Here is a 461,373-nt window from a genome sequence, read left to right on the forward strand (position 1 = left end):
CACCGCCGAAGCCACCACCGCCGCCACCCGAATCAACGCCGGCATGGCCATACTGGTCGTACGCAGCCCGCTTCTGGGCGTCCATAAGGATTTCATAGGCCTCGCTGGCTTCCTTGAATTTTTCCTCTGCGGCAGGGTCGTCAGGATTTCGGTCTGGATGATGCTTCATCGCTTCTCGACGATAAGCCTTCTTGATATCCTTTTCGTCGGCACTTTTGCTGACGCCCAACACCTCATAGCAATCACGTTTTGACATAAACTCTTATGGCTCTTTTACAGCTCTTCCTGAAATGACTACGCGGGCACTGATGTCCCGCGTAGTCTTAGTGTTGTCACGCAATGGACTCATCGTCCATCACGCGGGCAAAGGACACCAGCTTTTAGTTTTTGTCGTCCTTCACTTCCTCGAACTCTGCATCGACTGCATCGACGGCATCGTCGCTTGCAGCAGATTCCGCCTGATCACCGCCACTGGCGGCCTCCTCAGACTGCGCAGCGTACATCTTTTGCGCCACCGACCCGGTCACTTCAGTGAGCTTGGCAGCCGCTGCATCGATAGCGTCTTTGTCATCCGCCTTTAGCGCTTCTTCTGCCTCAGCAATGGCAGCGTCAATAGCAGCCTTCTCCTCATCATTGGCATGCTCACCGGCTTCCTCGACCGTCTTTCGTGCAGCATGCACCAGTCCGTCGCAGGCATTGCGCGAATCCACCAATTCAGCAAACTGCGCATCGGTCTCAGCGTTGGCCTCGGCATCGGCTATCATATTTTCGATATCGTCGTCACTCAAACCGCCCGATGCTGTGATTCGAATAGACTGCTCTTTGCCCGTGGCCTTGTCTTTCGCCGACACCTGCAGAATACCATTGGCATCCAGATCGAAAGTCACCTCGATCTGAGGCGTGCCGCGCCGTGCTGGGGGGATGTCGGCCAGATCGAAGCGGCCCAGTGATTTGTTCCCCGTAGCCTGCTTCCGCTCACCCTGCACGACGTGAATCGTTACCGCTGACTGGTTGTCATCCGCAGTAGAGAAGATTTGCGATTTCTTAGTAGGAATTGTGGTGTTCTTCTCAATCAACGGTGTCGCCACACCGCCCATGGTCTCAATACCCAATGTCAGCGGTGTGACATCCAGCAGTAACACGTCTTTCACGTCACCCGACAATACTGCACCCTGAATTGAGGCACCCACGGCCACGGCCTCGTCCGGATTCACATCCTTACGCGGCTCCTTACCAAAGTAATCCGCCACGACTTTTTGCACCATCGGCATACGGGTCTGCCCACCGACCAAGATAATTTCATTCACTTCGCTGGGATTTAGGCCCGCGTCTTTCAATGCCTGCTTTACCGGTTCCATAGACCGCGTCACCAGGTCTTCCACCAGCGATTCCAGTTTAGCGCGGCTCAATTTTACCACCATGTGCTTAGGCCCAGATGCATCAGCGGTGATATAGGGCAGATTGACCTCTGTTTGCTGGGCGCTGGATAGCTCTATCTTAGCCTTCTCAGCAGCTTCCTTAAGGCGCTGCAGAGCCAGCGGATCGCTATGCAAGTCTATGCCACTCTCTTTCTTGAACTGTGCAGTGAGATATTCGATAAGCCGCATGTCAAAGTCTTCACCGCCGAGGAACGTATCACCGTTGGTGGACAACACCTCGAACTGGTGCTCGCCATCGACTTCGGCAATCTCGATAATGGAGATATCAAAAGTACCGCCACCCAGGTCGTAAACCGCGATAGTGTGATCGCCTTTGCCCTGATCCATACCATACGCCAACGCTGCTGCCGTCGGTTCGTTGATAATGCGCTTCACATCTAGCCCGGCAATTTTTCCGGCGTCCTTTGTCGCCTGCCGCTGCGAATCATTAAAATAGGCAGGTACAGTAATCACTGCCTCAGTGACCGGCTCGCCAAGGTAGTCCTCAGCCGTCTTTTTCATCTTGCGCAGAATTTCAGCAGCCACCTGCGGCGGTGCCATTTTATCGTCTTTTACCTGCACCCAGGCATCGCCATTATCCGACCCAATGATTTTGTACGGCACCATGGAGATGTCTTTCTGAACCACATCGTCCTTGAACTTACGACCGATCAAGCGCTTGACCGCGAACAGCGTGTTTTGCGGATTGGTAACAGCCTGACGTTTGGCACTCTGGCCAACCAGGATTTCACCTTCATCTGTATAACCGACCACAGAGGGAGTCGTGCGATCACCTTCAGCATTTTCGATAACCTTAGGTTTACCACCCTCCATAACGGACACGCAGGAGTTGGTGGTACCGAGGTCAATTCCAATTATCTTACCCATTGTCTGTCTCCAGTTTGTTGTCGCGGGTTTACCCGCTGCTATCAATTACGTTGTGTTATATATTGGCCCTGATTGACTGATTTCAAGGGCTAGGTACCCACTGCACACCCCAAAATGACCCCAAAAGAGTCCAAAAAGCTGTCTATTCGCTCAAATTAGTTTCCCGCTGGACTTTTACTGACCATCACCATCGCAGGGCGCACAAGCCGTCCGTTAAGGGTGTAGCCCTTTTGCATCACCGCGATCACCGTGTTGGGTTCTACGTCACCGTTCTCCACCATGCTCATGGCCTGATGCAGCTGGGGGTCAAACGGTTCTCCGGCGGGGTCTACCGTCACAATATGGAATTTTTTCAGCGCATCGTGGAAGCTTTTGAGCGTCAGCTCCACCCCCTCAGCGATGGGCTTGACGATGTCATTGTCGCCCACGGCCGCTTCCAGAGCCCGTTCGAGGTTATCCACAACCGGCAACAATTCGCCACAAAAACGCTCCAGCGCAAACTTGCGCGCCTTTTCCACGTCCTGCTCCGCTCTTCTTGTGACATTCTGAGAGTCTGCCTGAGCTCGTAGAACCGCATCCCTTGCAATAGCCAGCTCCTCTTCGAGCCTCTCTATCTGCTCTTCCGCAGACAATATCTCCCCGCTTGGGCCATCGTCTGCAGTCTCAGGCGCTGCTGCGCTGTCTGCTGCGCTATCTACGACGCCATCAAGCGGCTCATCGCTCCCTGGCTGATTTGGGTCTTGTTTCGCCACGCTGGCACTCCCTGTAAAGTGATGACTACTGATGCGCCACTCTGTGGAGCCGCACAATCGGAAATCGTTAACGGGATATGGGGCCAGCCGCAGCCATTTCAAGGTTTGCCGCGCGGAATTTGTAAGAATTGATAGGCACGTAATTGCCAGCCGAGGGGTGAATGTCGCTAGCTTGAAAGCGCCGAACTGAGCATCCGGGCAGTGACATCGACAATAGGGATAACGCGGGCATACTCCATGCGTTTGGGACCGATAACTCCCAGCACGCCTAGTGTCCGGAAACCATCATTATAGGGGGCAGTGACCACACTGTAGTTACCAAATACGTCGTATCCGGCCTCCTCACCGATAAAGATCTGCACACCCTCGGCACGAGTGCTGCGCTCCAGCAGGTGCAGCAAATCCTTTTTTTGTTCAAAGGACTCAAATAGATCACGCAACGTAGGCATTTCCTCAGCGGTGGCGCTGCCGAGAAGCCGAGATTCGCCGACCATCATACACTCCTCGCCATCACCCTCCTGATCCAGCGCTTTGCTGGCCAAATCGAGCGAATCTTCCAGGTAACTGTCTATCTGACTACGGGCCTCGCGCATTTCACGCAATATCCGCTCCTTCACCTGATTCAGGGCCTGGCCGGCGTAGCGCTGGTTCACCATGGCCGCCGCGTCACGCAGCTGTGCCTCCGTGAAGGGCCGCTGGGTATGGATAATACGGTTTTGCACCTCTCGCTCATTGACGACGAGAATCACCAGTACCCGATTGCCAGAAAGGGGCAAAAACTCCACCTGGCGCAGTTGATTCGCCTCCTGACGAGGCACGGTGACCAGACCCGCTTGGGCGGTAATGTTGGACAACAGCGAGGAGGCAGCCTGCACCAGTTCTGTGGCGGACTTGTCAGGATTGAGTTCAGCGCGCAGCGCGGACACAGCATCGTCTTCCGGAGCTTGAATCTGTAAAAGGGTATCCACGAATAAGCGGTAACCTAAAGCCGTCGGCACCCGGCCCGCCGAGGTATGGGGCGAGTGCAAATAGCCCCGCTCCTCCAAATCAGACATCACATTGCGGATAGTCGCCGCACTGACAGGCAGACCGGCCACTTTGAGCAAGGTACTGGATCCAACCGGCTGACCATCTTGAATATGATGTTCAACTAATGTCTTTAACAGAATGCTAGCGCGTTCTGAAATCACTCCTGCCGCCATAAGTTACAACCCAAAATGACACACCTACATGTTTATCACAGGAGGCAGAAATTACAAAGACATACACGCAACATATATCGTGTCCCATTGCTATTTAAGTGGCTACGGATGTGCCGCATACAGGCGGAATTGACAGTAACGACGTTGATCCTGCTTTCCTGCAGCCGCCTTATACGCTTTAGGAAATTGGTTTTAGGCCGCTAATGTTCCATGCTAAGATTGCCGAAAAGTCCAAAGACGGTCTCTCATGCTCGCCCAAATCAGCATCAGCAACTACACCATTGTCTCTTCCTTGGATATGGAGTTTTTCTCAGGAATGACAGTGATCACCGGCGAGACGGGCGCGGGCAAGTCCATCATGCTGGACGCACTGGGCCTGTGCCTCGGAGACCGGGCTGATTCGAAGACCGTACGTCATGGTTGTGACCGCGCAGAGATTGTCGCTAACTTTGATGTCACCGCTATCCCCCTGGCCATTGCCTGGCTAAAAGATCGTGATTTGCACACCAGCAACGAATGTCTATTACGCCGGCTTGTCACCGCCGATGGGCGCAGTCGCGCCTATATCAATGGCAGCGTCTCCACCCTTCAGGACTGCGCCGAGCTGGGCGCATTACTGATCGACATCCACAGCCAGCACGCCCATCAGTCACTACTGCAAAAACCGGTACAACGAGCGTTACTGGACGCCTATGCTGGGCACAAGCCCCTCACCCGAGACGTCGAGCAATGTGCCTCCGACTGGCTGCGCAAGCGTCGCGAGCTGGCGTTATTGACGGGATCAACCGATGAACACACCAGTCGTATCCAGCTGCTGACCTACCAGGTGGAAGAGCTCAATGTCCTAAGCCTGCAGACGGGCGAACTGGCTGCGCTGGAACAGGAGCAAAACCGACTCGCCAATGCCGAAGAGATTTTGGAGGGCGCTCATCAAGCGCTGGAACTCTGTGATGATCAAGAAACGGGCGCACGCCAGGCCCTGAAATTGCTCGGCGGAGATGTTCATGCCACGGCTGCTGTGATCAATGCCAGAAATCTACTGGAGTCTACCGCCATTCAGTTGGGCGAAGCTTGCGGTGAGATTCAGCGTCATATCGACAGCGTTCAGGTCAATCCAGACCGTCTGAGCGAAGTGCAAAAGCGTCTAGAGAGTGTTTACGATATCGCCCGAAAGCATAAGGTGATGCCTGAACGGCTGGCTGAGCTGCACCATTCGCTGCAAGGCGAGTTGCAGGGCTTGGCCAGCGGTGGCGAGCGTATCGAACAGCTGAAGCTGGAGATGGTTGATCTGACGGCACAGTACACGGATAGTGCAATTCGCCTGAGTAAAAAACGGCGCAGCGCGGCGAAAAAACTGGTGAAGAACGCCTCTTCGGTCCTAGCGTCACTGTCCATGGACGGATGTCAGTTTGAGATTGCTCTCATACCCCTGAAAAGTGAAGACCCTCACCCGCACGGCAACGAGGACATCGAATTTCTCATCAGCACCAACCCCGGTGCGCCCGCCCGAGCTCTGGGCAAAATTGCATCGGGTGGCGAGCTTTCACGTATCAGTCTGGCCATCGGCGTCGTGACGGCGAACACCGCTACCGTCGCAAGCATGGTGTTCGACGAGGTAGATGTCGGCATTGGCGGTGCGGTTGCTGAAGTCGTGGGTAAGTTATTACGCACGCTGTCGGAGCGCACGCAAGTGTTATGCGTTACCCACCTAGCCCAAGTGGCGTCCCAGGGCACTCATCACCTGCAGGTGTCCAAGACCAGTAGCGACACCTTTGTCGAAACGAGTCTGAAAAAGCTGGGGAGTGATGACAAAGTGCAAGAGATTGCCCGTATGCTCGGTGGTGTCAAAATTACACCGCAGACGCTAGCGCATGCCCGGGAAATGCTGGAAAGCTAAGTCGAGCCTATTTTGCGGACGTATAGCACCAAGGAGTGATCGATCAGTTCGTATCCACGTTCTTTGGCGATCTCATGTTGGCGTTGCTCAATCACCGCATCGGTAAACTCTACGACCTCCCCGCTGCTGACACAGACCATGTGATCGTGGTGTTCACCTTTGGCCAGCTCAAATACTGAATGACCCGCCTCAAAGTGGTGACGCGAAACCAGACCCGCGGCCTCGAACTGCGTGAGGACCCTGTAAACCGTTGCCAAAGCCACATCCTCTCCGGCATCGCGCAACGCCTGGTAGACCTCTTCCGCGCTCAAATGCTGTGAATTGAGCTCTGAAGATTCCAATAGCTGTAGAATCTTGACACGCGGCAGAGTGATTTTTAAACCCGCATCGCGTAGTTCCTGATTTTGCTCAACCATAACCTAAGGGCTTCTCTGTGTTGACAAGTGGAGGTATGATGCCATTCTCATATTGGAAGTGGAAGTGTTATCCCATGCGGATTTTGTTGATCTCCCTAACTCTGGTCTTTATTAGCGCCTGCGGCTTTCCCGGTGTCTATAAAATAAACATCGAGCAAGGCAATATCGTCACCCAAGAAATGGTCAATCAACTCAAGCCGGGCATGAGTCGGCGTCAGGTGAACTTCATCATGGGCACTCCATTGATTAAGGACACTTTTAACCGCAATCGCTGGGATTATGTGTTCATGATACGCAATGGATCAAAGGTTCTCGAGCAATCTCGAGTCGCGGTTGAGTTCAACGATGACACGCTTGTAAACGTATTCGGAGACTTTGTTTCAGCGGACTGGGCCGCAACAGGCGGCGCTCCAACAGCCACTTCGCCATCAGCAGAACCCGCTTCGGAATCATCCACCTACCAGTAGCGGCGACGACTGGGTTCAGTCAGGCGCATCCTGCTGCCGACGTTCTTTGGCGCGCTCAGCGCGCGCTTTTCGCACTTCCTTTGGATCGGCGGTGAGCGGCCGATAAATCTCTACCCTGTCTCCGCCGCGCAAAACCTGCGTCGGCGAAATCACCTGCCCAAAAATGCCGAACTTGGCGTTATCCAGATCCACCCCGTCAAAGGTACTGGCGATACCTGATAGCTGCGCGGCCTCTAAAGCCGTTGCTCCAACGGGTAATTCGACCTCGAGAAGTGCTTGTTTGTGTGGCAACGCGTAGGCCACTTCAACTTTAATCGTAGTATTTTCGCTCATAAGATCAACCGTATATTTGACTGGCACGCCGACCTACAGCATCCACCACATTATTTGTCGCTTTGTCGAATAACCGGGACGCTGCAACACCGAGCAACGTTCCGTTAATCGTGAATTCCAGATTCAAACTCATTTTGCAGGCGGAGTCACCCAGCGCGTGAAAGTCCCAACGCCCGGCAAAGTATTCAAAAGGGCCATCGATCAATTCCAGTGTGATTTCCCGCGGAGCCGACATTCGATTGCGCGTACTAAAACTTTGGGTGATGCCAGCGCGCGCTAGATCCAGACGCGCCTCAACCCAATCCTCTTCACGGCGCAGAACACAGGCACCCACACAGCCTTCCATATAACGCGGATAGGATTCCACATCGCTCACCAATTCGAACAACTGGTAAGCACTGAAGGGCAGCAAGGCGCTACGGTTGATAACGGTCATGATTGCGATCTTACCGTGTTACAGACTGCCGCCACCAACCTACTACCCATAATCCTCATGCCCAATAAAACGGTGCAAGCAGCAACAGCGCAATTGCCGGAGTAGCAATATACCGCAACAGGAAGCGCCAGAGCGAGAAAAACCCATCGGAACCTCGAGCCAGTTGCGGGCGCAGAATGTCAGACCGCAGACCCCAACCCACAAACAATGCAATGAGCAGTGCAACTAAGGGCAACAGCACGTTTGCCGTAACGCTATCCAGTAAACTCATCAGATTGGGCTTGCCCAACCAGGTGATCCGGGCTGCCGGTCTAAATGAGTCCACCACCGCCAAGCTCAGCAGCCATACGGCCGCGCCAACGGCCAATGTCGCAGTAAAACGTTCCACTAGAAACTGGCGTTTTACCGTGGCAACAATGGGCGCCAGAATGGCTACGGCTGAACCCAACGCAGCTAGAGCCATCAACGCAAAAAATACCGTGCCCGCTAAGTCTCCCTGATCGAGATTGCCGAACGCATAGGGGAGACTAATAAACAACAGGCCCGGACCTGCAGTTGGATCCATATTATTGGCGAATACAACCGAATAGATTGCCAGTCCGGCCAGCATAGCAATGAGGGTATCGAACACCGCCACCACCACTACCGAGCGCCCAATCGGAGTCTGCTGTGGGGCATAGGCGCCGTACGTGATGCCGATTCCCACACCCACACCCAGCGTAAAAAAAGCATGTCCCAGCGCCACCAGTGCTGACCGTGGTGTGAAATCGACTAATTGGGCGGAGAACAGATAATCACGGGTAGCATCAATATCGCCGTAGTCGACTGCGAACTTAAGCAGGAACGCCAACATAACAAGCATGAGCGGCACCGCAATCCAGACCAGTACGCCAAGCCCACGCTGAACACCCAACACCACTATGCCTGCTGCGGCGAGTAAAAATAGGCTTTGCCAGTAAATTTGCGCTGGCGTGTCGGTCAGATACTGCGCGAAGTGCGTCCCTACTTCTAATGCCGGGGCTGCGGCAAAAGTGCCCTCATACATAAACCCCGCATACGCCAGACTCCATCCGGCCACTACAATGTAAAAAGCGAGAATCAGCACCCCGGTCAAGCAGGCTAGGACACCTATCAGCCGCCATCCCTGTGAGAGCCCAGCGCTGTCACTGGCAAGGGTTATGGCCGCCACAGAGCTAGGACCACCGTAACGGCCCAAAGCAGCCTCGGCGACCATGACCGGCACTGCGATTAAAAATAAACACAGCACATAGGTGATGACGAATGCCCCACCGCCATACTCACCAGTCAGATACGAAAAGCGCCACAGATTGCCCATCCCCAAGGCAGAGGCCGACAGCGCCAGCACAAATGTCGTGCGCAAATGCCATCGATCCGGGGTGTTGAACGCAGGAATATTCATCCGAAAAACGGGTATTTAGTCATGATCTTACAATGCCGCACGGCGTCAGATGTGAAAAGAGGAAGATTCACGTTTCACCTCTGGGCCTTGTCCGTATAATGCGCGCCATGGCCAAAAAGAAACCTAAAAAACCCAGTAATGTCATCGCCCAAAACAGGCGTGCCAGTTTTGACTATCAACTATTGGACACGTTCGAAGCAGGCGTGGCCCTTAGCGGCTGGGAAGTGAAGAGTCTGCGCATGGGCAAAGCCGATCTGGCCGACTCCTACGTGCTCATGAAAAACGGCGAGGCCTGGTTGCTGGGGACGCATATCATCCCACTGGACACTGCCTCAACACATTTCGTGACTGATCCCACTCGCACCCGTAAGCTTCTGCTGCATAAGAAGGAACTGTCGAAGATCGTCGACTCTACTTCACAAAAAGGCCTCACCTGCGTGTGTACGCAAATGTACTGGAAGGGGCATCTAGTGAAGGCGAGGATCGCATTGGCGGTCGGCAAGAAAGATCATGATAAGCGTGATACCGAAAAAGATCGCGACTGGAACCGCCAAAAGCAACGTATCGTGCGCGATAACGTCAAACAGTAAGGTCCGTCTTCTCAGCAGGCCAACATCATAGCACGGGGAACCTCCCGCTGGTATCATAGCCGCCCCTAACACATGCGGTCTAATCCTTTGAAACGACGTATTTTTGTCACTGTTGTCATCCTGGTCGTTGTGGCCCTGCTATTGTTTGGGAACCAACTAGCGGGACGGGCGCTTGATGCCAAGCTAGGGCCCCTGTTGACCCAAGAGCTCGGGCTGCCGGTGCAACTCGCGCCGATAAAGGCTGACCTGCTGCAACTGACGGCGCAAAGCTCGACATTAACCATGGGGGATACCAAGAATCCTGCCGTTGTGGCCACCGAGGTAGAGGTCTCACTGGTACTGTCTGCCCTATTGCATGGCGAAATCCGATTGCGACACGCTAGCGCTAACGACCTCATGTTACGCCCATCACGCTGGCCCAGCTCTGATACACCTGCGGCCAAAGATTACCTGTTCCTCGACCCGTGGCTTCCCGCGGATCTAGCCGTCGAGAGCGGACGTTATGTCAGCGATGAAGGCGACGACTATGCGCTCAATCAACTGCACTGGCAGCGCACAGTGCGCGAGGGCATAAGCGTGCAATGGTGGGAGCAACGTCAAGCGGGGAAACTGACCCTCGACGTACAACTAGCAGCCCTGAAAAATTTGCTCCTGCTGGCCCCTGTAGAAATAGATGCGACGATGCAGATTGCAAACAAACCTGACTCCCAGGTATCTCTCAAAGCCAAAATCCAGCAGGGAGAATCAGCGGCCTATTCAGTGCGGGCTGACATTCAAGCAGCCGACATGAGCGCACAGGTCAATGCGACTGGCAAGGTGGCCTGGAGTCTTCCAGACCAGTCTGACACCACTATTCCCGAGCTCGAGTTAGAGCAACTATTGGCTCTATTTGACACTTATAGCGACTCGGGGGTTACAAAAACCACTGATTCAACACTGGCCTCGACGCTGCCACGACTCACTCTGCCTGCGCATCGAGGCCAAGTCTCCATCAAGAAAATCCGCCTGCAGGGTGAGGTAACGGGGGACACCACGTTCACATTAACCACTAGCGAACAGGGCGTGCAGATTGCGTCTCTTGCAAGCAAAGGGCCCACCGGAATTCTAACCGGCGATCTGGCCATTAAAAGTGATCGCCAGGGCTGGACCGTGAGCACGGACGCGACCCTGCAGGCACAAAAAATCAACGCTGGCTTGGCGCCCCAGTTCACCGGCACAAACTGGCTATGGCATACCGGGCACGCAACGCTCGAGGGCAGCGGAGATACCCCGGAGACGTTGCTCAATTCACTGCGGGGCGACATTGCACTGGCAGGGCATTACAACAACAAAGCGGCTACACCGGTGTCCATTGAGGCCCGATTGAATAATACCCCAGACCAGTTCGCACTCGACCACATCGCTATCGTCTTGGGCAAAGGGCAAATCAGTGGGTCAGCCTCATTGTCCGATGGGACGCCGAACACGCTCACGGTCAACGTTAAGAGTGAAAACCTGGCACTGGGCTTTCTGACCACCAATGACGCAGAAACAATGCTTCCTGGGATAGCGATACCAGAGTATCTCAACATCTTTCCGAAGCTGGATTTGGATGTGACCGTGCTTATCAAGGGTCTCGTGACACCTAGGCTCAACCTCATAGAGGCGCAGGCGACACTGCAACGCAATGCACAAGGTGGCACACTCATCGCAACGGGGACTGGCAAGCATGCTGGGACCTTCCAACTGGCTCTGAAGGCTGAAAAACATCCGACCCAACTCGCCGACTTCAAGATGAGCGCAATATTCCACAAGCTAGATTTATCCGCCATTTTCAGACAAAGCGGGGTGGTTTTTAGCCGCACCTCAGGCACTATGCATTTTGCAGGCAGCGGTAAAAGCATGAGCGATGTCTTCAAGACAATGCACGGAAGTTCCGCGTTAACAGTGCAGCTGAGAGCGGATGATAACTGGCAGAGACCCGCCACAAAAGAAGAGCAGTTGTTATTCTCCGGCGAGTCCCACCTTGTGACCGACAAGGGCAGGATTGTCGGGATGGAGCTTCAAGAAATCAATATCGATTCTTTTGATCAAGATTTGACGGGGAGCATCTCAATTGTGTCTGGCCGACAGCCATGGATCATTGCCAACCTGAAATCGAAAAAACTCAACATCTCGGAACTGCGCTCTCTTCTGCCCCAATCTGCCGACGATGCCGATGATGCTGGACTATTTTCCTCAATGATGAATCTCGGTGAGGCCCAGGTGTCACTCAACGCAGAATCACTGAAGATTGATGACGTGGTGTTGTCAAGCTTGCAGCTCGAGGCAGTATCAGGCGCTGAGATGTTTGATGTGAAAATGTTAAATTTCACCACCCGCAATGGCTCTGCGAAAAGTCAGGCCAAGATTTCGTGGGAAGGCAAGCAAGCGACACTCGAAGCCACTGCGGAGCTATCGGATATTGATCTAGACAAGTTCCTGATTCAGGGCATCAAAGAGCAACATGTCCCCGTCTCGGGTTCAGCCAAGCTAACCAGCGAAGGGAGTACGATCGGAGAACTGGCAAGCAACATGGTCGGTTATATTAATCTTCAGGCTACCAAACCCCAGCAGGGAGAGTCCCTCCAGGCCCGCCGCAAACTCGAGATGAAGGCTACGCGACTGCTCGATGGCATGCATGCGGAAATCACCACGCTGCAATGGGGAGAAAGCGACCTATCAGGCAGTATTCGCTATCACCGCACAACTCCCTCGTTACTGAAAATCAAGCTGCACAGTAGCGCCTTGTCGCTGCTGCCTTGGGAAAACGCTGAGATCGCCGCAAACGCTAAAGCCAAGAAAACTCAAAGTACCAAAAGCACAACAGACCTGTCTTCTGTCGCTAGCACGAGTGCCTCGTTTGTGGGCGACATACTGTTAAGCCCGCTGCGATTTCTTGCTGGTGAGGATAAGGATAAGGATAAGAGTGATGTCACATCCAGTGACAAATTGTTTAGCCCAAACCCCTTGCCCATAGACGCCATAAAGCATTTCAATGTGGAGATTGCTGTGGAGCTGGATTCGCTGGAAAGTACAGTGATTAGCGCAAAGGCGCTGAATGTAAATGGCCATCTCATCGATGGTGAATTGTTACTGAAGGCCAGCCTTGGCCAGCTCAGTGGGGGCAGCGCTGAGGCCAGCGTCAATTTTAATGCCAAGGCATTACCACCCGTGCTTAAGCTCACCAGTACGTATAAGAACATGCTCGGGCTAGCAGACGGAAACACCTTTCCCCGCAGCGGCTTCATCTCTATTGAAAGCCACGGGCAGAGCGAGGCTGAACTTGCCGCCAACACTAGTGGCCTGCTCTATATGGAACTAGGCAAAGGACCTCTCGATTACTCCAGCTCAGCACTGTTCACGGCCGACCTGGTCAGTTCCATTTTCACTACGCTGATACCCGGTATCGAGCGTGAAAAATCGCAGCTCGAATGCGGCGTCGCTGTGGCGCTACTCAAGGACGGCAAGGGTGTTACGCCCTATGGCTTTGCCCTGCGTACCAATGATGCTAATTTGCTCGGGCACATTCAGGTCGACCTTGGCCAAGAGACCATACACATGAATCTGGATTCAAGGGGTCGCCAGGGTATAGGCATCTCTGTCGGAAGTGTCTTTTCTAATACAGTCGACATCAAAGGCCCTCTCACCGATCCAGCCATAGTCCCCAACGCCGCCAGCATTCTAGTGCGCGGCTGGGCAGCCGTTATGACCGCGGGCCTGTCTGTCTTGGGCGAAAGCATGATCAAACGGGTTCTGGCCAGCGAAAACCCCTGCCCACAGATCAATCAGCAGATCAGCAAAGACTTGTGCCTCAAAAATCCGCTCGCCGCCTCCTCAGAAATGGTTTGCCCCAAAGCCTGAAGAATTGCGCTATAATGTAAATTCACAATGGGGGCGATTCGGATTCGACGACGGTTGCGAACCCTGAGGTGCATGCCGTGATGGTAGCCAATCACGTAAATCCAAAGCTGCAAACTATTAGTTGCCAATGACGACAACTACGGTGCTCAACTAGCTGCGTAAGCAGTTTTTTGTTGCACTTCTGGCGGATTCGTCCGCCAGCGGTCTTTAGCAAGGTGCCAGCCCCGCGCTACTGACTGTCATCTAGAACTGGATCGCTGCAAGGACTGTCTTGGACCGCGCTGCTAAACTTAAACAAGACTCGCCAACTACGTCCTGCCCGTTGGGCTGTATGCGGTTAAATTAATTAACGGAATCTAAGCATGTAGAGCTGAAGGCAGAGTACTGGCGGACGCGGGTTCAATTCCCGCCGCCTCCACCAAATCAAGGATTCTAGCAAGATCCAGCAACATTCAGAATCATCCTATAACCCGCTTAAATGCGGGTTTTTATTGCCCAAAACGCTGCAATTATGTCAACTTCAGCGGCCTATGACGTCCGAAGTGATACATTGACATCCGGGGGCAACAAGGGGCAACATCGGGGGCACCCAAGCAAAATACCAAACTAGTTGCCCCCCATGCCCTTATCAGACGCCAAGATCAAGAACGCCATGCCCAAGGAGAAGACCTACCGCGTCTACGACGAGCGGGGCCTGTATCTGGAGGTTTCTCCCAAGGGGGGCAAGTGGTGGCGCTTCAAGTATCGCTTTCGCGGCAAGGAGAAGCGAGTTTCTCTTGGGACTTATCCCGATACCAAGCTGGGCAAGGCCCGCGAAAAGCGTGATGAGGCCCGTAGACTCGTCAGCGAAGATATAGACCCCAGCCAGCACAAGAAGGCCCACAAGGCCGCACAGGCCCACCTGAGCGCCAACAGCTTCGAGCTGGTCGCCCTGGAGTGGCACTCCAAGAAGTCGCCCGCCTGGAGCCAGATCCACGCAGACAACATCACGGGGCGACTGAAGCGTGACGTATTCCCCTGGATGGGCCAGCGCCCTATTGCCGAGATCACCGCGCCGGAACTCCTGCAGGTCATCCGTAGAGTAGAAGAGCGCGGTGCCATTGAGACAGCCCATCGCGTGCTGAGTAACTGCGGTGAAGTGTTCCGCTATGCCATTGCGACAGGCCGTGCTGAACGCGATGTACCCGCAGACCTCCGAGGCGCACTCCAACCAGCGATCAAAAAACACCTCGCTGCCGTAACCGAACCGAAGCGAGTAGGCGAACTACTTCGCATGATCGACGGCTACCAGGGAACACTGACCGTAAGATGCGCACTCAAGCTCGCCCCACTGGTATTCGTGCGCCCAGGAGAGCTTCGCACTGCCAAGTGGGAAGACATCAACCTAGATCAGGCAGAATGGCGATTTATCGTTTCGAAAACCAAGACCCAGCATATCGTGCCCTTATCCAACCAAGCGGTCGCCATCATCAAAGAACTGCAACCACTCACTGGACAGCGGGAGTTTGTCTTTCCGGGAGCCAGAAGCCCCAAACGACCAATGAGCAACAACGCCATATTGTCGGCAATGCGCCGAATGGAGATTGGCAAGGAAGAGATGAGCGGCCATGGATTCAGGGCGATGGCGAGAACTATTCTGGATGAAGTCTTAGAAATCCGCCCAGACATAATTGAACACCAACTAGCCCATCAGGTTCGCGATCCTTTAGGCCGAGCTTATAACAGAACTGCACACCTGCCCGAGCGACGCGCAATGATGCAAGACTGGGCTGACTACCTCGACAGCCTAAAAACCTAAACCCAAAAAATCACATGGAAATGAATTCTCCGAATACCCTCCACCGAGCTGCCATTTTTCAAGCTTCAGCTGACGGACTGCAGATACCATTCGCGTACATCAAAGTCTACTGGCATGTCTGAACCTAGTATACCTATTAGGCTAGAAACGCGCTCAGTACTCTAGGACGATAATTCATATCGACAACCAACCCATCTTCCATGCGTCCGCAGAGGGCAATGAGTTCGTCCACCTTAGCGACGATACGAAGCTGCTCTTTAAGTGGTGTAAGTGGAATTGCCAACGCCCTAAGCATACCTTGGTTGATTTTAGGCATAGCCTTCTGCGCGCCTGTTGCAACTGTCGACAAATATCTGCGACTATAAGGGCCGATAGAGGCGAAATGGATAAATCTAAGGCGGACTTGGCCACTTGGCCTTACTCTCATCATTAAATCAGGATAAATAAATTGCCCCGAAGGACCATCATATATAGCAGCGATACCAACATATTCACGCGTATTCCCTCGTTGAAATAGAAGATCATCTAGGTGTAGCCACAAGTCAGAATCAACATCTACATCGGCTTCAACCCTTTTAAAATGCGAACAGTCGAAAAAGCCACTCGTAGTAGCTATAAGGGTTATCGCTTTTGGAGCATCGCTTCGCTCGGACTTTCGCAGTGAAAGTCCGTGCTGTGGGCCAGAATCAACTACATCTCCAAGCGAAGCCCAAACCCAAATAGGAGGCAGTTCAAAAGGCTGCCCGCCTACCTGTTGCCTGGTCTACCTACGCCGATCAGACTGTCTACCCGCCACCACCTGAGCGAGAAGATCGTCTCCATTACCTTCTTCAATAATTTGCTCTGCGAGACACCCTCGCACTGCAAGACCAAGAATTGTGCGCCTCAACAGCTTAACCTGGCCTGGTGGGTTCTACCCCGTTTCCAAGGTGTCCATAGTGGATATCCTTTAGTGATGACAAATAGGTGATTATGTCACCACTAATTTAATCAATAGTATTTTCAATTTTCTTAATTTAGGCAGCAGTCGGTTTGCCAACTACCGTCATTAGCTTGTCGTAATCCGTTACCACATCATACTTCACTTTTTCCCCAGTACTTGATTCTGCCAGTTTCTCAAAAAACTTTCTGGCACAGTCAATTTTTCGACCTTCAATGCCACGCAAATCTAGACTAGACATCGAGCCTTTAGTTTCCGCAATGAAATAAACATGCTTAACAGAACCTTCTTTAAAGGATATAGCCCAGTCAGGGTTGTAGTCACCTACAGGTGTAGGAATGAAGAATCCGCCTGGAAGTTTCGCATAAACGACCACCTCGTCGCTTACATCAAGCTTTTCAGCAAAGTTCTTTTCAACTTTGGAGTCAGTTATCACATAGTCATAGATATGGCGTTTTAGCGGCTCTGTGGCTTTACTGAAGTCTTGCTTGCTTTGTGATGCCGTGAAAATATTGGAATCAAAGGTTTGATCTGTTTCATCATAGCTAAGCTTATTGATGATGATACTGGCCTTTTGCTCTTTGATAAGGCGCGATACTTCAGAGATAAATTGCTCGGGGTTCTTCTTAAACAAACCAAATTTATAGTCTTCAATGCCTGTTAAAATAGCCGCTGCCGTTTTACGGGTTAAAACCGTGGCTTCGCCTATTTTACCCAGCAGATCATATTCCACCCTTGAATGAACACTGCCGCTGGTTTTATCATCGTAGCTTTCTTTAATGGCAAAACCCTTGCCATCTCTTAAGGCACCATCAGTAATACCGCTATTCATTTCACCTGATTCAACACGATATGTTAGCTCAGTGACTTTAAGCTCTTTATTAATCACAAAAACAGCGTTATCAATCAGCTCTTGAGAATCAAAGTCGACTTTATAAACTGCTTTCTTGTTAATTCGATTCCAAAGCTCTTTGAACTCTTTCTTATTAAAGTTGTCATTCAACGGGTTGGTTTTTGGTTTACGACCATCACCAAAGTCAGGCATTTGATTAACATCGAATACGCCATCTACCAGTTTTAAAATGGCTTCGGTATAAGGTTGTAATTCAGCCGGTAAATCGGGCAACTTACCTTCGGCTTTGGCCGAATGATATTCTGGGGTTATTTCATCGGCATCGTTAGTAAAGTCATTCTTCATTAAATAGCGATAGATTTGATTCGCCATTATCTCAGTAACAACTATCTCACCCGAATCCGTTTTTAAGGTCTTGCCATTAAAGTATTCTTTATCTGCCTTACGCGGTCTTGCGGCTAGGGTAGCTGCAATCTCAGTTTGCAGATTAGTCACGAAGTCTTGATAGCTTTCGCTGGCAACCACTGTCAGTACGTTTATATCGTGAACCGTTGACGGTTGATCTTGTCGATCACCACTTTGATTAACAGAAATACGCAAACCACGCCCTACCTCTTGGCGGCGTGAAATAGTGTTGTCGCTGTTTTTAAGTATGCACATGGTAAATACGTTAGGGTTATCCCAACCTTCTCGTAGTGCTGAGTGAGAGAAGATAAAGCGCAGGCTTTTCTTGGCAAGTGCTTCTTCACCATCGGCAGGCTTAGGTAACGACAGTAGAGCTTCTTTATCTTTCAGGATTAGATCATAGGCATCGACATCTGTGCTTTGTGTCTTTTCTGACTTAGACGATGTAACGCTATCAACCATCTTGCCTTTTTTATCGATAGAGAAGTAACCCTGATGCGTAGCCTCAACCTGAATGTTTTTTAGGTAAGCGTGGTATTCAGGGTTAAGTTCCAATTGATCCAACTTATAGGCAATTTGCTCTGTGTACTCTTCCTCAAATATCGTCGCATATTGGCCTTTATTACCTAGAGCATCGTAATCACGGTATTTAGCCACTTCATCAATAAAGAATAGTGATAAGACCTTAATGCCTTGCTTGAACAACTGCTCTTCTTTTTCTAGGTGGGCCTTAATGGTTTCACGAATCTGAATACGACGGCGCACGGCTTCATCCACATCACCAAAGGCATCGCCAGCCGTTAATATCACGCCATTGGTAAATTCGACGGTATCGGTATTAGCATTAATATCTGCGACAACATAGTGCTTATATTGATCAAGTTCACCACTTTTAATATAGAGGTCATCGCCTTTGCCTATGAGTTTTCGTTTCTTTTTTATAACGCCCGTCTTTAATTTTTCTTCAATCTCTACCCAGGCTTTAGGTGCCTGCTTTGAAATTTCGATATTCTCTAAATACAAATAAGATGCCGTTCCACCTTGGCCCTTTACACTGATGCCGCGCACCGCAATTTTTTTAACGAGTTTTTGGTTGTAGGCGTCTAGCGCATCCAATCTATGGATCTTCAAATGATTGGTTTTATGGGTGGCAGAATAACGAATCACCATTAGTGGCTTGAATTTAGCTAACGACTCAAGGGTTTTGTCACCCTCCATTTTTTGTGGTTCATCTAAGAATAATATGGGGCGGTTAGCGCTGATGACATCAATGGGGCGGCGCGACTGAAAGTCATCTAGCTCTTCGTAAATACGTCGATTGTCTTTACCCGTCGCATTAAAGGCTTGAATGTTGATGACCATTACATTGATGCCAGTATTACTTGAGAAAGATTCTATATTTGGCAATTCAGTTGGTTTAGAGCTATAGGTGAAGAAGCGAACCTTCTTACCATAACTGTCGGCAAAGTGATCTGCAGTAATTTGCAATGACTTAGTCACGCCTTCACGAATCGCAATACTGGGCACAACAATGATGAACTTGCTCCAGCCGTATTTTTGATTCATCTCGAACATGGTTTTGATGTAGCAGTAGGTTTTACCCGTACCAGTTTCCATCTCAACATCTAAGTGCACGGGTGCGATGGCGCGTGCATTTTTCAAATAGCCTGCTTTCACAGGCTCAATCGTTTTTTTCTTATCGTTCTTTAACGTAAATTCAATTAGCGATGAACTTACTGGCAAATTTTGGCGGCTTTGCACTTGCTGGATATTGCGAAGCAACTCAGCTTCATCGAGTTTAATATCAGGGTTACGAAAACCTTCATCACTGTCGATAGCAAGACTTGCTTGCTGGCCAGCGTTATTAGAAACACCTTTATCTAAACGATAATTGAGCGGGTTGATTTTTGGCTGACCTTGAAAGCAATCGACCACCGCTTCCACGGCTGCGGTTTGGTAAGCTTGGCTTTTAAACTTAATCTTCACGAATTAATGCCCCTATATCGCTTTGATATCGGTGGCCGGAGCCAACTGTTTGAAAATTTGCTCTATATTGATTTTTACGCTGTCAGATACAAAACCATCATCACGGAACACCACGCGCAAGGGTTTTTTCGCTGCAAGGGCTTTAATTAACGCCTCATCTATATCTTTGTCGAAACATGCTACTAAATCATCGTCGTTTACGAAATAGACTTCTTTGCCTTCGATGGCTTTCTTGTGAATTGGTAAGGATAAATCGACACCCCAATCGAGCATAATTTGAAATAATAAATCCTCGCTGCTGCGGTCGTTTTTGATGTGATCTATTTGATCAAGCAAGTCGCCTTTAGCTACTGAGTCAGGCGTATAGTGCACCTCATTCATATTGCTGGAATCGATTTTAATTACGCGGAAGCCTGTATCTAAACTAGTAGACTCTGGATTTTCTTCATTAATTTTTTTGCTTGCTCGACGGATACGTTCTTTGCCAATATCTGAAATATTCTTATATTTACCTGATGATATTTCTTCTGGCAGCTGAACCATTATAAATTTTCTTTTACCACCATCTTCAGAATTTAGTGCCATAACGGAAGCAGCCGTCGTAGCTGAGCCTGCAAAGAAATCTAAAACTATTCCGTTTTTATCATCTGCTATATCAATAAGGGTTTTGATTAACTTAGTTGGCTTCGGTGTTGGGAAGTTTTCAGTTTCATCATCATTGTCTGAAAACAAGTCCTTAAGCTCTTCATTTGCTTTTTTATTACTACCGAAATTATTATGATCCCAAAAGGTTGAAATAGTCTTAACCCCCCCTTTTTCTGCAAGAAATATTTTTTGCATTGGTACTGCGCTCCCATCCTTCCCCCACCAGATACGATTATCATTACGGAGCCTTTCAACTGAATCCTTTGCAATCCAACACCTCCCAGAAGATGGATAATACTTCCCCCCATTAGGCGAAGTAATTTCGTATAATCCTGTTGACTTACCGGTTTTTTTATATGACGCACCACGCGACCCTGTTAATAAGCTAACAGTCAAAGGAGCTGTCCTCCAATCCCCCCTAGGGTCATTGTCAGGATTTTTATATACTTTGAGCGCTTCTTCAGACATCGGTAATTTTTTTAGAACAATTTCCTCAGCGACTTTTCCGTAACACAGAATGAAATCATGGCTTTGCGAAACATTATGACTTGCATTGCTTTTTACGGAGTGAAATTTCTGCCAACAAATATTGGCAATAAAATTTCCTTCACCGAAGACCTCGTCACACATTCTTTTTAGGTTTGCATGCTCGCCATCGTCTATACTTATAAAAATAACACCTTCATCCTGAAGTAAATTTCTGGCAAGCTTTAATCTAGAATACAACATGCTTAACCAATCTGAATGAAACCGCCCGTTAGATTCCGTATTGGCTACAAGGCGGTTACCCTGTTCATCCTTTTGCCCTGACTCTTGTAAATACTCGTCAGTTGACTCAGAAAAGTTATCCGCATAAATAAAATCTTTACCTGTGTTGTATGGCGGATCAATATAGATCATCTTCACCTTACCCAAATACGTCTCTTGCAGCAGTTTTAACGCATCAAGATTATCGCCTTCAATAAACAAGTTCTCGGTTGTATCAAAATCTACCGACTCTTCACGACAGGGACGCAGTGTTTTAGCTATAGGTGCATTGGCCGTTAAAAGTGCCTCTTTCTTACCCGGCCAATTTAACTGGTACCGCTCTTGCGGGCCTTCAACAATATTTTTAGACAGCTCTTGTTTGAGCAGATCAAAATCTACCCCGTTTATTAGCTCACCATTAGCGTCTTGCTTCTCAGTTTTGCAATTGGGGAAGAGTTCTAACAACTTATCAATATTCTGCTGTGTGATGTCGGGGCTGTGCATTTTTAGCTTTTCCATATTGGTCTCTAATCTTATAAATTTTGTATGTTGTAAGGTTTATGGCTTAAGTAGCGCTTTAATTATTCGCTATCTTAACCTCCAATAAGCTCGGCCAGCTGTTTTTTTAAGGCTTTAAACTGATCATTCAGTTCGCGCTTACGGTTAAACTGTTTTTCTTTATCACGCTTGACTTTTATCTGTTTGATTTGTTTATTCAGTGCTTCTATAGCTGCCAGGTCTGCGAGTTTATCCTCTAGGCTGCGCTTTTCTTGTAGTGGCTTAGTATGCTCATAGGTGCTTTTCGGTTCTTGTAAATTCTTTGCTCCTTGAAAACCCAAAGGCATGAGCGCTTCCAGCAACTGGTTGTACAGGCTCTCTAAACTGGTTGCAGCGGGTAATGGTGCAACATGCTGGCTGCTTGGCACTAACCACTGGCTTTTTAGGTACGCGCTTTGCTGCCATTTTTCTTTATTGCTTTGCGTGAGAGTTCTAAGTTTATGGGCAGCTTGATAGGCGATTTCTTGCTCTGTTGTGTTTGCCTCTTTTGTATCACGAGTCAGCATAAATAAGGTAGGGTGCGGTATGGCTTTGTCGATCGCAGTTAATATTTTTTCATCAAGGGTTTGCGATTTTAGTTTTATGTGAATTACTTCTAGCTCATGCACTTGTTCGGTTTTGGAAAGGTTTATGGTGCTTTCGGCTAGTTTGTACGCCCACTTAATTTGGGTGACTTGCTCTACGAATAGTTTTTTTAACTCGGCGTTAGCACCCGCTTGGCTGTAGAGCTTTTCTTTGGGGATAACACGGCCAAACTTGGCAGTCTCTGGAAACTTCCAATGGGTACGGGGTTGGTTTTGTTTGTTGGCGTCATCCATCATTATTATTCATCACAGCTATTGATGCTCGCCTTGTATGACAATAAAAGCCAGTAGCTCGAAGTCATCCAAGCCTTGAATGCTATTCACTAGCGCAGTGGTTTCTCCACTGCTGAATAAGCTGTCTAGGTCTTTCTCTTCTTTTACGTCCACCATGCTGCGTATGGCATCGCTGAGCAGGCTTGAGTAAGGTTCCATATTGCGGCCATCTTGAGTAGCTGAGTTAAACAGGGCGCAGACATTGGCAATAGGACTGGTATGGTTTTTACAGCAGCTTCTTGTTAAATCCAGGAGCCGCTTCACTTCGGTGTGGTCTGCAACAATCTCTCCGTCATTACTGATGTAAACTAGGTAATAAGGGTGCAGCCGGTTTTGCTGGTCAATATTTACTGTGTCGTTAATATTCTTAAGCGCAAAGATTACCCCTGGGTTTAAGCCCTTTTTTGGATTGGCTGGCACAACGGCATGCATTCCATTGGGGGCGGTTATAGGCTCGCCATATTTTTCGACCATACCCATGAGATCCATTCGAAAGTCGTTTAAGCCAAGGTCGGTTATGGATACACCCGTTTTCAAGTCCTCTAGCTCAACCACTTCTTCTTGCAGGCGTTTGAGTTGTTCTTTTCGGTAACTTAGATCATTGGCTTTGGCACTAAGTACATTGTCATCACCGGTGGCTGTGACATCTACGATGGTCATGCGGCTTTCAACACGATCTTTTAGATTGATGTATTCATCGAGCGAAATATCAGGCCAGTAGTTGACCAGCTGTATGGATTCGTTCGATGATCCAATACGGTCAACACGGCCAAAGCGTTGAATAATACGCACAGGGTTCCAATGGATATCATAGTTAATGAGGTAGTCACAATCTTGTAGATTTTGGCCTTCTGAAATACAGTCGGTGGCAATCAGAACGTCTATCTCCGACGGTTCTTGCGGAAGAATGGCTTCCTTAGACTTAGATATGGGAGAGAAGAGCGTGAGTATTTCTTGTATGTCGTATCCGCGTTTTGCGCTTTTAAGGGTGCTTTTAGGTGAGCTAGAGCCTGTTACCATCGCTGTGTGTATTTGCTGTATCGACCATAATTGGGGCGCCAATTGCTCGTACAGATATTGGGCCGTATCGGCAAAGGCGGTGAAGATTATAACCTTTTTATTGCCCTTGCCCTTTATCGTATTGATCGGCTGCTCAATCTTGTCGTCAACGTGCTTTACTAGGTGTTGTAACTTAGCGTCATCTTTAGGTGCAATTTTGGAGACAGACGCCAGTAAGGAATCAATTATTTCTAGGTCGGCACTTAAATCTTGCTGCCAGGAAGGTAAGTCCATATCCATTAGCTGGATTTGTACTTTTTTACCGATACTCATTTCTTGAAAGGCTTCGCCATCATCGTCATCCAGCAGGTCCATTGCCTCTTCTAGATCGCTTATTTCTGTTACGCCGCCCATGCTATGGAATTTATCGATTAATGCTAAGACACGATTGTGATTATCTGAGAGTGACTGCAAGGTTTTACGAAACGAATAAACCGAACTCTCTAAGCGCTTGAGCAAGTTGGTGGTCATAAGCGCCACTAGGCTCTTCTCGCGGTCAACTTGCCTCAGTTTGCCCTTACCCCCGTCTACTTCGGTATCGTATAGCTCTTCGTATTTTTTTAATCGGCTTGGCAAGATATAACTTATGGGCGCATAGACTGATAGCTTGAGTAGCTTAAGGTGATCGAATATATCATTTAGGCTGACGACATCGTTGCGTGTGGTCAGGGGGCAACGATAAGACAAAGGCGCTCTTCGCTTGGGGAAATGCCCAATATCTGTGGTGTCATAAAAGGTTTGAATGTGTTTGCGTGAACGGGCAATGGTGACACTATCTAGCAATTCAAAAAAGTCAATATCTAACGAGTCTAAAATAGCCTTTGGCGTACGCTGCTCTGGCTCTAGTTTTGACCAATCGTTAAAAGCTCTTTGCGCATTTTTAAAGATAGCTTCTACGGTATTACTTGTTTTTAATTTTTTGGTGAGATTGCTTGATTCCCCCTCGTAAGCCAGGGCAAGCTGATTACGCAGATCAGTAAATTTGTTGTTTACTGGAGTGGCTGACAACATCAGTACTTTTGTTTTAACGCCGCTTTTGATGACTTTATTCATCAACTTTTGATAGCGGGTTTCACGGTCGTTAACGGCCAGATCATTTCTAAAGTTATGAGATTCGTCAATCACAACCAGGTCATAATTACCCCAGTTCACTTGATTAAGTTTGGTGCCGAATGATTCCCCTGAAACCCTACTTAAATCAGTATGGCAAAGCACATCATAGTTGAAACGATCTTTTGCCAGTATATTCGTCGTGACATTACGGTTGTAGGTGAGCCAGTTGTCTGCTAATTTTTTGGGGCAAAGTAACAATACAGATTTGTTACGTAGCTCGTAGTATTTCATTACTGCTAAAGCGGTAAAGGTTTTACCTAAGCCAACAGAATCAGCGAGGATGCAGCCGTTGTGCATTTCAAGTTTGTTGATGATGCCTGTGGCACCATCTTTTTGGTAATTGAATAGTGTTTGCCAAATCACCGTATCTTGATAACCCGTTCGGTCGTTGGCCAGTACATCCTCATTCATCTCATCTAAAAATTCTTGGAAGATGTTGTAGAGCATGATGAAGTAAATGCGCTCAGGCGAGTTTTCGTGGTAGACCGACTCGATATGTTGGACGACTTGTTCGGTTACGTCTTCTAGTTTTTCTGGGTCATTCCAGATTTGATCAAAGAGCTGTAAGTACTGTGCAGTGAATGGCATCTGATCAAATTTATGTACGAAGTTGGATACCGCGCTACCTTTTTGGTAGCCAAGGTCTACCGCCGTAAAGCCATTTATCGGTGCGAAAACTGTATCGCCATCTTTAGCTTCTGTTGCAGCAAATGGCTGCATTTGGGCACTTGATGTATTCGATTTAAAAGTTACTTTGTCTTTAATCCAGCTAGCGCATTCTTTGGCGATGGCTTTTTGATTGAGTTCATTCTTCAGGTGTATCTCAAATTCTGACCCGAATACACTGCGCTCCCTATGTATTTTTGGGATATAGAATTCACGATGTTCTTTTTCAATCTTATCGGTAGCTTTCTCTGGAAGGAATGTAGGCGAGGTGAAGATAAATTCGAGAGAGTCTATTTTTGATAACTCTTTTTTTAGGGCGACGAAAGCGTACATAGAAAAGCATGATGCAGCGACCTTTAGCTTTGATTTAGCGGTCAGTGATGACTTTAACTCTTCACCAAATAAGGTGTTTATATTGTCGATTACCTGCATATTCAAACGTCCATTCTCTATAAACTCTTAAGCTAAACTATCAGAGGCGCGCCTCATTAGGTTTACTGCGTTTGTACTGTAATGTACTGTATCGTCCGACAGAGTCCAAAGAGAAATTGAGTTTTTAACAGATACCAGATCAAGATCACTGTGGCTCGACCCTCTAGCGCCACCACCGACATACACTCACTCACGAGATTCGCTCACGGAGGGGCCCATTGAGCAAAAAATCACCAGGAAGTCATGTCATCCCTCCTGACGAGCCAGTCGAGCGGTACTGTCCGACATTAGAATCCCAGTTCGAGCAACTTCATCGGCTGCTATGCAATTACTTAATAATTCCAGACTCGACAGGGTCGATCGCCTCTTACTGCCAACGAATGAGAACTCTCTACTATTCGATGAGAAATCGACTGGAGGATGATTGCGGGATATCGGCACAAGTTGCGGATGCACTGCAAGTACCCGAGATCGAGCATGTACTGAAACTTCTTAATGATCGGGAGGACTCGGTCGAAGGCCAGGAAAAATATACTGAACTAAAGAACGGACAGCTCGAGGACTCCTTTTCAAATGCAGCCGATTGCTGGCAGCAATATCGATGGCATATCTTCGAGGCGGCCAGGATTTTGAGGCTAACCGGGCAACGAATTACGGTGACTGAGGAAAATGATCCACGCCGTTACCCGTGGCTGGAGCAGACCCATCTAGTGTTTACAGAAGATTAGGTATTGCAGTATGTGGGAAAAAACAAAACCAGATGATGAATGCGCTAGCGAAAGCATGCTCAAGGGCATAGATAACCTAATCGACGCCGCCAAGAAGCATAAAGATCGCCAACTTTTCGAAAGCCAGCTTGATCACTTCATAGGCAATGCAAGGCGGGGATACCCGATCCCAGATAGCATCATGTGTTTGACTGCCGATGTTCTTGAGAGGCTGATGCGAGGCCAGGGCGTAGTAAAAGTCTCAGATGTCATCGGACCGAGAAAATCTGGCTCGCGAGGCCGAAAAAGTATCGAGAAACAGGCTGAAGCCAAGAAGGTCGCGCAAATCTTTATCGGTAACAAACTCTTCAAAGAGATGGGCTATCAGGAAAACCTGGAGAAAACTGGCGATGAATGCGGCCTCTCAGACAGGACAGTAGCAACCATCATCAAAGATTATGCGGACCGCGAGCCAGCGTTCCGGTATCTACCGAAAGAATATGGCTAATTTCCTTCAGTGATCAGCAGCAGCTAGTGCCATACCTTGGAAGGCGAGTGTTCAACAACAGCCAAGGAACCACTAGCATGACCAATAGAATCCTGAGACTACCTGAAGTAATCCATAAAACTGGGTTATCCCGGTCCTCCATCTACCTAAAAATTGGCGAATCAGCTTTCCCGACTCCCGTTCACCTCGGCCCTAGAATGGTCGGCTGGCGCCAAGGCGATATAGATGCCTGGATAGACAAGCTTTCTTGCTTAGCCAAACCCGAAGCTGGATCGGAGGCTGGCAAATGACTTCCTATCTCGCGTTCAACCACAGGGAACATGTTGTCGGCAGCCTGGCGGAGACCCTCCAATGGGCAATCCAGACGTCAACTACTCAATCCCAGCCAGTTCATGTAGCCCGCGCCCGCGCCGGTGAGAGATTCGCTCGACTGATCATAGAGGTTTCAAAGGGTGCCCCCTACGCCATTCGTTCTGGCAGATCCATACGCGTGAAGGAGGTGAGAAAACTCAATGGCTAAGTCGATCAGCAAAAAGATCCGGCGCAAAGGCCGATTTATTCAGAAACATGAAGAATGGATGGAGTCTCCAGCATACAGAGACCTTAACCCAGTAGCTCGCTGCCTCTTAGAGGAGTTTCAAAGAGTCTATCTTCCTGGACGAAATGGGCGGCTTGTTTTATCAGTGAGGCAGGCTAGCGAGCGAATTCGGGCAAATAAGGACACCATCGCCAGAGCTTTCCATACGCTTGCCGAGCACGGATATATCGCACTTGAAAAAGGCGAATACTGGCAAGAATCAAAAGCCAGGGAATGGCGCCTGACGATTGAACCCACCAATGGTAGGGAGCCTACCGACGAGTGGCGACTTTGGCAGCCTGGCGCGCCAGTCGCATCTCTGCCCAAGAAAAAATCGCGATCCCAAAAAGAGGGACGTACCTGTACCATTTCGAGGGACAAACCTACCCAATGCGAGGGTCAGCAGTGGAATACTGGTGAGTCTTCGGTGAACAACGTGCTGCAAATCAATGAGTTACGAAAGCGCTAATCAGGCGCCTGTCCGGAATGAGGGGAAACATATATCTATACCATATGCACCTGCCATGGCTTCGGCTAAACCCCTTACCACAGACCTTCTATCGATAGATGTGAGATTGCTCTACCGGGATGGTATTTGCGAGGATGGGGCTCGGCGAACACTTTTCTGGACGGCTGGCGACGTCATTGCTGGTTCCGTGACGGTTATTGGGTTATCTAGCCTCATTTTGATCACGTACGTTGAAAGATCGACCGGTGGCCCCGGAATAGAGAAAGCCGAACCTGTAGCTCTTTCATGGACGGCCTGTCACTTCGGAGGCAAGAGACCTTGGTTCATCTGCCCCAGCCCGCGATGTGGGAGGCGTGTAGCAATTTTATACGGAGGACGAGTATTTACATGCCGCCACTGCAACGAGCTTACCTACCCGTGCCAGAGGGAGAGCGAGAGCGACCGCCTTCTTAGAAAGGCAGAGAAAATTCGAGAACGGCTTAATTCCATCCCGGGAGTGGTAAATCCGTTATCGAATAAACCGGTCTACATGCATTGGAAAACGTTTCTAAGGCTTGTAACTCTCTATGATAAGCACGCACGAAAGAGCTTTGCCCTGTTTAATGAAGAACTGACGCAGTCAAGGTAACTCAACTACCGGGTCAGGCCGTCAACCAAGTTGGCTAATGATTTCGGCCACATTCACCCAACTTAAGTTTAAGCAGGGTAGAATGCAGAGCATTGAATACTAATTTCTGACTTGCAGGCGCATGGCATACGAGTACCTAAACCCAGAAAAGGGTCTGATCTGGAGAATTGCTCACCGTGACAACGTAGAGTGGGTTTTGGCAAATGGCCTGTGCTCAGCGAACTCTGGCATCCAAGACCCCAATTTCACAGCCATTGGCAACCCCGACTTGATTGATCGACGGCAAACCGGCTCCATCCACCTGCCACGAGGAGGCACATTAAAGGAGGGCCTAAAAAATTCGCCTAAGGGTAACTAAGCATATTCGGGGACCATATGATTGGAGTCGCTCTCGACCGTTTAACCCCGCAACAAGCGTAGGCAAAGACAACCCCGACCAGCAGTAGGGGCAACCTATGGGGCAACCTAGACATATAGATTTAAGTAAATTCAATATATTCAATATGTTACCGGCCAAAGTAGATTGACGCCGCCTCCACCATTTCACTATTCCAGCGATCATATCCAACCACGAGCGCTTCTAATACCCTTTAAATACGTCATAATACGCCTTTTGTCGTTCATTAGCGTGCGCTAGAGACCGCCAGCAGCCGCTGGTTTTAGCACGCCAAGATGAACTCCACCAGCGTTCCATGTCCCCCTATATTTAAACGACTTTACCGCATCTGGCAAGCCCATGACCTCGCTTAGTCACGAGGCTATGGGTAGTCAGCGATTGAACATAATCTGCCATTACGCGCACAGGCCTGCCCTCTGGTTGGCCAATGACCGCTAGCGCTCGCGTAATTAAGATTATGTATAAATCCCCGACCTTATGGCTGCGCCACTCCCCAGCCCAACACGGCAAGGTATTGGTCTGGCACGTAACTTTACATAGCAATGCCCAAACCTTACATAGTGTACATATTGCTTGAGGTCTTATAGGCTCTCATGATCAATAATTATTCTGGATGACTTTTCTAATGACCTCAACAACAGCACCACAGCGTAGCGTCTTCGCCTTGTCTGCAGTGATAAGAACTGTTGCCAACTTATTGGTAGGCTCAGCCGCCCTGCTGTTTGTCATAACCGCAAGTGCACAGCCAAGTGGACAGTCTCTGGGGCCTTGGACATGGACCAATGTGACACTTAATGACGCCACAACCGGCGCTCCAAGTGGCACAGTAACCGGGTCGTTTACGTTTGTCTCACTCGGCCCAGCAGGCGGGACCATCACTGCCACTACTACGACAACGGGAGTGGACGCCACTACCTTTGATTCCGGCTATCTCAGCACGGGTGTTGTGTTTCTGAACAGTGCGTTCGACGCAGACTATACAGACGCACCCGGATTTGTCCTTGTGGGCCTTGAATCGACCGTGCCGGGGGGGTTCCCGTTCGAAACAACGGCGGTTAATCTTGCCGCAACGCCAAGTGACGGGAGTGCAGACATTGCCTTCTCTGTGAGCGACGGAACGAGCCGCATTACTGGCGCTGGCAAGGTGACATGCAGTAATGCTGACTGTACTGATTTCACCGATGGCGATGAAGTGGACTACGACTCGGTTCCGCCCCCAACGCTAGTCGGACCTGTTCCCGTAATCACTAACTACCAGTACAGTCTGGATGGAGGGGCCGCTGTCGCCCTAAGCCCGGAGGATAATGCTAGCCCGATCACGATCAGCGGGCTCACCAATGGCACAACTTATTCTATTACACTGCAACCATTAGATAGCACCGGTAACCCTGTGGGTCCACCCTCCGATCCGGTAGAGGTGACCCTAGCAGGCATTCAACCCGGAGCGGGAGCCACAGCTGTGCCTGTAGGCCCTCTGTGGCTCCTAGGCGTCATGGCTGGTTTGCTATCGCTAGTGGCTGTCAGAAAGCTTCGTAAAGCCTGAGTAAGCTCGCTCGAATACGGCAACACACAGCGGCTCCTTCGGGGCCGTTTTGCTGTCAGGTATCCAACCCCCGCAGAAACCACGCGATCCATCGGCATTCCTGTGTTACCCTCTGCCGGCAATGAAATCATGGACGATACTTCCAATGACCCCAACTACAACAGCACCACAGCGCGGCGTACTCGCCTCATTCGCATTCTTGCTTATTTCGATGATGGTATCGGGACAGGCAGCAGCACAAGGTTCAAGCGGATTTAGCACATTCCAGATAAGCTGGTCTGCAGCAGCAGTAGCACCCACAGCAGTGCCCACGATGAGCACCTTTGGCACAGCCTTTTTGGCGGTATTATTGGCTTTGGTGGTTTATCGTGTTTCGCGCAACCGGGGTTTACTTGTTCGGGCAATTGCGCCGCTTGCGACGCTGGGTGTTATTGCCTCTTTTACGATTATGAGTGAACGTCCCATCGCTCAGCCCCCAGCGCCATCACCCGCCGTTGAAGCAAGCAGCTGCAGCGGCTCGGAAACATACACCGCCGATGAGGCTGTTCCGCCTCCTTGCCTCATTAATACATGCGGTTCGGCGATTGTCGTGTCTTATACCTTGGTCGCGGGAGAAACACCAGATGGCACGCCGCTAACGGAGGAGTCCTGTACTCTTGATTATTACTGTGACGAAGTGGGTGACGGAGAGGCCGCTCAGGGTGCTACCATTTCGAGCAATGGACTCCGGTTAGCCACGGCTTTCTGCCTAGAGCAGTTTGACGACTAATAGCGGGAAGCTCGCTCAGTCACTGCAATATACACAGCGGCTCCTTCGGGGCCGTTTTGGTTTCGGGCGTCTCAGCTTGCATACTTTCAGTCGATCAAGGCTGTTACCCTAACCAGCCAGCTCTCCGCACCATCATTCCACCCACCACAGAAATAGGGTGCTATTCATCCACAACATCATCACGTGGTGCTTGTGCTAAAGCTCCCAAGCGACCGCATCTGATGTTCCACCACACATCGCTCCATGAGTTAATAAACATGCGCTGCGGCCCATAGCCGACGTCCCCCACCTGGCTCCTGTGGCGCGCGGAAGGGGCTTGTCTGAGTCTTATAGTCTGTCCCTCGATCACCACACTATTGCTTCTGGCTCCAAGGGCTCCCCGCTGTGGCTGGCAGGCTCACTAGGTCGCATAAATAGGGTTTTCCCTACTCCGCTCGCATAGATTAAGCTGTATCATCAGGTGAACGAGCAGATGTATCGATATTCAGCAAGACGACTATACTGAACGCAACAAGAATAAAGGGATGCAGACATGATGCGCGCATTGATCACTAAGACACTGTTTGTTCTTTCAATACTATCGGCTCAGGCTTTGGCGTTTGATGTCGGTGGCTTCAGTTATACCGTTATCGGTGCAACGACTGATGTCGAAGTAAAGGGTCGCACATCGGGTAACACAGACACGGACATAGTGATTCCTGCCACTGTTTTGGATGGCACAACCACCTACAGCGTTACGACCATTGGGGATTCTGCTTTTTACCAGAAAGCCCTCACCAGCGTGACCATTCCAGACAGCGTGACGACCATTGGGGATGATGCTTTCCGCAACAACTATACCCTCACCAGCGTGATTATCGGAAACAGCGTTACGACCATTGGGATTGAGGCTTTCGCCGGCAACGGCCTCACCAGCGTGATTATTCCAGACGGCGTTACGACCATTGGGAAGGGGGCTTTCGCCATCAACGCCCTCACCAGCGTGACTATTTCAGACAGCGTTGAGACGCTTGGGGAATTCGCTTTCGCCGGCAACGCCCTCACCAGCGCCGCCTTTTTGGGAGATTTCGGAACATTCAGCCTCGATATGTTTCAGGTAAATCCCAAACTAGCGACCATCACCTACGTTCAAGGCGCCACGGGCTGGGATAGTCCGCAGCGGACCTTTATGCCTGAGACTGGCCCAACAGGAAGTGTCACTGCGGAAGCAGCACCAGTACCGACCGCAGCAACGCCCGTCCCCACCAGCCCACTGTGGCTACTGGGCATCATGGCAGGACTGCTATCTCTTGTGGGTATCAGTAAGCTACGTAAAGCCTGAGCCCTCTCAAGCCCGCCTAGTGCGGGTTTTTTGTTGGCTGGGGATTATTCCTATTGCACAGCGTCCTGAGAGGCCGCAGCATGACCCACCACCATAAATAGGGTTTTCCCTACTTCGCGGCCATTAGTAGGAATCAAATACCTTTTGTACCGTGGGATGTACCGTATCGGCACTAGCGGATATTAAATAATCAATATTTTCATGGGGTTATAGCAGCGTTTCAATTCCCGCCGCCTCCACCAAATACACTTAGCATATCTTCAAATACGTCCTAAAAGCCCTGTTTATAAGCGCTTTTGGGGTTATACTCCATCTTATACCATCCAACGAGTCCTATTGAATACCGTCAAATTTGTCGGTACAAGTATCGGTACAATCGATGTCTATTGTCACCTTAGCCATCGCTTGAACTCACACTGAGTTTATTCCTCGAACCATACTCGCAGGCAAACACAATGAATATAGTCAACTCAACAATTTCCTATTACAGAACTTGCAAGACTCCCCGGAGTAATCATGAATCGCCAATCCGACAGCCAATGAGGCTGTTTTTGGCACTCACATTCGTGTTCATCGCATTCAGTAACTCAGGTGTTCTGCAAGCAGCGGAGGTCACGACGAAGTTCACGATTCATCAAGATGAGCCTAGTCTGGCTCGCGTTGATATTGGTCAGAAGGGGCAGTCCCACGGAGACCTGATGGCGTTCGACGCAACTGTACAGGCAACCAATGGTGAAGAGGGAAAGCTAAGTGGCTTCGTTCTGACCGTTGACATTCCCGAAAAGGAGCATGAGGTGTTTCAAGATCGAATCGTCAGCATGGTGTTTGACTTTGGTAATGCGAACACCTTGGTGATTTCGGGTAAGTCGGTTTTCCCTCATCGTGGCGAACTTGAGATAGCCAAAAACATCCCGCAAATTCGAGCCATCGTTGGGGGTACAGGAAAATACATTGGCGCCCGTGGCCAAATCTCCACCAGACATGATGACGATGAAGGATACACCCATGTTATCGAATTAGTGGATTAGAGCCACTCGAAGGTACGAAAGCTCACCGACGGCGGCGGACTGCATTTACAAGTACAGCGCACTTGCGCCCGATATTGGCGCTATGACTATCGTTATGCTGGCAAGCGGAAAATCCTGGCTCTTGGAGTCTACCCTGAGCAAGCCAGCGCGCCAACGAGCTCGAAGGCGCCAGGGCCTGGGGAAAAGCCATCAGTCTGCTAACACAATCGAACCGCCAATAAGAGACCACGAAAATAGAGCCACGCCTGGTCCGTGCTCGGCATCAGGCCTTTCTGGCCCGGGCAGACAATGCGCCTAGCGTAAGTATCGGCAAGTTAACTTTTTGACATCAGAGGAATTTAGTCTCAAGTCTCATGCAACCGCCCTACTCCATTCAGCGAACGCACTCACCCTGAGATCACGGTAATGCTGAGCCCTGACCTTATGCCTACCCAAATTGTAAAGGTTTGACACTGCAGCATGAGCGCCCAGAAATCTTTGAGCCTGCTTGATTGATTTAAACTTCCGCATCACCCGCTCTCGCACTCTGGTCGGCTCATGGGATTGCTCGGCCCGATTGTTCGCGTACTGGGAATTATCGTGAAGAGCATCCGGTATCAGTTCACGGTGAGCAACGCTATACCTGCGTAGCTTATCGGTCACAATCTTCCTGGGTTCGCCGCCATGACTGTGTAACAGCCTTCTAAAAAACCGCTTTGCTGCTGCACCATCTCGCCTGGCCTGCAAAAATACATCAACCACTTCTCCGTCCTGATCAACAGCACGCCACAGGTCATGCTGCTTACCGTTGATCTTGATGAAAACTTCATCGATGTAGAACGTGTCGCCGTAGCCTCGGTGTTTTCGTTTCAGTCTTCGAGTGTATATAGCGCCGAATTTTATACACCACAGTCGGATCGATTCATGGCTGACGGTTATGCCTCGTTCGGCAAGTAGATCTTCGATGTCTCTGTGGCTGAGATTGAAACGATAGTAGAGCCAGACGGCGTAAGAAATGATATCGGGTGGGAATCGGTGGCGTTTATAAGTATTCATCCGTCGATTATACGGATATCAGTAGCTTAACTTGGCGGCACCCTACTTCGATGGGAGTGGAGCCATCCCGTCCAGAATGTGTCCGACATCCCTTGTAATAACACTGATATCCACGCAGCTTGTTTTCCAGGTCAGTCGCAGTCCAGAAGAGTGTCTGCTCAAGCAACTCTCGCCGAATGCTACCGATAAGCCTTTCCACAAAAGGATGTGACATCGGCGCATATGGAACTGATTTTATTTCTTCAATATCAAACACGCGCAGATTGGCTTTCCATCGGTGGTATTGAAAGAGAGGATCGTTATCCGAGCTGAGATGTTTTGGCCAGCATCGTCCAGAGGTGGCTTGGTTGAACATGCGGCAGAGAGTTGGTCCATCCACGTTACCTGCATGCACACCAAAGCCAATGATGCTGCGGGTGTACTGATCCATCACGACCATTACCCAGTGGCTCTTCAATACAATAGATTCACAGCGGAAAAGGTCTACGCTCCACAAGCTGTCCTTCGTATAGCCAATAGTTGTAAGCCAAGATGGCCCTCAGTTGTTTGGGTCTGGTTTGAAATAAACCGCGAGTACACGCCTGACAGTGTCTTTATCCAAGGCCAGCCCGAATGCTAAGTTGATCTGCTCTGCGATTCGAGGACGACCGTATCGAGGGTTGCGTCGTTTCATCGCAACGATGGCCTCAATGATCTCTCTGGACGGGCCCTTTGGACCTAGTTTTCCACCGCCACTTGGTGAGTACAGTAGTCGGTATTTTCGTTTCTTCAGCGCGTTATGGAATGACAGCAGGGTGGAAGGCGTGATGATTATGGCGGCTCTGACAATACGTCTGGGATTCAGAAATAACGTCCTGAAGCCGAGTAAGGTGCGATCCTGTGTTGAAAGGTTCGGTGCTCGTTGCCGCGACCTGCTGTGGATTATCAGCTGCTGCTTCAAGAGCAGGTTTTCGGCAATAACTGTCCGACTGCCGCCGGGTTGAAGTAGCTTTGCGACGGTGGTGAGCAGGTGAAAAAGCAGGTAAATGACATCCTTCATGCCTACGGAGGGTAATATTTGGTGGAGCAAGCAGCAACAGGCAACACTCTGATATTATTGGGAAATTACTATTTCGCCAGAGACAGGTGTTCAACGAAATACATTCATTATTTACAGGCGATGGCGTTAATAGCCTGTAAATATTTGTGCAGTCCGCTTTTGCATCTACATGTCTGATAGCGAAAAAAAAGCGCAGTTTGCTAGAGTGCTTGCTCAGATATAGGAGCAAGCGAGGACATCAGCAGTTATAGGTATTAGATAAGTCATTAGTGTGGTTCAACTTGGCTTATCCGCAAATAAACTAAAAGATTATTGTGACTCTAATTAACAGATATATTGAATGTAAATAGTGCGGCATGATTTAAAGCTAGTCATTTTCCGCATTGATTAAACAGCGACAAATAGGCATGGTTATTTGCCAGTGTTAGATGGGTCGAAACGGATTGTTAACGGAACGCCTATTTTGTAGATATTTCGGGTTAATATAGACTTTGTGGAGCATTCCCTAAATCGGAGTGCAGATTGTTATACTTTTTTTAGCGGGTTTTACTGAGCAATGAATTTACACAGTGAATTACTATTAGGCGGTGCGCGCTCTGGCAAAAGTAAATTAGCCGAGCAACGGGCTACTGAATCTGGCTTGAAGTTGATTTATATAGCCACTGGTACCGCTGGCGATGGTGAAATGCACGAACGAATTGCCCTTCATCAAGCTAGCCGTAATGAATCATGGCAGCTAGTAGAAGAACCTATAGAATTGGCAGAGGTTTTGTTGTCTCACTCCAATGCTAATAGCTGTATTTTGGTTGATTGCTTAACTCTTTGGTTAAGTAATTGTTTGCATCATAATTGCTGGGAACAACAGCGAGATAAGTTGTTAGCAGTGTTTAGTCAGCTTAGCGGTAGAGTAATATTTGTTAGTAATGAAGTGGGAATGGGTATTACCCCAATGGGAGAATTGACGCGACGCTTTGTCGATGAAACTGGTTTTTTACATCAGCAACTTGCCAGTATGTGCGATCAGGTTACCTTGGTGGTCGCCGGGCTTCCGCTACAGATAAAACCAGTGGCAGCAGATTGATGAATAACTGGTGGCAGCATCCGTCAAAAGTAATTTGTCAGTCTAGTAGGCAGTTGGCAATAACTCGGCAACAGCAATTAACCAAGCCAGCCGGATCACTCGGCTTATTAGAGCAGGTAGCCGTAGATTTTGCTGGCTGGCAGCAGCGTGAAATTGCGCAGTTAGATAATATTCAAATATGTGTGTTCGCTGGCGATCACGGTGTTGTAGAGGAAGGAGTCTCTGCATTCCCGCAAGTTGTTACCGGTGAAATGGTTAGAAATTTTGTCAGTGGCGGTGCCGCTATTTCAGTAATAGCTAGGCATATTAGTGCCACTTTTTCGGTGGTTAATATGGGCTTGGTTGCTCGCCTTGACGGTGTTGCCGATGTAATTAATTGCAGCATAGCTCAAGGTACCAATAACTTTTCCAAAGCTACTGCCATGGATAGTGATCAAATGGCTAATGCCCTGCAAGCAGGTGCTGAGCAGATAAATAGCGATACTGAGCTGTTTATTGGCGGTGAAATGGGTATCGGTAATAGTACCTCCGCCGCAGCAATTGTTAGTGCCGTATTGGGGTTGTCTGAAGATCAAACCGTAGGCAAAGGAACAGGCGTTGATGAAGCGGGTTTAGCTTCTAAGCGAGCAGTAATTAAACAGGCGATAATATTACACAAGCAGCGACTAACTACACCAGAAGGAATTTTAACTTGCCTTGGTGGGTTTGAAATAGCGGCCTTAGTGGGTGCCTACATTCGTTGTGCTCAACTAGGCGTTCCGATATTAATAGACGGGTATATTAGCTCAGCAGCGGCGTTATTAGCCTGTGAGTTTAATCCTAGCGCTCGCTCTTGGATGTTGTTTGCACATCGCTCACAAGAGCCTGGCCATGAATATATTTTGGCTGCACTTAAGGCGTCGCCCTTGCTTGATTTACAATTGCGATTAGGCGAGGGCAGTGGTGCTGGAGTTGCCCTACCCTTGGTCAAAATGGCATTGGCATTACATGAGTCAATGGCGACCTTTGAACAAGCTCAAGTTTCGAATACATAAAGGTAAGCTTTAATAACTGATAGTAGTCATTATGCGAGATAGTAATAGTCATGCGAGATAACGAAAATTTTACTTTAATAGATATATTGCGCCATGGGCAGTGCCAGGGTGGTGAAATCTATCGGGGCTCGACAGATGTGTCGCTAACCGATTTGGGTTGGCAGCAAATGCGAAATGCAGTGGCTTCTCATAGCGGCTGGGATGCTGTTGTCAGCTCGCCTTTAACGCGTTGTAAATTGTTTGCACAAGAGCATGCGGCTGAAAATCAAATTCCTATAGCCATTGAGCATGACTTTCGTGAAATTCATTTTGGCGAATGGGAAGGTCAGCTAGTTAGTGATGTTTGGAAAAACGATCAAGAGTTCGTTATGCAGTATTACGCTAAACCAGGTAGTGTTACTCCAGTTGATGGTGAGCATATTCAGGTTGTTCAAGATAGAGTTGTTGCTGCGTTTACTAAGCTATTGACTGATTATAAAAATCAACATGTGTTAGTTGTCCAGCACGGTGGAACGATAAGATTGTTACTAGCGCATTTAATGCAATCGCCTTTAACGGCGATAACTCGTATTGAAGTCGCCTATGCTTCAATGACTCGAATAAAAGTGTTTCATCATAGTGATTCATTTTCGCCAATGATTTTGGGTCATTATCCGGGTGAGTGAAATTGAATAAATTATGCAGCAGCTGGCAATGCTTTGTTATATCGATGCAGTTTTTGTCACGTGTGCCAATGGGTAAAACCATTATTGCTAGTGATATGCAGTGGGCACAGTCGGTTTATTATTATCCACTTGTTGGTATTGTATTGGGGATTTTACTCCTCATCGTGTCATTTTTCCTTAGTGGTATATCGACGTTTTTGTCAGCTATTATAATTTTGACCCTTTGGGTTGCTTTTACCGGTGCGCTGCATATTGATGGTTTAGCCGACTGTAGTGATGCGTGGGTAGGTGGGCAAGGTAGTCGAGAAAAAACACTTAGAATAATGAAAGACCCTGCTGCTGGACCAATAGCTGTGGTTGTTATCGTGCTAGTGTTATTAGTAAAGTTCGCTGCCTTAACTGTCTTATTGGGCTCACCCCATTATCTTGCATTGCTAATTATTCCATTGTTAGCGCGTTCTACTTTATTGGCTGCATTTATCTATGCACCGTATGCAAATCCTGAGGGCATTGGGGCGCAGGTTGCTCAATACTTATCGCCTAAGCTGATAGGTTTTTGTCTACTTTTATCGGTCGCTATTACGGTTATTTATTTACCGTGGAGTTCGGCGCTAGTGTTGTTGTCAGTTGCTGCTGCAATGTTTTACTTATGGCGTAATGAATGTATCAAACGGTTGGGAGGTGTTACTGGCGATTGCATGGGCGCCTTGGTTGAATTACAGGAAGTGGGTATGTTGCTGATATTAACTTTGTCGTTAACTTGATGAGGCTTATTCGTATTCATATATTGGCTTAATGCAATGTTGTTAACCTTGGGGTGGATTGGCTATATTATTGTGACGGATACCCTTAGAAGTCTTTTGAAACGCCCCGTTCAAATTGCAGCGGCTATTTTTTTATGTAGGTTCTGTAAGTAACTTTTCTGCATTGTTCAAATTGGAAAGCAAGGGATGAGAATTACGTGCACAATTCAAAATACGCATTTATACCGAGAAATGGGATAATAGTGGAGAGTTAGAAGGCCATTCTTTTATCTGATTTAGAGTGAATAAAACTAATAATGAGTAATACAGCTAAATTTAGCCCATCGACCGCCGCCGCTATTGTGATTGGTACAGGTGTCTTTACGAGTCTGGGATTTCAGTTAGTCGATATTAAATCAGGCTTTGTTATTTTGGTGTTGTGGGTTTTAGGCGGGATAATCGCTATTAGCGGAGCACTTTGCTATGCCGAACTTGGTGCTAGGCTGCCTAGGTCGGGCGGAGAATATAATTTCCTCAGTCAGATATATCATCCAATGGCAGGGTTTATCTCTGGCTGTGTGTCGGCCACTGTTGGCTTTGCCGCACCTACCGCTCTTGCCGCGATAACGTTCGGCGTATATTTATCTTCAGTTTTTCCTCAATTATCGCCCTTATGGCTGGCAACCGGTTTGGTAGTGGTAATGACATTAGTCCATGCTACTAGTCATCGTAATAGCGGTAATATATAAACCGTTTTTACCCTCGCTAAAATTGTGCTGGTTATCGGCTTTTCTATCGCCGCTCTTTACGCTGTAGATAATTATCAGTTAATTAGGTTTACGCCAGCACCAGGCGACATTGAATTAATCACCAGTGGCAGTTTTGCTGTTGCACTCATTTATGTAGGTTGTGCCTATAGCGGCTGGAATGCAGCAACTTACCTAACGGGTGAGCTAGAAAACCCGGCTAAGACCTTACCTTTAGTGCTAGCAGTTGGCACTGGTGTAGTAATGTAAGTATAGGACAAATAAACGGCCTATTGAGATTAGATTTCCTGACTGATGCCCCTAACTGAACGGGAGAAATTCGCGACATACCCGCCTACTGCTCTGAAAAGTTGTTCGCTGAGGTGACCGTGCAATTCCTATTCGTCCATTCCTAAACGAGAGCCCGCAGCAGTCCGTGCCATGGGGTTTTCAGTGGCGTCCCTGCTGATGAAACTCCGTCCCGGCGAAAAGAGACAGCGTGGCAGGTGGCGCCCTGGTTGGCGGTATCAGAAGGGGCCGGGCAGGGGCTGCAAATCGTGCAATGAAATCCACCGGATCGAAGGCCACCTGGGTTGTTCCGTCTCGGTAAGGCGTCTTCAGGGTGTAAACCACCTTGCCCGTAGAGCTGAGTGATAGACGTGGGATGGCCACGGCGGGGCGAGCGATGTACCGGCAGAGGCGCTCCCATTTATCCCTTTGATGCCCCTCACAACTCACGCCGGCGTGCAGGGAAAATCCATTGGCCTTGGCGACGCGTTCCAGTTCGGGATTAGGCCGGTCGAGTGGGCGGCAAACAGGTACCGTAGAGGAAACGGAAAACTGATCACCCACTGACGCAATGGCACATCGGGGAATACCTCGTCCAAGAGAAGGGCCGCTGTCTCGGCCATACGGCGGGCGTCACAGCTGGGGCAGAATCCACGCTTCTTGCAGGAAAACGCCACCAGTCGCTCGAAGTGACAGGTATCGCAACGCACGCGAAGGAACCCGTATTCGAGGCGACCGCATTTGAGATACGCTTCAAATTCTCGATGGACATGAGCGGGAAGATTTTTGCCCTGACATTCCAATTGCTCAACCAGGGCGGGGTAGTGTTTCTCTACAGGTTGGTAGAGCAGAGTTTGCTCTGGGCGATGACGTTCATAGGTGGCGTGACCAAGGGCCCCCTTGCCTGATGACAGCATGCTGCGTCGACTCCAACACAGTTGAAGTCAAACACAGTGGGCCCCTGAGCTTTGGCCGCGCAATTAGCAAAGTCGGCTAATTGCTTTTCAATACCTGCATCGTCTAGCGCTGCAGGGATCAGTGGCGACAAGCGTGATTTAACCGGCGACGGCGCGACAATGATTTCGGCAAAAGCTAGGGGCCCTGCATGCAGTATTTGCATACACATTTTTACATCTTTACCGGCGCTATGAACCGCTTGAGTAACCATTCGGTGTTGGTCGGCTTCTTCAGAGGTAGCCAGTTTGGTGCCTGCCCCGCCTTCTACATTAGGCGCAATACCACCTGTAATAATCATACCGACACCACCAGCGGCACGTTCAGAAAAATAGGCCGCCATGCGTTCAAATCCATTTTCGGCTTCTTCAAGCCCAGTATGCATAGACCCCATAATGGCGCGGTTTTTTATGGTAGTAAAACCTAGGTCAAGCGGGGCAAATAGATTGGGGTATTTAGTCGTGCCTGTCATAAAGTGTCCGATGCTAAAATAAGAGCTAATAAAAGTTGGGAGATGCCACTACTAATGTTAACCCTGCCAGTGATTCTCATAGACCATACTGTCAAGCGATCTTTCCTCTGCCCAGTTTTCCATAACCAGCATAGGCTTTTCATAAAATTCATCAACATGACCAATACATAAAATAGCAATGGGCTGGCTAGTACTTGGCATCGATAACAGCGACTTAATCTCTTCGGGTGAAAATAACGACACCCACCCCATACCAATACCTTCAACTCTTGCTGCTAACCACATGTTTTGAATTGCACAGGATAAAGAGGCCAAATCCATTTCTGGCATTGTTCGTCGCCCAAAAATATGTTCTTCTCTGCCATCGGGTAGTGCAGCAATAAGTAATTCTGAACACTGCATCACGCCCTCTACTTTCAGTTTTAAAAACTCTTTTTTCCTCTGTCCTAAGGCTTCACTGGTTAGCTTGCTCTCTTTATCGACAATATTAAAAATAGATTGTCTTATTAATTTGTCGGTAATTCGAATAAAACGCCAAGGCTGCATTAGACCTACACTAGGTGCCATATGCGCAGCGACAATAATCTTCTGCAAAACATCACTCTCTAATGGCTTGCCATTAAAGTGGCGCATATCACGACGCTGGGCAATAGCTTTATAAACTGCTTTTTTTTCACTGTCTGAATAGCTGTGAGAATTGCTCATTTACGCGTTAAACCAGCTGAGTTTTTCCGCCAACTGCACGACACTGCCAACAATAAAGAGAGACGGTGAGGAAACCTGCGCTGAGGCTAACATGCTTTCAATCTCAGTAAGATTTGATACCAACACGCGTTGTTCATGGGTAGTCCCCTTTTCAATTAATGCAACATGGGTATCTGGCTGCATACCGTATGTTATTAACGATTCACATATTATTGGCAGACTTTTCAGCCCCATATAGAACACCAATGTTTTACCCGGCGAAATTAGTTCTGCCCAATCTAAGTCAACAGTACCACTTTTTAGCTGACCAGTTACAAATTGAACGGATTGGGCATAATCTCGATGAGTTAAAGGGATACCTGCATAGGCCGAACAACCACTGGCAGCAGTAATACCCGGCACAATTTGAAATGGCACTTGGAAATCGACCAGTGTCTGTATTTCCTCCCCGCCTCGGCCAAAGATAAAAGGGTCGCCGCCTTTAAGCCTGACGACTCGCTTACCTTTTCTCGCTTGGTCAACAAGCAATTGGTTAATATCATCTTGAGGCACAGCATGATTGTCACGATTCTTACCCACGTAAATCAGCTCGACCTCGGGAGGGATAAAAGCCATTACCGCTGCAGAAACCAGTCGATCATACAAAACAACATCTGCTTTTTGCAATAATCGAAACGCCTTTAACGTTAAAAGCTCAGGATCTCCTGGCCCAGCACCAATTAAGTAAACTTCACCTTGTAAATTAAATTTTTCGGGGTCGGCTAACGCTGATTCAAAAAGATCATGTGCGCGCTGCTCTTTACCCATATAAATAGCTTCAGCAACACCACCTTGGATAATATTTTCCCAAAACGTCTTGCGAATATTATCCTCAGGGATAGATACTTTTACCCGCTGGCGATAGTTGCCAACAAAATCTGATAAAGCGGCAAAGGTGGATGGTATATAAGCGTCAATTTGTTGTTTTAATAGGCGTGAAAGTACAGGAGAATTGCCACTATTGGATACAGCAACAGTCAGTGACGCTCGTTCAATAACTGCAGGAAATATAAAATCACCAGCGGCAGGATCATCAACTACATTTACTGGAATACGATTAAGATTGGCATAATTTGCAATAGCTAAATTAACAGCCTTATCATTGGTTGCCGCAACGACTAACTCATAATCATTTGCCAATTTTGTTAAATCGACGGCTTGCTTATCAAAACTGGCACCAGAGTCGATTAAAAAAGATTCCAATTTAGGTAATATTTGTTTACTAATAAGATGAACAGTAGCGCCAGCTGAAATCAATGCACGAGCGCGCCTTTGAGCCACATGACCGCCGCCTATTATTAAACAAACGCCCTTATTTAGACGATGAAAAAGGGGGAAATATTGCATCAGTTAGCATCCACTTGATAATCTAGTAGCGCGGCGACGGTATCTATACTACACAGTTTTTTTACAGCATCTTGAATACGTTGTACCGCGCTATCATTGTCTGAACTGATACTACCAAAGCGAAGCAATGCATTATTGTCATCGATAATAACAACTCGTGTAAGCAGACCTAATTTTGCTAATACATCATTTAAGGTCAAGGCTAGGTCTATACTCATTGCATAAGAAAAAAATAAAGAAGCGCTCATGACTCCCTTAAAATTAAAATGCTTTGCGAGCGGATTTAATAGATTTTTCATCACTGTGGCATTAATTAAGATTTGCTGCCTAGTCAGTTTTTGCCAATGAACATCATTCATCGCTATTGTTGAAATAGCTTGCGCTGGGCCATTAATCTGCCATGTGCCGAAAATAGTTTTCAACTTTTTTACTATTGCTTGATTGGCAAAGACAAAGCCTAAACGAATACCCGCCAAACCAAAAAACTTACCAAATGAGCGTAATATAATAATATTGCTAGGTAATATACCGATGGTCAGTAAACTTTGATGACCTACATCGATAAAAGCTTCGTCAACAATTAAATATGACCCCGCAGCTAATTTTTCAGCCCAAGCACATAGTATTTCGTTATCTATTTCGATGGCTGTAGGATTATTAGGGCTTATGACAACAAGATGTTGGGCGGCATTGCTCGCCAAACTTGCGTCAATGTCTTGGCACATATCACTAACCGACACGCTTGAATAATAGGCTAGGCTTGCCCCCGAATTACGCCATTGTTTAGCATGTTCTTGATAGCCCACTGCTGGCAACAAAACGTCGCCATGACTTTCGTTAATTAGCATATTGGGTAGAGCTTGTATGGCTTGCTGGGAGCCCACCACTGGTACAAAAATACCATACCCATAATAGTTTTCTACGGCTTGTAAAAAATCTGGCCGCCAGTAGGGTAAGTTCTGAAATGCTTGAACAGGTATGTCAGGAATAGGATATGACTGCGGATTCATTCCGGTCGAAAGATCAATCCAATTGCTTAACGGTATTCCATAGCGAGCTGCTGCGGTCTCAATATCGCCGCCATGAAGAGGAAGGTTATGGCGTAACTGACGCAAGCGCTCGTCAATACTATGATTTGTTAATCGATCGCTAGATGATTGCATGCTAGTCATAACAGCCATGCCATCAGCCCTAATGCAAAGAGCCAAAGCAGAAGGGATTTATTAACTAAGTCGCCCGCACGTTGAATGCTCTGATGACTGGCTAAAGTATGCGCACTTTCTATCGGACCCAACACCGGTCGAAATTGCAGCTTACCATCATACGACGTCTCGCCGCCTAAAGAGGTATTAATCGCTCCAGCGCCTGCCGCCATTACTGGACCGGCGTTTGGACTTTTCCAATTAAAGCCCTGCTGCTGCCAGCAACGCAGTGATGTTGTAAAATCACCAACTACAGCATAACTAAGGGCAGTTAGCCTAGCGGGAATAAAATTGAGTAAGTCATCTAACCTTGCCGCAGCCCAACCAAAATTTAAGAATCGATTATTCTTATAGCCCCACATTGCATCTAAGGTATTACTTAAGCGATAAAGCACAACCCCTGGAACGCCCAACATACAGAACCAGAATATTGCGGCAAAGATTGCATCAGCGCCGTTTTCTAATACCGACTCAGTTGCCGCCTTAGCAATCTCGGTTTCATCGAGTGCGGCTGTATCTCGGCTTACAATCATTGATAAAGCGAGCCTTGCCTCATCTATTCTATTGTCTGTTAACGGCTTAATAACAGCGTTCGCATGGGCAATAAGACTATGCCAACCAACGGCAACATAAAGCATCACCGCACTATAGATAAAATGAGCAATCGGATATGACAGCAGCGCACTACTAATAAGCGAGAAGAGGCCGACAATAGGAAGCACGGCAATAACTAGCGCTATAATTCCATTCACTTTTTGACGACTATTGGTGAATGCTGTTTTATTTAGATAGCCTTCACAAGTATTGGCGATATTGCCAAAACCTACCAACGGATGCCACTGTTTTGGTTCACCGCATATTCTATCGATTAACAGCGCGATAAAAACAGTCAAGGTACTCAAGAGACTGGGCGCAATGATAGTAATTGTCGTAATGTGGTTATGGGTAGTACTTGTTCTACCACATCAGCCAGACGGTTTATCTCATTCTCACGATAGGCTTGATAGTCAAAATCAGCTAATGTTATTAAACCTGCCCACCTTAGTATTTCGCCAAGCATTGCCTTTTCATCAAACGCACCATGCACATAGGTGCCAATGATTTTACCGTCTGTACTTATCGCACCATCGTTGAATGTACTGCCGGCAAAGCTGCCATCGTCATGTTGCAGCCTTAGTGATAACAATGGTGAGGCCAGTGCGGCGCCGGTGCTAATTCCTGCATGAATCTCATAACCGCTAACCTGTGCGCCGCTTGTTAAGCTTATGCCTTTCACATTACGCAGAGTTTTACTGCCGGCCAGCGTGGTTTCAAATTCTAATAAACCTAAACCGCGGGAAGAACCCGCCGCAGACTCTATTCCCTGTGGGTCATGAATGGTATCACCCAACATTTGAAAGCCGCCGCAGATACCGACGACTTTGCCGCCATAGCGCAAATGGCTATTGATAAGCTCTGGCCAACCACTATCTTTCATTGCCGCTAAGTCGCCACGTACATTTTTACTGCCTGGCAAAATAATGACATCGGCGCCACTGAAGTCGCTGGCCTCTTTAACAAATTCACAATCAATAAGCGGGTACATTCGTAAAACATCAAAGTCAGTATGATTGCTAGTACGGGGATAATTGATAACAACTATTTTTAACCGATTTTCTTCAGTCTTTTGTGATTGATTATTACTAATACTGTCTTCAGCTTCTATGTGTAAATCATGAATATAGGGAATAACTGCCAAGGTTGGCACTGAGGTTTTTTCCTCTAGCCAGACTAAACCCGGGGTGAGTAAATCGACGTCACCGCGAAAGCGATTAATCACAAAGCCGACGACTCGCGCGCGCTCTGAATCACTTAATAAGGCATAGGTGCCGTATAAATGTGCAAACACGCCGCCACGGTCTATGTCGGCAACAATAATCACTGGGCAATCAACTTTTTCAGCAAACCCCATATTAGCAATATCGTGTTCGCGCAAATTTATCTCTGCAGGACTGCCAGCCCCCTCCACTATTACCGCTTGATAGCGCTGGCTTAGTGAATCATGAGCAGCCACAACGGTATTAAGCAGATCTGGTTTGTACAGGTGATACTCAGTCGCTTTCATGTTGCCAATAGATTTACCATTAACAATGACTTGAGAGCCTAAATCACTATTGGGTTTTAATAAAATAGGATTCATTTCAATAGAGGGTGACAAATAGCAGGCTTGAGCTTGAACGGCTTGCGCTCTGCCAATTTCGCCACCACATGGAGTAACTGCGCTATTTAAAGCCATATTTTGTGATTTAAACGGCGCTACTGAAATTTTATGGCGCGCCAAAATGCGGCATAATGCAGTTACCAAAATACTTTTTCCCGCATCAGAGGTAGTGCCTTGCACCATTAATGTAGTGGGCGTTGAAAACATTAATTAGCCCTTTCTTGCTGCGCATCTATCTCTAACAACAAATCTTGCAGCTGTTGACTGTAATCGCCGGGTTGTTGCCACAACCCGCGCTGGGTAGCTTCTAATAATCGCTCGGCCATCTCTTCTAATGCGCTCGGGTTATGTTCTTGCATAAACTGCTGAATATCATTATTGAGCACTAGGGCATCGGCAACGCTTTCATATTGATAATCGTCAATCAGATTAGTGGTTGCGTCATAGGCAAATAAGTAATCGACACTGGCGGCCATTTCAAAGGCCCCTTTGTAACCATGCTCTTGCATGGCGGTTATCCATTTAGGGTTTAATACTCGCGAGCGAATGACTCGGTTTAATTCTTCCTTTAAGGTGCGAACTTTTGGCTGCGCTGGATTTGAATGGTCATTGTGATACACCGCTGGCGCATCGCCAGAAAAAGCAGTTACTGCATTGGTCATACCCCCCTGAAATTGATAATAGTCATCGGAGTCGAGTAAATCATGTTCGCGGTTATCTTGATTTTGCACCACTGCCTCAAGCTTACTTAAACGGTGTTGAAAAGAATCTTTAGCGTCAACGCCGTCACTGTCTGACTGCTGATTACCATAGGCATAGCCGCCCCAGTTAAGATAAGCCTGGGCTAAATCATTGCGGGTTTCCCAGCAGCGCTCATCAATGAGACCCTGTAAGCCAGCACCGTAAGCCCCAGGTTTACTGCCAAACACTCGATAGCTGGCTTGTCTATTGGCATCAACAGGCGGCAAGCCTTGCTCAGTTAATTCTTGCGCTCGCTGCTCAACATTTTGTTGAATAGTATTCATGCCCCCCGGCTCGTCAAATTCTGCCAGCGCTTGAACGGCACTATCATAAAGCTTCATTACATTGGGAAAGGCATCACGAAAAAAACCAGACACGCGTAAGGTTACATCTACCCTAGGCCGATGTAACAACATCGCCGGTATAATTTCAAAATCAATAACGCGCTGAGAGCCTTTGGCCCAAACCGGTTTAATTCCCATTAAGGCAAAGGCTTGGGCAATGTCGTCGCCACCTGTGCGCATAGTGGCCGTACCCCAAACAGATATACCTAGCTGCTTTGGATAGTCACCATGCTCTTGGAGGTGTCTTTCAATTAACGCCTGAGCCGATTTTTTTCCCAGCGCCCATGCTGCAGGAGAAGGAATTGAACGGTTATCTACCGAGAAAAAATTACGCCCCGTGGGCAATGTATCCAAGCGTCCACGCGTTGGCGCGCCACTTGGCCCCGGCTCGACAAACTGTCCGTTTAGACCACCGATCAGCGCTGATATCTCTTGCACCACACTGGTTTTTAGCGCTTGATACAATACCTGTTTGGCGTAGTGGAGTTGCACGCTGGTTTGCGGATAAGCGTGGATAAAGTCTTTATCAATTACTCGCTCACCTATCACATAGACACTTATCAACTGCATGGCTAGCAGTTCAAGTCGCTCGCGAGTATCGCCGCTAGTGCGCCAATCACTATTATCAACGGCTAATAATTGCGGTGGTTTCGCCCCATTCCAGACTGACACTTGATCAACAAATGGGTCAAATAACTCATCCCCATCAAGCAAATTCAAATCAACAATAAGATTATGCAACAGCCCTTGATCTTTAGCTTCACGACCGCGGGGCAGACGAAGTAACGCCACAATGGTATCGCTAAGCTTGTCAGCGGCTGGTAAAAAACCTAACACATGTAAGCCGTGACGTATTTGGGCTTCTTTAATGTCGCACAAATAGGTATCTAGCTGTGCCAATACGCCGTCATCAGATTCATTTTTACACGACAACTCTTGCAACACATTAGTGTCTTTAACTTGCTGTATAATCTTTTCGCGCAACCATTTCTCGCGGCGAATATCTAGACCCATGGCTTGATAATATTCATCCACTAAAGCCTCTAACTCAGCTAAATCGCCATAAACTTCGGCTCGAGTCATTGGCGGCATTAGGTGGTCGATAATAACGGCTTGTGCGCGCCGTTTGGCTTGCGCCCCTTCGCCTGGGTCATTGACAATAAACGGATAAAAGTGCGGTATTGGCCCCAAACTTATATCTGGCCAACAATTTTCCGATAAGGCAGTGCCCTTACCAGGCAACCATTCTAAATTGCCATGTTTGCCAACGTGTACCACGGCATCTACTTGATAAACATGACGTAACCAAAAGTAAAACGCCAAATAACTATGCGGCGGTATTAAGTCGGGATCATGATAGTTGGCCAACAAATCCATGTTAAAGCCGCGCGCCGGCTGAATACCAACAAAGGTTCCACCAAGGCGAATACCGGCCAGCATAATGCGCCCGCTACGACACTTAGGGTCAGCTTCTGGCGGCCCCCAGCGCTCTAATACCGCTTGTTGATTTTGCTCTGGCAACTGACTAAAACACTGTTGATATTGAGCTAAACTAATACTCTGCCAGCAGGGCAGCTGATGTAACGTGTTGGGGTTATTCGTCACCGCCCCTAACAACTCTTTAATCAATTCAGTGCCGCCAGTAGGAATAGACTCGACCGGATAATTATTGTCTGCCAGTGCCTGCAAAATATTAATTGTTGATGCTGGTGTGTCTAAACCGACACCGTTGCCAATACGCCCGTCCTTGGTTGGATAGTTAGCTAAAATTAGCGCCAGTCGTTTGTCTTTATTTGGCTTAATTGATAACTGGCAATAGCGCTGCCCCAACTCCGCAACAAAGTTGGCACGCTCTTGGTGTAAGACATAACGTACCACTGAAATTTCACAGCGCTGGCTATAATGCGAATCTGACTTAAAGCTGACGGCCCGAGTAACTATACGCCCATCCATTTCTGGCAACACTACTTGCATAGCAATGTCGCGGCTACGCAGACCTTGGCTATAGCTTTGCCAATCTTCTTTAGTACTACTAGACAGCACTAGCTGAAAAACGGGGATCTTTTTTATAAAGGGAGAATTAAAATCACTGGGTTGAGATGACAAATCAGGGCTAGCCACTGTATTGCTCGCAAAACCCGTAGTGTTAATAACCAGCTTAGCCCCCGCTTGATCTATTAAAGCATTCACCAAGGTTAACGACTCAGGATCCTTAAGTGAGCTAATGGCTATCGGCAATGGCTGCAGGCCATGTGCCTCTAGCGTACTGATTAAGTTATCGAACATAGCGGTGTTAGCACTTTGTAAATGGCTGCGATAAAATAGCACCACACAAACCTGATGACTTAACTCGCCCCAACGCTGATGCCAATCGGCATAGCTAGCTTGGGAATGTTTAAGCTTTGATGCCGGCATATACATCATACAATTAGGCAAGCGCTCGGGTTCATGCCATTGATAGCTTTGACCATCGATATATTGATTAGCCAAAAAATAAAACAGTTGCTGATTATTGACGGTGCCGCCTTCACGTAAGAATTGCCAAACCCGCTGACTATCTTCGGCCTCAATAGTCGATGCAGAAAACAACTGCTGGTCTGGACTGTTATCGCCAGGAACCAAGATTAAGGTTCTGTTATCGCACGCCCTTGCCCATGCTTGCAACCGATCGAATCCATATTGCCAATAACTAGCGCCACCCAAAAAAGACACTACAACAACTTTAGCCTGATCTAAAACCTTGTCTTGATATAAGTCAAAGGCTGCTGGTTTTAATAACTGCAACCAATTGGCTAAGCGAATAGAGGGATAAGTTTCTGATAATGATTCAGCGCTATTGGCCAGCGCGGCTAATGAGCTGTCAGCGGCTGATAATATAACGATATCGGCAGCTGATTGCCCAAGGTCAATAATGCCAACATCGTCGGTGAATCCACCAGGTTGGGCAGCCAGTAAGTGCATTAGGCGCTAACGACTTCGGCCTTTAATAACTCGGCTTTAATATCTGCTTCGACGATACCTTTACCGATAAAGACCAAGCTAGTGGCGCGAGCTTCATCGCCAGCCCACAGGCGGTCAAAATGCACATCCAGTCGCTGGCCTACCGCTTGAAGTACTTGGCGCATCGGCTTGCCAGGTAGTGCTGCAAAGCCTTTAGCTCGGTAGATATTTTGGGTAGTAATGAGTTTGGTTAACATTTGTTGAATTTTATCTTCGTCTACTTCACCCAAGGTAATGACGAATGAATCAAAATGATCGTGGGCATGGGCATGATGCTCGCCATGGGCATGGTGATGATCATGATGATTATGCACATGATTTATTTTGTCTTCGGTGGCTGCTTCAATACCCATTAATAAATCTAAGCGCACCTCACCATTGCTAATGTAGCTTGTTTTTACCGAATCTGACACTTTACCCTCAACGACAGCTTTTACTAAATCGCGCGCACTGTCATCGAGTAAGTCATTTTTACTGACGACAACAATGTCGGCGGCGCTTAACTGGTCTTCTAGCAACTCTTTTAAACTAGGATCATGGTTTAGGCTTTCGTCGGCCAGACGCTGGGCTTGCACTAGCGCTTCATCATTAGCAAAACGCCCCGCCGCAACCGCTGGCCCATCGATTACAGTAATAACCGCGTCAACCGTAAAGTGTTGTTTTATTTCTGGCCAATTGAATGCTTGCACCAATGGTTTTGGCAAAGCCAAACCCGATGTTTCAATGAGAATATGATCGATATCATCACGGCGCTCTACTAACTGCTGCATTACCGGTAAAAACTCTTCTTCTACTGTGCAGCAAATGCAGCCGTTGGCTAATTCATAAATGCCGTTTTCGCCTTGCGCCAATGACGCACCTTCATCTTCGCAGTCAAGTGGGCAGCTACGGAGTAAGTCTGCATCAATATCTAATGCGCCAAATTCATTCACAATTACGGCAATACGTTTGCCAGCGGCCTGCTTTAATACATTAGATAACAAGGTTGTTTTACCACTTCCCAAAAAACCGGTAACTATTGTGGCTGGTATTTTATTCAACTGCATTTTTAAAACCTCTCAATGCGCAACAACTTAAACCGCTACTGCTAATAAATAGTTTGCTAAAATTTATAGGTAATTCTAACCCGCGCAGTCCGCGGAATTATCGAAAGAAAGTAAGAGTCTTCAATCGACAGCAGAACTGCAGCTAAGGATGATTTCAGTAATATAGATTTTTCATCGATACGCCTGCTATCAGGTTAATCCTGCAAAAATAATTGGCGTCGGGATAGTATGGAAGAAATCGTAAAGAATTTCTTCTGATGCAGTCCCCGACATCAGGTATAAACGATAAAGGCAGGTCTACTGGCTCACAGCTCAAATATTGCTATTACCTTCCCAGGGGAAACCCCAGTGGTATTAATAGCGACTTACTGCATACAGTTGCGGGGACAGCTACTTTTTGCATCCAAATCAAACTGGAGCAAGGCATTCCCTATTAATCCGTACGGAACCTAAAATCGTAATAACATAATACCTTACCGATAAAAATATTTCTATAAAATAGCGCTTAATAGTTTTTTTTGTTGCCGTTAGTTGCCATAATCGCCCCGACTTACAAAAAAGGTTTCGAATGAAAACATCAACGTTTAGGGCTCTTTATTTAAGCGGTCTATTTGGCTTACTAATAACGGCCTGCAGCGATGAGCCGCTTCATAAAGCAGCGCCGGCTCCCGTGACTCATGATCATAATAAGCACCAGCATGGTGACACGGATTTATTGAGCATTAACCCCGAGACTGAAAAACCAGAGATACTATTATCGGTAGTAGCAGACTCAGTGGCAGGATGGAATATTCACATAGCGGTTAGTCACTTTAGCTTTGAACCTGAAAACGTTAATCAGGCGATCAGTTCATTGCCTGAAGGCCATGCGCATATATATGTCGACGGCTATAAAATAGCGCGAGTATACAGCCCATGGCACCACTTAAAGGCACTAACGCCTGGCCCACATACAATTCGTGTCGGTCTAAATGCCAATGATCATAGTAATCTAAGCTACAATGGTATTGTGCTAGAAGCGACATCGAATATTATTCAACACTAACAAGATAAGCAAATATGAATCTATTAGAATCTTTACCTAAAAACGCTGGCGTACTTATTTGTGGGCATGGCAGCCGTGCGAAAATTGCAGAAGAGGAATTCAGTTTACTAGCCAAAGGATTACGTGATCGCTACCCAGACTTAAACGTAGAATATGGTTTTTTGGAATATTCTTCGCCCAATATTCATATGGCTTTGGACAAATTATTAGCTCAAGGCGTTGAGAAAATTTATGCAGTGCCAGGCATGCTATTTGCTGCTACCCATGCTCAAAATGATATTCCATCGGTATTAATCACTTATCAAGAAAAACATCCAGGGTTAGAGATAGAGTATGGTCAAGAGCTAGGTTTACACCATGAAATGATTCAGGCCTTTCAGGCACGTATATTAGAATCTATGGGCTTAGACCATGTTCATGACGGCGATTTGTATGACACTATGCTAGTAGTGGTTGGCCGCGGAACTTCAGTCAGTGAAGCCAATGCGGAAGCTGCAAAGCTAACCCGAATAGTCTGCGAAAACTTAGGCTTTGGCTGGTCTGAAACGGTTTATTCTGGCGTCACTTACCCATCAGTCGGTCGCGGTTTAGAAATGGCGATTAAGCTAGGTTATAAAAAAATTGTTGTCGCTCCATACTTCTTATTTGGTGGCAAGCTCATTGGCAGAATCCACGCTTATGTCGATAAAGTGGCGGCAGAAAACCCCGACATAACCTTTATGAAAGCCAATTATTTACGTGATCAAATTCACGTCATCAACACCTTTGTGCAACGGATCGAAGAAACTATTATCGAACCTGAACCGGCTATGGGTTTAATGCAAAGCTTTAAACAGCGCCTAGCCAAAGGGCAAGTTGATGTCCATCACCATCATGCCGAATTTCAACCAGAGGGACGTGCACATTCGCATGCTAGCGCCAATGATACTAGTCACTCTCATAGCCACTCTCATAGTCACGGGCATTCACATGCCCGTTATAAGCACATAGCCCACCCCAACGGACCGCGCACTATGATTAACGAAAACATGTGTTGTTGTTTTATGGGGCAATTTCCTCAACATATTATTGATGAAGAAAAAGCCAGTAAACCCGAGTTGGCAGGAACTCCTAGCTGTAAACGCTAGGACTTACCCGTTGGATGAGCTAAAGCCGTATCGACACTTCTAGCTTTAGTGCCTTTAACCTTAGGGCGATAAACATGGGCTTTACTCTCATCATAAAGATAAGAATCACGAAATTCTTCTGTCCCTAAAACATGTCCCACCAAAATAAGTGAAGTGCGAGTAAACTTCTTAGCGCGGACTTTAGCAACAATATCTTTTAACGTGCCGGTAACTTTATCTTGGTCTGGCCAAGAAGTACGATAACACACTGCCACCGGACAATCTTCGCCATAGTGCGGAATAAGCTCTTCCACTACTTTATGAATGCGCGTGATACCTAAATGAATGGCCAGTGTTGCGCCACTGGCGGCTAATGCAGGCAGGCGCTCACCCTCTGGAAACGGCGTTTTACCCTCATAACGGGTCATAATAACTGTTTGCGACACACCCGAAAGCGTTAGCTCTTTACCTAGCCACGCTGCTGATGCGGAAGCGGCGGTTACACCAGGGATGATTTCAAAATCTATATTTAATTCATCCAAACGTCGAATTTGCTCGCCTATGGCACCATATAAAGAGGGGTCACCGGAATGAACTCGGGCTACATCTTTGCCGTCTTTATGGGCGTCCTCAATATGGGCCATAATTTGACCTAAATCTATTGATGCCGTATCGATAATTCTTTCAGCACTGTTTTCTACAGCGCTAAATATTTCTCGCGGCACTAGTGACCCTGCATATAAAATTATCGGACAGTGATTAATAAGTTTTTGCCCTTTAACGGTAATAAGTTCTGGGTCACCGGGACCCGCGCCAATAAAATAAACTGTCATGGTTATTCCTTAAAAAGCTATCTACCAATAGCTTGAGTCAATGTTAAAGTTTTTTACTATAGCCGCGAGGAGTATAAATCCACTCTTTAGCGCCGTTAACGATATGTCGTGATTCGCTATTACCCACGGATACTAGCGTAAACATATCGACATCATCAGAATGCAGCTTTGCCAATGTAGTGATCGTTATATTTTCATCATCACGGGTAAGCTGACGTCCGAGCAATACCGGTGTATCTTGGGGCCTGTATTGCAACAAAATATCTTGGGCAGTATTAATTTGCCAATCACGTTTTTTGGATCGAGGGTTGTAAAAAGAGACGACGAAATCTCCTGCACCGCAGGCATGCAGTCTCTTTTCAATAGTCTGCCATGGAGTCAATAAGTCAGATAAGGAAATAGTACAAAAGTCATGGCCTAGCATTGCACCAACTCGGCTAGCACCTGCTTGCATTGCCGAAATCCCAGGCACCACTTCAATATCCACATCCAGCCATTCGGGATGGCGCTCTTTGCCCTGTAACTGTTGGTCAAGTAGCTCAAATACCAAAGTGGCCATAGCATAAATACCAATGTCACCACTAGATACTAACGCTGTGGTTTTACCACTCGCGGCCAAATTTAAGGCTAATCTTGCACGGCCAATTTCTTCACCCAAGGGTAAATCATGATGAGTTTTACCATCACAAACACTACCTAACAAAGCTAAATACAAGCCATAAGCCACAAGATCACTACTAGCAAGTACTGCCGCCATTGCCTTGGGTGCAATAAGATCTTTATCACCAGGGCCGGTTCCTACAAGGTATAACTTAGTCATGATTTATATCTATCTTCTTTAATTTTTAGCAATTTTATACACTATTTTTTGGATAACTTCTGGCTATTGCGCAGGTAGCTTTAGTTGTTTTTTGCTTGACTAAAGCAAGCTCTGCATTGTTATTGGTTACATTCATGGCAGCAACTAACGCCGCTGACTCAGCCACGCCATAAACACCGACGGTGTTAAAAACGTATTCTGACTTAGTACTCAATAAATTCTCTACGACCAACAACGACTCAACGCTAAAGGTTTGAAACGGTTTATTCAAATTTTTAGCTAACTCAAGCAGCCCTACTTCATCGGCTTTTACATCAATACTATTAATACTATCAACCTGCTTGATATCTATTCCAGCTTGAGCCAAACAAGCATCCAATAACTGAGCGAGATCTTCCTGTGAACAGCCTCGCTCGCACCCCATACCAACGGCATAAATAGGCTTTAAGTAGCTATTGGCAGTGGTCATCACCAGTTGTGCTCCAATCAGTTTTGCTATCGATGCAGCCCAATCATTAGCACCACCTTCGTGGCCAGATAACAGCGGAATAACAAACTCACCGCTCTCATCTAATATTAATACCGGCGGATCCTCCGATTTACTGTTTATTACTGGAGCCAATGTTCTAACCGCTATGCCCGTTGCACAAATTAAAATTAGCCCATTGCCAGCACTAAACGCCCGCTGTACTTTTTCGGCAAAAGGTTTTGGTTTAAACCACAGCTCACTGCCTTCTAGTTGCGCCGCCAATTTTTTGGCAAGTGACAAACCGGCATCGGTTAAGGCAACTATTTTTATCGATCTATTCATCAACTTCTATCGCGCGCGGTTTTAACCACAACAAACAGCGAAAAGTATGGCCCTGCTTCACCTTCTAGCAGGCTTACATCCCGTTGAATATCCTCGCCTTCACGTCCTATATATGCTAGATAAGATGCTTCAGACATTCGATTACTTGCCGCTAGTGCATTTAAAATTCGTTGTCGCGACCGTCCTGCTTTCATTATCACAACGCTGTCATGACTGTTAAGCGTATGCGTTAAGCTCTCTTCACTGTGCCTGCCACTAACTACAGCAAACGATTCTTTTAACATTGTCAGTGGCAACTGCAAAGCTGAGGATGCTGCATGCACCGACGAAATACCCGGTACCACTTCGCACGCTACATCAACTTGTAAACGCTCCAGCAAATAGCCAAAGGAGCCAAAAAATAACGGATCCCCTTCACATAAAAAAACCACATTTTTATTATCCTTTAGTGCCTCTCTAATATCATTAGCCGCTTTATCATAAACTTTATTGGCAACACGGCGGTCATCACACATAGGCATAAACAATGCTATTTCTTCATATTCATCAGCGATAGACTCCAGTGCCAGCTGGGCTATTTCTTTAGCTTGTGACTCGCCTTTCTCATTGGCAATATAGCTAATGACATCAGCTTGCTGAATATATCTTAACGCCTTAAGGGTAATAAGTTCTGGATCTCCTGGGCCAACCCCGACACCTATAAATTTGGCAGTCATTACATTTCTCCTACTGCGCTTGATATTTTCTTAAAGCAAAAAATTTCTACCGGTAGTTTATCGATATAGGATATTTTTTTTTCAACCAAACTGCCGCGACTAACACCTAACATAACACTTTCTACCTGACATTTATTAAGGGTCTGAGCAAACGATTGTAATTGCTGTTTGGTACTATCGATAACCGCACTGGCCACTAAAATTCCACCTGCAGGCAACTGCTGCCAAACTTGTAATAGCAAGTTATTTAGCTCGCCATCGCTACCGCCAACAAACACTTTGTTGGGCGCTGGTAGCTCAGCTAAAGCCTCGGGCGCTCGCCCGTTAACAATATGTAAATTACTGACCACACCAAAACGATGCTGGTTAGTTGCCAAATATTGCAGGCGTTGCGGATGATACTCAACAGCGTGCACTGCTACTTGCTCATTCCAATAAGCTAACTCTACCGATACGCCGCCGCAGCCCGCACCAATATCCCAAATAACATCATCATTAGCCGGCTGTAAAAAAGACAATATAGTCAGCCGCACTTCACGCTTACTTATCATCCCCTTGCCCGGTTCTACACCGGTTTCAAAAACGGCGTCAGGAAAACCAGGAAACTCTGGCAGCACGCCGCCTTTACCCATGACTGAAATAATACTGACATGCAAGGGGTCAAACGACTGATGGTTTAAGGCTAACGCTTGCGCTGAATGTGATGATAATTTTTCGTCTGTATAACCCAAATTTTCACACACATGCAGTATCGATTGGTCAAACCCAGCCGCTATACATTCGCGGGCTAACACTTGAGGCTGACTAAACTTATCGGTTAACACCACTAGGGTTGTATTGGCTTTAATTTTCGACCGAAGCTTTTCTAGGGGACGACCATGTAAACTCAATACACTGATATCTTGTAATGACAAACCAAAGCGATGACAAGCAACTTGTATACTCGACACGGCCGGATAAAACGACAGATATTGACTGGCAAAGTTGTTGCTAAACCAACGACCTATACCAAAATATAACGGGTCTCCCGAGGCGATGACAGCAATGGCCGCTGCTTCAGCATTAATGATGGTTGCCTTTAACCGATCAAGCTTTGGCAGTACTACTTTGATAATATCAATACCATCTAACAAAGAAGCTACAGTGTCGAGCTGGCGCGATGAACCAATCACCATATCGCAGCCGCTAAGGACTGTTTGTGTCTGGGTAGATAATTCAGCGAATTCGCTAACACCAAGCCCGATAATATGTATATTTGGTCCGGCCACTAGTAATACTCACCATGATTGCAGCGCAGTAAGGCGTTACAACTTGCCGACGACACAGCGCTTCCGCCTTCTCGCCCTAACAAGGTGATACATTCCACACCAAGATTTTGATGAGCTTCCCAGAGCGCTTGTTTTGATTCTGCAGCGCCAACAAAACCTACCGGCATACCGATAATTAAAGACGGTTTATCAGTCCCTGCTTCTAGCATCTCTAATAACTTAAATAATGCTGTGGGTGCATTGCCAATAACAACGACGCTACCCGCTAATTTGTCTGCCCAACTATTAAGCGCAGCCATCGAGCGGGTTTCAAGGTTAGCTTCAGCATGTCTTGCAGTAGCGTCTGTATTAAGAAAGCATAGCGGCTGTTTACTGATCATTCGCTTAGTGATGCCCTGTTTGACCATTTCAACATCGCATAAAATATCACCATTATTCGCTAGGGCTCGCATACCGTTAACACAAGCCTGAGCGCTAAAACGCACCTGACTAGCTAAGCTAGGGATGCCAAGACTATGCACAATGCGCATTACCACTTGCTGTTGCTGTTTATCATAGTCGCTAAGATCAGTTAAGGTGCGGATCTGTCTAAAGCTTTCTCGCTCTATGGCTTGAGGATCTTTGTTAAATTGGTAGGGCATAATTAAGTAATGAGCTTAGGTAAATGTTGAGAGTACAAACTTTTCGCACTCTGCATGATTAGTAAAAGAAATTTCAGCGGCAGACGATATAGGCCGATTTAACATGTAGACATCAATCTCTAAATCTCGTGCCACGTTTAATTTTTGGACAGTAGAGCTACCACCACTATTTTTGCTCACTAATGCATCAATAGCGTGTTTTTTCATCAACGCCAACTCATCATCATAAGAAAATGGACCGATCGCTTTTACCCACAACATACTCCTTGGCAGTAAACGTTTGGGCTCTACAGCCGTGCGCAACACTTGTTTTTGCCCTTGGTTAACAGCCAACAGATCTATTTCATCTTGGTCTAACTGACCCGCTGTAATAAACACTGACTTTTTCTCTGTCAAAGCCTGGAACATTTCGCTTCGGCTATTAAATACCTGCCAACTTTCCTTATCGCCCTGAGTCCATTGCGGGCGATTGAAACGCCAATAAGGAATTTCACTTGTCATTGCAGCCGTTACCGCTTTATCACTCATGGTTGCGGCATAAGGATGAGTTGCGTCTAATATTGCCGTTACCTGCTGCTGTTTAACATAGTGACTTAATCCCCCAAACTGACTAAAGCCGCCGCTAACAATTTGGCAGCTAACATCAGGTACTCGCACTAGCCCGGCAACACTATAAATAATGGGGATAGATTGCTTATGTAATGTTTCAGCCAAGCGACGTCCGTCCGCTGTACCGCCAAGTATCAGTAATGTCACTAACCCAACCCAGCCATTATCTCTGGACTGGTTGAGCCAACGAATTGCCCTTTTCTATCAATGGCAATAACCTCAACCTCAACATCCCTGGGCACAATATTTTTCGCCACAACTAACGCTCTGTCGCATAGCGCTCCAGCTAAATCTATATTTTTTGCCTGACACAACTGCAAGGCTTGCACACTAGTATTTGCGCCTTGAATCTCTGTTAGCAATGACTCGTCGCCGCCCATCTCACTGGCAACACTGGCAAGATGCATAAAATCAATTTCTGACACCCGACTATTTAAATCCATATGGCCATTGGCCAGCTTACTAATTTTTCCAATGCCACCGCAGATCGTTAATTTTTTAACGGATACTTTTTTAAGATGTTTCAGAACGGCACCAGCAAAATCACCCATTTCTATTAGCGCCATATCATCGAGCTGGTAATAGCGCTTAATCGCATCTTCGCTGCTATTACCGGTAGTGGCAGCAATGTGCACTACGCCATTGGCATTAGCTACATCAATGCCCTGATAAATAGACGCTATCCACGCTGCACAAGAGAACGGCCGCACGATACCAGTGGTACCTAATATGGATAATCCGCCCAAAATACCAAGCCTTCCGTTCATTGTTTTAAGCGCAATACTTTCACCGTTTTCTACCCCAACGGCAACTAAAAACCCACCCGGATAATTATATTGCTTAGCCAAACTCAATAAATGTTCGGCCATCATTGCTCTAGGGACAGGGTTAATTGCCGGCTCACCTATTGCCAATAACAAACCTTCTTTGGTTACTGTTCCCACCCCTTGCGCGGCCGAAAAAACCACGCCTGGCTGAGGAGTTAATGTCAACTCAACAAACACAGTTGCTCCATGAGTTGCGTCTGGGTCATCACCCGCGTCTTTAATAGTTGAAGCCTTAATACCGCCATTAAAAGCGACATAACTAACAATATTTAGCTCAACTGTTTTCCCTTTAGGTAGCGTAATACTCACTACATCAACTTGATGCTTAGCCAATAACAACTGTGCGGCGCCAACACAACAAGCTGTCGCACACGCGCCTGTGGTAAGCCCTGTTTTAAGTTTTACGACTGCTTCGCTACTTTCTTTCCACACAGCTCACCTATTAGATAGCGTTTACTAGCCAGTAACTGCCGACCGCAACAGACAGGCTAGCAATAATATAACGTTGCCAATTAAATAGCCGTACATATCGTTGTTGCAGCTGCTGCTGTAAAAAACCTAAGCCCAAACCAAAAACTAACATCGACGACATAACGCCAAAGGAGAATACAGCTAAGTATGCAAGCGACTGCGATAAATTACCTTGCGACACCGCTGGTATTAACGCCAAAGCTGGCGCACTGCCAGCAAAACCGTGCAGCATGCCAACCATTACAGGGGTATGCGCTTGCTTAACGCTGCCGCCACCATTTGATTCGTTAAAATGATCGGCCATATGCAAATGACGATGAACCACCTCGCCGTGATGATGCTCGTCAAGGCGTATAGCCTGAGACTTGATGCGCCAAAAGAATAGCAATCCTAAGGCAATTAATAGGAGTCCAACTAAAACTTCTGCAAGGTGAATAAATTCTACCGGTAAATTCAACCCTAAACCAAATAGCATCACACCACTGAGCAATAAAATACCACCGTGGCCTAGCGCCCAGTTACTGCAAAATAATAAGGTGGTTTTTAAACTGGGCTTGGTGTTGCTTAATGCTGACACCGCCATCACATGATCAGCGTCTAATGCGTGCATTAAACCAAGGCTAAAGCCCAACATAATAATTGGCAACGCCTCTATTATCACGAGACAACCTTCAATGAGGGGCGAAATAATTGCGCCACCGCACTGGCGTTAGAAGGGAAAAACAAATGCAGATAGGATGCGGTTAACTGCCTCTCTCGATAAATTGCCTCACCCGGCGCGGGATGACGCTGACGCACACCGTGCGTTATCGGCTCAGGGGTTTGTTCGCTGCGGGATCGATGGTGAGCATGAGCGCGAACTTCACCCTCGGGCAGTAATGCTGCCTGCATGCCCTGGCAACCACTTCTGCCGCGCATCGCGCCGTGGCCTGCCAACAGGCCCGCCATCGGATACTGTTGGCCGTCAAGGTCAGTTAAGGTTTGTAGACAGTATAAAAATCCACCGCATTCGGCTAACACCGGCTTATCTTGGCTAAAAAACTGCTTAATCTGTTCAAGCATCTTAGTATTTTGAGCCAAACCTTGGGCGTGCAACTCTGGATAACCACCTGGCAACCATAACGCGTCAACTTCGGCTAAATGTTGGTCATGCAGAGGCGAAAAATACACCAGCTCTGCACCCATTGTTTCTAATAAACGTATATTCGCGGCATAAATAAAAGTAAATGCCTCATCTTTAGCGATGCCTATTTTGACTCCATTTAATAACGTTTGGATAACAGGAACTTCAGCAGAATGAAATTCTATGACTTTTACTTTATCGATAAAGTCACCAAAACCTGCCTGTTCTAGCCAATTGGCACCGGCCTCAAAACGGGTTTCTAACTCAGTCGCTACCTCATGAGCTTGGACTAAACCCAAGTGACGTTCTGGCAGTGCAACTTGTTCTGAGCGGGGCAAATTAGCAAGCAGTGGCAATGAATCTGGCAACTCGTCTGCTATTAGCTGACGATGACGATCCGTACCGCAGTTGTTTGCTATAAGGCCAGCAAACTCAACGTCATCTCGAAAGTTAGCCAAGCCAACGGCTATAGCTGCGGCTGTTTGTGCCATACCTTTAACGTCCATAACAATGGCTATAGGGATATTAAAACGAGCGGCAAGATCGGCACTGGAGGGCTCCCCATCAAAAATACCCATTGCACCTTCAACCAATATTAAGTCGGCAACTTTAGCGGCCTCATAAAATTTTTGCTGACAGTATTGTTCACCCGCCATCCACATATCTAGCTGTTCTACCGGCTGAGCAGATGCCTGCTGCAGTATTTGGGGGTCAAGATAATCTGGTCCAGTTTTAAAAACTCGCACCACTTTACCCTGTCGGGTAAGCAGTCTTGCCAATGCTGCAGTAACAGTGGTTTTACCCTGCCCCGAGGCCGGCGCAGCTATGAACAGAGCTGGGCAACTTACAACTGCCATTAGTATTCAATGCCTTTTTGCGCTTTAACGCCTTGTCTAAAGGCATGACGCTCATCTTGAACCACTGAAATAGTGTCGGCGATATTTTGCAACTCAAGCGCCATTGTCCTGCCAGTAATAATCACATTCTGATCTTTTGGACGTTTACTCAACGCCGCAACGACTGGCCCTACGTCAAGGTATTCGTATTTGAACATATAACTTAATTCATCAAATACCAGCATGTCGTAGCGGTCATCTTGCAGCAATGTTTCGGCCAAGGCCCAGGCCTTTTTTGCGGCCGATATATCTTGCTGCTTATCTTGAGTCTCCCACGTAAAACCATGCCCCATGACATGCCAATCAATTAAATCATGGTCTCTAAATAGCTTATATTCACCCGTTTCACTGCGCCCTTTTATAAATTGGATAACGGCGCATTTTTTGCCATGCCCGACGCTTCTAGCCATAGTACCAAATGCCGAACTACTCTTGCCTTTACCGTTACCTTTTAACAAAATTAACACGCCACGCTCTTCTGTAGCGTTGGCTATTTTTGCATCCATTACTGCTTTTTTACTGACCATACGGGCCTTATGTTTATCGTCACTCATAATTATGGCCTTAAGTTTATTAAGCTGGGAGCAGAAAATAATCAGCGCCTAATACACTGGCAATACGCTCACCTTTGCCGCGCTTAACTGGCGAATTTTCTATATCAAGTAGTGTTATCTGACCTAGCAAATTAATATCATCAAACGGCTGAGTACTTTTCCCATCGGTGATAATAATTGTGTTCAGTGCAAGTGAAGGGTTCTTTCTAAGCTCGTTTTGTTGAAACAACAAGGTATGTTGTAACACTTCGCGCAACGGTGTACCGCCACCGGCAGGGATGTTATCCAGTAGCTGACGCAAGGCCTTGGGTGCGCGCTTAGTAGGCAATAGGGTTTCGACGCGGGCGTTGCCAAAACCCAAAATTGTTAATTGTTCGCGTGACCAATAAGCTTTCTCTGCAATAGATAAAATGGTCGCCTTAGCTTTTGCGAACAGTTCATTGTGCAGCGTTGAGGCCGATGTATCTAACAGCACAATATTGAGTTTTAACTGACCGGTTTTTATCGGCCTAAACCTTAACTGTGCTAAAGGCCATTGTCCTGCACTTGCCAGTAAACTGGCAAACCAGTTGATGCGTTTTGATGGTGCTTTTGACGCCTCAATCCCGGCGCTGCCACCCCCTTTGCGGTTAACAAAAGTATCACCTAGCGCCGTAACTAGACGCGACGTATTTGAATGAATACGGCTAGGCAAAGTTAGACTGACCTTTTCAGCTGTGAGTTGTTGTTGTGGATCCATCGCCCCCCAATCACCGCCAACGGGTCTCTCATCAGCTTGCTTGCTGGGTTTAGAAAATGGCTTATTATTACTTGGCGGCGGCGTGTCTGGGTGATTACGGCGATGGTTTAACACCAACTCTTCTACAGCTAATACATCCTCTTCAATGACTTCGATTCGATCATTTAATACCGCATGAGCAGTCGCTGCCCGATACCAAACAATATCGGCGCGCAAACCATCGACATTTGCAGACTGACATTTATTAGCAATTAAAAGTCTTAGCGACTCATCGCAGATAACTTTTTTTAATCGATTTTTGGCTATTGATAACTTTTCAGCTAAAGCTTCTTGCTGGACTTTAGATGAAGCTAAAAACTTATCTGGAGCCATATCAAATTGTTGGCGTAAACGTACAATCTCAACTCTATCTTCAATGCTGTATTGATTATTGAGTTCAACTGACAAGCCAAACCGGTCTTGCAACTGTGGTCTCAACTCTCCTTCGTCTGGGTTCATCGTCCCCAGTAGTACAAAGCGAGCACTATGGCTTTCACTAACCCCATCGCGCTCTACAATGTTTACCCCACTAGCTGAAACATCTAATAATAGATCAACCAAGTTATCTGGGAGTAAGTTCACTTCATCGACGTACAAAACACCATTATTGGCTTTGGATAGTAAACCGGGTTGGAATTCTGTTTTTTTACTAGCCAGTACTTGTTCTAAATTTAAGGTGCCGAGCAGCATTTCCTCGGTAGCGCCTAATGGCAAAGTAATAAAGTTAACCTTGTCATTGTTAGTATCAACCATTACATCAGCTAAGCCCCTAGCCAAGGTAGATTTAGCACTGCCCCGAGGCCCACTCACTAAAACACCGCCAATTGCTGGATTAATTGCCGCCAAGCATAAAGCCAACTTAAAACTGGCCTGACCAGTCACCGCGGTGAACGGAAAATTATTCAAGCTGATCACCTGCTGAATCAACTTTAAACCGACTAACGGCCCACCCGGATACAAGCCCTAATGCTATCCAAAAAATTAAATTACCCACTCCCGTGACAATTAGAAAACGTTCATGAAGGGCAGTTAACGCGATAACTGCATCTGGCGCAGGATGACTAAATAGTGCCCCAACATGTTTTGGCGCACCGATAATATAGGGCAAAGCGATAGCAACAACGCCGGCAATTTTAATTTTAATGGAACCAAAAACCAGTGCCAACAAACCCGCTCCGACACCGACTACTGCCATTACCCACCATAATTGCCTGCTCTCTAATGCAGCCGCTTCACTACCGGGTATTTCTGGCGGCAAACCAATAGAGGGTGCAACATACATAGCGGCATAGCCCCCAAGCCCCCACAATATGCCTTTAGCTACCGATAGCGTGGTTAATCCCATGGCCTGTAATTGCGACATAACAGCGATAAGCACTGCAGCAAAACCAATACCTGCACTTATATTAGCTATAACAGTAAAAGCGGTGCGCTCACCTCCATCTTGTGGGGCCCAGGTTTCACTGGCATGATCATGGCCACCATGGTCGTGCTCCACTTCATAGCTTTCGGCTGCAAAGATGATTGGATCAATTATTAAAACTTGAGCGACGCTCAGTAACAGGCCGGCAATAAATCCAGCCAACAGCGCGTTATAAATGATTTGACGAAAAACCACAAGATACCCTTAACCAGAAACACCTAAAGCCTAAACCACTTGGGCTTAAGCCATTAATTTGTGTAAATCTAGTGGGCTAGTGACAAGGAAAAACCAAGGCATGACGAGTATCATGCGCTGCATTATGAGCAACATCCATTGGTAGAAAACCAACCGCAAATAGAACAATCGCTCCAAATGCTATTGCAGCCATATTCTGCAGAGCTACAGAGCTGCCTGCTTTAGTTCGAATATTCTGGCTAGCGATTACTTGAGTTGTCATATTTTTATCCATGTGCACCCACCGTGCATTGTAATTGTAAAATTGTTAGGCCGGTCTTCGGGCTCAAAGAGTGCAAATTGCTAAGTTTGCGCCTTCCCAAAGCTGACGCTTCAGTGGCCTTGCAAACAACTCTATTACCGATGCGGGGGCAGCGATGGAGTAACAAACAAGCTGTTTACCATACTTCCCGATTATCCCTTTCAAGGCACCTAAAACTCAATCACGATAATAACAACATTCAATCTAATTTGAAACGCTTAAACGACTTCAATCGGTTTGAGCTGGTACCAACTGGTATCAATATTACCGGTAGAGTCAGAAATCACCACTTGATAACCGAGTTTTCCAAGCTCTTGATTGAGGTTTCCTTGGTATAACGCTGCTCTAAATTTACTATAGGGTATATCCTCGGACTTACAGATTAATAGATATATCCCTCTAAGAGTAAACACTAAGGTGTTATTTATTAGATGAATACCATCATTATCGGTAACAATATCGGCTAATGCCCCATCTCCTTGAATTAAGCTGTTGATTAGAGCAGCAAACTTATCGACAAACATGTACAGCCCGATTGACAGTAAAAAGTAAAGATAATGATACGTTAACTTTTTTATCCATGCTTAATCAACTCTGCAAAGCCTCTATAAAATTAGCCGACAGAATTTGATCAACAAGAAAAACTGTTAATCCGCGCCAACACACTATTAAAAAAAATACTGACAGCGATATCGCTATTAGCTAAGTAACTGACTATTAAACACAACTACCTGGGGTACTAACGAGTTAACTTATTTTTCCTCGAAAAGTGGAGTTTTAGCATTCATTACACCCAATAAACAAACCTAAAGTGCGAGCTGGCGACTCGATTGCTAGCGCCAAAGGCCGAATTGTGTCGGCTCCGCCCGTGACCTCAAGTTAACTTGTCAGTACCTTGATGAAGACTTCATCAATGTAGAACGTGTCGCCGTAGCCTCGGTGTTTTCGTTTCAGTCTTCGAGTGTATATAGCGCCGAATTTTATACACCACAGTCGGATCGATTCATGGCTGACGGTTATGCCTCGTTCGGCAAGTAGATCTTCGATGTCTCTGTGGCTGAGATTGAAACGATAGTAGAGCCAGACGGCGTAAGAAATGATATCGGGTGGGAATCGGTGGCGTTTATAAGTATTCATCCGTCGATTATACGGATATCAGTAGCTTAACTTGGCGGTACCCTACTCCCAAAGCTTTTTCCAAGGCTGCGCCTCTTCGAGTTGATAGGCCAGTTCAAGCAACAAGCGCTCTTTTCCGTGATTAGCATTAAACAACACGCCGATGGGGAGATTGGACTCACTATCATGGCCCAGTGGTAGAGATATCGACGGTCCGCCAGTTGCGTTGGCCAGTCCGGTAAAGCAGGCCCATGTCATCACGCGTGGAAACAAGGTCTCATAGTCGAGGCCTTCGCTTAGGTAGCCTATCTCAGGTGTCAGGTGACTCACGCAGGGAGTCATCACCACATCGATTTCAGTAAAGTTTCTCGCCCAATCACTATGAGCTTTGCGCAGGCGCCAATATGTCCCGGGGATCTTCAAAATTTTCTTCAGGAAATCGTTCGCTAAGCCATCGACAACCGGCGTCAACCGGGTGGAATCAAAACAGGGATCCAGTGATTTCCCGCCAGACTTCCTAGTTATATAGGCGCTCGCAGACCACATATTGACGAAGTCCATCCGCATGGACTCGGGCGCGGGAATAGGTATCAACTCCACTGTGTGGCCTAGCCCTTCCAGCAGCAACATTGTTTGCTCAATGGCCTTGCGGGTCGGTTGATCAATCTGTATACCGCCCAGGGATTCCGTTACCACAGCGATACGAAGCTTTTGCTTTATCGGCGAGGTAACCGAGCCGATAGGTTCAAGCTCGGGCTTGCGGTTGAGCCGTTCGATATGCTCATAAAAATGTGCGGTATCTCTTACGGAGCGACTTACGATTCCGTCCGTGGCAAACACTATCGGTTGTTTCGCAAGCATTCGCGACGGAATAATACGCCCCCTGCTTGGCTTGAGCCCCACCAGTCCACAGCTGCCTGCGGGTATCCTGATGGAACCGCCCCCGTCCGCTGCGTGAGCAATAGGGACCACCCCTGCCGCAACCAATGCCGCAGAGCCAGACGAGGAACCGCCAACACCGTGGCCGGTGTTCCAGGGGTTACGCGTTGGTTCACCGAGTCCCTCGGCCGGCTCCGCCGAACAAATCAAACCGAACTCGGGCATGGTTGTTTTACCTAACGGCACAAAGCCCAGGTCTATCATTTGCTGTACAACAGGATCATTTCTTGTCGCCGCTTGCGCGCCCTCATAGGCTGCTGAGCCATACCGGGTCGGCAAACCAATCAGGTCGTTCATGTCTTTAATAAACGTAGGCACTCCGGCAAAAGGCCCACTAGAATCACCGCCAGACCTCTCTAGCGATTGCTCAGAGCAGTGCTCCACGATAGCGTGAAGATGCGGATCGACCTGGTGCGCTCGCGCAATAGAGGCCTCCAATATCTCCGAGATCTGAAGTTCACCACTCTCGACCAGTGCTGCAAGTGCTACAGCATCGTGATCTCCCAGCGTGTCATCGCAAAATCCATGAATCGCTTTTGGCATATTCTTCCTCCGAACAACCTAGGGTGTGGTTCAATTTCGGCTCACGCTCTTCAAGGGTGGTCACATCATAGTAGCCCATCCTAGACGTTAGAGTATGACGACATTTTTCGCTTGTCGCTGTTCTTTATTCATCCTAACCTATTACGGAATGTTTGCGCCTGAAGCCACCGCTACCTGACATAAACGTAGGGCGACGACTGATGACACTAGGCGGCCGGGCGCCTTACTCGACTTGACCCAAAAACACTCTACAGCCCTCCATCAGCAGGGACGCTACTAGAACAAGCGTGGCACGGACTACTGCGGACTCTCGCTCAGGAATGGGCGGATATAAATTGTGCGATCACCTCAGCGAACGCCTTTTCAAGGCTGCGAGCCCAAATCGTAACACCTCTCAGACGGCCTGTAATGCGCTCTAAGCGACGATAATCTCTAGACCTTGGGCTGATGCTTCGATAACCTTAGGGCATAGGGGATCTAAAATCTAGCTGCCGCAGTGCGGGGACAGCGTCTCCCTAGTTCCGGTTGACTGTCTCTAGCAACGCTTCGGCAACCGCAGTTGAGGAGCCAGGGTTCTGGCCGGTAATAACCAAACCATCGACGACTGCCAATGAGTTCCAATCTTCGGTCTTTTGGTACAAGCCACCCATTGCCACAAGCTCATCTTCGAGCAAATAGGGAACCACCGCGGTCAGCTCCACCGCGGCCTCTTCGCTATTACTAAAGCCAGTGACACTTTTACCCATAACCAGTGGATCACCATTAGCAGCTTTGGCTTTGAGTAACACAGCAGGCGCGTGGCACACCGCAGCTACCGGCTTGCCTGCGGCAATAAATCCCTCAATCAGAGCAATCGAGTCAGGGTCACTGTGCAGGTCCCAAAGCGGGCCATGGCCACCAGGGTAAAATACCCCATCAAAATCTTCCACGTTCATTGTCGACAATTTGACTGTAGTCCCTAGGGCGGTTTTAGCGGCCTGATCATCTTCGAATCGATGTGTCGCGTCGGTTAGGAAACCCGGCTCGCTGCTCTTGGGGTCGAGGGGCGGTTGACCGCCTAGGGGTGAAGCCAGAGTGACTGTCGCGCCGGCATCTAATAGAGCGTAATAGGGGCTGGCAAATTCTTCCAGCCAAAAGCCCGTTTTATGGCCAGTGTCACCCAATTGATCATGTGACGTTAAAACAATTAATAGGTTCATTGGAGAGATCCTTTTGGGTGATTGAATGTTCAATTTATTGATTCTGAAACGTGGCAGAGTTTACAGGACATCCGGGACATCATCGATAGCATCCTGGCTCATCTACGCGAAAAGGAACAAGGCCGCCCTACCCTATCGCACCTGGTGCCAACTTCCCAAGCACCCCTGGGCCATTACTTCTTTTCGCAGGACGCGAATCCACAGCCCCAGATCAGCAAGGACGCTACTGAAAAACGTGTGGCACGGACGGTTGCATGCTCTCGTTCAGGAATGAACAAATGTGAATTGTGCGAGCACCTCACCCATCACCGTCTCAGGGCTGACTAACAGCGTAAGTTATAACTGTTCTGTGACAGCAACGAACGCTGCAGGAACGAGTACGCCAGCGGCAAGCAGCCCTCCGATTACACCTGAGTATATTCCAGTGAGGCTGCCGATTTGGTTGTTGTATGAGGCGAGTAAATAGATATCGGCGCCGATAGTAGACAGCGTGACGTTATAGAAACCTAAGTAGGGTTTTCCCTACTTCGCGGGCAAAGATTAAGCTTCATTATCAGGTGAGTGAACATCTGTAGCCATATCAAGCAAACGGCTATACTTAATAAAGTAATAAATAAAAGGATGCAACCATGATACACGCATTGATCACTAAGACACTGTCTATTCTTTGAATGGCTGAAGTCATTAGACAGTCGTTCGCCAGGTAGCTTAAAGGACTCTAACTCTTAAGCTGACTACCCCCCCAGTTAAAGCAAAAGGGGCGGTCGCCCCTCACCCTACCCTCCCCTGCCTATGCATGTTAGGGTATGGCGTCATTAAACCACTGCAACTTCAGGACTCATTTCCTTCCTAACGACCGAGTCGGGGATTTAGTTAGCACGCAGGATGTTATACATCCAGCACCGATAGCGGTTACAGATGATGGCAGTCGCGGAGCCTATATAGCTTTGCGCCCACCCAAGGTGCTGCGGGAAATAAAGTGGAGGCTACTGCCTAGTCTCAGTAAAAATAAATGAAAGGAATCAATATGAACACAGGCACCAAGACACTCTTTATTTTCTTCGTCGCTCTCCTAATGACAGGCTGCAAATTTGCTTTGCTGGTCACGGCAAACGGTGATGTTTCGTCAAGCTCTGGCACACGGGATTGCGCAGGTGGCAGCATCTGTGAATTCGACGTGACTGCTGCGGGCTTTATCGAAACGTTTACCGCCACCGCTAGACCAGGGTACGAATTTTCCAAATGGCAGGCTGGGGACTACTACCAATGTGCCGACTCTGAGAATCCCGTCTGTACCGTTTCCAATGGCCCGGCCTCTGATGACCCTTTATTTGAAAGCATCCGCAATTCTATCTTGGATACTGGAATATACTTCTATGCAAAGCCTCTTTTTACCTTCGTAGGCATTGATACAGATGATGATGGCATTAAGGATCATCTAGACGTGGATGATGACAATGACGGAATATTCGACGTAGATGATCCCTGCCCGCTCAACCCAGACTTGTCCTGCGGCCTAGACACCATCGCCGTTGATGGGAAAATCTGGTATCAGCCCGATTTGTTTATTGGTGTTGCGTACCAGGAGATTGCTGACGTCTGCGAAAGTGGAATCTGCAACGGGCCCTTGAACGGCCATGATATGACTGGATGGACTTGGGCCAGTGGTTCAGACGTCGATGCGCTAATGGCGTATTATGAGACCATCAATGACCAAGAATGTGCACTGCACTCGTTCTTCGCTGATGGCTGGCGGGAGACCAACAGCGTTGTCGCCTATTTTAACCTTACATTTCCCCTCACTGGAATGACCTCTGGCCCTTCCGAGCTTTACTATATGGATCCGGGATGCTATTTCAACACGCAGACCTTTGTTTCAGTCGCGTGGATGGGTGAAGCCGGAATCCCCACTCAGATGGGCGGATTTTTCTACCGCACACCCTAGAGGCTAAATTTAGCAAGAGCGCACCGCCTGGTTTCTTTAGCATTCGGCGACAGGTGGTGACGTTTATCGCTACGGCGGCATAGGCCGTTCGGTATCCTGACGACTCGGTGGATATGATACGGGGTAGCGGGCTTTGAACGGGGGTATATCTGGGGGTATATGCACATCTATTATTTATATAATTTTTTAATGTCAATAAGTTAAGGCAGTAATTCAGTTGGCACCGCTCCAATTTGAAGTAATGCAAGGTCACCTGAAGTAATCAATATATAATACAAACAGTAGTTCATCATAGCGTTAGAGTTTTTAGAGCATCCGACTAGGCGAGCGCGTCTCTCCGGCGTGACAATTATTCATAGATGATACATAGACAGACAATGACTAAGCGAAGCAACCCACTCGACAAAATTGCACGTGATCTACCTCCTGGAACCTTGACCTGGATCGGTCTACGTTCGGAGCGACGCGGTCAGGTGACGCCCGTTGAACGAGCAAAGGCAATAGCAGCCAAAGGTCTGGAGGGTGATCATAGAATGGACAAGACGCCTGGCTCTGCACGGCAGGTTACGCTGATATCGGAAGAGTTCATGCAGCAGATCGCCCACTTCACCGGACTCAGCACCATCGATCCTGTCTTACTGCGCCGCAATCTTGTGGTCAGCGGGATTAATCTCAACGCACTAAGACACCAGCGCTTCCAGATTGGCGAGGCCGTCTTTGAAGCTACCGCTTTATGCCACCCCTGTTCACGCATGGACGCGGCACTGGGCAAGGGTGGCGTAGCAGCGATGATTGGTCACGGCGGTCTGTGTGCAAGAATTCTCAATACAGGTTACATTACCGTTGGTGATCGACTTGAGGTCCGACCAAAGGGTGAGAACCTGGAGCTATTCTAGATCGCGATTTGTGTTGTTGGGGTCGCAGCAAAAACTCAAGGGCGTAGGCACCGTTGTTCAGTCCGATGTTTCGCGTTTTTACTTTGACCCCAAATGTCCTCACCACTAGGTTATATTGATGAACACTACATCTGTTACTGGAATCCCCCTAATTATCGAAGCCTCGTTAAACGGCTCAGCTAATAAAGACCTGAACCCAAACGTCCCTTATAGCGATGACGAAATCGTTAACGATGCCATGGCTTGCATGGACGCAGGTGCAGCCTTAATTCATAATCATACATCCGAATCTATTTTCGGTGGCACCGGCAAGTTAAACGCTGAACTATACGCCAAGCCTTGGCGCACCCTGTTATCAAAGCGGCCGGACGCCATCTTGACCCCAACAATGCCCGTTGGCCAAGAGGGCGTTCCTGTAGAAGCGCGTTATAGCCATATAACAACCATGGCCGAAGAAGGATTATTAGCGCAAGGCTTGTGTGACCCTGGTACGTTTAATCTTTCAATAGCAGGCGAAGACGGCTTATTTATAGGCACTGACTCGTTGTATCGTAACGACATGAACGACTCAATTTATTACGTTGAAACATGCCGTGAGCTGGGCATTGGCATAAGCGCTTCTATCTTCGAACCGAGCTTTCTTAAATTTATTTTGGCTTACTACCGCGCTGGTAAATTACCCACAGGCACCATGGTAAAATTTTATTTTGGTGCAGATAATTTGCCTTTTGGTATGCCGCCCACACCGGCCAGCTTAAACGCTTATCTCGGCATGATGGGGGATTGCGACTTACCTTGGCTAGTCTCTAGCTTTGGTGACGACTGTGCTCGGTGTGGCATCGCCGAAGAAGCGATTCGTCTAGGGGGCCATGTACAAGTTGGGTTAGAACCCTACGGTGGCAACCGTACCCCTTCTAATGTTGAATTAGTAACAGAAGTGGTTGCGCTAGCTAAAAAATACGACAGACCGATTGCGACGCCAGCTATGGCGGCTGAAATTTTAGCCTTGCCGAGTTATCCCGTTAGGTATGTGGGCTAGGCCAGTATTGGCGCCGGTAGCAGTGCCAAGCCACCAGCCTGGCTGCTTGTATCGCTCATTCTAGGTTGAGTCATGGCAACACCCAAAAAAGGTATTGCTCATTAACTTCTGTGGATGGATAAAATTGAGTGCCTACGTTCACGCCACTCCCCTCCCCGCTGCCGCATGGCTGTTAGGCTCAGCATTGTTGGCCCTTGCTGGAATCAAGCGTAAGAAAGCGTAAGCTCGCACCTCAGCCGAGCGTCATACCGCAATGACCTGGGCCCAGCGGCTCAAGCGAGTATTCAATAATTGAACCTTAGCGCCGACGCCGCAGACAGCCGTCTGCAGGCTAGTAACTTCCGGGCAAAAGTCTGCCCCGTTGGCTCTTTTATCTCGTCTTTAACTCCCAAGCATTGTTGACCTCAGACCCATTTCGGGACTATGTTATGCCCATAACTATAAAGGTGAGCACATGTTTAAGGCAATATTACCTGCAGCTTACATTGCAATATTTGCTGCCATTTCCGTGCCGCTCCGTGCCCAGACGGATGTGCAGAACCCGGTACCTGTGGTTCTCGAGGAGGTTCTGGTCACTGCGCAGAAGCGCACCCAAATTCTTCAGGACGTTCCTATTTCAATCAGTGTGGCAACCGCTCAAGACATCGCGGACATCAACGCATTCTCTTTTACTGATCTGGTGCAGCTTACACCAGGCGTTTCAATCTTCCCCGGCATTCAATCGGCATCAATCCGATTACGCGGGGTAGGCCCTGGATTTTTCTCAGTAGGCTCACCACAAAGCGTCGTGGTCTTTGTGGACCAATTCGCACAATCACAAATCGGTACCGTGTTTTCGACATTGGTTGATCTGGAGCGACTGGAGTTGCTGCGTGGACCACAAGGCACGCTCTATGGCATCAACGCGCCTGGCGGGGCCTACAATATCATTACCCGGTCGCCCAGCATGGAGGGCACGGAAGGCTATCTGGAGGCAACTTACAGTCAATATGATTCCTCTGATTTGGCGGCTACAGATTTGCGCGGTGCGGTGAATATTCCTCTGGTCGATGACCAACTTGCGCTGCGCCTGGCGGGGGTGTATCGCGATGACGACGGTTATATTGAGAACGTTAACCCGATCTCGCCAGACAAGACCAGTGGCGGCAACGACACAAAAGCCGTGCGTGCAAAATTGCGCTGGCTCATGAGCGACACCATGCAGTTAGATACGATCGCCAACTATCAGGATCTCTCCCAGTATGTTTCCTCATTTAACTATCAAGGCGAAATACCTGGAACCGGCGGTGATACCGGCATTCCAGCAGAGTACGGAAAGTTTAAAGACCGAAAAGATTACGGTGAATTCGTCGGCAAGGTCGATGGTAATATCAAGGACATCAGTATCCATTGGTCTTGGGAAGCGGGCTTCAGTGACGTCGACTTCCTAGCAATGCATCAGCGGTTCGACAACAGTTCCAACGAAAACCGAAAGCCTTTTCCTAACTCCAATGAAATCTTCAACATCGACCTAGACTATAAGATCACCACGTATGAACTGCGATTCTCAGATGTTATCGGCGACCTTAGCTATGTGACTGGCCTTTATCACTTCACTCGCCCCGCAGACGGCGTGTTCAACGTCGTGGTGACAGACACAGAAGTGATTGGGGACTCGAGCAGCGAAGATACGGGTAACGCCGTTTACGGAAATATTAGCTACGCCTTTACCGAGGACTGGGAGCTGGGATTGGGCGCCCGCTATGACGATATCGAAACGACCATGGAAGGCGACATTCGCTTTCTGGAGTACATTGCCCTCGTCGACGATAAACTGGATTTCGATCACCTCTCATGGAGTGTGAAGCTCAGCCACTACTACAGCGACAACCTCACGTTTTATGCCTCTGCGGACAATGCGTTTAAGCAGGGAGGGTTCAATCCGCTAGTGCCTGGCGTATTCGCACTGTCCGAATTCTTTCCGGAAATCGCAGCCTTCGGACGCGAGGTCGCAGCCTTTGAAGAAGAGATCTCAGATTCCTATGAAATCGGAGTAAAAGGACTGTTATTGGACAATCATCTACGGTTTACGCTTGCCTTGTTCTACCAAGAGTTCAAGAATCATCAGATCGGCTTTCCTGGCGAGGTGCCCGCACTGACCCCCCTAGGTGGCCTGTTCAACAACCAACTCGGTAATGCCGATGAAGTGCTTACGCGCGGGGTCGAGTTCGACGTTACCTATGTATTTGCCCAGCACTGGGAGGCCGCCTTACGCGGTGCCTACTCCGACCCTACCATTGAAGATTGGAACCGTCGCCTATGCGAGTCGGGTGAGGAACCAGCACTTTTACCCGGCCAGACGCCTTTCCCAGACCAATTATTCTGTCCCAGGAACGGTAAGCCGCTCAACGCTTTGCCCCGCTGGCAGACAAACTTTCAACTCGCCTATGAACACGACCTGGGCAGCAACTGGAATCTTGCCACGCGCCTGAACTGGACCTGGCAATCCAAACCAGCACGGCAAACGCTGGCAGAGAGCAACAAGCCCGACATACCCAGCGTCAGCCGCTTTGACGAGAACAAGAGCCGCTTTGACGTGTCAGTGGTCTTTTTTGAGCCCAACCTAGGGGTAGAATTAAAGCTCTGGGCAAAAAATTTGACCAACGAAGACCTCAATATCAATCCTGTCCAATTCGAGGACACACAGACTCTACAAGGTATGCAGTATCCGGGGCGTGAATTTGGCTTCACCGCTATTTATACCTTTTAAAAACAGAATAACGTCTAGGGCCTCATTAAAAAAACGTAATAGTGCAATCGGCGACCAGATAGTACTCTAATGCTTAGGCATATCGCAGATTGCAGTCGCAAGACCAAAGGAAAGACATGAGATACATGTCCAGAGTATTGATCGGTGCCAGCGTCTTACTGTTGTTCGGTTGCAGCAATCCCGACCCCAGTGCAACTGGCGGCCCGCTGGCGATGCGGCGCCTCACAGGCGAACAATATCGAAACGCCATTGAAGACACCTTTGGTAGTCAGATTGAGGTGGCCGGCCGTTTCGAACCCGACAATCGTCAAGAGGGCCTCAACGCACTTGGGGCCTCACGGGTCTCAGTCACGCGCAGTGGATTCGAGCAGTACGAAGCCATGGCGCGCAGCATTGCTGCTCAGGCCACTTCTCCTGAACTGCGTGTGGACATCCTTCCGTGCGAACCCCAGTCAGCAACTGCACCCGATCACGCCTGTATAACTCAAACAATCAGCGAGCTTGGTCGCATACTGCTGCGTCGCCCACTGACAGAGGAAGATATTGGGCTTCGCGCTCAGGTAGCCTCTCGCGTTGCAGAAGAGCAGCAAGACTATTATGCAGGCCTGCAACTCGCCCTCGCCAGTCTGATGGTAGCGCCTGATTTTCTGTTTAGAGTTGAAGTAGCCGAGCCCGCCCCGCTGCCAGATCAACCGGACAGGTTGCAGCTCACGAATCTGAGCCTAGCAAGCAAGCTCAGTTACTTCTTGTGGAATCGCGGCCCCGACGAAACACTTTTGGCAGCGGCTGAACGCGGTGAGCTGTCTAAGCCAGAGGGGCTGGCACGCGAAGTCAATCGTATGGTGGCCTCTGAACACATTGCCACTGGCATCAGCGCGTTTTTTGAAGATGTGTTTGTGTTTGATCAGTTTGACGCTTTGAGCAAGGATGTTGCCCAATATCCATTATTTAATAACCGAATGGCCGCTGACGCGCGCGAACAAACCCTGCGTTTTGTTGTCGATCAACTGGTAACACAAGAAGCGGACTACCGTACCCTGTTCACATCAAATCAAATACCGATGACTCGGTCACTGGGCCCGATTTATGGGATACCGGTGCGGGCAGTAGATGGCTGGGAAAGAGCCACACTCCCCGCCAATCAATCCCGCAGCGGGCTGCTGTCGCATGCGAGCTTCGCTATGCTGCACTCTCATCCAGGCCGCAGTTCACCCACTCTGCGTGGCGTATTCATGCGGGAGGCGTTGCTATGTCAAACCGTTCCTGAAGCTCCAGCGGATATCGATTTCACCCAATTTACGCAAGATGTGGCAGCGGTGCATAACACAGCGCGCGATCGCCTGGCGATGCATGCCACTGCGGCCAGCTGCCGCAAGTGCCACGCGCTTACAGATCCCATTGGTCTCGGTTTAGAAAGCTTCGACGGCATCGGCAAGTTCCGACTGGCAGAAAACGAATCAACTATCGACACCAGCGGCGATTTCGACGGTGCTGCTTTTTCCAATGCCGCAGAGTTAGGGCAGGCGTTTGCTGAAAGCCCGTTAGTGAGCGCTTGTCTGGTCGAGAACCTCTATCGCTATGCCGTGGGCAGAAAACATACCAACGGCGAGCGCCGCCTGCTGCGTTATCTGGAGGATACCTTTGCTGGCCAGGGTTATCGTGTGCCGGCATTGATGGGTGACATCGCCACCAGTGAAGCATTTCGCACTGCGACCGCACCGTCGCCTCAAGCGCCCAAGGCACAGACTGTCAAACAGCAAACTACGGACACTGACAGAACCGAATTTGATGATAAAGCTCACGTCTCCCTCATCATTAGCAAGAGTAAACCAACATGAAAAACAGTAAAAGCGGCGGCCTTAACCGGCGCACATTTCTGCGCGGTACACTCGGTGGTGCCGCCATTTCGGTCGGTCTACCCTTCCTCGATATTTTCCTTAACACCAATGGTAATGCTATGGCGGCAACCGGCGCACCATTGCCCCAACGTTTTGGTACCTGGTTTTTTGGCTGCGGCATGAACCCAGCGCGCTGGAATCCAAGCACTGAGGGACTTGATTGGGAGCTGTCGCCGGAATTACTACCCATTGCACCTATGCGTCATCGCATGAATATACTCAGTGGCTATAGCGTACTCCTTGACGGCGAGGCCAATCAGGTGCATCGCACGGGTGTGTTCGGCGCACTGTGCGGCGGCGCTCCCAAAACGGCAGACACCGTGACAGGCCCAACTCTCGACGTGCTGATATCGGACGCGATCGGCACCCGCACTCGCTTCAGATCTTTGGAAATGGCAGCGACAGGAAATCCTCGCCACAGTAACAGCCTACGCGATGTCAGCAGCGTCAATCCTGCGGAACCGAGCGCGCTGGGATTTTATACCCGCATCTTTGGTCCTGGATTCTCAGACCCTAACGCCAAAGATTTCTCTCCCGACCCCAGCGTACTGCTGCGCAAAAGTGCGCTGTCCATTGTGACAGAAGACCGCAAGCGTCTAGAGCGCCAGCTCGGATACAGCGACCGCGCTCGTCTTGATCAGTACTTCACTGCGCTACGCCAGCTCGAACAGCAATTAGAGTTGCAACTACAACAGCCGCCGCCGCTGCAAGCGTGCAGCACACCCCAAGCACCGGTTGATCTGCCACGCGACACCGAAATTGATAACGTAATGGCTAACCATGGACTGATGGCGCAAACTCTGGCACTGGCCTTAGCTTGCGATCAAACGCGCGTTTTCAACATGCAGTTTTCTGATCGTGCTTCTAGCCTCCGTATGCCCGGCAGCACTGATACCCACCACACGCTTACTCATGAGGAACCACGCGATGCAGTGTTAGGCTACCAACCTAATGCAACCGCTTTCGTACTCAAGAGCATGGAGGCGTGGACGCAATTTTGTCAAACGCTGGATGCTGTGCCAGAGGGCGATGGCACATTACTGGACAATTGTCTGGTGATGGCGCACTCGGAAACCTCAGAGGCCAACACGCATAGCATAGTGGGCATGCCGTTTATGACAGCAGGCACTGCCGGTGGACGACTGCGCACCGGGTTGCACGTCAGCGGCGTGGGCGAATCGGTGAGCCGTGTGGGGCTTACAATGCAACAGGCAATGGGCCTCAATGTGGGCCAATGGGGTGCGGATCAAAATCAAACCGACCGCCCTATTTCAGACATCCTCGTTTGACAGAATCACAGACCGCAGCCCTATCATAAGAAGGAAGTGACAATGAAGAGCCTGATCACCACCGTTCTACTAATTCTGCTTGGCGCTTGCGGTGATAAGTCTGCCAGTGTAGCTCCGACGGACGCGATTATGGCTGCCGCCGCACAAGAACAGGTTCGCGGCTTTGTGTTTACCGAGTGGTCTTATGACATTCCCAAAGAAAACCCTGGCGAATGCCCCGAAGGCATGAACATCACCGATGAGGATTTCTTTTCTGAAGAATACGCTGAAGTTCGCGATGAAGTGAAGCGCCGTTACGAGGCAGGTGATCGTGAAGGCGCGCTAGGCCTGTTGCCCGCCGATGCCTGTAAGGACCCGTCAGTGTGGCCAGACCCAGGCCACATTCTTTTTGAGGGCGACGCTTCTGTCGCAGGACTGGACCTCGATGGTGAAAACACGCTCGCTAGCGGCGAAGGCCAATGTGCTCATGACGATTTTACCGGCGCTAACGGACAGACCGGCATCGATAACCAGCACTATCGCCTGATGGGTTGCGTCAAAGGCTATCGTCCTGACGGTCTATTCGATCGACTATTTGATAGTAATAATTCCATTTTAGAGAATGGCTATGCAACACTACTGGAAATAAAGTTGGTGGAAGGCACTCGCGATAAAGGCCTTGTAGAAGCTAAACTATTCACAAGCGCCGGCCCCATTACAAAAGATGCCAACGGCCACGTGGTACCAGACATGAGCCAGCTCGTGCATGCGGACACAATGTTTCACAGCGCGGCATTTCGAGGAGAAATCAAAGATGGGATATTCACGGCCGGACCGGTTGATGCCAAGCTGAAATTCAAAGTCCAGGCAATTGATAACTACTACTGGTTTCGCGACTTACAGATCCGAGCCGAAATGCTCGCCGATGGCAGCATGAAGGGCGTGTTAGCGGGGTACTGGGATATTGAGAATACGTTCAACTTTTTGACGGAAGTTTATATCGGACCTGTCCATCTTGGGCGCGCCGCGGCTAACAATATTGGCTATCAGTGCGCGGGCATCTACCATGCGTTGCCCCGGGTTGCTGACGGTCACCCCGACCCAGAGACGGGCCAATGTACTTCCATGTCGACTGTCATCAGGTTTGCCGCCGTGCCAGCCTTTATCATTATGCCCGAGACCAGCATGCAGGTTGCCCAGAAAAAGTGACAGAGCAAGCATTCACACGGCGCCAGCTATTGCAGCGTGGCGGCCTAATAGCCGCAGCGCCGCTATTGCATGCCTGCGATACCGCTGTCACCGCTCTTTGCGCAGACCCTGAGTTCCTCAGTCGAGGTGAGGAGCAAATGCGCAAAATACATCAATACTCTGAACGCTCTACCACAGCTGCTCAGGCCTGCAGTAGCTGCCAGTTCTTTAGCCCCGACGTCGGTGAAGGTCAAGAATGTGGCCATTGTGATATTTTAGACGGCGGGGTGAATCAGCAGGCACACTGCACCGCATGGGCCTTACGGAGCTGACCGCGTGGACTGGATGGACCTAATGGCGGACCCTGCCTACCGGCACGTGTTGCTAAATCACATTCCTGTCATCGGGTTGATTATCGCATGGTTGATATTAGCAGTTGGGCTGGTTTTGCGTCAGACCGTATTATTATTCACGGGTCTGACGTTAATTGCCATTACGGCTGGCATAAGTGTCCCTGTGGCGAATTACGGGGATGCAGCCTACCCCGCCGTTTATGACCTACTCAACGGACGCAGCCGAGACTGGCTGGACTACCACGCAGAACTTGCCGAGACCTGGCTGCCGCTGCTGTATGCAAACTCCGCGCTTGCCATCGCGGCAATCGCGATCGGCTGGGCCCGCGTGCGCTGGCTCCCATGGGTTTGTCTTGTGATTGCACTGATTACTCTAATCGCTATCGGCGGCGTCAGCATAGTGGCTAGCGCCGGAGGCAAGATACAGCACCCCGAATTCCGCATCAGTGAGCCACCGTAAACAGGTTCGAAACCGTGCCAGAATTTGCTTAGAAGCATCTTGCAGGTTTAAGAGATCAAGAGACGATTAATGGGTAGGCTTTTGACTCAGATGCTTCCACAGCAAGTACCCTTCAACCAAACCACCCAGCGACACTGGTCATGTTGTCTTTTAAGCCCGCCATAGCTTCTTCTTTGCTCTTACAGTACTACCTTATAGCTAGGTGTCGCCTCGGTGCTCTTTTTGTTCACGGTAAGAATGATATTTCTCTCGCACAGCGGTTGGTAAAGCCAGCAAGGCCGGCGTCGCAATCAGCGTCAAAATAGTCGCAAAGGTCAGTCCAAATACAATGGCCTGAGACAGAGGTGCCCAGAACATTGCCATCTGCCCATTCACAGTAATCGTGCGATTAATTAAATCAATCGACAGGCCGGCAGCCAATGGCAATAAACCAAAAACAGTGGTTACCGTCGTTAGCATCACCGGACGCAGCCGTCTCGATGTTGCACGCACAATGACAGAGCGAACATCTAACTCCGGATGCATCACACGCAAGCGGTTAAAGGTATCGATGAGCACAATATTATTGTTCACAACGATACCCGCCAACGCAACCACCCCCACGCCGGTTAACAGTGCACTAAACGGGTTACCCAAAATCAGCAGGCCCAGAAGGACCCCAGCCGTCGACATAATCACCGAAAGCAAAATTAATCCGCTCTGGTAAAAACTGTTAAATTGCGTCACCAGCAGCACAAACATTAGAATCAGCGAGAGAGAAAAAGCGACTCCCACAAAATCCATAGATTTAGCCTGCTCTTCGTTCGCACCTCGAAACCGTATTTCAAGGTTCGGATCAAATTCCTGCTGCGATAACCAAGCGTCAATTTTTTTGACCATAGCATCTGCCAACACACCCGAAACCACATCGGCTCTTATCCGTTCCACAGGTACAGAATCAATACGTTCGAGGGTATCAAGGCCAGGTCCGGGCTTCATTTGGACAAAGTTGGACATCGGGATCAGACCCTGCGCTGTACTAATACGCATTGTATCGAGAGCCTTGATACCACGTTCGTGCTCAGGATAGCGGACCCGAATATCAACCGCGTCATCGGCACCGTCGGGCCGGTATTCGCCTATTTTTACACCGTTAGTCACAAGCTGAACTGCGATGCCTGCAGAGGAAACATCGGCACCATAGATGCCAGCCTGCGCTCGATCCACTTCTATGCGCCACTCAATGGTTGGCAGAGCAGCCGTATCGTCGATGTATAACAACTCAGGCAGTGTGTCCATATAGGCACGAATCCGCGCCATTGCCGGTTCCAGTAGCGCACGATTGCGCGAAGCCAATTCTATCTGAATGGGCTTTCCCACGGGCGGCCCCTGCTCCAGCGGCAAAATTTCAATGGCAATACCGGGTAGAGATGAAACCCGTTGTCTAATCTCCAGTTCAATATCATCGGCTTTCATTTCACGGTCATTTTCGGCTAGCAGTTCGAGGAAAATAGCGCCAATACGATCTGAACTGCTGTTTGAGCCACCCCCTGAACGATTATTTCCCGGCAGAATAGTGCTAGAGTTAACGGATCTTATGCCCTTTATCTGCAGTATTTCTTGCTCAGCCTCCCACACCAACTGGTTAACCTCATCCGCTGAAAAGTTTCCTCTGCCGAGCACTGACACCTGAAAGTACTGGGCCTCGGCATCTGAAAAGAAAATAGTACCAGCGCCAAACTTGCCGTAGCTCCAAAAAGCAGTCAATAGCGCAAACGAAATAACGCCCAGCGTGCGTATTGGGCTAGCACAAACTCTGCTGAGAAACCGCGCATAACCTCCTGTCACCGTGGGTAACTGTGTTGGGTCTCCTGTCTCTAGCACATGGATCATTTTGACAGACTTTTTATCGTGCCCGCTGGGTCTGCCGAACAAAGTTCCCAGTACTGGACCGAACAACAAGGCATAGAGTAAAGAACCCAGCAACACACTAAACACCGTAACCGGTAAATAGCGCATAAACTGGCCGGACACTCCGGGCCAGAACATTAAGGGCGCAAATGCAGCAAGCGTAGTGGCCGTTGAGGCTATAACGGGCCAGAACATACGCTTGACCGCCTGCGAGTAAGCTTGCCTATGATCCATTCCATCAGACATCTTGCGATCTGCATATTCGGTAACGACAATTGCGCCATCGATTAACATACCTAGGCCCAACAGCATCCCGAACATCACCATAAAATTGAAGGTATATCCCAGCAAATAAACAACAGTGACAGCGAACAGCAGGGATACAGGAATGCCCATACCGACAATTACACCGCTTCTAAAGCCCATAGCAGCAACTACCAGCACCATGACCAGCGCGAGAGCCGTGATGATATTACCCTGAAGCTCCGTCACCTGAAGACTGGCAAACTCGGCCTGATTTTGCGAAGCAACCACCTCGATACCTGCTGGCATTTCTGCGCGCACACGGTCCACTAGTGCCAGCACACTGTGCACGGTTTCGACGACATTGGCGTTGCTTCGTTTGGTGACTTCTATGGATATGGCCTCACGGCCGTTAAATCTCGCATAGCTGGTGCGATCTTTAAAGGTTCTGCGCACACTCGCGACATCCTGCAACGTGACTACCGTGTCGCCAACCGTGCGGATAGGTAGGCCGCCAAGGTCACTCGCCTCTTCGACCACAGAAGGAATTTTTACCGAAAAACGGCCCTTACCCGTATCAATGCTACCGGCCGGTATCAGGCGATTATTACGCTGCAATCTGCTGATAAGTTCTTCACTGGAAATCTGGTAGGCCTGCAATGCTTCGGTATTGATCACAACCTCGAGCACCTCTTCCCGATTTCCTCTAAGATCGGCGGCCAACACATCAGCAATAGATTCAATTTCGTCGCGCAACTTGATCGCAGCCTCATAAACGCTGCGCTCGTCAACGCCCTCGCCGAGCAGATTAATTTGCACGATGGGAAAATCATCCACTGTCAATTCGCGCACGTACGGCTCTTCTGCTGTGCTGGGTATCTCTGCCCTGCCACGATCTACCGCCTCTCGAACATCCAATAGAGCCTCTGAAAGGTCATACTGCGCGTCAAACTCTACCAATAATGTGGCGCTTCCTTCTGACGCATTTGACGTGAGCTCCTTGACACCCTCAATTTTCCGCAATTCAATTTCCATGGGTTGAACCAGCAGACGCTCGGAATCTTCAGGAGAGATACCCTCGTGAATAATACCGACGACAAACAGGGGCAGCTCGATATGGGGATCGTTTGCGATAGGCAGCGCTGCCCTAGCTAACAGGCCACATAGGATAACCACCCCCATCATCAGCATGGTGGTGCGAGAGCGCTCTATCGCCGAGTCAATATAAGAAGTGATCACTCCGGGCTAGTCTCATCAGACGAAGGTGCGGGATAAACCGGGTCGACAGTCTCACCAGTCAGCACATACTCCTGTCCGACGGTAATCAGTTTTACGGTATCAGGCAGACCAGTGACCCATACGCCCTCGTTAGTGTCCTCAATAATTTGAACCTTGAAAAAATTCACCACGTTATTCTCTGCGATAGTGCGCACGCCTAATTCACCTGCATCATTTAACGTAAACAATGCCGGAGAAATCTTGTGAGCATACACTTCGCCTAACTGCATTTTCGCCGTGGTTGTGAGCCCCGAGCGCAAACTATAATCGCTGTTTTCAACCGTAATTTCGATTGGGTAAGTACGCGTCATAGGGTCACTTTGCTTCCCGATAAAGGTCAGCGTACCCACAATCTGTGCACCACTGCTGGTGGCGCCGACAACGCGGGTACCCACCTCCATATTGTCAACTTCGGCCTCCGTCACATCAGCACGCACTAGCATAGGGTCAAGGTCGATTAAGGTGGCACAAACCGCACCTGGCGTTGCGTAATCGCCCACGTTCATTTGCACGTTTTCAACTACGCCCCCGAAGGGGGCAACAACACGAGTTCTCGCCAAATTGAGCTGTTGCCGCCTTAATTGCACTTTAGCAGATTCCAGCTTTGCCTTTGCCTTGGCGATTGCCGTTTCGGACTGGAGGCCGCGCTGCTGGAGCTTGAGGCTGCCCTGATAAGAAATTTGAGCATCTTTAAGTGCGGCATCTGCCTCAGCAACTGCTGCGTCACGATCATCGATCGCCAACTGACAAAGCACGTCGCCAGACTCGACACGACTGCCTCGCTCTGCCGGTCGATTTATAACACTACCGGCTATTTCTGCCTTAACGTCTACACTGCGCTTACTGTCAGTTTTACCGCGCAAAACCAATATCCGAGCGCGTTTCTCTGCCTGCGACACTGCCGCTCGCACCGTTGCTCGCTTTTTATCCGTTTCCGGTTTGGCACGAAGTTGTTGCTCCGAAATTGCAGGCACGGGTTCACTGGCCGAATTATTGAAAATCAAGCCCGACATTAACCAGAGGAACAGCCCAGCAGAGATGAGCAACGCTATTATCAGATTTTTACGCATTAACCGACACCACAGAAATAAGATGTAAACCGTCAATTATAGCGACACACGGCGCTAAGTAACAGCTAAGTGCGCGACAATCGCGTCGCTTGCGCTAATGGAAAACCGGGGACAAGCGGAAAACTGGCGACAGACCACGGTTTCGTCAACCCACGATTCACCTTTCGCCAAAGACCGTCATCGTCTAATCGTGGTTCTCCCGCTAGGGCAGAGGAGACTCTGCACTCGTTGTGGTTGATCACCAGACATGTTCCTATAGTCACCATTGCAGTAGCCTGATAAAAAATCTACCGTTAAAAATACTGTGTCCATTGCTGTCGAGGCGTTCCTTTATGCACCACCGTCTACTCATCTGTCTATGCATCATTACTTTCAGCAGCAAGATCAGCGCCGCTGAAGACCTGCTGCGCTCTGTTGCCCAGGTTCGGATCACGGGCTACGAGGTTGAGTTCAAAAATCCCTGGCAAAGGGGATCGGGAAGCACCAGTTACGGGTCTGCCGTATTAATCAATGGTGACCGCTTGATCACCAATGCACATGTGATTGCCGAAGCGCTCAGAATTGAAGTGAAGCGCGGTGATTCCGACCGCTGGTATCAGGCGACGATTGACAAGGTCGGTGATGCGTCTGATCTTGCGTTACTGGTGGTAGCAGACAACAGTTTCTACAAAAGCAGCAAGCCGGTGACACTCGGCAAAAATATCCCGGTGGGCAGTGATGTCATGGTCGTGGGCTTTCCTGTCGGGGGCGACTCCATGTCTATCACAGGAGGCATTTTGTCGCGCACAGAAGTGACGCGCTACGCCTACTCGGGGATAAGCAATCTCACCTACCAGCTCGATGCTGCGATTAATTCAGGTAATAGCGGTGGACCCGTATTTCACAAGGGCAAGCTGATCGCTATTAGCACGCAGACACTGAGTCGGGCTGACAATATTGGTTATGCTATTCCCGTGCCTGTGATTAATCAGTTCCTCACCGATGTCATGGACGGCACTGCTGACGGCGTGCCAATATTGCCCTTTCACCAAGAAACCATTTTTAATGCTACGCAGCGAGATTTCTATGGCATGGGTTCTCGCAGCGGAGTAAGAGTGACACAGTCTGCCGGCCCTGTAGACAAGCGTTGTTTGGCCGACGGCGATATTATCGTATCTGTCGACGGTTTTCCTATTGGCCCAGACGGATTGATCCGCACAGGTACGGTGGGTTCTGTGCCAATTGATTATTTAGCGTCGCGCAAGCAAGTGGGTGACAGTTTGACGTTTGAGGTTGTCGCCAACGACGCAACTCGCCGTGTTTCCTGCGAGCTAACGTGGACTTGGCATGATATCTTCGCGGTAACACCTGTGACCTATAACTACCGCCCGGTGTGGATGCAGATAGGCGGGGTTGTGCTGATTGAGTTGACGGACGAAGTGTTTGAATTTCTCCATGCCGAAGACATCACGTTAGGAAGCGGCGTGGCTGACACGGAAGTTCAACTGCAGCCGGATACTGCGCAGAATCCCAGTCGACACCTGTTTGTCGTCAATGTATTACAGCATGATTTAAACGAAGGCTATGATGTGACAGGTTTGCTGCTTAACCGCATCAACGGCAAAGCCGTGCACAATATCAAACATCTGCAGGAATTACTCAACGGCAACGACTCACCGTGGGTTGAGCTGGGGTTCAATAACGACGACTCTATCGTCTTTAAAGCCACAGATCTGCCCGCGCTGGATAACCAGCTAACCCAAGAGTACGACTTTTAGTGCGCAGCCACTAATCGGAGGAAGAACACAAATGCGACACTCACAGGCGGCGACGCAGTTGGGGCTAAGACACCTAAAGCGCCTCAATTTTCAGCAGTTGGCCGTCAGCCGCCTTCCCAGACCAAGCTACATCAGAACGGGGCGGCAGACCTATCAGCGTCGGCACCGCTGTCACGACAGATAGCTTAATTGTCCCTGCCTGCACTGATACGCGACGCCGAGTCGCTATAACTTTATAACTCTAAACGTTAGGTTTATTCTATCGTGGTTTCGTTTGGTTCTCTTGGGCACTGAATGCTCCCAGAAATGTTGTAACTCGCCTCTCATGACTAACAATGTGCCATGCTTAACGGGGATGACGAGTTTTTCTGCGTTATCACGCCTCCTGAGCACAAAATCTCTAGCCTCTCCAAAGTTAACGGACCCTATAACGGGGTTTAGTCCTAACGACTTTTCGTCGTCAGCATGCCAACCCATATAGTCATTCCCATCCCTATACCAATTCATTAATACGCTGTTAAATTCCACATCGGCAACGTCGTTGATTTTGTCTTTTATAGTCAAAAGCCCGTTGTTCCATGGTTTGGGATGGAGCGTTAGCCCGGAATACGTGTATGGCTTATCACTATCGCCGTACCATGCGGAATAGCGCGGCAAATATGTTTCTTTGCCGTACATCATCAATTTGTCATGTTGCCATTCTATATTTTTAAACCTCACTTCAGAGAGTTGCTCCCGCTCCAACGCCCTCCAATCTGTTGCCCGCCAATCGTTAGTGTCGTTCTCTAAAAAATATTCAAGACTTCTATCGCTCTCTTTTGGGTCGAAAAAAGTCTCTGCATAGAACAGTTCACCATTAGGGATCGCTAGATCAAACCCTTGATAATTCTCGTTCCAACTTGATGAATAACCGGATGCACTCGGCAGGAAAAAGGGCAAATCTTTTTGCTGTAGGTCAGTGAATAGATCGTCTGTCATAGTGCTGCCTTGAATACATGCTGTACCACTTCCCATGGTTTTTAAACCGGGGAAGGCGCTCGGATTTGGAGTTTCCCCTGAAAACGATAAAATCTTGGTATGGCCTTCGAAAAAGCCTTCGAAATAGCACCTAACATTATCCAATTTATCCTTCTTCAGTGCACTCGAATCAGCAAGAAAATAAGGTGACATTCTAGTCGTGCGAAAAAAACGGACTGGCAGCTCTCGGTCTCTAATTAAATCCCTCCCCGCGGGAATGCGGGATCGCCTGTCCGACCCCATGGTCTGTCTGCGAGGGGAACCAATAGGCACCGTGCACCAAGCTTGGGGCTGCCTATAGTCAGCGATGATAAGACGACAATCTCTACCGTCAACGCCATAAGACTTAACATTACAAACGCAGCGAAGTCAGAATTTTTCATTATTCCATGCTCTAAGTAGCATGACAGACGGCTCGCATAGAGCCTACTTACGTCGGCACCGCTGTCACGACATAGCGCAATGGGCCGCCAGCCAGTATTGCGTCGAAGGGATAGCACGTGACTAACAGCAGTTTTTTATCCGTACTTGTATCGACCGACAGCGACTCCTGATCTGAATCGACAACGCGCAGGGCTCGCACGCGGTACTCAACCCTTTTCCCCGACGGTAACTCGATGTGCAGTAACTGTCCTTTGCGTAACTGTTCCAAAAACGCAAAGTGGGTGTCGCGATGACCACCTATCACCGTAGTGCCGGTTGCGCCCAGTTCGGCAGAGGGCAACGCACGCCCGGGACCAAAAGCCAGCGCGCTGCCGGAATCGCCTTCCAGCACCAGCAGATCCACATTCAGAGCCGAAACCTGTAATCGCCCGACCGGCCACGTGTCAGCCCAGGGCCATGGCTTGACCGCCAGCTCTCCGGTACGCAGAGTTTGGCTCCACGATTTCTCTATTAGCACTGGCGCCAAGGTTGCTTTCATCTCGATCATTGCAGCACCACTGAGCTGATAGATGCCCAGCAGCAGGAGACACAAAATGATACATTCCGCACGTCGCTTACTCATGATCTGACGGGACATGGTCCACCTCCGGCTGACGCAGCACCCATATGATCATCGCAAGAAAGAGGCAAAACACACCGAACCACACTTTGGCCGGGCCGGTTGTGGCAGTGCGCGGGTAGGCGAAGGTCTGCGGGCTCTGGCCTAGCGGGGCCGTATTGGGCACCGCCTTACTGTCAGCTGACTCGCCCATAGGCCGTGAGACCACCTGCTCCACTGCGACAAAGCTGGTGTAGGGGCTGAGCAGCCGATGCTTCAGCGCCAGCGGAAGCACCTCTGCACGGACGGATGCCCCCTCGCGCCCCGCGATCTTCTGATCCATCAGCCCTGCTATTTTTTGGCGGGCCCACACACTCGCGACACCCGCATGTCCGCTTGAGCCTTCTGCCGCTGAACTGGCATCCAGCTGCAGACGCTGATGCCAGGCCTGACCGTTGATTTGGCCACTGACGGTGATGTCACCGACAGGCATCGTGGACCCAAAATTTGCCACAGCCGATAACAGCTGACCCTGATAAAGATCGGGCAACCGCTCGGGCCACGCGTCCACTGCCGCGGGCCACGCTATCTGAAAGTCGACGGCAGCCGGACGCGCTAATTGCTCAAACAAAGACGCCATCTTATCTGCAACGTCACGGGTATCGCCTATGTGTGTGTGGGTACCTCGCCCGAGCTGCGCCGCCTTGCGCATAAACCAACTGTTCGGCGCAGAGCCAATACTGACGGTAAACAACCGACTGTCGCCTAGATGGGACGATAGCGCTTCAAGCAACGCCGCCTCATTGCCGACTGCACCGTCGGTAATAAAGATCACCTGGCGTAAGACGGCGTTAAGATCATCGTGATCCGCACCACTGGGCATTGACAGCACTGCGCGCAGAGCGGGCAACATTTCGGTGCCGCCGGAGGCTTCCAGCTGCCGGACAAACGTCTGCGCCTTGTCAATGTAATGCCGACTTGCCGGCATGGAGGTTTTATACAGCGCCTGATGATAGGAATTAAACTCAACGATATTAAAAGAGTCCTGCGGGCGCAGTTGCTCCAGCGCCTTGGACACACTCGATTTAGCCTGCTCGATAGAAACACCGCCCATAGAGCCCGACGTGTCGACAACGAATACAATGTCGCGTGCAATGCTGGGCGCCATGCGCTTTGCGGCGGGCGGCACCACCATCAACAGCGCGTAATACTCCTCACCCACTTTTTCAGTAAATAGCGCCGCCTTTGGCGTGGCGCCACTCACCGGCTGCCAATCCAGTATGAAATCGCGATCCATTTCGCTGACATCGTTAACCAGTCGAATGCTATAGACCCCCGCTCTGCGCGACAGCAGCACCTCGTGATAAGGCGATTCCAAAATGGCAAGTGGCATACCCATATCCAGCGTTGCGGTGATTTTGATCGGGTTAATCGGTTTCGAGACACCCGCGGTTGGGCGGTATAAGAAGGGCGAAATCTGGTTGGCATCAGGCACCTGATTCGTCGGTCTCGCCCAGCCCAGATGATGGTCGACTGTCAGGACCTCACGTTCGTCGCCCGCATCCGCTGCAGTTAACGGCTGGCCCGGCATATAGCGGGGCGTAATCGTCATCGGGAACGTCAGAGAAAACACAGCGTCGTTGTAGTCCACGGTCTGCACATATTCCATGCGTACCGTGATGGCCTCACCAGGACCGATATTAGCGACCCTGTTGGTGAACAGATTGGGCCGCTGTTGTTCCACCAGACTGGCTTTCTTGCCGGCCTTTTTCGCCGCCTGATAGATTTTCTTCGCTTCTGCCTTTTCCTTTATTTCCCCCAGAATCAGACGATCACCCACCTGCATTTCCAGATGACGCACCGCTGCGTTGTCCGGCAGAGGAAAGACATACACGCCCTCCCAATAACGGTCCGTCTCATTGCGGAAGGTTTGCTGCACCGTGACCGTTGCGATCATGCCGCTGATATCGAAATGCACCTCGCTTGCCTGAATCAGCGCTGGCGCATACCGCCCAGTGGCCGTATCGCGCAGCAGAAAATGGCCACTGCTCACCCCGTTTAGCCCGAGTGCTTCGGCATCTTCTGCGGCCACTGCCTCGGCGCGCGCGGTGGCTAACAGTAGCAGCATCACACTGCCCAGCAATAAGGCCGGCAGATAGCGGAGCGCTGTCCACAGCCTGACGCTGCCGGCGATCTGTGGGATGCTAACGTAACGCTTAGCGTCATAGTGTTGGTCATTCATACGGTCTCTCCCTGTGGTTTTCACCATTTAACAGGGTGGAGATGGCGGAATCGGGGGCTGAGAGTGGCTTTTTGCTGATCAATTATGGCGAATTGTGGCAGACTCTTGAGCTGGGCCTGCGTATTTGAAAGTATGAGCGGCACAAACGGACTAACGAGTACCACAGACCTATGCAGCACCATATCGCTATTGTAGAAGACGAAGATGCCATCGCCGCGAATTATCGTGATGCGCTGCAGCGCAATGGCTTTCGCGTCTCACTGTATAGCGATCAGGCCAGCGCCAGCGAGGCTTTTCGCCAGCAACTTCCGGACCTTGCCATCATTGATATTGAGCTGGGGGATGATATTGAGGGCGGCTTTGAACTGTGCCGTGATCTGCGCAGCCGCAGCCCTGCGCTGCCGATTGTCTTTCTCACGGCAAGAGACTCAGAGCTGGACAAGATTTCCGGCCTGCGTCTGGGTGCTAATGACTATTGGACCAAAGACATCAGCCTGCCGTACATGCTGGCCCGCATCGTCGCGCTGTTTGCCTGGGTGAAGGCATTGCGGGTGCCAGAGCAGCCAGAAGATATTATGACAGAGGGTGACCTGATGCTGAATGTGGAACGCTTAACCTGCACCTGGCGCGACATCGCAATTGACATGACCCACAACGAGTTTCGGATGGTGAAAGCACTGGTGAATCGTCCCGGACACGTAAAGACGCGCGACCAACTGATGGATGCGGCAGGTGTCGTGCAGGCAGACAACTCCATTACCTCCAGTATAAAACGCATCCGGCGAAAGTTTGTGGAGGTCGACGACACCTTCGACCATATCAAGGCCGTGCATGGCGTTGGGTATCGCTGGTCTGGTGAATAAACCGTGAATCTCCGCCGCCAACTGTTATTGGTGAGCCTGCTGCTGCTCGCCCTGCCCTGGGCCGGCTGTCAATTCATTGGAGAAATGGAGGGGGCCATGCGTCTGGGTCAAGAACGCTCCTTACAGGCCACTGCGCAAGCGATTGCCACCGTATTAGCAGCAGAAGACACACTGTTGTACCCCAACCCCGGGCGCCGCACCGAAGAAGCCAATGAACGATCTCTGTATGCCTACCCCGCAACACGGGCCGTCGATATCGATGGCTACATCAGTGGCAGTGATGATGGCTGGAACACCGTGGAGGGCCGTTTATTCAGCGGTGGCGCTAACTCTTCACTTGCCGTGACCTACAAGGCACAGACCTATGGCGACAACCTGTCTGTGATGCTGCAGGTCACCGATCCCAATTTAGTGTATTACAACCCCGGCCTTGCGGGACCCAACGGTGACCGTCTGGTCATCCGATTGTGGTATGACGGCAGACCGCAAGCCTATGTCATTGCGGCAATTGCACCGGGCAACGTCAGGGCCAGACGGCTCAATGACAGGCAGAGCGGCATTAACGTCACTGACATTCAGGGCCATTGGCAGGATTCCCAAAACGGTTATACGATCGAGCTTCAAATCCCGCTGCTCTATACCGGCGGACGGCTGGGTTTTTACGTGCTCAATGATTCCCCGAGCAGCGCAGCGCCGGATACTGCAGGCAACATCCAAGCCAATGACCTGTCGGCGCCGCCGTGGCTCATTTATAGCCCCGCCAAACTTCAGACCCTGCTTGACTCTTTCCTAGGCCAGAATGATCGTATTCAGGTAGTGGATAAAGACCATTGGAGCATCGCGGACGTGATGACCTCAGATACCCCCCGCGCCGCTGACAATGATACGTTTTGGTTACTGCGACTTATGTACCGCAGCATTCTGTCCAACGACAGCCTGATGACATTGCCGCAAGACTCACAGCCGGGCCGATTACGCGGCAAAGAAATTGATTCGGCACTTGAGGGCGACGCTGCCACTGAGCGCTACAGTGATCCCGCCTATCGCACACGCACTATTCAATCCGCGGCCGCACCTATTATCGATGACGACGGCGTTATCGGTGCGGTCATCGTACGCCAGAGCGGCGAGACCTATCTGTCGCTGACCGATCAAGCGTTCAGCCGTCTACTGGGTTATAGCATGTCGGCTTTAGGCGTGGGCGCGTTAGGCTTATTGGGCTATGCCAGCCTGCTGTCGTGGCGTATTCGAAAACTGTCGTCTGCGGCCAACCATGCCATCGACGCTGATGGACAAGTCACCAACACCTTCCCCCGCAGTAAAGCGCGTGACGAGATCGGCGAGTTATCCCGACACTATGCCAAGTTGCTTGACCGCGTGCGCGAGTACAACGATTACCTGCGCACGTTAAGTCGCAAACTGTCGCATGAACTGCGCACCCCCATCGCCATCATCCAAAGCTCACTGGACAATTTAGAACAGTCTGGGCCAGACGCAGCGGACACAACCATTTACCTGCAGCGCGCGCGTGAAGGCCTGTCACGGCTGCAACGCATCTTGACCGCGATGAGCGAAGCCAATCGCCTCGAAGAAAGTATTCGAAATAATCTGCCCACCGAACTGGACCTGGTGCCATTGCTCGAAGAACTTTTTTTAGCCTACCAAGCAATCTATCCGCAACACCGACTCGCACTGGATATTCAAGTGCCCGCCGCACCCATCACCGGCGCTGCCGATTTGATTGTGCAGGCTCTGGATAAAATGCTGGAAAATGCCGCTTCCTTCTGCCCCGAGGACGGTGACATAACACTGCGGCTGAGCGCTGAAAAAACCGACTGGCAGCTCTCGGTCTCTAATCAGGGCCCTACCCTACCGGCGGGAATGCGCGATCGCCTGTTCGACCCCATGGTGTCTCTGCGAGAAGAGCAAACGGGCACCGTGCACCTAGGACTAGGACTGCATATCGTGCGACTGATTGCCGATTTTCATCACGCAACAATCAGCGCCGACAATCGCGCTGACGGTTCAGGGGTGGTGTTTGTGCTTCGAGTGCCTAAGTTAGATTAGGGGCGATGGTGTACAGCGATTAAAAAGACATTGCTGCATTAAGCTAACAGGTTGCTGTTCGCCAAACGTCTATTTATTCATTCAAATAGAGATAACGTGCTCGTCTACACCAGCTAGAGTGCGATCGCAATTAGACCTAACATTGCATGTGCGCTTTCCCTATTGCGGACGGCTCAGTCCGTAGTCAATCAGCGGGCCAGTAGATTTTTACAAGGGGGACTAGAGCACGTCCGTCTAGATCAAAATCTTCATAGTGAGTGACAATTAAATCAGCCAAATCATCAAGATCGATCAATGTTAGGGGGAATGTTGATCGCTCTGACTCATAGCGTGCCTCTCGGGTAAAACCGCCAGTACTGACGAATAAACCGGAATCACCGTCGCGCAAGGCCCCAATAAAACCACGTATAACTGGCGCTCCAATTGAGCCGCCGCGGTGTTTCACTTCGACCTTAATTCTAGGCCGTGTCAAACCAAGACCATCTAATGATGCAATAACATCGACTCCTCGATCAGGGCCTTTTGGAGAAACTTTCGCCCTGTACCCCATGCCACGAAGAATGGCTGCTACCAATTCTTCCATTTCCTCCGGGCCCAGCCCGACGATTTTGTCTTTAATTAGTTCATGGCTCCGGTCGACAGTTTCATCCTTGAGCAGCACTGAGCCATCTTCCACACCAGCGACGTCCAGCGGTTCATCCGGAATCGGCTTTCCTTTAAGTGCAGCCAAAAATTCATCCATAACATCTTGATTGATAGAAAATAGTGTCAGAGTAGAACCTAAAGAATTCCTGGATCTTTGAGAGAGAACATCTCGACTTACCTTTCCCAGCCAGGTAGCTGCGCGCAGATTTGAGTAGTCACCAATGGCCTCAGGCTCGTATGAGTACTTGCCTTGATCTTTTCCTACTAAATACTCTCTTGTCTCAGGGTTATAGCTTACGAGATAGTCGTTAGCCTTTATCTTGTCTCGAAACTTAGTAATCATGGCTACAGCATTTGCCGTAGCTTGAGGTTTTTCGTTACCGTACACCTCGATATATTTTTCTCTCAAATCGACATCTGAAACATATTGTGACAGGTCTCCTAGTTGCGACCAGCCGATAGCGACAAAACCGCCTTCAAAGTCTTCACTATAAATACCCTTGCGGCCTGCTCGAACCATCCAGTTGTTTATCATTTCTATTTACCTAAGCCTCATTAACATTGACGCAGCAAAAAATTTTCTAATATTTTTCAGAAAAATCACTTACTGGTTCCAGTCTAGCATGACATTCGCCGCCGCACGCACGTTTTGACTGCGGTGTAGGCCGCAATCTTTCAGGAGCCTAGCGATGCGACATCAGGTCGTGCAGAGTCAAATAAAAGACTTTTCGCCTGACAAAGAGCGACAACCTATCAAGCTTCTAAAAAGTGGTATAGCCAACTCATGACCTTTATCAAAGTGCTATCTCAACTAAATATTTTTCTATTCTTAGATCTACTCTACCCTCAGAAGTAGCCCCACCCATCATCTAGTAATATTAACTACCTAAAAAAGTCATACAGCCCGTCCGACAAGGGACTTTCGAGTTCAAAGTCAACATCCATAGGCGCTGCACCCGTATGTTTTAAATACTTTAAGCGACCACAAAAGATAAACGGGGCTCCCTTGCCTTTAATTTTCGCAAACTTCCTAACGAATAAATAGACAGAACCGGGGCGCGCATTGGCTTCAATAATTCCTAGACCTCTCTCGTTTTCTGGGGTCGCTATATTCTGGCTCTGCCAGTGGAAATGGGACTGGTCCACAAAGTAATCATGGAACTTTAGGTTTTCTAATGCTCCCTGCTTGTTGAGATTAACAAAGAGGAATTGATCATCTGAAACTTTCGGACAGACGTGACCATGCATTTTCCACACACCTTCTTGATAGGCCATCCCAAATAATTCGGCAATCTCATTCTTGTAGTACTCTCCATGCAAGAGCATGTCATTGACATCAAGGACGTGCTTCAAACGTGCAAAGGTATCCATATCATCCGTGGCATTGATGAGTGGGTAGTCAGGGTTTTGGGCGACTAGTTGATATTGCCCTTCTCCCTGTTTGGCAAGCATGCGCAATAAATATTGGTCACTGCCTGTTACCGAGCGCTGCTCAATGGCTACAACTGCATTATTAGTATCCCCTAAGTAATCTGCTGAAGGCTCTCCAATGGCAGCGTTAGCACTTGTTGTTAGCCGTTCGAGCAACAGGTAATCTCCATTTCTGATTGGTGAAATACCACCGTTCATCGAATCACCTGATGCCCTCGCAATAAAATGCTTGGCTGGGTCTAGGTCGCCATAACTCTCAGGGAGGGTCTGATGTTCAATACTAGCGTTGTCATGCGGACTGGTTCTGAAATGGCCGCAGGCTATTTTTAGGTCAGAGAAATAGGGGATCTGTTGCAAATTTTCGTTATAGACGGTTGGAGCCTGGGTTTCCCCTTTGCTGGCTAGGCGTGCTTCGTATTGTAAGAAGCGATAATTGACTAACTCTTGCACTAATAACGAGAATGCATCATAAACCTCACTAGGCACTGAAGCATTAAACTCAAATTTGTCTTCGTTGACAGTAAAAAAGGCACTGCTGCCCGACTTGTTGCCGCCCAACCAGGCGTTAACGGGGTTATCAAGCCAGTATTTGTGCCAGGCCTTCTCGTCCTTAGCGGGCAGTTCGGCGTGTTTGGCATGCTTTTTGGGCAAATCGACCAAGAGCGCCCGGCGACGCTGTAGTACTTCAAAGCTCTTAGCCGCCAGATCAGCTGTGTTGGGTGGCTCCGCAAAGCCTTCTAGCTCAACTAAAGCCTCCAGTAGTACCAACTTAAATGACTTGTTGAGCTTGGTAGTCTCTAACTCGAAAAAGAAATCGGCATACTCGGCAAGGCAACTTTGCTCAAGAGACGTTAAGTCTGACTGACCCTCTCCATTATGCTCGCCTTCAACAAATGCCAACCATTGTCCATGCTCGCGGCGAATAGCCTCTACGCCACCACCTGCCCTATAGAACTCGGCAAGTAACGGGCGGCGACCATAGGACTCATGGAGAGCACGGTATACCCCCTCTTGTTGATCTACCTTGGTCTCAATCAACTTTTCCATAAACTCTATGGATTGCAGATCATAATTTGCAAAACAGCCAGGAGGCAGCAATAAATTCTCTTCTTTCACATCCTCAATAAAACCCTTACGCGCTTTATTGGTCATACCTAGCTTAAACAAGGCCTCAGGCTTTCTGAAAAAACTGATATGGTTACCGATAAAGTCCAATACCACAAGCTTGGCTTTATTCTCGCTATTACGTAATCCCCTACCCAGCTGCTGTAAGAAGATGATTTTTGATTCCGTGGGCCGGAGCATCAAAACAGTGTCTATCGAGGGTAGATCGACGCCCTCATTAAAGAGGTCCACCGAGAAGATGACATCGAGCTCTCCGCTACGTAATTGGGCCAATGCTTCATTTCTGAGAACCTTGGAATCACTGTGTACTGAGGCGGCTTTAACCCCCTGTCGAATGAAATACTCGGCCATAAAGTCAGCATGCTTTTGAGAGATACAGAAAGCTAAGGTGCGTGTTTGATGATGCTTTTCCCAATGACGATGATTGTGCATAGCACGTGCACGGGTGGCGAGCTGGTTGGTCAGTTGGTTAGGATCAAACTTACCATTGCGCCAGGTAATTTCTTGATAATCGACAATATCGGCAATGCCCTGGTAGCTAAATGGGCATAATAACTTCGCTTCAATACCGTCGAAGAGGTCTTTATTAAATACCAAGTTATCGTCACACAGGCCGAGGATGTCTGATTGATCTGTACGTTCTGGGGTGGCAGTCAGGCCCAACAAGAAACGCGGGGTAAAGTGCCCCAGCAATTGCTGGTAGGTGCGCGCCGAGGCATGATGAAATTCATCAACGACAACATAATCAAAATGATCACGACCAAAGGTTTGTAGGTGACGGGTGCTCCCCAGAGTTTGGATGGAAGCAAATAACATATCAACATTCAAATCACGCGCCTTGCCGTTATACCGCCCGACTTTGACATCGGGCCGTATGCGTACAAAGGTTTCTTCTGCTTGATTGAGTATTTCTTCACGATGGGCGACAAACAAGACCCGCTTGGCATTCATCTCCTGGCTATCAAAAGCCGCCAACCAGGTTTTACCCAATCCCGTCGCCATGACCACCAAGCCGCGGCGATAGCCCTCCTCACGGCTATCGCTTAAGGCCGCTAGTGCTTCTTTCTGTATTGGGCTTGGTGTCGGTGGCGGCTCGACCTCTTTTTGGCCGGGCTCAGTGGCAGTTATCATTTCGGGTGGAGGTAACCGCTTGAGATACTCATCAATCCACTGATGGGTCAGCGGTTTACAGCGGACATCGTTATACACTGATTCATATTCAGCCAAGATAGCTTGAAAACGCTGTTCATCTTCATCACGGTTGACACGCAGGTTCCACTCCAAGCCATCTTTCAACGCGGCTTGACTGATATTGCTAGACCCCACAAAAGCACAACCCTCTTCCACCACACCTTCAAGGCTGCGGGTAAAAAGATAAGCCTTCATATGAAAACTGGACTTGCCCTGACTCTCAAACACCCTTACTTCAGCACCCTGCTCTTGCAGCAGCATAAAGTAACGAAGCGCATTGGGATCGGTTATGCCCAGATAATCGCCAGTCAGTATCCGCACGCGGGCCTTGCGATTTAGCGCATCAACAAGCGCCTCTTGAATCAGACGTACACCAGTCATACGAATAAAAGCCGTAGTGATACTGATTTCCGTTGCGTGATTAATCGCATCCAATAAACTTGGTAGGAACGGGTCATCACCACCGACGGTCAAATGCTTAGTAGGAAAAGGGCTCATCTGGCCAACTTCCTAACCAACGCATTGACCCACTGTTGCTCGCCATCTCGCAGGGGTTTGGTTTCAGTCCAGATCTTAATTACAATAAACTCAGTCAAAGTACCGAGTAACCCTTTGAGGGAATCCTCAGTAAAATTCGTAAAATGCCTACCACGATCGTCTACGCTATCGGCGTCTCCCCACTTAAACGACAGATAAGCCACACCACCATCCTTTAAAGCCTGAGAGATCCTAGTAAATACGTCGGGCAATTGGGCCCTTGGGCAATGCAACAAGCTGGCTGAAGCCCAGACACCATCAAAGGCTTTTTGATAATCGAGTGTTTGAAAGGTGGTCACAGCGACAGGGCGCCCCAAATACTGCTCGGCGCAAGCGGCTACCTCGGCATTACCATCAACGGGAGTGACTATATAACCCATATCCATAAAAGCTTTACTGTCGCGACCAGAGCCACATCCCAGCTCCAATATATGCGCATCGTCAGCTAATTGATCGAGAAAGAGCCGATAGAGATCACCTACATCAAATGCCCTAGTCTCATCACAATAGTCCTGAGCATTAGCCGTGTAATAGGCCTCAGTCGCTGCCTTAGCCTTAAACTGCTCCACTAAAGGGATATCTGCCGGTGCCCACTTTACACCTGCGAGTTGATCGATTTCCAACCATCGCAGTTCATCATGGTCCACTAACTTGAAGTCGCCTGCTGTGTGTTGTACTTCATAACCCAGCAAACGAACGACCTTCTCACCATAGTCATAGACACTTTCACCAATGTAGGCACCCACTGTGGAACTGATGCTGAATTCTTCGGTTAGCTCGCGTTCAAGGCACTCCTCGGGAGTTTCATTTTCCTCAAGCTTGCCCCCTGGAAACTCCCAGTACCCCTCGAGGTGCTTTCCAGGCCCTCGACGGGCCGCCAAAACCTTACCGTCCTTAACAATTACGGCTGCGGTTACGTTAATTATTTTTTTATTCAATTAGTTACCGTGGTTCTTTCAATTTCTGTTCTAAGCTCCGGTGTATTCCTCACCACCAACATATATTAATAGCACCAGAATGCTGTGAACCAATTCAGTCTCTCTACAGTCAATCATAGATACCGCAAAATCTACTGATCTGGCTAAATGATTTGGGCTGGAAAGCGCAAAGCACCCAAACACATATCTTGGCCAGGCCACAAATACTAAGCCCCATTTCACTACACGATGTCCGCCGGCGAGTTGGATATTACAACTCGTTGGCGGTACATAGTGTTCTTAGATCTTCGAAGCACTACATCTCTTCATCAAGCAGGCAACTCTATGCGCTTAAGGCGAAAGACTTGGTCAACTATCCCTCTGCCTCCGCTAGAGTCAGGGTTAATCATCAAAATCTTTCGTGAACCAATGGGCTTCTCAACATCTGCTAACGCCTCTGTTTCATGACTCACCTGCCAGCACCTTAAACCGGACCGAATCCATCTGTCTTGCAAAACAGACGGAATGGAATCACGCCTTAGGTCAACCACTATGTCGTCCAGTATATTTTTACGGTCAGCTTGACCAAGAGCCTTTTTGAGATTCTTTACAACACGCTGCGCGTTGATGGCACCTCCTCTACCACCGGGAGACCCGCCCTCTGTGAGGATCACAAGTTTTGCATCAAGCTTCCCAGCTTTTGGCGAATGCTGATTCCACAGCTCCATCAACATAACTATGCCATACGCCCATTCCTTCAGCCGGCGAGTTGGCTCCGGTTTTTCATTCGCCCACTTGGCCACCATCCTATCAATTACAATCAGCTCAGGTGCATACTTGACCAATCGAGCGAGCACATTCAGCACCTCTTCCTTGGGCTGGTCGTCGAGCCGCTGCGGAGACCTCCAGTTATCTCGATCCTGCTCTGCAACAGATTCTAGGTACGAGTCTAGCTGACAAACTTCAACGCCCTCATTCACTAAATCTTCTAGCTGTTCAACATCCCCTTCATTGGCACAGACCACAATATCTGCCGAAAGATGATGTGCGATATGACGTAGTCTATCCACGCCCTCCCCTGGCAACTGATAGCCAATTTCGACAACTGATTCTGTTCTATTCGACAGATCTACACCCTGTATCAAGAGTTGCTGACCAAGCTTAGGACCCAATTGTTCTAAACCATCCAGGACAGTCATGAAGAACGTCGACTTCGAATCACAGAGAAGCACAGCATTATGAGTAAAGACTGAAAGCAGTCTCTCCGCGGAAGACCTAGAACCAACATCAGAAACGCAGCTCGCGCTGAAACAGGTGGGATCGATTACAATGCTTACCAACATAAAAGCACTCCCCAATTAGAAACGCAGTTCTCTTCTTCTTTCCGAGAAAAATCCCCCAGGCCATTCGTCAATAAAGTCACCATCTTTATCTAATCTTATTCTATTTACTTCGGAGCCGAGTTTTCCCCTTGAAACAAATAAGACTGATAAGTCTTCTGGCCTCAACTTTCCCTCTCGCACTAGTTTTTGCATCCGCAGGATTAGATGCTCGCTGTGAGTCTCGATAAGAAATTGGTGAGAATATGGCTTACTAATCGACTCGGCAATCAAGTCACCCAGATCGGCCTGTAAGCGAGGGTGTATATGCACCTCGGGTTGTTCAATCGATATGACTCTGTCCCGCGAAGCCAGACTTTGAACGATAAACGGCAGTATCTGACTAATACCAAATCCGACATCAGATAGAGCTACTTCAACTTCTTTATCACGCCTGCTATCAATCAATCTTACCTCAAATAGATCAGAGCCAGAGTCACCTATTTCCTTAATCCTAAGTTGATACCCAATCTCTAGTCGCTCCAACCATTCGTTTGCTCGCTTAAGAACTTCAGGCTTGCGATAGAGGAGATCAGGTAAATGATCGCCCTTGTAACCTACATCTTTAGGGCTAGTACCTGTGAAGAAGTACCAACGCTCAGGCGGCCTTCTAAAAGGACCCATTGGGAAAAGAGCAGACAGCGATTCTACTACTCCCCGGCTCAATACTGATGATGTTCGCATAACATCTACGTAGTTTGAGCTACTAGCGAATCGTCCAGAACTTTTAGATACACCATATTCTTCTAACGCAAACACCTCTGGCAGACTTGATGAATCTCTAACATTTCGTCCAGAAATACTAAAACCGATAACGGCGCTTCGCTGTTTTAAACCCCAGGCAACAAATCTTTCGATAAACTCGTTGATTCCGAACTCTCTGGAATAGAACTTTATCGTTTCTTTAATATGCGAAATTTCCTCCTCTGCTTCACTCTGCAACTTTTTAAAGTTTTCCCTCTGCTCCTCGAGTGCTCTTCTTAAGTGCATCCTTCTATCATTAAAAGACCCGATCGCGTTGCCATCTTTCCCCTTATCTTCTAAGTCACCGAGCATTCTCGCCATATGCTCACGCCTGGGATCTCCCTCTGATTCTCGTGAGGCATACTCTCTTTCCTTGAGCGAGAGCTTTTCTGACATAGAGTCAATAACGATCTCTCTGTTTTCGAACCAGAACTGATAAAGCTCCTCCCACACGTACTCTTTCTTGGAAATATCTGTACATGTTGCAACAAAAGGCCTCCTCTCCGAATCAATTTGATACCTTGTGCCTTGTAAACTCGCGCGAGATGAAGGTGGATAGCCTCGCAGGTCACGTGTTGTGCCCCTCTTCACTTTAAGAGTCGCCAGACTCTCCTGCAGATCGCTTGTTAAAATTCGAAAATTAGAGAAGACAATATCACCCGAAGATTCACTGATCTTAAAGCCATATTCCATTCCACCGGCACCAGGCATAGAAATGGCTCTAGCCTGCACTTTGCTCTGTGTGAAAGAAAGACCCAGCTTCATTTCGCAAGAATCATCGTGATCGAATACAAACTCCTTGTAGCTACCTAAATCTACTAGGCCGCCCTCTACACGAGGTAGTAATGGAGTATCCCCAAACCCATACTCTTGCGTCTGTTTCAATAGACTAAGCGCCTGGAGTATTGAGCTCTTTCCCGCGCTGTTCTGTCCGAATATAAGAGTTATGGGGGCGAGCTCAATCGGGGGCGTATTTGGACCGAACGCCTTAAAATTCTGAATTTTTAGGTACTTCAACATTTTGGTAACCCACACGTTGGCGATATCGTTTTATATTAGCAACGGTAAACAATAGGCAACTGACTTAATAGTTCGCAAAGCTATAATTGCCGGTCTTTCCCGGCCGTCAGCCGCTCACATGATGGCGTATAATACTATACGCCGATAGGCTTTTTGGCCAGCACCTATTGGTCGTATTCACAGCACATTTCACCAACTTGATCAGAAACATTTTTTCAATGCTATCACCCTTCAACACCCTTTTGGATCAACCAGGGGCGCGGCATGGCGGCGCAGGCTATTCGCCTTACCTATGAAGGCGTAGTTCAAAACGCAGTCAGACCACCTCCTTACCAGCGAGGCTCTGTAGCTCTCGATATAGCTCTACCATTGCCAATGTATCCATCTCGCAATACTTCAGAAGGGCAGATCGCAGCTCATCCGCATTGCCCTCAATCTCACCTAAAATCATCTTCTCCAACTTCAGAGCAGCCAGATCACCGGAAGCAATATCAAGGTTTGCATACCCCATGCCTGGAATTAATGCTGGCAACACTGACTTAATGCTAAAGCTACCGTGGAACTGAGGGTGGTAAACGTTATTCCTTACCATAGGAAGCAAATCGGCCAGTTTATCCGCTATTGCCATCAGCTGCTCCTCCAGTTCCGGGCAGACCTGAGCTAGACCAATAATACAGCCCTTTTCAAAGCCGGCGTTATAAGCAACCACTGTTTCCGCCCCTTCGCAGGCCTTCACGAGAGCCTTGGCCAGCTGCGGCCTCGGATCACATCCGGAGACTGCCAACCATTCATGATGTTGCAACGCACCGCCACTATCCATGAAGTGGCAGCTGAATTGCACAGGGACTTGAGTATACGGACTGCACCCATCCCATACAGGAATCGCCATAGAGACGGTTTCAAAATCAAGAAACGCTGCTGGGAAAGTCAAGCTATCTAGGGCGGGTCCTAACCCCGCCTCGACGATCACCCTTCCACTGACTATAGAATCGACCTGCCTTGCCGCGGTAGCATTTAACTTTGTGCTGCCATCAACCTGATCAATAGTATGGACGCCTTGCTCAATCAGCGCCTGGGTCTTGGCCTGTCCAAAACGATAAAGTGTACTGATATGATGCTCTGGTATTTCAGGCCAGCATCGACTTTTAAAAGCGCATGCCCGGGGTGAATCGCAGTGAGCCCCGACCTCTACCTCAGGAGCATCCTCTGCCATCACGCATTTCAACTCGCATTCACGAGCCCGCAAGTCAGCTATCATTTCCTCTGCTCCCGCCGTGACATCCTCAGAGGCGAATAGATTCGTCAGATCCGGATATCGGCACTCCCGATTCAAGTGCAGTAAGTCTGCACGAACAACGTCAAGGCCTGCCGACCTTGCAGTCATTAACTGGATAGCAGCGTCAAGAACGTGCTCAGTCTTTACGCTGGTAGTCGACTTAACCTCCCGAATAATCCAACCTATTGAACCTCTCTCCAGAATATCGATAGCCACGAAGGTGCCCTCGTGCATGAAAGCCGCCTCGTAAATAATTGAATGGCCATTCTTCAGGGCGTCCTGGGTCAGAACACACTTCTTCTCATACTCATATCGTTCACCTTCTATAAGAATACCGCCGGGGAAGTAATTTCTGGCGATTTCGCCCACCCGATTACCGCTTTCCATTCTTGCCTGAGAGACCTCGTCTACGTCGGATTCAGGTGTATTCTTCTCATTAACGCTCAGCCACAGCCGCAAAGGACACTGCAGTCCAGCCATAAAGCGGGTTTTTGAAAGCACTTGCTCTTTAACCATTTAGCTCTCCGTATTTTTCACTCACGAGAAGTAACGTCTTGTTGGCCTGAAATTCATGTAGAGAAAATAGTCAGAGATGTTTCCGTTACCAGTACCGGAATAAAGATCATGCCCTGCCGCACATGCCCTTCAATATCCATCCTACTCTCTTCGAACTCCTCTGGCGCCCACCTATCGCTAAGCAGCACCGCAACCTGTGTTCCCTTGCAATGGATCAGGTGCTCTCTTAGCTTTCGGAGGACGTTCTTGAAAGATTGTTCACCTTTCCCCTTGCCGCGCGCGAGCGCCAGTACAAGGTCACAGCATTGGCCGTCCTCCCCACTTGATGGAATCACGTTACAGCCCCCATGACGGCCCAGCAGAGAATCTGAATTCCCTTCGGTTAGCCCAGAATCTATATCCGTCCCCGTCAGTATTTCTTGTGACAGAGATTGATAATCTCCACAGTGACGAAGCGCTTCCTGCAGCCTTTCAAGTAAACTGATAGCAACTTCAGTGCCGCGGCTATCGGGAAATTTTTGTCTAATTGCATTGCCTATCATTTCTTTCTCTCCTTTGATTATCATATTCATCAGTTCTAAAAAGTGTTGCATGTGTCCCCCGTTTTCCCTCGAGGCATTTGGGATGCCAGCTATCAATCTCTTCGCTCAGATAGCGCCTAGTCCGATGTGGCTTCAAGCTGGCCCCGTACGGTTTTTAGTAAAACGTGAAGAACGGTGGCCGCTCCCAAGTACAGCGCGCCCCATCCGCCCGAGCCGAAGTAGGTCAACAGCACGGCTATCGGTACGTCGTACGTCAGGAAAACCGACCACAGTTTTGGTGTCTCAGACATGCTCAGGAACCAGCGCTTATCTTCCGCGTCATCGTCTCCCGTCAGTATCGTCTGAGACAGTATTACGCTGACGAGCCCGGCCATCGACCCAGCGCGGTGAGCACTGTATAAAATGCGTCCGGCAAAATGCGCCACAAACAGAATCGATCCGACCACAATGATCTGGACAACGACAAGTTGATATGCCCAACCCACCGCGACCAGCGCAGCGAATAGCGTTCGGATACAAAAAATAACGGTGCTATGGTGCATGGCCTTTCCCTGATGGTTATCGGTTAGCGCGGGCCTTGCACCCGCTGGTAGTCTTTCCTATCGTCCGCTTGGATCACTGGCTCACCTAGATGGTTAATAGCCACACTATTCGCTGCACCTATTCACTGCGCTTCATGCTTCTGGCCAATTCCATGTCGGCTAAAGGAATCAACTGCGCTTACTCGCAGCCGACGCCAGCTCCAACTGCCGGTGTTATATGCCCCACCGCCGGCTGGGGTAGTTCTTTAAATTCACTCAGATCAAATCGTCGTTGTAACGGCAAGTCCATCCTAGTGGCCTGCCTTTCGCCGCCGTCAACCGCAAAATCGTATGACTCAGCGTCCTGTGCCTCGACTGGCTTCCTGACGACCGTCTACTGACCAAAATCACGGTACGTCATAGCCATATAACATTATCTCTGTTTTCACCGGCGCCCTTGCTCGGCTCAAAACGCTTTTCATGCTTATACTTCCAATGGCCCACAATTCTCTCTAGCTGGTCTATCTGCTTGGCCGACATTCTTTTTTCTGAGGGATTCGGCAGCTCCAATATCGAAGAGACAAATTTTAAATCCCATGAATGTGGCTTCGACTCGATAAGGTTGTCGCGCTCGGCGAGGAGTGCTTTTCGAATATTTTCTGTAATGACGCCATTACGTATTTCCTCTACAAATGTCGTTCTTGGTACAAATTTTAAAACATTACCCATTTCGTCTTGCTATCCCTGATATAAACTCTGCGCCAATCTGCTTAAATTCGTTGTTATGCCCTGACCTTTTAATGGACCGTGGCCCCGATAGGCGTGGCATCCTCGTCGACTGGCTCCAGATCGCCTCGATCTTCCACAGCATTAGCCACCGCATAGGTAATGCCTGACATCACGACAGGAAACACTGATATATTGCCATCCGTGACCTCTAGGCCGAGCTCAGTCGCTATCATGCTCAAGGCGAACGATACGTCACTGGGTTCGGCGCCTTTTTTGACCAGTGCCCCCGCCATTGACCTAACCTTGCGGCAAACTTCTTCCTGCTCGTCATTCATAAAAATTCCACTCTATTGATGTTTTGTTAGGCGACCTCAATGGGCGCCACCTCATCCAGATGAGGGAGCGAGGCCGTTGATAGCCCTTGTAGCTCTCCACACACTCCCACCACGTTCACAGTTATTCTTTCCAGCTGACCTTCGCGCTTTTTCCAAAGTCTTTGCATGGCCATTTTTTCGCGCTCAAGATCGTCCCGCATAGCGGCATAGGCATCCAACACAGCCCTGATTTTTTGGGCAAACTGCGCCGAACAAACGTAGTCATAAAGCGCCTCTATTTTTTCATTCTTACCTGAAGAGGCAGAGCGCTGCCGAAAAGCTTCAATCAAAATGGCGCGTAACGCATCAGCCAGTGGTCTTGCAAACTCTGGACGTACCAGCCAAACACCGTCGATCTGGGTGAATGGCTCGTCAACGTTAGCGGGGTAAGCGGTGCTGACTAGCACTCCAATTTCTCCGCCCACGGATTGTTGGTCATCCTTGAGCTTGGGAATCCACTTGTTTGACCAGTTCTCCGCGCGCTTCGTCTCCCACACGATTTTTCCGGCACTCGCGCCGCTCCGTAACTTGACCGTCTGAATCACATCGGCCCCTCGGACGCCTTTGGATACTGGCTCGACGGTGTCGATCGGGTAAGCCTGAGAGAGCACTTCTTCAAGCTCTAGCTCAAGCACCTCACCCCGCAGCTGCTGCGAGCCCTGCTCGAGTTTTCGTTTTAAATCTTCATTTGCACCTTGTGCATCCTCGATTTTCTTTCGCAACTCCGCCTCCCGGAGTTGAAATTCGCTGCCCATCTCAGCCCGTAGAGCGCTCTGCTGCTCTTCCAGCTGGCGCTGCAATGTCAGCTCAAGATCGCGCTTCTCCTGGTCAAGAGCCTGCTTGGCCTTGCGCAGGGCCAGCTCTTCCTTGCGAAAGTCCTCCAGTTTTTTGTCTTTCTCGCCGAGCTGCTGCGTGAGGTCTGCAAGCTCCCCTGCTGACTCTTCCCTGGCATGAAGCGCCGCCCGTTCCTTCTCTTTGACGAGCTTGTCCTGAGTTTTCACACGCTCTGCCTGCGCCTCTTCTAGCTTCTCTGTGAGCTCATCTACCTGCTCCTCATAACGGCCAGATAATTGCCGTTCGGCAGTGCGAACCGCACGGGCCTCGAGAGCCTCTCGTTCTTCTGATAACTTTTGGTCGTATTCCTCTTCGTACCGCTCGATCAGGTGATGAGAAATACCTTGCACCAGGGGGAACTCATGCGAGCAATCTGGGCAGGTTACGGGGTCGTTAGGGTCTATTACGATGCGTTGGCTCACTTTGTTTCTCCAATATAAGAATAATTACTTACTCCTGTAGCAGGAAGCGTGCCAAGTTCTTATGTATCTGTTTTACATAGATTTTTTTATTTCCTAGCTCTGCAAAATATAAAATATATTATATAGACACAAAATTTTTTATGTCATATGCGCGCTTTCCGGTCAGGCGGAGGCGGTTGCGGCTTTAGGGGGGCTAAGGCTACTCGGCACTAAGCCCGACTGCGGTCGGGGCGCTGCCCCTGTGAGACTAAAGTTCGATAACTGGCTGGCCAGCGAACTTGTAGGAATATTGTCGCGTTGCGGCTAGGCCGTCGGCCCAATAAACCGGACCCGGCAGGTGCGCTCGAAGTCCAAGTGAAGGCGAGTAGCACAGTCCGACCGCAATAGCTGTGGCCGCATCAAGGCCCAAGTCAAGATCATCAAAGCCGGGGGGAATTCGGGTTTTGAACACCCAAGGCAACCCTGCCTGTGCTGCATATGCAGATGAAAAACGCACTTCCGCACCGACCGGCGCACAGGCAGTTCCAGGAGCCGCAAGCTCGAACCCTGCCTCGGATTGGGTATAAAGAAATGGGTTTCCTCTCTTTCTGAGCTCTATAAGAGACAGCGGCAGTTGCAGTCCATCACGGTAGTCCTCAGCGGACTCCGCCGCGGTGCTGGCCTTTGAAGCACTCAATGGCACCAGGCCATCCCGGAACACCACCGCCGCCCGGGCTTCAATACCTGTTCGCTCACAAGCGACTTCTTTTGCTTTGGACAGCATCTCTTTGAGACACGCCGAATCGATCGCTTCATTCAGCTTGCCGCTTCGCCGTACTGAAATAATATGTTTCCCAAAGTGATCTAACACCGAAACCACGGTATGGCTGATTCTGCGTTTTTGCGTGTCGTGCCCGATATCCACGCCAATCAGCAGCGCATTCTCTAGCTTGTCTGAACACGGCAAAGCAAGACGGTAGGGTGTGCCACCCGCGCCTTCAAGCACAGAGACGGCTTGCGCACGAGATGACCACTTAGGCTGTTTGTTATCCGTTGAGAAACAACGATATGGCAGCTGCATATCATCCAGCACGGTCAGTAACTCTTCCTGGTCAGCAGGCAGCCTCTGCCCTGGTTGCCCTTCTATCGCAACGAGAAAAACAGCATCCACGAAGTCACCCGCTCGGTCTCCGCGTTGCACCTTCTTTATTTCTGGCAGCACAGCCTTTAATTGAGCCACGCGCACAGTGCTTGCAGTGGTCGGCACCCCCAGCGCCGGCAACCAATCGTGTCCCAGCTTTTCACCGTATGTGGACACCGTGGCCGATTGCTCGTCCCCATCATAAACCAGAATCACCTTCATGCGGCTTGGTACTGAGAATGCCTTAGCTTTGCTCAAACTTCTCCAGAGGTCAGCCTCCAGAGCAAACAACGTGCCTGAACGTCCAATCCCGCGCGTGTTCTGAACGAGCCCGGTGGCTAGCGAATCACCATCGACCGGCAAGTCCTTCATGATTTTTTCGGCCACGAGCGTGCTGCCAAGTCCAACCGCGTCAGCGATAAGACGTGATGAAAGCGTTTCGGGGCGTGCAAGCCCACCGAGCAACTGGCGCTCAGGGCTTCGAGTGGGTGATTGGGCATCGGATGAATCGAAATACAGCCTGCGAGGATGAATACGCACCGCTGTCTGACTTGCGCTAATCCAACAGGAATCAAGCTCAAGACCATCCAAATAGTAAAGTTCATTTGAAAGACGACGAGCCTCTGCTGGCAGCCAAACAGTCAGACGGTGCTGATTACGGCGATTAACCTGATAGCCCATACTAGACAGGAGCTCAGCGGTTTTTTTTGCCCAGCCACGCCGAATAGTTGGAGTGAAGAGGCCTATGCCCATACTGGCGCCACTCATGCGCTAGGTGCTCACCGGCGAGTAAGCCTGTGGTTTGTCCAGCTCCTTAACGGACACAAGTAGCATTTTAAGCGATTTGTAGTGAATCGATTGACAAAATACCGGTGAGGTCATCCCTGTAGTGATCGCGCAGCTCAGCCACCAACTGATTGTCCATGCATGTTACATCGGTTTTATGGTTGCGCTGGGAGCGATCATTCGGCTCAATAAACCCGCGATCGTAGCGCAGGCCACCCTTTTCTGTCAGTAGATATCTTGCGTGAAAATCAAAATCAATTTCCTTATCCTTAACTCGACAGATAGATAACTTGAGTCCTCCCGAAATTAGATCTGCTAGTGACTCTCGATATAAACCTTCTAACGCATCTTTGGGCTCGGGCGACTTAGACAACGCCACATAAATTACCACCTGGGTGACTCCCTTGCCCCTTGCCTTGGATGCCGTTACCAATTCGCACAATACTTTTAAGCACTTTGGTTCCGGACGAAAGTATGGATCCACTAGAACGACTGTAGCGACCTCAGAGAGTAAACGTTTAGCGACTGTTGCAAGATTCAAGGCTGTACGTTTGACTCGCATCTCCCTTTGGCCTTCAAATAACTCCTCATCTACACTAATAACATCATGAAACTTGCCTCCTGCACGAGCCCCTTTTATCAAAACAGCGTCAAAACATTTCAAAACTTCTGGCTGCGAAACATTGTCTATCCATGATGGCTCTGCATAAGGCAGCCCCATTCTATAGAGCCTATCATTCTTAATGAGGCTGAGTTTTTCTTCGATGTGTTTGAGCTCATATTCACCCACTCCATTCGCAAGGCAAGCTTCCATGACCATCTTCTTCCAACGTTTGGGATAACGAGCAATAAGCAGCCCCCTGCTATAGCCGAATTTTTCGACGATATAGCGCAGCGACTCCCAGCTATCTATCGATTCTGGATCCACAGCGAACACCGAATACACTAAAACAACTCCTTCGATCGCTCTGCGAAAAATCCGTCGGGCCATTTTTTAGAAAACTCGCCATCTTCATCAATGCCAATACGATGCACCCTTACACCATTCTCGCTAGAGTCCATGTGAACGATAGAAATATCTGCAGGAGAAACAGCCTTGATTTCGTCTGGTAAATCTCCGTCTCCGGTTTCTCTAATCCTTCTCAGGATGCGCAGGATCAAGTGCTCACTATGCGTCTCAATAAGAAAACTTGGGCCGTTTTCAATTTGAGTTAACAGGTCTCCTATAGCCACCTGAACTCTCGGATGAACATGCAGCTCAGGCTGCTCACAGGCGACGAGTCCCTTCTGTCGCGTGTTGGCTGCCACTACAAGAGGCATTAACTGGGATACGCCAACCCCTATTTCGGACGCAGAAACTGCCAAATTATTTCCAATATCCCACAAGGCAATGTGCTTCCTCTTGAAGTCTGCTTTATCCAAGTAAAGGCCGGAGGTGGTTTCAGAAGCCGAAGAGATAACTGACATAGCTGACATGAAAGCATCAGTTGACACTGGAGTTTCCTCAGCCTCAGGATTAACATCCAAATCTTCTGTAGAAAAGGTTATTTCTAGCTTGCCTACGTCCACCATATCGCTTAGCGCGACAAAATCGTCCGCCTCCAGCGCACCGGTTGGTAACGAAATATATCGCGATTCACCCTGTTCAACTTCATAGACCAGTTTGTAGCCCATGTTCAGTGTGTCTTTATCACTCAACCAATGATTAATCTTTTTATTCATTAGATAGTCAGTTGATCGCATAGCGTCCCACGCGGCCTTACCCGTGTACCAGTCTTTCTGCTGCGGGTATGGGTCTGCCTGATACATGTCGTCTGGCACAATTCTTAATGGCCCGATACACAAACTTTCTGCGAGAAACTCCAGTAGATTATCCAAGGGAGCAACTAGGACGTCCGACAATATCTCCTCGACTCTCCAATTATCAATCTCACTATTTAAGTTCAGCGATGTACTAAGGCGGCGCCCCAATAGCGGTAAGGCGCCAGCTCTGCCGCGAAAGCCGATTGGCACGTGATAAAAAGCTTTATCGCGGGATGCAACGCTGTCCACGTCATACACCTCAAATGCTTCATTGGCCATGCGAGGCTCAGTAATTAGGCGATGAAAATGGCTTGCGAAATCGTCTTCGCCATTTTCATCTACAACTAAAGGGTGCTCGTAGTTGATATAGCTGATCATAGGTTGTTTCAAGCCAGGATCACTAGTCGCCTCAGCAACCAATTCTTCATCTAACCAGACAGTGTATCGAGACACAAAAGCGGTTTTTTCTGAATCAGACCAGCCTAACCTAAACTCCAGACTCACGGAATTGGCCTCCGCGGCAGGACTATCAGAGTTAAGGGCATACAATTCCAGACTGTCATCACTGACAATATCCTCGATGTCATTGTAGGTGGCGCCAATATCATCAGCGGTTGAAAAGCTAACTTTTATGACCATTTCCTTGCCGAGGTCACGACCATTAACCAAGTTTTTGAAACCACCGATGTGTTTATCGCCTAGCGCTTCAATTCGGACGGGATCACATTGGCCCTTTTCTAGAATCTGCTGCAAATAGAATAGGGCAAGTAGCACAGAGCTCTTACCGACACTGTTTGGCCCGAAAAGCAAGGTAACGGGAGCAAACTCGATCTTCTGAGTCTCCTTAAAAGATCGGAAATTGGTGAGGCTTAGCTCTGTGATTTTCATGGATTTTGAACCTGTAAATAGTACTCGGATTTGTTGTGGCTTTTTAAATGACCAATCACAGGCTAAAGTTCTCCTGAAAATGCTTTTTGACTAAGTGATTCAAACAACGGAATGTTCATCACCTCTAATATCTTTTTCTTAGTGTCCCATATATTTCTACAAATTATCTCGAACTTCTCCTGCTCTGATATTGGGGGTAAACATAGCGAAACTGATCTAAGGTTCGCTTTTGAAATATTCGGCATGGAACCGGCCGCGCCCGAAGCTAGGGACTGAATCGATCGTCTCATACCACTATGAGTTAATAGCGCCCACAAGTAGAACTTGTTTACTCTTGAGTTCGTCTGAAAACGAAAAATCAGATCAGGAAGCAAAAGCCTTTCCGGAGTTTCCTCAACAATTGCTGACGCTGCCACGAGTTCATACGTGTTTTTCCTGGTAAACAGCAGATCACCCTGTTGAACTTCATGCCTTACATCAGGCACACTATCTTCAAACATTGCCTTATTTTCTCCTGGGCGGTAAACACAATAACTGACTGCGCCAAGCTTCAAGACACCCCACTCTCTTTTTTTTGCTGGACGCGATTCACACTTAGGACTAGCCCCGCTTTCAATCGCATCCAACAAGGTTGCAAAGGCAACTTTCTCCCATCCCTTAGGGTTCATTACTGGGTCACCAAACATATCCAAAAAAACAGCGCGCAGGAATTCGTCGGCGAGCTGGATGGCTTGCTGGCGTTTGCGGCGGAGGTTGTCTGCCTTGTCTAGGATAGAGACGATGCGTTTTTGTTCTTCAAGAGCCGGGAGGGGGACCTCTATCTCTTCAATTCGATAAAGGGCCAACTTCGCCTGCACCGCGATCTTTTTCTTTGATGCAATTTGGCGCTGCCCCCGGGTCGATAAGTACCATAATAGATAGTCCTGATTGACTACGGCAGTGTCATTGATAACAATTTTCGCAGCATTCTCAGTCAAATTAGCCCCATCCAAATCCGGTGGAACCTTACCAACTATGCCGATCGTTCCTGCTATAGAAATATATACATCATTCTGAGATATGACGTATCTTTTTATATGATCATGGGTAGTCTTAGTTATGTACTTCAGATCACTCTTGTCAACGGTGCGCGAGTGAAAATTAGTAACCCTAATATAAGGAAATTCTGTTTTTCCTTCAGCGAAAGCCTGACCCTTAGGGAGTCTCTTACCTCCTTTAACTTGCGCTAGATTCCCCAGTTTTTCGATCACCACACTTCTCAAAGCATCGACTCCAGCTCTTTCAACTCTTGCTGAATATTCTCCTCCAGCTCCATCAACCGCCCAATGATTTCCTTAGGCGGCTCGTAATTTTTCGCCTCATACACCACCTCTCTATAGCTATTGATAGAAAGGTCATACTTATTACTTGCAATATCGGCTTTCTCTACAAGAAAAGCTTTGGCCGTCTTATCACTCCACTGTTCCACTGACTTTCCTGTTGCAGCCTTAGTGCTGTAGTCTTTCCACTGCGACACCAAATCCGGCAGGTCATCGCTACCCTCTCCACGCAAAGGCGTTCTTTTGTCATCCAGAGAGAACCCATCCGCCTGCAAATCGTAGAACCACACCTGATCGGTCTGGCCACCTTTTGTAAAGATTATCAGCGCAGTGCTGACTCCCGCATAGGGCTTGAATACCCCACTGGGCAGGCTAACGATCGCTTCCAGCTGGTTATCTTCAATCAGCGTCTTACGCAGTTGCTGGTGCGCTTTGGAAGAACCAAATAACACACCATCCGGTACGATTACCGCGGCTCTGCCACCGACTTTGAGCATGCGCAGAATCAATGCGATAAATAGAAGCTCTGTCTTCTTGGTTTTAACGGAGCGCAGTATCGCTGGATCTATATCTTCCTCATCCAGGCTGCCCTTAAACGGCGGATTAGCCAGCACCAGGTCAAAGCCGTCTCTGGCTGATTTGGGGAAACGCTCAACAAAACCCTGGCTCAACGTATCTTGGTAGTGAATATCCGGCTCCGTGACCCCGTGCATCACCAGATTCATGGAGGCAATGCGAAGCATCGTGGCATCGAAATCAAATCCATGAAACATGTCGCGATCAACATGCTCTCGGTGCCCTGCCAGCAAATCACCGGTGTAGATTACTTGTTCATCCTCTTCGCCATTCTCATCCACGATTGTCTCGCGGATCGTGCCATCCTCTGAGCTGTATTTTTCCAGCATGAACTCGTAGGTAGTACTCAGAAAGCCCGCTGTGCCGCAGGCCGGATCGCAGATACGATCGGTGGCCACCGGGTCCATCATGTCAATCATTGCCCGTATGATGTGCCGCGGCGTACGGAACTGACCGTTGATGCCTGCGGTTGTCAGCTTGCTAAGCAAATACTCATAGAGATCACCTTTGGTGTCGCCCTGACTCAGCGGCAACTCGTTGACCATGTCGATGGCCTTGCGCAGCAATGCCGGCTTCTGGATCATCAGCTGCGCATCCTTCATGAACTCGGTAAACAGTGATCCTTTGCCACTGGTAGTCTTAAAGAAAGGAAAGAGTTCATCGCGCACAACTTTCATCAGCTCGTCAGCCGATTCGATATGCCGCAGGTTCTGCCAGCGTAGTTTTTGCTGATCGTCATTGAAGCGTCGCCCAAATGACTCTCCGGTGCGCTCTGAACGCTTTTCATCGCTGGTTTCGTTCATATCCAGCAAGCGCGCATACATCAGAAAAGTGATCTGCTCGATCACCGTCAGGGGGTTGGTGACACCGCCCGTCCAGAACTCTCCCCAGAGCTTGTCGATTTTGCCTTTTAATTCGCCTGTAATCATTGTCTTCTCTTTAAACGCTTTGCTGCCTGGCTAGCCCAGGCCATGCTGTATCTAATGTTTTGGTTGCTCTGCTGTCTGCCCGGATGCTGGCAGCTGTACTTTTTGCACTGGTTCATTTGCCTTAACGGTAAACCCCGCGACAAAGCCCGCGATCAGGTGCGCCTGTTCGTTCTGGAACAGCCCATCAATACCGTCGGTGTGCAGTGACTTGAACGGTTGCTCGTACAAGTCGGCGACGGTCATGTGGCCACGGCGGCAGATTTCACTTTCCAAAAGGCCCAAAAAGCGCTGCTGAATCGCGTTCAGCGCAATGTGGTGTTCCTGAACAAATTTGGTGAACTGTTGCTTTATCACGCTGGCATCTAGGCCAACGATGGTACGCAACAGTTGGTCAACACCTGCGGTCGATTCTGGGAAGAACTCTGCCAACAAGTTGAGATCTACACGAGGGTTCTGCGTGTGCACCATCGCGTTCAACTGTTCCAGCTCGGCCTCTGTTACCCGCTCCCCTGCACGAATCTTCTGCAGCACTGGGTCTTTTTCAAATAGCGGCTTCAGCGTTTTCTCGACTTCCTGCCGGTAGATTTCGTAGTCCACCGTACGGATATTGGTCTTGCGCTCCTCGGTTCGGTACTCGCCCGCTTTTTCCTTAATATCCAAGATCATCAGCGGCTCCGAGGGTGGCGTAGCGCCCTTGTCGCGCAGGTGAATCACCCCGCGCAGGCTCTGACGCTGTTGCTCGAAGTCATCGAACGTGGCCACCTGCCAGAAAGTATCCTGCTGGATCTGGTTGATGTCCGCGGCCTTGCTGCGCACCTGGTTCAGGTGCATGGAGAGACTGCGCACCTTACCCAGTATCTGTTCCTTTACCGGCTCAAGCAGCTCGGGCTGTGCCATAAGAGCATACTGTGCATTTACAGCATCCAGATCGAACTTCAGGGCCTCGCTTTGCGCCTTGATATTGCGCCACTGCAGCAGTGGCGCCATCTGCTCGAACAACAGATTTTTGGTCACCGGCGCAAACTGGTGTAACACATCAACCTGGCTGAGCTGTTGCTTCAGCGTCCAGTTATCCTTGATCGCGATATTTTTGTCATCCAGGCTGTCTATGTCCTGCTTGATCAACACCACCATCTTGCCAAAGGCATCCATCTCGCCGCGTTTTAGCGCCTCCTCGGCGAAGGTCAGCCGCGACTCAAACAATTTCTGGCTGAGAGATTTACTCTGGCGCGGCTCTTCTTCCTCCGGCTCCATCTCGAAGTATTCGAAATTGGCCCAGTGATCAAAGATCAGAAACTTAGACTTATCGTCGCTGCCATCGGTCGCAGGGCCATACAGATTTGGACAAAGGCGGGTGCCGCGGCCGATCATTTGCCAAAACTTCACCTTAGATTTAACCGGTTTGGCGAGCACTAGGTTCAGCACTTCCGGCACATCGATGCCGGTGTCCAGCATGTCGACAGAGATAGCAATGGTAATTTCGCTATCCTTGCCGTCTGTCGCCTTGAAATCGTCGATAAGTTCCTCGGCACGCTCTAACTTTGAATGAATCACGCGGCAGAAGTTGCCGCCGTATTCTGGATACATCTCGGCAAACAGTTCAGCCATTAGATCGGCATGCTGGATATTGCGGGCAAATATAATCGATTTCCCCAAAGTCTGACCATCGGCCAGCCGCTGGCCGCTCTCCATCAGATTCTTGAGGATGGCGCGATTGGTATCTTTGTTGTACACCGCCTTATCGAGACTGGCTGCGTTGAAATCCAGCTCGTTGGGGTCTATGCCTTGCTCTTCCAGCTCGGCGATCTGCTCATTGCTCAAGCTATGGCCCTGGATACCCTCACGCAGGAACTGCGTGGTATGGCTGACCACCTTAAAGGGCACCAGGTGGCCGTCTGCGACGGCTTGCTCCAGTGGGTAGTTAGCTGTGGGCATCTTATACTCACAGCCAAACAGCTGGCTGGTCGAGCGGCTGATCATCTCCACCGGTGTGGCGGTCAGCCCCAACTGCAGCGCGTCGTAGTATTTGAAGATGTCGCCGAACACGTTGTAGATCGAGCGGTGTGATTCGTCAGCGATGATCAGGTCGAAATACCCTGGATCAAAGTCCTCCATGATACGCATCATGCCGGGGTACGTTGAGATGTAGAGCTGGGCAGTCGCACGATCTTCTTTTTTGCTCTTGCCCACGATGTAGAGCGGTTCGCTAAGGAACTCGTTATACGCTTTGCCCGCTTGCTTGCGCAGCTCTTTACGGTCGCACAGGAACAGCACACGCTTGGCCCAACCGGCGTCGATCATGCGCTTGGTCAGCGCAATTGCCACGCGAGTCTTGCCCGAGCCCGTTGCCTGAACCAGCAACGCCTTGCGATGGTTTGCTGTGAAACGCTCGCAGACACGGGTGATGGATTCGATCTGGTACATCCGCCCGGCGATATCGGTATCGATGGGGGTCGCGTTTAAGTCCTTGCGCGTGGCTCGCTGACGGATCAGGTACTGCAGGCTGTCTTTTCCATAAAAACTGTAGAGTTTACGTGGCGTCGCTTGCTGGGCATCGTCCCAAATATAGATGTCGTGGCCATTGGTGTAGAAAATGACCGGACGCTGACCATGCGCCTTTTCCAGCGCGTCGGCGTAAAGCTTGGCCTGCTGGCGTCCTTTTTCAGCATTCTCACGCGTGCGCTTGGCCTCGATGACTGCAAGGGGTTTGCCGTTGTCGTCATAGAGCACATAGTCGCAATAGCCGATACCGGTGCGCGTGGGCTGGCCGTCCACCTTGACTTCGAATTTGACCTCTTCGGTGTCCTTACCGTTTACCAGGTCAATATTCCAGCCGCGGCTGTGTAGCTCGGTATCGATCAGACGCCGGCGCGTTTGGGCTTCGTTCAGCTCCAGCAGGTTTTTGGCGACTTCATTGGCCTGCTTGTGCTGCGCGGCTGCCGTCTCATCCAGCTGCTGCTTGAGTTTGGCGGCCTCCTGTTGCGCCAGTTGCTCCGATTTCTGGGAGGCTTCGAGCTCGGCTAGGGCTTGGTCGAAGCGAGCCTGATGCTCTGCGAGGCGTTTGTTAAGCGCTTCGGTCTTACTGGCAGAATTTTTTTCAGCAGGCTGCGGCTCCACGAAAGGCTTGAGGTCTTCTGGCGCGCCTCGCTTCATGCAAATGAGCAACCAGGACCCGAGTATATGTGACTCTTGCAGCAACCAGAGAGCGCTACCCTTGCCAAACTTGCCCTCGTGTGCGGCTTTGTTACCCTCCTTGCGAATAGCATGAAGCTTGTCGATGATGCCGCGGTCTACTACTGAAGCAAAAGCGTTGTTTTCCAGGCGGTCAATAAACTTGTCGTTGGGATAACAGGGCAAAGACCACTCCCTATAAACAACGCCCACCACCTTTTCAGCAAAGCAGCGCAATTTGATTAGCGCACTCTGGGGATCATCGAACACGTACTTCTCCGCGTGACCACCCAGGTTTGCCAGGTCGGGCCAGTGCGATCGAAGCATTTCGAAGTTCTGTGATGTCATTATTTCGATTCTATCCATACTGCCCCTAAAGCAAAGGGCGTGCCAACTATTCCTTTAGTCCCACATCTTCCATCCAGCTGCTCAACACCTGGTAGCTTTTCAGCCCCAGTTTTTCAGCCGACTTGGTCTTGTTGTTACCATTTTCCGCGAGCGCCTTTTTTATGTAGTGCTTCTTCAGATCCTTAATAAGCTCCTGAATATCAAAGGTATTATCTAATTTTCTGCCAAGCAGGTCTCCCGCCTTCGCGGGCCGCTCCAAGAGCGCCTCGCGCATTTCCCGCTCGGTGATGGTCTCGCCTCCAGACCAGACAGATGCCCGAGTAAGGCTCGCCTGGAGTTCCCTGACATTACCAGGCCAACCATGCGACTTGATAATATTTCTTGCTTTAGCAGATAATTTTTTATGCTTATAGCCGGAATCGAGGTCCAGCGCTTCGCTATTGATGCCTTCGAGTAATTTATCCGTTAGCAACATCAGATCCCCCTCCCGCTCGCGCAGAGGCGGAAGATTGACCACCCCCACAGCCACACGGTAAAAGAGGTCTTCGCGAAAATTACCTTCGACCATCTCAGCCATCAAATCGCGATTGGTTGCGGCAATCACGCGCACATTCACCTTTCTTTGTTCGGTGTCACCCACGCGGGCAAAGGTACCATCATTTAACACACGCAGAAGGCGCACCTGCGTCTCCGCGGGAAGCTCGCCAAATTCATCGAGGAAAATGGTGCCTCCGTCGGCCACTTCGAAATATCCAGCCTTGTCCTTGTCTGCACCAGTAAATGCGCCTTTCTTATGGCCAAACAGCTCACTGTCCACAAGCGCCTGTGATATGGCACCGCAGTTTACGGATACAAGCCCGGCACCGCGGTCACCCCCTCTTTGACTGGCTTCATGTATTGCTCTCGCAAAAAGCTCCTTACCCGTACCTGACTCGCCGAGGATCAATACGGGGATATCACGTTCTGCAATCTTCTGGGCTTTGATGATCTGGGCTTTCAGGACGGGACTCTGCGTAATGATGTCCGCGAATGCGGGCGGAGTTGCGGTTTGTCCCGAGGCAAGGCGCCTAAGGGTCGCATCGGATTCGGCCAGAATACTCGGAATAAAATCTGCTGCGATATCAAAAGGTACTTCTACATCACCAACACCCTGCTCTTCCGATGACTCCAACATCGGCACCTTCAGAGTGGTCTTACACATAAGCAACCAAACAGCATGCATCTGAGGCGTGCCTGGACTCACCAGTACGGACAACTGATCCTTACCAATTTCATCCAGGAGCTTGGTGAGTAACCGACTCGCCTCTTGGTAAATGTCGCCGTAATGAACTGGAGACTCGAGCTTGGCCTTGTAGAGGTGCGCGTCTACCTCTATCTGCGACTCCAGCCAATCTCGATAGGCCTCCACGCGCTCTGCGGGGTAGTTGTAAAGAAGGTGCACTTGCCGGTGCGGCCTCTCTTGCAGCGTACTCAGAACGGGGCCCAGCTGGGCACCCCCCTCTTCCGCGGCTTTGAAGTCCTTGTTTCCCACCCAACAGACAAGTGCTTCTTTTGTCATATACCTAGCCCTCTGCTGCGCCCTCGATCAGAGCGTCTATCCCCACCTTACAATCGAAGGTCAATATAGCAAATATTCTTATGTTATGGGTATTTTTTTTATGTGCTCGGTGCCGGCCGTGAGGCTGTCAATACCCAAACCGTGATGATTAAATTATATTTATTGTTTATTTTCAATGACTTATTAAATTTTCTCTGTTCGGATAAAAACTTGGCACGCCCTTTGCTATACCTATATTGAAAACAAAATATTTACTCTGGAGAGACAATGACAGCACCACTACCCAAGCATCTCGCTTTCGATCAACCAAGGCAGTTTGGCGGCCTAGCCATTGCGCCTTTTTTTAAAGCGGAACAGATGCCTGGGCTCGAATGCCTGACCTTAAATAGCGCATCTTACCAGTCCGGCGAAGAATTAATTAGCACGAAGCAGAGCTGCGTGGTGAATCTCACCTTATGGAGCCGCGACACAGACGCTGCACTTACCGGAATTAGAACGAACCTTCACAGGGGAGAGTAACTATGAACAAGCCAAAAAAAGTTCGCCAGATATACGCGGAACTCCAGCGTGTTTACGGTGGCGAGATGCCTGCACACGAGCTGCTCGAGTGTGCGTCTTTAATCGCCGATGCGTCGGAGGACTCCATCAGTCCTTCACCGAAGACGGTGCATCACGGACGCACGCCTTTTGCGGAGCTTCCGGTGAACGAGGTTATGGAGCGCTGGAGCTGGCGTATCGTCAGCCAAGAATACTCAGCTGAGGATGACTTCAGCCCACACATGTCTCAGGAAGCACTCCTGGCACACACACTTTCAATGGCTGCATAGGGAGGAAATATGTCGATGAGCAAAACACAACTCGTGCTAGGCGTTAAAGAGCACTTGCTGGCTGGTCACCCCATAACCCAGCTCGAGTGCATCGTGCTTTTTGGGGTCCCTAGCCTCACAAAAGTCATATCAGACATGCGAAAAGAAGGCTACAAGATTGAATCAAAACGCGTTCCGTTCGTAGCGGCTCTTAGACGAATCAACGAATGCGCAACCTTAACACCACCACCAAATCTACCCGTTAAGGAAGTCGCATTAACAGAATATTACTGGTTGGGGCTATGAGCAGATTATTCAGCAAGCGACAGCGTCGCATCCTAGCCTGGATTGCGGGTGGGCACTGTAACAAGTGCGGTAAACCCCTGGCCAATGGCTTTCATGCAGACCATGTGGTGGCTCACTCAAAAGGTGGAAAGACGATAACCCGCAACGGGCAAGCACTTTGCGCCCCATGTAATTTAAGGAAGGGCTCAAAATGACCATTCAGCTGAGAAACTGGCAGAAAGACGCACTGCACAAGGCCATAGACTGGCTCGTAACGAAGCGAGAAGACCGCCACTTCCTTATCAACGCAGCACCAGGGGCTGGCAAGACTCTTGCTGCGTGCGCTATCGCACAAAAGCTCTTTAGTGCACACGAGATAGAGCGAGTTGTCGTAATCGCCCCAAGAACAGAAGTCGTAAACCAATGGGCGGATGATTTTCGGTTTGTCACCGGGCGCCACATGGCTAAGGTGACGGCAGCAGATGGCGACATTGCAGGCTTATCACTGGATGTCTGCTCCACCTGGGCCGCAGTGCAAGGACTTTTGCCGGAGCTGCAAGCCGTCTGTAGCGCACAAAAAACGCTCGTAATCTGTGATGAACACCACCACGCAGCAGTAGAAGCCGCGTGGGGCCAGGGCGCGGACGGAGCCTTCTTAGCCGCGAAGTTTGTACTCGTACTCACCGGGACCCCAATACGATCCGATGGCGCGGAATCGGTATGGCTTGCATACGATGACGCAGGAGCGATTGATCACCCTGAGGCTGGCACCTACGTACTTACCTATGGTGACGCTGTAGATCTCGGCTATTGCCGCCCGGTCACCTTTCACCGCCATGAAGGGAAATTCACTGTCGATTTAGAGGGACATGAGATCAAGGTGTCTGGACAGGCGTCTGCCGTAATACCCAAAGTACTAAAGCGGGTGCACGGGCTGCAAAAAGCATTAGATTTCTACCGACTGGCGAAGACACCGCAATATGAAAAGGACAAGATTACACCTTTGATGGATGGCTATCAGGCCACAATGATCGACTGGGGCAGCGAGAAGCTCACCGAACTCCGGCATCGCATGCCGGAAGCGGGAGGACTTATCATAGCCCCGACCATAGAAATGGCTGAGTACATGGTTGCCTTGATAGAGAGGATTGAAGGTGAGAAGCCTATCCTAGTGCACAGCAACATGCCTAACCCAAATTCAAAGATTCGCGCCTTCCGCAATACCAATAAGCGTTGGCTGGTATCTGTCGCGATGGTATCTGAAGGTGTAGACATTAAGCGGCTTCGCGTACTGCTCTACCTGCCGAACGCTTTAACCGAACTTGCCTTCAGACAGGCCGTAGGACGAGTTGTGCGAACCATGGGCTCTGCCGATGACACCCGCGCCTATGTCGTCATGCCGTCATTCGAAACCTTCGAGACTTACGCTCGCAGAGTGGAAGAAGAAATGTCTCCCGCGGCTCGCAAAGGAATTGCGGCTCCCCGGCATAAGCGCTGCAGTGAATGCGGCCATGAATGCGAACTGGGGGCTAGCGAGTGCCCGATATGCGGCCATGAATTCCCCAAGGGACCAGAGCGGGTGAAGCCGTGCGGGGACTGCGGTGCTTTAAACCCAATGTCCGCGAAGACTTGTCATACGTGCGGCTCGTCATTCGAGCAGGATTTCAAACTATCACTGGACGAGGCGTTGCGCGCCGGCGCAATCGTTCGAGGAATCGATATTGAGGAGCAAGAGGTCCAGGATGCAGAAGAAATAGCGCCGGTGGTTCGCGGTCGTATTTTGCGCAGTGGTGACCAACGGCTGATAAAAATCATACAAACCTTGCCCGATGAAAGTTGGGCGCGGCTTAGAAGCATTTTCGACTCCGGCAGCCAGGCAGACTGAATCGAATACCTCAGAGACTCGCCAGATATTAGCGCAAAAAAGTTGCGCACAACGAAAGCTGGGCTGCCTAGAAGGTTAGAGGCAACACAGAGGAACGTCACCCACACTAAAAGGAAAAGACAATGAACACACAGAAAGCAAACCCAAAGAAAAACTGCTGTGCAATGGCGGGCGAGTCAGAACCGTGCCCAGAATGCAGTGCAGCCATTAGCCCCGGCGATATTTTCGTCATTAAAGAATGTCCAGCCTGTGGAGCCAAGCTTTAAGCCCTCATCGACAAAGTTACTCTGGAATTTTTGGACTGTATCCTTCGCGCGAATGCAGCATGAAAGCTTGCACCCTATCGCAACATATGAGGCAGCCTACTCGAAAAAAAGCTCCTCTAATCGTCAGTACTGGGTTGGAGCTCTTGTTCAAGAACTTAAGCCTGAAGGGGAAAGACAGCGAGCATTTGAATCGGGGCGGTGGCGCCTAGCTGCGCATATTCTGCAATGCTAACGGCGGCCAACGACATTGAACTAGAGCTTAGCGAGATGTAATTTTGTTTACATAAAGAACCTTTTGCAGGAGAAGCGCAATGAAAAAACCGCGCAAACCGGTGGCCGCCGTCGTCTCTGGGCCGGGACTGCTAGAGTTTGGCAAACGATTCGAGGACTACAAGTCAGCCCTCGCTAATTTTGGCATCAAGGAATAGCCCAGTGAGCGACAAGCCTCAAGAGATAAGCTCCACGATGGTAAGATCGTCGAGCACGGCAAATATTCCTTCCGCAAGACTAACTAGCCCGGCAAACAGTGTGGCTAGGACGACTGCAAATCCAGACGGCATTTTATTATTGGGAACACCTACACAGCTCGCGCAACGGATAGGCCAGTAACGTTCCTTAGTACCGGGGCTAGTGAGATTGTGGATCCGCTTCTCGAGCAAAAAAAGGTATGAACAACGTGCATTTTTATGTGTAGACGGCGACGCTACTTAACAGTTGAAAGGCTCTGAACCCTTTACTAAACTAGTGCAGCTTATGCTGTGCAGGCCCTTGGGCAACAACCTTGGGTAAAACATACTTCCCAGAAATCATATCTTGCATCTCGGCCAATTGCTCTTAAGGTTGTGACGGTGTTGCCTATTCAAAAGTCCAATCACTGAAATACCGTCTAGGGGCCTGAGCGAGTAAGCGCTTTGCTTTGCCTAGACGCAGCTTCGCTTCTTCTGTGTTACCGACTACAAAATATGCAATCGCCAAATATACATTTCGTGGTCACGGGCGGCATGGTGGAAGTTGTAGTCTAGATCAGCACTGAAAAAAACGTCAGCCAAAAGCCAGGCTCACAGTGCTGCATTCTTTCACCACCCGGCTGTTCGCGTCATTCTACTCCCCATACATCTCCAACCCCTCACCATAGGGATTATTCGGACTATCACTGCGGTACGGACTGCCCGCCCCATAAGGATTATTGATCGAGTCGCTGGGGTATTCACTGCCATAGCGGCCATAAGGATTAGACGTTGAATCCGCATCATACGGATTGTCACTGAGTCGACCGCGGTATTGCCCGTCGCTGTTATACAGTTTCGGCGCCCCCGTTGCATACGGCCACGAAAGCCGCTGTGCATGAGCTCGCGCTGTCGCTGGAAAGGGGATTTTAAAAACACCCTTCATGATGCCTTGTATAGAATTATTCTACAGTAGGGAAAACCCTACTTTTGATCATTATTTTCGACCACACACCACCCCGGCCCCTGCTGACACTGCCCTTAAGCTCAATTAGGCCATTACATGATGTGTGCGTAGCTCCCATCCTCATAATAAGTTGAGTGCCTGGGCTGACCGCCTGCTTCGGCTTTTCCAAGTTTGCTCTGTATAAAATGTGCCCCTCCGAAGTGAGCAAGGGGAAAAATCGCTCAGCCACAATGCCCTGCACAAATACGATCAGGTAAGCCCGGCCCCCCGCGGCTAACGCGGGGACCAATACTCGAGGGGAGAAAACGACTAGCTGAGGTGCATAGGCGCTTCTGGCTGGCTGTGCACTAGAAGCAGTCCTAAAAGCGCCGGCAGGCTTGATCCGTCGCCATGCCCTTCAGGTCATCGCGGGTTATGCTTTGCAGGTCATCTTCGCAGCTTGGGCTTAAAAGACCTGTGGCCCCTTAATTTGAATTCTTGAAAACTTTGTAGACGCCTTACCGAGACAGAAGTCAGCCGCTTTCGACTAGGAGCGGCCGTTTTGGTTATAATGAGTCTGAAGGCCACTGACGCCCTCAAAGCAGACGCTTGTGAAGAATAGAATTCCGTTCATCAAAAACCTTAGTACAATGGGTAAAACTCAATGATTAAGAATAAGTAAAGAATGAAAGAATCACTTTTATCGCATATTGCTAGTAATTTTATTTCTGAATATGAAAATGTTGCTAACAGCAGTATTGCATATCTCTTAAATAACTATACAGCTGCCCGTATTGCTCTAAAGAAAGTAATACGAGCAGACCATATCCCCACATATTATGTTACGGAGCTATCAACAAAGTCTAATGGCAGGCCTGATGTCACGGGCCTAGATGAAGACGGTAACAAGACAGTAATTATTGAGGGGAAGTTTTGGGCGAATTTAACTTCAAATCAACCTAATAATTATATAAAGGAATTGAGCACAGAGGGCGCATTATTATTTCTGGCACCAGAGAAAAGAGTTGTCTCACTGAAGCAAGATATATCGAAAAGGCTCAGTGGTGAAAACAATAAAGTTATTGTTTACTCGTGGCTCAACTTCATAAATTTAATTGAACAAGAAAACAACAAAGAAAATAACAACTACCTCGCATCCGACTTACTTCAACTAAAGGAGCTCTGTTTAAAGCTGGATTCCGAGGGTATGCCCCCATTAAGCTGGTCAGACCTTGACCCTATGAATGGAAGATTATCTTATCAATTCCCAGATGTCATAGATGAATGTAATAAACATCTGCGCACGTGGAATGAAGCGAGCTTTAAAGGTCTAAAAGCGACAGGTGATAAATATGGCTATGGCTTTTATTTTAGATCGTTTGGAATAGTTTGCAGAGTCTACTTTTCGAGCTATGAATGGTGCACCAAGGCGAGCCAAACACCGATATGGCTAAACCTATACAGAGAAGAAATTGAAAATTTTGATTCTATTATCAATAAACTTAAATATTTTGATTCAGATAACACATACCGTGAAATCAAGCATGTTGCATATGGCATTCAGTTAAAGCCAGGCATGGATAGAGAGTTAGTAGTCGATCATATTGTGAAAACAGTCAAACGAGTGCTCACAACAGCAAATGCCTGATTTTCTTGGAAGCGTAAAATTTTTTGTACTGGTGTTTACTATTAAGCATAAACGCAAGCGGCCTAGGGGTGCAGAGCCGTTTTACAATGGCCATAAAAATACTATGGCCAGCAGTAAAAAGGAGTAGGGACAATATTTCGACGATTATAAGTCAACTTTAGCCGAATTTGGCATGAAAGAAGAATCAAGTGAGCGACAGAGCTCGAGCGCCAAGCTCCATGAACGTAGAACCGTCGAGCACCGAAAATATTACTTCCGTAAGGCCAATCAGCTAAGGAAACAGTGTAATGTGAACAAGTGCAAAGTCAGACGGCATTGAATGATCGCTTCCTTACCCATACCTCATTAGGGCAACTAGTCCAAACAGGGAGTTTCGCTATACTGGAAAGGGCAGAAATCCACGCCGGTCAAAGCGCGAATACCAGAATTCAATCGGGAAGATTTTCGAAGGGAAACCAAAACGTCGGGCAATAAAACGTGTGATACACACCAGAGCGAGAGTAACAAAGAATTCCGATAGATCCGTCTTGTACTCGCCGTCGCTGTGAAAAATGACTGGCAGATTGAGCATTATGCCACCGAGAACTCTGCTATATGTTTCCATCAAATGGGCTATCTGAATGGTTCCGTGCACTTAAGTGTTAAATGAAAATCAGCGGTCACACTAAAATTACATATAAAAAGGTGGGTACATGAGCATTATGCAGCAGTCCAGTAAGGCGCAGGATAGAACCCTGGGCGTTTGGTTCCAGGCAATTCAGCAGGGCCAGGTGAAATTGCCGCGTTTTCAACGTTATGAGGCTTGGGATAAATTGCGCATTACCAGCTTTCTCAACACCATCATTAACAACTTGCCAGTAGGAGTAACGTTAGCATTGGAGGTGGCAGGAGAAGAAAAGTTTATCTCTCGCTACATCCGTTCCGCTGACCCTACTGTGAAAGGAACGGTTACCCAGCATTTATTGGATGGTCAGCAGCGCCTCACGGCATTTTGGCGTGGCATGCATAATAACTACGACTATGAGAACTACTTCATCTATTTGCCGCAGTTCGATGAGCGTGAGTACATGCAATCGGAAGAAATGCAGGTTTATTGCCAGAGTCGATGGACGAATAAAAGAGGTTCGCGTCGACCAGTTTGGGCCGACTATCCGTCCAAGTGCCTAGAGCGCGGTTTATTCCCACTGCATCTACTTTGCCCAGGCGATAACTCAGCGGTGGTTGATAAGTGGATAGGCAAGGCTACACAGCACTTAAAACCCAGCAAAGGAGACCCCGAAGCATTCGAGAAGCTGGAGAGCTATACGGCCCTCAAGGATAGATTAAAGCAGGAGATCAATACCCTCCGTGAGCGGGTAACGCACTTCAACTTGCCGTATCTTTCGCTGCCCGCCAACACGCCAAAAGACGTGGCGCTTCAAGTATTCATCAACATGAATACCAATAGCAAACCGCTTTCCCTGTACGACATTATTGTTGCCGAAGTGGAGAGTGTAGCGGGTAAGTCCCTGCATGACTTGGAAGAGCACCTTATCAGCAAGTGTCCTAAAGCAGCGCGCTTCGGTGATGTAAGAAACTTGATATTGGCAACATCGGCACTGTTGCAGGAGAAAGTGCCAAATAACAAGGGCATGATCGAGATGGATAAGCAGGTACTTCTCGATAATTGGGAAAAGCTCGAGCACGGCTTGGAGCGAATGGCCAACCTGTTGGAAAGTCAGGGTGTCTTTGATGAAGCACGACTACCTACCAGTAACGTACTAGCAGTCGTTGCGGCAGCTTATGAGCTGGTGCCAGAGCACGGCGATTTTGTTGCCAAGGCCGAAAAGCTGTTACGCGCCTATTTGTGGTCGTCCTTTTTTACCGACCGTTACGAAAACTCCGCCGCATCCAGAGCCTATGCTGATTTTATAGGTGTCAAAGACAAGCACCGTGGCATCAAGGCATTTCTGAGTACGCCCGATTTTGACGACCAGGCACTATCTGAGGTTCCGGTGTTCAACCGCAAAGAACATGAGCTCGCCGATGTGGATGCGCTCATGGCAGCCGGGTGGCCGAAGAAAGTCGGCATCGAGGCCAGGGGCATATTGGCAGTATCCAACTATTTTGGTGCCCATGATTTTGCCGATAGCAAGCCCGCTTCATTCGACAGTATTCAAAAACGTGAGTATCACCATATCTTTCCCGACGCCCTGCTGTCAGCCGCGAGTATAGAGAGTTTTTACGCTCTCAATTGCGCGCTCATCACCTGGAAGACCAATCGTATTATCGGTCGCAAGGACCCGATTGACTATCTTAAAGAGCGGGTTCAATGGGCCGATGAGCTAGCGGTATCAGATCGGTTGAAGACCCATTTAGTCTCCTATGACCTATTGAGTAAAGCCCATTATCAGGGGCTGGATGGTGAAGCGCTGAAGAGCAGACTCGAGACTGATTTTAATCGCTTCATGCGCAACAGGGCGCAGCTTGTCTACCAGGCTGTGATACGTCTTGCTGCCGGCGAGCAACCGTCGTTGGATTCAATCTGGGCGGAACCTGCAAATCAACGGCAAAAGGAAGCGCCGCAGGGGAACAACGACTGATGTAACGGCAAAAGAGTACGTCGACAAACGAACCCCCGTCATAACGAATCACCCTTCCGAATGGTAGCAGGGGAGTTGAGCATTATCTGCCTGTAAGCTTCAACTCGAAGAACACACCACAGCATCACAAACAACATGGTCATCCATACAGGTCGCCTAACCACGCGGGTAGCTTTTGCGCCTGATGGCGGGTTCATGGATATCAGCCTATTATGGGTGGCGGAATATTAGGGGTAGTAAACTCGATAATGCGGTCAGAAACCAACATCGGCAAGATTCAAGTCACCGTGGCGATTAAGGGTGATTCCCCCCTTCCGGCGCTTAAAATGGATTCGCTGGGTGACGTCTCTGTAGGCCCTCACGGTTTGCTTCGTGCGCTTGAAACCCAATTGGGCATTCCCTCGTCTGAGACATCGTTCACTGCGCGCCTCATCCAATACCTGGGCTGCTTAGAACAGGCGAATAACCCTAAGGCCTTCTATCATGCATCCTATGAGGCTGACCCATTCTCCGTCGCGCGCACCTTGTTGCAGTGGCGCGACCAATGGTATCTGGCGGGATGGCAAGGTAACTTCAAGCAGGATGCACCGGCCCGGCTTCAAGACATGGCGGCTATCGAACAGCTGGCAAGCACGCGCTTAGACCTCAGCCTGGGCCAGCGCATAGCGCGCGTCATCGAATTACTGCCAGACAACCCGATCGCCATCGACAGCATCACGCTGCGCGATGCCCTGTCGGCCTTTCCCTCTCTGTGGCGTCAGTTGATTGCGGCCATCGTCGCAACCGGCACCACCCTCCATGAGTTGCCAGACACTCCCCCACAGGCCAACAAAGACTCCGACCTCGGCAAGCTGCAGCGCCACTTGCTGGCCGCTGGCAGTGACCCGATAACGCTGCGCGGTGACGGCACGGTCATTGCGCTGCGCGCCTACTCTGCCCAACACAGCACCCCGCTCACCGCGCTGCTGACTCAGGGCTGGTTATCGGAGGCACCGGATAAGTCCATCGCCGTGCTGGCCGAGTCCCGCGGCGAACTGCTAGACGAGACGCTGGAGCATATGAACAGTCCGCGCCTCGGTTTCAGCGCGCTGTCGCCGTGGCGGCCGGTATTTCAAGTATTGCCGCTGGCCTGTGAACTGTTGTGGGCGCCGTTGAATCCCACCGCCCTGTTTCAGTTTCTGTCGCATTCGGTGGGGCCTATTCCTGCACGTATCCGAGAGCGATTGGCGCAAACCGTTGCCAGCACCCCCGGCATCGGCAGTGCCGCCTGGGAACAAGTCATCGCCAAAAGCCTTGAGCGTGAAGCACCCAGCAAACGCGAAAAGCTGGAACAAGACCTTCGTTACTGGCTGGAATCCCCGCGCTTCTCACCGAGCGTCGGAGTCGACAGCAGCATACTGGCGCAACGCGCACAGAGAGTGGCCGACTGGCTGCAGGGTGCCAAGGACGCCAGCGATGATAATGACCGCAAGGCGTTGTACAACATCGCCCTAAACCAGGCACTGGAGTTTGTAAACGCGATCGAACGCTTAAAAGAGCACGGGCGCGCTGTGCTCAGTCAGGACAATGTACGCCGCCTGATCGAGGATGTGCGCGGCACCGGCGCCCCGGTGACAGACCGCGGCGCCGAAGTGATACCGGGGCAGCCCACCGTGCTGCGGGCCGACCATGCAGGCACCTTCTTTGATGCCGTCGACAATGTGATCTGGTGGGATTGTCAGGCCAACGATCGGGTGCAGCGCTGGCCCTGGTCACGCACCGAGCGCGCGGCGCTGGCGGCTAACGGTGTGCACCTGCAGTCTGAGGACGAACAACTGGAATGGCTGGGCAAGGCGTGGCTGCGCCCCATTCTATGTGCCAAGGAACGCTGTACGTTGATCCTGCATGATGATGTCGAACGACATCACCCCCTCTGGGATCAAATCGACAGTGTCACCAAAGGCCTGCCCACACTGCAAATCGCCAGCAGTGACACCAGACGCGAGCTCGGTGTGACGCAAAGCCCGTTACCCGTGCGGCCACTCCCGCCTAAAGTACGCTGGTGGCGGTTACCCGTGGCAGCGGACCTGCCGCAACGTGAGGCGGAGTCCTTCTCCAGCCTAGACACCTATATTCACAGCCCCTATCAATGGCTGCTGCGCTACGCCGCTCGCATCCGTCCGGGTTCGCTGGGCACGGTCAGTGATGGCAACCTGCTAAAGGGCAACCTGGCCCATCGCCTGTATGAAGATTTTTTCAAAGCACATGCCGCTATCGACACGATAGACAACGCGAGTATCGCTGGCTGGGTGGAGCACAACGTCGCCACCCTATTGCAACAGGAAGGTGCGTTGTTACTGGAGCTGGGCCGTCAGGCGGAGTGCGAACAGTTTATTACCCAGATGCAGGATTCACTGGGCACGCTGGTAGACCATTTGAAGGATGCCGATGTGGTCAGCGTGCAAATGGAGCTGTGGCAGCAAGGCCGTTACGCCGGCGGCAAGCTCAACGGCTCCATCGATGTATTGGCCACGCGGGCAGACGGCCAAGAGGCCGTGGTGGATATCAAATGGGGCGGCAAAAACTACCGCCGCGACGCCCTGCTAGAAAACAGCTATCTGCAGTTAGCCACCTACGCCCAGTTGCGGCGCAACAATAATGCACAGTGGTCACCCACACTGAGCTACTTCATCGCCAAGGACTCGCACATGCTGAGCCTGAACCACACGTTCTTCCCGCGTGCGGACATCCTCAAACCCGACGGCGAAGAAAACGCCGCTCAGTACTGGGAGCGCTTTGAAGAGAGCTGGCGCTGGCGCAAGGCACAGTTTGACAGCGGCCTGGTGGAGGTGACGGTGAAAGGCACCGAACCGACCGATGATTCCGCACCGGGCGAAGACTGCCTGAGCATTCCCAGCGCAAGTGACATGTTCAATGACTACCGCGTTCTCACCGGCTGGGGAGAAGGCGCATGAGCGCCAACATTCATTTCATCAGCGCCGGTGCCGGCAGCGGCAAGACTTTCTCCCTCACCCAAAAGCTGGAAAAACTGCTGTCCGCCGGCGAGGTAAAACCCGCCGGCGTGATTGCCACCACTTTTACTAAACTCGCGGCGGGCGAACTCAAGGAGCGGGTGCGCGCTGCCCTCATCACGGCCGGCAAACTGGATGTGGCCAACCAAATGGAACAGTCGTTGATTGGTACCGTGAACGGCGTGTGCGGCGACATACTGCGGCGCTTTGCCTTCGAGGCTGGCATGCCACCCGACCAGCAGGTGCTGGACGATCTCCAGGGGGATGTGCTGTTCTACCAAGCGATGGAGCGGGCCCTGGTGGACAATAAGCAGCTGATACGCGACATGAATAGCACCTGCCACCGCCTACAGATTATCACTCGTAAGCAGCAGCTCAACTGGCGCGCCGAGGTCAAAAGCATCGCCGATGCCGCCCGCGCCAACAACCAATCGCCGGATGCTATCCGTCATTTGGGCAAGGCCAGCGCCGACGAGTTACTGGTTCATTTTCCCAAGGCCAGCAGCCGCGATCTAGACAGGCAGTTACTGAATGTCATCGAGCAAGCCTTGGACGGCATCGATACTACCGTCGATCGCACCAAGGTCACGCGAGAGTATGTTTCACTGATCACTGGGATTCGCGCCGCACTGTATAAGCAGCGCGCGACCTGGTCGGAGTGGATTTCCCTGACTAAAAAAATGCCCGGCGCTAAGTCCAAGTCCTTTGCCCACCCGATCGCCGACATCGCTGTCGACTATGCCAAACACCCAGCCCTGCATGAAGATTTACGCTTTTTTGCGCAGCAGGCGTTCGAGATTGCGGCGGCCAGCCTGAGCGCCTACCAGCTGATGAAAACACAAAAGGGGCTGATCGATTTTGTCGACCAGGAACAGCGTCTGTTTCAACTGCTGGACCATCCCACGGTAAAAGCAACGCTGCAGGAGGAATTACAACTGCTGATGGTGGATGAATTCCAAGACACCAGCCCAATACAGCTGGCGCTGTTCCTCAAGCTGTCACAGTTAGCAGAACAGGTGATTTGGGTAGGCGATACAAAGCAATCCATTTACGGGTTTCGCGGCTCCGATCCAACGCTGATGGCCGCTGTGGTGCAGCGCGTTACGGAAGAAGGCAACACCCCGGAGATACTGCAACAGTCTTGGCGCTCGACACCTGAACTGGTGGCCTATGCCAACAACGTATTCGCCCCTGCGTTTGCCGACACCTTAGCGTCAGAGCAAGTGACCCTGACATCGGCGCGACGCGCCGTCACTGACGAACCTGCGGTGCAAACATGGCGCCTTCACGGCGGCAACAAAAAACTGCGGGCCAACGCCCTCGCCGATGGCATCAGCAGCATGATGCAAACCGGTCGCACCGTCGTCGACAAACACAGCGCGCAAACCCGCCCTGCCACTTACAGCGATATTGCCATACTGTGCCGCACGCACGACAACCTCGACGCCATCGCCGGTGCGCTCAGCCAGGCGAAACTGCCGATACGTTACAAACGCCCGGGCCTGCTGGACACACCCGAAGTCTGCCTGGCAATGGCCTGCCTGCGCCGCCTAATAGACCCGCTCGACACGCTGGCCAGCGCAGAGATACTCAGCCTCACCGGTTGTGAAAACCCCGAAGCCTGGATAGCTCAGCGCATGGCGTATTTACAAGATGACAGCAATCAATCGCGCGCGTGGCTGGAAGACGATGAACAAGGTCCGGTGGCTGCATTAAAAGCCCAGCGCGGCCGGCTGACCTTTCTCACACCACTGGAAACACTGCGCACCGCACTGGAGGCTGGCAATGTCAGAGAATCTGTCTATCGCTGGGGACCCACCGAACAGCGCAGCCAGCATCGCCTCAATAACCTCGCCGCCCTGCTGGCCCACGCCCAAGAATACCTGAACCAATGTACCGCTCAAAACCAACCCGCGACGGCTGCAGGTTTAGTGCTGTGGCTTTACCAACTGGCTGAGTCAGACCAAGACACTCAGGCCACCGGCGGCTCCGAAAATGCCATACAGCTGGTGACCCACCACGGCGCCAAAGGTCTGGAATGGCCCATGGTGATTGCCATGGACCTAGACGCCAAACTGAAACCCCGACTCTGGGGCCTGAGCGTGCTGCCCTCGCAGACGCCGATAAGCCTAGACAATCCACTGGCCAATCGCACCCTGCGCTACTGGCCGGCCTTCACCGGCGGGCAAAGTGCCAACATTGCTCTGCTGGATCAGATCAATGACAGCACCGCAGGCCAAATTGCTATGCAGCAAGAAATAGAGGAATCCAAACGCTTACTGTATGTCTCCCTCACTCGCGCCAGGGATGGCTTGATCCTCACCATGAACAATGAAGATACGAACGGGCAGTGGATGGATACGCTGGAAGCCGACTGGATGTTACCTGAGGCTGAAACACTTACATTGCCCAGCGGCGAGGTGATACCCACCCAATCGATTGACCTCGTGCCGAATGAAACCAATACCGCATTACCGGATTACAAACCCACCTGGCTAACCAGTGACGCACTGGCCATGGATAAGCGGCCAGCACGAGTGAGTCCGTCATCAATAGCACCGCTTGCAACGGCCCGTATTGGTGAGATCATCGAACTGGGTGAGCGACTGGAGATTACAGGTAAATATGATCCCGCGACTCTGGGCTCAGCATTACACGCGGTGATCGCGACAACAATAATGGGCCAAAACGCCACCCACAGAGTGCTGCGAGATCATGACATGCATAATACGATATCGGTTGCGGCGGCCGATGACAGTGCGAAGCGCTTGATCGATAGGCTAGACGAACGTTTCACGCCGCTGCACTACTACACCGAGTTCCCCCTCTACTACACCACTGATGATGGCCAGGTGGTTAGCGGATGGATTGATTTGTTGGTAGAGACACCAGAAGGCTTTGTGCTCATTGATCATAAAGCGTCGCCGCGGGCGAGATCCGATTGGGAAGAGATTGCGTTGGGCTATTCTGGACAGTTGGAAGCCTATTCTGAAGGCATCAGCAGAGCGACAGGTAAGCCGGTGGCGAGCCGTTGGATTCACTTTGCGGTGACGGGCGGCATGGTGGAGGTTGTAGTCTAGATCAGCACTGAACAAAACGTCAGCCAAAAGCCTGTCTCACAGTGCTGCATTCTTTCACCACCCGGCTGTTCGCATCATTCTACTCCCCATACATTTCTAACCCCTCGCCATAAGGATTATTCGGGCTATCACTGCGGTACGGGCTGCCCGCCCCATAAGGATTATTGATCGAGTCGCTGGAGTATTCACTGCCATAGCGGCCATAGGGATTAGACGTTGAATCCGCATCATACGGGTTGTCACTGAGTCGACCGCGGTATTCTCCGTCGCTGTTATACAGTTTCGGCGCCTCCGTTGCATACGGGTTATTAGCGGACGTCGCGCTATTGGGGCTGCCATACCTGCCGTTAGGATTATTAATGCTATTGGCGTTGTAGGGGCTCCCGACCCCGTTGGGATTGGACGTCGAGTTTGCATTATTTTTATTGGCACTGTAGTTACCGATATACTCATCGGCATACGCTGTGCTAACAAACAGCGCTGCAAGCACTGCACTGATGATAAATCTGTTCATAGTCATCTCCTGGTTTTCATCGTGATGTCGATCAGCCGTTTGCCGTACCGTCGTGATCGTCTAAAAAGATCGGCTAGCGATTGCGATAACGGCGCCTCTCGCTAGCGCGACGCATGTTGTCGGACCCTCTTTCGCTGCCAGCTTCGGCTTCCTGGCTAAAGGCACACAGATGCACTACCCGTTCGCGCGCCGCGAGTGCACCCCCGGCGATTGCCGTTGAGTGAATGCGCAGGTCTTCGCCCTCACCCAACGCTTCGAAGCTGTCGGCAGGCGCTGCTGCAACCTGCTGGATGAACTCGAGGATGCTGGGCGAGGTGGTAGGCGTGGTCACCTGCTTCTCCTCAATGGCATCGATGGCATAGCTGCGAATCAGCTTTGGCATCAGCTTGCTGCAGGTAGAACTCACGTCGAATAATTCAAGGCCACAGATCGTGCCGTTGATTACGAAGCAGGCGCCCACCTGGGTCTCACTCGTACTAAAAGCTGCAACATATTCATCAACAGAACCAGAGAAATGTTCGAAGGCATCCGCGATTGCGTCTGTACTGGAATCCACGTCCATCACGCTCATCTTGCAGGCGATATCATCCCAGACCTCGCTCTGATCTGAGTGGCGACTTTCGCTACTGCGCATGTTCTCACTGACGCGCTCCGCCTTGCGCGCCCGCCCCCTGCTGAACATGGCTCGATCGGCTGAGGCAAACTCCTCCGTGCGGTGGCTCCACCGGCCCTGCTCCACACAGGACACGGGAATTTCCAGTGTCGTTTGCGCCGGCACCAGCAGGGTGAGATTGAGAATGCGGTTCTGCTTAGCACCCACCAACTCCTCTCCGTCGAGCAGGAATAAGGCCTGCTCGGCGCTGTTTTCTAGCAGCAGCGTTGGCACACTGCCGGAATCCGACACCTCGGTCACGACCGCAAGGCCCTGCTCCTGGGCTTCACCCAGCGTAAGATAGTCGGCGATGCCAGGCACCGCTGCCAGCAGCGGTGTGATGTGCAGATTTTCAAAACTCTGTACTTCGCCCAGAGTGACGGCTTGTAACGCTTTATTGATCGCAGTCATTATATTTTCCTTTTTTTCTAATAGAGTGCTTCGTTTTTTTGCGTTCTGATCAGCCCTTTCAGTGTCAGTAGGCAAGGCTTCGCCCTTGGGCCCATTGCGCGCTCCTGGCCCTGCTTGTGGTGGTCGATGTGCTTGCTCGCTGCGGATTCATCCGACGGGGTAACCGTTCGCCATTCAGGCGCAGGTTCGTACCGCAGGGTGTTTATAGTAGTCCTTTTTCGCCAGATGTTTAGAGTGTATGCATGCACAGGTAGTGTTTTCAGGCAGGCCTTTTTGTGGGCGTTCGTCCTATCTGTCCGACTGCGCTATACTGTTTATGTGGCGGCACCCTCTGCCTCACACGTGTTTCAAATTCTTTTAATCTGTTTGACTTAACGCCACCACCGGCCCTTCACGGGATTGGTTGTGGGGGTCCATGGAGAGCCTTATGAACTACGACCTCATCGGCGACATACACGGGCATGCACGAACGCTTGCAGCGCTGCTCGAAAAGCTGGGATACACCCAGCGCGCCGGCATATACCAACATGCAGAACGACAGGTAGTGTTTCTGGGGGACTTTATAGACAGAGGTCCCCATCAGCGCCAGACGCTCGAAATCGTCCGGCCCATGATAGAACAGGGGCATGCCCTGTCGGTAATGGGCAACCATGAGTTTAATGCCGTGGCCTATGCGACACCACTGGATGAAGGTTCGCACTTGCGGCCGCACGACTCCAACAACAAAGAACAACACGCGGCCTTCCTTGCAGAATACCCTGCGGATTCTCCGGATTACCTAGACATGATCGACTGGTTCAGAACACTGCCCATGTGGCTAGATCTTGGTGATATGCGAGTGGTGCACGCCTGCTGGGACAAGGACGTCATCGCGAGTCTCATCAAGCACCATGAGGGCCCGCGCCTCACCAATACCCTCCTGCGTCACGCCAGCACCAAGGGCCGACAGGAATACGATCAGGTGGAGACCCTACTCAAAGGCAAGGAAATACCGCTGCCAGGAGACTGCAGCTACCTCGACAGCTACGGCAAGGAGCGTCGCCACATGCGCATCCGCTGGTGGGATCGCACGTCAACCACCTACCGCGGCAAGTTCCTCGGCATGCTTGAATGGCAAAAACATATTCCGGACGATGAGATCAAAGGTGACCACGGCGTCAGCTATGGGCACCATGAACCCCCTGTGTTCTTAGGGCACTATTGGCAGAGCGGGACGCCAGCGCCCCTTGAAAGCAATGTAGCCTGCCTGGATTACAGTGTGGCGAAGCCCGGAGGCAAGCTGGTGGCCTACCGCTGGAATGGTGAACCTAACCTGCATGCCGATGCGTTTGTGTGGGTCGACCGAGTGGAGCCCTAGTCGATGTCAAATTTCAAAGCATCCCCATCGATACCGCATTGCAAAAACGTCGGGCAGGCCACGGTTTCGCCAGCCCACGATTCACCTTTCCCCAAAGACCGTCGTCGCTTCATCGTGGTCTGCCCCGGGTTTTTCCAGCGTTTTGCGCAATAGTAGTGCGGATGAAGGTATTCTGATGATGTTATGCAGGTTTACGTTTAGCGCGGTGTTGACCATTCACGTGCTGTTTAAGAATGCGTTTTTTTTCTTTCAGTAACAATGCGTCAGATTTGAAGGCCCAAAGTCGATCTCGCGCTAGCTTTCCACTGTGTTGAATATCAACAATGGGCGCTGGGTAGTCTTTTCCTGGCTCAAAGTCATACATGATGGCTTCCATGGGTGTAATCAGCCAGGGTGTATGCATTAAAGGTTGTGGTAAAGGCGCCAATTCTGGCAACCACTGGCGTAAAAACTCAGCCTCACTGTCATGTTCTTGCGATTGTTTGACCGGGTTGTAAACCCTTATCGTATTCACCCCGGTAACACCGGCCTGCATTTGAAATTGCGGATAATGAATGCCGGGTTCAAAGTCGAGGAATTGCCGTGCTAAGTGTTCTACACCACGGCGCCAATCTATTTGGCAGTGGTGGCATAAAAAACTGACCAACATCGCCCGCATACGAAAATTCAGGTAGCCGGTTTCGTTCACACAACGCATCGCTGCATCAATTAAGGGGTAGCCGGTTTGACCAGTTTGCCAAGCTTCAAGGCGTGCATTTGAGCCGGTGCTGGTATCCATAGGGAAGTGTTCGAAGGCTCGGTTCATGGGCCGCATTTGAATTTCACATTCGTCTTCAAACTTTTGCATAAAATGGCAGTGCCAGCTGAGCCTGTCGCACAAGGCTTTGCGCACCTGACCCCAGCCTGCTTGATCAAATTGCGCCACGCTTTGATACATTTGTCGTAAACTGATATTTCCCCAGGCCAAGTAGGGTGACATGCGAGAACAAGCTTCGCGACTGGCTAGCGGCTTAGAAATATATTTGCGGTAGTTTCTACCGCGACCTTCAAAAAAATCGGCCAGCGTTTGCCAGGCCAGTTTTTCTCCTCCGTGCTGGAAATCATCGTGTGCTTTTCGCCAGTGCGGTTGAATCTGTGGTTTAAAGCTATCGTCCATGTCTAGGCTAAGTGCCGATTGTTGGCCCCATTGCGGCTCATCAAGCGGGCTGTGCATAACGCTACGCCAATTCAGTGACCACTGACTGCGCTGACTAAGACCGCGCACGACTGCACCGGTTGGCTTTTGAAGCCATTGTATATGCGCAGACCTAAACCATCGGCTCAGGCTTTTGTCGCGTTCATAGGTATTGGCTAAGCCTATTTCTTCATAACTGAAGACTTGCTCAATCGCATATTGTTGGTGTAAGGCGCCGAATACGTTTTCAGCAGACCCACCTAACACGGTTAACGTACCGCGCTGTTGTTGATTGAGTTGGCGCTGCATATCGCACAGAGACTGATAGATAAAACGCCAATGTCTATCGCTGTAGTGGCTGTCTTGTATTAACAGTGGCTCAAAAATATACAATAGAATAAATGGCGAATTAGCGGCCAGAGCTTGGCATAAAGGGGCATGATCGGTGAGCCTGAGGTCTCGTTTAAGCCAAACAATATTCATCCGTCGAGCGACTTTTTGGCAGATGGTATTTTATTGCGCCGACAGCGTTCGCTGCAATATTTGACGGATTCCCAGTCGCGCGCCCACTTTTTGCGCCAGTTAAAACTCAGGCCACAGGTTTCGCATTGTTTGCTGGAAAGGTTTTTAGGCATGACCGTTTTAATTCACTTTACGTGTGGCTGGCAACGTTGCTGAATAATTTATTGCGCTGTATTTTCTTGTGCTGCAATTATGGGGGCTGCAACTTCTATGATGATTTCATTACGGCGCATAAACGGCAGGGTCCAGGGTGGATTATAGCGCGCTAATTGTGGCGTGCTTAAAGCACTCAGTTGCTGTTGTTGAATCCACTGTTGCAGTGCTTGGGTATTTTTAGCGACTGTTTCAGCCCCGCTAAAACCTGAGAAACGCATCACAGCGGCATAACTGGCAGGCAGACTACGCACTGTAACCGCTGAGTTGTTGGGCTTTGGCAAGCTTTCGAGGTTGTATTGGCTGGGCATAAAAAAACTGACTTGCCAGGCCTGTTCGGATCCATCACTCGCTGGATTAGACGTTGTAAAAGCCTCGACATTGCTGCTTTGTAATATCACTGGCGCTGTCATACTGATATTTTCTGCTTCGCCACTGCTGGGATGCTGATTGTTGCCGAAAATAAAGTTGGCGATGGCTTTAAAGCCAGAACTTGACGCCTTTTTCATATTACCGCTTACCGCGGTTTCAGCAATGATTCTGGGTGCATATAAACGCAGTTCAAAGGGCTCACTTTTTTTAATGAGGGTAAAGGCAGGTTCTTCAGTCGCCATCAGGAGCCCCGAATGCATCATCAGTGCAGTCAATATTATGGTGGTCAGTTTCATCAGCTTGCGTCCTTATCTTACTGTACATACGCAAAAACCTAAATTTGGGTTCAAAAAAGTCGGTTATGCGCTGAATACTGCGTGTTGTTAACCCACTGAGCCTCACAGTAAGATGATCGGCAGGCCATAACGTTAGCTAAGGCGCGTGCCGCCGCGGGTCAGTGATAGAGGGGCTGTTAGCACTTTAATGATCAGTCTAGTCCTTAGCTCGCTGTTATTGATTAAGGGCGGTTTTTTTCAGGAAAGCAGACATTCTCGCGGCGGGTTCATCACGGTTAAAGCGGTAATCTCCATGGGTATAGCCCGCTATGCACATCAGCTGACTGTCAACGCCCGCAGACAGTAATGCTTCATGCATCATCACACTTTGCTCCACCGGCACGATAGGGTCCGCGTCACCGTGCAACAGAAAGGTAGGAGGGCAACTGCTCTGCACCAGCTTCAGAGGCGAAGCCAAATCGGATTTCTGCGGTGCAGTCGCTATCGATTCTCCTAATAAGGCGGTAACCGGAGAATCTTCCGCGTAATAATCCAGTAGCCCATCAAAATCTTTGAGGACTGCAAGAAAGTCAGTCGGAGGGTATAAGGCCAGCACGCCTTGTACTTGATTGGATTGGTCAAGGTGCTCGCCCAGTTGGCCATTCAACTGCTCATGCTCCGCAGACACACCCAGCATACAGGCCATATGCCCACCGGCAGACATGCCAGCGGCTATAAGCATGTCTGAATTCAGACCCAGCGTGTCGGCATTTGCGCGTAAGTAACGGATCGCTGCCTTCGCTTCGTGGCATTGAACAGGCCACTGTGCAACATCACTGAGTGAATAGCTGACGCTCACAAGCGCAAAGCCTCGAGCCAGTTGCTCCGCAGCAATGCGCTCGATGGCTTTGCGGTTACCCATTTTCCATGCCCCGCCATGAAACCAAACGATGACAGGCAGTGGCTCTGCTGACGGGGAGACGGGGCGGTAAATATCCAGCAGACGTTCTTCACCTTCACTGTGACAATAACATAGCGCCTCCGGTGTAAATTTGCTGAGGTAGGCACGCCCCAAAATGGCGCTGTAGACCATAATGCCGATCACTTTAAGATTACGAAAAAAGTTACGGATGGATCTCATAAAACTGAAGAAGTGCAATAGAACATGATATCCATGGGGCATTGGCGAGTGTTAGAGATCAGTACAATTGAACCATATCATAGAGCGAAAGGCTTTTAATAGGCGAAAGCGGCCTAAACCGCCGGCCTCTGGGGAGATGAATGAATGGGGCCTGGTCGCTATTTTTTTAGCAGACCTAGCAGGAAGCGCAGTACGCCTGTTGCGCGAGAGATATCTTCGCCAATGTTGCTAACCTCTTGCGCAAGATTTTCTAATCTATTTTTAACGTCATTCACATCCTCATTGAGTTCGCGATACGCCATTTCGCGAACCTCTTTTGCCATACGTTCTTCATTCTCTGAGGGCCCCGCCTTTTGACTCAGCAGAAGTACAATGACGCCCCCGATTCCGTTCGCACACGCGATGATTAGCGCCGAGTTCGCTGGGCTGAATGATGCCTCGAGCGCCAGGAACCCAGCGACATTCAGCATGCCAATACCCAACAGAAAGAGCACCAAAGAAAAGGCAATATACGTGCTTTTGCTTACGGCACGTCGCGTACGGATTTGCGTAAGTGCCAATTCGGACCGAGCGAGTAGTTGCAGCTTAAACATTGAATCAGACAATTGAACCTCCCTAAGATGTTAATCGACCTACCAGTACACCAAGCCCAAAAATGAGAAGGAGGGTCGCGGGCTTCACGTCTTTTAGGTCGTCGTTAATATCAACAAACCAGTTGCCGGTGACGTCTTTTACGCGCTCCAACATTTGTGTCGCATCAAGATCATCAAGGCCGCTAAGCCAGTCCTCAACAGAGTCTCTCAGACTTTCCTCTGCTGTGACCGAGGCTTGCAGATTTGCTACCCCGGCAGGCTCCGATACTGACAACTTTTTCTGAAGACGGGCTTGCTCAAATTGCTTAAGCTGGGCTCTCAGTGTCTCCAGCTCAGCCACTATCCCTTGATCTTCCATCTGTCCCCCACCCTTTCCGGGCCTTCTCAAGCGATTTAAGCCGATCGTGAACTCAGCACTAAAGCCATCCTACGTCTTTCCCCACCTCTCGCAAGGTTTAATGTGTGGGTTCTGGAGCCTTTAACAAAGTTAAGACTAGATTATTCGCTTTTGTTCATCAACAAAAATTAGTTTTTCAATTCTGTCATTATCTCGAGCATTGAATTCAGCTAAGATAGCCTCATTCAATCAGTGACATCTGAACGGAGCAATAAAATGACCTATAAAGTCGTGCAGTGGGCAACGGGTATTCATGGACGGTTAGCCCTGCGGGGTATTCTTGATCATCCAGACATGGAATTGGTTGGCGTTAAAGTTTACAGCGATGATAAGCATGGCATGGACGCAGGTCAGTTATGTGGCCGTCCTGACACGGGCATAAAAGCAACGAATAAAATCGAAGAGATACTGGCATTAGAGGCAGATTGCGTCGTTTACATGCCGCTTCTGGCCAACCTCAAAGAGGTTATCCCTCTACTTGAATCGGGTAAAAGTGTGATCACTTCCTGTGGTTGGGTTTACCCAAAAAATCGGGACACTAGCCAACTTGAGGCGGCGTGCCAAAAAGGGCAGTCGGTGTTGCATGGTACGGGTATACACCCCGGTGGTTTGACAGAAAAACTGCCGCTATTGGCCTCGGCGTTTGTGACTAACGTACGTTACGTTCGCGGCGAAGAGTTTTCAGACCTTCGCACCTATGATGCGCAAGAGGTGGTGACCAACATTATGATGTTTGGTCAAACTCAAGAACAGTTGGCCGGCAGTATTATGAAAGATGTCCTTGCCGATGGGTTTACCCAGTCGATCGACATGGTAGCCGATCAGATAGGTGTAACGCTTGACTCAGACTTTGTCACTAAGCATCGCTGGAGTCTCGCAACCGCTAATATTGAAACACCTTTTGGTGTGCTTGAAAAAGGCACTGTTGCCGCTCAGTCGTTCTCGTGGCAAGGCACGGTAAAAGGCACGCCAGTGATAGAAGCGGCGGTCAATTGGTACATGGGTAACAGTCACCTTGAAGACGGTTGGGACCTAGGTAAAGAGCGTTTTGAAATGGAAGTCATCGGCGACAACCGCATTCAATTAGTGACAGAAGGCTTGCACGCCGACTCTCCTGAGCACGGCGCTGACGGCGAAGAATCAGCCTTGGTGGCAACCGCCATGCATTGTGTAAACGCAGTTCCCTATGTCTGCAAAGCCAGTCCAGGAATCAGAACGTACAACGACATGCCAATGATCACCGGTCGTGCCGATCAGTCATTAATGCGCTAATCACTATGCGTTAACAGCGACAGTGTTACTCCTACAAGACCGACGTTAAGTGTGGGACGTTTAGGCATAAAACCCTAATGGAATCGCACTGTCAGGCCTAAAGCTCTGACAACGTGACGCAAGTGCGCACGTTTTATCACAGCGCCTTAATGTTTATTTCGGGAGGGCGCACTCAAGTCTTCGGGTATTCAATGCCTGACTTCCGTCAACGGTTTTTACACATCCACCGCAGAAATGCCGCTACTATCGCTACAAGCCTTCACACCACTGACGTGGACTGACTCTTGCGTGCCTAGAAAATCCTGGGAAGTCCAGTAGGCGTCAGGTCCATTCTTATCGACAATGCGTACAACTCTATGCAACCAATTGGATTTAAAGTGATGAAAGCAATTCTGATTCTCCCGTCAGTTCACATTGTTGAGACGGATCTAACAGCACAAAGTGCGTGGAGGCCGTCACATGAGTCAGGATAACTGTCTGGCATTGAGTCAATTCAACGTTGTCATTGTAGGCAATGGCGCTATTGGCTCAGCTCTGCTGGAAAACCTGTTGCAACGGCAGTCGTTACATCGTGCAGTTGTTCTTGGACGCAGTACGCACAACGCGTCTGATGATAAGCGTGTTACCTACGTGACCTTCGATGCAGAGGACGCCGAGTCCGTGTTGAACGCCGCCACGCGGGTGCAGGAATCCCTAGACCGCGTTCATCTGCTCATCAATACGGTAGGCTTGCTACATAATCAACACCAAGGTCCCGAGAAACGGCTCAAAACCCTCAACCCAGAGCATTTACAGAAGGCTTTTCAGGTGAATGCTATGCTGCTGCCTTTGCTGGCCCAAGCATTCAGTAAGTTACTGCGTCACGATGATCCGGTGGTGCTTGCCTCTCTTTCGGCGCGAGTCGGCAGTATCGAGGATAACCAACTTGGCGGCTGGTATAGTTATCGCGCCTCCAAGGCTGCACACAATATGTTGCTGAAAACGATCGCAAACGAGTGGCGTATCAGTCATCGCAACGCTATCGTCGTTGCCCTGCATCCCGGGACGGTTTATTCGCGCCTGTCAGAACCCTTTGTATCCGAGCGGTACAAAAATCGCGTATTGACACCTGCCGAGTGCGCGAGCTCGCTGCTGACAGTCATTGGCGACTTGCAGCTAGAAGACTCCGGTAGTTTCTATGATTGGCAGGGCAAATCAATACCCTGGTAAGACAAGAGGTGTCAGACGATAGCCTGTGCATTAGCGACACCTGGACCCCTATCAATAATAATATTTTTTCGAATTAGATTCGTCTAAATCAAAAACCTCGTCACAAACAGCAGGGCATAGTGTTGCCAGCAAAAACCTGTGTCGTGGCAAGCCACTGGGGGTTGAACCCTCGCTAGCGATTAACCTCTGATCTGTCGGGAATAGCCTTGATAGCCCCCTGACGGGTTACCGCGATGGACCCCGCGAGGCAAGCTCGCTGAAGTGCATCATGGTCATTCATGCCTTCCGCCACGCCAGCTAAAAAGTACCCAACAAACGTATCGCCTGCGCCCGTTGTGTCAACCACATCAACACTTGGGCTATTCATGTGTGTGACCTCGCCATTGGCCAGCAACATAGCGCCATCGCCACCCAGGGTAACGACCACCCGAGTCTGCGGCGCGAGGGCTGCCATTTGTTGAGTCATTTGATCAATATCTGCTGCGCCGCACAGCGCTTCTGCTTCGCCTCGGTTAACAATCAAGGTGTCAAGCTTTGCCAGCGGCAAGTCTTTAATATTGTCAGTCATTGGCGCCGGGTTTAGCACAATCTTGATACCCTTTTCCTGCGCAAGCTCAAACGCTTCTGCTAGTAGATTTGTTTCGTTCTGCATCAACAAATAGCGTGCCTGTTGATTGTGGTTTAGAGCCGACTCGATATCCGCTATCGAAAAACTCTGGTTAGCGCCACCGTGCAACACTATCGCGTTCTCACCCTGGTCATCCACCTGAATAATGGCATGTCCGCTGGCACCTTCGATAAGCGCTATGTTGTCGGTATCGACGCCCGTTGAGGCGAGTAACTCTACTGCCCACCTATCACCTTTGAAAACCCTACCGACATGCGCCACCGATACGCCTGCGCGCGCGATAGCAACCGATTGATTGGCACCCTTTCCACCTAGGCCGGTAACAAGATCTAGACTCGAGAGTGTTTCACCCGGTTTAACCAAATGTGGGACTCGGTAGACATGATCAATATTAATTGACCCGAAGTTTATAATCTTCGATTTCATGGTAAACAATATATAGATCGTTGCTGAATATTACAAAATCCGTGTTGAGATTCAGGGATATCGTTCACACTTGAGGTCAGCCGGATGGTAACGTTTCATCGGCCCCGCTGGACCGGCCTGATCCTGGGCTGGAACGTGTCGCCAAGGCCAATGGATTCTTATCTTTCATAAAATGCGGTCTTCTGGCAGCCAAAGTGTTATCGGATTTTTTGACGGCATATCCTCAAGACGCACGTATCAAGAAAATCGACTAGACTTAGAGGCTAGTCTCAATAGCGATGATCTCGTCAAGGCATCGACTACAGCCACCGTAGTAACGTTCGAGGTAGTATCAATGCAAAGCACACATCACCAGCACGGACAACAGGGCCGGCCGCTATCTGGCCGCCCCTGCCGTAAGCTTGCGCCTCCAAATCTGGCACTGAGATTGAAGCTACTGTGCCTCACTATTTTCATCCTTTTGGCAGGTTGTGACTCTTTGGCGACCGATTGTCTCGATCTCGCACCACCGGGAATCTGGACTAAGATTCAATCCCCGGGCGAAGAGATAGTGAGGCTGTTCGATTCAAACGCTGCTGATTCTGCTGTGCTCTGGTTTAAGAGCGGTGACACTAAATTTGGAATGTGTCATGGCTGCGGTGCGCCGAGCGAGCACGCAAGGTCGTTCCAGATAGCAGATACGCAACGCGATACACTCGGGGATCTCGTGGAACAAGAATGTGTTCGATAGCCGTGTGTACGTCACCAAGAAAATGAATGCCTGCCTCTTTAGATCGCTCAATAGTCGCTTTAAAAGATAGAGGTAGGGAATGCTGCGTCAGTTAATCGGATTGCGGGTGTTGGCATGTGTGGGTTGGGTTGACTCGGTCAATGCGTCTTGCGCTTGGCCAGACCTACAACTGACGTATGGGGTTACACATAGCCGTTAGTCATTTGCGTCGACACCTGCCACAGCTTCTGCGCCATGGGCTGATCGAAGACGTGGTTCGGCCCATTCACCGTCACCGGATTACAGTCTTCAAAATACGCACCATTCACCCCGGCAACCTCCGGGTTTGCAGCGACATACACTTGAGTGGCCGCACCCTCGGCAGGGGTTTTTGCAATCAGTGGGCCCACCCATTCAAAGCCCTTGCGGATGACAGCAGGGGCATTGCGGGCAATGTTGGTTTGCACCAGACCCGGGTGAATCACGTTGGACGTGACGCCCGAGCCGGCCAATTGCTTTGATAGCTGCAAAGAGAACAGCGCATTCGCCAGTTTAGATTGACCGTAGTATTCACCCGACTCGAGCACCACGTCGCCATTCAGACTGTCAAACACGATGCCTGCAGGCGGTGCCTGCTTATAGGCGGAGCGACTGCCGACGTGCACGATTCTGCCTCCCTGCGGGTTCATCAGCGGCAGCAAGTGATTGACGAGTACAAAGTGACCCAGGTGATTAACCCTGAACGTGCGTTCTATGCCATCCACTAGGATCAACTCACCGAAGGCGTTGATGCCGGCATTGGCGATCACCATGTCCAACTGCACACCCATGCCCTTCACGGCGTCAGCGCAGTCGACCGCCGACTGGAAATCCGCCAGCTCCAGCGCAAGTGGCGTGGTCTTCCCGCCCACACTGGCGCAGGCCTGCTGGGCTTTTTCCAGCGTGCGGCCGGTACCGATGACATGCACACCGCGGCCCGCCAGCACAGCAAGCGTTTCATAGCCGAGGCCGGAGTTGCAGCCGGTCACCAATGCCGTCTTGCCACTCAGGTTTACCCCTTCAGTCACCGCTTCAGCCGTTGCGCTGGCACCGAAGCTGCCCGGTGGGAACCGCTTGTCCGGGCTTATCTCGGGTTCGTCCGAACTGCACGCGGCGGTACTGGCCACCGCGGCGGCCACGCTAAACTGTAGAAAACCGCGTCGACTTAATCGGGACATAGATCGTTCCTGCTGTTATCAAGATTGTGTCAAAAAACGTCAGCGTGGAGCTCCCAACAAGCCCGCGGCCCGCTGTAAAACGTGCGTCAATCCCAGGCTTTCACTGACCCACCGTCGAAGCAGCAGCACCAAGAGACCAGACCGGCTCATACACAGGCGGCTCGCCCAATCCGAGCTGCTGCCGAACCTGCGCAAGCGGCAGCGGTAGCAGCCCCTCCCAATCTGCAAACTCGAGACATTCACTCTGCTTCCCGCGCCGCCAGGCCTTGCGAATCATGCCGCGCATTTCAGGCCCGCCCGTCCAAAACGCCATAGCGACGATTAGAGCAATACCGTGGTGCCACTTTTGAGCAATGCTGAAGGCAAGGACCGAGCCTTCACCGAGCAGATCGCGCCCCCAGCCTGTGGTGACATGCTGCAAGTCATGGCAATCACGTAGGCGATTGAAGAACCGCTGACGATTCTCACCCACCTCAGTACGACCGCCAGACTCGCTCGCCGCGACCAATCCTTCGGCGGTAATTTTTTCGCGCTCAGTGAACAACAGATACTGGTGGCCTAGGCTCTCTTGCGGCAGCGAGCGCAAGTAATCGTGGTCTATCAGAGTGTCCAGTAAGTTGCGCTTTTCTGCCAAGATGCGCTGGCCGGCCTCGGTCTTCTTAAACTTGCGATAGTGGCGCTCGCCTGAATTGCCCGACAGCGCGCGGATGATAACGAACACCTCGTCGGTGTTATCGGGGTCTAGACGCAGGCGACCTAGGGCACGCCAAGCGGTGCGAAATTGAAGGCTCGTATCTGGCTTTTGCATAATATGTCTCACGGTGTCTGGGAAGGCTATTCCTATGGTACGTACGTTACTGTAGCCATTGGCGTTTGGTCAAACTATCGCCAATAATCACAGTATAGCCTGATCTGTTGATCACAGGCGATCACAGACGATCAAAACCCAGTACCTATCACCTTTTTAAAGCGCACTTACGCGCACACCTATACACAATAACGACATTTTCCCCAAGATTGAGATTGGGAATTTGGGTATCGGCAAGTTAACTATTTCAGGCCGCCCTTATCTGAGTTGGATTCTCAGGCAACCACCCTACTCCATTCAGCGAACGCACCTGTCCTGAGACTTCGATAATGTTCAGCCCTGACCAAGTGCCTGCCGAGATTGAACAGGTTAAAAACCGCAGCATGCGCACCCAGGAATCGTTGAGCCTGACCAACTGATTTGAACCTACGCATCCCCCGCTCTCTTACCCTGGTCGCCTCATGCGATTGCTCTGCCCGATTATTCTCATACTGCTTAGTGCTGTGGATCGTCTCTGGGATCAATTCGCGCTGAGCAACGCCATAGCTGCGCAGTTTGTCGGTAACGATCTTTCTAGGCTCGCCGCCATGGCTTCGCAATAACCTTTTGAAGAAACGTTTCGCCGCGGCTCCATCCCGCTTGGTCTGTAGGTAGACATCAACCACTTCTCCGTCCTGATCAACAGCACGCCACGGGTAATGCTGCTTACCGTTAATCTTAATGAAGACCTCATCGATGTAGAAAGTGTCGCCAAACCCTCGGTGTTTTCGTTGTAGTCTCCGGGCGTATAGGGCACCAAACTTGATACACCAGAGACGAATCGTTTCTCGGCTGACGGTGATGCCTCGTTCGGCAAGTAGATCTTCGATGTCTCTGTGGCTGAGATTAAAGCGATAGTAGAGCCAGACTGCGTAGCTGATAATGTCCGGTGGGAATCGGTGGCGTTTCTCTGTCATAAACACCTCGATAAGTGACGTCATTATTGTCTCTTATTGAAGTGACCGGTACCATTGAACCAGAAAAATGCGACAGAGTAATGCCAACCATGCAAAGTAAAGTAACAATAAAAGCACTGAAAAATCACAGCGGCACCCTGCTCTGCACCGCTTTCCTGGCCATACTGATACCCTTGTCGGGATGCTCAGACGGGAGCGACGGCATTCGGCCAGTGTCTGGCCTGCAAGTGGGCGCCGCCAAGCGCGATATCACCCCCACGGCAGACACCGCTCCTCCGGACGGCAGCAGTGTCTTCCTTGGGGGCTACGGGCTGGGCCCGGAGCGTCCATCAACCGGCGTGCTCGAGCCAATTTACGTTAGGGCGTTCGTGGTAAATGGTCCGAACGGCACGCTGGCGTTTGCCCAGAACGAAACACAGGGCATGTTTGCCGCTTATGAGCAGGGGCCCTACGGCCTGCTCGACGTCGCGGCAGCGGTTGAGGCCGCAACCGGGGGCGCCATTCCCCGCTCGCATGTCATTATCGGCTCAGATCACAGTCATGCCGGCCCCGACACCATTGGCGTGTGGGGCGGGGTTCCTGAGTCGTACCTTACCTACTTGCGTGACCAGACAGTGGCGGCGATCGTCGCGGCGTACGAGTCACGTACGCCCGCCGAGCTCTCGATCGGTGCAGTCGATGCGACCGACCTTATTCGCAGCCAGTTTGATGCACCACCCAATGCCGTCGTAGACGGGGAACTGCGCGTGCTCGTTGCAACTGAACCAGGTGATGCCACCAGCGTGATCGCCGCCATGATCAATTTCTCGGCCCATGCAACGGTAATGGGTAGCGACAATACCCTCATCTCAGGTGACTGGCCAAGCGTGGTTGCCAGCAGCATCGAAAGCGAACTGGGCATTGACACGGCGCTGGTGATGGTGGCGGACGTTGGTCGCACCCAACCCCAGCGCGACATTGGTGGCGGCGATACAAATGAGGAGCGGCTGCGATCATATGGCGCACTGGTGGAAGAGCGCGCACTCCTGGCCATGGCTGATCTTGAGCCCGTGGAAGGTGACGAGGTTTCGGTCACCCAGCGTTTTCTGCGGGAAACTTATACCAATCCCATATTGCCGTTCGTCGTTTTGCAAGGCTTGATCTTGCGCAGTAACACGCCGCCCTGGTTATCGGCAGAGGAAGAAACCATCGGCACAGTGGTCTCTGCAGCTCGCATCGGCAACGTATTGTTCGCGGCAGTGCCTGGCGAAGGTTACCCGGCGATTCAACTGGCGATGGAAGAACGTGTCGAAGCGCAACAGCATTTTTTCTTCGGGCTAGCCAACGATCAACTGGGCTACCTGATCGCACCCGAAGAAGGCTACCCGGATATCCTCGCGGCTGCGCCCGACAACGATAACGCCGTGTTCAACGTGAGTTCGCAGATCGGCGATCATGTCCAGTGCGCGCTTCTGGCGGCGGCGGCGGACATTGAGTTGTTGGTGGAGCCGGACGAGGCCCGATGTGCGCAGTATGCCGATGAGAACGCGCAAATACCTGGCATGTAACTCAACATGTCCCTCGCCAAGGTTCTGACATTGTTAGTTCTATCGACTAATTTGTGATGCCTAAGTCACCATTAACATTGCTACGGGGTAGACGGCCGATTTCGCGGTAAGCGCAAGCTCAGCTGCCGGCACTATCACAACAGCGCATAGCAGTGTAATATATATGGTCGCGACAAGGGCCGGGATTATTCGGCGGAATCGACGATAGTAAAAGTCTTTGAGGGAGAAGCGCTGGCGTTCAAGATCGAATAGCAGGTTACGCGTGATGATAAAGCCGGAGATGACAAAAAATAAATCGACCCCCAGAAAACCACCAGGGAAAAAGTTGATTTCCAGATGAAAGAACAAGACGGCCAGAACGGCGAGTGACCGCATGCCCTCCAGCGCGGGAATATATTCCTTTTTCAGGGCTGACTGAGAGAGTCTCATTGTTCGCGCATGGGTTAATGACTAATAATTATTCTGGGTAACGACGTGTTGTGAACATAGTACCAACATCCAGCACCAGGGGCATTAGTAAAAAATGAGCCCATATACTCTTTACCTATACCCGGCCATTTAGAGGTAACCTATCTACCGACAACTCAACCAGCGAGGTCATATAACGTATGCGGTCTAAAATCCTGTTCGGAATGCTGGCATTTGTGATTGCTATTGCTGCTATTGGTCGTCTAGTACTGCCAGGCCTTCTGGAAAGCGCCTTGAATGTTGTCGATGAGCATGCGCCGTACAACATCTCTGAGCGGGCCCGGACACTGCATGACTCACTCTTTGTTGTCGATCTGCACAGCGACGCCCTACTTTGGGATCGTGATCTCAGTGAGCAATCCACGCGCGGGCAGGTCGATCTGCCGCGCATGCGCCAGGGCAACGTCGCGATACAGGTGTTTTCCGCGACGACTAAAAGCCCCACCGGCCAAAACTACGAAAGCAATGAAGCGGGAACAGACACTATTACATCACTGGCCATCGTCAGCGGCTGGCCCAGCTCAACGTGGGGTTCACTGTTTGCCCGGGCGCAGTACCAGCTGGACAAATTGCATGATCTGGTAGACGCCAATAAACCTGAAGTGATTTTCATTCGCCGCAAGGCCGACCTTGAACAACTGCTGAGCGCCCGCCAGTCAGATCCCGATGTCGTGGGCGCAATGTATCTGATTGAAGGAGCCCATCCGCTAGAGGGTGACGTGAACAATCTCGATATTTTGCAGGCGCAGGGACTTCAGTTTGTAGGGTTGACGCACTTCTTCGACAATGAACTGGGCGGCTCACTGCACGGCATCAGCGGTGAGGGGCTCACCGGGTTTGGCCGCAGTGTTATTGAGCGCGCCGACCAACTGAACATGACAATTGATATCGCGCACGCATCCCCACAAATGGTACGCGACGTGCTGGAATTGTCATCACGCCCCGTCATTCTCTCGCACGGCGGCTTCAAGGGGCACTGCGACTCAGCGCGCAATCTGGATGACGATCTGATGCTGCAAGTGGCGGAGACAGGTGGCATCATCGGTGTGGGCTATTGGGACGCAACCGCCTGTGACTACACACCGGCGGGTATCGTCAGGTCCATTCGCTATGGCATTGACCTGATGGGTCTCGAGCATATTGCACTAGGCTCAGATTACGACGGCGCGGTAACAACATCACTGGACACCTCCGAACTGGCGGCACTCACACAGGCCATGCTGGACCAGGACTTTACCGAGGCAGAAATTCGTGCCGTGATGGGTGGCAACATGCTGCGCTTCCTGCAGGGACAGTTGCCCGAATAGTTGGCGTCACTGATACACCCAACGATTCGCCGGCTCTGTGCCCGGTTCATACTCAACAGTCTGCACATCAAACCAGATCGGTAGCAGGTAGCGCACATAGAATGCACGCGTGGTGGAGGTGCCAATGACTATGTCGTCGTAGTCCTTGATCTGCAGGCGCTCATCTTTCTTCGCCCACTGCGCGCACTGCGCCCGGACATCATCGACTTCTGCGCGGGTTTCGTAGATAAAACCCAGGTGATCATATCCGGGAGACTGTATGCATTTCTCCTGCTCCGATAACAGCAGGAACTGGCTGGTATGCTCATCGGTACGCATGACCAATCCCGGTGTTTCCATTACCGGCACCGGCAACGGAATCGTTTCAAAACCGAACACCTCGCTGTAGAAAGCGCAGATTGCATCCTGATCCTTGTCCAGCGTACCCGGTGGCAGGGTCAGTTCCATGTGGTTTAGTCGAAATGCGGGCATCACAAATCCTTATTCAATTATTATCGTGGGAGGTTACCAACAGCTCGACATTCTGCGCTACCACTCCCTCGATTTCAACGGGCGGCACAACACAGCTACCTGACGATCTGTAATGCGGGGCACTCTAAACAGGTAGGCCGCGCTGCTGTGGGGCGGCCTTCAGAAATATCTGAGGGGACTGCGGGTTCAGCCCGCAGTTGTCACAACCCTGACAATTTTACTCGCGGCCGGTATAATGATCGCTCAATAATACTGGCTGGCACTTCACCCTGAATCGTTTAATCGCTTTTATCGCGCTACTGCTTATTTCATTACCCGGCTATTCGCTGTCTGTGAGTGATCAACGCCTGGCGGATGCCGCTGCAGAGCCGGGCAACTGGATGAGTCACGGCAACACTTGGCGTGAGCAGCGCTTCAGCCCGCTGACAGCAATCAATGACAGTAATGTCGATCAATTAGGCATTAGCTGGTTTTTTGAGACCCCTTTCACCAATGGTTTGCAGGGTACACCGCTGGTTGTTGATGGGGTGATGTACGCCAGTGCCGAGTGGAGTGTGGTGTATGCTCTTGATGCCCGCACAGGTGAGATGTTGTGGAAATATGACCCACGGGTGCCGCGCGAGACTGCTTATAAATATTGCTGCGGTGCCGTTAATCGCGGGGTGGCTGTTTGGCAAGATAAGGTTTATGTCGGCACACTGGATGGGCGCCTCATTGCGATCGATGCAGTCAGCGGCCTCGCGGCTTGGGAAACGCAGACCACAGACATTAACAAGGCGTATTCGATCACCGGTGCGCCACGCATAGCCAATGGCAAAGTGATTATCGGCAACGGCGGATCGGAGTATGGGGTGCGCGGTTATGTCAGTGCCTATGATGCCGCAACCGGCGAACAGGCGTGGCGGTTTTATACGATTCCGGGCAACCCCGCCGATGGCTTTGAAAATGAGCTGATGGCGATGGCCGCTAAAACCTGGACCGGTGAGTGGTGGAAGGTCGGCGGTGGTGGCACCGTTTGGGATTCCATTGTCTACGACCCCGAGTTGAATATTCTCTATATCGGTGTCGGCAACGGCGCGCCGCATAACCGTGACATGCGCAGCCCTGATGGCGGGGACAATCTATTTCTGACCTCTATCGTGGCCGTGAATGCCGACAGCGGTGAATATCTGTGGCATCACCAGCAGGTAGAGGGGGACACGTGGGATTATACGGCCACCCAGCAAATGGTGCTGGCGGAGATAGAGTGGCAGGGCCTGCCGCGCAAAGTTCTGATGCAGGCACCTAAGGCAGGTTTCTTTTATATCTATGACCGCGTCACTGGTGAGCTGCTGTCGGCGGAGCCCTATGTAAAAGTTACCTGGGCCAGTGGCTATGACTTGAGTACCGGCAGGCCGATTGAAAATCCTGGTGTGCGTTATGCGCCCGGCACCACGTCTATGATCTTTCCCAGCGGACTGGGCGGGCATAACTGGCACCCCATGGCTTATAGCCCCGATACCGGCTTAATGTATATTCCGACCCTTGAATTTGGTACCGAGTTTGAAGCCGAGGAGGCGTTTGAGTTTACGCCGCGCCACTGGAATTTAGGCTATAAGGCTGATGGTGCTGACCTGAATCAACAGCTGACCCAAGCGATTTTGAAAACCATGCCCCAGTCTTTTTTAATGGCCTGGGATCCGGTAAAGCAACAGGCGGCATGGCGAGCGGACTACCCTTACGGACCCAACGGTGGCGTGCTGGCCACTGCCGGAAACCTGGTATTCCAGGGTAGCGTCGACGGCTATTTTTATGCCTATCGCGCCGATACGGGTGAACGTTTGTGGCGTGCTGATGTGCAAAATGGCGTGATGGCCGCACCGATCAGCTATCAGGTAGACGGAGAGAACTATGTCACCGTAATGGTCGGCCGAGGCGGCGGCTTCAGCTTGATGATCGGCATACAGCATGAGCGGCCGGTGATAAACGGTCGGGTGATTACCTTTAAACTCGGTGCCAGTGAGTCACTACCTGCCATCCCTAAAAAGCAGTTTCCCGAGCCCCCGACGCGGCTGGATATCAGCGCTGAGGAATTGAAACGCGGTCACCATCTATACAGTCGCTACTGTGCACGATGCCATGGTATGGATGCAGTCAGTGATGGCTCGGTGCCGGACCTGCGCCATCTCGACCCGGTATGGCATGAGAATTTCTTGCCAGTGGTACTCGAAGGTACGATTAAAAATGCCGGCATGCCTCGCTTTGATGATGTACTCGATAAAGACGATGCACGCTTTGTGCACGCCTATATTATTGAGCGCAGCCATGAAGATAAAGCGCTACGTGAATCATCGAGTGTGTGGTTGGCAGTGAAAGAGTGGTTCTACACGCTGGTCGCCAAGGTAATGACCTGGCTGTCGCAGTAACGCACTCTCTGTTTACCCACGATACCGATACGCAGGCTGCCGCAGTGAATGGGGTGTCGCCAACTGTGGTCATCCGGTGTATGCCGACGCTTGAAAAAGGCGATGTCTTTGACGCTGATGTTTGGTTATAGTCCACGGCTCATTTTAGGAGAAAAAGCATGAGCGTACCGACGATCGACCTCTCCAATCCCTCGGCCGCTTCCCTCGCCGCACTCGACGCTGCGTGCCGCGATCACGGCTTCTTCCTCATCGAGGGGCACGGCCTCGACGCGGTGATTGAGCGCACTTGGGATGCCACTGAACGCTTCTTCGCATCGAAGCCACAGCAGAAGCATCAGCTCATGCGCAAGGAAGGCCAGCCCACCGGATACTATGATCGCGAGCTCACCAAACGGGTACGTGATCGCAAAGAGGTCTTCGACCTGCTCTCCCCTGCTTTGCCTCCCGAATTCAGCACGAATGTCTGGCCTGACTGGATGCCTGACGTGCAGGAAACGATAACAGAGTATTTCGACGTCATGGGCGCGGCGGCCGAAAAGACGCTACAGCTCGTGCTCACCGCCCTGAACCTGCCGCCTGACATCGCAGCGCAACACCACGGCAGTTCGCTTGGGAGTCTAATGCGCCTCAACCACTATACGCTCGATGATCCCACGCCGGCGTCTGATCGAGAGAGTCTCGCGCCGTTAGGAGACCTGGCCTTGGGCCCGCATACCGACCCCGGCGTGATCACGCTGCTGCTCCAGGATCAGACAGGCGGGCTGCAGACTGAGTCCGCAGAGCACGGCTGGATCGATGTCCCTCCGCGTCCCGGCACCATCGTGGTGAACCTGGGTGACTCGCTACAAGTCTGGAGCAACGACCAGTACAAGGCCGCCGTCCACCGGGTCACGCCGATGCGCGAGACGGATCGCTACAGCATCCCCTTTTTCCTGAACCCCACCTTCGATGCCGTGATAGAACCAATCCCTGAACTCTGCGACGGCAACCCCCAGTACCACCCCTTTACCTGGCGCGAGTTCGGCATTGGTCGCGCCAATGACAACTACGCGGACCTTGGGGCAGAGGACATCCAGATCTCGAAATATCGGGTGGCGTGAAGCGTCGGCTCAGCATCGGCAGCCACTAGGGGAAAGACCCCTATAGGTAAGGTACACCACGGTATGACCCATCAGCCATTGATTGAAATGCGGGCTACTGCCAATGGGCCCGCTCTAAACATTCGCCACCATTGCGGCCAATGCGCGCATCGACTGCTCGGCGCATTGACGACTTAAGCCTTTGATGCGCGGGCGCGCAACAATCAGGTAGTTCATGCCAAGCTGTTCTTGATACTCATGAATCTCGCTCGCAACTTCGTCTGCATTGCCCACAATCCAGGCTGCTTCCATCACCGTGTTGCCAAACTTTAGCGTGCTTGCCAATTGTGCGAGGTCACGTGTTACCTGCTTGCACAGTGCTTTGTCATCACTGATAAAAATCGTACGCATCAGTACGATTTCACTCGGCCTGGGCTGGCTGTTTTGATCTAACGCCGTATTATAAATCTCGTAGTTGTCTTTTAACTGCTGCAATGATTCCATGGGCGACGCTAGATAGGGCGTGCCCATCTTCCCCGCCTGCGCCAATGCCTTCGGGCCGAAAGCCGCCATCCAGATGGGCGGGTGAGGTTTCTGTACGGGCAGTGGCGACATCACCGCACCGATCGCCTGAGAACCCACAATACCGCCTGCCCAAGCCGCTTTCATCACGTCAAGATTACGGTTGAGTAACTCGCGTTTTTCTGTGGGGTTAACGTCGAAAGCACTCAGCATATTCTTTTCAAAACCCCGACCGAGTCCGAGAATGAGTCGGCCTCCACTGAGCTGATCCAGCACGGCAACTTGCTCCGCTGCCTGCAGGGCATTGCGGATAGGGAGCAGATACGAGGTAGTGCCCAGCTTGATGGTGGTTGTACGCGCAGCCACAGCTGCCAACAGCACAATAGGCTCGGGCACTGAAGTTGGACCTGCAAAATGACTCTCTGGCAACCAGAAAGAGTGGTAGCCGCACTGCTCGGCCAGCTCAGCCTGTGTACACAGTGCATTGGCATCCATGGTACTGCTCATGTGCCAAGGCGTGATGCCCAAACGCAGCGGGAGGGTCTGTTGGGTTGTTGTTTGCATGGTGTGCTTGCTCTAAAAGAAACTCGCCGCGATACCATTCGGGGTCAGCGGTGAGTGTACTACAGCGCGCTTGTAATTTTTAGCGGTGGTCTATCTCCGGCGGGTCTGTGCTGCCGATTAGCCGCTGCCCCTGATTAGCGGTTTGAGCCTTCGTACCGGTAGTACTCTAAACCGGAATCCGCGCCTAGGTTGCACCAACTCGTGGTTCCTAGGTACAGGTCACCATTCACCTTTGCATAGTTGCGCACGCCATTGTTGCAGGGGTTGCCAAAGCCGTCTTTAAACTCAACCGCTGGAGATTCGGTGTCTTCAAATACCATTAACCAGCCTCTCTTCGCCTCTTCTGGCGTGTACCCATTGCGTGAGCCATCATCGATGACGCTTTGATACAGGAAGTGCGCGGGGTTGTTTTCAACCACATCAGTCTGACCGAAAGGCCGCAGCGGCACAGTTATACCGAACAGGTACAGGGCTCTATGGTTCCAAAACTCATGGTCAGTGTAATCAAACATGTCGAATAGGCCCGACGTAGCGTTCCACAGGCCTAAAAATAATTTCCCATCGTGCTCCACGAACGTGAAAGTGTAAACCATCCCCTGATGCCCAAAGCCTTCGTCGCCGAACAGTGGCGTCTGATCCAGTTTGTTATTTTCCATAACAAATTGATAACCGTCGTAGATGTTGCTGCCAGGTGACTTTATGGGTACGAAAACCCAGTCTTTTTCTTTCCCATAGAGCAGCTCGACTTTGTCTTTCGGTGGCGTATTCGTCGCTAGAATATCTTCAATTTTAATCCGAAAAATAGACGCTGCACGCCAGGTTTTCATCATATATTCCCTATGCGCTTTTATATCTTGCGTGTCGTAGTCGCTCAGCTGACACAGGCTTTCAATCTGCTGTTCGTCACAGTACTTATGCATAATTTTGTCGTAGGCCCCAGAGGTCCCCTGATGATAAGAACCAAAATAGAGGTAGTCTCCAAAGAACGCATTCGCTGCGAACTTGGCGCCACGTCCACCCACCTGATCGGGATCATAGTCGGTGTACTTCATAACCGTTTGATAAACGACAGGCGCTTTCACCGAGTAGCCGTTGGCTGGCATGGCGTTACTGACCAGCATCGCGGCTGGCTCCCCATAGGGGTTGTACCAGGAGCTACTGACAAAATGTTTCTTGTCGTCCACCTCAAATTCCCGAAAATCACCCACCACACCGTATTGCTCAAAGCGTTGGTCAGACACAATATCAAAGCCATTGTCCAGCATGCCACCGGACAAGGGGTCATCCTGTGTGCCCACCCAGCGCAGCATGGCGTTTAAGCTCTTGCCAACTTGGCCACCAGACTGGTCAGGACCGCCGAACCAGTACAACCCCTGACTGCCATCAGGGTGGGCTACCGTCTGAAAGCGACGAACGGTATCAAAGAAAAACTCGGCATAGCCTAGGTATTCTTTTTTGACATTGTCGAACATAAAAATACGGTTATAGCCGATAATTCCCGATTGAGAGAAATCAAAATTGGCGGGGAATTTCTTCAACTCAATAGCGCGTTGCTCAGGGCTCAGACCGTCCAGCAGTTTGGCCTTTACGTCTCTAATTGAGTATTGATTTGAGCCGGCAAAAAAAGTGAGATTATCGATACTGCCTGCGCCTCGATAAGTGTAGCCGGGCATTGAAAGCATGGCGTCTATGCTGGACAGCTCGATCGCACTGGAGCTTGAGTCTGTCAAAAACTGCTGGCCATTGATAACGGTGTCCGGACCGACGTGGGTAGTGACGCCCGTCTCAACATCGTGAAAGTAGATTTGCGCGGTGGGACGCTGTCCCGTCGGCGGTGTCATCTGACAGGCGTGGTTGGGCGTTTCATGATTCATCAGGGCCAGTGGCATTTTCATCGAAATGTAAGGCCAGTAGCACCACACGGATGCCGCTGTGCCGTACCAGATCTCATTCCCCGAAGTCGTTGAGCTGAGCGCATACTGACCCGATTTAAACAGTGTTTTTTCGGGTGCCTCACGGGCATAGCGTATTGGATCCAAGATATTGTCCGCAGAGAAAAGACCGTCCCAAGAGCCATCGGCAGGCGCTCCAAACGCTCGGCTAAACGTCACCTCTAAACGGGGCATGCTTTTGTCATTGACGGCTGCGTGTATCGGTGACGTGTCGGTTGCAGCCTGCGCGCTTGCCTGATGCTGCTCGCCGATAGCCATGCCGGAGATAGAGGCGGCAAAAAGGCCGGTTAAAAAAGCGGCGGAAAGTCGTTTCAGTGGAAACATAGTTAAACCTCGGTATTGAGTCATGGCAGCAATAACTAAACCACAAACTCCTCTACGGTTTCGTCTTCGTGCTGGCGCTGCGTAGGAGCCGTCTTTGCGACGACCTCAACTTTTACCGGTACACCATTCACGATGGCATTTCCGGTGAGCTGATCAATGCCGGTCACGTCGGTAAGGTCATTCATGCTGACACCGGGGTTGGCATTGGCCACCTTCTGGCGAGTGTTTTTCCTATTGTGCCCCCACAGATGCGGCATACAAACGACTCCCGGCATCATGTCCTCTGTGAGGATGACAGGCATTTGAATCTGGCCAGTGCGTGACGTCACGTTCACCAGGCTGTCTGTTGAAATATCTCTAGCCATTGCATCGGCTGGATTCATCATCAGCTCGCAAGGGTTCTTACCTTTCACCAGGCGCTGGCTATGATGCATCCACCCTAGCGTGCGATTGGTGAGGCGGCTAATAATCTTCAGATCAAATTCAGACTCAGATTGTTCCGCTTCCATGCCGCCGTCAACAAAGTGGGCTTTTAAACGTGGTAGATCATCGACAAAACACTGTGGCGCGAGATTAATTTTCTTGTCGGCAGTGTAAAGGCCTTCAGGTAATGAATATTCGAGGTTGCCGAGGAAGATACCGTGAGGATTATCCTTAAGCTTTTGCAAAGACAACCCCTTCTTGTTGAAGGGATTGATACCTTTACCGTATGGCCCGAAACGCAGTCCCAGATCTACAATGCGATCGGTCGTTAATGTATGGCGTACCAATGTGTGAATAGCGCCGTAGAACAATTTCTTGAGAGGATTGGCAGTACGCTTGCGTGCAAAGCATGCCATTAAATCGGTAAATATCTCGAAATCTGTCCATTTGGAAGATTGGGTTTCAAATAACTGCGGAGAGTATTTGGACCAATTTATGGTGTCATAGAGATGATAAAACATGTCGTAGTGGCCTTTTTCCAACGGTCCACACGGCGGCAAAATAACATCGGCAAAACGGGTCGTTTCGTTGAGGTAGGGGTCGACCGCCACATAGAATTCTAGTGCGTTAAGCGCCTTTTCCGTGTGATGGCCATCGGCCATGGAGAGCACCATATTCCCCGCCAGGCCGAGCAGCCCACGCACCTGGCCCTCCCCTGGCGTCATAATCTCTTCACCCAGAATAGCCATTGGGAATTCCCCCGAAAACTCGGGCCGCCCAGTAACACGAGAGCGATACGTATCCCAGCTGGATTGGGTCAGGGGCAGCGATTCAATAGCAGGCTTAGGGAACATCATGCCGCCGATCTCGTCCATATTGCCAGTGATCACGTTCATGACTTGCATCAGCCATTGAGTGAGACCCGCAAACTGCACCATAGACACTCCCGTACGCCCATAACAGACAGCACTGTTGGCACTCGAAAATTCTTCTGCAATACGCTCTATGTCGCTACGCGCGATGCCAGTGACCTCAGCAATCCGACCTAAATCAAACTGATTAACGAGTGGCTCAATCTGACTCCAGCCATTGATGTGTTCTGCCATACGACCCGGCTTGGCCAGACCCTTGGCAAAAATCACCTGAATCAAGCCGATCAAAAACATTGAATCAGCGTGTGGCATAATGAAGTGATGTTCATCCATGTACTTAGCTGACTCAGTGCGACGCGGATCGATCAATACGCATTTACCGCCGCGCTGACGAATTTCATTGAGTTTTTTATACGTGTTTGCGCCCGTCGACATCTGAGCGCCGTTCGACACTTTAGGGTTAGTGCCGAGCATCAGGTAATAGTCAGTCCGGTTTATATCGGGGATGGTGCAAAGAAACTGGTGCCCCAGCATATGATGCCAGACAAAATTATGGGGCATCTGATCAACGGTTGAACCGGTATAAACATTACGCGTGCCCATAATTTTTTGTATCGGCGTAACCGCGAGTAGCGTGCCAATATTATGCGCAGTGCTGCGACCAAAATAGGAGGCAATGCTGTCAGCTCCGTGCTGATTCTGAATCCGCGCTAGACCCTCAGCCGCATACTCAATGGCGTCATCCCACTCAACTTCTACCCACGCGTCATCGTGACTTTTCTGCTCGGGATTTTTGCGAACCCGCTTCAACGGTTTACGCAAACGATCCTCGCAGGTATGGATATCTTGCAAGCCGATGGCCTTGGGACAGATGTTACCTTTGCTCAGGACATCATTCTTATCACCGCGTATGGCGATAACCTGTTTGCCATCGTGTTCGATCTCTATGCCACACATGGTTTCACAGAGGTTACAGGTGCGGTAGTGCAGTTGATTCATGGCGGTGCCTGTCGCGGTAGGAGGCGTTAATTTTCCAGCGGGGTATCAACAATAAAATACAGCGAAGATTGGAACACACCGCACAGACTTAATCAATTAGTATTAAGTAAGAATAGCGCACGTTGCCGCCATCGCCACGCTTACAGGTCGACTGGCAAATCTCGAGGATCTGGAGAATCGGGCTGTTGAAGCAGGTCAACAATGCCCTGAATAATGGCGTGTAAAAATATAGGACGGGAGATACGATCCGCTTGACTCAGGTAACCCGCCAACCCGTGAATCATTAGAGCCCCCATTAATAATAAGCGCGCGCCGATGATTTCTGGATTGTTTGTATTGATGCACCGCACAATCATTATGTTCAAGCGCTGAATGTCCGTCGCATCCTTGTCGCGATGAGCGCGGAGCTCGCGATAACGCTCGGAAGTCATTAGCTGGCTATGTATTCTTAGGAACGCATGCCCACCGTCGGCATCATCCAGTTGAGCGGCAACTGGAAGCACCAGTACTTCAATGAGCTGATAGAGGCTAAACGAGCCTTCGGACTCCAGCTGGTCCAGCATTGTTACTCGGTACTCGGCAATACCCTTCGCATGCTTGTCCAGAACAGCGTCCAGCAGTCCTTGCTTATTGGTGAAATGATACTGTAAGGCACTCCGATTCTTTTGCTGGGCGGCCTTCGCGATATCCAATAGGCTGGTATTGTCGACTCCTCGCTCTGCAAATAATCGCTCGGCGGTATCAATAATACGTTTGCGGGTGGCGGCAGTATCTTTACGCAAGATGTCAGCTCGTAAACGACAGGAGCGTTAGTCTACCCAAAATAGTCCCGTCCAGCACGCCCCTGAAGCCACTGATTCCTGCTCCTTGGCGGAGTCTGCAGTGAGTAAGTTGCGCTATGTTTTACGCGGATTAATCCAAATAGGCGAAGTCCATGCTCTCTCTTGCAGCGTGGGAGAATAAAAAGGCTGCTGGCTGGGGTCGAGGCAACATTTACCATAAACGTCACCTATCGCGCCGTTGTCCTTCATGCGCTCAGTCTTTGTGGCGGCTTGCTCAGCGCAATTCGGGGCAAAGGGATTCACCCCGGCAGCCTGGCAATGGAGGGTACTCCAGCGACAGCTGGGGTTTTCAAGCACTCGAACATAATAGAAGGCGGCCTCACTGTCGTCATAATGAGGATCCTGCCATACCACGCAAAGATTTTTGTGGCCGCTACCCGTCGGCCTGCAGGAGTTGGGATCGACGCCTGCCCCATTGTCTGCATTGCCTGCCACATCAAAAACCTGTTCGTGCGTCTGCCCTGCGTCATCCAGCCAGCCTTTGATGACCTGAATACGCTGCAGATCAAGGCCGGGATGTCCGCGGCTGCCGGCGTCCTTGGCCGCACTGACCAAAAAAGTGGGTGAAGCTGCGAAGGCCTCTAACTCGCTGCCCATGGGTACGCCGCCCGCATAGGCTTTCTCTATCATCTGTGGATCACTACACAGTTCAGCCGCGTATTCTTCTCCGGCAAAGAACCGCACAATGGGGCGGGTGCCGCTGGTGGCGTAGGCCTCCCGTTGACGCATACCTTCGAAGATACTGTCACGAGAATTTTCTTCTGCCCAGACGACGGCCAAACCCCCTGGATTATCAAAAAAGTGATCCTGAACATTGCGGTAGCCGGCATCGCGCCTGCCAAGATGGCCCACATAGTTGTCTTCTTCTGCGCCTCCGGGGGTTGCACTGTGAGTGTCGGTGCTGCCAATAAAGCCCATCTTAAACGGGTTGGTGCCCGTTGTTTGCTCCAGTGCAAGGCCGTCTTTGAGTACATTGCGCACCATGTTGCGTCGCCCAAACTCATCGATTGCCACGGGGTCTGCTTCGTCAGTGCGTAACTCTCCGAACACTGAGCCGAGCATTGAAAGGTTGTCCGATTGCACCTGTTCGAAATCACACAGTTCATCCTCGGTTGCCACACCGCGACCCAGCAGCCGATCAAAGCGACATTCACTGGCCGCTTTATGCTGCACCAATTCCACCAGAGGCTCGAAGAACAGACGATCCTGCGCTTCCTGCTCACTGTTCGGATCGGGGAACATCAAGCCACGACTGAGGTTTGAATTATGCGGTATCGACATCACATCACAGCCGACATCCCCGTCGATACACTCTTGGCGCAGACGCTTCCATAGCTCTGGGTAGTTCAGCGAACCGGTGTCATAGGTGGAAATGGCTGTTGCTGTCACGTTGTCGTTGCGAAAAATAACATTGCGATGCAGGTTGGAGAAGTTAGGCGCATCGGTATATTCGTAGGCATTGAAGGTGGTGAAACTGCAGTCGCTGCTGCGATCATAATGTTTTTCGGCCGCGTCCTGAATTTTTTTCCAGGTCTCTTTATGCGCCTTGTCACAGTCTCCAATCGAACAGACAAGCGATTGCTTTTTATCCTTGGAGGTGTCCGTAACACCTAGTGAAACCCAGTAGTTCGCGGCCAGCAACTGAACAAGAAAAAATTCATTTCGCGTCGCAATACACGCAGGAAACCAATAGGACAGCGTAGAGGCGTCCTGGGTGCAAAGATTGATAGGGCCAAGAAATTCCGCGTGATCGGTAATGGCCGTAAAATCCAGCGGCCTCTGAATCTGCGCAATGACCGTCTGGTTTGCGTCTGCGTCAGGCAGGGTAATCGGCTCTCCGCGGGCGTAGCGGTAGGCGGCATCGGGATCGTTGCGCTGACTGGAAACGTAGCTGTCAAACGAATAGCTGGTATGCACATGCAGGTCACCGAACATCGGACGTTTATTCACATGATATTCGTCGCACGGCTCACGCTGTTCAGTGCGCTCGAAAGGCTCTTGCGCGATAAGACCTGTGCTAAAAAATGCGAGCATCAAAAATCCGGCACTGCGTGTGCACCCGTTTAACCCTGCGCTAAACATTTTCTGCATTAGAAGACTCCTGTTAATGCGTTACAAGCGTCAATCATTATGCCATTGCACCCGCCATTGCGCCCGCCACGGCATCACTCTGCGGCCTCGCAGGCTAGGGCAAATAATCCGCCGCTAACGCCTCTGATTTCTGCCACAGTTTCTTCGCCAGCCGGTCATTGCGCCCCGCAGGCGAGGTTTTGGCAACACCACAATCTGAAAAGTATTCTCCAGACGTGTTTGCAGCCTCCGGATTAACGGCTACATAACATTGCGTCGCCGCGCCCTGCTCTACCGTTTTTTCTAAGGGATTGGCAAAGAGGCCCATTAACGTCATTAAGAGGCCGCCGGCATCACGCGCTAAGTTGGTCTGAATAATCCCCGGGTGCACCGCATTGACCGTCACCCCATGACCTTTAATGTGGAAAGCGCGTGGATAGTGATGTGATAATTTCTGATAGGAGCTAGGGCGTACCCGAAATATGACCTAGTAGGAGCCACGTCTATCGACTAGACTGGTCAGCTTAGGCATTGAAGTATAGATTTTGATGCAAACGTTAGACCGCTGTACCTGATGCGTCAAGAGATCCAGATCAGCGTCTACTCGTTGTAGGTCAGGAATGGGATCTGTGGTCAGGTAATCAGTTGGAAGACCTAATGGTGGACGGCAATTTTGAAATACTTATTTGCTATTGGTGTGGAGAAGTGCGGTACAACTTCGCTTGATTCTGCATTGCGACAGTCGAAGCATTTCAATTGTCCGAAAAAAAAGGAGGCTGGATTTTTCGCTCGCCACTTTGACAAAGGTGCTGACTTTCATCAACGCCTTTACCGACGCCCTTTTATGGGTTTCGATGGCTATATTGTCGATTTTACGCCCTCTTACTTCCGTAAACCAAATGTCTTAGTGAGGTTGGCGGAACTGGATTCGGAAAAAAAGTTTATTATCTGCCTGCGCTGTCCCTTTCGTCGTGCATGGTCGCACTATGTCCACGATTTGCGGATTCATTATTCGCTGGGTGACCGTTCAGATTATTTTCGGAAGCAAATAAATGTCAGTTTCAGTGGCTTTTTCAAGGACCGCAAACAATATTATTTTACGAAATATAGCCGATTGGTAGAAAATGTATTTGAGACCTTTGGTAAAAAAAATTGCCACGTTGTTATATTTGAAGATTTGATTGATGACTGGCCTCAGGTCTCTGGTAAATTGGATGCTTTCCTTGGCTTTGAATCCCCGGTTGTGCGTGCGCTCCAGTTGCCTCATGCTAACCAGGCTCAAAAGGTTCCCTACATATATGATCATATTACACATAGAAATGGAGAAATTACCGCTGTGCAGAAGCGACGAGGCCGTGATTTCAAGCTAAAAAAACTAAGTGGGCAGCAGTTAGAGAACGCTTTGGCAATACAGGACAGCTATGAACTGGAATTGAGTGAGGAGCTGTCTGGAGAAATCTGTGACTGGTTTGGGGAGGACGTGCGAAGCCTTGAAGAAATGCTAGCCCGCGACTTAGATAAGTGGCTTTTGCCCCGCGCCATGAAAGTAAACTTTGACATGATGGATGACGTCAATTAGTAAATCTTCTGAACCGGGCTCCGATACTGCGTCGTGCCCCAACTGGTCCGCATGTGAATGCGTTAATCCGCAAGGCAAGCCTTCGAGTAATACGTGACTACAACTTCTACGCAGCCAAAGGCCCAACTCACCGGCGCGCGTTATATGCTTATGTCTGCCTTGGGTTTTGCGCTCATGGCCGCCTGCGTCAAGCTGGTGTCGACCCGCGGCATCCCACTGTTGGAAATCGTCGCGGCACGCGCATTGGTATCGCTGGTGCTTAGCTATATCGATGTGCGCAGAAAAGGCCTGTCTGTGTGGGGAACACATCGCACACTGTTGGCCGCTCGCGGCATTGTGGGATCGCTCGCCCTGATCTGCGTGTACTACGCATTGATGACCCTGCCGTTGGCAGAGGCCACCTTACTACAGTACATGCACCCGATGTTCACAGCGCTTTTAGGCTTACTGTTACTCAAAGAGGGTATTCAGCGCTCGACCGTCATATGCATTGTGTTTAGCATCGCGGGATTGATTGTCATGGTAGAGCCCGGCGTGTTCACTGGCGCGGCACCTGCCCTACCGTCACTCGGTGTCGCTGTTGCACTGCTGGGTGCCTTTGGCAGTGCAGTGGCGTATGTGCTGGTCAGACGATTGAGTCTGGAGGAGGACGCGTCCGTCATCATTTTTTACTTTCCACTCGTTGCACTACCGCTTTCCGTGGCGATTTTAGGCGATCAATTCGTCATGCCCGATGGACAGTCTCTGGTGCTGTTACTCATGGTGGGAATATTCACGCAGATAGGCCAACTCGGCCTCACCCATGCTATGCGCTATGGGACCGCGGGAAAGACCGCCGCCTACTCCTATGTTCAGATTATTTTTGCGGTGATACTGGGTTGGGCAGTGTTTGCCGAACTGCCCTCACTATGGACCTATGTTGGTGGTGGACTGATCATAGCCGGTGCGCTATTCAATTTGATCAAGCGGTAGAGGAACAAGACTCAGGCAACCAATAGCGACCCCTACTCCGCCTACATTTTAGTGTTGGGCGCGCTAGTTAGTCTTGCTAAAATACGTGATACTATCAACTCGGAGATTGAGAATGTGGCGCGATTAACATTCCCTTTTTGGTTATACTGGACAGACCTGCATTAGACAGGTCACTGTGACGTAGAGATACCCTGGCGAGATGCGTTGGCCCAGCCCGAACAATATAATACAATACAAAATGTGGTATCCATGCGACGACATCAAGAACTGACCAAAATACTCGTGCAAAGCGCCGGAGGATTGCTATTGCTGATGCTCAGCGTCGCCGCCACGGCTAGCAATGGCTTCATCAACCCCGCCGGACCGATCGCCGAGGCACTGCGCGATCATCTTATTTTCATCGTGATGGTAATGGCTGTTGTTATCGTACCGCTTTTTATCGCCCTGCCGTGGACGCTGTGGCGCTACCGCCTGCGCACCAAGAGCGGGTCATACCAGCCAAACTGGGAGTTTTCCTGGCCACTGGAGATCCTGATTTGGGGGCTGCCCGCGGTGATCGTTGTCGTACTGGGTTGGAATCTGTGGCATCAATCCTACGAACTGGACCCTTACAAGCCCTTGGCTGCCGCAGAAGCGCCCTTGGAAATACAAGCGATAGCACTGGACTGGAAATGGGTCTTTATTTACCCCGATCAGAACATCGCATCGGTAAACGAGGTGATGATTGTGGCAGGCAGGCCGGTGCGCTTTCGCCTGACCAGCGGCACGGTGATGCAGTCCTTCATGATCCCGCGCTTGGGTGGCCAGATATACACGATGGCGGGCATGGAGACGCAAATGAATCTGCTCGCCTCAGAGCCGGGCCAATTTCGCGGCCTGAACACCCAATACAACGGCATGGGCTTCGCCAACCAAAAGTTCATCACCCATGCGGTGAGTCAGGCCGACTTCGATGCGTGGGCAACCAAGATGAGCGACTCAAAGCCGCCACTCAATCAAGCCGCGTGGGCTCTGTTGGCGAAGCCTTCGGTGCTGCCGGCGCCGCAATCCTTCGGCAGCGTTGCTGAAGGCCTATTCACCGGGGTCATAGCGGGTTTCACCGGTGGCCACCCCCACATGAAAGCGGATGGAACTGATCTGTGACTGTTGAATCGAGTTTTTCTTTACTGGGGACGCTAACTCCCCAAGACATTTCTTTCGTACAAACCTTCGAAAACCCGGTCATGAGCGAGTTTATCGACGGGGCCGCCGGCAGCGTTCTGGTGCTAGGCATGATCACCGTGGCGGCGCTGCTCACCTACTACCGAGGGTGGAAAACACTGTGGTTCGACTGGCTGACCAGTGTCGACCACAAAAAAGTCGGCATCATGTATATCGTGGTCGCTTTCGTCATGCTCGCCAGAGCGATTATCGAAGGCGTGCTGATGCGTTACCAACAGTCCATCGCCGTGAACGACCCGGGGGTCTTGACGCCCGACCACTTCGGGCAGTTGTTCAGCACCCACGGCAGCATCATGATTTTCTTTATGGCGATGCCCTTTATCACCGGCATGATCAATTATGTCATGCCGCAGCAGCTTGGCGCCCGCGACGTGAGCTTCCCGCTGCTCAATGCCATCAGCTTGTGGCTGACCGCCGCCGGTGCCGCGCTGGTGATGATCTCTCTCGTGGTAGGCAAGTTCTCAACCGGAGGTTGGACAGCTTATCCGCCCTACACTGGCATCGAGTTCAGCCCGGGCGAGGGCGTGGATTACTGGATTTGGTCTATCAGCCTGACGTCTATCGGCAGTACGCTAACAGGCGTGAACTTTGCCACCACAATCTACAAGAACCGCGCTCCTGGCATGACGCTGTTTCGCATGCCACTGTTTTGCTGGACCAGCCTGTGCACCAGCGTCCTGATGATTTTTGCGATGGCGCCGCTGACGATTGCGACCCTGATGCTAGCGCTGGACCGCTACGCCGGATTCCACTTCTTCACCAATGATCTGGGCGGCAATATGATGAACTACGCCAATCTGTTTTGGCTGTTTGGTCATCCCGAGGTCTACATCTTAATTCTGCCCGCCTTCGGAGTGTTCTCCGAGGTCATCTCTACTTTCTCCGGCAAAACCATTTACGGCTATAAATCCCTGGTCGTTGCCACCATGTCGATTGCGGTGTTGTCCTTTACCGTGTGGTTGCACCACTTCTTTACCATGGGTCAGGGCGCCAACGTGAATGCCATTTTTGGTATTGCGACGATGCTCATCGGCGTGCCGACAGGCGTGAAAGTGTATGATTGGTTGCTCACGATGGTGCGCGGACGCATCCGCTTGACCACGGCCATGCTGTTTTCCATTATGTTTCTGGTGACCTTCGTGATCGGCGGACTGACCGGGGTGATTCTGGCCAACCCGCCGGTGGATTTCGCGGTACACAACTCCCTATTTCTGGTCGCACATTTCCACAATATGGTCATCCCCGGCGTGTTGTTCGGCATGATCGCCGGCTACCAGTTCTGGTTCCCCAAGGCATTCGGCTTCCGCCTGGCAGAGGGCTGGGGCAAGGCGTCCTTCTGGTGCTGGTCCATAGGCTTTTACCTGACCTTTATGCCGCTCTACGCGCTGGGCCTGATGGGCGCGATGCGTCGCACCGTGGAATGGTTCCGACCCGAGTATCTGGGGTGGCTGCAGGTGGCGTTTGTCGGTGCGCTGCTGCTGTTCTCGGGCTTCATTTTTCTGTGCGTGCAATTGGTCGTTAGCGTACGCCAACGCGACCAGCGGCGCGTACCCGCAGGTGACCCCTGGGATGGCCGCTCACTGGAATGGTCTAACAGCGCACCACCGCCGGAGTACAATTTTGCCGTCATTCCCGAGGTGTCAGGACAGGACGCCTTCACCCGACTCAAAGAACAGGGTAAGGCCTACGCCTCGCCAACCGCCTACGAAGACATTGTTGTACCCAAAAATAGCATAGTGGCCCCCGTTATCGGTGTTGGCGCAATTGCGTTGGGTTTTGCACTGGTCTGGCACATCTGGTGGCTGGTGGCCTTGGGCTTCGTCACCATATGGGGCGCGGTGATAGCGCGGAGCTTTGTCACAGAAACAGAGCGGGTCATTCCGGCTAGCGAAGTGCGTGCAGACCATGAAGCCTGGCTGCAGCAGGTACGAGAGTGCGCCACTACACCCCGTGAACAGGAAGATACCAGCGCCAATGTCGGCCGCGCGGAGGTACTCGCATGAAGCGGCAGTCACTTCTCCACCCAGGACTGAACCTGGGCAGTACCGACGAGTACAGCCACGACGAGGCCGAGCCCGTCATTTTTGGCTTCTGGGTTTTCCTGATGGCCGACCTGGTACTGTTTGCCATACTGTTTGCGACCTATGCCAGCATGAGCGTGCAAGGTCAGGCGGGCGGCCCCAGCCCGACCGATGTCTTCGATCTTCCCAGCGCCTTTATCGAAACAATGCTATTGCTGAGCAGCAGTATTACCTTTGGCATGGCCTCGCTGGCTCTGAAGTACAAAGCCGATAGGCTGCACCTGGTGTTTTGGTTAGTCCTGACGTTTTGCTTAGGTGCGGGCTTCGTTGGTATGGAGGTGCGCGACTTCTGGATAATGACGCAGCAGGGGGCTGTGCCTCAACGCAGTGGCTTCCTATCAGCCTTCTATATGCTGGTGGCAACCCACGGCATCCATGTGACGGCCGGTTTGTGTTGGATGATCGTGATGCTGGTGCAGTTGCTGGTACTGGGTCGCACCACCGAGGTGAAACTGCGACTGATGCGTCTCGCGCTGTTCTGGCACATGCTGGATATCGTGTGGGTTTGTATTTTCACCTTTGTTTACTTATTCGGGGTGGCACTATGAAGGGCGACGCAATGACTGACGAACACGTCGAAACGTACGCACAGGATTTAAAGTCCTACTGCATCGGCGGCCTACTGGCACTCATGCTGACCGCCTTGGCTTTCGGGCTGGTGATCTTCGAGATTTTACCGCACTTCGAGCGACTGCTTGCGCTTGCGGTATTGGCGGTGGCGCAGATCGTTGTGCATTTTCGCTATTTTCTGCACATCAGTTGGCACTCTCACCGGGACGATCTTCAGCTCGTCCTCTTTACCAGCCTCATCTTGTTTTTAATGGTTGGCGGCACCATTTGGATTCTGTTTAACCTGCACGAACGGATGATGTAAGCGGCCTGTTGGCGCAGGCCGACAGTGAACACTTCTATAGGTGATAACCCTTACATTTTATACACTCCATCCCTTGTAAACTGGGCGCTCACTATTAAGGAGCGCATTATGTCCAAGACATTTGATGAAGCTGACACAAAGCACAAAGGCACAAGGCCTATTGTATCTGTTAGTGGCAGTTCACCAGAGAAGTCTGGAGTGATGTTCGATCTCACCCCCCGTCAGCAGGAATATGCCAGAGAGTTGTTGGCTGAGGGAGTGCCAAAATCGAAGGTGATTCAGATGATCATAGAAGACAGTGGGGAAATGCCCCGTAGCAGAGTAATCGCTATCTAATATTAAGACTAGGAGAGCCTAATCTTAAGCTCTCATCCCGCAGCGATGACATGACTGAGAAAAAGAGAGATAAGAACCCCGGTGCTAAGCGACTCGACGCTAACCTCAAAAAGCCATTGCGTTCAGGGCAGCGTCGGCTATCAGCAGGCCGAGTACTTTCTTGAAGGCACTGCATCGGCCTTCACTAAGTGAGCGAGTTAGAGCCGGATGGCTTCTGAGCGGTGGGGGCCGGCGAGTAGGCAGTAAGAGTCAGCCTCACGTCTCCTACAACAATGCCGGTGGTCAGTAGCCGCTAGATTGCAGGTGCCGTCGAGTCACCGATATGGTCAAATAGTCCACCTTACCTGCTAAAGCCATCTTATCTCCCCATGACCGCACAGACAGAATCACCCATCAGATCGAACTGGCCCTTCGACGTCCGCCGCTTGCCGTTCTATTACGGCTGGGTTATCTGGGGATTCAGCGCCCTGGGTATTCTCATCAGCATCCCTGGGCAAACCATGGGCATGGCGGTATTTACCGATTATCTGATCGAGGCTTTGCACTTAAGCCGTACTCAGCTTTCCATGGCTTATCTGATCGGCACCGTAGGCTCATCGTTGTTCCTAACCCGCGCAGGCCGATGGTACGATCGCTTGGGTGGGCGCGTGACGATGGCCGCCGCCAGTGCAGGCCTCGCCATCATGGTGCTGTTTATCTCAGTGTCTGACAGCCTTGCCGTTCACTTCGGTGGCGGCGTCGTGGTGAGCTTTCTGTTGATCACTCTAGGCTATTTTGGTGTCCGGTTTCTCGGTCAGGGCATACTGACCAATGCCTCGCGCAATGTCTTGCTGGTTTGGTTTGAAGAGCGCCGCGGGCTTGTGACTAGCGCCAGGGGCGTGTTCGTGAGTTTCGGGTTTTCCGTAGCACCTTTGGTACTTGCCTGGTCTATCGTTAGAGCCGGCTGGCATGAAGCGCTGTGGGAACTCGCCTTTGTGTGTCTGGTTTTTGCGGGCATCGCTTTGGTCTTTCTCAGAGACAACCCTCGATCCTGTGGTGTTTTGGTTGACGGGCACACTCACGAAGATCAAGTACCTGTAGCCCGCTTGCGGCCCAGCGCGACACTTGATCAGGCACGACGCACCCCTGTCTTCTGGCTGGCGACGCTTAGCTTAGGTATCCATTCGCTACTGGGCACAGCAGTAACCTTTCACATTGTCTCAATATTTGCAGCGGCTGGCCGCAGTCAGACGGAGGCCTTCGCTTATTTTCTCCCTACTGCCGTATTTGCCACCGCCACCAACCTCTTGTGCGGGTGGCTGGTCGATAAGCGTTCCCTCAAGCCCTTTATGATTGTCATGCTGGGGGGCTTCCTGCTGGGTGCGATAGGACTGCTGCATCTACAGCACACTTGGGGCTACGCCGCACTGGTCGTTGGTTTCGGAATAGGCGGCGGACTCTGGTCTGTGACATCCAACCTCGCCTTTATCCGCAACTTTGGCCCACTCCACCTTGGCGAAATTACCGGTCTTTGCACCTCGATTATGGTATTTGCCAGTGCCATTGGTCCGGCCCTGTTCAGCCTCGGGCTAGACTACTTCGACACCTATGCCGCTGCCCTGTGGGTATGCATCGCCGCGCTGGTTCTATTACTCGGGTTTGCCTTTGTGGTTAAACAAAGCGCACCTAATGAATTGGCAAACGTCGGCGTCTGAGACTTCACGTCGGGACCCGTTTTTACCGGGCGCAGCAGACGTCTGGCGAATAAGCAACCGCATCAAGCAGCACGCAATGCGCGCTAGCTTTCAATCTGAAACGTTAGCCCCGCATTCGCTTGCAGACGGTCAATCAGTAAAGAGCCCATCGCTGGCGCGGGCGTTAAAATACCCCGGTTCTTGGTGTCTGGATTCAGCAGCAAGCACACTGCACTTTCCACAATCATCTTACTGGTGGAGCCGTAGCCCGGGTCTCTGTCACCCTTGACGCTGGCACTGACTGTTTTGCCCTCTGCATTTGAACCCACAAACAGGACTTCGTAGAAGCCGTTCTCGCGCTCTTCTTTCGTGGGGCCCTCCCCGGGCTTAATCGGGTTTTCAGCCATTGATTTGTCTGCCGCGACAGCATTGGCAATGGCTTCGCCTGAATCGCCAGGCCCCGTCAGCAACATTTCGTCGTAAACAAAGTTCTCGCCATAGGCGTGGTCCAACAACAGATTAGAACGGTGAATGTTCTTGGTATTAATGGTTGCCATGACGAAGGGTGCAGACCAGCTGCCGAGATCTTCCTCATAGATGGGTGCAAAACCGGAAGGCTGCTCCGGGCCAGTAAAGCCTTCGGTAAGCGCAAAAGGATTCATGAGTACGTTGATCATCTCGGGGTTTTTAGCCGCCGCCGCCATCGTCGCCTTGAAGCTGGCGAGTGTCCCGCCGGAGAACGTGCCTTGCATCGAACGCACACGGCCTTTAATGCGACTCACTACGCCGCCGATTTTCTCCTGCGCCGCTTGCTGCAAGAAAAATACGCCCAGATCAAAGGGTATGGAGTCGAAACCACAAGAAAAAACAATGCGCGCGCCGCTGGCCTTCGCCGCCTCGCCGTGGGCCGTGATCATGTCATGCATCCATGCAGGCTCGCCGCACAAATCAACATAGTCGGTTCCGGCTTGGGCGCAAGCGCGCACCACGTCAGCTCCATAGAGCTGATAGGGGCCCACCGTAGTCAGTATCACCTGAGCGCGCTGCACCAATGCATCGACGGATGACGAAGAGCTTGCATCGGCTACGATTAAAGGCACAGAGACAGGAATACCCATCTCGTCCCGCACTTGCTCTAGCTTGTCCTGGCTGCGCCCAGCCATTGCCCAACTCACGTCACCTCCAACGCCATACTGCTTGTTCAAGTACTCGCACACGAGACGACCCGTATACCCCGTTGCACCGTAAACAATAATACCTAGCTCTCGTGCTTCTGACATAGTCTGTCTTCCTTATTCCAAAAATAGTGGTTGTGCGCAAACATGCGTGGGCTTCAGTCTCAATCCAAACCTGGGATCTTTTGTTTAACGATATCGGCCAATAGCGGACTGGACTCAGCGCGTTTAAAGCATTCAGTGATCGCTGAAAAGCGTGCGTCTACTGCTGAGCGGAAATTAGGATGCGTCACAATATAGAGCTCTTTTGCTGCAATGGCCTCAACCACACGCTCCCCTATTAGCTCCGGCGGCGCACCAGCATCGAGCACGCTTTGCATCTGCTGGCCGAGCTTAGCTTGTAGTTTTGAGCCGCTTTGTAAACTGTCATCAGACTCATACTGCGCCTGCCTATTGCGCTGTGAAAGGTTAATGCGGGTTTTAACAAAGCCCGGACAAAGCACAGCAACATGAATATTCTGGTCTTGCAATTCAGCGTGCCAAGACTCAGACATGGCAACCACCGCCGCTTTGGTCGCTGAATAGGCGCTCGCCATAGGCAGCGGCACAAAGCCGGCCATTGAGGCAACATTCACAACCCACCCGCCTTCACCATGCGCCTTGATTAGCGGAATGACCGTTTGCGCGCCGTTGACCACACCCATCAAGTTCACGTCTACGACCCAGCGCCAGTCTTGCTCGCTGCTGGTGTCAATGGGCTTTGGGGCACCTCCTACACCGGCATTGTTCACTAGCATGTGAACCTTGCCAAATCGATCCACCGCTTGCTCAGTAACCTTGCGCCACTGCTCAACTGCGACAACATCCAGGCTTACTGCCAACACAGGCGTGCCGGCCTGTTCAAGGCTCTGCCTTGCTTTTTCCAGTTGCTCAGCATTGATATCTGCGATCACAATATTCATACCGTAGCGACCAAGCACCTGCGCTATGCCGAGGCCAATCCCCTCTGCCCCACCACTGATTATTGCTGTTTTACCGTCTAGTTCTTTCATTCGAGCCTCTTTGCGACACCGTTGAGGCTGCACACAATAGCCTTCAGACCGCTTCCTGACAACCTGATGATGCAGGCCTGCTCCAATCCTTTGCTTGCGTGTTGAACAGTGGCCTCATACAGAGACCTGGTGGATGACTCGACAGCGGCTGGAGGTGTATAATAACGTTATGTTTTTCAAACACATCAATACGTCTCAGGTCCCGATGATGGCCGCCGCTATCGTCGGCGCCTGCAGGGAGAGCGGTTGGGCACTGGATGTTCAGCCCCAGCTGCTGGGTGCGATCTTTTCTGCGCTATTCAACTTCGATGAGGACTTTCGCACCCTGCCAGCGGCGACGATCGACGAGGTTGCGGCAGCGTTCCCCAATGCCGAGCAGCGCCGCGAAATCGTCGATCTGATGCTCATCTGCGAGCTCTGCCTCCACGAGATCCCCGCAAAACTGAGCGACTCGATCGATCGCTGGGCAGCCGACCTTGGCGTGAACGACATCGATCTGACGGTCGCCCGCGAGCTCGCCCAAGGCGCCCAAGCCCGTGCGCAATACGACCTCTACCGTAATGGCTTTTGGGGTGCGTGCACAGAGATTGACCCGGCATTCTCCGCACTCATCGAAGCGAACGGTGCCCGGGCGTTCGCTCTGACGATCACCGCCGATCCACTCGAGAGCGCTCGTTGGGCGGCTCTAGAACACTGCCCGCCCGGAAGCCTAGGCAGAGGTGTCTGGGACTTTTATAAGCAGCGCAACTTTGCCTATCCGGGCACCCCTGGCGCAGCCAGCAAGGGCGAGTCACATCACGACTGGGTTCATGTCTTATGCGACTATGGCACGAGTCCGATGGGTGAGGTTGAAGTCGGCGCCTTTCGCATGACAACGACGGACGACCCTGGCGCGGCGCTCACCTTCATCGCCGGTCAACTCGCGTTCTATCAGGGCGGCATTATGCCCAGCGCCCTAACCGGTCTCCATGGGGATCACATCCTGGAAAAGCCGGGAGGGCCGGAGCGGGTCGCAGATGCATTGCGGCGGGGTCGCGAATGCACGTTTGACACTTACCACATGTTCGACTTCTTCACAGTCGCATCTGAGCCGCTCGAAGCGTTACGCGAGCGCTGGAACTTTGTTCCAAAATCCGTAGCCGATTCGCCGTCCTGGGATGAAATCACCTAGACACGACATCAATCTGATACCATACCGCCGATGCAAGCCTCTCATTTAGTCAAGCAGACTTTGCCCACCATCCTTGAATCGGGGTTCACCGAACAAACACTAGATCTCGCCTGTGGCAGCGGGCGCAATGGCCTCTACCTGGTCACCCAAGGCCAACGCGTTACGTTTGCCGATCGCCAGCAACACGCGTTAGATCACGTCTCGAAACGTCTCCAAGCCAACAGATTAGCCCGCTACTGGTGTGTAGACTTTGAGGATGCCGAAAGCGACCCGCTGAAAGGTCTCTCATTCTCAGTCATTCTGGTATTTCGGTATCTTCATCGGCCGCTCATGCCAGCCATCAAGCGCGCGGTGCACCCTGGAGGCTTGGTGATTTACGAGACCTATACGGTCAATCAGCCGCGCTTCGGTCGGCCCACCAACCCCCATTTCCTACTACAGTCAGGAGAACTAGAGACTATTTTTGACGGTTGGGAAATTTTGCATCACTTTGAGGGACAGAGCATCAGCGAATCCAGTGGCCAGCAGCAGGCTATTGCACAGATAGTGGCCCGGCGACCCACTGAGGCTACCTCCGTGCGCAATAATTTGGTATAAACTAGAACTTAGGGCGGCCTGCACATTCAGGAAGACGATGAGGTCTCATTATGAGCATTCAAAGACACGGTATTACAATTGGGATTGAGAGAATTGACAGTGATTTTTTCCTAACACTGAAGTTATCAGGAAAGCTCACTCATGAAGATTACGAAAAAATTACGCCCATGCTTGATTCGGCTCTAATAGAGGTCAAGCAACCACACATTAGAGCGTTAATCGACTTAACAGAGCTTGAGGGCTGGGAAGTTAGAGCCGCTTGGGATGATTTCAAATTGGGTGTAAAACATGGCACTCAGTTTGTAAAAATTGCGATTTATGGCAATAAAAACTGGCAAGAGATGGCCGCAAAAATTGGCTCCTGGTTTGTGTCTGGTGACGCAAAATATTTTGACAATGAAGCAGCGGCTTTAGACTGGCTAAATGAAGACACGTGAGGAATTTTGGAGCCTCCGCCTTAATTATTGATACTCGCTCAGAACATTAGGCCAACGATTTCTGAGCAAAAAATCTTGTTAAGAGGCTCATTCACACGCAATATCGCGCATTTTTTTATCACCGCACTGGGACCAATGCCGATTTGCGTCGCCACAACATATTCCGGCTACGCTTTGTCGCCTCTAACGCCTATAGGCAAACCGATTTAATCCACGCAACACTTCCCTACAGACTTGAACCGATGAGACACACAATACGGCTATGTACTATTTTCGAGTAACAATTGCCTACAAGGGAACGCATTATTTTGGCTGGCAAGCACAGTCTGTAGATACCTCGCATGAGGAGAAGGCCACAATAGAAGGCACTATTTTAAACTGCTTAAAAAAGATAGCGAAGCATCGAACATGCACCATTGCAGCCGCCAGTCGCACTGACGGTGGCGTTCACGCACAGGGTCAGATAGCAAAGATTACTCTTCCTATGGAAATCACTCCCGATCACCTGTTATCAGGGCTTAACTCTTTATTGCCTGCCGACATCCGCATCCTAGATTGCGCACCATCAACAAAAAATTATCAGCCTAATAAAGCCAGTGCCAAAAAAGAGTACCACTACTATTTTTCAATTTCACCGGTTGATAATGTGGCGACTTCAGATATTGCGCTGCATTTACCAATGGACGATAACGAGCAAGGTGACGTTGAATTACTGCGCTCCGGTTGTGCTCTTTTTATGGGCCGACATGACTTTTACAACTTTAGTAGTCCCCAGAGCAATGCCGGCACAACCATTAGGCAAATATTTTACTGCGATATTCATAAAGCGAATTTTCTGCCACTGGCAGATAATGTCTATTATCTAAAAATTATCGGTGACGGATTTCTAAAGTACATGATTCGCTATCTCATGGGAGCGTTGCATGAACTCGTCAAAGGGCAGGTGACGCTCGGTGATATTGCGCGCTATCTGCAGGAGCACCAGCAAGACAAATTAAGTCCTAAGGCGAAACCCAAAGGGCTACACCTCATAAGAATTGAAGAGACCTAGGGGCGACACGCTAAATTCACAACAACCTTTACGGCAAAAACTCTGCGGCATTAACGTCCACACAGTGCTGCAAATGGCGCTGAATCAAAGTCAGAAACATGCGGTCACTGCGCTCATCTGCACTACTGAAGCTAGCACCCAAAACGATGATCATCAAACCGTGCATGGAGTATTCTCGGTACTGCTCCCAGCATTCCTGAAAAGGAATCTCCACGCCCTCCTCCCCCAAACTACGATGATATTCTATTATTAAATCATGCTCCCACAGTCGCCTGTCCTCAGCACTAACACTGCCACCCAGGAAATACGCGGCATCTGCTAGCGCCGAGGACTCAGAGACTGTCTGCCAATCGACTGTGGCCGCTTGACCCGAGGTAAAGAGAATATTTTCACTGCGGAAATCACCGTGTATCAGTGTTTTCGGGCCTTGATAGCGAGTCACAAAGTGACAGACATTACCCACATAATGCTCACCAAACGCGATACATTGCGGTGTAAGACCGTGACCAAAGCGGTCTACAAAACCTGACCAGCACTGCTCCATAAGTGACTGAGCAAACGCCCCGCCATCATCCCGCGCTGCGGACACGACATAATCCCGATCTTCCAGACTGGCATCGTCATAAAAGGCCGCGGCCAGTTTGGCCACCTGCCCAAGTGCTAAGGAAGCATGCTCCCGCGACTCACCCAGCAGATTATTTCCCGGCTCTGCGGGCGCCATGTCCTCCATCAGAAGCAAAAAAGACGAGCGATCATCACTGAGTTCGCTGCCATAGATCTTTGGCGTACGCATCGAAGTACTCGCCGCAAGCTCGCGATAAAACATCACTTCATTGTAGTAAGCCCCGTGGGCACCCGCCATCGCTCGCGCATGTTCGTCTGCGGCTGGAAACTTAGCGATTAACGTATCCGGCGCGCGGCCATGTTCAGTCTCTTGGTCTCCCTCATAACACAGCGTAAACCGTGCATTGTCACCCATCTTGCCCGTACCAATGATTTTCTGCTGGGCAGACACCACCCGCCCGTCACCCAGAGCACCACTGGCTTTCAGATACTTCGTTAACTGCTCTGCGCTCAGCGCATCGGGCGTTATGGAGAATTCAGGCATTTTTTATCAGCTCGCAACGGGGTAAAAGTAACGTACAGAATCTACTGAGAGATACTTAATAGATCGTCTCTTTGGCCCATATACACCTCAGCGCAAAAGCCGAAATCTACAGGCAGGTTATTACCACTGACAAAACTGGCCAACTTGCTATTCAGCAGAACCAATGGCTCTCCCATTTCAGCGCCGGTGGCATAGCGGCCATTTGAGGGCAAAAAAAGATCAACCAACTCATCTGGCATTTTCCCTTCGCCTTTTAGCTTATCCATAAATCCACTGGCCGTTGGGGAAGGCGCGATACAATTAATACGGATGCTCTTTTGTGCCAGCGCTTTTGCTTGGGTCATCGTGTACACAATGATCGACTGCTTAGAGAATCCGTACGCATCTGCACAGGCCTCAGGGTTTTTCTCAAACCAAGCATTGGCTGATTCAAAACTATTATCCAGCTGCAAAAATGTCTTCACATTCTCTAAATTGCCTTTCCAGGCCATACCTGCGGTTGAGGCAATCGAGGCAATCGCGCCACCCTCGGCGATGCGTGGAAGCAGTGCTTCGGTCAGGTAGCGCAGCCCCACAAAATTAATGAGCAGCGTGTCCCTATTTGAAAAGGGGGGGCAAGGAACGCCTGCGCAATTGAACAGCGCATAAATTTCTTGGGGAATTGCTTGCGCGGCTGCGTCTATCGAGGCTGGATCTTTCATATCGACTTTGATGGCACTCGCCACCGAAACCGTAACCGGTGCGATATCTAGCGCTATAACCTGTGCGCCTAAATCCACAAGCAGTTGAGCAGCAGCCTGCCCCATACCCGAGGCCGCGCCGGTAATGACCACTGTCTTGCCTGAATAACCCAATATATCGTCCAAAAAACTATCCTCTTTCTATTTATTTTGCACTGACCTCGCCGGCAAATGCGTTCATAAGCACTAAGCGTCTAAGAGTGTAACAGGTCGCAGACTAATAGCCGCAAATCGTGCTGGCCTCCGAAAATGATCAAACCGACGGTCTATTCTTATATCCGATTTAGCGCTTCAGATCAAAGCCGTGGGGATTCTATTTGCAGGCAGACTGAACTATCAGCCTACTATAGAGAAGAGCACAGCTTGATTTTGGATCATAGCCTCTCGCTAGTTGATGCGTGGGTGTCAGCATTCAAAGGAGCCAACAGAACAGCCGCCACAGAAGGCAACCACCAAAGCGCTACAGATACCAGAGGGATGAATTGATGAGCGTCCAGAGACGTTCTATCTAGCGTTCGTTCGCGCGCTCCATCACCTTGGCACAAGCCGCTATCGTCGCTACACTGCGGGACACAAGCGAACATCAAAAGCATCAAAAGGAGATAGTCCCATGTATATCAACGAGGCTGCACAGCAGTTTATAGACTCGCACAAGCCTGAAAAGATTGATGTTGATCGTATCAAGCAAAACTATACGAGAGTGGAGGGTTACTTAGCGTCATTAGCGCAGCGGACCGAAGACAAAGAGGGCTACTATGTCGAAATCAGTGGCGTGGACTCAATCACCGGCCAGCCGATCAGAGTACAGTGGAAGCCGATGAGCGATAAAATGAGGGCGTAAAGCCTCTGCTGGCTCACGTTTATGTGTCTCTCAGGAAGAGCGTCAAACGGCTCCTAAGGTCTGGCGACGTACAATCACCCGCCAATAAAAACCCGTATTAGGGGGGCTTGAGAAGACTCGGGCTTTACGCAGCTTACTCAGGCCTAGTAGGAACAGCATTGAAAGAGAGGTCGGCATGGGTTTCTGTGGGTTGCCGCCTGGAAACGACCAGAAAAGATTGGCAAGTGGAAAAAAGCAGCGACGACAGCTATGATCAAGACACCGCTGACCGCCTTTGGCGTAAAATCCAGTCGTGGCTTGCCGGAGGCATATAAGAAGGCGGCGCGGGGAAGACCACTGCATCCTGAGAGCGGCCGTATCTAATGAAAGCCACTACGTGTTTATCCATTATTCTGCTACCCGTCATCATCGCGCTGGGTGGCTGCGATAACAATGGTAGTCACGCGACATCGAATACTTCTGTCACACTGGTCAATCTAAATTTGCTGCACGGTTTTGATTGCGATTCACCAGACACTGACACACAGCAGTGTCGAATTCGCGAGCGTATTGCTTTGCTAGCGGAGCATTTGATCGCAGAGGGATGTCCTGACCTTGTCACCCTGCAAGAGGTGATTAACAGCGACTTCGCGCCGACCTCTCAAGGTCAGCCAGTAGAATCCATACTAGCGCTTATAGTAGCGGAATTGCCCAACCTAGCAGCCGCTTGCGGGTTCGATTACCGGATAGTCTATGAGCCACTTTTAGCGGTGGCTATTTCCGAGATAGACGAGGAACTCATCCTAAGCCGTTACCCGGTCTTACAGACAGGCACCCGGATATTGTATGGCCCATTATATAATGAAGTGACTGGCGCTCTGATCTTCGCTCGACATGTACTGCACGCTCGAATTGACCATCCGTCCGGTGAGGTGGATGTCTACAACACTCACCTCGCCTCCGGCTCCGATTTTGCAACCAACGTCTGCGATGAGGATTACTGTCCCATTGAATGCAACAAGGGCGATACCGTGCGCGCTTGTCAGGCAGAGCAACTCATTCTTTATGTCGAACAAACCCGAGGCTCGCAGAACTTGGCACTTATTGCTGGAGATTTCAACGCGGTACCAAATAGCACCGAATATCTGGCTATGACAAATCATGGCTGGCTGGATAGTCATTTAGCCGCCGGTGAGGCTGAATGCAATTCCACCACAGGCATCGGATGTACTTCTGGTCGCAGTAGCCGTCTGGACGCGATTGAAAGCCCCGCGCTTAATGTGAGAAGTCGTATCGACTACATTTTTTTCGCACTACCGCCGGACAATAATGTCTGCAACAGTTCAAGACAGAGTGGAGAACAGCAGACAATAGAGGGCGCCTACGCGATAGAGAGTGCCGGCTTATTTGCCGGCGAGCCAAACCCTTTCAATAAGATCTGTGGAAGCGCGCCAAGTCCTCTGTGCTGGATCTCAAACCACAGCGGCAATCAAGTCAGACTCCTCTGTAGCCGCTAGATTTCTGCGCTAACAGCGGACTTAATCACTTTTTTGCTGGAAATCAACCCAACTTCAGCAACCGTTAGGTCGCGGCTCTGTCCAGCGAGCAGCTGTTGGTCTAGCTGTAACGCCCCGACCGCAATGCGGTGAATACTCAACACCTTATTATCGAAGTGACCAAACATGCGTTTGAGCTGATGATAGCGGCCTTCCACTAACCCGACTTCCGCAGAGTAATCGCTGAGAATAGTGAGCTCAGCCGGGCGTGTGGTAATGTCCTCATAGGCAAAGTACATACCCCGCTGAAACTCGCTAACGTACTCTGGCGTGAGTGGATTTTCCACAGTGACCCGATAGCGCTTCAGTAATTTTCTTGCTGGCTGGCTGATACTCTGCGACCACTGACCGTCGTTAGTCAGCAACATCAGCCCGGTGGCATTAAAATCCAACCGACCGACGATATGCAGCTCTGCCCGATAGTCCTCGGTTAACAAATCGATCACAGTAGTGTGCTGGGTATCCACGGTGGCACTCACCACACCGGCTGGCTTATTGAGCATGAGATAACGGCGAGACCTGTTCTGACTAATTTTTCCATCGACACTAACGTGCGAAAATGCAGTGATAATGTGTCCTACATCGCTGGCGCGTTCACCATCAATTTCGACGCGGCCCTGCGCCAACAGCAGGCGCACGTCTTTGCGTTTGATACCGACACGTTTACTGAGATAGCGATCGAGGCGAGTAATGAGTTGCTCCCTGAGGAGTGCGGCGCTTGACGCAAAGAAGATATGTTAAAACGACTGCTGTACGTTATCACCTTCACCGCGCGCGTCCCTTTAACGGGAGGCTCGCCACGGGCTATATACGAGCACGAGACGAGCCGGTAAACGCGGTACGGCTTAAGACGCTGTTGCGGCGTCTTTGGCGGTATAATTCTTTGCTGCTAGCGCGATCATGATTTGCGACCAGCCAGCAAACAATATTTCTATTGCAACAAAAAGGCCAATCACCCATAAGCCGGACTGCGGCCACTCGTTTATAATCATAACGCCTAACACCACGCTTAAAGCGCCGCCCAACAGAGTCCAAAGCCAGCCAGCAGCGCCGCGCATTTGTAGCGCCATCACCAGGCGCAGTACGCCGATTACAATGAGGGTCCAGGCGATGAGTAAGGCAAGGGTCATGCCTGCTATCACCGGTTCAGTGACCGCGATAATGCCACCGACAATATAAACCAATGCAATCAGCACATGCCACACGCGTCCTTTCCACGCCTCGGCGCGAAAGGCCTGCATCAGCTGCACTCCGCTGCCAAATAACAGCAAAAAACCAAAGTACATTACGACGGTTTCGTTGAACAAGACGGTCATACCGAGACCAATGACGCCAAGAATCACCATCACGATACCCAAAGACAACATCCAAGCCCAGTGTTTCTTCAGTTCGCCGAACACTTCATCGTTGATATTGGCAGAGTCCATTTTTCTAGTCCTGTCAGGTGAATTTGCAGAGACTATACCCTAAATGGCAGAAAAGTTGTCCCCAGTGCCGCGCGATTCGACAATGCGTCGCAAGGCACCGCAATCACCCACCAATCTATTCATCTCTTATTGGTGCACCTGATACCGATTCCCAGTTCTCGAGCGGTTCATTAATCATGGCATCAACCCAATCATAAAGCGTTACCCCTTCTACACTGAGGGACAAGTCTCCCCCAAGAAAGGTATGACTGCCGCCGTCAGCGATAAAGCTGCGCACCCTTTGCTCATTTGCTGTCTCGACATCTGCCACTGTCGAACGCAATAGGCCCTCAAAAACAGAGGGGTCGAGACCGAGAAAGAAGGTACCTATTGTTGAATCTTGCGCGTAACTGAACATACCCATCCTGATGTTAGTATCCTGCTTCAGCTGCCAGTTGAGCAAGGTTGTTGGAGAGCCCTCCGGCATAACGTTCGGCACGCTGGCAGGGAAAAAATCCTCGATATTCCAGTATTCCACAACGGCCTGATTGAACACGGGATCGTTTGGTCTAGTGATGCCAATCCCGGAATCATTGAGTACATCAATCGGCACACCCGGGTAGGCTTGACTGACGAGAGGCAGCGCAAAAAGGGCACCGTATGCGCCGCCACTCACACCCGCCAAAATGACACGGCTCGGCGCTGGAAAAACGCCCATAGCCACATCAAGTGACGCTGTCAGATTGTGTAAACCGCGGTGATACAGATCAATGTTACCGTCATCGTTGCTATCGTAGTCAGCGTCGCTGGCATGCAGACCGCCGTCGCAATAGGGTACGTAGACCGCGCTCGTTCCAGCCAGTGGACTTTTAGAGGGATCCGGTGAGAGTAGACCATTAATGGGAATAGGCAATTGTCCTGCAGCGCTGCTACTTGCAGCACACAGACCGCCGGAATTTGGAAACCAACAAGCACCGCCTCCCTGCAAAAAGATCAATAGGTCGTCTGAACCACTGTTCCTGGTAGCCATTGTATAAGGCTCACCATAGAGGCAAAGCGGACCTTCACCGACGCCAAAGGTATATTCAATAGAGTCTCCGACCTGCGCAGTGGTGCTGGGTGAATACACACCCATATAGCGCGTGACGCCTTGGTCAATCAACTCTTGGAATGGCGCCGCAGCGGGCGGCGGGCCATCATTGTTATCATTATTGCTGCCGCTGGAGCAGGCGGCCAGTACCAGTGCGAAGCCGACAGCCAAAACGCCTTGAAAGGTGCTAGAAAGCTTCTTTAGTATAACGACCGCAGAGGTCGTGGTGATATTAGGAATCTTCATTTTATAATATCCGAACTGTTGAATTATTTTTACGTCTGTTAGCGCGCAGCGGTTTTTTCTATAATCTACAGGTGTCGATTTTTATCCACCCTGACAGTATATTTTTTTTCACAAGCCAAGGCCAGTCTACCTGACACTCAGAGGGCAAAGGAGGCTGATAGTTCCATCACACTTGCGTCAAGGGGATGTGTTGGGTGACTCGATAGATGCCGAGACCTAGATATTGGTACTCGCACAGTCACTCAAAAAGACGACTCATGCCGCATCACACGGCACCTCAGATGACAAAAAAAATAGAGGATCTGGCCTTCCAAAAGTGACTTCTGCTACAGTGCGTCTCTCATCAAAGGGCATGCACAGAATAATGTTAGAAGTACAAATGTTGGCGCGCCATTTTGCACAGTGCTGCGGGTCGATGCACTATTGGCGGTGGCTATTACGAACGCTGAGTATACTCCTCTGTGCCAGTCTGATGCTTGCGTGCACAGCACAGCCAACACGCGAAGACCTAGCGCACTCAGTTCCCCAGACGGAGTCTTCCCAACACCACACAGTGGCACTGCTGGGCGCTACTGGCATGGTGGGCGGGTATCTACTGGAGGCCGCATTGGGCCGCGGTTACACCGTGCGGGCACTGGCGCGCAATCCGGCCAAACTCGCCCGGTTTAGTGGCCGCATCACCATCATCACAGGTGATGCTCGCGACCCCGCCGTGATCCGCAAACTGCTACACGGCAGTGATGCCGTTATCAGTGCATTGGGGCCGGTAAAAGCGGATGGTGATGCTTCACGCTTTATCAATACGACGGTGACTCGCAATGTGCTGGAGGCGATGCCAGCGGAAGATATTTCCCTCTATATCGCAGTATCTGGCGCAGCGGTCGTGATGCCTGGTGATAACCGCAATCTACTGGGCTGGTGGATACGAACACTGGCGCAAATTGGTCTGCGCAGCGCACTGCAGGACAAGCAGGCAGAGTATGCCCTACTGGCAGACAGTGACGCTGACTGGATCTTGGTGCGCTGTCCGCTGATAGATCCCGAACCGTTTGATTCGCCACCGCTGGTATCGCTCAAAACACCGCCGGCTTTTCGCGTGCGCGCTGGTGAACTGGCGCAGTTTATGATGCAACAGTTAGACACTCGCGACTTTGTTCGACAAGGTCCTTTTCTCGGAAGTCGCGAGCCGGACTTCTAACACCCAGTAGGAGCCAAGTCATTTACTTTGCCTGTTCGCGCACTGAAAGGGGCGTCTTGGAATTCTCTGGATATTTCCTTCGGTCTTGCAAGGTGTAACGGCTAATTAACATTGGCGCACAGCGACAACACGTTTAATATGGTAGTTCCGATAGTGTGTTCTAAAGGCTAAAAAATCATGCGAATCATCATTGATACAGACCCCGCGATGGGGACACTTGGCGGCGATCCAGAGGATAGTTTTGCCATTATGTTGGCACTCAATTCTCCGGAGGTCACTGTTGAGGGCATTACCGTCGTACAGGGCAATGTTCCAGCGGAAAAGGGCTACTCCAACGCGCACCACCTTCTCAGCTTGTTGGGACGCCAGGATGTGCCGCTGCGAAGAGGGTGTCTGAGGCCGATGAATGCGCAAAGAACTACTCAGATAACGTTTCTCGAACAGCGCTATGCCACCGAGCAAATCACCCCAATGCTGGAACCGAAAGGTGCAGACGCCGATGCGGTTTCATTTCTGATCGATACCGTACTGTCCTGCCCCGGCGAAATTACTCTGGTGACCATCGGACCCCTCACCAATGTCGCAACAGCCATCCAGCAAGCCCCCGAGTTTGCCTCTGCACTAAAGAATATTGTCATGATGGGCGGCACCGCCGAATGTGCAGGCAATATAGCGCCGGCGGCGGAGTTCAATTACTGGCAGGACCCAGACGCCGCAGACATTGTCTTTCGGTCAGGTGCTGACCTGACCATGGTAGGTCTCGATGTGTGTCATCAAACCCATCTGTACCCCTCACAGGTTGAGGAATGTGCCAGCCATGGCACGCCACTAGGGGAGTTTGTACAGGCGTCCTCGGCGCCCTGGTTTCAGATCATGGGGGGAGCCTCCGGATCGGGCTCTTTGCACCTGTATGACAGTCTTGCGATGGCGGTAGCTATGGATACGAGCCTAGTCACGCTGGAGGACTCGTACGTAGAAATGGAGGTGGGGGCTGGCCCAGCGCAGGGAATGAGTGTTTCCTACCACAAACCCTTTCAACGCATGATCTTTAATCGTCCAGACATTAACGCCAAGGTTGCCTTAGAGGTTGAAGTGGACAGGTTTACTCAATTATTCCGTGACCGAGTGCTGGGACTGATGGCCGGAGAGTAAAGTGCGGGGCAAGGGGCTTGCATCGTGCCCGTTAGCTCACTGCAGCGGTTCTTGTTTTTTTGATAGAGGGTCCGCAATCCACCCTTCCAGCGCATCAGATCCCTCTGGCGCGCCGTAGTTGCTGGTCCGCTGCGTCCATGACCATGCGGCCTGCACCGCGCACAGAAGCGCATCAAGACTATCTCCGGAAGGGTCTTCAGCCAGGTGCAATGGTGCAGCCACCTCAAGGCCATAAGCCGCTTTCAGTGCGCCGCCTGATAGTCCCTGCAAAATTTGCAGTCTGGCATCACGCAGCGCTGCAGTTTGCTTCTTTTTGGTATCATTCTTATAACTTTTCCTGCCAATAATATAGCGCGCCAAGACACCAGGATAGGCCTCCACGGCAATGCGTTGCGGGTCTCCCTGCTGTAACTCAGGAACGGTCACCCCGGCCGCTATCAGTCGAGGGGCTCCCTCAAAGAACATTTTGGCCACGGGAACACCGTACAATTTTTGTGGACTGATGGAGCCGGCACGTTTGTCTGTTTCACGACGATGCTCCTTGTCGCCAACCGCTCTGCCCACTCGATAGTCATTCAGCGCGTCCACGAAGCCGACCCGACCGAGACTCGCTGCATGGGATACATAACCATGCCAACTCTCAGGCCAGCCCGCGGTGTCAATAAATCGCCGCGCCTGCCCGAAGGGAAAATCCATACCGGCAATCCATGGCCCTGGCTGACGCAGCATCGCCTCATACCCCTCAAAGTTCGGCCAGCGCATCAACGTGCCAACCGACAGGGAGGAATCCACAAGCGTACATTCAAGGCAGGTGATCGGCTTCCTTGATGATGGACTACTGGTAAAATCAATTCCGTATACCTTCATAACACTGCGTTTGAATTCCTGCTAAAAAGTAAAACGTTGCCTGAGACAGGCAATCTGCGTGATCCCACCCCAGCCAATCTGCGTATGTTGTGATAACCCTTTATCATTATCATGCAGCAGATAGTTATACTGGGCAACCGTGCTGTTCCACCGTAGACACGTCGTGCCTCAATGACATCGGATATAAAAGATAACGTGCTACCGCCTGCTAAAGAGACTGCATTGCAGTCACAGCGCAGCCCTCACCAACGTGTGACGATACATCGCCAACAGGAAAATACACTATGCCCGAGGGACCAGAAATTCGCCGTGCTGCCGACGAGATCGCCGCCGTGCTAGAGGGCAGCACAGTAGACACAGTGAAGTTTGGCGTCCCACGCCTGCGTCGCTACTCAGCGCAACTGCGCGGCCATCAAGTTATTAACATCGAAACCCGTGGCAAAGCGCTGCTGACACACTTCGAGCACGGCTACAGTATCTACTCTCACAATCAGCTTTATGGCGTTTGGCGAGTGATCCGCGGACATAAGCTGCCTAAGTCGAGCCGGTCTATGCGGTTGCTGCTCCAAACGTCAACGCACAGCGCAATTCTCTACAGCGCATCAGACATCAGCGTGTGGCCCACTGCCGAACTGATGGCTCACCCATTCCTCGCAAAAATTGGTCCCGACATTATGGACCTCTCGCTAACCTGGCGTGATATCGCACAGCGCTTACGCGAGCCAGATTTTGTCCGCAAGGAGCTTGCTGCGCTATACCTGGACCAAAAGTTTCTCGCCGGCAATGGTAACTACCTGCGCTCTGAGATATTGCACGATGCGCGCCTGCATCCAAGAGCTCGTCCCGGCGAGCTGTCGCGCGGCGACATTGGCCGACTGGCACGCAGCACCCTGACATTGAGTCGGCGCAGTTATGAAACCGGCGGCATCACACTCGCGCCCCGCCTTTCCAATGCACTAAAAGCCCAAGGGCTGAGCCGCAACTGGCGTCGGTTTTATGTCTTCGGTCGCGCAGATTACCCGTGTTATCACTGCGGGCACAGTATCGAGCGCCATGAAATTGGCAGCCGACGCCTGTATCACTGCCCCGATTGCCAGCCACCGGGACACACGCGATAGCGCAGGGTGCGCTAAGATATCATCCGATGTTCGGTGATGTCCGTAATCACTATCACCGCTTACCGAAATAATGGAATCGTGCCCAATGGCTGTCGATCACAAAAAAATACGGCACCTTTTGGGTGAAAAGGAGGAGTCCACCGACCATGGCCTCGGGGCCAAATCACTGCGACGAGCACTCTCTGGTGATGTTCCCAAAACGCTGACGCCTTATGAATGGGAACAGTGGTACGCAGACCACGGCGTTCCAGAAGGCCATCTCGCGCCAGAAGAACAACAACAGACCCCACCGATACTCGATAAGACATCGATATATGCCACTTGGCTAGGACGGGCAGGCTTGCTGCCTTTCCTAGGCCTGCTACTAGCGCTGTATATCGACACTCAAAACCAGTCCCTATGGGCAAACGCCTTGGCCACCTATACGTTGGTCATTATCTGCTTTCTGGTGGGTGCGTGGTGGGGCACGGCCCTGACTCAGCGCAACCCAACAACGCTGCTTCTCAGTAACGGCATCGCCTTGGTCGCATTTTTTGGTCAGGTGCTGCTATCAACAGCCGGCTTTTTCCTGCTCGGTGCCTTTGTGTTCACTGCAACGCTTGTTATCGAGAGACGCCGTGCTCTGATTCAAACGCAACCGCTTTACTACGCGCGCCTAAGGTTGCAACTGACACTGGTCGCAAGCACCTCGCTGGTGCTTGCCGCCATGCTAATGTAATGCAGTATGCTACGTTTCAATAAGCCGCTTAAAAGGTCGCTACGTACGCAGAGATATTTTCCATGTCGCTGTCGCTCAATTGCGCCGATTGGCTCCACATAAGCGCGCTCTGCGGGCCCAATGTCTCGCCATTCCCGTAGCGCTGCAGCTTATCTAAAATAACATCGGCACTCTGACCGGCCAACTGAGGACCAACACCGCCTCCGCCATTGGGCCCATGGCAGGCAACACATCCGGCGTAAATACCCTTGCCCAGCTCCGCGGGCGAAGCCTCTGCCTTCGCCGCTGCCTGCGCCTGTGCGATCGCCACGACGCCGCCGTTCGACTCCTCATACTCCTTATAGCAATCACCATAACAAGAACTAACGGACGCTGCGTCCCGGCCGTTGTGCTGCATAGCCCAGACCGACAGACTGAATGCGAACACGGTAAATAAAACAATGTTGATGGTGGGGGTATTCACTTTACATACTCCAAGCTATTGAACTGATTATACGTCGGCTGATGCGCAGCGGTTCTGTCCGCATTGAATAAAAAACGCGTTCGTAATGATCGCTATTATAACAGCGGTGCGGGCGTCATGTTAGTGTTCCCCAGCTGAAACCGATGCACGTGAGACTAAAGGGAAGGAGAGCCCTAACCACACTCTCAAAATGGCGGAAAGATACGATAATTGACGACTGTCACGCAATAACTCAAACTGTGTCTTAAGAACATACGATAGGCATTATGCTGTCGCATAAGAAAAACCTAATGGAAGAGCCTTCATTGACTGCAGACCACACTCCAGCGCAAGCGCCATTGATATTCCAGTGGGGGATATTTCCGATTGTCATGGGACTGTCCGTGTTGTGCTCATGGTGGTTGATGGCCGGCGGCATGGCTCCTCCATTGGCGATCCTTGGCCCCCAGTTTGCAGCTTTCGCCATTGTCGCCACATTTGAGCATGTGTATCCCTACCATGTCAGCTGGAACAAAAGCCGTTCAGACGTTAGTGTGGATGCACGCCACGCAGTTGGTATTGGCATTTTGATCGTTGTCATTACACCTCCGATGATTGCCATTGGAGTGGCTATGGGCGGGTGGCTCTCGGATCGATTTGGCGTAGGACTGTGGCCGACCGAATGGCCACTGCTGGCGCAAATTGCGCTGGTGCTCATTGTCGGCGAGCTGCCGGGCTACTGGGTACACCGATGGGAGCACGAGAAGCAAGCACTGTGGCGCTTCCACGCCGTACACCACAGCGCACCGCGGCTCTACTGGCTTAACGCCGGACGCTTTCATCCCATCGATTCCTTATTGACGTTCGCACCCGCCTACCTTTTACTGGTGATTCTGGGCTGCGGTGAAGTAATGCTGGCTTACTTTGGAATGATAGCGGCCGTTCACGGGATTTTTCAACACGCCAATGTGCAACTGCGCCTGGGACCTCTAAACTGGATTTTCAGCATGGCAGAGTTGCACCGCTGGCATCATTCCAAAACCATCGTTGAAGCGAATCACAACTATGGACAAACCATCAGTATTTGGGATTGGGTCTTCGGCACGCGGTTTCTACCCTCAGATCGCAGCCCTCCGGAGGAGATTGGAATTGCCGACCTTCCAGCGTTTCCTATGACGTGGTGGGGACAGATTCTCTCGCCCTTTCGATGGCGACAGATCAAGGAAGCGAGCATGACTCAAAGTGCAGTCCCCGAAAGCGCTGACCCTGTCAGCGACTGAAAATCGCAGGCCCCAGTAAAGGACAAGCGGGAGGTTAAGGCTATGCTGTCCGGTTCTCGAATCACCACGGTTCGCCGCCTAACGCTTGTCATCGTTTTACTGGCAATCAGCGCCTGCACCGATCCTGTGGCCGAAAGTACGCTGCAGCGTTCACGCGATATACCCAAGTGGTATGACGACGCAAAGCTGGGCATCTTCATCCATTGGGGCCCGGCATCGGTTCCCGCGTTTGCTTTTGGCCCACCGCTGCGCCCCGGCGAGCTAGAGGACATTCTATTTTACGATTCCCCGCGCGAGGAAATGCCCTACGCTGAGTGGTATCTCAATGCCATGAACTATCCGGGCAGCGAGACAGCACGCCATCATGCCGCCACCTATGGTGATGCGCCCTACTCTGACTTTCAACCGACGTTTGAACGGCGTGTGAATCAGGGTTGGGACCCGGACACCTGGGCTGATTTATTTTCCAGGGCGGGCGCAAAATATGTCGTACTCGTCACCAAACACCATGACGGTTACACCCTGTGGCCCAGTGCAGCAACCAACCCCCATCGCCAAAACTGGGGATCAACACGCGACATGGTCGGCGAACTGGCGGAGGCCGTGCGCGCCCGCGGCATGCGTTTTGGCACCTACTATTCCACCGGGCTAGATTGGTCTTTCCAAATGGTGACAGACGGCGACATGATCCGCGATATTCTGTTGAGCGCACCGGGCAATCAGGCCTATGCCGATTATACGTATGAGCACATGGTGGAGTTGATCGACCGCTATCAGCCGGACCTTTTGTGGGCAGACATTGGATATCCGTCAAAAGGGCGTCAGGGCGAGCTCTTCGACTACTACTTCACGCAGGTCCCTGATGGCACCGTCAACGATCGCTGGGGAGCCGTAGACGTCCTTGGGCAGATTGCCCGCATTCCCGGTGCCACCTGGGTGTTAAAAGCACTGGGGCGACTGCTGCTGACCTCAGAGTCCGACCCACTAGTGGATGATCCGGCACGATTCGGCTACAAGACTGCTGAGTACGACAGTCTCCCGGGGACACCTGCATTTAAATGGGAATCCACGCGTGGACTGGGCGGTTCTTTCGCGTTTAACGCCGCTGAAACTGCCGCAGATATGCTCACGCCCGCTGACCTGGTGGATTATCTGGTGGACACCGTCGCTAAAAATGGCAACGTATTGATCAATGTTGGCCCCGATAGCTATGGTTACATTCCTGACATCCAACAGGCTCCCCTACTCGGCCTGGGTGAGTGGCTGAGCATCAACGGTGAGGCCATCTATGCAACGCGACCTTGGAGTCGATTTAAGAACTTACGCGGCCGAGAGTTACGCTATACCCAAAGTGACACGGCCTTGTATGCGATTGTGATTGGCGCGGTGGAGCAGAGTTTCACTATCGAGCAACCGGGCATCACCTCAAGCAGCATTGAGGTGTTGGGTGCAGAGGTTGTCCGCACGCAAGACCATGACGGACTACTGACCTTAACCCTCAGCAAACCATTGATGAGCCCTGCCGCAGTGGTGCGCTTTAACGTGCCGTAAGCGACAGGCCCTAGCATTGTCTACGTATTTGTAGGGGTGCTCAGGGCTGTGCCCGTGTATATTCACTGAAGTTGAAAATCACAAGCGCATCAAAGCTCTTGAAAAAGCCCATCTTGCCCACGGTATGAGATTCCAGTTTGCGCAGCAAATTTTCGCCCTGTTCTTCCTCAAAAGACAGCCCTAATCGGAAAGTGTCCAGCGTAACCGAAAATGCGGGAGACAGCTTCGCAGTATTGAGAATTTCAATCTCCGTAATGTGTTGGGTTGCCGAATCCAGCAGTAACGTGCCACGCAATTGATCGCGAGAATCCTCTAGCATCTTCACCCTGGGCACGAACGAAAACTTTGTATATCCATCGCTGGCCTCAATCAGATCCAGCGTTTCCATGTCAACCATATACCCATAACCTGCTGCATCGGGGTCAATGTCATTGATGCGTTTCACTTCTTTGTCATGAAATTCATCCAGCCGCTGACTATCCGGCGCTACACCGTCCACCGTGAGCAACTGTCTTCTTTCGTAGGTATCGCGTCGTGGATCACTGTAAATCATCTGCAGCTCGTCTTCCTCAAGCACTTCCATAGTGAAATACCAGTCTTCGTCGAGGTTTGCTGCATCCAGGTTTTCCAGCGCAGCTTTCACAATAGGTGCCCAGTCTGATGTTCCAGCGAGGGAATTTTCCTGCCACAACAGACCGGAGACGACTGTTACCACAACACAGTATCGAGACAGTACCCGCAAGTAACCCATCACTGTGCTGCGCATGCCGATCTACTACAGCCCCGGTGTCGGGACGCTATCGCATTACCGAACATTGTATTGACGTTATTGACACCTCGGGTACGATTTTTTCCAACATGGGGGGGTCAATTGACCCCAACAAGCCTGCAGGGAAAACACTTTGGCAGGGTGGGATGACATACCTCGACGGTATCACTTGCAATGCATTATCCCACGCCTGCTGGGCACTCTCGCGTGATGGCATCAACAATCTCCTTGCCGGCGTCCTCGAATGCTACAAGACACTGGGACCACAATGACAGTTAGTACGGAATTTCACCTGCCGCCAGTATAAGACATTGAGAGCAGATCGCGAACGGTTTAGGTTCAGCGATCACATCACCTGAGAAAATCTACCCTAGGCGCCCTGCTTTGCGCCAGCGGCAGCCGCCCCAGGGCTGTTAGCACCCAGCTGGCAGCGGGATGTCTGAGTTCTCAAACGGCGGGCCGGAGAGATCGTCCAAGTGATTTCCTAGTGGGTCACCGAGCACCACCATACTCTGGAAATATTCCAGCACACGGGCTTGCGATACTTCGAGCGCCGGCCACTGCGGCCAGTCCCAGGTGTCATTCATGAACGGCTGCATCTGATCATGACTCAGAACCGTGAGATGATTCACGTCATGGGCAATCGCCACATTTTCAATCGACAACCAACCATGCGCGCGATCGTGCATCCACCCGCCGTAGTGCGGCTCCATTTTGAGGGTGTTGTTGAACGTCTCGGCGTGGCCATTCTCCGTGAGGTACTCAGCAAAACCTTCGTGACCATAGGCAACCACCATGGCCATCACGTCCTCTAAGACGCCCAATCTCGCCGTTCGTTCGATATCGGCAACAACCTGAGGATCAAAGCTATCATCGGCCATCCATCCGACCTTAGCGCCCTGCATCGCATACCAAAGGCCGACGCCCATCTGATCAGTGCCCCAGGCCTGCGTATTATTCGTCAGGTTGTTGGCAAAAGCCCACGCGCCAACCTCATCGAGCGTTGCTGGCGCAAGTCCAGCGAATGCCCGTAGATTATTGTAAGCGAGCAGTGCTTCCGTCGTAATCGCGGTCCTTCCACCGACAAGGCCCGTATGATCCGTATGATCACTGCCATAGGTAAGACCAAAGGTTGCCAAATCGATGAAGTCGCCTGCCATATCCGAATGCGGATGATCCTCCATGGGCATACCCGGATCGTGCGCAGGTGGCGCCTCTGGCTCCTGTGTCCGGTCGAGACAGAAACCGAAGGTCGTTGAAGCGTCGGGTTCTAGCGTTCGATTCCACTCGTCACCCACCACACGCCAGGAGTGCGACATCGCACCACCATCGTCGTCCGAGTGCGTCCAGTAGCTTATCTCAGAATTCCAATAGCTGGTGACATAGCCGGGCAGATCCACGCTGACATCCCACAGACTACTGACGGAACCATTATTTGTTACGACGCCCTCTCCACAGGCGCCTGAACCCCAGTCGTCGAGGAGGTCCACCGAGACAGAGAATGTTGTTGCAGAGCCGGTGGGCTCACTAGCGGCCGCAGAGGGCCCAGCCCAGACGATAAGCGTCAATGCAGCGCAAACACTCGCTTGAATGAAGTCGGGCCGACCTCCTCGTCTTGCTGCCCACTCCGTACCCTTGTCAGTCTTCTCATGTTCAGATCGCATCGCGTTCTCCTCGATATTGAACCGTCACGACTTTGCAGCGGTTCGATTCAATTCCTGTTATGCCCGTGGATGGGCTGGTCGGCGCTATCGCAACATCAGGGTGATTACGCCTTCTCACTTAACAAAGTCCTACAGTCCCTATTGCCTAGACAACGTTCTCGGTCATTGGTTCAAAAAAATATTGCTTGCACTTAATGACATCAGAAATCTGATTAATCGGCCTGGAATTTTGTCGTCAAGCGATCGTCAAGGGTCAACATGATGGCGTATTACAGCGTGTTTCTTCATACTGCATGCATACGACTAGGCCTTGAGTGACGTCACTATGCAAAGCATTATTATTGTCCCACTAGCATTAGGGTTCACCTTCATCGCCTTTGGAGCGGGCGCAGTTGAAAAACAGCTGCTATGGGGTGACACCCACCTCCACACTGCATATTCTTCAGACGCCTACACCAACAACAATCTTACTGCAGGCCCTGAGACCGCCTATCGCTATGCTCGCGGCATGCCGGTTATACACCCGTACCACAAGGCGCGGGTGCAGATTGGCACGCCACTGGACTTTCTTGTCGTCACAGACCACGCTGAATTCCTCGGTGAGATTCGCAACATCCACATGAATGGCGTAGACACCTCCGGTCTGGGTCCTATTGATAAGATCAAAGCGTGGGTTGCTGCTTTCATTTTGAATCGCGCTATCGATAGTGGCGACGGAAGAGAATTGTTTGTCCGCGTGTTGCCCGATCCAGACCTGACGCCTCTGCAGGACGCTGAGCAAAGTGGTCTAGAAAACAGTGATCTGAGTTTTCTGCCCATGCCAAAGCAGGTTGAAGTTGACACCTGGCGTACCATTACCGACACCGCTGACGAATACAACGAGCCCGGCGAGTTCAGCGCTTTAATCGGCTGGGAGTGGAGCTCAATACCCGGCGGTGCCAATCTGCACCGTGTGGTCATTACGGACAGCGATGCACCCACGGCGCAGTTGTATGACCCTTTCGGCCTCGACGACAGTCCCTATCCGGAAGACCTATGGAGCTGGCTGGAAAAGACCAGTGCAGAAACTAATGCACGGTTCACCGCCATTCCACACAACTCGAATATCTCAAAAGGCTACATGTTTTCAGGCAACAGCTTGCGCGGTAAACCTTTTAGCAAGGACTATGTCGCGCTGCGCAGCAAATGGGAACGTATTGCAGAAATCACACAAATAAAAGGCGATTCGGAGACTCACTCTAAGTTTTCTCCGGAAGATGCGTTCGCTGATTTTGAAATTTATCCTTACTACATTCAACGTCGATGGACTGAGTACAATCCTCAGCGTGGAGATTTCGTCAGAGAAGCGTTAAAGCAGGGACTTGAGATGGAAGCCAATCTAGGACAGAACCCCTACAGGCTGGGAGTGATTGGCTCCACAGATTCGCACACTGCCCTGTCTTCTGCAGAGGAGGACAATTTTCACGGCAAGTTGGCCACTGACTCCATCCCAGCAAACAAAACTTCGAACTTTAACGATGACGGCCCCGGATCCTCAGGCTGGGCAATGTCCGCGTCCGGTATGGCCGCAGTCTGGGCAGAGAGCAACACACGTTCTGATATTATGGACGCGCTGGAACGCAGAGAGGTCTATGCCACGACGGGGCCGCGTATCGCCGTGCAATTTTACGGTGGCCCCGACTTTACCGAGGCAGACCTTGAAAACGCAGACCTGCACACGCTCGCAACTGCACGCGGCGTGCCCATGGGTGGCGAACTGCATCAAACTAAGACGCCAACTTTTCTTGTCCTGGCCACAAAAGATCCTGAAGGAGCGAATCTTGACCGCATTCAAATGGTGAAAGGCTGGCTGGATGCCGATGGGCAATCTCAGGAAAAAATATTTAATCTCGCCTGGTCAGATGAACGTCCATTAAACGCTGACGGTAGCTTGTCGGATGTGGGTAATTCGGTGAACCTGAAAACCGGCAAAGTGGACAATCGTATTGGCGCAGCGCAACTCGCGGCAGCCTGGGCAGACCCTCAATTTGATCCAGACCAATCTGCGTTTTACTACGTCAGGGTGCTACAGATTCCTACTGCTCGTCATTCCCTGCTGGATGCAATTGCTCTGGGCATGGATCATGCGACAGATCAACCGGACACCATTCAGGAGCGCGCCTATACCTCCTCAATCTGGTACCAGCCATTGAACACTGTCAGTAAAAATTGATGACACGACCGGCGTAGGACGCCGTCGCAGTAAAAAAACCCGTGATACTTATAAACGAGTCTGGAGCATCGCTTTGCAGCGCAATTGAGACTCAATATAGACGAGAATATCGATGGCCTCGTATTCCTATTAGAAGATAAATATTGGTGTGTTAGATAAGGAGCAAGTTGCAGAAGGATAAAGAACCTGCCCCCGGGACGTTGTTAAAAACGCCCCATGAAGCAGTTGTTTGATCGAAATAAGAGGGAGTCGGTCCTGTTTTATCGACGGCCCCAACGGTTTCCGGCTTGCTCAGAAACATCTCGACGGCCCCAACGGTTTCCGGCTTGCTCAGAAACATCTCGACGGCCCCAACGGTTTCCGGCTTGCTCAGAAACATCTCGGCGGCCCCAACGGTTTCCGGCTTGCTCAGAAACATCTCGACGGCCCCAACGGTTTCCGGCTTGCTCAGAAACATCTCGACGGCCCCAACGGTTTCCAGCTTGCTCAGAAACATCTCGACGGCCCCAACGGTTTCCAGCTTGCTCAGAAACATCTCGACGGCCCCAACGGTTTCCGGCTTGCTCAGAAACATCTCGACGGCCCCAACGGTTTCCGGCTTGCTCAGAAACATCCCGACGGCCCCAACGGTTTCCGGCTTGCTCAGAAACATCTCGACGGCCCCAACGGTTTCCGGCTTGCTCAGAAACATCTCGACGGCCCCAACGGTTTCCGGCTTGCTCAGAAACATCTCGACGGCCCCAACGGTTTCCGGCTTGCTCAGCGGTATTATCAACCGTCTGGTTAAGGTTTACAGAACCGTTTGATTTTCCCCATTTATAACCACTGGTAGGCTCATCTGAATCAGCCCAAATGACTTTACTGTCATTCGATACTGCCTTCTCGGCCCACTTGTTACCAGAGTACGACACAGGTGCCGTATAGCGTGCATCAGCAGCTAGAGCATGGCTCACTCGATGCACCAAATTACCGGAATGATCTGTTGCTTGCACAGTGTCTGCGACACTTAAAGAGGGCGCCAACAGCGCTAAAGCAACACTTGCCGCCCCAACATATCCAATAGTTTTTATGTTCATAATTTGTACCCGCCTTTTCAATTACTGAACCCATTTTGATATTTAGTTCTCTAATCAACCCCCCTAGTGGGGACCTGCTTAGTACAATGCTCTACAGGAGCAGATATAGTTATACGATTTAGGGCAGAGGAAATGAAGGCGCCTATATGCCCCCTTTGGGGTATGTGATGAGCGCGATGAATAAGCACCCTGCTGAGCGGATAAAATGAGGCTATGCGGGGTAAAACGATGGTTGAATGGTAATTCGCAGCCGCTGCTGGGGCTAGCCTACCATTAACCCTATAGGGTTAATGGTGCTGTTAGCACGCTCATGCTAGGGAGAAGAAGGACTATCAGGTAGAGCGTCGCGGGCCAGATTATCGATGACAGCCTTTTCCTGCAGATATAGCTTCTGCCAATCAAAGGGCATCGCATTCGGGTGAGCCGAATCAACAGTCGCTGCCGACCGCTGCTCAATATGCTCTTTTACGCCCCATCTACGGGTCGCACTCAGGCCCTTTTCACTGAGTTCAGAAGAAACCCTATTCCTGAGCTCGGGCAAACTGGGGCTTCCATCCTCCTCAATAATAGTAGGCCCATAGAAATGGTCGTCATCCCCTGTATCAACCACCAAGTCGAAGCCAGCGCCGCCACAGTCAGTGTGGCCGAAAAGCAATGCTCTGGTGGCCGTCACGTAACCGTAACCCTGTTGGAACGGGCTATAGGCGAGCAAGCCATCCCGGTTTATCGCGGGCTCAGCGCTGGTAATAAGCTTGCACTTGATGTCATCCGGAGTGAGACTCGGCTCCAATTGCAGAAGTAGTGCGAGAATCCCCGACACGAGTGCACTGGCCTGCGAGGAACCCGTTAAGACGAACTCTCCAGTCCTGAGCATATCCTCAGGCTGCCCCAGGGCCATAGCCGACTCAGGGCGAATAAGACCCGTCATGTGCCCACCCAGAGCGACAATATCGGGCTTAACATGCCCGCTGGGCGTAGGGCCACGTGAAGAGAAGTCTGGTATATAGTCATCATCGCGGGTATTCGGAGTCCAGGAATCCGTGACCGCTCCCACTGTAATGATATCGGGAATATTTCCCGGTGATCCAATGGTCTCCACGCCGGGGCCCTCATTTCCAGCCGCCGCCACTACTGCAATACCTGACTCCCACGCCTTTATTACCGCCTGGTTGACGGGGTCTTCCCAGTACGGCCATCTGGGAGTTTGGGCAAACGAAAGGTTAAGAATCCGAATGGCGTATTTTTCGCGGTTGTCAACGACCCACTGGATTGCACGGACAATCTCCAACACATGAGCCAGCCCCTCACGGTCCAGCACCTTCACCGCCACCAGGTTGGCATCAGGCGCCACCCCCTTATAGGAGCCCGTAGGACGACCATTGTGTTTCGTTTTCCCGCTGTGCGCGATGATGCTCGACATATGCGTCCCATGGCCACTCTCGTCAACCACTTCAGAATCTAAAGTATCTGTCAGCGCGTCATATCGGGCGAGCACCCTATTTCTGCCGGTCGTGTCGTTAACCAGCGCATCATGTTCCCATAACCCAGAATCCACCACCGCCACGGTGACGCCCTTGCCGGTAATTCCCTGACGGTGCAGGGCATCCACCCCCGCCGCGCTGTTGTAATAAAAGTCTTCATGGTTGTTCACGTAACCTGGCACCAGATCAGTAGCGCAACCTTCTGCGAAAATAGCCTTGAGAGTAAAATCGCGTTGGCGCAAAGGTGACTGCACTGTTTTGGGTGTTGCCCGCTCAAAGCTCACCGTCAGCTTGTCTAGATCCTTCAACTGCGGCCTGTGGGAAGCGGGAAAGTCTATTACCAATGTGCCTAATGCCGCCGCATCATAGAGCGCTGGAGCAACAGTGGTATCCGCTATAGCAATCTTCGTTACGTGTCCCAGTGTCGCAGGCCAAGTCAGTTCGAGTCTCTCCATTGAAGCGGGTGAGGTTTGCTTATTATAAAGGCGCCACTGTATGCCACTAGGGGTGAAGTCAAGTTCGATATGACCCCGTATCTTGCAGGTCTCTATTTCCTGTGGAGTCTCTATCGGTTCTTCTACCGACGAGAGATCATCTATGTGACGTGTGACCAGCGGAGATTTCAGTATTTCCTGCAGCTGCTTGCGGTCAAGTTTGGCGCCAACTGCATTAATGATAGGGAGATCGTGAGTGACCGTTCCGCCCTCCTCTTCTACCAATGCAGCGAGGCCAACAGATGACGGGCCCTGCAACATGACATACAGAACATCCGAGTCAGCGGCCAATGCAGGAGTGCAGAAAAGCAAGAAACTCAGGAGTGTTATCGTGTACTGAAAGGACTTCATCCGTGTCGAATTGCCCCGAATTAACTGTCCATGCTTTTTTGGATTTCTGCAGAAAAGTTTGTTTGCAGCATGTTGGGCACGTCTTCAGGATAGATCGGGCGGGCGAAATAAAAACCCTGTAATAGGTCACACCCTTTCCCCACTAGATAAGCCAACTGACTTTCCCTCTCTATGCCTTCTGCTATCACTCGTAGGTTGAGCGCTTTTGCGAGCCCCAAAATAGCGTCAACGATCGCAGCCCCATCGGATGTATTCAAATCATTAACAAAGCTATGATCGATCTTGAGTGTGTCTATCGGAAAGCGCTTAAGGTAGCTAAGGGATGAATAGCCTGTGCCGAAGTCATCAACTGCAAGGTCTACACCAAGAGACTTTAATGCGCGTAACTTGGCGATATTGGTCTCTGCATCATTCATAATGGCACTTTCTGTGAGCTCAAGCTCTAGACGATCGGGTGACAAACCAGATTTAACAAGAAAGTCCGCTATCCAATCAGACAGGTTCCCATGGTTAAACTGCAGGGGGGAGATATTCACACAAACACGGTGTGCACTAAGGCCGAGCGTATCCCAGTATAGGCAGTGTCTGGCGACCTCCTCCATGACCCATTCACCCAGCTCGATTATTTGCCCCGTACTCTCGGCTATCGGAATGAACTCGTCTGGAGATACCATGCCGCGCTTAGGATGCTTCCAGCGGACTAGCGCCTCCATGCTAACCACGTCACCGGTTATGGAATTTACCTGAGGCTGGTAACGCAGCTCTAGTTCTGAATTACGCAGCGCGTCGCGTAATTCTTCTTCCATTTTTAGTTTCTCGACCGCCTTGGCGTTCATCTCTTCATTATAAAATCGATAACAAGCTCGGCCTTCTGCCTTGGCAAAATACATGGCAGTATCCGCATTTCGAATCAGGATATCTGGATCTTTACCATCTTGAGGGTATAGCGCAATTCCAATGCTGGGCGTCACCACTGGGTTATGTGACTGCAGGGGTATTGGCTGCGAGAGACAATCGAGGATACGCTTGGCGACCTTCTCGATATCAGCCATGTTATCCACGTCTGATAAAACAACTGTAAATTCATCGCCACCCAATCTGGAAATTTCAGCAGCACCGGACTCTTTCTCATCCACTGCGTTGCTTTCAGAAAAATAATTAATAGAATCCTCTTCACGCAATTCCATCGTGAGTCTTTTCGCTATTTCCACCAACAAACTATCTCCACGGGCGTGGCCGATCGAATCATTAATACGCTTAAAGTGATCTAAATCGATAAAAAGCAGTGCCGCTATGGTCTTGCGTCGTTGACTGCGTTTGAGAAGCCGGGCCAATTGCTCATTGAAGCTTCGTCTATTAGGAAGACTTGTGAGGGGGTCATAGTAAGCGAGGTGCCGGAGTCGATCTTCCTGTCGCTTCAGCGAGTTAAACGCATCGCTGGCACGGAGCATATACTGAACATCACGCCCCAATAACGACCAGTTGACCGGCTTTGTTTTATACTGAGTGGCCCCAGCGTCAAACCCCTTGTCTATAGACTCCCGATCTTCCGAGCCCGTAACAATCATAATAGGAATGGTTTTACCCTGAGGCAATTCTCGGATGCGCTGACAAGCCTCAAGGCCCGTCATGCCTGGCATCTCTACATCCATGAATACTAGATCCGGCCTTTCAACAACGAAAACATCTATCGCCTCAAAACCATTGGAGGCTTCAACAACGACCATGTCCTCCGCTTCGAGACACTGGCGTGTCAGCAGGCGAACATTCTGATCATCGTCAACAACAAGAATTTTGGCTTGATGGCGTATAGGACCTGTACTCTAAATTGACTGGGGGAAATGATTCTTGTGATTCTAGCTCTAGGCTATCACTAGTAGGGACTCTCTACTAGTGTGAATAAGGGCTTGAAGGCGGTCGCCTTAGAAACTGCAAAACGGTGTGCCCCTCAACAGGGTGGGTTTTTAGGTGGTAGTGAGTCGAAAGAGGTTTTTAACGACAAAAACGGAGGAAATCACCTCGCCTGCCACTAGCTCGAATAGATTAGGACAACAATTGGTCGCGACGCAGCACACCGTGTTCTTGCACAAAACGCGGAAGATTCTGCAACGGGATTGCCGGACTATAATAGAACCCCTGCACCTGGTGACAATGGTGATCACGTAGGAATTGGATTTGCTCATGCGTTTCTGCGCCCTCTGCCACGACCACCAAACCCAGTCGACGCCCCATCTCAATGATCATACAGCAGACCGCTTCCTGGTTTTCATTGTGCGGTAGGTCGCGCACGAAACAGGCATCGATCTTCAACGCAGAAATCGGCAACTCCGTAAGGTGGTTAAGCTGGGAAAAACCGGTGCCAAAATCATCCAGTGAGAAGGAGATCCCGAGCTCTCGCAATTCGTTCATGCGCGACTTGATCTCTACAGAGCTTTGCAAGATAGTAGATTCCGTTAATTCGAACTCGATTTTCGAGCCGTTTGCACCGCTGCGCACGATAATATCTTTGACAATTTCAACAAAAGGGTCGTCCTCGATCTGAGAAAATGAGATGTTCACTGCAACATCCACATTTTGCATATTTTGTTCTTCTAGCCAGATCTGAGCATTGCAAGCGTGCTGAATGACTTGATAACCGATGGCTTTCATAAGCCCCATATCCTCGCAGGCAGACATGAAATCAACGGGCAACAGGAGGCCGCGCTCCGGATGATTCCAGCGCAGTAAGGCCTCTAGTCCCACCAGATGCCCAGATGCGAGGTCTATTCGAGGCTGGTAATGCAGCTCAAACTGATTTTTTCGCACTGCCGTGCGCAATTCTGCCGTGAGGGAGGAATTTCCCCCGACATCGAAGGCAAGCTTCTCGGAGTAACGGACGAAACGACCACCCTCGATGCTTTTAGCCTGCTGCATCGCGCTGCGGGCGTGTTCCACCAGATCTGAAAACTCACCGCCGTCTTCCGGATAAATCGCCACACCGATACTCGCCTCTACTGCCACCTGCTGATCACTGAGAAGCATCGGAGCGGAAATAGATTTGAGCATTTTCTCAGTAATAAGCTCCACATCGGCAGTCGAATTCACGTCTTCGAGAACAATCGCAAACTCATCGCCACCAAGCCGCGCTATGCTGTCTGTACTGCGCATTTTATTGACCAGACGTTGCGATATAGATTTGATCATGACATCGCCATCAGACTCGCCATAGTTGTCGTTGATGTTGGTGAACTGGTCGATGTTGATGTAGAGCAGAGCTGTGTTGAAGCCATACCGTTTAGAGCGGTCCATCGCACGCTCCAAATGAGCACGAAAACCCACCCGGTTGAGCACCCCGGTAAGCGTGTCGCGATTGGACAAGTGCCGGATTTGCTCGCGAGCCTGCTTGAGTTGAATGTTGTAATCGAGGATACGGTGCACCAGTGCATCCTGCAATTGCCCGCGGATAAGATAGTCCTGGGCGCCCAGTTCGCGCAAATGGCCAAAAGAAGCCTGCTCGGACTCATCCAACATCATAATAAGCGGGGCCGCGGCATTATTCTTGTTGGCCAGGCGTAATAAATATTCCGTTTGAGCCCCATGACCCATAATCACGGCATCTATCATAGGATCCAGGAGCGCTTCGAGTGGGCGCTCCATGGCTTCTGAGGCTGCAAGCTGGAACCTCGCCGGTTTAGCGCGCGCTAAGCATTCTGCAAGAATAAGGTGGTCCGCCTTGTTCTCGGATATGATCAGTACTGTGTGCTGTTCCACTCTGAATCCCTAACTACTTGTTCACTGACGATTGGCAGCGCGCTGGTGAGTCGCATTTGGACCGCAGAAGCCGTCACGCAACCAACGTCTTATTCTTTAAATAACATAAGGTTATACGGAATTAATGAGTGAAACTCTAGTAAATGTTCATTGAAAATTACCAAAGCGGCGACGCCCTTTCCAAGTCTCTCGATTCACGGCTCAATGCGTCGTCGTATTGTGGCAACTGCACGAGCTATTTGCGCCATGAGTTTGTCTCTATGGGGGATGGGGAATTAACACCCGCTTATTTTATGTTAGAATTGCGTTTCGTTTTTTCCGCCTTTAATAGCCACCTATGAGTCTTGCCTCCGAAAAACTGAAAACCATCCGGGATCAGGTGCAGTACCATCTCGATCGTGCCGAGCAAAAGCAGCTTACACCGGAACAGGAACAGTCACTTAAGAACCAGATAAAAGTCCGATTGCAGGAAGAGAATGCTGTCATCGTGGCGCATTATTATACGTCCCCGGCAATCCAGGCCCTGGCCGAAGAGAGCGGTGGTTGCGTCTCGGATTCGCTCGAAATGGCACGCTTTGGCCATGATCATCCCGCCAGCACACTCGTGGTCGCGGGCGTCAAATTTATGGGTGAAACAGCCAAGATTCTTACACCCCAGAAACGCGTTCTGATGCCAACATTGGAAGCAACCTGCTCTTTGGATCTGGGTTGCCCGATCGATGAATTTTCGGCTTTCTGTGATCAGCATCCCGAGCGAAAAGTTGTTGTGTATGCCAATACCTCAGCGGCAGTGAAGGCCAGGGCCGACTGGGTCGTCACTTCAAGCATAGCCCTTGATGTGGTGGAACATCTGACAGAACAGGGCGAAAAAATTCTCTGGGCGCCCGACCAATATTTGGGTGATTACGTAAAACGACAAACCGGCGCCGATATGCTCATGTGGGATGGCGCGTGCATTGTGCATGAAGAGTTCAAGGCACGCGGTATCGCCGATTTGAAGCGAGTCTATCCCGATGCCGCGGTACTGGTGCATCCCGAATCACCCGCTGCAGTGGTGGACTTAGCCGATCGAGTGGGTTCAACCACACAGATTATTCGGGCTGCAAGTGAAATGAACAACAGGCGCTTCATTGTAGCCACCGACCAAGGTATATTTTATAAGCTGCAACAGCAGGCACCCGATAAAGAGTTTATTATCGCGCCCACGGCCGGTGAAGGCGCCAGCTGTCGTAGTTGTGCCCAATGCCCCTGGATGGCAATGAATGATCTGGAAACACTGGCCCAGGTATTTGAGAGGGCCGATAACGAGATAAGTGTCGATCCCGCTATCGGAGAGCAAGCCATGATTCCTTTGCGCCGCATGCTAGACTTTGCCAGCGAGCTTCAGGTCACAGTCAAAGGCAACGCCTGAGGCCCTGGTCCCTGGGGAAGTTACGGCGAGAATTTAAAACTCCTCCATACGCTCCTGCATTCTGGCGACATCCACCAGACGCTGATGAATCTTAGCTGAAACCAAGTAGTTGCCCTGAGTTAATTTCAACGCATAGGTAAGTTGTTTTTTAGCGTCGCCCAAAGACCCCTTGAGAATAAAATACTCCGCCCGAGATTGATGCAGCTCTGCAATATTGCCGGACAAACCCTGTACCTCTGCAAGCAGATACCAAAGACTGGGATCATCGGGCCAGCGCTTGCTCTGCTTCACTAGTACTTCGGCGGCGATATGTGGCTGTTGATTTTTCATCAATGCTCTGGCGTAGCTCATGGTCAGCGGATGATTGCCCGGGGAGACCGCTAACCTGCGAGCCAATTTCTTTGCGGCCTGATCTGGCTTATTACGTGCCATATCAATATCCGCATCGGCAATGATATATTCAAGACGATCAGGACTGTTTGACCAAATGGAGTCCAGCTCCACCCCAGCCTCATCAGCACGCCCAGAAGCCGTCAGCGCAAGAACCAGCCCATAGGTAGCGGCTTCGCGTGAATAGGGTGTGCCGTCCAGCTCTCCCTGAAATCTGGCTACCGCCAGAACTGGGGTTTCGGACAGCTCAGTGATAACGCGGGCCCGCATCAATTGATAATTCAGGTCTGGATCGCGCACTTTTTTGGGATATTTCCTCGCGCGATTGCGTGTATCGGCAATACGATTTTCGGACAGGGGATGAGAACGAAGAAATTCGGGCATCTGTTCGCTGGCTGAATACCGCGTTGTGCGCAGCATACGCTCAAACATCACAGGCGCTGCGTGCGGGTCCATATCCGCATCTATTATCGTTTGCATACCAACGCGGTCAGCTTCTTGCTCATTACTTCGACTGTAACTCAGCGCCGAATTCTGCGCAGCCGCCTGTGTTGCCGACAAAGCCGCCATACCCACGTCTGCACCAGTGGTTGCCATCAACACAAAACTCGCCAACATAGCGGCGAGGGTCAAAGGCTGTAATTTTTGTTGATACTCTACTCCGCGCGAGAAGTGACGTTGGCTCAAGTGAGCGATTTCATGCGCCAACACAGTGGCAAATTCGTCTTCCGTCTCGGCCCATAGAAGTAGCCCGTTGTGAATGCCTATCACGCCGCCGGGAACAGCAAAGGCATTCATTGTCGGATTGTCGACGATGACCAGATCTATGCGTCGATCCTCTAATCTAGAATGACTGACCAGCATATAGATAAGATTTTCTACGTAATCAAACAACAAGGGATCATCTATGGTGGGGACTTGACCGCGAAAAGCTCGCAACCAGGCACGGCCTAACTGGTACTCGAATTCGGATGAAAACATGCTAGTGCTGGATTCACCGAGATTCGGTAATGTGAATTCCTCCGTGTTGGCGGAACCGGTATTGGCTACAATTGAGGAGAATCCAATTGCGAGTATCAGGTGTCGCGCAAGTACCATCAGCCCTGACAGATTAAACACAGTGTGTAACCACTAATTTATAGATTGATGTGCATTATTGTACTGCATTCACCGCGTTTCCGGATAAACCGTTTTCTCCTGACTTTTTGCATTGATTCACCATAAATTAGTCCATGTGCTTGCGCAGTTATCGACTCGACAAAACAAATCGAATACAATTTTGATAGCTTTTGGTGATCAAAGAGACTTATGAGTGCTTTTGAACTTACTACAGTAGACCTTGAATCTCGCAATATAGCGTCCGACTGTGCCAGGATTAGCACTCGGATTGAGTCATATCGGGCGCGTGAAGCTGCTGCTCACCCCTCACTCATCGTGAGCGAGCAGCATGAACCTCCGATACCTGCCGAGCGCTGCGTGCCAGAAATCACTGCGAATGAGCTCACCATAGATAGCCTACGTGCGGGAATCTCCGAGCATGGCGCACTCATCGTCCGCAACCTCTTTTCTAAAACATCTATGGATACACTCATCAAGGCTGCGGACAGCGTCATCGACGCTTGTTCAGACTCGACTTTAACTCCGGGCATTAATACCTACTACAATCCACCCGGCAACCTCAGAACCATCATGCCAAAGAAGGATAGAGAGCTTGGCAATACAAGGAGCTTTCACCGCGAGTCTGGATCAGCTATGTGTGTCGAAGCCCCGAGTGTCGCAGAGGCATTGTTACAGCTGTACGAAGCACACGGCCTAAAAGAGCTGATCGGACTGTACCTCGGCGAACCGCCATGTCTCTCTGTCAAAAAGTGGGTTTTAAGGCGCTCCAAACTGCCGGTTGCAGAGGCGGGTTGGCACCAAGATGGCGCATTTATGGGGACTAATCTCAATAGCCTGAATATGTGGATGCCACTGAATGAATGCGGCGGCACAACAGGCGCGCCTAGTATGGATGTTGTACCACAGCGGCTCAATAAAATTGCCTCTGCGGCGGGGGCCCAATTCGACTGGTCAGTTAGTGATTCACAGGTGTCCAGTCGTCTTGTCAATAGCCAACCACTAGCACCCACGTTCAGTGCCGGCGATGTATTTTTCTTCGATCATTTTTATCTACACAGAACTCAATATCGACCCGACTTCACCAAACTGCGGTATGCAGTCGAAACCTGGTTTTTTGGCGCATCAAGCTTTCCAAAGAATCAAATACCTATCGCCTGGTGAGCGCCAACATGCAGACCTTTTCGACGGCAATAGTGCCGCTTAACACCAGCACTGCTAGCCCTCATTTTTATCAGTAGCGCAGTCTTTCCGGCGCGTCAAAGCGATATTGTAGGCCAGCTGTTGCTCATAGGCTTCGTCAACATGGCCTTCAGGCAGCTCATGTAAGGCCTTGTCCCAGTGAGCTTCGACATAGTCCTTGTTCAGCCAATAATATTTGAATGCATCTGACGTCCAATCTTTGTAGACCTCTTCCCAACTAAAACGATTAAAATGAGGCTGGAGACAGCCCTCGGTAAGCGCTTCGCCCTCCAGTTGATAGCGAAAGTCTACGGACAGACGCATATGCTCGAGATTGTGATTTTCCATAGCCTTGTGAACGGTCATTGATTGGAAGAGCACGATATCCCCGGCTCTGAAATCCGCACCCACCCAGCGACATTTCAGCACTTCTTTACTGAGCACAGCACGTCGATTACCGGCGCCCAAGTGAAAGGTTAAAGGGAGCACACCATACTTATGTGAGCCCTCCATAATTGCCAAAGATCCATCCTTGACCGCACAATCCGCCAATGGCATCCATGCCGCAGTCAAATTTGGAGTGCCCTGATTGTTAGGAAAGTCTTGATGCGGTGGCGTAGCCAGTTCTGGGCTATCAGGAAATATGAGCCTGACAATACTCAGAGGCTGAGGGAAAGCGCTCTCGCCTAGCGCCTGTCGCATGACGTTTATCACATTGATTTCATGCGCCAGGCTATGAAAGGATTCAAGTTTTACGATGCGGTCGTGTGCTTGAAAAAACTTGGGGCTGCCCTCCCTGCGCGGCCGGCATAGTGCCTTGGCGCTCATTCGATTCCGTCCGCCTTCAATCCACCCCAGCTCGGCAAGAATTTCTGTGATCTCATGCCTAAGTTGTTCTAACCGTTGCGTAGGGACAATATTACGGAGAAACAGGTAGCCGTCTGACGCCATCCGAGCGCGCAGTGCAGTGGTATTGCCCAATAATTCGTTTGCCTCATACATAGGCTCAAGCGTAATGTTATCGGCCATTGCGGGAAAAGCCTCTACCCGCAACTCAATCAGGCGCCGCATCAATTCCTCACTGCCGCTAGCCCGCGCTATCGGTTGTAACAGGGCGATACCCGCATCATAATCGCCGGCCTTAGTCAGTGTCTCAACCTGCTCGAGCACCTCGCGATAGGCGTCGAGTCCGTCTGCACCATCAGGACACGCACTTTTAATTGTCATACATACGCTTCCATAGCTGAAACTCACTAAACTCGCGGGCGTCACTGGCGTCGCCGACTCAATGCAACAGACATTTCGCCAACCACAAAAACAGACACAACAAGCGCGGACATATCGTCTCGGTGACGCTAGAAGACCACCGGTTGCTGCTTTAACGGCGCCGTTGACCCCGCGAAAAACCAAGATTCTATCGCATAACGATTATTCGTATGACTTAAGCCAAAGCCCGTGCGATGTAGATTAAAGTGGTCAAAGAAAAGTGCATCTCCCGCGCTGAATCTGGGGCACTGCACAGGGTTGGTCTGCGTTATCTCGTCCACAAGGCCCTGGCCCACTGTCCAATTAAAAGGAGATCCATGAGTGCCTGTCTCATGTATCTTTCTTTCCCCCCCCCCGATGATTTCCAATCCCGGTGCATCGGCATCACCGCCACAGTCTGTGAGCGCGATCCACAAGTTTGCCGTTCTGATGGACGAGGCATCCCCAAGAAAGTAACCGTCCTGGTGCCAGCCTGAAGAAGCACCATTGTTTGGCGCTGCGCAACGGACCACCCATTTGCGTACAGAAAGCACCGGATCTTCTCCAAAATAGCCGGTCAGTAGCGCGGGAAGACCGATCTCGCGATAATACTCAATCAGCTGAAACGTTACAGGAGGACTATCAACACTCCACACCGAACCGACATTGGTGTAGCGCTCACCCCCACGAAACTGAGCAGGCCCTCCCTGCACGCTGGCGCATCTCCGGTACCAAGGGTTACTGTCCGCGTCTGACTCTGCGCCCTGAGAAACGTCAATTCTGGCCTGTAACACGCGGTCGATGTTTTCCCGCATCGTTTTAATTCGAGCAGAATCCATTAACCCCCGCACAATCAGACCGCCCTTACCAAAAATACCGGCCTTCAGGGCATCCGCGTCGAGGTCACCCGCCCCAATCTCAGGAAAGCCTTCTACCGATCCAAACCGGTTGTCGTGAACAGGGGGCCAATTACCGTGGGGTTGTGGCCATTCCATTTCAGGATACCCCTGTATACGCAACTCAACCAGTCGCTGCGCCAGCGCAGGATCATCGTACCTTCCCGCCGTTTCCAACAATGCAATGGCAGATCGATAGTTGCCTTCCTGGACGAGTTGTTCTGCCTGATTCAGAAGTTTGTGATAAGCGTTCATGTGTTTATCCTGCACACTCCCTAAAGTGCTGTCAAATGCCACAACCTACTGCAGGCGACAAGCCAATGCAGCGAGAGGGCCTAACCATCGCCCTCTGCCGCCAGCTTTCCTTTGCCCTGTCCGCCTTTCTTATTCCCTTTGCGGGACTGGCGGAAAAAAGCGGCCTGACGACGAGCCTCCAAAAATAGTCCGGCATGCACATAAAACTGCCGCAACCGCTTTTGTGTCTCTTCGTCTTTTGAAAAAAGAAGATTCAGCAGCGGCTCACTGCTGGGTTCGCCACCTGGCTTCCTAATCACTCCCAGACCAAACCCATGATTAAATTTGAACACCTCGTCATGTTCTTTTTCGAGCTCTTCAAAATACTTCCACGCCCCAAAGTCCTTGATTTTAGCCATAACATCGTGAAACAGAACAATGCCACCAGGCTTCACCTTAGGGTACCAATTAGTGAAATCCTCTTTAACTGCATCGTAGGTATGCAAACCGTCGATATGCAATAAGTCCAAGGAGTTCTCATTAAAGTGCTGCAGCGCCTCATTGAAGAACATACGTAAAAGATAGGAATTCCCGCGGTAGTACTCTCGCGCATGATCACTAACGTCAGTGTATATAGAATCATCATACGCATCGGTATGATCGTCACCTTCCCAACAGTCGACACCGTAGGCCACGCCATCAATGTCATGTTCAACCATGGACTGACAAAATGTGAAAAAAGACAATCCATTATAGACGCCAAGTTCAACTATTAATTCAGGACGAATGGCAGCGACCAGGTCATATGCAAAGGGCAAATGGTCAACCCAAGTACTAAAAACCATTCGCTTGGGCTCAAACCGCTGAAGTGATGGCGGGAAATATATCGTATTATCCATAAATTGTTCTCAACCTCTTTTGTGGCCACATTCCAGGCCGACATATGTTATTTATTTGCGGCATCTCTCAATCTATCTAACTTTCTTGTCGCAGAAAACCGCACATACTCTAGCACCTCATTAGACAATTCACCCAGATAGACCGGATGAGTTTCAGGCACAGAAAATTTCTCTCCGCGAATTTTTTCGTACTGTGCTTTGATGGCATGAACAAACTTTTCTCTCTCTTGAAATTCATCTCCACCAGTAGTGACGCCTCCATGAAACTGATGGAACGTCCCCTCCCCTTGCAAAAAGACATGAGTCATTCCCGGGTATTCGCAAGCGCGCTTATACAGATCGAGGTTCACAAGCCCACCTCCTCGCATATCAAACTTCGCATCGAAGCCGCCAAGATCACTCCACACGCCTCGAGGCATACTAATACAATTACTCTCGCTATGAGATAAATAAAACCCATGGGCAGAAGAACCACTAAAGCAGGATATCTCAAAGAGTCTATAGCCGTTATCAGGCCAGGATATCGAATCCATCAAGACCCGCTCCTGCTCGACATCGTAACCACTGCCCACTGATTTCTGCTGCAACTCAACGCCCAGGTGATACCCTGGAACCGTTACCATTGCGCACGTTGCGAGCCGATGTCCACGAACCATATTATTGACTACACCTGGAGTCACGAGGCGAGCGCCATCTATCATCACACAGATATTCTTACCCCTCGCTTTTTCGATGCCATAGCTGATGGCATAAATAGGTGTTGGCTGATCTTCCTTTCGTAGATGGTAAGAAAAGTTCGAGGGCAACGTATTAATGAAATCGCGAGACATTGTATTCGTCGACTCATTTTCGACGATCACAACCTCATAGTCAGCAGGGCACGCACCTCGCTGATAATCAGGAAGTAGCGACCGGACAGTATTCTGGGCTTGTAGTGGCATATCGTAGACAACCACTACAAAGCTGACGACGATTTTATCGTAATCTTTTTTACTACGCATAACGCGTCTAATGCCCCGCCGTATACGATTTAGCATTGAAGTGCCACAAATCAACGTCCGGATTTTTTTAGTTTTTTATACAAACGGCTGACTTTCCATGGAAGAGACGGCCCGCCGGCTCCGTCGTTATGCCTGAGCTCTGCTGTATAAAACTTTTCTTCTTCATTTTTATTTTCAAGACCCATTTTAGCGGCAGCACCTAACATCTTCTCATCCAAGTCTGCCTCATCATTATCGAAATTCAAAATAGAGAATTTATTCCTTTTATACTCATCAAAGAGAGCCTTATTGTAGGAATACCATAACTTTAGGGATTCTTCACGGCTCTTGCTGCTGCGTTTTTCTAGCGACTTTGCAACAGCATTGGGGTGGCGATAAATTCCGATCAGCTCTATCGATGGATAAAGATGTCTCCATCCATCCAAGACGAGTAACGTTCGTGGATCCTTAAATCCAAAATTTGGCGCACCTGCATGCTCTGCCAGAAGCGCCTTGGCGCGGGCTATATGCTCATTACTCCAAACGACCCTAGCAGGCGGCGTATCCCAAGCCCCTGCGTTGGCTTCCAGAATTGCATCATGCAAATCAACGAATTTCTGATTCTCTCGATTGCCTTTTTCGTTGTGCTTATTCCATGTGTGACAGTCGCCCAAAATCAAACCCGCCTCCTGCAGTGAGCCGGCCAAGTAACTGGTACCGCTTCGATGCATTCCAAGGACAGCAATCAGCCGCGCCGGCAATTCAGAGTTCAAATCATGTACCGCACGCTCCGGCATTTATAAATATCCATTTCGTCTAGATGAACAATACACGTTCATATTTCTTGCACCTCTAATGAATGCTGCAAGCGGCTTCGCTGCTGTATTTTTACCTATTTACAATCAACATGGCAACTCTGTTTTAGACCACTTACCCTAGCATGTTCTGTAGACATTAGCTGGGGGACAATAACAGTCACCCGGGCGTTTTACCGCTCAACAAGCACCGCGGACTTTTGACCTGCCCACGGAGCCACCCAGATCAACAATAGCATCCCCGGAACGGCCAGAGAGGTACACAGCAAGAAGAAGTCAACCCATCCAATGTTCTCAACAATGATACCCGTAGTCCCATTGACCAATGTCCGGGGCACTGCCGCAAGCGCCGTAAAAAGAGCAAATTGTGTTGCCGCATACGTCTTGCTCGTTTCACGCGCGATAAAAGCGGTAAAGGCGGCGGTACCCATTCCGACACCGAGGTACTCGAAGGCGATCACTAACGCTAGGAGCCACAGGTCTGGCTCCGAGCTAGCAAGCAGAGCAAACCCCAGAATACTGGCCATCTGCACCCCACCAAACATCCACAGGGCGCGATTTATCCCGACTCGCAGCATAATCAGACCACCCACCAAACCACCAATAATTGATGGCCACAGAGCGGCATTCTTCGCCACCAAACCAATCTCTGTCTTGGTGAACCCCATCTCAAGATAAAATGGCATGGTTAAGGCTGTGGCCATGCTGTCACCGAGCTTATAAAGGAACATAAAGCACAGCACCAATATCACTCCCGACCAGCCTCGACGCCCTAGATACTCAAAAAACGGCGCGGACAGAGCCTGCCGCATTCCCAGTGCCGCTGGTTTTTCGGACTCAGGCTCAGACACCACCAGGCTCATTATGATGCCGACCAGCATGAAGCCAGCAGTAATCCAAAAAACGCTGGACCAGGGCAGGATATCCGCCAAGATAAGTGACAATGATCCGGGCACCAGGCTGGAGATACGATAGGCTTGCACGTGGAGAGAACTGCCTAACCCTAACTCGTCATCCGACAAAATTTCACGTCTGTAAGCGTCTAAAACCACATCCTGACTGGCGCTGAAAAACGCAACGACCAGCGCCAGCGCCGCGATCAACTTGGTGGACTGCTCCGGATTAAACATGCCCATAGCGCCAATTGAAAACAGCAAAAAGACCTGGGTTATCAACATCCAGCCTCTGCGTCTGCCCAAAAAGGGTGGCACAAAGCGATCTAAAAACGGCGCCCAAAGAAACTTTATCGTATAGGGCAATCCAATCAGCGAGAATAGCCCTATCTCTGCTAGAGACACGCCACCGTCACTGAGCCAGGCAGGGACCAGTTGAAAGAGCACGTAGAGCGGCATACCTGAAGCAAGCCCGGTAAATATGCAGGCGAGCATACGTCGATTAAAAATCGCGGCACGAAAACTGACTACTGCAGCGCTCAAGGTGTCTTAATCTTTGACGAAACCATCGCGAATCGACCGTAGAAATGCATGTCTATAGACCACCTCATTGATAAATCGCCCATCACAGACATGATCATTAAAATTCTTTACGAAGCGCTCTAAAACTGCTGCACGATGGCAAACCGTCATCTAGCGACCTAGCACTAAAACTCGGGACATATAATGCGCGCCATGTCTGCCTCGAATGATATCAGGCTAAAGCCTAAAATTTTGCAATACACTGTGCCAGTTTTAGCCGATACCAATATGTCATATTAGTTTTTTCACATCCGCCTACCGCTAAAATTCAGAATCTACCACTTTCCCGTCATAACACGGGCTCATCTAAAACTGATCGATAAACCTCATCATACTTTCTTGTCATTACCCCTGAATCGAATTTTTGTACTGCGCTGAAAACTCTAGACTGAAGTGATTCACACGCGATCTTATCCGAAGCAAGATGCGCAATTTTCTCAGCCCACAAAGAGACATTTATCTCAAAGCCATCCAACTCAACTAAAATTCCGGCCGGGCCATCCGCGCCGCTCAACATGTAAGGAATATCGCCGAGAGCGCTGGCCACAATTGGCCTACCAGCCTGAAGACACTCAATGATCACCATGGGAAAGCTCTCACCACGAAACTTTGAGGGGAGAATCCCCATGTCAGAACATGAAAAATATCCGCGAACGTTGCCTTGGAAGCCTTCCAAATGAATAAACGGTGGGAGTTGCAGAGGGCCTAACCGATCATATTCAGGCCCATCCCCTACCAGCACTAAATGAATATCCTTTGCAGATTGCACTCTGGCAGCAGACACGATGTCGACGGCCTCCTGCCAGCCTTTATCTTCCATTGCCCGGCTAATCAGCACGAGCACGAAAGCGTCCTCTGATATACCTAAATCGCTGCGTGATACCGGCTCCAATTCGCCAACAGATAGCGCATTCTCTATCCGTACCAATTTCTTTTCATCGTTCCACTTATGAGCAGTCAAAGCAGATACGTTTTTCTCTGCGACATAAATGAGGCGGCTGCTTCTCTTAACGAGACGGGGCAATATGAATTTTAAATCAACACTGTTGATCGTTTCATACATCCCATGCAGCGTTACAATTGTCTTAAAGTCGCCCTCTTCTGGCAAAATATCGAGGATTGTACTGTCAACCCAGGCATGGTGTGAATGGATTAAATCAATGCCAAAATCCGAAACGATTTTCTCTAAATGCGGAATGTCGGAGACAATCGGGATATCCCTGCGTAATTTTCTTCGAACGCCTTGATTCCTTGGTTCTTGTGCACAGTCGAAATATGTAACGTTATAACCTGCCGCTTTCATTAAATTGGCAAGTTCTACGGGGAAGGTCTCTCCGCCACCGCTACAGAATCCGTAACCCGCCATTAATAGGTTAGGGGATCTACAAGTCGCTGCGGATTTAATCCTCGACAGGCTATAGCATGCCTCAAAAGCATCTTCAGAAAAGAAAGGACGCGTCTCCCTCCAATGCGCAATTAAATTCTCCTTTTGACGCATGAACACATCAGCACTTACTCGGTAATATTGCTGAACTGTTCTCGCAACAATCTCGTGTTCTGCGTAAAAAACATCATCATCATGAGATTTTACTGATGTGTTTCCGTCATGAATACGATAGTAATTAGACGCAGCAGGAGAATACGCTAGCACGCCGCCCCGAATCAAATGAAGATAGAAAATCCAGTCTCCACACGTCCGCATATTCTGCCAACTGTGATCCTCTAACAACTCCATTGCCCCTGGGTTTCTAAAGATAGCTGAGCTCGCATTCGGGATAATATTTTTAATGGCGAAGGCTTCTGCTACGATTTTATTAGCGGTCTCAATGATAGGCGCCGCCCATCTTTGCGGATCAATATCATACAGATATTCATTAATTGACCACTGTGGCTCACCACTCGAGGCATCCATAAAGACTGTTCGACTATAGGCAAGCTGTACCGCTTCGTTCTCAAAAAATGGCGTCAATGTCTCGAGAAAATTATCACTACACCAATCGTCGCTTTCAGCGATCCAGATAATATCCCCTTGTGCGAGCTTAAGTCCTTTTGTCCACTGATGGAAAACGCCTCCGGAGTTCTTCTCATTAACGAGAAGTCTAGTATTGTGGGGGTGTGATTTTTGGTAACGAGTCAAAACATCAACACTGCGATCAGTTGACGCATCATCAAGTAAAATCACCTCGAAGTTCTGGTAGGTCTGCGCATAAATAGAATCTAATCTCAGTGGAAGATACTTTTCATGGTTAAAGTTGGGCACGACAATACTGATTAACGGCTGGAAAACATCTGAGGGCTCACCCTGCTGGTAGAGCATGGCTTTCACCGATCCGTTGAAACGCCTGTCGATAAAATCTTCACTATTTTGATTGGCAAAGTTGTTCATCGCCCGAAATATCGGGCGTAGAGCAGATCTAGACACCCAAGCGAAGCGCGGGTGTCGCACACTCATTCGTTGGTATTGGTATATTGAACGCACCCTGAATCTTACGATAATTTTTGATGCTCGCTCACGCATTCTCTTTCGAAAATTTCCCACCGCACGCACTGATTTTGTCAGTCTCCATGAAGTGGAGGCCTGCATTGCACCAATGATATGTTCGAGCTCTAGAATACCCGTGCGCAGCTCTGCCATCATAGAGTGCAAGGTTTCAGTTTCGGAGCGCTGGCTTTCTATTTCGGAGCGCTGGCTTTCTATTTCGGAGCGCTGGCTTTCCATTCCAGCTTCGAGCTGTATAATTTCGTCACGCAACGGCGTAACAACCGACACGTGTTCAGTAATTTGGGCACCAAGGTCTAAGATTATGTCTGCTCGCTGCTCCGCTTCTAGCTTATCACTGCGACTGCGCTCGCTAAGTCGAGATAGGGCAGGCGTCATCGAAAGTGAGATTGCCAGCTGCGTGTCTGTTGCGTGATACAGTGCTAGAGCTTGCTCTATGTCCTGCTGCACGTTGGATTGATTACCGAGCAGTACCTTTACAGCAGCATTAAACGCCATGACTTGAGGGAATTCGTGCGCAAGCAGCTCTGTCGCATCCCCATCAGCAACACTGCGGCGCAGTGAAGAATCAACAAAGTTCTCGCAAAAGTGTTTGAGCTGCACTTGATCGGGTATTGCGCCCAAAAAATCGGCAATCTTTTTAACCACAAGCTCGGGGCTGGTCACTAAGTCCAGATAATCAACGAAACAGCTATTGAGTGTCGCCGTCTGAGCGAGTGCTTGGGCGGTCAGTGATAGCCACAGTGCAGCGCCCTCAACCAGACGTCCTCCGATTTCATAGTAGACGGGGTTATCCTGAGCTCGATGTTGCTGCGACAAAGCAACTTCAGTCGGGTCACGAAAAATATGGATAATGAAGATATCGCGATCACTGTAACCGGCTTCGAGAAAGACCGGCTTCCAAAAATCGAAAAGCTGACAGAAGCGGGGATCCTTGATAGCAGCGACTTCCACGTCACCATAAATAGCCTCGAATAAACGTCCCGCTCTAGCCCGCCACTCACAGAGATTGGCATCTAAAATCGCCGTTGGCCCATAAAACAATGGATTATCCCAGCTGCCACCTAAATGGCTCAGCAGGCTTTCATTAAAGTCCACGATATCGGGGTGTTCGAAAAAGCCTCTTGGGTTTTCGTCATTGGTGTAATGCGCAGGTAGCCGCAGATCTGCGCCGAGGCTCTCAAGGGCGGCCGCACACAGGGAGGTCCCCGAGCGGTGAGGACCAAGGACCACAATGAGCTTTTTAGGGTCGGGCATAAATAGACGAGGGCCTTGGCGTATATAAAAACATTAAGTGTTCAGCATGAAGATAGAAAGGAGCTTACCAGTGACGCAGCTATTATACCCCTCCTTAGAGTTTCTTCAAAAGCGCGGCTGCAATCAATCCAAGATTACCCCAAGCTGACTGGGCATACACTCCGCTTCGCCATAATAATAGGGGCCTGCGAGGAAGCGGCTTGTCTCGAGCTGCGCTAAAATCATCTAGGATTCTTTGGCTTTCTATCGTCAAATAGGTCCGATTTTGCTGAAGCGCTATGACGTGTTTCGTATTCCATAGTCGGTTGCGCCCCTGCAGCGCCAGGAAAAAGCGTTTAAACCTGTCACGCCAGGCGGTCGATGCGCCGATCACGTTATCGTGATGCTGACGATAGCTTAGCGATGGACGCGGGTCATACACCACTGACCCTCCTGATCCCGTGACCAAGAGATAGGTCCACCAGTCATGCGCTACGATGTCCACGGGACCCACGGCACACAAGAGGTTTCTGGCCTTACGGTTCATCACCATCGTGTTACCACCGCCGATATTCTGAATCAATGCATTGGCGAAACCCGGTGGCTTTACGAATAGGGGTGACAAGCCAGTAGTAGCTCCGTACTTGTCTATCAGGCGAGATCGAGAGCAGTAAAGCGCAGGACGGTCTTCAGGAAGCGACGATAATGCCTTAACAGCACGGGATAACTTGTCCGCGTCCCAGATATCATCCTGGTCAGAGAAAGCGAAGTAGTCGCCTTCTATGTTGGCGAAAATTAACGAAAAAAAGTTGTCTACATGGCCACGTTTGGGGCCTTGAACAACCGACAGTCGCGTCTGCCCCCAACGCTCGCGAAACGCCTTTAGTATGCTCTGTGTTTGATCTTGTGAGCCATCGTCAGACACATGAATAGCCAACTTCACGCCTTCTTGCTGCCCAATAGATTCCAGCTGCTGTGCTAGGAACTTTCCGCCGTTATATGTACACAGTAGAACAGCGACGTCAGGAGCAGAGTCAGGGCCATCAGCAGATTCAAGCATTATTGGCGCAGCGAGCTTAATAGTGTGTCTATTTTTTTAATGGCTAGATAATCGCGTCGGGACGCGAGACAAAGCGTCTGTCAGCTTAATTATCCGCGCTCTTATAGGGCGCAAAGACTTTTTCCATGGCATCACCGTCAATAAACAGATCATCTGTCACATTAAATTGGGCAATGAATTCTAAAATAGACAACTTTCTATATTCGGTCTCGAGGTCGGCTATTATCTGCTCTTTAGCCTCGTCATAGGATAGGAAGTGCTCCTCTTCCACGGCATCGTAACGGAGGATGTGAATGCCAAAGTCGGTACCCACCAGCTCTGAATACTCGCCGATAGAAGCGATGTTAAACAACTCCTCTGAGTAAGTCGGTGGGACGCGCTGGTCTCCGTAGGTTATCCAACTATCCACCTCACCGCGTTTAGCTCTGCTAGTGGGGTCACCAGAATGGGTTTGCACCAACTCTGCGAAGTCCGCACCTGCTCGCAGCTCGTCGAGCACTTCTTGCGCTTCTTTGACGGTCTGTTTTCTAGCACACGGCTGTACACAGATAAAGAGAATCTGAGAAGACAGGCGCTTCTCGGGAACGAAGGCATACTTGCGTTTCTGGGTATCATAGCGCTCGACTGACAACGCCGACATATCGGGAATCTTAAGGTTGGCGACAAAATCATCCATGATAACGTCACGTTTCACAACCAGCAGTTTCTCCGACAATGCCCAGAGCTCCGGTCCTGGCGCTAGCGTGTCGGCTACTGCGGATATTTTCCTGAGTATAATAACCTTATTTATTAATTCAAAGCGGTCGCCAATATCATTGGCTGCGGCTCGCTGCATCTGGTCTGGCCAACGACTCACAATGTACGCGAATTCGCCCTCGCTGACACTGACGCCATCATCTTCTAACACAGTTTGGGCAATAGCTGAGTGCACGAGTGCGAACACCAACAGCAGAGCTCGAATACTTAGGTTTGTAGCGGACATAACTGAAATTCCAATTTTACTGACAAAAAAAAACCGACACCTCGGGGTGTCGGCTTCAGCTTACAAATAAACCCTATGGCTTATTAGTTTTAATCCTCGTACGCGTGACCTATGGCACGACCATAGTTCGCGTCTGGGTTACGTGTGAAGTTACGCTCCCAAGCCGCAAAGCCTACGATTGGAGCATCGCCGCCTACATTAGCACACACCAAATCACCATTTGTTACCACTCCTGCTGACGGGGTAACATCGTAAGCACAAACTCCCAGAACACCAGCATCGCTAGACTCCATCGCAAGCGCTGCCCATCCAAACACGGCGCCGGCAAGGTCTACAGTAATTGTAGTGGAGGCTGCCGCTTCCAGAACGGGCGTATCACCCCATTGAATTACGTTCACTTCGTAATACAGCTCGTTTGTCTGAACGGTGCCAGGAGGCGTAGGAGAAATCACGATTTGATCATTCGGGACTTCCTCTTCCAGCTCTTCGCGATCGTAAACGATAGGCGTTACGGTCAGCGGAAGATCGCGGAAGTCACATCCTCGTAATACACCCAACGCTGGGGGGACTGCAGGGACGGCTACAAGTGGCCCGCGAGGACAACCTGGATTAAGCTCCTTGGACGTAGGATCGAATGCGCCAGCGCCAGTAATGGACCCAAGATACATCGGCAAATCAAGCATCGTATACTGCCCGGGCACTGTTATAACCCAGTCGGTATTAACCGTTACATCGGCTTGCACGTTCTTGGACCACTCGTTGATCGCAACTCTGCCACCAAGTAGGCTACGAATAGGACCGTACTCACCGATGTCAGCCATACCAGCGACAGAGGCACTCAGTGGAGCACCGCCGTTCAGGTCAGGGTAGTCGTAACCCTGCAAATCTTCGATGTCTAGCGGAGCAGCAGCAACCTGGTTAGTGATCGATGGACCGTCCAGGAAGTTACGGATCATGACCGCAGTATCACCCATCTCGATACCTGCTGTGGTGTCCTTAATGACCCAAGCCACCTTCATAAAGTTATCCGCTGTGTCAAAATTGCTTGTCAACCCGTTGAGCACGGTTTGCTCGGAGTTAACAACGCCATTCTGGGCGGGGTTAGCTGCACCAGGAGATGGCAAAGAAGTGTTGTATTCATTCACCGCGGCATAGCGCAGGAAGTTGTTTTGAAGTCCATCGCAATCTGCAGGAAAGCCTATGTCGGCGCCCGTAGTATTGTGCTCAGCGGCTACCGCGATTGGCTGCGTTTCATTAATCGTGCGGCCCATCCCGATAACTTCTATATAACCTTCTTCGGCAAAATCTGCGAAGATGGCGGGAACTTGGAAGTAGGGCGCGCCGCTCTCACCGAGCGTTTCATATCCAGCCTGTGGCACCGTGCACGTATTGTCGTTGGTGTAAAATCGGACATTGTCGCCGTCGTTGTCGAGCCAGCCGTTAAAGACGTCGAAGGGAGACATTACGACGTTGAAGTCGAGCGCATCCATTGAGTCCGTGGCGCGACGTAATCGAACCTTGACGACTTGAGTACTGGCAGAGGTATTAATAATGGACACACCAGTGGTCCAATTATCTCTAACCGTGTAGTAAGGAACAATCGCAAGATCGCCAATGGACGTGTTGCCGCCCAATGTTTGAGCATTGATTGTTCCCGCGTAGCCAGCAGCCGCAGCAGACACCGCGAGAGCAAGGCTTAAGGGCTTAAATGATACTTTCATAATGGAGACTCCTAAGGGTTCACTTTGTACAACCGAATATTAGATTGCTAGCGCTATTATTGCTAACTGTAGCTAGCTGTCAACCTGCAACTGCATCTAATAATTAACAGAAAACCACCATTGATCTTGAGAAAACACCCACTTTTCTCTCAGACGTTCGGGGGTCGCCCCTATTAACGACGATGCCGAAGAGGTTTGTTTGATAGGCTCGGACATGACCCTCACCACCACACTTGCCACAGCTGCGTCGCTATCATAGTTAACTACTTCAACTCCTGTCAACTCTAAGTCGACCGCATAAGAAAACTTTTTTGCATACAACTGCTTAGAGAATATAGCTCGATAGCTTGGAGTCGTGTATTCCCACGCCTTTTTATAATCACGCGCCACCAGCGCCTGGTATCGCTCGCGCACTCTCTGCTCCAAAATAGCCCGCTGAGCATCGTCCCACTGAGGGCCGCTTGCACAACCGCCCGACAAGCCTAGCAACACCAGCAGGAGGCCGATAAGCAAAGGGGAAATACGATGCAATAAATTTCTTAACATATTGTTTTTAATCACTATTATTGGATACCCCTGAGATTATACGCAACTGTAAAAACAAAGCAAGTAGGCCGTACAAGCGCAGCCTCCCGCACAGTGAAGCAGCGGCCTGAAGAGACGGTTTATGTCGGCGAGCCCCATTGTGCCCCCACATGAGAGTGAGCCTACTGCAATTTGGCGGGGCCTAAAAAACCAACCCCAAGCGCAGGGGTTAGCAGCAGCGATCTGCACTTTACCCAAATCAGACGATGTGAAAAGTACCATTAATAATCAACGGATACATGCTCAACAGTGGCTGACACTAGGGCGTTTCAATCAGGTCCATGTGCCGAACCTGAGCGCGCATTTCTTCACTGACCTCGCGCAGGTCATTTTCAGACACCAATGCGCGTGGGGTAATGATGACCAACAGTTCTGTGCGACGATTTTCTTTCTTTGTGCTCCCGAACAGTGGGCCTACCAGAGGCAACTGAGACAGAAACGGAATGCCAGATTCGCCATTTGCCGCGTTTTCACGGATCAGCCCCCCGAGCACTACCGATTGACCTGACCTGACAGAGACTCGGCTCATGATGCTGCGCTCCAGGAATGTCGGCTGCCCGTTGACCCCCTGCGGACCCACGTCAGTAACAGATTGCTCAATGTCCATGGTGACTAGGCCACCGGCGTTCACCGACGGCGTCACTTTGAGCTGCACACCGGTATCCTTGTAGGTGACGGACTGGGTAATCCTGTCGTTAACGGCTAAACCCGTGCTTTGCTCGCTGATGATGGGCACCTGGTCACCGACATGGATAAACGCGGTGTTATTGTCCAAAACCATGACCGAGGGCGTCGAAATCACGTTCAACAGAGATTCTTCAGCTAAGGCACTCAGCACCGCCTTGATGTTACCCGCGGCATTGGCAACGGTATAAGAGAAGCCAGCCCCAGTCGCAGCGGCAAGAGGTCCACCCAGTGCCGACAGCAGGCCCGTGCCTTCATTGTCGCCGTTGAGTCCGTTACTGAATGTCCACTCGAGGCCATATTGGAGCGTATCGGTGAGCGTCACTTCCAGAATGCTGGCCTCGATAATGACCTGCGTGGCCACCGTGTCGAGCTGCTCTAAAGCCGTTTTAATCATGTCAAACTGCTTTCCCGTGGAATAGATCATCAGCGCATTGTTATCATCATCAGCGACCACCCGCACATCCTCCATCGCAGATGGGCCACGAGACTCGGAAAGAGCACCAATAGAGGTGATGCTGCTGCCTTGGTCGCGAGAATCATCACGTATGGATGCAAAGCCACTGCGGCCGTCGCCCATAGTCTGCATCGACATACCCGGAGCAACCCCACCACCACTATCACCATTAGAGTCCGATTCCATCGTGGTCACGACCCCTAGCTCATCCGCATACAGACCGTTCAGTAGTTCGGATATTCGGCGAGCACTCGTGTTTTGAACCGGATAAACGAAAATTCGCTTCTCAAACCTGGAGTCGGGCGCGCTGTCCAAACGCTCGATCCAGACTCCCAACGTATCCAGATAGTGGCTGCGTGGCGTCACAATGAGCAAGCTATTCAGGCGCTTGACCGGCACAATGCGGACAAGGTCTTCTTGCCCGCCGTCGTCGAGCATAACGGATAGCGCTTCTGCGACGTCTTCGACATTACTATTTTCAAGCGGAAACATACCGACAGACATACCTTGCAGTTGATCGACATCGAATGTGGTCACAATATCGAGCCACCCATCTAACTGGTCACGTGTGCCTGCGAGCATGAGTATATTGCGGCTATTGTCGACTAAAACAAAAGAGCGCTCCTCGGCGACGGGCCGGAGTATTTCAGCCATATTGGTGGCGCTGATGTATCGCAGCGGAACAATAATCGTGCTGAACCCAGCATCACCACTGGCCGGATTGGCGATCTCCGGGGAAAGCCTGCTGCCCTGTGATCCGGTCACCAGATAGCGGCCATCTGACCCCTTGATCAGCAAGGCATTATTGGCCTTGAGCAAGGATTCCAGCACCTCCAGTAATTCGCCACGCGGTATCGGGGTACGTGTGCGCAGAGTGACCTGGCCCTTAACAGGGCGATCAACGACATAATCGAGCTGCAGGATATCCCCCATGATGGCATGCATCACCTCGCTCAACGGCGCCTTCTCAAAATTTAGACTGACATCGTCACCGATAAACTTTACTGGCTCGGGCACGGCTGGCATCCGCCACTGCGCATCATTCCCGCGATAAAGGGTTGGGGCTGCTCGCTGCTCGCCGCCGGCGTTAGCGTCAGCAAGCGCCGCGGCAGAGGTAGACAGCGCTGCCGATGCATCCACAAAAGGTTTGGAAGCCGCCGGAGATGCCTCCTGCGAATCTGCACTATCAGACGTCACAGTAGTGGCCTGCTCACTGTCCATCGTGGCACAACTGGCCAACAAACAAGACACAAGCACCATTTTCAGAGTTCGAAACATAGAGAATCCCACCGGCTGGATTGTTGTAGTGTTAGTAACCGCGCCGCTCACGGCTTTTTAGCCTTATCGGCTGATATAATAATGGAGGCGGGCTGCAGCACTAGGGTTTCCTGCCGCGAACCTGAGGAAAACACGGCCTCATTGACGCCGACTGATTCCAGCGTCCATTCGTCTAATATTTCTCCGATACCCAGGCGCTGTGTTTTGCCCTTCGAAGTGGCGATAATGCCGACAGAATCGCCAGTGCCGAATAATCCGACCAATTTAAAGCCTTTGAATTGTGCGGGTTTAGGGCTCTCGGCCGCCGAAACACTCGAGGCCACAAAAGGACGTCGAGCGGCCCACAGCAATGGTCTGTCACGAATTTCGTTACTCTGTTGCGACGTTATCGTTTTGCGGGGCTGTGAGCTCGCCACTTGCAGTGAATCTGCTGCCGGCAAGACCACATCGGGCGTTGATAAAAGCGCAAGATATGCACCACCGTATACCAGCTGCAGGATCAACAGCAAACCAAGCAGTAATATAACGAATTCAATTCGACGCTCCGCTAGCAGCGGGTTCACCCTGACCCGGTACCGGTCTCTCACCGAATGCCATCGCATCATAGTATCGCTCTGAGTGCGAGCAACTGCAGGCTCACGACCACAATCTGTTCCTTGGCACCTGAGCGGCCAGACCGGAGCGGTCTCATTTCCAGAGACTCAACCAACAGCAGGGGCCTGAATTTGGCGATATCAGTCAGCGCGGCATCCACCCCAGATATATCACCCTGCACGCTAAGGTTTATATTGATATGATCAAAATGTTCTTGTTCGCGCAGCGGAAGCACTTGGCTATTGCTGACAGTGAGTCCGGCATCCGAAAAAATCTGCCTAATATCACTTTGTAATGTCGTCGACACCGACGCTGTGTCACCCGTAGCAGGATACACCAGCGTTGACACTTGCCTACTCGCCAGATTAGAAGCGTGACGAAGTTCATCTTCATGTTCAATGAGCCCATACTGACGAGCAATGCGTGGTATTAACTGATCAATGTTGGACTGGTAATCACGGTGCAAACCCCACAATCCAAATAAGGTGTTAACGTAAAATACCACTGGCAACAGCAAAGTAAGCCCGCAAATCCAAGCGCTACGACGGTGCGACCGCAGCCATATCATTGTAGTGGCGCCTCGCGAAGACGAATATTCAGGTAGAAATTCTCACCCTCAGAACCTCTAACCCGGGTAATGGCACGAGGCGCAGTGACCTCTGCGTACTCAGGCTGGCCGGCTAAACGCTGCATAATAGAGGCGGCATCCGCTGCACCACCTTGCAAATTCACATCAAGACCTTTAATGGTAAATCTTTGAATAAACTCGCCATCCTTCAGCAAATGCGTCAGGCGACTAATTTCAATGTGCGGATTTGGGTAAGCCATTGCTATTTCGTTCGCAGAGACAATCATCTCGTTGGCCAGCCCGAGAGAGGAACGCAAGCGCGCTGCATCCTGAGATTCTATCTCGGTGGTTGCTGCCATTTCTTCCACTCGCTTCAACTCCAACGCCTTAAGGCCTGCGGCGACTCCAACGATTGACGCTATCAACAGTGCCGCAACAGCCACCATCGCGGCTACTCGTAACAGACGTTTTTTATAGTTCCCCTCGCGCAGACCTTCACCAAAGCCTCGTATCACCACCATTTCACCATCGATCTGCGCCCATACCTCCTGTTGGCGGGGATCGTGAGCGTCAAACTTTGACACGAGATAAGCCATCGCAGAACTCTTTGAGGCAATCGCTAACGCGACTCCAATCTTCGACTCATCCCTGTAAGCAATGTGCCAGCCATAACTGGTGTCATCAGCCGAAAATGGGCTATGCGCGCTGCACTCCAATGCCAGTACCGCCTCAAGGTCTTCCTCTACCGCCGCCGGCAGGTCCAGCCTTTTCGATAATACTAGCGCCTCCGGCAGCAGTATCGCAGAGTATATAGTTCCCGTGGCATCGCTACGTTTTCCTGCCTGGTAGTAGACCTCACTGCGCTCACGACGCAAACAAACAACGTCATCAAAACGCTGACGGATCGGAGAGTCGTGCCCCCACAGTAGGCTGCGCCAAGCACCCAGCCAGTGTCGGCCGAGGTTGCGCATATCATAGCCAAACAGCTCCCACTTTTGGGCTGATTCAAGCATCAAAGAACCTCATTTGACCGTTCATAGACCCGCGGTGGCTCAGTGCGCACTGTCTGCCAGGGCAGCACAGACCCGACTCCAGCGCCAACCGATATCCACCTTCGGCGCAACCATGTCTGGTCGCCATACTTCACCAAAGCATCGGCCCGGTAAGACCCTGACAGCGAAAGCGTATTGCCCGGTCGCCTACCGTCAACGTTGGACCCGACCGGCATTTCAGGGCGACGAGCAAGCCCATTCAATTCTCCTGAGTTTGTTTGATCGGCAACCGGCAACATTGCTGCGAGTAACGCTTCCCAATCTGCACCAGCGTCATCGGTCTCCTGCGCCGCAACAAAATCTCTGACCGCTTCAAATATCGTCCGGTTCATCCCATCTACGCGAAGCAAATCTTCCGTCTCTCGAAACGCGCCACCTGTGGCGCGCCACTTTACCACATTCTCTGCCAGAGTATTTGCCTCTCCCTCTGGCACCTGCGCCAGCATCACAAAGAGAGAAGCCAATGCCGCCTGGGGTGCCTTATTCACGTCAAGAAGGTCTGCGGCGGGAAACAGCATGACTAAAACCTCGGAATTCCCTAAGTCATAAACCCCTGACAAAAGACTCTGCTCATCCGCAGCCGGGACTTGTGCAAGCAATCGTTCAGCTAGCATCAACTGAATCGCACCATCTGCGGCAGCCACCGCTTTAGCCCTCGCCACATGCAGCTGAGCCATCTGAGTATCCACTCTGGCATGCGATACAATGCCAGCCACCAGCAGCGACATGCCCGCGATGAACCATACGACAATAGCCAGCGCAACACCCTTCTGGCCTCCCATTGAAGTATTTAGCCGCAGAGCCTGTAATGAAATGGCTGGATTTTTGGCCGTGTGACATCCAATACAGACTTCACTGTTTAGCTCAGCCATGGCTACTGTTTTACCTGTACTATGAGGTCTGGCCAATTTCGCCCTGCCGCCTTCACGCTTAACTTCACTGCAGCAGGCCTGCTGTTATCAGTGCGCGTGTTCTCTACCCAATCCTTGCCATAGCTCTCGCGCGTCAACACTGTAAACTCTTCCAATTGGGTGATCATCACCCGTGAGGGTTTGTCCTTCCAGTCTTTCGGCGTCGTGCCGCCATTTTTTTCCTGCCAACGAAGGACTAGTTGATCATCTTCTTTTGCGACCCTGACGCTGTACGTGCCACCATAACGCTCGCCGAACAGCACCGTTGCGTCCAACTCCAAGAAACCATTGCCGCTAATAAAATAACTTTGATCCGCGGTAGAACCACCTAGTGTTAGCTTATTAGGATCGGTGCCGCTCGATGCTGACGCCAACAGGTCGCGCAAAAAAATACTGACACTACGCACCTCATCCACACGGTTTGTCATTCTTTCGATCGCGCTTTGAGTATTTGCCAACGTGCGCAGTCCGGTGACGGTGGCCATCATTACCAGTGACAGTATCGTCAGCGCGACCATGACCTCCACCAGAGTAAAACCTTCTGCGCCATCCGTTGCGCGCACCTCACGTGTCACGGCACATACCCCCCGACGACAGAGTTCAACACGACTTCGCGCCGCTTACCGCCATCACTCCAGCTCACCCCCACTTTAATTTCATGCAAAACAGGTACAGTGGAACCTCTCCCTATAGCGATAGGCACTGTCGTCACATACCAATCAAAACCTCCATCAGCTTCTCCAGTAGCATTGACGCCCGACGCAGGTACACTGCCATTATCTGCCAGCAGAGAACGGGCGAGCTCGACGCCGTAAGCGTATTTTTCATCGACGCGCACATTGCGGGTGGCACCACCCGCGGCCTGATACAAAGCGCCCAGGGCAAGGGCCAGGATAGAAATCGCCACAACCATTTCCAGCAGCGAAAAACCGGCAGATGACGTTACGCGCCTAGCGCTATTCAAACGCATACTTTTCCTGTGTGACGCGACCCACCAGCCAATCCACTGTGATTTTTACACCAGATCCGTTCGGCTGTGCTATTTCGACGTCACCACCACTAGAACCTCCCTCTGGATAGAAGCGAAAAACACCCTCACCATCCCGATTAACCTCGCGCGCAGCATGCACTACAATTCTGAAGGTCTCAGGCAGTTGCGTTGTGCGCCCATTCAGTCGCACGACATTGGTTTGGGGGTTTATCGAGACGTCTTGCGTCTTACCACTGTTAACCGCTTTATAGCGCGCCGATAACAGCGTAGTAATCACATCTCGAGTCGCCTGTCGGTACTGCATCGACTCATAAAACCGGACAGACGCAGGAATCGACGCGGCCATCACTAGGCCAACAATGGTAATGGCGACGAGCAACTCTACTATAGTGAAGCCAGAATAATTTTTTTGCCGGCTCACTGCCGCAGGCGACACTGCATTCATAACTGCGTCCGCTATAAGCGATTGACTACCCGTTGAAGAAATTCAGTTCCAGTTAACGACATCGGAATCTTCCCCCTCCCCCCCCTCAGAACCATCTTGGCCATAGCTATAAATGTCCATCTCTGCATGCTCGCCAGGGTACTTGTAATTATATTCCTGCTTCCATGGATCCAGCGGCACAGCAGACTTCAGATAAGGCCCATTCCAGCCCACGACGCCAGATGGCTTTTGCATCAACGCGTTCAGACCCTGCTCAGTAGTCGGGAAACGGCCCACATCCAATTTATACATCTCCAGAGACTGCTCCAAATCCTTGATTTGGATCGCCGTCGTTTTCGTTTTAGCGCCGCCCAGCTGATTCAATACTTGAGGTCCCACCAGACTCATAAGCAAACCCAGAATAGCCAACACAACCAGTAATTCCATCAAGGTAAAACCGCCTTGAGCTGTCAACTTGTTCCTGGCTTCGCTAAACATGCGTATTATTTCCTCTTATAAATTGAATAAAAAACGTACTGCTAGACATCAACAATGAATATGTCTACTGCTCAAACGGCAAGATCGTTGACTGACAGAATACCCATCAAAATCGCGATAATAATAACCGCTATGACAAAACCCATACCTAAGATTAACACCGGCTCCAACAATGCGAGACCACGCTTCACACCGGACTGCACGTGACTATCAAACACGGTAGCCAGCTCCAGCATCATTTGATCCAAGCTGCCCGACTCTTCACCAACACGGATCATCTGAATCACCATAGGCGTGAACATGTTGGTCTCTTCCAGCGCAACCGACATACGCTTACCTGCTTTTACGGCCGGCGGCAAAACCTCAAGCGCGTTTTTAATCACTTTATTATCCACTGTGCCAATGGCAATTGAAATGGCTTTTAAGAGTGATACTCCATTGCCGATAAGCGTGCCGGCGGTCCGCGCAAACTTAGACACCTCGAACTCGAAGATAATTCCACCCGCCAAAGGCAATTTTAACATCCTCCGGTGCAGGCTGATTTTACCCTTTTCCGTACTCGACCACTTACGCAAATATGCGGCTGCCGCCACGAGCAGCACCAAGACAATCAGGCCATAGCTTTTGATGAAATCTGCACTGCTTATGACCATTTGCGTGACCATAGGCAGGGCATCGCCCATATCATCAAACAGCGTCTCAAACTGAGGCACTACAAAACCCAGCATAATCACAATCGACAGCACCGACACTACCGCGAGAATCGCCGGGTATATCAGCGCCGAAATCACTGTATCGCGGTTTTCTTTAGCATTCTCCAGGTACTCCACTAAACGATTCAACACCTCCGCTAACTGCCCGCTGGCCTCTCCGGCACGAACCATACTGAGGTAGAACGTACCGAAGACCTGTTGATAAGGCTGCATCGCTTGGCTCAGCGCCTTACCACTCTTGACCGCTTTGAGTAAGTCATTCAGCAATTCGTTCATCTGGGGTTGAGCGGCCATATCAATCAATACCCTCAGTGCCCTGTCCAGCGGCAGGCCCGCCCGCAACAGCACCGCCAACTCGCTGGTCATCGAAAGGATGTCCTGTCGACCCGGTGGCTTTCCACTAATCTTATCACCCGCAAGCCCATCAGCAGAGGAGCCTGCTTCAAGCTTTAGCAGGGTCAAACCCTGACCACGCAACTGTCTCGACGCGAGCTCTAGACCGTCAGCATCGATGATTCCATTGCGTGATTTACCGTCCTGACCTATCGCTTTATAACTGAACTGAGGCATAAGCGCGTCTTATATCGACATGAATTCGGCTGCAGGAACCACAGCCTGTGATTCCAGCGGTGCTGCATCGGCCTCGCTCTGATCTCGCGTAACCCGCAGCACCTCCTCCATAGACGTGACGCCCTCCAATACCTTACGTAAACCGTCTTCATAGAGAGTCGTCATACCCTGCTCCCTCGCTGCAGCATGCAATACGGTCGCGTCAGCCCCACTCATTATGGCCCCGTGCATTGCGTCATCGAGCACAAACAGCTCATGAATACCGGTACGTCCCGAGTAACCCGTTTTCATACAGGATTCACAGCCAACGGCCTGATAGACGGTACAATTGTTCCCCGTGACATAGGGACGCAGACCGGTCTGGTCGATAGACGCGTTATCGAGTTCTACCGGCTCCTTGCACTCTTCACACAGCGAACGTACCAACCGCTGAGCCAGCACTCCGTTAACGGATGACGTAATTAAGTAGCGTTCAACACCCATATCCTCAAGGCGTGTAATAGCACTGGCCGCCGTATTAGTGTGCAAAGTAGACAGCACCATGTGTCCCGTAAGGGCGGACTGCACGCCAATTTTTGCGGTCTCTGTATCACGCATCTCACCGATCATAATAATGTCTGGATCCTGTCGCAGGATGGCACGCAGCGCCCGCGAAAAATCCAGCTCAATCTGCGACTGCACCTGAATCTGATTGACTCCCTGCAACTGGTATTCCACCGGATCTTCTACTGTAATAATTTTTAACGACTCTGAATCGAGAGATGCCAGAGAGGCGTAGAGGGTGGTTGTTTTGCCAGAGCCGGTAGGCCCCGTAACCAACAAGACGCCATGTGGCCGAGCCAGCAAGTCACTGTAGCGTCGCAAGTTATGATCACTAAACCCCATAACGGACAGGCGCAACTTGATACTCTCCCTATCCAACACCCGCATCACGATACTTTCACCGTGTACCGTAGGAATAGTGGAAACCCGCAGATCTAGCTCATGCCCTTTCACCCTGGTCATGATGCGACCATCCTGAGGCAAGCGCCGCTCAGCGATGTTCATCTGGGACAGCAACTTGATGCGCGAGGCAATGGCGGCCGCCAGATTTCCTGCTGGCGGATCAGGGTAATGCTGCAATACACCATCAACGCGGTAGCGTAAATGCAAGCCATCTTCGAACGGCTCAATATGGATATCCGACGCCTTCATATCCAGCGCACGGTGGATAATCTGGTTCACCAAGCGAATAACCGGCGCTTCACTGGCCAGGTCTTTCAGATGCTCAATAAAATCGTCATCGCTCTGACCACTAAAGTGATCATCGAGTGACTCTTCCTGATCGTCCTCGCGCTTGACGTAGTTCTGCAAGGCCTTGCTGATGTCGCTCTCAAGGCCAAGCGCCATAAACACGGTGTTGTCCAACGCCATAGCAAGCGCTTTGTCCAAAAAAGGGTCCTGGGGTACAGATGCCGCAAACGTAATACCAGCATCAGTCACCGCCACCGGCACAACATTGTTGCTAAGCAGGAAGTCTTGCGCAAGGTTTGCCAGAGGGATGGGTTCTTGCGGAAAGTCCGCCGAAGCCAACAAGGGAATATCGAGCTGCTGACTCAAGGCAACCGCCACATCCTGATCCGAAACCAGCCCCAGCTTTACCAGAACCTGGCCAAATAAATCGCCCATTTCTATCTGGGCGAGCAGGGTTCTCTCGACATCACGCTCGGAGAGCTTGCCTTGCTCTATCAGCAGTTCTCCCAGTTTTTTCATAAACCACTCAATCTCAGGCGAATATATAGAGAAGATTACTGCCGAAGACAGCGGCGCACGCAACATTTCGACTGCGCAAGTGTAGCACAACTCGTCTCGGTGTATGTGTCAGGGAATCTAAAGACAACCTAGGACATGTGACCGAGAGCGTATCGAATCAGGCAACCTCGAACAGCCCGGCAGCCCCCATGCCACCCCCGATACACATGGTGACCACAACATACTTCGCACCTCGACGCTTGCCCTCCAGCAGCGCGTGACCCACCATCCGCGCGCCACTCATACCAAACGGATGGCCAATAGAAATGGAACCCCCGTTAATATTTAACTTGTCGTTGTCGATCCCTAAATAGTCGCGACTATAGATCACCTGGCAAGCGAACGCTTCATTCAATTCCCATAGATCAATGTCGTTGACGCTAAGTCCGTGACGCTGCAGCAGTTTGGGTACCGCAAACACCGGACCAATCCCCATCTCGTCCGACTTACATCCAGCGACTGCAACACCGCGATAAATCCCCAGCGGCGCCAGGCCTTTCTGTGAAGCCAGCTTGGCATCCATCACCACACAAGCGGAGGCGCCGTCTGAGAGCTGCGAAGAGTTACCCGCCGTAATGAACCGTCCCTCTTTTACCCACTGGCCATCCTTGAATACAGGCTCCAGAGCGGTGAGACTTTCCAGTGTAGTGCCAGGACGATTACAGTCATCTCTACCTACCACCGCCGCCTGATAGCTGGTCTCTCTTGTTTCCTTATTGAACATAGCCATCGTGGTGTTCATTGACACGATCTCATCATCAAACAGACCCGCGTTCTGCGCAGCAGCCGTGCGCTGCTGACTTTGCAAAGCGTAGATATCCTGATCTTCACGACTGATATGATAGCGTTCGGACACCACTTCAGCAGTCTCCAGCATTGGCATATATGCGCTAGGATCCAAGGCGTTGACTGCCTGTGACACATTTCTATACGCATTCTTATGCTTAGTTTGCACCAGTGATATAGACTCGACGCCACCGGCAACAGCAATATCATACTCATTGCACATAATGCTCTTGGCCGCGGCGGCGATCGACATTAGGCCAGAGGAACACTGACGCTCAATCGCCATGCCGGCAACCGAATCGGGGAGGCCTCCCGCGATGCCGCTAAGACGTCCGATATTATAGCTCTGGGTGCCCTGTTGGGCCGCCGCACCAAAAATGCAATCGTCCACCTCTGCCGGGTCAATGCCGGCTCTCTCGACGGCCGCACGAACCACATGGCCGCCCATGGCAGGCGCCTCGGTATCATTGAAACCACCACGGAATGATTTGGCCAGACCGGTTCTTGCGGTGGACACTATGACGGCTTCTCTCATATCGACTCTCCTGACCCTGCATTCACTCTTCTATCGAATTTCTTCAACCACGCACTCATCAGCCACGCTGACTTGACACCGGCACAATCTCCCCGGTCATATAGCTCGAATAGTCCGACGCTAAAAACATCATCACATTGGCGACCTCCCATGCCTCCGCAGCACGCCCATAGGCTTCTTTAGCCTCAAGCTCAGCCAGTAATTCTTCCGAAGCAGACTTGCGTAACATTGGGTGCAGCACAATGGACGGCGCAACGGCATTGATGCGCACATTAAACTCAGCAGCCTCCAATGCAGCACAACGGGTCAATGCCATCACTCCGGCCTTGGCAGCGGCATAGTGCGACTGCTCTTTTTGTGCACGCCAGCCCAGCACAGAGGCATTATTGACAATGACACCGCCTTGCCCGCGGGCTTTCATAACCTTCATCATATAGCGCGTCATACGCATGGTACCGTTGAGTGTCACATCAATGACCCGGTTCCACTCATCATCTTCCATTTCTATCAATAATTTTGAGCTACCCAGACCCGCATTGTTAATCAGGATATCGACGCCGCCCATCTTTTCTTCAGCGAAATCCACCAGCGAGCGCACATCTTCTTCCACAGCCACGTTGCCCATCTTGCCGTAGACTTCGGCAAGACCGGACTCTTGCTTGAGCTTTTCAACCGCTGCCGCCAGACGCCCTTCATGAATATCACTGAGCACAATGGCGCGAGCGCCCTCTTCTGCAGCCTTGGTGGCAGCAGAAAAGCCGATTCCAGCACCCGCTGCAGCCGTTATCAGGACGGATTTTCCCTTGATGAGGTCATGACCCTGTACGTATTCAGGTGATTTCAAATTCATAATGAGTCCTTTTAACCGGTTACTTGACCGCGCCTTTGGGTTCTTTGGGCATACCCAAACCCCGCTCGGCAATGATGTTACGTTGAATCTGATTAGTGCCACCATAGATTGTGTCAGCGCGGACGAACAGATACATGGACTGTAAGCGACTTAAGCCGTAAGGCGCGTCCTCAAGAATCTCACACTCAGGACCCAGTACATCCATTGCCAGCTCGCCCAGGCTGCGGTGCCAGGTGGACCAGAATAACTTGTAGATAAGGGCTTCTTTTTGCAGCCCACCGTCGCTGCCACTTTGGCCAGATAAAATACGCATGGAGTTATAGCGCATAATTTTTAGCTCTGCATGCGTCTGCGCAATACGCTGGCGAATAGCCGGGTCCTGTGCGGCGCCGTTGCTTTTGGCGACACTAATAACCTCATCCAATTCATTTTGAAACTGCATCTGCTGGCCAAGAGTTGACACCCCCCGTTCAAAACCGAGCAGGCCCATAGCCACTTTCCAGCCCTCGCCAGGTGCGCCGACAATATCATCTGCTTCACACTGCGCCTCATCGAAGAACACTTCATTGAATTCTGAAGTACCCGTTATTTGCTCTATCGGGCGCACCTCAATACCGGGCTGATCCATCTTTATCAGGAAAAATCCCAGGCCTTTGTGTGCCACAGAATTAAGGTCGGTACGAGCGATAACAAAACAATAGTCAGATTCATGGGCTAGAGAGGTCCAGACCTTTTGCCCATTAATAATCCACTTATTATGTTCTTCATCAAAACGCGCCTTGGTCTTGACGTTAGCCAAATCCGATCCTGCACTGGGCTCAGAATAACCCTGACACCATAGTTCAGTGCCAGCAACGATGCCGGGCAGATACTTCTTTTTCTGCTCCTGCGTACCGAAGGCGATAATGGTAGGGCCAGCCAGACCTTCGCCAATATGTCCCACGCGTCCCGGAGCGCCCGCCCGCGCGTATTCTTCAAAAAAGATCACCTGTTGTTCAATCGAGCAGCCGCGACCACCGTATTCCTGTGACCAACCCACGCAGGTCCAGCCACCCTCAGCCAGTTTCTGCTCCCACACTTTCCGCTCTTCGGGAAACATGTGCTCATCGCCCGGCCCACCGCGAAAGCGCAGCTTCTCAAATTCACCGGTCAGATTGACCTGTAACCAACTGGCAATCTCCTGACGAAACTGCTCGTCTTCGGGACTAAAACTTAATTTCACGATTCCTCTCCCTCATCCAGAAGCATACGGGCCAAACGTTCACGATGAAAAACACCGTTGCCCAGAAAATGCTCAGAGGATTTTGCACGTTTCAAATATAGATGGACGTCGTATTCCCAGGTAAAACCCACGCCTCCAAACAATTGCAGGGCGTCACCAGCGACTGCGAAATAGGCATCGGAACAATAAGACTTGGCGACACTGGCCGCCTCACTGAGCTCCGCTGAGAGTGGGCCGCCCTCCAGCGCTTCTTGGGCGACGCACGCTGCATAATAAATCGCGGAGCGCGCCACCTCAGTTTGCAGCATCATATCGGCGGCCTTGTGCTTCACCGCCTGGTAACTGGCAATAGTGCGATTGAATTGCACCCGCTCACTGGTGTAGGCCACGGTCATATCCAATAGTTGCTGGCAGCCGCCTACCTGCTCCGCCGCCAGTGCGATGGTCGCAAGGTCAATAACCTTAGACAGAGACGTCCAACCTTGGCCCGACTCGCCCATTAAGGCATCTGCCGTGAGACTCACACTTTTCAGTTGCACGGCCGCCTGTTTGCGCGCCTGATCCATAGTCGGCAACCACTGTCGACTGACGCCACTGGTGACTGCCGGCAGCAAAAACAAGCTGATGCCCTCTTCGCCAGTCGTACCCTCGGCCCGGGCCGCTACAATCAGAAGATCAGCAGTGTGTCCATCAATGACGTAGCGGTAATCGCCGTTGAGCACATAGCCATCACCCGCGTGTCGCCAAGTAGCCGTAATGGATTCTGAGTCCCAACGACTTGAGCCGCCATTAAACGCCAGTGTGGCGGTCAACGTGCCTTCGCACAATTGCGCTAGCCAATGCGCCTGTTGCGCCTCACTGCCCGCTACTCGCAACGTATTCCCTGCCAGACAAACGGTGGCAAAAAATGGCGAGCAGAGTAGGGAGCGGCCCATCTGTTCCATCATGGCGACCAGCTCAACATACCCTAGGCCCATCCCTCCATACGCCTCAGGAATATGAATTGCCTGCCAGTACATTTCACTGCAGATACGACTCCATAGTTTCGGCTCGTAACCCTGCTCAGTGCCCATTGCGCGACGCACGGCCGCACTGTCGGACACCTCAGCGAGAAATGCCGCTGCTGTGTCGCGGATCATTTCCTGTTCTTCTGTAAATGCGAAATCCATAATTTCTCCGATCAACTCCTGACCTTAGGTGCCCCAGACTTTCTGAGCCGGCACTTCCTCTGCCAATAATGCCTTCATCGCTGCACCAATTTCGGCGGGTGCCCAGGCCGCACCGCTATCAACACCGGCTGTCGTACGCCAGCCGTCGCAGATGCAAATACGACCGCCCTCGGCTTCAAATACCCGCCCGGTAACAGACTCAGCCTCGGCACTGGCCAGCCACGCCAGCAGGTTAGAGACGTTTTCAGGCGCGAAATGGTCAAAGCTGCCATCCTCTGGCTTGGCCATACGCTCGGCCATCTCCGGCACAGCGCTGGTCATGCCCGTTCGAGCAGAGGGTGCCACTGCATTGGCAGTGATGTTGTAACGGCCAAGTTCTGCAGCTTGATTGAGTGTCAATGCAGCGATCCCCGCCTTAGCAGCGGCATAGTTTGATTGCCCGATGGAGCCCTGCAAGCCTGCACCAGACGTGGTGTTAATAATACGCGCATCGACCGGCTTGCCTTCCTTTGACCGGCCACGCCAATAGTGCACAGCATGAGAGCTGATGCAAAAATGGCCTTTGAGGTGCACTGCCATAATGGTGTCCCACTCTTGCTCGGTCATCGAAGCGAACATGCGGTCACGATTGACGCCGGCGTTATTCAACACGATGTGAAGATCACCATAACTCTCGAGGGCCTGCTTAATCGCGTTGAGGCTATCGTCATAATTTGTGATGTCGCTACTGTTAACAACGGCTTTGCCGCCAGCGGCGATGATTTCGTCCACCACTGACTGGGCAGCCTCCGTATTGATATCGTTCACCACAACGGCGCAGCCTTCGGATGCAAATACCTTTGCGTGCGCCGCACCCAGACCGCCACCAGCGCCGGTGATAATGGCTACCCGGCCTTGTAGAATTCCACTCATCTTTAATATCCTTTATTTACGTCTTGTTGCATCGTGTTATAAAACCGGGTCACGTAGTGCCGTGACCCTACAATCGCTCCAGAATAGTGACGTTAGCCTGACCGCCGCCCTCACACATAGTCTGCAAGCCGTACTTACCGCCCGTGCGCTCCAATTCATGCAGCAATGTCGTCATCAACTTAGTCCCGGAGGCGCCTAGCGGATGTCCCAGTGCTATCGCACCACCGTTCACGTTTGTCTTCTCCATCGGATAACCCATCTCAATCAGCCACGCCATCGGCACCGATGCAAACGCTTCGTTAATTTCTACCAGATCAATGTCCGACAGCTTTATACCGGATTTTTTTATCGCATACTCAGTGGCAGGAATGGGAGCGGTGAGCATCCAGATGGGATCCGCTGCACGTACACTCATGTGCACGATGCGCGCGCGGGGTGTGAGGTTATAACGCTTCAATGCCGCTTCTGATACCACCAGCACCGCCGAGGATCCATCACAGGTCTGACTGGACACCGCTGCCGTGATCGTACCGCCTTCCATCAAGGGTTCCAGTTCCGCCATTTTCTCCATGGAGGTATTGCGCGGAGTCTCATCCATAGCAACACCATTGAGCGGTGCAATTTCACGATCGAAACGGCCTTCCGCAATCGCAGCAAGCGCCAACGTGTGCGAGCGAAGTGCAAACTCTTCCATTTGCTCGCGTGATATCTTCCACTTGTCTGCAATCATTTGTGCTGAGACAAACTGCGAGGGAGGAATGCTCCCGTAGCGCGCAACCCAACCCTGACTCCCTGAAAAGGGATCGCTGAATCCCATAGGCTGCGCCGCGATCATGGCGGACGATATTGGAATCTGTGTCATGGTCTGAACCCCGCCAGCGACGACCACATCATTCACCCCGGCCATAATAGCCTGCGCGGCAAAATGCACCGCCTGTTGTGAAGAACCACACTGGCGATCAATCGTTGTGCCCGGTACCACATCGGAAAGACCCGCGGCCAGCCAAGCGGTGCGAGCAATATCGCCCGCTAAGGGCCCGATAGTATCGACGCAGCCGAACATGACGTCGTCGTACTCATCGTCAGGAATACCATTACGATCGACCAGCGTTTTCAGTACGTGGGCGCCGAGATCAGCACCATGCACATCACTCAGGCCTCCTTTACGGCGGCCTGTTGGTGATCTTACTGCGTCTACTATGTATGCATCTGCCATGTTCATACCCTTCATTTTCAAACGAAAGTGGCGCCAGCACCCAGCACCGCGTCTGTGGCGAAAATACGTTCACCAATCCGTCTTTTGTGAAAGCCCGCGTCACCCCACGTATTGGCGAGTGCCCATGCTTTCTTCATAAAAATATGCAGATCCACTTCCCAGGTGTAACCCATGGCACCGTGGACCTGCACACTGTTTTTGGCTGCCAGATTAGCGGCCTCACACGCGACCAGCTTGGCGTGAGACACGGCATGGGCCGCTACCTCCTGACCCATTGCTACCGCATAAGCTGCGCGATGCGTCGGTGCTTTGGCGTATTCAAGCCGCACGGCGACATTGGCCATATGGTGCTTTACTGCCTGGAAACTTCCGATAGGTTTGCCAAACTGCTGCCGCTCACTGGTGTATTGCACCGAAAGGTCGATCATTCGCTGCGCCAGCCCCAATACCTGAGCAGCACAGCCCAGCGCACCGCGATTGAACGTGCTCGCAATGAGCGTTGCAGCCTGCTCGCCGCTAGCAACCACGGTGGCACCGGTGAGTAGCTCCACGGTGAACAGCTTTCGCGAGGGGTCGACGGATTCGTTGTAACGCAGACTGACCTGATCGGGCGTCGCGGCATAGAGTGTATCGCCCTGCTGAATCAACAGCAGGTCTGCCACATGTGCGTCCTCCACTAACAGATTTTGCTCCAGACCGACAATGACCTTCGCCTCGCCACTGGCCACCTTGGGCAACCACTGCGCGGCCAATTCACCGCCAATGTCATTCAGTAACGGCACAGCAACCATCACGGTATGCACCAATGGTTCAGGCAGTGCCACGTAGCCGCACTCCTGTGCTAGCAGTACAAAGTCTAACGCCGTCATACCAAGGCCGCCGTGCACTTCCGGCACGGTCATGCCGGTCAAACCCAATTCCGCGAGTTGATTCCACAATGCCTCTTCGCGGCCACTGTCAGTCTCCCAACTGGCACGGATACGTTCGGCTGTTACTTCGTTGACCAGAAAATCCCGCACGGACTCCTGAAACAGCAATTGGTCTTCAGAAAATGTAAAATCCATAAATTACCTCGGCATTCCCAGCATTCTTTCGGCGATAATATTGCGCTGCACTTCGTTGGTTCCAGCGTAAATTGGCCCAGACTGTGAGAACAACCAACCGTCCAGCCATGTGCCTACACCGTGCGCATCTGGCGCATGAGGAAGCAATTCTGCCCGCGCACCCAGAATACTCATCGCGGTGGCGTGCATATTTTGATCCAACTCAGACCAGAAAATTTTGTTAGTGGAAGACTCCGCTCCGATCTTGCCGCCCTTATTCAAACGGCAAGCGGTCTGATAGGTCGCAAGGCAGTAGCTCTCTGCATCAAGGTATGCGCCAAGCACCGCATCTTTTACTGCAGGATCACAATCTGCTGACGCGCGATTAGCGCTATATAACTCGACCAGACGACGCGCGGTTTCCTGAAAGCGCGCTGGCGAGCGCAACATCAGGCCGCGTTCGAAGCCTGCTGTTGCCATAGCAACACTCCAGCCCGCACCTTCATCACCAAGGCGATTCTCAACGCCAACTTCAACATTGTCGAAAAATATTTCCGCAAATCCAGGCAGTCCGTCAAGCTGTGGAATCGGACGCACTGTAATGCCAGGGCTGTTCAGCGGCACCAAAATAAAGGTAAGACCGCGATGACGCTCAGACTCTGGGTCGGTGCGAAACATACCGAAACACCAGTCTGCCCAAACGGCACGAGTAGACCAGGTCTTCTGGCCGTTAATAATGTACTTGTCTCCCTCTAGCGTCGCGGTAGTGCGTATTGCCGCCATGTCGGAACCGGCATTAGGCTCCGACCAGGCTTGCGCCCACACCTCCTCGCCGGTGGCCATTTTTGGCAGGATGCGCGCTTTCTGCTCTTCGGTGCCGTACTCCATCAGCGTGGGGCCAAGCAAGAAGATGCCGTTTTGATTGACGCGCAGCGGCGCCCGAATTTTGTAATATTCTTCTTCGAAGATAAGCCACTCAATCAAATCGCAGCCTCGGCCGCCCAGTACCTGCGGCCATGTCACCATACCCCAACGGCCTTTATTCAGCGTTTCTTCCCACGCTCTGTGCTGAATGAAACCCTCCTCAGTATCAAAACTCTGCAGCGACTCAAGCGGGGCGTTGGCCGCGAGCCAGCTGCGCACCTCCTCACGGAAGGCCTGCTGTTGTTCTGTAAATGCAAGATCCATTGTCTAATCCTTCGTCTAGTCCTTAAACGTCACGTCACGTTTTTGTACAAAAGCATCGCGCGACTCCTGAGAGTCATCCATGGTGTAGGCTTCCAACGTAAAGCCCTGTTCCCAGCGATATTTATCCTCGAGATTACCGTCCTCAATGCCGGTGAGTGCCTCCTTAGCCAGTTTCACCATTGCGGGAGATTTCGCTGCAATCTTAGCGGCAATATCGCGCGCACTAGGCAACAGTTCCGCCAACGGCACGACTTTCTCCACAGCGCCTAGTCGATAGGCCTCCTGCGCGTCAATAAACTCTCCGGTAAAGTACATGTAACGTACTTTTTGCACCGGGAACATACGCTGCAGATGCGCGCCTCCGCCCATGGCTCCGCGATCAATCTCCGGAACACCGAAGCGCGCGCAGTCAGAGCAGATAATAATGTCTGCGGCTCCGGCCATACCAATACCCCCGCCGAGCACAAAACTGTGCAGCGCGATAATCACCGGCTTGGGGTTGCGATGGATAGCACGAAAGGTTTCGTAGTTGCCCTTGTTCACATCCACTATTCTCGAGGGATGTGCAGCCAGCTCCTTGATATCCACACCGGCACAAAAGCCTTTGCCTGCAGCACCAATGATAATCACGCGGACATCATCATTGACGCCTAGCGCATCCATCTGAGCCGCTATAGAGAACCAGCCTGCACTGTCAAAAGCATTAACGGGCGGATGATCGAGGATCATCTCCGCGATACCGTTTTCAATGTTCACCTTAAAGGGCTTGGACATAACACTACTCCTGAGAACTTTCAGTCACACGAAGCGACAAAAGGGTAAGGCGTTGCTCGGCCTCAGTAACAATCGAATTCACCAGTTGTTCGCAGCTCAACAGCTCGTCGATCACTCCCGCCACCTGACCGGAGGGCAGCACACCCAATGCCGGCTCGCCGTCAACCATCGCCTTTTGGATAATCATCGGTGCGTTGGCAGACATAATCGCCTGAGCGGCCGTCATGTCATCATCCTTGCCCATTGCAATAGCAGACTGCAACAGACTAAAAAAAGTGGCGCCGGTGTGTTTGCGAAATGCAAGCCCGTTACGCATCGCAATAATCAGCTTGCGCAGGGTGCTGGCCTTCTCCAACTCGGTAAGCAACTCGTTCATAATCATACGCTGTGGTATGCCGTCCATCGCTTTAGAGACAATAACGTTGCCAGGATTTTTACAGTCGACATACCGCTGCAGCGTCTCTCGCGGCACAGGACTTTCATCTGTCATTAAAAAGCGTGTGCCCATCGCAATACCGTCCGCGCCCCACGACAGTGCCGCCAACAGGCCACGACCGTCCTTGAATCCGCCCGCCCCTACCACAGGTACTTTTCCTCCAACGGCATCAACGACCTGTGACAGCAGCAGCGTGGTTGGGATCGGGCCCGTATGGCCGCCCCCTTCTCCACCTTGAACAGTGATCGCGTCAGCGCCCAGTTCTACCGCCTTAATAGCATGCTTTGCCAGGCCCACAGTAGGCATACAAACCACGCCTGCATCCTTCAGCTTATGAATCAGTTCGGGGCCAGGGGAACGAGAATAACTGACCGCTCGCACGCCGTGGCGAATCACCATATCAACAATATCTAACGCATTAGGCTGATACATATGAAAATTGACACCGAAAGGCTTGTCCGTGAGTTCCTTCACTCGCAGAATATCCCGCTCCATTTCGTCGGCAGGGATAGTTGCCCCAGCCAAGAAACCGAAAGCGCCGGCGTTGCAGCTCCCTGCCACCAGTTTCGGATCGGCCACCCAGCCCATCGCGGTTTGAACAATGGGATAACGACAGCCCAAAAGTGTGGTTAAGCGCGTCTCAAACATGCCTGTTGCCTCGTGTCAGGAACGGTTTCCCGGGGGATTGTCTAGTATCTGATGTGCCCGCTGGTTATGCGGGTCCAGAGCCATAATGATATCCAGCTGCTCCTGCGTCGGCGCCTCAGTCGTTAGCACTTCTGCGGGAATGTGTACTGGATAACCGGTATTGTGTTGCACCTCTTCTACGGTGACACCAGGGTGCAATGACACCAATTGGATCTGATGATCCGGACCACCAAAGTCCATCACACACAAGTTGGTAATCACCAACCGGATATCAATATCGTCCAGGCTGTGCCCCTTGGGAAGCCGCGCTGGGTTATAGCCAACGGACGATACAAAGTCGCACTCTCCTTCTTTGAACACACGGGTATTGTGTCCGGGTATAAAAAAACTGTTCGGGTGAGAGATTGAGTTTCCCGGAAAACCTCGAGCACCCAGCATCATGGTCTTCGGCTTATCATAACTACCGCCTAACGCGGAAGTGTTGGATTGACCAAACTTGTCAATCTGGGTCGGGCCGAGCATGGCGTGCCGCTTGCGGCTCCACACGTTGTCGAAGATGCGCGAAAAGCCCATCCAGCTCTCGGTGGAGGGCACGAAGTCCGCCGCACGACTGCCGATCGGATTCGGTTCACTCAACATCCACGCTTCCGAGTCAGTCATCATTAGATCGGGGTTGGTGGTCTTCATGGCAAGGCTTGCCGCTAGGCGAGGAACTACACCAATGCCGGTGCCCAAAACTTCACCCTCATCGGCAAAGGACTTACTGGCGGCGACAATGCAAAGTTCGGCCAGGGTGTATTCAGCTGCTGCTGTCATTACGTCTCTCTCCTGGTTCAATTAGTACGTAGGTAATTCAATGGCGCAGATGGCGTCGAGACCACCCACATTGTTTTGGTATTCCTGTTCAGAAGCGCCGAGGTATTGTTGAATATAGTCTTTAAATCCTCCCTCACCCTTGGCAGAAGCTGCGTAAGCTTTAAAATGCGCGACATCGAATCCGTACAGCGGGCTGCAGGATGTAGGGTGAGCGCCACCGGCTATCGGTACCACACCGGTGGTCATGGACCGCTCCCAATGCACCATCCGCGCTTGCGCAGGATCATGAAAGTACTCGGACTCAACCAGTTCGTCGCAGGACACAAAGGTCTTTGTCGCGGCGCGGGCAAACCAGTCGTCCATGTAATGGTCGGGGCCGGCAATCTGACACACGCCACGCACATCCGCCTTGTCTGCATGAATCAGAGAAGCATCCAGTTTCAATGCTGGCATAGCGACCCATTCCTTATCATCATAAGGACTGTCGATCACTTTGATGTCAGGGTTTTGGGTAATAACGTCTGTACCTAGACCAACTTCAGTAGGGATAAAAGGGATACCCCAACTCGCTGCGCGCAGACCCAACAGCATCATGCCCTCGTCAATCTCCATCACCTCGATAGAGCCGGACTGGCGGGCCTGACGAAAGTATGGCTCCAGAGGGATAAAATCCAGCGAGACAAATGCGAACACAACCTTTTTCACCTTACCGGCCGCGCACAACATGCCCACATCGGCGCCGCCGTAGGAAACGATTGTCAGATCCTTGAGAGCGGAGCGCAGAATTTCGCGCACCAGCGCCATTGGCTTGCGCCGCGGACCCCAACCACCAATACCGACGGTCATGCCATCTTCGAGTTGCGCAACGACTTCTGTCGCCGTCATTTGCTTGTTCATCACGGTCTTCCTTCTCTAGCTAACGATCCGCGCCATGCGGTAGTCGTGTTTGATGAAATTAACACCGAGGGTACTGTGCGCACCGCGCACGCCTTCGACAACACTAATACGTTGATGCACAAACTCCGCCAGGTGTTCTGCGTTGCGCACCATGGTGATGGCAAGGATATCGGAGCGCCCCAGCATCACGCCGACAAACCCCAGCTCCGTGATACCCGCCAACTGCTCGGCAACAGCCTTCGTCTGTCCGCTGCGCTCGACCTCAATCCAAATGTAGGCCAGCGCGGCGTCCTTAAAACGATCAATATTGGTGACCGCTGTGATACGAATCAGCTTCTCTTCTTCCATGCGCTTCACCCTTGCGCGCACAGTACCCTCAGTCACACCGAGTTGCTCGGCGATTTCGCGATTACTCACCCTCGCATCGCGCGACAATCGCTCGACGATAGCGAGGTCTGCTTCGTCAAGTTTATGCCGCATGGAAAGGCACCCAGTCGGGTTGATTCTTCAGCACATCCAGCGCCAGCGCAGGCGTAAGGCGTCGCACGCCTGGAATAGCGCCCAACTTGTCGGTGATCAATTCGTTCAAGGCAGCCTGATCCCTGGACACCACAAGAATTTCAATATCCTGCGCACCCACAACCACGTTGACAGAAAACACTTCTGGGATAGCGGCCATCTCTCGCGCCACGACTTCCGGCGAACGCCCTTCAACCTGCACACCGATGGCCAGCAACATGCCATAACCCGCCGCTTCAATGTCAGTCACCGCCACCACTCGCATGGTGTTGGATTCTTCCATGCGACGTACTCGCGCTCGCACCGTATTTTCCGCTATATCCAGTTCGCGCGCGATAGCACGATAGGCCATGCGCCCATCCTGGCGCAGCAGTTGAATAATCGCCTGATCCGTGTCGTCCAGGTCGATATGGCGAGAGGGCGTGTTGGCGGATAAATCGTTCACCGTTCTACCTCGGCGCTCTTTGCCAATGTCGCTTTATCCACTTTGCCGCCCGCGTTCATCGGGAGCTCGGACAGGAAGACGACTGAACGAGGCATCTTATAGTTAGCCATATGCGCACGCGACCACTCGATAACCGCAGCCTCATCCAACGGGTCGCCTGCGTCCTTCACTAGAAAAGCTTTGGCGACCTCGCCCATGCGCTCATCGGACACACCGATGACCGCCGCCCTAGCGATGCCAGGCATATCACACAGAATATTCTCGATTTCAGCGGGATAGCAGTTAAAACCCCCGACAATAAACATTTCCTTAATACGCCCGGTAATGCGGACGTAACCGTCCTCATCCATAACGCCGACATCACCCGTTTTCAGCCAACCATCACGAGTGAGCGCTTCTGCCGTTGCATCACCATTATTAAAATAATGACGCATCACGTTGAAACCACGCACCCAGATTTCTCCATCAATACCGGCAGCAACAGACTGCCCCTCTTTGTCGACGCATTGGATTTCCGTGCCATCCATCGCGCGCCCAGAGCTATGAGAAATACGCTCGGCACTATCATCGGCCCGGCAAATGGACACCACCCCGCAGGTCTCAGTCAGTCCGTAAGCTGTCACCACAACTTCAAAACCCAGCTCCTCGCGCATCTGTCGCACCAATTCGACCGGCACTGGCGCCGCACCCGTCACGGCGAGACGTAAACTGGACAAGTCATACTCTTTACGCCGCGGATGCGCGAGCAGCGACTGGTAGATAGTCGGCGGGCCAGGAATCATGGAAATTTTCTCGCGTTCGATCTGTGCCAACACTGCATCAAGATCAAAACTGAGCACCGGTATCATACGGGCACCGCGGATAATGGCCGACAACCAGCCAGCCTTGTAGCCAAAGGAGTGAAAGAACGGATTGATAATCAGGTAATTGTCATCGCTGCATAGACCAACAGTCGCACTCCAATTCTCGAAGGTACGAATATTCTGGCCGTGCCCAGTCACCACACCCTTAGGGTTACCGGTGGTACCAGAGGTGAACAGAATGTCTAGGGTATCATCGGGAGTCAGGGCGGACGCTCTGAGTGCGACCTCTTTCGCCGGCACAGACTCCCCTGCAGCGAGAAAATCTTCCCACGACTCACACGCCTCCGCCTCACCACTGAACAGCACCGTGCGTTCGAGTCCAGGGAGTGGCTGGTCAGCCAGCATGTCGGGGTAGCGCATCCCAAGAAAATCACCCACAGTAAACAGCATCTTCGCCCCACTGGAACGAATGATGTAGGCTCCCTCAGAACCCTTATAGCGCGTATTCAAGGGGACCAGCACACCACCGATGCTCTGCGCGCCGATGGCCGCGATAATCCACTGATAGATATTAGGGGCCCAAATCGCAATGCGCTCTCCTTTCTCAAGCCCTGCGGCGATGAAGGCCCGCGCCGCACTGATCCGAGCTGCATCCAGTTGCTCGTAGGTCAGATGCACCTCGCCATCGATGATGGCAATGCGTGACCCATACGCAGCCGCGGCGTCTACGACGACCTGCGGCAGGGTGCGCGCTGTGTACTGCTGATCCGGATTAGGCAAAGGATTACTCGCAATTCATTCTGACGGCAATATGTATATTAATCAGTATTCAGGGAGTTTTAAAGGATTATTCGTAGAATTTTCACAGTTATATTACGAATATATAGCAGCAGTAGCCTGTAATCTGTTCGCTGTCTTCAAGCTTCAGTGCCCGGAAACACGTAATCTTTGAACATCTGCCGCAACTTGACCTTCTGTACTTTACCGGTAGCCGTATGTGGCAGTTCGTCAATAAACTCTACTGCATCCGGCGTCCACCACTTGGCGATCTTACCGTCAAACCACGCCAGCATTTCCTCAGCGGTGAGGTCCTGCGACTCAGATCCACGCACCACAAGCAACAAGGGGCGCTCGCTCCACTTGGGATGAAAATGTCCGATGACTGCGGCTTCTGCCACTTTGGGGTGATCCGTTGCCGCGTTCTCCACTTCGATGGAAGAAATCCACTCACCGCCCGACTTGATGACGTCCTTGATGCGATCAGTGATGGCCATGTAACCCTGGGAATCAATGGTGGCCACATCGCCGGTCTCGAACCAGCCTTCGTGCGCATGAGCATCAGATCCTTCCAATTTAAAATAACTGGAGCACACCCAGGGGCCCCTGACCAGAAGCGAGCCGAAAGCCACACCGTCCCAAGGCAAGTCGTGGCCCTCATCATCCACAATTTTCATCTCTACGCCGAAAATTTGCCGGCCCGCCTTGAGGCGCACTTTGGCGAACGCCTGCTCACCAAAACCTTCTCTGGAACCCATGCTAGCGTTGACCGTACCCAACGGGCTCATCTCTGTCATACCCCAACCGACCCGCACCTCTACACCGTAGTGATCAAAATCCTCCATGATGGATAACGGGCAGGCCGCACCGCCCACAATAATTTGCCGCAGCGAAGCAACGTCGTCACCGGAGGCCTTGAGATGCGCGAGCATGCCTAACCATACGGTAGGGACACCCGCCGACAGCGTGACACCCTCTTCGTTAATCAGGGTGGCCATAAATTGACCATCACCCATCCTGTTGCCGGGCAACACCAGCTTGGCGCCGGCCATGGGACACGAATAGGGATTACCCCACGCGTTGACGTGAAACATGGGCACGATTGGCATCACGACATCACGCTGAGAAATACCCAATGCGTCCGGCATCATGGCGGCGTAAGCGTGCAATATCGTTGACCGGTGGGAATACAATACGCCCTTCGGGTTACCGGTTGTGCCCGAGGTGTAGCACAGGGCACAGGCAGCGTTCTCGTCCAGCGGCGCCCATTGAAAGGCTTCATTGCCGGCCACAACCAGTGTTTCATAACAAATAACATTAGGCAGACGGGTTTCGGGCATATCCTCTTCGCTCGTCATTATCACCCACCCCTGCACTGTGGGACACTGATCAACCAGACTTTCCGCCAGCGACACAAAGTCCGGATCGATGCAAACATAGCGATCTTCTGCGTGATTGATAATGTAGGCAAGCTGCTCGGGGAAAAGGCGCGGGTTAATCGTATGGCAGACATAGCCACTACAAGCAGCGGCATAGTAAATCTCGAAATGCCGATAATCATTCCAAGCCAGTGTGGCAATGCGGTCGCCCTGTTCCAGCCCCCAAAGGGCCATGCTATCTGACAGCTTGCGTGTGCGCGCAAAGGCCTCTCGATACGTATAACGATGTCGTGGCTTGTCGCCCATTACCGAGACGATCTCAACGTCGCCGTTAATACGCTCCGCATGCTCCACGATGGAGGCGATAGACAACTGCATGTTCATCATCAATCCGTTCATCACTCACTTCCTCTTATTGATTTTTCGTCATGGGCCTATTCGATGGCAGGCTAACGATCACACTGGCGACCCACTGGGGGGACCGCGCAGCGCGATTGTCAAACGTCCAGTATTTCCCATGAATCATCGGGCGCATGTTGCCGCGCTCGATTTTCCTCGCGCAATTTAATCAGGTGAGCACTGAGTGAGAGCTGTGCCATCTTGTGTAGACTGGTGTCGACATCGTCGTAGACGACCTTTACCAGCTCGTCTAGCGGCACACGCCCAGTCTTGCGCAAACCGTCGATAACTTTTTGTTCGCGCATCAAGCGGTGATTCACCAACCAATCCACCGTCGCTTTCGGCTCAGGCATCACATCACCGTGGCCGGGAGCGATGAATTGCAGCGGATAATCCAGCAACCGTTGCAGCGATTCGATATAGGCCTTCATGTTACCGCTCGGTGGAATAATCACCACCGTCGATCCATTCATAATGTGATCGCCGGCAAACATCATCCCCTCCTCTTCCAAGAAGAAACAATAATGATTTCCCACATGGCCTGGTGTGTGGACTGCGCGCAACGTAAATTCTTTTGTCGACAGCACATAATCGTGCTGTAGCTCCAAGGTTGGGGTGAACGTCGTGTCCTGAAACATATCATCCGGTGGAGACGCGCCAATCACTTGTGCGCCTGTAGCCTCCGCTACTGCCTTCCAGGCAGGAGAATGATCGGGATGGGTATGGGTACAAACGATCCAGCGAATACGGTCACCGGCGGTGTCCAATATGGCATCGATATGCTCGGGCAGAGCAGGGCCCGGATCCAGCACCGCCACCTCATCATCACCCAACAGATACGTGTTGGTGCCTGGCCCTGTCATCACGCCCGCATTGGGTGCGACGAGTCGCCTAACCCTGCCGTTAAGCCGAAAAGGAACTCCGTGTTCAAACATAGACTCAGACCATATTATTGATAGGGACTTCGGGATTCACATCGGCGGCGTAATCCACACCGTCTACTTCAAAGCCGAACAACTGCAGGAACTCTCGCTTGTAACCCTCAAAATCCGACAACTGACGCAGGGTTTCAGTATTGACCCCCTGCCACAGCTTGGCCACCGCATCTTGTATCGCCGGATCCAGCTCTTGGCCGTCGGCGCGCAACCGTCCCTCCTCATCCAGATAGGGTTGGGTACTATAGAGTGAATCGCGAAACAGGCCGTCAATTTGCTCGATACAACCCTCATGGGTACCTTGCTCTTTCATCACCTTGAACAGCAGCGCCAAGTAAATAGGCATCGCGGGAATCGCTGCACTGGCTTGCGTGACCACCGCCTTAAGGACTGACACACGAGCGTCCCCACCCTTTGCAGCCATACGCTCACGGATCGCAACGACACGTTTGTCCAGATCTTTCTTGGCTGCACCGATAGTGCCATGCCAGTAGATGTCCCAGGTCAGTTTCTCTCCAATATACGTATAGGCGGTGGTCTTCGCACCATCGGCCAGCACACCCGCGTCGTCCAGCGCATCAATCCACATCTGCCAATCTTCGCCGCCCATGACTGCCACCGTATTGTCTATTTCGTCCTGAGTGGCCTGCTCCAAATGAAAATCCTGCACCTCCTCTTTGTCGGTATTGACGCCCTTTTGCACCGCATCACCGCCGATAGGCTTCAGCGTGGAGTTGTGCACCACGCCGGTAACCGGGTGCTGTCGGCGTGGTGATGCCAGACTGTAGACCACCAAATCAATCTGCCCCATATCGGCTTTGATCGTGTCGATAGCCTTCTGCTTGACTGCATTGCTGAAGGCATCGCCATTGATACTCTTAGCATACAGGCCAGCGGCCTGCGCATGGTGGTGGAAGGCCGCTGAGTTGTACCATCCGGCGGTCCCAGGTTTGGTCTGTGTACCCTCTTTCTCAAAAAAAATTCCGAGTGTATCAGCACCACAACCGAACGCCGCTGTGATACGGGATGAAAGGCCATATCCGGTGGATGCACCAATCACCAGTACGCGTTTTGGACCCTCTACTATCGGCCCCTGAGACTTCACATAGTCTATCTGCCGCTTGATATTGGTGTCGCAACCCGCGGGGTGACTGGTGACACATAGAAATCCGCGTACGCGTGGTTTGATGATCATTAGCAAATCTATCCTCTTGTGTGTAGCAATGCCGGAAACAGCCTAAGCCTGCCCGACCCGAAAGCGACGGCAAAGTTTAGCATACCGATCGCGCACTATCGCAAGTCGTGTCGGCATATCATCTTGTGTTCGCTGCCCACTTACAGTTCAATGACAGCCCTTTACAAACACACTATCATCGACCGTATGCTGGAATCACCCCTTCGCTTCGCCACACTGCCTGCCTGGACCACCGCGGTCATGGGAGACTTCGACCGCTTTCTGCTCGACCATGCGACTGCCGAAAAAAAGGCATCGGGCATGGCAATCTCCATGCTGTCCCACTACCCAGACCGCACCGACCTAGTGACGGCTATGGCGGACCTGGCGATAGAAGAACTGACCCACTACCGCGAAGTCCTCAAATGGATACATCAGCGCGGACTCATCACCACGCCAGACCAGAAGGATCCCTATGTCGGTGCATTTCGCCAATCGCTGCGTCAGGGCAGTGAGGTCTATTTTCTGGACCGCCTGCTGACCGCGAGCATCATAGAAGCCCGAGGAGCCGAACGGTTTGCACTGGTAGCCAACGCGCTTGAGCCCGGCCCGTTAAAGAAATTCTATCAATCCATCGCCCGTTCTGAGGCGCGCCACTTTGAGCTGTTTCTGGAATTGGCACACAAGTACCTTGATCACGACATGATTGAGCAGCGCTGGGATGAACTGCTGGATATCGAAGCCGATATCGTCGCAACGTTACCTATACGGGCAGCGCTGCACTGATGGAGTTCACTCAGTAATGCATGACAGTGTCGCCCTGCAGCGCTATCTGCAAAGGCACACGGAAACGGATCTGCCCCGCCACAGTTTTGCGCATCCCCATTGGCATGATGTGGTGATCATTCCCACCTACAGGGAATCACCGGCCTTGCTGGAGACATTGACACGCATGCCAGAAGGCACCGGTCGCACACTGGTCATTCTTGTGCTGAACCGCCCCGACAGTGACAGTGACACACAGGCCAACGCCGAGCTACGAAGGGCCCTGCAGGGACAACCCTTGCCGCAGGCGCAGCGAGGCTCTGTCCCCATTCAATGTTTGAACGAGCACACGGATCTTTACCTGCACGATATTGAATTACTGTGCGGGCCGACACCCGCTGCTCTGGGCGTCGGATTGGCGCGCAAGACAGGTTGTGATTTGGCGCTGCAGTGGATGGTCGCTGGCGGGATTAGCGGGCAATGGCTTTGCTGCACCGACGCGGACGCCAGCGTGCCACAGGATTACTTCAAACAACTCGATAGCGCCGCATCGGATGCAGTAGCTGGTATTTTCCGTTTCCAACACATGCCAGGCGAAGAACAGCACTGTGATACCGCCACTGCGCTGTATGAACTGCGCCTGCATCACTATGTGCTGGGACTGGAATATGCTGGCTCTCCCTATGCACATCACACGCTGGGAAGTTGCATAGCCATCCGGGCCGACGCTTATGTGCAAGTGCGCGGCTTTCCAAAACGCGCTGGTGCCGAAGATTTTTATATTCTAAACAAACTGGCCAAAATTGGACCGATTAGCAGGCTGTCAGGACAGTGTATCCAACTGCAATCGCGACACTCATCACGGGTTCCCTTTGGAACAGGCCCAGCGGTGGCCGCCATTGTTGCGGCCGGGCGGCCAGAGGATGTTCGGATTTTTGATCACCCCCGCTGTTTTGAGGCACTTCGGGCATTACTCGCAAGCCTGCCTGAACTGAGTCAATCCCCCGATGCGGCGCTTTCCCAACTGTTCGTTAGACAAGGGCTTGGCGCGACGGTGGCCGAGCAAGCAGATGCAGCGCTGCAGGGAATGGGAATACGATCGGGGCTCGCCCACTGCCAACGACAGAGCAAGTCGAGTGCACAATTCCAGCGTCAGTTTCAGCAGTGGTTTGATGCCTTTCGCACACTGAAATTTATTCATTTGATGCGCGACGCTGGCTGGGAGCAACAATCCCTGACTCAGCTCGACGCATTACAACCAAACCTTTGGCCTGTCATGCAGCCACCGTATAGCCTGGAGCGACTGCGAGACGGCCTCTTGCGGCTGAACCACCATTGACAACAGCAGCTCTGCATCGAAACCGCGTTGGTAGGCCTTTCAATAGATCTCTTCACTGTGTCTGGTAAAAAGCCCTATTGGGCTGCCGTAGACTTTATAAACTGAGCTGACGAATATCACTGAGCAGAGACACTATGCGGGTTAAAAAGCGCCCGCCATCACCGCCGTTCACCACCCGATGGTCGTAAGACAGCGCAACCGGCAGCATCGTGCGCGGTGCGAACTCCGCACCGTTCCACAGCGGCTTGATGGCGGCCTTCGACACCCCAAGGATAGCCACCTCTGGCGTGTTGACGATAGGGGTAAAACCGTTGCCGCCAATATTGCCCAGGCTGGAAACGGTAAAACACCCGCCCTGCATCTCTGCTGGCAGGAGCTTACGGTCACGAGCACGGCTCGCCAACTCTGCAACTTCGTGCGCCAGCTCCCAAATAGTTTTCCTATCAACGTCGCGAATCACCGGCACCATCAGCCCGGCCGGGGTATCAACCGCCACGCCGATATGAATATATTTCTTGTGAACCAGGTCTTCACCACCGCGCGCCAGTGAACTGTTGATCTTGGGGTTGTCTCGCAGTGCAAGCGCACAGGCCTTGAGCAAAAACGGTAAGGGCGTAATGCGCGTGGAGCGCTGTTCGGCCTCAGCCTTGAGTCCCGCGCGAAATTCTTCAAGATCGGTAATGTCTGCCTCGTCGAACTGGGTCACATGGGGCACATTCACCCAGCTACGGTGCATATTGATAGCCGTCAGCTTATCGAGCTTGGTGCGCGGGGTGACTTCGACCTCACCAAATTTAGCAAAATCAGTTTCAGGCACCGAAGGAATACCCGTGCCACCCGTGACCGCACCTACAGGTTCACGTATGACCTTGCGCACAAACTGTTGCAGATCTTCTTTAAGGACACGACCTTGTGGGCCAGTACCGTCCACTCGCACCAACTGAACACCAAGTTCTCGCGCCAGTTTTCGGACTGCCGGGCCCGCATAGATTTCACCCGCGACCTCCAGTGCTAATGGCGCGGCCTCCACCGGCAGCACTGGCGCTTCATTCACTGCTGACACTGCTTCCGCAACCGGTGTCTCTTTCGCTACAGGTGCCTCTTTCACAGCACTTGCCTTTTGCTCTGCCCCAACGTCACCCACACTGGGCGCATCACTTGCGGCGGTCGCCTCATCCTCTCCAGGCGTCGGAGCCGCATCTGCGACTTGCTCAGCGACGTCTATCATCGCCACCGCTGCACCCTCTGCCAACTGATCACCTTCCGCCACCAGTAGCTCAACGACAGTGCCAGCAGCAGTAGCAGGGATTTCCATGGAGGCCTTGTCGGACTCCAATACAATGAGGCCCTGATCCAGCACAACCTGATCACCAACCGCCACCAGTAGCTCAATCACTTCAGCGCCCTCGGCACCACCGATATCAGGCACGATTACTTGTTGTATAGGCACGCCGTATTTCCTCCTGCCTCAGACTGTTAACGGGTTGGGCTTGTCCGGATCAATACCCAGCGCACTTATCGCCTGGGTAACCCGGGCATTCTCGATCTGCCCCTCATCCGCCAGCGCCTTGAGTGCCGCAAGTACAATATATTCGCGACTTATCTCGAAGAACTCGCGCAACTTGCTGCGCGTATCAGAACGACCGAAGCCATCCGTACCCAACACGGTATAGGCTCCCGGCACAAACTCCCGGATTTGGTCAGCGTATGCCTTAATGTAGTCTGTCGCAGCCACTGTGGGGCCACTGGCATCACGCAGCAGTCGGGTGACATAGGGCACTCTGGGTTCGACTTCAGGATGCAACAAATTCCAACGCTGCACCGCTTTACCTTCACGTTGCAATTCATTCACACTGGTCATACTCCAGATATCTGCCGCTACCTGATAGTCACTCTCTAGAATCGCCGCAGCAGCCTCAACCTCGCGTAAAATCGCGCCACAGCCTAGCAACTGAACGCGCAAATCTCCCGGCGCAGTGGACACCTTGAACTGATACATACCCTGAATAATGCCGTCTTCAACACCTTGCGGCATCTCCGGCTGAATATAGTTTTCATTCATCGTGGTGATGTAATAAAACCGGTTCTCACCCTGGTTATACATGCGGTGTAACCCATCGTGGATAATCACTGCCAGCTCATAGGCGTAGGTCGGATCGTAGCTAACGCAGTTTGGTATCGTACTGGCCAATAAGTGACTGTGCCCATCCTGGTGTTGCAGGCCCTCGCCATTCAGTGTGGTGCGTCCAGCGGTCGCCCCGATGAGAAATCCACGCGCCTGACTGTCGCCAGCCGCCCAAGCCAGATCTCCAATACGCTGAAAACCAAACATGGAGTAAAAAATATAGAACGGCACCATAGGATACGCGCTTGTGCTGTAAGACGTGGCTGCAGCCAACCAGGCGGAAAATGCGCCCGCCTCGTTAATGCCCTCCTCCAGAATCTGCCCCTTGATGTCCTCTTTGTAATACATCATCTGTCCGGCATCTTGTGGCGTGTAGCGCTGGCCTACCGAAGAATAAATGCCGAGCTGTCGAAACATACCTTCCATGCCAAACGTACGCGCTTCGTCCGGCACGATTGGCACCACTCGCTGCCCAATATCGGCGTCCTTCACCAAACTGGAAAGCATACGCACAAAGGCCATCGTGGTAGAAACTTCTCGCGCACCACTGCTCTTAAGCTGATTACCGAAAGCCGTCAGTGGTGGTGTCTCGAGTAAATCCATGGCTGCGCGTCGCCTCGGCAATAAACCGCCCAGGGCCTGCCTTCGCTCAAGCATATAGCGCATCTCCGGACTGTCTGCCGGCGGCCGGTAGTACGGCACATTTTCTAACTCGGCATCACTAATAGGAATATCAAAGCGGTCTCGGAACGCCTTGAGACTTTTTATGTCGAGCTTTTTCAGGGCGTGCGTTTCATTGTTCGCCTGGCCGGCTTCACCTGTGCCGTAACCCTTCACCGTCATTGCCAGAATCACGGTGGGACGTTCATGTTCTCCAACAGCCGCAGCATATGCTGCGTAGACCTTATAGGGATCATGCCCACCTCGGTTGAGGTACATGATATCGTCATCCGACAAGTCGGCCACCAGCTCCAGAAGTTCAGGATACTTACCGAAGAAATGCTCTCTCGTATAGGCTCCGCCATTGAACTTGTAGTTTTGCAACTCGCCGTCACAGACTTCATCCATCCGTTTCTGTAGCAGGCCCGTTTTATCTTTCTCCAGCAGACGGTCCCACTTGCGGCCCCAGATCACCTTGATCACATTCCAGCCTGCGCCGCGGAAAATCCCTTCCAGCTCCTGAATAATTTTACCATTGCCGCGCACCGGACCATCCAGGCGTTGCAGGTTGCAGTTGATCACAAAATTGAGATTGCCCATCCCTTCGCGGCCAGCGAGCGATATAGCGCCAAGGGACTCAGGCTCATCACATTCACCGTCGCCCATAAAGCACCAGACTTCTCTGTCGCCATGGTCGAGCAGACCGCGATCCTGCTGATATTTCATCACTCGCGCCTGATAAATAGCCTGTATCGGACCGAGCCCCATGGACACGGTGGGAAACTGCCAGTAATCGGGCATCAGCCATGGATGCGGGTAGGATGACAACCCGTGACCACCCACCTCCCGTCGAAAGTTATCCAATTGTTCTTCCGTCAGTCGCTCTTCCAGATAAGAGCGCGCATACATGCCTGGCGCACTGTGTCCCTGGTAAAACACCAGGTCTCCCGGGTGACCGCCCTCAGTACCGCGAAAGAAATGATTAAAGCCCACGTCATATAACGTAGCGCTGGAGGAAAAACTCGAAATATGGCCGCCCAGTCCCTCATCGTTATCATTACCGCGCATCACCATAGCCAGCGCATTCCAGCGCACCAACGAGCGAATCCGGCGTTCCATGAAGACATCACCGGGCATCATTTTTTCTTCGGAAGGCGCGATCGTATTGGAAAAGGGTGTGGTGATAGCCGAAGGCAGGCGCAGACGAGCGTTGATTGCGTGCTTGGACAACTCTAGCAGCAAAAAGGAAGCGCGCTCAGCACCTGCGTGTTTTACCACATCGTCGAGTGCATCGAGCCACTCGCGCGTTTCCGAGGGGTTTAAGTCTTCCTTCATATCAGCTCAAGCTCCTGTCAAACAGCAGGACGAGTCACACTCAGCCCTTATTAGGTTCTAAAATAGAACTTGTCTGGCTGTAAAACACAACACAACCAAACTAAACCTCGCCTAATTGACTATAGCAGATTCGAGACGCGATAGTGAATCGCCAAGCGTGTTCCGATGATACCGAAGTGGTCCCCCACAGATCTGGTTCATTCTATATAGGAACTTAGTGATCGGCACGGTGTCCGCTATTATGCCTGAATGGCGAGCCCGCAACTGCTAAGGCGCTTATACCCACCAAGCCTTATTCTCGGACATACGTGGCATGCCCACGCTGAATGGCCTTGGCTGAGTTGTAACGCTCAAAATCGCCTTCTGGAAGAATACCCCGGCTACCCGGGGCGACCACTTGCAACGAGTGACGCTGCGCCAAAAAGACCCGCTCGTAGTAGACCCGCCAGCTATCCAGAGTGATGGCTTCCACCGCTGTTGCCAGCGTCTGACGCCCAGCGAAGTCCAGGTCCTGGCGCGCAATGGCTTGCCACAAGTACTCACCTCGTTCCGCTAGGTTTTTATCCGGCCGCAAAATATCACTGACCAGCGACACTTTATGCCGCTCAAATTGTGCCTCATCCAGTTGTGGCTCCACGTCCAGCATGAAATTGTTCATTGCCACTGCGACCGCATTGGCATCTGCAACCGGGGACTGCACCAACATTAGCAGGCCGGGCACCTGCAGCTTGCTATAACTGGAGGCCCCGACCACATAGCCCAACTGCTGCTCGGTGCGCAATTCCTGAAAAAACCCGGACGACATGATTTGAGCTGTCAGCGCCGTCGCGGCCCTGTCATACCCAGTATCCCCATCTCCTTGCAGGTACCACGCAACCACTGAATCATCGTGAGGAACGTCCACGACGTATTGGGCCGACTCGCCCGCAGCCAGCCTCAGCACCCTGCGCTTGGGCAACGTTGGCGCGGGGTCGCTACTGATAATATCCTGCAACATCGCCGATAATTGTGGTGCCTCGCCAGGCTCATAGTTGCCGTAGATTAGTGCCTCGGCGGAAGCACTGCGCCAGAACTGGCGGATATATCCGTCAAGTTGACTCAGGTCTGTTGTCTCAAGAGCCGAAATCACAGCCTTTTCGCCCCATTGACCATAAAGTAGACTTTCATTCAAATCATCAACAACCTGTGTACTAGGACGCTGTGCGATGGCATTTTTCAAGCTCCGGATCATGTCGCTGCGAATATCATCAAAACGACGCTGGCTAAAGTTAGGCTCGACGATGCTGGCTAACAAACGCTTGAGTAACAATGTCTGCTTGTCACTATAACCACCCACCCGCAAACCAATGCCTTGCGTATGCCCGTAGAAAGCAAAACTCATCCCCGCTAATTGGGCGGGATAGGCAAACTCGTTGACTTGGTCAGTGAGCAATGCTGCGTAGAGTGCTCCCCGCGCCGTCTGCTCAGCAGATTGCCCCACCTCGGGTGAACGAAAATTGATGTACGTTAATCCCCTGGGCACCCTGAACTGTTCGTCCGGCATAAACCAGATTTTTTGCCTGCCAGATTGCAGCACCAGCTGCGGCACCGTTGGCATATCCTTGGGCAGCTCCACCAACGACACATCCTCGGCAATGAATTCGTTAGGCACAGGAAGATGCAGCGCATCCGCGCCCCTGTCACCCTCAGGCCTGGTGACGCGCCCAACATCCAACGCCTGCTGCGAATAGGGCACCTGGTAATACTTGGAGACCTTATCGCCAACAGCAGCCTGGTCACTAAACGTCACCAGAGCATTATCGGGCCTAAACTGCTGCAGCAGTTCCGCCAGAATCGCCTCGTCATAACCGGTCATCATATACGGCCCACGCAAAATATCCTGCGGTGCGTAATGCTGCATACCGCTGGCCACGGCACTCACATAACGCATGGGGCTGGCCTGCTCCCGAAAACGAAAGCTAAGGTCTGCCAGCCTCGATTGCTCAACATAAAGCCAATCCTGAGGGCCTTCTTGACGCAACATATCTGCGTAGGCAAAAAGCAATTGCAACACCCGATCCGGGTCTCCTGCCCCCTTTTCCGTCAGCGAGATATTGACACTAAAGAGAGCCCCACCGCGCCACGCCAGACCCTGACCTGCAGATAAGCCCTCCGCCAGACCTGCTTGTTTAAGCGCGGACAACAAACTCCCCTCCCCCTCATGACCGATCAGATTGCCTAGGTACACCTCTGGCTTCACCTGATACTGGGCGCGGTAATCGCGAAGTGGAAAAGAAACACTCAATTGCCGCCGGGTAGCCAACGGCTGCAGCTGCACAAACAGGGGTAGGCTACCCGCTTCAAATAGGGGCTCAACAATCGTTTCACGCTCTAAAAAGCGATTCGGTATCTGGCTGAACAAGGGGCTCGTCAGCGCCTCTAGTTCGTCAAGGGACTGCGAACCTAGCACCACCAGACGCATCACATTGGCCGAGTAGTGTGTGTTGTAAAACTGAATCAAGTCGTCTCGAATTTCAGATTCGGGACGATCAGCAAGAGTGTCTAACGCTCCCACCGAAAATTGACTGTAGGGATGGTCCTGATTGAACACCTCCTGCAACACATCGAGCTCGCGACGACTATCGCTCTTTAACCCCATTTGATATTCAGCCTCAACCGCGTTTTTTTCGCGCTCGACATATTGCGCATCAAAGCGGGGCGCAATAAAGAACTGAGCAAAACGGTCAAGCGCCACCGGCAAATCAACGCTGTTCACATCAAAGAAGTAATTGGTGTTCTCAAAGCTGGTATAGGCATTGCGACTGCCCCCATGCTCGGTAATAAAGCGCCCATATTCGGCCGCGTCAGGGTATTTTTCGGTGCCCAAAAACAACATGTGCTCGAGGAAATGAGCCAGGCCTGCACGACCGCGCGGGTTATCCCCACTGCCCACCAGAATATCCAGAGCAGCGGCAGCTTTCGGGGCATCCGGGTCAGAAATCAGCAACACCTCCAGAGCGTTATCTAACGTTAGCAGCCGGTAGGTGTAATTGTCATTCGGACTCTTGGACGGCTGTGGCCCTAATGGCGAAGTGGTGACACAGGACGTCAGTAACAAGACACTCAACAGAAACGCCAGAGCCTTCAAGCCATGACGGAAATTCAACGCGGACATCAGAAACTCCATGAGATTTACGTGAGCGGGTCAGCCTCAGCAACAACCTGCTCTGAGGTAGGCCAAGCATTAATGATAGCCTTGACTAGGGTCGCCAGCGGTATCGCGAAAAAGACACCCCATAGACCCCAAATTCCGCCAAAAAATAGCACAGCCAAGATGATAGCGACCGGGTGCAGGTTCACCGCCTCCGAGAATAAAAATGGCACCAGCACGTTGCCATCCAATAGCTGAATAATCATGTAGACCGCAAACATGTAATAAAAGTCACCGGTAAATCCCCATTGGAAGAACCCCACCATGACTACCGGCACAGTGACGAGCGCAGCTCCGATGTAAGGAATAATGACCGAAAGCCCCACCAATAAACCCAACAATGCCGCGTAGGCCACTCCCAACCAGGTAAACGCAAAATAGGTGACAGAACCCACTATTAGTATTTCGAGCACCTTGCCGCGAGCATAATTGGAAAACTGCTCATTCATTTCTGTCCAAATACGCCGTAACAAAGGTCGTTCGGCGGGAAGAAACCCCCCCAACCAATCGAGAATTTTTTCTCGATCCTTGAGAAAAAAGAACACCAGCATCGGTATCAGTACCAAATAGACCAGCACCGTTAGAATACCGGGAATTGATGCCAGAGTGCGCGTGACGGCGACCTGACCTAATCCCGCGAATTCGGTTTGCGCGACACTAATGAGCTCCATGAATTGCTCTTTGCTAACAATATCGGGATAGCGTTCAGACAGAATACCCAAAAATTGTTGTGCCTGGTCCAGCATCCGGGGCATTTCACCCACCAGACTCAGCAATTGGCGCCACACCAGCGGTAACAAAGCAAAGCTAAAACCGAAAAAGATGCCAACAAAGGCTAGATACGATACGGCGACACCAAGCCACTGGGGCAAGCCGTAGCGCTGAAGCCGCCCCGAGACACCTTGGGCAAGATAGGCCAGTACAATAGCCGCGACCACAGGCTTGAGAATATCGCCTATGGTCATGAACAAAGCCACAGCTATCGCCAGCAACACCAACACAAGGACCGACTCTTCCTCAGATAGGTAACGCTTGTACCACTTTTTGAAAATATCCAGCATAAATCGTCCGTTGCGTTATCAGTGCTCTGACGTGCTAGAGCGCTCTGTCAGATATCTACTTATTATACTGTCGAAGTCATCATCATTGCTTGAGCAACAACGCCATTTTGACACCTTTATCCGTTCTGCCAAACGAGCCTAGCGTCCCGGAATGTCACTGCTTTTCCATCAGGTAGCTGTAAACACCACCGGTCTCATCGCTATCAAGCAGCAGATGGCCTGACTGCTCTGCAAAGACACGAAAGTCCCTCACAGAACCCTGATCCGTCGCCAGCACACGAAGCCTCTGGCCAACATGCATGCTATTCAGTGCCCGTTTGGCCTTCAACAGAGGCATTGGGCAAGCCAACCCCCTAGCGTCCACTTCTACCACATTCAACTCTGTCACCGCCGTCAATATCCAACATTATTGGGCTCAGGCTTTAGCTGTGCGACTTTGTCAAACCAACAGTGTAAGCCCTGATACCTTCCAAATTATACGCCCTTAAAGACTGCCGTACGCCGCTCTATAAAAGATTGGATGCCCTCATTGGCATCCTCGCTGGCCATGAGTCGCTGCTGCGTCGGGCCGAGTTCACGCACGGCCGCAGTAAAACCTTCCTCTACAAAGCGTCTCGACGACGCCTTGGTAGCTTGAACGGCAAGAGGAGCTTGTGCCGCGATCACTGCGGCGATTTCCAGCGCACGCTCCAATTGCTTGCCAACCGGGACGACTTCTTGCACGAAACCGATTCGATACGCTTCCTGAGCGTCGAACTCGTCGCTCGTTAGCAAATGGTACATGGCATTGCCCCATCCGCCGCGCTGTACGAAGCGGATTGTGGCGCCGCCGGTAGCATGAATACCCCGTGCCGGCTCCAACTGAGAGAAACGGCAATTGTCAGCGGCGATGACAATATCACCGGCCAACGCAAGTTCGATTCCGAAGGTAAAGGTGATGCCCTGCACGGCGGTGATGATTGGCTTGCGGCAGGCTCGTCCAAGCGCTATGGGATCGACTGGTTGCTCCGAGCTTTCCTGTATATTGCTCCGGTGTTGCATGCGTCCTGTCCACTTGGGAAGATCGAGACCGGCCGTAAAGTGTTCTCCGTGTCCGAAGAGTACGCCTACGAAGAGTTCATTACTTTCGTCTAGAAGCGTAAACGCGTCAAGGAGCTCCTTGGCCATGGTTGGCGTGTAGCCATTGTATTTTTCGGGTCGATTAAGCCCGATCAACAGTATGTGTCCGCGCTGCTCGACGCTGATGGAACCTTCTGAGTCTGACATAGCCTTTCCTCTGTCATTTATTCAGGAGAAAATACTCACCCAAATGGGTATGTAGCTCTGCTGCTGTGGTCTGTTATTCGCAATACTGGCACAGCGCCTGCGTCGTTACGCCTATAGTTTGCCATCATGTAAGCGGCAATGTGTATTGTTAGCGCGCGCTGTACGCCGCTGCCGAGCGACGGCCCAGCGCGATAAGGCCTGCCGCGATCAGCATTTGCAGACCACCGTAAAGCAGCAGCGCAAATAGCACCGTGTCGCCGAGTGCCGCTGTTTGTAACGCCGCGGCCGGAAATAGTGTGGCCTTGATAAGGATGCCAAGATTCACATTGCGCACCACTACCTCCATTTCGATCGCAGAGCAGTCGGCTCGATTCAGTCCGGTCAGGCGCCCGCTAAACCATCCAATAATCGCGAACAGTAACGTTAGATAAACGATAATTAATGCATTGTTCAGTCCAAATGCTTCTATATCGATCCGGCCAGCCATGCCGGAGCCCACAACGATTAAACCAATACCCAACAACGAGCCCCGAATACACCATTTAGACAGGTGTACTGCAGATTGGGGGAACAGGTATAAATAGAGCATACCCAGCGACAAAGGAATGAGCAGGGTAAGCGCTATCTCACGCATGATGAGTAGCCTGGGCATGACGAAATCAGCGGGCATGTAGTCCCCAATCAACATCTCGAGAATAATCGGCGTCGAAAAGAGGCACGCCAATGTGGTGATGGCTGTGATGCATATTGACAGTGCAAAATTGCCACGCGCAAAATAGGTAAAAAAATTAGAGCTCGCACCGCCAGGAATCGCAGCAATCAGTGCTATAGACACGGCAATGCCGCCCATTAAGCCTAGTGTTGAGATAAACACTAATGCGGATAGCGGGATCACCACCAATTGCACTAGCGTGCCGATCGTCACAGGCTTAGGTCCGCGTGCAACGTCACGAAAGTCCCCGCCAGTTAGAGTGGCGCCCACTCCGAACATCGCCAATATGAGTTGGATAGCGGCGAACCAATATTCGTTGGTAATATAAAAATCGGCCAAACTACAAATCCTTCGGGATGTGGCACTGGTGATGCAGCTTTAAAAGGGCTGTGCTATTTGAGCATTAAGCAGCTCACAAAACACCGCAGCCTCATAAGCCAGCACGCAACACACGGATGCTCATTGAACTACCATCGTGGCAACTCAACAAGCACTCTATTGCGTTTACGTTAGCTGGCGGCAAAGCGGGCGGTATGGTGATCCGTGCTGCCAAACGAAAATTGAATCGCGGTAAGGCGCTTAAAATAATGTCCGACATCAAGCTCGTCGGTGACACCAATGCCCCCGTGAATTTGAATCGACTCTTCGCCCACCAGTCGCGCCGCCTTGCCAATGCGGCTTTTAGCGGCCGACACCGCTTTAGGTGCATGTCCACTTAGGCTGTCCATCTCCATCGCTGCCATGAGCAAAATAGATTTGGCCTGGGCAAGCTCTATAAACATATTCGCCATGCGATGTTGCAGTGCCTGAAAGGTTGAAAGTGTCACCTTGAATTGCTTGCGAATTTTACTGTATTCGACTGTTTTCATCAGCGACATTTCCATGGCGCCAACCGCTTCTGCACAGACCGCTAGAGCTGCCTTATCAACAGTCATTTCAATCACCTCAATGGCTTCACCTACATTACCTAATAGGTTGCTTGCAGGAAGCGCAACATTATCAAACCAAATATCTGCCGCTCGCTGGCCATCGACACTGGCATAACACTCGCGGCGAACACCTGGCGTGCTGGCATCGACCCAAACCAGACTGATCCCTTCGCGATCGCAAGATTCACCAGACGTGCGCACTGAGACCAGAATTTTTTCAGCTGCTGCGCCATTCAATACCACCGACTTATGCCCGTTAAGTACCATCTCGTCGCCATTGATCACGGCGCTACATTGCACGTTAGACAGTTCATAGCGGCTTTGTGGTTCAGCATAGGCAAAAGCCAATTGCAGCGATCCTTCCATGAGTGGCGCTAGCAGTGTCGCTTTTTGTTCGCTGCTGCCAGCCTCGCTGATTACCGTACCCGCGAGTATGGTGTTGGCTAGAAATGGCTCGACCAGCAAGCCTTTGCCAAACTCTTGCATGGCCACGATCAAATCAACCGCGCTACCGCCAAAACCGCCGTCGTCTTCTTTAAAGGGTATGGTCAACCAGCCGAGCTCGGCAAAGAGTTGCCAATGCTCAGCGCTAAATCCTGTGGCACTTTTAGCAATAGCTTGGCGGCTATCCCAATCATAGTCTTGGCTAATAAATTTACTGACGCTTTGTTGCAGCATCTGCTGTTCTTCACTGTATGAAAAATCCATTGTCTTTCCCCGCTTACAGGCCGAGTACGGCTTTGCAGATAATATTGGTTTGAATTTCGTTACTGCCGCCATAAATAGTGGCTTTGCGGTTATTGAAGTAAGTGGGTGCACTGCCAGCCGCTTGATCAGGACCAATCGCTACACCCTCAAATCCCTGTAGAAACTGATCACGAACAAAAGGTAGCGCGTAATAGCCTGCCAATTCCACATTAAGCATATCGATGGCCTGTTGTATTTCAGTACCTTTTATTTTCAAAATAGACGACTCAGGCCCTGGCGCCTTCCCCGTACTCACCTCAGCCAATGTCTTGAGCTCGGTGTACTCAAGAGCCAACAATTCAATTTCTAACTCAGCAACTTTTTGCTGCCAAGCGGAATTATCGCTCAACATAGTCTTAGTGCCCGATAGGCCATCGCTAGTGTGCGCCGCTTTTTCTTTCAGGTCTTGCAGGCGTTTTTTACTTTTGGCAACACCGGCAATATTTGTGCGCTCATGGGTCAGTAATACCTTGGCATAGGTCCAACCTTTGCCTTCTTCGCCAATCAGGTTTTCTGCTGGCACGCGCACATTATCAAAATGTACTTCATTAACCTCGGGCGAACCGTCCAACAAATAAATAGGCGAAAGATTAATACCTGGCGTTTTCATATTAATCAATAAAAAGGAGATAGCATTTTGATTTTTAACATCAGCAGCACCGGTGCGAACTAAGCAAAATATCCAATCGGCATGCTGGCCCAGTGTGGTCCAAGTTTTGGTGCCATTTACCACGTATTCATCGCCGTCGCGTATTGCTGTTGTTTTTAATGACGCCAAATCAGATCCTGCATTGGGCTCGGAATAACCCTGACACCACCAAACGTTACTCGCAAGAATATCCGGCAAAAAGCGCTGCTTCTGTTCTTCGTTGCCATACAGATAAATAACCGGTGCGACCATTTTTAATCCAAAGGCTATCACTTCTGGGGCGCCGACTTTTGCGCACTCGTTATCAAAAATATACTTTTGCGTCGGCGTCCAGCCAGTACCGCCAAACTCAACCGGCCAGTTAGTCGCCGCCCAGCCTTTTTTGGCCAGAATTTTCTGCCAGGTCACAAAGTCGTCTTTGGTCAGCTCAATGCTGTTGGCCGCTTTATCTCGGATGTCGCTAGGAAGCTCCGCTGCCAAAAATGCACTGACTTCTTGCTGGAATGTCAGCTCCTCTGCGGAAAAATCTATATTCATGTTCTCGTATCCTCTCTTTTCGCGCACTAAAAAATTTCGCACGCATTATGCCAATATCTGGTCTAGATTGGTAGTGTCTGCATATTTGTGCTTATGGGGCCGGCGACCAAAAGTATGGCAGCTGTGTAGTCCCAGCCTCTCCTGATTCGCTGCGCGCATTATGGGTGTTGCGCTGACCCTGTGCGGCACGTCGCTTCCCTCCACTCAGGGCAGACAACCAGACTTTCAGCGTCAGACACTGGCGTGGAAGTCCATCGGTCTGTCTTGCTACCGTGGAGGAGGATTGCCCCCACTGTTTTTTGACCTTCGGTCCCAATTTGTATACCTTCACCTCTGCTTTTGTGATCATTGAAGCACAGCTCAAGTACATCCTGAATGCACTAAATACTGTGAAAGTAAAAAATATCGCCAGCTTCACCGTCGATAGACAGAAAATCGCTCCCTATAACGAGAGGTTGCAGTCTTCCTTGCAGAGAACAGTTTGGAACAGTGGCGGATGTGTGAGTTATTTTATTGATAAAAATGGACGAAATAGCACTAATTGGCCTTGGACAACCTTTTACAGGCGACTGCCCTGAAGAAAGTTCAAGCTGACCGACGATACTGCTAAAATCTAGGGAAATCGAACAATGAACAGCTTACTACGCGCATTGGTGGCCTTGCCGGCCATAGGGTTTTTAGTAATAGGCCTGCGCTGGGCCATAGACCCCTCTAGCGCTGCCTCTGACTTGGGCATGACACTACTGTCCGGCGTGGGACGCAGTTCTCAGATTGGCGATGTCGGCGCTCTATTTCTTTCGATGGGCAGCATGATCTTGATCGCCCTGACCACGGGGCAACGCAGCTGGTTTTATGCCCCTGCACTGATGCTGTCGCTTATTGCAGTATTGCGTATCCTGGCTTGGTTATTGCACGGCGCCGCACTCACATTGGACATGATTATCCTTGAAGTCATAGTGGCATCATTGCTGCTGTTGGCGTCTTCTAGGCTTTCACGGGAGACATAACGTTTGGCACGACTGAGCAACATAGGGCATCAGTGTTTTTTTAGCCTGCTACTGGTCATCACCAGTGTATGCCAGAGTTCGATGGCACAGGCTACACGCCCTAATATCGTACTGATACTGGCAGACGATCTGGGGTTCAGTGACATTGCACCCTATGGCAGTGAAATACATACCCCAGCCCTTAGTGCGCTGGCTGAACAGGGCGTGAGTTTCACCAATTACCATACCGCCGCCAGCTGTGCACCGACGCGAGGCATGTTACTCACAGGTGTCGACAGCCATCGTAACGGCGTTCCCAATATTCCGGAGACCATTCCACCCGAACAAGCAGAGCATGCCAACTACCGCGGTACACTCGGACACAATGTGGTCACCATCGCCAGCTTACTGCAGGATTCAGGTTACCATACCTATATGGCTGGCAAGTGGCATCTGGGCAAGACGCCCGATCTACTCCCGTTTCGTCGCGGCTTTGAACGCACAGTGACCATGGCCGATACGGGCGCTGATAACTGGGAGCAGAAGCCCTATATTCCGATCTACGAGAAAGCCAACTGGTTTGCCGATGGGGAAGAATATACATTACCGAAGGATTTTTACTCTTCACGTTTTCTGGTGGACAAAACCATTGCGTTCATTGCCTCCAACGCCTCAGATGGACAGCCTTTTTTCGCCTATTTACCTTTTCAGGCTGTGCACATACCGGTACAGGCGCCGCAGGAATTTACGGATAAATATATGGGTGTCTACGATGCCGGCTGGGAAGCGCTGCGCAAGCAACGTCGGGCTCGAGCACAAGAATTAGGAATCATACCACCCGGCATCGCCATGGTGGACGCGTCCACCACCAACGACTGGGGCGCATATACAATCGATGAGCAACGTTATCATGCCAAACGCATGGCTGTTTACGCCGGCATGATCGATGCAATGGATCACAATATCGGGCGGCTTGTCACCTTTCTTAAAGATACTGATCAATACGAAAATACAGTGTTTATCTTCACTTCCGACAATGGCAGTGAGGCGTCTGGCGTAGACTACCCTCGCGCTCTTCCGGTGCGAATCAGTCTTGCGCTGCAAGATTATACTACTGACTACGACACGCTTGGACTAAAAGGTAGCTTCAATACGATTGGCCCAAGCTTCGCCAGTGCCGCCGCTTCCCCCCTCTCCTATTACAAATTCTATGCCGGTGAAGGCGGAATGCGCGTACCTCTTATTATGGCGGGAAAATCAATTCCTCAACAGCCACAGCTATTAAACGCATTTGCCTATGTCACTGATATTCCTGCCACCATCTTGGATATAGCTAACGTCGATCCGCCGGCCAACCGCTATGGTGGTCGACCGATAGAATCTATGACTGGACGCAGCCTTCTACCCCTGATTCACGGTCAGGTCGAGCGCGTTTACTCAGAGACTGATGTTATTGGCTATGAATTGGGAGGTAACGCGGCACTATTTCAAGGGGACTACAAGATCGTCCTCAACGATGCTCCAGCGGGTGACAATAAATGGCATCTGTACAATATTGTGGCTGACCCAGGCGAGACTGACGACTTGAGCAAACAAATGCCAAAACGCTTGCAGGAGATGCTCGACCATTATCAGGAGTACGCTCTAAAAAACAGTGTATTGCCCCTCCCCGCGAACTATAACCCTTGGCGGCAGAGCGTGTATAATGGCATTCTGAGCCGCTTTCGATTACAGATACTGCTGGCAGTACTGGTTTTATTCATCCTTGTTCTGTTTTTTACTGCGTATCGCTCACGGAGGCAGTGAATCGGACAACGCGTCGGACGCCGGCCAGCCCTTCATCGACACTTTTTGACACGTTAAGGAGCCCATCTATGTCGGTAAAAATTGGAACACCGCTGAGTCAAACCGCAAAAAAAGTGCTTTTATGCGGTGCCGGCGAACTCGGGAAAGAAGTGGCCATTGAGCTACAGCGACTGGGTGTCGAGGTTATCGCTGTCGATCGTTATGCCAATGCACCTGCGATGCAAGTCGCTCACCGCTCCCACGTGGTCGACATGCTCGATGGCCAGGCATTGCGCAATGTCATTGAATTGGAAAAGCCCGATTTAGTCGTACCCGAAATAGAAGCGATTGCGACCGACACCTTGGCTGAACTGGAGCGCGAAGGCTTCACCATTATTCCCACTGCAAAAGCGACCCAACTGACCATGAATCGCGAAGGAATACGTCGCCTCGCGGCAGAAGAACTCGGGCTGAAAACCAGTGCCTATCGCTTCGCTCAAACTGAAAAAGAGTATCTGGAAGCTGTAAGCGACATTGGTCTACCCTGCGTCATTAAGCCCATCATGAGTTCCTCTGGCAAGGGGCAATCTCTACTCAAAACCGAGGCTGATATCGATGCAGCATGGCACTATGCGCAGGAAGGTGGTCGCGCAGGCAAAGGGAAGGTGATTATAGAGGGCTTTGTTGATTTTGATTTTGAAATAACGCTGCTCACCGTACGACATCGCGATGGCACCTCCTTTTGCGCCCCCATCGGACATCGGCAGGAAGGCGGTGATTACCAAGAATCTTGGCAACCACAAGCAATGACCACGTCAGCATTATCGGCCGCACAAGCTATGGCTAAAAAAGTCACCACGGCTCTGGGCGGCAAGGGCCTGTTTGGGGTGGAGCTCTTTATTAAGGGTGATGAGGTTATTTTTAGCGAAGTATCACCACGCCCGCACGATACTGGACTCGTCACGCTGGTCTCTCAGGACCTGTCTGAGTTTGCACTGCATGCGCGGGCGATACTAGATTTACCCATCCCAGCGATTCAACAAAATGGACCCAGTGCATCGAGTGTCATTTTGGTTCCTGGTGAAAGTCAGAATGTCCAATTTGGCAACCTTGAAAAGGCCCTTTCGATCGAGAATACGCAGCTGCGTTTGTTTGGCAAACCGGAAGTGTCCGGCTTGCGCCGCATGGGAGTTGCTCTGGCGACTGCCACTTCGATTGAGGAGGCGCGAACTAATGCCAACGCTTGTGCGACTGCAGTGACAGTTATGCTATGACCCTAAAAAACTAACGCGGACAATACGTGTTAGACGTTCCGGATTATCTTAGCCTTTTAAGCAAGACCCGGAACATCTAGCCAGAAAAGTACTTATGCCTTCTTGATGATTCCGACAATAAACAGCAGTACTACCGCTCCAAATGTAGCTGTCAGAATTGTCCCGAGGAGGGAGCCCTCATCAAAAATGCCGACCATAGCGAGCAGCCAACTACCGATAAATGAACCCACGATGCCGATCACTATATTGGCGAGCAAGCCAAATCCTTGGCCGGTCATGATAACACTGCCCAACCAGCCAGCCACTGCGCCTATTGCAAGAACGATTAAAATTTCCATATTGATTCTCCCTATAATTATTAGATAGAAAAACTTTTAAACCTGTCATAACAAAAGGTCCAACGCATCTAGCATAGTGAAAATACCCTAGCTCGTAAAGGGAATGATTGAGCGGTTAAATGCGCGCCCAGTTCAACTCTACAGCCTCTTTCACATTCATATTAAAGAACGCCTCAAGACGCTGCTAAACATTGGCTCAACAGGTACTATTCAACTCAGTTGTGGCCTTTTAGGCTCGACACTTAATGTTATTCAGCCACAAAGAAAGCCACCATCGGTACTGAACAGTATGAAAACAAATATTGGACTGTTTCTAAAAAAACGTGCAGAAATCTGCCCCAACCGGGAAGCCTTTGTGGAGTTCGAGCGCAATCGTCGCTTCACCTTCGCCGAGCTAAACGGGCGAGCAAACCGAGTGGCCAACGGCCTCCTCGACAGTGGTATCCGTCCGGGTGACAGGGTCACCACTCTGCTGAAGAACGGTATCGAATTTGTCGAGACTTACTTTGCTATCGCAAAGATCGGCGCCGTGATGGTGCCGATCAACTGGCGCCTAGTGGCGGGAGAAATCAGTTATATCTTGCAAAACTCTGGGGCCAAAGCGCTGGTGTATGACTCGGACTTTGACGCAACGGTTAATAGTCTACAAGGTGGCGCACAGGGCGAGCTTCCTGTGGAGCAATGGATCCGCCGCGAAAATAGCGACACAGGCACCCCGGACTGGGCAATGGATTATGATACGTTTGTCGGTTCTTTCCCCCCACAGGAACCCCCTGTCGGCGCATGGGACGATGACAATCTGTTTATTATGTATACCTCCGGCACTACAGGGCGCCCCAAAGGCGTCGTACACAGCCATAACGGCATGCTCTGGTCACAGCTGACGAGCATGTCGACCTCCGACATGCGTGATGGTGACCGCTGGCTGCTAGCGCTACCGATGTTTCATGTGGGCTGTCTCAGCCCAACCTCGCTGCTGGTGCATCGCGGCGGCGCCGGGGTCATCATGCGGGAGCTAGAGGTCGGGGCGATGTTTCGCTGTATCGAACAAGAAAAGGTCACCATATTTATGGCGGTACCGGCCCTGCTTCAGTTCATGCTGGCAGCGCCGGAGCGGGACCAGTGCGATATCTCCTCGGTGCGCTGGATCGCCACGGGTGCCGCACCTGTGCCGGTTTCCCTGCTCCATGAGTACGAGGCATTGGGCATTAGCATTTTTCAGGCCTATGGTCTCACCGAATCCTGTGGCCCAGGGACTCTATTACTCCCCGAAGACGGCGAAGCCAAAGTCGGCTCCTGCGGTCGCCCGCAGATGCATACCGAGATCAATATCATCGACTCAGATGGCAACACCATTCCCATGGGATCCGACCAAGCCGGTGAATTACTGGTGGGTGGACGACACCTAATGAAAGAGTACTGGAACAACCCGCAGGCCACCGCAGAAACGCTGATCGATGGCTGGCTGCATACGGGGGACATCTGCACCTGGGATGCGGAGGGTTTCGTTACCATCTGCGACCGCATGAAAGACATGATCATTTCCGGTGGCGAAAACATCTATCCTGCGGAACTGGAGAATATTCTTGCCGCCTGCCCGGAGGTTCAGGAAGCAGCCGTAATTGGCGTAGCCTCACAAAAATGGGGTGAAACACCATTGGCGCTGATCGTTGCTGCAGCGGGCACTGCCCCAACCGCGGAGTCCCTAAAAGCCTACTGCAAAGAAAACCTGGCTGGCTATAAAGTGCCACAGCTGTATGAACTGGTAGAAACCCTACCCCGAAATCCTTCGGGAAAATTGCTAAAGCCCGAACTGCGAAAACAGTTCCCCGGGCCTGCTCCGTTTTAGCAAAGCACCCAACGCCGGTGCATATTGGCCGACAGTTGAGAGAGACCGCAAGAAAGTCGCGGCACTTTAGTGCTGATTTTTAGGGGCTATAGCCAGTCGTCAGCGTGTCGCCCGCTCCTCAAGCTGTCGTTTTACCCTTACGTGATCTTCACGCGTCATCGAAATTCGATTGAAAAAAACATACGCGAGAAGCGCCATGCTGCCGGTCAGGATTAGGGTGAATAAGCCTAACGATTGCAGCACCGATGAATCAATTGTTCCAGGCAAAGACTCCGGTTGGATGCCGACAAGATCGATCACCACCCCTGCCATAAGTGCTCCCAGACCGGTAGTCGCTTTGGCGACAAAAGCCCCAGCGGCAAAAAATACACCCTCCTGACGTCGCTGCGTTTTCAGTTCCTGCTCGTCGAGGATGTCCGCTACCAGTGATGCAGATACCACGCCCAGTGTAACAATGGCGAAGACGCTGATGCCGAGACTGACAATTGATAATATGTAGATGAGTGGATGGCCATTGTCAGGAAGAATCCCCAATAGACGCGCACCGATAAGAGACACACTATTCACCGCCAGAACTAGGCTAGCAACGGCCAACATTGGAGGCTTGTTATACTGCTGTCCGAGCCGGCCCAGCAGCATAAAAGCCAACAGCGTGGCCAGTGCCGAGGGTACGACCATGCCCGCTAGCTGATCGCTGCTAAACTCCCAAAAATAGGTGCTGATATAAAGCGAGAGCGTCGTGTATATCCCAGCAGCCATACCAAAAGCCAGGCCAGCGCCGGTGGTCAGCCTAAAATTGGCGTTACCAAATGCGATGCGCACGTCCCGAAAAGGCTGTCCCATGCTAAAGGGCGCCGCATTGGGATTGGATTGCGGCAGGCGCGAAATCACGGTGCGTGTTCCCCAGATACAGAACGCCGCTGTAATGGCTGCCAGAACAGCAGACATAATGCCATAATTGACATAGTTATCTGCAACGAGCCGGCCATCAACGCCGTGGTCCATCTGGAAAAAAAATAGGAAGCCAATCGCGGGCAGTGCCATTCCCGCAAGCCAGCCCATCGTAACCCGCGCCTTCGCAATCACAGTGCGCTCATCGTAGTCTGTGGATAGTTCAGCACCCATAGCCGTATGCGGGATAATGTAGATGGTCAAAAATGTGCGCAAAAGAATTGAAACACCCAAGAGCCAGGAAAAGACCCCTATCTCCCCCAAGTGGGCCGGCGGATCAAACAGTAGAAGAAATAAAATGGCAGTGGGAATACCCCCGACCACCAGCATAGGATGACGCCGGCCCCAACGGGTGCGCAACGTGTCTGACCAACTGCCCACGACGGGATCAGAAATGGCGTCCCAACTCAGGGCCAGAAACATTGCAAGGCCAGTAAGCGTGCCACTTAACCCCTGGACCTGAGTGTAATAGAACACCACAAAATTGACGAAGGCCGCATCCTTAACCGCAAAGGGCATGGAGCCAACGGCATAGGACCATTTTTCAAGGCTGTTCAGTGAACGCATAAATACCGTATCCTTGACTGGCTCAACTGTCCGGGAAATTAAGCGATGATTGAGCGTATAATTGTAACGCGGTAGCCACCACCAGAGGTAGCGGTATTCGGTGAGCCACACGGCACAGCGCCTGCGCTCATTATGCGTCAGGCACCTGATCCGCTAAGCCCGCGTAGGTTTCACGAAGCTCTCTCTTAAGCACCTTGCCAATGGAACTTTTAGGCAAATCCTCGCTAAAAACAAGTTGGCTGATGCGCTGAGACTTCCCCAATCTATTGTTCGCCCACAGTCTAAGGGTCTTTGCATCACTCACTGCACCGGGCTCCCGCACCACAAGAGCCAGAGGCGTTTCGCCCCACTCCCGACTGGCTAGCGCGACAACGGCTGCCTCATGTATCTCCGGGTGCTCCAGTAATATCAGCTCAAGATCAGTGGCATAGACATTAAAACCGCCGGAAATAATCATATCCTTGCGCCGGTCTGACAAGAAAAGCCAGCCATCCTCGTCCAGATAGCCCACATCGCCGCTCTTGTAAAACAGCAAACCATCGCTGTCATACCAGTGCATTGCATTACTGGCGACTTCACGATTGTGATAACCATCACTCATATTTCCGGAACGTCCGACTATTTCCCCCGGTTGGCCGGTTGCCACTTCATTGCCCTGTTCGTCAATGATTTTTAGAAATGAACCTGGCAGTGTAGGACCGACAGAACCCAGTTTGTCCTGCTGCTTCGCAATACTCCCGATAAACAACGTTCCGACACCACCTTCAGTCAGGCCATAAAACTCAACCAATTCGCCGGGAAAGTGATCAATCACATCGGCCTTCAACGCTGGACGCAACGGTGCACTGGTGCAGAACTTCACCTGCAGACTGCTGCAATCGTAGTTCGCATAGCTATCCAGTCGCATAATACGATCATATTGCACGGGCACCAGCATCACATGGTTGACCCTGTGTTCCTGTATCAATTGCAGCGCGCCCCCAGCATCAAACTTGGGCATAATCACCAGCGTGCCGCCCGCACACAGTGTTGGCCACCAAGTTGTTATCGTGGTGTTCGAATACAAAGGAGTGGCTACCAGCGTGATGGCATCAGAGGTAATACCCAGACTCATCAAACCGATGGCCAAGGCCTGGCGGGTACGATGGCTGTGGATAATACCCTTGGGGGTGCCTGTGGTTCCGGAGCTATAGATGATATTAAACTCAGCATCACCGGCCAACTGAACATTAGGCATGGCGTCAGATTGCGCTCTAAGCCAGCGGTCTAAATCACGAAATTGATCGTTAGAAAAATCGAATCCAATTAGGCCGCCCGGAACAATCTGCGCGCAATCACGCAAAAAAACGCCAGCCATTTTTTCCATGTCACTGGCCACAATAAGCGCTTTTGCATTGCAATCTCGCAGCATCAGATCAAGGCTATGATCAGTAATCATACCTTGCATGGGCACCGCACAAGCGCCGGCAAGCAGCGTTGCAGCGAACATTTCTGAATAGTCCATACTGTTAGGCGACAGCATAGCGACATGGTCGCCATGCCCTATACCCAGCGCCGCAAGGCCATTAGCCATGCGGTAAATACGCTCAATAGATTCGCCCCACGTACGCGACTGAGTACCCTCGATCAGTGCGACTTTATCCGCCTGCTCGAGACGAAATTTCTCCAGCAGGGCAGGCAGTGCCAAGGCTGGATCAAAAGGGACCTGCACCTTGAGACTGTTTTCACTGCTGCTATTCATAAAGATTAGTATTCCCGATTGATAGGCGGAGCGTTTTTCCAGATACTGTAGTGGGTTTTCCGCTTGCGTTCAAAACATGATTCATTGTACTCAAGTAGCACGTTTAATCTCGGATAAAGATCGCTTTATCAAATAAAAAGGAAACGGCTGTGCAGCGTATTTTGTCTTTCTATGTGTCACTGAGTTTGGCGGTTCTGTTTTCGTACAGCAGTCAAGCCGCCATCACACCGCCACTCAACGCACTCATCCTTACCAGCCCTGGCGTCTATCATAATTATGAACAACAAACGCAAGCGCTGGCATTGGGTATTGCCGAGCACGTCAATGTCCGATTCGACGTTTCCTTGGCTGAGCTCGAGCGCTGGAAAACTACGGATTTTGCACAAGGCTATGATGTTCTGATCTACAACCTCTGCATGGCGGACAATCAGGATAAAGCGTTAATCGCCAACCTGCGTCGTCAAACTGAACAGCTCGGTATACCAGCGCTAGTGATTCACTGCACGATGCACTCTTTTCGAGAGACAAGCCTGTGGTGGCCCATGTTCGGACTTCAGACAAAGGCGCATGAATCACTTAAACCACTGGCCCAAATTCAGGCGGCGCCACATCCGATTCTCCAGGGCATTCCCAATGACTGGACGGTGGCCAATGACGAGCTGTACATCAATCTTCAATTTGAAGCCCAGACGCTACTCAGTGCCATCGGAGAGGACACCAAGCCTCATACAACCGCCTGGTTGACCTATCAGGGTACAACGCCGATTTTTGGCACGACGCTAGGGCACAGTGACGAAACGCTGAACGATCCTGCCTTCGGGCGCCTCATCGCCAACGCCCTGTTGTTCGTCACCGACAATCTGTCAGACCGGGGTATCGCGGAGGTCACGCTGGAACCGGTCAATGACGGGGTCAATATCATCAACACTGTTTCCGCACCCGAGGGCGTCGTGTTTCTGGGCGAAGAGGGCATGGATTGTGCCTTCCGCCAGCTCGCTATCGCCGCAGGGCCTTGTTATCTAGGGTGCATCCTCAACCCACTGGAATGGGGCGAGGAAACACAGACGTGCAAGCGCTCCTGCGAACGTAAATTGCCCTCTTCCGATGAGATCATAGGCCACTGTGCTCCCGAGGCATAATCTACACCCTGTCTCCCTAGCGCCGTAATACCCCGGCTGGATAACCGGCTCAAAGGCGCTCTCCCAGCCCCTCGATCAGAATAAAAAGGAATCACTAGACTCTCAAAAAAATACAATCAGGATTGACTGTTTTATTTTTAGCTCCCATACTCCCCGCTTAACCTAGAAAAGGGGATAAACCTTGACTGCACCGACCGTCACTGACAACCGGCCTCTCGCGGACATGGCACTGTTTGATACACACACACTGAAATGCCCCTACCACTACGATAAAACCCTGCGCGATACCGCGCCGGTCTATCAGGATCCGAATTCTGGCGTTTTTGTGATCTCAACCTACGAGCTGATACGCGAAGCACACAAGAACGATGCTGTGTTTTCCAACGAGTTCATGTTGGCGAAGGGCTCCGCAGAAAAGCTTGATGCGGATATCGATGCCGCTATGAAAAATACCTATAACCTAGGCAAGGGAACACTGCTGACGGTAGATGACCCTGAGCACAAAATCTACCGTGACACTGTCAGAGATTTTTTCCTCGCCAAAAACATTGAGCAATATCGCCCTTGGGTGAGCGAACTGGCGGCAAGGTTGGTCAGCGACATTCCTACCGGGCAGCCTTATGACTTCATCAAGAAATTTGCTCGTCCTTTGCCCTTATCCATGATCATGCATGTACTGGGCATCCCTCTGGAAATGATCGACGATGCCTTCAAGTGGACGAATGCCAATGTCACTGTGCTATCGCAGGTCTCAGACAAGCAAGGTTTGTTGGATGCACACGCCGGGGTAAAGGAAGAATACGACTGGTTCGTGACCGCGTTGGATGCACGCCGCGCCAACCCGCAGGATGACTTACTCAATCTGGTTGCCCATGCGACGTTCGAAGGTCGACCACTGACAATAGAAGAACAGCTGGGTCACTGTACGCAATTCCTCGTCGCCGGCAATGAAACCACCACGGCAACACTCGCTGAAGGTATCAGACAATTATGTCTTAATCCGGAGCAGGAAGCGGCAGTACGTAATGACCGTTCGCTCATTCCCAACCTCGTAGAAGAGACATTGCGCCTTGCGACACCCACCTCAAATATGTGGCGCATGACAAAGCAAGATCACACCATCGGTGGGGTAGAGATTCCCCTAGGCAGCATGGTACTGCTGAAGTATTTCTCGTCCAACCACGACGAAGCCATGTTTGACCAACCCATGGAGTTTGATGTGACACGGGCGAACGCAAAACGCCATATCGCCTTCGGGTTTGGCACGCATGTGTGTATCGGCCAGCATCTGTCTAGACTGGAAATGATTGTCGCTTGGGAAAAAATCTTCGATGGCACCACCAGCATGCGACTCAATTGCGCACCACAAGACCTGGATTATATGCCCAATATTCTGCTGCGCGGCCTCGAAAAACTCCCTGTCATTTTCGAAAAATAGACAACGCTTTTGAAGGTGTTTTCAAGCCTCACTGATTGCAGGCGATTTGAGCCGCTAGCTTGGCCTTCATAGGCAACACCCACTGGCTCTTCAATTGAGCCGACAACAAGCCGGCATCATCGAGATCGTCACACAATTTCATCTGATGCGTAAGGTCAAACATATCTAACTGGCGACAAATTTTGGACTCATCGTTCAGCGTGAGAAACGAAATGCCCGGTGTTTCATAAAAAGAACCATCAGCGCGCTGTCCCGGGCCACGGTTCATCCAGTGTGTCACCAGCTTGTTGCCGACACCTGTGTAGACGCCCATATAGGGAAACGTCCAACCTTCCCAACCCACTTGCATGTCTCGCCCGTAATGGGTGGCCTTGATCTCGTCTATGCCGTTAGCGGTGACATCCATTACACCTGCATATTGGCAGGTATAGACGCAGTCTAGAGCATACAGTTCATCGACGAAAAATATCCAGTCATCGGTGCGAGATGCTTCTTCATGCGCGGCAATTAATTTTTCCGCCGTTGCTCTCAGAATCTGTTCCGATAACCCACTCATGTAGTCTCCTCCTAAACATTCACCTGCCGTTACGACTCGTTGATTACGTCCGCACCGGTGACAATAATTATTTTTCAGTAAAATCCAATCGGATATTCACATTAGAATATCGATTTGGATGTTAATGCATTGGGGCGGATTTCCAGCAGATCGATTGCAACGCCCGGAGGTTGTGACAATGCGTAGCGCACCGCGTCCCCCACATGTGTCACCTCCATACCCATGTCCATGTGCGTGCCAGCGTCCTTCCATGCTGCCAGCGCACCCTCCAGCGCCTGTGTGTCCCAGCCATCGGAGAAATTTGTCCATGCGCCACCGGGTCGAATACAGGTAACGCCAATGCCATCAGCCTGTACCTCCAACCTCAGATCGCGCGTAAAGCGCTCTACCGCGGCCTTAGTTGAGGCATAAATCGATAGATGGCTCATCTCATCGTAATGCCAGGCGCTTGCGGAGGAAATTGTGATAATGCGGGGATTTTCACTGCTTTTGAGCATCGGAATCGCCAGCTGGGAACAGAACACTGTACCTAAAAAATTAGTCTGCACTTGCAAGAGCACTTCTTCTTCTACAAGGTTTTCCACCTTGTTCGGTGTCGCCAATCCCGCATTATTCACCAGTCCATCAAGACGTCCGAAATGCGTGTGAATTTTTTCAAAGGCAATACTGACACTCGCTCGAGAACCCACATCAGCAACCACGCCGAGCGCATGGTCCGCGCCAATCTCTGCTACCGCCTGATCAAGACCCGACTGATTACGGCTGATTAGCCCAACGTGCGCGCCATGTTCTACGAGACTTTTAGCAATGGCCAGCCCAAACCCCCGTGAGCCACCGGTCACAATGTAAACATTGTCCTGCAAGTCCACGCTCATTCACCAATCGCAATGGCAATCGTCTTAGTTTCAAGATATTCTTCAAAACCCTCACGGCCCATCTCTCGACCGAGACCACTTTGCTTATAGCCGCCAAAAGGGGCATCTGCCCCGTAAAAATTCCCACCATTCACATTGATTGTGCCGGCACGAATACGCCGCGCAACAGCCAGTGCACGTTCGTCAGTTTCAGACCAGACGCTCCCTGACAGACCATAGTCAGAATCATTGGCGATACGTACGGCATCGTCCTCATCGTCGTAGGCAATGACTGCGAGCACCGGGCCGAAGATTTCCTCGCGCGCGATAGTCATCTCATTCGTCACATCCATAAATACCGTAGGCTCTACATAATAGCCCTTATCCAAATGAGCAGGCACACCGCCACCAATCAACACGCGGGCACCCTGCGCCTTTCCCAGTTCAATGTAGTTAAGGACTCGCTCTCGCTGGCGAGCATTGACCAATGGACCCATTATCTGACTATCAGAGCTCGGATCGCCGTACTGGATAAACCCAAAATAGGTTGGGAGCAATGCCTCTACTTCAGCCTGACGCGAGCGAGGAATGAGTAACCGGGTGTTGATTGCGCAGCCCTGGCCGGAGTGAAAACACACCGCCAGAACACTCAGCAGGCTTGAAGAAAGATCCGCGTCATCAAGAATGATATTGGCTGATTTGCCGCCCAGTTCTAGGAACACTTTTTTAACCGTTTGGGCAGCGCGTGCCATTATATGCTTACCGACCGCAGTGGAGCCGGTAAAGGACACCATATCCACGCGCGGATCGCCCACTAGCTGATCTCCCACTTCTTTCGGGTCCTCAGAGGTAATCACATTGAACACGCCAGGTGGAATATCGGTATGCTCTTTGATCACTCGCCCTAACATTGTCGACGACCAAGGTGTCTCTGGCGCGGCCTTCAATATCAAGGTGCAACCAGCGGCAAGTGCAGGCACACATTTGGCAAGATTAATTTGTAGCGGCACGTTCCACGGGGTGATGCAGGCCACCACCCCAATCGCTTCTTTTTCCACCAAGCGTCGGTTCTTACCACCCATCATCTCAGAAACACCAATATCGCGGCTCCAGTCGAAGTCAGGTAAGCTTTTCAGCGTATAGTCGATAAAACCGATAGGCAATTCGCACTGCGGCCCCATTTCCCCACAAATACCCAGCGGCGCTCCGGTCTCAGCGGCGATCTGTAACTTAAAGTCTTCCTGTACGGCGCGCAGTCCTTGCTGCAATTGTTGCAGACACTTGTGACGAAAGGCATGATTGGTAGACCAGTCGGTCTCATCAAATGCACGGCGGGCAGCGGCAATCGCTCTATCCATATCTTCGCAGCCGGCATCAGCTACGGCGCCCATAACTTCTTCAGTTGCAGGATTAATATTGGGGTACGTTTTCCCGGAAGCGGCTTCACACAGCTCACCGTCTATGAATAATCTTTTTTCAGGGTTCATACTCTTAGCTCCTGTCACATTGGAGGCCGTGATTCGTCTTTGGCCATAAACACATTCTCGATACGATCACATATGTATTGAGCGGTGGGCATAACAACACCCTTAGTATTGGCAGTACTAATAGCACACTCCAAATCTTTTCGGCCCAGCCGTCCCATCGCGCCGAAGTAGGCATCCATGTCTTCTTCACTGGTCGTTTTTACCACAGCATTGCGACCACTGGCGAACATAAACATTTGCTGATTAACAACGCCGTTGGATAACCCGACATCGCGCAACACTTCCACCGAAAGGCCGCAGGCTTCAGCTAACCGTGTCGCCTCCACCATGGCGACAAACTCGGTGTACTGGATAAAGTTATTGCATAGTTTCAGCGCTATACCACAGCCGACAGGTCCAGCGTGTACAATTTTTTCCGCAGAAGTTTGGAACACAGGAGAACCCTGCGCTAATTGCTCCACACTACCGCCCACCATATAACACAACGTGCCGTCGAGTGCCCGGTGCGCTCCGCCTGTAATAGGAGCGTCAATCAGGTTGAGGCCCAGATTAGATGCCTCTTCAGCCCATAACAGCAAATTAGCCTGTGTAACCGTGCTGTGAATCGCTATCAGGGTGCCAGGCGACGCGTGAGCAAAAATACCGTCATCGCCATGCAAAAGATTCTCCACCTGAGCGTCGTCGCGCACACAAATACCTATGTGCACACAGATTTTCGCCAGAGCAGCGGCCGACGCACAGCCTATCGCACCTTCTGCCACCAATTCTTCAACGGCAGGCGCATACACATCATAGACATGTGCACTGAATGCATCGCAGATGAGCCGCTGTGCACAGGGCTTGCCGATATTACCCAACCCTATATAGCCGACATTGATTTTCACCTTAATTCACTCCTCTTATTAACGCCTTTTCCATCTAGCAGCGCATTCTTATTGGCGGCCAGTGTATCCATCAAAAACAGAGTCTGTCAATATAAATTGACTAGTAGTCAAGTTACGTTTACTATTTATTTATGAACGCTCTCAGCCTAGAAAATATCGAGCCCCGTATGGCCAGGAATCGATATCGACATAACTTCTCCCGACACCTGCTCGGTGTAGCACGATACCTTCAAAACACAATGATGACCGCGCTGCACCAACAATACGGGCATGAGCATCTACGATTGAGTTTTAGCCCCTATATCATTCTGCTCGGAGAAGGTGACAAGCGGCTAACGGATCTAGCAGAAATTTTAGGTATTTCTCGGCAGGCCTGCAATCAAGCCGCCAAACAAGTCGTCGCGGCGGGCTATATTGACCGAATCGCTGACCCTGAAGACGGTCGTGCCAAACAACTGACTCTGTCGTCTCATGGCATCAAGCTGCGTCGCGATGGCCTTCATATTGTAGCTGAACTGGATCAGCAGCTAGCAAAAATCATTCACGGCTCACGCATTCTTGATGCAAGTAAGTCTCTACGAAAAATCTCTCATCGCCACTCTCTCAGCCTCGCGCCACCCAGCAATGACGCGAACGCGAACACATCGATGGCTGGGTTACTACCTAGACTCTCAGACTATACGCTGAAACGCCTTATGGAATTGACGCGTGAGAAAGGTCATCCTGGGCTAAAGCTACGTTTCGGTCAGGTACTGGGACTGATTGGTCCTTCTGGAGGACGAATACAGAAAATTGCAGCCATTCAGGACGTGAGCAAGCAAGCTATCAGCGCCATCGGCACAGAGCTGGAAAACCTCGGGTATCTGCAGCGCAAAACCGACCCCTCAGATGCTCGCCAGGTTGTGCTTATCTTCACCGATCACGGAGAGAAGCTGATTACTGACTCAATAATAAGTGGCAATGAGTTGGAAGCGGAGTTTGCCGAGATCATTGGCCAGGCAGCGCTTAAGCGGCTGGACGCGACGCTGCAAGATCTGTACTTCGGGCTCGAACTGGAACAAGGCATTTTTGACACAGGTAGCGCAGCAGAGATTAGTCTGCTGGCACATCAACTTCAACAACGACTCGGCGAGCAAGGCAGTAAGGCACTCGCCACACTGTTGCTCTGTCCTACTGAATACGCGAGGTAAATGACAATGATGACCAACAACGAGTGGCTGGCTTACGTATGGCAGCACTACCACATCCTGAGTTCCCTGGTAGCACTGGCGGGCATTGTAGCGATAACCATTGTGGGCAAGAAGATTCTGTTCCGTGTGCCGGCAGTGGGCGAAATGCGACAGCGCAATAGGGAAAAAGATAAGCCCAAATGGAAGCTGGAAAAATACCCGCCGGTCGTTCGTAGCACCCAGAAAGTCGGCCTGTATTGCAATATTGTTTTTTTCCTTGTACTGCTGCCATTTTGCATCACATTTGAAAACCAAGCGGTATGGAAAGTACTACTGGACAGTGCCATCATTCTGCTTTTTTACGACTTTTTTTACTATCTGTCGCATCGCTTTTGGTTTCATGGGCAAGGTGCCATGCGCAAGATACACGCTGTGCACCATCAGGCCCGCAATCCCACTTACCTGGATGCACACTATGTGCACCCCTTTGAGACGTTCATCGGGCTATCGCTCTACATGGGATCAACAGTAATATTGGCGGCACTTATGGGGCCTTTTCAGATCACCACCATAATCCTAACGTATCTGATATTCACCCAGCTTAACCAGATTAATCACGTCTATCTGAATCTGCCGCACTTCCCCTTCAAAACCATGAACTGGGTTGTGGCCAAGCATCACGTGCACCATGAGAATATGCACAAAGGCAACTATTCAACGATTACACCTCTTTACGATAAAATTTTTGGCACACTAGACTAGAGTAGACTGAACTCATCGGAGAGACATTATGAATGACGAAGAACGCCGCGCCCTGGGCGAGGAAAAAATAAAGGATGTTTACGCCGGAGATGTTGTAGTTCCTCCAGAGGGCTATGCTTTTACCGACATTATGCTCAAACAATTGTTCGCCGAACTGTGGACACGAGAAACCCTTTCTATGCGAGACAAGCGCATTCTGCTGCTGGGTATTATCGCAGAGAAGGGCGAGCCCACGACATTCAAAATACAGATCAAAGCCTCTCTCAAGAGAGGCGAAATCAACCCAGCCGAAGCACGAGAGTTTCTCCTTTTCATCGCACAGTACGCTGGATATCCGCGAGCAGCCTCAATGCTGGGACCGGTCGAACAGGCTATTGCAGAATTCGAAAAAGAGACTGCGGACGCCAGCTAAACAAGCCGTTCGGCACTGCAACTTACAGCTTTTTCTGACCCAATGGTTGCCATTCGCTGCGAGCGACTCCAAAATAGTGAATCCAGCATTTGCGTTAAGCGGATGCAGCTGTCCTAAAGAGGAAAAGCCACCATGAAACCGCAAGATTTTCGAGACATAACCTATGCTAAGGATGATGCGGGCATTGTTACGCTGACACTAAATACGCCGGGGCGCAAAAACGCTCTCAGCGCCGTCACTTTTCTGGAGCTTTTTTACGCTGTGGATCACTTTCAGTCCGATGAGTCAGCGCATGCGATGATATTGACGGGCGCAAAGGATCCAAACTCTAATGATCCGAAAAAAGAAGCCTTTAGCAGCGGCGGATACTTCAACCCTGATGCCTTTGAAGGTTTAGCACCAGAGGTATTAGCAGACATTGATATGTCAGATGTTGCCCAAAAACGCACGACTATGAAGTTTTATGAGTGTGACAAGCCGGTCATTGCCGCCATCAACGGGCTCGCAATCGGTGGAGCGTTTACGCTTTGTCTAGCCGTTGCCGATCAGATCTACATGTCAGAGCACGCTTGGATACAACTTCCTTTCGCGAAACTTGGGATTGCTGCCGAACTCGCTTCCACTTTTCTGTTGCCACGTTTGCTTGGATTCCAAAAGGCCAAGGAAATGCTTTTTTTTCCAGAACGTATTAGTGCAGAAAAAGCCGTAGAGCTAGGGATTGCCAACAAGGTCTTACCCCACGACGAGCTTCTAAACTACGCCAAGGAGCAAACGCTGCAACTTATACCCCCTTTAGGTCCTGCGATGTCCATTCGCGAGATGAAGCGATGCATGCACCAGCCCCATATCGACTCACTTGAAAAGGCCCTTGATATGGAGAACAACGCGCTGGCAAAGCTCATGCATACTGAAGACTTTGCCGAGGGAATGATGGCGCGTATTGAACGAAGATCGCCGGTATTTAAGGGCAGATAATTCAGCGTCACGCGCCCGGCTGACCCAGCCAAGCTGCGTCAGCGTATTCAACCTTCCCTCGACAGTGGCGTTTGCCACAGACTCCAAAGGCTCTTCGATGTATCGATATCTTTTTTCAGACAACCGGATTTTTACCCTGCGCCCGCTGATATGCGTAGGCGTATGCTTCTTCATGACATCGGCGCTAGCGCAGGTTGATGAGGCGCAGGTGGGCGAAGTTCGGGTTGACGAGATACAAATTGATAAGATGCAGACTCCTGCCGGGGAAGTCATCGTTGAGCAGGCTCTTCCTGCGCCAACACCTGAAGCTCAGACAACGCTTACAGCGGTCGAGGGGATTGCGACTGAAACCACTATCGCCAACAAAGAACCGGATGCCACTGATGAGGAGCGGGTCGAGTCTATCTCAGAGCCGCCGAATGATATACTGGATATTCTAGGTGCCACAATAGCTCTAGGGGAGACACGACGACTGCTCTGGGTCGCAGGAGAAACCTCTTACGGCAGTAAATTAGAAGCGCCGGTTAACATCATACGTGGAAAATATCCCGGCCCAACCTTGTGCCTCACAGCGGCTATTCATGGTGACGAATTGAACGGCGTTGAAATTGTGAGGCGATTGATCAGTAAGCTCTCTGCAAAGAAGTTACACGGGACGGTCATTGGTGTTCCCATTGTCAATTTACTGGGCTTCACCAATGGCACACGGTATCTACCAGACCGACGCGACCTTAATCGACACTTTCCAGGTAACCCTAAGGGTAGTTCTGCATCGCGCATCGCATATTCTTTTTTTCAGGATATCGTACGTCATTGCGATTTATTAATAGATCTGCATACCGGCTCACTGGCTCGAACTAACATTGCGCAAGTCAGAGCAAACCTGCAAGTTCCTGAGGTACTGGAATTCACCACCAAGTTTGGCTCAACGGCGGTATTACACAGCAGAAAACTTCGTGGCAACTTACGCAGTGCCGCGGTCAACTATGGTATACCTGCCGTCGCTCTAGAGTTGGGTGAACCCGGAAGCCTGCAGGAAAAGCACATCAAAGAAGGAGTCAAAATTATAAAGGCCGTGCTGCGTGGAGTGAATATGACGCGCCCCTTCTGGGCGACCAGCGGGTCGCAAGCCGTATTTTATAGCTCACGCTGGGTGAGAGTTAATTACGGAGGGCTGCTGATTTCCAATGTTGACATCGGCGAGCGCATTTGGGAAGGCACCGTTTTGGGATCGATCGTCAATCCTATAACCGATGAGACCTTTGAAATCCTTTCCCCCTACTCAGGTCGGGTTCTGGGCATGGCACTCAACCAGTTTATGTTGCCAGGATACGCCGCTTTTAATATTGGCATCGCCGCCGACAGAGATAGCGCAGCTGTCGAGGCACAAATTTTTGAGTGTATCGATACTGACGATCAGATTGGCGATGAGCTTAGCTGCTCACTCGACGACGAAGAGGCGGAGCAAATTGAGCGCGACGACATTGTTCTTGGTGAACAGGAAGAAGAAGATGAGTCATAATAAAAAATCTAACTTAAGGTATAGACAGACATCAGAATTACACACTGGTGGTATTTTTCTCAGTGCTTCATGGATCAATAATCAACAATCTCTGTCGGTGCTAACGGGATTTCGGCTATCTCCTCCCCTCGCCCGCACTGCGTGATCAACCAAGCCTTCGAAGGTACCACCGTGCCAACGCCACATCATCGTAATGAGGCCATTATCTCCAGGCCCTCAAACACGAGATCCGGAACGACTTCTCCGCCGTGATCGACTAACTCCATAAGCGACTGGCCCGCACCTCCGCAAAACAGTATCGCCATTGGCTCGCTGGCTGCCTGTTCCAACGCCAGCGTAATCGCGCCCGCTTGCGCCAGCGCAATGCCATGGCGCACTGCGTGCGCGGTTGAGGTGCCGGGAGACAGTCCATAGCCGACTTCTTCATCAAACCGGACGCGATCAGTATCGAGCAATAAGGCACGCTCCATCAAAGCTGCTCCGGGAATGATGTAACCACCCTCATGACGACCATCAGCACTAACAATATCGATGGTAAGGGCAGAGCCACTATCGATAACACACACCCTGCTCTTTTTGCGCTCCCGACCTCCGAGCATTGCCAGCCAGCGATCAACCCCCATGCGTCCCGGTTCCTCATAACTGTTCATCAGGCTGCCCGTGCGCGATTCAGAACGCGCAAACCACGGCGCGATACCCCATTGGTTTTCCAACAGGCGCGACAGCTGTAATTCTGACGCTGCGGTGGTCACACTTGAAATCCAGATATGATGCAGCGATTCGCAGCAATTCAGTAATCGTTGCTGCGAGCTTTCATCATTAGGCCGATAATCTCCACGGCTTATGACTTTATTGCCGTTGACCAAGCGCCATTTCGCACGGGTGTTGCCGATATCAAGCTGCAGACAGACGCCAGGACTGTTCATGAGGCTGCCCTCAAAGACACTTCACCACCGTACACCGACTGCAAGCCAGTCGCGGTCTCCAACTGCAGCGCACCGCGCGCATCTACTCCACGCGCGATGCCAGCAAGAGGCACTTCGCCAGCATGTAGCACCACAGCAGCATCGGCTAACGCATCCAGAGACTGCCATTCCTCACGCCAATGGGCAAATCCGCGCTGCTCGAAATCAGCCACCAGCGGCAACAACTCATTTAACAGCGCTGCCAATATCCTGCTGCGGCCGGGAGTCTGACTTGAGGTCATTGTGTTGATATCTGTCCAAGCTTGGTCAATAGCACCCGCCGCCGCGTCAGGCATGGCCACATTAAGACCCACACCGATGACGACCCGACAGCTTCCGGCCGCGTCACCGCTCATCTCCAACAATATACCCCCGAGTTTGGCACCATCGTATAGCACATCGTTAGGCCATTTGAGCTGCACAGCAGGCACATCACAGGCTCGCAGTGCGCGCGCAACGGCGACCCCTACGGCCAAGCTCAGCCCCTCTAAAGCCGCCGCCCCCTGAGTAAACTCCCACAGCAGAGACAAATAGAGATTACTCGCATAGGGGCTGACCCACTGCCGACCACGGCGGCCGCGACCCGCGGACTGTTGCTCCGCAGTGCACACCAAGCTGGTCAAGCCGTCCTGCTCGGCCAAACGCATCACATGGGCGTTGGTCGAGTCGACCGTGTCGAGAATCTCCAGACGGCCCATCAGTGCAGCGGCACGCGGATCAAGTCCAGCTTTCACCTGAGCGGCATCGAGCAGGTCAATACCGCCAGGAATGCGATAGCCCTTACCCTTCACTGACTCAATGGCAAGCACCGAGTCGTTCACTAGGCGATTGACCTGTTTCCAGACAGCAGTGCGACTCACACCCATAGCCTCTGCAAGATCCTGGCCCGAGTGAAACTCGCCATCGGCAAGCAGCGGCAATAATGATCTTGACATGAATGACGGTACTCTTCGGTCACTGGAGGAGGGATGATAGCAAATAATCCCGATATATCGAGTGGCATAACTCTTCCAGCGCGCGGATTATCCCGCCTAGCGGCTACAGGAGCGGACCTGAATCATCTCATCGTCCTAACCTCAACTAACCTTCCGTTTACGTTAACGTCATTGTTTGATACAGTGTCGTTTGTCACTCGTTGTGCGGAAGGAACAGCACATGCCAAACCAAACCTACACAATCTCAGAGCTGGCTAGCGAGTTCGGGGTCACCACCCGCGCCATCCGTTTTTACGAGGAAAAAGGCCTCGTCCAGCCCCTACGTGAGGGGCAGAGGCGAGTCTATACCGCTGCTGACCGGGTTCGCATAAAGCTGATCCTGCGTGGAAAGCGTATTGGCATGACGCTGCAGGAAAGCGTCGAAGTGATTGATTTGTACGACCCGCAGCACAACAACACACAGCAACTTCTCTCACTGATCAATACGATCTCAGGGCGCCAAGCTAGACTTCTGCAGCAAAAAGACGATATCGATGACATGCTGACAGGACTCAGCGAGGTACTGGGGCTTTGCGAGAAGGCGCTGGGAAAACGCCAGAAAAAAATTTCAGCAACCCCAAAGAAATGATAGGACATTCATTATGAGCTCCCGCTACCCTACCCTCAACTTTGGCCTTGGGGAAGACATCGACATGCTGCGCGATGCGGTCTACCAAATGTGCCAAAAAGAAATTGTCCCGCGCGCGGCAGACATAGACCGCAGTAATGAGTTCCCCATGGATCTATGGCGAACGTTAGGAGACATGGGCCTGCTGGGAATTACCGTAGAAGATAGCTATGGCGGCAGCAATATGGGGTACCTCGCCCACTCGGTGGTCATGGAGGAAATTAGCCGCGCCTCTGCCTCTGTCGGACTGTCCTATGGCGCCATGTCCAATCTGTGCCTTAACCAGTTAGCCAAAAACGGCAATGAGGAACAAAAACAGAAATACCTTCCAAAGCTGTGTTCGGGTCAACACATAGGCGCACTGGCCATGTCAGAAGCCAACGCCGGCTCCGACGTGGTGAGCATGAAATTAAATGCTCGCAAACAGGGCGACAGCTACATACTCAACGGGACTAAAATGTGGATCACCAACGGCCCCGATGCCCATGTCTACATAATCTATGCCAAAACCGATCCTGAGGCAGGATCCAAAGGCATTACTGCGTTCATCGTTGAGCGCGATGCCCCAGGATTCTCCCGCTCGCCTAAACTCGACAAACTCGGTATGCGCGGCTCCAACACCTGTGAGCTGGTCTTCCAAAATTGTGAGGTGCCAGCTGAAAATAGACTGCACAATGAAGGCGACGGCGTGAGAATACTCATGTCGGGGCTAGACTATGAACGCACTGTATTGTCCGGAGGACCGGTGGGCATCATGCAAGCCTGCCTGGACGAGGTTCTGCCCTACCTGCACGACCGCAAACAATTCGGACAGAGCATAGGAGAGTTCCAACTGATGCAGGGCAAGCTGGCAGACATGTACGCCGACCTCAATGCCTGTCGTGCCTATTTATACGCCGTCGCAAGTGCCTGTGACAGAGGTGAGGGAACACGTCAGGACTGCGCTGCAGTAATTCTTTATACCGCAGAGAAAGCGACCCAGATGGCACTGCAGGCAATACAGGCGCTGGGCGGTTTCGGTTATACCAATGATGCCAACGCTGGACGCCTGCTGCGTGATGCCAAACTGTACGAAATCGGCGCAGGCACCTCCGAAATACGGCGCATGCTCATCGGCCGCGAACTGTTTAACGCAACTGCTTAGGAGCACACACATGGCACTGCTGGATTCACGCATCAATACTCGGGACGACATTTTCGGAAAAAATCGGGAACACATGGAAGTGCAGGTTGATGACCTGCGACAGCGAGTCGATGTTATTCACCAAGGAGGTGGCAAAAAGGCTCAGGAGCGTCACACCTCCCGCGGCAAGCTACTCCCGCGGGAGCGACTCAATGCCTTACTGGATCCGGGCTCTCCATTTTTAGAGCTGTCCCAGCTCGCCGCCTACAAAGTCTATACAGACGATGTGCCGGGCGCCGGAATCATTACCGGTATTGGCCGCGTCTCCGGTCTGGAATGCATGATCTTTATAAACGACGCCACGGTTAAGGGCGGCGCCTACTATCCGCTCACAGTAAAAAAACAGGGTCGAGCGCAAACCATTGCCGAAGAGAATCACTTGCCCTGCCTCTACCTCGTGGATTCTGGTGGTGCCTTTTTGCCGTTACAGGACGAGGTATTTCCGGATCGCGAGCACTTCGGGCACGCGTTCTACAATCAGGCACGTATGTCATCGAAGGGAATCCCACAGATAGCCGCGGTGCTGGGTTCCTGCACCGCCGGCGGGGCTTATTTGCCCGCTATGGCGGATGAATCCATTATCGTCAAAAATCAGGGGACCATTTTCTTGGGTGGACCCCCGTTAGTAAAAGCCGCTACCGGTGAAATCGTTTCGGCGGAAGAGCTAGGCGGAGCTGATGTGCACTGCCGTACCTCCGGCGTCACCGACCATTATGCCAACAATGATCATCACGCTCTGGAACTGTTACGTCGCTCAGTGAGTCGCCTGAATCGAGTCAAGCCCGTTACCATAGACGTGCAACCTAGCGTCGAGCCGCTCTATCCTGTGAAAGACATTTATGGCGTGATTCCTGCTGACACCAAACAGCCTTACGATGTACGCGAAGTGATTGCCCGCATCGTCGATGGCTCAGATTTTGACGAATTTAAAGCGCTGTTCGGTGAGACGCTAGTCTGTGGCTTCGCGCGTATTCACGGATACCCGGTGGGCATCGTCGCGAACAACGGCATACTATTCAGTGAGTCAGCGGTCAAGGGGGCTCACTTCGTCACGTTGTGCGCGCAGCGGAAAATACCATTGGTATTCCTGCAGAACATCACGGGTTTCATGGTGGGCAAGCAATATGAGGCAGGGGGTATCGCTCGTCACGGTGCAAAAATGGTGCACGCCGTAGCCTGTGCCAGAGTGCCCAAATTTACGGTGATGATAGGGGGATCATTCGGCGCGGGTAACTACGCCATGTGTGGACGTGCCTATGAGCCGCGCTTTCTTTTCATGTGGCCTAACGCTCGTATCTCAGTCATGGGTGGCGAGCAGGCAGCGGGGGTACTCGCTACGATAAAACAGGACCAGATGGCGCGCGATGACAAGCTCATGAGCCCCGAAGAGGAGGCTGCCTTCAAGCAGCCTATTATCGATTTGTATGAAGAACAGGGGCACCCCTACTACGCGTCAGCGCGATTATGGGATGACGGGGTGATAGATCCGGCAGATACCCGCAAGGTCCTGGGTCTCTGTATTTCAGCGTCATTGAATGCGCCAATTGAGGAGACGTCTTTCGGCGTATTCAGGATGTGATGCGCTTGATCGATCGTTGTTTCTCATTTCTCCGCTCTCTACCGAATAAGGTGCGAGGTTAGGACATCATGTTTAAAAAAATTCTCATTGCCAACCGCGGTGAAATTGCCTGCCGCATTATCAAGACGGCACGGCGTATGGGTGTGGCAACCGTAGCGGTGTATTCAGATGCAGATCGTGATGCGCTGCATGTAAAACTGGCGGACGAGGCGATCCATATTGGCGCAGCTCCCGCGCGGGAGTCCTACCTGCTGGGAGACAAGATACTGGCGGCCGCGCAAATTACGCACGCGCAAGCCATACATCCAGGCTATGGTTTCCTGTCAGAAAATGCTGATTTTGCAGCGGCCTGTGCGGATCAGGGTGTGGTATTTATTGGTCCCGGTGTTGCGGCGATTGCATCCATGGGCAGCAAATCTGCGGCCAAACGTATTATGGAGCAGGCGGGTGTGCCACTGGTGCCCGGCTATCATGGGAATGATCAGGACCCAGCGCGGCTAAAGTCTGCGGCTCAATCAATGGGATACCCAGTGCTGCTCAAAGCAACCGCTGGCGGCGGCGGCAAAGGAATGCGCCAAGTGTCGTCGGCAGACGAATTCGACGAGGCGCTGGCCGCTGCCAAACGAGAGTCCCTGGCCAGTTTTAGTGATGACACAATGCTAGTGGAAAAATATCTCATCAAACCGCGGCACGTGGAATTCCAAATATTTTTCGATCATCTGGGACACGGTATTTACCTGGCGGAACGTGATTGTTCGGTGCAGCGACGTCACCAGAAAATTATTGAAGAAGCCCCCGCTCCGGGTATGACTGACACACTGCGACAGGCGATGGGTGAAACCGCCATCACGGCGGCGCGCGCCATCGACTACCGTGGAGCGGGTACCGTAGAATTTTTGCTACAACAGGACGACAGCTTTTATTTTATGGAGATGAACACCCGCCTACAAGTTGAGCATCCGATCACGGAGATGATTACGGGGCTGGACTTAGTGGAGTGGCAGTTACGGGTCGCATGTGGCGAACCCCTGCCACTGACACAGGAGGCAGTGCACATTCGCGGACATGCGTTTGAAGCGAGAGTCTATGCGGAAGACCCGGATAACGACTTCTTGCCGGTTACCGGTACATTGGATTTTTTACGCCCACCCGATGAATCCCGGTATGTGCGGGTAGACACCGGAGTATGCCAAGGTGATCACATCAGCGTGTACTACGACCCGATGATCGCTAAATTAATTGTTTGGGACGAATCCCGTGATCGCGCGCTGCAGAGACTCAGTACGGCGCTCTCGCAATATCGCATCAGCGGCACCGTCACCAATCTCGACTTCCTCTACAACCTAGCCACCTGCCATCCCTTTGAGGAGGCACAGTTGGATACAGGCTTTATCGATGAGCATGCGCAGTTACTTTTCCATACACACCGCGGGAACCTCGAGCGCGAATTGCCGCTAGCCGCATTAGCATTGCTACTGCATAAGCAGCGACGAGCCAAATTGACCGCCTCTTGCATTGACCCCTACTCTCCGTGGCAAGACACCAACGCATGGCGTCTGAACGGACCGCACAGTCACCATATCACGCTGCACTGCCAGCAACAGGATTACGCTATCGAGTTAGAGCAGCGGGGGACACAGTATCGGGTGCGCGCAGCAGGTCATGAAACGCTGTTGGCGGGCACACTGGAGGACGATACACTGCATCTTGAAATCGACGGGCACCGACGCCGCGCTACCCTGGCACACACGCACGACAGTTTTACCCTTTATTTGCCAGAGGGCGCCTGCCATTTTCACGAAGTCTTTGCTGACACAGGTGAAGCAGAGGACACCGGCGGTGATGGCGGACTGCGGGCGCCAATGAACGGCACGATCGTCACGCTGCTGGCGCGAGTGGGCGATCAGATAGAAACCGGCGCGCCCCTGTTGGTCATGGAAGCGATGAAAATGGAACACACTATTCGGGCACCCTGTCCTGGCATAGTGCAAGCCTTCTATTATGAGAGCGGCGATTTAGTCGATGGCGGTGCAGCGCTGGTCGACTTTGTCGTCAGTGAGGAGTAATCACCCATGAGCCTTCCTAAAACCGTTCGGCTGGTAGAGGTCGGCCCCCGAGATGGCCTACAGGGTGAATCCCAAACCATCCCCCTTGCCGCCAAGCTACAACTAATAGACGACCTGACTCGTGCCGGTCACTCCTACATCGAGGCTGGCAGTTTTGTGAACCCGAAGTGGGTGCCGCAAATGGCTGATAGTGAACAGGTCTTTAGCCGCATTGAACGCCGCCCCGGCGTTCGCTACTGCGCCCTCACACCCAACCTTCAGGGGTTTGAGCGCGCATTGGCCGTTGGCGCTGACGAAGTCGCTATTTTTGCCGTCGCCTCAGAGACCTTCTCCCATAAAAATATCAACTGCAGCATCGAAGAGAGCCTAGTACGTTTTCGCGAGGTGATGGAAGCCGCACAACAGCACAATATACCGGTGCGCGGTTACGTGTCCTGTGTGCTCGGCTGCCCCTACGAGGGGGAGGTGTCCTCGCAAAACGTGGCGGAGGTTACTGCCAAATTGTTTGATATGGGGTGTTATGAGGTCTCATTAGGCGACACCATTGGCGTCGGCAACGCAGGGAGCATGGAACGTCTTCTGCGTGTCTTGCTCGCACGCTTTAACCCCGATCAACTGGCCGTGCACTGCCACGACACATACGGCCAGGCGCTGAGCAATATCCTGATCGCACTCCAGCATGGCATTCACACCATTGACGCCTCCGTCGCCGGACTGGGTGGCTGTCCGTACGCACCTGGCGCCTCGGGTAATGTCGCCACCGAGGATGTGATCTACATGCTCCACGGCATGGGTATCGCAACCGGTATTGATCTGGAGCTATTGGTTGCGGCAGGGAGCCGAATTTCGGCGACTCTTGGCCGAACGAACGCATCCGCCGTAGCGCGGGCGCGCCTCGCAAAGCCATAAACGCAGTGCCGTATGACCCACCATCGCAGTGCCTTTCTGCGCAGATCATCCGCCGCCCTGATACGCCTATTGGAAATCAGTCACAATGGCGTATCCTCCACTCCCCCTCTAAGGACACACCCTAAACATGGCGCTCAAACCGACCATCTATAAAGCCCAAATTGAATTAGCGGATAGCGATCGCAATTGCTATGAGTCGCTCTCCCTCACCGTAGCCAAACATCCGTCGGAAACACTGGAGCGAATGATGGTGAGACTACTGGCTTACTGTTTGAACTGTGCACGCGGATTGGAGTTCACCAAAGGGATCTCCACCGCTGACGAACCAGACTTATGGGTTCACAGCGACAGCGGGGAAATCGAACGCTGGATAGAAGTGGGGCATCCGGAGGAAGCTCGCCTACGCAAAGCTTGCGGCCGAGCTCGTCAGGTGAGCGTTTACGCGTTTGCCAAAAGCACGCCGACCTGGTGGAAATTGAACAATGAGGCCATCAGTGCATTACCGCATTTACACGTATGGCTACTTGACTGGACCGAGATTCAGTCGGCAGCCGATCTTCTCAATCGCACAGTGCAACTGAATGTCAGTATCGTGGGTGGAATCTTGTACCTCGACAATGGCAGTAATTCCACCAGCGTAGAACCTATATTGCTATGCCAAACCGATTGACGGCCTTAGGAAGCAACCTTTGATTGACGCAGTGGCTGCGGGCGCAACCAGAACAATAAGAACGCCGCGTTCAGGCCCGCGTATACTAAAGCGGGAGACAATGCACTCAGACTCACGCCTCTGCTCCAAAATAGCAACAACAGCAAACCCAAAGCGCCCAGCCGCAGTAGCTCCCAATATTGCAATGCACTAGCAGCCCTCCCCTCCATCCATAGGGCAGTGGTGACAGCAGTCGCCAGCAGCATCGACCAGCCGGCAACGCCATGCCAGTATGCAAGCTCTGCGCTTTGCATGGCGCCAAGCAATAGCACGACGGCCACTAGCTGGAAGAAACAGTAAAGTGACACTGACCGACTCATCTTAGGATCGTAGCGTTTAAAGTCGCTAAGGTCTGTCTTTGCGCGTGGGTTCTGAAGCGCAACGTCTGCTGGTCGCCAGCCGGTGCGGGCTACCCAAACTCGCAACTTGTCACGCCAAAGAGCCGTATCCCGACTGTCCTGCGCCATGTCAACGTAAACGTGAGTTAACGCTTTAACCGGGCTCCAACTCTTAAGAGCACCCCGAATACCAAATACCGCAGGCTCATCTTTTCTCTCTTCCTGAAACGTGCCAAACAGACGATCCCAAAGGATAAACAGGCCACCATAATTGCAGTCCATGTAAAGATTATTCTGAGCATGGTGCGCACGATGATTGGAGGGCGTAACAAAAAACCACTCAAAAAATCCCAGTTTAGGAATATGTTCAGTGTGCACCCAGAACTGGTAAATCAGGTTGATGGAACCCACGGTGATCACCACTTCTGCAGGAATACCCAGCATATACATCGGAACAAAGAACACCCAACCGAATAAAAACCCAGTGCTAGTCTGGCGCAGGGCAGTCGTCAGGTTGTAGTCCTCGCTTTGGTGATGCGCGACATGAGCCGCCCACAAAATCGTCCGTTCGTGGCCCATACGATGCAGCCAGTAATAACAGAAATCGTAAAACACCATGGCCAGCACCCAGGTGGACCAGTGGCGCGGATCCATTAGCGGCGTGGAGAAATGGTCAGTAATCAAAAGGTAGATAACACCGCCTACGCCCAGTGTGACAAAACGCTGCGCCTGACTGAGGACACCCAGGAACAAACTACTAACGCTGTCGTTCAGTCGATAGGTGTTGCGCTGTTTAAGCCAGCCATAGATCAACTCCAGCACAATGGCGAGAGCAAAAAATGGGATCGCGTAAACAACAAGATTCATAAAACGGAGCCTATAATCACTGCGCCGATTCCAGAAAGGCTTTAGACTTGGCGGCAGAGGCGGTCAACGCATTGATCAATGCTACAATATTATTGTCCGTGTCACTTAACTCAGTCTTTCGTGACGCTATCGAAGCTTCATCCAATGCGTATTTGAAATAGGTTAAAAATTTTCTGAGCTCAGCCAACACCGGGTCGATCATGGCCTCAGAATGTTTGAGGGACTGAATCAGCGCCTCGTAGCGCTCCCAACTTGCTGCAAACTGGGCCTCGCCGTCGGCCTTCAGGCGAGCATCTGTGAGGTAGCCAATTTCGTCCCGCCAGCCCTCGAATAGTGTGATGGCCGTCTGATTCACTCCAGCAATAGTACTACTCACGGACACCGCGGCTTCAACCGAGTGGCGATAATTGTTGGATGTAGCAACAAAGATGGGCTGCAGGTCCTCGCCGGCAGCGCTGCCCAACGCTAGCAGAGTGTCTTGGTCCAAGTGCAACTGCTCAACCAATGCCAGATGAGCTTGGAGCGACACCCCCACCCGCTCCAGCAGTGGATCCAATCTGACATTTTTTGCCTGTTGAGACGAGGCATAGGTGGAAGACTGGCATAGCACCATAAGTAACGATAACGCCGGCAATAATAATCTGAGCATCAGTCTCTCCCATCACACGCCGCACTCAGCGCATGATTTAAACGCCCGCAATTATAATAGATTGGGGAGAATAACGCAGCCCTCCAAGCGCGGTTATATCGGACCGATTGTGACTAGTGCATCTACCGGCTTACACCTATGATTGTTGTCATGAACAGTGCTTCCAACACGATAACGATCGACACCTCTCTCGAAAACCAGCCCATCAAGACCTCGGCTGACCCGCCAAGGTGGCGCAACACCAGCCGCTCGATTGATACCAGAGGCACTTGAGCCGATGAATTATCAACACCTGGACACACCGATCGGTACTTTGCGACTGGCCTCGAACGGCACGCAGCTACTTAAGATTGAGTTCGAAGGGCAGTACAACAACAATGTTGTTGAAGCCTCTGATGCCGTATTGGTCAATTGTGCGCATCAACTGACCGACTACTTTGCCGGAAAGCGACAGCGCTTTGAACTCCCGTTGCGGGCGAAAGGGACTCCCTTTCAACAGGCTGTCTGGGATGCCCTCGCTGACATTCCATACGGTGAATTGCGCAGCTACAGAGATATCGCCCGCAACATTGGCAATCCCGCTGCAGTGCGAGCGGTCGGAGCTGCCAGCGGTCGTAACCCCCTCCCCATTGTGGTGCCCTGTCATCGGGTCATTGGCAGTAATGGAAGTCTGACCGGATTTGCTGGCGGGCTGGAGACTAAAAGGGTTCTATTGCAACTCGAAGCACGCTTAATACATGACGCTGCCACGAAAAAATCTAGCGAAAACGCCTGGTAAAAATATCAGGCGTTGAGATCAGGGATCATATCGTCTTTAAGCCGCGTGATGGCGTCCTTAAGGCGTAGCTTTTCTTTTTTCAAGCGCTGTAGCAATATCTGGTTCTGATAAGGAAAGCCATGCAGCTCTTCTATCTGAACATCCAGCGCCCGATGTTTGGTTTGCAAGTTCAGCAAACGCATACCGGGCGTCACCAATTCGTTAGCAGCTTCAGTGTCGTCAGCAACGCCGTTTTCAGGTGGCTCATTCATCAAATATTTTATACTGCCAGTAAGATTCTCAAGGAGGAGTGTAACTCTATACTGTGAGGGAATGCTGACACAAGTCTACTTATGTTCACAAACACACTAATCTAACCCTGCCTGGAGCAACCGCTCCCACAGTGGATGGGCGCCATCAGACATGGCATAAAAAGGCGGGCTGTAGAGTGAATCGCTGCAATTGTAGCGCAGCGGTTCTCCCTTTAGCCCCACCAGGCACCCCCCAGTGGCTTCCAATAGCGCTTGGCCTGCTGCCAGATCCCACTCACAGCACGGCGCGAAACGCGGATAGAAATCCCCTTGCCCGCGTGCCATATAGCAGAATTTCAGTGCACTACCCATGTTGCTTCTAGACACGCAGGGCCAATTCTTTTCCAGCCACTGAAGGCACGTTTGCAGTCGATCGCCATGATGGCGCCGACTCGCCAGGACCACTAGGGGCTGATCTGGCTGCAGCAGGGGTGGTACCAGTTCGCAAACCGACCAGGCGCCATCTCCGGTGTCGCTGTAACATTGCGCCAGTTGACCGGGAATACCGACGTAGGCGACCCGCTCTAAGGGCAGATACAGCAGACCCATGATGGGACGGTGGTCATCGATAAGGGCGATGTTGATAGTGAACTCGCCCGTCCTTTCCAAAAATTCTTTGGTGCCATCCAGCGGATCAATCAGCCAATAGCGACGCCACTGGCGACGATGGGTAATGTCAGCGGGGACAGACTCCTCCGACAGTACAGGAACAGTCGCATCCAGCGAGATCAACCCCGCCTGCAGTATTGCGTGAGAGGCAAGATCAGCAAGCGTTAGCGGTGAATCATCCTGTTTGGACTCGTAATCAGCGGCTGCAGGGGCATGGTAGTGCTCACAAATAGCCTCACCTGCCTCGCGGCACAAATCGAGTAATGGCGCCACCCATTGCGGTAAGTCTTGCTGTTTTATCGTTTGTACCATAGACATCAATATACCACTGCTCGGTGCCCTGAACGCTTAGACTCTGCTATCAGACGCAAAAAAAGGCATAATCACACCCAATGACCAATAAGAGACCACGGCTGGGGCCCGAGAACAACGCATGATTGACTGGAGCTGTATCGACACCGTATTACTGGACATGGACGGCACCCTGCTGGACCTGCACTTCGACAACTTTTTTTGGAGCGAACACCTGCCGCGCACCTACGCCTTACGACATCAAATATCTAAAGAAGAATCCAGCGCCTATTTGTACGGTGAATGCGGTGCCGAACAGGGCACTTTGCAATGGTACAGCCTTGATCACTGGTCACAACGGCTGGATCTGGATATTGCCGCCCTGAAGCGGGAACTGCAACACATGATCAGTGCCAGACCCTTTGCCATCGAGTTCCTCACCCAGCTACATCACAGTCATCGGGATGTGGTGATGGTCACTAATGCGCATCGCAAGACACTGGAAATCAAGATGGATAACGTTAACATCACCCACTGGTTCGATCGCGTGGTGGTCTCACACGATTTACTCGCGCCGAAAGAAGAGCAAGATTTCTGGCACAGGTTGCAACAGCTGCACCCCTTCGATCCCTCCCGCACCCTGCTGATCGATGATACCGAGCAGGTTCTAGCCAGTGCACAACAATATGGCATCGCCCATTTGCTGACCTTGCTGCAGCCGGACAGCCAACGTCAGAAGCGCATCGACACGCGCTTTCGAGGGATTCACCATTTTGATGAAATTATGCCGGAAGGGCCTCAACGGTGAAGTCCGCCAATGACCAAACCCCAAAAGTACGTCTGGATAAATGGCTGTGGGCGGCACGCTTTTTTAAAACACGCAGCCTCGCCAAGGCCGCTATTGATGGTGGTAAAGTGCACCTGAATGGCCAGCGCGTAAAGGTGTCCAAGGAAATCTCTGCGGGTGATATTCTGCAAATACGTCAGGGCGTGGATGAAAAGGTGGTGCGAATAAAACAGCTCAGTGATCAGCGCCGCGGTGCACCCGAGGCACAGTTGCTCTACGAAGAAACAACCGAAAGCCTTGCCAAACGCGAAAAAGAGGCGCTGGCTCGCAAGTCCGCCGGAGGCATGATAGACCGTCCGGCCCACAGACCCACCAAGAAACAGCGTCGTCAAATTCACAACTTCAAAGACTATTCCGGGTAGCCGAACAAAGCGCCTGCCTTACTGTACCGCGACAACACTGCGGTCGACCTCTTAGGACATTGCAAACGGCTTGTCCGCCTGCTTGCACACGGGTAAAGGCTGATGTCGGAAATTTGGGAACTGTTCAACCTAAGGGACTCCCACTTTTGCGCTAGGATGCGCTAGAATCACACCATGCTCTCAGATCTTCCCATCATTCCACCTGACACCCCACTGCTGGACAGAATTGAGCAGGGGGATTCGCTGCATGCGCTCAACACGCTGCAACTGCTGCAAATTTCGGAAGAGCTCAGGGGCTACCTGCTATACAGCGTAGGCCAGACGGGTGGGCATTTTGGAGCAGGCTTGGGCGTGATCGAGCTCACTGTCGCTCTGCACCATATCTACAATACACCGCACGATCGCATTGTCTGGGATGTAGGTCACCAGACCTATCCCCATAAAATCCTCACCGGCCGCCGGGGACAGATGCACAGCATGCGACAGGCCGACGGGCTGGCAGGTTTTCCTAAGCGTGCGGAAAGTGAGTACGACACCTTCGGCGTGGGACACTCCTCAACCAGCATTTCCGCTGCCATGGGCATGGCACTGGCGGCCAGACAGCAGGGTATTAATCGCAAGGTGATCGCCGTTATTGGCGATGGCGCCATCACTGGCGGCATGGCCATTGAGGCACTCGCCCACGCCGGCCATGAGCGTCCTAATATGCTGGTCATTCTGAACGACAACCAGATGTCCATCGGACACAACAAAGGTGGGCTCGCAACTTACTTTGCGAAAATCTGGGCCAGCAAGTTTTATATCTCCATGCGCAAGGGCTCAAAAAAAGTTTTGCAGAAAATTCAACCTGCCTGGGAGTTAGCCAAGCGCACAGAAGAGCATCTGAAGGGTATGGTCGCCCCGGGAACGCTGTTCGAAGAGTTGGGCTTTCACTATATTGGGCCACTGGACGGTCACGACCTGCCAGGATTACTCCAAACCCTGGAGAACATGAAAGACCTGGACGGGCCGCAATTCCTGCACATCCGCACTATGAAAGGTAAGGGATTCCAACCCGCCGAACAGGACCCTGTTGGCTACCACGCCGTCAACAAGATCGAGGCCAAGCCAAAGGGACCGCTGGCAGCTGTTACAGAGGCCAAGCCCAGTGGACCTAAATATCAAGCGGTGTTTGGACGCTGGTTGTGCGATATGGCGGAGCGCGACAATCGCCTGGTGGGCATCACTCCCGCTATGTGCGAAGGCTCGGGCATGGTGGAATTTTCGAAGCGCTTCCCCGATCGCTACTACGATGTCGCCATCGCCGAGCAGCATGCGCTGACGATGGCCGCTGGCATGGCCTGTGACGGACTCAAACCGGTGGTCGCCATCTACTCCACGTTCCTGCAGCGCGGCTACGACCAGTTGATTCACGATATCGCCCTGCAGAATCTTGATGTCACCTTCGGCATCGATAGGGCGGGACTGGTGGGAGAGGATGGCCCAACGCACCATGGAGCCTTTGATTTGAGTTACCTGCGCTGTATTCCTAACATGGTGATTGGTGCGCCCTCTGACGAAAATGAATGTCGACAAATGCTCTACACCGCGTATCAGTATCCGGGCCCCGCAGCCATTCGTTACCCGCGAGGGACAGGGCCTCGCGCCTTGATTGCTGATGAATTAGTGCAAATGCCGATTGGTAAAGCGCGGGAAGTGCGGAGTGGGAAACAGGTGGCCATTCTCAACTTTGGAGCCTTGCTGCCACACGCCCTGTTGGCCGCCAACCAGTTGAATGCCACGGTTGTGGATATGCGGTGGGTGAAACCCATGGATACCAAAATCATCGAAACGCTCGCTGACGAATACGACTTGCTAGTGACGCTGGAAGACAACGCCATTAGCGGAGGAGCCGGTTCCGGCGTCAACCAATGTCTAGTCGAACGTCACCTATTGGTTGGCGTACTCAATCTGGGCATTCCCGATGCATTTATCGAACACGGGGCGTCCGAAGAACAACATGCATGGATTGGACTCGATGGGCCCGGCATAGAACGCGCCATAAAAGCTAAATTGAATAGTGTCGCTTCATACGCACCGACGAAAGAGCACCTCAGTCTTTAAATCCTAGCGCTACGGGAAAGCTGCCCGACGCATAAACCCTGTATAATTTCACTTTCATACTAACGCTTCGGGCGTACCTTCCACACAGGTAATGATGTTATGGCCAAAACCAAAAAACTTGATATAGAAGCAACGGTTGCCCAGCTAGAAGCCACGATCCGCACATTGGAGGACGAACAGTCATCCCTTGAGGATTCATTCAATGCTTTCGAGCTGGGTATCAAACTTATTCGCCAAGCGCAGCAGACCTTAATTGAAGCCGAACAAAAGGTGAAATTGCTGTTGGAAGACAATGGAGAGCCCAAAGTAGAGCCTTTTACTGACGGAAACACCGAATGAGCAAACGTTTTGCCGACTTTCTTCTGGCCAGCAAAGACCAGGTAGATCGCCAGTTGGCTGACTTCGCTACAGACCAAGCCACAACGGCTGCAGGCACGGGAGAGGCTCTGGACACGATTTCCCAAGCCTGTAGTTATGTGCTGACCAATGGCGGCAAACGCATTCGCCCAACCCTGGTTTACGCGGCTGCCCAGGCTTTGGGCCATAAAGGTCACGGCACAGATCTGGATCACGTCGCCTGTGCATTGGAAATGATTCACACCTATTCCCTGGTACATGACGACTTACCCGCAATGGATGATGACGACCTACGCCGAGGCCGCCCAAGTTGTCACAAAGCCTTTAATGAGGCGACGGCCATACTGGCAGGCGATGCGCTGCAAGCGTGGGCCTTTGAGTTGTTGGCGGACGCTCCGGGTTTCAATGCTGTACAGCGCGTGGCCTTGATCAAATCGCTAGCCAAAGCTGCCGGACTGCAAGGCATGGTGGGGGGTCAAGCCATGGATATTGCGGCCACTAACAGTAACGTAAACCTGCAACAGCTCCAGTCCATGCACGCCTTTAAAACGGGCGCCATCATCCGCGCTGCCTTGACTATGGGCGGGATCGCTGCCAATGCCAGCGCCGAGCAACTATCCGCCCTGGACACCTATGGCACCCACATCGGCCTGGCCTTCCAAGTGGTTGATGATATTCTCGATGTCGAAGGGAATGCAGAAACGCTGGGGAAAACGCAAGGCAAGGACAGTAAGGCCAATAAACCGACCTACGTCAGCCTGATGGGTTTGGACGGCGCTAAAAAGGAATCACAGCGATTATTGCAGGCAGCACTGGAGGCACTGGGGGAATTCGGAGTGTCAGCTGACTCTTTGCGGGGACTGGCCCACTACATCACCGCACGCGACCGCTGATCACGTCGGGGAAGGACCCGCGAACCGCCCACTTTACAGACTACTCGCTACCTTCAATCATGTGCCCAAGCTTTCCTACCTTAGTGCGCAGGTACTTTTCATTGTGCGGATTACTGGTGGTGTGCAGGGCAATCCGTGCAACCACTTCAACGCCCTGCTTTTCCATCGCGGCCACTTTGCGCGGATTGTTAGTCATTAATCGTACAGCGTTGATGCCAAGGTGTTCGATCATGGACTGCAACATGCTGTAGTCGCGGATATCCGCGCCAAAGCCCAGTCGCTCATTAGCCTCCACCGTATCTGCGCCAGCGTCCTGTAGCTTGTAGGCCTTGATCTTATTGAGCAGACCAATACCACGTCCTTCCTGACGCAGATAGAACAGCGCGCCCCTGCCTTCGCGTGCAATGGCCTCCATAGCGGCCTGCAGCTGGCTGCCGCAATCACAACGCATGCTGAACAAAGCATCCCCAGTGAGGCACTCGGAATGCACACGGGTCAATACGGGCTCCCCATTGGACACATCGCCCATGGTAAGGACCACGTGCTCCTTATTGGACTCTTCATCCTCGAAGCCGTGAAGATCGAACTTACCCCAAACCGTGGGTAGGAGGGCGGACTCTATGAAGCGCACTGCCACGCGGAACATCCATAAGAAAAGGTCGCACAGTCTAGCAGCTTTGTGTGATCGGGCGCGAGCAATGCCTATTGGGATTTCGACAGAGATAGCATTCCGTCGTGTTCCTGTATTTTGACGTGCCGCAGATAGCTCATACCCAATAAAATAGTGGCGGGATAGGTGCCTTCTACGACTGTCGCTGGGACATTATCGACCTGCAGCCCTCCAACGTTCACAGACTGCAGGGTCACTGAGTGGGCATCAATCACACCACTGGCAGTTTCCACCTGAGATGGCGTCCCATCCTCGAGGTAATTGACACCCATCGCCTTAGCTTGAAATGAGCTGATAGCGACGACGTTGGCTCCAGTGTCAACCAGTACCAGTACGCTGCGACCATTGATGACCGCGTTAGTCTGATACTGCAGCTTTGAATCACGTGCAATCGTGACAACGCGCTCTTCGAGTGTCTGATAAGTGGTGGCAACATGCCGAGACAGTCCGACTGTTTCCGTTCGTCCATCGACTTCCAGCGTGGCAGTCGTGGCTTCAGTCGCGACCAATGTCACACCGGCGAAAGATTCTCCCACTGCCAGCATTTTGCGCTGGCCATCAATCATCAATACAGCGGCCTTGCCCATGAGTGCCTCAACCACAACAGCGGCCTGCTCCCCACAAGCCTGCGCAGCCACCATCAACAGACTGAGCGCCAGGGTTACCGCTTTCTTTGTAGGCATGCAAATACCTCCGGCGCGGTGCTACGTAAAATACAACGCAATGTGTAATGTCACGCAGGCCATCACTCCAGCTAGCACGTCATCAATCATAATACCAAACCCACCACCCACTTTCCTGTCCAGCACACTCACTGGCCAGGGCTTGATAATATCGAAGACGCGAAACACTACAAAGCCTGCAACAATCCATACCCAGTCAAACGGCACTGCCCACAGTGTAATCCAGTACCCGACGAATTCATCCCACACAATACCGGGGTGATCATGAACCTCTAGTTGCCGACTAGCGGCGCCACAAATCCAGACACCCAACACTGCGCAAATGATAATAAAAAAAGAATATTGGAGAAGACTCCAGTCGGCAATGAGCAGATAGATCGGCACGGCCACTAATGTACCTGCTGTGCCGGGAGCCTTGGGAGACAGTCCACTGCCAAAACCGAAAGCCAGAAATTGTACGGGATGGCGCCGAAAATCGGGCGCAAGATGTCGCTTGAGGTGGCTATTAGGCGATGAAGACATAGTCATTACCGTATCCATGTGCCGCGGACACTGCCGTTGTCAGGCCGAGATTTCTAGTCATCAAAATGCTGGTATCCGTGCGGTATGTCAATATCCAATCCAAAGTCCACTCCGGCTCCCGCCTCCACCTGCCCTATTCGCGTACTACCGGCGGGAGGCGACTCATCAGCCGGCAGACAGAAACACAACTCATAATCATCACCGCCGCCCAGCGCCCATTGCAAAATCGTCTGCGGGCAATCATGGGAACACAGTGCAGCTGACAGCGGCAACAACTCGGTCTCAATACAAATCTTTACGCCGCTGGCGGCGGCAATGTGCCCCGCATCCGCCAGCAAGCCATCGGACACATCGATGGCCGCGGTGGCAAGACCCAATAGTGCCCAGCCAAGCTCAAGCCGTGCCCGAGGGCGATGAAAGCGATCCAGCAGATACTCAGCATAGTCGGGCGTCGGCTGCCACTGTCCCTGTAAAAAAGCAAGGGCGCCAGCCGCATCGCCCAGGGTGCCGGACACATAAACCTGATCCCCTACCCGTGCACCGCTGCGCAGCAGAGCTAGGGTCATGGGCAGCGCACCCATCACCTGTACCGAGATCGACAGTGGGCCACGCGTGGTATCACCGCCAACTAACGGCAATTGATACTCACTAACCGCCGCGGCCAGGCCCTGACTAAACGCATTAAGCCACAACTCGTCCACCTCCGGCAGCGTCAACGCCACCGTCATTCCCAGCGGCCTAGCACCCATAGCAGCAAGATCACTCACGGCAACAGACACTGCACGAAACCCAATATCCTCGGGGAAACTATCGCAGGGAAAATGGACTCCGGCGACCATCGTATCAACGGAAGTGGCTAATCTCTCACCCTCGCCCAGACGCAGGATGGCGCAGTCATCACCGACCGACAGGTCTACAGCATCGCCGCGACCCAGATCGGAAAAATAGCGATAAATCAGTGAAAACTCCGCGCCTGGCATCAGAATGCCGCGTCGACTTCAACCTTGCGCAATTGTCTGGCGGCTTTATCCAACACACCGTTAACGTACTTATGGCTGTCTGTGGCACCAAATTTCTTCGCTAATGCTACTTCTTCGTTGATAACGACCTTATAAGGCACATCGATGCGCCAAGTAAGCTCGTACATCCCCATGCGTAATAGCGTCAGCTCGATGGGATCCAAGTCTTTCAACTTGCGGTCCAGCAGCGGTTCCAGGGCCTCGTCCAACTCATCCAGACAGGCTGGAATTTTGTGCAAAAGAGACTGGAAATACTCTAAGTCGACATGACTAAAGTCGTAATCCGTGCGGAACTCTGCCTCAATATCACTGACCGCGGCACCGGCCATATGCCATTGATACAGTGCCTGCATGCCGTAATGCCGGGCCTTGCGTCGCTCTGCGGCGAGCGTATTGTGCGCCGGCTTTTCCATTTAGATGAGCGCACTCATAAGGCTAACCATCTCCAGTGCGGACATAGCGGCCTCTTCACCCTTGTTGCCCGCCTTGCTGCCGGATCGCTCAATAGCCTGCTCAATGGTATCCACTGTCAGTACGCCAAAGGACACAGGGATGTCGTATTCCATACTCACCATCGCAATGCCTTTGGTGCACTCGCCTGCGACATATTCAAAGTGTGGGGTGCCACCACGAATCACCGCGCCGAGAGCAATAATGGCATCGACATTACCCTTGGCGGCAACTTTTTTGCACACCAGAGGTATTTCAAAAGCGCCGGGAGCGCGCACGATGGTGATCTGCTTATCGCTAACACCATGGCGTCGCAACGTGTCGAGGGCACCTTTTAACAAAGGCTCCACAACGAAACTGTTCCAGCGCCCCACGACAATAGAATAATTGCCCTTGCCGCTGGTGAATGTACCTTCGATTGTCTTGATATCAGTCATAATCATGTCCTTCTATTGTCCGGGATCCACAAAATCTAGCACTTCCAGATCAAAACCAGAAATGGCATTGTACTTTATGGGTGCACCCATCAGGTGAATTTTTCCCACGCCCAAATCCTTGAGAATCTGTGAGCCTAGACCCACCTCGTTGTAGGCGTCCGGTGCCACACCGGTCACTGGGCTAGGGTGCTCTCCCAGCGCCATATCAATACTGGCCAACAGTTGCTCCGGACGCTCAGTGTGCGCCAACAGCACAATCACGCCGCAACCATTTTTCGCCACCGCCTGCAGGCATTTTCCCAAGCTCCAGGTGGGGTGGCCGGCCATATTGCTGGTGACAAGATCACGCATAACAGATTGCACATGCACCCGCACCAGCGTCGGTTCATGCGACTGAATTTCACCTCGCGACAGAGCGACGTGTACTTTCCCGGCGGTCTGGTCTCGATAGGCCGTCAGACGAAACGGGCCGTGATCAGTTTCAATCATGCCCTCACGTATGCGGCGAACCGTGCGTTCGTTGACCATGCGAAAATGAATCAGGTTAGCAATAGAACCAATTTTTAAGGCATGTTGGGCCGCAAATTCACGCAGTGCCTGGCCATCAGCCACCGAACCGTCGGGCTTTAATATATCCGCGATAACGGCGGCGGGAAGCAAGCCGGCCAGTCGCGCGTAATCGCAGCCTGCCTCGGTGTGACCCGCCCGCGTCAGCACACCACCGGGCATCGCTGTGAGCGGAAAGATATGCCCTGGCTGCACTATGTCGGCCGGTTGAGCACGAGGTGCCACCGCAGCCTGCACCGTAGCCGCACGATCGACGGCAGAAATACCGGTATCGATACCAACAGCGCCTTCTATCGAGAGCGTAAAATTAGACTTTTCTCCCTGCGCGCCGTCGACCATAGGGGGCAAATCCAACTGCTGGCAGCGCTCTTTGGTCAGGGTCAGGCAGATCAACCCACGCGCCTGACGCGCCATAAAGGTGACATGCTTGGCCTCACAGTGCTCGCCCGCCACCATCACCACGCCTTCGTTATGACTGTCAGCATCGTCATCAAGCAGCACCACCATGTGCCCCTGGCGAATGTCGCTGATCAGTTCGTCTACGCTATTGAGTTCCATTCCTATTGTTTCCACATGCTCGTATTCAAACCACCCAGAAAACCGTTCTCGGCGAGCGTTTCCATGGACAAGCCTTCCGCAGAGGCACTCGCGGCAGCATCTCCTTGTATAAGCCGCTCTAGATAACGGGCGATCACATCGACCTCAAGATTGACGCTGCTACCGACTCGATAGTGACCGAACACGGTTTCTGCCATGGTTTGAGGAATAATATTCAGATCGAACTCTGCACCCTTTACTGCATTGACGGTCAGGCTGGTACCATCGATGCAGATACTGCCTTTGTGGGCGATATATCTGGCCAGTTGATCCGGCGCGCGCAGCACTACGCGGATAGAGCGAGCATCTTCACTGAGACTCACCACTTGGCCGACACCATCAACATGGCCACTGACAATATGCCCACCCAGTCTACTCTGCGGCGTCAGCGCTTTTTCTAGATTCACCACAGAACCCGTCTTTAGATCGCCCAATGTCGTAAAGTTTAACGTTTCGACAGAAACATCTGCCCAATATCCATCGCCAGACAGTTCAATGACCGTCAGGCACACACCATTGGTACAGATACTGTCGCCGAGAGCCACGTCATCTAAAGACAGCTTGCCAGTGTCGATACGCAAACGCATATCACCACCGCGAGGCTGCATGTCCGCCACGGTGCCGACGGCTTGGATAATTCCTGTAAACATAATAAGTGTGCTCTCACTAACGCCAGTGTGTAACGAACTAACTACTTCGAACGGGAATCGCCGTAAAACACCAGTCTGTTCCGACTTTGCGAACGTCTTCCCACTGCAACTGCACTTTGTCCGCCATCTTGTCGAGCGGCAACTCCAGCAGGGGACGCGCCCTGTCGCCCAGCAGGGCGGGAGCCATATAAACAATCAACTCGTCCAACAACCCCGCCTGCAATAGGGCCCCCGCTAAACGCGGACCAGATTCTACCAGAATTTCATTATATTGCTGCGCCGCAAGGTACTTCATTAAACCCTGCAGATCCAAGCCACTATCACCGCGTGGCAATGCCAGGCGCCCAACGGCGCTGGCAGCGATAGCCGCGGGCACCGCAACCGTCTCATCGTGACATAGCAGCGTTGGCGCGGCCCCATCAAGCACCTTGGCATCAGCCGGCGTTTGTAGACGTGAGTCGAGCACCACGCGCATTGGCTGACGGCCACTGGCCAGTCGGGTCGCTTCACGTGAGAGGCCCAACTCTTGCGGTCTCACAGTCAGAGCACAATCGTCAGCCAGTACCGTACCCACGCCAGTGACAATGGCACAACTCATCGCGCGCAAACGCTGCACGTCCCGTCTTGCGGCAGAACCTGTAATCCACTGACTTTCACCCGAGGCCATGGCCGTACGTCCATCCAGAGACATCGCCAATTTAGCCCTCACCCGCCCTCGTCCTCGGCTCATACGTGCAATAAAACCAGGAATGACCCTGCGAGCTTCGCTCTCCAGCAAACCACACTCCACAGCGATACCCGCCGCACGCAATTGTTCCAGACCAGCGCCTAATACCAATGGATTGGGGTCGGCTAGCGCGACGACAACCCGCGTGACCCCGGCCTGAATCAGCGCGGCAGAACAGGGGCCCGTTTTGCCCTGATGACTGCACGGCTCCAGTGTCACATAGGCCGTGGAGCCGACCGCGTCACCAGCATCGCAAAGGGCCTCAATTTCTGCATGGTTGCCGCCCGCCGGACAGGTAAACCCCTCTCCTATCACGCGCCCGTCGCGCACCAGTACGCAACCCACAGAGGGGTTAGGCGTGGCCGAATATTGCCCGCGCCGCGCTAACTGCAATGCGCGAGCCATCATCTGTATATCAAAAGAAGTATCCATAGGCGGGCGTTAAAAAACCGGTCAGTTTGTTGTCGGTTCTGCTTCTAACCGCTCTATTTCGTTGCGAAATTCGGCGATATCCTGAAAACTTCGGTAAACAGAAGCAAATCGCACATAGGCAACCTGATCCAGTGTTTTCAAGGTTTCCATCACCAACTCACCCAACACCAATGACTCCACCTCGCGCTCGCCGGTCGCTCGCAGGACCTGTTTAATGCTATTAATTTTCGCCTCGATATCCTCAACAGAGACCGGACGCTTCTCTAGGGCGCGCAGCAAACCGGCACGCAGTTTCGTCTCATCGAAAGGCTCACGGTTACCGTTTTGCTTGATTACCCGAGGCATCACCAGCTCAGCCGTCTCGTAGGTAGTATAACGCTCTGCACAGCTTAGACACTCCCTGCGGCGGCGCACCTGATTGCCCTCGGCAACCAGCCGGGAGTCGATGACCTTAGTATCTTGTGCGGCGCAAAACGGACAGTGCATCTGCGAGTCTCGTTAATCTAAGTCTATGAACAGTAACACATTTTTAGTGTTCCCGACTTGACTCATTTAAGGTACACATCAGGCAACGACGAACGCCTGCGGGCTCGCTACTCGAAGCCCGAGGGTTGATGAGTGAGCGCACACCCCATCGAGCATCCATAGCATGCAAAAGAGAGTATGAAGCCGCTGTCAGTTGCCGGCGAACTAAGCGCGTTAGCCGTAAACCGGAAAGCGCTGACAAATTTCCAGCACTTTAGCCTTTACTGCAACAATCACCGCCTCGGACGTACCATTCTCAAGCGACTCCAACACATCACACATCCAGCCGGTGAGCTCGATAGACTCTGCTTCACCAAATCCACGGGTCGTAATGGCAGGTGTGCCGACGCGCAGACCTGACGTGACGAACGGAGAACGCGGGTCGTTGGGCACCGCATTCTTATTGACGGTGATGTTAGCGTCGCCCAGAGCCGCATCGGCATCTGTACCGGTATAGGGCTTGCCAATCAGGTCGACCAGCATCAGGTGATTCTCGGTGCCACCCGAGACAATCTTGATACCCCGTTTGATAAAGGTGGCCGCCATCGCCTTGGCATTCTTGACGACCTGCTTTTGGTACTCGACAAACTCAGGGCTCTGAGCTTCCTTGAAACTCACAGCTTTGGCTGCGATCACATGCATCAGCGGCCCTCCCTGAATTCCGGGGAATATCGCAGAGTTAAATTTCTTCTCCAGCGCCGCATTTGCCTTAGCTAAAATAATCCCACCGCGCGGGCCGCGCAGCGTTTTGTGAGTGGTGGACGTCACGACATCGGCGAAGGGCACCGGATTGGGGTAGATGCCGGCGGCAATAAGGCCCGACACGTGGGCCATATCGACCAAGAGGTACGCACTGACTTTGTCGGCGATCTCTCGAAAACGTGCCCAGTCGACAATCTGGGAGTAAGCGGAAAAGCCAGCCACGATCATTTTTGGCTTGTGCTCCAGCGCCAGCGCCTCTACCTGGTCGTAGTCTATCTCACCCGTCTCGGCGTTCAGTCCATATTGGATGGCGTTGTATGTCTTGCCGGAAAAGTTAGGCTTGGCACCGTGAGTCAGGTGACCACCGTCCGCCAGGCTCATGCCTAGTATGGTGTCGCCCGCGTTACACAGCGCCAGATAGACGGCAGCGTTGGCCTGAGAGCCAGAGTGGGGCTGAACATTCGCATAATCTGCGCCGTACAGTGCCTTGACGCGCTCAATGGCCAGCACCTCGGCTTTATCGACATACTCACAACCACCGTAGTAACGCTTACCGGGGTAACCTTCAGCGTATTTATTAGTCAGAGCAGAGCCCTGGGCTTGCATCACGCGCGGACTGGCGTAGTTCTCAGACGCTATAAGCTCGATATGGTCTTCCTGGCGACGTTCTTCTTCTGCGATAGCGCTAAAGATCTCATCGTCGAACCCTTCAATAGTCATGTTGTTATCAAACATGCTTATCCCTCTCATTGGTGACAGGGCAGATGTAATCTACCCCAGATGGCAACCGCGTATTTTACCCGAAACGCGAGCTCGATATAAGAGTAGTATGCGATGCAGGCTGAACTATTAACGCTTCTTTTCTGCTAAAATTTTCTTTCTACCATCAAGACAGCGGACACACCTCAATGGCTCAATACGTCTTCACTATGAACCGGGTCGGCAAAATCGTGCCGCCCAAAAAAACGATCCTGCAGGATATTTCTCTCTCCTTTTTCCCCGGAGCCAAGATCGGCGTACTGGGCCTCAACGGATCGGGCAAGTCGACCCTGTTGCGCATCATGGCGGGGCTGGATAACGATATCCTTGGCGAAGCGCGGCCCCAACCCGGCATCAAGATAGGCTATCTTCCCCAGGAACCTCAGCTCAATACAGACAAGGATGTGCGTGGTAATGTCGAAGAAGGGGTTCAGGAGGCCATCGATGCACTCGGCGGGCTGGAGAAAGTCTACGCCGACTACGCCGAACCTGATGCAGACTTTGATGCACTCGCCAAAGAGCAAGGCCGACTCGAAGACATTATTCAGGCCACAGACGCCCACAACCTGGACCACAAATTGGAAGTTGCCGCTGATGCGCTGCGTCTGCCACCGTGGGATGCCAATGTGGAGACACTGTCGGGGGGTGAACGGCGCCGGGTAGCATTATGCCGCTTGCTCCTCTCCAACCCTGACATGATACTGCTCGACGAGCCAACCAACCACTTGGACGCCGAGAGCGTGGCCTGGCTCGAGCGCTTTTTACACGATTTTCCTGGCACTGTGGTGGCCATAACTCACGACCGCTATTTCCTCGATAATGCCGCAGGCTGGATCTTAGAGCTGGACCGTGGTCGCGGCATTCCGCACGAGGGCAATTACTCGGACTGGCTGGACGCTAAAGAACAACGCTTGGAACTGGAAAAACGCACAGAGGCCTCTCATCAAAAAGCCATCCGGTCGGAACTGGAGTGGGTGCGCAGTAATCCCAAGGGTCGTCAAGCCAAAAGCAAAGCACGCCTGCAACGTTTTGAGGAATTGCAGTCGCAGGATTATCAGACTCGAAACGAGACCAACGAAATCTACATACCTCCGGGACCGCGCTTGGGTGACAGCGTCATCGACGTTAAAAACCTCCGCAAAAGTTTCGGCGAGCGCCTCCTTTTCGACAATGTCAGCTTCACGGTACCTAAAGGCAGCATAGTAGGCATCATTGGCGCCAACGGCATGGGTAAATCCACACTGTTCAAAATTTTGATGGGTGCGGAACAGCCCGACAGTGGAGAAGTCAATGTGGGCGAGACGGTTGAGCTAGGTTATGTGGACCAGTCACGCGATGACCTAGACGGCAGTAAAACCGTATGGGAAGAACTGTCCGACGGCCTGGATATCATCCGTATCGGCAACTATGAAGTGCCCTCTCGGTCCTACGTGGGGCGCTTCAATTTCAAGGGCTCGGACCAGCAAAAATTCGTCAAGGATCTCTCCGGCGGCGAGCGCAACCGCCTGCACCTAGCGAAACTATTGCGGCAGGGCGCCAATGTACTGCTGCTCGACGAACCGACCAACGATCTTGATGTAGAGACGTTGCGTGCGCTGGAGGATGCGCTGCTTGTCTTCCCGGGAGCTGCCATGGTGATTTCACACGATCGCTGGTTCCTAGACCGTATCGCCACACATATCCTTGCCTACGAAGATGATGGTGGCGTGGTATTTCACGAAGGCAATTTCACCGATTACGAAGAGGATCGCAAGACACGCCTCGGCGCTGCAGCAGATCAGCCACAGCGGTTGAAGTACCGCAAGCTCAAGTAACTCGTAGCCTTTGCTTGTGGGCACCCTTAAACTGGAAGAGAAAGCAGGCCAGCTGGAGGGTTAATCCAGCGCTGCCAGCGCATCGGCGAGTTTGGATACTGCCGTTATCTCCATCCCAACAATAGGCCGCTTGGGCGCATTGCCCTTTGGCACAATGGCCCGTTTGAAGCCATGCTTGGCGGCCTCGGCCAGGCGCTCCTGGCCATTAGGGACGGGCCGAATTTCACCCGACAAACCCACCTCGCCGAAAATAATCATGTCGCTCGGTATGATTCTGTCGCGATAACTCGACACAATGGCCAGCAACAGGGCAAGGTCTGCACTCGTCTCTAGTACTTTGACGCCGCCCACTACATTCGCAAATACGTCCTGGTCACCGACTTGGAGACCACCGTGACGGTGCAGCACTGCCAGCAGCATGGCTAATCGGTTTTGTTCCAGCCCGACGGCCACACGGCGTGGGTTGCCCAGCTGGCTGTCGTCCACCAGCGCCTGAATTTCTACCAACAGTGGGCGCGTGCCCTCCCATACGACCATCACGGCGCTGCCTGAGGCGGGCTCACTGCCACGGTCGAGAAAAATAGCAGAAGGGTTTTTGACCTCACGCATACCCTGCTCTGTCATCGCAAAAATGCCCAATTCGTTCACGGCACCGAAGCGATTTTTCTGTCCGCGCAGCGTGCGAAAACGGGCATCATCACTGCCGTCCAAAAGAATAGAACAGTCGATCATGTGCTCCAGCACCTTGGGGCCTGCAAGGGAGCCGTCCTTGGTGACATGGCCCACTAACAACAACACCATTCCGGTCTGCTTCGCATAGCGGATCAAGTAGGCGGCACATTCGCGCACCTGCGACACGCTACCCGGGGCAGAGGTGATCTCATCGGTATGCACCACCTGAATAGAATCTACCACCAGCACCTTAGGCTTGAGCTCCTGCGCTGCACCGACAATGGCTTCCACGTTGGTCTCGGACATGAGTCGCAGCTTGTCTGTCGGCAATTGCAGGCGCTGCGCACGCATGGCGATCTGCTGCAGGGATTCCTCCCCGGTGATATACAAGGCCTCCATGGTACAGGCGAGATGGCACATGGTTTGCAGTAGCAGAGTACTCTTACCGGCGCCCGGATTGCCGCCTATCAGGATGGCCGAACCTGGCACTAATCCACCCCCCAAAACTCGGTCAAACTCTTCTGCGCCGGAGGAGAATCGAGGCAGATCCTCCAAATTGATATCCTTAAGGACTCTAGCGCTGTCCAGAGTACCGGTGAACCCGGCGAGCTTGCCTCTCACCTGTGCGCCGGCGCGACCCGATCCTTTTTCTGGACCGAGCTTGATTTCAGTCAGCGTATTCCAGGCCCCGCAGTCGCCGCATTGACCCTGCCACTTCACATAATCGGAGCCGCAATCGGTGCACACAAAGGCAGTCTTTTGTTTTGCCATTTTTCTTCCAGAAGGACTCAGTTTTTAAGCTGGATAGCGAGGCGCACCGCGCACCGATTCCACGAATGCGGTATCCTAACCCACTTGCGACAAGATTCCGGTACCACGATGTCAGATTTTTCCCTGATTCCCGAACGACAGCTGTTGTTTTCCCCGCTTCTGGCGGCAACCATTGGCCTTGAGGAGGCCATTTTGTTGCAGCATTTACAGCCATTGTTCGAACATCACAGCCCGCAGACCCGAAACGGCTACGCGTGGCTCAGTGTGGACAGAACCTTCCTGCTGCGCACCCTACCCTTCTGGAGCGCAGAAGATTTACATCGCATCAGCCGCAGCCTGGCAGATAAGGGCGTGCTGTTGATTGACTCCGCGCCATTGCATACCGCCACACAACTGGTGTTTGCCCTGAACGAACCGGTTAAGCCGACCGATAAGCCTTCCACATTAGAGCCAGCCCCGTTGGCGCCGACCAAGCGCAGTGCGGGACTACTGCCGCTGCACTGGTCGCCCAGCGAAGACTTGCTGCAGTTGTTAAGCCTGAACCATAACATACCGCGCCAATTCGCCCTGGACCAACTGGAAGATTTCATCTTTTACTGGCGCGAACGCGCAGAGGCTAGCCATGCCTGGGAGAATAGGTTTCGCCAGCACATTATTTCCGCCTGGCGGCGCCATCAGCAAAATCAGGCAGAATCGTTCCGAGTCCCACCGACCACAACACTGGACAATAACTGGCGCCCCAGCGCGGACGCTATGGAGATCATGGAACGGGGAGAGATTGAGCGCGAATTTATTGAACAGTCCGTTCCCGAGTTTATCCTGTATTGGCGGGAGCGCGGTGCCAATCCGAAGGAACTCAACTCAAAGTTTATCCAGCACATCCGCATACAGTGGGCCAAATACACCTCCAGCCTGGAGCACAGCACAGAGCCCAAACGTATTGCTGACCACTGGCAGCCTTCCGGTGACGTCTTTGATATTTTGCGCCTGTCCCATATCGATACCCAATTTGCCCAATCACTCGTGCCCGAGTTCATCGTATACTGGCGCGACAGTAACCAGGCGCAGACCTCCTGGAACAGCAAATTTATCCAACATGTAAAACACCACTGGGCAAAACGTCACCAGATTGAACAAGCGGGACAACGTAATGGCGGACATAAAGAAACGAGTACAACGGGTCGCACGAGAGATCGAAGCCTCCAGCAAGACCTCACCGACACATCCTGGGCAGAGTGAGGCCAGTCGCAGACTAGCCATTGAGGCGCATGTCGATGCACTCAATCAGGTCTTCGCTTTGTTCCGGCTGAACTATCACAACCAGTACTATGCGGCCTTCCCAGACGCACAGCAGCTCAATCAAATTAAAAAACTGTGGCTGGAGTCACTGTCAGACTATCCGGTGGAACACATCCTGAAGGGGGCCAAGCACGCCATAGAGCACAGCGAATATTTGCCCACACTGAACCGAATGCTTGAATGCTGCCAGCAAGGGCTAGCCGATCTGGGTCTTCCGCCCGCGCACAACGCCTATGTAGAAGCTTGCAGTGCACCTTCCCCTAAATCTGCCCAAGCTTGGAGCCATGCTGCTGTTTATCTGGCTGGCCGCGATAGCGACTGGTTCTTTCTGGCCAACAACACCGAACGCACCAGTTGGCCCGTGTTCAAGGGCCACTATGAGAAGTATTGTGCGCGAGTGCTGCGCGGTGAATCACTGACAGTGCCGGAACCTGAAGCGATAGAACAGAAGCCCTCTGAACCGATTGCGTCTCAAGAGCAGCTTGCTAGGTTGCGCGAGCTGCGCGAACAAACCGGTCTCTAACGTTTAGATCGCAGAGACATCATCCGCTGCCAAAACGTTCTGGCTCTAACGCTCGTCTGAGGAGCCACGAGCAAGGTTCTCAAAGCGTGTATATTGGCCTATGAAGGCCAGACGACAAATCCCGATGGGACCATTTCGCTGCTTACCAATAATGATTTCGGCGATGCCCTTCTCTTCCGACTCCTCGTGATAGACCTCATCGCGGTAGATAAACATAATGACGTCCGCATCCTGCTCAATGGCACCAGACTCTCTTAGATCTGAATTCACCGGCCGTTTATTGGGGCGTTGTTCGAGTGAGCGGTTTAGCTGGGACAGCGCTACCATTGGCACCTTGAACTCTTTGGCGATAGCCTTGAGGCTGCGCGATATCTCGGAAATTTCTGCCGTACGGCCATCGGATGAGCCCGCTACCTGCATGAGCTGCAAGTAATCCACCATGATCATACCCAAACCCCCGTGCTCACGCGCTACCCGCCGAGCACGGCTGCGTATCTCCGTGGGCGTGAGTGCGGGGGTATCGTCAATGTACAAAGGCACATCCTTAAGTTTGGTCACCGCCGCACTCAACTTGGGCCAGTCCTCTTGTTCGAGCTTACCATTGCGAAGACGCGTCTGATCGATACGGCCAATGGAGGACAGCATACGAATGATCAGGGAGTCGGCCGGCATCTCCATACTGAACACCAGAATGGGCTTCTTCTGATTTAATACTGCATGTTCCACCAGGTTCATGGCAAAAGCGGTTTTACCCATTGAGGGCCGACCGGCCACAATCACAAGATCGGAATCCTGTAAACCCGATGTCATGTTGTCCAGTTCGATAAAGCCGGTACTGATACCGGTGATAGCGCCACCGGATTGGAACAGCTCCTCTATCCGACCCAGAGCAGCCTGCAATAAAGGGTTAATATCTTTGGGAGCACCGTCCTTGGGGCCGTCCTCCCCGATCTGCATGATCCGGCGCTCCGCCTCGTCAATCAGCTCATCTGACTTGCGTCCGTCGGGGTTGAAACCACTCTCGGCTATTTCCTGCGCCGCCTCGATCAGCTTGCGCAGGCAGGCTCGCTCGCGCACCACCTTAGCATAGGCCCGGATATTAGAGGCGCTCGGCGTGTTCTGGGCCAGTTCTGCCAGATAGGTAAGCCCACCCGCCGCGTCCAGTTCATCTCTGGCCTGAAGCTTATCGGCTACGGTGATGACATCGACCGGTTCCGCCGCTTCAGCCAGTTGTGCTATCTGGCGAAAGATCAAGCGATGGCCTAAACGATAGAAATCACCGTCTGAAACCAATTCAGCAACCGCATCCCAACCGTCGGCCGAGAGCAACAGGCCACCCAGCACTGATTGTTCTGCCTCAGCAGAATGCGGCTGCATCTTAATCCGCGCAATCTCACCCGTTCCGGGGTAGCGGATTTCAGAAACATTGCTGGGAAACTCTGGGTCGGCCATAACGGATATTATTTTTTACGGGTATACAGCCTATAGGAAATAGGCGATCAGAAGAAGTGAAAACACCCTGCTCGCAGGCCACAATTGCATCGCGACCGCAATACAGCGAGAATGCACCGACTAAGCCAGTCGGCGCATTATCTGAGATTGGACGCTCCCCGCAGGAAACACACGCAATCACTTACTCTGGAACGACCTCAACAGCAACCATTGCCGTAACGTCACCGTGGACCTGAATAGCCACTTCATACTCACCCAGTTCCCGCAGTGCGCCCGTTGGAAGACGAACTTCAGACTTGTCCACCTCACAACCGAGCGCCACAATGGCGTCCGAGATATCCCGTGTGCCGACTGAACCAAACAGCTTACCTTCTTCACCGGCATTGGCAGCGATCGTGATCAATCCCAGCGCATTGATTGCATCAGCCCGCAATTGCGCTGTGCTCACTAGCGCGGCAGCCGCAGCTTCTAGTTCTGCGCGGCGAGCTTCAAACTCTTCAGTATTGCTCTGTGTGGCGCGCACCGCTTTACCCTGTGGAATAAGAAAGTTACGGCCAAAACCAGCCTTCACATCCACTTTATCCCCGAGCCTACCTAGCTTGGCGATATTTTCCAGCAAAATGATTTCCATCTTACGTTCCTCTCTTCGGGGAGTATTCTCCCACCACTTCAAATGTCTCGATCGTCTTTTTGGTCGTGCTCGTCGTGCTTATTCAGCTCTTTTCCCGGCGCTTTATGCCAGCGCTGGCGAAAGTTAATCCAGCTGTCAGCGATAACGAACAACACCAACACAAATTTCACCGGGTCAAACAGCAACCAGATGATGTAAAACCACGTTAACCATCCCTTACTCTGTCCGAGTGCCTCTACACGAGCGTGGATTAACGCCAGGCCCGCGAATGTCAGCGGGAGAAGGCATATCATCGCCCATGATCGGTACTGCTCGCCAAGGCCCCAAAGGGCGATGGCCGCCACAGCCAGCGTCGAACTGACCGCTGTCGAATACTGTAACGCTTTGAACTCGTCACCAAAACCACCCGGGTTATACAGTGCTGCCTGCCAATATCGCGCCAACAACAAGCACAGTACCGATATCGTTGCCGTTACCGCTCCGAGCATACCCGCAATCTGCCCCGCTTCCGGCCTGGGCAATACGATGGGTTGCCCTTCCTTCGACAATTGCTCCTCAAGCGCACCGAGAAACTCACTGAAGAAAGCTACCATCTGATTCAGGTACTCTGCGGAGAAGGCCATCAGGGCCAATCCGGTCAAAACGCCAACGCCAACCCCTGCCAATACTGCCAGCGACAAACTCACCGTGCTACGCAGCACCAGCGCCAGGACCATGGTCCCTACCAACAACGTCATTGGCCCACTATCGCCATAGGCATAAAGCAACGTGCCGGCTGGCAACAGAGCCCACATGAATAACCAGGCCCCAGATCCCACACCTTTGCGCAGGATAACTAACGCCAACGCCGCCGCGCTAATCCAACAAAATAATAAGCTACCGGCGCCCGCCATTATAACTACCAGCGCCTGCAGTCGTCCGCGCATGACAAAATTTGCCAAGCCCTTCAAGAAAAACCTCGACTGGGCAATGCGCGGATCAAAGGTTTGTTACAGGTGTGCATCCGTGTACGGCAACAAGGACAGGAAACGCGCTCGCTTGATGGCGGTCGCCAACTGTCTCTGATATTTAGCCTTGGTACCGGTAATACGGCTAGGAACAATCTTGCCGGTTTCGGACACGTAAGCCTTCAGCGTTTCCAGATCCTTGTAATCAATTTCTTTAGTGCCTTCGGCAGTAAAGCGACAAAACTTACGGCGACGGAAAAAACGTGCCATGGTGATACTCCTCTAAACCTCTATATTCGTTACATGACGGAGAAAACTTACTCTTTATCCGTCTCATTATCATCGGTACCGGCATCGTCAGCAGCAACAGCGGCGACTTCAGCAGGGGCAGCCTCAGGCGCCTGACGCTCTTCGTAGCGGCTCTTGCGCTCACGATTCTCTTTCTCAGCCTTCATGATGAAAGATTCTTCAATCACAGACTCTTTGCGGCGAATGACCAGGTTACGAATAACAGCGTCGTTGAAACGGAAAGTGGTTGTTAGCTCTTCCAGGGCTTCGTTAGAAGCCTCCACATTCATTAGCACGTAGTGTGCTTTGTGGATCTTGTTAATGGGATAGGCCAACTGACGGCGCCCCCAGTCTTCAAGACGATGCACCTGACCGCCATCTTTCTGGATAGCGAGGGTGTAGCGCTCGATCATGGCGGGCACTTGCTCTGACTGGTCCGGATGGACCATGAATACGATCTCGTAATGTCGCATACAATAAGCTCCTTAAGGGTTAATGCTACCCACAATAGTGGTGTAGCAAGGAGGACCGGCCATCGAAATAGCCGGGCAATTTTTGAGGAGCCGAAGTCTACCGAGTTTGGCAGTAGGTGACAAGGAGATTATTTGTCTGGGGCGCTGCGCTGGCGAACCACCTCAAACAAAAAAACACCCGCTGCCACGGAAACATTGAGGCTACCCACGGAACCGGCCATCGGCAGATGTATCAGATTGTCGCATTGCTCTCGAGTCAAGCGGCGCATACCTGCTCCCTCAGCTCCCATCACAAGCGCGAGAGATCCCTTTAAGTCACTGTTATATATCGATTTTTCTGCACCGCCATCGGCACCATAGAGCCACACACCGCGTTCCTGCAGAGCCTGTAGAGTACGACTGATATTGGTCACCCTGACGAAGGGCACTACTTCTGCCGCACCACAGGCCACTTTGCTCACCACGGGCGTCAGATCCGCCGAATTGTCCTTAGGCACCACGACGGCATCGACACCCGCCCCATCCGCACTGCGCAAACAGGCCCCCAGATTGTGCGGGTCGGTAACACCGTCCAGCACCAAAATCAGCATTGGACCCTTCTTATTTTCAACGGCCTGCAGCAAATCAGACTCGCGCCACAGATTCGACGCGGCAGACCCTTCCTGCACCGCAGCAGCACTCATGCGAGCCACCGCTCCCTGGTGACGCCCGTTGACCATTGCGTCTAGGTCAGCACGGGGCTCGCGCGACACAGCGACTCCCTGATTCTGCGCCAACTCCAGCAATGCGGCCATGCGCTTGTCGTCACGACCCACTTGCAGGAGCAAGCACTGCACTGATTTGGGATTGCGACGCAGCAGGCTCTCAACCGTGTGAATGCCGTAGACGTATTCCATGTTTAACGGCGCCGCCTTGGCCCAGTCTTACTTTTTGTCTTGGGGGAGGGAGTAGTTTTTTTCGCTTTTTTGGCAGCCTTGCCAGGCGGACGACCCGCAGACTTTTTTGATGCAGCATTGCGCGGACTTTTGGCGTCGATCAACTCCAGTTCGATCTTGCGATCATCGAGGTCTACGCGAGCCACCTGCACCCGAACAATGCCCCCGAGCTGAAAACTGCGCCCTGAACGCTCACCGGTTAGGCGCTGATGGGCCTTATCGAAGTTGTAGTAATCGCCTGGCAGGGCCGTGATGTGGACAAGCCCTTCTATATAAAGGTCTTTGAGTTCCACGAATAGGCCAAAGCCCGTGACCGCGCTAATAACGCCGTCAAATTCGTCTCCGACATGCTCCTGCAGATATTCACACTTGAGCCAAGAATCGACTTCCCGAGTGGCGTCATCCGCACGGCGCTCGCTCATAGATGAATGCTCTCCCTGGATCACCATGGAACGAACATCATAGGGAAATATCTGTTTAGCCGGGATGGGCTCGGCGCCCTTAATTCGCAACACACCTTTTGCATTACCGCCGCTGCGAATAAGGTGCCGTATCCCTCGGTGCACTAGCAAGTCGGGATAACGTCGTATGGGCGAGGTGAAATGAGCGTAAGCCTCGTAGTGCAAGCCAAAATGACCTTTGTTTTCCGGCTGATAGACGGCCTGGCTGAGGGAGCGCAGAAGCATTGTTTGGATCACATTTGCATCCTCTCGGTCGACTATCTGCAGTAACAGTTGCTGATAGTGGACAGGGGTCGGCTTGTCGCCGCCACCAAGGTCCAGACCCAATTCCCCGAGGAACTTGCGCAGGCCCTCGAGCTTTTCTTCTCCCGGCCCCTCATGCACCCTAAAGAGTATAGGCAGCTTGTTAGCATCATAAAAACGTGCCGTCGCGACGTTCGCACAGAGCATGCACTCCTCGATCAGCTTGTGCGCATCGTTTCTCACCACCGGGACAATAGCTTCAATCTTGCGGTGCTCATCGAATATAATGCGGGTTTCCACAGTCTCGAAATCGATTGCGCCGCGTTTGTCCCGTGCGGCGCGCAACACACGATAGAGGCTGTGCAGGCGCTTAAGGTCGGGCACACGCTGGCTGTCGACGTCAGCGTGACTGCCCTGCTCCAACACCTCACCCACCTGGGTGTAAGTCAAACGGGCATGAGAATGAATAATCGACTCATAAAAACGGTATTTAGCCAGTACGCCAGCAGCGGTTAATTCCATTTCACAGACCATCGCTAGACGATCCACATCGGGCTTCAGTGAACACAGACCGTTGGATAGTGCCTCCGGCAGCATAGGTACCACCCGCGCTGGGAAATAAACGGAGTTGCCACGCAATGATGCCTCTTGATCGAGAGCGGAATCAGGCCAAACATAATGGGAGACATCGGCAATCGCCACCCAAAGACGCCAGCTTCCACCACTGCCCTCTTCACAGTAAACCGCGTCATCAAAATCTCGGGCATCCTCACCATCGATAGTCACAAACGGTAATTGGCGCAAATCAACCCGGTGTTGCTTGTCTTCTTCAAGCGGTTCAGCTTCCAAACCGGCCGCTTCATGGAGCACTTCATCAGGCCACTCCCAAGGAATCCCGTGTGACCGAATGGCAACATCAATTTCCATTCCTGGGTCTAGGTGTTCACCCAGCACCTCGGCAATACGACCCTTGGCACCGAGCTGACGGGTGGGATAGTCCGTAATTTCCACTGTGACAATTTGACCCGGCTCAACGCTACCTTTTGCCTTGGTGGGTATGAGTATCTGCTGCGTGAGACGGCCGTTGTCGGGGATGACAAAACCGATGCCGCTCTCTTCCTTATAACGACCCACCACCGTTTTGTGCTTGCGCTGCAGCACTTCTATCACCTTACCTTCCAAACGACCGCGGCGATCTTCCCCGGTCACCTGAATCAACACCTCGTCGCCGTCAAACACAAAGTGCATCTGCCGTGCGCTAAGATAAATATCCTCACCCTCTGCTATGGGCATAGCGAACCCATAACCATCGCGGTGGCCCTGCACTCGGCAGTGCAGCAGATGCATCTTGTCTACTAGGCAGTACGCATTGCGGCGATTGACCATCAACTGGCCGTCTCTCTCCATGGCACGCAGACGCTTTCGCAGAGCTTCCAGCTGTTCTGGCTCCACCAGATTCAAGCTCTTCGCAATGTGGGTGTGATCGAGGGGCTTTTCCGCCTCGCTCAACAGCTCGAGGATAACCTCTCGACTGGGTATCGGGTTCTCGTAATTTGCCGCTTCACGCTCGGCATGGGGATCGGCAATTTTGCCTTTTCGGGTCATAAGGTCTGAATCTTCCGTAAGAGTTTTGTTGTGAGATTTTGGCGATGTCACCAAATTATACGCTAGGATTGACAGGGCCGCGCGGGAAAAGTACAGTTCGCGCCCTGACAGTCCCAGTCCGCAAGATTTGCGCGAGGGCCTGCTCTTGCCCAGGTGGTGAAATTGGTAGACACGCTAGCTTCAGGTGCTAGTGCTCGTAAGGGCGTGGAGGTTCAAGTCCTCTTCTGGGCACCAAACGCTTGTATAGTAGCATATTATGGGTTTTAGGCCCCGTCTGCGTCACCTGTGACAATATGCTATGACAATCTCCTTCATTGAGCAACGGCCTTCTGGCTTTTACCTACGCTATACCATCCCCAAGCACCAGCAGCATCTTCTGAGCTATCGACAACTGCGATATAGCCTTCATAATCCGTCAAAGCGGCTCGCTGTTAAGGTGGCCAGGGCTGTTGTCAGCCGTATTGAGGTATTATTGGCTGCCACCGAGAGGAATCAAGCAGTGCTGGACGATCAGACAATCAGACAATCAGGGACACGATTAGGCGTTATGTGCTTGAGGAACAGAGCAGGCTATCAGATGGGCACCTCATCTTTCCACCAAGGAATGAGAATGAGCACGAGATCACTACTGATTTTATACGTGAAAACCTTGGGCACCTTCGGGCTGTCCTAGCCATCTCTAAGTTTGACGGGGATGAACGCTTCCCCGCTACAACGTTCACTGAGAACATCGAGTTGGAAGTGTGCAAGCTATTTAGGCTCGATCCAACTCCAACGAATACCGCAAGCTTAGAGTTTAAGAGGGCTTGTCGCGAATGGACCAGAGCAACGAGTGAGCTGTGGACCGAACACCTGCAGCGCCTTGACGGCCAGACGGGGCCTTCTGAACCTTCGTACCTATCGGGTGCTCCCGTTGTTCGAGTAGAACCCATAGCATCCATTGTGAAGCCACAGGGACCACGCATTAAATCACAGCTAGAACCTTTTATTGATGATAGGAACGCTGGCCGACCAATGAGGGAGAATACCGCTGATGCCTACAGAGGGCATGTAAGGGCCTTCACTGATGTCCTGGGAGATCTGCTGGTTGACGAGGTCAGCTACGAGACAGCTACACAGCTCAGAGATACGCTGCTCAAGTTGCCGAAGAATAGGAACAAGAAGAAAGAGTATCGTGATCTGACCGTGAAGCAACTGTTGAAGCTGGACATACCAGACAGCGAGAAGTTACAGGGCCGTACAGTGGGGGAAATCATTGCAGCCTTGAAGACTCTGTTTGATTGGTTAAAGGTGAAGCGGTTGCTTGAAGTTAATCCGTTTGATGGTGTGATCGTCGCAAGTAATAGCCAGTCATACGCAAGCCTCTCCCCTACCGATCTCACCACAGTATTCACCAGCGAGTTGTATCAACCCGGCACTCACCCTTTAGCTAGCCAATGGTGGCTCCCGCTTCTCTCATTGCACACCGGAGCCAGACCTTCTGAACTACTTCAGATGAGGCTTGATGATATAACAACAGTGGACGGCATACTGTGCGCTTCTGTGGTGGATGATGCCGACACTGGGCAGCAAGTGAAGACACAAGCTGGCATCCGTACCTTCCCAATTCATCCGCTGCTGCTGGAGCTGGGCTTTGCTGAGCACATCAAAGAGCTACGAGCTGGCAACCATGATCGTGTGCTTCACGGTATTCCGTTAGGAAATCGAAAGGCTGGAGACCAAGCTGGGAAATGGTGGAATGAACGCTACCGTGTGAGGCATCTACATGGATTCAAAGAGCAGCGTAAGACCTTGTACAGCTTCAGGCACACCTTTGTAACGCATGCGTTGAATGTAGCGGACATTGAGTTGCCATTGGTGCAGCAGATTGTAGGGCATGAAAAGAGTCAGATGGGAGCAACGAAGCATTACGATAAGGGAGCGACCATGACACGGTTGTTTGATGAGCTGAGTAAGGTGAACTTCAAGTTGCCACCTATCAAGCGGGTCTAGCGGCGAGGACAGTGCTGTGCTTCGGCTAACTACCCTGCTCGACTAAAAGTATGCAAGCTGGAGCGCCTGACAGCAAAACGGCCCCCGAAGGAGCCGCTGTTTATTGCATTCGCCGAGCGAGCTTACTCAGACTTTACGCAGTTTCCTGATGCCCACCAGCAACAGCAGTCCTGCCATGATGCCCAGTAGCCACAGTGGGCTGGTTGGGACAGGCGTGGCGCTAGACGGCGACGTGCCATAGAACGGAGGAGGCGCGACGGTGTCTGGGCCCCCGACAACGAATGGTTCACTCGTTGCAGATGCGGGACTCGTTCCTATAATGTTCGTCGCTGTTACAAAACACTCATACGTGTCGTCATTGTACATCGAGGGGACTGTAATAGGTGACGTGGGGCCAACTACGTTTACCCGAACCCGCCCCGAACCCACCACACGGAGGCAGGAGGCTTCATAGCTGTAAGCTGGCGAGCCATTGTCAATCCCCGGGGTAAAGGCGACGGTAAGCTGACCGGCGCCTGGCGTTATCGAGTCTATGGTCGGGGCGTCCGGTGGCGAGCAAACTATCGACGTCGCTGTGATCGTGGTCGAGCCATTGCTAAAGTCCTGCGGCCAACCCGTTGTCCCTTCACAGTACGTGATCGTCGTCAGGTTGGGATTGACATCGAACATAGCTTCTCTTTCGGTGGAGCCGCTGCCTGTCGTGTTGAGTTGAAAGTCACCAAAGTTGCCCCCAAAGTGCGCGCTGGTGAGGGCGTTGTCGGAGAAAGCAGCTACCTCAATGGTCGTAACGCTGGCTGGAATAGTCACGCTGGTGAGGGCGTTGTCGGAGAAAGCAGCTACCTCAATGGTCGTAACGCTGGCTGGAATAGTCACGCTGGTGAGGGCGTTGTCGGAGAAAGCAGCTACCTCAATGGTCGTAACGCTGGCTGGAATAGTCACGCTGGTGAGGGCGTTGCCGTCGAAAGCAGCAAGCCCAATGCTCGTAACGCTGGCTGGAATAGTCACGCTGGTGAGGGCGTTGTCGGAGAAAGCACTATTCCCAATGGTCGTAACGCTGTCTGGAATAGTCACGCTGGTGAGGGCGTTTTCGTAAAAAGCCCCCTTCCCAATGGTCGTAACACTGTCTGGAATAATCACGCTGGTGAGGGCGTTGCCGTCGAAAGCATAATTCCCAATGGTCGTAACACTGTCTGGAATAATCACGCTGGTGAGGGCGTTGCCGGTGAAAGCATTATTCCCAATGGTCGTCACGCTGTCTGGAATAATCACGCTGGTGAGGGCGTTGACGGCGAAAGCATAACGCCCAATGGCAGTAACGCTGTAGGTTGTTCCGCTTTTCGAAACAGTGGCAGGAATAACAATGTCTTTTTCGCCGCGGCATGTCCCGGCCGGTGTAACCCCTCGATCATCTTGACAGCGCACTTCGACAGTCGTCCCACTGGTGATGGAATAACTGAAGGGGGACCTATCAAAGCACTGCAGGCCGATAACAGCGCAGCTATAAAATGCCAAAGCCTGAGCCGATAGCATCGAAATAAGCAAGAATGCGAATGAGGCGAGTACGCCGCGCTGTGGTGCTGTTGAAGCTGGGCTCATTGGAAGAACCTTCCATGGTTAAATTGCACGCGGACTATACCACGCTGGCTCTTGTGTAATAGGACTAATCTCCAACAAAAAACCCGCACTAGGCGGGCTTGAGAAGGCTCAGGTTTTACGCAGCTTGCTCATGCCTACTAGAGACAGCAGACCTGCCATGATGCCCAGTAGCCACAGTGGGCTGGTTGGGACGGGCGGGTTCATTGGCATCGTAGCGGATTGCGAGGTTTGATTGATCAACGCAACCGCTTTCAACGGTTTTGGCTGTACGTCATAAACACACTCAACATAACAGATAAAGCCCGCCCGCTATAAGAGCGGACGTTAGTCTTTTTTCAGGTGCTAGCTTGAGGTTAAGGTGCGCCTAGCAACTAACACTTTTACAACTCTGCCAACTTCCACTCCTAAATACAAAGCTACCACCACCATCATGTACTCGGACACCGCGATTATCGACGGCATCGGTAAGCCCTTTTATCGTGGGGGCGTTCCACGCTTTTTTGACGGGTGCCTTTGTGGCTTCGGGTGTTGCAAAGCGATAGAGAATATCCGCCGATACACGCCCGTCGAAGGCATCGTCGTAAGACAAGTTGGTGCCGATGCTGAAACCACTACCGATGTTGTAAGCCACGCGTCCTTGCACACCCGAGCCATCAGCATATCCAAGGTCACCTTTTTGATAGTAGTAGCCAACGGAGGTTTCGAACTCAGGCGTAATGCTGTAGCCCACATCGACACCATAGGTATCCAAGGACCCACCGTCATAGACACTGTTGAGTCGGTATTCGGTGTCATCAACGGGAACCAGCGCATAGACGTTCACGTTCCACGTATCCGAAACCGCCTCTATGCCGAAAGCCACCTGCTGGAAATCAACCTCTTGCGAGTTGGTCACTGGCACACCTGTGTCAGCAGACCCTGTTGCCATCTCACGCGTGTCATAGCCGCCATTCACACCCAACATCCAAGCACTGTCATCGGTGAGCCAGCGATACCCTATGCGTGTCGAGGTGGATAGCGTGGTGCCATCCACTTCTGTGTTAATGATGCTGGAGTAGTCGCCGAAGTCTGCAAAGTTGGCATTGGCAAGGACGTCCAAGAACAGCACGCCGTTGTCGCTCACCATCATGGGTAGGAAGAAGCCAAGACCTGCTTGGTTAGGTGTGCCTGCACCTTGCGTGGCCCCTTGGAAGCCCCAGTTAAACTTCACCACGTCTTTGAGATTGACCTCCATCTCAACAGGGTCTTTGGTGCTGTTGTCTTGTGCCACCTGTGCTAACACACTGCCCGACAGGGGCATTGAAAGCATCAATACTGCTGGGGCGAGTAGATGGCGTTTTAGGGCTGTTGAAGCATTAGTCATTAGAAGCATCTTCCGTGATTTATTTGAAAGCAACATACCAAAATGTCCATGAGGGTCAATAGCTCACACTAGGCGGGCTTGAGAAGATTCAGGCTTTACGCAACTTCCTAATGCCCACTAGAGACAACAAGCCTGCCATGATGCCCAGTAGCCACAGTGGGCTGGTTGGGACAGCTGTTGCTGTTGCTGTTGCTGGTGCTGGAGCCGCCGGGGTAATCTTTGACACATTGTCAGAGCCTCGGTTGGTAATATAGACATTGCTGTCCGCATCAAGCACGAGGAACTGCGGCGAGTCACCGGTCGTTCCAAAAATTGTTGAGGTGCCGTCAGGTGTGATCTTTGACACATCATTCGAGTTGGTGTTGGCCGTATAGACATTGCCGTCCGCATCAATTGCGATTCCGATCGGGGAGGAACCGGTTGTTCCAAGGATATTTGAGGTGCCGTCAGGTGTGATCTTTGACACATCATTCGAGTTGCTGTTGGCCGTATAGACATTGCCGTCCGCATCAATGGCGATTCCTGCTGGGGAGGAGCCAGTTTCTCCAAGGATGGTTGAGTTGCCATCGGTTGTGATCTTCGACACATTATCAGAGCCACTGTTGGCCGTATAGACATTGCCGTCCGCATCCACTTCGATCCCGTTTGGGCCGATGTCTGTCGCGCCAAGAATAGTTGAGGTGCCGTCGGGTGTAATCTTCGACACATTTCGCGAGTTAGTATTCGCGATATAGATATTGCCAGCCGCATCTGTTGCAAGCAACTGCGGGAAGTCGCCGGTTGTTCCAAGGATGCTTGAGGTGCCATCGGGTGTGATTTTTGACACATCACTGGAGCCAACGTTGGCGGTATAGACATTGCCCACCGCATCAATTGCGATTCCTACTGGGGAGGAGCCAGTTGCTCCAAAGATGTTTGAGGTGCCATCGGGTGTGATCTTCGACACATTATTAGAGCCGGCGTTGGCCGTATAGACATTGCCGTCCGCATCAATTGCGATTCCGATCGGGGAGGAACCGGTTGTTCCAAGGATGGTTGCATTCGCGGTAATAACAAACAGCAGGGCGACTGAGCCTACCAATAGTTTCATGAGCGTTGTTATCGTTGCGACTGAGGCGAATATACTGCGCTGTGATGCTGTTGAAGTGCGGGTCATTGAAAAAAACTTTCCATGGTTAAATTGTGCGAGGACTATACCAGCGTAGCTATGGGGGTCAATAGCTCACACTAGGCGGGCTTGAGAAGGCTCAGGTTTTACGCAGCTTCCTGACAGCCACCAGCGACAACAAGCCTGCCATGATGCCCAGCAGCCAGATAGGGCTTGTTGGGACGGGTGGGTTCACTGGCACCGTAGCGGATTGCGAGGTCTGATTGATCAACGCAACCGCTTTCAACGGTTTTGGCTATACGTCATAAACACACTCAACATAACGGATTATGAACGTATTCTTAGAGGTAATAAATAAAGACAGTGAGCTTGTATTGCCTGAGCTTTTTATATGAACTATTGAATACTGAACTCACGATGCAAGCATCTTTAGGGCTCTGGTCGTGCCAGGCATTGAAGGACGATATAGGCGGTTATTAGAGCTAATAAAGAAATAAAAAGCCCCTGTCATAGCAGAGGCTTTGCTGAATCAGGCTTTGCTTAATCGTCAAGAGGAGCAATCAGCTGAGGAACTGTCTTGGCTGGGTTAGTTCCGGGAATTGCTCCCTGACCCGTACAGTAAAATATCTGCTGAAGAACACTGCAACTTGTCTTGGGTGGCGGCGTACAAGTAATAGTGCGATCTGGATCCGATGAGGGGCCAGTGAATCCAACAAACTTACTGTAGCTTGGATTATGACACCTTGCCGTGTCCCATCTCACGTCATTTACTCGGACACCGCGATTATTGACGGCATCGGTAAGCCCTTTTATCGTCGGAGCGTTCCAAGCTTTCTTGGTGGTGGCCTTGACCGCTTCGGGTGTTGCAAAACGATAAGTGATATCCGCCGATACACGCCCGTCAAAGGCATCGTCGTAAGACAGGTTGGTGCCTATGCTGAAGCCGCTACCGATGTTGTAAGCCACGCGTCCTTGCACACCCGAGCCATCAGCATATCCAAGGTCACCTTTTTGATAGTAGTAGCCAACGGAGGTTTCGAACTCAGGCGTAATGCTGTAGCCCACATCGACACCGTAGGTGTCTAAAGCCCCACCGTTATAAACACTGTTCAGTCGGTATTCGGTGTCATCAACGGGAACCAGCGCATAGACATTAACATTCCACGTATCCGAGACCGCTTCTATGCCGAAAGCCACCTGCTGGAAATCAACCTCTTGCGAGTTGGTAACGATCACACCTGTGTCAGCAGACCCTGTTGCCATCTCACGCGTGTCATAGCCGCCATTAACACCCAACATCCAAGCACTGTCATCGGTGAGCCAGCGATAGCCTATGCGTGTCGAAGTCGATAGCGTGATGCCATCCACTTCTGTGTTAATGATGCTGGAGTAGTCGCCGAAGTCTGCAAAGTTGGCATTGGCAAGGACGTCCAGAAACAGCACACCGTTATCGCTCACCATCATGGGTAGGAAGAAGCCAAGACCTGCTTGGTTAGGTGTGCCTGCGCCTTGTGTGGCCCCTTGGAAGCCCCAGTTGAACTTCACCACGTCTTTGAGATTGACCTCCATCTCAATAGGGTCTTTGGTGCTGCTGTCTTGTGCCACCTGTGCTAACACACTGCCCGACAGGGGCATTGAAAGCATCAATACTGCTGGGGTGAGTAGATGGCGTTTTAGGGCTGTTGGAGCGTGGGTCATTGGAAGCGTCTCGTTCACTATTGAATTGAATTGAGCGGACTATACCACGCTGGCTCTTGTGTAATAGGACTAATCGATAACAAAAAACCCGCACTAGGCGGGCTGGAGAAGGCTCACTGGCTCAGCTCGTCATCAGGATTAACCACAGTGGTGCTGGGTTTTTCTTTTAGCGCGTTGAGCTGGTCAAGCTTTCTTTTCACACGGGCTGATTCAGGGTTTACTGCAAGCGCGGTTTCCAGTGCGGCAAGAGCATCGTCCCAACGCTTTAATCGAATAAGCGTTAATGATCTGTTGTAGTGGACAATATCAAGCTGGACATTCGCCAGCTCCAGCGCTCGGCCATAGTCCGCAAGTGCTGTGACGTATTCGTGGGTTTGGTGATATACGTTGCCTCGATTGACATAGATCTTGCCCATCCCGGGCGCTAACAAAGCGGCTGTGTTATGGTCCTTCATCGCTCTATCTAATTGACCGTTTGCCGCATATATAATTCCGCGATTAGTATGAGTAGCCGCAAGGTCCCGCAGGAGCAGGTCGTCGTTTCTGATTGCGTCGGTACAAAACGTGAGCCCGTGTGTCGAAAATGGCGTATTACTTTCGCGGTAACAACGCGTCGCATTGTCGGACCCAAAGGTGGTTTTGCTCTGTGCGTATGCGAGTTGACTGCTCGATACAATAATAAGGTAGATGATCCATCTCATGGTGTTTGACTGTCCTTCAGGTCATAAAACGATTCGAGGGTAAATGCGAATTTCATCGCTGATAAGCAAAAGTATCAGGTAGAAACACGGGCAAGTTTCTTTAACCCTATTGCTGTTGGCTTATCAACTGCGAACTTTAAAACAAGCACGTCTAAAACAACCTCACTGGATCCCAGTCACCGCAAAATGACTGGGTGTTGGACCAAATTGTGTGTGCTTCCTGAGTCAGGTCATGCGTCTTCACCAGCCTGATCTGGTCACCACAGAATTCGAATGCAGTAATGTATTCTGCTTCAAAATCGATGACCGAGAAACCAGGCCAATGTTCGCCTCTAAGCGTGCCTGCGTTAATGAGGGTTAGTCCTTCGAAATGAATCAGGGTTCGAAAGTGCATATGACCATTAATGAGATACTGAAATTCCCCTTCGAGGATGATTTTGTCCAGCAGGTGGCTGCGTTCGATGGGCATCTTCTCTGTTCCAGGCCAGACCTTTCTCAGGTCATCATCCGCCACGCCATGACAAAGCAGTAACTTCCCTCTAATGGTATCCAGCGTCACCTGACTTGGCAGCGAAGCCAGGTACGAGAGTGATTCTTCTGACAGTTCAGTCACGCTATGTGCGTCCTTGATATGTCTAGCTTTATCTTCGAGTATCCATCGATCATGGTTACCTCGTACGGTGAATACTGAAGCGCTATCGAGTAGTTTGATGCTTTCGTTTGGACAACCAATGCCATCAACAATGTCACCGGTACAGACTATTGCATCTGTATCCAGACCTTCCAGGTGTGCCAGAGTCGCTTTCAGTCGATGATGCTCCGAGTGAACATCGCCAATGATGCCGAGTTTTTTAATCTTGCCTGCAGCGCTCATGTTTCTCCCGAGTGAACAAGTGAATCACCCATTTTCAGTCGTTCAAGATTGCTGGTGACTTCGAGTATTGATTGCATGGTGTCAGCGTCGAAACGCACGAGCTGAAAAACTTTAAAAAAATTCAATTGGGGAAAGCTCAAGCCACTCGTCGCTGCTAAACTCGCTAAGTTTGGCTGGATTATGCTTGCCAATCATTTGGACGATTGAATCTGTTATAGACTTCTGGTATCTCATTAACTCGTCATAAAAGGCAAGCTCGCTCACGTCCTCAAGCTCACTACAGGCAACGATCCGGTAGGGTAGTGTCTGGACTTCGTGGACAAGTTGCAGGCGCTTGCTCATCGAGATGTGAAGCTAGACCCTGCCGTCAGCGGTCGTATCAATGATTTCGCATATTCCTGCTGAAAACACCTCAACGGGTCGGTAGGTGGCCTGATCGTTTTTGAGTGCATCCTGCATGCTCTGTCCATCTTTGGCAGGCCGGATATCTTTTTTTGTATGGCAGACCGCGATCATACGGTCCTGCTCCACAACATCCGTCACCATCTGCCGATATCTGGGCTCGAAAACATGCAAGGGGACAATGGTGCCAGGAAACGCGACCATGCCGGGGATTGGAAATAGCGCGACTTCGATCAAAGATTTAGCCATAAGAGATTGTACACCTAAGTACGCCGGGAACAAAAGTCTGGATCAGTTACCTGTCTATTGGGCTTGCAGGCGGCTATACCTGCGAGCGACGCACCAGCAAAGTCTGAATCGGTGACTAGCCCCAAGACCGCTTCTGCCTCTATGATTTGATAGATATAGCTTAGCTCCTAACACTTTGAATGTATTGATGGGGGGAGGGGAGATTCATGCTTTTGATACGGGGAAAGACTTAACGTAAGACCCAAACAGGCCACTATCGCGCACCACAGGGGCCAGGTGGGGGACGTCGGCTATGGGCCGCAGCGCATCTTTATTAAGTCATGGGACGCTGCGTGGTGGAACATCAAACGAGTGAGGTTAACGCTCGGTTTTGTTGCTAGTGCCGACCGTCGGGCGGCACGTCATCGTGTTAGTCGAGTGGCGGAAGAGTGGTGACCGGCGGATTCACGGGAAAGACGCGGGGCACGAAAAAGGGAGTTCGGTCTAGGTTGGGGCCGAAGTAGAATCGATTGATAGTCATTGCCGCCTCGTTGATCGCCTCGACACTCGGCCCTTGACCGCCGGGAGCAGACAGATCCCGCAGGTGGTCTTGCGCCTCGCGCAGTGCCGCCTTCGCCGCGTTGATGTCCATCTCCTTCCACGCCTCCGTACACTGGACAGCCTCAATACTGCTCGCCGCGAGTTGCACCACGTCTTCCCACAGAGCGAGCGGCTTGCAATTCGTTGATTGCACCTGACAGAGGTTCAGGCCCCCCAGTTGTTCGACAACTTCGGCGATTTGTTGCGGGAAGGCTCCATCGACGTCTTCGCTTCCTTCCGCAAATTGCTGGCACAGTGCCCTGTTAACATGGACGTTTTTGTGGACGGCCTGCCACTTTTCCCGACCCAGATCAACGTAATGATCGAACTCTGGGTTTGGCTGCTTGTATTCCCAGGCGCGGATATCCAGGGCCATGGACAGCCACGTGATTGGCCCCAGGGCGAATTTGTGACGATTGCGGTTGAGAACCCGCGCCGTTGTCCCCTCCCTATAGCTTGTCGCATCCCGCATCATCACGGGGTTCTGGTCGGTATCGACGGGAATTGACCACGGTGCGCCTAGGATGGAACCCGATACATGAGTTTGCTGCCATTGTCCGAATCCGATTGCGCATGCGTCAGGCTCCATTCTTTGCATGACCAGTGCAATCACGGTATCCGCTGCTGCAGAGTTGAGGACGGGAAATTGCTTGCCCGAAGTAGAGTCCGTTTCCCACTTGGAAATGTTTTTGAGAGGGTCGTATTCTTTCGAACCGCGAATAATGGGAAGTCCGGACTCATAGGCGACGGGCAGTAGTCCCTTTGTGTTCCAGATGAAATTCTCACTCGCGTAGGCGGTGCCCATGAAGTATTCGAGGTACCGCTTATCTGGATGCCCTTCGTGAAGGCACTGATAAAGCCAGTCGCCAAAGACCGTAAAGCTGTTAATTTGCTTGATCGGCTTCCTGAAATCGCGATCGCCTTCCAGCGGGCGCTGTCCCTGGGGAGGCTGCTCGTAGACCCAATCTTTCATTTTATTGTCCCAGGCGAGCGTCTCGAGCAGCTTGATGGTCTCTGTGTTGTTCGTCACGGTCTGCGCGGCATCACCGAGGCCGCCGTCAGAGCCATCGCTCGGAGTGGCTGACCTTATGAAGACGTTATAGGCGCCGTCTACGAGACCAATATTGTTAATCTTACATGCCTCAGGGTCGCCGTTTGCTACATATCCGCAGCTACCGAACAAACTCGAGAGTGTGCAAACATCGGGCGATTCGGCAGGGTTCACCACGTCTTTATTGCTGCACAAATAGATGTTGTTTACGCGAGTGGTCGGGCCGCTGCCGCCACCGCTGGCGGCGATATTAATGTTCGTCGCATCGCTGATGTAATCAATCTGCGTACCACCGTATCCATCCTCAGCGTCAAAGGTTTTGTCGGCGCGGGTGCCATACCACCAGTGAGAGGCGGTGCCACCTTTGGTGCCGGGGGCATCGATATTCTGAAACCAGGCAGCGCCCGCGGCAATCGGGTCGGCCTGACGAACCGTTGACTCACACGTCACTTCATCCGTGATGTCAGGGACTAGGATATCGGTGCAGGCGGCGCCGTCATGTTCACAGCCGGAGATTGCGGGTTGCACCGCACCGCTTGCGACCGTATCGGCGGCTGCCGCGGGGTTGCAAGGGGTCACTTGGCCAAGAGACGTGGGGCATTCTGGGCCCGGAGCTGTTTCTTGCGCAAGACTAGAAGAGTCCTCGATTCCGACGGTACCTTTAAAGCAAGCGTCGTTGCCATCACTGTCTGGCCCCCAATAGTAGGTCTGGTCCCAATATTGGACCTTGATGGGGTCGATAGCGCCGCTCAGGAACGGTTGAATGACTTGAATGTTAGGGTAAATGCCCGCATTGGGATCGACAGCGCCCAAACCACTGTCAGATCCGTCAACACCAAACAAATCATTGTTATTGCTGTCGCTGCAGCCGTAAGCGAATACTAAAAGAGCAGCGATGATGAAATTGCGATGAATCATGAAGGCATTCCTCTGTGCGCGTGCTGATGCGAGACTACCGCTCGTTTAGGCCGCGTCTCATATTGTTATGTCACGACGGTACTGCATGGCGGTCGCTCGCGTCAATGGGTCGCGCGCGGGCTGCGCGGGCTTGGAGTGTGTTGTTGTGCTCGACTGAAGTGCTAGGTGGCCGCTATCTTTTACTTTGAGGATACGTTTGACCCACAGTGGATACGGCGCGGAATATGGTGCGGAGAGAGCTGCCGTTAGGGTAACAGCCTTGATCGAATGAAAGTATGCAAGCTGGCGCGCGTCACAGCAAAACGGCCCCCGAAGGAGCCGCTGTGCATATTGCAGTGACTGAGCGAGCTTACTCAGGCTTCTCTCGCCAACAAAAAACCCGACTAGGTGGTCAGAGATATTCAGGCTTTACGCAGCTTCCTGAAACCCACCAGCGACAGCAGTCCTGCCATGATGCCCAGTAGCCACAATGGGCTGGTGGGGACGGGTGTGGCGCTAGACGGAGGCGTGCCGGTAGACGGAGGCGGCGTGCCGTAAGGCGGAGGCACGAAGGTGTCTGGACCCCCGACAACGAATGGTTCACTCGTTGCAGATGCGGGACTCATTCCTATAATGTTCGTCGCTGTTACAAAACACTCATACGTGTCGTCATTGTAAAGCGAGGTGACTGTAATAGGTGACGTGGCGCCATCTACGTTTACCCGCCTCAAGACACCGACACCGAGGCAGGAGGCCCTGTAGCTGTAAGTCGGCGAGCCATTGTCAGTCCCCGGGGTAAAGACGACGGTAAGCTGACCGGCGCCTGGCGTTATCGAGTCTATGGTCGGGGCAACGAGGGTCCTGTCAGTTGAGCCAGACCACCTTCGAGAGGTACCATAGCCTGAATGCGCAAACAAAGTGCGATACCGCTAAGCAGCAAAAATACCGGCCATAAGTCCAATTAAGGAAAGGGCGGTAAGAATGAGCCAAGCGGAGACTGCTGTTGTACCGACAAGCAATGCCGTTTTTCCGCCACTAAATTCACGGGTGTGCAATGCCACAATATCTTTAATTGGGATTGCAACGTCTTTACCGAGTACTTGCTCTTTATCCACTTTGGTGACGTCGAACTTATACTTCTGACCATCTGCCGTGACAATTTCAACCGAATCGCCGACTTCAATCAGTTTGGTGCTCTCAATTTGCTGCTGAAGCGCTTCTGGTGTCATTTCAACGGGTCTTACTGTAGAACACCCTTGAGTTAACGACACCAGCACCAACACCAAAGAAAGGGCAGCGACCTTTCGTCTAGCCGTTTTTTTGATAAACAATTCTTATCTCCTCTGTCGATCGTAATAATACTGCTAACCAGCTTGTCACTGACAACAGGGGGGTGTCAAGAGGACGTTCTCTGCTGTTTTGTAGGGTGCATTCAATGCACGCGGTTCGCAGGAAGCGAATTCACCGCCCCTAGTTTTACTTCAAACGAGATGGCTCTGCAATGAGCTAAGACTGAAGCGTTTGCTGTAGCTCCCAGCTCTTGATCCAGCTTTGACTCTGATGTTTCTGTCAATGCGCCAAGTCCAGTGGCCGGTGTCTGGGTTGTAGTGTAATACCTCATGCAATCTCTCTTGTGTTGGGATCGTTGTTGTTTTGGTCATGGTGTTATGCCTCTAATTGGTACTGACAAGTTAACTTGAGGTCATTGGCTGAGCCGACACAATTCGGTCCTTGGCGCTGGCAATCGAGTCGCCAGCTCCCACTTTAGGTTTGTTTATTGGGTGGAATGAATTTTAAAATTCCACTTTTCGAGCAAAAATAAGTTAACTCGTCAGTACGCTCCGGACATCGTTGGCACCAGCGCGAGAGTATCGACAGGATTAGTTGGGCCAGCGCAGATTATAGAAAGCGCACCAACAGCTCACTGACGCACAAGTGCTTGGCATTTTTAAGCGTGTTTTCATTTTGAGCACGCTTCGTTGGACTACAGCTTGAATTGCATCGCGGCTATGATAATCGCTGGCTGCGCTGTTGTGGCACCCGCATTAAGGCGCTATGCGTTACCACTCTAACGGGTAACGCAAACGCACTGCGGTGCGGTTTCAAACGCGGCGACCACTTACTAGCACAGGCTGGGGTCGCCACCATCTCCCTTAAGCACGATCTTTTAATAAATCACGGATCTCAGTCAATAAGACTTCTTCTTTACTCGGAGGCGGCGGTGTAGATGGCGCGGCCTCTTCTTCTTTCTTCAAAGAATTAATGAGTTTAATGACCATAAAAATCGCAAAAGCAATAATAGTAAAGTCGATCACTGTTTGAATAAACGCGCCATAACTAATGACAACTGCCGGCACGTCTCCTACCGCTTCCTTAACCGTGAAAGCCAGATCAGAAAAATCTACTCCGCCCAGGGCCACACCGATTGGCGGCATGATAACCCCACCGACTAACGCCGAGACAATTTTGCCAAATGCCGCACCAATAATGATACCGACGGCCATATCAACGACATTGCCTTTTACAGCAAACTCTTTAAATTCACTCATCATCCCCATAATATTTTTCTCTATATCTAGTTAGTGTAAGCTCAATTTAATCATTCAATGCCGGCGGCACCTCAACGCAGTACTCAACAACCCGACCATCTTCTGATCAACCTCTCTTCAGCTGCCAGTTCCCTGAAACTTGAACTGAATTTATGCCTTAAGACACCATCATTCGCAAAACAGCGCTATATTCCAACCGGTCCCTGCATCTCTGATTGCGGCCAAATAAGTGCCCACAGACATTATATTAACCCCAACGCCATAAATCGCCAAATATCGGGATTGCACAAAAGACGTGTCAATGAAGAGTTATGGTGCCGGGCCTTACCGTTTGCATCTTCGCAAACTAAAGCTGTTGGAACGGGTATCAAATGTAAGACCTAGTCCTAGGTTTCTATTTTTCAAGCTGTGTCGGGGCAGCTGTCAATTCTTTTGCAATACCGGTGATACTAGACATAGGAATTAAACGCCTTACCTACCGACAGAAGATCAACCGTCTTACTTGCTATCAGGTGCGCATTGTTTAGCGGCCACATAAGCAGCGGGATATCACCATACCTTTTTTAGCTTATGGCAGAGAGAGGTGCGCGGGTAGCCAAGCGTAGCGAGGGACTTCAGCGATGCTGCTGCGATCTAGTGAAATAGAAAAGACTCTCGACGGCAATGCCCCGGGGCGAACAATCTCAAAAAGTGACGAAGCTGCGACCAGAAAAAGTTATTCATCGGGGCAACCCTCATGCGCAGACTTCCTACACATGACACTGGATTCTACACCGGCATCAAAGTCTATCATGGCGTCCTCGCGCCGAACCATCGCTGGCGCGGACTGGTCACTCCGGCAAAACGAGGCAAAGGTGCAATGCGCCCTGCCGATAGTGACGTCGTCTCATCGATCCAGCGTCATACGGCTATGACCTGGGCCCAGCGACTCAAGCGAGTATTCAATATCGACATTGAAGTCTGGCAGCCGCTGCGGCGGATCTGTCAGAGTCATCGCTTGTATTGAGGACCAGGAGGTCATCGACCGGATCCTGGCCCATCTTCGCGAGACGGAAAAGGAAGCCCCTGCCCGGCCCCTTCTGGTACCGCCAACCAGGGCGCCACCTGACACGCTGTCTCTTTTCGCCGAGACGGAGTTTCATCAGCAGGGACGCCACTGAAAACCCCATGGCACGGACTGCTGCGGGCTCTCGTTCAGGAGTCGACGAATATGAATTGCACGGTCACCTCAGCGAAAAACTTTTCAGGGCAGTAGGCGGGTATGTCGCGAATTTCTCTAGTTCAGTTAGCAGGATCAGTCAGGACATTTAATCTCAATAGGCCGTTTATTTGTCCTATACTTCGAGTTTGAATTCTTAGATAATTGTATCTCAATATTCTTTTTTGAGGCGTTTGAGGCCTCACTGAATTCTGATTCCTATATGATCTAGCGACGCACATCCATGATACCTTAGCGAATTGCCAGATCGTCACCTATCAGTGCAGAGGCCTTCTTCTACATGCTCTCAATGCAGACCGTTCGCTCTAACTGGAAAGAGCTTATTGTTCTTTTTCTATTGGGATTTATTTCATTCTATTTGATGAAAGATGTGGGCCTTATTGGTGATGAGCAACACTATTTACGTGCTGCAATCGCTCTGTCTGAATATATTCGTAATGATATTGATTCCGCTACATTTGGTGCTGAATATTTCTCGCGTGGCTGGTTCATGCCTGGCATGAGCATAGTTTTGTCTCCCGTTACGTTGTTTGATCTAAACACTGTTGATTTACCGTTTTTTGCCAGGCTATGGATGATAATGGTAAATCTGTTTTTCGTGTGGCTTATTATGCTGGAGCTTCAAGCAAGGGAGAGTTCCAGGCTGGCGAGCTGGCTTTTTCTTGTGATGTTTATGTCTCCGTACGCGCTTCTCTATGCTTCTACACTTTGGGCAGACTTACTGGCTTGTTTGGTAGCCATGTATATCGCTCTGAAATCCTCGTCGGTAAAAGAGTGGGCGGCAAATAAGTCGATTCTGTTAAGTGTCGGGCTTGCTTCAATGATCTATTTGCGAAGTCAGTACATTTACTTGCTACCAGTACTATTTCTCGTAATAGCATTCATTTCTTCTAGAGACTCCTCCACATTTACACGAAATATGGGATATGTTACCTGCTCCATGCTGCTCTCCATTTTGTTTATACTTCCCTGGTCAATTGCCGTCAGTGAAGAAACGGAGATTAAGACACTGACAACAACATCGCTAAAATTGGGTCAAATAGTCACATTTGGCGACAGAAATTATAGACGGGAACTGAGGCAGGAAGATGAAGCAGAAAACTGGTGGTTTGCTATTGATAATGCGGTAAGAAAGAGAGCGCACACAGATGGTGTTACGGTTGGAGAACAGTATGTAAGAGAGCATGCCCAGTCTTTTGAAAATGTTACTAATGATCAACTCCTGACTCGTATGTCCGAGAGCATAGACCACTATCTATTCGAACCTTCATACTTCCCGATGAAGTTTGCTGAGGCATCGTGTCGGGTGAACGGTGCGCTTTGTAGTGACAGAAATTGGCCAGAGCACTACTGGATAAAATTTAATACAGCTACTAATTTTCTAGCGATGTCACTGCTGGCATTGTTGATGCTAATCCCTATCAAGGCGATAGAGCATCCACTACTAGGCATTTTTATCAAGGGAACAATTTTCCTTAATATGGTACTTCCACTGTTTGCCGCAGGTCATCCTCGATATCTGGTTCAGTTCACCCCGGTTTTGGCGTTAGCTTGCTGTCTACTTGCGGAAAGGAAATCTACACTAAGTGACCTTATAGGCTTCGAAAGGAATTCATTTTATGGTGTTATGGGAAACATGGGGCAGATACTTGCTGCTGTCGCCGTCGGTGCCTATATATGGCTAGTGCTATTCTATTAGGCGGTACTCATTGTCACCAATGTGCCAGGACCGCAATACCCCATGTATCGCCAAGTTAAAAAAAGAAAATTGATGATACTGAAAAGCCAACTTATCTCCGTTCGCAAGTAGAAATTCAGAATTTCGTTTTGGGTTTGCGTTTCGGTTTTTTGCTAGCCTTGATCGTCCGTGTTAGGCTGGTGTCGCTTCCGCTAGAAGCTTCTAGTAATTGGTAGATGACCTTCGATATATGAACGTTAAAGATGACCAATCTTTGCACTATTTCCCTTTGCCTGTTGCCTGTTGCCTGTTGCCATAATGCTACTTACGCTATTTCTTTTCTTTGCAGGATGCGGTGGGGACTCTGTGACCGTTAATCCCCGCTTTGCTGAGCTAGCTGCTCAGGAGAAAGAAGATGAAGTCGCGCGAAAAAGTGCGGCGAATACAGCGAATAAGACGGCTGAGGCAGAAAAAAACTAAGACCTGCAAAAATCGAATCAGATTTATTTAGCGCTACGCCTGAAGAACTTAAAGAAGTGTTCTCCACTTGCCGAACCACCGTAATGGAAGTGGCAAGAAAGAGGAATAAGACGAGGTTTGAAATATTTTTGGTCGACGAATACTCTGCTGATGTATATCAGGCCGCCGCCTATGGCTCTTTTGGTGCTATAGAAAATGATGAGGAAAGAGTTGCACGTTTACATGAGGCTATAGCCGAAAAGGCCGATCCCCTTTGGCGTTCCCTCAACCTTTCATATTTGGTTATTGTAACAAAGGATTCTTTTAGTGGTCTCACAAGAGAATCTAAGAGATACACGTGTACGCTAGAACCGGATTTTCGGATTTCTGGCGCAATCTAGCTTCAGAAAGCTACTGTCTATATGGCAGGCAGCTGGGGTAAGCAATTGAGACTTTTGAAGGAGGGCTCCAGATGACCTGGCAATCTTCCCCAGCAATCGACAGGTTAAAATTGGCTTCCGGCTTTGACGACCTGCGCACCAACATCTACCCCACCAAAAACCGCCCCTCGAAATTCCCAATTATCTCATCAGATTCATAGATCCATTTCTCACCTTCCCCAACCCTCAGGCAAGGCACCTTCAAATCCCGACCACCCGCCAGCCGAGGGGATCGGTCACCCCGATTTCAACGCCTCAAAGCGCCGGTTAAAGACGAGCTGGAGGATCTGGTTCAGCTTATCAGCCGACGTGTCGGCCGCTGCCTGGAACGACAGGGCTTGCTGGAGCAGGACACCGAGAGCGCCTGGCTGGAACTCGATCCCACAGACGAGGCGGATGCCATGCCTCATATCCTGGGTAGTTCCGTGTCTTATCGGATCGCCGTCGGCCCGCAACAGGGTCGCAAAGCCTTCATGATTCGCACCATCCGCCCACTCGACCGGCCTAATCCCGGACTGGAACGCGTCGCCAAGGCCAATGGATTTTCCCTGCACGCCGGCGTGAGCTGTGAGGGGCATCAAACGGATAAACGGGAGCGCCTCTGCCGGTGCATCGCTCGCCCCGCCGTGGCCATCCCACGTCTATCACTCAGCTCTACGGGCAAGGTGGTTTACACCCTGAAGACGCCTTACCGAGACGAAACAACCCAGGTGGCCTTCGATCCGGTGGATTTCATTGCACGATTGGCAGCCCTGGTACCGAAGCCGAGGGTCAATCTTACCCGTTATCATGGCGTCCTCGCGCCGAACCATCGCTGGCGCGGACTGGTCACTCCGGCAAAACGAGGCAAAGGTGCAATGCGCCCTGTCGATAGTGACGTCGTCTCATCGATCCAGCGTCATGCGGCTATGACCTGGGCCCAGCGACTCAAGCGAGTATTCAATATCGACATTGAAGTCTGCAGCCGCTGCGGCGGATCTGTCAGAGTCATCGCGTGTATTGAGGACCAGGACGTCATCGCCCGGATCCTGGCTCATCTTCGCGAGACGGAAAAGGAAGCCCCTGCCCGGCCCCTTCTGGTACCGCCAACCAGGGCGCCACCTGACACGCTGTCTCTTTTCGCCGGGACGGAGTTTCATCAGCAGGGACGCCACTGAAAACCCCATGGCACGGACTGCTGCGGGCTCTCGTTCAGGAATGGACGAATATGAATTACACGGTCACCTCAGCGAACAACTTTTCAGGGCAGTAGGCGGGTATGTCGCGAATTTCTCTAGTTCAGTTAGCAGGATCAGTCAGGAAATTTAATCTCAATAGGCCGTTTATTTATCCTATACTTTAAGGGTATTTGCTTTGCTCTACTGTACTTTGCTGTACTCCCATTTACCATTATTCAAGAGGTGTTGTTTTATGATATTCTCTGCGTTAGAGATTGCTTAAGATACCTATGGTCAGGCTTTCCAGAATGGTAAAATGTGGACTGGTTCTGGTTTTTATGACAGCGGCTTAAGCATCTACTCGATTTTGTATCCTGCGCTAAATAAATTTCTGTATTTACTACCAATCACGGGGAATCAGAACCATCAATGCTTAATCGCTTTAGCTGGATTTTTTCACTGGTGATCGTCTCGCTGGGCGCCCTCGCACTACTTGCAAGTAGTGCGATTTGGTTACGGTTTTACACTGAAGCTCCTGTGCGGGATCTTGCCTACATTCTCCCTTTGGTTCAGAGCGGCGTTACGGATGGATGGCAAAGTATTTCATTTGGGGAATGGGTTTCCCCTTTTGCCCATGCCCACCGGATTGCCATCACTCGCCTGCTGATGCTGATGGACTACACATTTCTCGGTGGTAAGAATTATTTCCTCTACCTTAGCCTCTGGATAAGTCTGCTTGTTGTTTTCCTCGTCTACCTGAAAGCCGCACGCTCCCTGTTAGATCACCAAAACTCAGCGCAGCTATTTATTGCCGGGGTTGTGCTGTTGTTCCTTTGCAGCCCCAGCCAATACATGGGCCTGCTGGATCCGCAAAACGCCAGTTGGTATGTAGCAATGGCGGCCAGTGCTGCGAGTTTCTGGTTAGTACTTGCCCAAGGGGCCAAGGTGACGACCCAAAGGGCCTTATTGGCCTGCTTATGTGCATCAATTGCCGCCTTTTCAAACTTCAGTGGCGTCCTGACCTGTCTTCTCCTGCCTCTGATGACCGTATTCCAGCGTCCAGGTCGCTGGCCGCTTGGCCTAATGATTGTTTATACAACCCTCTTCGTAGCCCTTTATCTGCAAGGTATCGGTTCGGATGGTTCGGAACTGGCTGCGTCTCCCGCTTTTTTGGAAGCCCTGAAAGTCGCCATCGCCAACAATCCCGACGTCCTCACCCAGACGACATCTTTTACCCTTTACTGGAATAGACTGATATTGATAGTTTCCAGGACGTGCCTACAACTTGGCGCTACTATCGGCTTCCAGCATCCTTTTGTCGCGCCAGCTGCAGTATTGAGCTCTGCCGTATACATTGGTTACCACTGGCTAAAACTGGGCCTCTGTGCCTATTTCAAGCGTGAACTACCATCTGGTGCAATACAATTATTTCTGGCAATGGCAACACTGTGCCTGGCGATTTCCTGTGCAATCTGGTTCGGTCGCGTGGCCTTCATTGCGCCAGAAGCGAATCGTTATCAAACCATTTCGATGCACTATTGGTTGAATGTCAGTTGTTTGCTATTTTTCCATTTGCGGCAAACCTACAAGCGCCAGCATTACATTATCACCATGACCCTCACCGCGAGCATACCCCTGATACTTCTCTGGGGATCAAGTGATTACACCAGAAAGGAGCTGAACTGGTTCCACACCCAATCCAGCTTCCTGCAAGTAGTGGGGGAGCTGAATCCTGGTCTAATACAAAAAAGTTTCTCTATGATTCTCCAAAAAGAATGGTATGGCAATGTAAGTGACCACCGTCTGTTCCTGGAAAAGTACCGTTTTCAAAGACCGTATAACGAACGCGGCAGTATGGCTAACGCTGAATATCAAGGCTCACTTTGCGAGGGAGCTCAACTAAGCACGAAAAAAAGCAGGTGGCCGGGGGTACAAAGTGTCTCCATCGCATTCGACTCACGGGTGAATCCATTTTTAACCAAAATGTATCTACAAGGCGCGGACACAAACCATGCAAGACTGTATGCCAGAGTTCCACCAACTCTCGGCTTGACATCAATTTTGCAGGGAGAATATCAGTGGAATGGATTTTATAAAGGCGACACGCGAGCAGCGACAACATTAAAACTCGCATTTACATCTGCGACCGGGGCGATCATTCAATGTGAGCTGCAGTAAAGACACATCAGCGGGTTCTACATCGGATTTCCCAAAGGCCATAAATCTGGCAATTCGGTGGCTTAATGTGCGTCTATTTTGCTCGTTGCCCCAGCGCGTATGCATATGTAAGCGAGGCATATATTCATCGGCAAATTCTTCAAGCAGCCACATGATAAACGCCAGTCGAGGATCCTCGGGGATCGCGGGCTTTGCTTGGTATTGGCTTTCGAACCATTCGACTATTGGCGTTGAATCTTGCATAACCTGATTATCGGGGGTCAAAATCACCGGTATAATTGGCTGGCCAACGAGGGCCGGAATCTCCCCCATATAGATATCTATATTGGCTTCCATTCGCTTATAGGGAATACCCTTATAGTTCATATAGGTCATTACCTTAGATGCCTACCCAGGTTGAATAAATTACTAACCGCTGCATGAGTTCTCAAAAATCTCTGCGGCTGTCTGTGTGAGGAGGGCGATGGTGGGTGCACAGTAACGAACTGATCTAGCTGCATAAATGGGGAGGGCGACAGGAGAGCTTTGAACCACCTCGTGGTACCATACTCTTGAAAGTGGCAAATCAGATTTCTTTTATAGGGCATAAAAACTGAACTTTCTAATCCTTCAATAATGCTGGACTGCTTTGTATGAATTTACGGATTGCGATTACATCCTGTCTTAGTGTTGTCCTGTTTACTGGCTGTTCGGATAGCTCTGACATAATAGCCACACCGGAGCAGCAGACACTGACCCTACTGGTTACCAATGACGATGGTATCGGAGCACCGGGCATCGACGCCTTGGTAAATGGACTCTTGGAGCTGGACGATGTTGAGGTGAAACTTGTGGCTCCGGCAGAAAACCAAAGTGGCTCCTCCGACAAAACAACCGAGGGAGATTTGGTGTCGGAAGATTCGGCCACAGCCAGCGGTTACCAGGGTGTTGCTGTCTACGGTTACCCGGCTGATGCGGTAAATGTTGCCCTCGAAGATCTGGGCATCGTTCCCCATTTGGTCGTTGTGGGAGTGAACAAGGGGCATAATGTGGGACCGTATGCCGTAACTTCGGGAACTGTTGGGGCTGCCCGCACGGCGGCTAGAGCAGGCTACCCCGCTGTTGCAGCCAGCGTCAGCGTGTTTCCCGAGTACGCCGACTACGATGCAGCAGTGATCCTTGTCACTGACTGGATCAAAGATAATCGGGATGCGCTGATCAGCGGCTCAGCCAGCGCTGATACGGTAACAAGTTTCAATGTGCCAGGATGCACGGCGGGAGAAATTCGGGAGCTGGTTGCCGCACCACTTGCTGAATTCATATCTGACGATGATATTGGCAGGTGGTTTAAGACTGACTGCTCGCTAGAGCCAGACAGCCCACCGACAACTGACTTTGATGCACTGCTTAAAGGCCATTCCGCCGTTACTGATGTGCCGCTGGAGCTATAATCAATAATAAAGCCCCGGGGCAACCGAGCTGTCGAGGCCTCTTGGCTAAAGACTATTGCCCATGGTCAACTTGATACGGTTACGGGCACCCTTCGAACCCCAGTAGCTGAGCTTAAGCGTTACTTCCATGCGGGAGAAGTCATTGCGAGTTGGGCGCAGTCCATGCGGCGCAACACATGAAAGAGAACGACGCAAATCAGTATCACACCTGATGCCACATAGAGCCACCAGCTTATCGTCTTTACGCCATCCGCCGATTGCATCGACAGCGCCAAAGTGATCGGGCCCAGAAAACCTGCCAGTCCATCCGCAGGAAGCACCCTGGTAACGCCTGTCGAGGAATTCTTTGGTTCGTAAAGTTGTGCACACACCAAAGTGAAAATGTGGCTATCGCGCCAGCGGAAATTGACAAGCCTTGCGAAGAGTGGTTATCTTCCCTCAGAGTATTGGGGATGAACGCAGGGACCGGCATTGGACACCCCCATCAGGGAAAAACCGTGAAGACACGTATTCAAGCCTGGTCAATCCGCCTCGGCGCTGCAATGTCGCTGACACTCCTCATTAACACCTCAGCATCCGCTATTATCGATGTCGATGACCGTAATCAACCGGCCGTTCAGCCTCAGAACTCTGAGATCGCACCGAGGATTATCGTCAAGTTCCGCAACGTCAATGCCAATGACAGCCAGTCCAGCCGCGGCCAACGCGCACGTCCGGTGCTCGAGCGACTGGAGTCGAGAGACGCTGTGCGCCTGCAGCGACAGCGGAGTATCGCCACCGGTGCGGAAATTCTGCTCATGGAGCCGTCCGATCGTGGTCGCCTACAGCAGGTCATTACAGCCCTGCGTGCGGATCCTGAAGTGGAGTACGTAGAGGAAGATATACTGATGCAGCCGCTGTTCACGCCGAACGACAGCCTCTACCCCGACCAGTGGCAGTACTTCGAGAGTGTCGGCGGTCTGCGCATGACCAGCGCGTGGGACAGCGCCACTGGGAGCAATGTCGTGGTCGCGGTTATCGACACGGGTTACCTCGCGCATTCCGACCTCATCGCTAACATATTGCCTGGCTACGACTTCATCGACGACCCATTCATATCGCAAGACGGTGACGGTCGTGACAGCGATGCCTTGGATCCGGGCGACTGGGAGACCGCCGATCAGTGCTACACCGGATCACCAGCCTCCAACTCGTCGTGGCACGGCACCCATGTGGCGGGCTCCATCGCAGCCAAGACGGACAACGGAACCGGCGTTGCAGGTGTCGCATTTGATGCCCGTATACTGCCGGTGAGGGTTCTGGGTCGCTGTGGCGGCTACATGTCGGACATTGCCGATGGGATGATCTGGGCCGCGGGCGGCACTGTCAACGGCGTGCCCACGAATGGTAACCCAGCTCAGGTCCTCAACCTGTCCCTCGGCGGTGGCGGGAGTTGTTCCTCCACCACTCAGGCAGCTATTAACAGTGCCCGCGCTCTCGGCTCAACAGTGGTCGTTGCGGCCGGCAATGAGAATACCAATGCGTCCAACTCTACTCCGGCTAACTGCACCGGTGTCATCACGGTGGCAGCCACCAATCGTGCCGGTGCCCGAGCCTACTATTCGAACTATGGTGCTGTGGTGGACGTGGCAGCACCGGGTGGAGGCAGCGGCGGAGGGATTCTGTCGACCTTGAACATCGGCATTACCAGTCCCAGCAGCGACAGCTATGAATTCTACCAGGGCACCTCGATGGCCGCCCCGCATGTCGCAGGCGTCGCCGCACTGATATACGCCATAGATCCCACGATTACGCCTGACGGTGTCGAGACCATTCTCACGACTACCACTCGAACCTTTGTGGGTAGCTGCAGCCAATGTGGCAGCGGCATGGTTGATGCGGCGGCAGCCGTCGCGGCTGCAGCTGGCGGCAATAGCGGCGCTGGCGTATTGGACAATGGAACGCCGGTGAGCGGCCTTGCTGCTGCGGATACCGACTCACCGCTTTACTACACCATGGAGGTAACCGGCGGCGCAACCGAGCTACTATTTGCGATGTCCGGGGGCAGTGGCGACGCTGACCTCTACGTCAGATTTGGTACGGTGCCGACCACCTCTAGCTACGACTGCCGGCCCTACCTGACCGGCAATAACGAGACCTGTAGCATCAGCAATGTGCAGATCGGCACCTACTATGTGATGGTGCGGGCCTACTCAACGTTTTCAGGTGTCTCACTAGTCGGCAGTTACACTGAGTTCATCGATTTAGATGGTGATGGCTTTACTGATATTACTGATAATTGCCCGCTAATACCCAACCCTGACCAGTTAGACGCTGATGGAGATGGCAGTGGAGATGCGTGTGATAATTGCCTGCTAATAGCCAACCCTGACCAGTTAGACACCGATGAAGATGGCAGTGGGGATACCTGTGATAACTGCTTGCTAATAGCCAACCCTGATCAGTTAGACGCTGATGGAGATGGCAGTGGAGATGCGTGTGATAATTGCCTGCTAATAGCCAACCCTGACCAGGTAGACACCGATGAAGATGGCACTGGGGATAGCTGTGATAATTGCATAATAATAGCCAATCCTGACCAGTTAGACACCGATGAAGATGGCACTGGGGATAGCTGTGATAATTGCATAGTAATAGCCAATCCTGACCAGTTAGACACTAATGGGGATGGCAGCGGCGACGCATGTGTCGGGCTTCCTTCAGGCTGTTAGACAACGGTGATGCCGCGGGTCGTTCTTGCTCGCAAGTGGCGTCCAGCATGTCGTTACACGCATACCGTTTCTGACTAGTTAACGTTGCCACCTACTCATCGATGATGCTTGCCTTAGGGCCACCTGCGCAACGATCCTATCTGGGAAATATGCAGAGCTTGCGTTCTGTTGTCGGTTACCGTCAACATAGAGCCATCAATTCCTCTCTATACTAAAAAATTTTTGATAATCAGGACAACAGTATGATCAAAGCCTCTGCCCAAATGCGAGCATGGCGATTACATGCATACGGTCAGCCAGTCGATGTGCTAAAACTGGAACACATTGACATTCCGGAGCCCGGTGATGGCGAGTTACAAGTCAAGGTACTTGGCATACCGTTCAACCTAAATGATCTGGAACGCGTCACCGGCGGCAACATGATGGTACGACCCGAATTCCCCTACAGCCCGGGCATGGAAGTCATGGGGCTGGTTGAAAAATGTGGCAAGGGATGTGAATCATGGCAAGGGAAGCACGTGGTTGCCATGCCTGCCGGTGCACACGGCGGCTATGCAGAATATGCAATTTGCCCACCGGTATCAGCCTTCGAAGTGCCCAAAGAAATACCTCTGCCAGATGCAGCAGCACTTTATTTCCCTTATCATTTGGCGTGGTTAGGTTTAATTGAGCGCGCTAAAGTGCAAGCGGGAGAAACCGTATTAATCCATGCTGCCGCTGGCAGTGTCGGTTCGGCCGCTATACAGCTCGCAGTGAATGCCGGTGCACGTGTTATTGCGACAGCCGGGGCAGATGAAAAGTTGGACTGGTGCCGCAAACTCGGTGCAGACATTGCCGTTAACTATCATAGCGACGACTTTGTGGCTGTTGTTAAAGAAGCGACCGGCAAAAAAGGTGTTGATATCGTATTCGATACAGTCGGCGAAGCGGTCATGGAACAGTCACTTGGCGCCATTGCGTACAACGGTCGCTATATCATGATGGGATTTTCGTCTGACAAAACCGTGGCGGATGAAAAGTTTTTAGTGCCGCGCAGGCTTGCACTAAGTAACATCAGTCTATGCACAGTGATGCTTGCCTATGCCGATGAGGCTATGTCTGATTTCCTGAAGGATGCCATGGGCTGGAACTTTGTACCGGCAGCACTGGGCGAAAAAATTAATAGCATCATTGTTTCGCTAGTACAAAACGGAGAAATAAAACCTGCCATTGGTCGGGTCGTTGGTTTTGAAGATATCCCGCGAACACTGCAGGACTTGGCTGACAGGAAGACGGTCGGCAAAGTTATCGCCATACCTTAGCGCGACAATCTTCTGCAATTATTTCCTGAATCGCTGAGTTGGACGCAAGACCAATGCATCACATGACATCATGTTCGATATTCTGTGTGAGCACACTCACGCAGTTAGCCAGACAGTGGTCCATACCTTATCATCGAGCCTTGATGCTCATGCTGGAGGGATGATGATGATAAGATTACTGTTAGCCGCACTGCTAGCATCCTCTGCCAGCTTGGTCTCCGCCTTTGTTGAAGAGCACCGTCATAGTGGAATATGTGATGCTTCCGGTGTTGTTGCAATAAGTAATGATGCGTTTGCTGTTGCCGACGATGAACTCAACAGACTGCTCATCTACAACCTGCATACATCGGGCCCCGAAGAGTCTTCTCTCGAGCTTAGTGACTTCCTAGGGCTGCATCAACAAACCGATAATACCAAAAATAAGCCTCGTAAAATGACCAAAGAAGCTGATTTAGAGGGCGCAGCTCGTGTTGGTGATGTCATTTATTGGATCTCCTCACATGGGCGTAATCGCAAGGGGAAGAGAGTGGAAGCTCGAATGCAGTTTTTCGCAACCAAAATTTATAGTGATGGCCTTAAGTCTGTTTTACGACCTTTTGGTTCACCCTACATCCGTTTGCTGCAAGACATCATTGCTGCGCCTCAACACCAGAGCTTCGAGCTCGAGGCTGCAGCCACCTTACCTCCCAAGGCGCCGGGGGGCCTGAACATAGAAGCTATCGCCGATATGCCCAACGGACATCTGCTTATAGGTTTTCGCAGCCCCACTATTTCTGATAAGTCATTGATCATTGAATTAGAAAACCCGGGCGGCATCATCGAGGGAGAGGTGGCTTCTTTCGGCCGCCCTAGGTTGATTGAATTGGATGGCGGTATCCGCGCTATGGCGTCAGAGAACGGACGATACATGATCATAGGCAACGAGCAAGAGGCCGAGGCTGGTCAGTCCTCATTGTTCCTCTGGGATGGGGAAAGTAGTACCGTTGACAAAGTCGAAAGTCTGACCTTTGCAAACTTCAATCCGGAGGCCATTGCTGCTTTCCCTGACGAAAAAGGTGGCCAAGTTCTGCTGCTATCAGACGATGGCATGAAAAACGTCGATGGATCACCGTGCAAAAAAATCAGTGACCCCAGGCAGCGCCACTTCAGAAGCTTTTTATACAGAGACCCCGAACTTCTATTTTTTGACTGAGGTATCTGTGCCCTTAGTCCGCGGGCCAAAAAATTATATAATATTATCAATGGGTTGCGCGACCAAAGGCGGCCTTTGTCTTGATAGGTACTGATCGATTTTTCGTCCTGACCCGCCAGAATAAATCGCATTAAGCTGAATGGCCGACAACCATTGAAAACGTATTTATCAAGGTGTTTTGCAGGGAACTTTAAATGGATGCCAGACACTAATGTAAAAGCAATAGCGTGGTTGGCGGCAATACCGCATTTTGTAGTGCGCTGACACCCGTTCGCGGCTTGTTGGGTACCACTAAGCCAATGTTTTCCCCCGTACGTCTAGATGTAGACTATGGTGGGTCGGTTGTGACTCACGAGAGGCAGGGATGACATTGTGTCGGCCTGTCCAGCCTGATATGCTAGGGGGTGGGTTTAAAATAACATTAGCCAGATAATTACCGGTACCTGTCATGTCCAGATATTTAAGCGTTGCAGTAGCATTGTCTCTATTAGTATTGACCGCCTGCGGCGTTGGTGGCGATACAACTGTTGTCAGTAACAATGATCTGCGCCCTGCTCAGCCCGATTTAAGCGACCAGTTGTTTCAACCAAATAAGATTGTGCAGGTTGACATTAAGATGGACCCCGACGACTACGACATCCTGCGCAATGAGGGTCGCTATTTTGCGACTATTGCCACGGGATGTGCGAGCGAATTTGAATATAGCCGTTTTAAGGCCACCGTGTCCGTCGATGGAAAGATACTGGAGGACGTCCTAGCCCGTAAAAAAGGCTTTCTGGGCTCTCTTTCGGCAAGCCGCCCTTCCTTTAAATTAAATTTCGACGAACTGAGGCCCGGTAGACGCCACTACGGACTTGAACGCATGACACTGAATAATAACCTTCAGGATCCCAGCAACACCCACACCTGCATGGCTTATGAACTCTTCAGGGAGGCAGGCGTGGCCGCGCCCAGATGCAATTTCGCTCGCGTTAGCATCAATGGCAAGGATTTGGGTATTTACTCGCATGTAGAGAGCATCAAAAAAGATTTTATCAAGCGTAACTTCGCCAATGACAATGGTAATTTATACGAGGCCCAGATTGCGGATTTCGGCGAAAATCTAAAAGAGAACTTTCAACTTAAAACGAATAGAGAGATAAACGACCGATCAGACCTGAGTGCAGTCGTTTCAGCGCTGACTGCCACAGACGAGAATCTGCCTAGACTCCTGTCTCAAGTGGTTGACCTCGATGCCTTCATAACGTTTTGGGCTGCGGAGGCAGTGACCGGCCACTGGGATGGCTCCGTGTCGAATGCAAACAACTATTTTGTTTACAACAACCCTGACAATGGTCTTTTTTATTACATCCCATGGGGCACCGACGCCGCTTTAGAGCAGGATAGCCTTTTAAGCCCAGGCACGGGCCCATTATATCGTGCGACGAATATTCCATCGCGCCTGTACAAAATCCCAGAGTTTAAACAAAAATATGATGCGCGAGTGCTGGAGTTGCTGGAACAACTCTGGAATGCAGAGTCGCTCAATGCAGAAGTTGATCGCATCAGGGATCTGACTGATACACCCGAAGTCAATATGACGCAAGTCCGCAGATTTATTCGCGAATATGATGGCAAAGTGAGGGCGGCTGTCGCCGGAGAGACGCAGCAAACAGAACGTACTATTCCTGATTTTGCTCGGGTGTGCGATAAGAGTGGTTATATGACGCTCACTGGCAATATTGTTGACGGGCGTGGCACCGTTGAATGGGTCGATCTGAACGGCGGTTTAATCACCGTGCCGGTTAGCGCTTCTCCTGCTTCGGCGAGCCTTGGAGGCGGCCTCCCCTCGGACAGTGTCTCCATCATCCTCACAGGCTTCGTAGACGGGTCGCTGGTTGTTTTCCCAGTGCTGATAGAGAAAGATGAGTTTGGCCAGCTGGAGGTCGCTCTTCAGGGCACGACGACGATGATTCTTCGCGGTGACCTTAGCGGCTCAGGCAGCACTGGCTTCCGAATTAGCGGGGTAACGGGCGCAGGTTTAATTTCCTTTGACGAGGCGCCTACACTTGGCGGCGTAGTGAATATGCGTTTCACCGCTGAGTTTGTAAACAGCAGCGGTATTTTTGGTGGTAACCTGTGACCCATGGAGCTTAGACTCGAGCAAGCGCGATATCGCAGTGATCACGGTGAGCTGAGAGGCCAGAGCCACGATATAGAAAAGTCGTGTGCCACTATGGTCGCGAAATTTTCAGTACACAACCTCAAAGAGCAATCAGCAATCACCTTGGCCGATCGCACCGATTCCAAGTTTCTATTGCCCGTGCGAGTGCTGCCTCGCTTTCTGGGCGCCTTGAATACGGACTACACCATCCTCGAAGAATCAGGCCATCGTGTCTTTACTTACGAAAACACCTATTTTGATACGCCCGCTTGGGACCTATACTTGCAGCACCAAAATGGCAAAATGAACCGACACAAGTTTCGCTTGCGACGCTACCATGAGACCGATATTTCCTATTTTGAAAAAAAGTTTAAGACTAATAAGAATCGCACGGTAAAAGAGCGTATCAGCTGTGCAGAAGACCGATCCAGCGATATACGTGTTGAAGAAGATAGCGTCAAACCTAGCCTCTACGTAAATTATCGACGCCTTACGCTTTGGAATCACGCAGCCAACGAACGGCTGACACTAGACTATGACCTTTGCTATCGGCGTCCAGAAAAGACCAAAGTGGCAAGACTAGACGGCCTGTTAATTGCCGAGCTAAAAAGACACGGAAAGGCTAACGGCTCGCCTTTCGTTAAGACAGCAAAAGACTTTGGTTTTTCACCCCAGACATTCAGTAAATATTGTACCGGTGTCTGCCTAACGGATAATGGCTCACTGAAGAACAATCGTTTTAAATCAACACTGACTGAAATAAAAAAAGCCAGCGCGCTATAGGAGCAATTACTGTATGAGTTCAACCCTGGACCTTGACTTTTTAATAAGACTGCTCATTAATATGGCGGCCGTCCTGATATTGATCAGACTTGTTTATTTTCGAGCTTCAAGGCACCGAGCCTATGCCAGCTCATTTATCTTGTTCGGCATGGGTGTCTTTCTCGTCACCAGTCAGCTATCAAAGGTCGATATCTCACTTGGCTTTGCCTTTGGTTTATTTGCTATCTTTTCCATGCTGCGTTACCGCACAGAATCCATCACGATCAAAGAAATGACCTATCTATTTTTGGTGATCGCGATGTCGCTTCTGTCCGCCGTTGGAGGCATGCAGCACGCGGAGCTTGCGCTGCTGCTCGCCCTGGTCTGCGTAATGGCCTACATCACTGAAACCAGTCTGGTTCTGCCGATACTAGAGGAGCAGACAGTTCAGTATGAAAAAATAGAAAATATCCGACCCGAAAGGAGAGCTGAATTATTAGAGGACCTCCGCAGTCGTATGGGGCTAGATATCCGTAGCGTGGAGATTAACGAAATCAACTTTCTCAAAGACACAGCCCAACTGAAGGTTCAATATGTCCCTAGAGCGTCTGATGATTAATTCGAGAGCTACCAGCACTTGGGCTTTAGTGGTCCTGCTTTTTAGCGCGGGAGTCCACGCCGAAAAAGAACGGCTTAATATCAGTGGCCAAGTGCTGATGGACATCGATTATTATGAATCCTTCTGGGACAAAAGCGGTGATAGCTCCAATACCAATTTAGAACTGCGTAACGGCCGCATTCAGTTCACTTATGATTTCCCCGCAGGCTGGGAGGCGAAACTGCAGGTCAATGCTGAGGCCGACTCCGATGGCAGCGATATCGACCTCGGTTCGGCCTATATTCGCTATACAAACTGGAAGATAGCGAACATCACTTTGGGCAAAATGAAGGAGCCCCTGGGCATGGAACGTAACACTCGCAGCTCCCGAGTGGTGACGATCGAAGATTCCATGATGACAACATCTTTTACCCCTCGAAAGAATTGGGGCATACGTCTAAACGATGCAACTAAGCGCAGAACCTGGTCGCTGGCGGCAACGGTAGAAGAGGACAATGACGACGACGATCAGGGCTACAAAGAGGACGAACCCATTGCCCTCACAGGTCGGTTCACGCTTGCTCCAATCCACGGGAAAGAACAGACGCTGCAATTTGGAATCTCAGGGTCATGGCGAGACTGGAATGAAAATACTTTTCAAATCAGAAACCGAGCAGAAGTTTTTAGTGCCGACAATGTAGTCAGAAGCGCAGAGTTCGCCGCAGACAACCAGACAGTCATTGGATTGGAGGCTGCCTGGAGCCGCAATAGCCTACTCATACAGTCTGAGTACATGGCCACACGCGTTGAGGAGGTAAATGGGGCGGACTGGGACTATGACGGTTATTATTTTACAGCGAGTTACATCCTTACTGGCGAGCATCGCAAGCTTAGCAAAGGCAAGCTCGGCACGGTCAAACCGAAGGGTAGCAGCGGAGCCTGGGAAGTAGAGAGCCGCTACAGCTATATCAATTTGCAAGATAAAGGCTTGGGAGCGGAAGCTTCCATCACTACAGTAGGCCTAAACTACTACTACAGAGATGATATCAAGATAATGCTGGCCTACCTCTACCCCGACATCGCCGGCGACGTCACCAGCGATGACAACGGTGGCCATGCAATTTCTGCACGCGTGCAAGTGCTATTTTAACTAAAACCAGGGAGAGCCTCTTCGCTCTAAAACACAGCCGGACCGGACCACACGCCCCGTGTTTTGTTTTAAGCTTGTCAGCCCCGAACTGCGATGGGAACTACCACGGCCCAATAGCGTCACGCCATGCGATGGAGTGCACAGACCTTATTGCCAGCGGGGTCACGCAAGTAAGCGAGATAGATTTTTCCGACGCCGCTCTCACGCGGGCCAGGGGGCTCTTCAATTGCGGTGCCACCATTAGCCAGACCAGCGGCGTGCCAGGCATCAGCCATCGCCCCACTCTCCGCTGCGAACCCTATAGTGCTGCCATTTCCGTGGCTAACCGGTTCGCCATCAATAGGTATGCTGACTGAAAATATGCCTACTTTAGTAAAATAAAAACAACGCCCCTTTTCATCTATCACACCTGGCTCATGCCCAAGCGCGCCTAAAATAGCGTCATAAAAAACTTTCGACTCATTAACGTCGCTTGCACCCACCATAATATGACTAAACATTTTTTGCTCTCCTTACTTTATCGTGATGAGCCGCTTGATACTGGAGTCGCGCTCGCCGTATTCCGACTCGATTCGATTAAGGTCACACTAGTGGTATTACCGCACCAATAAGCCCACCGATAACCAAAATTTGTGCTGGCAGAAAACTCAAGACAAACCCCAGAGTTCGAGATTTTGGGTCAGCAACATATCCTCTGAAGTAGAGAAAACGCCCAACCACGAATATGACTCCCAAGCCAGCGGCCACTTCGGCATTGACGTAATAACCAAACATCAATATCCCTGGAATGAATAGGACTAACATCTCGAGCGTATTTTGCTGAACCCGGTAATACCTTTCAAAGATTGGATCGCCTGACACTGCGGGCGCGGCAACACCGTATGTCCCCCGCGCTTTTCCAACCAACATGCCGAATACTGAGTATTCGATAAGGGCTAATGCAATTACGATTGTCACTGCTGCCACATCATTCTCCTTAGGGCTATACCGCTCCAAGCAAACGCTTAGAATTACATGTGACTACTGTACCAACGAGTTACCCCCTAGCATAGCGCTTGATTACTCTTGCGCCGCAAAACACAGAAGATTAATGCCCAAGGGACAATAATTGCACACGCTTAATTGACGTTAGGTGTTTCTAGGGTTTCTGCACTGCCAACCTTATACTGCTAACAGGTCCTGATTCTCGACAACCAACAGCCCACGACTATCTGCGGCCATTGCCGCATCCACTACGGAGGACGCCACCTGCTGCAGTGGGACCGGGCTTTCAGGCAGCAATCTAGATACTACCACCGGCAAGCGGCGCATCAGCCAAGCAACAGGTGACATCAACAAACCCAATGGGATGGCAGTTCCACCGCCGGTATAACGCGTGCCGTAAATCGCCGAAGGGTATATCACCGTTGCCACATTATCAGCGGACGCCCTTGTATAATCAGCTGCGGCCTCACTAGCCTGCTGTTTCCCCACGTAATAGCCAAAACGACTGGAACGCATCAATGCCGGAATATGCGCGCTGAGCAACACCAGCCGTTTAACGCCTTGGCGCTGCGCTTCCGCAATGACAGCAGTATTAGCGCTACCATTGGTCATCACCTGTTGCTCGAAGGCACGCTGATTAAACGTTGGCAGCGGAGGCGAACCGACAAGACACACGATGACATCTGCCGACGCCACTAGCAATGGATCTGGATGAAGCGCATCTCCAACAACCCAGGTGACTTGATTCAACCATAACGGCCGAAGTTGTTCCAACCGAGCAGGCATCTTGCCACTGCGTGACACACTCGTGCAGATTGCACCACGAATCGCAGCAAGCTCAAGAACCTTACTACCAACAAAACCATTGCCGCCATAAACTAGAAGACGAGTCGGGGTGTTTGAGTCTGCCATAACATTTTCCTTAATCATGGGCTCTTATACGCATATAACTGCTAACCAGTTTACGACAAGAATAAACTGTACCCAAGGATAGACCGAACGTAGGGCCTCAAAACGCCGACTTGCTTAGATTCCCTCTTGAGCATTCTCGCTTGTCCCTAGTTGGAGGTAACGCAGGGCAGCGCCCAGGCCGCCCGCCCAGTTTAGCCTACGCGCAGCGTGCCAACGACAGGCTAAGCTGCATATTCACTTAGGGGACTCCCTACAGGCCAAAACCAGCGCTAAATAGTGTCTCAGATGGCTTTCCACTTCCGAGTCTAGCCGCTAGAATAGATATAATTAAGACCATTGTGGAAACAATGCCGAGGCAAACGTCTGAAAAGCGGGCTTTTCCCTACAAGAGAATAATATAGCGCGGGACAGGAAATGCGTGACAAGTTCTGAAGGATCAATATTTAGGAGTAAATACTTCAGGTTCTTTTTAGGCTTCGCGGTAGGTGCTACGCTGCTGTATTTAAGCGCAAAGAACGTAAGCTGGAATGAAGTCAAAGACGAATTCGAAAATATTACGTATGCATGGGTTTTCGTTGCGCTCGTTTTTTACTGGATTGAACTCACCCTTCGAATCACTCGATGGCGACTTCTTCTGTCGACACTCAAACCCCCTATTGCTGTTTACAAAATTGCCCTGTCGTTTATCTCAGGTTGTGCGGCCAACAATGTACTGCCAGCAAAATTGGGGGAAGCCTTTCGGGCTGACCTTCTTGGCAGATTGGCAAGCGTTTCCAGAATGACTGCTTTGGGGTCAATTATTATCGAACGCCTGTCTGATATGATTGTAATATTTGGGATGACCGCTTGGGGTATATTATTTATAACCACAACGCATCTCGATACCGCGAGCGACATTCACCAAGGTTTGGCTTTACTTGCAGCTCCCATCGCCGTCTTGGTAATAGCAGTATATTTCCTGGCAGTGAAGAAAAACCATTTCATCAGCGTTAAACTAAAAACCTTAGATATCAAAATTCACAATTTGTTACAGGGGCTAAACGCCCTTGAAGATCCCTGGACCACGCTGAAGTTACTCGGCAGCACTGTCAGCATTTGGACTCTTAATTGTCTGGCAATCTGGTCAATAATGATGGCGCTGCATATTGAACTTAGCCTCAACCAGACCATATTACTGGTTGGGATAACCGGTATTTCGGCCGCGATACCAGCAGCGCCGGCCGGCATCGGGACACTTCAATATGCTTTTCATATCACCGCAGTATTATTGGATTATTCTGCATCGGCAGCACTGGTGGCATCCGCCATTGTACAAATAGCTTTGCTGGGTAGCGCGACATTGGTAGGGGCGCTTTCTTACAGCTACGCTATCTCCACGCATTTATTGCCAAGAAATGAGACTGACAAATGATTGACGGACCGGCCAGGAAAACGCGCGTCACTAGCTTTGATGGCACGGTCAGTCTATCCACGGCGCGTCAAGGGTCGGATCGGTTCTCTCAGTATTATGTTCTCAGATATCGGAACACAAATCTGGCTTTTGCACAAAAACTGCTGTTTCCGTTAGCCACTCCAGAGAGTATGGCCGACGCCGTTTATAAAAGAAGACTTACAAGTGGGCGATATTTCCTTCCACGCTTGTGGTATATCCTATATCGTGGTGTACGACATCTACCTTAGGCGATATTTAAAAGGCTCTCATTCTAACGCGATGACTAAAACTCGACCTGACATTAGCTTATTCTTCCCGGTCTACAATGATGAACGTACCGTTCGCGTCGTCGCTAACAGAGCGCTTGAACTACTGGAGGAAGTGGCAGATAACTATGAAATCATCATCGTGAACGATGGCTCACCAGATTCGTCCGGTGCTATTGCGGACCAACTGGCCGTGGAACACGATAAGATTACTGCTGTACATCATCCGCAAAACAAGGGCTATGGCGCTGCGATGAAAACCGGAATCGCAGCCTCTCAATACGACATAATTTGCATGATTGACGGAGATAACGAATACGATGTCTTCGACCTGAAAAAGATGTTGGCCGTAAGAGAATATTACATGCTCGTCATTGCATTCAGATACAAGAAGCTCTATTCAACCAAAAGAATCTTTATCTCCTTCATTTACAACTCACTTTTGCGAGCATTGTTTAAAAGTCCGTTTCGCGATATTTCTACGGGGATCAGGTTGATCCATCGCGGATTACTCGACGAAGTGGAGTTAACCTCGAATAGCCCGTTTGTTGGGGCTGAGCTAACACTCAAATCAATGTTACGTGGCTTTCCTGTTGGCGAAGTAGGGATTCAAACGTTTCCTAGAGACTTCGGGCAGGGGTCTGCCACTTCGTTCAAAAATATCATGGGAACAATCGGGGATGCATGGCGAATTCGCAAGGAAATATTTTCGGACTCCTATGATTTGCCGGAAGGGCGCACGCGAGGGTAGAGGTGGTTCATGAGAGATCTAGCTAAGCTTTACCAAATCAGATTTTCTGACACTAACCGATATAAAAAAGATCTTGTCTGGCAAGTACTGTGTGAACATTACTTCCAGCAGTTTATCCCTCATTCATCCATTGTCCTCGAGGTTGCAACGGGATACGGCGAGTTTATCCGCCATATTACTGCGTCCAGAAAAATCGCAGTTGACCTTAATCCTGATTCCAAAGACTGCCTTCCCGAAGAGATAGAGTTTCACCTTGGCAGCGCGACGAATCTAACTATGATCAAAAGCGAGTCTATTGACGTTTGTTTTAGCAGCAACTTTTTCGAGCACCTGCCGAGTAAGGAGGTGATGGATGAGGTGTTGTGCGAGGTTTGGCGAACACTTAAGCCCGGAGGGCTCTATATTACTATGCAGCCGAATTTGCGTTTTGAGCCAGGCAGATACTGGGACTATTATGATCATGTTTTACCGCTTACACATTTGTCATGTCGGGAAGCTTTTATAAAGGCTGGGTTTGAGGTCACTAAAGTTGTTGACCGATTCATACCCTTTAGCACTGACTCCAAACTTCCCCAACACCCGCTTCTGGTAAAAATGTATCTGCGCGCCCCTCTGCTGTGGCGCTTCTTTGGTGGACAGTTTGTGATTGTCGCGCGCAAGCCAACGGATAACGGAAACGGTCAGTCCCCGAGCGACGATAGACGCTCACACTCGGGAAACGGTCTGCAAGGCGGGTTATAAATCCCGTCTGAGATAGCCTTGTCGACGATTCGATCCGACTCCCCCACCGGCATCAGTACTACCGGAAAGTGGCCATTGTTAAATTGGCTGTGTCGCTGGTTCATATGGTTTTGAAACAGGGGTTCAAAGTGAAAGTTAGACCAGCTCCAATATGTCACTGCGAGTAGCAGAACCAGAAGAACTGCGGGCGTCCTGACTAGGGCAAACCGCACCTGCAACAGTAAAGCCAAGGTACATACTAGTAGGGCCGATATAAAACTGTACCTTTGGTTCAAGACGTACTCCGGCGTCGTAAGTAGCGCTCTACCTACGGTGACAGCTGCCGCGAAGACGACGAGAAACCAGCAGTAAAGCGCGAGCCGAATATCATCATGCTTATAAGACTTCAGGGTGACGAATAGTAGTACGAGTAGTATGACAAGGCCGGCGGCTCCCGCCCCCAACGTGCTAATGTAGATAGGCGCACTACCCAAGATAACCAAGAAAAAAGTAGCATACTGCTCTAATATTTGGGTAATACTCGGATCCACTATGGCGCGTAATGGAACATCACCGGCTGTTACTGGCGGGCTATCGACATTATCTGCGATTAGCTCAGAGGTGATCATGTAGATGCCTTGGGTGAAGTCTCCATACCATAGCGTCAATACAACCGTGGCGACCAACAGCCACATCGCAGGCCACATTAGTGACCGGTGCCCGCTCACTAGGCATTGATGCAGCAGGCTGACAAGACCCAGCAACCACACGATATGGCCCGAGGCCAGCGTCAGTGAGGAGAGCGTACAAAATACCGCCGCAAGTAAAAATCTTGGTCCGCTCACCTTGTGCAGTGTAAATATGCAGGCGAAGGCATAAAGACACACATAATAGTAAGCAAAGGCTGCCTGACTAAAAAGAATAATCTTAAAATACCGAAAATTTAGCAACAGCAGTGCTGCGACCAAGAGGTAGACCCAGCGATACTTTTCTGTTCTGACAGTCAAATAGAACAATAACAGAATCAACAGCAAGCCTAGATTCGCGACGAGAGTCAGTGTGTGAAAATTCAGCTCGCCTTCAGCCAGGTAAACACCAAAAACGACTAGCCGCGAGGCGCTGGTACGGTGATCGTTGTACTGATTGGACAGAACCTTGAACGCGTCGCCTGCGCTATCAGCATTTTCGACCATACTGACAATCTGCAGGGAATCATAAATATCATCCTCGTATGGAATATTGATCGCATGGCTATTCACAAACCAAAAGTAGTGCGCAATCACCGCGCAAAGTGCGGCAAGCGGCAACCAGCGCACGAAAAAGTCAGACGTAGGTGGTAACTTGAAATTCGGCATCAGACTTTTAGCCGTGCCGGTCGACTTGTGGATCGACTAATGCGCCGGGCACAGGCGTCAGGAATTCTTTTGACACCAACAAAGATCGTCTTAACGCAGAGATTACTTTCATATCTAATAACACTCGTATTCCAGTCGACAATGTACTCGTTTATCTTGCAACATAACACCGCCCCACGATACATCATAGATAGCCGACATGATTAGATATTCGTTTTTTAACCAGGCCTTACACTTCAGCCGCAGTCTACTCGCTACTGTGCAACCAAGTTTGCGTTTTTAACGTGCTAGATGCTGGGGCACGATGTTCCTTATTGAGCACTTACAGGCCCGTGATATCCGGAAGCATTTATAAGGACTGGGGTTGAGATCGCTAACGTTGTTGGTCGATTCATACCATGTAGTAATGAGTCCAAACTTGCCAGACACTCGCTTCTGGTAAAAATGTGTCTGCACATACCTTTGTTGTGGAGCTGCTTTGGTATACAGCCTGTGATCGCCGCACACAACGGTGGGTAGCTGTCATTCCCCGCGCAACGAAGAACGTCGACACTCAGGTAATGGCCTGCAAGGCGGCTTATAGATGCCCTCTAAGATAGCCTTATTGACAATTCCATCCGACTCTCCGGCTGGCCTCAAAATTACCGGAAAGCGGCCATTGTTAAATTGGACGTGTCGCCCGCCCATGTATTGGTGAACCCACCCTCCAAAGTGAAGGTTGATCGATCCCCAATATGTCACTGCTAGCAGCAGAACTAAAAGAACTGCGGGCGTCCTGACCAGTTTAAACCGGACCTGTAATAGTAAAGCCAAGGAGCATACTAGCAGCGTTGATATGAAGCTATACCTCGACATCAGGACGTAGTCAGGCAACATGAACCATGACCTACCGATGGTAACCGCTGCAGCAAACGCCACCAGAAACCAGCAGTAGAGCGCGAGTCGCATATCATTATGTTTATAAAACTTCAGGGTGACGAATACCAACATAGCCAATATGACAAGGCCGACAGCTCCCGCCCCCAGCGCACTAAAATAGACAGGCGCACTGCCCAGAAGAACCAGAAAAAAAGCGGCATACCGCATTAGAACTTGCTGAATACTCGGGTCAACAAAGGCGCCCGCTAGGAGGGGACTGGCGGTTATCGGCGGACCCTCACTCAGTATATTAACGGTGGTGTCGGAGATGACCTCGTGGGATCCCTCATTGAAGCCCACATGCCACAATAGCAACATCACCGTAGCGACCAACAGCCACATTGCAGCATACAATAGTGGTCGGCGCTCACAGACCAGGCACTGATGAAGCAGACTAACAAGACCCAGAAACCACACGATTTGACCCGAGGCCAGTGTCAGTGAGGAGAGCGTACAAAATACAGCCGCAAGTAAAAATTTTGGTCCGCTCACCTTGTGTAAAGTGAATATGCAGGCGAAGGCATAAAGACAAACATAATAGTAAGCAAAGGCTCCCTGACTAAAAAGGATAATCTCGAAAGCTCGAAAATTTAACAACAGCAGCGCGGAGACCAATAGGTAGACCCAGCGGTACTTTTCTTTTCGGACAGTCAAATAAAATAATAGCAGGATCAACAGCAACCCTAGATCAGCAACGAGAGTCAGTGTGTGAAAATTCAGCTCGCCTTCAGTCAGGTAAACGCCTAAAACGAGCAACCGCGAAGCGCTGGTACGGTGATCGTTGTACCGATTAAACAGCGCCTTGAAGCGGTCGCCTGTGCTATCAGCATTTTCGACCACACTGACAAACTGCACGAAATCGTAAATATCATCCTGATGTGGAACATTGATGGCATAGCTATTCACAAACCAAAGGTGGTGAGCGATCACCGCACAAAGTGCAGCAAGCGGCAACCAGCGTACAAAAAAATCAGATGCTGGCAGTAACTTAGAAGAAGTCATCAGGCATTTTTCCAGGCCAGTCGCTTCGACAATCGCTTAGTGCGCCTGATATAGGTGTCGGAGGTTTTTTCAGACGCTGTCGAACAGAGCCTGAATACGGAGATTGCTTTCATATCTTAGTGGCACTCGCATTCCAGTCGACAATGTAGTGGTGGTGTTTTCCAAATACCGCCTTCGAACTATAGCGCATAGATAACCTATATAATCGAATTTTACCTCTTCAATCAACGCTTTATAGTTAATCGGCGGCAGTTCATCTGTCTATTTGTATCGTCAAGCGTACCTTAAAGTATTTTTACACGATGATATAGAAGCCGTTGAGACGAGGTGTGGTGAGCCGCTGTAGCGATCGCTTCAGTCTCGAGGCTGCACGCTAACGGGACTTCGCAGCAGGCCTGTTGTTAAAAACAATTCACCAAATTCAGTCAAGCTGCGCCTAAAACGTTTGCATCTGTGATTTTGTACTAGATTTATAGTAACCGTTGGCCCTGTGTAAGAGATACGCTTCACAGAGATACGGCATTAAAGATTCTCCTAAAAACCAAAACACGGAAGTTATGGCTATGGAACACTCCTTTTTGTCTCACCCACGCGGGGATGACACCCTCCCTCCTCCAGAAAAACTCGGTTACCTCGCGCTTTCGCGCACCACGGACAGAGTGCTACAAATTTTACTCGGTGGGGATCTGGCCCGATTAAGGGCAGATTCTGTAGCGGAATCACTGGGGATGAGCAGCACTACTCTTCGGCGGCGTCTACGGGCCGATCATACGTGCTACCAGTTCCTGCTGGATCGAGCCCGGCAGTATCGCTGCGAGCAGGTTTTGCGCATTATGTGGCGGCCCGGTAAGTGCCTAGCGGAGGAACTGGGCTATCTAGAGGTTAACAGCTTCTACCGTGCCTTCCGCCGCTGGACCGGGTTGAGCTACAGCGAGTACAAGGTACGATATACACTGTAGGTCTGATGCGGAGGTTATACTCGCTGGGTCCAAGCGCGGGGCTTGCCGCTGGAAGGCACGGCAGTGGGAACAGCCTCGCTCTGGGTATTCTGTCCTAGATCAGACGTACCCCCGAGGGTTTTCCTCCTGCCAGTGCCAGGCGTCTTCACACATTTTCGCCAGACCACGCGAAGCCTTCCACTTTAAGAGTGCCTGTGCTAATCCGGGGTCGGCCCAACACGTGGCGATATCACCCGGTCGCCGGTCCACAATTTCATAAGGTATAGCCCGCCCGCTAGCGCATTCAAAGGCGCTCACCATCTCCAGCACCGACACCCCATTGCCGGTTCCCAGGTTGATAGTATGCAGACCAGGTCTGTCGCAAATATAATCCAGCGCTGACACATGCCCTTCCACCAGGTCCATCACATGAATATAGTCCCGAACACCGGTGCCGTCCGGGGTCGCATAGTCCCCTCCAAAAATCCGTAATTTATCACGCTGTCCTACGGCCACCTGCGCGACAAAAGGCATCAAATTGTTAGGGAACCCCTGAGGGTCCTCGCCAATAAGGCCGCTTGGATGTGCACCTACCGGGTTAAAATAACGCAGCCGGCCAATACTCCACTTCGGGTTTGCGTCCTGCCAGTCCGCCAGAATATGCTCTACCATAAGCTTGGTGCGGCCATAGGGATTGGTCGGCGCAAGCGGAAAGTTCTCTCGAATAGGGACCGAAGCAGGGTCACCATACACCGTCGCCGAGGAGGAAAAGACCATATTCCTAACCCCTGCCTGTTGCATCGCCGCCAGTAGAATGAGCGAGCCCGCTACATTGTTATCGTAATACTCCAGCGGCTGATCGACCGACTCACCCACCGCCTTCAGACCGGCGAAGTGTAATACGGCAACAACCGTATGGGCCTGGAAAATCCGGTCCAGGCAATCACGGTCTCGAACATCCCCGTGTATGAAGGTCGGTTTCGTGGCACAGATCTTCTGCAACCGCTCTAGTGCTAGCGCACTACCATTGCACAGATTATCCAGTACCACTACTTCATAACCCGCCTCTATCAGCGCGACACAAGCGTGGCTGCCAATATACCCTGCGCCACCTGTCACCAATACAGTACGAGTCATGGAGTTAATCCTGAAGGTTGATTTGAGTTAAGCAGCAAAAGTATAACCGATTGGCGGCGGAGGGAAACCCACAAGCACTCCACCCACACAAATCTCGATTGATTACATGAAATAACGCACAAAACCCTCTATTATGTTCCGACAAAAGATCAACGGCAGGACATTCCAATGCACATACTTGTGACCGGCTCGGCCGGATTTATCGGCTATCACCTCAGTGAGAAATTACTGGCGCGCGGTGACACCGTCACGGGCTTGGACAATCTCAATGATTATTACGAGGTTAGCCTAAAGGAAGCCCGATTGGATCGACTGAAGACTCAGCCCGCCTTCACTTTCATCCGCGCTGACCTTCAGGACAGGCCAGCCCTGGAGGCATTGTTTACCGAAAATAATTTTGATGCCGTTATCAATCTTGCTGCACAAGCGGGAGTGCGCTATTCGCTGGAAAATCCCCACGCCTATATCGACAGTAACGTTGTAGGGTTTACCAATATTCTGGAATGCTGCCGTCACCACAAGATAGGGCACCTCGTGTACGCAAGCAGTAGCTCTGTCTATGGCATGAACGCTTCGATGCCGTTCTCTGTACATGACAATGTTGATCATCCGATTTCACTTTATGCAGCAACCAAAAAAGCTAACGAGTTGATGGCCCACACATATTCACACCTTTACAATCTTCCCACCACGGGCCTGCGGTTTTTCACCGTTTACGGCCCCTGGGGGCGACCCGATATGGCGCTGTTCCTATTTACCAAGGCCATACTCACGGGGGAGCCAATCCAGGTATTTAACAACGGCAAGATGCAGCGAGATTTCACCTATATCGACGACATCGTCGAAGGCATCATTCGGGTCACTGACAAGCCGGCCACCCCCAATCCAGACTGGGATGCGGCATCACCCGATCCTGGCACCAGCAGCGCTCCCTACCGACTCTACAATATTGGTAACAACAATCCGGTATCGCTGATGGATTTCATTGGCGCCATCGAAAAGGCCCTTGGCAAAACGGCAGAGAAGGAGTTTCTGCCTATGCAGCCTGGCGACGTGGCAGCGACCTACGCGGACATTGATGCGCTGATCGACTCCATCGACTACCACCCTCAAACACCGGTGCAGGATGGCATCAATAATTTCATCGCCTGGTACCTAGAACACATGCACAAGGAAACACCATGAATGTAGTAATGATTGGTGCGGGCTACGTCGGATTAGTCTCCGGCGCCTGTTTTGCTGAGTTCGGCGCGAATGTCACTTGCCTTGATATAGATGAAGGAAAGGTCAAGGCGTTGAGGAATGGCGTAATACCCATCTATGAACCCGGCCTGGATGATCTCGTACTGCGCAACGTAAAGTCGGGGCGACTGCAGTTCTCTACCCAGTTTCACGACTGGATTGGCAATGCCGACCTCGTATTTATCGCCGTAGGCACACCCTCGCGAAGAGGAGACGGGCACGCCGACTTGAAATATGTTTACGCGGCCGCCATAGAAATCGCCACGCACCTGCAGGGATATACCGTCATTGTAGATAAGTCCACGGTGCCGGTCGGTACCGCCCGAGAAGTCAAGAATGTCATTCAACAGGCCAACCCAAATGCAGACTTCGACGTCGCGTCCAACCCCGAGTTTTTACGGGAAGGTTCGGCCATTAACGACTTCATGCGCCCCGACCGGGTGGTGCTGGGGGTAGAGAATGAACGTGCAGCGAACCTCTTGCGCGAGCTGTACCGTCCCCTCAATCTGATCGAGGCTCCCATCCTTGTCACCGACCTAGAAAGCGCGGAGATCACTAAATACGCAGCTAACGCCTTTCTTGCCACAAAAATAAGCTTTATTAATGAAGTTGCAGAATTGTGTGAAAAGACCGGTGCTGACGTACATGCTGTGGCAAAGGGTATGGGCCTGGACGGGCGCATTGGTAAAAAGTTTTTACACGCTGGCCCCGGCTATGGCGGATCCTGCTTTCCCAAAGACACTCTGGCGATGATCCGAATGTCACAAGAAGCGGGCGCTTCCAGCCGTATCGTGGAGGCGGTGGTTGCAGTAAATGCCGCGCAGAAATTGCGCATGGTGACAAAAATTGAGAAGGCTTTGGGCGGCAGCGTCAAGAATAAAACCATCGCTGTTCTGGGACTTACCTTTAAACCCGAAACCGACGATATGCGCGATGCCCCCTCGCTCACTATCCTGCCTGCGCTGCTAGAGCAAGGCGCGCGCATCGTCGCCCATGACCCCGAGGGAATGGACGAGGCCCGCAATGAGCTTCCCGATACCATGGAGTATGGGGAGACCATCGAGGAAGTCGTGGAAGGCGCCGACGCAATTGTTCTGATGACGGAGTGGAATGAATACCGAGGATTAGACCTGAAAAAGTTAAAGAGCTTGATGGCCGGTGATGTTTTCGTCGACCTTAGAAATGTTTATGAAGGGCAACAGATGGAAGCATGCGGATTCAAATATAGCTGCGTAGGACGCTAAGCGACTTACCATACGCTAACGTCACACAGTCGACTGGGCAGTGCTTAAAAAAGCAGTAATGCCACGATCAAGCCCTATGTAGCCGGACGCAATACTCCGCCCAGAGGCATCAAAGCGGACACTAGAGCATTTTCTCAAAGTATTGAATGGCTTTACACAAACCTTCTTCGAGCTGAATTTTTGGCTCCCAATTCAATTTGGATTTTGCCTCACCGATATTGGGTTGGCGCTGCAGGGGATCGTCACTGGGCAGTGGGTGCAAAACCAGACTGGAACTCGATTGAGTCAGTTCAATCACTTTCTCGGCAAGCTCTTTAATTGTAAATTCACAGGGGTTACCCAAGTTTATCGGTCCGGTGACTTCATCCCCGGTATCCATCAGCATCACAATACCCTCGATGAGATCATCAACGTAGCAAAAAGAACGCGTTTGGGATCCATCGCCAAATAGCGTAATAGGCTCATTGCGCAGTGCCTGCATAATGAAATTTGACACCACCCTGCCATCACTGGGATGCATGTTAGGGCCATAGGTATTAAAAATGCGGGCCACTTTTATCCGCAACTGATGCTGCCTGTGATAATCAAAGAAGAGTGTTTCAGCGCAACGCTTACCTTCGTCATAGCAAGAGCGCTGGCCTATGGGATTCACATGCCCCCAATAACCTTCAGGCTGAGGGTGCACTTGTGGGTCACCATACACTTCACTGGTAGACGCTTGGAATATTTTAGCCCCCGTACGCTTGGCTAAACCCAGCATATTGATCGCACCGTGCACGCTGGTTTTTGTCGTTTGTACCGGGTCGTGCTGGTAGTGTATTGGCGAAGCGGGGCACGCGAGATTGTAAATTTCGTCCACCTCAACATACAGCGGGAATGTAACGTCATGCCGCATCAATTCAAAATTATTTTTATCCAACAGTTCAGCAATATTGTCCTTACTGCCGGTAAAGAAATTATCCACACAAATGACGTCATGCCCTTGAGCGACCAATCGCCCGCATAAATGCGAACCCAAAAAACCGGCGCCACCTGTAACGAGTATTCGCTTTCTAGAATGCATGATATTTTTATTACTTTGATTAAATCCCATTACCGATAGTAGTGAAATTGCTGTAAGCGGGGAAGCTTTCTTGTATCAATTTACCGGTGCTTTTGACTTTTCAGTACTAACTCCCGCCCCTAGACGTCGACACTGCGATCAGAAAATTGGCCCTCAATTACCAACAGGGCATTTAAAAAGAGGCGCTGGTTACTGCCTGTGGCCTGGAACTGTGCAATGCAGATGCATAGCGATACACTTTTTACAGTTGTGGGTAACGCCTCACACCTCAAAGGGGTGCCGCAGGACAATGGTCTCCACTCGATCAGGGCCCGTGGAGATAATATCAATAGGGGCTCCCACGACCTGCTCGATTTTGCGGATATAACTGCGCGCAGCCTCGGGGAGCTCGTCCAAAGTTTTCGCTCCTAGGGTTGACTCGCTCCATCCAGGGACCTCTTCGTAAACGGGCACAAGACCCTCGTAATCATCTGAATCCATTGGATTTGACACTGGATTGCCGTCCTTGTTGATATAGCCCACACAGATACTGATCGTCTCAAGTCCGTCCAGTACATCCAGTTTAGTGAGACACAAGCCACTGATAGAGTTAATGTTGACGGCAGTGCGCAAGGCCACCGCATCAAACCAGCCGCAACGGCGCGGACGGCCGGTAGTCGCACCAAACTCGTGACCCCTTTTGGCGAGGTACTCGCCAGTAGCATCAAATAATTCAGTGGGAAATGGGCCTGACCCCACCCGTGTCGTATAGGCTTTGGTTATACCCAGCACGTAGTCGAGGTAAAGCGGACCAAAACCGGAGCCCGTTGCAGTTCCACCTGCGGTGGTGTTGGAACTCGTCACAAAGGGGTAAGTGCCATGGTCGATATCAAGCAGGGAACCCTGAGCGCCTTCGAACATTATATTGGTTCCAGCCTTACGGTATGCATGGAGGAGAGACGTCACATCATCCATCATTGGCAGTAACTCCCTACCCATCTCCAGCGATTCGGTCAGCACCTTTTCTACATTTAGCGGTTCGACCTGATAATATTTCTCTAGGAAAAAGTTATGGTATTCCATCACGTCCCGCAACTTTCGCGTGAAGCGCTGTTCATCCTGCAGGTCTCCCAGGCGCAGTCCTCGTCGGCCGGCCTTATCTTCATAGGCAGGCCCAATACCTCGGCCGGTGGTGCCAATTTTTTCGTTGCCACGCTTGGACTCGCGAGCCTGATCGAGAGCGACATGGTAGGGCAGGATTAGCGGACAGGCGGGTGATATTTTCAGGCGATCACGCACTGGCACACCCTTGGCCTCCAACTCGCCGATTTCCTTGAGAGCGGCCTCAGGCGACAAGACCACGCCATTGCCGATCAGACATGCCACATTTTCCCGCAGAATACCTGAAGGAATGAGATGCAATATCGTTTTCTCACCCTCAATGACCAGCGTATGTCCGGCGTTATGCCCGCCCTGGAAGCGCACCACTGCACCGGCCTGATCGGTCAGCAAATCGACGATCTTGCCCTTGCCTTCATCACCCCACTGGGTGCCCAGGACTACTACATTTTTACTCATTGACTAGGCTCTTGTATTGAATTTGGTTGCGGTTTACGTACGCAGGGCACAGCCCTACTCGCTGTCTTTTAAGCTTAGGGGCTTTACCTGCCAATGGCCATCGCATTCAACAAGATGGCGGTCACATTGCGGATCCGGCGAACCTGACAGACAGTTGATAACCACCTCTCCTTCAGCTCGCAATTCTCGTACCCGTAAATTCAGCGCTGGATCATCTGCATTCGGCAGACTAATAGCGTGCTGACTAGCAGAAGTCGTTGGCAGCATTGCCATTAAGGACTTCAGGTCGGTGGCAAAACCGGTTGCCGGTCTGGCTCTGCCAAATACAGCACCCACATCGTTATACCGACCGCCATTCGCAAGAGCCTGGCCACAACCAACAACATAAGCGGCAAACACCAAACCGGTATGGTAGTGGTAGCCACGCAATTCAGACAAATCAAAGTATATATCCAGCTCGGGCGACTGCTGACGAAGTTTGCAGGCGACCTCCTGCAAGGCATTGATGCCCATCAGGGCGCCTGGAACTGCGTCAGCAAACAGAGACCGCGCGGCTTCCAGCACGGTCTCGTCTCCGTGTAAATCCACTAGAGCGATAATGAGTGAAGCGATATCGGGCTCTACACCGACAAGGGCAAGGTTTAAATCAGGCACTGACTTGCGCTGCAGTGCGTCAAATACAGTTGCCTCTTGCTCACAACTGAGGCCGGCAGTTGCCAGCACAGCCTCGTAGATGCCCACATGCCCAAGATCCAGAGTGATGTCGAAAAGGCCAGCAGTTTCCAGCGTCGCCAACATAAGGCGCACAATTTCGACATCAGCCCCAAGGCTATCGTCACCGTAGAGCTCAGCGCCCAATTGGATTGGCGACCGCGAGGCCATCAGAGACTTGGGACGCGTGTGTAAAGTAGACCCGGCGTAGCACAAACGGGTAACGCCATTCTCTGCCAAGCTGTGGGCGTCAATTCGCGCGACCTGAGTCGTTATGTCCGCACGAATCCCCAGAGTGCGACCACTAAATTGGTCTGTAAGCTTGAAGGTAAGCAGGTCGAGATCCTCACCCAAACCCACCAGCAGGGATTCGGTGAACTCCATGAGAGGTGGGATTACCAAGCGGTATCCCCAGCTGCGATACAAGTCCAGCAGAGCACGGCGCAGGTTTTCAACAGCCTCAGCCTGGCCCGGAAGAACCTCTTCCATCCCATCAGGAAGCTGCCAGTGATCGACCCTTGTCATTTTATTTAACAAACCCTAATGCATCAAATACAATATAACGACACCGAACAGCATGCTGCCTAGGCCAACATTGCGGATCATCCGGTCATCCATCTGCTCCACCATTACAAGCATGGTGCGCCAGCGATTTGGGCTGATGAACGGCAGCATCCCTTCGATAATAAATACCAAAGCAATCGCTACCGGAAGTACCTGCCAAAAGTCCACATACGCTCCTGGCTAAATCAGCTACTTCCCGCCTTTAGGGTCTTTCAGATACCGAAAAAACTCGCTATCGGGCTGCAGTAACATAATGTCGCCGTTGCCCCGAAAAGCATCCTGATAAGCTCTGAGGCTGCGCGTAAAGGAGTAAAACTCGGGATCTTGGGTAAATGCCTCCGCGTAAGTCGCTGTGGCAGTGGCATCACCCTCACCACGAATCAGCTCCGAATCGCGGTAAGCGTTGGCCTCCAGCACCGTGACCTCCCGATCAGCCGCCGCACGAATACCCTCTCCCAGCTCCTGTCCTTGAGAGCGGTGTTCGCGCGCCTCTTTCTCTCGCTCAGCGTTCATGCGCCTATAGACAGACTCGGACACATCCGGCGGAAGATCAATCTGCTTCACACGCACATCAACAACTTCGACACCCAGCTCTTGTTGAGCAACAATCGTCATTTCCTCTGTCAGCGTTTGCATTAACTCATCACGCTCACCAGAGACCACTTCCTGAATCGTACGGATGGCAACCTGGTTGCGTAAGCCGTTATTAATCCGCTGTGCCAACAGCGCCATTGCCCTCGATTCTTCACCGTTGGTGGCCGTGTAAAACTTCTCCGTGTCAGACACCTTAAACTTCGCATAGGAGTCCACGATCAACGCTTTCTTTTCCTGCGTAAAAAAGCGCTCAGGTGTTGAATCTACGGTCAAAACTCGACCATCGAATTTTCGCACGTTGTTTACAAAAGGAACTTTTACATGCAGGCCCGGCTCAATATTAGGATTAACCACCTCGCCAAACCGCAACAGGACACCGCGCTCTGTTTCTTTGATCACATACAACGACTTGCTGACAATTAGCAACAGAGACAGCGCAATAAAAATAAATACCACATTACGTCCAGACATGTTTATCGCCCTCCCCTGCGGCCATCGGTCACCGCGGCATCATTGCGCAGCTGCTCGGTGACTGCGTTAGTCAATTCTCGAATGTTGGAGCTGTTCACATCGAACCCACCCCCGGAGTTGGTGCGCTGGCTACGCTCGGCCAGTTTGTCCAATGGCAGGTACATCATGTTGCTGCCGCCATCGACATCGACCATCACCTTGCTGGTTTCAGAGTACACCTTCTGCACCGCATCGAGATACAGACGTTCGCGAGTCACCGCGGGTGACTTCTGATACTCCGTCAGCAGCTTAGTAAAACGCTCGGCTTCACCCTCTGCATTGGCGATAACTTGTTGTTTATAGGCATTGGCTTCCTCGATCTGACGCTGAGCACCGCCGCGAGCCTCAGGGACCACGCCATTGGCGTAGGCCTGCGCTTCGTTTTGTACACGCTCCTCATCTTCACGGGCCTTGATCACGTCATCAAACGCGGCTTGGACCTGGGTGGGCGGCTTAGATTCGTCAACCGTCACCTTACTGACTAGTATGCCTGTGTGATACAGATTGATGTACTCCTGAAGCCGTCGCTGCACATCAACTGCGATCTGCGCACGCCCTTCCGTGAGCACCATGTTCATACTAATCCCACCCACTACATGGCGCAGCGCACTCTGAGCGGCATGCTGTAGCGAACGTTCAGGGTCCCGTACCTTGAGTACAAAATCAACGGGATTGTCGATGACGTATTGCACTGACAGCTGCACTTCAACGATATTTTCATCTTGGGTAAGCATGATTTCGCGCAAGCTGATGGAGCGAACCTTGGTGACATTCAACAAGGTTACATCATCGATAATGGGCGGATTCCACTGCAATCCGGGCTGCACGGTATCGTAATACTTGCCAAAACGCAGTACGACACCGCGTTGCTGTTGGTCGACCTGATAGACTCCCATGACCGCCCACACCAACAACGCTAAGACCACCAACACCACCACCACCGCGCCGGAGAAGGCAGGGCTACTCGCCCCGCTGGATGAGCCACCCCCACTGCCACTGCCACCGCCGCCGAACAGGCCTTGCAGCTTGGCTTGCAGATTTTTTAGTACTTCATCCAGATCAGGCGGCCCTTGATTGCTGTTGTTGCCACCCCAGGGATCCTTGGGTTTATTGCTACCACCCGTCGGTTCATTCCAGGCCATAACTCACTCCTAATTTAAACAATGAAAATAGTTTACCAAATTTTTTGCTCAGGGTACGCAGTAGCGGCACTTTGCCGACAACTAAAATAGGGGCTCGGGCCCTTTCTTCATTATCCGATTCCAGTCCGCACGTGGCAGATGCACGCGCAGACAAGCCACACCGGCATCGTCGTAGTCTTCGCGCTCCACCGCACCCATACTGTAAAATGCAGCACGCAGGCCGCCCTGGCCCGGGTCAAGATACAACTCTTCAGATACCATATCCTGGCCAACCAGCTCAGCGATAGCCTGCAGGAGCAGCTCAATACCTGCGCCCGTTGCCGCACTCAGCCAGACGCGCTCAGGCCGCCCTTCGGCGTTGCGCTCCAAGCGTGGCGCCTGTTCCAGTAAATCCAGTTTGTTGAAAACCTGCAGCTGGGGAATTCCCTCTGCGCCAATCTCGGTCAGCACATCCTGTACCTCGGCGATATTACTATCCCGTTCATCGCTGGCGCCATCGACCACATGCAGCAGCAAATCAGCATTCAGTGTTTCTTCAAGTGTTGCCTTGAACGCCTCCACCAGCTTATGGGGTAAATGCGCGATAAAGCCCACTGTGTCTGCCAGCACAACAGGGCCTACATTTTCAAGCTCCAGACGCCGTAGCGTAGGGTCTAACGTCGCAAACAATTGGTCGGCCACGTACACCGTGGATTCAGTCATATAATTAAACAGCGTGGACTTCCCCGCATTGGTATACCCCACGAGCGAAACCGTGGGTATCTCCGCCCTCTTCCGAGAGCGACGACCCTGATCGCGCTGTTTGCGCACTTTTTCCAGCCTAGCAGTGATCGATTTAATGCGCGCACGCAACAGACGACGGTCTGTCTCTAGCTGGGTTTCACCCGGACCACGCAGACCGATGCCGCCCTTTTGACGCTCTAGGTGCGTCCAACCCCGCACTAAGCGAGTCGCGATATGTTGCAATAGCGCCAGCTCGACCTGCAGCTTGCCTTCATGGGTTCGCGCTCGCTGGGCAAAAATATCCAGTATCAAGCCCGTGCGATCCAATACCCGGCACTCCAGTTCCTGCTCCAAATTCCGCTCTTGGCTTGGGCTGAGCGCATGATTGAACATCACAACCTCAGCACACTGCTCGTCCACTTGCACTTTGATTTCCGCAAGCTTTCCGCTTCCCACAAAGGTGCGGGCATGAGGCACATCACGGGCACCCATTATGTAGGCCACCGGGTCACCGCCTGCAGACAGGACAAGCTCCTCAAACTCGCGAGGGTCTTCGCGCTGCGACTCACTGCCAAGCTTCAGGTGGACAAGGACAGCGCTCTCTCCGGAATCGGGACGATCAAAGAACAAGGCTACCTCGTCAAGCCAGAATCAGCCGGCGACGGAGACCCTTTAGACATCTGACGAAAAAGCATTTAACTGGCTTCTTCGCCTTCTTCCTCGGGGTGCTGCAGCGGTATGCGGACCACACGGGATGGAACAACAGTGGAAATCGCATGCTTGTAGACCATCTGGCTGACGGTGTTTTTAAGCAGCACGACAAACTGATCAAAAGACTCAATCTGCCCCTGTAGCTTGATGCCATTAACCAGATAAATTGAAACGGGAACACGTTCCTTACGTAAAACATTCAAATAAGGGTCTTGTAGCGAATGCCCTTTCGACATAACTTACTCCTAATAAGGCCCAAATAGAGCCGAAATGTTATAAAAAAAACAACCTCTTACCACCATCAAAAACCTAGGCTTACCGGCTTTAGGGGCAGATAACGGGTCTTGGATTCAACCGCTCACAGTATAATGCTTTTTTACCACAGTTATAGTGGGGTCTGAACAAGATAGTTCAAGGCCAAATCCAACGGTTTCTTTCCTGGCGATAATTGCAAATTTTCAGACAGGCTACTTTGAGCGAATTTACCAGCATGATCGGTGTAAATCCAACCAAGATCGGGCCACTTTCGCAACCAAGTCAGTTGTCGCTTAGCCAGTTGGCGGGTCGCAGCTAACGCATTGTTAACGGCCTCGTCAAGCGTACACCCCCCGTCTAGGTACTGCCAAAGCTGCCGGTAACCCACCGCACGCGCGGCCGGAAGCTCATCGTTCAAATCTTGGCGCTGCCAGAGGCTGCGAACCTCATCCAGCAAACCCGCCGCCATCATCAGCTCAAATCGCAGCGCTATCCGCTGATGCAGCGTGTCTCGCTCAGCCGGACAAATCGCCAATTGCACCACGCGGTAGCGGTCAAAAGCGCCCGCATTAGCTTTGGCAAGCCCTGCGCCCACGCCACTTTTATTATGCCACTGCGTCATAGTAATTCCGCTGGCGCGATAAACTTCTAGTGCCCTGCTGAGGCGCTGGGAATGGTTAGGGTGGATTCGTGCCGCAGAGAGCGGATCTACTGCTGCCAGTTCTTTATGGACAGCGACCCACCCGTGCAATGCGGCTTGGGCGGCTATCTCCGCGCGAATAGAGGGTTCCGCACCCGGCATCTCATCCAACCCCTCCAGAAAAGCCTTAAAATAGAGCATGGTACCGCCCACCAGCAGAGGCGTCTTACCCCTAGCGATGATATCGACCGCTAATCGGTCGGCATCCACCACAAAGTCCGCTGCAGAGTAGGGCTGGGCTGGATCACGAATATCCACCAAGTGATGAGGGTAATCGGGTTTCGCGCTACCAATATCCAGGCCGCGGTAGACCAGAGCAGAATCGACGCTAACCAATTCACAGTCCAACCGCTGAGCCAATTCAATGGCTAGATCGGTCTTACCGGAAGCCGTAGGGCCCATAAGACAGATCAATAGGGGGTTTTTCGATGTCACCTTTACCTCAGCGACCGCGTAAAAACAGTTTATCCAATTCGTCTAGACCCATTTGAATCCAGGTGGGTCGACCATGGTTGCATTGGCCGGATCGCTCGGTTTCTTCCATGTCCCGTAGCAGGGCGTTCATCTCTGGAAGGGTAAGACGACGGTTTGCGCGCACCGAACCATGGCAGGCCATGGTGGAAAGAATCTCATCCATATGTGCCTCAATACGCTCTGAGCTACCAAATTCAATCAGGTCTGCCAGCACATCGCGCAACAACTGTTCCACATTGGAGTCCCTCAGGACCACCGGAATTTGCCGAATCATCAGGACCTCCTCTCCCCCTGCCTCAACCGACAAGCCCAAACGCTGGAACAATTCGCTATGGTGTTGTGCCACCTGCACTTCGCGCTGACTGACAGCGACAGATTGTGGGACTAACAGGGGCTGACTGCGGATGCCCTCTTCGTCGCGGGCCGACTTGAGACGCTCATACGTGATGCGCTCATGCGCAGCGTGCATGTCGACTAACACCATGCCGTGTGCATTTTCGGCCAGAATATAGACACCCTTTAATTGCGCCAGAGCGTAGCCCAGCGGCGGGGCCTCCTCATCCGAATCCACTGCAGGTAGGCCATGCAAGCGCCTATAGCCACTCATTTGTTCTCCCACCTGACCCGCGGCAGGCGGATAGCGCCCGAAAGAGCCACCTGCGCTTCCCTGACGACTCGCACTAGGCGCTCCCCAGGCCAGTGCGCTCTGATTGCTTATCTCTCCAGTGGCCGTATTAATCGCCATGCCATCACCAGTGGCGAGCATGTGTTCAGGAAGTGGGTCTCGGCCTTGGTCCTGTGCCGGACGCACGTCCGCTAGGGCTCGATGCAAGCTGGAGAAGATGAAGTTGTGGACTGCACGGCTATCTCTAAAGCGCACCTCGTGTTTAGTCGGGTGGACATTGACATCGACCTGCGCCGCATCCAGCTCGAGGTAAAGCACAAAGGCGGGGTGGCGTCCGTGATACAACACATCGCGATAAGCCTGCTTTACAGCATGGGCGATCAGCCGGTCACGAATGACCCGTCCGTTAACAAAAAAGTACTGTAGATCGGCCTGACTGCGCGAAAAAGTCGGCAGCCCAACCCAGCCCGATAGACGATAGGGCGGGGCCTCCGACTCGATAGAAATGGCCTGCTCCATAAAGGCGGGACCGCAGATCGCGGCAACGCGACGCTGGCGCTCAGACGGAAGCGTGGCCGCCTTCAAGTTGTGCACTACCTTGCCATTGTGGCGCAGCGAAAATGTCACATCGAAGCGTGACAAGGCCAGCCGCTTCACGACTTCCTCTAAATGATTGAACTCGGTCTTCTCTTTGCGCAGAAATTTGCGTCGGGCGGGTGTATTGAAAAACAGGTCACGCACCTCCACTGTGGTGCCCTGAGGATGAGGAGCGGGCTTAAGCTGCACCTCCATATCGCGCCCTTCACAAGCAGCACTGATGCCCTCGCTGCCCTGCTCGTGGGCATTACTGGTGAGCGTCAGGCGCGATACTGAACCGATACTGGCCAGTGCCTCTCCCCGAAAGCCAAGGCTGCTCACCTGCTCAAGATCTTCCAGCGAGGTAATTTTACTGGTGGCATGGCGGGCCAGGGCCAGAGACATATCCTCTGAGGGGATGCCGCTGCCGTCATCGCGAATACGAATTAACTTGGAGCCGCCCGATTCAACATCGATATCGATCCGGGTCGCACCCGCATCCAGACTATTTTCCAGCACTTCCTTCGCGACAGACGCAGGACGCTCGACAACCTCACCAGCGGCGATCTGATTAGCCAGCCTAGAACTAAGCAAAAAAATTCGGGACATGAGACAGTATTATCAGCTCTTGGGAATGTTCAACTTCTGTCCTACCAATATCTTTGAGCTATCCATTCTGTTGTAGCTCTTGAGATCGGCAAGGGAAATACTGAAGCGATCGGCAATACCAGACAGTGTATCACCTCGAGCAATAATATATTGCTGGCCGCGCTGTTGCTTTTGCCACGCCAGCAATGTGCCCGAGGGTGGATGGGCAAAGAACCACCCCTTGATACCGCGATGGATGGCGCTGGCCATTTTCTTCTGATACCGGCTGGTCGCAAGCAGACTTGATTCCTTAGGATTTGAGATAAAGCCGGTCTCCACCAGAATGGAGGGAACATCCGGAGATTTCAATACGGCAAATCCCGCTTGTTCAACTTGTTTTTTATGCAGATGGGCGATGTCATCCACATTACGTAGCACCTGATTCCCCAGCTGCAAACTGGTATCCAGCGTTGACGTCATGGACAAGTCCGCTAACACCCCCGCCAGCATATCATCCTTATCTGATAGGCTGACGCCTCCCACCAGGTCTGCGGCATTCTCGCGCTGCGCGAGGTGAAGCGCCGCCGTGCTGGTTGCGCCGCCATTAGACAGGGCATACACCGAGGCTCCGTGCGCTTGCTTACGCTTGAAGGCATCGGCATGAATGGATACAAACAGATCCGCCTGATGTTTGCGGGCTAAATCCCTGCGACCCTTAAGACTGACGTAGTAATCGCCGGAGCGAATCATTATCGGCTGAAAACCCACATCGGCTTTAAATAGGGCTTTCAGTTCTTTGGCGATCGCCAGTACCACGTCTTTTTCCCGCAACCGATTTGGACCCGTGGCGCCAGGATCCTCTCCCCCATGCCCCGCATCAATGGCAATGATTATGTTGCGCTTGGCAGACTCCTGAACGCTCTTTTTAACGGCAGGGACCGACTGCAGAGCTTGGTAGTCGTACAAATCCAGAACCAGCCTGTATCCCGCTTGCTCGTTCGCTTGCAGCGCAAAACTCCGAGGATCGACCTGGGCACTGACCTCCATAACAATGCGCAGATCATCACCCTCACGCACACCAGAGCGCACCAATGACACCGGCGTGTTCGCCAACTTCAGGTCAGCCAAATTAGTGCGCAGATTGGTGTCTTGTATATCCAGAACGATGCGACGGGGGTTGGACAGCACGAGAAGCGAATGTTCCGCAGGTCCGGTGAGATCAAACACGATCCGTGTGTGGTCAGGCGCACGCCACAGGCGCGCATCGTGCACGTCCACGGCCCACACTGAGGATGACCCCAGAAAACACAGGACCACCAAGATCCAACCCGCCCTGCCCATACCGCTCTCGCTCACTAATTCCGCTGAAGGTTTCTTACCCTTATGTCTTGAGGCTTTTGTCTAGGCTGCGGGTTCTGTCAGCATTCGCGCTAGCACTCGCCTGCCCCGCTCAGTCGCGGCCTCAAACATCAAACGACGCCCCGGACCGTGTTGAGCTATGTTAATCACTAAGTCTCCCAAGGGCAAAGCACCCAGGCCCCGCTTAGGCCATTCCACCAAACAAACCGACATATCACCAAAATAATCGCGAATTCCCATGAACTCCAACTCTTCGGGGTCCTCCAAACGATACAGATCGAAATGAAACACCTCCAGCCCCCCCAGCTGATAGGGCTCCACTAGCGTATAGGTGGGGCTTTTTACCGCGCCGCTATGACCCAGCGACCGGATAAAACCGCGACTGAAGGTGGTTTTGCCCATGCCCAAATTACCCTCCAAAAATACTACCAGACCCGGCTCGCACACCGCTGCCACCCTTGCGCCCAGAGCCACCATTGCCTCCTCATCAGGTGCGGTTACCGTAAATAGCGCGTCTGTCATCCTAACATTGACCGCATCTTGGGAATTAAATCGGTGGCAGCCAATCCACGTTGACCCTCTTGGGCAGCGATATCCGCAGCCGCCCCATGTAAACACACGCCCAGAGCTGCCGCTTCCAGAGGCGGCAGATGCTGTGCCAGTAGAGCCCCAATCACACCACTGAGCACATCCCCCATACCACCGCTGGCCATACCGGGGTTGCCATAGTCACTGAGCAGAATATGTCCGCCGCCAGTGATCAGACTGCCATTACCTTTGAGAATAACGACACCGCCGTAACGCTGCTGTAGAGCACTGACGGAGGCAAACCGGTCTGCCTGTACCTGTCCAGTGCTACAACCGAGCAGACGGGCAGCTTCACCCGGGTGTGGCGTCAACACCCAATTGCTGACAGCAGCCATTTTACCCAGCGTTCCCGCGGCCAATACATTGAGCGCGTCCGCATCTAGCACCAAAGGCTTGCCGCAGGCCAGCGACAGCCGCAGCAGCTCTATTGACCAAGGGGACTGACCCAGGCCGGGGCCCACCACCAACACATCGGCAGCCTCCACCATAGCAGCAAATTCGTCGCCCGAAGCGACACCTCTGGGCATGACCTCCGGCGTTCGGGCTACCAGCGCAGACACATGTTCCGCACGCGTCGCAACTTGCACTAGGCCGGCCCCACAGCGCAGTGCAGACTCGGCGGCCATAGCCGCAGCGCCGGCGAAGCCATAGTCACCCCCAACCACCAGCACGTTACCGAAAACCCCTTTGTGAGCGCTGGCGGACCTCGGCGGCAAGTGTTCCAGCAGCGGTTCCAGTGCGAGCCGAGCACAATGGGCAGGAACCGCAGCATAGACCTCAGGGAAAACCGCCAGATCAGAGAATTGCACAGCGCCGCTATACTCCGGTCCCTGCAGCGTAAATAAACCACGCTTCAACCCGACAAAGGTCACCGTCAGATCAGCCACCACCGCAGACCCCAACACGGCTCCTGTATCGGCGCAAAGCCCCGAGGGTATATCCACCGCCACCACTGGCGCGCCGCTGGCGTTAATCGCTGCAATCGCGTCAATAAAAACGCCGCGCACCTCGCCTCCCAGGCCTGTACCCAGCATGGCATCGACGACAACCCCCTCGGGCATCAATAAATCACGATCAAAAGGCACTATTTCCACGCCGTTGACCTGCGCCTGTTGCATCGCCAATGCCGCATCCCCAACCATTTTTTTGAGGTCACCCAACTGGAATACCGTGACATTGATACCGCGTTTATGCGCCAGATCAGCCATCAAAAAACCATCACCGCCATTGCTACCCGTGCCGCAGATCACCTGTAACCGCTCCGGCTCTGGCCAGACTTCAAGCAAATACCTGAGCGCCGCATCAGCGGCCCGCGCCATCAAGGTGATGCCTGGAATGTTATGCTCGCAGATGGCGCACTGATCCAGTGCGCGGGTCTGTGCTGCGGTGTATAGATTTTCAGTGCCTAACATCTTTACCACTCAACTTTACGGTCGTATTGACAGTACATTTTTCTTCGTGCCGCCCGCCGCCTGAACAAAAAAGCAAAAAGAAGCACATACGAAATCCAGTTCTGTCAGAATTATACCCAGATGCCAATCAATGGTCGCAGCAAATTGACGCAACAACTTACATCACAGGAACTGGAGGCGCTGTCGCAAAAAATTCGGCAATGGGCCACCGAACTCGGATTTCAGCAACTGGGTGTGACTGGCGTTGACCTCGGCGAACATGAGGCCTACCTGCAAAAGTGGCTAGATGCAGGCTATCACGGGAGCATGGATTACATGGCCCGCCACGGCAGCAAGCGCTCCCGGCCACAGGAACTGGTACCGGGAACACTGCGCGTTCTTGCGCTGCGCATGGACTACCTGGAAAGAGACACACAGGCACTTGAGGTATTAGCATCGCCGCGAAAGGCCTATATCTCGCGCTACGCATTAGGGCGTGATTACCACAAATTGATTCGCAAACGTCTGTCACAGCTTGCGCGTCGCATTGAAAAAGAGGTCGGAGGTGGTGATTATCGTGCCTTTGTCGACAGCGCTCCGGTGCTGGAGCGCGCTATTGCCGAGCAGGCAGGATTGGGCTGGATCGCAAAAAATGCCATGTTGATCAACGCCGAAGCGGGCTCATGGTTTTTTTTAGGAGAAATCTACACCAATCTGCCATTGCCCGTGGATACACCGCAGGTCAGCAAACACTGCGGCACCTGTACAGTGTGTCTGGACATTTGCCCAACCGACGCTTTTACCGGACCGTTTCAACTGGATGCTCGTAAATGTATTTCCTATCTGACCATTGAGCATCGAGGTAGCATCGATATTGCCTTGCGACCCCTCATGGGTAACCGCATCTTTGGCTGCGACGACTGTCAACTGTGTTGCCCTTGGAATAAATTCGCGCAGGCGACAGACGAGCGCGACTTCCAACCCCGGCATGGATTGGCGGATGCGGATCTGGTAGAACTGCTGTTGTGGGATGAGGCGACGTTTTTGGCGAAAACTGAAGGGTCTGCAATCCGCCGGATCGGCCACGAACGCTGGCTACGCAACCTAGCTGTCGCACTGGGGAATGCACCAAAGTCAGATGCGGTGATCGATGCCCTGCTATCCCGACGCAACGATTCATCGCCTCTGGTGCAGGAACATGTCGCCTGGGCGCTGCAGCAACACGGGGTTATTCCAGCCTAAGAAAATGCTCTCTGTAGTAACGCAGCTCATTGATGGATTCGCGAATATCATCCAGCGCCTGGTGCGTGCCGGTCTTGATGAAACCCGATTCTAACTCCGGCCGCCAGCGTTGCATCAATATTTTAAGGGTACTGACATCCAGGTTACGGTAGTGGAAATAGGCTTCAAGCTGCGGCAATAGACGCGCCATAAAACGCCGATCCTGACAGATGGTATTACCGCACATGGGAGAAGACCCACGAGGAACCCACTGCTCGAGAAAAGCGATGGTTTCGTGCTCGGTTCTCTTTGCGTCATATTGGCTGGCCTTCACCCTATCCACCAGACCTGAGCGGTTGTGATGTGTGGTATTCCATTCGTCCATGCCATCGAGTATGGCATCACTCTGATGGACAGCGATCACCGGCCCTTCGGCTAATGTATTGAGTTCGGAATCAGTAACGATGGTGGCGATCTCAATCACCACATCCTGATCCGGTTTTAGACCGGTCATTTCCAAGTCTACCCAGATGAGGTTGCTGGCGCTGTGCATGGTCTGTTTGTCCGAAAACATTAATAGGGTCCGTAGTGTAACAAATTGTCTCGACAGACCAAGCCTGTGACCCAATAATGGCGACATGAGTAAACGCAAACTCAGCCGGCAACAGGCATGGCGCATCGAAAAAATTCAGGACGAGCGCGCCAAACGTTCGGCCCGCCGGGATACTGACGCGCAGGAAGCGCTCACCGGTGGTGAGCTGGGTCCGGAACAGGAAGGACTGGTTGTTGCGCACTACGGTACTCAGGTTGCGGTCGAATCTGCACCAGGAGAAAGCCAGCGCTGCCATCTCCGCGCAAACCTGCAAGGCCTAGTCACCGGAGACAGGGTTGTGTGGTGCAATGGCGATCCAATGGGCGTGGTGGTGGCGCAGCGTGAACGCCACAGTGTGCTGTCGCGACCCGACCCTTATGGCAAACTGAAGCCTGTCGCAGCCAATATCGACCAGATCATGCTTGTCGTTGCCCCCGTTCCGCAACCCTATGCCAATCTCATCGATCGCTACCTAGTGGCGGCTGAGGCCGTGGGGATCGAACCCGTCATCCTGCTGAACAAAATGGACCTACTGGATTCGGACCCGGACCTGACACAATCACTGGATGAGTTATTGGCCATTTACCCCACCCTTGGCTACCGGGTGCTGCGTACTTCAATCAAAGACAGTGGACTGACAGAATTACACAGTGCACTAAGTCAACGCACCAGTGTGTTTGTAGGGCAATCGGGTGTTGGAAAATCCTCACTGGTCAATGTTCTGCTGCCAGAGGCTGATATCCGAGTGGGTGCGCTGTCGGAAGCCACGCAGAAGGGCACGCATACCACCACCACTGCCCAGTTACTGCACTTGACCTGCGGTGGCACACTCATCGATTCACCAGGCATCCGTGAGTTTGGTTTGTGGCATATGAGCAAGGAGCAGGTAGAGCAAGGTTTTCGAGAATTCCTCCCGCTGCTGGGGACCTGCAAATTTCGCGATTGTCAGCATGATCACGAACCCGGATGCGCGATCCTTAAAGCCACAGAGTCAGGCGCGATTAGCACGCGACGACTGAATAGTTATCACAGTATTGTGACCAGTTTAGACGAGGACTAGGTAGTGCCGTCAATGTGAACTATCGACCGATTTTTATGCGGTGCAAGGCAGCGTATGCACGCTTGCTCTAGACTTCAAATACGCTAGACCCAGCACTACTGGCGTGAACCCAGCGACTCTCCCATACGAGTCAAAGTCCCCGCTTCATAGTGCTCACCAAAGGACATAACATCACGAGGAAACAACAAAATAACGGTAGAGCCCAACATGAATCGCCCCATCTCATCGCCCTGGGCAAGCTCCACTGGCGCCGGCAAATGGACATAATCCAATGACATGGGACACTTCGATGGCGGCGCCACGCGGCCTGACCATACCGTCTCAATCCCAGCAACCACCATAGCGCCCACCAATATCATCGCCATGGGACCGAACTCAGTTTCAAAGTGACAGACCAGACGTTCATTGCGAGCGAAGAGTCGATCCACATTTTCAGCCGTGACGCCATTGACAGAAAACAGTTGGCCTGGAATGTAGCGGGTCGCTGTCAATCGGCCTGCCACCGGCATGTGCACGCGATGATAATCCTTGGGTGAAAGATACACCGTGGCAAACTGACCACCGTTAAATTGCGCCGCTCGCACTTTATCGCCACCCAACAAGTCTTCAGTCGAGAACTGGCGGCCCTTAGCCTGAAACAGCATACCACTAGAGATCGCACCCAATTGGCTGATCGCGCCGTCAGCGGGGCAGAGGATGTCCGCCTTTGCAAGAGGACGCGCTCCCTCGAGTAGAGGGCGGGTGAAAAACTCATTGAAGCAGGTATAGCGAGTATAGTCGGGCTCTGCCGCCTCTGACATATCGACGGCGAATGCCTGAATGAACTGCCTAATCAATCCATTCTTTAACCACACTGGATGACGAAGCTCGGCGAGAAAACCTGTACAACGTGACAACAGGTGCTGCGGCACTATGTTCTGAAACAAGATGAAGAATTTATCCATAGCGCCCAGTGTAACTTGATTGGCGGCCCCGTTACATTGGAACCGCCCGTTCTACCCTACAAATTTTCCTCCGCAAACGCCGCCAACCGTGACCGCACAATACCGTTAACGTGCATTATGCCTGCATGGGGGTAGGCTTTACTCTTCTCCACAAGATAGGTCAGGCCGGACGTGAGCGGCGAAATGTACTTGTTATCAATTTGAGCCAAGTTGCCCAGCACCACTATTTTCGAATCTGCACCCACTCGACTGATCACTGACTTGAGCTGAAATTGGGTCAGACCCTGAGCTTCGTCGATGATAATATAGGCGTTATTAAAGGAACGTCCGCGCATAAAGTTCAGCGATTTAAACTGAATATTCGCACGCTCTTTCACATAATTGATACTGCCGCGGCAAGACTCGTCTGCCCCGTGCAATATCTCCAGGTTATCGTCGAAGGCAGCCAGCCAGGGTGCCATCTTCTCCTCCTCCGTGCCCGGCAGAAAACCGATTTCCTCCGCAATAGGTGGCGTCGATCGGGCCACGATCAATTTACTGAATTTGCCCTGTTCTAGAATCGCATGCAGACCATACGCCAGAGCTAGGAGGGTCTTGCCGGAACCAGCGGGACCTGTCATCACTGTCATATCCACGCCATCGTCATTCAGCACAGACATCGCCATGGCCTGCTCCAGATTGCGCGGCGCCAGCCCCCAAAAACGCCTGTTCATTAAATTATCGCGACTGTCACAACGAAGATAAATGTAATCCCGGTCTACCCGCTTCACAAAGGCCATAAACTCCTGGTCGTCATAGAGAAACATATTAGGATAGGCCTGAGGCAAAGCGCTCAAGGGGATACGATGGAGCGTGCAATCACCCTCACGCAATGTATCCACCTCACTGATAGTCGACCAGAAGTCCCCTTCTATGTGCTCATAGCCCTTCGCCAAAAGGTCTATGTCATCGAGTACGCGATCGCGCCGATAGTCCTCTACCTGCATAAGCCCGGAGCCCTTTGCCTTGATGCGCATATTGATATCTTTGGTTACCAGACAGATAAACTCCTTGGGGTTTTCCGCCTGTAGTTTTAATGCGACGTTAATTATCCGGTTATCGTTAGCTTGGTCCTGCGTACCATCGAGGTAGGGCACATCGATGTTTGGACTTAGGCGCTGATCCGGATAAATGGCCAATGTGCCCGCAGGGTATCCCTCCAGAGTAGACCCGGGAATAGCCACTCCGGACTGAATTTCCTGCGGCGAGGCGGACTCCACAACCTTATCAATCATCTTTATGGCAATGCGCGCTTCACGGCTTACCGTTTTTTCATACCGGTCTTTGATGTGATCCAACTCTTCCAATACGGTCATGGGGATGACTAAGTGATGTTGCTTAAAAGCCGTGACGGCCATGGGGTCGTGCAATAGAACATTCGTATCCAGTACATACGTCCTCTTAATAGCGGTTTTTAGGGCTGTGGCTTTTTCTACGCGCAGCGAAGAACCTGAGTTCATAAAGAAATCCTCATAGTGATTGCACAGAAAGTTAGGCGGATAAAACTCTGCTGTATGCCCGATACGTCCGGTCGGATCCTGGATTGAAGGGAAGGTAAAAGAAATAGTTTGGCGGCTTTAGGAGGCGTAGAGAGCCCCAGCTGCTGAAAGTCACTGGCGGCATAATGGTACTTGTCACTCCACGCAAGGTAATCTGCAACAACCAGATTGCTCAGCCTTCGGAATATCATCAAAATCACGCCTCGGTACATTGCAACAGCGTTACTCCGATTATTAAACCCGCAGCGCAAAACTGTCAATGGGGTTGCGACAAATTGGACACACATTGTCGGTTTCAACCATAACTCACTGACAGGAGTGGTAATTTCGGCTACGATACGCGGCTAGATTCTTCAAAAGTTGCCCCTTAAATGCTCAATCAGGACACCCTCTCGCAGCTGCAAGGCCTTAAGTCGCAAATGGAGGCCGAAAAAGAGTACGCAGAAGCGATAGTCAAAGGCACTCAGGCGCGATATGGCTTTGCCGTTCTGGATGATGGCCGGGAAATTTTTATCCCGCCCCAGGAAATGCTCAAGGTGTTTCCGGATGACCGGGTCAGAATCTGCATTCGGCCCACCAAAGACAATAAAACCATCGCAGACATTGAAAAGCTGGTGAGCAGCCCACTGGCAGACTTTACCGGACGCTGCGTGCGTAAGGGCAAGGCCATATTCGTGGAGCCCGATCTACCTCAACTTAATCGCTGGCTTTTCATCCCGCCGCCAGCGCTTAATGGGGCAAATGAAGGCGATTATTTGCGCTGTGCCATCCACCGCCACCCCTTTCGTGATGGCAAACCCCAGGCCAAAGTACTGTCGGTTATTGGTAACGAGAAGACGCCTGGCATTGAAAACCTCTACACGATTGCCAAATATCGGCTGGCCCCACAGTGGAGCAGTGCAAGCAAAGAAGAACTGAAAAAAACATTGATCGACTGCAAACCGATGGAAACGGAAAAGCGCAGAGATCTCACTGACCTCGAGTTCGTCTCTATCGACGCGGCAAAAACGCAGGATATAGACGATGCACTTTATGCAGAGATTAGCGATGGCGGCTGGACGCTATTCGTGGCCATCGCGGACCCTACTGCCTACATTGACGCCAACTCAAAGTTGCGCCGTGATGTAGCGGACCGCAGCACATCCATCTATTTCCACGGCAATGTACTGCCAATGCTCCCTGAAGAGCTCGCTCAGGACACCTGCGCACTATCGGAGGGGGTAAACCGTGCCGCACTGGTTTGCAAGATTGCTGTCACTGACGGCGGCGAGGTGGGAGACTTCGAATTTATAGAAGCCACGGTTCGCTCTCGAGGCAAGCTGTCCTATTACGCCGTTGATCGTTACATCAGTGGCCGGTACGACGAGCTGATGAGCCACTCGACGCCACTGGAGACACTGTATCAGATATACCGAGCGCTGCGGTCGCGCCGGGAAGAGCAAGGTCTAGTAATGGAAGATCGGCAGGATTTTCGCTGGATCCTAAACGAAAGCAAGCAAATTGAAACGATCGAGCCCTCGGAAAAACTCCTGTCTCAAAAGCTCGTAGAAGAATGCATGGTTGCCGCCAATCAATGCGCTGCGCGTTTTCTTATAGAGCACAACGCCAGCGGCCCCTTTGTCTCGCACCCTGGCTTTCGTGGCGACCGCAGGGATGAGGTCAATAAATTCCTCACCCTGCACGCGCCTGAACTGGCGGCGCTGGATACGGACAGCGTGACCGGCTACCGTGACATCATGCGGGGTCTTGCTGCGCCGACTTCGACTCTGCCACTGCGCACCATGGTCAACCGTCTGTTAACTCGAGCCGCGCTGACCACCAAGCCGTCTCCGCACATGGGCATGGCTCTGCCCAGCTACACGAATTGCACCTCTCCTTTGCGCAAGTACTCCGACTTTTTGGTGCACTTGCAGATTAAGGCGGCCCTCAACGGCGCCCAAGCTCAACTCGTTGACTCCAAAATATTGGCAGAATTAATGCAACGCCTTGCCGTCAGTCGCTCCGCCACTCAGGAGGCGGAGCGCTGGCTAGCGAGCAACTACGTGAGCAAGATAGCCAAGGATAATGATAATATTTTTAAGGCGACAATCACCCACGTCACCAGTAGTGGCTTTAATGCGCGACTGAATAACAATGGATTGACAGGCTTTGTCGATTTGCGCAAAGACCCGGAAAAGTTTAGCTATGACAAATGGAACGCCAGTCTGACCAGCACCACCCGGCGATTTCAGTTAGGTCAAGCAGTAGACCTCAACTTTATCGGAGTGGGTCAAGAAGTTATTTACCAGACCCTTTTCAAACCAATCACTGATTGTGGATTGAAGACACCGACCGAAAAAGTCTAGTGGGTGTCGCTGTGCCGGGCGGCAGCGGTGAACAACATGAAAACGCCAAGATAAACTCAAAGCCGAAAATAAAAATTCACAGAAACAGTCGCCTGCAACATAGAGACCCAATTCTTCTGCGCTTGTCCTGCTGATGATTAGAACTCAGCAAAGACCGCCTAGATGACGTTGATGTTGATGTCGCGCACATTATAACGACAGACTCTAGAAAATGGCGTGGCCCGGAGTACGAGGAAAGGGAATCGCATCGCGAACATTTTCCATGCCGGTGACGTAGTTGAGCAACCGCTCGAAGCCCAGTCCAAATCCAGCATGCGGCACCGTCCCGTATCGACGAAGATCTCGGTACCACCATAATGCCTCGCGCAAGGATTCATCCATGCGTGAATCCAACACGTCCAGACGCTCTTCACGTTGACTGCCTCCTATTAGCTCGCCGACGCCCGGAACCAATACATCCATCGCCGCTACGGTTTTACCATCATCGTTTAGACGCATATAAAATGCCTTGATATCTTTGGGATAGTTCATCAGTACAACCGGCCTACCAACATGCTTTTCGGTGAGGTAACGCTCGTGTTCTGACGCAAGATCCAAACCCCAAGCCACAGGAAATTCAAACGCCTGCCCACTGTCTTTGAGGATATCAATGGCGTCTGAGTAGTCCATACGCTCAAACTCGTTATCGATCAGGCCTCGCAGGCGCGCGATCACGCCGTCATCGATATGCTGCCCGAAAAAAGCAATATCGTCCTCGCGCTCCTCAAGCACTGTTGTAATGAGATGTTTTAGCAGATCTTCGGCAAGCGCGGCGTTATCAGCCAGGTCAGCAAAGGCGACCTCAGGCTCTACCATCCAGAACTCCGCCAAGTGACGGCTGGTATTGGAATTTTCAGCGCGAAACGTAGGGCCAAACGTGTAAACCTTACTCATGGCCAAACAATAGGCTTCCAACTCCAACTGGCCCGACACCGTGAGAAAGGACTCGCTGGCAAAAAAATCTTGATTGAAATCCACTTCACCACCTGCAGTGCGTGGCAGGTTAGCAAAATCTAGGGTACTCACACGAAACAGCTCTCCTGCCCCCTCACAATCACTGCCGGTGATGATGGGCGTATTAATCCATTGAAAGTCTTTACTGTAAAAATAGTTATGAATGGCATTGGCTAGCGTGGTGCGCACCCGAGTGATTGCCCCAAAGGTATTGGTGCGCGGACGCAGGTGTGTCTGGCTGCGTAAATATTCAAACGTGTGACGTTTTTTGGCGATGGGGTATGTCTCAGGGTCGTCAACCCAGCCCACTACTTCCACCTCAGTAGCCTGAATCTCCACACTCTGACCTTTTCCCTGAGACCGGACTAACTCACCGCTGACAATCACCGCGCAACCGGTAGACAAAGACAGCACTTGGGACTGGTAGTTCTCCAGTGTATCGGGCACTACAGCCTGAATAGCATCAAAGGCCGAACCGTCGTGCACGGCCAGAAATGAGATCCCGGCTTTGGAATCGCGCTTACTGCGCAGCCAGCCTTTGACCGTAACCTGCGCACCAAGTTGTACTTGGCCTTTAAAAATTTCACTAATAGAATTGTGATGTGACATGGTAGGCGTGTCGTCCTGGCGAATAGCGTTGGGCGCTAGAGTACCTAATGCTGTGATTTGCTGCCAGCCGTTTCATCCAGTACCCGAGCCTTAGCGACTCATGAGACAGTCCCGCCCTCAAAAGACTGTGCGAGACATGAACGTCTGTTCAATTAAATGAGAACGATTGTCCCACCAAATCTTCGGACAACAACCAGAACTCCTCCGCCACGGCCGGATCAACGGCGTAGGATTCTACTCCGCTGCTGCTTCCGCTTTCGGCGGCCTGTGCAATGTGGCAATCCTCCAAATATTGACCGCCCTCAAGCGCAAGGTCGGATGTTGTGGCGGCCCACACCGTGGTGGCTGCACCCTGCTCAGGGGTTTTAAACGCCAGCGGCTCGCTTGAAGAGGATCGATCAGTAAGCGCGGTGATATCCGCTGCTTCCAGATGACGGGCGAGATTGGTCATAATCATACCGGGATGGACAGCAAAGGCGCGTACGCCGTGCTCACGCATGCGCAAGTCCAACCCCACTGAGAACAAGACATTGGCAGTCTTGGATTCACCATAAGCCTGCCACTTGTCATACTCGCGCTGGTGATAATTTGGATCGCTGAAATTAAAGGGGCCAAACTTGTGACCCGCTGAACTAAGGTTTATCACCCTGCTTGGAGAGCCATTAATCAGCGCGGGCGACAGCAGTCCGGTCAATAAAAAGTGGCCCAGATGATTAGTGCCAAATTGCATCTCAAAACCCTGCGCAGTTCGCATCAACGGACAGGCCATCACACCTGCATTATTGATCAACAGCTGGATTTTATCCGCCTGCTGAAGTATCTCCGCCGCCGCACTGCGCACACTATCCAAGTCTGCCAAATCCATGATCTGAGTCAACAGTTGTGCCTCTGGCTGCCGCTGTCGTATTTCCTCTGCGGCTGTCTCCAGCGTGTCTTTATTGCGAGCCACCATAAGCACAGTAGCACCCGCCGCAGCCAGCACCCGGCAAGTCTCCAGCCCGAGTCCCGACGAGGCACCGGTCACTACCGCACATTTTCCTTTTAAGGAAACACCCTCAATGACCTGATCGGTGGTTGAGGCTCCATCAAAACGACTCATATCAAATCTTCTCCCATTTGTTGTATTGTGAGCCCTGCCGATTGTGGCTCTAATAGCGCCATCGGTCACAGACCACTGACTTCGCACTACAGGTAATCTTATGGACGCTAATGAAACAGATTTTATCGAAGGGGGCAACTACATCAGTCTTGCCACCCGCAAGCGATCCGGTGAATGGGTGGCTACGCCTGTATGGTTCGCGCCAGATGAAGGTAGCTACTATGTGTTCTCGGCAGGGGATGCAGGCAAAGTGAAGCGACTGCGCAATTTCAGTGATTCACGTATCGCCGCCTGCACTGTGACGGGTACGCTCACCGGCGAGCTTCACGATGCGCGCGCCTATGTGCTCGATAAACCGGCAGAAGAGACCCTAGCCCTCGCGGCTCTAAGACGGAAGTATGGCTGGCAAATGCTGCTGGCGGACTTTTTTTCCAACCTTACCGGCAAAATGAAGCGCCGCGTCTACGTTCGTATCGACCGCTAGGCATGCCTCTACAGTGCACTCAGGCGTGCGTGTGTAACCCGCACTCGCGGCCATCATGCGCCTTGGTAGGGTCAAAATAATGTTTGCATGTGGGCAGTGCCAACTGCTCCATGTAGTTTTCAACATCATCCTCTGACCAGTAGAAAATCGGCGCAACCTTAATGATGCCGCGACCATCCACAGACACGATATCCAGCGTTTTTCGGTGTTCCGTCTCCTCTTGGCGAATACCGGTTAGCCAAATTTCAGGTTGGAATTCGGCCAGCGCGCGGGCAAAAGGCTCCAACTTAACGTCCTGCGTGAAACCCTGGTGCCGCTCCTCCTCATCCACAGCAGGTATACCTCCCATGATCGCGTTGCGACGCTCGGAGGTCATTTGAGGCGAGTAGACCTGTATATTGACGTTTAGATCGCGGATCAAGCGCTCTGCAACGACGTAGGTATCGCGCAGGTTGTAGCCGGTATCGACCCAGATAGTGGGCAAGCTTGCATCGACCTGACTGACAAGATGTAACATGACCGCCGCATTGCGACCCATACTGGTTGTCGCGATCGCTCTGCGACCCTGACCCAGCGCCCACCTGACGACTTCGGCCGCACTGGCGTCGCGCAAAGTATCGTTAACAGTGTCGAGGTCCAATTCCACAGGGCATATACCAAAATTATTCGCGTCAGGGGGGGCACTTTATAGAATCAAAAACGGAGTTACCAATAACCACGAAGTATATAGATATTCCAGATTTCACTAATGACGCCTCTCGCCTGGCGTCCGCTGGACAATCAGCTTGTTGCGCGCGCGGCGGTCCTTTCAAGTTCTGCATGCAAATCCAGAAATTGGCCGGTGAGCTTATGGCTCGGCGCCAAATCTATGAGGGGCCGATGCGCCCGGTGAGATTCTTTCATCTTCACGGAACTACTGAGAAAGGACGTGAATACGGGTAGACCTTCCGCCTGCAATTCAGCCACCAACTCACCGGGCAGCCGCGCCTGAGCGTTGAACTGATTGACAATAATGCCTTCCACTTCAAGATCTGGATTGTGGTCCTCCTGTAACTCGCCAATATTGTCCAGCAGGGAATACAAGCTCTGACGCGCAAAGCTGTCGCAATCGAAAGGGATCAGCACGAAATCTGCGGCTATCAACGCCGATTTGGAATAGAAGTTGAAGCTGGGAGGCGTGTCGATATACACCCGGTCATACTCGTCATTGAGTTTCTCCAGAGCGTCGCGCAGTTTGTATATCTTGTAGCGGGATTCAAGTTCCTTTTCCATCGACGACAGCATCGGACTTGAGGGCAGCAGGAACAAATTTTCGTAGGGGGTTTCCCAAACAAACGAATCCGGATTGCGGCCCATCTTGCGAGGACCTACCGTCTGCCGGTAAAGGCCCGCCACACCCTGCGCTTCTGCCGGAAAAGCTTCCCCGTCAACTGCGCCCACTAAGTAGTGGGTGGTATTCCCCTGAACATCAAGGTCGACCACTAGGGTGCGATAGCCCATTGCCGCGCTGATAGCGGCCAGATTACAGGCGATGCTAGTCTTACCAACCCCACCTTTCTGGTTAAATATCACACGTTTCATACGCTAACAATCCATCGTGAGTGGTAAAACGAGAAGCAACTTTAAACAATATAAGCAGGCAATGTAACCGTGACAGCCATCCACAGGTGCGTTTTTCACCCCCCCGCTATGGTTATTCCCTTGACCCACGTCTACCAAATACGCTGGTAGAGTTGCACGATGTCCTGCGCCTGCGGCACCCGCGGATTGTTGGCAGGCGAACCGGAGTCTAGGGCCTGAGTAGCCATTAACTCGAGGGAATTGAACCAGTCATCACGACTGATACCAAAGGCTTTCGGTCCCGGGACCTGCAAGTCTGTCGCCAACAGACGCAACGCATCGACCAGACTAGCGCATGCGATCTCATCACTCTGTGAAGCACTCGCTATGCCCATATAGCGCGCACAATGTGCATACCGCTCGGGCGCGCAATCGACGGACCAGGCGGTAACCTCCGCCAATAACATAGCGTTGCTTAGTCCATGTGGCACATGAAACAAAGCGCCAATTGGACGACTCATCCCATGAATCAGTGTGACCGAGGCATTGGCAAACGCGATACCGCCCTGGGTCGCGGCCAGCATCATCGCCTCCTTGGCCAAACGATTGTCCGGCTCAGCACACGCTGTGCGAATATTCCGGTAAATCGTACTCATGGCGGTAAGGGCGATACTGTCAGTAAAGGCATTAGCCTTGCGACTGACATAAGCCTCCAGTGCATGACACAGGCTGTCGATACCGGTGTCCGCTGTGAGGCGGTAGGGCATTGTCAGCGTCAGCTCAAAATCAACCAGCGCAGCCAGCGGCATCAGGCCAAGACCCATACACAGCATTTTTTCCTGCGTTTCGGTGTCTGTAATCACCGCTACTCGGGTGGCCTCAGAGCCAGTCCCTGCCGTGGTAGGGATCGCTATAATAGGCAGACCTGAATCGACCTGACGAGGCACTTTGTAATCACGCATGATGCCACCATGCTCGGCCAATACCGCAACGGCCTTGGCTGTGTCCAGCGAACTACCACCCCCAAGGGCAACCACACAGTCGTAATCCCCCTCGCGCAACTGGGCCAGTGCAGCGTAAACGCTATCTGTAGTAGGGTCAGGCACGCATTCACTGAATAAACCATACTGCATACCCGCTGCCCGCAGCGGAGCCTCAAGTCGCTCGCAGTACCCGCACTCCAGCATAAAAGGATCGGTCACCAGCAAAGGCCGCGCAAGGCCTAACTCATTTAAACTGGTGACCAGTTGCCCACTCACACCAGCGCCGACTCGAAGAATACGCGGCAGATTAATATTCGCGATCATCGAAGGTCAGTCTTTAATGGCGATCAGGTGAACTTCAAATACCAGTGGTGTATTGGGCGCAATAGCGTCGCCCGCACCTTGCTCACCATAAGCCAACTTGGGTGGACACGCGATACGCCACTTGTCGCCTACCGACATCATCTGCAGTGCCTCGGTCCACGCAGGAATGACTTGGTGCACACCAAACTCTGCGGGCTCGCCTCGGTCAACTGAACTATCAAAGATAGTCCCGTCCACGAGTGTTCCATGGTAGTGCACGACAACCGTCGATTGCGCATTAGGACTGGGGCCGGCAGCGTCGCCAGACTCCAGCACCTCATGCTGTAGACCGCTTGCGGTGGTGGACACTTCCGCTCGCGCGGCATTAGCCACCAGAAACTTTTCAGCCAACGCCTCGCGCTTCTTAGATAGCTCAGCAGCCTTGGCTTCCTGACGCTCATGAATGATCTGGTAGCTAGGATTAATCTCGGCATCGGACAGCACAGCTTCCTGATGATGATACCAGTGCTGCACCCCTGCCAAAACGGCCTCCAGCTCTAGGCCATCAAAGCCACTGCGGCGCAGTTGTTCGCCAAATTGTAAGCCAAAACCGTAGCTGGCTTTTTGTTCATCGCTGTCTAATGTCACTTCAGGAAGTAATGCCATGAGGGTTTTCCGCTGTTTTAAAAAGAGAGCCGCACTTTACCATATTGAATAAAGCGATAGTGCCGCTGGTAGTCTAAAATTTAGCCGCCTTTAACGTCTGTTGCCCGATTGATCAACCTCAGAATGGGACACGGGGCGCAACACATAGTCGTTTTCGGTCATCTCAGCCTGCCACACATCAAAGCGACCACTATCGAGATCATCATAGGCCTGTCTGATGGAGTCATTGACCTGCGGATAAGCGACCTCATCCCACGGACACTCATCGCGCGTGAAAAACCGACAGTCCATGGATTCAACGCCTGGCGCACAAACATCCACATCAACGGTTGCCCGAAAGCCCATGTAGACCTGATTGATAAAGGTGATGCTCCCCGTCATATACAACTGCAATTGATCGGGTCGCACAGCAATACCGGTCTCCTCATAGAGCTCTCTTGCGGCACCTTCAGCCAGTGTCTCCCCTAACTCGAGAAAACCGCCCGGTATGCCCCATTTACCGCGCTGCGGCTCCAAACCCCGCTGTGCCCACAACAGGCGATAGCCACAGCCGACGAAAGTGGTCACAATAATGCGAGGGGAGACGTATTGAGGCGTCAGGCAGCGAGAGCAATACCAATGATTACGCAGTTCTGTCTCTACTACATGTCGTAGCAACGGGCCGCCGCATTCGGCACAGAAATTCATATCAGACAATGTCACACTCCTCCTACAGAAACGATAGCACTTTGGCTTCGCGAAAGCATTGGCGCTATGCTTGCACACTACCTCGTGGATAAGATCCCTATGAAAGACGCCCTGTTGAATATACAGCTCCTGCTCACCGGCAACGAAATCATGAGTGGCGATACGGTCGACTCCAACTCTGCACTCATCGCACAGCGCTTTGGCGAAGCGGGGCTGGGCATCTATCGCAAAGTCACAGTGGGAGACGATGTCACCCTACTTAGCACAGAGCTCGCCGATATGGCGACCAAGGCCGACCTCATTATCGTCAACGGCGGATTGGGCCCGACGATTGACGACCTTACTGCTGAAATTTTGGCAGCGGTGGCAGGGGTGCCGCTGCAAGAGCACCCACAGGCAGTCGCCCACCTAGAGCGATGGTGTGCTAAACGTAATCTGCAGCTCGATGCCGCTAACCTGAAGCAGTCTATGCTGCCGCAAGGTGCCAAGATTGTTGATAACCCGATCGGCAGCGCTGTGGGCTTCGAGATGACATTGGGCAACTGCCGCATTATTTGCACGCCCGGTGTACCCAGCGAACTGGCAGCCATGTTGGGTCCCATGGTGGCAGACCTTGCCACGCAGGTGCAGCAAGCCCCCGGGCGCGACATTCTGCGCCTGCAAACGTTTGGTCTCGGAGAGTCTACCGCGCAGCAAATCATCAGCGACGCGGCGTTCGACTGGCCATCCGAAGTCGAGCTGGGATTTCGCGCCGGCGCACCGCAAATGGAAATCAAACTCAGCATCGCCAGCGCAGCGGACAGCGATGCACAGCGGCGCTGTCGAGAAACACTGGAGGCATTGTTCGGCGACCATATCATCGGCGTAGGCGATACCTTGCTGGCGCACAGAGTGTTAGAACTCCTACAAGAGCGCGGCGCCAGCCTCACCACTGCTGAGTCTTGCACCGGTGGACTTATCGCCTCCATGCTCACCCGCATACCCGGGTCATCGCAGGGTTTTCATGCTGGCTTCGTGACCTATTCCAACGCGATCAAGCAATCGGTACTGGGCGTGAACGCCCAAACGCTGGCCGACAAGGGTGCTGTCAGTGAGGAAGTGGTGCGGGAGATGGCCTTGGGTGCGCTGCAGCGCTCTGGTGCCGATTACGCCATAGCCGTGTCTGGCATCGCGGGGCCCGGTGGCGGCACAGACGATAAACCGGTAGGTACGGTATGGCTGGCATGGGGCGACCGGCAAAACATTCGCACTCGCTGCCTAGTCTGGCCGGTAGACCGCACATTATTCCAGACGATGCTAGCCGCCGCAGGCCTCGACATGATGCGCCGCTTCTTACTAGGAATAGACAAAGAGCCGCGCTATTTTGCCCAACGCCAAGCCCGCTAGTTGCCACTAACGACCTAGGGCTGTAATTGCTCGATGTTCCACGTGCCCTGGGCGCATTTGCGATACACAAAACGGTCGTGCAAACGGTGCGCTCCGCCCTGCCAGAATTCTATGCGCTGAGGCACAACCCGATAGCCACCCCAGAACGCCGGCGTCGGAATGTCTCCATCACCGAATTGAAGACGAATATCTTCCGCTTGCTGCTCCAGCATCGCACGGTCGGCAATGGGCCTGCTCTGGCGTGAAGCCCACGCCGCTATCTGGCTCTCGCGGGGTCGTGTCATAAAATAATCGGCAGACTCAGCGTCACTCATTTTCTCCGCCGTGCCGCCCACAATGATCTGCCGTTCCAGCACATTCCAGGGAAACAGCAGCGACACTCTTGGCTCGCACTCGATCGCATGAGCCTTGTCGCTGTCGTGATTGGTGTAGAACACAAAACCGGCGTCGGACAACCCCTTCAACAATACGATGCGTTGCCGAGGTTCACCCCCCGCATCCACCGTCGCCAGCACCATGCCCGTGGGGTCTATCAGGTCAGCGCGCACTGCCTGCTCCAGCCAGATTTCAACCTGCCGAATGGGACAGGCGTCAAGCCCCTCTCGCGTCAACCCGCCGGCAGTATATTCGCGTCGAAAGGTGTCGTATTTCACACTCAAATCCTGCTCTATCCCAGACCACTCATAGTAGCGGTAGCGCGCACCAGAGGCAAAGCTCGCGCAGAGAAAAGCGCTTCCGCTATGCGCAAAGCTGCGCGCAATGGCGTCTGGGAGATTCTGCTGGCATGGCGCTAGTCGCGGGTGCTGGGATACACGGGCGCCCGCTTCGACATTGCAGGAATCTGTGGGAAGGGGAAAAACGCCTGCCAGTCCTCTCCACATGCCTCATCGAGTCCGCAGCCAAAAACAGCGCGATAACAGCTGTCCATAGCCTCAATCAGCACATCAGGTGTGGCAATGCCCAGCATTACGGCGGCTTCCATCATTCCCTCGGCGCGCAAGCGCTGAGACGGCGGCACATCGTCCCCGGCCGCTAATGCCGCGAACATGGTGCACCAGCGTTGTTCGATTTCGGTTTGCAATACATCCACCGCTTGACTCTCCCACTTGACAACACCTTTTGGGTCGACATAGAACCCTTGAGGCCATGAGTATGCGTGGCAATGCAAAACAGTTAAAGTCTGTGCATCGTAAAAACTAGGAGCTTTACCTGTGAATCGTCTGCCTCAATCACGACTGATCCTGAGCCTGTTCAGTCTCGCCATTGCATCCTGCGCCACCCAAGAACCAGACAACGCATTCGTCTCCGACGCTGACTCAGTGCCGATGGCAAGCAATGCCGACACAAGCACGCTCATACCCATCATCGACTACAAAGAGCGCTTTCTGCCCGTTATCGCACGCAATGGCATGGTGGTAGGCCCCGAGCAGCTGGCCGCAGAGGTGGGGGCGCAAATATTGCGTCAGGGCGGCAATGCGATCGACGCCGCGGTCGCGACTGGTTTCGCGCTGGCAGTCACCTACCCCCGCGCCGGCAATCTCGCCGGGGGCGGATTTATGCTGATCCACCTTGCCGATGACGATAGAGAAACCCTGATCGACTATCGAGAAACCGCACCCGCTGCGGCTAGCCGCGATATGTTCTTAGACAATGAAGGCAATCTCGACAAGCAACGGGAGTACTTCAGTCTGCAGTCGGCGGGAGTGCCGGGTACCGTGGCAGGCATGCTTTACGCGTTGGAAAAATACGGAACCCTCACCCGGGAGCAGGCGCTCGCGCCCGCTATTGCGCTAGCAAGGGACGGCATTCCTGTTTCTTACAGTCTCTTTTTTGAGATCAGCGCCAGCGCGCAGAATTTACGCAAAAACCCCGCCGCAAAGCGCCAGTTCTTTCAGCCGGACGGGTCCGCTTACGCGGTTGGCGATATCTGGCGACAGGCTGATCTGGCCTGGACACTCAGTGAGATCAGCGAAGAGGGTATCAATGGCTTTTACGGTGGCGAAGTGGCACAGCTCATCACCACCGAAATGGAATCCGGAGGCGGCCTGATAACGGCCCAGGACCTCGCCGACTACCGCGTGGTGGAGCGGCAACCCGTGCGTGGCACCTACAAAGACTTCGAAATTGTTTCCACGCCGCCACCCTCCTCTGGCGGAGTGCACATTGTGCAGATGCTCAACATACTCGAAGGCTATGATCTGCAGGCCATGGGCCACAACTCTGCGGCCTATGTACACCACCTAACAGAAAGCATGAAACTCGCCTATGCCGACCGCAGTCTGTATCTGGCGGATCCCGACTTCGTTGACGTGCCGGTCACTCAACTCGTTGACAAAGCCTATGCCGAGCAGCAGCGGCAACGTATCGACAGCAACGTCGCAACCCCTTCGGTGGACATAGCACCTGGGCAATTATTGGGCAACGAAAGTACCGAGACCACGCATTACAGCGTCGCCGACCGCTTTGGCAACGTTGTCAGCAACACCTACACACTGAATTTCAGCTTCGGCTCCAACATCGTCGTACCCGGCACGGGCATGCTGCTCAATAATGAGATGGCGGATTTTGCCAGTAGCCCCGGCAGCGCTAACGCGTTTGGTCTGGTTCAGGGTGAGGCCAATAAAATCGAGCCCGGTAAACGGCCGCTTTCTTCCATGAGCCCAACCATTGTCTTTCGCGCCGGCGAACCTTGGCTGGCAACCGGCAGCCCCGGCGGCAGTGTCATCATCAGCACCGTGCTACAAACCACGCTCAATGCAATGGTGTTTGATATGAACATCGCCACCGCTGCGGCTGAGCCGAGAATGCATCATCAGTGGATGCCGGACGTACTCAAAATGGAAGAAGGCTTTTCGCTAGACACGGTCAGACTGCTCCAAGCCATGGGACAAAACGTGGATATGGCGAGCCGCACCACCGGTCGCACTAATTCCATCATGCTCGACGAGGGCTGGTTATACGGGTCTTCAGACACGCGGCGCCCGGGCGGGTGGGTAGCGGGTTACTGACCAATACCGCCCAGTGACTTAGCGCTTTTTAATACGAAGCTTGGCCGTTTGGCGACTGAGTGCCACCAACTGGCCCGCACTGTCCCAGTACTCTCCGTCCTCCTCGATCACGCCCTGGGTCATATGACGTGAGCTCAAGCGAACCTGCAACGGGCCAGGCGCAGGGTGGGCGCGAACCTGTACTGTCAGCTCCACGGTAGGCACCCAACCCACCAGACCAAACACGGTAAATATCGGCGGCGGAAAAGCGTCGGCAAACATCAGTAAAGCGATGACATCGGGATCACTGCCATCGCGATGACTCACCCAGCCACAAAATTCACCACTGCCATTCGTCTTGCGCTCACTAAATACCTCCTGGCCGGACACCATTCGTATTTCCGCACGCTGCCTGAATTCGATGCCCTTGTCACCTGCAGGCGCACACTCGTCCCAGGCAGGGTAATGCGGTCTGCCATTGGCGGACCAGGTCTCTCCGTGAAGCTTGTCTAAATCGGTATAGGCGGCCGTCACCTTTACTTTAAGCTGCCCTTCTTGGTACATCTTGACCTCGGCAAAACTGGTACTGCGCCCGCCCCCAAGAATCTCTACCCGACATTCAATTGGACCCAGAACAGTGGGTGCTAAATAAAAGGCACTGACGGTCAGCGGGTCCTTATGCGGTAAAACGGCGCGCAACGCTCGCCCCGCCAGCGCCAGCACATAGCCACCGTTAGGCACAGCACCAATACGCCAGCCCTCATGTAGCTCTCCTAGAAAGCGGTTATCGTCCACCTGTTCAACTGCCGTTTCCCGTTCAAACTGACTCATAAAACTCCCTGCAATAGTGGCGCGCCACCGACGTCATAATGGGCGAGTATTTTGTCCGTCTACTGGGGTGATGTATAGTCCTGTTAAACCTTGATCTTTACACTTAAACACATTAAACGCGTCTTACATGAGGTGGGAGTTGAACAGAACATCTATTGTTAACCTTCTCTCGTCCATCCTGATGACTGGGCTTGCGCTACATAGTCTTCCTAACTCTGCGGACGAGACGCTAGCGAACGAACCAGCTGTATACACCGTCTCACAGGAAGAGCAGGCATACACGCGCGCTATAGAGGCTATCGAATCCAGCGGCGGCGCCTATGCCCCAGAGCTCTCAGAACCGTTGCTCAGTCTGGCTCTGACCCTGCAGTCCCAAGGACGACACACCCAAGCGATCGCGTTATTCAGACGTGGCATACATCTGACGCGTGTCAACGAAGGGCTCTACTGTGCTCAACAAGTTCCGCTGTTGCAGGGCGAAATTGCTAGCCACCTCGCAATACAAGACTATGCCATGGCAGACGAGCGCCAAGACTACCTCTACCGCGTGCAAATGCGCAGTAGTGCGACCGGCGATGCGTTAACGAATGCCTTAATGCAGCAGGCACAGTGGCAGTACGCTGCCTATCAATTGGGGCTGGGCGCGCATGGATATCTGCGGCTGCTCAATATGACGGAGTTCTACAGGCAGGCACTGCGAAATGTGGCGGCAGGAGAGGAAGAGGGAGAGACATCCGTTAAACTGTTAGCGCCCCTGCAGGGCATGTTAGAGACACAATATCTTATTGCGGGCTATGTCTGGCAAGAATCAGACCGAGCATTCAGCGATGACGAGCGCCCGCCTGAAGCCCTGCTACAATTTAATGCCTACCGCGCCCAGAGTTATCGCCAAGGCAATAATATCATTGAAGCCATTGCCCGCATCGAGCCGAATATCGCCCAGACCCAAGTGATGCTGGGAGACTGGAGCCTTTGGAATGGCCGCTCAAAGGACGCATGGCAAGCCTACCAAGAGGCCGAGACGGAACTTGCAGGGGAAGACGATGCCCAACTCCAGCTGCAGAAGCTGTTTAGTCAACCAATAGCGCTGCCCGACGTTGCCGGCCTTACGCCGCTGCCGCCTGCGGTAGACCCGAAAGAGGCCGAAATAGTGCTGGAATTCACCGTCGATGCAAAAGGCAAGGTACAGGATCTGGAACGAATCGATGACAATGACGATCACAATAAGCAAGCGAAGCAGTTGATGAATCGGCTGCGTAAGACCATTTTCCGGCCGCGTTTCGCCGACGGACAACCACAAGAGACAGAAAAAATGGTGAAGGCATTCAATGTTCAATAACCCAACATTCCAGCAGCTTTGCCGCGTCGGCGCTGCCGCCTGTCTCTGTGTCGCCCTGTCCGGCTGTCCCAGCGCGAGCAACCCAACGCAACCTGAGCCACCACCGACACCGCCACCGAGCAGCGCACCACCTCCGCAAAGCAGCTCCAGCAGTTCAGCGGGCAGCACCAGTAACCAATCATCCAGCGGCAGTCCCAGCCAAACGGCTCAAAGCTCACCCGGTGCAGAACGTGAGTCTGCCGAGCAATCTGGTAGTGGCCAGACGAGCTCTGCAGCCAGTAGCGACGCGATGGGACCGCCGGATGACGAGACTCAAACGTTGGGCGCGAGCGGCGAACAGGCGGAATCCAGTGGCTCTGAAGCAAATAGCAATGACGGAGACAGCATGGAGCCCGGCTTTGGTGACGGCATCACCAGCGGTGACAACCTGCCAGACCTGCGCGATGAACCCATCCAACCGACAGCACAGGGCACTCCTAGCGAAGCCGACGGCACAGCAGCCGATATGGATGGCTTTGAAAAAGCCGGTCAGCCTAACGGCGAGGCAGCGAACAACGGAAGCCCTAAAAATTATGACGGCAGCAGCCGTTATAGTTTACCCGCGGGCATGCCGGGAGACAGCGGCGGTTACGACTCACCAACGGGGATGCCCGCAGGCGGCAGCGGTCCACTGACACCTGCAGAACAGGTGGCAATACTCGACGCTCAATTGGAAAAAGGCGCTGGCGAGTTCGACACCATCATTATGAAAAGCCAAGAGGAACAGCGCGCAGCTGCGCGCGCACAGGCTGCCAAGCGGCCGCCTACGCCGATAGGCAGCGCAAATAGCGGGAGTGCTGGGCAGGGCAACGGCTCCTATGAAAACGGCACAGCGGATGCTGGAAATTACACCGCCGGTGGTGGCATGGGCGGCGCTGCAGCTGCGGGCCGTGTGCCGCAGAATACGGCGAAATATCCACCTCCAACCGACATCCCCAACGGTAACAATGATGATGTGGTTGCTCGACAGCTGCGTGAGGCCGCGATGCGCGAACCTGACCCGGCCATTCGGGAACGACTGTGGGATGAGTATCGTAAATATACAGGCCTCAAAAAATGAACACTTTGCGACTGCTGGCTGTAATCACCGCGTGTTTCGTGTTGAGCGCCTGCGTTAGCCAGACGATCAAAAGCACTTCTGTGCCCAACATCGACACGCCCTCTTCAGCCGTGCCAGAGGCATTACTGTTCGATGTGTCTGTGGTGGTATTTGATCCCGGCCTCGATAACTTCGATGAAGATGAGCAGGTTTACCCAGAGGTGCGCCAAGCTGAAGCCCGATTCATGCCACTGGTTTTGTCTGAGTCAATACAGAATAGTGGCGCTTGGGCCGCCGTGCGGGTAGTGCCCGATGGCACGCAGGTCACTGACCTGATTGTGCGAGGCGAGATCCTGCACTCTGACGGCGAGGAATTGCAACTGGCTATCACCGCTATCGATGCGCGTGGGGAAGTGTGGCTGGAAGAAACCTATACCGGCAAGGCCAGCCGCTATGCCTATCAACCTGCGACACGCAACCCCTATGATCCGTTTCAGGCCGTTTACAACACCATCGCTAATGATCTGCTTGAGCAGTTGGAAGAGCTAACCGAAAAAGAGCGTGGCGATGTACGACTGGTCACCGAGCTGCGTTTTGCGCGCGATTTTTCCCCTGAAGCCTTTGACCCTTATCTGGAAAAAACACGCAAAGGTGAGTACGAGATCAAGCGACTGCCCGCCGAAAATGACCCCATGCTGGGGCGCGTGCGCGACATTCGCGAAAGAAACCGTCTGTATGTCGACACACTGCAGGTTTACTATGCCAGTTTTGATTTACAAATGTTGGAGCCCTATCAGGAATGGCGCAGGGCGAGTTTTGAAGAGTCTGCTGCACTGCAGGCGTTGCGAGCCGAAAGTACACGCAACTTGATCGTAGGCGGCATTGCGGTTTTAGCGGGCATTGCGGCTGCCAGCTCTGGCGATAGCAGTGCCGCCAGAACCGCCGGTCAGGTCGCTATTCTGGGGGGGGGTTATCTCGTCAAAAGTGGACTGGATAAGCGTAACGAAGCTCAGATTCATGTGCAGGCGCTGGAAGAGCTGGGCATGTCACTAGGGGCGGAAATCACCCCGCAGATCATCGAACTGGAAGACGACACCATCATACTGACAGGCAATGTTGAAGAACAATATGCTCAGTGGCGTGCACTGCTAGGCGATATTTACCGCGCCGAGATTGGCAGCCTCGAATTACCTGAGGAATCGGCCGACACTGCTGATACACTCTGATCCGTTTCACTGGTACTTAAGGTTCCAACCACCGTATGTCGTCTCACAATGATCCATTAGAACCCACACCGTTTGACGCAGTACAACCGGCCCCCGTGCCGAATTCCGCTCACCGTAACGCGGATGTTGCTGTTCCTCGAGGCACTCCAGTCTGGGTACTGCCAGCTTTGGGTGGCCTGGTACTGTTGGCTGCGTTGGTGATTTTTTGGCTTCCCAACAGCCTGGAGTCAGTAAAAAGCGTGCCCGCACCGACTACAACTGAAACAGAGGGCACAGCAGCATCAGAACAACCCGACACGGGCGCAGGAAAGGGCTCCCCCGCCGCTGCCGACGCCTCGCCTTGGTCCGATGCGCAAGCGGCCCGATTGCGCAAAGAGGCGCAAGAAATGCTGGCGCAGTTACTGGAACTTCAGGACACACTGCAGACGCGCGGCGTTGAACAATGGGCACCTGACGCATTTGCCGGCGTGGCTACCCTCGCCGTAGACGGCGATACGCTCTACAAAACCCGGCAATACGCGCAGGCCACAGCAAACTATCAGCAGGCACTCACGGCACTGCAAGCACTGCAAGACGCCATGCCAGAGGAACTAAACAAACGACTGGAGACTGCCGGACAGGCGATAGAAGATGGTGATAAAGAGGCCGCCCTTGCCGAACTGACAGTAGCAGCCCTTATTGAGCCCAACAGCAGCGATATCGTATCACTGCAACAGCGCGCCGAATTGTTGCCGCAGGTGCTTCCTTTACTGGAGCAGGCGGCAGCAGCCGAGACTGACGGCGACCTGTCACAGGCGCAGCAGTTACTGCAGCAAGCAACAGCGCTTGATCCGTTGCACCAGCGCGCGCGCAGTGAACTGCAGCGCATTACGCAGAAAGCCAGAAGCCAGAATTTCAATAAGGCCATGAGCGAAGGCTATAGCGCTCTGAATGAAGGCCGATTTGACACCGCTAAGAAAGCTTTCCTCACCGCCGCTGCATTACAGCAGGGCTCCACAGAGGCGGCCAGTGCACTAGAGCAAGTAGCGACAGCCCAAACTGCACAGCGCCTTAGCACCTTGAATCAGCGAGGGCAAAAAAATGAGCAGCAAGAGCAGTGGCAAAAGGCGGTAGATGACTATAAGCAGGCGCAGCAACTGGACCGCAGCATAGTATTTGCCAGCGAAGGACTGCAACGCAGCCGAGCGCGAGCAGCGCTTGACCAAGAACTTCGCAACACCATTGAAGCGCCGCAGCGACTGTCCGATGCTGCGGTCGCCACCGCAGTTGCAAAGCGATTACAACAGGCCAAACAAATTAGGCCGCGCGGACCGGTTCTGACGCGCCAAATTGACCGACTGGAAACCCTACTGCAGCAAGCCAATGCAACGGTTAATATCACCCTGCGCTCAGATGAGGAAACCGACGTGATCGTCTACAAAGTCGCTAGGCTGGGTCGCTTCGCACAGCATGATCTGTCGCTGCGACCGGGGACTTATACTGCTTCGGGAACCCGAAATGGTTATCGCGACGTGCGGCAGAGCTTTATTATTGCGCACGACAGTCCTCCTACTAATGTGACCATCATTTGCACAGACCCTATTTGAAATGGCACAAGACATGTCAACCAAGCCAGTCACTATCGCACCCAGCAGTTTTACCCCGCTAGAGCAAGCTGCCCCGAAAGCACCAGTGCCGCGCAAGGCCGGTAGAATGGTGCTGTTTTTTTGTCTGGCCCTGTTCATCCTGCTCATGCTATTCCTGCTCAGCGCTCGGTCACTCATGATAGAGGTAACGGCGCAGGCGCCCGCGAAAGTCTCTGTCTCTGGACTGGCTTTGCCGTTTGGTAAACGCTATCTGCTGCGGCCGGGCGAATACGACATCCGGGTAACCGCTAAAGGCTATCACCCACTTACCACCACCGCGACCGTGGATCAGCGCGACAGCCAGTCTATCGAGGTACAGCTTCAGTCTCTGCCCGGTTTACTCTCTGTCAACAGTGAGCCGGCCGGCGCCAGCGTCATCATCGACGGTGACACCGTTGGTAAGACCCCACTCCAGGACCTTCCTCTGACAGAAGGCGAGCACCAGCTGCGGCTCGAAGAAGCCCGACATCTGCCAATGGAGCAAACACTGATGATCACCGGCCGCAGCGTGCGACAACAATTACAGCTGAAAATGGCGCCCGCCTGGGCCAAGGTCACGTTAGACAGCGTACCCTCGGGGGCAAATATTCTGCTGGACGGGGAGCCCGCGGGACATACGCCAGCTACTCTAGAAATACTGCAGGGTGAGCGCCAGCTGATGTTGCAGTTGCAGACCTATGCCGACTGGCAACAAACGCTGCAGGTCAATGCCAGTGAAAATCTTGACCTGGGCGTGGTGACGCTGCAACCCGCCGCAGGAGAGCTGACCTTGAGCAGCGTACCCAGTAGCGCCAACGTGACCCTTGATGGCGAATTTCAAGGCCAGACTCCCCTGACACTGGCACTGAGTCCGGACCGCGCTCACCGCCTAGCGGTGTTCAAGCCCGGCTATAAGCGCTACAGCAGCTCAGTAGAACTGCCCGCCGCGGGCAGTGACCAACAGACGGTGACGCTGCAAGCCGAACTGGGTGAGGTGCGCTTCAGTATCAGTCCGGCGAATGCCGTCTTGCGCATCGATGGCAAACGGGCTCGCAACAGTAACCAGACCGTATCATTGCCAGCGGTGGCGCACACCTTGGAGGTGAGTCTTGACGGTTACGCTACTGTGCGACGCAGCGTCACCCCACGTCCCGGACTGGCTCAACGGGTGGAGGTGAGATTACAGACGCAGCAGGCGGTAAAGCTGGCCAGCATCAAACCGGAGGTCACCTCGGCTTTAGGACAGACGTTGCTGTTATTCAAGCCCGGCGAATCGGCAATGGCGAACTTCACTATGGGAGCCTCCCGACGTGAGCCGGGTCGGCGGGCCAACGAAGTACTGCATCCGGTCGCGTTAAGGCGCATGTTCTATCTGCAAACGACCGAGGTCACAAACGCCCAATTTCGCCAGTTCCAGCCTAGTCATAATTCAGGGCGGGTTGAAGGCAATAGCCTCAATCAAAAACACCAACCTGTCGTGCAGGTGAGCTGGCAGCAGGCCGCAGCCTTTTGCAACTGGCTTAGCGCGAAGGAAGGGTTATCCGCGTTTTATGCGCAAAAAAATGGCATTGTGACAGGCTATGACGCCAGTTCCACCGGTTACCGATTACCCTCGGAAGCTGAATGGGCCTGGGCCGCTCGCGCCAGCGGCCAAACTCTGCTGCGTTTCCCGTGGGGTGACACTTTTCCTCCGACGCAGGTTGTCGGAAACTATGCCGACACTAGCTCAGCGTATGTTACCGGTTCGACACTGAACAACTATGCGGATGGCCACGTTGTCAGTGCGCCAGTGGCCTCTTTCGGGCCAAACCAGCACGGTCTCTACGATATGGGCAGCAATACCTCGGAGTGGGTAAACGATGTCTACCGCATCCCCTCCGCTAATGGCAAAACACAGACGGACCCACTAGGCAGCCAGACCGGCGACAACTACGTCATTCGCGGTGCCAACTGGGGGCAGTCCAAGTTAAAGGAATTACGCCTATCGTACCGAGATTATGGGCAAGCCGGGCGCGATGACGTAGGATTCCGTCTAGCGCGTTATGCGGAGTGACCTATGATCAAACGACTATTCGTACTGCCACTGCTCCTTGTTCTGTCTCTGCAGGCCATACCGCTGGCCGCTCAATCTGCGCCGGCTGAGCAAACACAAAGCGCGCAAGAAACCACGGCTAGTCCTGCTGATAAAAATGATAATGCATCCTCAGCAGCGACGCCCGAGGGACCCGCAGAAAAAAAAGCGCCGTCAGCCAAGCGCAGTGAGTCACCGTTTGATTATCGCTCCTCAGAAAAAATTTCCGAAGACGTACCCGTCTCCTTTCCGGTCGATATATAGGACACCCCAATGAAGCAAAAAATGTCATCCGAATTTATCTATCAGTTATTCGCATTGCTGATCGCTATTATCGTCGTGCATGCGCTATACGTGGGCGTGATACGACCCAGTGCAAAAGCACATCTGGAACTTGAAGCGGCACAGCAGGCGGCTGGAGAGGAGGTCGTCACCACTCGCAGTCTGGCCGTGGTGATAGGCAATTATGAACAGGAATCCTGTTTTATTCTGCTAATCTGGGCTCTGGCGATCATGGGCTATAAGGCTCGTCTAGGGATGCGAGAACGCAGCATGCTCGACCGTCACCTGTTGGATATCCCAGAGGGCACCACTGTACTGCCAGAAGATGCGCGCGAGTACAGCCGTGCCATAGAGGCACTGCCGGCGGCCGAGCAGGAATACCTGCTGCCGCGCACTCTGCTGTCGGCATTGCAACGCTTTGCCACCACCGGCAGCATCCAAGCCGTGTCTGACACGATAAAAGAAAATTGCGAAATTGAATCCGATAGGCTTGATTCTGAAATGTCGATGGTGCGCTACATCGCGTGGGCTATTCCCTCCATCGGGTTTATTGGGACCGTGCGCGGAATTGGTGACGCGTTAGGGCAGGCTTACCAAGCAGTGGCCGGCGATATTTCAGGCGTTACTGCGAGTCTGGGTGTTGCATTTAATAGCACTTTCGTTGCATTGGTGCTGAGCATTATCATCATGTTCTGTCTACATCAGTTACAGCTGTCGCAGGAGCGTCTAGTACTAGACAACCAACGTTATGCCGACAAGCGCCTGTTGCGCTTCTTGGTAGCCCGCTAATGAGCATCGGCGTGCTGGATATCAACGATAGCAATCTACAGCTGTGGCACGAGGGCACCACAGTGCAAAGTCCCGGCTATGTGTTGTTCCAGGAAAAAGAGTACCGCTTTGGCTCGCCCGCACGCGCCGCCGCCAGATTGCAACCGCGGGATATTAACACGCGGTATTGGTGGCAACTGAGCACCGAAACATTGCAGCCCGCGCTTGGCCCTGCGCGACACACAGGGGACCTCGCTCATGCTCACCTCAAACAACTGCATCACGAAGCCAAAAGTCCCAGTGAGGTGTTGTTGGCCGTGTCAGGCAGTATGCAGCGCGAGCAACTCGCCCTGCTGCTAGGAATTGTGCAGCAATGTCCGTTCGACGCTGTCGGCCTGATCAATCGCAGTGTGGCACTGGCCAGCCTCTATAGTGGTGAACGTATTCTCCATCTGGAAATTCAACTCCATCAGGCCGTGATCTCAGAGCTGACTAGACACAATCACCAGATTGAACTGCAGCGCACCACACCTCTGCCCGGTTGCGGCCTGCTGCAGCTGCAGGAGCGGCTGGTCGAGCTCATTGCCGCGGCGTTTGTGCGTCAAACCCGTTTCGATCCACGCCGCAAAGCGGATAGCGAACAACAGTTATACGATGCTCTGCCCGCCGCTTTGCAGACACTGCAAAATGCTTCCGAAACCAATCTGGAGGTGAATGGTTATCAGGCGCGCATCAGCGCTCACGAACTGCAGACGGCGGGGAAACAGCTGTTCGACAGTGTGCGCGAGACTGTTGGTGTGCTGCGTCCTGACGACCAGATCATTGCAGACCCACTGGCAGCATTACTGCCGGGGCTAACCTCTGCATTCGAGCGCATCGCTGTGTTACAGCCAGACGACGTGCGGCGCGCACTGCAATCGCATCAGGAGCAATTGGTGCAACGCGAACAAGCTCTGAGCTTTGTAACAGCCCTACCGTGCCTCGATGCAGAGGTGGTCTCATCTGACGCAGCGAATAAAGGGCCACCGGTAACACCATCCCCAGCGCAACCACCGGCTCAAGCCTCGACAACAGAGCCAACACATGTTCTTTACCGGCATCGCGCACAACCTTTAATGGAGACGGGAACCACACTGGAAGGCGGATGCGATATCTATCGCGGTAACAAGGGCTGGCAATTACGTGACAGCGGTACACCGGCGATCGTTAATGGCGCAACGTATCACTCCGGTCAGATTTTGGCTTGCGGCGATACCATCAATACAGGCCAGGGCGTTACCGATATCGCGCTGTTAATCGAGGTGGTGGTCTAGCCAGCATGGCAAGAAAAAAACGCGAATTTACCACCTTTAACCTCAGCTTTCTAGACATTATGTCCTGCGGCTTTGGCGCAGTCATTCTTGTCTTCCTCATCATGAATCATGGCATTGTAGAGCAGAAAACGGAGTTGAATGAAGACTTGTTGTCGGAAGTCAATCTACTCAACGAGGATGTCACTGAAGGCACAGAGGGCTTAGTACGACTGCGTAATACGTTGTCAGACGTAGATTTAAAAACGGCGGAGGCACAGGGGCTGTCGACCCGCATAGCGCAGGATACGGAAAACTACGAGGCTCAAATAGAGGCCCGCAAACGTGATGGTTATACCGACAGTAGCGATATTGAAAGCCTGAAGGCTGAACTACTGTCACTCGAAGCAGAGGTCAAGGCGTTGCGTCAAGCAAGCCAAGATAGTGGTGGCAACAACGCCCGCTCCTTCATCGGAGAAGGCGACCGCCAGTACCTAACGGGATTGAAGCTTGGAGGAAGCCATATTGCCATATTGCTCGATGTGTCGGCCAGCATGCTGGCGGAGAAAGTGGTGCAAATCATTCGTCTGCGCAATATGAGTGCGTCGATTCAACGCAAGGCTGACAAGTGGACCCAGAGTCTTAATACGGTGGATTGGCTGACAGCGCAGCTACCGGTTGCCAGTCACTATCAGGTCATCACCTTCAACACCACAGCAACCTCGGCATTGCCCAACACGGACGGCAAATGGCTGAAAGTCGCTGACCAGCCACAGCTGGCAAAATTATCAAGCGTGCTGGGGAACATGACGCCCAGTGGCGGAACCAGCCTTGAAAATGCCTTTATCGCGCTACAAAAGCTATCACCACTGCCCGATAATATCTTTCTGATTACTGACGGACTTCCTACGCAGGGGACCACCCCCCCACGCGGTAGCAAAGTGAGTGGCCGGGAACGTCAAAGGCTGTATGCTCAAGCGATCCGGCAGCTACCGACCAAGGTACCCGTCAATATCATACTGGCACCGATGGAGGGCGATCCCATGGCAGTGTCAGAGCTGTGGCAGCTCGCGCAAGCTACTCGGGGCTCATTGCTTAGTCCTTCACGAGACTGGCCCTGATGGCGCGGCGCAGGGGAAGGGGGAGAGCCCCGGAAGAGTTTTCGCTATCGTTCCTCGACGTCATCTGTTGCGGCTTTGGGGCGATTATTCTACTGCTAATGATCACCAAAACGGCAGAGCCACAGATCATCGAAGCATCCACCATCAACCTAGAGGGGACGGTGGCTGAACTGCAGCAACAGGTATTTCAAATTCGCGGCGAAACAAAAATTCTCAATCGAGATCTGAACGCCAAGCAAGAACAGCTGTCTGACTATGAACAGCGTATTGCAATTCTGCGCGGTCAGATGGCCAGCGTAAAGTCGCGCTACGACAGTCTGCAGGTTGAGACCAGCAGTAATTCAGCGATTTCGGGACAGTTGGCCGTAGCAAAACAGACGCTAACTGAAGAGATGGAACGTCTTTTGGGCACACAGTATCGTTCTAAGAACCAGTTAATTGGTGGCATCCCTGTGGACAGCGAGTACATCATTTTCGTCATTGATACATCAGGATCTATGTATAGCAATGCTTGGGAGCGTGTACTGGAAGAGGTTCAAGCGACACTAAGTATCTACCCCAAGGTCAAAGGCATACAAGTGATGAACGACATGGGGAGGTACATGTTTCCTAGCTACCGCGGGAGGTGGATACCCGACACACCGGGGAGACGCGAGGTGATCATAAAAAACCTGCGGGGCTGGAATGTTTTTAGCAACTCCAGCCCGGTGGAAGGAATTGAGACCGCCATTCGCGCGTTTGCGGCACCGGACAAAAAAATTAGTATCTATGTGTTCGGTGATGAATTTACTGGCAAGTCTATCTCGCAGGTCGTTGACACCGTGGACCGCATCAATCGAGTCGATGCTAATGGCGATCGACTGGTGCGCATTCACGCTGTTGGCTTTCCTGTGCTATTTGATCCCCGCGCAAGTAATCAGACGACGGGGGTTCGCTTTGCCGCGCTCATGCGCGAACTCACGTATCGTAATGGCGGCACATTTGTCGGACTCAATGACTTCCGTTAATCGCCTGCGCTGGCTGTTCGCATTGCTAATGCTGGTCGCATTGGCTGGCTGCGGACCCAACAGGGTTGTTGTAGACGGCAACTTTCCACCCCCGTTGATCGAACCGCTGCCGCTCACTCTGGGTGTGTGGCTTGGTGACGACTTCGCGCTGCACGAGTTCTCAGAAGAAGCCAAAGGTCGCAACGAATCGAGCTGGGTAGTCAATACCGGGGCAGCTCAGATAAAAATGTGGGACAGTCTACTGGCTGGCATGTTTAAGCAGATTACTGTGCTCACTAGCCCACCTCAGCCCGGGCAATCAGGCCCAGTCGTAGACGCAGTACTGATTCCACATGTCGAGGAACTACAGTACGCCATCCCTGCACATACCCAAATCAAGGTCTATGAGATCTGGATACGCTATCGCTTTGAGTTAGTCTCCCCGGGCGGCCAGCCGATTGCCGAGTGGACCATGAGCAGTTACGGAAAGACACCCACAGCATTTCTGCAAAACGACCAGGAAGCGGTAAACCTTGCAGCCGTAATGGCGCTGCGGGATGCCGGTGCTCATTTTGTCAGCCAGTTTACGCAGATTCCCGCGGTGCAGGGTTGGTTACAAGAGCAGGGTATACCATCGAGGGCGATGACTCGATGAACGCTTCTTTTATTTCCATGCTCACTGTGTGCGCCAGCCTGTCACTCACCGCCGCATGCGTGACGTCCACCGTGGATGAAATGACATTCAATGAACCGACCGAAGGCATTGGCGATTCCAGCGTGGTAATTTTGGGGCGACGTCATAGCAGTGACTATGAAACCGAGCCTGACTTTGTCGCCTGCGTCGGGGACCATATTACCTCTCACGACGGATCGATCAGGGTCATTGATGAACTGGAATTTCTCAACGCGTTGTATCCGTGGTTTGAGCCGCGCACGGCGCCGCTGTACCCTGACAATATCGAACAGTTGCTGCAGCAACAGCCGGTGGCTGAGAAAATGCTGGCACTGAAACTCGAATACCTTATTTGGCTAGACGGCTCAACAGTGCGCACCGAAGGCGCGGGCTCAATGGCCTGCTCATTCAATGGCTGCTTTGGCTTTGGGACCTGGGGCCATGATGCCAATTATGAGGCGACTATCTGGGACTTTACCGACCAGACTGAAGTGGGCCAGGTTAACACCAGCGCCTCAGGCCAGTCCTATATGCCAGCGGTGATCATACCGATACCCATTATTGCGCCGGTGCAGGGTGCTGCCTGTGATGGCATTGGCGATCAGTTATTGGAATTCCTCTCAAGCGAATACTAAGAGGTATACGTGAACAGACAGCAACCTACTCATAGTTTTTTTGTTACTACTGTGACCGTGGCTTTGGTATTTCTGACCGGCTGTGCGGGCAACGCCTCGATTGGTAAAAATCAGCATGCGGAACTACTTGGTCAGCGTGCCATCTATAATGATCCGCCATTACAAGCCTATGTCAATCGCGTCGGTCAACGTCTGGTCGCCAGCAGTGACGACCCCAACGGTACCTTTACCTTTACTGTTATCGACAGCCCGGACATTAACGCCTTTGCCGCTCCAGGAGGGTATATCTATGTTAACCGGGGCCTGCTGGCCTATTTGGACAATGAGGCGGAGTTGGCCGCAGTACTGGCACATGAAATAGGCCATGTTACCGCCAGTCACCACAACCGGCGGCAAGCTGCGTCGGTGACAAATTCAGTAGTGGCGACCACCACCTATGTCCTCACCGGCAGCAGCGACCTTGCGAGCGCCTCCACTATGTATGGCGGCGAATTGATCAGCGGCTACGGACGGGACATGGAGTTGGAAGCCGATGGTTTGGGCGCCCAGACTATGCATCAGTCCGGCTATGATACTGATTCACTGCTGGAAGTCATTGGCGTACTGAAGGATCAGGAGCAGTTCCAACGCGTGCAGTCCAAAAGCGGCGGCAAGCCGGTCGCCTCCTATCACGGCCTGTACGCCAGCCATCCACGCAACGATCAGCGCCTCAAGACAGTGGTCAAAGCCGCAGGGCAACTCGGGGGCGAAACCCAAATTGATGATCCGTCTGTGCCCGGCGAATTTCAGCGTCACCTAGAAGGACTTGTGTGGGGCAAAAGCGTGCAGAGCGAACGCACAGAAAATCGCTATTACCACAACAAACTCGGCTTCACGTTTGAACAGCCGGTAGGCTGGACAGTCAGGGCTGGCTCAAAAACTATCGTTGCGCGCGCACCGAATGGTAGTGCAGAACTGTCTATCAGCATAAGGCGTCGCGACCAGAAACTAACGCCTCGATCAGTACTGGAAAAAAATGCTACCGGGACACTCAGTGCCGGTGTTGCGTTGGATCAATTCGGATTGGAAGGCTACACCGCGGTTGCCAGTAGCGGTGAAAAATCGCGTCGTGTTGGTGTCGTTGATTACAATAATCTCAGTTATCTTTTTGACGGCAAGGCACAGGACTTTGCGCTGGAAGATGGCGTTCTGCTCTCTATGATCGAGAGTTTTCGTCCGACGCTGCCCGCAGAACGACAGGGCTCATCGGGCTATTATGTGCACTATATTCAGGTGCCACGGGGCGCCACCATATCCAGTCTTGCGGCAAGCATGCGCATACCCAATGCGGATGCTCAGCTGCGTCTGCTGAACGGACTTTACCCGCGGGGCGAACCGCGCATTGGAGATTGGGTCAAGGTTATTCAATAAGAGGAGTATCGTCGGGTTGCTGGACTAACACCCAAGGGGCTGCCACCACCGCCCACAGCTCTGTGTTGCTCTCGTACCAGATTAACGCCTGCTCGTCGCTGACGGCCGCCACATCACCGCTCTCTATCCAACCCTGAAAGCGAGTCGTATTGTCGAGACCCAGTTGCACCGCAACCTCCACCAGATTCAATCCGGACACCACCCTGATTACGCTACCGCCCGCATAATACGTCTGCAGCTCATGCCAGTGAATACGCGCAGTCTGTTGATGGTAGTCCTGACGCAGCCGTTGTTCTCGCTCGGTGACATCTTTATCCATAACGAGAATCTGCGACGAAGGGATTATTTCTCCCCCCATACCCAAAGGTCGGCATCTCGGTTACTTGGCAAGCCAGTAAGTATTAGTCACTTTAGCAACTCCTCCAGCTAACATCTCGTATTCATAACTACCGCGTATACCAGAATATTTTCCTGTCCCCCCGACAATCGCGCCTACATGACCGTGACCTTCTTTTAATGGAAGCCCATGATCCGTTTGTATCAGGTTCAATTTGTATATACTGCCGTCGGGATACACTGACTCCACCATGAAGGACCTGGTAGTACGCGTCAAAGTATCATTTAGGTGGACAAGCGTCGCCTGCCCAAAATATTCGCCTACCACAGGGCCACCAATGGACGACCTAAGCGAACCTTCGCTAGTATACATATCTCCAATAGAGGGCCCCGCGGGCATCACATCCAAAACTTGGGGCACAGCGGCGTCTGGGTACTCCACCGACTGCAACTGTTCGGCAAAGGCAGCCATGTTCAACCCAATAAAAAGGGCTATATAAGTAATAGCTTTTTTCATGCCGCGCTCCAGGTTGACTATTGATGCGATCGATATCATGGACACGTAGAAGAAAAAAGTCACGTTCTAATAATAAGAACCCCTTCCCAGCACCCCAGAAATGAGTACGGTAGCCCCCCTCAGGACACCGCAGCGAATGGGGGGGAACAGATGACCAAAGGTGGAAATACCGACCGAAGATATGAGAAAAGTTGTTTAAGACCCGCTGGCGTCATATTCATTGGTTACTTTATCCGGTGGGCGTTAATAACTCCCGCTCACTCGTGCCGCCCTGATTCGTATCAGCATCCGCATTGGGGTCAAGAAACACGCTTTCATCAAATTGCTTTTCACTGTGAGCGACTACCAGCGAGACCACTGAATCACCCGTCACATTCACCGCGGTTCGCACCATATCCAAAAGCCGATCGACGCCAATAATCAGTGCAATGCCCTCTACTGGCAGCCCCACCTGTCCCAGCACCATCGCGAGCGTAATCAAGCCCACCCCAGGCACAGCTGCGGTGCCGATTGAGGCCAGCGTCGCCGTGATAATGACCGTAAGGAAAGCCATCATGGATAGGTCTACACCGTAGACTTGGGCGATAAAGACGGTGGCCACGCCCTGCATAATGGCAGTGCCGTCCATGTTAATAGTCGCGCCAAGAGGAACTGTAAATCCAGCGACGGAGTTGTGCACACCCATCCTGCGCTCCACGGTGCGCAACGTAACCGGCAGGGTAGCGCCGGACGAAGCGGTACTAAACGCAAAAGCCCACACGGGCCGCATTTTAGTAAAGAGTATGCGCGGAGACAGCCCCGTCAGTCCCTTTAGCAGCAAACTGTAGGTCACAAAAGCATGAAACAGTAATACGCCAAGAACGGTAAAGAAGTAGCCGGCCAGATGCAGAATAACGCCGACACCCATCTCTGCAAATAATTTCGCCAGCAGAGCGAAGACGCCATAAGGCGCGAGGGTCATCAATATACCGACCATCGTCATGACGACGCCTTCCATATCCCGGAAAAAACTAGCGATGCGCCGCCCCGGCTCGCCCGCACGGGAAATTGCGAAACCGAATAACAGTGCAAAGACAATAATTTGCAGCATTTTCCCCTCAGCCATCGCCTGCACCGGATTAGTAGGAAAAATATTCACTAGCACATCAACCAAAGGCGGCGGCACTGAAGGTTTATAATTGGCCACCCCTTCCATCACCACTCCATCGCCAGGGCCGACAAAGACTGCAAATGATAACGCTACGGTGATCGCTACCGCAGTAGTCAACAGGTAAAAAATGACGGTTTTACCGGCGATAGGACCCATACGTGAACTGTTTGCCAGAGAACTGGAACCGCAGATTAGCGACACTAGCACCAGTGGCACCACCAATAACTTGAGCGAGGCCACGAAAATTCGGCCTACCGCATCTAATAGCCCCGAAACAATATACGTATCCAATGCAGACCGCACAGACTCCGGCAAGGCCGTGCTATGCAATGCGACATTGAACAGACACCCCAGCACGATACCCGCCACCATAGCGATCAAAATACGATTAGTAAGGCTCATTCGGGGCACGGTCCGGTCTCATAACCCGACACCGCCTCGCTAGAGCAGGCGGTGCAAGGTGAAGAGAATTCCTTGCGCCCACCCTCCACCAGCACGGCGCACGTCGGCGCATACTGCATAGTGCACACCAACGGCCGAGGGTCGGCACAAGGATTAGCAGGCTCAGGCGTGCTCACACAAGCAGACAGCATTGTGATGAGGGCGACACAAACAAAAACACTTCGCATTATTTCCTCCAGAGCGGGTGCGATTCAATCAGCTCGGTGAAGCGTAACATTGTGATACCGACTGCGCACGCCCAACCTGCGTGCCAAGTCCTAACGCGAACCCAGTTTCATCATCTGACGCGCGACCTCAATGGAATCCTCGTAACTTTTCACCCCAATATACTCATTGGTTCCATGGATAGACTTGGCCTGGCGGGTCTCAATCATCATCCCTTGAAATCGGTACTGATTGTCTGTCAGCTCGATATAGTGGCGTGTGTCGGTCGTTGCGAACATCAAAGATGGCACCACCAAAGCGCGGGGGTAAACCGCTAATACCGCTTCTTCGATCACGGCATAACCGCTACCCTCGTGATCCGATATACTCGACACATGATCCCATTTATCGTGACTAATCTCGATCTCAGGGTCGTCCACCACGTCGGTGATATAACTCACCACCATCTCGGGTGTGTCTCCGGGCAGGAGACGGAAGTTGACCTTGGCCTCGGCACGCTGGGGCACCACATTTTCTTTCAACCCCGCATTAAACATCGTTAGTGCTGTGGTCGTGCGCACAAAGGAGTTCATCAGCGGGTCCTGGCTCAACCTGTCAGTGACCAATGCCTGCGTTAACCAGAGGTTGCCCAGTATCAATCGCTCCGGTTGTTCCAAGTGAGGTGCCATCGACTCCAGCATCACCTTCACCGGCACCACCAGCCGTGTCGGAAAGGGATTGTTCTCAATGCGCTCTAATGCCGCCGACAAGCGCCCAATAGTACTGACTCTCGGCGGAATGGAGGAGTGCCCTCCCGGCCCAGTCGCCACCAGGGTCAGCGTGAGATAACCTTTTTCAGCAACATTGATAATCGCCAATTGCTGATCCGGAATCATAGGATTATCGGACACGAGCATGCCCCCTTCGTCGACCATCCACGCAAAATGCAGCCCTTGCTCGCGCATGCGCTCCGCTATCTTTCCAGCGCCCTGCTTGCCACTGATTTCCTCGTCATGACCAAACGCAAAAACCAACTGACGTGACGGCGCAAAACCTTCTGCCAGCAACGATTCAGCCGCTTCAAGAATGCTTAACAGTCCCTGCTTGTCATCCAGTGAGCCTCGACCATAGATTCGTCCATCTGCTATCACGCCGTCAAAAGGTGGATACTCCCAATCGCTTTCAGTACCTGATTCAATCGGCACCACATCCATATGCGCTGTGAACAAAATGGGAGCGAGGCTGCTATCGCTGCCCGGCCAACTAATGAGCAGGCTATACTGATTGATGACTTCTATCTCTAGCTGAGCAAACACCCTCGGGTAGGCCGCCCTCAAAAAGGCGTGAAAGCGCTCAAACTCATTGAGGTCAATTTGGCTGTGATCCTGATAACTCACCGTCTGGAATTGAATGGCCTCACCGAGGCGCTCAGCAGGCGTCACACCGGCATACGTCATGGAGGTGCTGAGCAGCAGCCCTGCTAGTAAAACGTCCAAAAAACGTGGCATATTCAATCTCCAAAGAATGCGCTCTCAGGGCTTAACGACATGTCTCACGAACAGGCCTTACTCTAACACTGGGTAGCGTCCATTTTAGGCGATTTCAGAGAAATGCGCCCTGATTGCTGGTGTTTTTTTAACAGAACTGCAGCCCACACTACTATTAACGTCTTTAGCAGCTATACTTTAGAAAAACTGCTGTTCACAGTGATGGAGCCACGTATGCTGCAATCAGTCAATCTTCGTGATTACATGTTGCCTAATCCTGCCAAGGTGCATCCTGAAGACAACATTATGGATGCGATGAAGGTTATCACCGACAGCAGGATTTCTGGCGTATGCGTGGTGGATGACGATGCGAACCTGGTTGGCATTCTATCGGAGATGGATTGTTTACGCGCTATATTGGGGGCAGTTTATAACAACAGCAACACGGGCGTTGTTCGTGAGTATATGGCCAAGGATAACCTCGTGGTGGCGCACCCTAATGAAGATATTGTCGATGTTGCCCAGGATATGCTGAAGAAAAATAAGCGCCGCAGGCCAGTGGTCGAAAATGGCAAATTGATTGGTCAGATAACCTGCCGTCAATTGCTCATTGCCGTGGTCAAATTTAAACAATAAATGTCGTTCTACAGCCTATAGTTTAAGGCTCTCCCCAACCGTAATGGTCCGCCTCCAACTGGATACTCGCTTCTTGCGGGTTAGCCACCCACTGACGCACCCAAGGGAGAATGTGCCCAAGCAGGCGTGGGTTACCGTAAAGTAACGGGACTGCAGCTACAGCAGTATCTCCCAATCCATTCAATCTGACTGTATGCTCGGCTCTGCGGGCAGTGGGCAGTATTTCGAGTTCACTCCATTGTATCGGTACCGCCAACGCCCGTTGCCAAGACATTTCGTTAGCCAGAGTGATGACCTCCTGCAAAAATTGCGCACAGATAAGACGTGATTTCGTCAGATTCTTTTCGTTTTTAAAATGCACCCTTATTCCCTGATAGGAGCACATCGGACCGCGTGCCGTGAACGTCCAGTCGGGTCTTACGTAAACACTCGAAGCGAATATCGGCGCAAGTTCTGTATTGTGCGGCGTAAACTGCTCACAGCGATAGCTGGTGCAGAAGTCCGTGAGAATTGCCTGCTCAAGAGAATTTTGCTGATTCATGCGAGGGTGGCTGAGTATAATCGCTCTATCCGCCACTGTTATCGCGAGCGATTTTTCCCCAACCCTCGTTAGACGCACGGGCAACCCCAACTCTATATCCTCCAGCAACAAAGGAATCTGGCCGGCATAATGATTGACGGCCAGAGACCACCCTCTAAGATTCGCCTGCGCGCTCGCAGACCTTACTTCTGCTCGGGCTAGTTGCATCTCCTCCAGATAGCCGTCGATTAGATGCGTTAACGCGATAGCGGCAAATTCGCCACGCATTTGAGGAGAAGCGTCTTGCAGGTATTGGGCGGTTCTGTGAAAACGGGACTGGCTGTCAGTACTTTCAGCAGCAGGCATTTTCGCCACTGCGGTAGGACTGATGGACATCGACCACAGAAATAGCCACAACGCACTGGCAACTAAAAGGCTCAGTCCTTTATTCATCAGCGCAGGACAAAGGGAGTTCATGCCCTAGTCTCCACGGTGGCTGTGGAAAATGAGAAATAGCGATTATTAGCGATCGCAGCCGATTAGTCACTTGGGACGCCCTATTCCTATGTTTGAACCGCGTAGGCTATTACACCCATATTAGCTTGCAGGATTAAAGCACCCGTGAACAGCCCATCTAATAAACTCTTTATAAACATGTGCTTAAAAAACATAGGCCCCGATAAGCGATGCTAGTGCGACTCTGCCCCATCGTCGATTTCGTCCCCATGTCCGCGCGCTCCGCTTCACTAAAGTGACAAATAATGCTACGTTATTTCATTATATGTGTCTAAAAGACAAGGGAAACTTATGACCCGAATGGTAACCAACCCTGCGGGCGAATCGGCCGTCGTTGATAGCCAGCACCTACTATCTCCGCAACAGGTGCATTTTTTTGAAACATTTGGTTTCCTTAAAATACCCGGACTCTTCCGCAGCGACATCGACGAAATCATTGGCGGCTTTGAAGATCTGTTTGGCGATCAGAACCAACCCGTATGGGAAACTCAGGAGGCCCTGCACGGCGATGCACGGCGGGTCATTATTCCTGGCTTCATTGAACAATCGCCACGCCTAGCCCCTCTTCAACACGATCCGCGAGTTTTAGGTATTGTCCAGAGTATCGTTGGGCCCGACTCCACGTGGGCAAGTAGCGACGGCAATCTCTTTTATTGTGAGAGCTACTGGCATTCGGATGACTACGCGGCCCCTCTTCACCACTATCATGTGAAGCTATCATTCTATCTTGACGACCTCACCGGACACAATGGCGCTATCCGCATCATCCCAGGCAGTCACTTTCACAACCAAACATTCGCCAAAACCTTGCGAAAGGATTTCAAGGATTCGGCAAAGGTCAGCGAGTTATACGGCATTTCGGGTGGAGAAATTCCATCCATTACTATCGAAAGCACCCCGGGGGACCTCATTATTTGGAACTTCCGCACGATACACGGTAGCTACAATGGAGGCGAGAGACGGAGGCTGTTCTCAATGAACTTTGGTGAAGAAACTGCGGGCAGCCACGACGAGCGCCAGAGACCCAATAAGCCCATCCCGGCAGCGGATGGACCCAACAACGTAACCTGACGCATGGCAGCCATCTAGCGCCATGAAAGCATCCCCATTTATGACCCTGCAACTTCTCAGCCTCTACCAGCTGAAGAAGGCCGTACTGTATCCGCGCAAGCTGTATATGCGTCACAAGGAGAAACTCGAACCTGGGTTTATGCGCAGTGCCATGGAGCTTCACTACTATCGCCCTGCATTCTACAAGTGGCTTGGTGCAATAAATGCCAATCGGCTTCTACTGCACGAAGCTGATATCAATACACACAGCATCGTTCTTGACGCAGGCGCCTATACCGGAGACTGGGCACAAGAAATACTGGACAGGTACAGTCCAACACTCTACGCATTCGAGCCCGACCCAAGAAACTATAAACAGCTGGAAAAAAAAGCGGAGACGGCTCCAGGTCTCATCAGCTATAGCTTTGGACTCGGTGCGAAGAATGAAACAGCACGTATGGCCCTTGAATACCTAGGGTCATCTGTATTTTCTGATACCAGCGGAAAAAAAGGCGTGCCATGGGCCGAAGTTGAAATTAAAGATATATCCACCGTCTGGAAGTCACTAGCGCTGGATAGAGTCGATTTTATGAAGATCAATATTGAAGGAGCCGAGTTTCCCCTGCTGGAACGGATGATAGAGTGCAACCTATTGAGGAAAGTAGATTGTTTCCTGATTCAGTTTCACGAATGGCATCCCGGCGCCTATAAACGACGCAGAAAAATCAGAAAAGCACTGAGCGAATCACACCGTCTGGTTTGGGATTATCATTTTATCTGGGAGAAATGGGTGTTGAAATAGCGTTTTCTTCAACCCTTGAACGGCCTTTAAATTCGAACCCATTTCTCCCAGATAAAATGATAGTCCCACTCTAACCGATGGGTCTTCGACAACTCTGCCTGGATACGCCGACGCTTTCTATACGCACCAGGGTGCCATTCGTGAAACTGAATCAGAAAGCAGTCCACCTCTTTTAGTAGATCTGTCTTAATCATCTTATCCAAAAGAGGAAACTCGGCTCCTTCAATATTAATCTTTATAAGATCAACGCGACCAAGATTTAGCTCTTTCCAAACTCTATCAATTGCAGCAATCTCAACCTTTATACGCTGAAGATCGGAATGATCAGTCCGCTCATCACACATCGACGAGCCAAGCCCATTCAGCGTGAAATCGACGGTTAGGTCTTCGTCGCCTAGGCCATAGGGCATAGGGTGGAGCTTGGGATTGCTGGCGGCTTTCTCCTGTAGTGCCGCCAACGAGTTTGGATTCGGCTCAAATGCATAAATGATTGGATCATAACGATCTACCATGTGCTGCGCCCAACCCCCTGTAAATGCCCCGACGTCAAACACTACACTATCGGAATTAATATCGACGTCATGAAGGACATGCGTATTGACGTATGTCGCACCTACGAAGTCAAAAAATGATGGCCGGTAGTAATGAAGCTCCATCATTGCTTTCATAGGCCCGCTGGTTTTTCTGTATTTCCAGCGCATAAGCAAGGTGCGAGGCCAAAGGAGCGTTTTTTTTATTTCGTAAGCGCTGGGGAAAATACTTTTCATATTATTTTCGGAAATTACGACGAACATTATTGTCGTCTTCGACTGCAATGGTAGTCTATCAATTTTACCGTGTCGACCAGAGAGCAATAATGTCGTCAGTTCCACCGACGATTCTTGTTAATGACGTCTCGTAAACAGTACATCCCTTATAATGCTATTATTTTGATGGAGGGATAGCCTCAAAAACCTTGTTGCTGAGTGTACCCGCTCTAATGGCCCCCGTGCAGAATACGTAGAGTGCTTGCAGAGTCGTTGGCCGCCCGCTTTCACCCCGTTTTTTTGTGTGGTTACTATGCCCATGAGAACTAGACTGCAGCCTCGAGTGACCGCTTTGCCGCGATCATCCTCCTCCTATTTCGAAAACAATGCATTATTAAGCTGAAATTAACGCATTTATTGGCGCTGTTCTTGACAGGCTAGCGCTTTAAGTGCAATCATTTTTGGAATAAATAGGGAATTAAAGAAATCATGTTTCTTACCATCGACATCGAGATCACCAATCGATGTAATGCAACGTGCCATTTTTGCCCGAGGGATGCTACTCCTCATCAGGGTATCATGGACGTTGACACGTTCGACAGAGCACTGGCTCGCGCAGTCGAGTACCGTACAGTAGTGAACGATGTGTCAGGGCTGGAGCTAACCGTCAGTCTTTGTGGACTGGGTGAGCCGCTTCTCAATAAAAATACGGTATCTTTCGTTGAGAAGGTCAAGCGTGCCGGTTTTAAATGTTCCATGTCATCAAACGGCGCACTACTTACAGAAGACAAAGCACACGAACTCCTTGATGCCGGCTTGGATGAGATTTACCTCAACATTTCCGATGTCCACGAGGAATATGAGCGTATCTATAGCCTCCCTTTTGATAAAACGTGTGCAAATATCACCCGTTTTGCGGAATTGGCGCAGGGCAAATGCACTCCCGTAATCATTCTCGTTGATCACCGTGAGGACAGAGATCACATTAAGGCTATGGAGGCCTTCTGGCGGGAACGTGGTCTAAAGAATTTTCACGACTACAATGTTATCAATCGTGGGGGGGCTCTTTTTGTCGAGCACATGCAATTTGAACAGTATACCGAAATGGTTCAGGCTCGCCACGAATTAACCGTAGGTGGTACTCAGCCACTGTGCGGAGCGCCATGGGGCTTCTTGTTTATTGGATATGATGGCAACTACTACTTATGTTGTTCCGACTGGCGCAAGCAGGCCAGCCTTGGTTCTGTCTTCGATTACAGTTTCCTGCAGGTTACCCGGAAAAAATTGGCCATGGTCGTAAGCCGCGAACCGGTCTGTAAAACCTGCAACCATGACCCCATCAATATGCTCACTGAAGAGCTACGGGCACTCAACCGTGGCGAAGTCTCAGCAGAAGAAGTCGATATACTAAGGCAGTCACTTCGCGCAGGCAGTCAGGAGATCGACGATGCCCTTGATGAATTGCTCAAGTACGGCGATCGCCATCCGGACGGCATCCTGCCAGCCAATATTATTCCGCTGGTCACTACGCACTAAGAATTTCAGCCGTATGTATTGCGCTCGCGTTCTATCGCCATCGCGCTGCGGCCTTCACCTAATTCCATATGGAGACGGATGCATGGAAGATAGTCGTCAAGTTGAGAATTTAATTTACAGCTATGCTGAACGAATTGACAATGGCGACCTGGAAGGTGTAGCCGCGCTTTTTCATGCTGCCGAAATTTTTTCAGCAGCGCATGATGTTCGGCGAACAGGTTTCGACGAAGTATTAGAGATGTATCAAACTTCGACCCGCCTGTATGAGTCCACGGCCACACCACAAACTAAACACCTGACGACCAACGTCATTATTGAGATTGATGAGGGCGGCATGGAAGCCAGCGCACGCTCTTATTATACGGTGATCCAGGCAACTGACTCCCTCCCTTTGCAGCCAATTATCAGTGGAAGGTACAAAGACCGTTTTCGCAAGACCGAAAACCAATGGCAATTTTCAAGCCGAGAAATGATCGTTGATTTAGTCGGCGATTTGTCTGCCCACCTACTCTATGATGCCAGCGGCATTGCGTAACTCTCCACTCGTTTCTTTTCACTCATTGAGTGAAGCATTAGTGCTGATCGCGACTCGAGAGAGCGGATGTTGAATTCTAATCAGCGGCTAGAGCAAACATAATTTCCGACATATGATGACCCTTCCTCAGAAAGATAAATTCTTGTTTATTCACGTGATGAAAGCCGGTGGGACTTCATTTTCTGAGGTTCTTAGCGCCAACTTCACTACCGAGCAACGCTATCCAGAAGCCTACATCAATGCTGATACAGAATTTTTCGATCGAATCGATGCTTATCTGCATGTTCCAAGATTTGTTGCTGACGTCAATGCACTGAAAGACCAACTACGAATAGTGCTTGGCCATGTTCCCTATGCGGTGCGATCATTGCTCGAGAGCGACTATATAACCCTAACTCTGCTGCGCGATCCCATCGAACGCACCATATCCTATCTCAAGCATTGTCGCCGATACCACATAGAACATATGGAGCAACCTTTAGAAAAAATTTATGAAGATCCATGGTTCCATGGTTCCTTCATCGGCAACTATCAGACCAAGATTTTCTCCATGTCTGCCCGAGAAGCTATGGCTGAAGAACGTTTCTTACCTTCCTCAACAGCGTTGCCGAAGAGGCAGGATTTGGGCGATGCACAAAGCTTCTCTTCAGAGATTAAAATGCTTCAAAAGACTGCGCCCGGTCGATTTTCTCTTGAGTGGGTCGCCGCAAGCACAGGCGTAATCAATGTTGACGAGAGCAGGCTAGCTATCGCAAAGAAGAATCTTTCCGCGATAGAATTGGTAGGGGTCACCGCACACTACAATCGATTTCTCTCGAAACTAGTAGAGCGATATGGCTGGAAGATCACATCTGAGCCGCATCGGCATGTCGGAGAAGACGAAGTCATTTCAACCGCGTTTCGAAACCGTATTGCTGACGACAACACTTTTGATATGCAACTGTACGAGTATGCTAGATCGCTTTCGATCTGAGCCTGGAAAAATACCACCGTAAATTGGGCTTAAAAGAATGATCAGATAAGTCGGTCTTATTCTTTGCAGTAAACCGAAGATATTTTTTTGACGTTTCAACCTCTCTGTGAGGAAATAGAATTGCTCACTTGACCACCAATAATTCAACTTTTTATCTGGAGTATAAACAATGAAGAGTCTGTGGAACGACGAGGCCGCGGCGGCCTTTAGTGATGATGACCTTGGCATGCGCGTATACTCTTCAAGGCTATTAGGCTCAGATGAAAATCTCGTCATGCACGGAGGAGGAAACACTTCAGTCAAGGCCACCACAAACGACTTTTTCGGTAGAACACTTAAGGTGTTGTATGTAAAGGGTAGCGGTTGGGACTTGGAAACCATCGAAAAGCCTGGATTTCCGGCGATCAAACTGCAGGAAACACAGATGCTCGCGGAGCTTGAGACACTCTCCGACACGGACATGACTCAACAATTACGTGCTCTAATGCTTGATCCATCAGCCCCCTCCCCCTCTGTTGAAGCGATACTACACGCCATTTTACCCTCGAAGTTCATTGACCACACCCACACCGATGCCATTATCACCCTGAGCAATAACCCACAGGGAAAACGTATACTCGAAGCGGTTTTTCCTGACTGCCTGATACTGCCCTATGTGATGCCGGGGTTCATTCTTTCAAGACAAGTTAACGAAGCGATTAAGCAAAACGATCCAAACCATTACAAAGGCGTCATCCTTATGCATCACGGGGTATTCACCTACAGTGATGAAGCCAAAATCGCCTATGAAAATATGATTGAGCTGGTATCCCGAGCGGAGGCCTACATTACTGAAAACGGGACCACCCGCATTGCGACAGCAGAACATGAAGTTGATTTACTAGACCTCGCGCGTATTCGCAATGCCGTGTCACTCGCCCGCGGTGAAGCGCAACTAGGGATTCTCGATCAATCACCTGATGCACAGGGATATTCCGCATTGGACACTGTCGCCGAGATTTCTTCTAGAGGGCCAATAACGCCTGACCACGTCATTCGCACCAAGAGAATTCCGGTAGTCATCGGTGCCAAACCCGCTGAGGGCATTCCGGAGATTCATCAGTACGTTACTGACTACAAGAAATACTTCGAAGAAAACCGTACTCCGCAACTGCAGATACTTGATCCGGCTCCCCGCGTGGGTATTTGGCGCAACGCAGGATCCATAGCGTTCGGCAGCAGCGTCAAAGAGTGCAATATCATTTCTGATATCGCCAGGCATACTCGACAAGCTGTGCAGATTGGGGAGTCGGTAGGAGGCTGGCAGGCGCTCTCGGAAAAAGATATTTTTGAACTAGAGTACTGGGTTCTTGAACAAGCAAAACTGGGAAAGGGCAGTGCGTCTAAAAAGCACCACCAAGGTAAAGTAGCGATTGTTACTGGTGCATACAGTGGAATAGGCAAAGCGACCTGCGAAGCACTTGCTGCTGAAGGGGCTGTCGTAGTCGGGCTCGACATCAACTCAGAGGTGGTTAGCCAATTGGGCCGCGACGGCATGAGGGGACTAGAATGTGACTTAACCGACAGCAAGGCCATTACATCCGCTGTAGACCATGTCATCTCACTTTACGGCGGCTTGGATATTGTCGTCTGCAATGCAGGTATTTTTAAGGCGGGTGAGCGAATCGAAGAGCACACAGAGCTCACATGGGATCAAACCTTGGACATTAACCTCACCGCCACACAACGGTTTATGACCGCGACGATTCCCTATTTAAAATTAGGCATAGACCCTTCCATTCTAATTGTAGGCTCCCGCAACTACGCAGCACCAGGGCCTGGAGCCGCAGCATACTCAGTTAGCAAGGCAGGTATTACGCAGCTAGCGCGTGTCGCTGCGCTGGAGCTCGCTGCTGATGGCATCAGGGTTAACATTGTCCACCCAGATGCTGTTTTCGATACCGCATTGTGGACGGATGAGACACTGGCCAGCTCTGCCGCCCGTTACGACATGAGCGTTGAGGAATACAAAACTAAAAACTTGCTTGGTAAAACAATCAGTGCCGCTAATGTCGGACGCCTACTCTCTACAGTGGCAAGCGATATTTTTACAGCGACGACGGGCGCGCAAATACCTATCGATGGAGGCAGTGACAGGGTGATCTAAGCCTGTTATAGCGCACTGTTTAACAATTATGCCGCCGTAACCCTCCCCCGATTCGGCGAAGCTCCTCATCCTGTTTCATCGCCCATAAAAAAATCCCGCAGCACGGACGCAGCGGGATTTAAAATTAAAGCCTGGCAATGACCTACTCTCACATGGGGAAACCCCACACTACCATCGGCGATACATCGTTTCACTTCTGAGTTCGGGATGGGATCAGGTGGTTCCAATGCTCTATGGTCGCCAGGCAAACTGGCTTAAGTGTCCTTTGGGTCTCACCTGATTACTCAGCGCCACGGTTCACTCAAATAGGGGGGTAAATTAAGCTGTCTGTTCTTGTCTTAACACTGGACTCAATCACAACATCCGCTGTCTTCTCATCTGTATCACTACAAATAACTTGGATTATATGGTCAAGCCTCACGGGCAATTAGTACTGGTTAGCTCAACGCCTCACAGCGCTTACACACCCAGCCTATCAACGTAGTAGTCTTCTACGGCCCTTCAGGGGAATTAAATTCCCAGGGAGAACTAGTCTTGGGAGGGGCTTCCCGCTTAGATGCTTTCAGCGGTTATCCTGTCCGAACGTAGCTACCGGGCAATGCCACTGGCGTGACAACCCGAACACCAGGGGTTCGTCCACTCCGGTCCTCTCGTACTAGGAGCAGCTTCCCTCAATTCTCCAACGCCCACGGCAGATAGGGACCGAACTGTCTCACGACGTTCTAAACCCAGCTCGCGTACCACTTTAAATGGCGAACAGCCATACCCTTGGGACCGGCTTCAGCCCCAGGATGTGATGAGCCGACATCGAGGTGCCAAACACCGCCGTCGATGTGAACTCTTGGGCGGTATCAGCCTGTTATCCCCGGAGTACCTTTTATCCGTTGAGCGATGGCCCTTCCATTCAGAACCACCGGATCACTATGACCTACTTTCGTACCTGCTCGTCTTGTCAGACTCGCAGTCAAGCACGCTTATGCCATTACACTAACCGCATGATTTCCGACCATGCTTAGCGCACCTTCGTGCTCCTCCGTTACTCTTTGGGAGGAGACCGCCCCAGTCAAACTACCCACCACACACTGTCCCCAATCCAGATAATGGACCTAGGTTAGAACCCCAACGTTACCAGGCTGGTATTTCAAGGTTGGCTCCACAACAGCTAGCGCCATCGCTTCAAAGCCTCCCAGCTATCCTACACAAGTAAAGTCAGAGTCCAGTGTGAAGCTATAGTAAAGGTTCACGGGGTCTTTCCGTCTAGCCGCGGGTATACGGCATCTTAACCGCAATTTCAATTTCACTGAGTCTCGGGTGGAGACAGTGTGGCCATCGTTACGCCATTCGTGCAGGTCGGAACTTACCCGACAAGGAATTTCGCTACCTTAGGACCGTTATAGTTACGGCCGCCGTTTACCGGGGCTTCGATCAAGAGCTTCTCCGAAGATAACCCCATCAATTAACCTTCCGGCACCGGGCAGGCGTCACACCCTATACGTCCACTTACGTGTTTGCAGAGTGCTATGTTTTTAATAAACAGTCGCAGCCACCTGGTCACTTCGACCAGCCTCAGCTTAGGGAGCAAGTCCCATCACCAAAGCCGGCGTACCTTCTCCCGAAGTTACGGTACCATTTTGCCTAGTTCCTTCACCCGAGTTCTCTCAAGCGCCTTGGTATTCTCTACCTGATCACCTGTGTCGGTTTACAGTACGGTTCCTTATTACCTGAAGCTTAGAAGCTTTTCTTGGAAGCATGGCATCAACCACTTCATTCTGACTTTCGCCAGAACTCGTCATCAGTTCTCAGTCTCCTCACTAAAGAGAGTATCCCGGATTTACCTAAGATACTGACCTACAACCTTAAACAGGGACAACCAACGCCCTGATGGTCTAGCCTACTCCGTCCCTCCATCGCAATAATAAGAAGTGCGGGAATGTTAACCCGCTTCCCATCGACTACGCATTTCTGCCTCGCCTTAGGGGCCGACTCACCCTGTCCCGATTAGCGTTGGACAGGAAACCTTGATCTTCCGGCGAGGGGGTTTTTCACCCCCTTTATCGTTACTCATGTCAGCATTCGCACTTCTGATACCTCCAGCAAACCTCCCGGTTCACCTTCAACGGCTTACAGAACGCTCCTCTACCATGCGTGCAAGCACGCATCCGCAGCTTCGGTTACCAATTTAGCCCCGTTATATCTTCCGCGCAGGCCGACTCGACTAGTGAGCTATTACGCTTTCTTTAAAGGATGGCTGCTTCTAAGCCAACCTCCTAGCTGTCTAAGCCTTCCCACATCGTTTCCCACTTAACTGGTATTAGGGACCTTAGCTGGCGGTCTGGGTTGTTTCCCTTTTGACAACGGACGTTAGCACCCGCAGTCTGTCTGCCGTGATTGTACTCCTGGGTATTCGGAGTTTGCATCGGGTTGGTAAGTCGGGATGACCCCCTAGCCGAAACAGTGCTCTACCCCCCAGGGTAAGACACGACGCTCTACCTAAATAGATTTCGAGGAGAACCAGCTATCTCCGGGCTTGATTAGCCTTTCACTCCGAGCCACAGGTCATCTCCGCATTTTTCAACATACGTGAGTTCGGTCCTCCAGTTGATGTTACTCAACCTTCAACCTGCCCATGGCTAGATCGCCCGGTTTCGGGTCTATTGCCTGCAACTATGACGCCCTATTAAGACTCGGTTTCCCTACGCCTCCCCTAAACGGTTAAGCTTGCTACAGACAATAAGTCGCTGACCCATTATACAAAAGGTACGCAGTCACAGAACAAGTCTGCTCCCACTGCTTGTACGTATACGGTTTCAGGTTCTATTTCACTCCCCTCTCCGGGGTTCTTTTCGCCTTTCCCTCACGGTACTGGTTCACTATCGGTCAGTCAGTAGTATTTAGCCTTGGAGGATGGTCCCCCCATGTTCAGTCAAGATAACTCGTGTCCCGACCTACTTGTCGCAAGCTTAGTATCACAATCAGGTTTTCGTGTACGGGGCTATCACCCTCTATCGCCGGACTTTCCAGACCGTTCCACTAACCCAACTGCTATCACTTGCAGGCTACTCCCCGGTCGCTCGCCGCTACTGGGGGAATCTCAATTGATTTCTTTTCCTAAGGGTACTTAGATGTTTCAGTTCCCCTCGTTCGCTCCTTACACCTATGTATTCAGTGCAAGGTACCTGGCTTACACCAGGTGGGTTTCCCCATTCGGACATCTCCGGATCAAAGTCTGTTTGCCGACTCCCCGAAGCTTTTCGCAGGCTACAACGTCCTTCATCGCCTCTGACTGCCAAGGCATCCACCGTATACGCTTAGTCACTTGACCATATAACCGAAGTTATCTGTTTCTCTCAAACTACAAGAGATCATGCCTTTCAAACAACAAAAGACATCCCAAGAAAACAGTTCCCCGACCCCCTTAACACAGGCCAGGTACTAGTAGATGTACACCGATCAAAGTGCACACCCGCCGGATGTTTGTGACGCTTAAGTCACAATGTTTATTACAACTCGTTGTGACAACAGGGAATTGAAACCCGTCATCACAGAACAATTTATCAATGAACCGCATAACTCACCAAAGTGCTTTATGTCAGCTCAAAGATTCAGCTTAATCTACCTTGTTAAAGAACGTTCCGGCTGTAAAAACCAGAAAGAAGCCTGCTCATAAAAACAGACTTCTTTCTGATCTCGTTGATGCAATATATCCACTTTGGATAAGATGGTGGAGCTAAGCGGGATCGAACCGCTGACCTCCTGCGTGCAAGGCAGGCGCTCTCCCAGCTGAGCTATAGCCCCGGAGTCCTTCCAGCAATCTCAAAGTCTACCAAGTAAACCAAACCGTGTTTGGTAGGCCTGGGCAGATTTGAACTGCCGACCTCACCCTTATCAGGGGTGCGCTCTAACCAACTGAGCTACAGGCCTGCAAAAAAATAACGCTCGCAGACGAGCTGGCGATACCGTCGCATCAACCGAATTAGATGAAGACAAATGTGTGAGCACTCATTAGGTAGCGCCAACATCGTTTAAGGAGGTGATCCAGCCCCAGGTTCCCCTAGGGCTACCTTGTTACGACTTCACCCCAGTCATGAATCACAAAGTGGTGAGCGACCTCCCGAAGGTTAGTCTACCCACTTCTTTTGCAACCCACTCCCATGGTGTGACGGGCGGTGTGTACAAGGCCCGGGAACGTATTCACCGTGACATTCTGATTCACGATTACTAGCGATTCCGACTTCATGGAGTCGAGTTGCAGACTCCAATCCGGACTACGAAACGTTTTGTGGGATTCGCTCCAGCTCGCGCCTTTGCAGCCCTCTGTGCGTTCCATTGTAGCACGTGTGTAGCCCAGGTCGTAAGGGCCATGATGACTTGACGTCGTCCCCACCTTCCTCCGGTTTGTCACCGGCAGTCTCCTTAGAGTTCCCACCATTATGTGCTGGCAACTAAGGACAAGGGTTGCGCTCGTTACGGGACTTAACCCAACATCTCACGACACGAGCTGACGACAGCCATGCAGCACCTGTCACTGCGTTCCCGAAGGCACTAATCTATCTCTAGAAAATTCGCAGGATGTCAAGACCTGGTAAGGTTCTTCGCGTTGCATCGAATTAAACCACATGCTCCACCGCTTGTGCGGGCCCCCGTCAATTCATTTGAGTTTTAACCTTGCGGCCGTACTCCCCAGGCGGTCTACTTATTGCGTTAGCTGCGCCACTAAGAAATCAAGTCTCCCAACGGCTAGTAGACATCGTTTACGGCGTGGACTACCAGGGTATCTAATCCTGTTTGATCCCCACGCTTTCGCACCTCAGCGTCAGTATCGAGCCAGGAGGCCGCCTTCGCCACTGGTATTCCTCCATATATCTACGCATTTCACCGCTACACATGGAATTCTACCTCCCTCTCTCGTACTCTAGTCGGCCAGTATCAACTGCAGTTCCCAGGTTGAGCCCGGGGCTTTCACAGCTGACTTAACAAACCGCCTACGCGCGCTTTACGCCCAGTAATTCCGATTAACGCTCGCACCCTCCGTATTACCGCGGCTGCTGGCACGGAGTTAGCCGGTGCTTCTTCTAAAGGTAATGTCAGAGCTTGGCGCTATTAACGACAAACTTTTCTTCCCAATTGAAAGTGCTTTACAACCCTAAGGCCTTCTTCACACACGCGGCATGGCTGCGTCAGGCTTTCGCCCATTGCGCAATATTCCCCACTGCTGCCTCCCGTAGGAGTCTGGACCGTGTCTCAGTTCCAGTGTGGCTGATCATCCTCTCAGACCAGCTAAGGATCGTCGCCTTGGTGGGCCTTTACCCCACCAACTAGCTAATCCTACGCAGGCTCATCCGATAGCGCGAGGCCCGAAGGTCCCCCGCTTTCCCCCTTAGGGCGTATGCGGTATTAGCTTGAGTTTCCCCAAGTTGTCCCCCACTACCAGGTAGATTCCTACGCGTTACTCACCCGTCCGCCGCTTTACTCAGCCCGAAGGCTTTTCGCGCTCGACTTGCATGTGTTAGGCCTGCCGCCAGCGTTCAATCTGAGCCATGATCAAACTCTTCAGTTTAATCTTTAACCTCTGCCATCTTACCCTGTTACAGGCTCAAGACAAGAGGGAAGGATTACGCGAGTACCTCGCTTCACCCTTCAAATCATCAGCTCAGATACAATTCGAAAATCAAAAATTACTATGAATTAATGAGTCACTTGTTGCATCTGAATAGTTGTGACAACTATCCCAACAAGTGCCCACACATCTGTCTTCATCTTCTTGTTAAACAACATCTGCTGCCGCTAAGGGCGCAGATAACCGGTGAGGACCTGCCTCATCGGGGAGGCGCATTATACCCAGCAACGTCACGCAGGCAACCCTATATTTGCAAATACACCAACTTTCTTTTAAAAATGCCAAGAGCTGCAACTCGCACTTGCACTTTTGCGAGTTCGGACACTTCTTGCCGACGACAATAAAGCCTAGAAATATTGCTATTTAATCGGGCAAAAACGATAAACATCGGGTTCGAGATAAACAAAAAAGAGACAAGGGGTTTCCTGCAAGGTGGTCAAAATATAGACACACACAAGCGCGATAAGTTAGTCCGCTGACCCTAAGTCACTTCAAACAGGTGATATTTTTTCTTTCCCAGCTTGACTAGATAGAAGCGACCGAACACAGCGTGCACCGACAGGAAACAATCGGACACCTTACCGTTGTCCTCCAGACCCAGAATGCGGTCATTAACGGTTACGGCTTTTCGGCCGAGGGCGTCTTTGACCTGCTTACCAGAGGTCACCATCTCGGCATCAGCGAGTAACTGGGTAAGCGTGTCAGGAAAGTCAGCGCGCGCGATAGTACTCGCGGGAAGTCCATCCTGGCGCAGCTGCAAAACATCACCTTCTGTCAGCGCGCCTATAGTCCCACTAAACAGAGACTCGGTAATTCGCTTGGCCGCATCGAGGCCGTCCTGCCCATGTACCAGCCTTGTAACTTCACTTGCCAGCAGTGCCTGCGCTTCAGGGCGGCCATCGCGCTCAGCATCAGAACGCTCAATGGCGTTAATGTCCTCAACATCAACAAAGGTAAAGTATTTCAGGAATTTGTAGGCATCCGCATCAGATGCAGACAACCAAAACTGGTAAAACGCATAAGGGGATGTGCGCTGCGCGTCAAGCCAGACAGTACCTGATTCGGTCTTGCCAAACTTCGTACCATCGGCTTTTGTAATCAAGGGCATGGTTAGGCCAAAAACCTGATTGCCGTGGAGCCGACGAGTAAGGTCTATACCGCCGGTAATATTGCCCCACTGATCAGAGCCACCCAGCTGTAAAGTGCAATCATAGCGATGATTTAGCTCTGCAAAGTCGTAGGATTGCAGAATCATATAAGCAAATTCGGTAAAGCTGATACCGCTGCCGTCACGCTCGATACGCTGTTTCACCGACTCTTTTTGTATCATTGCGTTGACAGAGAAATGTTTGCCGACGTCACGCAGAAAGGTTAATACATCCATCTCTGCCGTCCAGTCCAGGTTATTCACGACCTCGGCTGACACATCACCCGCTTCGAAATCGATGAACAAGGAAACCTGCTTCTTGATTTTGTCTACCCAGCCGCTGATCACCTCAGGGGTATTCAACTGTCGCTCCTGGGTCTTAAAACTTGGATCGCCTATGAGGCCCGTCGCGCCGCCCACCAAAGCCAATGGTTTGTGTCCCGCTAATTGGAAGCGTCGCAGCATCAGCAAGGGCACGAGTGTCCCTATATGCAAACTGTCAGCGGTAGGGTCAAAACCACAGTAAAGCGTGCGGGGTCCCCCCTCTAACCAGTCGGGAAGCTCATCCTCTCCAGCCACCTGAAAGATGAGTCCACGGGCATGAAGATCATCGAGTAGAGCTCTGCTCATAGGGTTCGTTCCTAATTCAATGGTTCCTCAGAAACCGACGGAGCCAACGATACAACACATTCCCTCAAAAGCAAGCTTCCGCGTTCTTCGGGAGGTTGAAATTCCGACTGTTTCAAATATACTAATGATCTCGCTGCAAATAAAATTTTTTGAGCCATGTTAGAAGCTAAGCAAAAAAATCGGGGCGCGGTCAGATGGCATCATCAATCGCCAACGCCTCAGATGTCACGAGGACGATTGTTAGCGATAACTGCTGCCATTGCGATTGTGTCAGGGGTGACGTTCAAGTCACTGACCGACTTTAACGGCGGAGGAGAGTCTGCCCAACTTGAGACGCCATTAGAAAGCACACAACAACTGGAAACACTTCACGGTGCAGCTCCAAATTCGGCCCACGAAAAAACGGCCGAATTGTCCGCACCAGCAGCGCCGTCCTGGCGCGAGAAAATCGTAAAACAGGGTGAAACCCTCTCGCAAATATTACAGCGGGCCGGCTACAGCAATCAGGAAATCCATAACATAACAAGCCAGCCACAAGACGGCAAATCTCTAGTCCGAATCCTTCCAGGTCAAACTATTGCCTTTAAGCCTGACGACTCCGGCGAACTTGTGGGGCTTCGCCATATTAAGTCTCCACTGGAATCGGTGACCTACTTGCGCACTAACGCTGGCTTTGTGAGCCAGACTGTACTTCGCTCTCCAAAGTCCCGGGAAACTTGGGCGACCGGCATCATCGACTCATCTCTATTTCTTGCAGGAGAAAAAGCAGGCCTGTCTCAACGTATGATTTTAGACATGGCCAATATTTTTGGCGGCGTTATCGATTTCGCGCTCGACACTCGCAAAGGCGATACAGTGCAATTGGTTTACGAGGAGCTTTTTCTGGATGACAAAAAATTCAAAGACGGTGAAATTATTGCTGCTTCATTCACTAACCAAGGTGAAACATTTAATGCCTTTCGCTACACAGATGTGAACGCGGATACCAATTATTACAATGAAGACGGGGTCAGCATGCGCAAAGCCTTCCTCATGGCACCCCTTGATTTTACCCGGGTCAGCTCAAACTTTAACATGCGCCGCCTGCACCCTATCTACAAGACAGTACGCCCACATAGAGGAACCGATTATGCTGCCCCCACTGGTACGCCGGTTTATGCCGCTGGGGATGGACGTGTAGTCCAAGCGGGCTACACCCGTGCTAACGGTAACTATGTTTTCGTCAGGCACGGGGACAAGTACGTTACCAGATATCTCCACCTGCATAAGCGTAGAGTGAAATCAGGACAGAGCGTCTCGCAGGGTCAGGTGCTGGGAACCGTAGGCTCTACTGGCGCGGCCACTGGCCCGCATCTTCATTATGAGTTCCTCGTGAATGGCAAGCATCGCAACCCTCGCACCGTGTATAAGGATTTGCCCAAAGCCAGCGCTCTTCCAGAAAACGAAATGGCGGATTTCCGTCAGACTATCAAGAAAGCGAACACGCAGCTTGCCATTCTGAACGCCAACAATAATATGGCAATGTACAATTCCTCCAGCTCTAACGACGCTCTCAACTAACTTGAGCGCCAGCGATCCGCTTTATGTCGGCTTAATGTCCGGCACCAGCGTGGATGCTATAGACTGCGCTCTGGTGCGCTGTCACGGTGATCAGGTGGTGGTTATTGCAACTCATGAGCACGCTATTCCCCCGCAAGTTAAAAGCCAGATCGCAGCGATAAGCCACTCTGGTCCAGACGAAATCGAACGAATGGGAGTGCTCGACCGAGCGCTCGGGCTACTGTTCGCAAAAGCCACAATGCAACTACTGGACTTAGCCAACAAGCAGCCTGAAGACATCAAAGCGATTGGAAGCCACGGACAGACCATCCGTCATCGGCCGCCGTCCGCCGCTGTCAGCGGCGAGACGAGCTTCAGCCTGCAGATCGGTGACCCCAACACTATTGCCGAAAAAACAGGCATAACCACCATTGCAGACTTTCGGCGCAGGGATATTGCCGCAGGCGGGGAAGGCGCGCCACTCGCGCCAGCGTTCCATGCGGCAGCCTTCGCAAAACCCGGTGTCGGTCGCGCTGTCGTTAATATCGGTGGCATTGCAAACGCTTCTATTCTCGATGGCAGCGAGTTGCTGATGGGATTCGATACCGGCCCGGGGAATACCCTGCTAGATCACTGGATCGCGCGTCACCGTGAAAAACCTTATGACCATGATGGCCGGTGGTCTTCGGCCGGGCAGGTCCACCAAGTACTATTGGACAAACTGTTGGCTCATAGCTATTTCAGTAAAACGGGGGCTCGCAGTACGGGCAAAGAGGCATTCAACCTCGCTTGGCTTGACAGTCAATTAGCTGAGCTCGATCCCATCACCGCAACGGACGTGCAAACCACCCTGATGGAATTCACCTGCATCAGTATTACCAGAGCAATCAGAAGCTGTCCGCTGAAGGTTTCCGAAGTGTATATTTGCGGCGGCGGCAGCCATAACTCACATCTGATGCAGCGTCTGACACAGTGCCTAGCACCCGCAACGTTAGCTAACACTTTAGCCATCGGAATGGACCCGGACTGGGTAGAAGCCGTGACTTTTGCCTGGCTTGCCAGCCGCACTCTCGAGGGCCTAAGCGGCAATTCTCCGGCGGTGACAGGGGCCAGCGGGGCGAGAATATTAGGGGGTATCTACCTGAGCGGGATCTAAAATGCTAGACCGAAAAGGATGAGCCACAGCCACACGTGGCCGTGGCGTTAGGATTGCTAACGACAAAACGCGAGCCTTCTAATCCCTCGGTGTAATCGACTACCGATCCAGTAAGGTATTGTAAACTCATGGGATCCACGAGCAGGGTAACGCCATCTGCTTCTAGAGCCGTGTCGTCATCCGCGCTGAGTTCATCGAAGGTAAAACCATACTGAAAGCCAGAACAGCCACCGCCGGTAATGAACACGCGCAGCTTGAGCTGGTCATTTTCTTCTTCTGCCACCAAGTCACGTACTTTTTGTATGGCACGAGCGGAGAGGTTTATGCTCGACGGATTGAATGTTTCAGCGACAGACATCAGTATTTTCCAAAGCCGGTAAAGACCGCTTCATAGTATTACGGGGTATTATTATGTTAATTCCGAGTAAATTAGTCAACTTTAGTCGTGAAGCTCTGATTCGACAACAATAAGAAGCGCACTATTCGATGCACTGGCGGCCTCGTTACTCCCCAATATTGATGAATTGCTTTTGCAACACCCAGGGAAAATCTTCCCTGACTTTTATTTTACGTGGCTTACTGACATCCGCCGCCACAATTAACCGGATGGGTTCAAAGCCTTTTGGCAGTGTCAGGACGCCTTCTACAGCCTGAAAATATCGGAAATACAGCGGCATAGCCCCATCGTCAGTCTCTTCTGACAACTGCGGCAACGCGTAGCTGACCTCCTTTTCCCCCTCGAATCCAAGCACCTGCAATGATAAGGTTCCCTCGACCGTCTCGTGTGTGCGAGATTGATGCTGAACAAAGATACGGTATTCGATGCGGTTCGGGGACCCACCTGCCACTAATTCAGGATCACGCAGGCTTAGGCCGGTGGTGTCGCTCTCGGATACCATCAGGCTTCGGAAGAACTGTAAGCCTTCTTCGAGGCTTGCGGTCAGCTCCTTTTGGGCAACCATCTCACTACGCACCAGCTCCAGAGCCCGACTATCGACATGACTTCGGGTACGCTGCGCCTGAATATCGCCGCGCACAACAGTGAGTTTTTCGCGCAGGGCTGACAGCTCCAATTGTGCGCTGTCTGGCCCGTGCCGAGGACTGACGCCCATCTCCTTGTGAGCCATGACCCAACCTATATAAATGCCTGCTAATAGCGCCAGGGCAAGAAGTAGCAGTGATAGGAGGACCGCATTTAGTCCAGGTTGGCTAAAAAAGCGGGTGATCATAAAGACGTCTTGCTCATCTGCCAGCGGGATCTCAGGGCAACAGGCCAATCTGATGCAAGCCTGCCTTCTCATTCAGACCGAGCATGATATTCATATTTTGAACAGCCTGCCCAGACGCACCCTTAACCAGATTATCTATGGTTACCATGACCACCACTGTGCTCCTATCTTGCGGCACCGCTACCGAAATCTGGCACCTGTTTGCGCCTTTTACCGTACGTGTTTGCGGGAAGATACCCGCTGGCATTACATCGACAAACGGCTCTTGGGCATACCAATCTTCATACAGCGCCTGCAGGTCTTCAGCCTCGCCTCGCAATTGCGCAAACAATGTCGAGTGAATACCGCGCACGATCGGCAACAGGTGCGGCACAAAGGTTACATGGGCCTGTTGCGCGGCAATATCCGACAAACCCTGTTCGATCTCCGGAAGATGACGGTGCCCATTCACCCCGTAAGCCTTGAAACTGTCTGCCGTCTCACTGAGTAAATTGTCAATATTGGCCTGACGTCCAGCACCGCTAACGCCCGATGCTGAGCTCGCAATAAGGTGTTGGGTATCCACCAAGCCGCGCGCCAACAGCGGCATAAAGCCCAATTGCACCGACGTCGGGTAACAGCCCGGGCAAGCCACCAGACGGGCGGCTGCGATCTTCTCACGGTTAAGCTCCGGCAAGCCGTATACCGCTTCGGCCAGCAGCTCGGGACTCGCATGCGCTTCACCGTACCATTGGGACCACAAACCAGCATCTCGAATACGATAATCTGCCGATAAATCCACAACTCTGGCGCCAGCAGCCAGCAATTCCGGCACCAGATTCATAGCAACATTATGTGGCGTAGCGAAAAAGACTATATCGCAAGCCCCCAGTGTCCCCACATCAGGCTCCTGAAAAATCAGATCATAGTATCCACGCAGGTTAGGAAACAAATCATCGACCCGTCGACCACACTCCGCACGTGAGGTTATGACGACCACCTCTGCCTCGTCATGCGTGGCTAACAGGCGCAGCAACTCAACCCCTGTATAACCAGTACCTCCAACTATGCCCACCTTCACCATGTCTCTATCCACACTCGTCCTAGGGTAACTTCGCCGACCCGCTTCGCAGGTCGAGTAACGCAAAGGGCTATCTATCGAGCCCAAAACGGCAGGCCAATAGTATAAAAGTAATACGCTGCAAGATAACTGGTAATATTCTCCTTTTGACAAACACTAAAGTTCAACGGTGCGCCATTTTCTGAACCCGTACAGACGATTGCTGAACAATGACGACTCTATTATGGCCTGTTCCGGGCGCGTGAGCGCCTGATGGCACGCGATCTGCCTAACCCGCTACCGGCACTGGCCGAAATCCGACGCTGGACTTTTGCCCCTGCCCCAATGCAAGCTACCGTGCGTCAGGCTATGGACATTAGGCGCACAAACACCGCAGAGGCCGTTTGTATCGATGAACGCAGTCCTAATACTAGCAAGCAGATATTGCATGATCTCTTAACCCGAGAGAATATCGAGAAATTCTCGCTGGCAAGTATGCTCTAATAGCTTAAACACTGTGTTACAGACGAGGTAACAAAATGCTGTGGCTGAAGGCCTTCCATATCATATTCGTTGTGTGCTGGTTCGCAGGTCTTTTTTACCTGCCCCGAATCTTTGTGTACTACGCTGCCAGTGAGCAGCAGGCGGTGCGCGAACAACTCGCCGTTATGGCCCGCAAACTGTACCGCTTTGTCACTCCTTTTATGGTGATTGCCGTCGCCCTAGGCATTGTCATGATCGCGATGAACCCGGATTATTACTTGGCCGCCCGCTGGATGTGGCTGAAGCTCGGCGGTGTCGCCTGTCTCATTGTTTATCACATTATCTGTGGCCGCTATGTCCGAGCGATAAACGACCACCGCAACCAACATAATCATGTGTTCTACCGCTTTTTTAATGAGGTTCCGGTACTCTTCCTCTTCGCCATCGTGATCCTGGCGATAGTGAAGCCCTTTTGAGGGCACTGGATATTTCGCGCTACAGCATTGATAATTTCGACCCAGCCAGCACTCCGCGTGAGCGGATTTTTCCACGAATAGGACAACCATGAACACTTCGAAACAATTATTTAAACGTGCACAAAAATATATCCCAGGCGGGGTTAACTCGCCCGTACGAGCCTTCAAGGCCGTTGGCGGCACCCCGGTGTTTGTTGATCGCAGTGAGGGGCCATACATTTTTGACTGTGAGGGTAAACGCTATATCGATTATGTTTTATCCTGGGGTCCCATGCTGATGGGGCACAATCACCCCGCAGTGCGTGAAGCGGTTATACGGCAATGTGAAAAAGGGCTTAGTTTTGGCACTCCCACAGAGCTGGAAATAGAGCTGGCAGAAAGAATTTGCAACATAATGCCTGGGATGGACATGGTCCGCATGGTGAATTCAGGCACCGAAGCCACCATGAGCGCCATTCGTCTCGCGCGTGGCTTTACCGGCCGGGACACCATCGTCAAATTTGAGGGTTGCTATCACGGACACTCTGACTCTCTGCTGGTGAAGGCAGGCTCTGGCGCACTCACCTTAGGCGTACCCAGTTCTCCCGGCGTTCCCGCCGTGCTGGCTGATCTCACTCTTACCCTGACCTATAACGATATCGACGGCTTGCGCCAAGCATTCGCCGAACACGGAGAGCGCATTGCCTGTGCCATTGTGGAACCTGTGACCGGCAATATGAACTGTATACCGCCCGCACCGGGGTTCCTGGAAGCACTGCGCTCCGTTTGCACAGACAGCGGAGCGGTGCTCATACTGGATGAAGTCATGACCGGCTTTCGTTTTGGCTTGCAGGGCGCTCAAGGCTACTATGGTATCGAAGCCGACATAACTGCGCTGGGCAAGGTTATCGGTGGAGGTATGCCCGTGGGTGCCTTTGGCGGCAAGCGTGAAATCATGGAGCAGATTGCGCCGCTTGGTCCGGTGTATCAGGCGGGAACGCTGTCAGGCAACCCCATTGCAATGACCGCTGGGCTGGCTACCTTGGATATCATCTCCCAACCGGGATTCTACCAGCCTGTTTTCGAGCGCACGACGCGCTTATGCGAGGGCCTCAGTCAAGCGGCCGCTGCAGCGGGTGTTCCGTATACCACCAACCACGCTGGCACCATGTTTGGTGGTTTCTTTACCAGCGTGTCGAGCGTCACTAATTACCAACAAGTCATGGCCTGTGACAGTGCAGCGTTCAATCGATTTTTCCATCAGATGCTGGAACAAGGTGTGTATCTTGCCCCTGCACCCTACGAGGCAGGTTTTATGTCCAGTGCTCATAGTGATGATGACATTGCTCAAACTATTGATATAGCCAGAGCTGCCTTTGCCAGTCTTTAACTGAGGATTATCCTATGGTATTCAGCACACAGCGCGGTATGTTCCCTCAGAGTCGTATGCGCCGCCTAAGAGCCAATGAGTTTTCACGTCGGCTGGTACGAGAAAACACGCTTAGCCCGGCAGACCTGATTTTTCCGGTTTTCGTCGTCGACGGTAGTAATCAACGTGAGGCTATCGCTTCTATGCCGGGCATAGAGCGACTGAGTATCGACTTGCTGGTGAAACAGGCCAAGATCGTGCAGCAAATGGGTATTCCCGCCATTGCGCTATTCCCTGTCGTCGCCGCCGAACAAAAAACCTTGCTGGCAGAGGAAGCGTTTAACCCCGACGGCTTGGTCCAACGCGCGGTGCGCGCGCTAAAAGATGCGTTGCCGGAGCTGGGCGTGATCACTGATGTGGCGCTGGATCCCTTCACTACCCATGGACAGGACGGCATCATCGACGCCAGCGGATACGTGTTAAATGATGTCACCACCGAAGTACTGGTGAAACAGGCACTGTCCCACGCTGCAGCAGGCGCTGATGTGGTAGCACCCTCGGACATGATGGACGGCCGCATTGGTGCCATCCGACAAGATCTGGAACGAGCCAGTTTCCACAACACTTTGATTATGGCTTACTCCGCTAAGTATGCTTCTGCGTATTATGGCCCCTTTCGCGATGCCGTCGGCTCAAGCAGCACTATAAAAGGGGGAAACAAGTTCAGCTACCAGATGGACCCCGCCAACAGTAACGAGGCATTACACGAATGTGCGCTGGATCTCTTTGAGGGTGCAGACATGATCATGGTAAAACCGGGCATGCCCTATCTGGACATCGTACGCCGAGTGAAGGACGAGCTGCAGGCGCCCACGTTTGCGTATCAGGTCAGTGGTGAATATGCCATGCAAGTAGCCGCCTTCGAGCGCGGCTGGCTACCTCGTGAGGCGGTAATACTGGAATCTCTGGTGGCCTTCAAACGTGCGGGCTGTGATGGAATTCTCACCTACTTTGCGCTCGAAGCTGCTCAGGCACTAAGCTAGCCTGCTAGAGCCCTATTGTGCGCTTTCGTTTGTCCTTGTGCTTTATTCTCACGCTGCTAAGTCCATCAGGCTATGCGCAATGCGACTGTCTTTGGCAAGGCTCTTTTAGTGACATTCAAGCCGACACTGATCACATGGTAGATTCTGTGTAAGGTAAAAAAATAACGAGTCTCTTGTGCAGGCCAGCAAGAAAGATTCGGCATTGCGCAAGTTGATACTTGATACACGCTCTTTCCTGAGAAACAACAATTAGTCTGTATATTATGGTATTGTACGCGCGAATTTGCGTCCTCAGGTACTGCTAATGTCCCCGCTCCAGCCCCCTTCGGACAGTACATTTGAAGCTGAAGTTGGAGCAGGCCAGCGCTTTCGGTTTGGTCGCAACTGGAAGCGCTTTCTCAAAAACGTCAACGAAGAGCAGATTGAGGAAGCCAGGTTGCGACTGGCTCAGTTTCTGGGGGATGACCTTAACGGTCGCGATTTCCTGGATATTGGTAGTGGTAGCGGGCTCCATAGTCTTGCGGCTCGGCGGATGGGCGCAAGAGTGACATCATTTGATTTTGACCCGGACTCAGTCGCGGCGACATCATTTACCAAGGCGCATTTTGCGTCAGAGGATACTGAATGGGCGATCGGTGGTGGGTCGGTATTGGACACAGCTTACCTGAGCCAGCTGGGGCAATATGATATCGTATATTCATGGGGCGTCCTGCATCATACAGGCGCTATGTGGGAAGCCTTAGAGAACACCAAGCCCCTGTTGAAACCTGGTGGTCTACTCTACATCGCCATCTACAACGATCGTGGCGAAACCAGCCAGATGTGGCTCAAGCGCAAGCAGCGTTACTGCAGCTTGCCAAAGATACTGAAGCCGTTTTATTTCCTGTCCATTTACGGGCCCCATGAAATCAAGAAAATGTTCAAATCCATCAAGAAGGGCAAATTCTCTGAATATTTTGCAAGCTGGACCGCCTACAAACGCGAACGTGGTATGACGCGTGTGTACGATATGATTGATTGGCTGGGCGGGTTGCCCTACGAGTTTGCTTCGGTAGCAGCGTTAACTGATTTCTATGAGAAGGATGGGTTCAAGCTCGAGAAGTTGATCGAAAATTCCAATACCGGTTGTCACGAGTTATTGTTTCGCCGTTCCGCCTGAATGTTTCCTTCCCCGGGGGTTATCATTCGACGGGCTGCGCTCTCCACCACGATTGAAACATAAGCACTAACCATTACAGTTCAGAGTGATTGGCCCAGCCGTAAGGCCATTATTTGAGACAAACGTTGTCTGCATGCGGTATAAATACGGCAAATGAACAACAAAACTCTAATACAATCTAAACGCTCATTCCTATCGACGCTCAACAAGCTTCCAGATTGGCTGTTCCGCTTGTGTACCAGAAGCTCTGTTTACGACGAGTTGAACGAGGAGCATTATCGCCAGCGTATACTCGTGATGATCAGCTGTTTTTGGTTATTATCATCGGTCTTTTTCAGTGTTCTGACTCCCCTGCTTATCAAGCTTGATTTTCGCGGCCAAATGGTTGCACAGGCCTTATTTTTTAGCACTATATTCGGCGTCGTCATCAGCATGTTGGTTTTGCGCTTTACCGGCAATCGAATCAAAGCGCTCAACGTTATGCTTTTGATTTATACCAGCGCTTTTACTATCGCATGCCTTATCTTTGGCGGCTCACAATCCCCCACTTATCCACTTCTCATACTGGCACCGGCGATAGCTGCCATCGCTGGCAGCATTGTCATCAGCGCATGCTGGGGATTACTTGTCGTAATCATCTGGGCGGGCGTATTTATAGCGGAGAGTAATGGTATCCCATACACACAAATCATTGCGCCTGAGAGTCGGAGCCTAGCCACGCTATTGGCCTGCTCAGCGCTAGCTATTGCTGTAGTCAGCGTGATCATTATTTACGCGGAGATGAACAAGGCACTAAGACTCAGCCTGCAGAACACTAACTTAGAGCTGGAGCACTTATCGTCCCACGACCAGTTGACCCAGTTGCCCAATCGCAGAGTCTATAACGAACGCATAGAGAACGCCCTACACCGTGCGGTCCAGCGTGGCGGCATGGTAAGCCTATTGTTTATAGACCTGAATGGCTTCAAGAAAGTTAACGATACCTACGGCCACGGGACGGGCGACAAACTTCTGGTCGCCACTGCCCTGCGCATCCGCAATAGTCTTCGTGAAACCGACCTGGTAGCGCGTCTAGGTGGCGATGAATTCGTCGTCGTGGTCGAAGATGTAAAGTCAGTGGACGAAATTACACGCCTCGCCCACAAGCTGTCACAGGCTATTGAGCAGAAACTGAGCATTCGCCAGCAGTCATTGAAGTTCAGCGCTGGTATTGGCGTAGCGACCTTCCCTCTTGACGGACGTCAAAAACAAGAACTGGAAGAAAAAGCAGACAGAGCCATGTACCTGGCGAAAAATCGAGGTGTACCGGTAGCGCTTGCGAGTGAGGAATTCACCAGCGCGCCCTAGCCCGTCAAAGCGTCAGTGGAACGAGTCGAAAGAGCGAGTCGTTCGGCAGACATTACCTGCGGCGCCAACCTAGACGTCTGGGATTCCTGCCCTCCACAAGATCCAACAATTCATCCAGCATCATCAGTGACAAGCCCCAGATACAACGACCTTGGTAGCGGTAGCAAGGGAGAGATATTCCAGCGCCCCTGTAAGTCCAGGTCATTTCTTCTCTATTACCGGCATCAACCAGAAACTCTAAGGGAATCCAAATCACTTCTGCCACCTCGTAATTCGTCGTAAACATCACCTCTCGATCCAAACGAAACACAAATGGACTGACCGCCATACCCAGCGCACCCCGGTGAGGTTTGGCATTGAGCTCCGACAGGCGCCCAATACACTCGTCCTGAGGGCCCAGCGTCAAACCCACCTCTTCCGCGGTCTCACGGGTTGCCACCGCATAACCGTTAATATCCGTTTTATCCATGCGACCGCCAGGAAAAGCCATATGCCCTGACCAAGGATCACCCTCCCGCTCCGCCCTTTTGATCATCAGAATATGCAGCTTGCTGTCCCGTATTTGAAGTATCATGGCAACCGCTGAGCGCTTCATTAACCGACGCAACCGGTTTCTTCTAGGATTGTGATCGCCGAGACGTGTTTCGATAATTTGTAGCAATGATGCCGACACTTTAGACTCTTTCCCTTATAGCGCATGAAGACTATAGGATTAAGCCAGCCGTGCGCCGGCATGACAAGCGGTCACGACAATTTATAGCGCGAGGTAAATAATGGTTGGCCAAAAATTGCCTACAGAAGGCCTGCTGGAGTTACGTAACATCAGTCTAGTCTATCGCGCTCTGCCCGCGCTGTGTAACGTCCACTGGCGCATAACGCCGGGCCAGCAATGGGCCTGCCTTGGCCCCAATGGGGCCGGCAAGACCAGTATCGCCAACATTATCAGCCGACAGGCCACACATTTCTCGGGTGAACTGTTGCGCTCACCTGAGCTGGAAAAAAGCGGTGTTGCCTACGTCTGTTTCGAACAGGCTAAAGCCCTGTGCGAGCGGGATAAAAAAAGGGATGACTCAGAGTTTCGAGCTGACGCCAGCGACCCAGGGACTGCTGTGCAATCACTGATCCTCAACGGGAAAGAACCGCATGAACAATTTCAGTACTGGGTAGAGCGCCTGAACATGGGACATTTCCTGCATCGCGGTCTGCGCTTTATTTCAACCGGCGAGATGCGCAAGGCGCTTTTAGTCAAGGCAATCTTGAGCCAACCGGGCCTACTTATCCTCGATAGTCCGCTCGACGGACTAGACCTCTCCAGCCAAGAGGAAATGCAAATAATCATCAATGAACTACTGCAATCACACATCACTGTGTTGATGCTGTGCAGGCAAATGGAGGATGTGCCCACAGGCATTACCCATGTCCTCGTTCTCGATAATGGAGAAGTACTGGGGTGTGACAACAGAGAAAATATTTTTGCCAACACAGCCGTACAGGCGCGAATGTACCCACCGCTACCAAACCTCGGAACACTGCCCCCAGCTGCCCCACGCGCCTATGCACTGCCCATTGGCAAGCCTCTGCTGGTGCTTAGAAATGTGGCGGTACACTACGGTGATCTGACCGTACTGCACAATGTCGACTGGACCCTGAATCTTGGCACTCACTGCTGTATTTCAGGCCCCAATGGTTGCGGCAAAACTACCCTGTTAAGCCTTATCACCGGGGATAACCACAAGGCATACGGACAAGATATCACCCTGTTTGGTGTGAAGAGAGGCAGCGGTGAAAGTGTGTGGGATATTAAACAAAAATTTGGTCAGTTGGACACCCAACTGCAACTGAGTTTTTCGCGCGGTATGCGCGTAGTGGAAGTGGTGGTGTCGGGGTTTTTCGACACTATTGGCCTGTATGACGAATGGGGTGACACGCAACGCAATGGTGCCCAACAGTGGCTATGCGCATTAGGAATGGCCGACTACCTGCACGAAAATTTTGACGCGCTGTCCTTCGGTTTGCAACGCATGGTGTTACTCGCCCGAGCCATGGTGAAATCTCCCATCATCCTGATACTGGATGAACCCACTCTGGGACTCGATGGCCATCATCGCAAACTGATGCTGCGGGCCATTGATCACATTGCGCGCAATAGCGACACACAGATTATTTTTGTCAGTCACTCGGCTGGAGAGACACCGGACTGCATCAATCAACACCTAAGCTTTGAGCCATCCGATGATGGCTTTGAATTAGTGTGTCGCCACTTACCTGCGGACGATACTGCTCCGATAAATTCGAAAACAATAATCCGATAAAATTCCACTCATCAGAAGCAAGCGCCTTCAACGGGTATAACCGCGCAGGGCATCGCATTGGGTCTTTCCGCTGCAGTATAACAGCCCACGTTCAGCAGTAGCCCTTGCCTGTATATCATCACCCTTGGCACTGTGGGTCTTAGCCATGCCCAAATACACTTCAGCACTGTCTGGA

402 protein-coding genes, 3 tRNA genes, 3 rRNA genes, 1 other RNA gene, 3 pseudogenes and 2 riboswitches (2 of these 414 running past the window's edge) are annotated in these 461,373 nt (G+C 51.7%); of the genes and pseudogenes, 161 read left to right on the forward strand and 251 right to left on the reverse strand.

Features of this window, described 5'->3' with window-relative positions; genetic code table 11:
- The 4 genes from dnaJ to hrcA all read right to left on the reverse strand — a co-directional run.
- Window positions 1–256 carry the start of a molecular chaperone DnaJ gene (gene dnaJ, locus ABXT62_RS12550; RefSeq protein ID WP_415355621.1) on the reverse strand. The gene continues 875 nt to the left of window position 1, outside the view, so 256 of the gene's 1,131 nt are visible here — the first part of the coding sequence; the start codon lies at window positions 254–256; the stop codon falls past the left edge of the window.
- A 124-nt stretch (window positions 257–380) separates the two neighbouring features.
- Complete coding sequence (dnaK, locus tag ABXT62_RS12555) at window positions 381–2,306, reverse strand: molecular chaperone DnaK (RefSeq protein ID WP_415355622.1); 1,926 nt, start codon at window positions 2,304–2,306, stop codon at window positions 381–383.
- Window positions 2,307–2,461: 155 nt separating this feature from the next.
- Window positions 2,462–3,058, reverse strand: coding sequence for a nucleotide exchange factor GrpE (gene grpE / locus ABXT62_RS12560; RefSeq protein ID WP_415355623.1), 597 nt, complete (start codon window positions 3,056–3,058; stop codon window positions 2,462–2,464).
- Between the two features lie 167 nt (window positions 3,059–3,225).
- Window positions 3,226–4,248, reverse strand: a complete 1,023-nt coding sequence (hrcA, locus tag ABXT62_RS12565) for a heat-inducible transcriptional repressor HrcA (RefSeq protein ID WP_415355624.1) — start codon at window positions 4,246–4,248, stop codon at window positions 3,226–3,228.
- 259 nt (window positions 4,249–4,507) lie between these two features.
- Between hrcA and recN the strand changes: the two genes are divergently transcribed.
- Window positions 4,508–6,157: a DNA repair protein RecN gene (gene recN, locus ABXT62_RS12570; protein ID WP_415355625.1), complete on the forward strand. Its 1,650-nt coding sequence runs from the start codon at window positions 4,508–4,510 to the stop codon at window positions 6,155–6,157.
- Here recN and fur read toward each other — a convergent pair.
- On the reverse strand, window positions 6,154–6,573 hold the full coding sequence (gene fur, locus ABXT62_RS12575; RefSeq protein WP_415355626.1) for a ferric iron uptake transcriptional regulator: 420 nt from the start codon (window positions 6,571–6,573) through the stop codon (window positions 6,154–6,156). The genes recN and fur overlap by 4 nt on opposite strands.
- A 74-nt stretch (window positions 6,574–6,647) precedes the next feature.
- On the opposite strand from fur, the gene ABXT62_RS12580 reads away from it, so the two are divergent.
- The gene (locus ABXT62_RS12580) at window positions 6,648–7,040 is read left to right on the forward strand and encodes an outer membrane protein assembly factor BamE (RefSeq protein ID WP_415355627.1); all 393 of its coding nucleotides are present in this window, start codon (window positions 6,648–6,650) and stop codon (window positions 7,038–7,040) included.
- A gap of 15 nt (window positions 7,041–7,055) precedes the next feature.
- On the opposite strand, the gene ABXT62_RS12585 is transcribed toward ABXT62_RS12580, so the two are convergent.
- Genes ABXT62_RS12585 through ABXT62_RS12595 form a run of 3 tightly spaced genes read right to left on the reverse strand, consistent with a single transcriptional unit; the run spans window position 7,056 to window position 9,229 of the window.
- Window positions 7,056–7,373 carry an RnfH family protein gene (locus tag ABXT62_RS12585; protein WP_415355628.1) on the reverse strand — a complete coding sequence of 106 codons (318 nt, stop codon included), beginning with the start codon at window positions 7,371–7,373 and terminating at the stop codon, window positions 7,056–7,058.
- Window positions 7,374–7,377: 4 nt separating this feature from the next.
- Window positions 7,378–7,809 carry a type II toxin-antitoxin system RatA family toxin gene (locus tag ABXT62_RS12590; protein ID WP_415355629.1) on the reverse strand — a complete coding sequence of 144 codons (432 nt, stop codon included), beginning with the start codon at window positions 7,807–7,809 and terminating at the stop codon, window positions 7,378–7,380.
- A 55-nt stretch (window positions 7,810–7,864) separates the two neighbouring features.
- Entirely contained in the window at window positions 7,865–9,229 is a 1,365-nt protein-coding gene (locus ABXT62_RS12595; protein ID WP_415355630.1) for a sodium-dependent transporter, read from the reverse strand.
- 107 nt (window positions 9,230–9,336) lie between these two features.
- Between ABXT62_RS12595 and smpB the strand changes: the two genes are divergently transcribed.
- The 4 genes from smpB to ABXT62_RS12615 all read left to right on the forward strand — a co-directional run bounded on the left by smpB (window position 9,337) and on the right by ABXT62_RS12615 (window position 15,499).
- On the forward strand, window positions 9,337–9,819 hold the full coding sequence (gene smpB, locus ABXT62_RS12600; protein ID WP_415355631.1) for an SsrA-binding protein SmpB: 483 nt from the start codon (window positions 9,337–9,339) through the stop codon (window positions 9,817–9,819).
- A gap of 87 nt (window positions 9,820–9,906) precedes the next feature.
- Window positions 9,907–13,701 (forward strand): hypothetical protein, encoded by a 3,795-nt coding sequence (locus tag ABXT62_RS12605; protein ID WP_415355632.1) that lies wholly within the window; start codon window positions 9,907–9,909, stop codon window positions 13,699–13,701.
- A 29-nt stretch (window positions 13,702–13,730) separates the two neighbouring features.
- Window positions 13,731–14,122: a transfer-messenger RNA gene (gene ssrA, locus ABXT62_RS12610) on the forward strand.
- A gap of 198 nt (window positions 14,123–14,320) precedes the next feature.
- The gene (locus ABXT62_RS12615) at window positions 14,321–15,499 is read left to right on the forward strand and encodes a tyrosine-type recombinase/integrase (protein WP_415355633.1); all 1,179 of its coding nucleotides are present in this window, start codon (window positions 14,321–14,323) and stop codon (window positions 15,497–15,499) included.
- Window positions 15,500–15,635: 136 nt separating this feature from the next.
- Here the strand turns inward: ABXT62_RS12615 and ABXT62_RS12620 are convergent, their stop codons facing one another.
- The 5 genes from ABXT62_RS12620 to ABXT62_RS12640 all read right to left on the reverse strand — a co-directional run bounded on the left by ABXT62_RS12620 (window position 15,636) and on the right by ABXT62_RS12640 (window position 25,760).
- Complete coding sequence (locus ABXT62_RS12620) at window positions 15,636–16,229, reverse strand: restriction endonuclease subunit S (protein ID WP_415358214.1); 594 nt, start codon at window positions 16,227–16,229, stop codon at window positions 15,636–15,638.
- A 286-nt stretch (window positions 16,230–16,515) separates the two neighbouring features.
- Window positions 16,516–19,683, reverse strand: a complete 3,168-nt coding sequence (locus tag ABXT62_RS12625; protein ID WP_415355634.1) for a type III restriction-modification system endonuclease — start codon at window positions 19,681–19,683, stop codon at window positions 16,516–16,518.
- 12 nt (window positions 19,684–19,695) lie between these two features.
- Window positions 19,696–21,594 carry a site-specific DNA-methyltransferase gene (locus ABXT62_RS12630; RefSeq protein WP_415355635.1) on the reverse strand — a complete coding sequence of 633 codons (1,899 nt, stop codon included), beginning with the start codon at window positions 21,592–21,594 and terminating at the stop codon, window positions 19,696–19,698.
- A gap of 74 nt (window positions 21,595–21,668) precedes the next feature.
- Complete coding sequence (locus ABXT62_RS12635) at window positions 21,669–22,454, reverse strand: DUF4391 domain-containing protein (protein WP_415355636.1); 786 nt, start codon at window positions 22,452–22,454, stop codon at window positions 21,669–21,671.
- Between the two features lie 15 nt (window positions 22,455–22,469).
- Window positions 22,470–25,760, reverse strand: a complete 3,291-nt coding sequence (locus tag ABXT62_RS12640; RefSeq protein ID WP_415355637.1) for a helicase-related protein — start codon at window positions 25,758–25,760, stop codon at window positions 22,470–22,472.
- Window positions 25,761–26,161: 401 nt separating this feature from the next.
- Between ABXT62_RS12640 and ABXT62_RS12645 the strand changes: the two genes are divergently transcribed.
- The 10 genes and pseudogenes from ABXT62_RS12645 to ABXT62_RS12690 all read left to right on the forward strand — a co-directional run.
- On the forward strand, window positions 26,162–26,488 hold the full coding sequence (locus ABXT62_RS12645; RefSeq protein ID WP_415355638.1) for a hypothetical protein: 327 nt from the start codon (window positions 26,162–26,164) through the stop codon (window positions 26,486–26,488).
- 10 nt (window positions 26,489–26,498) lie between these two features.
- Complete coding sequence (locus tag ABXT62_RS12650; protein WP_415355639.1) at window positions 26,499–26,975, forward strand: hypothetical protein; 477 nt, start codon at window positions 26,499–26,501, stop codon at window positions 26,973–26,975.
- Between the two features lie 77 nt (window positions 26,976–27,052).
- Window positions 27,053–27,265: an AlpA family transcriptional regulator gene (locus ABXT62_RS12655; RefSeq protein ID WP_415355640.1), complete on the forward strand. Its 213-nt coding sequence runs from the start codon at window positions 27,053–27,055 to the stop codon at window positions 27,263–27,265.
- A 222-nt stretch (window positions 27,266–27,487) separates the two neighbouring features.
- Window positions 27,488–28,021, forward strand: coding sequence for a hypothetical protein (locus tag ABXT62_RS12660; RefSeq protein ID WP_415355641.1), 534 nt, complete (start codon window positions 27,488–27,490; stop codon window positions 28,019–28,021).
- A 749-nt stretch (window positions 28,022–28,770) separates the two neighbouring features.
- Complete coding sequence (locus ABXT62_RS12665) at window positions 28,771–29,007, forward strand: DarT ssDNA thymidine ADP-ribosyltransferase family protein (RefSeq protein ID WP_415355642.1); 237 nt, start codon at window positions 28,771–28,773, stop codon at window positions 29,005–29,007.
- Between the two features lie 664 nt (window positions 29,008–29,671).
- The gene (locus tag ABXT62_RS12670; RefSeq protein ID WP_415355643.1) at window positions 29,672–30,589 is read left to right on the forward strand and encodes a hypothetical protein; all 918 of its coding nucleotides are present in this window, start codon (window positions 29,672–29,674) and stop codon (window positions 30,587–30,589) included.
- A gap of 145 nt (window positions 30,590–30,734) precedes the next feature.
- Window positions 30,735–31,358, forward strand: a complete 624-nt coding sequence (locus tag ABXT62_RS12675; RefSeq protein WP_415355644.1) for a hypothetical protein — start codon at window positions 30,735–30,737, stop codon at window positions 31,356–31,358.
- 532 nt (window positions 31,359–31,890) lie between these two features.
- Entirely contained in the window at window positions 31,891–32,679 is a 789-nt protein-coding gene (locus ABXT62_RS12680) for a leucine-rich repeat domain-containing protein (protein WP_415355645.1), read from the forward strand.
- Between the two features lie 551 nt (window positions 32,680–33,230).
- Window positions 33,231–33,707, forward strand: coding sequence for a hypothetical protein (locus ABXT62_RS12685; RefSeq protein ID WP_415355646.1), 477 nt, complete (start codon window positions 33,231–33,233; stop codon window positions 33,705–33,707).
- A gap of 21 nt (window positions 33,708–33,728) precedes the next feature.
- Window positions 33,729–33,908 (forward strand): annotated as a pseudogene (locus ABXT62_RS12690) (Arm DNA-binding domain-containing protein); the annotation flags it as partial.
- A 150-nt stretch (window positions 33,909–34,058) separates the two neighbouring features.
- Here the strand turns inward: ABXT62_RS12690 and ABXT62_RS12695 are convergent.
- The 3 genes from ABXT62_RS12695 to ABXT62_RS12705 form a co-directional block, all read right to left on the reverse strand.
- Window positions 34,059–34,742, reverse strand: a complete 684-nt coding sequence (locus ABXT62_RS12695) for an IS6 family transposase (RefSeq protein WP_415355647.1) — start codon at window positions 34,740–34,742, stop codon at window positions 34,059–34,061.
- A gap of 7 nt (window positions 34,743–34,749) precedes the next feature.
- Window positions 34,750–35,181 carry an integrase core domain-containing protein gene (locus tag ABXT62_RS12700; RefSeq protein WP_415355648.1) on the reverse strand — a complete coding sequence of 144 codons (432 nt, stop codon included), beginning with the start codon at window positions 35,179–35,181 and terminating at the stop codon, window positions 34,750–34,752.
- Window positions 35,182–35,280: 99 nt separating this feature from the next.
- Window positions 35,281–35,781, reverse strand: coding sequence for a helix-turn-helix domain-containing protein (locus ABXT62_RS12705; protein ID WP_415355649.1), 501 nt, complete (start codon window positions 35,779–35,781; stop codon window positions 35,281–35,283).
- Window positions 35,782–36,337: 556 nt separating this feature from the next.
- On the opposite strand from ABXT62_RS12705, the gene cobU reads away from it, so the two are divergent.
- From cobU to ABXT62_RS12735, 6 genes are all read left to right on the forward strand, one after another.
- Window positions 36,338–36,862, forward strand: a complete 525-nt coding sequence (cobU, locus tag ABXT62_RS12710; protein ID WP_415355650.1) for a bifunctional adenosylcobinamide kinase/adenosylcobinamide-phosphate guanylyltransferase — start codon at window positions 36,338–36,340, stop codon at window positions 36,860–36,862.
- Window positions 36,862–37,896, forward strand: a complete 1,035-nt coding sequence (gene cobT, locus ABXT62_RS12715; RefSeq protein ID WP_415355651.1) for a nicotinate-nucleotide--dimethylbenzimidazole phosphoribosyltransferase — start codon at window positions 36,862–36,864, stop codon at window positions 37,894–37,896. The genes cobU and cobT overlap by 1 nt, the downstream gene beginning before the upstream one ends.
- 50 nt (window positions 37,897–37,946) lie before the next feature.
- Window positions 37,947–38,561, forward strand: a complete 615-nt coding sequence (locus tag ABXT62_RS12720; RefSeq protein WP_415355652.1) for a histidine phosphatase family protein — start codon at window positions 37,947–37,949, stop codon at window positions 38,559–38,561.
- 2 nt (window positions 38,562–38,563) lie between these two features.
- Window positions 38,564–39,325 (forward strand): adenosylcobinamide-GDP ribazoletransferase, encoded by a 762-nt coding sequence (locus ABXT62_RS12725; RefSeq protein WP_415355653.1) that lies wholly within the window; start codon window positions 38,564–38,566, stop codon window positions 39,323–39,325.
- Window positions 39,326–39,621: 296 nt separating this feature from the next.
- On the forward strand, window positions 39,622–40,053 hold the full coding sequence (locus ABXT62_RS12730; protein WP_415355654.1) for an amino acid permease: 432 nt from the start codon (window positions 39,622–39,624) through the stop codon (window positions 40,051–40,053).
- Between the two features lie 24 nt (window positions 40,054–40,077).
- Entirely contained in the window at window positions 40,078–40,320 is a 243-nt protein-coding gene (locus ABXT62_RS12735) for a hypothetical protein (protein WP_415355655.1), read from the forward strand.
- Window positions 40,321–40,503: 183 nt separating this feature from the next.
- On the opposite strand, the pseudogene ABXT62_RS12740 reads toward ABXT62_RS12735, so the two are convergent.
- The 9 genes and pseudogenes from ABXT62_RS12740 to cobW form a co-directional block, all read right to left on the reverse strand.
- Window positions 40,504–41,255, reverse strand: a pseudogene (locus tag ABXT62_RS12740) (transposase zinc-binding domain-containing protein); the annotation flags it as partial.
- A complete protein-coding gene (locus tag ABXT62_RS12745; protein ID WP_415355656.1) occupies window positions 41,171–41,764 on the reverse strand; it encodes a hypothetical protein in 594 nt (197 codons plus the stop codon). The pseudogene ABXT62_RS12740 and the gene ABXT62_RS12745, both read right to left, overlap by 85 nt.
- Before the next feature lie 57 nt (window positions 41,765–41,821).
- Entirely contained in the window at window positions 41,822–42,469 is a 648-nt protein-coding gene (gene bluB / locus ABXT62_RS12750; protein ID WP_415355657.1) for a 5,6-dimethylbenzimidazole synthase, read from the reverse strand.
- Entirely contained in the window at window positions 42,470–43,855 is a 1,386-nt protein-coding gene (gene cysG / locus ABXT62_RS12755) for a siroheme synthase CysG (protein ID WP_415355658.1), read from the reverse strand. It abuts the gene before it with no gap.
- Complete coding sequence (locus ABXT62_RS12760; protein WP_415355659.1) at window positions 43,855–45,036, reverse strand: aminotransferase class I/II-fold pyridoxal phosphate-dependent enzyme; 1,182 nt, start codon at window positions 45,034–45,036, stop codon at window positions 43,855–43,857. Before ABXT62_RS12760 ends, cysG begins: the two co-directional genes overlap by 1 nt.
- Entirely contained in the window at window positions 45,024–45,950 is a 927-nt protein-coding gene (gene cbiB, locus ABXT62_RS12765) for an adenosylcobinamide-phosphate synthase CbiB (protein ID WP_415355660.1), read from the reverse strand. The genes ABXT62_RS12760 and cbiB overlap by 13 nt, the downstream gene beginning before the upstream one ends.
- Window positions 45,951–45,955: 5 nt before the next feature.
- Complete coding sequence (locus ABXT62_RS12770) at window positions 45,956–47,464, reverse strand: cobyric acid synthase (protein ID WP_415355661.1); 1,509 nt, start codon at window positions 47,462–47,464, stop codon at window positions 45,956–45,958.
- Window positions 47,464–51,303, reverse strand: a complete 3,840-nt coding sequence (gene cobN / locus ABXT62_RS12775) for a cobaltochelatase subunit CobN (protein ID WP_415355662.1) — start codon at window positions 51,301–51,303, stop codon at window positions 47,464–47,466. Before cobN ends, ABXT62_RS12770 begins: the two co-directional genes overlap by 1 nt.
- The gene (cobW, locus tag ABXT62_RS12780; RefSeq protein WP_415355663.1) at window positions 51,303–52,388 is read right to left on the reverse strand and encodes a cobalamin biosynthesis protein CobW; all 1,086 of its coding nucleotides are present in this window, start codon (window positions 52,386–52,388) and stop codon (window positions 51,303–51,305) included. The genes cobN and cobW overlap by 1 nt, the downstream gene beginning before the upstream one ends.
- A gap of 272 nt (window positions 52,389–52,660) precedes the next feature.
- A riboswitch (cobalamin riboswitch) is annotated at window positions 52,661–52,856 on the reverse strand.
- Window positions 52,857–52,956: 100 nt separating this feature from the next.
- On the opposite strand from cobW, the gene ABXT62_RS12785 reads away from it, so the two are divergent.
- The gene (locus ABXT62_RS12785; RefSeq protein WP_415355664.1) at window positions 52,957–53,433 is read left to right on the forward strand and encodes a hypothetical protein; all 477 of its coding nucleotides are present in this window, start codon (window positions 52,957–52,959) and stop codon (window positions 53,431–53,433) included.
- Between the two features lie 14 nt (window positions 53,434–53,447).
- The gene (locus ABXT62_RS12790) at window positions 53,448–54,560 is read left to right on the forward strand and encodes a sirohydrochlorin chelatase (RefSeq protein WP_415355665.1); all 1,113 of its coding nucleotides are present in this window, start codon (window positions 53,448–53,450) and stop codon (window positions 54,558–54,560) included.
- Here ABXT62_RS12790 and cobM read toward each other — a convergent pair.
- The 18 genes and pseudogenes from cobM to ABXT62_RS12880 form a co-directional block, all read right to left on the reverse strand.
- Entirely contained in the window at window positions 54,557–55,372 is an 816-nt protein-coding gene (cobM, locus tag ABXT62_RS12795; RefSeq protein WP_415355666.1) for a precorrin-4 C(11)-methyltransferase, read from the reverse strand. The genes ABXT62_RS12790 and cobM overlap by 4 nt on opposite strands.
- Window positions 55,373–55,415: 43 nt before the next feature.
- The gene (gene cobJ / locus ABXT62_RS12800) at window positions 55,416–56,192 is read right to left on the reverse strand and encodes a precorrin-3B C(17)-methyltransferase (RefSeq protein ID WP_415355667.1); all 777 of its coding nucleotides are present in this window, start codon (window positions 56,190–56,192) and stop codon (window positions 55,416–55,418) included.
- A 34-nt stretch (window positions 56,193–56,226) separates the two neighbouring features.
- Window positions 56,227–57,003 carry a cobalt-precorrin 5A hydrolase gene (locus ABXT62_RS12805; protein ID WP_415355668.1) on the reverse strand — a complete coding sequence of 259 codons (777 nt, stop codon included), beginning with the start codon at window positions 57,001–57,003 and terminating at the stop codon, window positions 56,227–56,229.
- A complete protein-coding gene (cobI, locus tag ABXT62_RS12810) occupies window positions 57,003–57,719 on the reverse strand; it encodes a precorrin-2 C(20)-methyltransferase (protein ID WP_415355669.1) in 717 nt (238 codons plus the stop codon). The genes ABXT62_RS12805 and cobI overlap by 1 nt, the downstream gene beginning before the upstream one ends.
- On the reverse strand, window positions 57,719–58,987 hold the full coding sequence (gene cbiE, locus ABXT62_RS12815; RefSeq protein ID WP_415355670.1) for a precorrin-6y C5,15-methyltransferase (decarboxylating) subunit CbiE: 1,269 nt from the start codon (window positions 58,985–58,987) through the stop codon (window positions 57,719–57,721). Before cbiE ends, cobI begins: the two co-directional genes overlap by 1 nt.
- Entirely contained in the window at window positions 58,987–59,628 is a 642-nt protein-coding gene (locus ABXT62_RS12820; protein ID WP_415355671.1) for a precorrin-8X methylmutase, read from the reverse strand. Before ABXT62_RS12820 ends, cbiE begins: the two co-directional genes overlap by 1 nt.
- A 15-nt stretch (window positions 59,629–59,643) precedes the next feature.
- Window positions 59,644–60,384 (reverse strand): precorrin-6A/cobalt-precorrin-6A reductase, encoded by a 741-nt coding sequence (locus tag ABXT62_RS12825; protein ID WP_415355672.1) that lies wholly within the window; start codon window positions 60,382–60,384, stop codon window positions 59,644–59,646.
- Entirely contained in the window at window positions 60,384–61,496 is a 1,113-nt protein-coding gene (locus ABXT62_RS12830) for a cobalt-precorrin-5B (C(1))-methyltransferase (protein ID WP_415355673.1), read from the reverse strand. Before ABXT62_RS12830 ends, ABXT62_RS12825 begins: the two co-directional genes overlap by 1 nt.
- A 10-nt stretch (window positions 61,497–61,506) precedes the next feature.
- On the reverse strand, window positions 61,507–62,169 hold the full coding sequence (locus tag ABXT62_RS12835) for a sulfite exporter TauE/SafE family protein (protein WP_415355674.1): 663 nt from the start codon (window positions 62,167–62,169) through the stop codon (window positions 61,507–61,509).
- Between the two features lie 23 nt (window positions 62,170–62,192).
- Window positions 62,193–63,515 carry a cobyrinate a,c-diamide synthase gene (locus tag ABXT62_RS12840; RefSeq protein ID WP_415355675.1) on the reverse strand — a complete coding sequence of 441 codons (1,323 nt, stop codon included), beginning with the start codon at window positions 63,513–63,515 and terminating at the stop codon, window positions 62,193–62,195.
- Entirely contained in the window at window positions 63,515–64,108 is a 594-nt protein-coding gene (cobO, locus tag ABXT62_RS12845; RefSeq protein ID WP_415355676.1) for a cob(I)yrinic acid a,c-diamide adenosyltransferase, read from the reverse strand. The genes ABXT62_RS12840 and cobO overlap by 1 nt, the downstream gene beginning before the upstream one ends.
- Window positions 64,109–64,127: 19 nt before the next feature.
- Window positions 64,128–65,792: an AAA family ATPase gene (locus ABXT62_RS12850; protein WP_415355677.1), complete on the reverse strand. Its 1,665-nt coding sequence runs from the start codon at window positions 65,790–65,792 to the stop codon at window positions 64,128–64,130.
- Window positions 65,785–66,504 (reverse strand): CbtA family protein, encoded by a 720-nt coding sequence (locus ABXT62_RS12855; RefSeq protein WP_415355678.1) that lies wholly within the window; start codon window positions 66,502–66,504, stop codon window positions 65,785–65,787. Before ABXT62_RS12855 ends, ABXT62_RS12850 begins: the two co-directional genes overlap by 8 nt.
- A 76-nt stretch (window positions 66,505–66,580) precedes the next feature.
- On the reverse strand, window positions 66,581–66,778 hold the full coding sequence (locus ABXT62_RS12860) for a CbtB domain-containing protein (protein WP_415355679.1): 198 nt from the start codon (window positions 66,776–66,778) through the stop codon (window positions 66,581–66,583).
- Between the two features lie 18 nt (window positions 66,779–66,796).
- Window positions 66,797–66,994: riboswitch (cobalamin riboswitch) on the reverse strand.
- 29 nt (window positions 66,995–67,023) lie between these two features.
- Window positions 67,024–67,329: a hypothetical protein gene (locus ABXT62_RS12865; protein ID WP_415355680.1), complete on the reverse strand. Its 306-nt coding sequence runs from the start codon at window positions 67,327–67,329 to the stop codon at window positions 67,024–67,026.
- 483 nt (window positions 67,330–67,812) lie between these two features.
- Window positions 67,813–67,942, reverse strand: a pseudogene (locus tag ABXT62_RS12870) (IS6 family transposase); the annotation flags it as partial.
- A 42-nt stretch (window positions 67,943–67,984) separates the two neighbouring features.
- Window positions 67,985–69,403 carry an amidase gene (locus ABXT62_RS12875; RefSeq protein WP_415355681.1) on the reverse strand — a complete coding sequence of 473 codons (1,419 nt, stop codon included), beginning with the start codon at window positions 69,401–69,403 and terminating at the stop codon, window positions 67,985–67,987.
- Between the two features lie 515 nt (window positions 69,404–69,918).
- Window positions 69,919–70,602 carry a type 1 glutamine amidotransferase domain-containing protein gene (locus ABXT62_RS12880; protein ID WP_415355682.1) on the reverse strand — a complete coding sequence of 228 codons (684 nt, stop codon included), beginning with the start codon at window positions 70,600–70,602 and terminating at the stop codon, window positions 69,919–69,921.
- A 1,027-nt stretch (window positions 70,603–71,629) separates the two neighbouring features.
- Here ABXT62_RS12880 and ABXT62_RS12885 point away from each other — a divergent pair.
- From ABXT62_RS12885 to ABXT62_RS12930, 10 genes are all read left to right on the forward strand, one after another.
- Window positions 71,630–72,547: a hypothetical protein gene (locus ABXT62_RS12885; RefSeq protein ID WP_415355683.1), complete on the forward strand. Its 918-nt coding sequence runs from the start codon at window positions 71,630–71,632 to the stop codon at window positions 72,545–72,547.
- 377 nt (window positions 72,548–72,924) lie between these two features.
- Window positions 72,925–73,443 (forward strand): MOSC domain-containing protein, encoded by a 519-nt coding sequence (locus tag ABXT62_RS12890; RefSeq protein WP_415355684.1) that lies wholly within the window; start codon window positions 72,925–72,927, stop codon window positions 73,441–73,443.
- Window positions 73,444–73,561: 118 nt separating this feature from the next.
- Window positions 73,562–74,482 carry a 3-keto-5-aminohexanoate cleavage protein gene (locus tag ABXT62_RS12895; protein WP_415355685.1) on the forward strand — a complete coding sequence of 307 codons (921 nt, stop codon included), beginning with the start codon at window positions 73,562–73,564 and terminating at the stop codon, window positions 74,480–74,482.
- Window positions 74,483–74,606: 124 nt separating this feature from the next.
- The gene (locus ABXT62_RS12900) at window positions 74,607–74,705 is read left to right on the forward strand and encodes a VPLPA-CTERM sorting domain-containing protein (protein WP_415355686.1); all 99 of its coding nucleotides are present in this window, start codon (window positions 74,607–74,609) and stop codon (window positions 74,703–74,705) included.
- Between the two features lie 231 nt (window positions 74,706–74,936).
- Window positions 74,937–77,231: a TonB-dependent receptor gene (locus tag ABXT62_RS12905; RefSeq protein WP_415355687.1), complete on the forward strand. Its 2,295-nt coding sequence runs from the start codon at window positions 74,937–74,939 to the stop codon at window positions 77,229–77,231.
- Between the two features lie 116 nt (window positions 77,232–77,347).
- Window positions 77,348–79,069 carry a DUF1592 domain-containing protein gene (locus ABXT62_RS12910; RefSeq protein ID WP_415355688.1) on the forward strand — a complete coding sequence of 574 codons (1,722 nt, stop codon included), beginning with the start codon at window positions 77,348–77,350 and terminating at the stop codon, window positions 79,067–79,069.
- Window positions 79,066–80,418, forward strand: coding sequence for a DUF1552 domain-containing protein (locus tag ABXT62_RS12915; protein ID WP_415355689.1), 1,353 nt, complete (start codon window positions 79,066–79,068; stop codon window positions 80,416–80,418). The genes ABXT62_RS12910 and ABXT62_RS12915 overlap by 4 nt, the downstream gene beginning before the upstream one ends.
- Window positions 80,419–80,460: 42 nt before the next feature.
- Window positions 80,461–81,606 (forward strand): hypothetical protein, encoded by a 1,146-nt coding sequence (locus tag ABXT62_RS12920; RefSeq protein WP_415355690.1) that lies wholly within the window; start codon window positions 80,461–80,463, stop codon window positions 81,604–81,606.
- Window positions 81,603–81,917 carry a high-potential iron-sulfur protein gene (locus ABXT62_RS12925; protein WP_415355691.1) on the forward strand — a complete coding sequence of 105 codons (315 nt, stop codon included), beginning with the start codon at window positions 81,603–81,605 and terminating at the stop codon, window positions 81,915–81,917. Before ABXT62_RS12920 ends, ABXT62_RS12925 begins: the two co-directional genes overlap by 4 nt.
- Before the next feature lie 4 nt (window positions 81,918–81,921).
- Window positions 81,922–82,398, forward strand: coding sequence for a hypothetical protein (locus ABXT62_RS12930; protein ID WP_415355692.1), 477 nt, complete (start codon window positions 81,922–81,924; stop codon window positions 82,396–82,398).
- Between the two features lie 198 nt (window positions 82,399–82,596).
- Here ABXT62_RS12930 and ABXT62_RS12935 read toward each other — a convergent pair whose 3' ends face one another.
- Together ABXT62_RS12935 and ABXT62_RS12940 are read right to left on the reverse strand one after the other, a co-directional pair.
- Window positions 82,597–85,770, reverse strand: coding sequence for an efflux RND transporter permease subunit (locus tag ABXT62_RS12935; protein WP_415355693.1), 3,174 nt, complete (start codon window positions 85,768–85,770; stop codon window positions 82,597–82,599).
- The gene (locus ABXT62_RS12940) at window positions 85,767–86,879 is read right to left on the reverse strand and encodes an efflux RND transporter periplasmic adaptor subunit (RefSeq protein ID WP_415355694.1); all 1,113 of its coding nucleotides are present in this window, start codon (window positions 86,877–86,879) and stop codon (window positions 85,767–85,769) included. The genes ABXT62_RS12935 and ABXT62_RS12940 overlap by 4 nt, the downstream gene beginning before the upstream one ends.
- 332 nt (window positions 86,880–87,211) lie before the next feature.
- On the opposite strand from ABXT62_RS12940, the gene ABXT62_RS12945 reads away from it, so the two are divergent.
- Entirely contained in the window at window positions 87,212–88,636 is a 1,425-nt protein-coding gene (locus tag ABXT62_RS12945; RefSeq protein WP_415355695.1) for a trypsin-like peptidase domain-containing protein, read from the forward strand.
- A gap of 225 nt (window positions 88,637–88,861) precedes the next feature.
- Here the strand turns inward: ABXT62_RS12945 and ABXT62_RS12950 are convergent, their stop codons facing one another.
- From ABXT62_RS12950 to ABXT62_RS12960, 3 genes are all read right to left on the reverse strand, one after another.
- Complete coding sequence (locus ABXT62_RS12950) at window positions 88,862–89,806, reverse strand: alpha-ketoglutarate-dependent dioxygenase AlkB family protein (protein ID WP_415355696.1); 945 nt, start codon at window positions 89,804–89,806, stop codon at window positions 88,862–88,864.
- Between the two features lie 277 nt (window positions 89,807–90,083).
- Complete coding sequence (locus tag ABXT62_RS12955; RefSeq protein WP_415355697.1) at window positions 90,084–90,674, reverse strand: class GN sortase; 591 nt, start codon at window positions 90,672–90,674, stop codon at window positions 90,084–90,086.
- On the reverse strand, window positions 90,652–92,877 hold the full coding sequence (locus tag ABXT62_RS12960; RefSeq protein WP_415355698.1) for a marine proteobacterial sortase target protein: 2,226 nt from the start codon (window positions 92,875–92,877) through the stop codon (window positions 90,652–90,654). Before ABXT62_RS12960 ends, ABXT62_RS12955 begins: the two co-directional genes overlap by 23 nt.
- 170 nt (window positions 92,878–93,047) lie before the next feature.
- Between ABXT62_RS12960 and ABXT62_RS12965 the strand changes: the two genes are divergently transcribed.
- Together ABXT62_RS12965 and ABXT62_RS12970 are read left to right on the forward strand one after the other, a co-directional pair.
- Entirely contained in the window at window positions 93,048–93,740 is a 693-nt protein-coding gene (locus ABXT62_RS12965; RefSeq protein ID WP_415355699.1) for a response regulator, read from the forward strand.
- A 3-nt stretch (window positions 93,741–93,743) separates the two neighbouring features.
- Window positions 93,744–95,807, forward strand: coding sequence for an ATP-binding protein (locus ABXT62_RS12970; protein ID WP_415355700.1), 2,064 nt, complete (start codon window positions 93,744–93,746; stop codon window positions 95,805–95,807).
- Between the two features lie 184 nt (window positions 95,808–95,991).
- Here the strand turns inward: ABXT62_RS12970 and ABXT62_RS12975 are convergent, their stop codons facing one another.
- From ABXT62_RS12975 to ABXT62_RS13060, 18 genes are all read right to left on the reverse strand, one after another.
- Complete coding sequence (locus ABXT62_RS12975) at window positions 95,992–96,987, reverse strand: restriction endonuclease (RefSeq protein WP_415355701.1); 996 nt, start codon at window positions 96,985–96,987, stop codon at window positions 95,992–95,994.
- Between the two features lie 347 nt (window positions 96,988–97,334).
- Complete coding sequence (locus ABXT62_RS12980) at window positions 97,335–100,697, reverse strand: DUF3427 domain-containing protein (protein ID WP_415355702.1); 3,363 nt, start codon at window positions 100,695–100,697, stop codon at window positions 97,335–97,337.
- Window positions 100,694–101,674, reverse strand: coding sequence for an NUDIX domain-containing protein (locus ABXT62_RS12985; protein WP_415355703.1), 981 nt, complete (start codon window positions 101,672–101,674; stop codon window positions 100,694–100,696). The genes ABXT62_RS12980 and ABXT62_RS12985 overlap by 4 nt, the downstream gene beginning before the upstream one ends.
- Window positions 101,675–101,982: 308 nt before the next feature.
- The gene (locus tag ABXT62_RS12990) at window positions 101,983–102,852 is read right to left on the reverse strand and encodes a hypothetical protein (protein WP_415355704.1); all 870 of its coding nucleotides are present in this window, start codon (window positions 102,850–102,852) and stop codon (window positions 101,983–101,985) included.
- A 159-nt stretch (window positions 102,853–103,011) separates the two neighbouring features.
- A complete protein-coding gene (locus ABXT62_RS12995) occupies window positions 103,012–104,796 on the reverse strand; it encodes an AAA family ATPase (protein WP_415355705.1) in 1,785 nt (594 codons plus the stop codon).
- A gap of 316 nt (window positions 104,797–105,112) precedes the next feature.
- Window positions 105,113–106,588 (reverse strand): DUF2779 domain-containing protein, encoded by a 1,476-nt coding sequence (locus tag ABXT62_RS13000; RefSeq protein ID WP_415355706.1) that lies wholly within the window; start codon window positions 106,586–106,588, stop codon window positions 105,113–105,115.
- 53 nt (window positions 106,589–106,641) lie between these two features.
- Window positions 106,642–107,130 (reverse strand): hypothetical protein, encoded by a 489-nt coding sequence (locus ABXT62_RS13005; RefSeq protein ID WP_415355707.1) that lies wholly within the window; start codon window positions 107,128–107,130, stop codon window positions 106,642–106,644.
- A gap of 116 nt (window positions 107,131–107,246) precedes the next feature.
- Entirely contained in the window at window positions 107,247–107,672 is a 426-nt protein-coding gene (locus ABXT62_RS13010; RefSeq protein WP_415355708.1) for a hypothetical protein, read from the reverse strand.
- A 396-nt stretch (window positions 107,673–108,068) separates the two neighbouring features.
- Window positions 108,069–108,380, reverse strand: coding sequence for a hypothetical protein (locus ABXT62_RS13015; RefSeq protein WP_415355709.1), 312 nt, complete (start codon window positions 108,378–108,380; stop codon window positions 108,069–108,071).
- Window positions 108,381–108,448: 68 nt separating this feature from the next.
- Complete coding sequence (locus ABXT62_RS13020) at window positions 108,449–108,715, reverse strand: hypothetical protein (RefSeq protein WP_415355710.1); 267 nt, start codon at window positions 108,713–108,715, stop codon at window positions 108,449–108,451.
- A 26-nt stretch (window positions 108,716–108,741) separates the two neighbouring features.
- Window positions 108,742–110,010: a DUF2130 domain-containing protein gene (locus ABXT62_RS13025; RefSeq protein ID WP_415355711.1), complete on the reverse strand. Its 1,269-nt coding sequence runs from the start codon at window positions 110,008–110,010 to the stop codon at window positions 108,742–108,744.
- Window positions 110,011–110,257: 247 nt separating this feature from the next.
- Window positions 110,258–111,898 (reverse strand): hypothetical protein, encoded by a 1,641-nt coding sequence (locus ABXT62_RS13030; RefSeq protein WP_415355712.1) that lies wholly within the window; start codon window positions 111,896–111,898, stop codon window positions 110,258–110,260.
- A gap of 67 nt (window positions 111,899–111,965) precedes the next feature.
- Window positions 111,966–112,862, reverse strand: a complete 897-nt coding sequence (locus ABXT62_RS13035; protein ID WP_415355713.1) for a hypothetical protein — start codon at window positions 112,860–112,862, stop codon at window positions 111,966–111,968.
- Complete coding sequence (locus tag ABXT62_RS13040) at window positions 112,862–114,607, reverse strand: AAA family ATPase (protein WP_415355714.1); 1,746 nt, start codon at window positions 114,605–114,607, stop codon at window positions 112,862–112,864. The genes ABXT62_RS13035 and ABXT62_RS13040 overlap by 1 nt, the downstream gene beginning before the upstream one ends.
- A 62-nt stretch (window positions 114,608–114,669) precedes the next feature.
- Window positions 114,670–115,857 (reverse strand): restriction endonuclease subunit S, encoded by a 1,188-nt coding sequence (locus tag ABXT62_RS13045; protein ID WP_415355715.1) that lies wholly within the window; start codon window positions 115,855–115,857, stop codon window positions 114,670–114,672.
- 8 nt (window positions 115,858–115,865) lie between these two features.
- Window positions 115,866–117,431, reverse strand: a complete 1,566-nt coding sequence (locus ABXT62_RS13050) for a type I restriction-modification system subunit M (RefSeq protein WP_415355716.1) — start codon at window positions 117,429–117,431, stop codon at window positions 115,866–115,868.
- 51 nt (window positions 117,432–117,482) lie between these two features.
- On the reverse strand, window positions 117,483–120,968 hold the full coding sequence (locus ABXT62_RS13055; protein WP_415355717.1) for a DEAD/DEAH box helicase family protein: 3,486 nt from the start codon (window positions 120,966–120,968) through the stop codon (window positions 117,483–117,485).
- A 28-nt stretch (window positions 120,969–120,996) separates the two neighbouring features.
- The gene (locus ABXT62_RS13060; protein ID WP_415355718.1) at window positions 120,997–122,508 is read right to left on the reverse strand and encodes a sigma-54 interaction domain-containing protein; all 1,512 of its coding nucleotides are present in this window, start codon (window positions 122,506–122,508) and stop codon (window positions 120,997–120,999) included.
- A gap of 521 nt (window positions 122,509–123,029) precedes the next feature.
- Between ABXT62_RS13060 and ABXT62_RS13065 the strand changes: the two genes are divergently transcribed.
- The 4 genes from ABXT62_RS13065 to ABXT62_RS13080 are packed head-to-tail and all read left to right on the forward strand — an operon-like array spanning window position 123,030 to window position 125,484.
- A complete protein-coding gene (locus tag ABXT62_RS13065; protein WP_415355719.1) occupies window positions 123,030–123,335 on the forward strand; it encodes a hypothetical protein in 306 nt (101 codons plus the stop codon).
- 15 nt (window positions 123,336–123,350) lie between these two features.
- A complete protein-coding gene (locus tag ABXT62_RS13070) occupies window positions 123,351–123,620 on the forward strand; it encodes a helix-turn-helix domain-containing protein (RefSeq protein WP_415355720.1) in 270 nt (89 codons plus the stop codon).
- Window positions 123,617–123,814 carry an HNH endonuclease gene (locus ABXT62_RS13075; RefSeq protein WP_415355721.1) on the forward strand — a complete coding sequence of 66 codons (198 nt, stop codon included), beginning with the start codon at window positions 123,617–123,619 and terminating at the stop codon, window positions 123,812–123,814. The genes ABXT62_RS13070 and ABXT62_RS13075 overlap by 4 nt, the downstream gene beginning before the upstream one ends.
- Entirely contained in the window at window positions 123,811–125,484 is a 1,674-nt protein-coding gene (locus ABXT62_RS13080; protein WP_415355722.1) for a DEAD/DEAH box helicase, read from the forward strand. Before ABXT62_RS13075 ends, ABXT62_RS13080 begins: the two co-directional genes overlap by 4 nt.
- A gap of 106 nt (window positions 125,485–125,590) precedes the next feature.
- Here ABXT62_RS13080 and ABXT62_RS13085 read toward each other — a convergent pair whose 3' ends face one another.
- Together ABXT62_RS13085 and ABXT62_RS13090 are read right to left on the reverse strand one after the other, a co-directional pair.
- Entirely contained in the window at window positions 125,591–125,716 is a 126-nt protein-coding gene (locus ABXT62_RS13085) for a hypothetical protein (RefSeq protein ID WP_415355723.1), read from the reverse strand.
- Window positions 125,717–126,851: 1,135 nt separating this feature from the next.
- The gene (locus tag ABXT62_RS13090) at window positions 126,852–127,142 is read right to left on the reverse strand and encodes a hypothetical protein (protein ID WP_415355724.1); all 291 of its coding nucleotides are present in this window, start codon (window positions 127,140–127,142) and stop codon (window positions 126,852–126,854) included.
- Between the two features lie 685 nt (window positions 127,143–127,827).
- On the opposite strand from ABXT62_RS13090, the gene ABXT62_RS13095 reads away from it, so the two are divergent.
- Complete coding sequence (locus ABXT62_RS13095; RefSeq protein ID WP_415355725.1) at window positions 127,828–128,790, forward strand: hypothetical protein; 963 nt, start codon at window positions 127,828–127,830, stop codon at window positions 128,788–128,790.
- 376 nt (window positions 128,791–129,166) lie between these two features.
- Here ABXT62_RS13095 and ABXT62_RS13100 read toward each other — a convergent pair whose 3' ends face one another.
- Window positions 129,167–129,361, reverse strand: a complete 195-nt coding sequence (locus ABXT62_RS13100; protein ID WP_415355726.1) for a hypothetical protein — start codon at window positions 129,359–129,361, stop codon at window positions 129,167–129,169.
- A gap of 121 nt (window positions 129,362–129,482) precedes the next feature.
- On the opposite strand from ABXT62_RS13100, the gene ABXT62_RS13105 reads away from it, so the two are divergent.
- From ABXT62_RS13105 to ABXT62_RS13115, 3 genes are all read left to right on the forward strand, one after another.
- The gene (locus ABXT62_RS13105) at window positions 129,483–131,372 is read left to right on the forward strand and encodes a DUF262 domain-containing protein (protein WP_415355727.1); all 1,890 of its coding nucleotides are present in this window, start codon (window positions 129,483–129,485) and stop codon (window positions 131,370–131,372) included.
- Between the two features lie 248 nt (window positions 131,373–131,620).
- Window positions 131,621–134,326 (forward strand): PD-(D/E)XK nuclease family protein, encoded by a 2,706-nt coding sequence (locus ABXT62_RS13110; protein WP_415355728.1) that lies wholly within the window; start codon window positions 131,621–131,623, stop codon window positions 134,324–134,326.
- Window positions 134,323–137,463 (forward strand): UvrD-helicase domain-containing protein, encoded by a 3,141-nt coding sequence (locus ABXT62_RS13115; RefSeq protein ID WP_415355729.1) that lies wholly within the window; start codon window positions 134,323–134,325, stop codon window positions 137,461–137,463. The genes ABXT62_RS13110 and ABXT62_RS13115 overlap by 4 nt, the downstream gene beginning before the upstream one ends.
- Before the next feature lie 79 nt (window positions 137,464–137,542).
- Here ABXT62_RS13115 and ABXT62_RS13120 read toward each other — a convergent pair whose 3' ends face one another.
- Window positions 137,543–137,977 (reverse strand): hypothetical protein, encoded by a 435-nt coding sequence (locus tag ABXT62_RS13120; RefSeq protein ID WP_415355730.1) that lies wholly within the window; start codon window positions 137,975–137,977, stop codon window positions 137,543–137,545.
- Between the two features lie 73 nt (window positions 137,978–138,050).
- Window positions 138,051–139,040, reverse strand: coding sequence for an ARPP-1 family domain-containing protein (locus ABXT62_RS13125; protein ID WP_415355731.1), 990 nt, complete (start codon window positions 139,038–139,040; stop codon window positions 138,051–138,053).
- A gap of 427 nt (window positions 139,041–139,467) precedes the next feature.
- On the opposite strand from ABXT62_RS13125, the gene ABXT62_RS13130 reads away from it, so the two are divergent.
- On the forward strand, window positions 139,468–140,397 hold the full coding sequence (locus ABXT62_RS13130; RefSeq protein WP_415355732.1) for a metallophosphoesterase: 930 nt from the start codon (window positions 139,468–139,470) through the stop codon (window positions 140,395–140,397).
- Window positions 140,398–140,578: 181 nt separating this feature from the next.
- On the opposite strand, the gene ABXT62_RS13135 is transcribed toward ABXT62_RS13130, so the two are convergent.
- The 6 genes from ABXT62_RS13135 to ABXT62_RS13160 form a co-directional block, all read right to left on the reverse strand.
- Window positions 140,579–142,054, reverse strand: a complete 1,476-nt coding sequence (locus ABXT62_RS13135) for an FAD-binding domain-containing protein (RefSeq protein WP_415355733.1) — start codon at window positions 142,052–142,054, stop codon at window positions 140,579–140,581.
- A complete protein-coding gene (locus ABXT62_RS13140; RefSeq protein ID WP_415355734.1) occupies window positions 142,051–142,206 on the reverse strand; it encodes a DUF2256 domain-containing protein in 156 nt (51 codons plus the stop codon). Before ABXT62_RS13140 ends, ABXT62_RS13135 begins: the two co-directional genes overlap by 4 nt.
- A 48-nt stretch (window positions 142,207–142,254) precedes the next feature.
- Window positions 142,255–142,914, reverse strand: coding sequence for an SOUL family heme-binding protein (locus ABXT62_RS13145; protein ID WP_415355735.1), 660 nt, complete (start codon window positions 142,912–142,914; stop codon window positions 142,255–142,257).
- 214 nt (window positions 142,915–143,128) lie between these two features.
- Window positions 143,129–143,986 carry an alpha/beta hydrolase fold domain-containing protein gene (locus ABXT62_RS13150; RefSeq protein WP_415355736.1) on the reverse strand — a complete coding sequence of 286 codons (858 nt, stop codon included), beginning with the start codon at window positions 143,984–143,986 and terminating at the stop codon, window positions 143,129–143,131.
- Between the two features lie 206 nt (window positions 143,987–144,192).
- A complete protein-coding gene (locus ABXT62_RS13155; protein WP_415355737.1) occupies window positions 144,193–144,639 on the reverse strand; it encodes a hypothetical protein in 447 nt (148 codons plus the stop codon).
- A gap of 10 nt (window positions 144,640–144,649) precedes the next feature.
- The gene (locus ABXT62_RS13160) at window positions 144,650–144,985 is read right to left on the reverse strand and encodes a hypothetical protein (protein WP_415355738.1); all 336 of its coding nucleotides are present in this window, start codon (window positions 144,983–144,985) and stop codon (window positions 144,650–144,652) included.
- A gap of 255 nt (window positions 144,986–145,240) precedes the next feature.
- Here ABXT62_RS13160 and ABXT62_RS13165 point away from each other — a divergent pair, with 255 nt between their 5' ends.
- A complete protein-coding gene (locus ABXT62_RS13165; RefSeq protein ID WP_415355739.1) occupies window positions 145,241–146,296 on the forward strand; it encodes a dihydrodipicolinate reductase in 1,056 nt (351 codons plus the stop codon).
- A 459-nt stretch (window positions 146,297–146,755) separates the two neighbouring features.
- On the forward strand, window positions 146,756–147,505 hold the full coding sequence (locus ABXT62_RS13170) for an SDR family NAD(P)-dependent oxidoreductase (protein ID WP_415355740.1): 750 nt from the start codon (window positions 146,756–146,758) through the stop codon (window positions 147,503–147,505).
- Window positions 147,506–147,677: 172 nt separating this feature from the next.
- On the opposite strand, the gene ABXT62_RS13175 is transcribed toward ABXT62_RS13170, so the two are convergent.
- The 4 genes from ABXT62_RS13175 to ABXT62_RS13190 all read right to left on the reverse strand — a co-directional run bounded on the left by ABXT62_RS13175 (window position 147,678) and on the right by ABXT62_RS13190 (window position 152,249).
- Complete coding sequence (locus ABXT62_RS13175; RefSeq protein ID WP_415355741.1) at window positions 147,678–148,559, reverse strand: ribokinase; 882 nt, start codon at window positions 148,557–148,559, stop codon at window positions 147,678–147,680.
- Between the two features lie 912 nt (window positions 148,560–149,471).
- Window positions 149,472–150,485, reverse strand: coding sequence for an SDR family NAD(P)-dependent oxidoreductase (locus ABXT62_RS13180; RefSeq protein WP_415355742.1), 1,014 nt, complete (start codon window positions 150,483–150,485; stop codon window positions 149,472–149,474).
- A gap of 100 nt (window positions 150,486–150,585) precedes the next feature.
- Complete coding sequence (locus ABXT62_RS13185; protein ID WP_415355743.1) at window positions 150,586–151,293, reverse strand: Coq4 family protein; 708 nt, start codon at window positions 151,291–151,293, stop codon at window positions 150,586–150,588.
- Between the two features lie 275 nt (window positions 151,294–151,568).
- Entirely contained in the window at window positions 151,569–152,249 is a 681-nt protein-coding gene (locus ABXT62_RS13190) for an IS6 family transposase (protein WP_415358215.1), read from the reverse strand.
- Window positions 152,250–152,338: 89 nt separating this feature from the next.
- On the opposite strand from ABXT62_RS13190, the gene ABXT62_RS13195 reads away from it, so the two are divergent.
- Window positions 152,339–153,796: a neutral/alkaline non-lysosomal ceramidase N-terminal domain-containing protein gene (locus ABXT62_RS13195; RefSeq protein WP_415355744.1), complete on the forward strand. Its 1,458-nt coding sequence runs from the start codon at window positions 152,339–152,341 to the stop codon at window positions 153,794–153,796.
- Between the two features lie 60 nt (window positions 153,797–153,856).
- Here the strand turns inward: ABXT62_RS13195 and ABXT62_RS13200 are convergent, their stop codons facing one another.
- Window positions 153,857–154,225, reverse strand: coding sequence for an acyltransferase family protein (locus ABXT62_RS13200; RefSeq protein WP_415355745.1), 369 nt, complete (start codon window positions 154,223–154,225; stop codon window positions 153,857–153,859).
- A 179-nt stretch (window positions 154,226–154,404) separates the two neighbouring features.
- On the opposite strand from ABXT62_RS13200, the gene ABXT62_RS13205 reads away from it, so the two are divergent.
- A complete protein-coding gene (locus ABXT62_RS13205) occupies window positions 154,405–155,571 on the forward strand; it encodes a dipeptidase (RefSeq protein ID WP_415355746.1) in 1,167 nt (388 codons plus the stop codon).
- 6 nt (window positions 155,572–155,577) lie between these two features.
- Here the strand turns inward: ABXT62_RS13205 and ABXT62_RS13210 are convergent, their stop codons facing one another.
- Window positions 155,578–156,042: a VOC family protein gene (locus tag ABXT62_RS13210; RefSeq protein ID WP_415355747.1), complete on the reverse strand. Its 465-nt coding sequence runs from the start codon at window positions 156,040–156,042 to the stop codon at window positions 155,578–155,580.
- 332 nt (window positions 156,043–156,374) lie between these two features.
- On the opposite strand from ABXT62_RS13210, the gene ABXT62_RS13215 reads away from it, so the two are divergent.
- Both ABXT62_RS13215 and ABXT62_RS13220 read left to right on the forward strand, forming a co-directional pair.
- Window positions 156,375–158,447, forward strand: coding sequence for a PQQ-dependent dehydrogenase, methanol/ethanol family (locus ABXT62_RS13215; RefSeq protein WP_415355748.1), 2,073 nt, complete (start codon window positions 156,375–156,377; stop codon window positions 158,445–158,447).
- Between the two features lie 158 nt (window positions 158,448–158,605).
- Entirely contained in the window at window positions 158,606–159,547 is a 942-nt protein-coding gene (locus ABXT62_RS13220) for an isopenicillin N synthase family dioxygenase (protein ID WP_415355749.1), read from the forward strand.
- 114 nt (window positions 159,548–159,661) lie between these two features.
- On the opposite strand, the gene ABXT62_RS13225 is transcribed toward ABXT62_RS13220, so the two are convergent.
- The 6 genes from ABXT62_RS13225 to ABXT62_RS13250 all read right to left on the reverse strand — a co-directional run bounded on the left by ABXT62_RS13225 (window position 159,662) and on the right by ABXT62_RS13250 (window position 168,500).
- On the reverse strand, window positions 159,662–160,612 hold the full coding sequence (locus ABXT62_RS13225) for an LLM class flavin-dependent oxidoreductase (RefSeq protein ID WP_415355750.1): 951 nt from the start codon (window positions 160,610–160,612) through the stop codon (window positions 159,662–159,664).
- 134 nt (window positions 160,613–160,746) lie between these two features.
- Complete coding sequence (locus ABXT62_RS13230) at window positions 160,747–162,888, reverse strand: hypothetical protein (RefSeq protein WP_415355751.1); 2,142 nt, start codon at window positions 162,886–162,888, stop codon at window positions 160,747–160,749.
- A gap of 35 nt (window positions 162,889–162,923) precedes the next feature.
- Complete coding sequence (locus ABXT62_RS13235; RefSeq protein ID WP_415355752.1) at window positions 162,924–165,182, reverse strand: molybdopterin-dependent oxidoreductase; 2,259 nt, start codon at window positions 165,180–165,182, stop codon at window positions 162,924–162,926.
- A gap of 140 nt (window positions 165,183–165,322) precedes the next feature.
- Window positions 165,323–165,964, reverse strand: coding sequence for a TetR/AcrR family transcriptional regulator (locus ABXT62_RS13240; RefSeq protein ID WP_415355753.1), 642 nt, complete (start codon window positions 165,962–165,964; stop codon window positions 165,323–165,325).
- 114 nt (window positions 165,965–166,078) lie between these two features.
- Entirely contained in the window at window positions 166,079–168,115 is a 2,037-nt protein-coding gene (locus tag ABXT62_RS13245) for a DUF3604 domain-containing protein (RefSeq protein ID WP_415355754.1), read from the reverse strand.
- A gap of 94 nt (window positions 168,116–168,209) precedes the next feature.
- Window positions 168,210–168,500: a hypothetical protein gene (locus ABXT62_RS13250; RefSeq protein WP_415355755.1), complete on the reverse strand. Its 291-nt coding sequence runs from the start codon at window positions 168,498–168,500 to the stop codon at window positions 168,210–168,212.
- Window positions 168,501–168,767: 267 nt separating this feature from the next.
- On the opposite strand from ABXT62_RS13250, the gene ABXT62_RS13255 reads away from it, so the two are divergent.
- From ABXT62_RS13255 to ABXT62_RS13290, 8 genes are all read left to right on the forward strand, one after another.
- Complete coding sequence (locus ABXT62_RS13255) at window positions 168,768–169,673, forward strand: sulfotransferase domain-containing protein (RefSeq protein WP_415355756.1); 906 nt, start codon at window positions 168,768–168,770, stop codon at window positions 169,671–169,673.
- 93 nt (window positions 169,674–169,766) lie between these two features.
- On the forward strand, window positions 169,767–170,645 hold the full coding sequence (locus ABXT62_RS13260) for a DMT family transporter (RefSeq protein WP_415355757.1): 879 nt from the start codon (window positions 169,767–169,769) through the stop codon (window positions 170,643–170,645).
- Window positions 170,646–170,894: 249 nt separating this feature from the next.
- Window positions 170,895–171,788 carry a COX aromatic rich motif-containing protein gene (locus tag ABXT62_RS13265; protein WP_415355758.1) on the forward strand — a complete coding sequence of 298 codons (894 nt, stop codon included), beginning with the start codon at window positions 170,895–170,897 and terminating at the stop codon, window positions 171,786–171,788.
- The gene (locus ABXT62_RS13270) at window positions 171,785–173,869 is read left to right on the forward strand and encodes a cbb3-type cytochrome c oxidase subunit I (protein WP_415355759.1); all 2,085 of its coding nucleotides are present in this window, start codon (window positions 171,785–171,787) and stop codon (window positions 173,867–173,869) included. The genes ABXT62_RS13265 and ABXT62_RS13270 overlap by 4 nt, the downstream gene beginning before the upstream one ends.
- Complete coding sequence (locus tag ABXT62_RS13275) at window positions 173,866–174,495, forward strand: cytochrome (ubi)quinol oxidase subunit III (RefSeq protein ID WP_415355760.1); 630 nt, start codon at window positions 173,866–173,868, stop codon at window positions 174,493–174,495. Before ABXT62_RS13270 ends, ABXT62_RS13275 begins: the two co-directional genes overlap by 4 nt.
- Entirely contained in the window at window positions 174,492–174,821 is a 330-nt protein-coding gene (gene cyoD, locus ABXT62_RS13280) for a cytochrome o ubiquinol oxidase subunit IV (RefSeq protein ID WP_415355761.1), read from the forward strand. The genes ABXT62_RS13275 and cyoD overlap by 4 nt, the downstream gene beginning before the upstream one ends.
- Before the next feature lie 108 nt (window positions 174,822–174,929).
- Window positions 174,930–175,157, forward strand: coding sequence for a hypothetical protein (locus ABXT62_RS13285; protein ID WP_415355762.1), 228 nt, complete (start codon window positions 174,930–174,932; stop codon window positions 175,155–175,157).
- A 368-nt stretch (window positions 175,158–175,525) separates the two neighbouring features.
- Window positions 175,526–176,851 carry a CynX/NimT family MFS transporter gene (locus ABXT62_RS13290; RefSeq protein ID WP_415355763.1) on the forward strand — a complete coding sequence of 442 codons (1,326 nt, stop codon included), beginning with the start codon at window positions 175,526–175,528 and terminating at the stop codon, window positions 176,849–176,851.
- An 83-nt stretch (window positions 176,852–176,934) separates the two neighbouring features.
- Here the strand turns inward: ABXT62_RS13290 and ABXT62_RS13295 are convergent, their stop codons facing one another.
- Together ABXT62_RS13295 and ABXT62_RS13300 are read right to left on the reverse strand one after the other, a co-directional pair.
- Window positions 176,935–178,110, reverse strand: a complete 1,176-nt coding sequence (locus ABXT62_RS13295) for a saccharopine dehydrogenase family protein (RefSeq protein WP_415355764.1) — start codon at window positions 178,108–178,110, stop codon at window positions 176,935–176,937.
- Window positions 178,111–178,169: 59 nt separating this feature from the next.
- Window positions 178,170–179,057 carry an SDR family NAD(P)-dependent oxidoreductase gene (locus tag ABXT62_RS13300; RefSeq protein WP_415355765.1) on the reverse strand — a complete coding sequence of 296 codons (888 nt, stop codon included), beginning with the start codon at window positions 179,055–179,057 and terminating at the stop codon, window positions 178,170–178,172.
- Window positions 179,058–179,151: 94 nt separating this feature from the next.
- Here ABXT62_RS13300 and ABXT62_RS13305 point away from each other — a divergent pair, with 94 nt between their 5' ends.
- From ABXT62_RS13305 to truA, 4 genes are all read left to right on the forward strand, one after another.
- On the forward strand, window positions 179,152–180,228 hold the full coding sequence (locus tag ABXT62_RS13305) for a hypothetical protein (RefSeq protein WP_415355766.1): 1,077 nt from the start codon (window positions 179,152–179,154) through the stop codon (window positions 180,226–180,228).
- Window positions 180,229–180,258: 30 nt separating this feature from the next.
- Window positions 180,259–180,825 (forward strand): class I SAM-dependent methyltransferase, encoded by a 567-nt coding sequence (locus ABXT62_RS13310; RefSeq protein WP_415355767.1) that lies wholly within the window; start codon window positions 180,259–180,261, stop codon window positions 180,823–180,825.
- 50 nt (window positions 180,826–180,875) lie between these two features.
- A complete protein-coding gene (locus ABXT62_RS13315) occupies window positions 180,876–181,262 on the forward strand; it encodes an STAS/SEC14 domain-containing protein (protein WP_415355768.1) in 387 nt (128 codons plus the stop codon).
- A gap of 262 nt (window positions 181,263–181,524) precedes the next feature.
- A complete protein-coding gene (gene truA / locus ABXT62_RS13320) occupies window positions 181,525–182,313 on the forward strand; it encodes a tRNA pseudouridine(38-40) synthase TruA (protein WP_415355769.1) in 789 nt (262 codons plus the stop codon).
- Window positions 182,314–182,341: 28 nt separating this feature from the next.
- Here the strand turns inward: truA and ABXT62_RS13325 are convergent, their stop codons facing one another.
- Together ABXT62_RS13325 and ABXT62_RS13330 are read right to left on the reverse strand one after the other, a co-directional pair.
- A complete protein-coding gene (locus ABXT62_RS13325; protein ID WP_415355770.1) occupies window positions 182,342–183,421 on the reverse strand; it encodes a phosphotransferase in 1,080 nt (359 codons plus the stop codon).
- 41 nt (window positions 183,422–183,462) lie between these two features.
- The gene (locus tag ABXT62_RS13330; protein WP_415355771.1) at window positions 183,463–184,287 is read right to left on the reverse strand and encodes a coniferyl-alcohol dehydrogenase; all 825 of its coding nucleotides are present in this window, start codon (window positions 184,285–184,287) and stop codon (window positions 183,463–183,465) included.
- A 484-nt stretch (window positions 184,288–184,771) separates the two neighbouring features.
- Between ABXT62_RS13330 and ABXT62_RS13335 the strand changes: the two genes are divergently transcribed.
- Together ABXT62_RS13335 and ABXT62_RS13340 are read left to right on the forward strand one after the other, a co-directional pair.
- Window positions 184,772–185,002: a hypothetical protein gene (locus ABXT62_RS13335; protein ID WP_415355772.1), complete on the forward strand. Its 231-nt coding sequence runs from the start codon at window positions 184,772–184,774 to the stop codon at window positions 185,000–185,002.
- Window positions 185,003–185,364: 362 nt separating this feature from the next.
- Window positions 185,365–186,498, forward strand: a complete 1,134-nt coding sequence (locus ABXT62_RS13340) for an endonuclease/exonuclease/phosphatase family protein (RefSeq protein WP_415355773.1) — start codon at window positions 185,365–185,367, stop codon at window positions 186,496–186,498.
- Here ABXT62_RS13340 and ABXT62_RS13345 read toward each other — a convergent pair.
- Window positions 186,495–187,175 carry a pseudouridine synthase gene (locus tag ABXT62_RS13345; RefSeq protein ID WP_415355774.1) on the reverse strand — a complete coding sequence of 227 codons (681 nt, stop codon included), beginning with the start codon at window positions 187,173–187,175 and terminating at the stop codon, window positions 186,495–186,497. The genes ABXT62_RS13340 and ABXT62_RS13345 overlap by 4 nt on opposite strands.
- On the opposite strand from ABXT62_RS13345, the gene ABXT62_RS13350 reads away from it, so the two are divergent.
- Entirely contained in the window at window positions 187,110–187,259 is a 150-nt protein-coding gene (locus ABXT62_RS13350; protein WP_415358264.1) for a hypothetical protein, read from the forward strand. The genes ABXT62_RS13345 and ABXT62_RS13350 overlap by 66 nt on opposite strands.
- Before the next feature lie 123 nt (window positions 187,260–187,382).
- Here the strand turns inward: ABXT62_RS13350 and ABXT62_RS13355 are convergent, their stop codons facing one another.
- Both ABXT62_RS13355 and ABXT62_RS13360 read right to left on the reverse strand, forming a co-directional pair.
- The gene (locus tag ABXT62_RS13355; RefSeq protein WP_415355775.1) at window positions 187,383–187,964 is read right to left on the reverse strand and encodes an HdeD family acid-resistance protein; all 582 of its coding nucleotides are present in this window, start codon (window positions 187,962–187,964) and stop codon (window positions 187,383–187,385) included.
- A 115-nt stretch (window positions 187,965–188,079) separates the two neighbouring features.
- Window positions 188,080–189,279: a pectin acetylesterase-family hydrolase gene (locus ABXT62_RS13360; RefSeq protein WP_415355776.1), complete on the reverse strand. Its 1,200-nt coding sequence runs from the start codon at window positions 189,277–189,279 to the stop codon at window positions 188,080–188,082.
- Between the two features lie 364 nt (window positions 189,280–189,643).
- On the opposite strand from ABXT62_RS13360, the gene ABXT62_RS13365 reads away from it, so the two are divergent.
- Both ABXT62_RS13365 and ABXT62_RS13370 read left to right on the forward strand, forming a co-directional pair.
- Window positions 189,644–190,477 carry an NAD(P)-dependent oxidoreductase gene (locus tag ABXT62_RS13365; protein WP_415355777.1) on the forward strand — a complete coding sequence of 278 codons (834 nt, stop codon included), beginning with the start codon at window positions 189,644–189,646 and terminating at the stop codon, window positions 190,475–190,477.
- A 177-nt stretch (window positions 190,478–190,654) separates the two neighbouring features.
- A complete protein-coding gene (locus ABXT62_RS13370) occupies window positions 190,655–191,629 on the forward strand; it encodes a nucleoside hydrolase (RefSeq protein ID WP_415355778.1) in 975 nt (324 codons plus the stop codon).
- A gap of 36 nt (window positions 191,630–191,665) precedes the next feature.
- Here the strand turns inward: ABXT62_RS13370 and ABXT62_RS13375 are convergent, their stop codons facing one another.
- Window positions 191,666–192,496 carry a DUF429 domain-containing protein gene (locus tag ABXT62_RS13375; RefSeq protein ID WP_415355779.1) on the reverse strand — a complete coding sequence of 277 codons (831 nt, stop codon included), beginning with the start codon at window positions 192,494–192,496 and terminating at the stop codon, window positions 191,666–191,668.
- A 284-nt stretch (window positions 192,497–192,780) separates the two neighbouring features.
- Between ABXT62_RS13375 and nei the strand changes: the two genes are divergently transcribed.
- Both nei and ABXT62_RS13385 read left to right on the forward strand, forming a co-directional pair.
- The gene (nei, locus tag ABXT62_RS13380; RefSeq protein ID WP_415355780.1) at window positions 192,781–193,614 is read left to right on the forward strand and encodes an endonuclease VIII; all 834 of its coding nucleotides are present in this window, start codon (window positions 192,781–192,783) and stop codon (window positions 193,612–193,614) included.
- 85 nt (window positions 193,615–193,699) lie between these two features.
- Window positions 193,700–194,332 carry a DUF3429 domain-containing protein gene (locus ABXT62_RS13385; protein WP_415355781.1) on the forward strand — a complete coding sequence of 211 codons (633 nt, stop codon included), beginning with the start codon at window positions 193,700–193,702 and terminating at the stop codon, window positions 194,330–194,332.
- Between the two features lie 28 nt (window positions 194,333–194,360).
- Here ABXT62_RS13385 and ABXT62_RS13390 read toward each other — a convergent pair whose 3' ends face one another.
- Window positions 194,361–194,795 (reverse strand): c-type cytochrome, encoded by a 435-nt coding sequence (locus ABXT62_RS13390; RefSeq protein ID WP_415355782.1) that lies wholly within the window; start codon window positions 194,793–194,795, stop codon window positions 194,361–194,363.
- A gap of 290 nt (window positions 194,796–195,085) precedes the next feature.
- On the opposite strand from ABXT62_RS13390, the gene ABXT62_RS13395 reads away from it, so the two are divergent.
- Together ABXT62_RS13395 and ABXT62_RS13400 are read left to right on the forward strand one after the other, a co-directional pair.
- Window positions 195,086–196,054, forward strand: coding sequence for a sterol desaturase family protein (locus ABXT62_RS13395; protein WP_415355783.1), 969 nt, complete (start codon window positions 195,086–195,088; stop codon window positions 196,052–196,054).
- Between the two features lie 42 nt (window positions 196,055–196,096).
- Window positions 196,097–197,605 carry an alpha-L-fucosidase gene (locus ABXT62_RS13400; RefSeq protein WP_415355784.1) on the forward strand — a complete coding sequence of 503 codons (1,509 nt, stop codon included), beginning with the start codon at window positions 196,097–196,099 and terminating at the stop codon, window positions 197,603–197,605.
- A 40-nt stretch (window positions 197,606–197,645) separates the two neighbouring features.
- On the opposite strand, the gene ABXT62_RS13405 is transcribed toward ABXT62_RS13400, so the two are convergent.
- The gene (locus ABXT62_RS13405; RefSeq protein WP_415355785.1) at window positions 197,646–198,371 is read right to left on the reverse strand and encodes a hypothetical protein; all 726 of its coding nucleotides are present in this window, start codon (window positions 198,369–198,371) and stop codon (window positions 197,646–197,648) included.
- A gap of 20 nt (window positions 198,372–198,391) precedes the next feature.
- On the opposite strand from ABXT62_RS13405, the gene ABXT62_RS13410 reads away from it, so the two are divergent.
- Window positions 198,392–198,646 carry a hypothetical protein gene (locus ABXT62_RS13410; protein ID WP_415355786.1) on the forward strand — a complete coding sequence of 85 codons (255 nt, stop codon included), beginning with the start codon at window positions 198,392–198,394 and terminating at the stop codon, window positions 198,644–198,646.
- 141 nt (window positions 198,647–198,787) lie between these two features.
- On the opposite strand, the gene ABXT62_RS13415 is transcribed toward ABXT62_RS13410, so the two are convergent.
- On the reverse strand, window positions 198,788–200,038 hold the full coding sequence (locus ABXT62_RS13415) for a cellulose binding domain-containing protein (RefSeq protein WP_415355787.1): 1,251 nt from the start codon (window positions 200,036–200,038) through the stop codon (window positions 198,788–198,790).
- A 310-nt stretch (window positions 200,039–200,348) separates the two neighbouring features.
- On the opposite strand from ABXT62_RS13415, the gene ABXT62_RS13420 reads away from it, so the two are divergent.
- Window positions 200,349–202,250 (forward strand): DUF3604 domain-containing protein, encoded by a 1,902-nt coding sequence (locus tag ABXT62_RS13420; protein ID WP_415355788.1) that lies wholly within the window; start codon window positions 200,349–200,351, stop codon window positions 202,248–202,250.
- 151 nt (window positions 202,251–202,401) lie between these two features.
- On the opposite strand, the gene ABXT62_RS13425 is transcribed toward ABXT62_RS13420, so the two are convergent.
- From ABXT62_RS13425 to ABXT62_RS13440, 4 genes are all read right to left on the reverse strand, one after another.
- The gene (locus ABXT62_RS13425) at window positions 202,402–202,980 is read right to left on the reverse strand and encodes a hypothetical protein (RefSeq protein ID WP_415355789.1); all 579 of its coding nucleotides are present in this window, start codon (window positions 202,978–202,980) and stop codon (window positions 202,402–202,404) included.
- 659 nt (window positions 202,981–203,639) lie between these two features.
- On the reverse strand, window positions 203,640–205,652 hold the full coding sequence (locus tag ABXT62_RS13430) for a S8 family peptidase (protein WP_415355790.1): 2,013 nt from the start codon (window positions 205,650–205,652) through the stop codon (window positions 203,640–203,642).
- 20 nt (window positions 205,653–205,672) lie between these two features.
- A complete protein-coding gene (locus ABXT62_RS13435; RefSeq protein ID WP_415358216.1) occupies window positions 205,673–207,463 on the reverse strand; it encodes an EAL domain-containing protein in 1,791 nt (596 codons plus the stop codon).
- Between the two features lie 232 nt (window positions 207,464–207,695).
- Window positions 207,696–209,402: a putative bifunctional diguanylate cyclase/phosphodiesterase gene (locus tag ABXT62_RS13440; protein ID WP_415355791.1), complete on the reverse strand. Its 1,707-nt coding sequence runs from the start codon at window positions 209,400–209,402 to the stop codon at window positions 207,696–207,698.
- A gap of 337 nt (window positions 209,403–209,739) precedes the next feature.
- Here ABXT62_RS13440 and nadA point away from each other — a divergent pair, with 337 nt between their 5' ends.
- A complete protein-coding gene (nadA, locus tag ABXT62_RS13445) occupies window positions 209,740–210,813 on the forward strand; it encodes a quinolinate synthase NadA (RefSeq protein ID WP_415355792.1) in 1,074 nt (357 codons plus the stop codon).
- Window positions 210,814–210,846: 33 nt separating this feature from the next.
- Here the strand turns inward: nadA and ABXT62_RS13450 are convergent, their stop codons facing one another.
- Window positions 210,847–212,322 (reverse strand): M48 family metalloprotease, encoded by a 1,476-nt coding sequence (locus ABXT62_RS13450; protein WP_415355793.1) that lies wholly within the window; start codon window positions 212,320–212,322, stop codon window positions 210,847–210,849.
- Between the two features lie 189 nt (window positions 212,323–212,511).
- Between ABXT62_RS13450 and ABXT62_RS13455 the strand changes: the two genes are divergently transcribed.
- Complete coding sequence (locus tag ABXT62_RS13455) at window positions 212,512–213,483, forward strand: hypothetical protein (protein ID WP_415355794.1); 972 nt, start codon at window positions 212,512–212,514, stop codon at window positions 213,481–213,483.
- Window positions 213,484–213,537: 54 nt separating this feature from the next.
- Here ABXT62_RS13455 and ABXT62_RS13460 read toward each other — a convergent pair whose 3' ends face one another.
- The 40 genes from ABXT62_RS13460 to fabV form a co-directional block, all read right to left on the reverse strand.
- The gene (locus ABXT62_RS13460) at window positions 213,538–214,728 is read right to left on the reverse strand and encodes a phytanoyl-CoA dioxygenase family protein (protein ID WP_415355795.1); all 1,191 of its coding nucleotides are present in this window, start codon (window positions 214,726–214,728) and stop codon (window positions 213,538–213,540) included.
- Window positions 214,729–214,856: 128 nt separating this feature from the next.
- Complete coding sequence (locus ABXT62_RS13465; RefSeq protein ID WP_415355796.1) at window positions 214,857–215,897, reverse strand: phytanoyl-CoA dioxygenase family protein; 1,041 nt, start codon at window positions 215,895–215,897, stop codon at window positions 214,857–214,859.
- Window positions 215,898–215,977: 80 nt separating this feature from the next.
- Window positions 215,978–216,775, reverse strand: a complete 798-nt coding sequence (locus ABXT62_RS13470) for a class I SAM-dependent methyltransferase (protein ID WP_415355797.1) — start codon at window positions 216,773–216,775, stop codon at window positions 215,978–215,980.
- Window positions 216,776–216,822: 47 nt separating this feature from the next.
- The gene (locus ABXT62_RS13475; RefSeq protein WP_415355798.1) at window positions 216,823–217,776 is read right to left on the reverse strand and encodes a hypothetical protein; all 954 of its coding nucleotides are present in this window, start codon (window positions 217,774–217,776) and stop codon (window positions 216,823–216,825) included.
- A 50-nt stretch (window positions 217,777–217,826) separates the two neighbouring features.
- The gene (locus ABXT62_RS13480; protein WP_415355799.1) at window positions 217,827–218,552 is read right to left on the reverse strand and encodes a hypothetical protein; all 726 of its coding nucleotides are present in this window, start codon (window positions 218,550–218,552) and stop codon (window positions 217,827–217,829) included.
- A 191-nt stretch (window positions 218,553–218,743) separates the two neighbouring features.
- Window positions 218,744–220,006, reverse strand: coding sequence for an AmpG family muropeptide MFS transporter (locus ABXT62_RS13485; protein WP_415355800.1), 1,263 nt, complete (start codon window positions 220,004–220,006; stop codon window positions 218,744–218,746).
- Between the two features lie 328 nt (window positions 220,007–220,334).
- A complete protein-coding gene (locus tag ABXT62_RS13490; RefSeq protein ID WP_415355801.1) occupies window positions 220,335–223,802 on the reverse strand; it encodes a glycosyltransferase in 3,468 nt (1,155 codons plus the stop codon).
- 94 nt (window positions 223,803–223,896) lie between these two features.
- On the reverse strand, window positions 223,897–224,841 hold the full coding sequence (locus ABXT62_RS13495) for a glycosyltransferase family 2 protein (RefSeq protein ID WP_415355802.1): 945 nt from the start codon (window positions 224,839–224,841) through the stop codon (window positions 223,897–223,899).
- 85 nt (window positions 224,842–224,926) lie between these two features.
- Entirely contained in the window at window positions 224,927–225,823 is an 897-nt protein-coding gene (locus ABXT62_RS13500) for a peptidylprolyl isomerase (protein ID WP_415355803.1), read from the reverse strand.
- An 89-nt stretch (window positions 225,824–225,912) separates the two neighbouring features.
- Complete coding sequence (locus tag ABXT62_RS13505; protein WP_415355804.1) at window positions 225,913–227,544, reverse strand: hypothetical protein; 1,632 nt, start codon at window positions 227,542–227,544, stop codon at window positions 225,913–225,915.
- Window positions 227,545–227,640: 96 nt separating this feature from the next.
- A complete protein-coding gene (locus ABXT62_RS13510; RefSeq protein WP_415355805.1) occupies window positions 227,641–228,105 on the reverse strand; it encodes a hypothetical protein in 465 nt (154 codons plus the stop codon).
- Between the two features lie 283 nt (window positions 228,106–228,388).
- Complete coding sequence (gene gspD, locus ABXT62_RS13515; protein ID WP_415355806.1) at window positions 228,389–230,548, reverse strand: type II secretion system secretin GspD; 2,160 nt, start codon at window positions 230,546–230,548, stop codon at window positions 228,389–228,391.
- A 47-nt stretch (window positions 230,549–230,595) separates the two neighbouring features.
- A complete protein-coding gene (locus ABXT62_RS13520; protein WP_415355807.1) occupies window positions 230,596–231,153 on the reverse strand; it encodes a hypothetical protein in 558 nt (185 codons plus the stop codon).
- A complete protein-coding gene (gspM, locus tag ABXT62_RS13525; protein ID WP_415355808.1) occupies window positions 231,150–231,710 on the reverse strand; it encodes a type II secretion system protein GspM in 561 nt (186 codons plus the stop codon). The genes ABXT62_RS13520 and gspM overlap by 4 nt, the downstream gene beginning before the upstream one ends.
- A complete protein-coding gene (locus ABXT62_RS13530; protein WP_415355809.1) occupies window positions 231,707–232,723 on the reverse strand; it encodes a hypothetical protein in 1,017 nt (338 codons plus the stop codon). The genes gspM and ABXT62_RS13530 overlap by 4 nt, the downstream gene beginning before the upstream one ends.
- Window positions 232,723–233,634 (reverse strand): helix-hairpin-helix domain-containing protein, encoded by a 912-nt coding sequence (locus ABXT62_RS13535; RefSeq protein ID WP_415355810.1) that lies wholly within the window; start codon window positions 233,632–233,634, stop codon window positions 232,723–232,725. The genes ABXT62_RS13530 and ABXT62_RS13535 overlap by 1 nt, the downstream gene beginning before the upstream one ends.
- Window positions 233,635–233,636: 2 nt before the next feature.
- Window positions 233,637–234,248: a type II secretion system protein J gene (locus tag ABXT62_RS13540; RefSeq protein WP_415355811.1), complete on the reverse strand. Its 612-nt coding sequence runs from the start codon at window positions 234,246–234,248 to the stop codon at window positions 233,637–233,639.
- Complete coding sequence (locus tag ABXT62_RS13545; protein ID WP_415355812.1) at window positions 234,245–234,643, reverse strand: type II secretion system protein; 399 nt, start codon at window positions 234,641–234,643, stop codon at window positions 234,245–234,247. Before ABXT62_RS13545 ends, ABXT62_RS13540 begins: the two co-directional genes overlap by 4 nt.
- Window positions 234,630–235,109, reverse strand: coding sequence for a Tfp pilus assembly protein FimT/FimU (locus ABXT62_RS13550; protein WP_415355813.1), 480 nt, complete (start codon window positions 235,107–235,109; stop codon window positions 234,630–234,632). Before ABXT62_RS13550 ends, ABXT62_RS13545 begins: the two co-directional genes overlap by 14 nt.
- Before the next feature lie 42 nt (window positions 235,110–235,151).
- Window positions 235,152–235,586 carry a type II secretion system major pseudopilin GspG gene (gene gspG, locus ABXT62_RS13555; protein ID WP_415355814.1) on the reverse strand — a complete coding sequence of 145 codons (435 nt, stop codon included), beginning with the start codon at window positions 235,584–235,586 and terminating at the stop codon, window positions 235,152–235,154.
- 71 nt (window positions 235,587–235,657) lie between these two features.
- Window positions 235,658–236,869, reverse strand: a complete 1,212-nt coding sequence (locus tag ABXT62_RS13560) for a type II secretion system F family protein (RefSeq protein WP_415355815.1) — start codon at window positions 236,867–236,869, stop codon at window positions 235,658–235,660.
- Between the two features lie 9 nt (window positions 236,870–236,878).
- On the reverse strand, window positions 236,879–238,621 hold the full coding sequence (locus tag ABXT62_RS13565; RefSeq protein ID WP_415355816.1) for a GspE/PulE family protein: 1,743 nt from the start codon (window positions 238,619–238,621) through the stop codon (window positions 236,879–236,881).
- Between the two features lie 157 nt (window positions 238,622–238,778).
- Window positions 238,779–239,981 (reverse strand): acetyl-CoA C-acyltransferase, encoded by a 1,203-nt coding sequence (locus ABXT62_RS13570; protein ID WP_415355817.1) that lies wholly within the window; start codon window positions 239,979–239,981, stop codon window positions 238,779–238,781.
- Between the two features lie 58 nt (window positions 239,982–240,039).
- On the reverse strand, window positions 240,040–240,831 hold the full coding sequence (locus ABXT62_RS13575) for an SDR family oxidoreductase (protein WP_415355818.1): 792 nt from the start codon (window positions 240,829–240,831) through the stop codon (window positions 240,040–240,042).
- A gap of 19 nt (window positions 240,832–240,850) precedes the next feature.
- Window positions 240,851–242,053 (reverse strand): acyl-CoA dehydrogenase family protein, encoded by a 1,203-nt coding sequence (locus tag ABXT62_RS13580; protein WP_415355819.1) that lies wholly within the window; start codon window positions 242,051–242,053, stop codon window positions 240,851–240,853.
- Window positions 242,050–243,222 (reverse strand): acyl-CoA dehydrogenase family protein, encoded by a 1,173-nt coding sequence (locus ABXT62_RS13585; RefSeq protein WP_415355820.1) that lies wholly within the window; start codon window positions 243,220–243,222, stop codon window positions 242,050–242,052. The genes ABXT62_RS13580 and ABXT62_RS13585 overlap by 4 nt, the downstream gene beginning before the upstream one ends.
- 24 nt (window positions 243,223–243,246) lie before the next feature.
- Window positions 243,247–244,134 (reverse strand): SDR family oxidoreductase, encoded by an 888-nt coding sequence (locus tag ABXT62_RS13590; RefSeq protein ID WP_415355821.1) that lies wholly within the window; start codon window positions 244,132–244,134, stop codon window positions 243,247–243,249.
- A gap of 67 nt (window positions 244,135–244,201) precedes the next feature.
- The gene (locus ABXT62_RS13595) at window positions 244,202–245,350 is read right to left on the reverse strand and encodes an acetyl-CoA C-acetyltransferase (RefSeq protein WP_415355822.1); all 1,149 of its coding nucleotides are present in this window, start codon (window positions 245,348–245,350) and stop codon (window positions 244,202–244,204) included.
- Between the two features lie 17 nt (window positions 245,351–245,367).
- The gene (locus tag ABXT62_RS13600) at window positions 245,368–246,414 is read right to left on the reverse strand and encodes an acyl-CoA dehydrogenase family protein (RefSeq protein WP_415355823.1); all 1,047 of its coding nucleotides are present in this window, start codon (window positions 246,412–246,414) and stop codon (window positions 245,368–245,370) included.
- 3 nt (window positions 246,415–246,417) lie between these two features.
- Window positions 246,418–247,581, reverse strand: a complete 1,164-nt coding sequence (locus ABXT62_RS13605; protein WP_415355824.1) for an acyl-CoA dehydrogenase family protein — start codon at window positions 247,579–247,581, stop codon at window positions 246,418–246,420.
- 15 nt (window positions 247,582–247,596) lie between these two features.
- Complete coding sequence (locus ABXT62_RS13610; RefSeq protein ID WP_415355825.1) at window positions 247,597–248,355, reverse strand: enoyl-CoA hydratase family protein; 759 nt, start codon at window positions 248,353–248,355, stop codon at window positions 247,597–247,599.
- Between the two features lie 4 nt (window positions 248,356–248,359).
- Entirely contained in the window at window positions 248,360–249,439 is a 1,080-nt protein-coding gene (locus tag ABXT62_RS13615) for an NAD(P)H-dependent flavin oxidoreductase (RefSeq protein WP_415355826.1), read from the reverse strand.
- A 15-nt stretch (window positions 249,440–249,454) separates the two neighbouring features.
- A complete protein-coding gene (locus ABXT62_RS13620) occupies window positions 249,455–250,255 on the reverse strand; it encodes a CoA-transferase subunit beta (protein WP_415355827.1) in 801 nt (266 codons plus the stop codon).
- A 21-nt stretch (window positions 250,256–250,276) separates the two neighbouring features.
- Entirely contained in the window at window positions 250,277–251,152 is an 876-nt protein-coding gene (locus ABXT62_RS13625) for a CoA transferase subunit A (protein WP_415355828.1), read from the reverse strand.
- A 15-nt stretch (window positions 251,153–251,167) separates the two neighbouring features.
- Window positions 251,168–251,632, reverse strand: a complete 465-nt coding sequence (locus tag ABXT62_RS13630) for an Lrp/AsnC family transcriptional regulator (protein ID WP_415355829.1) — start codon at window positions 251,630–251,632, stop codon at window positions 251,168–251,170.
- Window positions 251,622–252,116 carry an Lrp/AsnC family transcriptional regulator gene (locus ABXT62_RS13635; protein WP_415355830.1) on the reverse strand — a complete coding sequence of 165 codons (495 nt, stop codon included), beginning with the start codon at window positions 252,114–252,116 and terminating at the stop codon, window positions 251,622–251,624. Before ABXT62_RS13635 ends, ABXT62_RS13630 begins: the two co-directional genes overlap by 11 nt.
- Complete coding sequence (locus ABXT62_RS13640; protein WP_415355831.1) at window positions 252,113–253,699, reverse strand: FadD3 family acyl-CoA ligase; 1,587 nt, start codon at window positions 253,697–253,699, stop codon at window positions 252,113–252,115. The genes ABXT62_RS13635 and ABXT62_RS13640 overlap by 4 nt, the downstream gene beginning before the upstream one ends.
- A gap of 137 nt (window positions 253,700–253,836) precedes the next feature.
- Entirely contained in the window at window positions 253,837–255,474 is a 1,638-nt protein-coding gene (locus ABXT62_RS13645) for a long-chain-fatty-acid--CoA ligase (protein WP_415355832.1), read from the reverse strand.
- Window positions 255,475–255,572: 98 nt separating this feature from the next.
- Window positions 255,573–256,409, reverse strand: a complete 837-nt coding sequence (locus ABXT62_RS13650; RefSeq protein WP_415355833.1) for an MBL fold metallo-hydrolase — start codon at window positions 256,407–256,409, stop codon at window positions 255,573–255,575.
- Between the two features lie 4 nt (window positions 256,410–256,413).
- Window positions 256,414–257,604: an enoyl-ACP reductase FabV gene (gene fabV, locus ABXT62_RS13655; RefSeq protein WP_415355834.1), complete on the reverse strand. Its 1,191-nt coding sequence runs from the start codon at window positions 257,602–257,604 to the stop codon at window positions 256,414–256,416.
- Between the two features lie 150 nt (window positions 257,605–257,754).
- On the opposite strand from fabV, the gene ABXT62_RS13660 reads away from it, so the two are divergent.
- Window positions 257,755–258,369 (forward strand): tRNA-(ms[2]io[6]A)-hydroxylase, encoded by a 615-nt coding sequence (locus tag ABXT62_RS13660; protein WP_415355835.1) that lies wholly within the window; start codon window positions 257,755–257,757, stop codon window positions 258,367–258,369.
- Between the two features lie 16 nt (window positions 258,370–258,385).
- Window positions 258,386–259,687: a glycosyltransferase gene (locus ABXT62_RS13665; RefSeq protein WP_415355836.1), complete on the forward strand. Its 1,302-nt coding sequence runs from the start codon at window positions 258,386–258,388 to the stop codon at window positions 259,685–259,687.
- A gap of 94 nt (window positions 259,688–259,781) precedes the next feature.
- Here ABXT62_RS13665 and ABXT62_RS13670 read toward each other — a convergent pair whose 3' ends face one another.
- From ABXT62_RS13670 to ABXT62_RS13715, 10 genes are all read right to left on the reverse strand, one after another.
- Window positions 259,782–261,137 (reverse strand): 2-oxo acid dehydrogenase subunit E2, encoded by a 1,356-nt coding sequence (locus ABXT62_RS13670; RefSeq protein ID WP_415355837.1) that lies wholly within the window; start codon window positions 261,135–261,137, stop codon window positions 259,782–259,784.
- A gap of 18 nt (window positions 261,138–261,155) precedes the next feature.
- Window positions 261,156–263,807, reverse strand: a complete 2,652-nt coding sequence (gene aceE / locus ABXT62_RS13675) for a pyruvate dehydrogenase (acetyl-transferring), homodimeric type (protein ID WP_415355838.1) — start codon at window positions 263,805–263,807, stop codon at window positions 261,156–261,158.
- Window positions 263,808–264,099: 292 nt separating this feature from the next.
- The gene (locus ABXT62_RS13680; protein ID WP_415355839.1) at window positions 264,100–266,961 is read right to left on the reverse strand and encodes an insulinase family protein; all 2,862 of its coding nucleotides are present in this window, start codon (window positions 266,959–266,961) and stop codon (window positions 264,100–264,102) included.
- Between the two features lie 17 nt (window positions 266,962–266,978).
- Window positions 266,979–268,058, reverse strand: a complete 1,080-nt coding sequence (locus tag ABXT62_RS13685) for an AI-2E family transporter (protein ID WP_415355840.1) — start codon at window positions 268,056–268,058, stop codon at window positions 266,979–266,981.
- 154 nt (window positions 268,059–268,212) lie between these two features.
- Entirely contained in the window at window positions 268,213–268,446 is a 234-nt protein-coding gene (locus ABXT62_RS13690) for a sulfurtransferase TusA family protein (RefSeq protein ID WP_415355841.1), read from the reverse strand.
- Window positions 268,447–268,532: 86 nt separating this feature from the next.
- A complete protein-coding gene (locus ABXT62_RS13695; protein WP_415355842.1) occupies window positions 268,533–269,324 on the reverse strand; it encodes a crotonase/enoyl-CoA hydratase family protein in 792 nt (263 codons plus the stop codon).
- 148 nt (window positions 269,325–269,472) lie between these two features.
- On the reverse strand, window positions 269,473–270,375 hold the full coding sequence (locus ABXT62_RS13700; RefSeq protein ID WP_415355843.1) for a bile acid:sodium symporter family protein: 903 nt from the start codon (window positions 270,373–270,375) through the stop codon (window positions 269,473–269,475).
- A 170-nt stretch (window positions 270,376–270,545) separates the two neighbouring features.
- Window positions 270,546–271,673: an acyl-CoA dehydrogenase family protein gene (locus ABXT62_RS13705; protein ID WP_415355844.1), complete on the reverse strand. Its 1,128-nt coding sequence runs from the start codon at window positions 271,671–271,673 to the stop codon at window positions 270,546–270,548.
- A gap of 13 nt (window positions 271,674–271,686) precedes the next feature.
- Entirely contained in the window at window positions 271,687–272,898 is a 1,212-nt protein-coding gene (locus ABXT62_RS13710) for an acyl-CoA dehydrogenase family protein (RefSeq protein WP_415355845.1), read from the reverse strand.
- 91 nt (window positions 272,899–272,989) lie between these two features.
- Window positions 272,990–273,247 carry a hypothetical protein gene (locus ABXT62_RS13715; RefSeq protein ID WP_415355846.1) on the reverse strand — a complete coding sequence of 86 codons (258 nt, stop codon included), beginning with the start codon at window positions 273,245–273,247 and terminating at the stop codon, window positions 272,990–272,992.
- A gap of 280 nt (window positions 273,248–273,527) precedes the next feature.
- Here ABXT62_RS13715 and ABXT62_RS13720 point away from each other — a divergent pair, with 280 nt between their 5' ends.
- The 3 genes from ABXT62_RS13720 (at window position 273,528) to purT (ending at window position 276,943) form a co-directional block, all read left to right on the forward strand.
- Window positions 273,528–273,905, forward strand: coding sequence for a hypothetical protein (locus ABXT62_RS13720; protein WP_415355847.1), 378 nt, complete (start codon window positions 273,528–273,530; stop codon window positions 273,903–273,905).
- A gap of 3 nt (window positions 273,906–273,908) precedes the next feature.
- Window positions 273,909–275,690: an arylsulfatase gene (locus tag ABXT62_RS13725; RefSeq protein ID WP_415355848.1), complete on the forward strand. Its 1,782-nt coding sequence runs from the start codon at window positions 273,909–273,911 to the stop codon at window positions 275,688–275,690.
- A gap of 68 nt (window positions 275,691–275,758) precedes the next feature.
- On the forward strand, window positions 275,759–276,943 hold the full coding sequence (purT, locus tag ABXT62_RS13730; RefSeq protein WP_415355849.1) for a formate-dependent phosphoribosylglycinamide formyltransferase: 1,185 nt from the start codon (window positions 275,759–275,761) through the stop codon (window positions 276,941–276,943).
- 92 nt (window positions 276,944–277,035) lie between these two features.
- Here purT and ABXT62_RS13735 read toward each other — a convergent pair whose 3' ends face one another.
- Window positions 277,036–277,281 carry a GlsB/YeaQ/YmgE family stress response membrane protein gene (locus ABXT62_RS13735; RefSeq protein WP_415355850.1) on the reverse strand — a complete coding sequence of 82 codons (246 nt, stop codon included), beginning with the start codon at window positions 277,279–277,281 and terminating at the stop codon, window positions 277,036–277,038.
- Window positions 277,282–277,570: 289 nt separating this feature from the next.
- Between ABXT62_RS13735 and ABXT62_RS13740 the strand changes: the two genes are divergently transcribed.
- Window positions 277,571–279,130 (forward strand): acyl-CoA synthetase, encoded by a 1,560-nt coding sequence (locus ABXT62_RS13740; RefSeq protein WP_415355851.1) that lies wholly within the window; start codon window positions 277,571–277,573, stop codon window positions 279,128–279,130.
- 99 nt (window positions 279,131–279,229) lie between these two features.
- Here ABXT62_RS13740 and ABXT62_RS13745 read toward each other — a convergent pair whose 3' ends face one another.
- A complete protein-coding gene (locus ABXT62_RS13745; protein WP_415355852.1) occupies window positions 279,230–280,648 on the reverse strand; it encodes an MFS transporter in 1,419 nt (472 codons plus the stop codon).
- Window positions 280,649–280,778: 130 nt separating this feature from the next.
- Window positions 280,779–282,389, reverse strand: coding sequence for a class I adenylate-forming enzyme family protein (locus tag ABXT62_RS13750; RefSeq protein ID WP_415355853.1), 1,611 nt, complete (start codon window positions 282,387–282,389; stop codon window positions 280,779–280,781).
- Between the two features lie 149 nt (window positions 282,390–282,538).
- Between ABXT62_RS13750 and ABXT62_RS13755 the strand changes: the two genes are divergently transcribed.
- Complete coding sequence (locus tag ABXT62_RS13755) at window positions 282,539–283,528, forward strand: ThuA domain-containing protein (protein ID WP_415355854.1); 990 nt, start codon at window positions 282,539–282,541, stop codon at window positions 283,526–283,528.
- A 181-nt stretch (window positions 283,529–283,709) separates the two neighbouring features.
- Window positions 283,710–284,966, forward strand: a complete 1,257-nt coding sequence (locus tag ABXT62_RS13760; protein WP_415355855.1) for a cytochrome P450 — start codon at window positions 283,710–283,712, stop codon at window positions 284,964–284,966.
- 28 nt (window positions 284,967–284,994) lie between these two features.
- Here the strand turns inward: ABXT62_RS13760 and ABXT62_RS13765 are convergent, their stop codons facing one another.
- From ABXT62_RS13765 to ABXT62_RS13780, 4 genes are all read right to left on the reverse strand, one after another.
- Window positions 284,995–285,522 (reverse strand): nuclear transport factor 2 family protein, encoded by a 528-nt coding sequence (locus ABXT62_RS13765; RefSeq protein ID WP_415355856.1) that lies wholly within the window; start codon window positions 285,520–285,522, stop codon window positions 284,995–284,997.
- A gap of 101 nt (window positions 285,523–285,623) precedes the next feature.
- A complete protein-coding gene (locus ABXT62_RS13770; RefSeq protein ID WP_415355857.1) occupies window positions 285,624–286,397 on the reverse strand; it encodes an SDR family oxidoreductase in 774 nt (257 codons plus the stop codon).
- On the reverse strand, window positions 286,394–287,863 hold the full coding sequence (locus tag ABXT62_RS13775; RefSeq protein ID WP_415355858.1) for an aldehyde dehydrogenase family protein: 1,470 nt from the start codon (window positions 287,861–287,863) through the stop codon (window positions 286,394–286,396). The genes ABXT62_RS13770 and ABXT62_RS13775 overlap by 4 nt, the downstream gene beginning before the upstream one ends.
- Window positions 287,864–287,877: 14 nt before the next feature.
- Window positions 287,878–288,747, reverse strand: a complete 870-nt coding sequence (locus tag ABXT62_RS13780; protein ID WP_415355859.1) for an NAD(P)-dependent oxidoreductase — start codon at window positions 288,745–288,747, stop codon at window positions 287,878–287,880.
- A 167-nt stretch (window positions 288,748–288,914) separates the two neighbouring features.
- On the opposite strand from ABXT62_RS13780, the gene ABXT62_RS13785 reads away from it, so the two are divergent.
- The 5 genes from ABXT62_RS13785 (at window position 288,915) to ABXT62_RS13805 (ending at window position 293,587) form a co-directional block, all read left to right on the forward strand.
- Window positions 288,915–289,937, forward strand: a complete 1,023-nt coding sequence (locus tag ABXT62_RS13785; protein ID WP_415355860.1) for a MarR family winged helix-turn-helix transcriptional regulator — start codon at window positions 288,915–288,917, stop codon at window positions 289,935–289,937.
- 6 nt (window positions 289,938–289,943) lie between these two features.
- The gene (locus tag ABXT62_RS13790) at window positions 289,944–290,678 is read left to right on the forward strand and encodes a sterol desaturase family protein (protein ID WP_415355861.1); all 735 of its coding nucleotides are present in this window, start codon (window positions 289,944–289,946) and stop codon (window positions 290,676–290,678) included.
- Between the two features lie 28 nt (window positions 290,679–290,706).
- Window positions 290,707–291,090, forward strand: a complete 384-nt coding sequence (locus tag ABXT62_RS13795) for a carboxymuconolactone decarboxylase family protein (RefSeq protein ID WP_415355862.1) — start codon at window positions 290,707–290,709, stop codon at window positions 291,088–291,090.
- Between the two features lie 132 nt (window positions 291,091–291,222).
- Window positions 291,223–292,065, forward strand: coding sequence for an enoyl-CoA hydratase/isomerase family protein (locus ABXT62_RS13800; RefSeq protein WP_415355863.1), 843 nt, complete (start codon window positions 291,223–291,225; stop codon window positions 292,063–292,065).
- A 172-nt stretch (window positions 292,066–292,237) separates the two neighbouring features.
- Window positions 292,238–293,587: a succinylglutamate desuccinylase/aspartoacylase family protein gene (locus ABXT62_RS13805; protein WP_415355864.1), complete on the forward strand. Its 1,350-nt coding sequence runs from the start codon at window positions 292,238–292,240 to the stop codon at window positions 293,585–293,587.
- Window positions 293,588–293,772: 185 nt separating this feature from the next.
- Here the strand turns inward: ABXT62_RS13805 and ABXT62_RS13810 are convergent, their stop codons facing one another.
- The gene (locus tag ABXT62_RS13810) at window positions 293,773–294,513 is read right to left on the reverse strand and encodes a type III pantothenate kinase (RefSeq protein WP_415355865.1); all 741 of its coding nucleotides are present in this window, start codon (window positions 294,511–294,513) and stop codon (window positions 293,773–293,775) included.
- Window positions 294,510–295,487 (reverse strand): bifunctional biotin--[acetyl-CoA-carboxylase] ligase/biotin operon repressor BirA, encoded by a 978-nt coding sequence (birA, locus tag ABXT62_RS13815; RefSeq protein ID WP_415355866.1) that lies wholly within the window; start codon window positions 295,485–295,487, stop codon window positions 294,510–294,512. Before birA ends, ABXT62_RS13810 begins: the two co-directional genes overlap by 4 nt.
- 220 nt (window positions 295,488–295,707) lie before the next feature.
- Between birA and ABXT62_RS13820 the strand changes: the two genes are divergently transcribed.
- The 6 genes from ABXT62_RS13820 to ABXT62_RS13845 all read left to right on the forward strand — a co-directional run bounded on the left by ABXT62_RS13820 (window position 295,708) and on the right by ABXT62_RS13845 (window position 302,561).
- A complete protein-coding gene (locus ABXT62_RS13820; protein WP_415355867.1) occupies window positions 295,708–296,115 on the forward strand; it encodes a MerR family transcriptional regulator in 408 nt (135 codons plus the stop codon).
- A 13-nt stretch (window positions 296,116–296,128) separates the two neighbouring features.
- Window positions 296,129–297,298, forward strand: coding sequence for an isovaleryl-CoA dehydrogenase (locus ABXT62_RS13825; RefSeq protein WP_415355868.1), 1,170 nt, complete (start codon window positions 296,129–296,131; stop codon window positions 297,296–297,298).
- A gap of 10 nt (window positions 297,299–297,308) precedes the next feature.
- Entirely contained in the window at window positions 297,309–298,916 is a 1,608-nt protein-coding gene (locus tag ABXT62_RS13830; protein ID WP_415355869.1) for a carboxyl transferase domain-containing protein, read from the forward strand.
- A gap of 68 nt (window positions 298,917–298,984) precedes the next feature.
- The gene (locus ABXT62_RS13835) at window positions 298,985–300,982 is read left to right on the forward strand and encodes an acetyl/propionyl/methylcrotonyl-CoA carboxylase subunit alpha (RefSeq protein ID WP_415355870.1); all 1,998 of its coding nucleotides are present in this window, start codon (window positions 298,985–298,987) and stop codon (window positions 300,980–300,982) included.
- A gap of 6 nt (window positions 300,983–300,988) precedes the next feature.
- Window positions 300,989–301,891: a hydroxymethylglutaryl-CoA lyase gene (locus tag ABXT62_RS13840; RefSeq protein ID WP_415355871.1), complete on the forward strand. Its 903-nt coding sequence runs from the start codon at window positions 300,989–300,991 to the stop codon at window positions 301,889–301,891.
- A gap of 127 nt (window positions 301,892–302,018) precedes the next feature.
- Window positions 302,019–302,561: a YaeQ family protein gene (locus ABXT62_RS13845; RefSeq protein WP_415355872.1), complete on the forward strand. Its 543-nt coding sequence runs from the start codon at window positions 302,019–302,021 to the stop codon at window positions 302,559–302,561.
- A 5-nt stretch (window positions 302,562–302,566) separates the two neighbouring features.
- Here the strand turns inward: ABXT62_RS13845 and ABXT62_RS13850 are convergent, their stop codons facing one another.
- Both ABXT62_RS13850 and ABXT62_RS13855 read right to left on the reverse strand, forming a co-directional pair.
- A complete protein-coding gene (locus ABXT62_RS13850) occupies window positions 302,567–303,805 on the reverse strand; it encodes a sterol desaturase family protein (protein WP_415355873.1) in 1,239 nt (412 codons plus the stop codon).
- Window positions 303,806–303,821: 16 nt separating this feature from the next.
- A complete protein-coding gene (locus ABXT62_RS13855) occupies window positions 303,822–304,454 on the reverse strand; it encodes a DUF2959 family protein (RefSeq protein WP_415355874.1) in 633 nt (210 codons plus the stop codon).
- Between the two features lie 277 nt (window positions 304,455–304,731).
- Between ABXT62_RS13855 and ABXT62_RS13860 the strand changes: the two genes are divergently transcribed.
- Complete coding sequence (locus ABXT62_RS13860) at window positions 304,732–305,232, forward strand: methylated-DNA--[protein]-cysteine S-methyltransferase (RefSeq protein WP_415355875.1); 501 nt, start codon at window positions 304,732–304,734, stop codon at window positions 305,230–305,232.
- Between the two features lie 5 nt (window positions 305,233–305,237).
- Here ABXT62_RS13860 and ABXT62_RS13865 read toward each other — a convergent pair whose 3' ends face one another.
- Both ABXT62_RS13865 and ABXT62_RS13870 read right to left on the reverse strand, forming a co-directional pair.
- On the reverse strand, window positions 305,238–305,483 hold the full coding sequence (locus ABXT62_RS13865) for a YdcH family protein (RefSeq protein ID WP_415355876.1): 246 nt from the start codon (window positions 305,481–305,483) through the stop codon (window positions 305,238–305,240).
- Window positions 305,484–305,579: 96 nt separating this feature from the next.
- The gene (locus ABXT62_RS13870) at window positions 305,580–306,449 is read right to left on the reverse strand and encodes a 3'(2'),5'-bisphosphate nucleotidase CysQ family protein (protein ID WP_415355877.1); all 870 of its coding nucleotides are present in this window, start codon (window positions 306,447–306,449) and stop codon (window positions 305,580–305,582) included.
- Between the two features lie 115 nt (window positions 306,450–306,564).
- Here ABXT62_RS13870 and yrfG point away from each other — a divergent pair, with 115 nt between their 5' ends.
- The 5 genes from yrfG to ABXT62_RS13895 all read left to right on the forward strand — a co-directional run bounded on the left by yrfG (window position 306,565) and on the right by ABXT62_RS13895 (window position 310,984).
- A complete protein-coding gene (yrfG, locus tag ABXT62_RS13875) occupies window positions 306,565–307,230 on the forward strand; it encodes a GMP/IMP nucleotidase (protein WP_415355878.1) in 666 nt (221 codons plus the stop codon).
- Entirely contained in the window at window positions 307,227–307,631 is a 405-nt protein-coding gene (gene hslR, locus ABXT62_RS13880) for a ribosome-associated heat shock protein Hsp15 (protein ID WP_415355879.1), read from the forward strand. The genes yrfG and hslR overlap by 4 nt, the downstream gene beginning before the upstream one ends.
- Window positions 307,632–307,805: 174 nt before the next feature.
- Window positions 307,806–309,734, forward strand: coding sequence for a 1-deoxy-D-xylulose-5-phosphate synthase (dxs, locus tag ABXT62_RS13885; RefSeq protein ID WP_415355880.1), 1,929 nt, complete (start codon window positions 307,806–307,808; stop codon window positions 309,732–309,734).
- Window positions 309,735–309,833: 99 nt separating this feature from the next.
- Window positions 309,834–310,073, forward strand: coding sequence for an exodeoxyribonuclease VII small subunit (gene xseB, locus ABXT62_RS13890; protein WP_415355881.1), 240 nt, complete (start codon window positions 309,834–309,836; stop codon window positions 310,071–310,073).
- The gene (locus tag ABXT62_RS13895) at window positions 310,070–310,984 is read left to right on the forward strand and encodes a polyprenyl synthetase family protein (RefSeq protein WP_415355882.1); all 915 of its coding nucleotides are present in this window, start codon (window positions 310,070–310,072) and stop codon (window positions 310,982–310,984) included. Before xseB ends, ABXT62_RS13895 begins: the two co-directional genes overlap by 4 nt.
- 40 nt (window positions 310,985–311,024) lie before the next feature.
- On the opposite strand, the gene ribA is transcribed toward ABXT62_RS13895, so the two are convergent.
- From ribA to glyA, 11 genes are all read right to left on the reverse strand, one after another.
- The gene (ribA, locus tag ABXT62_RS13900) at window positions 311,025–311,621 is read right to left on the reverse strand and encodes a GTP cyclohydrolase II (protein ID WP_415355883.1); all 597 of its coding nucleotides are present in this window, start codon (window positions 311,619–311,621) and stop codon (window positions 311,025–311,027) included.
- 65 nt (window positions 311,622–311,686) lie between these two features.
- Window positions 311,687–312,337, reverse strand: coding sequence for a TIGR02281 family clan AA aspartic protease (locus ABXT62_RS13905; RefSeq protein ID WP_415355884.1), 651 nt, complete (start codon window positions 312,335–312,337; stop codon window positions 311,687–311,689).
- Window positions 312,338–312,358: 21 nt separating this feature from the next.
- Window positions 312,359–312,859, reverse strand: coding sequence for a phosphatidylglycerophosphatase A (locus tag ABXT62_RS13910; RefSeq protein WP_415358217.1), 501 nt, complete (start codon window positions 312,857–312,859; stop codon window positions 312,359–312,361).
- 53 nt (window positions 312,860–312,912) lie between these two features.
- Window positions 312,913–313,839, reverse strand: a complete 927-nt coding sequence (gene thiL / locus ABXT62_RS13915; RefSeq protein ID WP_415355885.1) for a thiamine-phosphate kinase — start codon at window positions 313,837–313,839, stop codon at window positions 312,913–312,915.
- Window positions 313,839–314,291 carry a transcription antitermination factor NusB gene (gene nusB, locus ABXT62_RS13920; RefSeq protein WP_415355886.1) on the reverse strand — a complete coding sequence of 151 codons (453 nt, stop codon included), beginning with the start codon at window positions 314,289–314,291 and terminating at the stop codon, window positions 313,839–313,841. The genes thiL and nusB overlap by 1 nt, the downstream gene beginning before the upstream one ends.
- Window positions 314,292–314,765 (reverse strand): 6,7-dimethyl-8-ribityllumazine synthase, encoded by a 474-nt coding sequence (gene ribE, locus ABXT62_RS13925; protein ID WP_415355887.1) that lies wholly within the window; start codon window positions 314,763–314,765, stop codon window positions 314,292–314,294.
- Between the two features lie 12 nt (window positions 314,766–314,777).
- The gene (ribB, locus tag ABXT62_RS13930; RefSeq protein ID WP_415355888.1) at window positions 314,778–315,890 is read right to left on the reverse strand and encodes a 3,4-dihydroxy-2-butanone-4-phosphate synthase; all 1,113 of its coding nucleotides are present in this window, start codon (window positions 315,888–315,890) and stop codon (window positions 314,778–314,780) included.
- Between the two features lie 2 nt (window positions 315,891–315,892).
- Window positions 315,893–316,579, reverse strand: coding sequence for a riboflavin synthase (locus ABXT62_RS13935; protein WP_415355889.1), 687 nt, complete (start codon window positions 316,577–316,579; stop codon window positions 315,893–315,895).
- A 37-nt stretch (window positions 316,580–316,616) separates the two neighbouring features.
- Window positions 316,617–317,738 (reverse strand): bifunctional diaminohydroxyphosphoribosylaminopyrimidine deaminase/5-amino-6-(5-phosphoribosylamino)uracil reductase RibD, encoded by a 1,122-nt coding sequence (gene ribD, locus ABXT62_RS13940; protein ID WP_415355890.1) that lies wholly within the window; start codon window positions 317,736–317,738, stop codon window positions 316,617–316,619.
- A gap of 21 nt (window positions 317,739–317,759) precedes the next feature.
- On the reverse strand, window positions 317,760–318,224 hold the full coding sequence (gene nrdR, locus ABXT62_RS13945) for a transcriptional regulator NrdR (protein WP_415355891.1): 465 nt from the start codon (window positions 318,222–318,224) through the stop codon (window positions 317,760–317,762).
- A 213-nt stretch (window positions 318,225–318,437) separates the two neighbouring features.
- The gene (gene glyA, locus ABXT62_RS13950) at window positions 318,438–319,700 is read right to left on the reverse strand and encodes a serine hydroxymethyltransferase (RefSeq protein ID WP_415355892.1); all 1,263 of its coding nucleotides are present in this window, start codon (window positions 319,698–319,700) and stop codon (window positions 318,438–318,440) included.
- A 173-nt stretch (window positions 319,701–319,873) separates the two neighbouring features.
- Between glyA and ettA the strand changes: the two genes are divergently transcribed.
- A complete protein-coding gene (gene ettA, locus ABXT62_RS13955) occupies window positions 319,874–321,538 on the forward strand; it encodes an energy-dependent translational throttle protein EttA (RefSeq protein WP_415355893.1) in 1,665 nt (554 codons plus the stop codon).
- Window positions 321,539–321,598: 60 nt separating this feature from the next.
- On the opposite strand, the gene radA is transcribed toward ettA, so the two are convergent.
- Window positions 321,599–322,981, reverse strand: a complete 1,383-nt coding sequence (gene radA / locus ABXT62_RS13960; RefSeq protein ID WP_415355894.1) for a DNA repair protein RadA — start codon at window positions 322,979–322,981, stop codon at window positions 321,599–321,601.
- Window positions 322,982–323,089: 108 nt separating this feature from the next.
- On the opposite strand from radA, the gene ABXT62_RS13965 reads away from it, so the two are divergent.
- Window positions 323,090–324,220, forward strand: coding sequence for a DnaT-like ssDNA-binding domain-containing protein (locus ABXT62_RS13965; RefSeq protein ID WP_415355895.1), 1,131 nt, complete (start codon window positions 323,090–323,092; stop codon window positions 324,218–324,220).
- Complete coding sequence (locus tag ABXT62_RS13970) at window positions 324,132–324,803, forward strand: replication protein P (RefSeq protein WP_415355896.1); 672 nt, start codon at window positions 324,132–324,134, stop codon at window positions 324,801–324,803. The genes ABXT62_RS13965 and ABXT62_RS13970 overlap by 89 nt, the downstream gene beginning before the upstream one ends.
- 45 nt (window positions 324,804–324,848) lie before the next feature.
- Here ABXT62_RS13970 and dnaB read toward each other — a convergent pair whose 3' ends face one another.
- The 7 genes from dnaB to rnr form a co-directional block, all read right to left on the reverse strand.
- Complete coding sequence (gene dnaB, locus ABXT62_RS13975) at window positions 324,849–326,255, reverse strand: replicative DNA helicase (RefSeq protein WP_415355897.1); 1,407 nt, start codon at window positions 326,253–326,255, stop codon at window positions 324,849–324,851.
- Window positions 326,256–326,436: 181 nt separating this feature from the next.
- On the reverse strand, window positions 326,437–326,886 hold the full coding sequence (rplI, locus tag ABXT62_RS13980; RefSeq protein ID WP_415355898.1) for a 50S ribosomal protein L9: 450 nt from the start codon (window positions 326,884–326,886) through the stop codon (window positions 326,437–326,439).
- Window positions 326,887–326,924: 38 nt separating this feature from the next.
- Window positions 326,925–327,836, reverse strand: coding sequence for a hypothetical protein (locus ABXT62_RS13985; protein WP_415355899.1), 912 nt, complete (start codon window positions 327,834–327,836; stop codon window positions 326,925–326,927).
- Between the two features lie 39 nt (window positions 327,837–327,875).
- On the reverse strand, window positions 327,876–328,103 hold the full coding sequence (rpsR, locus tag ABXT62_RS13990; RefSeq protein WP_415355900.1) for a 30S ribosomal protein S18: 228 nt from the start codon (window positions 328,101–328,103) through the stop codon (window positions 327,876–327,878).
- Window positions 328,104–328,150: 47 nt separating this feature from the next.
- Window positions 328,151–328,594 carry a 30S ribosomal protein S6 gene (rpsF, locus tag ABXT62_RS13995; RefSeq protein ID WP_415355901.1) on the reverse strand — a complete coding sequence of 148 codons (444 nt, stop codon included), beginning with the start codon at window positions 328,592–328,594 and terminating at the stop codon, window positions 328,151–328,153.
- 128 nt (window positions 328,595–328,722) lie between these two features.
- A complete protein-coding gene (rlmB, locus tag ABXT62_RS14000) occupies window positions 328,723–329,490 on the reverse strand; it encodes a 23S rRNA (guanosine(2251)-2'-O)-methyltransferase RlmB (RefSeq protein ID WP_415355902.1) in 768 nt (255 codons plus the stop codon).
- A 2-nt stretch (window positions 329,491–329,492) separates the two neighbouring features.
- Complete coding sequence (gene rnr / locus ABXT62_RS14005; RefSeq protein ID WP_415355903.1) at window positions 329,493–331,838, reverse strand: ribonuclease R; 2,346 nt, start codon at window positions 331,836–331,838, stop codon at window positions 329,493–329,495.
- Between the two features lie 147 nt (window positions 331,839–331,985).
- Between rnr and ABXT62_RS14010 the strand changes: the two genes are divergently transcribed.
- Both ABXT62_RS14010 and ABXT62_RS14015 read left to right on the forward strand, forming a co-directional pair.
- Window positions 331,986–332,072 (forward strand) — tRNA-Leu (locus ABXT62_RS14010).
- A 315-nt stretch (window positions 332,073–332,387) separates the two neighbouring features.
- A complete protein-coding gene (locus tag ABXT62_RS14015) occupies window positions 332,388–333,830 on the forward strand; it encodes a site-specific integrase (protein WP_415355904.1) in 1,443 nt (480 codons plus the stop codon).
- 126 nt (window positions 333,831–333,956) lie between these two features.
- Here ABXT62_RS14015 and ABXT62_RS14020 read toward each other — a convergent pair whose 3' ends face one another.
- The 12 genes from ABXT62_RS14020 to mscL form a co-directional block, all read right to left on the reverse strand.
- Window positions 333,957–335,426: a leucine-rich repeat domain-containing protein gene (locus tag ABXT62_RS14020; RefSeq protein WP_415355905.1), complete on the reverse strand. Its 1,470-nt coding sequence runs from the start codon at window positions 335,424–335,426 to the stop codon at window positions 333,957–333,959.
- Between the two features lie 108 nt (window positions 335,427–335,534).
- Window positions 335,535–335,666 (reverse strand): hypothetical protein, encoded by a 132-nt coding sequence (locus ABXT62_RS14025; protein ID WP_415355906.1) that lies wholly within the window; start codon window positions 335,664–335,666, stop codon window positions 335,535–335,537.
- A gap of 124 nt (window positions 335,667–335,790) precedes the next feature.
- Window positions 335,791–336,789 (reverse strand): hypothetical protein, encoded by a 999-nt coding sequence (locus ABXT62_RS14030; RefSeq protein WP_415355907.1) that lies wholly within the window; start codon window positions 336,787–336,789, stop codon window positions 335,791–335,793.
- Between the two features lie 88 nt (window positions 336,790–336,877).
- A complete protein-coding gene (locus ABXT62_RS14035; RefSeq protein WP_415355908.1) occupies window positions 336,878–337,879 on the reverse strand; it encodes a hypothetical protein in 1,002 nt (333 codons plus the stop codon).
- 558 nt (window positions 337,880–338,437) lie between these two features.
- Window positions 338,438–339,595 (reverse strand): hypothetical protein, encoded by a 1,158-nt coding sequence (locus ABXT62_RS14040; protein ID WP_415355909.1) that lies wholly within the window; start codon window positions 339,593–339,595, stop codon window positions 338,438–338,440.
- A 113-nt stretch (window positions 339,596–339,708) separates the two neighbouring features.
- A complete protein-coding gene (locus tag ABXT62_RS14045) occupies window positions 339,709–340,050 on the reverse strand; it encodes a tetratricopeptide repeat protein (protein ID WP_415355910.1) in 342 nt (113 codons plus the stop codon).
- A gap of 397 nt (window positions 340,051–340,447) precedes the next feature.
- Window positions 340,448–341,170 (reverse strand): metallophosphoesterase family protein, encoded by a 723-nt coding sequence (locus ABXT62_RS14050; RefSeq protein WP_415355911.1) that lies wholly within the window; start codon window positions 341,168–341,170, stop codon window positions 340,448–340,450.
- 354 nt (window positions 341,171–341,524) lie between these two features.
- The gene (locus tag ABXT62_RS14055; protein WP_415355912.1) at window positions 341,525–341,821 is read right to left on the reverse strand and encodes an LON peptidase substrate-binding domain-containing protein; all 297 of its coding nucleotides are present in this window, start codon (window positions 341,819–341,821) and stop codon (window positions 341,525–341,527) included.
- A 409-nt stretch (window positions 341,822–342,230) separates the two neighbouring features.
- Window positions 342,231–344,369 (reverse strand): hypothetical protein, encoded by a 2,139-nt coding sequence (locus ABXT62_RS14060; protein ID WP_415355913.1) that lies wholly within the window; start codon window positions 344,367–344,369, stop codon window positions 342,231–342,233.
- 401 nt (window positions 344,370–344,770) lie between these two features.
- Window positions 344,771–345,265: a hypothetical protein gene (locus ABXT62_RS14065; protein ID WP_415355914.1), complete on the reverse strand. Its 495-nt coding sequence runs from the start codon at window positions 345,263–345,265 to the stop codon at window positions 344,771–344,773.
- Between the two features lie 12 nt (window positions 345,266–345,277).
- Window positions 345,278–345,679: a hypothetical protein gene (locus ABXT62_RS14070; RefSeq protein ID WP_415355915.1), complete on the reverse strand. Its 402-nt coding sequence runs from the start codon at window positions 345,677–345,679 to the stop codon at window positions 345,278–345,280.
- A gap of 822 nt (window positions 345,680–346,501) precedes the next feature.
- Entirely contained in the window at window positions 346,502–346,906 is a 405-nt protein-coding gene (mscL, locus tag ABXT62_RS14075) for a large-conductance mechanosensitive channel protein MscL (protein ID WP_415355916.1), read from the reverse strand.
- Between the two features lie 727 nt (window positions 346,907–347,633).
- Here mscL and ABXT62_RS14080 point away from each other — a divergent pair.
- The 5 genes from ABXT62_RS14080 to ABXT62_RS14100 all read left to right on the forward strand — a co-directional run bounded on the left by ABXT62_RS14080 (window position 347,634) and on the right by ABXT62_RS14100 (window position 354,028).
- Window positions 347,634–347,903 (forward strand): hypothetical protein, encoded by a 270-nt coding sequence (locus tag ABXT62_RS14080; protein ID WP_415355917.1) that lies wholly within the window; start codon window positions 347,634–347,636, stop codon window positions 347,901–347,903.
- 493 nt (window positions 347,904–348,396) lie between these two features.
- Window positions 348,397–349,815, forward strand: a complete 1,419-nt coding sequence (locus ABXT62_RS14085; RefSeq protein WP_415355918.1) for a hypothetical protein — start codon at window positions 348,397–348,399, stop codon at window positions 349,813–349,815.
- A gap of 542 nt (window positions 349,816–350,357) precedes the next feature.
- Window positions 350,358–350,654, forward strand: a complete 297-nt coding sequence (locus ABXT62_RS14090) for a hypothetical protein (RefSeq protein ID WP_415355919.1) — start codon at window positions 350,358–350,360, stop codon at window positions 350,652–350,654.
- 200 nt (window positions 350,655–350,854) lie between these two features.
- Window positions 350,855–351,850, forward strand: coding sequence for a transposase (locus tag ABXT62_RS14095; protein ID WP_415358218.1), 996 nt, complete (start codon window positions 350,855–350,857; stop codon window positions 351,848–351,850).
- A gap of 429 nt (window positions 351,851–352,279) precedes the next feature.
- Entirely contained in the window at window positions 352,280–354,028 is a 1,749-nt protein-coding gene (locus ABXT62_RS14100) for a hypothetical protein (RefSeq protein ID WP_415355920.1), read from the forward strand.
- On the opposite strand, the gene ABXT62_RS14105 is transcribed toward ABXT62_RS14100, so the two are convergent.
- Entirely contained in the window at window positions 353,972–354,403 is a 432-nt protein-coding gene (locus ABXT62_RS14105) for a glutathione S-transferase N-terminal domain-containing protein (RefSeq protein ID WP_415355921.1), read from the reverse strand. The two genes, ABXT62_RS14100 and ABXT62_RS14105, sit on opposite strands and share 57 nt — an antisense overlap.
- Before the next feature lie 257 nt (window positions 354,404–354,660).
- Between ABXT62_RS14105 and ABXT62_RS14110 the strand changes: the two genes are divergently transcribed.
- Window positions 354,661–355,458, forward strand: a complete 798-nt coding sequence (locus ABXT62_RS14110) for a 5'/3'-nucleotidase SurE (protein ID WP_415355922.1) — start codon at window positions 354,661–354,663, stop codon at window positions 355,456–355,458.
- Window positions 355,459–355,577: 119 nt separating this feature from the next.
- On the opposite strand, the gene ABXT62_RS14115 is transcribed toward ABXT62_RS14110, so the two are convergent.
- The gene (locus ABXT62_RS14115) at window positions 355,578–355,778 is read right to left on the reverse strand and encodes a hypothetical protein (RefSeq protein WP_415355923.1); all 201 of its coding nucleotides are present in this window, start codon (window positions 355,776–355,778) and stop codon (window positions 355,578–355,580) included.
- 132 nt (window positions 355,779–355,910) lie between these two features.
- Here ABXT62_RS14115 and ABXT62_RS14120 point away from each other — a divergent pair, with 132 nt between their 5' ends.
- The 7 genes from ABXT62_RS14120 to ABXT62_RS14150 all read left to right on the forward strand — a co-directional run bounded on the left by ABXT62_RS14120 (window position 355,911) and on the right by ABXT62_RS14150 (window position 365,315).
- Window positions 355,911–358,169, forward strand: a complete 2,259-nt coding sequence (locus ABXT62_RS14120) for a S8 family serine peptidase (protein ID WP_415355924.1) — start codon at window positions 355,911–355,913, stop codon at window positions 358,167–358,169.
- Window positions 358,170–358,411: 242 nt separating this feature from the next.
- Complete coding sequence (locus ABXT62_RS14125) at window positions 358,412–359,470, forward strand: quinone oxidoreductase family protein (protein ID WP_415355925.1); 1,059 nt, start codon at window positions 358,412–358,414, stop codon at window positions 359,468–359,470.
- 163 nt (window positions 359,471–359,633) lie between these two features.
- The gene (locus ABXT62_RS14130; RefSeq protein ID WP_415355926.1) at window positions 359,634–360,662 is read left to right on the forward strand and encodes a DUF3616 domain-containing protein; all 1,029 of its coding nucleotides are present in this window, start codon (window positions 359,634–359,636) and stop codon (window positions 360,660–360,662) included.
- Window positions 360,663–361,110: 448 nt separating this feature from the next.
- Window positions 361,111–362,784, forward strand: a complete 1,674-nt coding sequence (locus tag ABXT62_RS14135; protein WP_415355927.1) for a CotH kinase family protein — start codon at window positions 361,111–361,113, stop codon at window positions 362,782–362,784.
- 3 nt (window positions 362,785–362,787) lie between these two features.
- Window positions 362,788–363,588: a polyphosphate polymerase domain-containing protein gene (locus ABXT62_RS14140; protein ID WP_415355928.1), complete on the forward strand. Its 801-nt coding sequence runs from the start codon at window positions 362,788–362,790 to the stop codon at window positions 363,586–363,588.
- Window positions 363,589–363,601: 13 nt separating this feature from the next.
- Window positions 363,602–364,186, forward strand: a complete 585-nt coding sequence (locus tag ABXT62_RS14145; RefSeq protein WP_415355929.1) for a DUF4956 domain-containing protein — start codon at window positions 363,602–363,604, stop codon at window positions 364,184–364,186.
- Window positions 364,179–365,315 (forward strand): OprO/OprP family phosphate-selective porin, encoded by a 1,137-nt coding sequence (locus tag ABXT62_RS14150; protein ID WP_415355930.1) that lies wholly within the window; start codon window positions 364,179–364,181, stop codon window positions 365,313–365,315. Before ABXT62_RS14145 ends, ABXT62_RS14150 begins: the two co-directional genes overlap by 8 nt.
- 119 nt (window positions 365,316–365,434) lie before the next feature.
- Here ABXT62_RS14150 and ABXT62_RS14155 read toward each other — a convergent pair whose 3' ends face one another.
- The 3 genes from ABXT62_RS14155 to ABXT62_RS14165 all read right to left on the reverse strand — a co-directional run bounded on the left by ABXT62_RS14155 (window position 365,435) and on the right by ABXT62_RS14165 (window position 367,211).
- A complete protein-coding gene (locus tag ABXT62_RS14155; protein WP_415355931.1) occupies window positions 365,435–365,815 on the reverse strand; it encodes a VOC family protein in 381 nt (126 codons plus the stop codon).
- A gap of 82 nt (window positions 365,816–365,897) precedes the next feature.
- Window positions 365,898–366,281 (reverse strand): MAPEG family protein, encoded by a 384-nt coding sequence (locus tag ABXT62_RS14160; RefSeq protein WP_415355932.1) that lies wholly within the window; start codon window positions 366,279–366,281, stop codon window positions 365,898–365,900.
- Window positions 366,282–366,476: 195 nt separating this feature from the next.
- Window positions 366,477–367,211 carry an SDR family oxidoreductase gene (locus ABXT62_RS14165; protein WP_415355933.1) on the reverse strand — a complete coding sequence of 245 codons (735 nt, stop codon included), beginning with the start codon at window positions 367,209–367,211 and terminating at the stop codon, window positions 366,477–366,479.
- Between the two features lie 418 nt (window positions 367,212–367,629).
- Between ABXT62_RS14165 and ABXT62_RS14170 the strand changes: the two genes are divergently transcribed.
- The 3 genes from ABXT62_RS14170 (at window position 367,630) to ABXT62_RS14180 (ending at window position 370,401) form a co-directional block, all read left to right on the forward strand.
- Window positions 367,630–368,622, forward strand: coding sequence for a lysylphosphatidylglycerol synthase transmembrane domain-containing protein (locus ABXT62_RS14170; RefSeq protein ID WP_415355934.1), 993 nt, complete (start codon window positions 367,630–367,632; stop codon window positions 368,620–368,622).
- Between the two features lie 300 nt (window positions 368,623–368,922).
- Complete coding sequence (locus tag ABXT62_RS14175) at window positions 368,923–369,660, forward strand: glycosyltransferase family 2 protein (protein ID WP_415355935.1); 738 nt, start codon at window positions 368,923–368,925, stop codon at window positions 369,658–369,660.
- A 9-nt stretch (window positions 369,661–369,669) separates the two neighbouring features.
- Entirely contained in the window at window positions 369,670–370,401 is a 732-nt protein-coding gene (locus tag ABXT62_RS14180; RefSeq protein WP_415355936.1) for a class I SAM-dependent methyltransferase, read from the forward strand.
- On the opposite strand, the gene ABXT62_RS14185 is transcribed toward ABXT62_RS14180, so the two are convergent.
- Window positions 370,341–371,735, reverse strand: coding sequence for a hypothetical protein (locus tag ABXT62_RS14185; protein ID WP_415355937.1), 1,395 nt, complete (start codon window positions 371,733–371,735; stop codon window positions 370,341–370,343). The two genes, ABXT62_RS14180 and ABXT62_RS14185, sit on opposite strands and share 61 nt — an antisense overlap.
- Window positions 371,736–372,257: 522 nt before the next feature.
- Window positions 372,258–373,655, reverse strand: a complete 1,398-nt coding sequence (locus ABXT62_RS14190) for a hypothetical protein (RefSeq protein WP_415355938.1) — start codon at window positions 373,653–373,655, stop codon at window positions 372,258–372,260.
- A 563-nt stretch (window positions 373,656–374,218) separates the two neighbouring features.
- Between ABXT62_RS14190 and ABXT62_RS14195 the strand changes: the two genes are divergently transcribed.
- Complete coding sequence (locus ABXT62_RS14195; protein WP_415355939.1) at window positions 374,219–374,614, forward strand: helix-turn-helix domain-containing protein; 396 nt, start codon at window positions 374,219–374,221, stop codon at window positions 374,612–374,614.
- 99 nt (window positions 374,615–374,713) lie between these two features.
- On the opposite strand, the gene galE is transcribed toward ABXT62_RS14195, so the two are convergent.
- Window positions 374,714–375,730, reverse strand: coding sequence for a UDP-glucose 4-epimerase GalE (gene galE / locus ABXT62_RS14200; RefSeq protein ID WP_415355940.1), 1,017 nt, complete (start codon window positions 375,728–375,730; stop codon window positions 374,714–374,716).
- 168 nt (window positions 375,731–375,898) lie between these two features.
- Between galE and ABXT62_RS14205 the strand changes: the two genes are divergently transcribed.
- Window positions 375,899–376,915: an NAD-dependent epimerase gene (locus ABXT62_RS14205; protein ID WP_415355941.1), complete on the forward strand. Its 1,017-nt coding sequence runs from the start codon at window positions 375,899–375,901 to the stop codon at window positions 376,913–376,915.
- Window positions 376,912–378,216, forward strand: a complete 1,305-nt coding sequence (locus ABXT62_RS14210; protein ID WP_415355942.1) for a UDP-glucose dehydrogenase family protein — start codon at window positions 376,912–376,914, stop codon at window positions 378,214–378,216. Before ABXT62_RS14205 ends, ABXT62_RS14210 begins: the two co-directional genes overlap by 4 nt.
- Window positions 378,217–378,337: 121 nt before the next feature.
- Here ABXT62_RS14210 and ABXT62_RS14215 read toward each other — a convergent pair whose 3' ends face one another.
- From ABXT62_RS14215 to ABXT62_RS14275, 13 genes are all read right to left on the reverse strand, one after another.
- A complete protein-coding gene (locus ABXT62_RS14215; RefSeq protein WP_415355943.1) occupies window positions 378,338–379,279 on the reverse strand; it encodes a UDP-glucuronic acid decarboxylase family protein in 942 nt (313 codons plus the stop codon).
- A 261-nt stretch (window positions 379,280–379,540) separates the two neighbouring features.
- Window positions 379,541–380,836, reverse strand: coding sequence for an adenylosuccinate synthase (locus ABXT62_RS14220; RefSeq protein ID WP_415355944.1), 1,296 nt, complete (start codon window positions 380,834–380,836; stop codon window positions 379,541–379,543).
- A 54-nt stretch (window positions 380,837–380,890) separates the two neighbouring features.
- Window positions 380,891–382,072, reverse strand: a complete 1,182-nt coding sequence (locus tag ABXT62_RS14225) for an ATP phosphoribosyltransferase regulatory subunit (protein WP_415355945.1) — start codon at window positions 382,070–382,072, stop codon at window positions 380,891–380,893.
- A gap of 15 nt (window positions 382,073–382,087) precedes the next feature.
- Window positions 382,088–382,279: a DUF2065 domain-containing protein gene (locus ABXT62_RS14230; protein WP_415355946.1), complete on the reverse strand. Its 192-nt coding sequence runs from the start codon at window positions 382,277–382,279 to the stop codon at window positions 382,088–382,090.
- A gap of 21 nt (window positions 382,280–382,300) precedes the next feature.
- Entirely contained in the window at window positions 382,301–383,176 is an 876-nt protein-coding gene (gene hflC, locus ABXT62_RS14235; RefSeq protein ID WP_415355947.1) for a protease modulator HflC, read from the reverse strand.
- 2 nt (window positions 383,177–383,178) lie between these two features.
- Window positions 383,179–384,357 carry an FtsH protease activity modulator HflK gene (gene hflK / locus ABXT62_RS14240; RefSeq protein ID WP_415355948.1) on the reverse strand — a complete coding sequence of 393 codons (1,179 nt, stop codon included), beginning with the start codon at window positions 384,355–384,357 and terminating at the stop codon, window positions 383,179–383,181.
- Window positions 384,358–384,438: 81 nt separating this feature from the next.
- Window positions 384,439–385,710, reverse strand: a complete 1,272-nt coding sequence (gene hflX, locus ABXT62_RS14245) for a ribosome rescue GTPase HflX (protein WP_415355949.1) — start codon at window positions 385,708–385,710, stop codon at window positions 384,439–384,441.
- 65 nt (window positions 385,711–385,775) lie between these two features.
- Window positions 385,776–386,027, reverse strand: a complete 252-nt coding sequence (hfq, locus tag ABXT62_RS14250) for an RNA chaperone Hfq (RefSeq protein ID WP_415355950.1) — start codon at window positions 386,025–386,027, stop codon at window positions 385,776–385,778.
- 149 nt (window positions 386,028–386,176) lie between these two features.
- Window positions 386,177–387,148, reverse strand: a complete 972-nt coding sequence (miaA, locus tag ABXT62_RS14255) for a tRNA (adenosine(37)-N6)-dimethylallyltransferase MiaA (RefSeq protein WP_415358219.1) — start codon at window positions 387,146–387,148, stop codon at window positions 386,177–386,179.
- Between the two features lie 40 nt (window positions 387,149–387,188).
- Window positions 387,189–389,030: a DNA mismatch repair endonuclease MutL gene (gene mutL, locus ABXT62_RS14260; protein ID WP_415355951.1), complete on the reverse strand. Its 1,842-nt coding sequence runs from the start codon at window positions 389,028–389,030 to the stop codon at window positions 387,189–387,191.
- A gap of 12 nt (window positions 389,031–389,042) precedes the next feature.
- Window positions 389,043–390,350: an N-acetylmuramoyl-L-alanine amidase gene (locus tag ABXT62_RS14265; RefSeq protein WP_415355952.1), complete on the reverse strand. Its 1,308-nt coding sequence runs from the start codon at window positions 390,348–390,350 to the stop codon at window positions 389,043–389,045.
- A 60-nt stretch (window positions 390,351–390,410) separates the two neighbouring features.
- The gene (tsaE, locus tag ABXT62_RS14270; protein ID WP_415355953.1) at window positions 390,411–390,890 is read right to left on the reverse strand and encodes a tRNA (adenosine(37)-N6)-threonylcarbamoyltransferase complex ATPase subunit type 1 TsaE; all 480 of its coding nucleotides are present in this window, start codon (window positions 390,888–390,890) and stop codon (window positions 390,411–390,413) included.
- Window positions 390,887–392,368: an NAD(P)H-hydrate dehydratase gene (locus ABXT62_RS14275; protein WP_415355954.1), complete on the reverse strand. Its 1,482-nt coding sequence runs from the start codon at window positions 392,366–392,368 to the stop codon at window positions 390,887–390,889. The genes tsaE and ABXT62_RS14275 overlap by 4 nt, the downstream gene beginning before the upstream one ends.
- A 120-nt stretch (window positions 392,369–392,488) precedes the next feature.
- On the opposite strand from ABXT62_RS14275, the gene queG reads away from it, so the two are divergent.
- Entirely contained in the window at window positions 392,489–393,589 is a 1,101-nt protein-coding gene (queG, locus tag ABXT62_RS14280; protein WP_415355955.1) for a tRNA epoxyqueuosine(34) reductase QueG, read from the forward strand.
- Here queG and orn read toward each other — a convergent pair.
- Window positions 393,576–394,121: an oligoribonuclease gene (gene orn / locus ABXT62_RS14285; RefSeq protein WP_415358220.1), complete on the reverse strand. Its 546-nt coding sequence runs from the start codon at window positions 394,119–394,121 to the stop codon at window positions 393,576–393,578. The two genes, queG and orn, sit on opposite strands and share 14 nt — an antisense overlap.
- 85 nt (window positions 394,122–394,206) lie before the next feature.
- On the opposite strand from orn, the gene rsgA reads away from it, so the two are divergent.
- Window positions 394,207–395,220, forward strand: a complete 1,014-nt coding sequence (gene rsgA / locus ABXT62_RS14290) for a small ribosomal subunit biogenesis GTPase RsgA (RefSeq protein ID WP_415355956.1) — start codon at window positions 394,207–394,209, stop codon at window positions 395,218–395,220.
- 95 nt (window positions 395,221–395,315) lie between these two features.
- Here rsgA and asd read toward each other — a convergent pair whose 3' ends face one another.
- Entirely contained in the window at window positions 395,316–396,146 is an 831-nt protein-coding gene (gene asd / locus ABXT62_RS14295) for an archaetidylserine decarboxylase (protein ID WP_415355957.1), read from the reverse strand.
- 74 nt (window positions 396,147–396,220) lie between these two features.
- Window positions 396,221–397,663: a PhoH family protein gene (locus ABXT62_RS14300; protein WP_415355958.1), complete on the reverse strand. Its 1,443-nt coding sequence runs from the start codon at window positions 397,661–397,663 to the stop codon at window positions 396,221–396,223.
- A 410-nt stretch (window positions 397,664–398,073) separates the two neighbouring features.
- Here ABXT62_RS14300 and ABXT62_RS14305 point away from each other — a divergent pair, with 410 nt between their 5' ends.
- Entirely contained in the window at window positions 398,074–400,047 is a 1,974-nt protein-coding gene (locus ABXT62_RS14305; RefSeq protein ID WP_415355959.1) for a VacB/RNase II family 3'-5' exoribonuclease, read from the forward strand.
- 204 nt (window positions 400,048–400,251) lie between these two features.
- Here ABXT62_RS14305 and asnS read toward each other — a convergent pair whose 3' ends face one another.
- Window positions 400,252–401,649, reverse strand: coding sequence for an asparagine--tRNA ligase (gene asnS / locus ABXT62_RS14310; RefSeq protein WP_415355960.1), 1,398 nt, complete (start codon window positions 401,647–401,649; stop codon window positions 400,252–400,254).
- Between the two features lie 148 nt (window positions 401,650–401,797).
- Entirely contained in the window at window positions 401,798–402,748 is a 951-nt protein-coding gene (locus tag ABXT62_RS14315; RefSeq protein WP_415355961.1) for an SDR family NAD(P)-dependent oxidoreductase, read from the reverse strand.
- Window positions 402,749–402,848: 100 nt separating this feature from the next.
- On the opposite strand from ABXT62_RS14315, the gene ABXT62_RS14320 reads away from it, so the two are divergent.
- The gene (locus ABXT62_RS14320; RefSeq protein WP_415355962.1) at window positions 402,849–403,232 is read left to right on the forward strand and encodes a PPOX class F420-dependent oxidoreductase; all 384 of its coding nucleotides are present in this window, start codon (window positions 402,849–402,851) and stop codon (window positions 403,230–403,232) included.
- A gap of 19 nt (window positions 403,233–403,251) precedes the next feature.
- On the opposite strand, the gene ABXT62_RS14325 is transcribed toward ABXT62_RS14320, so the two are convergent.
- The 5 genes from ABXT62_RS14325 to ABXT62_RS14345 all read right to left on the reverse strand — a co-directional run bounded on the left by ABXT62_RS14325 (window position 403,252) and on the right by ABXT62_RS14345 (window position 407,431).
- Complete coding sequence (locus tag ABXT62_RS14325) at window positions 403,252–403,878, reverse strand: phosphoadenosine phosphosulfate reductase family protein (RefSeq protein ID WP_415355963.1); 627 nt, start codon at window positions 403,876–403,878, stop codon at window positions 403,252–403,254.
- Between the two features lie 134 nt (window positions 403,879–404,012).
- Entirely contained in the window at window positions 404,013–404,813 is an 801-nt protein-coding gene (locus ABXT62_RS14330) for a ParA family protein (RefSeq protein ID WP_415355964.1), read from the reverse strand.
- A 131-nt stretch (window positions 404,814–404,944) separates the two neighbouring features.
- A complete protein-coding gene (locus ABXT62_RS14335; protein WP_415355965.1) occupies window positions 404,945–406,099 on the reverse strand; it encodes an iron-containing alcohol dehydrogenase in 1,155 nt (384 codons plus the stop codon).
- Between the two features lie 6 nt (window positions 406,100–406,105).
- The gene (locus ABXT62_RS14340) at window positions 406,106–406,744 is read right to left on the reverse strand and encodes an FKBP-type peptidyl-prolyl cis-trans isomerase (RefSeq protein ID WP_415355966.1); all 639 of its coding nucleotides are present in this window, start codon (window positions 406,742–406,744) and stop codon (window positions 406,106–406,108) included.
- A gap of 90 nt (window positions 406,745–406,834) precedes the next feature.
- Window positions 406,835–407,431: an NUDIX domain-containing protein gene (locus ABXT62_RS14345; RefSeq protein WP_415358221.1), complete on the reverse strand. Its 597-nt coding sequence runs from the start codon at window positions 407,429–407,431 to the stop codon at window positions 406,835–406,837.
- A gap of 99 nt (window positions 407,432–407,530) precedes the next feature.
- Between ABXT62_RS14345 and ABXT62_RS14350 the strand changes: the two genes are divergently transcribed.
- Window positions 407,531–408,817 carry a CinA family nicotinamide mononucleotide deamidase-related protein gene (locus tag ABXT62_RS14350; RefSeq protein ID WP_415355967.1) on the forward strand — a complete coding sequence of 429 codons (1,287 nt, stop codon included), beginning with the start codon at window positions 407,531–407,533 and terminating at the stop codon, window positions 408,815–408,817.
- Between the two features lie 14 nt (window positions 408,818–408,831).
- Here the strand turns inward: ABXT62_RS14350 and pdxH are convergent, their stop codons facing one another.
- A complete protein-coding gene (gene pdxH, locus ABXT62_RS14355) occupies window positions 408,832–409,470 on the reverse strand; it encodes a pyridoxamine 5'-phosphate oxidase (RefSeq protein WP_415355968.1) in 639 nt (212 codons plus the stop codon).
- 137 nt (window positions 409,471–409,607) lie between these two features.
- Window positions 409,608–409,907, reverse strand: a complete 300-nt coding sequence (locus tag ABXT62_RS14360) for a hypothetical protein (protein WP_415355969.1) — start codon at window positions 409,905–409,907, stop codon at window positions 409,608–409,610.
- A gap of 121 nt (window positions 409,908–410,028) precedes the next feature.
- Here ABXT62_RS14360 and ggt point away from each other — a divergent pair, with 121 nt between their 5' ends.
- The gene (gene ggt, locus ABXT62_RS14365) at window positions 410,029–411,825 is read left to right on the forward strand and encodes a gamma-glutamyltransferase (protein WP_415355970.1); all 1,797 of its coding nucleotides are present in this window, start codon (window positions 410,029–410,031) and stop codon (window positions 411,823–411,825) included.
- 18 nt (window positions 411,826–411,843) lie between these two features.
- Here the strand turns inward: ggt and ABXT62_RS14370 are convergent, their stop codons facing one another.
- Entirely contained in the window at window positions 411,844–412,635 is a 792-nt protein-coding gene (locus tag ABXT62_RS14370; protein ID WP_415355971.1) for a thioesterase family protein, read from the reverse strand.
- Window positions 412,636–412,774: 139 nt separating this feature from the next.
- Here ABXT62_RS14370 and ABXT62_RS14375 point away from each other — a divergent pair, with 139 nt between their 5' ends.
- The 13 genes from ABXT62_RS14375 to ABXT62_RS14435 are packed head-to-tail and all read left to right on the forward strand — an operon-like array spanning window position 412,775 to window position 427,117.
- Window positions 412,775–413,974 carry a hypothetical protein gene (locus tag ABXT62_RS14375; RefSeq protein ID WP_415355972.1) on the forward strand — a complete coding sequence of 400 codons (1,200 nt, stop codon included), beginning with the start codon at window positions 412,775–412,777 and terminating at the stop codon, window positions 413,972–413,974.
- Window positions 413,964–415,073: a hypothetical protein gene (locus ABXT62_RS14380; RefSeq protein WP_415355973.1), complete on the forward strand. Its 1,110-nt coding sequence runs from the start codon at window positions 413,964–413,966 to the stop codon at window positions 415,071–415,073. Before ABXT62_RS14375 ends, ABXT62_RS14380 begins: the two co-directional genes overlap by 11 nt.
- Window positions 415,070–416,278, forward strand: a complete 1,209-nt coding sequence (locus ABXT62_RS14385) for a hypothetical protein (RefSeq protein ID WP_415355974.1) — start codon at window positions 415,070–415,072, stop codon at window positions 416,276–416,278. Before ABXT62_RS14380 ends, ABXT62_RS14385 begins: the two co-directional genes overlap by 4 nt.
- Before the next feature lie 35 nt (window positions 416,279–416,313).
- Window positions 416,314–417,864, forward strand: coding sequence for a hypothetical protein (locus tag ABXT62_RS14390; protein ID WP_415355975.1), 1,551 nt, complete (start codon window positions 416,314–416,316; stop codon window positions 417,862–417,864).
- Window positions 417,865–417,877: 13 nt separating this feature from the next.
- Entirely contained in the window at window positions 417,878–419,935 is a 2,058-nt protein-coding gene (locus ABXT62_RS14395) for a PEGA domain-containing protein (protein WP_415355976.1), read from the forward strand.
- Between the two features lie 3 nt (window positions 419,936–419,938).
- Window positions 419,939–420,217 carry a hypothetical protein gene (locus tag ABXT62_RS14400; protein WP_415355977.1) on the forward strand — a complete coding sequence of 93 codons (279 nt, stop codon included), beginning with the start codon at window positions 419,939–419,941 and terminating at the stop codon, window positions 420,215–420,217.
- A 9-nt stretch (window positions 420,218–420,226) separates the two neighbouring features.
- A complete protein-coding gene (locus ABXT62_RS14405; protein WP_415355978.1) occupies window positions 420,227–421,024 on the forward strand; it encodes a MotA/TolQ/ExbB proton channel family protein in 798 nt (265 codons plus the stop codon).
- Window positions 421,024–422,316, forward strand: a complete 1,293-nt coding sequence (locus ABXT62_RS14410) for a hypothetical protein (RefSeq protein ID WP_415355979.1) — start codon at window positions 421,024–421,026, stop codon at window positions 422,314–422,316. The genes ABXT62_RS14405 and ABXT62_RS14410 overlap by 1 nt, the downstream gene beginning before the upstream one ends.
- 5 nt (window positions 422,317–422,321) lie before the next feature.
- Window positions 422,322–423,413 carry a VWA domain-containing protein gene (locus tag ABXT62_RS14415; RefSeq protein ID WP_415355980.1) on the forward strand — a complete coding sequence of 364 codons (1,092 nt, stop codon included), beginning with the start codon at window positions 422,322–422,324 and terminating at the stop codon, window positions 423,411–423,413.
- Complete coding sequence (locus tag ABXT62_RS14420; protein WP_415355981.1) at window positions 423,413–424,420, forward strand: VWA domain-containing protein; 1,008 nt, start codon at window positions 423,413–423,415, stop codon at window positions 424,418–424,420. The genes ABXT62_RS14415 and ABXT62_RS14420 overlap by 1 nt, the downstream gene beginning before the upstream one ends.
- Entirely contained in the window at window positions 424,395–425,054 is a 660-nt protein-coding gene (locus ABXT62_RS14425; protein ID WP_415355982.1) for a hypothetical protein, read from the forward strand. The genes ABXT62_RS14420 and ABXT62_RS14425 overlap by 26 nt, the downstream gene beginning before the upstream one ends.
- On the forward strand, window positions 425,051–425,707 hold the full coding sequence (locus ABXT62_RS14430; protein WP_415355983.1) for a hypothetical protein: 657 nt from the start codon (window positions 425,051–425,053) through the stop codon (window positions 425,705–425,707). Before ABXT62_RS14425 ends, ABXT62_RS14430 begins: the two co-directional genes overlap by 4 nt.
- Window positions 425,708–425,716: 9 nt before the next feature.
- Window positions 425,717–427,117, forward strand: coding sequence for a M48 family metalloprotease (locus tag ABXT62_RS14435; RefSeq protein ID WP_415355984.1), 1,401 nt, complete (start codon window positions 425,717–425,719; stop codon window positions 427,115–427,117).
- Here the strand turns inward: ABXT62_RS14435 and ABXT62_RS14440 are convergent.
- From ABXT62_RS14440 to ABXT62_RS14460, 5 genes are all read right to left on the reverse strand, one after another.
- Entirely contained in the window at window positions 427,107–427,436 is a 330-nt protein-coding gene (locus ABXT62_RS14440; protein ID WP_415355985.1) for a DUF2288 domain-containing protein, read from the reverse strand. The genes ABXT62_RS14435 and ABXT62_RS14440 overlap by 11 nt on opposite strands.
- A gap of 60 nt (window positions 427,437–427,496) precedes the next feature.
- On the reverse strand, window positions 427,497–427,970 hold the full coding sequence (locus tag ABXT62_RS14445) for a hypothetical protein (protein WP_415355986.1): 474 nt from the start codon (window positions 427,968–427,970) through the stop codon (window positions 427,497–427,499).
- Between the two features lie 229 nt (window positions 427,971–428,199).
- Complete coding sequence (locus tag ABXT62_RS14450) at window positions 428,200–429,522, reverse strand: dicarboxylate/amino acid:cation symporter (protein ID WP_415355987.1); 1,323 nt, start codon at window positions 429,520–429,522, stop codon at window positions 428,200–428,202.
- Window positions 429,519–429,749 carry a hypothetical protein gene (locus tag ABXT62_RS14455; RefSeq protein ID WP_415355988.1) on the reverse strand — a complete coding sequence of 77 codons (231 nt, stop codon included), beginning with the start codon at window positions 429,747–429,749 and terminating at the stop codon, window positions 429,519–429,521. The genes ABXT62_RS14450 and ABXT62_RS14455 overlap by 4 nt, the downstream gene beginning before the upstream one ends.
- Window positions 429,750–429,839: 90 nt before the next feature.
- Window positions 429,840–431,234: a M20/M25/M40 family metallo-hydrolase gene (locus tag ABXT62_RS14460; RefSeq protein WP_415355989.1), complete on the reverse strand. Its 1,395-nt coding sequence runs from the start codon at window positions 431,232–431,234 to the stop codon at window positions 429,840–429,842.
- A 213-nt stretch (window positions 431,235–431,447) separates the two neighbouring features.
- On the opposite strand from ABXT62_RS14460, the gene ABXT62_RS14465 reads away from it, so the two are divergent.
- Window positions 431,448–431,849 carry a CBS domain-containing protein gene (locus tag ABXT62_RS14465; RefSeq protein WP_415355990.1) on the forward strand — a complete coding sequence of 134 codons (402 nt, stop codon included), beginning with the start codon at window positions 431,448–431,450 and terminating at the stop codon, window positions 431,847–431,849.
- A 22-nt stretch (window positions 431,850–431,871) separates the two neighbouring features.
- On the opposite strand, the gene ABXT62_RS14470 is transcribed toward ABXT62_RS14465, so the two are convergent.
- Window positions 431,872–432,846, reverse strand: coding sequence for a hypothetical protein (locus ABXT62_RS14470; protein ID WP_415355991.1), 975 nt, complete (start codon window positions 432,844–432,846; stop codon window positions 431,872–431,874).
- A gap of 330 nt (window positions 432,847–433,176) precedes the next feature.
- On the opposite strand from ABXT62_RS14470, the gene ABXT62_RS14475 reads away from it, so the two are divergent.
- Window positions 433,177–433,956, forward strand: a complete 780-nt coding sequence (locus tag ABXT62_RS14475) for a phytanoyl-CoA dioxygenase family protein (RefSeq protein ID WP_415355992.1) — start codon at window positions 433,177–433,179, stop codon at window positions 433,954–433,956.
- A 40-nt stretch (window positions 433,957–433,996) separates the two neighbouring features.
- Complete coding sequence (locus tag ABXT62_RS14480) at window positions 433,997–434,737, forward strand: FkbM family methyltransferase (protein ID WP_415355993.1); 741 nt, start codon at window positions 433,997–433,999, stop codon at window positions 434,735–434,737.
- A 26-nt stretch (window positions 434,738–434,763) separates the two neighbouring features.
- On the opposite strand, the gene ABXT62_RS14485 is transcribed toward ABXT62_RS14480, so the two are convergent.
- Window positions 434,764–435,609 (reverse strand): FkbM family methyltransferase, encoded by an 846-nt coding sequence (locus ABXT62_RS14485; protein ID WP_415355994.1) that lies wholly within the window; start codon window positions 435,607–435,609, stop codon window positions 434,764–434,766.
- 363 nt (window positions 435,610–435,972) lie between these two features.
- Here ABXT62_RS14485 and ABXT62_RS14490 point away from each other — a divergent pair, with 363 nt between their 5' ends.
- The 4 genes from ABXT62_RS14490 (at window position 435,973) to ABXT62_RS14505 (ending at window position 440,673) form a co-directional block, all read left to right on the forward strand.
- Window positions 435,973–437,019, forward strand: coding sequence for a radical SAM/SPASM domain-containing protein (locus tag ABXT62_RS14490; protein ID WP_415355995.1), 1,047 nt, complete (start codon window positions 435,973–435,975; stop codon window positions 437,017–437,019).
- 82 nt (window positions 437,020–437,101) lie between these two features.
- On the forward strand, window positions 437,102–437,554 hold the full coding sequence (locus tag ABXT62_RS14495) for a nuclear transport factor 2 family protein (protein ID WP_415355996.1): 453 nt from the start codon (window positions 437,102–437,104) through the stop codon (window positions 437,552–437,554).
- 115 nt (window positions 437,555–437,669) lie between these two features.
- Window positions 437,670–438,527, forward strand: a complete 858-nt coding sequence (locus tag ABXT62_RS14500; protein ID WP_415358222.1) for a sulfotransferase family 2 domain-containing protein — start codon at window positions 437,670–437,672, stop codon at window positions 438,525–438,527.
- Window positions 438,528–438,696: 169 nt separating this feature from the next.
- Window positions 438,697–440,673, forward strand: a complete 1,977-nt coding sequence (locus ABXT62_RS14505) for a bifunctional aldolase/short-chain dehydrogenase (protein WP_415355997.1) — start codon at window positions 438,697–438,699, stop codon at window positions 440,671–440,673.
- Between the two features lie 129 nt (window positions 440,674–440,802).
- On the opposite strand, the gene rrf is transcribed toward ABXT62_RS14505, so the two are convergent.
- From rrf to tyrS, 6 genes are all read right to left on the reverse strand, one after another.
- A 5S ribosomal RNA gene (gene rrf / locus ABXT62_RS14510) occupies window positions 440,803–440,918 on the reverse strand.
- Window positions 440,919–441,079: 161 nt separating this feature from the next.
- Window positions 441,080–443,995, reverse strand: a 23S ribosomal RNA gene (locus ABXT62_RS14515).
- 397 nt (window positions 443,996–444,392) lie between these two features.
- Window positions 444,393–444,468, reverse strand: a tRNA-Ala gene (locus ABXT62_RS14520).
- Window positions 444,469–444,517: 49 nt separating this feature from the next.
- A tRNA-Ile gene (locus ABXT62_RS14525) sits at window positions 444,518–444,594 on the reverse strand.
- A 102-nt stretch (window positions 444,595–444,696) separates the two neighbouring features.
- A 16S ribosomal RNA gene (locus tag ABXT62_RS14530) occupies window positions 444,697–446,230 on the reverse strand.
- Together the 16S, 23S and 5S rRNA genes with 2 tRNA genes alongside form the textbook arrangement of a ribosomal RNA operon.
- A 541-nt stretch (window positions 446,231–446,771) precedes the next feature.
- A complete protein-coding gene (tyrS, locus tag ABXT62_RS14535; RefSeq protein WP_415355998.1) occupies window positions 446,772–448,067 on the reverse strand; it encodes a tyrosine--tRNA ligase in 1,296 nt (431 codons plus the stop codon).
- Between the two features lie 237 nt (window positions 448,068–448,304).
- Between tyrS and ABXT62_RS14540 the strand changes: the two genes are divergently transcribed.
- Together ABXT62_RS14540 and ABXT62_RS14545 are read left to right on the forward strand one after the other, a co-directional pair.
- Window positions 448,305–449,627 carry a peptidoglycan DD-metalloendopeptidase family protein gene (locus ABXT62_RS14540; protein WP_415355999.1) on the forward strand — a complete coding sequence of 441 codons (1,323 nt, stop codon included), beginning with the start codon at window positions 448,305–448,307 and terminating at the stop codon, window positions 449,625–449,627.
- Window position 449,628: 1 nt separating this feature from the next.
- Window positions 449,629–450,762: an anhydro-N-acetylmuramic acid kinase gene (locus tag ABXT62_RS14545; RefSeq protein ID WP_415356000.1), complete on the forward strand. Its 1,134-nt coding sequence runs from the start codon at window positions 449,629–449,631 to the stop codon at window positions 450,760–450,762.
- 4 nt (window positions 450,763–450,766) lie between these two features.
- On the opposite strand, the gene erpA is transcribed toward ABXT62_RS14545, so the two are convergent.
- From erpA to argC, 3 genes are all read right to left on the reverse strand, one after another.
- The gene (gene erpA, locus ABXT62_RS14550; protein WP_415356001.1) at window positions 450,767–451,120 is read right to left on the reverse strand and encodes an iron-sulfur cluster insertion protein ErpA; all 354 of its coding nucleotides are present in this window, start codon (window positions 451,118–451,120) and stop codon (window positions 450,767–450,769) included.
- Window positions 451,121–451,265: 145 nt separating this feature from the next.
- A complete protein-coding gene (locus tag ABXT62_RS14555) occupies window positions 451,266–451,991 on the reverse strand; it encodes a DUF6776 family protein (RefSeq protein ID WP_415356002.1) in 726 nt (241 codons plus the stop codon).
- 31 nt (window positions 451,992–452,022) lie between these two features.
- The gene (gene argC, locus ABXT62_RS14560) at window positions 452,023–453,054 is read right to left on the reverse strand and encodes an N-acetyl-gamma-glutamyl-phosphate reductase (protein ID WP_415358223.1); all 1,032 of its coding nucleotides are present in this window, start codon (window positions 453,052–453,054) and stop codon (window positions 452,023–452,025) included.
- Window positions 453,055–453,303: 249 nt separating this feature from the next.
- On the opposite strand from argC, the gene ABXT62_RS14565 reads away from it, so the two are divergent.
- The 6 genes from ABXT62_RS14565 (at window position 453,304) to ABXT62_RS14590 (ending at window position 458,886) form a co-directional block, all read left to right on the forward strand.
- Window positions 453,304–453,534 (forward strand): hypothetical protein, encoded by a 231-nt coding sequence (locus tag ABXT62_RS14565; protein WP_415356003.1) that lies wholly within the window; start codon window positions 453,304–453,306, stop codon window positions 453,532–453,534.
- A 35-nt stretch (window positions 453,535–453,569) separates the two neighbouring features.
- Complete coding sequence (locus ABXT62_RS14570; RefSeq protein ID WP_415356004.1) at window positions 453,570–453,989, forward strand: CopD family protein; 420 nt, start codon at window positions 453,570–453,572, stop codon at window positions 453,987–453,989.
- Between the two features lie 88 nt (window positions 453,990–454,077).
- A complete protein-coding gene (gene hemL, locus ABXT62_RS14575; protein ID WP_415356005.1) occupies window positions 454,078–455,358 on the forward strand; it encodes a glutamate-1-semialdehyde 2,1-aminomutase in 1,281 nt (426 codons plus the stop codon).
- 14 nt (window positions 455,359–455,372) lie between these two features.
- Window positions 455,373–456,380 (forward strand): porphobilinogen synthase, encoded by a 1,008-nt coding sequence (gene hemB, locus ABXT62_RS14580; RefSeq protein WP_415356006.1) that lies wholly within the window; start codon window positions 455,373–455,375, stop codon window positions 456,378–456,380.
- Between the two features lie 304 nt (window positions 456,381–456,684).
- Entirely contained in the window at window positions 456,685–457,539 is an 855-nt protein-coding gene (locus tag ABXT62_RS14585) for a class I SAM-dependent methyltransferase (protein WP_415356007.1), read from the forward strand.
- Window positions 457,540–457,692: 153 nt separating this feature from the next.
- On the forward strand, window positions 457,693–458,886 hold the full coding sequence (locus tag ABXT62_RS14590; RefSeq protein WP_415356008.1) for a diguanylate cyclase domain-containing protein: 1,194 nt from the start codon (window positions 457,693–457,695) through the stop codon (window positions 458,884–458,886).
- Window positions 458,887–458,938: 52 nt separating this feature from the next.
- Here the strand turns inward: ABXT62_RS14590 and ABXT62_RS14595 are convergent, their stop codons facing one another.
- Window positions 458,939–459,559 carry an NUDIX hydrolase gene (locus ABXT62_RS14595; RefSeq protein ID WP_415356009.1) on the reverse strand — a complete coding sequence of 207 codons (621 nt, stop codon included), beginning with the start codon at window positions 459,557–459,559 and terminating at the stop codon, window positions 458,939–458,941.
- A gap of 100 nt (window positions 459,560–459,659) precedes the next feature.
- On the opposite strand from ABXT62_RS14595, the gene ABXT62_RS14600 reads away from it, so the two are divergent.
- Window positions 459,660–461,198 carry an ATP-binding cassette domain-containing protein gene (locus tag ABXT62_RS14600; RefSeq protein WP_415356010.1) on the forward strand — a complete coding sequence of 513 codons (1,539 nt, stop codon included), beginning with the start codon at window positions 459,660–459,662 and terminating at the stop codon, window positions 461,196–461,198.
- A 27-nt stretch (window positions 461,199–461,225) separates the two neighbouring features.
- On the opposite strand, the gene ABXT62_RS14605 is transcribed toward ABXT62_RS14600, so the two are convergent.
- Window positions 461,226–461,373 carry the final stretch of a tetratricopeptide repeat protein gene (locus tag ABXT62_RS14605; protein WP_415356011.1) on the reverse strand. It continues 278 nt past the right edge of the window, so 148 of the gene's 426 nt are visible here — the last part of the coding sequence; its start codon lies off the right edge, out of view — the gene reads right to left on this strand; the stop codon is at window positions 461,226–461,228.

This window comes from Halioglobus sp. Uisw_031 (genome assembly GCF_047729875.1).
Lineage (GTDB): Bacteria > Pseudomonadota > Gammaproteobacteria > Pseudomonadales > Halieaceae > Marimicrobium.

Bases quoted from the DNA above. Each gene is read 5' to 3' on its own strand.
- ABXT62_RS12945 (WP_415355695.1), top strand. From the start codon at position 87,212: ATGCACCACCGTCTACTCATCTGTCTATGCATCATTACTTTCAGCAGC.
- ABXT62_RS13405 (WP_415355785.1), bottom strand. From the start codon at position 198,371: ATGCGCAGCACAGTGATGGGTTACTTGCGGGTACTGTCTCGATACTGT.
- ABXT62_RS13040 (WP_415355714.1), bottom strand. From the start codon at position 114,607: ATGAAAATCACAGAGCTAAGCCTCACCAATTTCCGATCTTTTAAGGAG.
- ABXT62_RS13905 (WP_415355884.1), bottom strand. From the start codon at position 312,337: ATGCCTACAAAGAAAGCGGTAACCCTGGCGCTCAGTCTGTTGATGGTG.
- ABXT62_RS12790 (WP_415355665.1), top strand. From the start codon at position 53,448: ATGAATCTATTAGAATCTTTACCTAAAAACGCTGGCGTACTTATTTGT.
- ABXT62_RS14370 (WP_415355971.1), bottom strand. From the start codon at position 412,635: ATGAGTCAGTTTGAACGGGAAACGGCAGTTGAACAGGTGGACGATAAC.
- ABXT62_RS13720 (WP_415355847.1), top strand. From the start codon at position 273,528: ATGAACAGCTTACTACGCGCATTGGTGGCCTTGCCGGCCATAGGGTTT.
- ABXT62_RS13500 (WP_415355803.1), bottom strand. From the start codon at position 225,823: ATGTCCGCTACAAACCTAAGTATTCGAGCTCTGCTGTTGGTGTTCGCA.
- ABXT62_RS13645 (WP_415355832.1), bottom strand. From the start codon at position 255,474: ATGAACGGATTGATGATGAACATGCAGTTGTCTATCGCCTCCATCGTG.
- ABXT62_RS14085 (WP_415355918.1), top strand. From the start codon at position 348,397: ATGCTCTCAATGCAGACCGTTCGCTCTAACTGGAAAGAGCTTATTGTT.
- dnaK (WP_415355622.1), bottom strand. From the start codon at position 2,306: ATGGGTAAGATAATTGGAATTGACCTCGGTACCACCAACTCCTGCGTG.
- ABXT62_RS12785 (WP_415355664.1), top strand. From the start codon at position 52,957: ATGAAAACATCAACGTTTAGGGCTCTTTATTTAAGCGGTCTATTTGGC.
- ABXT62_RS13065 (WP_415355719.1), top strand. From the start codon at position 123,030: ATGAACAAGCCAAAAAAAGTTCGCCAGATATACGCGGAACTCCAGCGT.
- ABXT62_RS13160 (WP_415355738.1), bottom strand. From the start codon at position 144,985: ATGGAAGATCAAGGGATAGTGGCTGAGCTGGAGACACTGAGAGCCCAG.
- ABXT62_RS13855 (WP_415355874.1), bottom strand. From the start codon at position 304,454: ATGCTCAGATTATTATTGCCGGCGTTATCGTTACTTATGGTGCTATGC.
- ABXT62_RS13860 (WP_415355875.1), top strand. From the start codon at position 304,732: ATGAATTATCAACACCTGGACACACCGATCGGTACTTTGCGACTGGCC.
- ABXT62_RS13145 (WP_415355735.1), bottom strand. From the start codon at position 142,914: ATGAAACTGACCACCATAATATTGACTGCACTGATGATGCATTCGGGG.
- ABXT62_RS14590 (WP_415356008.1), top strand. From the start codon at position 457,693: ATGAACAACAAAACTCTAATACAATCTAAACGCTCATTCCTATCGACG.
- ABXT62_RS13055 (WP_415355717.1), bottom strand. From the start codon at position 120,968: ATGGATAGAATCGAAATAATGACATCACAGAACTTCGAAATGCTTCGA.
- ABXT62_RS14415 (WP_415355980.1), top strand. From the start codon at position 422,322: ATGGCAAGAAAAAAACGCGAATTTACCACCTTTAACCTCAGCTTTCTA.
- birA (WP_415355866.1), bottom strand. From the start codon at position 295,487: ATGTCAAGATCATTATTGCCGCTGCTTGCCGATGGCGAGTTTCACTCG.
- ABXT62_RS13560 (WP_415355815.1), bottom strand. From the start codon at position 236,869: ATGCCTCAGTTCAGTTATAAAGCGATAGGTCAGGACGGTAAATCACGC.
- ABXT62_RS12730 (WP_415355654.1), top strand. From the start codon at position 39,622: ATGAGTAATACAGCTAAATTTAGCCCATCGACCGCCGCCGCTATTGTG.
- ABXT62_RS12590 (WP_415355629.1), bottom strand. From the start codon at position 7,809: ATGACCGTTATCAACCGTAGCGCCTTGCTGCCCTTCAGTGCTTACCAG.
- nrdR (WP_415355891.1), bottom strand. From the start codon at position 318,224: ATGCACTGTCCGTTTTGCGCCGCACAAGATACTAAGGTCATCGACTCC.
- cobN (WP_415355662.1), bottom strand. From the start codon at position 51,303: ATGCACTTACTGGCTGCCCAACCTGGTGGATTCACCGACGATGTTGGC.
- ABXT62_RS13570 (WP_415355817.1), bottom strand. From the start codon at position 239,981: ATGAGAGAAGCCGTCATAGTGTCCACCGCAAGAACCGGTCTGGCCAAA.
- ABXT62_RS14050 (WP_415355911.1), bottom strand. From the start codon at position 341,170: ATGAGCGCTGCAGGCAAGATTAAAAAACTCGGCATCATTGGCGATGTT.
- smpB (WP_415355631.1), top strand. From the start codon at position 9,337: ATGGCCAAAAAGAAACCTAAAAAACCCAGTAATGTCATCGCCCAAAAC.
- ABXT62_RS14555 (WP_415356002.1), bottom strand. From the start codon at position 451,991: ATGATCACCCGCTTTTTTAGCCAACCTGGACTAAATGCGGTCCTCCTA.
- ABXT62_RS13795 (WP_415355862.1), top strand. From the start codon at position 290,707: ATGAATGACGAAGAACGCCGCGCCCTGGGCGAGGAAAAAATAAAGGAT.
- ABXT62_RS13010 (WP_415355708.1), bottom strand. From the start codon at position 107,672: ATGCACCATAGCACCGTTATTTTTTGTATCCGAACGCTATTCGCTGCG.
- ABXT62_RS13870 (WP_415355877.1), bottom strand. From the start codon at position 306,449: ATGTCTATGGTACAAACGATAAAACAGCAAGACTTACCGCAATGGGTG.
- ABXT62_RS13600 (WP_415355823.1), bottom strand. From the start codon at position 246,414: ATGGATTTTACATTTTCTGAAGACCAATTGCTGTTTCAGGAGTCCGTG.
- ABXT62_RS13495 (WP_415355802.1), bottom strand. From the start codon at position 224,841: ATGCTTGAATCTGCTGATGGCCCTGACTCTGCTCCTGACGTCGCTGTT.
- ABXT62_RS12580 (WP_415355627.1), top strand. From the start codon at position 6,648: ATGCGGATTTTGTTGATCTCCCTAACTCTGGTCTTTATTAGCGCCTGC.
- ABXT62_RS13465 (WP_415355796.1), bottom strand. From the start codon at position 215,897: ATGAACGCTTATCACAAACTTCTGAATCAGGCAGAACAACTCGTCCAG.
- ABXT62_RS12615 (WP_415355633.1), top strand. From the start codon at position 14,321: ATGCCCTTATCAGACGCCAAGATCAAGAACGCCATGCCCAAGGAGAAG.
- hfq (WP_415355950.1), bottom strand. From the start codon at position 386,027: ATGTCGAAAGGGCATTCGCTACAAGACCCTTATTTGAATGTTTTACGT.
- ABXT62_RS13395 (WP_415355783.1), top strand. From the start codon at position 195,086: ATGGAAGAGCCTTCATTGACTGCAGACCACACTCCAGCGCAAGCGCCA.
- ABXT62_RS13335 (WP_415355772.1), top strand. From the start codon at position 184,772: ATGTATATCAACGAGGCTGCACAGCAGTTTATAGACTCGCACAAGCCT.
- ABXT62_RS13015 (WP_415355709.1), bottom strand. From the start codon at position 108,380: ATGGGTAATGTTTTAAAATTTGTACCAAGAACGACATTTGTAGAGGAA.
- ABXT62_RS14190 (WP_415355938.1), bottom strand. From the start codon at position 373,655: ATGACTTCTTCTAAGTTACTGCCAGCATCTGATTTTTTTGTACGCTGG.
- ABXT62_RS14175 (WP_415355935.1), top strand. From the start codon at position 368,923: ATGACTAAAACTCGACCTGACATTAGCTTATTCTTCCCGGTCTACAAT.
- rplI (WP_415355898.1), bottom strand. From the start codon at position 326,886: ATGGAAATCATTTTGCTGGAAAATATCGCCAAGCTAGGTAGGCTCGGG.
- dxs (WP_415355880.1), top strand. From the start codon at position 307,806: ATGCTCTCAGATCTTCCCATCATTCCACCTGACACCCCACTGCTGGAC.
- ABXT62_RS13535 (WP_415355810.1), bottom strand. From the start codon at position 233,634: ATGGCTGAGCTAAACAGTGAAGTCTGTATTGGATGTCACACGGCCAAA.
- cobO (WP_415355676.1), bottom strand. From the start codon at position 64,108: ATGAGTGACGATAAACATAAGGCCCGTATGGTCAGTAAAAAAGCAGTA.
- gspG (WP_415355814.1), bottom strand. From the start codon at position 235,586: ATGTTTAGCGAAGCCAGGAACAAGTTGACAGCTCAAGGCGGTTTTACC.
- ABXT62_RS14585 (WP_415356007.1), top strand. From the start codon at position 456,685: ATGTCCCCGCTCCAGCCCCCTTCGGACAGTACATTTGAAGCTGAAGTT.
- ABXT62_RS13140 (WP_415355734.1), bottom strand. From the start codon at position 142,206: ATGCCTAAAAACCTTTCCAGCAAACAATGCGAAACCTGTGGCCTGAGT.
- ABXT62_RS13210 (WP_415355747.1), bottom strand. From the start codon at position 156,042: ATGCCCGCATTTCGACTAAACCACATGGAACTGACCCTGCCACCGGGT.
- ABXT62_RS12820 (WP_415355671.1), bottom strand. From the start codon at position 59,628: ATGCCCTACCAATTTAACAAAGATCCTCAAGCCATAGAGCGAGAAAGC.
- ABXT62_RS14060 (WP_415355913.1), bottom strand. From the start codon at position 344,369: ATGATTCATCGCAATTTCATCATCGCTGCTCTTTTAGTATTCGCTTAC.
- ABXT62_RS14405 (WP_415355978.1), top strand. From the start codon at position 420,227: ATGAAGCAAAAAATGTCATCCGAATTTATCTATCAGTTATTCGCATTG.
- purT (WP_415355849.1), top strand. From the start codon at position 275,759: ATGTCGGTAAAAATTGGAACACCGCTGAGTCAAACCGCAAAAAAAGTG.
- ABXT62_RS12675 (WP_415355644.1), top strand. From the start codon at position 30,735: ATGACCCCAACTACAACAGCACCACAGCGCGGCGTACTCGCCTCATTC.
- ABXT62_RS14505 (WP_415355997.1), top strand. From the start codon at position 438,697: ATGAAGAGTCTGTGGAACGACGAGGCCGCGGCGGCCTTTAGTGATGAT.
- ABXT62_RS12655 (WP_415355640.1), top strand. From the start codon at position 27,053: ATGACCAATAGAATCCTGAGACTACCTGAAGTAATCCATAAAACTGGG.
- galE (WP_415355940.1), bottom strand. From the start codon at position 375,730: ATGACTCGTACTGTATTGGTGACAGGTGGCGCAGGGTATATTGGCAGC.
- ABXT62_RS13575 (WP_415355818.1), bottom strand. From the start codon at position 240,831: ATGAATTTGAAATCACCTGAATACGTACAGGGTCATGACCTCATCAAG.
- ABXT62_RS14350 (WP_415355967.1), top strand. From the start codon at position 407,531: ATGAAAGACGCCCTGTTGAATATACAGCTCCTGCTCACCGGCAACGAA.
- ABXT62_RS13750 (WP_415355853.1), bottom strand. From the start codon at position 282,389: ATGAATAGCAGCAGTGAAAACAGTCTCAAGGTGCAGGTCCCTTTTGAT.
- ABXT62_RS13590 (WP_415355821.1), bottom strand. From the start codon at position 244,134: ATGAGTGGAATTCTACAAGGCCGGGTAGCCATTATCACCGGCGCTGGT.
- ABXT62_RS14500 (WP_415358222.1), top strand. From the start codon at position 437,670: ATGACCCTTCCTCAGAAAGATAAATTCTTGTTTATTCACGTGATGAAA.
- ABXT62_RS12720 (WP_415355652.1), top strand. From the start codon at position 37,947: ATGCGAGATAACGAAAATTTTACTTTAATAGATATATTGCGCCATGGG.
- ABXT62_RS12890 (WP_415355684.1), top strand. From the start codon at position 72,925: ATGACTAAGCGAAGCAACCCACTCGACAAAATTGCACGTGATCTACCT.
- ABXT62_RS13170 (WP_415355740.1), top strand. From the start codon at position 146,756: ATGAGTCAGGATAACTGTCTGGCATTGAGTCAATTCAACGTTGTCATT.
- ABXT62_RS13290 (WP_415355763.1), top strand. From the start codon at position 175,526: ATGACCGCACAGACAGAATCACCCATCAGATCGAACTGGCCCTTCGAC.
- cyoD (WP_415355761.1), top strand. From the start codon at position 174,492: ATGAAGGGCGACGCAATGACTGACGAACACGTCGAAACGTACGCACAG.
- ribB (WP_415355888.1), bottom strand. From the start codon at position 315,890: ATGGAACTCAATAGCGTAGACGAACTGATCAGCGACATTCGCCAGGGG.
- ABXT62_RS13550 (WP_415355813.1), bottom strand. From the start codon at position 235,109: ATGAATGCAGTGTCGCCTGCGGCAGTGAGCCGGCAAAAAAATTATTCT.
- ABXT62_RS14035 (WP_415355908.1), bottom strand. From the start codon at position 337,879: ATGAAACTATTGGTAGGCTCAGTCGCCCTGCTGTTTGTTATTACCGCG.
- ABXT62_RS12700 (WP_415355648.1), bottom strand. From the start codon at position 35,181: ATGGTCGTGATGGATCAGTACACCCGCAGCATCATTGGCTTTGGTGTG.
- ABXT62_RS12910 (WP_415355688.1), top strand. From the start codon at position 77,348: ATGAGATACATGTCCAGAGTATTGATCGGTGCCAGCGTCTTACTGTTG.
- ABXT62_RS14450 (WP_415355987.1), bottom strand. From the start codon at position 429,522: ATGAGCCTTACTAATCGTATTTTGATCGCTATGGTGGCGGGTATCGTG.
- mutL (WP_415355951.1), bottom strand. From the start codon at position 389,030: ATGTCCCGAATTTTTTTGCTTAGTTCTAGGCTGGCTAATCAGATCGCC.
- ABXT62_RS13060 (WP_415355718.1), bottom strand. From the start codon at position 122,508: ATGACAAAAGAAGCACTTGTCTGTTGGGTGGGAAACAAGGACTTCAAA.
- ABXT62_RS14410 (WP_415355979.1), top strand. From the start codon at position 421,024: ATGAGCATCGGCGTGCTGGATATCAACGATAGCAATCTACAGCTGTGG.
- ABXT62_RS14225 (WP_415355945.1), bottom strand. From the start codon at position 382,072: ATGACAAGGGTCGATCACTGGCAGCTTCCTGATGGGATGGAAGAGGTT.
- erpA (WP_415356001.1), bottom strand. From the start codon at position 451,120: ATGTCTGTCGCTGAAACATTCAATCCGTCGAGCATAAACCTCTCCGCT.
- ABXT62_RS14150 (WP_415355930.1), top strand. From the start codon at position 364,179: ATGATTAATTCGAGAGCTACCAGCACTTGGGCTTTAGTGGTCCTGCTT.
- ABXT62_RS13000 (WP_415355706.1), bottom strand. From the start codon at position 106,588: ATGGTTAAAGAGCAAGTGCTTTCAAAAACCCGCTTTATGGCTGGACTG.
- rpsF (WP_415355901.1), bottom strand. From the start codon at position 328,594: ATGCGACATTACGAGATCGTATTCATGGTCCATCCGGACCAGTCAGAG.
- ABXT62_RS13165 (WP_415355739.1), top strand. From the start codon at position 145,241: ATGACCTATAAAGTCGTGCAGTGGGCAACGGGTATTCATGGACGGTTA.
- ABXT62_RS13770 (WP_415355857.1), bottom strand. From the start codon at position 286,397: ATGAGCGTGGACTTGCAGGACAATGTTTACATTGTGACCGGTGGCTCA.
- ABXT62_RS13775 (WP_415355858.1), bottom strand. From the start codon at position 287,863: ATGAACCCTGAAAAAAGATTATTCATAGACGGTGAGCTGTGTGAAGCC.
- ABXT62_RS12860 (WP_415355679.1), bottom strand. From the start codon at position 66,778: ATGGATAAAAATATGACAACTCAAGTAATCGCTAGCCAGAATATTCGA.
- ABXT62_RS13810 (WP_415355865.1), bottom strand. From the start codon at position 294,513: ATGAACAGTCCTGGCGTCTGTCTGCAGCTTGATATCGGCAACACCCGT.
- ABXT62_RS13130 (WP_415355732.1), top strand. From the start codon at position 139,468: ATGAACTACGACCTCATCGGCGACATACACGGGCATGCACGAACGCTT.
- ABXT62_RS14570 (WP_415356004.1), top strand. From the start codon at position 453,570: ATGCTGTGGCTGAAGGCCTTCCATATCATATTCGTTGTGTGCTGGTTC.
- ABXT62_RS13835 (WP_415355870.1), top strand. From the start codon at position 298,985: ATGTTTAAAAAAATTCTCATTGCCAACCGCGGTGAAATTGCCTGCCGC.
- ABXT62_RS12880 (WP_415355682.1), bottom strand. From the start codon at position 70,602: ATGAACCTATTAATTGTTTTAACGTCACATGATCAATTGGGTGACACT.
- bluB (WP_415355657.1), bottom strand. From the start codon at position 42,469: ATGAGCAATTCTCACAGCTATTCAGACAGTGAAAAAAAAGCAGTTTAT.
- ABXT62_RS13845 (WP_415355872.1), top strand. From the start codon at position 302,019: ATGGCGCTCAAACCGACCATCTATAAAGCCCAAATTGAATTAGCGGAT.
- ABXT62_RS14385 (WP_415355974.1), top strand. From the start codon at position 415,070: ATGAACACTTTGCGACTGCTGGCTGTAATCACCGCGTGTTTCGTGTTG.
- fabV (WP_415355834.1), bottom strand. From the start codon at position 257,604: ATGATCATCAAACCACGCGTACGCGGATTTCTATGTGTCACCAGTCAC.
- ABXT62_RS13365 (WP_415355777.1), top strand. From the start codon at position 189,644: ATGTTAGAAGTACAAATGTTGGCGCGCCATTTTGCACAGTGCTGCGGG.
- ABXT62_RS13190 (WP_415358215.1), bottom strand. From the start codon at position 152,249: ATGACAGAGAAACGCCACCGATTCCCACCGGACATTATCAGCTACGCA.
- ABXT62_RS13300 (WP_415355765.1), bottom strand. From the start codon at position 179,057: ATGAAAGAACTAGACGGTAAAACAGCAATAATCAGTGGTGGGGCAGAG.
- rsgA (WP_415355956.1), top strand. From the start codon at position 394,207: ATGAGTAAACGCAAACTCAGCCGGCAACAGGCATGGCGCATCGAAAAA.
- nei (WP_415355780.1), top strand. From the start codon at position 192,781: ATGCCCGAGGGACCAGAAATTCGCCGTGCTGCCGACGAGATCGCCGCC.
- ABXT62_RS13105 (WP_415355727.1), top strand. From the start codon at position 129,483: ATGAGCATTATGCAGCAGTCCAGTAAGGCGCAGGATAGAACCCTGGGC.
- ABXT62_RS12760 (WP_415355659.1), bottom strand. From the start codon at position 45,036: ATGGCTGTTATGACTAGCATGCAATCATCTAGCGATCGATTAACAAAT.
- ribD (WP_415355890.1), bottom strand. From the start codon at position 317,738: ATGGATACTTCTTTTGATATACAGATGATGGCTCGCGCATTGCAGTTA.
- ABXT62_RS13150 (WP_415355736.1), bottom strand. From the start codon at position 143,986: ATGGTCTACAGCGCCATTTTGGGGCGTGCCTACCTCAGCAAATTTACA.
- ABXT62_RS13935 (WP_415355889.1), bottom strand. From the start codon at position 316,579: ATGTTTACAGGAATTATCCAAGCCGTCGGCACCGTGGCGGACATGCAG.
- ABXT62_RS14055 (WP_415355912.1), bottom strand. From the start codon at position 341,821: ATGGCTAAATCTTTGATCGAAGTCGCGCTATTTCCAATCCCCGGCATG.
- ABXT62_RS13970 (WP_415355896.1), top strand. From the start codon at position 324,132: ATGGCGGACATAAAGAAACGAGTACAACGGGTCGCACGAGAGATCGAA.
- ABXT62_RS13275 (WP_415355760.1), top strand. From the start codon at position 173,866: ATGAAGCGGCAGTCACTTCTCCACCCAGGACTGAACCTGGGCAGTACC.
- ABXT62_RS13735 (WP_415355850.1), bottom strand. From the start codon at position 277,281: ATGGAAATTTTAATCGTTCTTGCAATAGGCGCAGTGGCTGGCTGGTTG.
- ABXT62_RS14480 (WP_415355993.1), top strand. From the start codon at position 433,997: ATGACCCTGCAACTTCTCAGCCTCTACCAGCTGAAGAAGGCCGTACTG.
- ABXT62_RS12630 (WP_415355635.1), bottom strand. From the start codon at position 21,594: ATGGAAAAGCTAAAAATGCACAGCCCCGACATCACACAGCAGAATATT.
- ABXT62_RS13820 (WP_415355867.1), top strand. From the start codon at position 295,708: ATGCCAAACCAAACCTACACAATCTCAGAGCTGGCTAGCGAGTTCGGG.
- ABXT62_RS13030 (WP_415355712.1), bottom strand. From the start codon at position 111,898: ATGAGTGGCGCCAGTATGGGCATAGGCCTCTTCACTCCAACTATTCGG.
- ABXT62_RS13220 (WP_415355749.1), top strand. From the start codon at position 158,606: ATGAGCGTACCGACGATCGACCTCTCCAATCCCTCGGCCGCTTCCCTC.
- ABXT62_RS14180 (WP_415355936.1), top strand. From the start codon at position 369,670: ATGAGAGATCTAGCTAAGCTTTACCAAATCAGATTTTCTGACACTAAC.
- ABXT62_RS14100 (WP_415355920.1), top strand. From the start codon at position 352,280: ATGCTTAATCGCTTTAGCTGGATTTTTTCACTGGTGATCGTCTCGCTG.
- aceE (WP_415355838.1), bottom strand. From the start codon at position 263,807: ATGAAGGAAGACTTAAACCCCTCGGAAACGCGCGAGTGGCTCGATGCA.
- ABXT62_RS13175 (WP_415355741.1), bottom strand. From the start codon at position 148,559: ATGAAATCGAAGATTATAAACTTCGGGTCAATTAATATTGATCATGTC.
- nadA (WP_415355792.1), top strand. From the start codon at position 209,740: ATGAGTCTTGCCTCCGAAAAACTGAAAACCATCCGGGATCAGGTGCAG.
- ABXT62_RS13565 (WP_415355816.1), bottom strand. From the start codon at position 238,621: ATGAAAAAACTGGGAGAACTGCTGATAGAGCAAGGCAAGCTCTCCGAG.
- ABXT62_RS13480 (WP_415355799.1), bottom strand. From the start codon at position 218,552: ATGCCGGAGCGTGCGGTACATGATTTGAACTCTGAATTGCCGGCGCGG.
- ABXT62_RS13455 (WP_415355794.1), top strand. From the start codon at position 212,512: ATGAGTGCTTTTGAACTTACTACAGTAGACCTTGAATCTCGCAATATA.
- ABXT62_RS13490 (WP_415355801.1), bottom strand. From the start codon at position 223,802: ATGCCCGACCCTAAAAAGCTCATTGTGGTCCTTGGTCCTCACCGCTCG.
- ABXT62_RS13705 (WP_415355844.1), bottom strand. From the start codon at position 271,673: ATGGATTTTTCATACAGTGAAGAACAGCAGATGCTGCAACAAAGCGTC.
- ABXT62_RS13695 (WP_415355842.1), bottom strand. From the start codon at position 269,324: ATGTCAGACTCAGAAGGTTCCATCAGCGTCGAGCAGCGCGGACACATA.
- gspD (WP_415355806.1), bottom strand. From the start codon at position 230,548: ATGTTTCGAACTCTGAAAATGGTGCTTGTGTCTTGTTTGTTGGCCAGT.
- ABXT62_RS13865 (WP_415355876.1), bottom strand. From the start codon at position 305,483: ATGAATGAGCCACCTGAAAACGGCGTTGCTGACGACACTGAAGCTGCT.
- ABXT62_RS14315 (WP_415355961.1), bottom strand. From the start codon at position 402,748: ATGAGTCGTTTTGATGGAGCCTCAACCACCGATCAGGTCATTGAGGGT.
- ABXT62_RS14120 (WP_415355924.1), top strand. From the start codon at position 355,911: ATGAACGCAGGGACCGGCATTGGACACCCCCATCAGGGAAAAACCGTG.
- ABXT62_RS14400 (WP_415355977.1), top strand. From the start codon at position 419,939: ATGATCAAACGACTATTCGTACTGCCACTGCTCCTTGTTCTGTCTCTG.
- ABXT62_RS12680 (WP_415355645.1), top strand. From the start codon at position 31,891: ATGATGCGCGCATTGATCACTAAGACACTGTTTGTTCTTTCAATACTA.
- ABXT62_RS14125 (WP_415355925.1), top strand. From the start codon at position 358,412: ATGATCAAAGCCTCTGCCCAAATGCGAGCATGGCGATTACATGCATAC.
- ABXT62_RS14340 (WP_415355966.1), bottom strand. From the start codon at position 406,744: ATGGCATTACTTCCTGAAGTGACATTAGACAGCGATGAACAAAAAGCC.
- rnr (WP_415355903.1), bottom strand. From the start codon at position 331,838: ATGACCCGAAAAGGCAAAATTGCCGATCCCCATGCCGAGCGTGAAGCG.
- ABXT62_RS13745 (WP_415355852.1), bottom strand. From the start codon at position 280,648: ATGCGTTCACTGAACAGCCTTGAAAAATGGTCCTATGCCGTTGGCTCC.
- ABXT62_RS13825 (WP_415355868.1), top strand. From the start codon at position 296,129: ATGAGCTCCCGCTACCCTACCCTCAACTTTGGCCTTGGGGAAGACATC.
- ABXT62_RS12660 (WP_415355641.1), top strand. From the start codon at position 27,488: ATGGCTAAGTCGATCAGCAAAAAGATCCGGCGCAAAGGCCGATTTATT.
- ABXT62_RS14600 (WP_415356010.1), top strand. From the start codon at position 459,660: ATGGTTGGCCAAAAATTGCCTACAGAAGGCCTGCTGGAGTTACGTAAC.
- ABXT62_RS14155 (WP_415355931.1), bottom strand. From the start codon at position 365,815: ATGTTTAGTCATATTATGGTGGGTGCAAGCGACGTTAATGAGTCGAAA.
- yrfG (WP_415355878.1), top strand. From the start codon at position 306,565: ATGATTGACTGGAGCTGTATCGACACCGTATTACTGGACATGGACGGC.
- ABXT62_RS12665 (WP_415355642.1), top strand. From the start codon at position 28,771: ATGGCATACGAGTACCTAAACCCAGAAAAGGGTCTGATCTGGAGAATT.
- ABXT62_RS12965 (WP_415355699.1), top strand. From the start codon at position 93,048: ATGCAGCACCATATCGCTATTGTAGAAGACGAAGATGCCATCGCCGCG.
- ABXT62_RS13100 (WP_415355726.1), bottom strand. From the start codon at position 129,361: ATGCTCAATCTGCCAGTCATTTTTCACAGCGACGGCGAGTACAAGACG.
- ABXT62_RS12940 (WP_415355694.1), bottom strand. From the start codon at position 86,879: ATGCGTAAAAATCTGATAATAGCGTTGCTCATCTCTGCTGGGCTGTTC.
- ABXT62_RS13090 (WP_415355724.1), bottom strand. From the start codon at position 127,142: ATGAAGGGTGTTTTTAAAATCCCCTTTCCAGCGACAGCGCGAGCTCAT.
- ABXT62_RS14080 (WP_415355917.1), top strand. From the start codon at position 347,634: ATGCGCAGACTTCCTACACATGACACTGGATTCTACACCGGCATCAAA.
- ABXT62_RS13125 (WP_415355731.1), bottom strand. From the start codon at position 139,040: ATGACTGCGATCAATAAAGCGTTACAAGCCGTCACTCTGGGCGAAGTA.
- glyA (WP_415355892.1), bottom strand. From the start codon at position 319,700: ATGTTTGATAACAACATGACTATTGAAGGGTTCGACGATGAGATCTTT.
- ABXT62_RS13680 (WP_415355839.1), bottom strand. From the start codon at position 266,961: ATGTCCGCGTTGAATTTCCGTCATGGCTTGAAGGCTCTGGCGTTTCTG.
- cobT (WP_415355651.1), top strand. From the start codon at position 36,862: ATGAATAACTGGTGGCAGCATCCGTCAAAAGTAATTTGTCAGTCTAGT.
- ABXT62_RS14145 (WP_415355929.1), top strand. From the start codon at position 363,602: ATGAGTTCAACCCTGGACCTTGACTTTTTAATAAGACTGCTCATTAAT.
- ABXT62_RS13295 (WP_415355764.1), bottom strand. From the start codon at position 178,110: ATGTCAGAAGCACGAGAGCTAGGTATTATTGTTTACGGTGCAACGGGG.
- ABXT62_RS13385 (WP_415355781.1), top strand. From the start codon at position 193,700: ATGGCTGTCGATCACAAAAAAATACGGCACCTTTTGGGTGAAAAGGAG.
- recN (WP_415355625.1), top strand. From the start codon at position 4,508: ATGCTCGCCCAAATCAGCATCAGCAACTACACCATTGTCTCTTCCTTG.
- ABXT62_RS12585 (WP_415355628.1), bottom strand. From the start codon at position 7,373: ATGAGCGAAAATACTACGATTAAAGTTGAAGTGGCCTACGCGTTGCCA.
- ABXT62_RS14390 (WP_415355975.1), top strand. From the start codon at position 416,314: ATGTCGTCTCACAATGATCCATTAGAACCCACACCGTTTGACGCAGTA.
- ettA (WP_415355893.1), top strand. From the start codon at position 319,874: ATGGCTCAATACGTCTTCACTATGAACCGGGTCGGCAAAATCGTGCCG.
- dnaB (WP_415355897.1), bottom strand. From the start codon at position 326,255: ATGGCCGACCCAGAGTTTCCCAGCAATGTTTCTGAAATCCGCTACCCC.
- gspM (WP_415355808.1), bottom strand. From the start codon at position 231,710: ATGATATGGCTGCGGTCGCACCGTCGTAGCGCTTGGATTTGCGGGCTT.
- ABXT62_RS13085 (WP_415355723.1), bottom strand. From the start codon at position 125,716: ATGACGAAAATATCGCCGGGGCTAATGGCTGCACTGCATTCTGGGCAC.
- ABXT62_RS13180 (WP_415355742.1), bottom strand. From the start codon at position 150,485: ATGTCCCGATTAAGTCGACGCGGTTTTCTACAGTTTAGCGTGGCCGCC.
- ABXT62_RS13470 (WP_415355797.1), bottom strand. From the start codon at position 216,775: ATGGATAATACGATATATTTCCCGCCATCACTTCAGCGGTTTGAGCCC.
- ABXT62_RS14165 (WP_415355933.1), bottom strand. From the start codon at position 367,211: ATGGCAGACTCAAACACCCCGACTCGTCTTCTAGTTTATGGCGGCAAT.
- ABXT62_RS14020 (WP_415355905.1), bottom strand. From the start codon at position 335,426: ATGAGCCCAGCTTCAACAGCACCACAGCGCGGCGTACTCGCCTCATTC.
- ABXT62_RS13070 (WP_415355720.1), top strand. From the start codon at position 123,351: ATGAGCAAAACACAACTCGTGCTAGGCGTTAAAGAGCACTTGCTGGCT.
- ABXT62_RS13685 (WP_415355840.1), bottom strand. From the start codon at position 268,058: ATGCTGGATATTTTCAAAAAGTGGTACAAGCGTTACCTATCTGAGGAA.
- ABXT62_RS12745 (WP_415355656.1), bottom strand. From the start codon at position 41,764: ATGACAGGCACGACTAAATACCCCAATCTATTTGCCCCGCTTGACCTA.
- cobU (WP_415355650.1), top strand. From the start codon at position 36,338: ATGAATTTACACAGTGAATTACTATTAGGCGGTGCGCGCTCTGGCAAA.
- ABXT62_RS13895 (WP_415355882.1), top strand. From the start codon at position 310,070: ATGAGCAAACGTTTTGCCGACTTTCTTCTGGCCAGCAAAGACCAGGTA.
- ABXT62_RS12915 (WP_415355689.1), top strand. From the start codon at position 79,066: ATGAAAAACAGTAAAAGCGGCGGCCTTAACCGGCGCACATTTCTGCGC.
- ABXT62_RS14040 (WP_415355909.1), bottom strand. From the start codon at position 339,595: ATGACCCACGCTCCAACAGCCCTAAAACGCCATCTACTCACCCCAGCA.
- ABXT62_RS13120 (WP_415355730.1), bottom strand. From the start codon at position 137,977: ATGAACAGATTTATCATCAGTGCAGTGCTTGCAGCGCTGTTTGTTAGC.
- ABXT62_RS13665 (WP_415355836.1), top strand. From the start codon at position 258,386: ATGCATGACAGTGTCGCCCTGCAGCGCTATCTGCAAAGGCACACGGAA.
- ABXT62_RS13340 (WP_415355773.1), top strand. From the start codon at position 185,365: ATGAAAGCCACTACGTGTTTATCCATTATTCTGCTACCCGTCATCATC.
- ABXT62_RS13840 (WP_415355871.1), top strand. From the start codon at position 300,989: ATGAGCCTTCCTAAAACCGTTCGGCTGGTAGAGGTCGGCCCCCGAGAT.
- ABXT62_RS13710 (WP_415355845.1), bottom strand. From the start codon at position 272,898: ATGAATATAGATTTTTCCGCAGAGGAGCTGACATTCCAGCAAGAAGTC.
- cobM (WP_415355666.1), bottom strand. From the start codon at position 55,372: ATGACAGTTTATTTTATTGGCGCGGGTCCCGGTGACCCAGAACTTATT.
- ABXT62_RS14105 (WP_415355921.1), bottom strand. From the start codon at position 354,403: ATGACCTATATGAACTATAAGGGTATTCCCTATAAGCGAATGGAAGCC.
- ABXT62_RS12955 (WP_415355697.1), bottom strand. From the start codon at position 90,674: ATGTCCCGTCAGATCATGAGTAAGCGACGTGCGGAATGTATCATTTTG.
- ABXT62_RS13415 (WP_415355787.1), bottom strand. From the start codon at position 200,038: ATGCGATCTGAACATGAGAAGACTGACAAGGGTACGGAGTGGGCAGCA.
- ABXT62_RS12770 (WP_415355661.1), bottom strand. From the start codon at position 47,464: ATGTTTTCAACGCCCACTACATTAATGGTGCAAGGCACTACCTCTGAT.
- ABXT62_RS13660 (WP_415355835.1), top strand. From the start codon at position 257,755: ATGACAGCCCTTTACAAACACACTATCATCGACCGTATGCTGGAATCA.
- hflK (WP_415355948.1), bottom strand. From the start codon at position 384,357: ATGGCCTGGAATGAACCGACGGGTGGTAGCAATAAACCCAAGGATCCC.
- miaA (WP_415358219.1), bottom strand. From the start codon at position 387,148: ATGGGCCCTACGGCTTCCGGTAAGACCGATCTAGCCATTGAATTGGCT.
- ABXT62_RS14380 (WP_415355973.1), top strand. From the start codon at position 413,964: ATGTTCAATAACCCAACATTCCAGCAGCTTTGCCGCGTCGGCGCTGCC.
- ABXT62_RS13505 (WP_415355804.1), bottom strand. From the start codon at position 227,544: ATGAAAGTATCATTTAAGCCCTTAAGCCTTGCTCTCGCGGTGTCTGCT.
- ABXT62_RS12895 (WP_415355685.1), top strand. From the start codon at position 73,562: ATGAACACTACATCTGTTACTGGAATCCCCCTAATTATCGAAGCCTCG.
- ABXT62_RS12670 (WP_415355643.1), top strand. From the start codon at position 29,672: ATGACCTCAACAACAGCACCACAGCGTAGCGTCTTCGCCTTGTCTGCA.
- asnS (WP_415355960.1), bottom strand. From the start codon at position 401,649: ATGTCACATCACAATTCTATTAGTGAAATTTTTAAAGGCCAAGTACAA.
- cobJ (WP_415355667.1), bottom strand. From the start codon at position 56,192: ATGACTAAGTTATACCTTGTAGGAACCGGCCCTGGTGATAAAGATCTT.
- ABXT62_RS14470 (WP_415355991.1), bottom strand. From the start codon at position 432,846: ATGAACTCCCTTTGTCCTGCGCTGATGAATAAAGGACTGAGCCTTTTA.
- ABXT62_RS14495 (WP_415355996.1), top strand. From the start codon at position 437,102: ATGGAAGATAGTCGTCAAGTTGAGAATTTAATTTACAGCTATGCTGAA.
- ABXT62_RS14320 (WP_415355962.1), top strand. From the start codon at position 402,849: ATGGACGCTAATGAAACAGATTTTATCGAAGGGGGCAACTACATCAGT.
- ABXT62_RS14445 (WP_415355986.1), bottom strand. From the start codon at position 427,970: ATGAAAAAAGCTATTACTTATATAGCCCTTTTTATTGGGTTGAACATG.
- fur (WP_415355626.1), bottom strand. From the start codon at position 6,573: ATGGTTGAGCAAAATCAGGAACTACGCGATGCGGGTTTAAAAATCACT.
- ABXT62_RS13370 (WP_415355778.1), top strand. From the start codon at position 190,655: ATGCGAATCATCATTGATACAGACCCCGCGATGGGGACACTTGGCGGC.
- ABXT62_RS12635 (WP_415355636.1), bottom strand. From the start codon at position 22,454: ATGATGGATGACGCCAACAAACAAAACCAACCCCGTACCCATTGGAAG.
- ABXT62_RS14465 (WP_415355990.1), top strand. From the start codon at position 431,448: ATGCTGCAATCAGTCAATCTTCGTGATTACATGTTGCCTAATCCTGCC.
- ABXT62_RS13805 (WP_415355864.1), top strand. From the start codon at position 292,238: ATGACATCGGCGCTAGCGCAGGTTGATGAGGCGCAGGTGGGCGAAGTT.
- ABXT62_RS14135 (WP_415355927.1), top strand. From the start codon at position 361,111: ATGTCCAGATATTTAAGCGTTGCAGTAGCATTGTCTCTATTAGTATTG.
- ABXT62_RS13095 (WP_415355725.1), top strand. From the start codon at position 127,828: ATGAAAGAATCACTTTTATCGCATATTGCTAGTAATTTTATTTCTGAA.
- ABXT62_RS14490 (WP_415355995.1), top strand. From the start codon at position 435,973: ATGTTTCTTACCATCGACATCGAGATCACCAATCGATGTAATGCAACG.
- ABXT62_RS12640 (WP_415355637.1), bottom strand. From the start codon at position 25,760: ATGCAGGTAATCGACAATATAAACACCTTATTTGGTGAAGAGTTAAAG.
- ABXT62_RS13910 (WP_415358217.1), bottom strand. From the start codon at position 312,859: ATGTCTTCATCGCCTAATAGCCACCTCAAGCGACATCTTGCGCCCGAT.
- ABXT62_RS14195 (WP_415355939.1), top strand. From the start codon at position 374,219: ATGGAACACTCCTTTTTGTCTCACCCACGCGGGGATGACACCCTCCCT.
- ABXT62_RS13830 (WP_415355869.1), top strand. From the start codon at position 297,309: ATGGCACTGCTGGATTCACGCATCAATACTCGGGACGACATTTTCGGA.
- ABXT62_RS14300 (WP_415355958.1), bottom strand. From the start codon at position 397,663: ATGAACTCAGGTTCTTCGCTGCGCGTAGAAAAAGCCACAGCCCTAAAA.
- ABXT62_RS13185 (WP_415355743.1), bottom strand. From the start codon at position 151,293: ATGCAAAAGCCAGATACGAGCCTTCAATTTCGCACCGCTTGGCGTGCC.
- ABXT62_RS14440 (WP_415355985.1), bottom strand. From the start codon at position 427,436: ATGGATAAAGATGTCACCGAGCGAGAACAACGGCTGCGTCAGGACTAC.
- ABXT62_RS14110 (WP_415355922.1), top strand. From the start codon at position 354,661: ATGAATTTACGGATTGCGATTACATCCTGTCTTAGTGTTGTCCTGTTT.
- ABXT62_RS13965 (WP_415355895.1), top strand. From the start codon at position 323,090: ATGTCAGATTTTTCCCTGATTCCCGAACGACAGCTGTTGTTTTCCCCG.
- ABXT62_RS13230 (WP_415355751.1), bottom strand. From the start codon at position 162,888: ATGTTTCCACTGAAACGACTTTCCGCCGCTTTTTTAACCGGCCTTTTT.
- ABXT62_RS13265 (WP_415355758.1), top strand. From the start codon at position 170,895: ATGCGACGACATCAAGAACTGACCAAAATACTCGTGCAAAGCGCCGGA.
- ABXT62_RS14185 (WP_415355937.1), bottom strand. From the start codon at position 371,735: ATGCCGAATTTCAAGTTACCACCTACGTCTGACTTTTTCGTGCGCTGG.
- ABXT62_RS13785 (WP_415355860.1), top strand. From the start codon at position 288,915: ATGGCCAGGAATCGATATCGACATAACTTCTCCCGACACCTGCTCGGT.
- ABXT62_RS13245 (WP_415355754.1), bottom strand. From the start codon at position 168,115: ATGCAGAAAATGTTTAGCGCAGGGTTAAACGGGTGCACACGCAGTGCC.
- ABXT62_RS14395 (WP_415355976.1), top strand. From the start codon at position 417,878: ATGTCAACCAAGCCAGTCACTATCGCACCCAGCAGTTTTACCCCGCTA.
- ABXT62_RS12990 (WP_415355704.1), bottom strand. From the start codon at position 102,852: ATGACTGTCCTGGATGGTTTAGAACAATTGGGTCCTAAGCTTGGTCAG.
- ABXT62_RS13475 (WP_415355798.1), bottom strand. From the start codon at position 217,776: ATGCGTAGTAAAAAAGATTACGATAAAATCGTCGTCAGCTTTGTAGTG.
- ABXT62_RS13620 (WP_415355827.1), bottom strand. From the start codon at position 250,255: ATGACAGCAGCAGCTGAATACACCCTGGCCGAACTTTGCATTGTCGCC.
- tyrS (WP_415355998.1), bottom strand. From the start codon at position 448,067: ATGAGCAGAGCTCTACTCGATGATCTTCATGCCCGTGGACTCATCTTT.
- mscL (WP_415355916.1), bottom strand. From the start codon at position 346,906: ATGGGGATGATGAGTGAATTTAAAGAGTTTGCTGTAAAAGGCAATGTC.
- ABXT62_RS14090 (WP_415355919.1), top strand. From the start codon at position 350,358: ATGGAAGTGGCAAGAAAGAGGAATAAGACGAGGTTTGAAATATTTTTG.
- ABXT62_RS13285 (WP_415355762.1), top strand. From the start codon at position 174,930: ATGTCCAAGACATTTGATGAAGCTGACACAAAGCACAAAGGCACAAGG.
- ABXT62_RS12875 (WP_415355681.1), bottom strand. From the start codon at position 69,403: ATGCCAAAAGCGATTCATGGATTTTGCGATGACACGCTGGGAGATCAC.
- ABXT62_RS14345 (WP_415358221.1), bottom strand. From the start codon at position 407,431: ATGAATTTCTGTGCCGAATGCGGCGGCCCGTTGCTACGACATGTAGTA.
- ABXT62_RS14030 (WP_415355907.1), bottom strand. From the start codon at position 336,789: ATGACTAATGCTTCAACAGCCCTAAAACGCCATCTACTCGCCCCAGCA.
- orn (WP_415358220.1), bottom strand. From the start codon at position 394,121: ATGCACAGCGCCAGCAACCTCATCTGGGTAGACTTGGAAATGACCGGT.
- ABXT62_RS14420 (WP_415355981.1), top strand. From the start codon at position 423,413: ATGGCGCGGCGCAGGGGAAGGGGGAGAGCCCCGGAAGAGTTTTCGCTA.
- cobI (WP_415355669.1), bottom strand. From the start codon at position 57,719: ATGACTGCCAAATTTATAGGTGTCGGGGTTGGCCCAGGAGATCCAGAA.
- ABXT62_RS14275 (WP_415355954.1), bottom strand. From the start codon at position 392,368: ATGTTAGGCACTGAAAATCTATACACCGCAGCACAGACCCGCGCACTG.
- ABXT62_RS13310 (WP_415355767.1), top strand. From the start codon at position 180,259: ATGCAAGCCTCTCATTTAGTCAAGCAGACTTTGCCCACCATCCTTGAA.
- ABXT62_RS13375 (WP_415355779.1), bottom strand. From the start codon at position 192,496: ATGAAGGTATACGGAATTGATTTTACCAGTAGTCCATCATCAAGGAAG.
- ABXT62_RS13740 (WP_415355851.1), top strand. From the start codon at position 277,571: ATGAAAACAAATATTGGACTGTTTCTAAAAAAACGTGCAGAAATCTGC.
- ABXT62_RS12885 (WP_415355683.1), top strand. From the start codon at position 71,630: ATGAACACAGGCACCAAGACACTCTTTATTTTCTTCGTCGCTCTCCTA.
- rpsR (WP_415355900.1), bottom strand. From the start codon at position 328,103: ATGGCACGTTTTTTCCGTCGCCGTAAGTTTTGTCGCTTTACTGCCGAA.
- ABXT62_RS14460 (WP_415355989.1), bottom strand. From the start codon at position 431,234: ATGCCACGTTTTTTGGACGTTTTACTAGCAGGGCTGCTGCTCAGCACC.
- cysG (WP_415355658.1), bottom strand. From the start codon at position 43,855: ATGCAATATTTCCCCCTTTTTCATCGTCTAAATAAGGGCGTTTGTTTA.
- ABXT62_RS13020 (WP_415355710.1), bottom strand. From the start codon at position 108,715: ATGAATGACGAGCAGGAAGAAGTTTGCCGCAAGGTTAGGTCAATGGCG.
- ABXT62_RS13225 (WP_415355750.1), bottom strand. From the start codon at position 160,612: ATGCAAACAACAACCCAACAGACCCTCCCGCTGCGTTTGGGCATCACG.
- ABXT62_RS14220 (WP_415355944.1), bottom strand. From the start codon at position 380,836: ATGAGTAAAAATGTAGTAGTCCTGGGCACCCAGTGGGGTGATGAAGGC.
- hemB (WP_415356006.1), top strand. From the start codon at position 455,373: ATGGTATTCAGCACACAGCGCGGTATGTTCCCTCAGAGTCGTATGCGC.
- ABXT62_RS14305 (WP_415355959.1), top strand. From the start codon at position 398,074: ATGCTCAATCAGGACACCCTCTCGCAGCTGCAAGGCCTTAAGTCGCAA.
- ABXT62_RS14045 (WP_415355910.1), bottom strand. From the start codon at position 340,050: ATGAAGGACCATAACACAGCCGCTTTGTTAGCGCCCGGGATGGGCAAG.
- ABXT62_RS14330 (WP_415355964.1), bottom strand. From the start codon at position 404,813: ATGAAACGTGTGATATTTAACCAGAAAGGTGGGGTTGGTAAGACTAGC.
- ABXT62_RS14140 (WP_415355928.1), top strand. From the start codon at position 362,788: ATGGAGCTTAGACTCGAGCAAGCGCGATATCGCAGTGATCACGGTGAG.
- ABXT62_RS13790 (WP_415355861.1), top strand. From the start codon at position 289,944: ATGATGACCAACAACGAGTGGCTGGCTTACGTATGGCAGCACTACCAC.
- ABXT62_RS13630 (WP_415355829.1), bottom strand. From the start codon at position 251,632: ATGCGGCATAAACTTGACGAAGCAGACCTCGCTATCGTCGAGCGATTG.
- ABXT62_RS13425 (WP_415355789.1), bottom strand. From the start codon at position 202,980: ATGTTTCTGAGCAAGCCGGAAACCGTTGGGGCCGTCGAGATGTTTCTG.
- ABXT62_RS13400 (WP_415355784.1), top strand. From the start codon at position 196,097: ATGCTGTCCGGTTCTCGAATCACCACGGTTCGCCGCCTAACGCTTGTC.
- ABXT62_RS13850 (WP_415355873.1), bottom strand. From the start codon at position 303,805: ATGAATCTTGTTGTTTACGCGATCCCATTTTTTGCTCTCGCCATTGTG.
- ABXT62_RS12975 (WP_415355701.1), bottom strand. From the start codon at position 96,987: ATGATAAACAACTGGATGGTTCGAGCAGGCCGCAAGGGTATTTATAGT.
- ABXT62_RS12595 (WP_415355630.1), bottom strand. From the start codon at position 9,229: ATGAATATTCCTGCGTTCAACACCCCGGATCGATGGCATTTGCGCACG.
- cobW (WP_415355663.1), bottom strand. From the start codon at position 52,388: ATGCAGTTGAATAAAATACCAGCCACAATAGTTACCGGTTTTTTGGGA.
- ABXT62_RS14335 (WP_415355965.1), bottom strand. From the start codon at position 406,099: ATGATCGCGAATATTAATCTGCCGCGTATTCTTCGAGTCGGCGCTGGT.
- ABXT62_RS12835 (WP_415355674.1), bottom strand. From the start codon at position 62,169: ATGTTGGGCTTTAGCCTTGGTTTAATGCACGCATTAGACGCTGATCAT.
- ABXT62_RS13315 (WP_415355768.1), top strand. From the start codon at position 180,876: ATGAGCATTCAAAGACACGGTATTACAATTGGGATTGAGAGAATTGAC.
- ABXT62_RS13625 (WP_415355828.1), bottom strand. From the start codon at position 251,152: ATGAACAAGCAAATGACGGCGACAGAAGTCGTTGCGCAACTCGAAGAT.
- thiL (WP_415355885.1), bottom strand. From the start codon at position 313,839: ATGCCAGGCGCGGAGTTTTCACTGATTTATCGCTATTTTTCCGATCTG.
- ABXT62_RS14565 (WP_415356003.1), top strand. From the start codon at position 453,304: ATGGCACGCGATCTGCCTAACCCGCTACCGGCACTGGCCGAAATCCGA.
- ABXT62_RS13325 (WP_415355770.1), bottom strand. From the start codon at position 183,421: ATGCCTGAATTCTCCATAACGCCCGATGCGCTGAGCGCAGAGCAGTTA.
- ABXT62_RS13615 (WP_415355826.1), bottom strand. From the start codon at position 249,439: ATGTTTGAGACGCGCTTAACCACACTTTTGGGCTGTCGTTATCCCATT.
- ABXT62_RS12980 (WP_415355702.1), bottom strand. From the start codon at position 100,697: ATGAGCCCTTTTCCTACTAAGCATTTGACCGTCGGTGGTGATGACCCG.
- ABXT62_RS14455 (WP_415355988.1), bottom strand. From the start codon at position 429,749: ATGCGAAGTGTTTTTGTTTGTGTCGCCCTCATCACAATGCTGTCTGCT.
- ABXT62_RS14430 (WP_415355983.1), top strand. From the start codon at position 425,051: ATGAACGCTTCTTTTATTTCCATGCTCACTGTGTGCGCCAGCCTGTCA.
- rlmB (WP_415355902.1), bottom strand. From the start codon at position 329,490: ATGGAATACGTCTACGGCATTCACACGGTTGAGAGCCTGCTGCGTCGC.
- ABXT62_RS12805 (WP_415355668.1), bottom strand. From the start codon at position 57,003: ATGAATAGATCGATAAAAATAGTTGCCTTAACCGATGCCGGTTTGTCA.
- ABXT62_RS13075 (WP_415355721.1), top strand. From the start codon at position 123,617: ATGAGCAGATTATTCAGCAAGCGACAGCGTCGCATCCTAGCCTGGATT.
- hflC (WP_415355947.1), bottom strand. From the start codon at position 383,176: ATGTCTGGACGTAATGTGGTATTTATTTTTATTGCGCTGTCTCTGTTG.
- ABXT62_RS13110 (WP_415355728.1), top strand. From the start codon at position 131,621: ATGCGGTCAGAAACCAACATCGGCAAGATTCAAGTCACCGTGGCGATT.
- ABXT62_RS13605 (WP_415355824.1), bottom strand. From the start codon at position 247,581: ATGGATCTTGCATTTACAGAACAACAGCAGGCCTTCCGTGAGGAGGTG.
- ABXT62_RS14130 (WP_415355926.1), top strand. From the start codon at position 359,634: ATGATGATAAGATTACTGTTAGCCGCACTGCTAGCATCCTCTGCCAGC.
- ABXT62_RS12705 (WP_415355649.1), bottom strand. From the start codon at position 35,781: ATGAAGGATGTCATTTACCTGCTTTTTCACCTGCTCACCACCGTCGCA.
- ABXT62_RS13115 (WP_415355729.1), top strand. From the start codon at position 134,323: ATGAGCGCCAACATTCATTTCATCAGCGCCGGTGCCGGCAGCGGCAAG.
- ABXT62_RS13520 (WP_415355807.1), bottom strand. From the start codon at position 231,153: ATGATGCGATGGCATTCGGTGAGAGACCGGTACCGGGTCAGGGTGAAC.
- nusB (WP_415355886.1), bottom strand. From the start codon at position 314,291: ATGGAAAAGCCGGCGCACAATACGCTCGCCGCAGAGCGACGCAAGGCC.
- ABXT62_RS13080 (WP_415355722.1), top strand. From the start codon at position 123,811: ATGACCATTCAGCTGAGAAACTGGCAGAAAGACGCACTGCACAAGGCC.
- xseB (WP_415355881.1), top strand. From the start codon at position 309,834: ATGGCCAAAACCAAAAAACTTGATATAGAAGCAACGGTTGCCCAGCTA.
- ABXT62_RS13530 (WP_415355809.1), bottom strand. From the start codon at position 232,723: ATGCTTGAATCAGCCCAAAAGTGGGAGCTGTTTGGCTATGATATGCGC.
- ABXT62_RS13200 (WP_415355745.1), bottom strand. From the start codon at position 154,225: ATGAGACTCTCTCAGTCAGCCCTGAAAAAGGAATATATTCCCGCGCTG.
- ABXT62_RS13800 (WP_415355863.1), top strand. From the start codon at position 291,223: ATGAAACCGCAAGATTTTCGAGACATAACCTATGCTAAGGATGATGCG.
- radA (WP_415355894.1), bottom strand. From the start codon at position 322,981: ATGGCAAAACAAAAGACTGCCTTTGTGTGCACCGATTGCGGCTCCGAT.
- hemL (WP_415356005.1), top strand. From the start codon at position 454,078: ATGAACACTTCGAAACAATTATTTAAACGTGCACAAAAATATATCCCA.
- ABXT62_RS14205 (WP_415355941.1), top strand. From the start codon at position 375,899: ATGCACATACTTGTGACCGGCTCGGCCGGATTTATCGGCTATCACCTC.
- ABXT62_RS12840 (WP_415355675.1), bottom strand. From the start codon at position 63,515: ATGGCAGTTGTAAGTTGCCCAGCTCTGTTCATAGCTGCGCCGGCCTCG.
- ABXT62_RS14215 (WP_415355943.1), bottom strand. From the start codon at position 379,279: ATGCATTCTAGAAAGCGAATACTCGTTACAGGTGGCGCCGGTTTTTTG.
- ABXT62_RS12905 (WP_415355687.1), top strand. From the start codon at position 74,937: ATGTTTAAGGCAATATTACCTGCAGCTTACATTGCAATATTTGCTGCC.
- ABXT62_RS12695 (WP_415355647.1), bottom strand. From the start codon at position 34,742: ATGAATACTTATAAACGCCACCGATTCCCACCCGATATCATTTCTTAC.
- ABXT62_RS12960 (WP_415355698.1), bottom strand. From the start codon at position 92,877: ATGAATGACCAACACTATGACGCTAAGCGTTACGTTAGCATCCCACAG.
- ABXT62_RS13235 (WP_415355752.1), bottom strand. From the start codon at position 165,182: ATGAATCAACTGCACTACCGCACCTGTAACCTCTGTGAAACCATGTGT.
- ABXT62_RS13650 (WP_415355833.1), bottom strand. From the start codon at position 256,409: ATGTTTGAACACGGAGTTCCTTTTCGGCTTAACGGCAGGGTTAGGCGA.
- ABXT62_RS13585 (WP_415355820.1), bottom strand. From the start codon at position 243,222: ATGGATTTCGCATTTACAGAAGAACAGGAAATGATCCGCGACACAGCA.
- ABXT62_RS14475 (WP_415355992.1), top strand. From the start codon at position 433,177: ATGACCCGAATGGTAACCAACCCTGCGGGCGAATCGGCCGTCGTTGAT.
- ABXT62_RS14210 (WP_415355942.1), top strand. From the start codon at position 376,912: ATGAATGTAGTAATGATTGGTGCGGGCTACGTCGGATTAGTCTCCGGC.
- ABXT62_RS13135 (WP_415355733.1), bottom strand. From the start codon at position 142,054: ATGAATATTGTTTGGCTTAAACGAGACCTCAGGCTCACCGATCATGCC.
- ABXT62_RS13005 (WP_415355707.1), bottom strand. From the start codon at position 107,130: ATGATAGGCAATGCAATTAGACAAAAATTTCCCGATAGCCGCGGCACT.
- ABXT62_RS12645 (WP_415355638.1), top strand. From the start codon at position 26,162: ATGAGAAATCGACTGGAGGATGATTGCGGGATATCGGCACAAGTTGCG.
- ribE (WP_415355887.1), bottom strand. From the start codon at position 314,765: ATGACTGATATCAAGACAATCGAAGGTACATTCACCAGCGGCAAGGGC.
- ABXT62_RS13765 (WP_415355856.1), bottom strand. From the start codon at position 285,522: ATGAGTGGGTTATCGGAACAGATTCTGAGAGCAACGGCGGAAAAATTA.
- ABXT62_RS13715 (WP_415355846.1), bottom strand. From the start codon at position 273,247: ATGATCACAAAAGCAGAGGTGAAGGTATACAAATTGGGACCGAAGGTC.
- ABXT62_RS13610 (WP_415355825.1), bottom strand. From the start codon at position 248,355: ATGTCCAAGCCCTTTAAGGTGAACATTGAAAACGGTATCGCGGAGATG.
- ABXT62_RS12865 (WP_415355680.1), bottom strand. From the start codon at position 67,329: ATGTTTGTCGATAAGTTTGCTGCTCTAATCAACAGCTTAATTCAAGGA.
- ABXT62_RS12995 (WP_415355705.1), bottom strand. From the start codon at position 104,796: ATGTTGAAGTACCTAAAAATTCAGAATTTTAAGGCGTTCGGTCCAAAT.
- ABXT62_RS12920 (WP_415355690.1), top strand. From the start codon at position 80,461: ATGAAGAGCCTGATCACCACCGTTCTACTAATTCTGCTTGGCGCTTGC.
- ABXT62_RS13430 (WP_415355790.1), bottom strand. From the start codon at position 205,652: ATGAAGTCCTTTCAGTACACGATAACACTCCTGAGTTTCTTGCTTTTC.
- ABXT62_RS12650 (WP_415355639.1), top strand. From the start codon at position 26,499: ATGTGGGAAAAAACAAAACCAGATGATGAATGCGCTAGCGAAAGCATG.
- ABXT62_RS13545 (WP_415355812.1), bottom strand. From the start codon at position 234,643: ATGCGTTTGAATAGCGCTAGGCGCGTAACGTCATCTGCCGGTTTTTCG.
- ABXT62_RS13205 (WP_415355746.1), top strand. From the start codon at position 154,405: ATGCGGTCTAAAATCCTGTTCGGAATGCTGGCATTTGTGATTGCTATT.
- ABXT62_RS13050 (WP_415355716.1), bottom strand. From the start codon at position 117,431: ATGATTACAGGCGAATTAAAAGGCAAAATCGACAAGCTCTGGGGAGAG.
- ABXT62_RS13360 (WP_415355776.1), bottom strand. From the start codon at position 189,279: ATGAAGATTCCTAATATCACCACGACCTCTGCGGTCGTTATACTAAAG.
- ABXT62_RS13460 (WP_415355795.1), bottom strand. From the start codon at position 214,728: ATGACAATTAAAAGTGCGTGTCCTGATGGTGCAGACGGACTCGACGCC.
- truA (WP_415355769.1), top strand. From the start codon at position 181,525: ATGTACTATTTTCGAGTAACAATTGCCTACAAGGGAACGCATTATTTT.
- argC (WP_415358223.1), bottom strand. From the start codon at position 453,054: ATGGTGAAGGTGGGCATAGTTGGAGGTACTGGTTATACAGGGGTTGAG.
- ABXT62_RS13595 (WP_415355822.1), bottom strand. From the start codon at position 245,350: ATGGCAGATGCATACATAGTAGACGCAGTAAGATCACCAACAGGCCGC.
- ABXT62_RS14265 (WP_415355952.1), bottom strand. From the start codon at position 390,350: ATGGGCAGGGCGGGTTGGATCTTGGTGGTCCTGTGTTTTCTGGGGTCA.
- tsaE (WP_415355953.1), bottom strand. From the start codon at position 390,890: ATGACAGACGCGCTATTTACGGTAACCGCACCTGATGAGGAGGCAATG.
- ABXT62_RS13195 (WP_415355744.1), top strand. From the start codon at position 152,339: ATGCAAAGTAAAGTAACAATAAAAGCACTGAAAAATCACAGCGGCACC.
- queG (WP_415355955.1), top strand. From the start codon at position 392,489: ATGCCAATCAATGGTCGCAGCAAATTGACGCAACAACTTACATCACAG.
- ABXT62_RS13355 (WP_415355775.1), bottom strand. From the start codon at position 187,964: ATGGACTCTGCCAATATCAACGATGAAGTGTTCGGCGAACTGAAGAAA.
- ABXT62_RS12950 (WP_415355696.1), bottom strand. From the start codon at position 89,806: ATGTCACCTTATTTTCTTGCTGATTCGAGTGCACTGAAGAAGGATAAA.